The organism is Roseibium sp. JB4-4 (assembly GCF_055693425.1).
Genome location: NZ_CM146333.1, coordinates 401,997 through 863,369 on the forward strand (window position 1 = coordinate 401,997; position 461,373 = coordinate 863,369).

Sequence of the window (461,373 nt, forward strand, 5' to 3'; positions counted from 1 at the left end):
CAGGTTCAAGAGCCGGACAAGATTTGACGGGTGATCTGGTGGATTTGATCCACCACATGCAATCCAGCAAGGAACCCTTCGTGCTGGCAACTGTGGTCCGAACAATCTCAGTCACGGCTGCAAAGGCAGGCGCCAAGGCGGTCATTTCCAGCGAGGGTGAGATTGTCGGCGGATGGATCGGTGGCGGTTGTGCAAAATCGGCAGTGATCAAGGCAGCAAAGACGGCATTTGATGATGGTGAAGCCCGGCTGATATCCATTCAGCCGGCAGATCTCTTGTCTGAACTCGGTGTTGAGCCTGGCGAAGAACGCGAAGGTGTACAGTTTGCCAAAAACATGTGCCCCAGCCAGGGCACCATGGACATATTTATCGAGCCAATTTTTCCTCGCCCACAACTTGTCGTCTTCGGAGCCAGTCCAGTTGCTCTGGCTCTTGCAAATCAAGGGCCCACAATAGGGTTTGATGTCACCATTTGCGGGCCTCTTGAAGATTTAGATGGTTTTCCTGCTGAAATGCGCAGGAACAACGGTTTCAATATCATCACTTCAAACAGTGCAGACACATATATCGTCGTCTCCACACAAGGTCGAGGCGACCTGGCGGCACTGGAAGCTGCTGTCAAAACAAATGCACGGCATGTGGGTTTTGTTGGAAGCCGACGGAAAATCGAAGCCCTGAAATCAAAGCTGAAGGATCAGGGCGTCAGTTTCGACGCTCTGGAGCGCATCAAGGGCCCGGCAGGACTGGATCTCGGTGCAATCACTCCTGAAGAGATCGCCCTTTCGATCCTCGCTGAACTTTTGATGGTCCGTCGCAAGAACCAACGGCTGTCCCGAATACAACACGTTTAAGACCAGGAATGGAGACGAATTCATGCAAATGACAGATAGCCAGCGGATTGAAGCTTCGCGTGAAAAAGTCTGGGAAGCACTCAACGACGCGGACGTTCTCAAAGCTTCGATCCCAGGCTGTGAAGAACTCATCAAACACTCTGACACGGAGCTGGAAGCGAAGGTCAAGCTCAAGGTTGGGCCGGTCAAGGCAACGTTTGGGGGAAAAGTCACTCTGAACGACCTCGACCCGCCTAACGGCTACAAAATCGAAGGAGAAGGATCTGGCGGTGTTGCAGGTTTTGCGCGCGGCGGTGCGACTGTTCGATTGGAAGAAGACGGGCCGGATGCAACGATCCTTCACTACGACGTTGATGCGAAAGTGGGTGGCAAGCTCGCCCAACTCGGTGCCAGGCTGATCGATTCAACATCAAAGAGACTTGCTGGAGAGTTCTTTGCTGCCTTTGCACAGCAAGTGGCTCCGAGCCCCGAAACAGAGGCTGCTTCCTCTCACGAGGTAGATCAAACTCTAGGAGACGCTTCGCAAGACCCATCTGCGGGTGAAGAGAAAAAGGGATGGCTTGGGGGTCTGTTCGGCGGCAAGAAAAAACAACAGACCGATGAAGACAAGCTCGAAAATGCGGCCGAATGAGCCTAGGCTCAAACAAGTAAGCAGGAGGAATTGAGATGACCAATGCTGAACTTCGCGAAGAAACCTGTCTTCAAGAGTTGTCCCGGGACCCGTCTCTTCTGATGGCACTCGGGACAGGATCACTGCTGACAGCGTTTCTGCTGGTTGCCCATTCCTGTTGCATTGGCCTGGTCGATCAACACCTTGCGCCACTTTTGCAGATTTGCTCCTTTGCAGGCTGACACAGGATTGACTTCGCCGACAAATGGCGAGCGCCTTGCGTTTTTTTGGCGCTCGCAAGATTACAAGCGTTTTGAGATACGGTTTCCAGTCCTTTTGAAAACCCGCACCTTTCTCCTATCCTCAAGGTGATGAAGATGAGCATGCCTGCCGGACAGGCCTTGCAAAATGTGGTTGCGAACTGTTCAGGCCTGCCGCTTTTTTAGTCATTTTCAGCTTTCTTTCAAACTGTGTCATTCTGCGCCTGGATTGGTATTTTTAATAAGTAATTGAATTATAATTAAAAATCACTCTGTGTCAGAGACTGGCACCAACCTTGCTAATACCTAACCAGTGCAGCGCGCCTAGGGATCCGGTCTGACAAGACGCAGGACCGAGAGGTGCAAGCCGGATGATTTGGCGCTTCCGCCGACATAATCCGGTGACACGGCGGGACAAAAGCCCGGGAGACAACTGCACGAGGTTTCGCGCGCGCGAACCTGCTCCCGGACGTGCGCAAACCTCAATGATGGTCGCCCGATTGGACTTCCCTGTCGGGGGAAATTAAGGAGACGCGCACAGATGTTGAAATCCTTCGCTAGAGCTTCACTCCTAGCAGCCGCACTATCGCTGCCACTATCCTTTTCCGCACATGCGGAGGAGAAAACCGACTTTAAAGTCTGCTGGTCCATCTATGTCGGTTGGATGCCCTGGGGATACCTTCAAGACAGCGGCATCATGAAAAAATGGGCCGACAAATACGACATCAATGTCGAAATTGTTCAGATCAACGATTACGTGGAATCGATCAACCAGTATACGGCCGGCGCGTATGACGGCTGTTCCATGACCAACATGGATGCCTTGTCGATTCCTGCAGGTGGCGGTGTTGATACAACGGCGCTGATTGTCGGCGACTATTCCAACGGAAATGACGGGATCATCTTGAAAGACAAGACTGGTCTTGCGGACATCAAAGGGCAGACGGTCAACCTGGTTGAGCTGTCGGTTTCCCACTATCTGCTGGCGCGCGCTCTTGACACTGTGGGCCTCAGTGAAAGGGACCTGACAGTCGTCAACACATCTGATGCGGATATGATTGCAGCCTATGCAACACCTGATGTGACGTCTGTGGTCACATGGAACCCTCTTCTGTCTGAAATCGAAGCTCAGCCGAATGCCACCAAGGTCTTCGACAGCTCCGGAATTCCAGGAGAGATCATTGATGTGATGATGGTGAATACCGAAACGCTGGCTGACAATCCAGACTTCGGCAAGGCGCTCGTCGGCGCCTGGTATGAACTCATGGGGATTATGTCGACCGACAGCGACGAAGGCATTGCAGCACGTACTGCCATGGCTGAAGCCTCGGGCACGGATCTTGCCGGATATGATGCTCAGCTTGCCACAACAAAGATGTTCTTCACACCGGCTGATGCCGTTGAATTCACGAAATCGGCAGAACTCCCGAGCACGATGAAATTCGTCGCAGAGTTTCTGTTCGACAAGGGGATACTTGGCGAAGGTGCCCCAAGTCCTGAATTCGTCGGTGTCGCATTTGCCGATGGTTCTGTCTATGGCGACCAGAACAACGTGAAACTCCGGTTTGATCCGAGTTTTATGGCGATGGCCGCTGAAGGCGCTCTCTAAACTCCCGATTTTGCATTTGTGGGCCGGCGTTTTGGTGCCGGTCCTTCTTCCAGGATCAGGCGGGGCGTTTCATGCGCATTATCAACCGGAGGCCTTCTAGGCTCCTTACCCTTGCCCTCGGGCTTGTGCCCTTCATCGCGACAATTCTCGTCTATGCCGTGGCGAGCCACTATCGTCGGCTTGAAAATCCAGCCGACAAATTGCTGCCGTCCCTGGACAGCATGGGTCAGGCGTTCTGGCGCATGGCAGCTGTCCCGGACAGGCGTTCCGGTGATCTTCTTTTGTGGGTGGATACATTTGACAGCCTTTGGCGATTGGGCACCGGTATGGCTGTTTCAACGCTCCTGGCACTCATTCTCGGAATATCAATCGGGTTCATACCGCACATTCGAAGCGCGCTAGCTCCCTATATCGCAACATTTTCGCTAATTCCGCCGATTACGATCCTGCCCATTCTCTTTATTACCTTCGGACTTGGAGAAGTTTCGAAGATTGCCCTGATTGTTATCGGTACGGCACCGATCATGGTGCGCTCGACCGCGCAAGCTGTTCTCGACATTCCAAGGGAAATGATCATCAAGGCCGAAACGCTCGGGGCATCCGTATGGCAGATGGTGACACGGCTGGTTTTGCCTCAGGTATTGCCAAAACTCATCACTGCGCTGCGACTGGGGCTGGTGCCCGCCTGGATTTTTTTGATTTCAGCTGAGGCGATCGCGTCGACCACCGGCCTCGGATACCGGATCTTTCTCGTCAGAAGGTATTTGGCGATGGATGTGATCCTCCCGTATGTCGTGTGGATTACTCTTCTGGCTTTCCTGCTCGACCGCCTGCTTCTTTTGCTGTCACGACGAGCATTCCGCTGGAACCATCTTGGGAGTGACGCGCTATGAGCATTGTCTCAACTCCCAAACTTTCAGTTCAAGGGCTTACCAAGTCATATGACGGGACACCTGTGCTGGAACGTGTTGACCTTCTGGTCGAAGACGGATCGTTCTGCACGATCGTCGGCGCATCCGGCTGTGGCAAATCCACGTTCCTGCGCATGCTGTTGTCGCAGGAGTTGCCCACACGCGGACAAATTCTCCTTGACGGTGCCCCCTTCCCGATGAACCGACACCGGACAGAGGGATCGTTTTTCAAAAGTATTCAGTGTTTTCACATCTGACCGTCGCGGAGAACCTTATCCTCGCAGCGGAATTCGCGGGTGCTCCATTGTCGGGCCGGCTTTTCGGCAAGTCCCGCCGTCGAGCGAAGGATGACATTGATGAAATTCTGGATCGTATTGGCCTGAAGGCAGCTGCAGACCGTTATCCTGTGCAATTGTCAGGAGGTATGCAGCAACGGCTGGCGATTGCACAGGCGCTGATCAAGAAGCCCAATATCCTGTTGCTCGATGAACCTTTCGGCGCGCTGGATCCAGGCATCCGCGTTGATATGCACGAGTTGCTTTTGGGGCTTTGGAAAGACCTGGGCATGACCATCTTCATGGTCACACACGACATCCATGAAGCCTTCAAACTTGGCACCCGTCTGCTGGTATTCGACAAGGTTCGTCACGATCCTCAGGCTCCGGATGCCTATGGTGCGACCATCACCTACGACCTGCCATTGTCGTCCCCGGAAACCGCACCGGAAAAACTGCCGGAGGATATCGCAGGCGCGATCCGTCAGCCTGAGCAAAACACCCCCAAAAAACTCAAACACCCAAAACGTACGAGGAACGCCCATGAGCCTGTTCGATCGATCTGTCCCGGCAACGCTGCAAAGAGCAGCAGGTCCGGTCCGGCGAGACCCCACGACAAGGCAACACCATCCGGATTTCGACAAGCTTCAGTTGCGCGGCTGGAAGTCCGCTGAAAAGGAAAGCGCTTTGCCAAGCGCGGCCTGGGAGAAAGAAAAGGCATGGGCTCTCAGAATGGGGTTGACCGGTTCTGATAGCCTTACTGACAAGTCTATCCCGACATTCGCGCGCGGTGAGTTGCCCCACTATGCTGGCATCAACACGTTCCTGAAGGCTCCCTATATCGAAGACGTCACGAAAGTTGGCGCGTATGACGCTGCCGTAATCGGAATTCCTTTCGATGGGGGAACGACTTATCGTCCGGGCACCCGCTTCGGGCCTCAGGGTGTGCGCCGCATTTCAGCGCTTTACACGCCCTACAACTATGAAATGGGTGTCGACCTTCGCGAACAGATGACGCTTTGCGATGTCGGAGACATTTTCACAATTCCAGCAAATATCGAAAAGACGTTCGACCAGATAACGCGGGCCGTTTCACATGTCGCGTCTTCTGGCGCCTTGCCGATCATGATCGGTGGTGATCATTCTATCGGTTTCCCGTGTGTTCGCGGCATTGCGCAATGCACATCCAAACGTATCGGTATCGTGCATTTCGATCGGCACATAGACATTCAGGAGAAAGACCTCGACGAGCGCATGCACACAACACCGTGGTTCCATGCGACGGATTTGGTGAATGTCCCGGCGGTCAATCTTGTTCAGATCGGCATTGGCGGCTGGCAGGTCCCGCGCGAAGGGGTGGAAGTTGCCCGCGAGCGTAATACCAACATCTTCACGATGCGTGATGTTGAAGAGCTTGGTCTGGCTGAAACAGCGGCACGCGCCCTGGAGCTGGCCTGGAAAGATGCCGATGCGGTTTACATCTCCTTCGACATCGACAGTGTCGACTGCGGTTTCGTACCTGGCACAGGCTGGCCGGAACCGGGTGGCTTCCTGCCACGCGAGGCGCTTGAACTTGTGTCGCTGGTCGCCAAAGAAGGTATCTGCGGTCTGGAAGTGGTCGAAGTGTCACCGCCTTACGACTGTTCAGACATCACCGCACTGCTTGCAACCCGCGTGATTGTCGATGTTTTAGGAACGCTGGTTTCACATGGCAAAATGGGTTCTCACCGGTCGATCATAGACAAGCCGGTATCCATTCCTGCTGGTCCGGAAGTGGAGTGACAGTATGGATACGGATCACGTTCATTCTCATTCTCATCATCATGACCACGAGCATGTGCATGCTCACATGCATGGACACAATCACGGTGGTCACGATCATCTGCATTCACATGTCCACGGCATTTCTGACGCGGACAAAGTTGATGAATTGCAAGCGCTTAGTTCAAGCTTCATTGACGGGTTTCGGTCTGCCGAAGACAAGACAAGCTATCTCCGCCTTGCAGGAGTGTCGTTTCACAGACACGGTGCCGACGGGCTGGTGCAGCATCTCGTTGATGCGAAAATAGAAAGCAACTGGCAAATCGGAACCGCCTCTCCTGCCTTCGCATCCCGGGAGCTGGCTTATCTGCCTTTTCCCGGCTCCATGGTGCAGGCACGGGAGACGATGGTTTTCACATACGTGTCGCTGACCGAGCGCTCTGATGTTGATCTAATCGAAATTCTGACCGACCGCCTAAAACAAGGGGACATTGCCGAATGAGACACCTACTGACTGCGCTGTTTTTCAGCCTGCTGACATCATCTGCGTTGGCGCATCCCGGCTCTCACCATGATGTGCATGGTCTGAGCGCCTATGTTCGCCACCTCCTGGACTCTCCATTCCATACAGCATTGTTTGCAGGTATCGTTCTTTCGGTATTTGCCGCAGTGCTTTACCTGTTCTTCGCTCGTAAGACACAGGATTGAACCAATACGCCGCCGGCATTTTTATAACGCGTCCGGCGGCGTTGTTCTTTCACAAGATCTTTTTGAAACGGAAATTTATACACTCACGAGTTCTTCCAGCTGGGGACGTGAAAAAAACAGCGTGATCAAGTCATCGATATCCATTGGACCGCTGAACAAATAGCCCTGGCCAAGATCGCAGCCAAGTTCGACGAGTGCGTCGCGTTGTTCTACGGTTTCGACCCCCTCAATTACTGTGCTGATCCCCATATTAGCGATCAAATTTAGGGTGGCGAGAAGCATTTCCGCATGTTTTTCATTGTTGAAGGCCCGGTCCACATAACTCCCGTCGATCTTGATTTCATCCCAATCAAATTCAGTCAAATGGCGCAAGGCAGCGAACTTCGTGCCGAAATCGTCCAATGAAACGGCGATACCACATTCCTGAATTTCGGAAAGTACGCGCCAGATCTTGTCCAGATTCTTGGATAGCTGCGTTTCGGAAATCTCGATCTTCAACCGATACCCCTTAATGCCGGTGTCGGTGAGGCACTCGAGCAGCATTTCGGGCAGGCTCTCGTCCAGGATCTGAGACAAAGTGAGATTAACGGACAACGTCATTTCATCAGGCAGTCTCCGCATTTGCTTGCACGATTTTTCAAGAATGGAGCGGCCCAGCCTGGTGATGTCGCCCGTGCTTTCGGCTGCTGAAATGAATTCGGTAGGACTGATCCAGCCAAATTCACTGTGCTTCCATCTTGCAAGCGCTTCGATGCCGATGATTTTGCCCGTCTTAAGATTGAACTGAGGTTGAAAATGCGGAACGAATTCGTCGTTCTCAAAGGCCGCAGTCAAAGATGACCGGATCCTTTGCCGATGTTCGTATTTTGCTCGCATTGACGGTACAAAGAGGGAGATCTGGCGAAGTTCCTTCTCGCAAGCGTCTTCCACCGCCAATTCTGCGTTCTTTAGAATGAGTTCCGGGTTCCAATCGGAAGGATCAGCAAACGCCACTCCAATTGCGAGATTTGTCCCTAACGACCCTGAAGTGGTTAAAAATGGCGGGCGGAAAAGATCTGATATTTGCTTTGCGATCTCCAACGCAGCTTGTTCATGGTTTTCGATTAGAGCGACGCCGAGCACGAGGTCGTTTCCCTTCAAGTGCGCGAGATATGTCTCAAACTCAGATCCAAGAGTATAGTGGCGAAGCAAATCTGCAGCAGCGGCCTGGATGGCATCTTCCGCCGATTTCTCCACCACAAGAACTTCCGTATTCGTTGGTTTAAACCTTAACCTGAGGACTGCGAGGGTCTGGGTCTCATTCAACCGACACGCGGCCTTCTTAACAAGCTGTATGAATTGTTGACGGTTCAGCAGTCCGGTGTTCAGGTCTCGAGTGTTGAGCAGGTGCAGGCGATCAGACTGTCTCTCCAGAGTTTCTCTTGTACTGCGGAAGTAGTTGTTTTTTGTTTGAACCAGCAAAAACAGGCATAGAATAACCAAACACAAAACAGGTAGGAGGTAAGTCGACGGGTTAGCCAATCCGCTGGCCAAGAGGGAAAGCAGTGCAACAACAATGCACAGTAAGGGGCCCCAACGTTCCAGAAAAACAAACATACCGCTCGGTTCACCCGCATGGTCAATTGAGCATCTCCGATCGCTCGGAAATGCGCGGTTGATATCGCCGGTTGAAAGTCGAATGTCGGACTAACCGGCGCCCCCCGGTTGGTCTCATAAAGACTACTCAGCCCGATCAAAAATTCGGGTATGAGATCTTCTGATCCTCTGCTGCCTATTCACCATCGGAACGGTCCTGTTCACCGATGAGGTATGAATGGAAGCTGTTGAAGTTCAGCGTCGCGCACTTGAGAATAATCACATGCGTCACAAACACAGCATTTAGGTGGGGAACCGTTAAAACCGTCTAAATTGTAGACTTGGAAACCCAACAGTTTTTGGTTGAAAATTGCGTTGAATTGGCGTCCTCATCCTGCAAGGCTCTGACTGAAATGAGTTTTTTGCTCGATGGCTGACCGGAAGATAAAGTCGGTAGAAATTTTTGGAGCGGCACTCATGAAGATCTGGGAGACTGCCAAGGCTGGATGGTCGGCTTTTGCACTGGTGCTTGCTGTCAGTTTCTTTGGGGCAGCCCTGACCCCTTCCCTGATGCCAAGAGACCCGTTGGTTCAGGCGGCGCTATGTGGTTTCGCAGCGGCTCTTGGGTATGAAACAGTGCTTCTGGTTCGTGCTGTGTGGCGCTATCTGGAATTGCCGGAAATTGTCGGCAGACCGGCTGCCTGGTGGAATTGGGCGGCTCTAACTTCAAGCCTGACCATCATCGCATATTCTTTGACCAAGGCAGCAAGTTGGCAGGATGCGACGCGTGCAGCTATCGGCATGATGCCGCTGGAAAGTGCGGCACCTGTCTATATCTTTCTTGTGGGCTCCATTATTGCCCTTGGCTTGTGGCTGCTGTTCCGGTTGGCGGGCGTTCTTCGCCAATTTGTTGCCTTGCAGTTGGAGCGAATGATACCGCGCCGTCTAGGCGTGGCGTTGTCAGTTGCGATTGTTGGTTGGCTCTTGTGGGCGTTGGTCGATGGAGCTTTGGTCAGAACCCTGTTCAAGGCTGCTGATGCGTCTTTTCTTGCTGCCGACATCCTGATGGAACCAGACGTTGTTCAACCCGAAGACCCCTTGAAAACAGGCAGTTCGGCTTCCCTGGTCAAGTGGACCGAAATCGGGAGACGTGGACGACAGTTCATTGCTACTGCGCCCACGGTCAAGGAGATCTCGGAGTTTCAGAAAGGACCAGTCCAGGATCCCATTCGGGTTTATGTCGGACGCAGATCTGCTGACACTGCGGAAGACCGCGCTGAGCTGGCGCTGGAGGAAATGATCCGTGTCGGTGGCTTCGAGCGGTCGGTGCTGGTGGTAATGGTTCCCGTAGGTACTGGCTGGATGGATCCTGGGGCTCAGGACACTCTGGACTTCATACTTGCCGGCGATGTGGCCACGGTCGCGGTTCAATATTCCTATTTGAGCAGTATGCTGGCGCTTGTTGCACATCCGGATGACGGCGTCGATCAGGCCCGGGCCTTGTTCAATGCCATCTATGACCATTGGACAACGTTGCCCAAGGATCAAAGGCCTAGATTTTATGTACACGGCCTCAGTCAGGGGGCGTTCAACTCTCAGGCGACCCTACCTCTTCTGGACATGCTCCGCGATCCGATTCATGGGGCTTTCTGGGCAGGGTCTCCTTTCTTTTCCAGGTACTGGGCTGAGGTCAGAGATCAACGAAACCCCGGAAGCCCTGCCTGGAGGCCCGACTATGGCAATGGGTCATTGATCCGGGTCATGAACCAATATGGCGGTCTTGAAGGCGATTTCCTGCCTTGGGGCCCGATCCGGGCGGTGTTCTTGAATTACGGCAGCGACCCGATCGTCAATTTCACCTTTGACAGCGCTATCCGCGCGCCTGCATGGCTTGCGGAGCCGAGGGCACCGGATGTTTCAGACAAGCTCTCCTGGTTCCCGATTGTCACCATGTTGCAGTTGGTCTTGGATTCCATGTTCGCGCTCGATATCGAGAGGTTTGGTCATTACTACGTTGCCCCGGACTATATTGACGGATGGGCCGCGGTTCTCGAACCCGAAGGTTGGTCACAAGACCGGGCAGCTGAACTGAAGGAGATCTTTTCTCGCCGCCCTGCACCTTTCTGAAAATGAACCAGTGTGAATTCAGTTGGCATCAAGCAATGCAGACAATCCGCGTTTGAAGTCGTCTTTGGCAGGCTCTGCAGCCTGCAACAGGTCTTCGATCTTGAAGAAATCCATGGTCTTGAAACGACCTATCGGTGGCTCGATCAATAGATCAGGTTTCGAACAAGCCAGTTTTGCCGCGACCAGTGAATGCAGCGTGATCGAAAAGGAGCCGATCCAGGTCTCAATTCCGCTCGGTAACCCCTTGCCCTGATCGAACTCACTGCCGGTGACATCTATTGCGACGGTGAGAAACCCGTCCGCTTCCAGCACATCAAATGGAGTCGGGTTCACGAACCCGCCGTCTATCAAAACTCTTCCATCGATTTCGACTGGGGTCAGCAACATCGGCAATGCTGAAGACGCCGCAATTGCAGGAAGAAGAGCGCCTTCGCTCAACACGACCTGGGACTGGGTATAGAAGTCAGTGGCAATGATCTTCAGCGGAATTTGAAGATCCTCAAATTCCGAGGCAAGGCCTGTCGGAAACACCGTTTCAAAAAGCACAATTGGGTCAATGATGGCGGGACGGACGACATTGAACAACGAAGACCAAGTCCGGCCGTCCTTCAGGAACAGTTTCTGAAACAGTTGGGCCTTGCGCGTGAAGAGGTCGACGGTGATTTCCCTGACTTCCTTACCGCTCATTCCGCTGGCATAAAATCCGCCCAGAATTGCTCCCATGGAGGTGCCGGCGATTTCGACGGGCTGAACGCCAAGTTCATCCATCGCTTCAAGGATTGGAATATGGGCGAAAGCTTTGGCTGCACCTCCACCCAGAGCAAGCGCAAAGGCTTCGGACTTTCGATGGATCTTTTCGGTGGTTCGAGATGAGCTTTCAGCTGTCGCTGCTCCGATGCCCGTCAATGTGCCGGTTCCCGCCGAGACAGCGGCTAGCATCAAATCTCTTCTCTGGATCATGGGGTCACCGGTTGCTTTTTAGCAGTATGATTGTGCTCAGCAAGTGAATTACTTGCAGCGAACAGCGTGCCGAGATACCGGAGAAGGTCAATCGTTTTTAAAAAAACGGGCCGGAAGATATCCTCCGGCCCGATCGCTGTTGTCTTACTGAGGCAGTTTGTCGTCGATACCCTGGACATACCAGTTCATGCCGAGGATCGCGCCGTCGTCCAGCCTGACGCCGTCTTCAGCTGCGACGCTGCCATCCTGCTTGGTGATTGGGCCCGTAAATGGTTCCCAGCCGTCTTTGATTTTCGCCTCTGTGGCTTTTGCCATTTCGACAACGTCCGCTGGAAGGTTTGTGTAAGGCGCCATTACGACGTGGCCTTCCGCAAGGCCTTCCCAGGAGCTGCCGCTTTCCCACTTTCCATCAAGAACGTCTTGTACGCGGTGAATGTAGTAAGGTGCCCAGTCATCGATGATGGCGGTGTATTGCGCGTCCTTGGCGAAGTTGACCATGTCGGACGCCTGACCGAAGCCGTGAACTCCGCGTTCCTGAGCCACTTGAAGCGGTGCTGTGGAATCAGTGTGCTGGGTGATGATGTCAGCACCCTGGTCAATCAGTGCTTTTGCGGCGTCGGCTTCCTTGCCCGGGTCAAACCAGGTGTTCACCCAAACTACCTTCAGTTTGAAATCAGGGTTGACGGACTGAGCGCCCAGAAGGAAGGCGTTGATACCGGATACGACTTCAGGGATCGGGAACGAAGCGATGTAGCCTGCAACACCGGACTTGGACTGCTTTGCGGCGATCTGACCAATGATGTAGCGGCCCTGGTGGAATTTTGAATTATAGGTCGCAACGTTATCGGCGGTCTTGTAACCCGTGGCGTGTTCGAATTTCACGTCCGGAAATTTCTTGGCCACTTTGATGGTCGGGTTCATGTAGCCGAAAGAGGTCGTGAAGATGACGTTGCAGCCTTCCCGCGCGAAACGCTCGATGGCGCGTTCCGCATCAGGACCCTCCGGCACACTTTCAAGATAGGCGGTTTCGACCTTGTCACCGAAATGTTCTTCCACGGCCAACCGGCCCTGATCGTGCTGATAAGACCAGCCGAAATCACCGACTGGACCGACATAGATGAAGCAAGCCTTGACATCGGCCGCTTGAGCCGTTGATCCGGCTGCGGCAAAGGCAAGGGCTGCCACGGTTGCTTTCAATAGAGACTTCATGTGGTTCATTCCCCTCTTGTTTGATCTCTCTGTTTTGCGATCTTGTTGATTGGATTGGGTTCCGATCGCGTTGGATCCCGGAGACCGGATGGCAGAGCTACCGGTCTGGAACGAATGGTTTGCCCAGACAAGCTGGTGTGTTGACAAGTGTCAGTCTGCGGTTTGCGGATATGAGCACAAGCACCAAAATAGTCGCAAGATAAGGCAAGCTCGACAGCAGCTGGGACGGGATGTCCAGCTCGACGGCTTGCGCGTGAAGGTTCAGGACGCTCACTGCTCCGAAAAGGTAGGCGCCGACGACAACGCGCAAGGGCAGCCAGGATGAGAAAACAACCAGGGCCAAAGCTATCCAGCCCCTGCCCGCTGTCATGTTTTCTACCCATTGTGGCGTGTAGGCAAGCGACATATAGGCTCCGGCAAGGCCTGCGCAGGCGCCGCCGAATAGCACGGCGGAGAAGCGGATGCGAATGACAGAGTATCCAAGGGCATGGGCGGAGCCGTGATTGTCACCGACCGCACGCAGCACCAAACCGAGCCTTGTCCGAAACAGGAAATAGGCAACGGCAGCAACGAGTGCGAAACTTATATAGACAATCGCATCCTGCTGGAAAAAGACCGGACCGAAGAAGGGTATCTCCGACAGGATCGGAATATAGAGTTCCGGTATCTTCAAACCAGGGACGCCGATAAAAGCTTCACCGATCATGCCGGAAAACCCGATACCAAGAATTGTCAGCGCCAGGCCTGTTGCAACCTGATTGGTGACCAGGACCAACACCAGAAAGCCGAACAGCGCGGACATGGCCATACCGGCAGCAACTGCCGCAACCACACCCAGAAAGCCCGATCCTGTTTGGTTTGCGACGGCAAAACCGACAACCGCACCCATGATCATCATGCCCTCAACGCCAAGATTGAGAACTCCTGATCTTTCGACGACTAATTCGCCGAGAGCTGCAATCAGGAGCGGTGTTGCAGCGGTGATGACAGTCAAAAGAACGGCTTCAAACATGGGACGCCTCCCCTTGTGAACCATGGCGGGAGACGAAGCGGATCCGATAGAGAATGAGCGTGTCGCATGCGAGAACGAAGAACAACAGCAATCCCTGGATAACGCTCGCTATTTCATTGGTCACTCCCATGGCAGACTGAACGCCTTCTCCGCCGATATAGGAGAGTGCCAAAACAAATCCGGCAATGATGATCCCGATGGGATTCAAACGGCCCAGAAAGGCAACGATGATCGCCGTGAACCCATATCCGGGTGAAATGGAGGGCAGCAACTGGTTCAAGGCGCCCGACACTTCCATCGTACCCGCGAGACCGGCAAGGGCTCCGGCCAGCGCAAAGGAAAAGAGCGTCAACCCTTTGGCGGAAAAGCCCGCAAAACCGCCCGCACGCGGGCTTTCACCCATAACGCGAATTTCAAAACCCTTAAGCGTTTTCGCCAGAACAATCGCCAAGATGATCGCAATCAGGACGGTGATGGGAGCTGACAGGCTCATCGCGCCGCCAAAAACCTCCGGCAAGGTTGCCGCATCGGAGAAAATTCTGGATTCAGGAAAGTTGTATCCGTCGGGGTCACGCCAGGGCCCGCGCACAAGATAGTCGAGTATGAGGCTAGCGACATAAACGAGCATGAGGCTGGTGAGAATTTCATTCGTATTGAAGCGCGTCTTCAAGAGTGCCGGAACAAGCGCCCAGAGAGCACCGCCAATCGCACCGAAGATGAGCATGAGCGGTAACGTTGCTGCGTTTTCGAACGAAGGAAAGAGCACAGGCAAGATCGAGCCGAACAGGGCTCCGATCACGAACTGACCTTCTGCCCCGATGTTCCAATTGTTGGAAAGGTAGCAGACCGATAGTCCGCAAGCGATCAGGATGAGCGGTGTCGCCTTGTCGATGGTGGCTTCAAATGACCATTGCTGTGTTAAAGGCTCAATAAAGAATTTATAGAGAGCAACCAACGGGTTGTGACCGGAAATTGAGAAAATGATTCCGGCGGCAAGTGCGGTTAGCGCCACTGCAATGAGAGGGGACAGCATAGCCATTAGCTGGCTGTGTTCTTTGCGTTTGACCAGCTCAATACGCATCATGCCACCTCCCCTTGGGCTTCCGCGCCGCCTGCCATCAGAAGTCCGACCCTCTCGCGGGTCATGTCCTCTGCCGGTTCTGCTTCAGACAAAAAGCCTCTTGAGATCACTGCAATCCGATCCGCAATTTCAAAGATTTCATCAAGATCCTGGCTGATCACGAGGACCGCGGAACCTTCACGGGCCAAGTCGATAAGGGCCTGGCGAATAAGGGCAGCTGCACCGGCATCCACCCCCCATGTCGGCTGGTTGACCACAAGCACACCGGGTTTGCGGTCAAGCTCACGCCCGACCACAAATTTCTGAAGGTTTCCGCCGGAGAGTGAACGCGCTTCAGGGTCGTCATGCGACATGCGGACATCAAAATTTTGCTTGATCCGTTTTTCCATTTCCCCGGCCTGAGCATTCGAGACGAAGCCGTTGCCAACCAGTTTGTCTCCAGTCGAATGCCTTGTCAGCACGATGTTCTGTGAAAGCTTCATGCCTGGAACAGCGCCATGTCCCAGCCGTTCTTCGGGAACAAACGCGGCGTTCTGCCGTCGCCGCCAGGTGATATTTTTCTTGCCGCAAGCTTTCCCATCGATCTGGACCATTGAGGCCTCGACCGGCATTTCACCTGAAATCGCGTCAAAGAGTTCTCCCTGACCGTTCCCGGCAACGCCGGCAATCGCAACTACCTCGCCTGCCCGCAGATCAAGTGAAATGCTGTTGAGCGCAGTGGCAAATGGTGTTGCAGCCTTCGCGGAAAGACCGTTCAGCCCCAAGCGTACGTCTCCGACTTGTGGCTTCTGTTCACTCGCGCTGACCGACGCAACGTCCGCACCCACCATCATGCTGGCAAGTGATGCAGGTGTTTCTTTGGTTGGGTCGCACTCACGCACCACCTGGCCGTGGCGCAGAATAGTCGCGTGATGGCAAATGCGCTTCACTTCTTCCAGGCGGTGGCTGATGTAAAGGACCGCACAGCCTTCGTTCGCCAGACGATCAAGCGTCAAGAAAAGCTGGTCGGCCTCTTGGGGCGTCAACACAGAAGTTGGCTCATCCATGATAATGAGCTGGGGTTCCTGAAGAAGGCAGCGGACAATCTCGATCCGTTGTCGAATACCGACCGGGAGGTCGGCAACAATGTCTGCCGGGTTGAGCGGCAGACCGTAGTCCCGGGAAACGTTTTCGATCTGTTTGGCAAGTTCGGTCATCCGTCCAGGGTTCGGCAATGCGAGCGCAATGTTTTCAACGACACTCAGGGCTTCAAATAGTGAAAAGTGTTGGAACACCATACCGATACCCAATTCGCGTGCCGCGGCCGGGTTGCCGATGGTGACTGGTGTGCCTTGCCAAAGAATGTCGCCACCGTCGGGTTCCAATGACCCGTAGAACATCTTGACGAGTGTCGACTTTCCAGCACCGTTTTCGCCAAGAAGAGCGTGGATCTCCCCCTTGTTTATGACAAGGTCCACGCGGTCATTGGCCAGGATATCGCCAAACCGTTTCGTAAGCCCGCGAGCGTCCAACAAGGTGTCCTTTCCGGATCTTGGTTGCTGAACCATGCTGTTGCCGTTCTTTGAAAGGCTGTTATCTGACACGCTGTCCCCCAGGCGAATGCCGCTTTATTGACCATGTGGTATATTTTGTGCAAGCCCCTCGCCTGCAGCGGCCTGTTGATGAAGTGCCTCGTCCCGTTCCAGCAGGTCGGCGGCAATACCGGCGGCGATGGTAGCTGGGGCTTTAGACTTTATTGTCGTGCTGCCGATCGGGCAGACCATGTGCGATATCAGCGACGGGGCAATCCCTCTGGATTTAAGCCTCTTTTGAAACCGCACTTTCTTGGTTCTGGATCCGATGACACCACAATAGCCGAAGCGTTGATGAAGCAAAGCACGTGCCATGATCTCTTCATCAAGTGCGTGCGAGTGCGTCATCGCCAGAACAAACGCGCCATCCCTGGCATTTTCCAATGCATTTGCCGGATCGGTCATGGCGATTTTCCGGACATTCGCCGGAACAGCGCCCGGGAACTGATCTGGACGGCCGTCAATCCATGAGACTTCGAAGGGAAGCGGTGCCAGCGCGAGCACAAGCGCCTTTCCAACGTGGCCTGCGCCGAAGAGCACAATAGGACGCCGAACCTGCCCAAAGACTTCGACAAGCTGCTGACTGCCATCCGCGTCTGTTTCAATGGCAAAAGGATACTCAGGTGATTGGTGCGATACCCGCCGATTACCAACGCTCTCGTCGTCAAGAGGTGCCCGGGTTGCAATCATGCCCAGTTCAGTTTCCTGGGCTGCAAGTGTTTCGGACAAGCCCAAGCTTTCTTTGGTCAGAACTTCAATCGTGATCTGTGCTCGGCCGCCACAACATTGGCCAAGATCAGGCCCCAGAGACACGTTTTGCTGGCGGAAAACGGCCATACCTGCCCGAGCGGCCATGGCCGCATTCCGAATTGTCTCGAATTCGAGCGTGCCTCCTCCAATTGTTCCGGAAAACCTCATATCGGGGGCAACAACCATTCTTGCCCCAGCTTCCCTTGGTGCGGAACCGTCAACGCGGGACACGGTAACGAGGGCACAGGCATCGCCTTCTTTCAGGAAACTGGCAATCTGTGCCCAGGTTTTCATCAAGTTGCCCTTCTCCGGCGCATGTCCTGGACGGCTTTCATGATCGCTTCCGGCGTTGCGGGTGCATCGAGAGCCGGAACTTCACCCGGATTGAGACTTGCAACCGCATCTGTGATGGCACAGAAAACCGCGTTTGCCAGCATCACCGGAGGTTCTCCGACCGCCTTGGAACGGTACACGGTTGACTGAGGATTTCCCGACCCTTGATAGAGGTTGACTGTGAAGTCTTCGGGAATGTCGGAAGCTGTCGGGATCTTGTATGTTGAAGGCGCATGAGTTCTAAGGCGACCGGCCTCGTCCCAGATCAGCTCCTCCGTGGTCAGCCAACCCATTCCTTGCACGAACCCACCTTCAATCTGACCAAGGTCTATGGCCGGATTGAGAGAATGACCGACGTCGTGAAGTATATCGACCCGGTCTACGGTCATTTCACCGGTCATGGTGTCGATCGTAACCTCGGCACATGCTCCGCCAAATGCAAAATAATAGAAAGGCCGGCCCGTTGCGCTGTCTCTGTCCCAAGTGATTCCGGGCGTTGCATAAAAGCCTGCATGAGACATCTGGATTCTGGCCATATGGGCCTGTTTGGCAACGTCTGCCAATGGGAAGCTCTGATCTCCGACCAGAACCTTGTTGTCTCCGAAATGTATCGCTTCCTGGCCGCACTGATGTTGCTCACACAAGAATGTGGTGAGCCGGTTCCTGATTTCCTTGGCTGCCAGTTTTGCCGCCATGGCATTCAGGTCCGTGCCCGAAGACGCTGCCGTTGGACCGGTATTGGGAACCTTGGATGTGTTGGTTGCCGTGATGTGAACCTTATCGAGAGTGACACCAAATTCTTCGGCAACGACCTGAGCGACTTTCTGATAGAGACCCTGACCCATTTCCGTGCCGCCGTGGTTCAGATGAATTGAACCGTCGGTATAAAGATGCACCAAGGCTCCGGCCTGATTGAGGTGTTTGAGCGTAAATGAAATGCCGAACTTGACGGGGGTCAGCGCAAGGCCTTTTTTAAGGACCGCGTTTTCGGCATTGAAAGCCGTGATAACCTCCCGCCGATCCCAGTAGTTGGAGCTTTCTTCGAGCTGCGAAATGAGATCATGCATGACCTCGAATTCTTCGACCGGCATGCCAAACGGTGTCAGATTGTGCTCACCGTCATAGAAATTCAGCTTTCGAATTTCCAAGGGATCTTTTCCGACACTGATCGCGATGGCATCGATCATGCGTTCTGCCGCCAACATGCCTTGTGGTCCGCCGAAGCCGCGGAAGGCCGTATTGGAGCACGTGTCGGTACGAAGCCGGCGCGACCTGATCTGCGCGTCTGGGTAAAAGTAGCTCGAATCCGCGTGAAACAGCGTGCGGTCGTTGACACCAAGCGACAGGTCAACCGAATAGCCACAGCGCGACAAGAATTCCATTTCAACGGCCCGGATCTTGCCGGTGCCGTCGTGTCCGACCTTCCAGTCGACCCGGAAATCGTGACGTTTTCCGGTCATGATCATGTCGTCGTCCCGGTCGAGCCGAAGCTTGCAGGCCTTTCCGGTTTTTGAGCTGCGATCGACGCGAGCGCTGCCCATTGGTTGGCCTGTGATTCCTTACCTCCAAAACCGCCGCCCATACGGCGCACCTCAGCGGTAACACGTGCATCCGGTACACCAAGAACCTTTGCTACTGTGTGCTGGATTTCGGTCGGGTGCTGCGTAGAGGAGTAGACCAGCATGCCGCCATCTTCCTGCGGCAGGGCCATCGCCACCTGGCCTTCCAGATAGAAGTGTTCCTGACCGCCAATGCGCATGGATCCGTCCAGAAGCGACGCTGATGCCGTCATGCCTGTTTCCGGAGACCCTCTGCGAAACTGATAGTCCGGCAAGACGGTGGTGTCGGCGTCTTCGGCATCTTCAACCGTCAAAATTGGCGTGATAGGCGAAATTTCGATCTTGGCCAGTAGTGTTGCCCGGCGCGCTGCTTCCCGTGTCGTGGCCACAACCGCAAAAATAACCTGACCAAAGAACAGCACCTCACCCGATGCCAGAACGGGATCATCGCCAAATGCGGAGGAGCAGTCGTTTGTCCCCGGAACATCATCCGCCGTCAGTACCGCAACCACGCCGGGGGCGTTTCGAACGTCTTCCAGGTCAATCGACTGGATGCGCGCCCGTGTTGCTCCCCTTTCCCATCCAGGAACGACATGCAGTGTTCCGGCCGCTTCCGGCATGTCGTCGATATAGGTGGCGGTACCAGAGACATGCTTTTCGGCGCTGTCGTGCGGCAACGCTCTGCGAACTTGTTTCAGCGGCTGCTCCAGGCTGGTCTGGTCAAGCGGCGCGGTCATGACCAGCCTCCCGTCTTGCAAGAACGCGAATGTCTTCCGGTGCAGTTCCGCTGATTTCCATCAGCGCTTTTGCCAACAATGCTCTTGCTGTTTCCATCCGGTATTCAGCACTTGCCCTCATGTCGGTCAGAGGTGTGAAGTCGGACAAGAGTGATTGCATTGCTGTGCCCCAGGTTGACGGGTCCTCGAGGGACACACCCACAAGAGCGGCTTCTGTGTCAAAGGCTCTTTTCGGCGTACCAGCCATCCCGCCATAGGCTACGCGTGCTTCAATGATAGTGGCATCGGGTGCAACTGTTAGTCTGAATGCCCCCATGACTGACGAGATGTCCTGATCAAATCGTTTGGAAATCTTGTAGCAACGGAATGCCTGATTGGCCGAAAGGCGCGGTACGAACAGGCCAGTTACAAATTCTCCGGGCCGCCGGTCCTGTTTGCCGTAGTCGATGAAGAAATCTTCCAGTGGCAATGCGCGCGAACCTTCCGCGGAGTGAAGTTCCAAAGTGGTCCCGAGTGCGATCAAGGCTGGCGGCGTGTCACCGATCGGAGAACCATTGGCGATGTTGCCACCAACAGTGCCGGAGGCGCGAACCTGTTTGGAACCAATTCTCCTCCAGAGCTCGCCAAGATTTGGTGAAAGAGCATTCAACGCGCTTTCAGTCGCCTGGTAGGTTGCTGTAGCGCCGATCAGTACGCCTGAAGGGCTCTCCTCAACCCGATCGAGACCTTCAATCCTGCCAAGCCAGATCATTTTTTTCAGGTCGCGCAGTTGTTTGGTAATCCAAAGGCCAACGTCTGTTGCACCGGAAACAATGGTCGCGTCCGGATGCTGGCCGAATAGCGCGGCAAGGCCGTCAAGCGTTGCGGGTGATGAGAAGAACTGATTGCTGTCGCCCAGGAAAACATCCCGGCTGTCAGCGAGCATCTGGAGGTTTTCGCGCGTTTGCTTGGAACGCCAGGTAAATGCGTCGTCTGCCGCTTCGAAGCATGCTTGAAGGGCCGCATCGATGATCGGGCGGTACCCTGTACAGCGGCAAAGATTTCCGGCCAGCCACTCCGTAACGGTTTTACGAGACTTGTGTTCACCCTCAGCATGGTAAAGCGTGAAAAGTGTCATGATAAAACCGGGTGTGCAGAAGCCGCATTGCGATCCGTGCAAGTCAACCATGGCCCTCTGAACCGGATGCAGACGTTTGTCTTCGATCAGGTCTTCGACGGTTACCAGCTCCGCTCCATCTATCATTCCCAAAAGCTGAATACAGCTGTTGACCGGTTGGTAGACAATACGTCCACCCTGCAAACGACCGAGAGCCACGGTGCAGGCACCACAGTCCCCCTCACCGCACCCTTCTTTAGTGCCGGTTTCCATACGCCGCAGACGGAGATAATCCAACAACGTCTCGCTCGGCCCGACATCGGCTAGTTCGACGACTTGTCCACCTTTTAGGAAGCGAATGGTGTCGCGCATGGTTCAGCTTCCCCTGTAAGTCGAATAACCAAACGGCGATAAAAGAAGCGGCACATGGTAGTGGCCATCGGGTTCCGCCATACCGAAGCGGATTGGAATAACGTCGAGGAAGAGCGGGTCGGCGAGCTGCTGTGTCGTGGATTTCAAATACGCGCCTGCATGAAACCGCAATTCATACGAACCGGTCTTGAACGCCGCTCCTTCAAGAATCGGAGCGTCTACTCGCCCGTCATTGTTTGTTTCGTGCGTCGAGATATGGCGGGGTGTGTCTTCCGCTGTCCAAAGTTCGATTTTCAAACCATTTGCTGGTTTGCCCAGAGCTGTGTCCAGAACATGCGTAGTCAGGCGCCCCATCTAAACCTCTCCTGTCTGCGGTAAAATGCCGCAAAATCCATCAAGAAAAAATGTGCCTTAAAAATGCACCGAACCAAAGCGCTCATTTGAGAGCTTTATGATGCCTATTTGGCATCAATAGTAGGCAAATGATCCTTCAGTGTGAGCACAGCGTGATCGAAGAACATCCCGGGTGCCAAGGCAAGTGCGCGCAGGGAAGAGGTTATCACACAAAGCCGGTCAGCCTGAAGCGGTGCATCCGACAGGGGTTTGAACACGAGAATCCCTGACGCCAAGTCATCTTCACAACCGATCAGGGTTTGGAACCCGATAACCTGCTCTTCACGCGCAAGAGCTCTCATCAACCGCAAAGAATTGGCTTCGACATAAGTTCTTGAAGCGCCGGGTATCCTGTTTCTGACAAGATCTATTCGCGTGCGCAGTGAAAGCCCTTGTGCCGGCAATGCGACAGGATATTTCAGGCACTCCTGCAAACTGAGGGATTTTGACTTAGCAAGCGGGTGATCGGGCGTCATCAACGCGCCAATTCCCAGATCATGTTGGAATGCGATAGAGAGTGCGGATGTTTCCGGCGGATCGAATGTGAAACCGACGTCCGCTTCCGCGGCCTCGACTTTCCTGGCAGCCTCGTGAGAAGACGATACGGATACGTTTACATGAATTCCCGGATAGCTCTTTCGGAAACTGCTGATCAGCGCGGGCAGCAGTTTTTCAGCAACGCTTTCAACGCTTGCTATGGAAACGGTGCCGCGCCGCAGACCCTTCAAGGCATCAAGTTCGGCAACGGTTCCTTCGAAGTCCGAATAGGTGCGGCGAATGTGGGCCAGAAGAACTTCGCCTGCCTGAGACAGTTTCAATCGTCGACCGACCCGGTCGAACAGCTGCAATCCTAGCGCTTCTTCAAGCCAGAGAATTTGCCGATTGACCGCCGAAGAAGCGACATTGAGTTCCCGTGACGCCGCCCGCATGGAGCCAGCTTCGGCGACCGCCAAAAAGTAGCGCATCGCCGGACTGTATAGGTTCCTGGATAGATCTTGTGCCCTAACCGATCGCATGAATGCTGATATGCCTCAAGGGACCAGAACGGTGGTCCCGGTGGTTTTTCTGCCTTCCAGATCCTGATGGGCCTGGACCGCGTCAGCAAGCCGATATTCCTGGTTGACGTTTATCTTGACGATACCTTTTTGAACCACTTCAAAAAGCTCACCTGCCGTCGCTTCCAAGGCTTCTCGGGTAGCGATGTAGTTAAAGAGCGTCGGCCTTGTTGCGAAAAGCGAGCCCTTTTGAGCCAATAGACCAAGATTGAAATCTGTAATCGGACCGGAAGACTGTCCAAAGCTGACCCACAGCCCGCGCGACTTCAAACAGTCAAGAGAGCCGGGATACGTGTCCTTGCCCACAGAATCGTAGACAACATCACAGCCCTTCCCGTCAGTGATCTCCTGAACACGTTCAACAAAATTCTGAGTGCGGTAGTTGATCATGTGCTGGTAGCCATGATCTTTGGCCAGTGCGATCTTTTCGTCCGACCCTGCAGTCCCTATGACGGTTGCACCAAGGTGGGCAGCCCATTGCCCGGCGATCAGGCCGACGCCGCCTGCGGCTGCGTGGAAAAGAAGTACCGTGTTGCTGTCAACCTTAAAGGTCTGGCGCAAAAGATACTGCGCCGTCATGCCCTTGAGCATCATTCCGGCGGCTGTCTTCTCATCAATGCCTTCCGGCAGGACAACCAGCTTGTCTGCGGGCAACACTCTTTCCTGTGCATAGGCGCCAATTGGACCGACATAGGCCACACGATCACCGGGACGGAGATGGTTTACGCCTTCGCCAACGCTTTGAACGATCCCCGCACCTTCATTGCCCGGACTGAACGGTGTTCCATCAGGCGATGGATAAAGACCTGACCGGAAATATGTATCGATGAAATTCAAGCCAATTGCAGTCTGTCTGATGCGGGCCTCTCCAGCTCCCGGTTCTCCGACCTCGACATGTTCCCAGCGCATGACTTCGGGACCACCTGTTTCGTGAATGCAGATCGCTTGAACCATTTTAGAACCTCAGCGTTCAGGCCGGTCAGCACAGTTGGCATCGCGGCGGTTGTCTTTTTGGGGAACCTTAGTGACTGGGATGGTATCGGGAAAGACCTTAGGCACATAGCAACTGATCGGCGTTTTGCCGGCCAGTAAGATTTGCGAACGGATCAATTGATAGACGAACAACAAGTGCTCATCCTGAACAGTTCAATCGACCCGGTCGAGCACCTGCTGAACTGCGGAAACGAAGAACAGGTAAATGCTGGCAGCAGTAAAAAGCATTGCCATCGGGGCGTTCAAGGTCATGTTGTCCAAAATGGCAAGCGCCGCCAGACCCATCCACAGGAGTGTCACCGGGAGCGTCAGCGCACGCCAGCGTCGCACACGTACCGGATGAACGAAACGGACCGGCGCGAATGTCAAAGCGCAGCAAAGCAAGATAAATCCGATGGTGAAGCCTTCTGACGGAGAGAGAACCATCAACCCGAAGATGACCATGTTCCATCCGGCAGGGAACCCTTTGAAGGATCCATCCGGCGTTTTCATTCCGTTGTCAGCGAAATAAAGCGCTCCTGTGAAGACGATCAAACCGCCGCAAATCCAGTTCCAGGGCTGCGACAACATCAAGCTCCAGGAGAGCGCGAACGCAGGCAGAAAAACGTAGGTTGCGTAATCGATGACAAAATCAAGGGAAGCGCCAGACCAGCGGGGCAGCTTTTCAGCTATGTTAAATCGACGAGCGAGTGGGCCATCGATCCCGTCGATAAAGAAGGCCAAGCCCAGCCATGCGAACATTTCCGCCCAGTTTCCCTGGGCCCCGGCCAAGAGTGCTACCAGGGCAATGGGCGCACCGGACGCCGTCAGGATATGAATCAGAAACAGGGCCGGTTCGGCTCTGTCTTTACCTGTCGGAATGTCCGTCACGCGAAGTCCTCACTCCAATCCAGGGTGAATTAGGCTGACAGCGGTCGGACTGGATCAATTGTTGGAATAACCTGTCACTACGCTGGAGCGGTTGGAAACCTTTATTGCAATCGTATGACAGTGTGAACCGAAAAAACAGCCCCAGCTCACTTTCATTGCCAATCTTGATGTCGTCAAAGGTTTTGGTTTCAGGCAGCTTTGCCTCCAAGAAGGATGGCGGTGGTCAAGAATGCTGCCCACACCAGGAAGAAAACACCCAGAAGATATGGAAAGACGCGGTTCGGGAATGTTTTTTCCAAGGCCATCACCGCACCCAGCACTGCGATCCATATGACGTTCATAAGGCCGACCGCAAACATCACTGTCATCACCGCCCAGCAACAACCAAGGCAGGCCCAGCCCTGGGCAACGCCCTCTTTCATGCCGGTTGCAATGCGGTTGCCCACAGTCGACTCAGCAAAGACCCAGCGTGGATACCAGCAACGCACGAGGCACGCCTTTTTGGCAGGTGTGAATTGGTAGAGCCCTGCGGCGAAAAGGACGCTTGTGGTCAACGCAAGCGTCGCCGGTGCCATCATGTCACTGACTGCACCTATCTTGAATAGCAACAATTGGGCTGACGTTGCCAATGCCGCATAGCCGAGCCAGACAAGCACATAGCCTATCGATGCACTGATGACGGCAGGAGCCGGATTGGTCTTAAAGTTTGTTTCTTGGCCCAACTTGAAGTGATAGGCCCTCAGCATGGGAATTGCACTTGGCAACATCATTGCGAGCGCCATCATGGCCCACATTACGAAGATCTTCAGAACGTCTACTGCAGCCATCGCGGGGCCTGGCATTCCGAACGTGGCGCCCGCTGGTAGACAAAGGACAGCGAGAGCGGCTCTTGCGTCTGCAGACAGACCCTTGAACAGATTGAATTGGTTCAGCAATCCCATTCCGGGACCAGCTTCGGTCATGTCCATCACGGGGACCATGTCAGCAACCATGGCAACCAGATATGCCCAACCGGATAGCGTTAGAAGCGCAACGAACAACAAAACCATTGGCCAGCCGCGCGGAAATCCACTGTCCATCTGAGTGTAGCTGGCCGTGGTCAATGGCACTGTCACTTCCTTTAATCCGCTGATCTTGCCTTGCCGCAAGCCTGCTAATTTGCCACCTGCTTGGTCAGAATGGATAGCAGCACTTTGATGCGAAGAATTTGATTTCGCTCACAAGGACAACATATGCTGAAAACTCGGTTCGCGGTATCAAACAGCCTGCGTAACTTCGTCCCGTTGAATTTCTTTTGTCTGCGGTCGATCTTAAGCCAACCCTTTTCACGCGAGCCTGGATCATGCCGAAAACAAATTTGTCCCAGATCTTTGACATAGCGATTGTAGGCGGTGGACCGTCAGGACGGATTGCTGCGCTGACATTGGCGCAAAATGGCTTTTCATGCGCTCTTGTAGCTCCACGATCAACGCAAAAGGATGGGCGCACAACCGCTCTTTGGCAAAAGTCCATCGAGTTGTTGCAAGAAATCGGTGTCTGGCACGAGCTTGCCGACACTGCTTGCGAGCTTAAAAAGATGCGTATGATTGACGACACAGGTCGGCTCATTCGTGCGCCGGAAGTTGTATTTGACAGTGCTGAACTCGGAATGGAAGTCTTTGGTTTCAATATCTTGAACCACGAACTTAACAATGTTCTTGAGAAACAATGTGAAGCGCACAGCAACGTTGCCGAATTGGATGACAGCGTTGCTCAAGTTGAATACGGAGACGAAACTGCACTTTTGACTACAAACTCCAGGCAAGCCATTGAGGCAAAGTTGGTTGTCGCTGCAGACGGGCGGAATTCCGTCCTTAGAGAAACCGCCGGGATCCAGGTTCGCCGGTGGTCTTATCCTCAGGTCGCCGTTGTGTTGAACCTAGAGCACCGTTTGCCGCATCAGCACATTTCAACTGAATTTCATACATCAACCGGTCCATACACGCTTGTTCCACTGCCTGGCAGGCAATCCTCGCTCGTTTGCGTCGAAACGGCGGAAGGAGCTGAAACCCTTCTTTCACTTGATACCCATGAGTTGGAGCTTGAGCTGGAGCGGCGCGCGCACTCCATCCTGGGACGTTTCACCTTGGCTTCGAAACCGCAGAGCTTTCCTTTGTCCGGACTTACGGCGCAGACATTGGTCAAAGACAGACTGGCGCTTGTTGGAGAAACAGCGCATGTCTTCCCGCCGATTGGGGCGCAAGGCCTAAACCTTTCGCTGCGGGACGTCATGGACCTTTCCGGTGTCCTCTTGTCTGCACGCATGAAACATCAGGATCTTGGACGCGATGCGGTGCTCAAGGCATATGAAACAAAGCGTGTCAGAGATATTCGTTCGCGCACCAGTGCAGTTGATGCACTGAACCGATCTCTTTTAACGGATTTCCTGCCAGTTCAGGCTGCACGAAGTGTAAGTATGCATTTGGCCGAACGTGTTGGACCATTCCGCCGCATGCTCATGCGAGAGGGGCTAGCGCCAGGATCTGCCTTCAGGTTCGGTCGTTAGCAGAAGTCAAACCGATCACGGCGAAGGTGCTTTCCGTTTGTTTTTGCTGGCGTGGTATGTGAGTGCCATAAGCATCATCTGCCGAAGTTCGTCTTCCGGCATCTTAGCATCCAGTCGAAAATGAACGCTGCGATTTCCGCCGAACGTCATGTTTGGAAAGAGCCCGCGCCATTCCGATACAAGTGAAGACTGGCAATTGACATAAAGTGCGTAGTCACCTGAATCCGAAGTATCCCGGTCGATACGAACAGTGGTTCCTGACTTCGGACGAACTGTCAGATAGCTGGGCTGTCCCCATTTCAGTGTTTCTTCGAGCGTACCGACGGCTTCGCTGGACTTGGCGGTTTCGGCAATGAGGGCTCTCAATCTCAGAATTGCAGCCCTCACCTCTTCTGGATAGCGATCTATGACCGCCAGGACATCCGGGTTGTCTTTCATTTCATTCACCGATGTTGTCCAGCTTGATCAAGTTGGCAAAAGTCCCGTCGTAATCGCCCAAATGAAGAAAGTGACGGTCACAATGGAAATTGCGGTTCCTATCAGTACGAAACTGGAGGCTCTTTGAACATAGGTTCCATATTGTTGCGCAATCACGAAAACATTCGTTGCTGGCGGCAGGCACGACATGAGCACAGCTGTGGCAACCCAGCTCGGGTCGAAGCCACCCAGAAAACTCAGCAGCAAGAAAATCAGAACCGGATGCAAAACCAGTTTTATGGCCAATACAACCGGCAATTCCAGCGGAATTCTGCCAACTGGGCGAAGCGCAATGCTCACCCCCATTGCGAACAATGCGCAGGGTGCTGCCGCATTACTGAGGTATCGCAACAGTGTATCAACCGCTTGAGGAGGGCGAAATTCCAACGCTGCGGCCAACACGCCAGCGATGGTGGCCAGAATGAACGGATGGGTGAAAATGCGTGTGCCGATTTGCTTCAGTGTTCCCAGAAAACTGTCGTTTTCGGTGCCTGCAAGTGCCATCAGGAGCGGGGCCAAGATGAACATCAGAGCATTGTCGAATGCCAATATCAGTGCTGTAGGCACGGTTGCCTGTTCACCAAGAACGGCAAGTGTCAGGCCCGGCCCCATGTAACCCACGTTCGAATACGCTCCGGCGATGCCGAGAATGGTGGATTCGCCAATATTTCCGCGAGTTGCCAATACGCCAATACAGAACGAAATTGCGAAGACGATGTAGGTTGTGAAGGTTGTGGCAGCGACGAATGAGACGTTTGCCAACTGTTCGAAAGGTGTCTCCGACAAAAGACGAAAAAACAAGGCGGGCAAGGCGAGATAGACGACGAAAAAATTCATCCAGCTCAACCCAGCTTCGGGCAAGTTGCGCAACTTGCCTGCGCCGAAACCAAGGAGAATCAGACCGAAAAACGGCAAGGCAAGTGAAACGACGTCCTGCATTCAACTTCCAGAGTTCGATAGACTGTGACGGTTCATACTGGGCAATAGTCGGAAGGCGCTTGCATCTTGCGCCTGGCTTGGCTAGGACGCGTGACTTAAAGGTCAATACGTTGACCCGCATTCCAATCAGGTCTGAAACCACATCGCAAGGTCACATTCAAGCGGACCTGATTGGGACAAGCCCTCTTCCAATTAAAGAGGTGCAAAAAACGAGAGCACTTGTCCGAAATGTCACGGAAGAAAAGACAGCGCAATCATCCCAAGCTGACGGCTTTTCAGAATTGGGTCGAAGGTCTCGCCCTTCATGCCGCGATTTGGGTGTTTCGACTCATTCCGGTCGATGTTGCGTCTTTCGTTATGGGCACGGCCTGGCGCCGGCTCGCTCCTTTGAATGCAAGGCATAAGCGTGCGCTTCGGCATCTGGAAAAGGCGTTTCCGGAAATGTCGCCAGAAGAGCGTGAAAGAATTGTTCGTGGCATGTGGGAAAACCTAGGACGGGTCGCGGCAGAAACGTTCCATATCGACCGGCTTTTGCGCAAGAAAAACCGGTTTGAAGCGGACGCCGACGACGAGACGCAAGAGCTGCTGAAAGGCGGCAAGGCATGTATGTTCGTTTCGCTTCACAGCGCAAACTGGGAGCTGTGTGTCCAGCCTGCTGTCCAAAATGGACTTTCAATTACGGGAATTTATCAGGCTCTCCGAAATCCGGAGGCTGACAAGGCGTTGCGGGCCCTCAGACGGGACCTCTATAAAGGAGGCCTGCTTTCCAAAAGCCACCAGACAGCGCGTAAAATACTTGCAACGCTCAAATCGGGTGGTGTCGTCGCCATGATGGGAGATTTGCGGGAAACAAGAGGCATACAAGTGCCGTTTTTCGGACAATTGGCTTATGCCAATCCTGTTCCGGCATCGCTTGCACGCTCCTGCAATGTTCCAATCGTCCTTGGAAGAGTTGTCCGAAAGAAGGGCGTTCACTTTCGTGTCGAAGGTCGGGCTATACATGTCCCGGTTACTGACAACCGGCAGGCCGATATCGAGGCAGCAACCGCACAGATCCATGCGGTATTTGAGGATTGGATTCGCGAATATCCCGATCAGTGGATGTGGATCCACAAGAAATGGGCGCCTCCCGGCAAAACCTCTGCTCAAAAACAGGCGCGCAAAGCTGCGATTGCCAAGCTCGATATGGGTTGATCGTCTGATTGAGCCTTTCGCCTTTCGGGGGATGGTTGCAGCGCAGCATTGGCGTTATAGCTATCACCCAAACAGGTGGAGGATGCCGACACATGAAGACCCCAAGCGCATTTTATCAACCGCTTGCAATTGGCGCGCCGTTGCCGTTCAGAGAATTGCCAATCAGCCTTGAGCGAATGATACACTTCGTCCCGCCGCACGTTGAAAAGATGCGTGCGAAAGTTCCTGACTTGATCAACAAGGTCGATGTCGTACTTGGGAATTTGGAAGATGCCATCCCTGCGGACGCTAAAACTGATGCCCGCAATGGCTTCATACAGCTCGCGAAAGACAACGACTTCGGTTCAACGGGGTTATGGACGCGTGTCAATTGTCTGAACAGCCCATGGTTTTTGGACGACCTTTTGGAAATTGTTCCTGCCGTTGGCGATAAGCTTGATGTCGTTATGCTGCCTAAGGTCGAAGGCCCTTGGGACGTCCACTATCTGGATCAGCTGCTGGCTCAGCTCGAAGCAAAGTCCGGTCTTGCCAGGCCAATCATGATCCATGCCATTCTCGAGACGGCAGAAGGCGTAAAAAACGTTGAGGCAATTGCCGCTGCCAGCCCGAGAATGCATGGCATGAGCCTGGGTCCGGCAGATCTGGCGGCTTCACGCGGTATGAAAACAACGCGTGTCGGTGGCGGTCATCCCGATTATGCGGTCCTGGCCGATCCAGAGGAAACGGGCAATTCACGGACAGCCTACCAGCAGGATTTGTGGCACTACACTGTTGGCAAGATGGTCGATGCCTGCCTGTCCTATGGATTGAAACCCTTCTATGGCCCCTTCGGCGATTTCTCCGATGCTCAAGCCTGCGAAAGCCAGTTTCGAAATGCATTCCTGATGGGATGTTTGGGCGCTTGGTCCCTTCACCCGTCCCAGATTGATATTGCCAAGAAGGTGTTCTCTCCCGATCCGGCTGAAGTCGCATTTGCAAAGAAGATTCTAGATGCGATGCCAGACGGCACGGGTGCGGTCATGATTGATGGTAAGATGCAAGACGATGCCACATGGAAACAAGCAAAGGTGATTGTAGATTTGGCGGAACTTGTGTCATCGAAGGACAGTGAGCTTGCTGAAATCTATGGTCTTTAGACTTTCGCAAGGCTCGATGTCTAAGGTTTAATGTCACAACGCTTGCAAGCAGGCTGCTGACACGGTATCCCGGCATTGCATGCAGTAGGCGGACGAGTAACCATGCGGACGGCAAAATTCAGAATTGGACAGGTCGTTCGACACCGGATCTATCCCTTCAGGGGCGTAATATTCGATGTCGACCCAACGTTCAGCAACACGGAAGAATGGTGGAACGCAATTCCAGAGGACGTGCGTCCGCAGCGCGACCAGCCGTTCTATCACCTGCTTGCTGAGAACGAAGAGACTGAATACGTCGCCTATGTGAGCGAGCAAAATCTCGAACCTGACATGACCGGTGAACCGGTGCGGCACCCTCAGGTGGAAGAGATATTTGAGGAACAGACCGACGGTTCCTATTTGCCGCGAAGCGTCGAGATCCACTAAACAGATTTATGTCATTGTGAAATGACAAGAAAAAGGCCGGAACGATTGTTCCGGCCTTTGTGCATTCATGCAGAAGCTTGTGGCTATTCGCTGGCTTTTTGAGCGTCAATCAGCTTCTGACGTGCCTCGTCAGCGCGTTTTTGCAGCTCGCTTTGCAATTCTTCCTGACGTTCTTGCAGTTCTGCAATGTTCATCGGATCACCGTCATAGACCTTGGTGAAACCGATCAGCGTCATTTTGAAGACGATTTCCTTGGCCTGCTGGTTGTAAGGTGCAACCCTCATTTCGCCGCCCTGCTTCATGGCGTTGATGAAAGTCTCATCGATAGCAAGTTCAGCATAGCAGGCGTTGGGTGCACAGATGCTGTATTTGCCTTGCACGGGCTTGCTGTCGTCAATTTGAATGCGCAAGCCCGGCTGAATAAGAACACCTGTCGGAACGGCAACAAGCAGTTTCTTGCGTGCTTCGCCTTCCGTTTCCTGAATAGCGATGTTGCTCAGGAATTGGCCTGTGTTGGTGCGCAGTTCAATCGAGATGAAGCAGATTTCCTTCTGCGTCTTCGGATTGGTGTTACACGCCTTCGTCCAAGGGCTATTTTCTTCCTGGGCGATTGCGGGAGCACCTGCAAAAGAAGACACAGCCAGGAACGCTCCTGCAGCGCATCCAAACAAGCCTCTTTTCAAAACACTCTTCATCGAAACGTCCTCAATCGTGCGTGTGCGAAACTTTCGCGTTGTTCTGAGGCATTCCGGATGTAACCGCAAGACCTGATAGAACATTTGATCCTTGAAAACATGGTAAGGCACTTAATTAGGGCAAGAGGGTGGCCGATTTGCAACGTAGGCCCTGTCCTGGATTCAAATCTGAATATCTTGGTGTTTATTTCTTGCGCCGGGGGCGTCCCAACATTCCATGTGTTACGATAAAGGGTGAGAATCAACGGTATCTCGGGCGGTTGTCATGGGTTTTATTGATAGTGCTGTGAATTCATTTCTGAAGAACGGTGTCCTTGGGGTTGCGCTCGCGCTATCCCTTTCTATAGCGCCTTTCTCGGTTTCGGCAGCTTTAGCCGATGATGAAGACGTGCCTTGGGTTCATGGCATTTCAATGCATGGAGCCCCTGCTCTTGGACCCGATGAACCCTTTCCCTACGCCAATCCTGATGCTCCTCAAGGCGGCACCCTGACACTTGGTGTTCAGGGAACCTTCGACAGCATGAATTCTTTCATTGTTCAAGGCGGTTGGACGTCTGCCAGAGGTATGCGCGAACGCCAGTTTGGCAACAACATCCTGGAGAGCCTTCTCGTTCGCTCCTATGCGGAACCTTTTTCGCTTTATGGGCTCGTCGCACAGCGCGTTCGCATGCCCGATAGCCGCGAATGGATCGAGTTCGAGCTGAACCCGAACGCCAAGTTTTCCGACGGCACACCCTTAACCGTTGACGACATCATTTTTTCGCTCGAAATCATCGAAGAAAAGGGGCGGCCGCCCTATCGTAACTGGTACGCAGCCATCAAGGAAAAGCAGGTTACCGCCCCAAACCGTCTAAAGCTTGTGTTTGAAAATGGAGACAATCGCGAATTGCCTCTGCTCATTGCGCTGGCACCGATCTTCTCCAAAAAACACACAGATGCCGAGAATTTCGACAAGTCCTCACTTAACCCGCCAGTCGGGTCTGGCCCATATACTTTCAAGACGATCGAAGCGGGTCGATTGGTCGTGTATGAAAAGAATCCTGACTACTGGGCGAAAGATCTGCCGGTCAAAGCCGGTTTCGACAATTTCAACGAGATCCGGGTCGAATATTTCAGAGATGAAACGACACTCCAGGAGGCCTTCAAGAAAGGCCTTGTGAATGCGCTCCAGTTCCGCGACCCGGCACGTTGGGCGACCGGATTTGACTTTCCGGCGGCTGAAAACGGTGATGTTGAGAAGCTCGCTATTCCATTCGGTATCCCTGCCAAAATGCAAGGCATTGCGTTTAACACCAGGCGTGAGCAATTTACGGACAAAAACGTCCGCAAAGCCCTCAGCATGCTCTTCGATTTCAAGTGGGTGAACGCGAACCTCTACTACGGGCTCTATCAACGCACTGCCGGGTATTGGGACAATTCAGATCTGTCTTCTATTGGAAGGCCTGCAAGCGAGCGCGAAAAGGAATTGCTGGCGCCCTTCCCTGATGCGGTGGACCCGGAAGTCATGGCCGGTACCTGGAGGCCCGCAGATGCGGACGGTTCCGGACGGGACAGGAAAGTCCTGCGTGAAGCGCTCGAAACGTTTGGCGAGGCAGGGTATAGCCTGGATAACCGGAAACTCGTGAACAAGGCGACCGGAAAGCCGCTATCGTTTGAGATCCTCGCAAAGAACGAAGACGAAGAAAAGCTTGCACTGGCCTATATCCGCACACTCGAACTTCTAGGCATTGAAGCAACTGTGCGAAGTGTTGATCCGGCGCAGTTTGAAGACCGACGGACCAAGCGCGAGTTCGATATGGTTTTCAACACCTGGAGGGCATCGCTGTCACCGGGTGCAGAACAATATGGACGCTGGTCGACGAAAGCAGCGGATCAGGAAGGTTCCTTCAATTTTGTGGGTGCTCGGGAGCCGGCAATTGATGCATTGATCAATGAGATCGTTGGAGCACGCAGCCGCGAGCATTTCGTCGATGCCGTCAGAGCCTTCGACCGTGTGCTCATCTCAGGAGCTTACGCCGTTCCGTTGTATCACGTTTCAGATGACTGGGTTGCCCATTGGAAAAAGGTCATCCCACCGCAGTCGCACTCCCTTTACGGGCATGAATTCGACACTTGGTGGTCAGCCACCGCTCAATGATCGGACCTATGGACGAAAGATAATATGAAAGTCACTCAAGAAAGCCTTGCAAAGGAGTACCACGAAAGCGGAGCCTGGTCCGATGTGCCGCTTGACGTTCTCCTTAAGAAAACAGCCTCCGAACATCCAGACAGACTGGCCCTTGTGGACGCGCCCGACCGGGCCGATTGGACAGGAGGCGGTCCAAGATCGCTGACTTATGCTGAAGCCGATCGTGAAGTCGACCGGCTGGCTGCGTTTTACAGTACTGTTGGTTTGTCCGCCGATCATGTTATCGGCGTTCAGTCGCCCAACACGGTCGATACGGTGATTGCTCTTTTGGCAGCGTTCAGGGCCAACCTCATCGTATCCCCATTGCCTCTGCATTGGCGCCAAAAGAATGTACTGGAGGCGTTGAATTCAATAGGAGCAAAAGGCTTCGTTGCGGCTGATCGTGTTGAAACCAGAGATGTTGGTGTCGCGGCCCGCGATGTTGCCGCCGACCTCTTTTCATTGCGTTTCGTTTTCGGGCTCGGCAAGGACGTTCCGGATGGACTGATTGAACTCGGGCCGTTGCTGCGTGATATGGCAGACGACCTTGAGTTTTCGTCCAGCGAGCGCCCGGATCCGGCCGATCATACTGCCACGATCTGCTGGAGCAGAAGCGGCGAAGAAAATGTTCCTGTGAGCAGGTGCCACAACCATTGGATGGCCGCTGGCCAGATGGTCGTTCAAGAAGCTCATATCAAGGAAGCCAGCAACATCCTCGTGCCCTACTCTCTCAGTGGGCTGACCGGACTTGGAGGCGGCCTCGTTCCCTGGCTGCAGACTGGCGGAACGTTGCATTTGCACCACCCGACATCTCTGGCAAACCTTGCGGCACATGCGAATGAAGTTGGTGCTGATGTTGTCATGACACCTGGTCCACTTGCGCAAACTTTGGACCGGAAGCTTGAAAACAACAACACGTCGGTACTCGCAGCCTGGAACATAGCTGCGCCGCATCCAACCACATTTGTGGCACGTCGCAGGCTTGTTGATCTTCATGTTGCAGATGAGTTTGCACTTGTGGCCAAGGCTCGAGGGCCGTCTGCCAAAATGAAGGCGACCGCGCTGGGAAAGTATAGCGGGTCGAACGGGTGCGAAAGCGGGCCAGCCCTCCTTGAAGTCTCTGTGAATGACGAAGTGGAAGATCAGACACCCACGCTTTTGGTAAAAGGGGCCATGGTTCCCGAGATAGGTTGGCGCACGATCAACAGTGAGCTGCGACGTGTGCGGTGGGAAGGAACCGGCTATCTGAATACCAATATCAAGGTCGAAATGTCAGAAGGTGGCATCTCCGGATTCGGCATTCCGGGACAGTATGCGCTTGGAACCGGAAATCTCGAAACGATCGACGTGATCTATTCAAGGTATCCAGGCATCAGGGAAGCTGCTGCTTTCGTCGTCGAAGACAGTGTTTTGGGGGCCAAAATGTATGCGGCGCTCGTACCAGAACCGGGAAATGTGCCTGATGCGGGCGCCTTTTTCGCGTATCTTGATGCTGAGGGCGTCGACCTGGCCAAGATCCCCCATCGCGTACTGATCTTGCAGTCTTTGCCTCGAAATGCCGATGGCACGCTTTGCAGGGATAGGCTGACCATGCGGACGCAGCGACTGCCGGCTGCCGTGGCATAGGGAGTGGGAATGGACGTTGAAACTTCGCTTTCCTGGCGTGGTCCCTATTGGTATGCGGGGCGGCGTCCAAGGCGAACCAGTGTCGGGGACGATCCGGAAGATCTGGATGTGTCCCTTCACGACATGTTTGCACGCGGCAATGCCCTACCGACAGCCCTACCCGCCGCCATCGTGGTGGATATCGCTGGTTTTGATGACACGGAACGCGGTCCGTTTTTCAGTTGGCTTCTAAATGAAATTGCCAAGTTGCCGTGCGAAGTTCCCTTTTATGTTCTGACCGGCAGCGAAGATGTTTTACCCGAGGACCTGCCGGCAACCGCGATTATTGATCGGGTTGTGCCCGATGACGTACTGATCATGTTGATCTGCATTCATCAACGCGCAATCCTGCGGTCTGAAGAAGCTCAGCTACGAAGAAGAGTATTTGGCCGCATCCCAGGATTTGGAACCGCCCCGCACCATAGCGGAACGAGCAGCCTTATGGTTGTCGGTCTCAGCGGCCGTTTTCTGGAATGGCAGGACGCCAGTGACGACAAAGTTGAAGTTGTCGGAGCCTTTGACGGCAATATGGCTGTGGAATTTATGTCTCAACGTGCATTTGATGCGGTTGTAGTGGATGCTCCCTTTGATGATGCGATCGACTACATGCAGCAAATTCGAAGAGATTCCCGTTTTGCAGGTCTGCCTGTCTTGGCCGTTTGTGAGCGTGAAGAAGACTTTGTCCTTTTGTTCCGAAACGGTGCGTCGGATGTGCTTGCGGGAGAGAACCGTAAGGAAACCCTGAGTAGGAGACTGAAAGCTGCCATCCGGTTTGGAAAACGGCGCCGTCTTGCTGACCGTGTTCTCGCGGAAAGCCACGTCTGGTTGAGGCAGCAGGTCAATCACGGTGGTCTCGGTGTTGAGGATTACACCAATTATCTTGAATCCTGTAGCAACGCTTTGGCCGTTCGAGGTCTTGATCTATGGGAAATGAGACTTCAGCCGGAAAATTTCGGTTTGACCGTGTCCAGTGATTTCAATCTTGAAGAGATCAATGCGACCCTTCTGTCGGTTGCTGATGCAACAAGTCGGGACGAGGACCTGGTTTGTCTGGTTCGAGATTTCGGCCCGGTGGCCGTCTTGAAAAATGAGGCAGGGACGGAGAGGCTTCAAAAACGTATTAACTCGATCTTGAGTCATACCGTTCTTTGAAGCTCTTTTGCCACAAGATTGCCCCGAAATTGGGGTTGGCATATCCGATTAAGGCGTTAGGCTTTGTGAATGACACTCATGATGGATGGATGAATGACCGATGTTGCCCCTTTGACCGTCGATGTGGTCTCCGATGTGATGTGCCCCTGGTGCTATATCGGCAAGAGACGGTTGGAGGCAGCGATCAGATCAGTCCCGGATCTTGATGTATTGGTTCGCTGGCATCCGTTTCAACTCGACGCCACGCTTCCCAAGACTGGAAAAGACCGGCAACAGTACCTTAGTGACAAGTTTGGGAGCCTGGACCAGGCAAATGCCTTTTACAGCCAGATCAAGGCAGCTGGCCTTGAGGAAGGCATCGACTTTGCGTTCGATGCCATCAAATTGTCGCCAAATACACTGGACTGCCATCGACTCATTCTCTGGTCGAGAGCGGATGATCTGCAGGACGAAGTCGTCGAGCGGCTTTTCAAAGCTTATTTCCTTGATGGAGAAGATCTAACGAAATCCGAAACTCTCGTTAGGATTTCCGACGAGGCAGGTATGGAATCTGATCTGGTTGAACAGCTGTTTGAAACGGATTCCGATCTCGACAAGACCATCGCTCAAATCGGCAAGGCGCAAGAGTCCGGGATTACAGGCGTTCCGTGTTTCATCATTGATGGGCGGTTCGTGTTGGCCGGGGCAGAAAAGGCTGAAACGATTGCCGCAGCGTTGAAGCATGCGGAAGAAACCCGCACGTTTCCGGAAACCGAAACGGTAAACTGATCTACGGCAAGACGTAAAAAGCCCCGCGATCAAGCGGGGCTTTTTGTTTCTTGAGTTCGTAACTGGCCTAATTGGCCTATCCTCGCAGGATCGAACGACCTGCGTATTGTGCCTGAAGACCAAGCTCTTCTTCGATGCGGATAAGCTGGTTGTATTTTGCCAACCTGTCAGAACGAGCCAATGAGCCCGTTTTGATCTGGCCGCAATTGGTGGCCACTGCCAGGTCTGCGATGGTCGAATCTTCTGTCTCACCTGAGCGGTGTGACATGACGGCAGTGTAAGCCGCTTTATGTGCCGTCTCTACCGCGTCTAGTGTCTCGGACAAAGTTCCGATCTGGTTGACCTTGATCAGGATCGAGTTCGCGACACCCATGTCGATGCCTTTGCGCAAGCGTTCCGAGTTGGTCACGAAAAGGTCGTCGCCCACAAGCTGACACTTGTTGCCGGCGAGATCTGTCGTCGCCTTCCAGCCCTCCCAGTCGTCTTCTGCCAAACCATCTTCGATTGAGATGATCGGGTAACGCGATACAAGATCATCCAGATATTTGGCCATCTCTTCGGGGGCGAGAGATTTGCCCTCACCTTCCAGAACGTATTTTCCGTCCTTGAAAAATTCAGTCGAGGCTGCATCGAGAGCGAGATAAACATCTTCGCCTGGCTTGTAACCGGCCGTTTCAATTGCCTTCATTACGAAGCCGATGGCGGCGTCGGTCGATTCCAGATTTGGAGCAAAGCCCCCTTCGTCGCCGACATTTGTGTTGTGGCCGGCAGCGTTGAGAGCTTTCTTCAGTGTATGAAAAATCTCCGAACCCATGCGTACAGCGTCGCTGAGGCTTTCAGCTCCAACCGGCATGATCATGAATTCCTGGAAATCGATAGGATTGTCCGCATGAGCGCCGCCGTTGATGATATTCATCATCGGAACGGGCAAGATACGCGCAGATGTACCACCAACATAACGATAGAGAGGCAGGCCGGATGCCTGAGCAGCTGCGCGCGCTGTTGCCAATGACACACCAAGGATGGCGTTTGCGCCAAGACGCGCTTTGTTCGGAGTGCCGTCGAGATCGATCATAGCCTGATCGATTTGAAGCTGGTCTTCTGCTTCCAGACCACCGATTGTTTCAAAGATTTCGCCGTTGACCGCATCAACAGCTTTCTGCACGCCCTTTCCCATGAAACGGCTTCCACCGTCCCGAAGTTCTACTGCTTCGTGAGCGCCGGTCGATGCGCCGGAAGGCACAGCAGCGCGGCCAAAGGAGCCGTCTTCAAGAAAGACATCGACTTCTACGGTTGGGTTGCCGCGGCTGTCAAAGATCTGACGGCCGACAACATCGATAATGGCGGTCATGGATAGAACTCCTTGTCGGAATGGACTTGAATTGATACTGGGCCAGGTCTTTTAACCGGCACTGCTGGACGCCTGTTAAAAGGCTTAAGGGTCGGAACGACGCTCCAAAGATAAGGCCGCACTTTTCGGTGCGGCCCAAACATTACTCGGCTGCATCAGCCTGGGATTTCACGACGGCATCAATCGCCTGCAGTTGTTTTAACAACGCTTCCAACTTGTCGATCGGCACCATGTTCGGTCCGTCTGATGGGGCCTTGTCCGGATCGGGATGCGTTTCAATGAACAAGCCGCCAACGCCAACGGCAACCGCTGCACGGGCGAGAACGGGAACCATTGTTCTGTCGCCACCAGTGGATGCTCCCTGCCCGCCCGGTTGCTGCACTGAGTGAGTGGCATCGAATACGACGGGCGCCCCTGTCTGCGCCATGATCGGCAGGGACCTCATGTCGGTTACAAGAGTGTTGTATCCGAAACTGGCACCCCGTTCGGTCAGGAGAACATTGGGATTGCCCGAGCCTGTGACCTTGGCTAGGACATTTTTCATGTCCCAGGGCGCGAGAAACTGCCCCTTCTTAACATTGACGGCCTTACCGGTCTTGGCTGCTGCAACCAGAAGATCCGTTTGCCGGCATAGGAACGCTGGGATCTGAAGCACGTCGATCACCTCAGCGACTGAAGCGCATTGATCGGCGGAATGAACGTCTGTAATGACAGGAAGCCCAAATTTCTCTTTGACTTCAGCAAAGATTGGCAAAGCGTCTTTCAGTCCGACGCCTCTACCTCCAGAGAGTGAGGTCCTGTTGGCTTTGTCAAAGGAACTCTTATAGACCAGTCCAATACCGAGGCCATCGGCAATTCCTTTGATTGCCTCTGCACATTCCATGGCGTGATCACGGCTTTCCATTGCACATGGCCCGGCAATCAGACTGAATGGAGCAGAATTGCTGAAAGTTACGTTTCCAACAGATACTTCGCGATTAGGCTCGGACATCAATCACCATTTTTTAGCATAAGAAGGCGCGGGTCGCGCCTGTCTTAGCAAACGTTGGCCTCGGACAGGATTCCGGCATTGCATAGCCTTCTTTTGCGTCTGCTGCAACTGCGGTTCGCACATGCCAACGCCTGGAAGATCTAATGAAACGAGAACCCGGCAATGCCGACATTTCTAAGCCTGCGGACAAATTTACAACCAGCGAAAATATTGCGTTGCACAAAATGAAATCGACAAATGTCTCATGCGGTCATATTCTCTTAATCGCAAAGATCGACATTCAGTAGATAACCCTTTGTTAGCGATTTTAGATCCGTAGTTTGAACAATGGGGTCGCGCACCGGCCTCTCCACTTCAAAAACAGCTGACGCAAAGCATTGGAAGGCAAAAATGAAAAAGCCAATTCGCAAGGCCGTGCTGCCTGTGGCCGGACTCGGGACAAGATTTCTGCCGGCTACGAAAGCCGTGCCGAAGGAAATGCTCACAATTGTTGACCGGCCGATCATCCAGTACGTTGTCGATGAAGCAAGGGCGGCTGGAATTGAGCACATTGTTTTTGTGACTGGTCGCAACAAGCATGTCATCGAAGATCATTTCGACGTGGCATACGAGCTTGAAGATACTCTCCGGTCCCGTAACAAGGATGCTGCGCTCGAACTTTTGGAAAAGCACCGGCCTGAGCCCGGTTCTACAAGTTTCACCCGCCAGCAAGCGCCACTCGGTCTGGGGCATGCGATTTGGTGCGCACGAGATATTATCGGTGATGAGCCGTTTGCGATCCTGTTGCCTGACGTAATCATCAAATCGCAAGTCAGTTGCCTCAGGCAGATGGTTGATCTCTACGATCAGACGGGCGGCAACGTCATTGCCGTTGAAGAAGTGCCGGATGATCAGACCCATCAATACGGAATTGTCGAGCTCGCCGCAAAAATCAACGACAATGCCAGCAAGATCTCGAACATGGTTGAAAAACCGGCACCAGGTACCGCACCTTCAAACCTGATGATCACCGGAAGATACATTCTGCAGCCTGAGATATTTGAACTCTTGTCAAATCAGACCAAAGGTGCTGGTGGCGAGATTCAGCTGACAGATAGTATGCTTTCAATGATGAAAGAGCAGTCCTTTGCTTCGCTGAAGTTTGAAGGCCGCAGCTACGATTGCGGCAGCAAACCCGGCTTTCTGTCGGCTAACATCGCCTTCGGAATGGACGACCCGGCTCTTGCGGAAGAGTTGGTTCCATTCATGAAGGAAATGATCCAGCAACCTCTGGCCGCCGAATAATAGCTTCCTGATTGCCAGTGGGCTTGAAAAGACTTCGAAGAACGGATTAGGACAGAGCCGGATCACCAACAGGTGGTTCGGCTCTTCCCTTGTTCAGGAACCTCCATGACCAGTAGTAATCTTTCCCAGCTCAAGATAGCCGTGATCGGTCTCGGATATGTCGGCCTACCGGTGGCAGTTGCCTTTGCTGGGAAAGGCTATGATGTTCTTGGATTTGATATCAGCCAGAGCAGGCTTGATGAGTTGATAGCCGGACACGACAGTACAGCCTCGGTTTCTGCAGAAGAACTCAATCAAGACTGCCTGTCTTTTTCCTCAGACGAGAATTCACTGAAACACTGCGAAGTCTTCATTGTTGCAGTCCCCACACCGGTGGATGACGCAAAACGACCGGATTTGACACCTTTCAAGAGTGCAGCGGAAACGGTCGGTCGCAACATGAAACGCGGCTCAATAGTCGTTTTTGAATCGACAGTTTTTCCTGGAGCAACCGAAGAGGTTGCCGTGCCACTGCTCGAACGCGTTTCAAAGCTGACAGTGCGTGACGGATTTGAAGTTGGTTATTCTCCCGAACGAATAAACCCCGGAGACGGCCAGCGTGGATTTGCTGACATAACCAAGATCGTTTCCGCATCTTCAGAAGCAGCGACAGAGCTGCTTGCCGACCTCTATGGCAGCGTCGTCAGCGCCGGCATTCACAAAGCTCCTTCCATCAAGGTGGCCGAAGCATCAAAGGTGATCGAAAACACTCAGCGCGATTTGAACATCGCATTGATGAATGAATTGTCGATGATGTTTCACCAGATAGGGATCGACACTCGAGATGTGTTGGCTGGGTCCGCAACGAAATGGAACTTTCTGCCGTTTCAGCCTGGACTGGTCGGTGGTCACTGTATTGGGGTTGACCCTTATTACCTGACCCACAAAGCACATGAAATCGGCATGACACCGCAAGTGATCCTGGCCGGCCGAGGCACCAATGAAGCGATGCCTGGATTTGTTGCCGGGAAAGTTATTCAGGAAAGCGTTAAACTTGGTCAGCCAATGCCGCTGAAAATTGCCGTTCTCGGAATTACCTACAAGGCTGATGTTCCAGATACTCGAAACTCAAAGGTGGTCGACTTGATCCACGAGTTTGAGAAGTTCGGCGCCGAGGTCCTCGTCCACGATCCGCTTGCCGACCATGATCAGGTCAAAGAGGAGTATGGGATCAACTTGAGCGATCTTGAGCAGTTACGAGAATCACACGTGGTGGTTCTGGCAGTTCCGCATAGTCAATTTTTACAAGGTGATGGCAGCTGGCAAATGGCCACTTCTGTTCTTATGAACGGCAGTGGCCTTGTAGCGGACATACCGGCTGTTCTTGATCGCGAAACCGTGCCCGACAACGTCACGCTGTGGCGTCTTTGATTTTTCAAGCTTTTTTAGATCAAAAACTGAGTAAAATCTGTAATTTATTGACACCTGCATGATTATTGTTTCGTTTTTGGCAAAAGAAGTCTGCCTGTTGACGTCGGGGATTACTCTCATTTTGCGATCTGGTTAAACAAATGCGCCGTATACTGATCGGGTTCAGAAAAGGAGACACCGATCATGGCTCAAACTCATTTCTGGAAGACAGTTGCAGCTGCGGGTCTTGGCGTTTTTTTGTGTCTGGGTGGCGCGCAGGCCGAGGAAGCCCCAGACAGTGGCATATTGCAAAAAATCATCAAGAACCAGATGACAGCCTTTGCCTCCGGAAATGCCAAGGCGGCGTTCTCTTTCGCGACAAATTCCCTTCAGCAACAATTCCAGACACCTGAATTTTTCATGGAAATGGTACGTCAGGGATATCAACCGGTGTATCGACCCAAGAGTGTTACTTTCGGACAATCCAAGATGACGAAGTTGGGACCGACCCAGGAGGTCTATGTAACTGGGCCCAAGGGCAAAAACTGGCTAGCGCTGTATAGTTTCGAAAAACAGGATGACGGCTCTTGGCGCATATCCGGCTGCTACCTGACCAAATCTGACGGTATTTCGGCTTAGCCACGTTTGATAAAAGCGCTTTACTGTCGTTCCAAAAACGCCGCTCTAGAGTGCGCGAATATCTCCCCGTGCCCAGTCCTCTTTGGTTTTTGAATAAAAGTCGTCAAAACGTCCAGATTCAATGGCATCGCGCATGCCCTGCATAAGCTGTTGGTAGTAAGCAATGTTGTTCCAGGTCAACAGCATGCCCGCGAGCCCCTCGCCCGAGCGAACAAGGTGATGCAGATAGGCCCTGCTGTAAGTGCTTGATGCAGGACAGCTGCTTTCTTCATCTAGGGGTCTCGGGTCGTCTTGGTGACGCGCGTTTTTCAGATTGACCTTGCCGAAACGGGTATAGGCCAAGCCATGTCGGCCTGCCCGCGTTGGCATGACGCAATCGAACTGATCGATACCGCGTTTGACACTTTCAAGAAGATCATCGGGCGTGCCCACACCCATGAGGTACCGAGGCTTATCAATCGGCATGACTGGTGTTGTAATGTCGAGCATGCTCAACATGACTTCTTGTGGCTCTCCTACAGCAAGTCCGCCAACGGAAAACCCTTCAAACGGTATTTTTCCCAGTTCCTGCGCGGATTGGATACGCAGGTCAGGTTGGTCACCACCTTGCACGATCCCGTACAGCCCTTGCCCCTTTTGAGGACCGCTCATGTCTTCAAATTGCCTGCGAGAACGTTCTGCCCATCTCAGAGACAGTTCCATGGCGCGCTGAACTTCTTCTTTCGGGCTTGGAAGCTTGATGCACTCATCGAGCTGCATCTGAATATCTGAACCAAGCAAGCCCTGTATCTCGACTGAGCGCTCCGGTGTCAGGTGATGCCTGGAACCATCAATGTGGCTTTGAAATCGGACACCATCCTCATCCAGTTTGCGCAATTGTGCGAGAGACATCACCTGAAATCCGCCACTGTCTGTCAGGATGGTGTGCGGCCAGTTCATGAACTTGTGCAATCCACCAAGTCTTTCGACCCGCTCGGCTGTTGGTCGAAGCATCAAGTGATAGGTGTTGCCAAGAACAACATCCGAACCGGTTTCGCGAACCTGTTCAGGATACATTGCCTTCACCGTTGCCTGTGTGCCAACCGGCATAAAGGCGGGCGTGCGAACCACTCCATGGGGCGTTGTTATTTCTCCCCGGCGTGCCATCCCGTCGGTTGAAATCAGCTTGAAACCAAACTTTTTGTTCTGCTCGGTCATGATTTTCCTAAACCGCGCCGTGCTGTGGGAACAGCAGTGAGGCGTCGCCATAGCTATAGAAGCGGTATTCCTGTTCGATCGCGTGTTGATATGCAGCGCGCATTGTCTCAAGTCCAGAAAACGCTGACACAAGCATGAACAACGTGGAGCGCGGAAGATGGAAATTGGTCATGAGAGCATCAATTGCGAGGAAGCGATAACCCGGAGTGATAAAGATTGCTGTTTCGCCGGCAAACGCCGTGATTTCACCAGTGATTTGAGCAGAGCTCTCCAGAATCCGCAGTGACGTTGTTCCGACACTTACGACCTTGTTGCCGCGTGCTCTCACCGCCCTTAGCGCCTCTGCGGTATCTTCTGAGATTTCTCCCCACTCGGCGTGCATCTTGTGGTCGTTGGTGTCCTCTGCCTTAACTGGAAGAAACGTTCCTGCACCGACATGCAGCGTTACGCAGTGCTGTTCCACCCCATGCTGTGTCAAAGCCTGAAGAAGGTCCGAAGTAAAATGCAGGCCGGCCGTCGGGGCCGCAACGGCGCCATCCTTTTCGGCAAAAATTGTCTGGTAGTCTTTGCGATCCTGTTCGTCTTCGCCACGTTTTTGGGCGATGTAAGGTGGAAGAGGAATGTGCCCGACAGCTGCGATTGCCGCATCAAGTGCGGGGCCATCTTGGTCAAAAACCAGAAGAACTTCGCCACCATCAGATTTTTCAGCGACTTCAGCAGTCAGTCTTGCTCCAAATCCTTCGAAAAGGACGGTGTCGCCAACTTGAAGCTTCTTTGCAGGACGGACAAAAGCCTTCCAGCTGCTTGAACCGGTCCGCATGTGAAGCGTTGCACCCACTCCAGCGCTGATATCACCACGCAAGCGCGTTCCTTCAAGTTGCGCAGGAATGACCCGGGTATCGTTGAACACGAGGGCATCACCGGGCTCCAAAATACTGGTCAGATCCCTTACACTCTTGTCGGTTAGCGGATCGTACTCACCTGGCTTGACTACGAGCATACGCGCTGAATCGCGTGGCCTTGCCGGGCGCAATGCGATCCGCTCGTTTGGGAGGTCAAAATCAAAAGTATCAACAAGCATAACGCTCAGGTTTTTCGCTGGTATTAAGCTGCCGAAATACGAGAACAGCTCTGATTGAAGTGAACGGGACAAGATCAGGTCAGCGGCTCATAAAGGGCGATCGGGATCCGGTCAACTCAAGGAGCCAAAATACGGCACCACCCAAAACGGCGCGACAAATTTTGCCGCGCCGTTTCGATCGCTATACCTGGAAAATTTTGAGTCAGGCCGCGTCGGCCGCGACCTTCAAAGAAACGATATTGTCGGGATCGACCACAGGTTCGCCGCGCTTGATCTTGTCGACATTGTCCATACCGTCGATCACGACACCCCAAACCGTGTACTGACCATCAAGCCAAGGTGCGTCGGTAAAGCAGATGAAAAACTGGCTGTCGCCGGAGTTGGGATCCATAGCACGTGCCATGGAACATGTGCCGCGGATGTGTTTTTCCTGGCTGAACTCGGCCTTCAGTTTTTGACCTGAACCGCCAGTTCCTGTTCCTTGCGGACAACCGGTCTGGGCCATGAAACCATCAATGACACGGTGAAACACGATACCGTCATAAAAGCCTTCGCGGACAAGTTCCTTGATCCGAGCGACATGTGTCGGTGCAAGGTCGGGTTTCAGTTCTATAACAACCTGACCCTGGTTGGTTTCCATGATCAACGTGTTTTCGGCATCTTTGATTTCAGCCATTTAATTCGCTCCTTGAGTCCTAAAAAGGCGTTGTTGAGAAGGCTAGCCGGCGTCAGCGGCGACCTGCATTTTGATGATTTTGTCCGGGTTTGCGGGCGGTTCGCCGCGAGTGATCTTGTCAACGACATCCATGCCATCAACGACTTCACCGAATACGGTGTATTGTCCGTTCAACCAGTCGCCATCGTTGAACATGATGAAGAATTGCGAGTTGGCGCTGTTTGGATCTGAGGCACGAGCCATGCCAAGCGTGCCGCGTTTGAAAGATGCATTGCTGAATTCAGCTGCTATGTCGGGAAGATTCGATCCCCCACTTCCGGTTCCAGTCGGATCACCGGTTTGGGCCATGAACCCATCAATCACCCTGTGAAAGACGATGCCGTCGTAGAAACCATCGCGTGTCAATTGCTTGATGCGCTCAACGTGGTTGGGGGCAACGTCCGGCCGAAGCTCGATCGTAACCCGTCCATCTTTCAGGTCGAGGTAAAGGGTGTTCTCGGGATCTGCCGCCTGGGCACCGAAAACCGGCAGGATCAGAAACGACGCCAGAACGGCGAAAACTGTAAACAATCGTGACACTGGAGACTCCTAAGGTTCAGGTCAGAGAAATTTCAATCATGAACCGGGTAATGCCCGATGTCTGAGAGGCTCGGCAACAGGCTCCGGTACAAACGCGGAGATTTCTCCGCCCATTTTTGCGATTTGACGCACTAACGTGGCCGTGATGTGGCGCACTGCCGGTGATGCAGGCAAAAAGACCGTCTTGATCCCCGGCTCAAGCGTGCCGTTCATGCCTGCCATTTGCATCTCATAGTCAAGGTCGGTCCCGTCTCGAAGACCACGCACAAGATAGGCCGCGCCTTGCGTTCTTGCAGTGTTAATCACCAGATCGGAAAATGAAATCACTTCAATCCGCGCCGTTTCCTCGGGACTGAATTCAACTCTTGCAGACGCATGGAGCAGCTCAACGCGTTCCTCGAAAGAGAAAAGAGGGGTTTTGCCGGGATGGATCCCAATAGCCACCACCACCTTGTCGGCCAAGGCGAGTGCCTGGCGTAGAATATCCATGTGGCCGTTTGTGACCGGATCAAACGAACCGGGATAAAGCGCTATACGAGTCATGGCATCTTCAATACTCCGCCAATACTCCGCTCACAAGCCAAAGCCCCAGTACATTCGAATTTTTGCGGGCAACTGACATTTTGTGACGGTCATCACATCCGTCTTTTCTTCTATAAGGCAAAGTGGCTTCATCGAAAACAGATGGCGTGAGCAGGAGCCAAGACAATGAGGAGCTACGAAACAATTGACCGAACCGCAGACCAAAGCGCGGCAAAGTCATTTATCATTCAGGCCAGGGCCGTTGATCCGGTGGCCAACTTCAAGATGGTTGCCATCTTTACGCTGGCGTTGCTGACGATGATTGCAGCGGGCGTAATGACGATGCACCCGAGCAATGCCTCGCAGGCTCAGGACCTGAACAGCCTGGCAACCCAAGGCATGATGGCCACGAAAGGTGATCGTGCAGCAATTACCCAATCAGCCAATGGCTGTGAAACTCAGGCATGGGGTGCCTGGACAGAAGACTGCGCGGCGGAATTGACCGGCGCAAGCAAGGTCCGCAACGTTTCTTTCGTTACTGTTGAGAAACAGACCCCATCCGTAAACGAAACAATTTTGGCCCGTTACCCGACGGCAAACTAAGTCTTACCAAAGACCTCCCTCCCCAACGGCAAACAGCGGCTCAGGTTCCACCCTGGCCGCTGTTGTCGTTCTAGGCGATTGTTTGGCTCTATCAGTTTTCCGGCGGAGTTCCTTCCGGATCTGGAGAGCTGTCATCAGTGTCCGCGGACTTAACACTGTCTTCGCTGTTTTCTCCGTTTTCGGCGCCTTCTACTTCTTCTTCGATGACGTCTTCTTCATCGACTTCCGAAATCCCTTCAACAGCCACTACCTTTTCATCATCAGCGGTCTTGAAGACAATGACACCTTGTGTTGCCCTGCCCGCGATGCGAATGCCATCTACAGGACACCGGATCAACTGACCGCCATCTGTGACAAGCATTATCTGATGGCTTTCCTCCACCGGGAAGGATGCGATCAATCCACCGTTTCTGTTGTTGACGGCCATCGCCGTGATGCCCTTACCGCCACGGCCGGTAACGCGGTATTCAAATGACGAAGTCCGTTTGCCGTAGCCGTTTTCGGAAATGGTTAGAATGATCTGTTCAGCTGCGCTCATTTGAGCGTACCGTTCTTGAGGCAGTTCACCGGCGACAACACCGTCCTCATCCGCTCCATTCGCATTTTCGTCCGCTTCACCGCGCATAGCGCGAGAAAGCTTGAGATAGGCGGCGCGCTCTTCCGCATCGACATCGATATGGTGCAGGATCTGCATTGATATGACGCAGTCGCCATCCGCAAGCCTGATGCCTCGAACACCAACTGAGTTTCTGCCGGCAAAGACGCGCACGTCGGTAGCCGGGAAACGGATGCACTGGCCATAATTGGTGGTCAGCATGACATCGTCGTGTTCGGAACAGGTGTCGACACCTACAATACCGTCGCCTTCCTCCAGCTTCATGGCAATCTTGCCATTTCGGTTGATGTTGACGAAGTCAGAAAGCTTGTTACGCCGGACGGTGCCTCGCACCGTTGCAAACATAACATCAAGATTGGCCCAGCTGTCTTCGTCCTCTGGCAACGGAAGTATCGACGTAATCTGTTCGCCCTGCGCGAGAGGCAGCATATTGACGAGTGCCTTGCCTCGCGAGGTTGGGCTTCCAAGAGGTAGTCGCCAGACCTTCATCTTGTAACAAATGCCACGTGACGAGAAGAAGAGCACCGGTGTATGGGTGTTCGCAACGAAAAGACGGGTGACGAAATCCTCTTCCTTTGTTGCCATTCCGGACCGGCCTTTGCCGCCGCGTCGTTGTGCACGATAGGTGGCCAAAGGAACCCGCTTGATATATCCGCTGTGAGAAACGGTCACGACCATATCTTCGCGTTGGATCAGGTCTTCGTCGTCGAAATCCGCGCCGCCTTCGACAATTTCCGTCCGTCGCGGCGTCGCGAATTCTTCCTTGATCTCAAGCATTTCCGTTCTGACAATGTCCTGAATACGCGCACGCGAGCGCAGGATGTCGAGAAAATCGGAAATTTCTGCACCAATCTTGTTCAGCTCTTCCTCAATTTCGTCGCGGCCCATTGCCGTCAGGCGCTGGAGTCTGAGCTCGAGAATGGCTCTGGCCTGTTCTTCAGACAGTTTGTAGGTGCCATCTTCCTGAACCATGTGGCGGGGATCATCGATCAAGCGGATCAACGCTTCCACGTCACGTGCCGGCCAGTTTCGTTCCATCAACTGGGCCCGAGCAGTCGCCGGATCGGGGGCAGCCCGGATCAGCTTGATGACCTCGTCGATGTTTTCAACAGCGATACCCAGACCAACCAAGATATGCGCACGATCGCGCGCTTTCTTGAGGAGATAACGCGTCCTGCGCTGTATGACCTCTTCGCGGAAAGCGACGAAGGCATGCAACATGTCGGACAGGTTCATCTGCTCCGGCTTGCCGCCATTGAGTGCCACCATATTGGCGCCAAAGGACGTTTGCAGCTGACTGAAGCGATAGAGCTGGTTCAGGACAACATCCGGGACCGCATCTCGCTTGAGTTCAATAACGACCCGCATGCCGGAGCGGTCGCTTTCGTCCCGAATATCGGAAATGCCCTCAATGCGCTTGTCGCGCACGAGCTCAGCAATCTTCTCGATCATGGTCGATTTGTTGACCTGATACGGAATTTCCGTGACGATCAAAGCGTTGCGGTCCTTGCGGACCTCCTCGATATCCACCTTTGCCCGCATGACGACAGAGCCGCGCCCACTTTCATAGGCATTGCGGATACCTGAACGCCCAAGAATCATACCGCCAGTCGGGAAGTCCGGGCCGGGCACGATCTGCATCAACTCCTCCAGCGACATCGCCGGATTTTCCATTATGGCAATGGCAGCGTCGATGACTTCTCCCAGGTTGTGCGGTGGAATGTTCGTGGCCATGCCGACTGCAATACCGCCGGCACCGTTGACAAGAAGGTTTGGAAATTTTGCCGGCAGGACAACCGGTTCGCTTTCGGAATTGTCATAGTTTTCCTGAAAGTCGACGGTTTCCTTGTCGATATCGTCAAGGAGTCTGTGGGCTACCTTTTCCAGCCGGCACTCCGTGTAGCGCATAGCTGCCGCCGGGTCGCCGTCAATCGATCCGAAGTTGCCTTGTCCGTCTATCAACGGCAGGCGCAGAGAAAAATTCTGCGCCATGCGAACCAATGCATCGTAAATCGCGCTGTCGCCATGTGGGTGATATTTACCCATGACGTCACCGACCACGCGCGCCGACTTGCGGTATGGCTTGTTCCACTCATAGCCATTCTCGTGCATCGAATAGAGGATGCGCCGATGCACCGGCTTGAGTCCGTCTCTGACATCAGGAAGCGCACGCGATACGATCACGCTCATCGCGTAATCGAGGTAGCTGCTCTTCATTTCGTCGACAATGGAAACCGGTTTGATATCGGACGAAAATCCGTCCGAAGGGGTGCTGTTGTCCTGGTCGGCCAAGGAAGACACTCATTTAATTGTTATTGCTGCGTCTTTTATATCCGATTCAATCATCAGAACCAAATAAATGACTGTTTTGCGTCAGAGTTAAAAAGCAACAAAAACAGTTACTTATAGACAGTATACACAGGGTCGAAAAATGATTTCGCCGATGTGGGTCGTCGCGGTCACCAATCCCCTGTAGTAAGACAGAAATCAGGCCAGATTGAATGTCCGGGGAATGGGGAATGATGGACTATTATATCAATGCTTTTGCGACCTTGTTCGTCACCATTGACCCGGTAGGTTTGGCCCCGATGTTTCTGGCAATCACTGCCGGTATGAGCCAAGCGGACAGGCGCAGGGTTGCCATCAGAGCGACACTTACCGCGGCAGCAATTCTGCTGGTGTTTTATGCGTCAGGTCAAACTGTTCTCAATGTACTTGGCATTTCAGTTTCCGCATTCCGCGTTGCAGGCGGTATCTTGTTGTTCCTGATCGCAATTGAGATGATTTTTGGCAAAAGGCAGCAGCGCAAATCGGAAACGGCCGAAAAGGCCATGGAGGCAGATACGCATCAGGGTTCCATCCACGAGCTGGCAATTTTTCCGCTTGCCATACCACTGATTGCCGGACCTGCTGCAATATCTGCGATTATTTTGTTGTCCAGCCAGGCACCGGACACACTGACTTATGCAGGCCTTGGCGGTGTCATAGCCATTATATTGTTGAGCTGTCTGGGCGCTTTCCTGCTGGCTGACAAAATTGAACGCCTTTTAGGGGACACCGCACAGTTGGTTATCACACGGCTGCTCGGGGTATTGCTTGCCGCATTGTCCGTTCAATTCGTTGCCGACGGTATTCTCGCATTTATTCAGGGTTAGCAGTCAGACGGTTCACTGCTTGAGCGTGATCCTGAATTCCTGAGCTGAAACACCATGAACGCTATCCCTCGCTTTGATGACGACTTCGTTGATACCCTCAGGGACTTTGACACCTGACAATGATCTGGTGAAGGGTTGCTCATCCACATGGGGATGATGGAGAATACGTTCTCCCAGAAGGTCGCCGTCCGGTGTGAGTACCTGCCAAAGATCGGCATAGTGATCCCAGCCCGTGTCATCATGCTCTAGTGTGACGGAAAAGGTCCAGCTGTCACCCGACGCCCTTGCTTCAGCTCCAACGATCTTCACGTCACCTGCAACAGCATTGCCAATCATCAAGGATGCAAGCACAAGTGCCGCACATGACAGTCGTTTCAAGCTTTTTTGCATGTTTTTGCACTCCGAAAACAGATCTTTGACCGCCATCCTTGCAACGGTTTTTCGCTGAGACAAAATAAAGATTGCGTCATAGGCGATGTTGAAGTGTGAGCCCCTCAGTGGCTCCCAAATTCTTCGGCACGAAAGCTCGTGCGATATGTTCAAACCTGCATATTCAGAAAAATTATCTCGTGTTTTGCAAATGGCTGTCGCGCTTGAACCCCAATGGCCAAAGCTCTTTGTGACCGTTCCCCCATTCCGCGAGTGATTTGACAACAGGTTCAAGCGACAGGCCGAGTTCGGTCAGGCGGTACTCTACCTTTGGCGGCACCACCGGGTAGACCGTACGATCGATCAGACCATCTGCCTCCATGCTTCGCAGTTGCGATGTCAGTACTCTTTGCGTGATGTTTGGCAATGCCTTTTGGAATTCGTTGAAACGCATGACGTCCCGATCAAGCAGCAGGAAAAGGATCACACCTTTCCACTTTCCGTCGATGAGGCTAAGTGCTGCCTCGACTGCACATCCCGGATGGCAGTCATAGCTGCCTTTCGACCCATTATCTTTCGGCTTGTTAATAGTATCCATTACGTCACTATCTACTGTTCTGGTCAGTATGTGTCCAAATTGTACATACTTGCGCGATTTTAGATTATGTCCAATTTGACCGGTACGCAATTATGGAGAAAACGAGATGCGTGCCATCGGCTACACAACTTCGCTGCCAGTGAATGATCAAAAGTCATTGGAAGAATTCAATCTGCCAAAACCAACTGCCCAAGGACGAGATTTGCTGGTCGAAATCAGGGCTGTCGCAATCAACCCTGTCGACACCAAAGTGCGTATGCGGCGGCAATCTGAAAACGGTGAACCGATCGTGTTGGGTTACGACGCTGCAGGTGTGGTTGCCGAAGTCGGTTCGGACGTTAATGACTTTTCGCCCGGTGACGAGGTCTACTACGCTGGTGATATTACACGGCCGGGCACAAATTCGGAGTTTCATCTCGTTGACGAGCGGATCGTTGGCAGAAAGCCGAAGTCTCTTGGCTTTGCCGAAGCGGCGGCTTTGCCATTAACGACCATTACTGCGTGGGAAGCCTTGTTCGATCGCCTTAAGGTGCAGGATAAAGTCGGCAATGGCGCAGGAAGTCTCCTTATTGTAGGCGGTGCTGGTGGCGTCGGATCAATCGCAATCCAGCTCGCGCGCCAGTTAACGGACTTGAACGTGATCGCAACAGCTTCACGTTCAGCAAGCCAATCCTGGGTCAAGACACTGGGCGCACATAACGTCTTAGACCATTCTCAGAAACTGGCGCCTCAGTTTGAAGAGTTGGGACTAGATGCACCTGGCCTGGTTTTTTCAACAACGCACACTGAGCAACATCTTGAAGATCTCGCTGAAACGATTGCTCCACAAGGCAGGTTCCTGCTGATAGACGATCCGGAGACGTTCAGCATTATGCCCTTCAAGCAAAAGGCGGTTTCGATCCATTGGGAGTTCATGTTTACACGGTCAATGTTTCAGACGGCGGACATGGATGCACAAGGGAAGTTGCTGACCAAAGTTGCTGATCTTGTCGATCAGGGACGTGTTCGCACCACTTTGTCAGACGCTGTTTCACCAATTAGTGCAGAAAATTTGCGGAAAGCGCATCAACAGATCGAGAGCCAAAAGACCGTTGGTAAAATCGTTCTCGAAGATTTCTGACAACGCCCCTTCGACCTTGCGAACAACAATCGCATTCGTCATCCTCATTTGCGGAGGATGACGATGCCGATTGATGAAAGCGCCGTGCGTGCCAAACTGCAGTCGCTGAAAGCTGAACTGGAAGCACTTAGCGAAATCTCAGAAGAGGCACGTGCGCCGGTAACATTGGATCAACAGTCAGTTGGCCGGTTGTCGCGCATGGATGCACTTCAGGGACAAGCAATGGCGCAGGCTTCCGAGCGTCAGCGGCGTGCGCAAATACAAAGTATCGACGCCGCGCTGCATCGTTTGGACGTTGGCGACTACGGGTTCTGTGTTGAATGCGGCGAAGACATTGCGCCCAAGCGACTTGCGGTTGATCCAGCGGCAGCGTTTTGCATCAAATGCGCCAGTTAAACGACATGACGTCGAAGCCCGCTCAAAAAAGCGAAGACTTCCTTTTCTCTTTGCTCAATGGGAAAAAGATGCAGGTCTTCCTCAGTCCATTTTTCGTTTCGAGAAAGCTCATTTTCCAAAGCCTCTACTGAGCTGCGTTCTTCCAAGCTAAGCGGAAGCGTCTTTGAGGAGCGCAATAGTGAGAGCTGTTCGTGGATACGACGCAAAACGGAAAGAGCTGACCCCATCTGTTGTTTCAACTGGCTATTTTCCCGCCACGACTTTCCATTGAAGATTTCCTGGGTGACACGCTGACCGGCACCAAAACAGTTGTAGGAGACACAACCGGCAAATCCGAGCTTTGTCCTGCTGTCGAAAATCCTGCATTTGTCTTGGGTGCCGAGGTTGGGACACTCTTCTCCGGCGGCCTTGTCTATTGCAAAGGATTCGGATTTATCGAATGCAAACACAACACAGCAAAGAGCAGCACAAGCTGAGCAATCGGGATTGAGGTCAATTTGATCAACACTGTTCGGGCAACTTGACGCCAAGACTTTGCTTTCAGGGTTTCAGGGCCTTTGGAGAGCCGTCATGCACAGCTCAATGCTTTGAGGCACGCTACTCCCACTCGATCGTTCCGGGAGGCTTCGATGTGATGTCATAGGTTACGCGATTTATGCCCTGGACTTCATTGATGATACGGGTTGCGGTTTCACCAAGGAATTCATGCTCAAACGGGTAGTAGTCTGCCGTCATTCCGTCGACCGACGTTACGGCCCGAAGCGCACAGGCATAATCGTAGGTTCGACCGTCGCCCATGACACCGACTGTGCGCACCGGCAGAATGGCAACAAACGCCTGCCAGATTTCGTCATAGAGCCCGTGTTTTCTGATTTGATCGATGTAAACTGCATCAGCCTTCCGCAGGATTTCCAGTTTTTCGCGCGTGATTTCACCGGGGCAACGGATTGCAAGTCCTGGTCCCGGGAAGGGGTGACGCCCGATAAAACTTTCAGGAAGTCCAAGTTCGCGACCGAGTTCCCTCACCTCATCCTTGAAAAGTTCGCGCAAAGGCTCAACGAGTTTAAGACCCATTTTTTCAGGTAAGCCACCGACATTGTGATGGGACTTGATGGTGACCGATGGGCCTCCGGAAAAACTCACACTTTCGATGACATCCGGATATAGGGTCCCTTGCGCAAGAAAGTCAGCGCCCTCAATCTCGTTGGCGTGTTTTTGAAAAACATCGATGAACAGCTTGCCAATGATTTTGCGTTTTGTTTCCGGATCGGAAACGCCATCCAGCTCACCCAGGAACAATTCGGTTTCGTCTGCATGTATGAGCGGTATGTTGTAATGATCGCGGAACATGGAAACGACTTCGTCCGCTTCGTTCTGGCGCAAGAGCCCGTGGTCGACAAAGACGCATGTCAGCTGGTCCCCGATCGCCTCATGAATGAGAACTGCTGCCACAGAACTGTCTACACCGCCCGACAGCCCACAAATGACCTTTTTATCCCCGACCTGTTCACGAATTTTGTCGATGGCATCGTCTTTGTAAGCGCCCATCGTCCAGTCGCCGGTAAACCCTGCCAGGCGAACGAAGTTCTCATAAAGCGTTTTGCCGTTGGGCGTGTGATGAACTTCCGGATGAAATTGCACGGCAAAGAAGTTGCGGTTCTGATCGGCGGTCACGGCAAATGGCGCATTTGGCGAGACACCAAACACTTCAAAGCCTGGGGCCAGTTCACTGACGTGATCGCCGTGGCTCATCCACACCTGTTCTTTTCCACTGGCAAACCAGCCTTTCAGGATTGGCAGTGGACTGCTTGTGGGCGTGACAAAGGCGCGACCAAATTCAGCGGTGCCGCCACCTCCTGAAATCTTGCCACCTTCGACCTTGCCGCCAAGGTCCTGCATCATGACCTGTTGGCCGTAACAGATGCCCAGGATCGGGACACCAAGCTCATAGACCGCGCTTGGTGGTCGGGGAGCCCCTTCCCTTACCACTGAATCCGGCCCCCGGAGAAGATCACTGCCTTCGGGCGAAATTCCTCAAGAAAGCTCTCGCTTACATTCTGATAAGGGTGAATTTCGCAATAAACGCTGAGTTCACGCAAGCGCCGCGCAATAAGCTGGGTCACCTGAGAACCGAAGTCGATTATGAGGAGGCGGTCGTGATGATGGGTCATGGCCAGCTTCTAACCGGTCTTTTCTCCAAAATGAACCCGTATTCGGCGGATGAAATGATCCCTCACAGTATTTTTTTGACGCCTCCGTCAACAGCTGCGCCGGAGTTTTCGCCTGAGGTCAAGTTCGATGTCTTCCTACAAGCTGTGTACGGCTGAAATTCGGTTTTGACGCCTGTCTGTTGGCTACTTAGTCTGGACAGTGATCGTGCCATAACTGTCCAATGCCGGGTGGTGAAACGGTGCGCAAGGATGCCGGACCCATATGACCGCAGCTGCCCGTAAAGCGTTTGATGACGCTGTTGCTCTTGAACAATCTGGAAACCTGGACAAGGCTCTTGTATCTTATCTCAAGGCACAGGAACTTGCGCCGCAAGATACTGAAATCGCATATCGAACAGCCTCTGCGCTCTTGCAAGCCGGATATCTGGAAGAAGCGCAATCACAACTTCGCAGAATTGTGTTTGCCGAACCGGAGCATTTAGGTGCGCGCGGCAGCCTTGGAAGTTGCCAGCTTTTGCAGGGTGATCTTGAAAACGCACAACAGAATTTTCGTGACGTACTTGAACAGGCCCATGACAATCGAAACGCACTTTTTGGTCTGGCCACGGTGTTGTTGAAAGAAGGCCGGGCCGCGGAAGCAGAGGGACTTGCGAGAAAGCTTGTTGAACTGTTGCCTGACACGCCAGCTGTTTTGACCCTTTTTGCTGAGACCCAAGGCAAAACCGGCCACATCCCTGCGTCTATCGCGGCCTATCGCAAAGCTTTGAAGGTCGATCCGGAACATGTGCCCGCATTGATCGGCCTATCGGAGACCCTCCTGCTCAGAAAGCGTTATGATGAAGTCATTGAACTAGCCGTTCGGGCCAGTCAGCTTTCCAAAACCGATGCCTATCCTTTATCGGTGCTTTCTGATGCGCTTTCCGGAAAAGGAGCCCTCGAGGACGCAAGAGAAGCCTCGGAAGCGGCATTGGACCTGGATCCGCATTCCTTCCCAGTCATGGTGCAACTGAGCGTGCTTTCGCGAAAGCTCGGAGATCCCGTTGCCGCACTTCGTTACGCACTGGCAGCACATGACGAGGATACAGACGCAGCAGAGCCCCTCAATGCATTGGGATCAGCACTTGCCTCGCTAAAATACGCAACGGAAGCAAGATCGGTGTTGACCGGTCACGCCTCGAACAAACAGCTGGAACCAGGTGTTCGGCAGTTGATTGAAACTTTGATCGCCGAAAAAGTTGTTCCCGAGACTTCGCGGGAAAACTCTGCAACTCAATCCGGGCTTCCTAGCAAAAGCGTTGATATGAGCCGCGATACTCCGCAGAATTCAGAGACTTCGCGCTTGAACCCGGTCGGCGATGGAATGCCAAATGTTCTTGGCCTCAATCGGCAGGATCGATCATGATAACCTTGGGCGCCCCAGTTGCGAACCTAGGCTCGCTTCTGAAACACGGAAATGAAAAAACCGTCGGTACCTGTCGAATGCGGTGACAGCAAGAGTGATCCGGTTTCAGACACGTGGTCTGGCAAGGCCTTTTCCGGCAACAGCTCTTTCCAGATTTCGAGCGCTGAAACAGGCTGAAATTCGGGGTTCTGTTTCAGGAACCACTCCGATTGAGACTGATTTTCCTCGCGTAGAACAGAACAAGTCGCATATACCAACCGGCCGCCAGTTTTGACATATTTCTTTGCGTTTTCAAGCACATGCCGCTGATCTTTTATGCGGTCTTCAAGTGCTCTTTCCGACAATTTCCATTTTGAATCAGGGCGCCTGCGCCAAACGCCTGTTCCGGTGCAAGGGGCATCTATAAACACAAGATCCATTAGGTCTTCAAGATCAGTCAAATCCGTGCTCGCGGGATCTCTGACCTGGATATTGTGTACGCCTGCCCGCTTCAACCGTTCATGTATTGGGGCGAGCCGAAGCCGATCAGCGTCAAAAGCGTAGAGTTGACCCTTGTTCTGCATACTCGCAGCCAAGGCGAGCGTCTTGCCGCCGCCACCTGCACAATAGTCAAGAACCTGTTCGCCGGGCGCTGCCTTCGCCAAATACGCGGCCAGTTGGCTGGCCTCGTCCTGCAACTCAAACCACCCTTTTTGATAGCCTTCCTCAGCCTGGACATGCGGCATACGGCCAAGACCGGGTTTTGCTTCAATTCGGATGCCAAGTGGTGACAAAGACGAGGATTTTGCACCCGTATGGGCCAAACGCTTCAGAAGCTTGTCGCGGTTCGATTTCAATGTGTTGACGCGAAGATCGACAGGAGCGCGTCTCGCCAATGCCTTTCCTTCAGCAATGGCATTTTCACCTAGGCTGTCCTCAAACCGGGACCACAACCAATTTGGTATGTCTGCAGCTTCGGCAGGTGACAAGCTCAATTCTGCATCTTCTGAAAGCCGTTGTTTTTCAGGTTCCGACAAAGGCTCGGGCGCGTGTCTGTCCTGGGCAAGTGCCTCTTCGAGAGCGACAACTCCTTTTTCCCAGGATTTGACATAGGTTGCCAGGACAAGCCCTCGCGGGTCGCCTGATTGCATCACGGCGCTGAGCGACGCCTTGTTGCGTAACGCGTCAAAAACAAGGTTCCCGATCACCGTACGGTCTCCAGACCCCGCAAACCTGTGGGCTGTTCCCCAGTCTCTTAGTGCGGCTTGAACGGGACGATGCCGCGTTTCGACTTCCTGCAACACTTCAATTGCAGCCGCCAGGCGTCCACCGTCTTTCATGCAAATCCTTTGTAGTTCTTAAAACTCTTATCGAGCTGATAGGCTCGCTCAGACATTTGAAGGATAATTCGGGCTTTCCCGCGTGATCGTAACATCATGTGCATGGCTTTCCCGCAAACCGGCTCCGGAAATCTGCACAAATCTGGCCTTTTCCTGAAAATCAAGAATGTCCTTGCCGCCAACATAACCCATGGCAGCGCGCAAGCCGCCAGCCAATTGATGCAGCACGCTACCGAGCATTCCCTTATATGGAACCTGCCCCTCAATTCCTTCAGGTACCAGTTTCAGACTGTCACGGACTTCAGCCTGGAAATAGCGGTCGGCCGAGCCACGCGCCATCGCACCAACGGATCCCATGCCGCGGTAAGATTTATAGGATCTGCCCTGATGCAAGTAGACTTCACCCGGGCTTTCTTCTGTTCCGGCCAGAAGTGACCCAACCATGACTGAGCCCGCGCCGGCAGCAATGGCTTTTGCAAGATCCCCAGAGAACTTAATGCCGCCGTCTGCGACGACCGGGACGCCTTGTTTGCTGGCTTCCTCGACGGATTCCATGATTGCGGTCAATTGTGGAACGCCCACACCGGCAACAATCCTAGTCGTGCAGATTGAGCCCGGGCCAATACCGACTTTCACCGCATCAGCACCGGCGTCGATCAACGCTCGGGTTGCTTCCGAAGTCGCGACATTACCCGCAAGAACCTGAACGGAGTTGGACAGTTTCTTGACCTGTCCAACCATATCCAGAACCTTCTGGGAATGACCGTGAGCCGTGTCCACCACAAGCATGTCAACGCCTGCGTCGACCAAACGTTCTGCACGTGCAAAACCTTCTTCGCCAACGCTTGTTGCAGCAGCAACCCTCAGCCGCCCCTGATCATCCTTCGACGCATTGGGGTTGAGCTGCGCCTTTTCCATGTCTTTGACGGTGATCAGTCCTATGCAATTGCGGTTGTCGTCAACAACGAGAAGCTTTTCAATCCTGTTTTGATGCAACAAACGCTTGGCGTCTTCCTGACTGACGTTGTCGCTGACAGTGACCAGGTTTTCGCTTGTCATCAATTCGTGGATCTTCTGGTTCGGATTTGAAGCGAACCGGACGTCCCTGTTCGTTAGAATTCCCACAAGTTTGCCGGTGGACTGACCGCCAGAGCCCCCGTTTTCAACAACCGGGACACCCGATATCCCGAAACGTTTCATCAGATCCAGCGCTTCCTGCAACGAAGCGTCAGGCCCGATCACAAGCGGATTGACGACCATGCCGGATTCGAACTTCTTGACCATGCGGACTTCTTCAGCCTGCCGATCAAGAGACAAGTTGCGGTGAACGACACCGATGCCGCCGGCCTGCGCCATGGCGATTGCCAGCCGGCCTTCAGTGACGGTGTCCATTGCGGACGAAAGAATTGGAATATTCAGTTCCAGATCACGTGTAACCTTGGTTCGAAGGTCCACATCACCAGGCATGACTTCAGAGTGGCCGGGTATCAGCAAAACATCGTCGAATGTCAGGGCTTGCTGTCCGGTCGACGGGACAAAGAATGATGCCATGGCCAATTCCCCTTTATGAAAAATAGCTGAAACACCGGCCGTTCTCGTTGAACGCCAGCATCGGTTGAGTCGCTTCGGCTGTGCCGGAGAAGTTGGCGCGGGTCAATAACACGCAGGTGACAGAATGAAAAGGGTCATACTGGATCCGAAGAATTATCCCCATCCAGTTCTGTCAAAAGGGCAGCAATCACTGCCTCGCGCAAATAATCATACTGCTGGGCGTTCGTGTCAGCCAGAGCCTCTTCCCTCGAGGCTGGAATGTCATCATAGACGATCGGATACTCGAACTGGCTTCGCGTAAAGTCGTATCGGTGCCCGTCGATCAAGTTGTAAAAGTGCCAAGAGAGGCCAAAGCGGGTTTTGACAATCCGGGCGTTCAAGATGTCATTTGCAACAAGGGCCGTAACACCACATTGACCGGCGGCAGGCACATCCACTGACCAGAGGGTACTGGATTCAAGGCTCCATGACTTTTGAAGGGCCCTTTTGAAGTCCTCTGTATTTGCCATTGATATGAACCCCTTACAAGCAATCAAGCTAGGCCTATCAGCGCTTCAAAATTCGGTCATTCTAAGCAACGCATCAAGATTCGGGCTCGGGCTCTGTGCCCCTAAATCCTTTTGCAATCACATAAAGCTCCGGACTTTCCTTGCGGCTAGCAGGTGGTTTCAAATGCGCGACGGTCTTGAAGTCTCTTTTCAGATCTCGCAGGAGCGCATTTTCAGTACCGCCCCTGAACACTTTCGCCAGAAATGATCCCCTGGAACCAGATTTTGCCTCGCAAAATCGACAGCGATCTCGAACAGGTGTGTTGTACGCAGGTGATCGGTTTGCTTGTGACCTGTTGTCGGAGCTGCCATATCCGAAAGAACGACATCGGGTTTTTGCCCCCCAAGAGCTTCCATGAGCACTGCCGGTGCATCATCATCCAGGAAGTCTTTCTTCAGGAACGTCGCGCCGCGAACATGGTCCATGTCCAGGTAATCGATCCCAACGACTTTGGGAGCCTCGATGCTTGATTGCACCCGCTGAGCCGCAACTTGACACCAGCCTCCAGGCGCAGACCCAAGGTCAACGACGCGGTATCCAGGCTTAAGCAGCTTATGTTTATCGTCAATTTCAATCAGCTTATAGGCAGCTCGGGATCTGTAGCCGTCGATCTTGGCGCGACGAACGTAGGGATCGTTCAATTGACGCTCCAACCAGCGCGTGGACGACTCCCGACGGCCAGCTGCGGTTTTCACCTTGACGTGGAGCCCGCGATCTCCGGATCCTTTTTTGAACGGCTCATGCTCTGTTTCCTTGGCGGCCACGGTCGAAACGCGACCTCGATCTGCGACGCGCCCAAACTCCGTCGGCCGCCATCAACTCGGTCAGGATACCTTCGCGCAGGCCCCGGTCGGCAACTCGGAGCCTCGGGCAGGTCCAACGACGTCGAATTGCTTCTAAAATTGCACAGCCTGCCAGCACAAGATCTGCGCGATCTGCACCGATGCAAGGGTTCTCCATGCGCGCCTCATAAGGCATGTCGCGCAGCTCATCAATCATTCTGGAAACATCACTGTCATCGAGCCACGTTCCGTCGACCCGGCGCCGGTCATAGCGTTTGAGCCCGAGATGGACACCGGCCAGCGTCGTCACCGTGCCAGAGGTGCCGAGCATATGAACACGGCCGGAAGCGATTGCTTCAGTGAGATTGTTAGCAAGATTGAACGCAGCAAGGTGGTCGGCTGCGTCTTCAACCATCGCTTCGAATATATCTGGCGTGACATGAACACCACCGTGCCGTTCCGCCAAATTCACCACTCCAACCGGTAGTGAAATCCAGGACCGGATGAACCGTGTCAGCGCATAGCCACGAGCACCGCACCGATTGCGAAGATCGAGCCAGACAATTTCGGAAGATCCTCCTCCGATATCGAACAAGATGACACCATCGGCCTCATGGTCGACAAGCGACGCACATCCGGCAACTGCCAGACGCGCCTCCGTTTCCCTGTTGACCACCTCCAGAGCAAGGCCGGTTTCGGTCTTCACCCGGTCAATGAATTCGGATCCGTTTTCTGCCGCCCGGCACGCCTCAGTGGCAATCAATCTTGAGCGTGCAACACCGCGGTCAGAGAGTTTGCGATGACAATTCGCGAGTGCCTCAATTGCCCGGTCCATCGCCGCATCGCTCAGTCGCTTCTGCGAATCGACGCCTTCACCCAGTCGAACTATTCTTGAATAGGCATCGACAACACGAAATCCACGTTCTTCCGGCCTGGCAATCAAGAGCCGACAATTGTTTGTGCCGAGATCCAGCGCTGCATAAAGAGGGCTGCTGTTTTGTCCATGAGGTGCTTTGGGACGATATCCCTGAGGCCTTTTGGGTTTCTGAAACTCACCGGTTGCCGATGTGGCCCAATTGTCGGATTTTGCCTCAGATCTCTGCCTTGATTGTGGCTTCAGACTTTCCTCGGTTGGACCTGAGACATTTTGCGAGGTTACGTTGCTGGCACGATTGCCGCTGACTGCCTGTTGCTCAACACCTTGATTGTTGCGCGCCTGCCACCGTTTACGGCCACGCCGCCTCGCCGCTTTCTTGCCTTTTGGACTGGTGACCCCTTCCGCACCAGGTTGCGGTTGCGACGAAGAATGCGGGTTGAGAGCGTGTTGTTGCTGGTGTGTGCCGGAGGCCTGTTCGGTTTGAGATTTTGCACGACCGCGTCGACGCTTTCTGCGCCGTTTTTGTGTCGATGCCGAGTCTTCACCATCGGTCGATGGCCGCGCCTGATTGTCATGCGATGTACTGATGGATCCGGAGACAGCAAGGGTCGGGTTTTGTCCCTTCCCTTCAAATGACGCAGCCGCCACACCGTTTTGTGTGACGGGAGAGCCTTTTGCACCACTGCCAGAACGGCGCTTTCGACGCCTTCTACCCGTGGTCCGGAGCTCCGACGAAGCTCCGCTGTTCCCGGACTCATCAGGGATACCACGCCCGGAATCGGGCGGTTCCTGACCTGACTGAGTCACTTTTTGCCTTTCAGGTCGCCGCCGCAGCCGACATGGTTTCCATGGGCGCAGTTCGCAACCGTATCTTTCGTTGCAAAAACTGTAACAGGTTGATGGCGGATGGAAAAGCACTTACGAGACCGGAACCTATCGGAATGTCTCCGAGACCACGGTCCGGTCGAATTTTCAAAAAAGTCAAAAACGGGCCTTGCAATAAAGAATATGATGGATGTATATGCGGCTCACCTGTTCGAGGTGGAAACGTGTTCCACTCGAAACATTGGTTGCTCACAAAGTGAGCCCGATTGGGGAATAGGTTAACGGTAGACCCACGGACTCTGACTCCGTTAGTCCTGGTTCGAATCCAGGTTCCCCAGCCAACCCTTCACTGGATCAATGATTTTGAGCCGTTCGATCGTCTCCCGGATCGGCTGATCTCGGCATTCCTGGCAATTGAATTTCTTTTTCGGTTGTTTGCATCCCACATACGGCACACCGGTCACTTATTGCTGGCGTATCATGCGGGTCAAAGTTGAGTCATTGTCAACAAGATGGTGCTTCAACGCGCCGGCAACATGCAGCGCCAGTGCACCTACCATTAGCCAGCCGTAGGCGCCGTGGAGCCAGTGCCCCATTCCGGAGAGCGCTTCTATTTCCCTGCCAGCAGGTATTGTGAACAGGCCAAACACGTTGGTAGTTCTGCCGCCAAAGTAGGATCCGATTATGCCTGAGATCGGCATAACTATGATCCCAGCAAGCAGGACGATGTGGACCAGCTTGGCCGTGAGACGCTGCCAGTCAGGCATTACGGAAGCTTCGTCCAGAAAACCTTGCTTCAACCGGTAGCCAACGCGCCACAGCCCAAAAATGAGGATGAGCACTCCGACTGCCTTGTGAATTCCAATCATTTGTCCTTTGCCTGGACCACTTTCAACGAATTCCGACAGGTAAAAACCGAAGCAGATCATCCCGATTATTGCAGCAGCGATGATCCAGTGATTGAACCGCGAAATGCCATCATATGAGGCTGTTCTCGAGAGGTTGGCACTCATCCAATGCTCCTACAATTCAAAAAGTGTCCAGGTCTGGTAGGATTTTCTGGCTTCTTCGCAGGGCTGGAGGGACAGGGGCCGCATCACATGGATTGGAGAGCCGCCGCGCCCTTCCCGCTTCTCCGTACTGCTCACTGTTACGCATAACTTCGGATCGGCTTGGGCGACCAACTGACCATTGTCATTCAACGTGAACTTCTGTGTGTCGGTGTCACCGCATTGGTCGAGCATAATCGGCGCACCGGTTTCAACAGACGGGACAGTCATACAGACGTCAAAATAAGGAATGCGAAACTCTCCCTTGCCGATGAGCTCCTCATCAAAGCCCTGATCTTCCAGGATATCTCCCGTGTAGTTGTAGCAAGTGTGAGCCTGAAGACCCTTGTCCAGCGGCGCGTTCTTGCCCCGCCCGCCAGCGATATCAAGGCAGTAGCCGCGCGCGTCGTCCAGCCTGTCAGTCAACTGGACTTCAACCAGGTTTCCAGCTGATTTGGCTGGTAAGGCCAGCGTGGCCAGGCCAAGGAATGCCAGCGCTATCCCGGTGATCAATTTCATGATGTTACCCCTTGAATGCCTTTGATGGCGCAATTCGCTGCCACCCAATTGTTCTAATACAAACAATTTACATCAGAACTTTGTGACCGTAATGTGCCAGGATCATGAATTTGTTCGATAGCGTTGTCAGGTCATGAAACAGGCACTGATATCCATCCACCCCGTTTTGCATTCAGCCACCTTGTTGGAAAAGCGGATTGAAGTCCTGCTAAGACCAACTGGGATCCGTCACCGACAGGCGCTCATCCTGGATGCCTTGGCGCAGATCGGACCGACCTCACAGAGGCACCTGGCAAAACAGTTCGATATCTCGGCGGGCAGCATGAGTTCGATGACGGAACGGCTGGTAGCGCTCGGGTTCATCACGCAAAACACAAACCCCGAAAACCGCCGCAGTGATATTCTTGACCTGACACCTGACGGCCGCGACGTTCTGGAGAAAGTGTGGATCGTCTGGCAAGAGGCAACGTTCCTGATCACCTCGGCACTCGGTGACGATCAGGCAGAGACACTTACGGTCCTTTCCACGAAGCTCCGGAATGCTTTAGGGGGAGCGCAGCCAGAAAAAGAACGGCGCAGGACCTGAGTTTCCATCCTCGGTGTCACTCCAAAGTCGCCAATCACCAATCTTTATCGGATTGTCAAACCGGGGCGCGGATTCATCACAGCAAACTGTGAGCGAATGCCCGGCAATGATAGCGCTTTTTCCTTGCTGCCGTTTTGCTTGCAGAACACCTAGAACCACCGGACATGGCTTCCTGGTCGTTTAAACCATGCCGGTTGCCTCGGTTCGATCTGGTCAGAACTGGTGTTTCCTGAGCCTATCCAGACTGACTTCCGAAACTTGGCCACGAACCATTCTTGGAAGGGTGTATTGAAGGTCAATCTTCGTTTGTTGCAAGAGGCTTACGTATTCTGGCTGGGACTCCATTTTTTCCAGCTGTATTTTTCCCTAGGCAAAGCGTCTTTCGAACTGTGACCTAAAGGATATCATCGTCAGTTCCATCACTTGTTGGGTTGCCGGTGCCTCGTTAAGCTCTGAAGCGATTGCTTGTTTCGAATTCTTCTTTGGCAAGCTGGTGAACCTGTGGGGCCAGATGCAGATTGGGTCTTTTCTATGCTGGTCCATGATTTCTTTCATGCTTTTCCAAGTGCATGCGAGTGCAAACGAAAGAACTCCTGGATATCAAGGCAGCGCCATTTGTCAGTCGTGCCACGAAGGGGCTTATCAAGACTGGAAATCCAGTCATCATGCCTTGGCCTGGCTCTCCGTTGATGATGAGAACGTTGATGGCGACTTCAACAATTCCGCATTTGAGCATCGAGGTCGCAAGACGCGGTTCTTTAAGGACGGTGATCGTTACTTCATCGAGACATCCGACATTCTTGGAGGTAATAAAGTCCTTGAAGTCAAAGGGGTTGCCGGCATCACACCCTTGCAGCAATACCTGATTGAGACTGAACCAGGGCGCTTGCAATCACTAGATATCGCGTGGGACCAGGAAAACGAACGCTGGTATCACCTTTACCCGGATCAGGTGCTGGCACCCAATGATGGTTATCATTGGTCCGGACCATACAAGAACTGGAATTCGCGCTGCGCAGAATGCCACGCAACCGGGTTTCAAAAGAACTATGATCCAAGAACGCGACGCTACTCCAGTACTCAGTCTGAGATCGGTGTAGGATGTGAAGCTTGTCATGGGCCGGGGGAAGCACACGTTGCTTGGGCGAATGGTGCTTCTTCGTCAGAACTTTCCGTCTTTGAAGGAACAGACGATCAAGGCCTTAGCGTCAATTTCAAAGACGCATTTGCGCATACGGAAATCGAACAGTGTGCGGCTTGCCATTCAAGGCGAGAGCCGAATCAAGACGGCAATCCGCTTCCCGGCACGCCCTTTCACGACAGCTATCGCTTGGCGCTGCTGCGGGATGGACTTTATCACGCTGACGGTCAGATCCGGGATGAGGTCTATGTCTACGGGTCTTTTCTTCAATCAAAAATGTATGCTGAAGGTGTCCGATGCTCGGACTGTCATGAGCCCCACTCCGGCCAACTAAAGGCCGCGGGAAACGGGGTTTGCACTCAATGTCACTCTGAAGCGGGTAACAACAAGTTCTCCTCATTGACGCTTAAAAGGTATGACAGCTCCGACCATCACTTCCACGAAACAGGAACCGCAGGAGCGCAATGCGTTTCCTGTCACATGATCGAACGCACCTATATGGGAATTGACGGCCGCCGCGACCATTCCTTCAGGGTTCCGCGGCCGGATCTCAGTGCGTCTCTTGGAACGCCGAATGCCTGCACGGATTGTCACACGGACAAGCCAGCGTCCTGGGCTGCGGAAGAATTAAAAGCGCGTTTTCCTGATAGTGACCATCGTTCACCTCATTTTGCTTCAGTATTTGCCCCGGCACGCGGAGGTGTGACGGGACTTGGAGAACAATTGCTTAATATTGCACGGCAAGAGACGCTGCCCGGAATCGTGCGCGCTTCGGCAATCAATTTGTACGCACAACACTCAAGACCCGATGCACAAAGTGAGACATTTTCGCTCTTGAGCGACTCCGACCCTCTTGTGCGGGCCGCAGCCGTTTCGTTGACGGCTTCTCAGCCGGCCAGCACTCAGGTTCAGCTGCTGTCCAAATTGTTGGAAGACCCTCTGAAGTCTGTTCGTATTGCCGCAGCTAGGCAGCTTCTGGGAGCCTCAATAGGGGTGGAAGACCAAAGAACTCAACGTGCCGCCCAGAATGCTAACGACGAGTGGCGTGCCGCCCTTTCTTCCAAGCTGGATTATCCAGAAACACATATGGTTATCGCGGGTACGGCCCTGACTTTGCGAAATCCGAAGGCCGCCATCAGGGCGTTTCAAGAAGCCACGCAGCTCGATCCGCAATTGGCAGATGCCTGGATTATGCAGATCCGTCTTTTTATGGCGCTTCAAGACTACACCAATGCACAAATGACCCTTCAACGAGCGAAAAAACTGATCCCGGATGACACGAGGCTCGCTGACTTTGAGCGTCTTTTTCAAGGCCGTTGACCAGTCGACTGGCGCCGAATTTCCACTTTTAGCTGTATTTTCGGGTCGAAGAATGAATGGGCCTAGGCATTCTTTACGAGGCTTATGACCTTTAGAAAATTAAATTTCGCTTTCTGTATTGACGCAAGGGAAAATTCGACATCTGATTGATGAACCGACGTCCAACGCATTGGTACTAATAACAATTTTAGTCAGTACCAGTGTACATGGGAGGATTATCAAACATGCCATTTCAGTATAACTTCAGAGCCGCAATGTTTGCGGCCTGTGCCATTGGAGCCTTCAGTCTCGCCGGAGGGGGCTGCGCTGGCACAATCAGAAGGTAAGCCCAACATTCTCGTCATCTGGGGTGACGATGTCGGACAATCCAACATATCTGCCTATACATTCGGTTTAATGGGATACAACACGCCTAATATCGACCGGATTGCCAAAGAAGGCATGATGTTCACCGACTATTATGGCGAGCAGTCATGCACAGCAGGCCGGTCTTCCTACATCACTGGACAAAGCGTTTTCAGAACGGGCCTGTCGAAAGTTGGTTTGCCAGGTGCTGATCTCGGCATGCAGGAGGAAGACCCGACAATTGCCGGTCTCCTGAAAGCACAAGGGTATGTGACCGGACAGTTTGGTAAAAACCATCTCGGCGACAAGGATGAACATCTCCCGACCAATCATGGGTTCGACGAGTTTTTTGGCAATCTTTATCACCTGAATGCCGAGGAAGAGCCAGAGAACGAGGACTATCCCGGAAACATGACGCTGGCAGACGGCAGAACTTTCCGTGAGGCGTTCGGTCCTCGTGGCGTCATCAAGTCTTCCGCTGATGGTACGATTGAAGACACAGGCCCTCTCACTAAAAAACGTATGGAAACTGTCGATGACGAGACGGTAACCGCCGCTATCGACTTCATCAAACGGGCAAATGATCAGGGGCAACCCTTTTATGTCTGGTGGAATGGTACCCGGATGCATTTCCGAACCCACGTGAAGCCGGAAATGCGCGAAAGAGCAAATGAGCTCGCCGGCAGAAATCTTGATGAATATTCAGCAGGCATGCTCGAGCATGATCTGCATGTCGGCCAGCTTCTTGATTTGATCGATGAGCTTGGCATAGCTGACAATACAATCGTCCATTACTCAACGGATAACGGCCCGCACTACAACACCTGGCCTGACGCTGCTTCGACACCGTTTTTTGGTGAGAAGAACACCAACTATGAAGGTGGATGGCGTGTTCCGTCGATGGTCCGTTGGCCTGGCAAGATTGAAGCAGGCGCTGTTTCCAATGAGATCATGCATCACATGGACTGGTTGCCGACTTACCTGGCTGCCGCTGGCGCTCCGGAAATAAAGGAACAACTGAAAGACGGTGGCGTTCAAGCGATTGGGCGCGAATACAAAGTTCATCTCGACGGCTACAACTTCCTGCCGGTACTTCTGGGTGAAGAAGACACCGGACCAAGAGCGGAGATCTTTTATTTCTCTGATGACGGCGATCTGACGGCATTGCGCTGGAACGACTGGAAATTGATCTTCATGGAGCAGAAACAATACAAGACTTTGCGGGCATGGATCGAACCCTTCACGGTTCTGCGTCTTCCGCTTATCTTCAATCTGCGCCGCGATCCCTACGAGCGGTCCTATCAGACTTCCAATACCTATTACGATTGGTTGATCGACCGGGCCTATATGCTTGTACCCGCGCAGCAGTATGTCGGGAATTTCCTTGCCACTTTCCAAGAATTTCCGCCGCGCCAGAAAGCTGCGAGTTTCTCCCTCGACCAGGTCATGGATAAACTCAGCACGCCAGGCGGCGCGCAGTAAAAGCTGTTTGTACAACCGCGGTGGACTTCAGGGGCCATCGCGGTTTTTCATTGCACTTTAGAAATTTTCGGGAGGCTCACATGCGCCTGTTCTGTTCGATTGCTGTTGTTCTGATGGTAACGGGAAGTGCACTCGCCGATCCCCTGCCCTCGTGGAACGATGGAGCAGCTAAGGCACAGATTATTGATTTCGTCGGGTCTGTTACCGACCCTGCCTCACCTGAATACGTTACCCAGAGCCACAGGATCGCTGTATTCGACAATGACGGGACACTTTGGGCCGAAAAACCTGTCTATTTCCAACTGCTTTACGCCCTCGACAAACTGAAACAAAAGGCGGCCGCCAATCCTGAAATATTGACCAGTGCAACGTTGGAAGCTGCGGCGGCTGGCGATATGGAGGCAGTGGCAAAGTCAGGTGAAGAGGGCCTGCTGGAAATAGTCATGGCGTCCCATGCCGGGCTTTCAGTAGATGAATTCACACAAGACGTTGCCAACTGGATAGAGAGCGCAAAACACCCTACAAAAAATGTGCCTTATACAGACATGACTTATCAGCCGATGCTGGAGTTGTTGCGTTTCCTCAGGGACGAAGGCTTTGACACGTATATTGTGTCCGGCGGTGGCATCCATTTCATGCGGGCTTTCGTCGAAAGGGCTTATGGCATTCCTCCGGAAAAAGTAATCGGCAGTGCAGGAGTGACACGATACGCCGTGGTTGAGGGCGTTCCGACGATTTTAAAGGATCCCGGAATTGCGTTTATCGATGACAAGGCCGGCAAACCGGTGGGGATCGACAACAAGATCGGTAAAAAACCGATTTTCGTGGGCGGCAATTCGGACGGCGATTTTGAGATGCTGGAATGGGCGACGTCAGGCGACGGTCCCAGGTTTGGGCTCATCGTTCATCACACGGATGCAGAACGTGAATGGGCTTATGACCGGAACAGTCATGTTGGCAAGCTTGTCAGAGGACTGGATGAGGGACCGGATCGCGGTTGGTTGCTTGTTGATATGGCGAAAGACTGGAACCGTGTGTGGAGCGGCTCTCCAAATTGAGGCCTATTAGCCATAATTCCTTGCCTCTTTGTTCGACTGGAAACCTTCATGTGCGGCACCCGAGATCAGATCAATGAGCTGAAAGAACGAATGCAACAGTCGATAGTCGGTCAAGTCGATGTCATTGATCGCTTGATTATCGGACTGCTTGCGAATGGAAACCTGCTGATCGAAGGCCTGCCTGGTCTGGCGAAGACAAGGGCGATCAAGGCGCTCGCGAAAAACTTGCAAGCTGACTTCAGTCGTATCCAGTTTACACCGGATCTTCTTCCTTCGGACGTGACCGGGACGGAGGTTTATCACCAGTCGGGTGGTGCGGGAACATTTCGCTTCGAGAAGGGCCCCATTTTCGCAAACATAGTACTGGCAGACGAGATCAATCGCGCTCCAGCCAAAGTGCAGGCAGCATTGTTGGAAGCCATGGAAGAACGGCAAGTAACCGTTTCGGGTAAAACGCATGAAATGGCGCCTCTTTTCATGGTTATGGCCACTCAGAACCCTGTTGAGCAGGAAGGCACCTATCCACTGCCAGAGGCCCAGATGGACAGGTTCTTGATGCATGTGCTGATCAGTTACCCTCCTGTCGAAGATGAGGTGAAAGTCGTCCAATTGGTGCGAGACGAAGAAAAAAAGGCTGTCGCTGCGAGCCAAAACGACAAAACAAAGTTGCCTCGCGAGGAACAAAATACTCAGGTCTCTCTGGAAACCGTCTTTTCGGCACGTGCGGAAATCGGAGCCATCGCGGTGTCGCCGGCAATTGAGCGTTATATGGCCGATCTCGTCCACGCAACGCGCAATCCGGACAGGTTTTCAAACGACCTGGCTAATTGGATCGAACTGGGAGCCAGTCCGCGTGCATCGATTGCGCTCGACAAGTGCGGGCGTACACATGCCTGGCTCGCCGGTCGCGACTATGTTGATCCTCTGGATGTCCAAGCTATCGCTTACGATGTGCTTCGACACCGATTGACCATCAGCTTTGAAGCTGAGGGAGATGGCGTGACGCCAGACGAAGTCGTGAAAGAGATCATCAAGAACGTTGCCTTGTCATAGGCGTGCTTCAACAAGGCAGGACCAATCCACATGAGGGATCGCGCCGCAAGAGTTCGAACGGGACTGGTCAGGTCAAGCCCGGCCAAGTCGAACCAGGGCGACCTGCGCATCCATGTCACTTTGGATCACCTGAAATCCCTGGAGGGACGTGTCAGGTCATTGAGGCTTCTTCCCTCAAATCAACCATCCTCGAGTGTCTTGAACGGTCGACATGCATCGCGCCTTCGCGGAAGGGGGCTGAATTTCGAAGAATTACGCGGATATCTGCCCGGAGATGACCCGCGCACAATCGATTGGAAAGTGACCGCGAGAACGGGCGAGCCTCATGTTCGGGTTTACAGCGAAGAGCGTGACCGCCCCACTCTTGTTGTTGTTGATCAACGCATGTCCATGTTCTTTGGAACCCGGCACGCTATGAAATCCGTAACGGCTGCAGAAGCTGCTGCCCTTATTGTTTTCAGAGTGCTGGATCAGGGCGATCGTATCGGAGGTATTGTCTTCGGAGATGAGTTGCTGAGTGAAGTGAGACCGAGAAACAGCAGAAAAGCTTGCCATCGTCTCCTTTCCGCGCTGGAACGCGCTAACCGGATGTTAAATGCGTATGCACCATCCGATCAGAAACCGATGGGTCTCAACCAACCGCTTTCTTTGGTCGCGCGTAGCGCAAGACGGGATCATCTGGTTGTCATCTTGAGCGACTTCGATGGTATCGACGGCCGTACCGAGACCTTGATTGCCGGTATTGCACGCCGAAACGACGTAATTCTGTGCCCGATCACGGATCCCATATCCCAGGAGATTCCAAACGACTTGAAAATCGTCGTTTCCGATGGCGAGTTACAGGTCGAACTCGACACAACTCACGGCGAAGTGCGAAAGCGCCTTGAAACGTTTTCCAAAGGCCGACTTGCTGATCTGCTTCATTGGCAAAAACGTCTCGGTTTGGTTGTCCTTCCACTGAGCGCAGGAAAAGACACACTTTCTCAACTGCGAATACTCACCGGCGGAGCACCTGAAAACCGGGGGACTGATCTTTGAAAGAAAACTGGAAAGGCCTTACGCTACCTGAGCTTTTCGAGTTGCTGGAGCCAGTGCCGGTCCCCCAACCAGTTTCAATGGCGCCTCAAACGGCCGGCTGGATATTGCTCGGATTGCTTCTTCTGGCGATTGTGCTTGCATCTGTCTGGATGGCGATCAGACACCGTCGCAAAAACGCCTATCGCAAACAGGCACTTAGAGAGCTTGAGACGTTTTCGAATGACGCGGCACGGATTGCGGAAATCGTGAGACGGACAGCCCTCACCGCCTATCCGCGCACCGAAGTTGCTTCTCTTCATGGTGCCGACTGGCTTGCGTTTTTGGACCGAAGCTATAATGGATCTGGGTTTTCTGCAGGCCCCGGGCGGCAAATCGCGCACGCACCATACAAACAGCAAGACACATCCTCCGATCTTTATGATGTTGCGCGGACCTGGATCTCTACGCATCAGGCGAATTTGTCATGATCGAGTTCAACGCGCCCATTTTGCTTCTGCTTCTGCCTCTGCCTTTTGCCGTCTATTTCCTGGTTCCCGCGCACCGTGAAAGAGTGTCGGCCCTGCGCCTGCCATTCTTCAGGCGACTGGCAGCTGCTGTGGGGAAAGAGCCCAAACCTGGCTCAGTCGTTTTTTCACGATCGGTCGTTCAAGTTGTTGCTGCCGGGCTGGTCTGGACGTTTGCAGTTTGTGCCCTTGCCGGCCCTGAAAAAGTCGGAGACCCCGTCGTACTCGAAAAGGCAGCGCGGGATGTAATGCTCGCAATAGACATTTCCGGCTCGATGGATCAGAGAGACTTTGTGGCATCCAATGGGGAGAAGACGCAAAGACTGGAGGCTGTCCAACGGGTGGTTGGAAGTTTTGTTGCTGAGCGGGATGGCGATCGCATTGCGTTGATCGTGTTTGGCGCAAAAGCGTTTGTGCAAGCCCCCTTCACCGAAGACCTGGAGAGTGTGCGAGCGCTTCTTGATCAAACCGAGGTTGGCATGGCAGGACCGCACACCGTACTCGGCGATTCTATCGGTCTGGCAATCAAGACGTTTCAAGGAAGTGAGATTGCCGACAAGTTGTTGATAGTGTTGAGCGACGGTGCGGACACCGGCAGCCGAATGACACCAATCAATGCAGCGGCGATCGCAGCAAAGGACGGAATTGACATCATAACGATCGGTGTCGGTGATCCGGCAGGAAGCGGTGAACAAAAGCTCGACGAGGCAAGTCTGAAAGATATCGCTGAACAGGCTAATGGATCCTATTACTTTGCTGGAGACGAGGCTGCACTTTCCGACATTTACAAGCGTATCGACGCTCAAGAGCCTCGCGCGGTCGAGACGTCAACATACCGGCCGAGAGAAAGTCTCGGATATGTCCTGCTGGCGCTTGCAGCATCTACAGGTTTTTTCGCCTTGCTTCTTCTGCATGTTCTAAAAGAACGCCGGAGGCTTGCATGATACCGGACGGATTTTTCGACAGCCTTTCCGTGTTTCATTTTATCCGTCCTTGGTGGCTCTTGTTTTTGCTTCCAGTCGGAATGCTGTGGTGGTTGGTTCGGGGTGCTGCTGGTCGGTCTGCATCAATTCCATCTTCAATTGCGCCGCACCTGGCAAGGGCACTACAGGTGGGTTCACAAAGCAAGCAAAGCATTCGACCGGTTGATAGCGCGGTTCTTGTTCTTTCACTTCTCGTGTTGGCAGCTGCCGGACCAACCTGGTCACGAATTCCAAACCCACTTGTTTCGGACACTGCCCCTCTTGTTGTCGCGCTGAAGGTCACAAAGTCGATGATGCAAGTCGACATAGCTCCAAGCCGACTTGAGCGCTCGAAACAAAAGGTCCTTGATCTTTTGACTGAAAGATCCGGTGCAAAGACCGCACTGGTCGCATATGCCGGAACCGCACACCAGGTTGTGCCGCTAACGGAAGATCCGGCCGTCCTGAAACCGTTTCTGGAAGGGTTGGATCCGTCGATCATGCCGAAGAATGGCACCAGCTTGCAGGCCGCTCTCAAACTGGCTCAGGACATTTTGTCTTCGCAGGATGTTCCCGGTGCAATCCTGTTCATGGCCGATGAGATCGCGGATGCGGATACAGCGGTTTTGTCACAACATGCTCAAGGTGCCAATTCGCCTGTTTTGTTCTGGTTTTCCTCCCGTGATCAAGAGTCGAAGTCAAAACTGAGCGCTTTGTCAGGGTACCAGGTGGTCGAAATGACACCGGACAGCAAAGACGTTGTTCAAGTATCTCGAAACATCAACGCGGTATATGAAGCAGCTCTCGCGAATGATGAACGTCAGAAATGGAGAGACCAGGGGCGCTTCTTGGCATTTCCGGCGGTATTGATCATGCTCTTTTGGTTCCGCAGAGGATGGACGATGCAGTGGGCTGTTGTACTGCTATCAGCCGGGGTTTTTCTGCAGTCTTCCGAAGTGCGTGCTGACGGGTGGAAAGACTGGTTTTTCACACCCGATCAACTGGGGCGAATGGCCTTTGAAGACAAGCAATATGAAAAGGCCGCAGATTTGTTTCAAAACCCGATGTGGAGGGCCTTTTCACTCTACAGGCTCGGAAAATATGAAGATGCTGCTGAGCTGTACTCCTGGCAGGAAAGCGCGGACGCTGCCATGGGTGAAGGCATGTCATTGCTCCGATCACGGGCCTACAGACCAGCAATTGCAGCGTTTGAAAAGGCTGTTGCTCGCGATCCCAACAACAAGGCTGCGCAGCACAATCTGGAGCTTGCGCGGTACATACTTGAATATGTCGAAACAACACGCGAACAATCCGATACCGGTAAAAGTGGGATCGGCGCAGACGATGTTGCCTTTGACAACGAGGCGGGGCGCGGCACCCAAACGCAACAGCCAACCGGTGAAGCTCTGCCTGAAACAGCCGAGCAATGGATGCGAACAGTTGATACGCGAACGGGAGATTTTCTGAAGACCCGCTTTGCATTGGAAGCTGCAAGGGGCGCTCAATGAGACATTGGCTGACGCTGCTCATTTTTATCTTTGCAGGCCCAGTGCTCGCACAAGACGACACGTCACCGATCGTGCGATCATCGCTTGAACAAAATACGGCAATACCCGGGCAACCGCTGATCTATCGCATCAGTGTACTTGTACCCACCTGGTTGCCCTCGCCTCCGGTGTTTCCGAGTATTGAAGTGCCAAATGTCGCAGTCCGTTTGCCTTCAAGAGCCAGTGGACCGATCAGTGATACGATCGATGGAGAAACCTGGTCAGGTGTTGCCCGGTCCTATCGACTGTATCCCATGACGGCTGGCCGATTTGAAATACCGGCTGGACTGTTGACAGTCACCTATGCCGACCCGCAAACCAGCCAGCCAGTCGTCGTCGACGCGCAAACCGAGGCTTTTGAGATAATCGGCAAGTTTCCGGAAGGCGCGGATACCCTGAAACCGTTTCTAGCAGCACGTAAACTGACACTAGACCGAACTATTGACGGAGTCACAAACGAACTCAGAGCCGGAGATTCGCTTTCGCTTAGCACCTCTGTCAGCGTAAGCGGTGTTTTGCCCATGTTCGTTCCCCCGCTTACTCCAGACGAAACCGTTTCTGGGCTGGTCTTCTATCCCAAAGAACCTGTTCTGGAAGAGGGTGAAAACCGGGGCATTGTCGAGGGCATAAGGTCAGAAGAAGTAACCGTGATGCTGGAGAATGCCGGAAGCTACCGGATCGGTGAATTCTCGATGTCCTGGTACAATCTTGAAAGCGGCAAATTCGAGACGAGTACTGTTCCGGCGATTGAGTTTGACGTCGCTGGAACCATACCTGCCAATGAACCGGTATCGGAGAGTTTCAACACCAGATCACTTCTTTCTGGAGTGTTGGCGATTATGGTTGTTGCAGCCTTTTTTGTTCTCTTCATCAAGGTGTACGGACACCCCTTACTGAGGTGGATCAAAAACCGTCTAAACGGATACAAACTCTCTGAGTTTCATGCTTATCGAATGCTCAGGCACTCGGTTCGCAGCCGTGATTATCCGGGCACACTAATGGCAGTTGCCGGCTGGAAGGAAAGGATTGGTCGACATTGTGCATCGCTTGATATGACCAGCGTTGACGACACTCTTTTTGCACTCGGCAAGTCACAGTTCGAAAACAGTTCAAACCATGGTTCAAATCGGGAAAATGAAGCCTGGAAATCGGTGTTGAATTCCGTTTCAAAACTCAGGCAGCAAGCGCGCATCGAGCAAAGGAAGAAGCTTGGGTCTTCCTTAAAGGCTTTAAACCCCACCTGATACGTTGTTCAACTGGCCTTCGCGGTTTGCCCCATAAGCACGGGCACAACTTTGTCGGGTGTTCCCATCATGGCAATTTGTCCCGATTTCATGACCACCACACGATCCGCCATTTTCATGTGGCTCGGGCGTTGAGTGTTGACGAGGACCGTTGCCTTGCCCTTGAGGTCTGCAATCATCGCCATAAACTTCTTGTCACCTTCAAAATCGAGATGCGTTCCCGGATTGTCGAAGAGATAAAGCGGCACCGATTTGACCAGGGCACGTGCAAGGACAATCCGCTGTTTCATGTTGTCCGGGATCTGAGCCAGGCTTTCATTGTTCAACCTGGTTTCAAGGCCTTCAAAGTTTTCTTCAAGGAAAGACAACAGTCCCAAATCATCAGTAATTTCAAACAGTCTCTGATCGCTGGCACCCGGATCTGAAAGAAGCAGGTTCTGCTTTACCGTGCCATAAAAGAAGTCAAGATCGTCCGGAGCATAGCCGATGGCAGAGCGCCATTCCGCCGCATCAAGCTGCCGAACATCCAGACCATCAAACAAAATCGAGCCGACCTGAGGTTGGAACAATCCGGTAATGGACTGAAAAAGAGCCGTTTTGCCGGATCCGCTGGGACCAGTAAAAGCGATCATCTCGCCCTGCTTTACAGTCAGTTCCATTCCTTTCAACGCGGCTTCTGTGGCACCTGGATATCTCAGAACCAGAGACGCAATTTTCAAATCACCGCGTATGTCGCGAGTGATCTTGGGTAGATGACCGGGTTCCCGCTCGAGGGGTACCTGCATCAAGTTGTTGATCTGTTCAATCACGGTGCGGCTTTGAGCCAGCTGAGTGATACTCAGGAATGCCTGGTTCATGGGATTTAGCACTCGCCAGGCTAATGCCATTGTTGCGATAAGTGCACCCATGCTCATATCGCCGTTCATGACTTGCATGGCACCAATTCCAAGCACAAGCACTCCGCAGATGGTCATCAAGGTCTGCGAAACGGTCTGAAGAACCAGGGTCAGAGTTCGAGCATGCAGGTTCAACTTGTTGAACGCCGTGGACATGGTTGAAAACCGATCAAGCCAGATGTCTTCCACGGACAGATTGCGCAAGGCCCTCTGATTGCGGAAGGTTTCGATCATGAAACTGTTCAGCTTGGACTTTTGGTCGCCAACTGACGCAACTTCACGCTGGACCTTTGGGAGAACATAGACCGCCAGGAGACCATAGATCACAAACAGTGCCAGTGGTGGCAACGCAACAGGTCCGCCAATCAGGAAGATGGCTGTAATGAATATCAGACTGAAAGGAATATCCACCATCGCGTTAAAGAGCGAGCTTTGAAAAATGTCCCGTACACTGTCGAAATATCGTAGACGCATGACCTGCGTCCCAATCGGCGCCTCGGACAACATCGAATAAGGAAGATGCAGGATGCGCTCAAAAGTCTTGTTTCCCACGATCGCGTCTATACGGCCACCAAGATAGGATTGGAGCCAAGTCTTTGTTTTTCTGAGCGCAACTTCACTCAGCAAAATGATTGCAATACCAACGGCCATGGTCAGAAGCACATTGACCGATTTGGCGCCCATAGCCTTGTCGTAAATGGCCATGATGAAAAGTGGCGGCCCCAGAGCCAGCAGGTTTAAAACGAAGCCGAGAGCCAAGATGGCAACAATGCTCGTACGGAATCGTTTTGAGACCCCTGAAAACCAGGTCCTGTTGCCAGACGTCTGATCTGCTGTATCGTCTTCGCTGATCAGATAGATAGTGTCTTTCTGGATTGCATCCGGCGCGATTTCAACGGCTGAGGCATTTGTGCCGGAGTAAGCTCGAAAGGCACCTGTGTCTGCACAACCGACAATTACCAGAACATCGCCTGAAGTTACCAGCAAACAGGGAAACTGGGATTGGGACAGATCTTTGGCGCTGCCCTTGTAAAGGACGGTGTTGACGTTCAACCGGTTCAAAACCACCCGCAAATCCTGGATGGTTTCAATCTTGTCGAAATGCGGTAACGCCTCGAAGAGCAATCGATCATTGCCTTGCCAGCGCATCTCGCGAAGCAATGGAACCAGGCAGTTTTCAGCGGCTGGAGCACCTTTTCGCGTTGAACCGGATTGGTATTCCTGCTTCGTGGCTGAAGACAGTTCGGCGGAAAGGTCCTGCCATTGCCGGTGAACCGCGTTGTCCGTGAACTCAATGTCGTCAAGGTCAAATAGGTTTCTACTCATGCCGGGCGGCCCTCCGCCAGCTGACGATCAGCGTCAAACGAAGCTTCCAATGCATGGATCTGCCCGTCTCTCAACTCGAACTGATGATCAGCTACTGCAAGCATGGATGGCCGGTGACTGATAATGACAACCGTCAAATAACCTTTCAGACGCATCAGGGCCTTGATGAGACTTTTTTCAGCGAGTTGATCCAATTGGGCATTGGCCTCATCCAGGATCAGAATTTTGGGTTCACCCGCCAATGCACGTGCAATACAGATGCGCTGAAGTGTCGACGTTGGAACCTTCCCGCCAAGATCTGATCCCAACAGTGTTTCATAGCCCTTCGGCAGAAGGTGGATTTCCTTTTCCAGACCAATCAGCTTTGCCGCCATGCGAGCATGAGCGATGTCGGCAACAGCTCCGAACATGGTGATGTTTTCAAGTATTGTGCCGTTGAAGATCGCCGATTGATTGTCGACATATGCCACGGTCCGACGAAGCGCGTGCTCATAGGGACCGTCATAGTCAAGGCCTCCAATCAGAACGTGACCTGAAGTGGGTTTCAGCTCGCCCGTCAGAATCTTCATCAGTGTAGATTTGCCGCTTCCGTCCGCACCGCGAAACCCGACGAACTGGCCCGTTTCGACCGTCAGGTTCAATTTGGAGAAGACCTGACGTCCGGTATCGCCCTTGTCGACGTCGACATTGACCAGATTGATCGATCCGTCGGTTTCACTGCTGATCGCTTCTTGTATCTTGACTTCGGACAACGAAAACAACTCATGCACCTGGGAATAGTCATGTTTCAGACGCTGCATGTCGGTGAGTTGATTAATCGCCCTCATAAACGGTTGTATGAACTGGCCAGACAGCAGAGTGCTGGCGGCAACACCACCGATGCTGAAAGTGCCATGGATGACCATCAAGGCTCCAAAGATCACGACCAAAACTGTGGTCAAGGTGCCGAAGAGAGCCGAGGCATCCCTCGCCTGTCCAGAAAGCCGCATATATTTGGCACTGAGATTGGCAGTTGCGCGCTGTAGCCGTTCAAACCGGCGCATGATCAGCGCTTCCATGGCTTGTGACTTCACGGTTTTAGCGCCGGAAAGTACTTCCAGGACAAAGTCTGACTTTCGATCGTCCTGTTCTGCCCTTTCGGCAACAACTTGTTGCAGATATTTGTTCCGCTTCAACGCAAAGAGCAAAAAAAGCCCGAGTAACGTGACAGGCACGAGCGCCAGCGGGCCACCGATAAACACGAGTACTGCAAGAAAAATTCCGCCAGCGGGCAAATCAATTGCAAGCAACCTTCCCTGATCACCGTAATGGTCCGCGATAGACTGGAGAGACCTAAGCTTATGAACTTGCACCGATACGGGCGTCTTTGAGAAATCGGCTGGGTCCGCATCGAGGACGCGGCGGAACAGTTCTGTGTGTGCCTGATGGTTGAAACCTGCTCCAAGACGGCCGACGACTGCTGCGCGTGCGATCTTGAAAAAGGCATCGACTATCAGGACGCCAGAAACGCCAAGCATAAGCACCAGCAGCGTATCGGTGGAAGCGTTTGGAAGTACCCGGTCATATACCTGCAGGATTGCCAGCGGCATCGCCAGCCCAAATATATTCGCAAAAATCGACGCAACGACGACTTCCCTCGGCAATCCGGGCGAGGAAATCCATTTGCCGGTTGGGGAATGTTTCACCCTTAGCCGGGGCAAAAAGAACGATGAGAACACAGATTTCAGCATTGGTTTGACGCGGGTCGAGTAGCTACACATTCAAACTGTGCTGATCAGGTTTAAAAAGCGTTTACCTTAAGGCGCTTTTTAACAAGCAAGATCGGCGCTAACTTGAAGATTTTAGGGCGATTTTTGCTGTTTTTTAAGACGCTTCAAGTTGATTGCCATAATCGGAAATTGTGCGGATGTGCGACCGTTATGGCAAGCGACACTGAAAACCGGGACCCGAAACACAGCGAGTCTTCAAATGCTGGGTCAGGTGAAAGCAGGACAACAGTAAATTCTGACAGCATGCTGCATTCGGGTATGCTCGATCCTCGCGACAAACATCTCGACAAAGCGCACGATTTTCATCTCGACCAAGATATGGGCGACTCCATGGAGCAGGTAAACGCAAACCTGCATCTTGGAAGTCGGACGCCGGAGCCCGTTTACAACGAGCAAAGCGAACATCAATCCATTGGTGAAGTAGCAGCAGATCCGACTGTCGAGCTTCTACAGTCCAATTCCTTGGATCTCACTCCTGCTGAGAGTGACGCCTCAATTGCCGTTGCATTCCCTGCGGAGATCGCTGATGAAAAGTTCGGTCACGAGGCCGGCGCCAGCGGGTCCGCTACATCCGATCCGACGGCCATATTGACGCGTGAGCCGCTTCAATTCGATGTTCCTGAAACAGACCGCGCCGAGGGAGCAGACAAGCCTGACAATCGGACAATTTCGGATGGACGGTCTCGTGAGGAAAGAGCGGAAACACTTACACAGGATGAAACAACCCAAAACTCGTCCTTGTCTGAAGTCATTGATGTTGATGCGTCTGCCAATGCCCTGGACGAAAACTCAGCGATTGGAACGTCAACAGGAATTCAGGCTTCGGCGACCGCTGGCCAGGATGCTGTTGTTGCCTACAGTTTGTTAGATGATGCAAATGGCCTGTTTTCTATAGACCCAGAAACAGGGATCGTTTCGGTTGCCGGTCAATTGGATGCTGAAACAGCAGCCAGTCATCAAATTACTGTGGTCGCCACTGCACCGGACGGTGCAACACGGTCTGAAGTGTTCACAATTTCTATTCGTGACGTGAACGAGAGCGACACTTCGTCAGTTTCCGACACGGACCTATCGGTCAATGCCCTCACAGAGGATGCCAGCGAAGGTTCCCAGGTAGGTATCACCGCGTCAGCATCCGATCGCGATGCCACGGACAAGGTTTCCTATTCGGTCGACGATCATAGATTTGAAATCGATGAAAACGGAATTGTAACGATAGCTGAAGATGCCGTATTCGATGCGGAAAACGAAGGCAGTGTCTCAATAACAATCACAGCGACATCCACGGATGGTTCGTCATCTTCGGAAACCTTCAACTTGACGGTATCCGATGTTAACGAGTCAGACGTGTCTGCCGTTTCAGATGCAGATGCTTCTGCGAATTCGATTGCCGAGGACGCCGGTGAAGGCATGCAGGTCGGCATTACCGCTTTCGCCACCGATGCGGATGGTTCTGATTCCGTCAGCTATTCCGTCGACGACAGCCGATTCACTGTGGATGACGACGGGGTCGTAACCGTTGCGTCGGGCTCTTCCTTTGATGCTGAGACTGAAGGTTCCATCGACGTTACTGTAACAGCGACTTCAACGGACGGTTCGACGTCACAGGAGACGTTCACGATCGCTGTGTCCGACGTTGATGAGACTGATGTTTCCGCCATCGCCGATACAGATGCTTCTGCGAATTCGATTGCCGAGAACGCCGGTGAAGGTACGCAGGTTGGCATTACTGCTCTCGCCACAGATGCCGATGTGTCCGACACAGTCTCCTATTCCGTCGACGACAACCGGTTCACTGTGGATGACGACGGGGTCGTGACCGTTGCGTCGGGCTCTTCCTTTGATGCTGAGACTGAAGGCTCCATCGACGTTACTGTAACAGCGACTTCAACGGACGGTTCGACGTCACAGGAGACGTTCACGATCGCTGTGTCCGACGTTGATGAGACTGATGTTTCCGCCATCGCCGATACAGATGCTTCTGCGAATTCGATTGCCGAGAACGCCGGTGAAGGTACGCAGGTTGGCATTACTGCTCTCGCCACAGATGCCGATGTGTCTGATTCCGTTTCCTATTCCGTTGACGACAGCCGGTTCACTGTGGATGGCAACGGTGTCGTGACTGTTGCTTCCGGTGCGTCCTTCGACGCAGAAACCGAAGGTTCCATCAACGTTACTGTGACAGCGACTTCAACGGACGGTTCGACGTCTCAGGAGACGTTCACGATCGCGGTGTCCGACGTCGATGAAGTGGATGTCTCTGCCGTCTCGGACACAGATGCTTCTGCGAATTCGATTGCCGAAAATGCCAGTGAAGGTACGCAGGTCGGCATTACTGCTCTTGCCACAGATGCCGATGTGTCTGATTCCGTGAGTTATACCGTCGATGATGCACGCTTCTCGGTCGACAGCAATGGCGTTGTGACCGTGGCGTCGGGTGCCACTTTTGACGCAGAAACCGAAAGCTCAGTCGATGTCACCGTCACGGCAACCTCAACCGATGGTTCCGCATCGCAGGAGACGTTCACGATCGCGGTGTCCGACGTCGATGAAGTGGATGTCTCTGCCGTCTCTGACACAGATTCTTCTGCGAATTCGATTGCCGAGAACGCCGGTGAAGGTACGCAGGTTGGCATTACTGCTCTCGCCACCGATGCCGATGTGTCCGACACAGTCTCCTATTCCGTCGACGACAACCGGTTCACTGTGGATGACGATGGGGTCGTAACCGTTGCGTCGGGCTCTTCCTTTGATGCTGAGTCTGAAGGCTCCATCGACGTTACCGTGACAGCGACTTCAACGGACGGTTCAACGTCTCAGGAGACGTTCACGATCGCGGTGTCCGACGTCGATGAAGTGGATGTCTCTGCCGTCTCGGATACAGATGCTTCTGCTAATTCGATTGCCGAGAACGCCGGTGAAGGTACGCAGGTTGGCATTACTGCTCTCGCCACAGATGCCGATGTGTCTGATTCCGTGAGTTATACCGTCGATGATGCACGCTTCTCGGTCAACAGCAATGGCGTTGTGACCGTGGCGTCGGGTGCAACCTTTGACGCAGAAACCGAAAGCTCAGTCGATGTCACCGTCACGGCAACCTCAACCGATGGTTCCGCATCGCAGGAGACCTTTACAGTCTCCGTCACCGACATCAACGAGCAAGTCGTTGCAAATGACGACGGTGCCTCGGTTGGCGGTACTGCAACGACTTTCTACTACAGCGACGATGACGGAGAAATTCACCTGATTGGAGCCGATGGCAGCGATGCTGTTATCGGGTCAACCGGTGTCGGGCCTCTCACCGACATTGCTCTCGATCCAGATGGCAACCTTTATGGTGTCAGCTTTAGTCAGCTTTACAGCGTTGACCCGCAAACTGGTGCCGCTACACAAATTTCGACAAGCTCCTTCCCAAGTTCCGTAAATGCACTTGAATTTGGGCCCGACGGGACGCTCTATGCTGCTGGTGGTTCAGGTGACCTTTATACGATTGATGCTGATACTGGTGTCGCAACACTGATTGGCAACATGGATTATGGATCCGCAGGTGATTTGGCCTTTGCAGGTGGATCTCTGTATCTTGCAACCTCAACTGGTGACGTGGTCGAAATTGATCCGGCGACTGGTGACACTGTCAGCGTCGTGACAACTCTACCGTCAACGAGTGCATTTGGTCTTGTTGGGGATGCGGCCGGCAATCTTTATGCTCTTACCGATGACAAGATGGTTTATCAGATTGACCCGGAGACTGGGACAATCTCGACACCGGACAACTACTCCATGAGCGACGGGGGTTGGGGCGCAGCCGCAACCAGCTCATCCTCGGAGGATGTCTCAAGCCAGGTCGAAGGCAATGTGCTCTCGAACGATCTGGACCCTGAAGGCAACATGTCTGTCACCAACATTCGTTTTGACGGCACCGATTATGTTCCGGGCACTGAAATTCAAGGTACCTACGGAACCATTACGATCAATACTGACGGGACCTATACCTACAGCCTTGACGAGACGAAAACCGAAACCAAAGGCCTGGCAGAAGGTGAAACGGCAGAAGAACTGTTTACCTACACGGTGACCGATGGTGGTGGATTGGCGGATACCGCAATACTGAAAATCAGTGTCGAGGGCTACAACAACGCCCCTAGCGCGGTTTTGCTTGATGGTGCTGCTGCTGACGCAACGACACACACTTTGGCGGAAAATGATGCGGGTGCCGTAATCGCATCGCTTACCACCGTTGACGCTGATTCCGGTGACACCCACACCTACAGTGTCGACGATAGCCGATTTGAAGTGGTCTCGGGCCAACTCAAACTCAAAGACGGTGTAAGCGTGGATCGCGAAAGTGAAAACTCGATCACGGTCAATGTGACAACAACTGATGAAAAGGGGGCGTCCCACACCGAGGAAGTTACGATTGCCATATCCGATGTAGACGAGGCAGATGTCGCATCGGTTTCTGATACCGACACAGCCGCAAACGCTATCGCGGAAAACGCAAGCGCGGGCACTCAAGTCGGTATCACGGCACTGGCTTCGGATGCCGACGCTACCGACACGGTTTCCTATTCTGTCGATGACAGCCGGTTTTCCGTTGACGGCAATGGTGTTGTCACAGTTGCCTCCGGAGCTGCTTTCGATGCTGAGACCGAAGGCTCTATTAATATCACCGTCACGGCAACATCGACTGATGGATCGTCCTCTCAGGAAACCTTCACAGTCACTGTGTCGGATATTGATGAATTCGACATATCCTCGGTTACCGACGCAAATGTATCTGCCGATGCTGTTTCAGAAGACGCCGCGGCCGGAACGCAAATTGGCGTATCTGCACAAGCAAGTGATGCGGACATTACCGACGGCGTCTCCTATACTGTTTCAGACAACCGATTTACCGTCGACGCAGACGGGCTTGTTACAGTCGCTGAAGACGCCAACTTTGACTACGAGAATGAACCGACGATCTATTTGACGGTTACTGCGACGTCAGACGACGGCTCCACCTCGCAGGAAACCTTCGAGGTTTCAGTGGCGGATGTCGCGGAGGCCTATCAGCTTCAAGATGGCCAAACGACGTTTACCGATGATGGCGTGGCTGAAACATCCATTACCGGCACTGATGCAGCCGAGACGATTACCGGCCACGACGACGGGGCAACCATTTACAGTGGTGGCGGAGACGACACGATTTATGGCGGTGATAGTGCCGATCACATCATGTTCGGCGAAGGTGCCGATACTGTCTATGGCGGCGACGGCAACGACTTCATTGATGATGAAGTGGGAACGCAACCCAACATGGACGCCAACTACCTTGACGGTCAGGGCGGCAACGACACGATTTACGGCGGTGGCGGTGACGACACGCTGATCGGTGGTGAAGGTTCAGACTTTCTTTCCGGTGAAAATGACAATGATACGCTGCAAGGCGATGCCGGAAGTGACAACCTATACGGAGGTGCCGGCGACGATGTTCTAGAAGGCGGCTCAGGCAACGACTACCTGGATGGTGGTGGTGATAACGACATTGCTGTTTTCTCAGGCTCCTTTGCAGACTATACCATCAGCAAGAACGATGACGGCTCCTATACGGTTGCTGACAATCGCTCAGGCTCACCGGATGGAACAGATACGGTTCACAACGTCGAAACTTTCCGGTTTGCCGACGGAGATGTTCTGGCCGGTGACCTTGTTGCCGAGGACATCGGGACCGTCAGGGATGCAGATACGACTGCCAACACCTTTTCTGAAAATGCCGTTGCGGGCACGACAGTGGGCATTGCTGCTTTCGCTGAAGACGGAAACACATCCGATACCGTCTCCTACAGCGTCGACGATAGTCGTTTTACTGTAGAGGCCGATGGCACAGTTAAAGTCGCAACCGGTGCAACCTTTGACTATGAAAACGAACCGCAAATCACAATAACAGTGACGGCAACTTCAACGGATGGATCGACCTCCAATCAAAGTTTCACACTGGATGTTGCAGACGTCGCAGAAAACCAGCAACTGGCAGATGAAGGCATAACGTTCACAGACACAGGTGTTGCTGAAACGAGTATCACGGGCGGAATCGGCGATGACACGATCACCGCACATGATGATGGTGGAACAATCTCCGGGGGCGCTGGTGCGGATATCCTGACCGGCGGTGCCGGCTCGGACACGATTTATACCGGTTCCGGCGCCGACACTGTGGATGGTGGTGACGGTTCCGACACAATTTATCTGGATGACAGTGACGGCGGGAGAACCAACACAATCGTTGACACCGGTGCGTCCGGTACAGATACGATCATGCTGAACTCAGGGGGCGGTACCTACCGGGTTCAAGGTGACTTCTCAGCAGAGTCGGGCATTGAGGTGATTGATGGTTCGACCGCAACCGGCGATCAACTGGGAACGAAAGACACTCGAGCAAATTTCGACTTCTCAAATGTTACATTGACTGGTGTTGACGAGATCATCGGAACGACAAACGGCGACACCATAGTCGGCTCGTCCAGTGATGATAAAATCTCGCTGGATGCCGGAAGCGATACAGTAACTGGCGGATCAGGCAATGACGAACTCGACGGAGGTGACGGAACCGACACCGCCATCTATTCCGGCAGTTTCACCGACTATGATATTTCCGAAAATGTCGACGGCAGTTACACAATCACAGACCTTCGAACAGGTGGTCCTGATGGCACGGACACAGTCTCGAACGTTGAAAATTTCCGGTTCGCCGATGGCGACGTTCTTGCTGGCGATTTAACAAATTCAGATGTTGGCGCTGTCACGGACAACGACAGTTCTGCGAATACCATCCACGAAACAGATGGCGGTGGCACTCTTGTTGGTGTCACAGCAGCTGCGAGCGATCCTGACGGAGACAGCGTGAGCTACGCGCTCAATGACGACCGGTTCGAGGTCAGTGCTGATGGGATAATTACCGTTGCAAACCATGCGTTTTTTGACAGCCAAGCCGAAAGCTCGATCGATCTTACCGTGACTGCTACGTCGGCAGACGGATCGCAATCCAGCGAAACCTTCAGTATCTCCGTCGCTGGAGACTATGATTATGAGGCAGTTGGAGGGCTGGCAAACGGCTATTTCAGCGAAACAACCCAGTCAGTGTCCATAGACGGCATTGGCGGCGATGATCAGATTTATACCGGTGATTACAATGATCGCCTTGAAGGTGGCTCCGTGGACGGGAACGACATCCTGTCTGCCGGCGGTGGGCGTGATTTGATCTTTGGAGACGGCGGCGCGGACAATATTTACGCCGGTGCAGGAGACGATGTCATTATCGGAGGTGCCGGAGACGACAACATTCTTGGAGAAGACGGGTCCGACCTCTTCATGCACGGGCTTGGCGATGGAAGCGATACTATCTCTGCAGGACAAGGTGCAGCCTGGACCGATGTCATCGACCTGGGCGGAGGCCCAGGCGTGGTATCGGCCGGTGAATACGGTACCGACTGGACAGTGACGGTCACCAGCGGGTCAATAGAAAGCACAGATTTGGATACCGGGAAAATTGATCTTTCCCAGGATGCAGACGGCTATATCGATTTCTCGGACGGAAGCCGCGTTACCTTTAACGACGTTGAAGAGATCCGGTGGTAGCTGATGTTACCGGACTGCGGAAACTGACAAAAGCCCCCCCGGAAACGGCGGGGCTCTTTTCTTGTTTACAGGTCTATTGTACGCAATCGGCGCTGAGGGATATTACCGTTCGCTGAGCGGATCGCCAATTGCACGCGTGACGGGTTTCAGCATGTATTGAAGAACGGATTTGGATCCTGTCACGATTTTCGCATCGACCACCATTCCAGGCGAAATCGTCTCTGCGCGCGAACCTTCCCCGATCTGATTGGATGTCAGGGGTATCGTCGCCTTGAAAAAATAGTTTCCATATTCATCCCGGAAGCTAGAGGCCGAGATAACAGACACCTCTCCTTTCAAGGTCCCCTGAATATTTGGATCGAAAGTCGTGACGGCAATTTCCGCCTCATCGCCGACTTCAACATGGCCGATATCGCGCGGAGAAATACGCACATCGGCGACAAGCTCGCTGTCGCTCGGGACTATTTCCGCTACCACATCACCTGGCGCCAGAACGCTGCCTGGACCTTTCAGATAGAGTGCCTTGATGTGTCCGGAGGCTGGAGCACGGACAAACAAACGCTCGAAACGGTCTTGTTGTTTTTCCGCTTCGAATGAAAGCTCGTTGCGTTCCTGGACAACGCGGCTTCGTTCCTCTGCCAGCTCTTCTTCGGCGACGGCGGCCGATCTTTGCAGCCCTGCCTGAGCTTCTCTCAATTGTGCTTCGACGCGGCCTTTCATACCGCTCAACTCACTGAGCGAGCTCTGTGCCTTTTGCAGCGACGACTTGGCATCGAGATAGCGCCGCTTGGACGTGTAACCCTGATCAAAAAGCGATTGTTGGATCTCAAACTTTTCCTGTTCAATTTCAATTTGTGTCTCTTGCAGCCCGATCCGTTCTACAACACTAGAGAGCTCGGCTTCCTTTTCACTGATACGGGCCATCAGTGCTTGTTGTTCCTGCTCAAACGCTCTTTGTTGCGCGACAAAAGCTGCCTGCTGTGCCTCAGAAAAGGTTATGCCATTGCCCAAACGCAGACCCGAGGATTGCTCCCGAGTGGTGTTGGCTGCGAGACGTTGTTCTTCGGTTGCCAGAAAACGCAATCTTGTCTGCACTCTTTCGAGATCGCTGGATGTTGCGGTTTCCAAAAGACGCACCAATGGTGTTCCTTCATCAACCAACTGCCCCTCCTGCACCAGAACTTCAGCAACGATACCACCCTCGAGATGGCCGACGGTCTGGACTTTACCGGCAGGCGCAATTTCACCGTTGGCTTTGGCGACTTCGCGCACCTGTCCAATTGCAGCCCAGGCTAAAAATGCTGCAGCACTGATAGAAAGGGTCTGAAGAACGCGTTTGTAGGCAACCGGCGGTGGGCCTTCCTCGAGTTCCAACGGAATGTCGAGAGCTATTTCTTCAGCGGTGGTTTTACGATTAAACATGAGGTTGTGACGCTGACCCGTACTTTGCGGCCAACTATTGGCGACTAAAGTAAACATCCACTGAATCAATTTCTTAGATTGAGTTCCTATCGCCGGGTAAGTTTCCGCAATTCGTGCGTTGATTTTGAGTTTCTGTGCGCTGGCAGACGATAAAAAACACCGATTCAGGCTTTGACCGAAGCGTCACTCCGTGCATTAATGTCACAAGTATCTGTCCATTTCGCAAAAACATGTGACGCTTTGGGAGGGCGCATGGCAGAAACAGAAACGGTGATCGCGGAAGAGCGGGACGGCGCACTTTTGCTCACACTAAATCGGCCTGACCGATTGAACGCCTTCAATGAAGGAATGCACAATAGTTTGTTTCGGCATCTGAAGACCGCACGTCAAAATGACGAGGTAAGGTGCATTCTCTTGACAGGAGCCGGTCGCGGGTTTTGCGCGGGTCAGGATCTTTCCGACAGAGACATGCGCGACGGAAGCGAAGCTCCTGATCTCGGCCTAACGCTCGATACTTTGTATAATCCACTCATCCGCGAAATCCGATCAATGCCGAAACCGATTGTGTGTGCGGTAAACGGGGTCGCGGCGGGCGCTGGTGCCAACATAGCGTTGGCATGCGATATTGTGCTCGCGGCGCGATCGGCGCGGTTCATCCAGGCATTTGCGAAAATAGGTCTCGTGCCCGATTCTGGTGGCACCTGGTTGCTACCCAGGCTGATCGGCGAAGCCAGAGCCAAGGCCCTTGCAATGACGGGTGAGCCGCTCAATGCGGAAACTGCTGAAGAATGGGGCCTCATTTGGAAAACCTATCCGGACACTGAACTGCTACCGGAAGCCGGAAAGCTGGCTGCACATCTGGCAGCAGGTGCGACCAAGGGATTGGCGCTGACCAAGAAACTTATACAAGATGCTGCGGGTCAGACCCTGGATCGGCAACTGGACGCTGAGCGGGATGCACAAAGACAAGCCGGCAGGACCGCAGATTATCGCGAAGGCGTATCTGCCTTTCTTGAAAAGCGCCCTGCCCGTTTTTCAGGATCATGAGCTAACAGCCGGAGATGCGTATGTCCCCCGAAGAACTCGCACAAGCGTGCGCTGATCGCATGTGGTCGCAAGATACGGCCTCGCAAAGTCTGGGCATGGCTCTCGATAGCGTAGGTCAAGGAAAGTCGGTGCTTACCATGTCGGTCACGGAAACCATGACCAACGGACATGGTATTTGCCATGGTGGTTACATTTTCACGCTCGCCGACAGCGCATTTGCTTTTGCCTGCAATACATACAATCAGGTGACTGTTGCCCAACACTGCGACGTTACCTTTCTTGCGCCTGCACGCCTGGGAGATCGATTGACCGCAAGCGCAGTCGAAAGATCACGTTCCGGCCGATCAGGGCTATATGACGTGACAGTTCGAAACCAACACGGTGATGTCATTGCGGAATTTCGCGGCAACTCAAGAACGACAAAAGGCACCATCTTGCCAGAATAATGCGAACGCAGATTTCTAAGCGTTCCAAGGGAGACAATCATGGAAAACCTGGCCCCACACCCTGGCGACCTTGAGCCCATCGAAACGGCATCAAGAGACGAAATATCCGCGCTGCAACTGAAACGGCTGCAATGGTCTGTGGCTCATGCGTACGAGAATGTACCGCTGTTCAAACAAAGGTTTGATGCAAAGGGCGTGCATCCTTCCGATCTCAAACAACTTGATGATTTGTCGAAGTTTCCCTTCACGACCAAATCGGACCTCAGGGACAATTATCCGTTTGGTCTTTTTGCAGTGCCCCGGGAAAAGATTTCGCGCATTCACGCATCCTCAGGCACGACCGGCAAACCGACGGTCGTAGGGTACACTGCCAACGATATCGAGATGTGGGCGCAACTTGTCGCGCGTTCCATCAGAGCCTCCGGCGGGCGTCCGGGAGACATAATCCATATTGCCTACGGGTACGGTCTTTTCACCGGTGGACTCGGCGCGCATTACGGGGCGGAAAAAATGGGGTGCACGGTCGTTCCCGTCTCAGGTGGCATGACCGAACGCCAGGTGACCTTGATCCAGGATTTCAAACCTCGGATCATCATGGTGACGCCTTCGTACCTTCTGTCCATCCTGGATGAATTTCGCCGCGAAGGCATCGATCCAAGAGACAGTTCGCTTGCTGTGGGCATTTTCGGAGCCGAGCCCTGGACAAATGCCATGCGGCTGGAGATCCAGGATGCCTTCGACATGCACGCCGTCGACATCTACGGTTTGTCGGAGATACTCGGGCCCGGCGTTGCCAATGAATGTGTAGAGACAAAGGACGGGCTTCACATCTGGGAAGACCACTTCTACCCGGAGATCATCGATCCTGTTACCGGCGACAACCTTCCTGACGGTGAAATCGGTGAATTGGTGTTCACCACCCTGACCAAGGAAGGTTTGCCGATGGTTCGTTACCGGACACGGGATTTAACCCGGCTCCTTCCTGGCACCGCGCGTTCCATGCGTAGAATGGAAAAGGTCACGGGCCGTTCCGACGACATGATCATCCTCAGAGGCGTCAACGTCTTTCCGACACAGATCGAAGAACAGTTGCTGAAATGCGAGGGGCTGTCGCCGCATTTTCAGATTGAACTTACAAAGGACAACCGTCTCGATGTCATGACAGTACATGTCGAGGCCCTTCCTGGCGCTGCATCTTCAGATCAAAGACGCGCTTCTGCCAAGGAACTTGGCCATCATATCAAGAGCGTTATTGGCGTGTCCGCCCTTATCGATGTAACGGAACCAGGCAAGGTCGAACGGTCTGCCGGCAAGGCAAAACGAGTGGTCGACAATCGGCCGATAGACTAGAAAATCAAACGATCGCCCGCCAGGAAAGCGAGCGATCGAAAGGTCGCGTATCTGCTACGACGACGCAATCGGCCACTCCTTGGCGACCAAAGTGAGGACATCATATTGCGCTACAGGCTCGTCGTTTTGATTTGAGACGAGGCAATCCCAGCGAACTTCGCCATAATCTGCTGAAATACGCGGCGATATCTCCTTGGCCGTCAACTGAACTTTCAAGGCATCGCCAGCGTTGACGGGTGTAAGGAAACGCAGGTTGTCGACACCATAATTTGCAAGAACAGGCCCTTCTTCCGGTTCAACAAACAGACCGGCCGCAAATGAGACAATCAGATAACCATGCGCAACGCGGCCTTCAAAAAATGGATTGCGTTGTGCCGCGGCCTCATTCATGTGGGCATAGAAGGTATCTCCCGTAAACTCCGCGAAGTGTTCAATATCTTCAAGAGAGACCGTCCGCTCCCTGGTTACGAGCTGATCTCCTATTTTAAGTTCTGCCAGCGACTTCCTGAATGGATGGCGGCTATCGTCTCTGCCTTGCTCCCCGGCAACCCATCGTCCGGTTACGGCGCCAAGAAGACTGGGTGCACCTTGAATGGCGGTTCTTTGCATAAAGTGTTTGACGGATCTCAGGCCACCAAGCTCTTCTCCCCCTCCAGCACGGCCCGGGCCGCCGTGAACGAGCATTGGCAAAGGTGAACCGTGACCGGTTGAAGTTTTGGCGCTTTGACGATTTCCGATCAGCACCCGACCGTGAAATGGTGCCATGCCGAGCACCGTTTCTTCAGCAACCAAGCGGTCATTTGTAAAAAGTGAAGCGACAAGCGATCCCTTGCCCTTGTGGGTGAGCGCGATAGCGTCTTCAAGAGAGTCGTACGGCATGAGCGTTGCCACTGGCCCAAAAGCCTCAACGGCATGGATGGTTTCGGACCCCAAGGGGCGGTCGCAATAAAGCAGGACCGGCGCTTCGAAAGCACCTCTTTCCGGCACATTACCCGAACCGCCATAGATAGTTTCAGCCTCCGTCTTCAATTCCTCGACGCGCGATTGCACCTCGTCTTTTTGCCCTGCAGAAGCAAGAGGCCCCATGGTGACCGTGTCATCTCGTGGGTCTCCTATCCTCAGTTTCTCAAATCGGGCCTTCAAGGCGTCCCTAACAGCCTCAGCCGTGTCGCGTGGAACAATAATCCGACGGATGGCGGTGCATTTTTGTCCCGCTTTGACAGTCATCTCCCGAGCCACTTCCCTAACGAACAGGTCGAACTCGGGTTCCCCTTGTTTTGCGTCCGGTCCAAGCACGGCGGCATTGAGACTGTCGGCCTCCATCGAAAACCGCGTCGAATTTCGAACCATGGACGGGTTCTGGCGCAGCATCTGGCCGGTGGCGGCAGATCCAGTGAATGTAACGACATCTTGTCCCGTCACATGATCCACGAGGTCGCCTGCAGAACCGCAGAGCAGTTGAAGAGCCCCTTCAGGAAGTATATCGGCGGCCAGAATATGCCTGACCATGAGTTCCGTGAGGTAGGCGGTCTGACTGGCCGGTTTTACAAGACAAGGCACACCGGCGATCAGAGACGGTGCAATCTTTTCCAACATACCCCAGCAGGGAAAATTATAGGCGTTGATGTGGACAGCAATCCCTTGCAATGGCGACAGGATATGCTGTCCTGAAAACGAGTTATCGCGCGAGAGAGGCTCAATTGCTCCCTCGGTAAAGACACGGGTATTCGGCATTTCCCGACGCGCCTTCGAAGAATAGGCAAACAGCGTTCCGATACCGCCTTCGATATCAATCCAGCTGTCCTTGCGGGTTGCGCCTGTTGCAAAACTCTCTTGGTAGAATATTTCTTTTTTCTCCATGAGCGTTTGCGCCAGGCTTTTAAGCATCAGCGCTCTCTCATGGAAGGTCATTTTACGCAAAGCAGTGCCGCCCTTGCTGCGCCCGTAGGCCAGCGCCCCGGACAAATCGAGACCATCGGCATTGATGTTTGCAACGGGCTGACCGGTCGCGGCATCAAGAAGCAGTTTGCCCTCGCCTTTTCCACTTCGCCAGGAACCGCTGAGAAAGCTCTCAAGGCCGCGGACTTTTTGAGAAACCACCGTCATGAAATTTCTTCCAGTTCTTTGAAGGTTGTGCCGTATCACGGCCGTCTTGCCGACATTAGCCGCGGATCAGGCGTCGTATGTGAGCACCAAACGTTTTGACAAAGGTCTGGATTGACAGGTCAAAACGTATCCGTCCCGGATTTCGTCGTCCTCAAGAGCATGGTTGGCAGCCATCTCGACCTCGCCCTCCAGAAGCTTTCCGCGGCAAGTAGAACAGACGCCTGCGCAACATGAATAAGGAGCGTCAATGCTGTTTCTATGGGCAGCTTCCAAAATGGTTTCCCCGGGCTCCATGTGAAGGATACGGGTGGTGCCATCCAGCGTCAGCTTCAGATCCGCCTCTTTGGCCTTGTTTCCGGTAAGCGCGGGTCTTTGTTTGGCAGGCAAGCGTCCGGGTTGATCGGATTTGAAGAGTTCCTGCTTGATCCGTCTGTCTGCAACACCGTGACTTTTCAAGGCATCATTTACTGTTTCCATCATTCCATGGGGACCGCACAGGAACACCTGGTCGATATCCTGAGGATCAACCATGTTCTGGAACAAGTCTTCGAGCTTTTCCTTGTCGATGCGACCCGAGAACAACTCGGTATCCTGACCGTCATTCTTGAGAACGTGAATGATCTGAAGCCTGCCGAGATAGCGGTTTTTCAAGTCTTCGAGGTCTTCCCGAAACATGATCGAAGAAACCTGACGATTGGCGTAAACCAGTGTGAATTGCGCTTCTGGTTCACGGGCCAGGACAGTTTTCATAATCGACAGTATCGGTGTGATCCCGGAACCGCCGGCAAAGCCGAAATAGAATTTCGATCCACCGGGATTAATCTCGGAATTGAAACTGCCGCGGGGTGGCATCGCTTCTATTGTATCGCCGGGTTTCAAATCTTCATTTGCCCAACACGAAAAAGCGCCGCCGTCGACACGCTTGATGCCGACCTTCAGACTACCATCTTCCGTGCCGGTACATATCGAGTAGCAACGGCGCACCTCGTGACCATTAAAGTCTCGCCGGAACGTCAAGTATTGACCTTGAGAAAACTGGAAAACCTCTTCATCCCCGGTTTGAGGCCTCAGGGTGACAACGACCGCGTCCCGTGTTTCTGGTGCGACTTCGGTTACCGTGAGGGCGTGAAACCTCGACATCTAGTTCCTCCCTGAAGTTGTGATGCATATGGGCCGGGTTGACCGGCAAAGGCGGCGTATCGGTCTAGTGGCATTTGAAATAGTCGAAGGGTTCCAGGCAGGACCGGCATCTGTAAGCCGCTTTGCAAGGTGTGGAACCGAACTGGCTGACTTTTTCTGTTTTGTCAGAACCACAGCGCGGACATGCAACAACCAACGCCTCATTGCTGGAAAGTCTCGAGATCCGTCCGGTTTTCGATGTGCCTTCCACTGGCGGCGCAATGCCATATTTTCGGAGTTTTTCACGTCCTTCCTGGCTAAGCCAGGCCGTTGTCCAGGCCGGACTGATGCGCTGTTCCAGTCGCAGATTTTCAATACCGTTGGACCGTAACTTGGTTTCGATATCGAGATTGATCACGGCTGTCGCGGGACACCCTGTATATGTCGGCGTTACGGTAACGACCAACATGCCCTCCTCCCATCGGATGTCTCGAATAACCCCGAGATCAGTTAGGGACAGGACCGGGATTTCAGGGTCCGGAACTTCAGACAGCCAGCTCCAAATTGTTTGCGTGGGAACTTTCATAGGCTTACCAGGTAGCACCCGGATAGGCTCTTTGCAGAAACTGCATGTCTGCCAAAATGTGTCCAAGATGCTCTGTGTGTCGACCCGTCAGACCTCCGGTGTGAGCAAAATCCGTTTCTGGTTTTGATAATGTCGCTTCAGTGAAAACGGCATCAACGGTCGACAACCATTCTGTCCGGAGCTCTTCGGGTGAAGGTGCGATTTTCGCCGCAACGACGGCCTGGTCGACGGCGTCACCTTTGAACATTTCGCCCGAATAAGGCCATAGGCTCTCCAGCGCCGCTTGCATCCGCTGCCTGCTCTCACTGGTACCATCACCAAGTCTCGATTACCAGGTCTGCGGACCTGTCGAGATGATAGTCAACCTCCTTGCCGGCTTTCACCGCGATTTCAGCGACCCGGTTATCTGCGGACGTTGCAAGAGCTTTCAGCAATTGCGACTGATAAGCGTCGATGAGGAATTGGCGCATCATAGTTTGGCCGAAGTCGCCATTTGGCTGTTCGGCCAACAACAGATTTCGGAAGTCCCAGGCATCTCGCAAATAGGCAAGTTCGTTTTCGCCGCGGCCCTTGCCTTCAACCTCTCCCGCCAAAGATAGCCAAAGCCTTGCCTGCCCGATTAAATCGAGTGCGATATTCGCGAGTGCGATATCTTCTTCCAGCACCGGAGAATGGCCACACCATTCCGATACCCTGTGACCTAGCACGAGAGCCGTGTCACCGCGCCTCAAGAGCCAGTCGAAAAATACATCGTTCGCGATTTTATCGCCGGGCTCAGTCATCACATTTTTCCGACGTCATCAGGAATGTCATAAAAGCTCGGGTGCCTGTAAATCTTGTCGACGGACGGTTCGAACAAGGCATCTTTGGAACCTGGATCGGAGGCTGTGATTTGAGCGGAAGGAACGACCCAAATACTGACACCTTCCTTGCGCCGCGTATAAACGTCGCGCGCATTTTTTATCGCCATTTCAGCATCTGGCGCGTGGAGCGAACCGACATGGCGGTGATTGAGGCCATGCTGTCCTCGAATGAACACTTCCCAGAGCGGCCATTCTTTTTTCATGCTTACGTCTCCTTGGAACTTCACTCAGGCCGCGGGCGTTTTGCACCTTGCGGTTCGCCAAAGATTGGCACCGTCAACATGCTCCCAACCGAACGCGTGATCGGAAGCGCCATGCGAGTTGAGGTGGTTCAGCCGATCCCAGGCTTCTTCGAGCGACGGCTGATGTCCTTCTGGCACCATCCACATAACAAAGTGCATTTTTTCCATCACACTGAACCACTCAGCGCGTCTTTCGTAAAACCGTTTGTGAACCGTCTTGAAGACAAAATTTTCCAATGACTTGACGTCAGTCCAAACGGATAGGTTCGGAATAACCATCGGGTCATTTTCTGCGGACATCGCAACAGACGAGCCCGCCTCATCCTTGAGCCGCCAGACGAAACCTTCGCTGCGTTCGGCAGCGAAATTGATCCGATTCAGGTTTCGAACGAAATCAGAAATGCGCGGGTCGTTGATGTCGTGTTTCAACCTGGCAACATTCAATTCCGCGATGTTGAAATCAGTCATTCGGCTCACTCCGCGGCTGTTCTTGAAGCTTCACGCTTATCGGCGTGAGCCATCAATGCGTCGCGGACCCATTCGCCATCTTCCCAGGCCTTTACCCGAGCTTCCATTCGCTCCCGGTTACACGGCCCGTTGCCTTTGAGCACTTCAAAGAACTCTTTCCAGTCAGGTTCGGAAAAGTCGTAGCTGCCCTTGTCCTCGTTCCACTTCAAGTGCTCGTCAGGAACCGTGAGGCCCAGATACTGGGCCTGCGGGACCGTCTGATCGACAAACTTTTGCCGAAGCTCATCGTTGGTGTTGATCTTGATTTTCCAGGCCATGGACTGTGCAGAGTGAACGGACTCTTTGTCCGACGGACCGAACATCATCAAGGAAGGATACCAAAACCGGTCCAGAGCATCCTGCGCCATGCGCCGTTGTGCCTCGTTTCCGCCCGCCATCTTCATCATGATGTCGTAGCCTTGCCGCTGATGAAAACTTTCCTCTTTGCAAATACGGATCATTGCGCGTGAATAGGGTCCGAAGGAGGTGCGCTGTAGCGGAACCTGGTTCATGATTGCTGCGCCGTCCACCAACCACCCGACGGCCCCGATATCGGCCCACGTCAACGTCGGGTAGTTGAAAATAGAAGAGTATTTCATCTTTCCGGCGTGGAGGAGTTCAATCAGTTCATCTCTACTGACGCCGAGAGTTTCAGCTGCGCAGTAGAGATAAAGACCGTGTCCAGCCTCATCCTGAACCTTTGCAAGCAAGATCGCCTTGCGCTCCAACGTGGGTGCACGCGTGATCCAGTTGCCTTCGGGAAGCTGACCAACAATCTCGGAATGCGCATGTTGACCGATCTGACGTATCAGGGTCTTGCGATAACCATCCGGCATCCAATCCGTTGGTTCAATCTTTTCACCGCGATCGATGCGTTCCTGAAACGCTCGCTCTTGTGCCGACATTTCCGATAAGTCACGGACCTTCGTCGTGTCGGTTTTCACCATCTGCGCATACATGACGCCTCCTTCCGTCATGTTGAAGATGCGTCAGGATAGCGCACAATGCATCACAGAAAAAGTTCATTTTTTAAAAAATTGTGATGCTTTTAGATCAGGCAACAGTTTTCTGCTAAATTCTTGGTGTCAAATTCTCTTGGAGATCGTTTCTAGCCTTGATTTGATGGGTGCAGGAGTAGCGCCCAACAGACCGGCCTGGTTCATCAGGTGCTGCCCAATGAAATTGTCCGCAGCTTCAGAAAGACCCGCATAGAGGACCGCAAAGAGCCTGTGAGCGTCATGTCCCGGCCAGTCAACGGGGAGTGCTCCAGGCGGCAGTCTGGGGTCTCGAAAGCGAATGGCACGGTAGTCATGGACAAGAGCAAGCCGACACAACAACGCTTCCCGGTCGGAAAGCGTTTTCTCCAACACAGCGTCCATCGGCTGATACCGCTTCGTGAATTCCATGTACTCGTCGCTCAATTCATCAAGCTTGAAGGAAGATCTCAGCAGTGTTCGAAATGACTTGCTGTTCGGATCTTCTGCCGAGGAGCGGAACGAGACGTCGTTGAGCGGGCGGTCATGTCGGTCTGCCGCGATGAAAACATTTCCTCCCAAATTCACAAAACCCGCTCGCAGAAGCTTGTCCTGTTCGGCAGGAACAGAACTCACGGATATGATCCAGTCGCAATCACTGTCACTTGGCCCAAAAAACAGATCAGCTGCCAGATGATATTCATTTCGCGCCTCTTCCGTCAGAGCATAAAAGCTGCGACGCCCATCGCGTTCACCGCTCAGCTGACCTTTTGATACGAGACGTGAAACGGCTGTGCGGACCAAGGATTCATTGACGCCAAAACCACTGCACAAGCTGATCAGGTTGCCCATCCACAATACGCCACCACGAGGTTCGACGATGTCGCCGTAAATAGTCACGATCAATTGGGCAGCTTTCGGTGGATAGGATTTCAGGAACCTCTCGGCTCGGAATGCGGAACTTTCCTGCATGAAACATTTGATCCGATTGTTTTTTTCGACCTTAACCGCCAGATGAATTCAATCCAAGTCTACTCGAACTGTCTTTAGAGACTATCGGATCTAGATCACTTGCGAAGCCAATACACAAACGTTATAAAGTTACGCGTTATAGTGTTACATCAAATCGAGTACTCCCCGCATGATTGACAAATCCGATACCAAAGGTGCAACCACTCGAGGCCGCAAGACATTCGTTGCGACCGCGCTTGCGAGCGTTGCTGCAAGTGCGTTGCTTAGCTCGACTGCATTTGCTGATGGCCCGAACGTCGTCACCACCATCAAGCCGATCCACTCTATCGCGGCCGCCGTTATGGACGGTGTTGGAACACCGCACATTCTGATCGATGGGGCAGCCTCACCACACGGCTTTGCACTGAAGCCATCTCAGGCATCCCTATTGGAAGGCGCAGATGTTGTCTTCTGGGTTGGCCCGCAACTGACACCGTCTTTGGAAAAACCCATCAGTTCGATGACAAGTGATGCCGAAGTGCTCAGTTTCATGGATGTTAAGGGTGTAAATCACCTTGGCATTCGGGAAGGCAAGGACTTCGATTCACATGATCATGACCATGGAGCTGAAGAAGCTTCCCATGAGGAGCATGAAGACGAAGACCATCATGACGAACATGCTCATGATGACCATGATCACGACAAGCATGAAGAACATGCGCATGCCGAAGATGAGCACGAGCACGGCGAAAGCCACGACGAACATGCCCATGACGATCATGACAAGGAGAAACATGACGATCATGAGGAACATGCTCACGCGGAAGAAGAGCATGACAAGCACGAAGAACATGCAGGGCATGACCATTCAGACCACGCTGGAGACCCGCATATCTGGCTGAACCCAGACAACGGCATCGCAATTGCCGGCGCAATGGCTGAAAAGCTCGCTGAGGTAGATCCGTCAAACGCGGGAAAATATCGAGAGAATGCGAGTGCTTTCCAAGCGAAGATCGAAGCACTTGAAGGCAAAATCGAGGAACAACTTCACCCGGTTGAAGGCAAGAAGTTCGTCGTGTTCCACGATGCCTATCATCATTTCGAACATCACTTCGATATCGAAGCAAGTGGGTCGATCACGCTCTCGCCGGAAGCGCTGTCCAGCGCAGACCGCGTCTCAGATATCCAGGGGCGTATTCGTGATCTTGAAGTGACTTGCGTTTTTCAAGAACCGCAATTCGATGCCAAACTCGTCAATGTCGTCATAGAAGGCAGCAGCGCGCAAAAGGGCACGCTTGACCCGCTCGGCACCGATCTCAAAAACGGTCCGGACCTTTACCCGAGCCTTCTGCAAAATCTGGCAAATTCCTTGTCGGATTGTCTGAAAAGTCAGTCCTGACGCCAGCAATAAATTTTCCATTCTATGTAAAAAGGCCGCCGGGCATCGATCCGGCGGCCTTTGTTTCATGACGTCGTAGCGCTTAAGACGCGCGCGCTTTCGCCCGCACCGTTTCCGTTTTCTCAAGTGCCTTCAAGAGATGCCGGTCACGGTCATAGATATCGGAGTAATAGGCGACTGTTCCATCAAGTTCCGGCCAGGCCGTAAAATAGGAAACGTAAACAGGCAGGTCCCCGGTCACTTTCTCCTGTTCATTCTGTCCGGCTGAAATACGTGAGCTGACATAATCCTTCGATTTTCCCAGCACCGCAGCCGCCATGGCTTTCGGGTCATGAAGGCGAATACAGCCATGACTGAATGCCCGTACGTCCTTGTTAAAGAGGCTCTTGGATGGCGTGTCGTGCATGTAAATATGGTGCTTGTTCGGGAAGAGTATCTTCACCTCACCAAGCGCATTCGACCGACCGGGATACTGTCGAACATTGATCGTTTGCTGTTTTGAAGCAACGGCATACCAGTTTACGGACGAAGACGATACTTTCCGTCCTCCGGCCGTGGTTACTTCGTATCCTGAGCGATCCAGATAACTTGGATCTTTTGCCAGTTTCGGCAGCATTTCGTTGACGATGATTGAATACGGCACGCCCCAGTAAGGGTTGTATTCCACGATCTCAATCTTGTCGTAGAAGAAATTGGTCTGGTTTGACTTCTTGCCAACCACGACCCGCATCGACAAGGGATCTTCCCCGGGGGCTGTGTAGGTTGCGGTAAATGCAGGCTGGTTGATGAAGACCTTCCGCTCACCAAGCTCTTCCGGCATCCAACGGCTGCGTTCCATTGCCAGTTCAACCTTGGCAATCTTGGCGGCATTGGTCTCACCGACCATAGCATTGATGGAGTTCTTGCCGACGATACCGTCAGGCGTCAGCTTGTTTTCCTTTTGAAAGGCTTTGACCAACGCGACAAGTTCAGGAGAATAAAGGTCGTCACCTTCATACGTCTCGAGTGTTTCTGAGTGGACAGTCTTCAGTTCCTCCGATCCGTTCTTCTGGATCGCAGCAACGATGTTTTTCATTTCCGGACTGGATTTTCCTGCCTTGAGGAATGTTCCAGGTGCAATCACGATTTGATCGGTTGCTTCGTCTTCAGCCTTCAAACGTGCAAGTTCAGCCGTCAACTCTTTGAAATGTACATTCTGCGGCTGGTTTGATTGAAGGCTCTCTGCGACGTTCGCTGCAGATTTCAATTCTTCGAGCGCAGCAACCAGATCAACTTCATGGCGAGGCAGATCGTGGTATTGGGAAATTCGGTTAGGGTCGATGCGGCCACGCCTGGCATCCAGAACATATGTCAGCGCGGCAGCGCTGAGCGCCATCTCAAACCGCATTGTCGCGGCGTCCTGCTCAACCTCTTCCGCGCCTGTTGCTGCCGGAAGCGGCACAAAATAGTCTGCCGGATTGAGGGCGAAGTCACCGGCTTTTTCGAGTGCATCGCGAAGTTGCCTCGCCTTGGCAGTCGGTTGTCCGTCCTCAGTCCAGACAAAATCGGGGTGCTCACGATAGAAGGCAACAAGCGCTTCCCCAACCTGGGGAAGCCCCATCATGGTCATGTCTTTCAAGGCGGGGCGCGCTTCGTCAAAGGCAGTGAGGACAACAGGGGCAACGGAGGCTGGTTCAGCGTCCAGAGTTGCTGCGTCGCCGGCTTCGACACTCTGGGTCGCTGGCCGAACCTCTGCGGTTTTCTTTTCAGACAATTCACCGAGCGGCAGCTGTTTCCAGTCATCGGGCCGGTAGTTCAAATAGCGAGGAGCAGAGACCCGAACTTTCGACACTTTCTTTCGGAGCTCTTCCTGACGAAGCCGCTCCTGCTCGCGTCGCTGATGCTCCGGATTGAAGATGCGCTGAAAGAAATTCTGGGCGGACGCCGGTTCCACAGGCGCAATGGCAAAGCCTGTAGCAAGCACTGACGCCATAAGGCCGGTTTTCAAGGATGTGCCGAAAAAGGTTCCGGCGCGGCTCCTAATTGAGTCCTTGCCTTTGGCGCTAACCTGCTTGCTGCTTGTTGATGTGTCTGTTCGCATTGTTCCAACCCGAAAACTAAATTTATTTTGGTCCGGCAACGCGCCCACGGAGACCGGATGTTCTCATTCCCTGCCAAGGAAAAACGCCACCCGGTTCGTTCTGCCGGGAAATTATGTCGCGTTTGGTGTGATCTGCGGGCAAAAGCAGGGCATTTTTCGCTGCACAGCCTTTGCAAATCACCTCATTTCAATCCGTTGATACTATATCAGGCTTCTGAAGATGGTTAAGAGCACGCGTCGTACACAGATTTTGAATTCAATTCAGTGTGACGTTATTGCCTCGATTTCACCCACCAGAAGATGCAGCTAAAACCATACTCTCTTTATGGGTGCGCTAACCGATGCATTCAGCTCTTGCGTGATGGCTATCACGATATCTAATCCGGCTCTCTCCTATAAGAACTCACGAAAAAGTGAGCAAAAGGGAGAAGGCCTAATGCCGTTCCAATTCAATGTCGGTGACCATTCCTCGCCGATCTGGAAATACACAAGCTTCGATTCTTCTCAGTACTCGAAGTGCAAATGGGCAAGGAGCAAATTGTTCCGGATGGTAAAAAACAATCCATCCTGCAACGCCTATTTCCGTACCCTGCCCAAAGGCCGCAGCTTGTCGGACATGATCAGCGACAGCTCGATCTGGGTAAATTATGGTCCTACGATTTCTCCATTGCATGGAGAGATCCATGTGCCGACCGGCGAAATCGCTATCGGTGATCGGGCGTTCAACACGGGGCGCTGGATGGTTTTGGCGACCATTATTCACGAAATGGCACACCACAACGGCGCGCCAATCACGGGTGGAGATACACGCGCGGAAGAGGCCGTATATCATTGCGGTCTGGGAACTGCGAAAGAATATTATGACGGCGTTGACGATCCAAGCACACCGTATGATCCGCATGTCGGCGGATAACAAAATGACACACGAGACCCCTGTCTAAACAGGGCCTCTCGTGCCTTTGTCGTTTGACTAGAATGGAATTTCATCATCCATCGGGCCAGCACCACCGCCACCGCTCGAAGGACCACTGAAACCGCCGCCGCTCTGACCGCCGCCATAGCCGCCACCGCCACTTGAACCGCCGCCGAAGCCACCGCCCTGGTCATTTCCGTAGTCAGGCAGTCCACCTGGTTGCCCACCGCCCTCGCCGCGCCCGTCGAGCATTGTCAGGTTTGAATTAAAGCCTTGCAGCACGACTTCGGTGGAATAGCGGTCCTGACCGGACTGATCTTGCCATTTGCGGGTCTGCAATTGGCCTTCAAGATAGATCTTGGATCCTTTACGCAGATACTGTTCTGCCACCTTGCACAAACCTTCGTTGAAGATGACAACCCGGTGCCACTCGGTTTTCTCCCGACGCTCACCACTGCTTCGATCTCTCCAGGATTCCGAAGTTGCGATCCGCAGATTGGCAATCGGCCGACCGTCCTGAGTCCGGCGGATTTCCGGATCTGCCCCCAGATTTCCAACCAAAATTACCTTGTTGACGCTGCCCGCCATTCTGCTCTCCTGTTTTTCATTCTGCGGTTCGACTTCACCAGTCGGTTCGCTCGTCGGCAAACTTGTTGATGTCCAACCGTGCTACCGGCTCCGCGGCTTGAACCAGAACCCTAACGGCCTGCCAACAGCTTCGCGCGCTTTTTCCCGCACAAGCACTCATTTTCCACAGGCCAACCCCGGTTAACGTGGCATGGATGCGTTCTTGTTCATCTGCCTTATCGCCCCAGCGGACTTTAAAAGCAGGAGACCTGACCGCACGGCGCATTGTGGCCATCGAATACGCCAAAGACTGTCAGGAAGATACATTTGCACCCATCTGGATTTAGGCCAAAACAGCGCAAGCTTCCTGACGTAGCCAATTTCATGTACTTGTTTTGTTCTTATCATTTCTGTAAAACCGATTCAATCGAACACCCAAGAAAGTTGCCGGTCTTTTAGCAACGTGACTTTGGCCCACTGGAAGCACCGGCGGAAACTGTTATATCCGGGCAGGCAAGATTTGCCACACCGACATCAAAGTTCCCTGCACTTGCCAATATCATCGCCTGTGCAGACCTTCAGGAAACACGAGAATGACCAAGCCCAAGACACCCAAGTCGGACAATAGCTGGAAAAATGACCCGACCAAGGTGATCAGCGTCAAGGGTGCCCGTGAGCACAATCTAAAAGGCGTAGACCTGGACTTGCCTCGTGACAGGCTGATCGTCATGACCGGTCTATCGGGATCAGGCAAGTCGTCGCTTGCATTCGATACGATTTATGCTGAAGGACAGCGGCGCTACGTCGAAAGCTTGTCCGCCTATGCACGCCAGTTCCTGGAAATGATGCAGAAGCCCGACGTGGACCAGATTGACGGTCTTTCACCTGCCATCTCGATCGAGCAAAAGACAACGAGCCGTAACCCGCGTTCGACCGTTGGTACGGTCACGGAAATCTACGACTACATGCGACTGTTGTTCGCGCGAGTTGGGGTGCCCTATTCGCCGGCGACCGGTCTTCCCATCGAAAGTCAAACCGTCAGCCAGATGGTCGACAGGGTCATGGATCTTGAGGAAGGCGCGAGACTTTATCTGCTTGCGCCGATGGTGCGCGGCAGAAAGGGTGAATACCGTAAAGATCTGGCTGAGCTTATGAAAAAGGGGTTTCAGCGCGTCAAAATTGACGGCACCTTTTATGAAATTGCAGACGCCCCGGCTCTCGACAAGAAATTCAAACACGACATCGATGTTGTCGTGGACCGTATAGTCGTGCGCGATGATATCGCGGGGCGACTTGCCGATTCTCTGGAGACCGCGCTGAAACTCGCCGACGGCATCGCAATCGCGGAATTCGCCGATCAGGTTGAAGATAATGGTGATGCAAAGCGGCTGATCTTTTCTGAAAAATTTGCCTGCCCGGTGTCCGGCTTCACCATTTCGGAAATCGAACCGCGCCTCTTCTCCTTTAACAACCCTTTCGGCGCCTGCCCGACCTGCGACGGTCTTGGCACCACACTGGCGTTCGAGGAAGACCTGGTTGTTCCCGATCACTCTCTTTCGCTGCGAGAAGGTGCTGTCTTGCCTTGGGCAAAGACAGGATCGACGTCGCCTTATTACACTCAGACGCTTGAGGCACTTTGCGGGCACTTCAAAGTTTCAATGGCGACCCCCTGGAAAGACCTCCCTTCCGAGGTGCAGGACGCTATTCTTCACGGGACGGGAAAGAATGCGATCGAATTTGTCTATGACGATGGTGTGCGAAGCTACCGGACCGAAAAGACCTTCGAAGGCGTAATTGGCAATATCGAACGACGTTGGCGCGAAACCGAGAGCACGTGGGTACGTGAGGAACTGAGCCGTTTTCAGTCAGACCATGCGTGTCCGGCATGCAGTGGATTTCGCCTGAAACCTGAGGCATTGGCGGTCAAGATCGCCGGAAAGCACATTGGTGAAATAACCGAAAACTCCATTCGGCTTGCAAGCGAATGGTATGAAAAACTTCCAGAACAATTGAATGAAAAACAGAACGAAATTGCCGGTCGAATCCTGAAGGAAATCCGTGAGAGACTGAAGTTTCTGAATGATGTCGGATTGGAATATCTGACACTTTCCCGCGCTTCCGGCACCCTTTCCGGCGGCGAGAGCCAGCGCATCCGGCTCGCTTCACAAATTGGTTCTGGGCTTACGGGTGTTCTTTACGTGCTGGATGAGCCCTCCATCGGTCTGCACCAGCGAGACAATGCCAGACTTCTGGAAACGCTGAAACATCTGCGTGACCTTGGCAATACCGTAATCGTGGTTGAACACGATGAAGACGCTGTCCTTACAGCGGACTACGTGGTTGATGTCGGACCGGGTGCTGGTGTTCATGGCGGCCAGGTGGTCGCAAAGGGCACGCCTGCCGAGGTCATGGCGAATCCGAAGTCTCTTACCGGTGAGTATTTGTCTGGCGCGCGCATGATTTCCAGAGCTGATGGACGGCGCAAGATAAACAAGAAGCGGCAACTTTCGGTCAAAGGCGCACGTGGGAACAATTTGAAGGACGTCAATGTGGACGTGCCGCTCAGCACATTCACATGCGTCACGGGTGTATCTGGAGGTGGAAAATCGACCTTCTTGATAGACACCTTGTATAAGGCCGCTGCCCGTCGCCTGAATGGTGCACGTGACAACCCTGCCCCACATGACCGGATTGAGGGGCTGGAGGTGCTGGACAAGGTGATCGATATCGATCAATCGCCAATCGGAAGAACACCACGATCGAACCCGGCCACCTATACCGGCGCATTTACACCCATACGGGAATGGTTTGCGGGCATGCCCGAAGCAAAAGCGCGCGGCTATCAACCCGGTCGGTTTTCGTTCAATGTCAAGGGTGGCCGCTGCGAGGCCTGTCAGGGCGATGGTGTCATCAAAATTGAAATGCACTTCCTGCCAGATGTTTATGTCACCTGTGACGTTTGCCAAGGCAAGCGGTACAATCGCGAAACGCTGGAAGTCGAATTCAAGGGCAAATCCATAGCCGATGTGCTCGATATGACCGTTGAAGAGGCGGCAGAGTTTTTTGCGGCCGTACCCGCTGTACGAGATAAAATGGAAACACTGGCAAGGGTCGGGCTTGGCTATATAAAGGTTGGTCAGCAGGCAACCACGCTATCTGGCGGCGAAGCGCAACGCGTAAAGCTTGCGAAGGAGCTCTCGAAACGTTCCACAGGCCGCACGCTCTATATATTGGATGAGCCGACAACCGGTTTGCATTTCCATGATGTCGCCAAGCTTTTGGATGTTTTGCATGAGTTGGTCGACCAGGGGAACACGGTGCTTGTGATCGAGCACAATCTGGAAGTCATCAAGACTGCGGACTGGATCATCGATCTGGGGCCGGAAGGTGGAGACGGAGGTGGCACAATTGTGGCGACCGGCCGACCCGAGGATGTGGCAGAAGCTGAACAAAGCTACACCGGGCAGTTTTTGCGCGAATTGCTGCATCGGCGCCCACAGCAGACCTCCGACGCAGCTGAATAATACCCAATTAGAAGATTTGCGCTGCGCACTCTTGAAAAGTGTGCACTGCACCTTATGTTTTAATTTGTTGATTTGCAGTGTGTTTTTTAGATCACACTGAATTCTTCGAGTAGAATTTGCTGCATTGCATCAAACGCATGCCTGTCATGCAGAGATTGCACTTCTTTTATTTTACTCGGTGAATTATATCATGGATCAACAACGGAGCGAGCGGTTCAGGCTTCTCGCCGAATAAGGAACAAGAAGATGTTTGACACTGTGCGACAGAAGTACAGCAACTGGGTGAGTTACCGCCGTGCGGTGGATGAGCTGTCTCGTCTATCCAACCGCGAACTTACCGACCTCGGCATCAGCCGTAGCGACATCAAATTCGTCGCTCGCCGCAACTACGGCTAACACAATTTAGAATCGCGTCCCGAGGCATCCTCCTCCCAGCCAACGGACGTGTGACACGCAGGGCATCCTCCTCCCAGCCCTGTCACGTCGAAACGACGCCCGCCAGCACCTCCTCCCGCTGGCGGGCGTTCGTTTGCTTGGCACCCTGTATCCCGCACACTCATAAAAACACTCACTCCTCGCTTCTTCGCAACTGCGAAATAAGGCGACGAGAGCCATGCGTGAACTGGGCGCACGCCGGGTATTCAAATGGTTAAAAGGCAATTTGCCTTGCAAAAATCGCATACCTGTTACGCGATTTCACCTCTACCTCGCAGTGCACAATAACACTATCTTCAAAACCGTAAGAGATGAACGGGCCAGACGCCGATCCGCGGTGCCATGGCCACAGATATAGCGAAAGGCCTTAAAAATGATCGATAACGTTGTTCGCAAATACAACAACTGGAAACGCTTCCGTCAGACTTACGACGAGCTGTCCAACTTGAGCAACCGGGAACTGAATGACCTTGGTATTGCTCGTGCTGACATCAGCCACTACGCGCGTATGTCCGCAAAATAAGAATACGCAGTTTGGAACTATCCTCCTCCCAAGTTCCTGATTGCTGCCCTGCGCCAACAGCGCAGGTATAAAAAAACGCCTGCCGGATCCTCCTCCCACCGGCTGGCGTTTTTTTGTGTCTCTTTTCGAGACGGAAACTCCAATTCAATCGACGACGCCTTGCCGAATTCGCAGCCGGCAGGTTCGGACGAGTGACTGCTTGCGGTTCTCAACCCAGGCTACGCTGGTCTGCTTCGGATTTGCAGGCGACTGCCAAATATCCGGCGCTTCGGTAGATCGTCGAAATTGAAATTATCAAGGCACCTGAGATTTATGGACCAGCCGTCGAACGAATCCAGACCGGCTTCCTGCTCTTCAGGCGTCGGTTGACTGGGACGCCGAAACGGCAAAACTCCGCATGTGGGGCAAAAGTAGTCGACAGCAGTCCTCGTTCCCCAGCGATATTGGATCAAGTCCTCCAAATCGCCTTTCAGGTTGAGTGCCGCTTTAGGCACTCTGAACGTCAAGAGCCCTCGTTTGCTGCAAATTGAACAATCGCATTGCCGAGCGTGATCGATTTTTGCATCGACAAGAAAGCTGACCCGACCACAGTGACAAGAGCCCCTATACATTGTTTTCTCCTTTGATCGACAGAAACGATATTCGGACCTTGACGCGCGAAAGCTGCAATTAAGACCAAGACATTGCAATCAAGCCCGACGGATAGCCAACACATCCACGCTTCGGAAAGACCTTAGGCTTGTCGGGAAACAATTGCGATTGGCGCTGAATGTGGATAATCACTACCTAAATGTTCGAACCGGAGACAGGTGCATAATAGCCTGTATTTGCCGGCATTGCCCCCAGGGAAGACAAATGAGCCCCATTCACGTAATTGGCGGCGGCCTTGCCGGCTCGGAAGCCGCATGGCAGATCGCTCAGGCCGGAATTGATGTTGTGTTGCACGAGATGCGTCCGGTCAGAAAAACAGACGCGCACCAGACCGATGGGTTGGCGGAACTCGTCTGCTCCAACTCTTTCCGTTCCGACGACAACGAACAGAATGCCGTTGGCCTGATACATCATGAACTTCGTCAACTCGGTTCACTGATCATGGCATCAGCGGATGCCAATCAGGTACCTGCAGGCAGCGCGTTGGCTGTCGATCGCAACGGTTTCTCGAACGCGGTGACAACTGCGCTCGAAGGTCATCCAAGAATTACAATCGACCGCGCCGAAATCGACGGACTTCCACCCGAAGACTGGGAAAAAGTGATTGTCGCAACTGGTCCGCTCACCTCCCCAGCCCTGTCGCAGGCAGTACTGGGCCTCAGCGGTGAGGATTCATTGGCGTTTTTCGACGCTATTGCCCCAATCGTTCACTTTGACTCAGTCGATCTTTCCAAGGCCTGGTTCCAATCGCGATATGACAAGGTTGGACCGGGTGGCACGGGCAAAGACTATCTCAATTGTCCATTGGACAAAGACCAGTATGAGGCGTTCATTGATGCACTGATTGCCGGGGATACCGCCGATTTCAAGGAATGGGAAGCCAACACGCCCTATTTCGACGGTTGTCTGCCAATCGAAGTCATGGCTGCACGAGGGCGTGAAACACTTCGGCACGGCCCTATGAAGCCAATGGGGCTGACCAATGCTCACAATCCTGACGTCAAAGCCTATGCTGTGGTTCAGCTGAGGCAGGATAATGCCCTGGGCACGCTGTACAACATGGTCGGTTTTCAGACCAAACTTAAATACGGTGCACAGGCTGACATTTTCAAAATGATACCCGGTCTTGAAGATGCGCAATTTGCCCGACTGGGTGGCCTGCACCGCAATACCTTTCTGAACTCTCCGAAGGTTCTCGACGAGACGCTACGTCTCAAGGCGGATCCGCGCATGCGGTTTGCCGGTCAGATAACAGGCTGTGAAGGCTATGTTGAATCGGCAAGCGTCGGCTGCATGGCCGGGCTGTTTGCAGTTCGAGAGGTGCGCGGCCAAGACATTCTCACGCCGCCTGACACCACGGCAATGGGTGCCCTGCTCGGACACATTACCGGCGGCCACATCAGCAGAGAGGACGGAGCGGGAAAACCAAGTTCATTCCAGCCGATGAATGTCAATTTTGGCCTCTTTCCACCCATTGAACCGCCGACAAAAGATGAGAACGGCAAACGTCTGAAGGGCAAAGACAAGACCAGGGCGAAAAAAGGGCCCTGACCGACCGTGCAAAAGTCGACTTTCTTGCCTGGAAATCGGGTCTGGATCTGGAACAAACAGCAGCGGAATAGTCGCTTGCAGGGATCTTTCCAACCCGCTTAGAGCTTATCAAAAAGGTTTCGACTGGCACGCCACATGATCCATTGACGCTTCACTTGCGACAGGTCGGCGCTCTGCTTCAGCGGATCAAAACCAGTTGCTTCCAGTTTTTTCAAGAAGGGTTCAACCAAAACAAGCGGCAGGAATGCTGGAGTGCAGCAACTTGGCACCTCCACGGATGCAGACCGCACCCGCTCTAGATGATGTCGTACATGCGCACGAAGTTCTGTGAGAACCGCGCGCAGTTCCGGCGTCGTTTCGCCTTTGAATACAGTTGCCGGATCAAGATTGTGTCGCGCCTGCAGATCTTTGGGCAGGTACATTTGCTGACGAGCGGCGTGCCAGGGCAATGCTCGCATCAAGCCCGTCAGCGCGTAGGCAACTCCGGCGTGACCTGCAGCGATTGCCGTCCCCGGGTCCTTGCCGTCATTGAGGACCAGGCAAGCCAATTGAATGAGACCGGAGACGGTTTCGCCCGCGTAACCTTCAAGATCATTCAGAGATGGCATCTGATCGTTGTAGAGGTCGAAAATTCGAGCCTCTGTCATGGCGATGAGACTTTGCCTTGGCAATTGATACTGAGCAATCGTTTCCAGGAGTGCATTTGCGACGGGATTGGAGGCGGCTGCACCATGTTCGTTGTCCTCAAGAAGGTCTCGCCACCATTGCAACCGAACTTCCCCTGGCAATGGCTCGGAAACCAACTCGCGAATTCGACCAAGTTCAGCGCTGAAGGCATAGAGTGCCATAAGCCCTGGGCGAGATTTCTCTGGCGCAAGCAGAGCGCTTAGATAGCGATCCTTGTCGAATTGGCGTGCGATATCGGCCGCGTGATCAAAGTCAGTGGTCATATCTGCACATATGGTCCGGTTCGGTTGTCAGTCCACCGCCAGTAGCGCCGCGGCAACTGCTCTGTCTTCCGACAAAAGAACATTAAAGGTGCGCACGGCGGCGCCTGTCGACATCGGGTCCGCCAGAATGCCAGCCTCGCGAAACAAAACCTTGAGGTCTTGTGGCAAAGGACGCAGTTCTCTCCCTGTACCGATCAGCAGAACTTCAATATCGTCCTGTTCCTGGAACACTCTGTCGAATGCGATTTGGGAGAAGCTCTCAGGTTCGCAGACATTCCAGCCGTATATTCCGCTCGGGACACACAGCAGTGATCCGCGATGAGACATCTCGGCAAAGCGAAAGCCGCCTTCGCCATAGGCATCCAGCGGCGCCCGCCCCGGAAAATGCGCGTCCCGGATTTCCATCACCAGCCGGCCTTATGCGGTCGCCTCGGCATCCGAACCCTTTTTGCCATCATCATCCTTAGACGACAGCGCGTCCGGCCGCAGGTTCAGCAGGATCAGGAACGGCGCCGCCAGGAAGATGGACGAATAGGTTCCGATGACAATGCCGAAAATCATGGCAAGCGTGAAGGACTGAATGACCTCGCCGCCAAAGACATAGAGCGATATCAGAGCCAAAAGGGTCGTCACGGAAGTCATGGTCGTCCTGGACAACGTCTCGTTGATGGACTGGTCGAGAATATCTGCCAGCGGACGCTTCTTGTATTTTCGAAGGTTCTCGCGAATCCGGTCATAGACCACGACGGTATCGTTGAGCGAATAACCGATAATGGTCAGGACCGCCGCGATACTCGACAATGAGAAATCCAGCTGTAGCAGCACGAACAAGCCAATGGTAATCACAACGTCATTGGCCGTGGTCAGGATTGCACCAATGGCAAAATGCCATTCGAAGCGGAACCAGATATAGAACATGATGGCCAGCAAGGAAGCGATCACGGCGATCGCACCTGCCTGTGCCAGTTCTCCGGATACACGCGGACCCACGACTTCCACCCGGCGGAAGTCGACATTGTCGTCCTCAAAAATAGTACGGATGCGCTGGACAACGGATTGCTGCGCCAGTTCGCCGCCAGGCTGTTCTTCCACGCGGATCAGGATGTCGTCGGACGCACCGAACTCCTGTACCTGAACGTCGCCCAGGTTAAGCTCACCCAGCTCAGAACGAATTGCACCGATATCTGCCGGACCATCGGTCTTGATCTCGATAATTGTTCCGCCTTTGAAGTCGATGCCGTAGTTCATACCAACGAGGAAAAACCCGGCCAGTGAGGCTATGACGAGAACGATGGACAGCGGGAAGCTGGCTTTCCGCAGCCACATAAATTTGATGTTTGTGTTGTCCGGAACAAGTCTCAGCAACATGGTATTTCTCCCGGATCAGATCGGCAATTTCGACGGACGACGCTGGCGGATCCAAAGAGCCACCAATAGCCGACTGAAGGTGAAAGCTGAGAAGACGGTCGTGAAAATCCCGATCGCCAGCGTCACTGCGAAACCGCGCACGGGTCCAGATCCGAGCTGGAACAGGATAACGGCTGCGATAAGCGTGGTGATGTTGGCATCAAGAATTGTGCCGAGTGCCCGACTATATCCGGCATCAATGGCTGATATGACGGATCGTCCAGCTCGTGCTTCCTCTCGTATTCGCTCAAAAATCAGCACGTTGGCGTCCACAGCCATACCGATTGTCAAAACGATCCCGGCAATCCCCGGCAAGGTTAGCGTTGCCTGCAGAAATGTGAGCGCACCGAAAATCAGGAATATATTGGCCGTTAGAGCGAGGTCGGCGATCACACCGAACCGGCCGTAAGCCAGGATCATGAAGACGATCACAGCAGCTCCAGCGATGATTGAGGCGATCCGGCCAGCTTCAACCGAATCCGCACCAAGACCAGGACCGATGGATCGCTCCTCGATGACGGTCAACTGAGCCGGAAGCGCACCAGCACGCAGCAGAACGGCAAGATTGTTGGCGCTATCGACGGTAAAGTTCCCGGAAATCTGACCCGAACCTCCAGTGATCGGCTCCCGAATGACCGGCGCTGAAATGACTTCATTGTCGAGTACGATTGCGAACGCTCTGTTCACGTTCTGCGTTGAAATTCGGGCGAATTCACGCGCACCAGACTGATTGAAGCGGAAGTTGACCACAGGTTCGTTGTTGCGTTGATCAAAGCTGACCTGCGCATCCACCAGGTCCTCGCCGGCGAGCAGCGGTACTTCTTCAAGCAAATAAGGTATCGGAGGGTCGTCCACCGACATCAGCACAATGGTTCCGACTGGAGGGCGGTTCTGAAGCGCCTGATCGCCGGACATGGATGTGTCGACCATATGGAACGTCAATTGCGCGGTCGTTCCGATCACGTCTTTCAGGCGCTCGGGATCATCTTCGCCGGGAGCCTCGACCAGAATGCGGTCCGCACCTTGTCGCTGAATGCTCGGTTCCGTTGTGCCGAGTTCGTCAACGCGTCGCCGAATGACTTCAATGGATTGTTGAACAATGTTGGTCATGCGGTCTTCAAGACCCTGTTCGGTGTAGGTGAACCGAACCAGACCGTCGTCGGAGACAGCCATCGCGAATTCATTGACCGGTTGACCGCCAAAAAGGTTGGATACTAGAGGATTGACCAGAGGTTCAAGCCGCTCTTCCGCCTCGCCGAGGCGGGTCAGATCGCGAATTCGGACCTGGGCCGTTTCCCCTTGCACACCAAGACCGGTGTAGCCAATTCTGGGGTTTTCCCTCAACGTTGCCCGGATATCGCTGACAAGCGCTTTCATGCGCTTTTGGATGTAATCCTGCTGATCGACTTCATAGAGGAGATATGCACCTCCTCGAAGATCAAGCCCCAGAACCATCTGGCTCTTCGGCAGGAAATCTGGCCAGCTATCAAGCTGTTTTTGGGAAAAGAAATTCGGCAGCGTGGTCAGGATGCCTGCAGCAACCACAATCACGATCAGCGCGATTTTCCAGCGAGCGAAATAGAGCATAGTCAAGCCTTAAAAGCGCCCGGGCCGACATCAGACCGGCCCGGCAATAATATTCTGAACGGCGGAACGGGATCCTAGCCGTTGTCTTTGACAGGCTCAGTCTTTGAGCGAACTTCCTGAACCATGCCGCGAACAACGCGTACTTTCACACCTTCAGACAGCTCCAGCTGAATTTCGCCGTCGTCAACGACCTTTGCCACCTTGCCGATCAAACCGCCCGTGGTAACGACCGTGTCGCCGCGACGCAGGTTCGAGACCAATTCCTGGTGCTGTTTCATACGTTGCCGTTGCGGGCGAATGATCAGAAAGTACATGATCGCAAACAGCGCGACCATCATTGGAATCGGACCGTAAAGAAGGGACTCCATTCCACCTGCTCCGGCGGTCTGCGCATAGGCTGGGGTGATGAACATTCAATTCTCCTAAGGTGGCGCTATTCATTGCCCGGGAAAACCCTACCCCCGGCAAAAACGCTCTCATTCTGGTGGCGCGGACTATAACGGTGGCGCGCTTCTTTTCAAGCTTTCCAAGCAGTTTCCGGCGTACCGGTATGGGAATAACTGACGTTTTCGTGTTTCAGTCTGCGTGTTACTCCAACCGCCGGTACTTTCAGGGCCTCACATGGGCCTTTTTGACAGGGCTTGCAAGAAGAATGAACACGCAAAACGACATCGCCGCGCTTAGTGCCAAACTCGATTCCCTTATTGAGCTCATCGCCAGAGCGGTCCCGGCAAAAGCCAGCCAACCCGACTGGAACTCTGCTGACGCCTTTGTCTGGGTTCCAGAACCCGGTGAACTGCAGCCCGTAAAGGCGGTCAATCGAGTCGATATCGAACTTCTTTGCGCCGTTTCACATGTCCGTGACCTGTTGTTGGAAAATACAAGACGGTTTGCAAACGGACTGCCGGCCAACAATGCGTTGCTTTGGGGCGCAAGGGGCATGGGGAAATCTTCGCTGGTCAAGGCTGCACATGCGTCCGTCAACGCTGAAAACGGTTCGTCATCTCTGAAACTCATAGAAATTCATCGAGAAGATATAGAATCACTTCCCAAACTCATGACAGAAATCCGAAAGTCCCCTCTCAGATTCATCGTCTTTTGTGACGATCTGAGTTTCGACAATGATGACACGTCCTATAAATCGTTGAAAGCCGTCCTGGAAGGCGGGATAGAAGGCCGGCCAGACAATGTTATCTTCTACGCGACATCAAATCGCCGGCATCTGCTTCCTCGTGACATGATCGAAAACGAACGATCTACAGCCATTAATCCGGCCGAAGCCGTAGAGGAAAAAGTGTCACTCTCAGACCGGTTTGGCCTCTGGCTAGGTTTCCACAAGTGCAGCCAGGACGACTATTTGGACATGGTGCGTGGCTATGCAACACACTATGGGTTGGAAATTGCTGAAGACCGTATGCGTTCGGAGGCCCTGGAATGGGCAACGACACGTGGCAGCCGCTCTGGCCGCGTCGCTTATCAGTTCATCCAGGATCTGGCCGGACGGCTCGGCAAGTCGCTCAACTAACAAAAAAGCCCGGTCAATTTGCCGGGCTTTTTTCCGCAATCGAGAAGTTATCTGCGAGGCAAGTGATTAAGCGGGTCGACAGGCTTGTTGCCTTTGCGCAATTCAAAATGAACTTGCGGTTGGTTCACCGAACCCGTCTTACCGGCAAGGCCGACAACATCACCGCGGCGGACAGTATCGCCGCGCTTGACCTTCAGTTCGCTATTGTGCGCGTAGGCGGAAACCCAGCCTTCGTCGTGTCTTACGAGTACAAGATTTCCGTACCCTTTAAGTTCGTTACCTGAGTAGATAACGGTTCCACCGTCTGCGGCTTTTACCGGTGTACCTTCTGGAACCGCCAGATTCACACCCTCGTTCTTGCCACCACCAGGTTTGCTGCCGAAATCGGAAATGATCCGGCCGCGTACCGGCCACCGAAACTTTTCTGTAGAAGCGTTGGCGTCAGGACGAACGCTGGCAACCTGGGTCGGTGTCTTGATCGGTGCCGTCGGCCTTGCCTCTTCGGTCAAAGCCGGTGCTGGTAAGCTGTTTTTGTCCACTGCACCGGAAGGTGCTGCTGCAACCGCCGTTGGATTGACCGCCGCATCGCCAGGCTGGCGCCGCGGTGATGGCACTCCGTCTGTTGAATTGCTCTTGATCGAAGCTGTCGTAAGCGATTGACCAAAGCCTGAAGGCTTCTTTTTGGGCAAAGTGCTTACACGAATGATTTCAACTTCTTCAACAACGGTTTCGCCTTGGCTGATATCGGCAAAAGTCGGCTGACTAAAGGGCTTCCTGTCAGGCTTTGGCATCCCAGCAGCTGAAGTTGGCACAGATCCCGTAACAACGCGCTCATTTGCGACTGCCTTTGGCAATTGCACCTTGTCTGCGGCAACGCTGGTCGACCCATTCCGCTCCGAATAAACATAAGTCGGAATGATAATGCTCTGTCCGGGACGCACCTGGCTCGGGTTACTGATCCCGTTGACAGCCAGAATTGCTTTTTCCGGAACACCAAATCGACGGGCCATGGACTGCACACTATCGCCCTGACGAACCTGCACTCTGGTACCACCCGTAGAGGTCCAGCCTTTCCAGCTTTTCGCCTGCCCTGCAGCAGCAGCTACAACCGGGGCACTCGAAATTTCAGGGGCAGGTTTTACCGCGATCGGTGATGGTTTGATCGGAAGAGATCCAGACTGCGCAGGTGCAGGCAAAGGCGCCGAGCTTATCTGCGACGTGCTCTTAGTCACGGAACCCGTCGTCACGGGAGCTGTGTTTGACTGTGGCAGCCCCGCACTCGTTCCCCCGGACCATTGGCGATATCCTGATAGGTAGGCTGCTTTTGGCCACCGTTCAGAATGTTCCGCTGATTCTGTGTGTTTCCGGTATAAAACGGAGGTTCACCAAACCGCTCAACCGCGCCGGAACATCCCGCCAATACGGCAGCAAGGAGTGATGCCGTCGCTACCTTGCTCAAAAGATCCCCGCGGAGGGTACGCATCCGCTTTTTCATCGCCTAAACTCTGACTGCTAACAATGACTGTTATGGTTAAGAGTAGAAGGCAGTAAGGTTTATAAAGGCTAAAGACCGGGCAGAAAGGTCGCGGAAAACGCTGTTTCTTCAGTATTTCGAGCTGTACATAAAAACTCAAATCGCGCTGACATAGTAAATCTGAGCCAAAAGCTGTTCCAAGATCTGCAATTCAGGATGGCCAGGAGGCCTTCTGATTCCATTCTCTTAAAGCTTCTTGGCCAACCCATGCTGCAACATCACTGTGCGGATAGTGGTGAGTGTTTCAGCAGTCATCACGTTGTCCGTCTTTTGGAACCTGATCAGAGGCTGCGGCTGCTTAGTCTTGCCGACGGGCGCAATCAATATGCCACCCGGTTTCAATTGCTGTATCCAGGGATCAGGTACGGCTTCGATTGCAGCATTGACCACGATGCGATCGAAGGGCCCCTGTTTTTGAAGTCCCTCGAAACCGTCTTCATGACGCGCTTTGACATTTGCAAGTTTCAAGGCGGCAAAGCGGCGTGTTGCGAGGTCGATAAGCGTTGAAAAGCGGTCCAGAGTTTCGACACGGCCAACAAGATGAGACAGGATTGCAGCTTGGTATCCTGACCCCGTCCCGATTTCCAGGACTGCGTGTTCTTGGGAAAGGTCAAGAGCCTGCATGATCAAGGCAACCAGCGAAGGAGCTGAAACGGTCTGACCGCATTCTATTGGCAGGGCAGCATCTTCGTATGCAAGACTGTGATGCCGTGCTGACAGAAACAAACGGCGCGGCACTCTCTCGATGGCAGCAAGAACGTTTGTTGCGCTGATACCGCGCCGTCTCAAAGCGAGGGCCAGCGCTGCGCGAGCCTCTGACTCGTCCGGTAGCGCCCTTGACCCTGACGTTGCTTCTCCGCCGGTCGGATGTCCGGCCATGCATTGCTCCCCGATACGGGATTACTGAAGTGCCCCAGCCAGGCGACTCACCAAGTCGTGGGCTGTCAAATCTATGCGTAACGGTGAAACGGAAACATATCCATCGGCAATTGCCTGCAGGTCGGAATTATCAAGAACCGAGTTACCCCTGTCCTGAAACCGTAACCAGTAGTATGGGGCGCCGCGCGTATCTGTACGCGCATCTATCGAAAGTCCGCTCTGTTCATGATGGCCTTGCACGGTCACCTTTACACCTTTGACCGAGTCAGCATCGCATGACGGAAAATTGACGTTAAGTAGAGAATATGGCGGCAGGTCAAAGTCGATCAGTTTCCTGAACAACGCCGGCGCATGGGCTTCCGCCGTTGCAAACGAAATTTGAGAAGAAAAACCCCAATCATAGGCCTGTGAAACAGCAATGGAACGAATGCCCAGGATGGCAGCTTCCATTGCACCAGCAACAGTCCCCGAGTAAGTCACGTCCTCTGCAAGGTTCTGGCCCCTGTTGATGCCAGAAAGCACAAGATCCGGTGCTTCCGGCAGAACTTGACGAACACCCATGATCACGCAATCGGTCGGTGTTCCTTTTAGGGCAAACCGACGCTCATCAATTTGGCGAAGTCGCAGAGGATCATTGAGTGTCAGCGAATGGGCGACACCACTTTGATCCGTTTCCGGAGCGATCACCCAGACATCATCAGACAAGGTCCTGGCAATTCTCTCAAGTGACGTCAGGCCTTCAGACAGTATGCCATCGTCATTGGTGATCAAAATCCGCATTTCCGCCCTACTCCATTCAGGTCAATTTCGGCCGCAAAAATATCCCGGTCGACACCCCGGGGGATGCCGGCCGGAAATGAAATCGTCGTGTACCGAACCCAAACCGTTCAGTTCATGCGCGATGCTAGCCGAGCTTTTCAAGGCCACCCATATAAGGACGCAACACTTCGGGAACCGTGATGGATCCGTCGCCGTTCTGGTAGTTCTCAAGCACTGCAATCAATGCGCGCCCGACAGCAATACCAGATCCGTTCAGAGTGTGAACATGAAGCGGCTGTTTGGAATCGGCCGGCCGATACCTTGCGTTCATTCGGCGCGCCTGAAAGTCCCCGCAGACCGAACAGGAAGAAATTTCTCGGTAAGCGTCCTGACCCGGAAGCCACACTTCGATATCGTAGGTTTTTCGGGCGCCAAATCCCATGTCTCCCGTGCACAAGGTCATGACGCGGTAATGCAGACCAAGTTTTTGCAGGATCAGTTCCGCACAGCCCAGCATCCGGTCCAACTCATCCAGAGACTCTTCAGGCCGGGTAACGGAAACCAACTCGCACTTGAGGAACTGGTGCTGCCTGAGCATGCCTCTTGTGTCGCGCCCTGCTGATCCAGCTTCTGACCGGAAACAATAGGTAAGAGCCGTAACACGCACCGGCAGCTGGTCATCGCTCAGGATTTCACCCGCAACCAGGTTCGTCAGCGGAACCTCAGCTGTCGGGATCAGATAGTGATCCGTGGTCGATTTGAAGAGATCTTCTTCAAACTTGGGGAGTTGGCCGGTTCCATAGAGTGGGTCCGCATTGACGAGGAGCGGCGGGGATACTTCCGTGTATCCGTTCTCTTGCGTGTGCAGATCGATCATGAATTGGCCAAGAGCCCGCTCCAGGCGCGCAATTTGTCCCTTCAACACCACAAAGCGAGAGCCTGAGAGCTTCGCTGCCGCGGCAAAATCCATGTCTCCGAGAGCTTCGCCCAGTTCGTAATGTTCTTTCGGAGCTTCATTGAAGGTGAAGGTTGGGCGTTCACCGTGGGTCTTGAGGAGAACGTTGTCTTTCTCGTCTGACCCAACGGGCACATCTTCATGCGGCAGATTTGGAATAACCGCCATGGCAGCTTCCAGATTACCGACAAGTGTGCGCTCTTCTTCTTCACCAGACTGGATGAACGCTTTGATCTGGGCCACTTCGTCGATCAACTCTTGCGCCCGGGCCTCATTGCCTGAACCCTTGGCCTTGCCGACCTCTTTTGAAGCAGCGTTGCGTCGTTCCTGGGCTTCCTGAAGCTTGGTGATATGGGAACGGCGGGAATCATCCAGCGCGATCAGCTTGGCAGCGGAGGCCTCATAACCCCTTTTTGCCAAAGCCTTGTCAAATGCGTCTGCGTTTTCCCTGATCCACTTGATATCAAACATCTTCACTTTCCGAACGACGGTCGTTGTACACTCATTCCGTCGGAAAGGCTTGAATATCGGGAACGAAGGTTAGGCGGTTTCCGCTTCTCGTTCCGCCTCACGCTGAGCGCGCTGTTTCTCCACAAGCCTGACTGACAGAATGGAGACTTCGTAGAGAAGCAACGTTGGCAGCGCAAGACCGATCTGCGAGATCGGGTCAGGAGGCGTCAGAATTGCAGCCGCAGCGAACGCACCAACAATCGCGTATTTGCGTTTCGTTTTCAGCGAGGCAGATGAAACCAGCCCTGCCCTGCCAAGCAGCGTCAGTACCACCGGCAGCTGAAAGACCAGACCAAACGCAAAGATCAAGATCATGATCAAGCCAAGATACTCACTGACCTTGGCAAGATGCTGAATGGCAACCTGCCCCTCGCGAGCCAATTGTTCCTGCGAGAGGAAAAAACCCATCGCCATTGGCATGATGAGGAAATAGACCAGACAGGCACCAATCAGAAACAGGATTGGTGTCGCGATCAGGAACGGCAGAAACGCGCCGCGCTCGTTTTTGTAAAGGCCTGGTGCCACAAACATGTAAATCTGGCTGGCAACGACAGGAAACGCGAGAAACAAAGCGCCGAAGAGCGCGAGCTTCAATTGCGTGAAGAACCATTCCTGAGGTGCGGTGAAGATCATCTCAACCGGATGCCCATCTCCCGCTGCGCGGATATAGGGAATGGTCAGGATGTTGTATATGTCTGTCGCAAAGTAGAAGCAGATTACGAACATCACCAGAATCGCACCGATTGACCACATCAATCTTTGGCGCAATTCGATCAGGTGCTCAATCAGCGGCGCTTTGGAGTCGTCGATATCTTCCTGGCTCATGCCTTCACATCTTCCGTCGCGGGCTTACTGTCCGACTTGGCTGTTGCCTCAGCGACAGGAGCATTGCTGGTCGTCTCTGCAGGTTTGGTTGGTGCTTCAACCTCGGCCTTGGGTGGCTCGGCTTCGGCTTTTTCAGAAGGTTCAGCGTCTTTTGATTTGCCGGTTGCCTTTGTGGCGTCCTCTTCGATGGACTTCTTCAAGTCACCCAAAGGATTGAAGTTGGCGACGTCCTCGACCTGTTTTTTCATGTCCGCGATATCGGCCTGCTGTTCGGCCTCACGCAGTGCATCGTTGAACGTGGACTGGAATTCGCGCGACATGCGGCGCATTTTGCCCATCGTCTGCCCGAGCGTGCGCAGCATGCGCGGCAGGTCTTTTGGCCCCACAACGATGATTGCCACGCTGGCAATCACCAAGAGTTCGGTCCAGCCGATATCGAACATGAGATGTCTCGTCCCTTAAGGAGACGCGATGCAGATTAAGATCAGCTCGCTTTGGTCTGATCTTCAGCTTTGGCGGCTGGAGCCGCTTCGCTGTTCTGATGGTCGATGGTCTTAGGGGTATCGGCTGTATCGTCTTCAGCCATGCCTTTTTTGAAGCTCTTGATCCCCTTGGCAACATCGCCCATGAGTTCGGAAATCTTTCCACGTCCGAACAGCAGAACCACGACCACTGCTATGATCAAGATCTGCCAAATACTAATGCCCATACGCCAAACTCCTGATAACCGGCTTTAAAGCCCTTGGGCCCTTCTTACAAAAAGGGCCACCTCCCTGCAATATGTCCGACATGATCATTTAATGCACTTAGACACAATGATTAATCGGATACTCATTCCCTAGACTTGGGGCGCAGGCCGTGGAAAAACAAGCACGTCTTTCGGATCAGTGGTTACTGCCACGTCCATGCCCGTCTCCCACTTGCTGCCCGCACGCACGCGCGCCTGAAGCGGCTGGTCGATGCCTTCAACGACAACGGACAGCAAATCCACTTCTCCGACGAATCGTTTTGAACGGATGCGTCCAGGTACTCCGCATAGTCCGGCAGTGCTCAAGATGACACCCTGCGGCCTGACACAAACATCGACTTTCTGTCCTGTTTCCAATTCCTCTGAAGGCAGAATTCCAAGCGGTGTTTCCACACCGGATGATGTGACGAGCCCCTGAAGCTGGTTCAATTCCGAAAAAAACCGCGCCGCAAAAAGATCGGCGGGGCTCTTGTAAAGATCAGCTGCCGTGCCGTGCTGTATCAACCTTCCTTGCCGCATCAACGCAATCTTGTCTCCCATGCGCATCGCTTCCTCCGGGTCATGGGTAACAATGATGCATGTTGCCCGCGTTTCCCGGATCACCGCCAAGGTTTCATCACGGACACTGTCCCTCAGCCGCTTGTCGAGCCCGGAAAAGGGCTCGTCCATAAGCAAGATGCCCGGGCGCGGAACAAGTGCTCTTGCAAGAGCAACCCGCTGTTGTTCACCACCCGACAGGGCGTGCGGATAGTCTTCGGCATAATCAGCGAGGCCGACGCGGCCCAATGCGCTCAAGGCGGCGGTCTTGCCCTCGGATTTCGGCAATTGCGTCAATCCGAACATGACATTGGCGAGAATGCTCATATGCGGAAAAAGCGCGTAATCCTGGAACATCAAACCGACACCGCGCTTTTCCGGCGGAAGGAACGTTGTGTCGCCGGCAATCTCATGCCCGTTGATAAGCACCTTGCCATGGCTTTGACGTTCTACGCCGGCAGCAATGCGCATCAAAGTGGTTTTGCCGCAGCCTGAGTGGCCGAGAAGACACAGAATTTCCCCGGGAGCTATCGACAGGTTCATGTCTCTCACCGAGACGACACCGTCATAGTCGTGAGACACATTTTCAAACACGAGACCAGCCGCAATCGTTGCGCCAGCCGTTCCCGGCGCTCCCCAATTTCGCGGACGGCCATTTTCAAATAGAGTTGGATCTTGTCGAGACATCAGGTTTCGGCGGTTTCGTCCGTATCTCCGTCAAAGAGCGAACCGTCTTCAAGAGGATCTTCGTCCTCCATCAATGCCGCATCATCATTGGGTGTCGGCACCATGAACGACGCGGGAACCGCGCTGTCAAGAAGACCGGCCCCTTTAAGTTCTTCAAGTCCAGGCAGATCCTTGACATTCTCTAGGCCGAAATGAATCAAGAACTGCTCTGTGGTTCCATATGTCACAGGCCTGCCCGGTGTGCGCCGCCTCCCGCGCATGCGGATCCAGGTGGTTTCAAGAAGTACATCGAGAGTTCCTTTTGAGGTGGACACACCCCGGATTTCTTCAATTTCTGCCCGAGTGACCGGTTGGTGATAGGCAATAATCGCGAGTGTTTCCAAGGCAGCGCGCGAGAGCTTGCGTTGTTCCTCGACATTTCGGTGCATCAGATAGGCCAGATCTTCTGCAGTTCTGAAACACCACTTTCCTGCCACACGTACCAGATTGACGCCACGAGAAGCATAGGTCTGCTGAAGGTCCTCCAGAAGGGACAAAACATCGGCTCCTTCCGGCAACCGGAGCGTCAACTCTTCCAGCGATAGTGGTTCCGACGAGGCAAATAGAAGTGCTTCAACCATGCGCAGGCCAGCAAGGTCAGTTGAGGCACTCTTCCCCTTTTGCACCGGGGGTTCAAGATCCAGTCTGTCCGGCTCAAATGTCATGCTCGGGTTCCTTGGCAACCGAGCGGATATAGACAGGTGAAAATGGTTCACCCTGACGGATCTCAACTTTTCCTTCGCGCACCATCTCAAGACTGGCGGAGAATGTGCTGGCGACAATCGTTGCCCAGTCCTTGTTGTCGTATAGATACTCACGCAGGTAACTGTTCAGCGGCGCCCATTCACTTATCCTGCCGACAAGCTTGGTCAGCAACTCCCTGGCTTCTTGCAATGACCAGACCGAGCGCCGCAGGACCCTGACCGACGTGACGGACTGTCGTTGCCGCTGCGTCGCATAGGCAGACAGGAGATCATAAACAGATGCTTCCCAGATGCTGTTTTGCTGAACAGACATTGTCTCCGGTGCGCCCCGATGAAACACTTCCCGCCCTTGGCGGTCGCGGATCATCAGCTTTTCCGAGACGTCTCGCATGGCTTCAAGCCGGCGGAGCCTGAAGGCAAGTGCAGCGGCAAGCTCTTCGCCAGTGGGTTCGTCTTCATCGCGCTGTTCGGGGAGCAACAGTTTGGACTTCAGGAACGCCAACCAGGCGGCCATGACAAGGTAGTCGGCAGCCAGTTCAAGACGCATCCGGCGTGCTTCAGCCACGAATTCCAGATATTGCTCGACAAGTTCAAGGATCGAAATCCGTGCCAGATCCACTTTTTGAGTTCGGGCCAGACCCAATAGCAAATCGAGAGGTCCCTCGAAACCTTCTACATCCACCACCAGCTGCGGATCCGACGTGGCTCGCTCTTCGGCGGAATGGACCGAACTCAGAAGATCATATGAGCCATCTTCGGCGATCTTTTCCGTAGTTTCCAATTCCGCCATTTCCGCTCCGGTCAAACGGCCTGCCAGCCGGTCAGTTCCACAAACTCATTCAAGGCTTTGTCCCGGTCAAACCCGGGTTCCGGCGCTTTCAAGCCATTCAGTGCTGTCTCGCACCGGTTTCTGGCTTCGCCTGCCAGTTCGGGAACCGCCTTGGCAACAGCAAGCATCTCTTCCATGTCTCCGTTGCAATGAAGAACAATGTCGCAACCTGCCTCAATGACCTTCCGTGACCGAGATTCATAATCACCGCCAAGCGCTTTCATCGATAGGTCGTCGCTCATCAAGCACCCATTGAATCCAAGCTCCTTGCGGATGACATCCTGAACAACCGCCGCACTTTGGGTTCCCGCCCTCTCAGCATCAATGCCTTCGTATACAATATGAGCTGTCATTCCCAATGACACGTGGGAAAGTGCCCCAAACGGGCGAAAATCCACGCTTTCCAACGAAGATTTGCTTGCTGTTACCCTCGGAAGCTCAAAGTGACTGTCAACCTGAGCCCTGCCGTGTCCAGGTATATGCTTTATGACAGGGAGAATGCCTCCCGCAACTGCTCCCTTGACCATCTCGTTTCCAAGTTTAGCAACAACTTCGGGGTCGCCTGAAATTGCCCTGTCACCGATTGCATCAACGGTTTCCGGAAAACGAATATCGAGGCATGGCAAACAGCCAATGGTAATGCCGACAGCTTCCAGGTCGTAGGCAATCAGTCTTGCCCCAAGCCAGGCTGCTCTGGTTGCGGCCTTTTCGTTGGTCTGAAACAAGTCTCCGAATAGTTTGGGGGCTGGGTATTTCGGCCAATGCGGGGGCCTCATGCGCTGTACACGCCCCCCTCCTGATCGATAAGGACCGGTGCCGCTTTTCTGCCCGTCGCCTCTCGAAAGGCAGACGTCAAGGCGCGCACCTGATCCGGTGTTTCGATGTTTCGGGCGAATAATATCAATCCCCAGGGGTTTTCTTTTCTGAAGAAAGACATTTCTTCTGGTGTGAGCGTCGGCCCAGAACAGCCGGAAACAAAGGCTTTGGTCATGGAACCGGATTAGCGGTCCACCTCAAGTCCGTCAAGAAAGGCTGTTCGTGGCTCTTGCACCAGATCGACGAACTTGCAAACTGTGCCGACCCACACCGCCAAGATTGGAGCCACGCATGCGCGCGCGACTTGATATTCCAGCCGGCCAGCTGCACCGGATTTCCCATAGATCTGAAATTCTTGGCAGCAACCGGCTTGGCGACACCGCAACGCGAGACATCATTGTCTATACGCCGCATGGACATGACGGAAGCGACCTTCCGCTTTTGGTGGATATCGTTGGCTTCACAGCGGGCGGTCCAGCACATGTCAACTGGAAAAACTTCGGAGAAAACGTTCCTGAGCGCCTGGACAGACTCATTTTCGACGGTGCTCTCAAGCCGGTTGTCGTCGCCTTTCCCGACTGTTTCACCCGCCTTGGAGGCAACCAGTATATTGACAGCTCAGCCATGGGCCCTTGGGGCACCTGGCTCACGACAGAGATGCTGGAAGAAGTCGAAAACCGCTTTCACTGCGGCGGCAAAGGCAAAAGAGGCCTTTTCGGAAAGTCGTCCGGCGGTTACGGCGCTATCATTCACGCAATGAAGTATCCGGATGTCTGGTCCGCTGCGGCCTGTCATTCCGGCGATATGGCTTTCGAGCTTTGTTACCTTCCGGAAATGCCGAGCGCGCTTCGCGCGATAGCAAAGGCCGGTTCGATTGAAGCCTTCGTAAAAAACTTCGAAAAAGGACCGAAATTTCCGGGAAACGCTCTTCATGACTTGATGACATTTGCGATGGCTGCCACCTATGACCCCGACCCGGATCCGGAGGTCTTTTGCGGTATCAGGCTTCCGGTAGACCCGGATACGTGTGAAATCATCGAGGAACGATGGGCCGCTTGGCTGAAATGGGATCCTGTCCAAATCGTTGAGGATCATGCCGACGCTCTAAGGTCCATGAAGGGTCTTTGGATCGAGTGTGGAGATATTGATCAGTACAATCTTGTCTACGGTGCACGCCGCTTTCACAGGAAGCTCGAAGCCGCCGGAATTGACCATGTGTATCAGGAGTTCAACGATACACACTCGTCCATCGACTACCGAATGGATGAAAGCTTGCCGTTTCTTGTGAACAGTCTGCTGGATTGACGTCATAGGATTTGCGTCAATCAACGAGGCTGCGGACTCATAATCAGAACAACACTGTTGTTGCGAGGACGATATTAGACAAGAACACAACAGGGCGCGTGTTGTGGCGGCCAGTGACACAGCACCAGTTTTTCAGTCGACCATACCTGTTCTCAATCTTGTGGCGGGAAAGATGAATTTTGACGTCATTCGCGATGATGCCCATCTGGGCTTCGGTTGAAGAGCATCTGGCGCGGCTTCAGAAACAGTTGCTTGATGTGTTCGAGACGCTCGGGTCAAACCATAACAGATGCGGCGTAGACGAACTTTCCGCTGCCCTTGAGCCACGTTGGTGCCTTCAAGGGAAACAAACGGATGATACCTGCATCCTGGGACAAACCTTTCATTCGACAAATTCCGTCAAAGGTTTGTTACGAGCCGAGAATTCCTCAACAATGTATTGCATCGAAGGTCCCCAACGCCTGCTTTATTTTGCTTTGCCAGAACGTAGCGCCGTAAGATCTTCGCTCAACATATCAATGAAGCGGCGAACGCGCGGTTCCAGCAAACGCTTATGGGGGTAAAGCGCGAGGATCGGAACTTGCCCATGAGTGAGCCGCGGCAACACCCTCTCGAGCCGTCCCTCCGCAATATCAGCACTGACCAGTAGCCCCGGTAGCAAGACTATACCGAGGCCATCCAATGCCGTTGCCCGCAACGCTTCAGCGCTGTCAAAGCGCAGACGAACCTCACCTTGGGCACGAACCCAGCTGCCATCTTCCTCTTGCAAATGCCATCCTTGTCGTTCACTGCGGCTTGCGAACTGAATTAGGTCGTGGCGCGTGAGCTGTTCTATATTCAGAGGTCTTTCACGCCCGTCAAAATAGGCTGGGGCTGCACACAAGATCGCTTCGTCCCGCAAGAGTGTTCGTGCGATGAAACCCTGATCCGGCGCACTCACGCCGATACGGATGGCAAGATCGAAGCCCTTCTCGATGATGTTGTCGATGCGGTCCGACAGCGACATCTCGATCTGGGTCTCGGGCCATGCATTCAGATACCGGCGCACGGTGGGTAGCAACAATCTGCGCCCCAAGGCATCTGGCGCCGTGATGCGGAGGACGCCGCGGGGGACACCGCTGTCATTTGCGATGCTGTTGTCAGCGGCTTCAATCGCTTCACGGATGGCCAACCCGTGCTCGTAGAGGCGCTTTCCCTCCTCTGTCAGGTCCAGTGCGCGCGTACTTCGGTTCAAAAGCCGAGCGCCATAGCCTTCCTCCAATCGTGCGATGGCTTTGCCAGCCGTAGAACGGGAAAGACCGAATATCTTACCCGCAGCAACAAAGCTCCCGGTCTCAACAACCGAGAGAAACAGGAGGATGTCGTTCACCTTCGAACCAATCATACCCAATTGTAGCAAATGGATCGGGACTGAAGCGAACACAAATCGTTATTACGAGCCTCTAAGTCTGTAGCCGTGACACTCAGCAATGGAAACAGACATGTCCGCTTCAATTGATCGTATGAACCCCTCAGCTCTGCCGGATGCCGGCAAGGTCGGCTATTCACAAATATCGATTGTCCACCCTGGCCCATTGGCCTTTGTGTCGGGCCAGGTGGCGTGGTGCGCCAACGGAACACCTGCTCCGGCATCGCTTGCCGAGCAGGCTGCTATCGTCACCGGGAACCTGCAAGGCGCCCTTGATGCGCTTCAGGCGACGACTGACGACATCGTTCAGATGCGCGTCTATATGACCGACCTGCAGGCTGAGACGCAAGAGATCGCCATGACCGAACTCACGCGCTTCCTCAATGGCGCACAGCCAAGCCTCACCGGTATCGGCGTAGCGGCTCTGGCAGGGCCGGACCTACAGATCGAGGTAGAAATGGTGGTGCAGGTCGCCTCCTGACCGCCCCCAACAAAAGTCATACGTATGAAACCTGCCATCTCTTCCCAAGCAGGGCCAAACCGGCGCGAATTGCTGCTAGCGGCTGCCGCCGCTTCATCTGTTGCCCTACTGACGCGCGTTGCTTCCGCTCAACCGCAAAGCGAATTTAAAGGACGAAGAGAATTGTCTACCTTCGCAACCACAGACGGAACCGAGACCTTCTTCAAGGACTGGGGTCTAAAAAAACGCGCAGCCCATTGTGTTTCGTCACGGTTGGCCGCTGTCCAGCGACGATTGCGACAACCAGATGCTGTTCTTCGCCGCCAAGGGCTTTAGCAAACCGTGCTCAGTTCTATCTTGATGTGCCGACGGACCCTTTCTTCGGTTTCAATCGAGAAGGTGCGGAGGTGAACGAGGGCCAGTTTCAAAACAGGTAGCGTCAGGGTATGATGGGCAGTGCATCGGCTCACTATCAGTGCATAAAGGTCTTTTCTGAGAATGATCAGACGGAAGACCTCGAGGCAATCGACCTGCCGGTTCTGGTAATGCACGCTGAAGACATATGAAGACTTGTCCCACGGGTTCTTCGCTTCCCATCCTGATCTCCTGAATGTAGATCTTCTGGCGATCATCGAAGCCTGATCACGCATTGCTGCGGGTGAAATGCCCCCGCAGCTTTGCAAGAAGCGGCCGTAGGTCCCTTGTAGCGAAGACCCGATTTGTCGAACGCTCGCAGGTGTTAGAAGCTGCTGCCGTGTTTGATGCCTGTTTAGAGGTCCAGTTCCTAGGGACGACGTCTGATTGAAAATGACTGCGGCAGCGTCAAAACCGCACCACCTATGATAATCAACAAAGCACCAAGCGCTGCGATGGGTGTCGGGATCTCTCCCCAGACCGCGAAACCGAACAGCGCGGACAACAGAACCGTTCCGTAATAGATTGGCGCCAACGTTGCTGCCCCTGCACGTCTGTATGCTGAGACGTTGAGAGACTGGCCTATGATTGCAAGCGGGCCCATCCAAACAAAAAGCATGAGTGATTCCAGAGAAATCCCTTCATTCACGATCAGCCAGACAACCGGCCCTGTCAGAACGCACGCCGCGAGCACATTTACGTAGGCCAGGATTGTTACCGTGTTCTCACGTTGGGAAATATAGCGGATAATGAGTGTTTCCAGCGCCATGAAAACCGCTCCCAACAAGGCAGCGCCGACGCCTGCAACTGCCAGACCATCGTAAGTGCCAACCGTTTCCGTGGAACGCACCACAAGCAAGGCTCCGAAGGCACAAAATGCGCCTGCGATCCAGTGCTTTCCGGTGATAATCTCCTTCAGGATCAAACCGGCCAGCCCGATCGCGATGATACCCTTTGTAAGACCGATCGCCGTCGCATCAGCCAGTGGCAGGACACTGGCGGCATAAATCGAGCATCCAAGGCCACCGATGCCGCAACACGCACGCAGGACATGCAATTTCCACAATGGGCTTAACCCACCGGTGAGAGACACGCGCTTTACAACGGATACCCCGAGGATAGTCATGGCTCCGCCGAGGTATCGTAGCCAGACAAGAACAATCACCGGAAGCAGACCATCTGCAATCTTGCCGGCAGCAAAAATCGGAGTAAATGCAGACATCCCGGCAATAGCCAGGACAAACGCCAGTCCCGTATGCTGTTCTCTTCGGTAAGCTGTATACACCGTTTTCAATCCCAAACTTCACCAACCAGACATAAGAGGCCCATCAGCAGATTGTCAGGCCCTAAATTGCCATGGCGGGTATTCATATTTGCATCGCATTGCTGCCTCCTGTGCGAAACTGTATACTTCCAAAATGAATTGGGATGACCTGAAACTAGTTGATGCCGCAGCGCGCATGCGTTCTCTGTCCGGCGCTGCCAAAGCGCTTGATATCAGCCAACCTCAATTGAGCCGGAGGCTCAAGAGCTTTGAGGACAGAGTGGGCGCCCGCCTGTTCGACAGAACGCCGGCGGGATTGAAACCCACAGAAGCCGGATTGCGCCTGATACCGCTTGCCGAGGATATGAGAAAGAAGGCCGAGGCCGCATGCCGCATTTTGCCTGATTTGTCAGGCTCAACGCTCAAAGTTGTAAGAGTGGCCGTTGATGAAGTTCGCGCTCGTGTGCTCACAGATCAATTTGGTGACCTCACTGCAATGCTCGACGGTGTAGAACTTGAATTGATTTCCAGCCACCAGTCCGTCAACCATCAGAGCCGAAGCATTGAACTTCAAATCCGCAATTGCCTTCCTGAAACCGATACACTGATCGCGCGAAAGGTAGGCGAACTTGCCTATGCGGTTTACGGATCCAAGTCTTTTGTCGCGAACAATCCGTCAGCCCTCGACCCACTTGCCTATTCATCCTGCTCCTGGCTGGGTTTCACGCCTGACGATCTTTGGTATCCAGCCCATGCCAGATGGTTGGAGGAACGCCTCGCCAAACCGCCTTTACTTCGCACCAACACAATGACAACGCTCATGAATATGACTGCTGCCGGCGCTGGATTATCATTGTTGCCGGTGTTCATGGGTGATGACCATCAGGACCTTGTCCGGCTTACAAAACCCATTCCGGAGCTAACGAACCCTGAGCACATAATCGTGCACCGGGACTTGCGCCGCGAACCTGCTGTTCGCCAGGCGATTGACGCAATTGCTGCTGTCTATAAATCAATGGCCTGCCGGCTGGAAGGTGCCGATGAGGACACCGTCGTTATTGCTGCGGAATGAACGCCGGTCCATGCCCGGCATTCAAACCAATCAAAATCTCTCAAACTCTAAATTCTTACTGCCTGCGTACAAAACAGTCACCGCCCGCGCCTTTGAGGCTTTCGCAGAGTGAAATCGCTTCTTCACGGGAGCCTGTGGGGATACGGGCACGGTAGAAAACACCTCGGTCCTGAACATTTGCAGACACAATTACTGCATCGCGATTTCCAAGAATACCCGGGAACTGACGCTGCAAGCCTGAATAGGCGTTGCTGGCAGCCTGCTCAGAACGTTGAGAGGTCACCTGAACTATATAGGTTCCAGCAGGGATGCTTCCAGAATTGGTTGCCGGGGCTGCTGCAGGAGCAGTTGTTGCAGGCGCCGGTGCCGCTGCGTTTTGCTGACCCAGATTAAGCGGCCCATCGTTTTGACTGGCAGGTGCCGGAGTTGTTGCCGCGGCTGGCGCACGTGCCACTTGAACGGGTGCGGCCGGTTTCTTGCGCGGCAACACGGTCGGGACAGGCTGGACCGGTTCAACCGCAGCCGGCGTTTCAGTTCCGGCAACAATCGCAGGTGTTGTCGGCGCTGCGGCATCTGGCGTGGCGGCAACCGGTGTCTCTGCCTGAGTGGCTTGTGCCGGTGACGAAGCGGGAGCAGCTGCAACAGGTGTTTCAGAAACAGATCCAGGGACGACAGGAGTTGTTGAGACGACCCTTGGAGTTTCGCTATTGGCAGCAACCGAAGGCGCGGCTGGCGCAGGCGTAGGTGCTGCAGGCGCAGGAACAACGGGCTGTTCAACTGCGGCAACAGTCGGTTCTGGCGTGGCAACCGGGGGTGCCCCTGCTTCACCTCCGGATATGATTGAGCCGTCCGGACGCACAACAAGTGTGCGAACCCGTTTTGGCGCTCCCGGCAGAAGATCGGCATTGCCATTGGCTCCAGCCGGTGCGGGAGGCAACTCAGCCGGTTGCGGGCTCTCGGGCCTCACCAATTGATCTGGACCGGTTTCCCCCGTTCCATCAATTCTATCGTAGATAAGCTTGGCCGACTGATTGTCAGTTGGTGCCTGACTTTGCTCCGGGTAAATCTTCAGTGGTTCCTGCAAGCCGCTGATAATCGGCGGCGGTCCGCTTGGCACCTGCACCGAGCTTCCGTCCATCAGGAAAAATCCGGCAGCTCCCAAAACCGCAACACCGAGAATACCACCGGCCACAAACAGTCCCCGGCGCGACCGCTCTTGAGCCTGTGGTACAGCTTGCTTTTCCGCTGCCGGATGTGGCGGCAACACGCCCTCACCGCTCAGGCTTGGGTCACTTTCCTGCATGGCCCTTGCAACCGCGTCGAGATCATATCCCTCAGGTGGCGGCGGGGTTTCATCATCTTCAAGACGAGGGACAGAACCAGCAGCAGCCGGCCAGCTCATTTCGTCAATGTCTGCCGTAGAGGCACGCTCGTTAGCAGCGCTCTGAACTTCCTTTGCTGCTTCGTCAGCAGAAATTTGCGCCTTACGTTCAGCGGGATCAGGAAATTCAAGGTCGGCAAACAGCGCTTCGATGCCTTCTGCATCGCTTAGTGCGGCAGAACCTGCGGGCCTGACAACAGGAGCCGGCTCTGCCTCAGCCGGGTTAAGAGCTGCAAAAAGATCGCTTTCGTCGATCCTTGGCCGCCTATCATCATCGAATTGCGCGCTGACAGCAGGCGTGCCGAAGTCTGGTTCTTGCTGTGCAACTTTCTGCTCTGCTTCCCGTGCCGGGTTTACAGACAGGTTCACCGAAAAATCGTCCCTGTTGTAACCTTTTACCGAAGGTGCCGGCTGAGCTTCAACGTCCGGCGCGCGAACGGGTTCCGGATCAACTGCGATTGCCTGTTCGAAATCGAGGTCCCGAACCTTCGGTCTGACGACGGCCTCAGTCTGCGAAATCGGATCAACGCGTGGAACTGCGAAATCCTTGGTTGGTGTCTCGATCGCCGCGGTCATTGCTGGATCAACGGTTACCGGCGGAACACTTGGCTCCGGCGTATCATCTACTGATTGCCGAAGCGCACCGATCAATTCGTCTTCAAGTTCCGCTGTTAGATTTTGTTCCAGATCCAATGCCACCGTGGGTGTCAAAGACGCGGGCGTTTCTGGTTCCTGCGTTGCGAGCGCTTGGTTTGACGGCTGATCGAACGTTGAAGCTTGAGGTTCGACAGATCTCTGCAGAACAGGGGCAATTCTTTCCTGTGCCGGAACGACTGATGCCACCTCTTCCGACGGTTCGCTTTCCGGAACTTTGGGCCACAAGGAAGAAACATGTGTTGAAGGCACGGTTTCGGTCGGCGACTGAGCAGCACTAGAAAAGACGGCCGGCTCTGGCGCTGCAGCTTGCGAAACCGAAGCAACACCTGGCTGATCTCCCAGTGGCGACGCGTCTCCACCCTGGTTCTGATTGTCCGCAACGGGCTGTACAGCTACAAATGAGGGCTCGATGCGACCGGAGGACTGAGAAGTCGGCACTTCTTCCTGTGGATCCTCGGCGAAATCGTTCAATCCTGCAAAATAGTCGGTACTACCAACACGACCACTACTCACATCTGCCCCCGATTGCTTGTTTTTCTGGACAATGCGAGCCAGCTCGAGCAGCGGATCCTCCGCAGCCGGACGCTCTGCGTCCGCACTCTGCCCGGCCGCATGCAAGTCTGTTCGCTTTGGTTCGTAATCTTCTGACATGAGCCTTACGAAAACCGGTCCAGTTGTGCCGCTACGATGCCAACACTGTGTGTCAAGCGGCCAAGAAAGAATCTAGCGCATTTCTTCAGGGGCATTTACGCCGAGAATCGACAATCCTGAAGCAAGCACCAAAGATATTGCACGAACCAATGCAAGACGTGCTAGGGTTAATTTGGCGTTACCAGTGTCAATAAAGCGTAAATGCGGCATTTCCTTGCCTCTATTCCAGTGACCATGCAGTGAACTCGCCAACTCATGCAGGTAAAAAGCGATTCTGTGTGGCTCATGTGTTTCGGCAGCCGCTTCTATCACTTTTGGCCATTCTGCCATCTTCGCGATCAGTTCCAGCTCACCAACATCATCAAGGAGTGCATAGTCGGCTGCTGAAAGAGCGTCGTCGCCAATATCGAGACCCTTGAGTTCTTCGGTCGCCTGCCTTAGCACCGAGCAACAACGAGCGTGGCCGTACTGAACATAAAAGACCGGATTGTCTTTCGATTGTTCCGTGACTTTCTTGAAATCAAAATCAAGCGGTGCATCATTCTTGCGGAATAGCATCATGAACCGAATTGGGTCCGGGCCAACTTCATCGACGACTTCTCGGAGCGTGATGAACTCACCGGAGCGTTTTGACATCTTGACCGGCTCACCATCGCGCATGAGCTTTACAAGCTGGCAGAACCTGACCACCACGTCCGTTTTGCCGTCAGAAACAGCCTTTCCAACGGCCTGAAGCCGCTTGGCATAGCCGCCATGATCAGCGCCCAACACGTAGATCGTCTCTTGAAAACCCCGCAAGAATTTGTCCTGGAAGTAGGCAACGTCTGCCGCGAAATATGTGTAGGAACCGTCTGACTTCTTCAACGCTCGGTCTGTGTCATCGCCAAAGTCACTGGCACGGAACAAGGTCTGTTCCCGATCCTCCCAATCGTCCGGCACCTGTCCTTTGGGAGGTGGCAACGTCCCTTCGTAAACAAGCCCCTTTTCACGCAGGGTGTCGAGCATGAAGTCAATTTTTGAAGCGTTGGTCCCTTCCCGCTCGTGCAGGGTCTTTTCGGAGAAGAAGATCTCGTGTTCAACACCTAACGCAGCCAAATCGGACCGGATAAGTTCGAGCATTGCAGCCATTGCACGCTCTTTCACGAGCGGAAGCCACTCGCTTTCATTCATCGTTTTCAACCTGTCGCCGAATTCGTCCTTTAGCTGAGCGCCGATCGGTTTCAGGTAGTCGCCAGGATACAATCCGGCCGGAATGTCTCCAATGTTCTCGCCGAGCGCCTCGCAATACCGCAAATAGGCACTGCGGGCGAGCGTATCGATCTGAGATCCGGCGTCATTGATGTAGTATTCTTTGACGATTTCACACCCGGCGAAAGCCAGAAGATTGGCCAGGGCGTCGCCGAGAACCGCACCGCGGATATGCCCGACATGCATCGGGCCGGTGGGATTGGCTGACACATATTCCACGTTTACTTTTCGATTTTCGGCCGGATGGATACTTCCATATTTCTTGCCGAATTCCAGCACACTGCCAAGCACGCGCTGCCATACGACCGGTGCCACCCGCAAATTTATAAATCCTGGCCCCGCAATCGTCGCTTCGACGATGTCCGGATCAGCGCTCAACTTTTCAACAAGTTGCTCTGCAAGATCTCTGGGCTTCAAACCAAGAGGCTTTGCCAGAACCATTGCGGCGTTTGTCGCCAGATCACCGTGGGCAGGATCACGCGGAGCCTCCACGACGACTCGAGAAAGGTTCGGCTCATTCCCATTTGCGTCTTTAAGGTCAAATGTTTGAATTATTTTTTTAACGCGCTGCGTAAAGTCAGCGAAGATGTTCATAGAGCACCGATCTGGTTTCGAATTTTGGTTTCCAAGCACCGTCGCGCTGCAGAGAATTTCACCTCCGGCGTCACCGGCTCTTAGACTGCCTCAGCGCCTACCCCAAATCAGGAGTATCGTCAAACAATCTGCGATGTTCTTCAATTGCATATCGATCGGTCATACCTGCGATGTAGTCGCAAATTCGCCGCGCAATTTCTGCATCGCTCAATTCATTCATGCCGATGTTCCAGGGTTCGGGCATCAGCCCTGGGTCCGAATGGAATTTGCCAAACAGGTCCCGAACGACGCGGGCCACAAGCTTTCGAACGGCAAGAACATCCTCATGCCGATATACACGTGCAAACAGAAAATCCTTCACTTCGCCTTCCGCTTGGGTCATTCCGGTTGAGAACCCGACCAGACATTTACCGGCCATGCGGATGTCCTGCGCGTTCTGAGGATCCAGTTCCGACAAATTGCGCACCGCTTCCCGTATGACGTCTTCCACCATTCTTGTTATTGATCTGCGAACGATTTCATGAATGCGCCGGCTTTCTTCAAGACCCGGGTACTTGGCGTCAACTTCGGCTAGAATATTTGCCAGAAACGGAACGTCGCGCATATCTTCAATCGCAAACAAACCCGCCCTCAATCCGTCATCCAGGTCGTGTGCGTCATAGGCAATGTCGTCCGCAATTGCCGCGGCCTGCGCCTCTCCGCCGGGCCAGGTGTCGAGCAGAAGGTCCTGTTTATCCGCATAGTCCCTTATCGCGAAAGGCAATACTGAGCCCTGAAACTTCCCGATCGGTTTTCCGTCCGAGCCCACCAAAGGACCATTGTGTTTAACGAGGCCCTCGAGAGTTTCCCAGGCGAGATTTAATCCGTCAAAGTCAGCATATCTCTGTTCCAGGTGCGTCACGACGCGCAAGGACTGCGCGTTGTGGTCGAAACCATCAAATGGTGCCATGCATTCATGCATGACATCTTCACCTTCATGCCCGAATGGGGTGTGTCCGAGGTCGTGCGACAGCGCCAGGCACTCTGCCAGATCCTCATCCAGACGCAGTGCGCGGGCCAGTGATCGCGCAATCTGCGAAACTTCAATCGTGTGCGTCAGCCTCGTGCGGAAGTGATCGCCTTCATGATACACAAAGACTTGGGTCTTGTGCTTCAAGCGCCGGAAGGCCGAAGAATGAATTATCCTGTCCCGGTCCCGTTGAAATGGTGTTCTGGTCGGACTCTCGGCTTCTGGAAACAGACGACCGCGGCTGCGAAACGGGTTTTCCGCGTAAACCGCTCGCGATTGCGCTCCAAATCCGATATCCGCATTCATCAGTTGCCAACCTTCGCTCACTGCGTTGTCCCGTACCATCTCCCGAAGCTGCGAGATACCCACTCCATTGACGTGGGCTACTTCAAAACATACTTATCTCGATACATCAGGTTTAATGCTCTTGAATGCTCCAAGAACTCAGCGAGTCGGCTACACATGACCGAGACACTTGAAAATCGAGTAACAGTCAGCGAGCGCGCAGCCAAGCGAATTGCGTCCATTTTATCAAATGAACCTGCGGGCAGTATGCTTCGGGTCAGTGTGGAAGGCGGCGGTTGTTCCGGTTTGCAGTACAAATACGACGTTGTCGGCGAAAGCGAAGACGACGATTTCGTCATTGAGAACCCGGGCGCGACGGTTTTGATCGATACGATATCCCTGCAGTATATGGGTGGGTCGGAGATTGATTTCGTTGACGATCTGATTGGTCAGTCCTTTCAAATCAACAACCCAAATGCGGTGGCTGGCTGCGGCTGCGGTACCAGCTTCACCATCTAGAACCCGCAAGGCACTCTAACTGGGCTGTTGCCCCGACCCTTTCGAAACGGAGGCAACTCAGCCATGAAAATTGCGACCTGGAATATCAATGGAGTTAAGGCGCGCATTGATACGGTCCAGGATTGGCTGAAAGAAACAAATCCCGATATTGCCTGCTTTCAGGAAATCAAATCGGTTGATGAGAATTTTCCACGCCAGCCCTTTGAGGACCTCGGTTACAATGTAGAGACCCATGGGCAAAAGGGTTTTAATGGTGTTGCCCTGCTTTCCAAATCGCCGCTGGAAGACGTTCAACGGGGGCTTCCCGGAAACGATGCTGACGAACAAGCACGTTACATTGAGGCAAGCGTATCAACGGAAAGCGGCGCCATTCGTTTCGGCTGCCTTTATCTTCCCAACGGCAATCCTTTGGGCACCGAAAAGTTCCCATATAAAATAGAATGGATGGACCGACTTATTGCGCACGCCAAAGAACGGCTGAAAGACGAAACCCCGTTCTTGCTGCTTGGCGACTACAACGTCATTCCAGACCCCGTTGACGCGAAAAACCCCGAGGGATGGCTTGAAGATGCGCTTTATCAGCCGGAAAGCCGACGGCGCTTCAGAACACTTTTAAACCTCGGCCTTACGGAAGCAGTCCGTTCCTGTACAGAAGCTCCTGAGACCTTCACTTTCTGGGACTATCAGGCTGGTGCATGGCAGAAGAACAATGGCATCCGCATTGACCATATACTTATGTCAGCGCAGGCAACCGATCGGATGACCGGATGTGGCATCGACAAACACGTTCGCGGTTGGGAGAAACCGTCGGACCATGTTCCGGTCTGGGTGGATCTCGCAGCCTGATTCTCTTTCATAATCCACACAGCTTTCGTGTTTCGGCCAGTTGAACTGGGCCGAAAGCAATGCGGTTGACGTCGGGACTTGCAGTGTTCCAAAGCCGTGCTAGTCTTTTGAGGTCATGGGGTAACGGACCAAACATATCCGTCCGCATTTCAAAATTGCGGACCTTTCATTCCGGCGATGAGCAGAATGGCCGGACGCGCACGTTTGATGCCTGTCACAACGGTTTTCGTTGTCTTTCTTTTGATGAACATAGCGCCCTCATACTCACAATCCATCTCCTGCACCTGCCGGTACAAAGGTGAAGACTATGGCGTCGGCGAGATCGATATGCTTGAAAAGCCCCGATGGCATGCGAATGGCCACATGCCAGATGGTTCTCAACAATACGTCATGGAATTTCAGCAGTGCCCCTTGCCCGCTTTCGAAGCTTATGACTCCGAAAACACCGGAAACGGAAAAGCAGCCGGTGCGATCCCCCCCTTGTCGGGCCGACATCACTCGTAACGCTGGATTACTGAGAGGGTACCTGCTGCGAGGCCAGGATGTCCGGACGGTTCTGTTCAATCCAACCGTCGGCGAGAGAACGCGCTTGCTGGCGCACGGTTTCCGGAGAAACCGCAAAATACTGTTCGTGCATGGCGTTGATCCAGCTCGCATCGCCGCCTGAGGCCTGCGCACGTGCCACCGTCATCCACATCAACCCGCGGGCCTTTTTCTTTTCGGAGTTGCCGATCTCGTAAAGTGTTTCGCCAAGGCGCGCCTGAGCTCCGACATGTCCCTTGAGCGCCGCCAGATTGTACCAACGAACGGCCATGCGGCTGTTGTTGTTCTGGTACATTCGACCAAGCTGGTATTGAGCGGCTGCGTCACCAAAATAGGATGCAGCGTGTGTAAAGATCTGACGCGCACGGCTTTCACTTTGCGGAACCGCACCGTCTATTCCGGTCAGGTAGTATGAGCCGAGTGCGACAAATGCGCTGGAAACAAATGGCGCGTCTGGTGCGTCAGGTCTATCTTCACCGTGCTCACGAACGATCTGGCTGTAATACTCGAAAGCCTTCAGGTCGTCTTCCTTGACGCCGTCGCCCTTGGCGTACATCTCGCCAAGTTTCCAAGCCGCCATAGGCTGACCGTTTTCCGCAGCATATTGTAGAGAGCTGAGCGCGGCTGCCTTGTCGCCGGAATAATATTGACGCGCTCCAGCGCGCAAAGCTTCGCTGGGAGAAAGATCCTGCGGGCCAATAGTTCTCGGGGCCGCCGGCTGTCCATCAAACGCCAGCGCCTCGCCTGCCATGACCGCAATCATCAACGCACCGAGCACAGTTCCGGTTTTTCCTAGGCGTTGAATCAATGAACTCTTCTTTTGCATCCCATTCACACTATTATCCGCCGGACAGAATTTATTTTTCCGACGGACGGTCTTGTTTTTTATCCGCGCCATGCGCATTTGATTTCACTGTGTCCTGTCGAGAAGCGCTCGCCGGACCCCGTTGTTTGATATGGCCAAAAATGGCCAATCAATTCGGCCTAAGTTGGGCCGTTTGCCGCCCAATTAAGACCATTTGCAGATTATTTGTGTCGCAATCCGCCTCATAGCCGTCACGAAGTACAACCGGCTTGTTGGCTGATAGTAACGCAACGGTTGAATGGCAAACATGGCCGAACGTGGGCAATGTCTTCATTCGAGCAACCCGGTTGCCACTCTATGTTCAAGTGTTGCGAAATTGGCACAATTTGACCCCTCACCCCGTCCCACACGCTGAACAATAATGCGCACAGTCTGGTTGATGATGTGTTTCCAGCGCATGCGGCGCCTTGCGCAACTGTTGAAAACGGGGGCTTTTGGCCAAATCGCCTTGCCGTTCTATGTTTGTCCTTCAAACTGGAAAGCGATTCGGTGTAGGTAAAGCCCGCTAAGACACAATCGACGAAGATCTAAAACCAACCAGGCGATATGGAATGAGTGCGAAAGACGATTTATTTGCCGGCAATGCCGCGGTTTCCTCTCCAGTGGAGCAGGAAACGCGATCTCGCGCACCGCAGAAACCGCGCTCCATGCCTGCTGTTGCCGCCGTTTCCGATGAATATTCTGCAGCTGACATTGAAGTTCTTGAAGGTCTGGAACCGGTGCGCCGCCGGCCAGGCATGTATATCGGCGGAACGGATGAAAAGGCATTACACCATCTTTTCGCTGAGGTTATCGACAATTCCATGGATGAAGCGGTCGCCGGACACGCAACATGGATCGATGTGACGCTTGCGGACGACGGCTACCTGACGATCACGGATAATGGCCGAGGCATTCCGGTAGACCCCCATCCGAAATTCAAGGACAAGTCCGCGCTGGAAGTCATCATGACCACGCTGCATGCGGGCGGAAAATTCGACAGCAAAGTCTATGAAACATCCGGCGGTCTCCATGGCGTTGGTATTTCTGTCGTCAACGCTTTGTCAGAGGAACTGGTCGTCGAAGTTGCACGCAGTCGAAAGCTTTATCGTCAGACCTTTCGTCGTGGGAAGGCGGACGGTCCACTGGAGCTGGTTGGCGACACCCAAAACCGCCGTGGAACACAAGTGCGCTTCAAACCCGATGCCCAGATTTTCGGAAAAGGCGCAAAATTCCAACCGGCACGGCTGCTTAAGATGGCGCGGTCAAAGGCCTACTTGTTTGGTGGCGTAGAGATCCGCTGGCACTGTGCACCCAACCTCTTGTTCGACAAGGATGAAACGCCTGCAGAGGCCGTTTTCCACTTTCCTGGTGGCTTGAAGGACTTTCTCGCCGAACGGTTGACCAAGGAACGCAGAGTAGTTGACGAGGTTTTCTCCGGCCGAACAGACAATGCTGGTAAACATGGCTCCGTGGAATGGGCTGTAAGCTGGTTTGCCGGTGACGGTTTCATCAATTCCTATTGCAATACGGTGCCGACACCCGAAGGTGGGACGCATGAGGCAGGTTTCCGCTATGCGCTGCTTCGCGGATTGAAAGCCTACGGGGAACTGACCAGCAACAAAAAGGCTTCCATCATCACTGGCGATGATGTGCTCACGTCAGCAGGTGGCATGCTCTCCGTCTTCATCCGGGAACCTGAGTTTGTCGGCCAGACCAAGGACAAGCTCGCGTCCAATGAAGCAACTCGAATTGCAGAAGCGGCGGTGCGTGATGCGTTTGACCATTGGCTGACAGCTTCGCCCAATCAGGCCAACAAACTGCTTGAATGGGTCATCGACCGTGCGGAAGAGCGCCTTCGCCGCAGGCAAGAAAAAGACGTCGCCCGCAAAACCGCCGTCCGAAAACTCCGGCTTCCTGGCAAACTTGCAGATTGTTCTGCGAACCAGGCAGAAGGCACCGAACTTTTTATCGTCGAGGGCGACTCGGCGGGCGGCTCCGCTAAGCAGGCGCGCAACAGATCCAACCAGGCCATATTGCCGTTGCGTGGAAAAATTCTGAACGTTGCCAATGCTGGCCGTGACAAACTCGTGGCCAATCAGCAACTGGCAGATCTCATTCAAGCACTTGGATGCGGCAGCAGGTCTCAATATCGCGAGACAGATCTTCGCTACGAGAAGATTGTGATCATGACCGATGCCGATGTGGATGGCGCGCACATCGCTTCACTTTTGATTACGTTCTTTTACCGGGAAATGCCGGAACTCATTCGCGGCGGTCACCTTTATCTTGCAGTTCCGCCTCTATATCGTCTCAGCCAAGGGGGCAAAACACTGTATGCCCGCGACGACGCGCACAAAGACGAGCTTCTTGAGACAGCATTCAAAGGCAAATCCAAGGTCGAAATCGGCCGTTTTAAAGGGCTTGGAGAAATGCTTCCAGCCCAGTTGAAAGAAACCACGATGGATCCTTCGAAGCGTTCGCTCCTGAAAGTGGACGTCGATGAGAGCGAAATCGGGGATACCAATGATGCCGTCGAAAGGCTTATGGGCAATAAACCCGAAGCCAGGTTCCGTTTTATTCAAGACAATGCAGAATTTGCAGAGGACCTTGATATTTAGGGCCGAAAACGGATAGTTTAAGACAGTTTTTTAGTCGGGGGCTGCTTGGAAGGCTGGGCCTTTTTGCATAGCAACCGTTTTCAGGTGCCGGACAAGTATAATGTTAAACCGGGTTTATTCAGTTTTCGATCGGCGGCTACGACCGTTGCGCAATCACGTTTATCTTGTATTTCCAGGACACGACATCGCTTACGCTCGCGTTGCAGAGCCTGCTTTTCAGGCCCTTGGTGGAGTTCTCAATCATCTGGCGGGCAACAACCGTTCGCTACGGTCAATCCGACATGATCCACATTTGAGTGAACGCAACGAGCAACTTCTATTTCATGGCGACGTCGAATTGCTGACGGCCCGTGAACTCAAGCGAAGATACCCCGACACGAAGGTCATCGCCTGGGTCCAGGATCCGGTTCAACGTGTTTCCTACTGTTATGAGCGTGTCATTCTGTCTCCAAATGCGTTGCCGTCCTACTACAGCGAAAGCGGCTTTGATCAGCTTATGTCTCCACAAGAATTCGTCGATCACATTTCGTCAATTTCGGATCTGGAAGCTGACAACCTTTTCCGCAGCCAGTCGGCAGCTCTGACACACAAAGGTACGCTGACAGCAGACGTTGTCTTGCAGGTAGAGCAGTTTGAACGTTCGCTCGCCGCTTTCCTCTCTGAAAGCACGGTTGCGATACGAAACGTGCCGAGATCACGGTATCGTATTTCTGATTTCGTCTCCGACAGCACTTTATGCTCGTTTGAAGACGAAGGCATTCGCCGGAAATTGCAACGGCGCTACCACGCCGACTATGATCTCTTTTATGCCGAAGAAGCAGCCTACGCCTGACATCCTCTGCTTGATTTCATTCCTCGATTTCAGCTCGCATGTGTCGACCTGAAGACGCATTGACTGCTGTCAAAACGTTCAATCCGAGTAATTCTAACTGCTCAATGCAACAGAAATCGCGGACACGTCCATTTCCTTTATTAACTGAGATGGCAAAACTTTAATGGAAATACTCGAGTTTCTTTGCAAATTACCTCAACGACGCATTGACACCTGAGCGCATAAATGTAGGGTGTGCGCCAAATCGGCGCGTGGTCCGTCCAAGGCGCTGTTTGCTAACCATCACAACATTCGGGCACACCGCTCCATGGCATTTGATACTCTCGGTTTAAGCGAGAAGGTCCTCTCTGCAGTTGATGCAGCAGGTTATAAAGAACCAACGGCAATCCAGGCGGGTGCCATACCTCAGGTTCTGGAGCGGCGCGACATTCTTGGCATTGCCCAAACGGGCACCGGTAAAACAGCAAGTTTTACGCTGCCGATGTTGACCCTGCTCGAAAAGGGACGCGCCCGTGCGCGTATGCCAAGGACGCTCATTCTCGAGCCGACACGTGAACTTGCAGCGCAGGTCGAAGAAAACTTCGAAAGGTACGGCGCTAATCACAAGCTCAATGTGGCACTCCTCATTGGCGGTGTATCTTTCGCAGAGCAGGACAAAAAGCTCGACCGTGGCACCGATGTCCTGATTGCGACGCCCGGCCGTTTGCTAGACCATTTCGAACGCGGCAAGCTTCTTTTGCAGGGTGTCGAGATCTTGGTGATCGATGAAGCCGACCGGATGCTCGACATGGGCTTCATTCCGGACATTGAACGGATCTGCAAACTGATCCCGTTTACGCGGCAGACGCTGTTCTTTTCCGCAACCATGCCTCCGGAAATTCAGCGACTGACAGAAACATTCCTTCAGAACCCCGCACGTATTGAAGTCGCACCGACGTCGTCCACTGCAGAAAACGTCACACAGCTTCTCAAGGCCTCGTCTTCCAAGGATTACGAAAAACGCGCAGCGCTTCGTGAGCTTCTCGAAGGTGCTGAAGACCTCAAGAACGCGATCGTCTTCTGCAACAGAAAACGAGACGTCTCGACCTTGTTCCGCTCTCTTGAGCGACATGAATACAATGTCGGCACCTTGCATGGTGACATGGATCAACGAACCCGCATGATGATGCTCGACAATTTCCGAAAGGGTAATATCAAGCTGTTGGTTGCCAGCGATGTCGCAGCTCGTGGCCTAGACATTCCTGAAGTCAGTCATGTCTTCAATTATGATGTTCCGAGCAATGCGGAAGACTACGTCCACCGGATCGGACGTACAGGTCGTGCGGGTCGCTCAGGAACTGCCTATACCTTGGTGACCGGCGAAGACCAGAAATACCTGGACGCCATTGAGGCTTTGATCAAGATGTCGATCGACTGGACAGGTGACTCGATTGATTTCGAGGCCGTTGCAAAAGAGCGGAAAGCACGTCGGAAGGCTGGGAAGTCTGCCAAGACTGCAGCGTCGAGCAACGACAACGAGGCAGATCAACCAAAGCCAGCCAATTCCCGGCGTCGGTCACAGCAAAAAAATCGAGACGGCGGCGACAATCGAAATGAGGAGCAACAGGACGCCTTGAACACCTTGCCAATTTCCAGCATTCCGCACAAATCAAGCGGGAAAAAGACTCGCAGCGACAAAATGGAACCTGCGTTTGGGGCCGGCGTTCACATTCCTGCTTTCCTTTTGCGCGAACCCAGACCAAAAAAAGCGTCCTAACGTCAAGTTCGTGTGAGATTCCTCATAACCTTAACGCCTCCTTAAATCTTACATCCGAGTTTGATCCTAGAACTTGCGTCCGTGTGGGGCGGATTCGCGAGTGTGTAGTGAGAGAATCTTGATGGCGGATGAAGACGACCATAAGCGGACAATCCAGTATGGAGAGTCCGCGATCAGTTACATCAAGAAGAACGTTCTGCCAGCGTACCCGAGGTCCTATGAACTTTGGTACACATATTCAGCTGGCTACAATCAAGGCCTTAACCGGGCTATCAACGACACGATCAAAGCGAGCGGTCGCGTTAGCACGGACGAGATGCTGACGCTTTATGGCCGTTTCCTGTCCCCCACACGACTCGGCGATCGCCTTGATGAAGTCGGATCCAAGGTTTCCCGAGAAGTTGAAGAGCTTGTCGACACGCTCAAGCTGAGCGCAGACGCCACGTCAGATTATGGCAGCGCTCTGGAACAGGCTGGCGAAAAGATCAAATCCGTCAAAGACGCGGAAAAGCTGCAGATCTACATTACCCACCTCGTGAAATCGACCCAGAACGCTGTCACCACCAACAGAAAGCTAGAAAGCCAACTGCTGGAATCAAAAAAGCACATTGAAAATCTTCAATCTTCTCTGGAAGCAATCCGATACGAGTCACTCACGGATGAGCTTACAACGCTCAACAACCGCAAACACTTTGAGAACTCCATCGAACGTGTGATCGAACAGTCCAAGGAAAGCAGGCGTGGATTTGCTCTTCTGATGACTGATATTGACCACTTCAAAAAGTTCAATGACACCTTTGGTCACCAGACCGGGGATCAGGTTCTGAGGCTTGTCGCTTTATCCGTTAAACAGAATATCAAGGCACAGGACATTGCCTGTCGCTACGGAGGAGAAGAATTCGGTATCATCCTGCCCCATTCCAGCCTCGAGGAGGCTTCGGAGATTGGCGAGCGGATCCGCAATGCCGTTATGTCCAAGGAACTTGTGAAACGCTCTACGGGCGAAAATCTCGGTCGTGTGACCATTTCCGTCGGAATTGCAACGTTCCGACCCGACGACAGCGGACATTCAATCGTTGCCCGTGCCGATGAAGCGCTCTATGCAGCAAAAAATGCAGGCCGTAATCTCGTAAAGACCGAGTTGGACTTGTCTTCAGAGAGCCAGGAAAGCGTCGCCTAAACCGATTTTGGGCTTACGAATAAGACCTGCTGGTCCTCAAGTGGTCGATGAAATAGAACTTCAGACCTTTGCCCTCAGGCCCATCAGCCAGAAATCACTTTCCAACCGGCAGGCTTTTTCAAAAAGCGACAGGACCCTTGGATAGCGACGTTCTGTGATCACTTCGTCAGCAGTACTGTCCATCCAGTTGGAAAAGTCATTTGCAAGGCCCTGGTAAGCCTCGCTCGCGTATTCCTGAATCCATCGCTGATAAGGGTTGGCATCGTTGCCGCACCCCTTTGCGCTGAGTTGTCGACCAATTTCGGCGTAGCCGATGATACAGGGAGCAAGCGAAGCCTGAAGGTCAAGCAAATCCCCTGACATCCCCGCATCCAAAACAAACCGCGTATAAGCCATGGTTGGCGTGTCTTCTGGCGCTTGTTCAATCTCATCGCGGGACATGCCCCACTTCCCGCACAGCTCGATATGCAGGTCCAACTCCACATCGAGGATAGCCTTCACACCCTCAAGCGACATTCGCATATCTGCGACCCTTGGGCTCTTGTAGATCCCAAGGGCATAGGCCCGCGCAAACTGTATCAGGAACAGATAGTCCTGAACGAGATAGTGTTTAAAGCAGTCCAAGGGGAGTGTGCCCTCTCCCAACTGCTGGACAAAGTCATGGTGTGTGTAATCGGCCCACTGCGGCGCCGCATCGGCCTTGAGCCGCTCAAACAGTTTCATGAAATTCGCTTACTTGGAAATATATGGAAATTCAGAAGTCATCTCAGCGCGCAAAGGCACTAAGATCTGCTTCCTGAAGTGAAACGGATTCACCGCAGCCACACGCTGAAACTTCATTCGGATTTTTGAACACGAACCCAGAACGGAATTTGGTCACTTCGTAGTCCATTTCCGTGCCAAGCAAAAAGAGAACCGCAGAGGGATCGACAAAAAGCTTGGCTCCTTTGTCTTCCACGACGTCGTCCCCAGCGTTTGCCTCTTCCACGAGGTCCATGGTGTATTCCATGCCCGCACACCCGCCTTTCTTGATGCCCACACGCAACCCGATGGCATCCTTGTCTGAATTCTCGACAAGGCTTTTCACTCTATCGGCAGCGTCGTCGGTCAGCGAAATGACCTGAAATTTTGCGGCGGCGGCCATATTGTCCTCATTCAGTTCCGGCGGTCCAAAACCTGATATAAGGTCTCAGCTTATAAGAAAAAAGGTTCTAGCTGTAGTCGTATTTGTCACTACGCCGTGTAGCTTCAATACCAGTTCAGCGCGACTTTCGCTTCATCGGACATACGTTCAGGTGTCCAGGGAGGGTCGAAGACCATGTCGACATTGACGGGCCCGACGCCTGCGACCGCTGAAACTGCGTTTTCCACCCACCCCGGCATTTCACCAGCAACCGGGCAACCAGGCGCTGTCAGGGTCATGTCAATGTTGATTGATCTGTCATCGTCGATATCGACCTTGTAGATCAGGCCAAGTTCATAGATATCACACGGAATTTCCGGGTCGTAGACAGACTTCAAGGCACCGACGATGTCGGTAGTCAGTCGATCCAGTTCATCCGATGAAATAGCACTCTTTGCGGAGACTTCGGCCTGTAGGGCTTCACCATCCGCATTGGTGTCGATTGTGGTCGCATTTTCCATTTTTGGGTCCGTCCTTACCCGAAAAAGCTCTGTGCTTTCAACAAGGCCTCATAGAGCGCGTCCACCTCCGCACGCGTGTTATAGAGACCGAAACTCGCTCGACATGTAGACGTCACACCATATTTTGCCAAGAGCGGTTGCGCACAATGTGTTCCTGCTCTTACCGCAACGCCTGCACGATCAATGATCGTCGCCACATCATGGGCGTGAGCACCCTTAATCTCAAAGGAAACGATTGCTCCCTTGCCGGGCGCCTCGCCGAAGATCCTCAACGAGTTGATTTCTTTCAGTTTCTGGTGAGCGTAAGACCTTAGATCAGCCTCGTGTCTCGCAATGTTCTCTCGGCCAATCCCATCCATGTAGTCCAGCGCAGCGCCTAGACCAATGGCCTGTACGATGGGTGGAGTACCTGCCTCGAAACGATGCGGAGGATCGTTGTACGTCACCATGTCTTCGGTGACATCAAGGATCATTTCTCCTCCGCCGTTAAAAGGCCTGAGCGCGTTCAACCGCTCTGATTTTCCCCAAAGCACACCGATGCCCGAAGGTCCGTAGACCTTGTGCCCGGTGAATACGAAGTAGTCACAATCGAGATCCTGAACGTCGACCGGCAAATGCACTGCAGACTGGCTGCCATCGACCAGTACCTGAATACCGCGCTCATGCGCTATCCGGCAGATCTCCTTTATCGGCACGACGGTGCCCAGAACATTGGACATCTGCGTAATCGCGACCAGTTTTGTTCTGTCTGTCAACGTATCTGCAAACGCATCCAGATCGAAACTGCCGTCTTCGCGGACGTAAACCCATTTCAATTTGGCGCCATTGCGTTCCCTATGGAAATGCCAGGGAACAATGTTTGAGTGATGCTCCATGATCGAAAGAACGATTTCGTCACCTTCACCGAAGAAATCTGGTCCCAATCCATAGGAAACGAGATTTATTGCCTCGGTTGTCGACTTGGTGAAAACGATCTCGTCGACCGATTTTGCATTCAGAAAGTGGCGCACCTTTTCACGTGCGGCTTCGTAGTTGTCAGTCGCTGTATTGGAAAGGAAGTGCAGGCCGCGATGGACGTTGGCGTATTCTTCAGAGTACGCCTTTGTCACAGCATCGATCACCGCCTGAGGTTTTTGCGCAGATGCACCGTTGTCCAGGTAAACAAGAGGTTTGCCATAGACTTCCCGTGACAGGATCGGAAAGTCCCGGCGAATAACATCGACGTCGTATCCAACATCTTCAATGATCGTTTCTGCGGTTGCGACCGTCATACGCCGCTGCTCCTTGTTCCACTCAGCATAACCGATGTCAGTGCCCGGCCAGCCAGTCACGCACGCGTTCCTCAAGCCCATCGGTCACATCATCTTCGCCGTATTCTTCGATAGCTTCTGAAAGGAAAGCCAAAACCAACAGGGTTCGCGCTTCGTCTTCAGGTATGCCCCGGGCTCGTAAGTAAAAAAGCAGGTCCTCGTCAATCTGCCCGCTGGTCGCACCATGCGCACAGATCACGTCATCGGCAAAGATCTCAAGCTCAGGCTTGTTGGCCATTTCTGCTTCTTCTGAAAGAAGCAGAGCCTGTGTCATCATCTCACCGTCGGTTTTCTGGGCATGTTGCGCAACATTGATCCGGCCCTGATAAACACCCTTCGCCCGGCCATCGAGGACAGTCTTGAAGAACTCGCGGCTGTTACAGTTGGGAACCGCGTGATCAACGATAAGCGTCTGGTCAGCCAGATCTTCACCACCAGCCATTGTCACGCCATAGATTTTCGCCTCGGAGTATTCGCCGGTAAACTCGATAAACTGCTGATTTCTCGCAAACTTCGGCCCCGCCATAAATCCGAGCGACTTAAACTCAGCCTCACCTGCGATCGTGGCAATCGTTGTGAAGAGCCTTGCCGCGTCAACCTTGCCGGCTATCAGACGGGTCGTCGCCAACGACGCCTTGTCGGCAATGTCATAGTCGAAAACGGCGTTCAATTCTCCGTTTCCGGTTTCACCGGCAAATGTTTCCAGCAGGCGCAGCTTAGAGCCTTCGCCGAGCGTTACTTTGGTTCGGCTGACCTGCGCGCCTTCAGATGTTGCAATCTGCACCAGTTCGACCGGCTTTGAGACTTCAACACCGGCTGCCAGCGATATAACGACGCCGCCCTGTACGAAGGCAGTGTTGAGCGCAATGACGCCATCATTTGCAGCGGACTTCGGAGAGCGAAGCAACTGTGCACCGGCCTCGCCCTTCAGCGCTGAGTTGAAATCGGAAATAACAACACCTTCGCCTGTGAGCCCATCCACATCAGAGAGATCGGGAGCAAATACGCCGTTGATGGTGACAACCTGGTATCTTTCAAGATCGCCGTAGCTGTTCTGATCTGCCAAAATCGCCTTGGCGACGGCTTCATCGGCGGCAGCCGCAAGAGGCGCTGCGGACTTCATAAAGGCACGCAGATCCGAGTATTTATATTCCTCGACCCGGCGATGAGGCAGACCCCTGTCGCGGATCTGTTCTACCGCAGCTTCCCTCAGCGCAGATACTGCGATGGATCCTGCCAGACCGTCTTTCGAGCTCTGGTATCGATCCAACAGGTTGCTTTCGGCCTGCGTGTGTTTGATGAGTGCCGTCGCGTTCATATCGCCCTGCTCCCTCAAGCGGCTGTATCGATGTATTCGGCGTAGCCATGCTTCTCCAGATCAAGCGCAAGATCCTTGTCGCCAGTTTTGACGATCTTGCCATTGGAAAGAACATGGACGACATCCGGTACGATATGATCCAGCAAACGCTGATAGTGCGTTATGACGACCATTGCCCGTTCCGGCGAGCGAAGCTTGTTGACGCCGTCGGATACGACGCGCAACGCATCGATATCGAGGCCCGAATCTGTTTCATCCAATACGCAGAGCTTCGGTTCAAGCAGAGACATCTGCAGGATTTCAGCTCGCTTCTTCTCGCCGCCTGAAAAGCCGACATTCAACGGACGCTTCAGCATGTCCATTGAAACATTGAGATGTGATGCTGCTGCCTTGACGCGCTTCATGAAATCGGGAATTGACAGAACGTCTTCACCACGCGCCTTGCGCTGCGCATTCATGGCAGTTTTCAAGAATTCCATCGTGGCGACGCCAGGAATCTCAATCGGATACTGAAATGCCAGGAACATGCCAGCGGCTGCGCGCTCGTCAGGATCCATATCGAGCATGTTCTCACCATTGAAGAGGACTTCCCCTTCTGTGATCTCATAGTCGTCCTTACCGGCCAGCACGTAGGACAGTGTGGATTTTCCGGAACCGTTTGGCCCCATGATGGCGTGAACTTCACCGGCGTTGACTGTCAGGTCGACACCCCGAAGGATTTCAGTTTCATCTTCCGCAATGCGGGCATGCAGGTTTTTGATCTCAAGCATTGAGATGTTTCCTCGTAACTCACGGGCACAGAGCCCCAAATTCCATATTCAATTCGAAAGCGGTTCGTTAGCCCACCGATCCTTCAAGACTGATGGAGATAAGCTTTTGCGCTTCTACCGCGAATTCCATCGGCAACTGCTGGATCACGTCCTTGACGAAGCCGTTGACGATCAAGGCAACGGCTTCTTCTTCAGACAGTCCGCGCTGCAGGCAGTAGAACATCTGATCATCGGAAATCTTTGATGTTGTCGCCTCGTGCTCGAACTGTGCCGACGCATTCTTGCTTTCGATGTAGGGCACGGTGTGCGCACCGCAATCCTGTCCGATCAGCAGTGAATCACACTGAGTGAAGTTCCTCGCGTTCGACGCTTTGCGGTGTGCTGAGATCAAACCACGGTATGTGTTTTCCGACTTGCCGGCGGAGATACCCTTTGAGATCACCCGACTGGAGGTGTTCTTGCCCAAATGGATCATCTTGGTGCCACTGTCGATCTGCTGATGTCCGTTGGAAACCGCAATCGAATAGAACTCTCCGCGCGAATTCTCTCCGCGAAGAATGCAGGATGGGTACTTCCAGGTGATCGCAGAGCCCGTTTCGACCTGTGTCCATGAGATCTTGGAGTTCTTGCCGCGGCAATCGCCACGTTTGGTGACGAAGTTGTAGATGCCGCCCTTGCCGTCCTTGTCACCCGGGTACCAGTTCTGAACGGTGGAGTATTTGATCTCCGCGTCGTCCAGCGCCACAAGTTCAACCACGGCCGCGTGCAACTGATTTTCATCGCGTTGCGGCGCTGTACACCCCTCCAGATAGGAGACGTAAGATCCCTTTTCGGCAATGATCAGGGTGCGTTCGAACTGACCTGTGTTCTGTTCGTTGATACGGAAATAGGTCGACAGTTCCATCGGGCAGCGGACGCCTTCGGGAATGTAGACAAACGATCCGTCAGAGAACACGGCGGAATTGAGTGTTGCATAGTAGTTGTCGGTGATTGGAACAACTGAACCGAGATACTTTTTGACCAGATCCGGATATTCGCGCACGGCCTCGGAAATGGAGCAAAAAATGACGCCAGCCTTTTTCAGTTCTTCCTTGAAGGTCGTCACGACGGAAACGGAATCGAATACCGCATCAACCGCGACCCGGTTCTTCGGCTCAACACCAGCGAGAATTTCCTGCTCCGCCAGGGGAATGCCAAGTTTCGCGTAGGTCGCAAGCAATTCCGGATCAACTTCGTCCAGGCTCTTCGGTCCTTCGACGGACTTTGGCGCAGCCCAGTAATAAAGATCGTCAAAGTCGATCTTCGGATAGGAAACGCGCGCCCAATCCGGTTCATCCATCTGCTGAAAGCGACGCAGCGCATCCAGCCGCCAGTCGGTCATCCACTGCGGCTCGTTCTTTTTGGCCGACAGAAAGCGGACAGTCTCTTCAGAAAGACCCTTTGCGCCCTTCTCTGACTCAATGTCCGTAACAAAGCCGTATTTATACTGGTCAACATCGATGGCTTTCACCTGTTCGATGGTTTCCTGTACAGCTGGCATACTGCGCCTCCATTTAGCAGACCCTGTGTCTGCTCATTACAATTTTCACTGCAGTTCAGGACAGGATCCCTGAACCGCATCTCACTTGCCGGGCAACGGCCCGAATTCTCACTTCATGCCGCCCGATGCCGGGCTTGCGGGTCCAGCCTGTCGATGATTTTCGGCCAAAGTGCCAAAAATCGATCAATGTCAGCTTCGCTGGTGTTCCATCCCAAGCTGACGCGAAGCGCGCAACGGGCCAGATGTTCATCCACGCCCATTGCCGTCAGCACATGGGAAACAGACACTTTTCCAGACGAACAGGCCGAGCCCGACGAAAGAGATACGCGCTCCAAATCAAAAGCGATCAAAGCTGTTTCAGCTGAAATGCCTGGAACAGCAAAACAACTTGTGTTTGCCAGACGCTTAGCCTGGTCACCGAAGAACACCGTTTTCGGACATGTGGCCCGCAAACCCGCCTCAAGACGCGTCTTCATTTCTGCGAAATGGCGCACTTGTGCGAGGTCTTCAAGGGCTTCAGTCGCGGCAATTCCGAATCCGACGATTGCAGCTACATTTTCTGTGCCACCGCGGCGCCAGTTTTCCTGGCCACCACCAACCATCAGCGGTGATGGAACCCGCCCGGTCGTGCGCACGACAACGGCCCCAACGCCCTGAGGCCCACCGAATTTGTGGGCCGACAGCGTAACGGCATCTGCCTGCCAGGCGTCGAGGTCTATTTCCAGTCTACCTGCCGCCTGTACGGCATCAACATGAAAAAAGTGTCCGTATTCACGCGCGATCCGCCCCACTTCCGGGAGCGGTTGAATGACACCTGTCTCGTTGTTGGCGGCCATGACGGAAACCAGACCGGGTTCTGCGCCGGAAACGAGTTCCTCAAGCCTCTCAAGATCGACCTGACCATTGGACTTGACCGGAACAATCATCTGATCTGCCACAGCAAAGCGCCCGCCGGTCATGACAGATGGGTGTTCGACCGCGCTCATGAACACCTTGTCCAAATAGACAGGTACACCCTGGTCCTGCCAGGAAGGCGCGAGTGCAGTCATGTTGGCTTCAGTACCGCCAGACACGAATGTCACAGCGCGTGTTTTGGCGTTGCAAAGTTGCGCGACTTTTTCACGGGCGTCCTCAATTCGGCCCCGCGCCTTGCGACCATGACTGTGAACGGATGATCCGTTGCCGACCTCCCCCATGACCTCAATCATGGCCTCGCGCACCGCCGGACGCATGGGAGCGCCTGCGTTGTGATCGAGATAGATTGGGTCTGAAAGACGCGGCATGACACCTCTAGAGCCTGAATCAGCATTCTTGCGTGTTCGATTTTTCGCTTTATCGTCAGATAGATGTGCGAAAAACCTTGATATTTTTCGCTGCGGTGACGATAACACCCCCCAATCGGATGACCCGAGCATTGTCGCCGCTGGTTGGTGGTGCGAAGTTTCGAATAATTCTAAACAAGGTTCTAGAAACTCGGAGGCTAAGAGTCAAGTTTAGACTTACGGGTAATCACGTATCTGACCCCAATCCGCGCAGCAGCATAAAATGCGCGCCAAATGACAAGGACATCGCACTTCATGCCTGAGGTGATCTTTAACGGTCCCGCCGGCCGGCTCGAGGGCCGGTTCCACCCCGCGAGAAAACGCAACGCACCTATCGCGCTGGTTTTGCATCTTCACCCGCAGTTTGGCGGGACGATGAACAATCAGATTGTCTACCAGATGTACTACATGTTCGCCCGGCGCGGCTTTGCGGTACTTCGGTTCAATTTCAGAGGTGTTGGACGGTCACAGGGAACTTTCGATCACGGACAGGGTGAACTTTCCGATGCTGCCGCAGCGCTTGACTGGGTGCAGACGGTCCACACCGACGCACGAGCCTGCTGGATCGCCGGGTTCTCCTTCGGTGCGTGGATCGGCATGCAGCTGCTGATGCGGCGCCCGGAAGTGGAAGGTTTCATTTCAGTCGCGCCACCGGCGAACCTGCACGACTTTTCGTTCCTGGCCCCCTGCCCGTCTTCCGGCCTGATCGTCCACGGCGACAACGACAAGGTGGTGCCCCAAAAAGACGTTCAAACGCTTGTCGACAAGCTGAAGACCCAAAAAGGTATTGTGATCGATCACGAAACAATTCCAGGCGCCAATCACTTCTTTGAAAATGATATGGATGACCTGATGGATCGATGTGGGACATATGTTGACGGGCGGCTTGGCCTGACACCCGCCGATTATGTAGACATCGACTGATTTCGTTTCGTAAAGCCCGCCATTCGGCGGGCTTTTTTTCAGGTGTTGAGATGGTTTCAAGCGACAGCAACCTGACAATCCGCACGGCTGATGTCAGCGACTTTGACGCCGTTGCCGAGCTGTTCCATCACCTCAATCCGAAAGATATTGCCGCAGACGACTTGCTGAAACGAAAGACCTTCGAACAGCTTGTGAAACATCCAGGCCTGACTGTTCTTGTTGCCTGGAAGGGTGCCGTCCCGGTCGGCTCATGCACACTTGTCGTGGTTCCTAACATGACGCGTGGCTGTGCCTCATACGCCCTGATCGAAAATGTCGTCACACGTGAAGACTGGCGTGGTCAGGGAGTTGGCAAGAAGGTCCTGGCAGAGGCGATCCGCCTGGGATGGCAGGCTGGTTGTTTCAAGATCATGCTGATGTCAGGGTCCGAAAATACCGAGGCCCACAAGTTCTATGAGAGCCTCGGTTTCAAGACCTCAAAAAAAGGTTTTGAACTGAGAGCAAACGGGTATCCCAAGCGCGAAATCACCTGATACTGGCGTTCCATAGGAAACAATCAGCCCTGAAATGGCTTCGGTCTGGGGACACCAGGACCGCTTTGGACGCCATCATCCGGCCCGGCCAAGGGATCTTCGCCCTCTGCAACAACACCTTTGATTGGCGGTCCGTCATAGTCTTCTGGCGGCGGCACGGTCGAGGCCAATTTGCAGTTGGTCAGCCAGATGTCATAGACGGGATGTTCAACGGCGTGGAGCCCGGGACTTGCAGCATACATCCAACCGGAAAAGATCCGCCGCACCTCGTTGTTCAGCGTAATCTCGTCGACCTGCACGAAACCTGTCGTCAGGGGTGACTCGGTTTGTGGCCGCGTATGACAGACACGCGGCGTCACCTGCAGAGCGCCGAACTGGACCGTTTCGCCAATATAGACATCGAATGAGATAATCCGGCCCGTAATCTTGTCGAGACCAGAGAACACCGCGACGGGGTTTTCAATCTTTTCCGATTGAGCCGCGGCACCTGACGCAGACATGGCCAAAGAAGCGACCGCAAGACCAGCCAGAAGATGTTTCGCCGCTTTCAATGCGTCAATCAAGGTGACCATCTGCTTCTATTCGAATCCCTTGGACCAGCATACCGAAGTTTTCTTCAGCCGCGCTAGCACCGAATTACGGCCCGGAAAAGACGACACTTGACCGGACCGCAGATCATTTAGCCAATTTCCGAAAGTCGTTTCAGGGCTATCTGAACCTTTTCCAGCTTTTCAGAGGATTCGGCCACCTTTTCCCGCTCGCCTTCAACAACTTCTTCCGGCGCTTTTTCAACGAACTTCGGATTTCCGAGCTTCTTCTCGATCTTGGATATCTCGCCCTCGAGTTTTCCGATTTCTTTTTCAAGCCGCGCTTTTTCCGCGCCAAGGTCAATGACCCCGGCAAGTGGCAGGCTTACCGTTGCCTCGCCGACAATAATCTGAGCCGATCCGGACGGTGCGACATCCGCAAGCTCCACGCTTTCACCGCGGGCAAGACGCAATATGGCGGCTTCATGCATAGACAGCCGAGATTTCGTCTGATCGCTTGCGCCGGCAACGACGATGTTGACCTTTGCCCCTGCGGGAACGTTCATCTCAGCGCGAACCGAGCGAATTTCAGAAATGAATGTCACCAGCCAATTGATTTCGGCTGCAGCATCGCTGTCTGAAACCTGTGTATTTGGCCACGACGTCAGCATCAGCAGATCGTCGGCCCTGACACCTTCATCGCCCAGGCGTTCCCACAGTTCTTCCGTCAGGAACGGCATGAAGGGATGGAGAACCTTCAAAATCTCGTCGATCGCCCAGGCTGTTGTTGCACGGGTCTCTGTCTTTGCCGCTTCGTCCTCACCGTTGAAGATCGGTTTGGCAAGCTCCAGATACCAGTCACAGAAGGTATTCCAGGTGAATCGATACACGGCCCCAGTGGCGTCGTTGAACCGGTAGTCCTCAAGAGCGGCTGTCACTTCAGCCGTACAGCGGCCCATTTCGGTTGCGATCCAGCGGTTCAAAGTATGTCGGGTGGCTTCAGGGTCGAACCCTTCAACACGAGCACAGCCATTCATTTCTGCAAATCTGGACGCATTCCAGAGCTTGGTGGCGAAGCGCTGCCCGCCTTCTGCTGCCTGATCCGACATACGCAATGTGCGGCGTGCCTGAACTTCCTGACTTGCCAGCGCAAAGCGCGTGGCATCCGCACCATAGGTGTCGATCAGCTCCAACGGGTCGAGAACGTTGCCGAGTGATTTCGACATTTTCTTACCGTTCTTATCGACAACGATTGAATTGATATAGACCGTGTGGAACGGAACTTCGTCCATGAAATGGATGCCCTGCATCATCATTCTGGCGACCCAGAAAAAGATGATGTCAAAACCGGTCACCAGCACGTCTGTCTTGTAATAGCGCTCCAGTTCCGGGGTCTTGTTTGGCCAGCCGAGTGTTGAGAAAGGCCAAAGCGCGGAAGAAAACCAGGTGTCTAGAACGTCAGGATCTCTCGTCAACGGTTTTCCGCCCGCCATCTCAACTGCTTCAGATTCGGTTTGGGCGCAGTATTCCGTGCCTTCGGCATCGTACCAGACAGGGATCTGATGTCCCCACCAAAGCTGACGTGAAATGCACCAGGGCTGGATGTCGTTTAACCAGTTGAAATAGGTCTTGTCCCAATTTTCCGGAACAAATCTGGTCGTGCCGTTTTCGACCGCCTTCAGCGCGGGAGCCGCCAAGGTCTTGGCATCCACAAACCATTGATCGGTCAGCATGGGTTCGATCACAACTTTCGACCGATCACCGAAAGGCTGCATGATCTTTTTGGACTCTACCATAGGCAGCTCAGCCGGCACTTCGTCGCCATCCTGAAGCGGGCGAACGATTGCCCTGCCAAGTGGATGCCAGTCCGGCGCCTGACCTTTCATCCAGGCGACCTCAGGGTGATCGCTTGGCACCATGACGGCCAAACCTTCGGCCGTGATCTGTTCAACGACCCGCTTGCGCGCCTCGAAACGATCCAGACCACGCAGGTCGTCAGGAACAATGTTGATGAGATCGACTTCGTTGATGGACATCTCGGCACCATCAATGATTGCCTGCGCTTTCGCAGCTTCTTCAACATAAAGTGCCCCGTCGGAACGCATGGCGCCTTTGGTGTCCATCAGGCGGTACATCGGGATCTTGTTGCGCTGTGCAACGCCATTATCGTTGAAGTCATGCGCGCCGGTAATCTTGACCGCACCCGAGCCGAAGTCAGGATCCGGATAATCGTCCGTGATGATTGGTATCAGGCGCCGGTGCTCTTTCGGCCCTACCGGAATTTCACAAAGCTTTCCGACAATCGGCTTGTAGCGCTCATCGTCGGGGTGAACGGCAACCGCGCCATCACCTAGCATGGTTTCCGGGCGCGTGGTCGCTATAGAGATGTAGTCGCGGTTCTCGCGAAGGGTGACATTCCCCTCCTCGTCCTTTTCGACATACTCATACGTTTCACCGCTGGCCAGCGGATACTTGAAGTGCCACATGTGGCCATCGGTTTCGATGTTCTCAACTTCAAGGTCCGAAATTGCCGTTTCGAATTTCGGGTCCCAGTTTACAAGCCGCTTGGACTTGTAAATCAGCCCTTCATTGTAAAGGTCGACAAACACTTTCAGTACCGCAGCTGACAGGTTCGGCGACATCGTGAATTCGGTGCGGCTCCAATCACACGAAGCGCCCAACCGCTTCAGCTGACCGAGAATCGTCCCTTCGGATTTTCGCTTTTGCTCCCAGACGCGCTCTACGAACGCCTCTCGGCCCATTTCGCGCCGTCCAGGCTGTTGGGTTTCCATCAGCTCACGCTCGACAACCATCTGCGTCGCAATGCCGGCATGGTCGGTCCCTGGTTGCCAAAGGACATCGAAGCCCTGCATACGCTTCCAGCGGATGAGAATATCCTGGAGTGTGTTGTTGAGTGCGTGTCCCATGTGAAGAGAACCCGTCACATTGGGCGGCGGAATTACGATGGAAAAGGCATTAGCACCATCTTTGGCACCGGCTCCGGCCTTGAATGCCTCGGCCTTTTCCCAGGTTTCGTAAATCCGCGGCTCAACGCTGGCCGCATCGTAAGTTTTATCCAGCATCAGGGTCACTCGTTGGGAGGATAAATGTCTAAATTCGTGAGCACCCGTGTAAATCTGATGCTCAGCCGCAAGTCAACAGCCTATGGATGCGAAACAATGTCCAAAGGCGGGCATTTCAAGCCGATTGGCAACAGCTGAAAGAAGTCGCCTTGGGCAGGCGGCTATTTCCTGCCATAACCGATGCATGACCGTCTCAATCCGACCGCATCACCTCTTGTGCATGCTGACCTATCTTGGTCGGGGGTACACTCCCGATTTCGTCAAGAATTATGATCAAATCATCCAACGGCTGAACAAAGGCGAAGCTTTGAGTCTCGTTACCGGGCCGGACGATATCTGTGCACCAATGTTGGCGGAAGCCGGTTGCCATTGTCACAATGACAGCGTCCGAGTTCGAGACGAAATGGCAGCGCGCCAAATTAGCGCTGTTCTCAAGACCAGCCTTGTCGCCAACATGGCGTTGCGTCTTACGACGTCGCAGGTCCTCGCACTGAGGGCTGCCTTCGCAAACGGTGCCATTCGTGCAGGGTGCGAAGGCTGCGAGTGGCATGAACTGTGTTCCAACATCGCATCAAAAAATTCAGGGGGTGCCATCTGGCGCCCCTGATTGATTGTCATAACTGTGCAGCAACCCTATCGACGGCGCGTCACGCGCTGGATTTCCTTCTGCACCATCTGTTCGACCATCCCAGGCAGATGTTGATCAAGCCAGGCCTTGAGCATTGGACGCAGCATCTCTTTGACAAGCTCCTCCACGGTCTGAGCTTGTGAACCTACGAACATGTTCGACAAGTTATCGAACGCAGCGTGAACGGCTTCACCGGTGTTGTTGGATGTCAAAGGCGCGTCATCGGCAACCGTTGGAAGCTCATCCGGTATCGGCATGTCCATTGCCATTTCCGGCTCTGGAAAATCTTCCGGCTCAGGCTCGGTGTCTTCAACGGGTGCTTCTGCGAAGGAAAGGTCACCTTCAGCACCTTCCAGGTCTTCGGCTAGTCCCTCGACCATCTCCATTTCGTCGGGAACCGCCAGTTCCTCAGTCAGTTCAAGAATGTCTTCGTCATCGTCTTCCGCCGCGTCTGCTTCCATGGCCGCAGCCATGTCGTCGGCGTCTTCACCGCCAGCTTCTTCGTCACTTTCAATATCATCGTCATCACTGCTCATATCGAACAGCTTGTCGAGATCGTCCTGGGACATTTCGGAGGCATCGCCCATATCGTCCGCCGCCTCTTCTGCTACTGGGGTTTCGACTTCTTCACTTGCATCGGCTTCACCAGAGTCAGCACCTTGGGAATCCTCATCGGATATAATACGGCGGATCGATGCGAGGATTTCCTCCATCGACGGCTCGTCAGCCTTTTTCGCCTGTGCCATGCCTTCCCCCGTACTTGCCGGCTACGCTACCGAACACACAGTCATTACTGAATGATTCGTTAATCGAAATTATGCGGGCCAATAAGAAACGCGCAAAGCAAGCGCATCCATTACCAACGCCTTTTCCCCTCTTAAGTCGGATTTAGGCGTTTTGAGGGACCATTTCCCGACAACTTCGTATCCGGAATTCGTCAATTCAGAGAGGTAAGGCGCATGTGCGGTACGCCCATACGCCTTAATCGTCCTGCAGCTTTCACTGCGTTTTCAATGAGGTTTGCCGAAAAACCTAGCGACCGTCAGGTGTGCGCAGGCCAATCCACTGATCGCGAACGGCCTTGTAGTGCTGCTTGGGATTATACCGGGCAACACTCAGCCCGAGGCTGTCCGCATCAAGGCGTCCGACAGCTGAAACAAGCTGGTATCCGCCGATGATCCGGTTGCGCTGCGCCGTCACCAGGTTCGATTGCTGAGTCACAAGTTCACGCTGTGCATCCAGGACGTCCAATGTCGTCCGCTGACCCACACGCTGTTCTTCGATGACGCCTTCAAGTGCCAACTGCTGCGCTTCCACTGCGGCTTGCGCCGCAACAATCGACGCTTCGGCAGCCTGATAGACACCCCAGGCCGAAATCACATTTGCGCGCACCTGGTCACGTGTCACATCCAACTGAAGGCGGGTTTGTCCCAATTCTTCCTTCGCCTGACGCACGCGAGACGAAACTCCGCCGCCCTGATAAATTGGGATACTGACATTTCCGAATATCTGCGCATTGTTGCTCTCATCAGCAAATGCTGACGGATTCCACGTCCTCGAAATGCTGCCGTCCAACGTCACAGTCGGCAGCAACTCACCTTCGATCGCCTTGATGTTGAATAGCGCAGCATCAACCAGATGCTGGGCCTGCCGGATCAGAGGCTGATGCGTTTCACTGAGCTGCATGGCCTGGTCAAGCGACTTCGGAACAACACTGTTGATCGAAGTGTCCGCTGACAAACTGCGTGCTTCGATCCCGATGACCTGACGATAGATGGCCCGGCTGGTGTTCAAATTGGCCAGTGCCGTATTCAGGCTTGCGCGCGCTTCCGCCGCCCGCGCTTCTGCCTGGCTGACATCGGTACGAGTTCCCTCACCCACGTCAAAACGGTCACGCGCCGCGCGCACCTGTTCCTGAAGGAAGGCAAGGTCACTGCGTTGAAGCGACACGAGCGCCGTATCACGGATCACGTCAACATAAGCGGTAGCAGCGCTCAAAAGCGTGTCCTGCTCTGTTGAACTCAGGCTTTCGCGCTGTGCCCGCACAACGGCCTCGGCCTGGCGTGTGGAATTGATTGTCCGGAACCCGCGAAACAATGTCTGACTGATCGTCAGAGAAATCGAGGCATTGTTACGGTAGTCGATGTTGCCATCTGATCCATTTGCAAGGCGTCCGGCAGAACCGGACGCGGTAACAGTCGGGCGCCACCCCGACAGTGCCTGAGGCACATTTTCATCCACACCACGAAGCTGCGCACGTGCGGCGTTCAGCGTCGGATTGTTGGAATAAGCTAGCGCTAAAGACTCGCGAATCGTTTCTGCCTGCGCTTCAGGCATACCCCCCACAAAGGATCCGCTGGATACGCTCGCCATAAGCCCAACAGTTATGGCCACTGCTTTCAGTGTTGAACGACCAGACACGCCGTACTCCTTCCGGGTCACCCTACTCGACAGTGTTGAGTAAACTGATGGGTGTTATTCTTCAACTGTTTGCGATCAAGAAAATCCGTTTTTCGAGGAGTGAGGCATTGGTGCAACAAGTCGGACGTCCAGCGACTGACCAATTCGTTCTGAAAAAAAAGCCCGCCAAATGAGGCGGGCCAATTTCGTAAAAAAGCGCATAAAACACTAGAATACAAATTCTTCCGTTTTTTCAAATCCGGGTAGCAGGCTGACCGAAGCGTTGAAGCCGAACACGCTGCCAATAACACCGTCGGAATTTCGATAGAGCTTGGCAGTTCCTGAACCGCCCTGTCCTTCGACAACCGCCAGCCGTCCACCGGGCTTAAGCTGTTTGGTCAGTTCATCGGGCAGTACCTCAACAGCACCATCAATCAGTATGACATCGTAAGGCCCTTCGGACGCAAACCCTTTGTTCAGCGCGCCTTCAACCACCACGGCGTTCTCGATCCCAAGTTCAACGAGAATTTCCGTCGCGGTTTTCGCAAGTTCTTCGTTTTCTTCCAGCGCAACAACTGAAGCTGCAAGCTTGGAAACAACCGCAGCGCTGTAGCCTGTTCCTGCGCCCACCACCAGAACGACATTGTCTTCCCGGATTTCCGCCAGCTGCACCAGTTTTCCGAAAATGTGCGGCTTCATGATGACCCGGCCACTGTCTGTTGCACCTACGGGCAGATCTTCATCGATGTAGGCGACGGCTTTCCTGGAGGCCGGAACAAAGCGCTCCCGAGGGACCAATTCCATCGCGTCAAGGATTCGATGGTCGGTCACATCGTTTGTGCGCAGCTGGTTGTCCACCATTTTGCGGCGCGACTGGCTAAAGTCCGTCATATCGGCCCTCATATTTGACTCGCCGAGCGTCCGGCGCCTCTCAAGTGTCGTTCATTAGCGATGCGGAAGCGCGCTGACAAGTATCAGAAACTGCGGATGCCCTGCCATTTCCAGGTTTTGCGTGCTTTTCTCATGGTGGACATTTTTCTTCGGGAATTCAAATCGGCGACCGGTGGATATTTTCGGCCGCCGGAATTCAGGACTTGACCAATGCGTGCAACTGTTTGATAAGGCGCGGCACACCACCAAGAGGCCCTGTGGCGGAGTGGTGACGCAGCGGATTGCAAATCCGTGTACACCGGTTCGATTCCGGTCGGGGCCTCCATTTTTCTCATTCTTCGACCTACCAACCGCAAATGCTTCTGCAGTGTGGCTGTTTGTGTATTTCCCTGACGGCATGCTAGCGTTTTTCCTCTGTTACCACACATTGAGGAAAGCCAATGAAACCGCCTTCCAATCCAGCATCCGCTATGAAAAAACCGGCTCGAGCTGTCTCAACGTCGACCATGAAACGCGTGGAGCCCCCCGCCCCAGAAAAACCCCGCAGGTCGTATCGCAATCCAGCAGCAGCGATCAGGTTGTTGAGGCTCTTCGTCAGCGGGTCAATGATCTTGAAGCCAGGCTGGCCGAGCTTGAAAGCGTCATCACGCTGCAAAATCAGGACGTGATCATCAGCGCACCGAAAAGCGTTCTCATACAGGGCCTGGATACCGTCGAAATTTCAGCTGGAAGCAAACTCAAATTCGCGGCGTCAATTTCGGAAAGCAGCACTGCTATCGCCAAATTTACCGGTATCGTAGAATGCGACGTCCTCAAGGCCAACACGGTCATGGGAGCTGCCTACACGCCTGGAGCGGGAAACATCTGGTAGCCCTCAGGCAAGACGAGGGTTATCCGAAACTGAAACTTTGTTTGCCAAATAGGCACTTTTTCTGCCTTGATGAGGCAAGACAAATATTCGGAAGGTTCCTTGATGAAAGAACCAAGTTTCAGCATTGGTGTCGAAGAAGAATATCTTCTCGTTGACAAGTCGAGCCGCAAACTGGCGAGCAGTCCGCCACCAGAGCTCTTTCAGGCGTGTGAGAGTGCACTGGAGGGACGGGTCAGTCCGGAATTCCTGCGCTGCCAGATCGAGGTCGGAACCCCCGTTTGCATGACATTGACCGAAGTTCGTGCTGAACTTTCCTATTTCCGAAAGACGATCACCCGGGAGGCGTCCCAATTCAATCTGGCTCCGATCGCCGCTTCCACGCACCCGTTTGCGGAATGGACGGATCAACCGCACACCAACAAGGAACGCTACAACGAAATCGCCAGGACCATGCAGGTGGTCGCCAAACGGATGTTGATTTGCGGCATGCACGTGCATGTCGGGATAGAGGATGAAGAGCTCCGGATCGAACTGTTCAATCAACTTTCCTATTTTCTGCCGCATCTGCTTGCGCTCAGCACCTCCTCGCCCTTTTGGCGTGGACGCAGGACAGGTTTGAAATCCTACCGGCTGTCCGTTTTCAACGAGTTGCCCAGGACCGGTCTGCCGCCACGTTTTGAGAGCAACTACGAATACCGGCATACGGTTGATATTCTGACGAACGCCGGCGTTATCGAGGATGCAACCAAGATCTGGTGGGATCTTCGCCCGTCAGACCGGTTTCCCACACTGGAGATGCGCGTAACGGATGTCTGCCCGCGCCTGGACGATGCCATTGCCATCGCTGCGCTTTATCGCTGTTTGTGCAGAATGCTGTTTAGGCTGCGTCGTGCCAACCAGAGCTGGCGCAGATATTCGCGTTTTCTTTTGTCGGAGAACCGTTGGCAGGCCCAACGTCACGGAACGGCTGTCCGACTGATCGATTTCGGGCGCAATGAAACCATGCCATTCATTGATCTCATTGACGAAATGATTGAACTGGTCTGGCCGGACGCAGAGTATTTCGGTTGCGAGACCGACCTCATGCACATTCGGGAAATAGCGACCAGAGGAACGTCTGCCGATAGCCAGCTGGCGCTTGCCGGAGAAATCTCGGAAGACAGTCAGTTGCCTCAAGAGACTCTGGACAGGATGGTCGATCATCTGATTGCAGAAACCCAGGCAGGTCTCACCTAGCTCAACAGGCTGCGCGCGATCCAAAGAAGCACTTCACCGTGTTGAAACACTTCTAGGCGGCGTGCCGTGGGCCTTGGTGTAAAAGTAGTTCTCCGTCCCCGTAAGGACAAAAGCAAACTCGTCAATTTCCGAAATGACCGCTTTTGCAGATCTGGCCAAACCGGATCTTGGACGCATGCAGCGCTGCGCTTCGATCAGGGATGCTCTGGCAACCGAAAGCGCTGACAAAAGGGCTTCTCGGTCAATTTCATTGGCTTTCGATTGGCTGCGACGGCCTGTTGTCATAAAACTCTCCGGACGTGAATGTGTAATTGTTCCCTTTTTGTTCTTTTTATCTGCCGGGTGTTCTCACTGTCAATCTGTGCTTTTGACAAGGGCATGTCGTTTCCGGCGGTGACCTGTCGCTGCAAATCGGCTACGCGTTTGGCTCGGATGCTCAATTCCGGAGCAATTGGCGAGGGACGATTTGATGGAACACGGTGGGGACCTTACACGCGCGATGGAACAGTATGGCGGCAAACGTGCCGACTGGCTGGATCTATCAACCGGCATCAATCCCCATTCCTATCCATTGCCTGGCTCTATCGCCAAAACGACATGGACGGATCTACCGGCCAAGGCAGGACAGGAAAGACTGACAACGGCCGCGCGGCGCGCTTATGCCATTCCGGATCATCTGGGTGTTGTTGCAGCACCTGGCACGCAACTTCTCATATCCCTCTTGCCATCCGTCCTACCGGGCGGACCGGTTGCGCTCACCTCCCCCAGTTACACCAGCCACAGAGCCGTCTGGGTTCGCGAAAAATGCGATTTGGTCGAGTTGTCCAGCATCTATGCAGTTCCGGAAAGCGCTCAAATTGTGGTGTTGGTCAATCCGAACAATCCCGACGGGCAACTGACTGATGTGAAGAGTTTGCTGGAAATCTCGAGATCGCTCACAGACAGGGGCGGATTCCTGGTCGTGGATGAAGCCTTTGCCGATGTGGTGCCCGGTTCCAGCATTTTGCCTCACATTGGTGGCGAAAACGTTGTGGTGCTTAGATCATTCGGCAAGTTTTTCGGACTGGCTGGACTTCGTCTCGGATTTCTTGCGGGACCTAAGACCATCACCGATACAATGTCCTCGATCCTGGAAAGCTGGAGCCTGAGCGGTCCGGCGCTTGAAATCGGCGCGACCGCGCTCAAAGACATCGACTGGCAGAAAAAAATGTCAGGTCAGTTGGCAGACGAGATGGCCGATCTGACACTCTGTCTCTCGCAGCACAGCTTGAGCGTATTTGGCGGAACGCCGCTTTATGCACTTGCTGGACTGCGTAACGCTTCACAGTTGCATCAAGCGCTGGCGCGGCGACATATCTGGACGCGCATTTTTGACTATGCTCCAACCTGGATCCGGTTCGGACTGCCAGGAAGCGCAGACAATCTGGAACGTCTTTCAGGTGCGCTCGCTGAAATTCAGGCCGAGAGTTGATCTGAAACGATGCTGGTGCTGGAAAATGCATTATGGCTGCTTGTGGCAGCACTTTTGCTTGATGCAGTTGTTGGTGACCCCGACTGGCTGTGGCGCCGTCTGCCGCATCCTGTCGTTTGGCTCGGCAAACTGATTGCGGCTTTCGATCAACGTTTCAACAAAACAACATTGTCGAATGGCGCGCGCAAGCAAAATGGCGTCCTGGTGCTGATCACGCTCGTCGTGCTGTCATCTATCACAGGATTTTGCCTCCAGGCACTTGCGGAGAGATTGCCGTATGGCGACGCACTCACGATTGTCATAGCCGCTGTATTCTTGGCACAAAACAGCCTGTACCGGCATGTTGCCGCGGTTCGGGACGGGTTCAAAAATCATGGTCTTCACGGCGGGCGCAAAGCAGTGTCAATGATCGTCGGTCGCGATCCGGACAAGCTCGATGAAGCCGGTGTTTCGCGCGCTGCAATTGAATCCTGCGCTGAAAATTTCTCAGACGGCGTCGTTGCTCCCGCGTTCTGGTTTGCCGTGCTGGGACTTCCCGGATTGCTGGCCTACAAGGCCGTCAACACCGCCGACAGCATGATCGGTCACAAAAACGAAAAATACGCCGCGTTCGGCTGGGCGTCGGCAAGGTTTGACGACCTGATCAATCTGCCAGCCTCGCGCCTTTCCGGTCTCTTCATCGCCTTTGCTGCACCAATGGCAAAGGGAAAAGTTGCCGATAGCCTCAGGTGCATTCGCACAGACGCAAACAAACACCGCTCGCCAAACGCGGGCTGGCCGGAGGCTGCCATGGCTGGCGCGCTCGATCTGGCACTGGCCGGGCCCAGGATCTATGCCGAATACACTGCTCAGGACAGCTATTTGAACGATACAGGACGCAAGCAAGCATCAGGCGACGATATTGCGAAGGCACTCGTCTTGCTGATCGGTGCATGCTGGCTTCAAGCTGCTCTGGTTGTCACCTTGGCCGTACTTGTTGTGGTTTAGTCGCGCATGACCGCCAGCCCTTGTTATCTGCGCTGGGCAATGTCCAAGATCGTTTCGACATCCATCACTTCATCCAGATGAAGTGCGAGATCATCCAGAATTTCATCGATGCGCCTGTCATACGCAACCAGAGCTCGGGCATCAAAAGCATCGAGATAGGCCGCTCGGAAGGCATCGCCCGTAAAAAGCCCATGCACGTAGGTTCCATAGACGCGCCCATCTGCCGAGATAGCACCATCAGGCTTGTGGCTTTCCAGCAGCATCATCGGCCGCTCGCAATCCGGACCCGATGTGATCCCGATATGGATTTCATACCCCTTCACAGCGGCACCGCTGGCAATGTGGCTTCCAGATACAGAAACGGTTGATTTTTGCGGTGTCAGTGTCGTCGATACATCCAGAAATCCCAACCCTTCTACTGTACCGGGCGTCCCTTCAATGCCTTCCGGATCGGATATCGTCTTGCCGAGCATCTGGTATCCCCCACAGACGCCAAGAATATGCCCACCACGACGATGGTGTGCTTTCAAATCGACGTCCCAACCCTGTGCCCTAAAAAACGCAAGATCGCCGATAGTTGATTTGGAGCCTGGAAGTAGAACGACATCCGCGTCGGCCGGTAACGGCACGCCTGGTTGAACCAGTTCAAGGGTGACGTCCTGTTCCAGCCGCAAGGGATCCAGGTCATCGAAATTTGCGATCCTGGAAATAACAGGAACCACAATTTTAACTTTGCCTGCACCGAAACCATCTGCGAGCCCAAGGGCATCCTCCGCTGGCAATTTCGCCGCGTCTGCAAACCAGGGTACCACACCAAGGCCACGCCAGGCCGTGCGACTTTCAATCTCGCGCATGCCTTCTTCAAACAGGCTCGGATCCCCTCTGAAGCGGTTTATGAAAAACCCTTTGATACGGTCTCTCTCCTCAGGAAGAAGCACCGCGTGGGTCCCAACCACCGATGCTATGACGCCGCCACGGTCAATGTCTGCGCACAAGATGACCGGCAGGTCCGCAGCTTCCGCGAACCCCATATTGGCGATGTCTCCAGCCCTCAGGTTGATTTCCGCCGGGCTACCGGCTCCCTCAATGATGACAAGGTCAGAAATTGAAGTAATTTTTTCGAAACTCTCTATAACCTTCGGTAAAAGTGTGCTTTTTGCTTTCCATATTCACGTGCCCGCATCGTGCCGTATCTGGTTCCCTGTACGATGACCTGTGCGCCGGTGTCGGTTTCGGGTTTAAGCAGTACGGGGTTCATGTGCACTGTCGGTGGTACCCGGCTTCCCAAAGCCTGAAGAGCTTGCGCCCTGCCGATTTCGCCGCCATCGACGGTCACAGCCGCATTGTTGGACATGTTTTGCGGTTTGAACGGGTTTACGGAAATACCTCGATTGGCGAACAAACGGCATAAGCCTGCCACGATCAGGCTTTTGCCCACATTGGAGCCCGTTCCCTGCACCATTATCGCCGGGCAATTCCTGGCGACCTTGGATTCAATCATGGCGAGGTTTCTTCCGACACTGGAACAGCTCCATAAGGTCGGAATTCCTTTGGTACCGGAAGATTCGCAAGCCGAAGTTCGAGCAGCAGCCGAATGGTGGGACGGACAGCGAAGAACACTGAACCGATCAGGAACAACCAGGTGCCTGCAAATACAAGACGCTCATAGAAGAAAAAAATGCTGCCAATGACGAACAACACCGCCGCCAGGAATTCAACAATGGTTCGATAAAGTTCATATTTGCGAACAATCTCGGCGTGATCTGCCGAGGCTGACCGCAACGAATGGTCAAAGAGCCTGCTCATCATCAAAACACCTTCTCAAAATCCCGCACGACGACACCCCTGTGCGACCTGGCATCGCCAGTCTCGATATAGCCAATCGATCTATAAAACCGTTCAGCGGTAACCGTGCTCGTCAATCGCGCCTTCGCAAGACCGAGCTTTCTAAGATGGTCCTCCAGCGAAAGCATGATCACCTTGCTAACACCAGTCAGCCGGGCGTCCGGATGCACATAATTCAACAAAACCTCGCCTGTCGCCGATGCCATCCCGACACCAGCTATGAAACTGGCGTTTTTTGATTGTCGGTGAGCGGTCACGACCAGGTCCGGTCCTTCAATCCATAGAAGCACATTCCTCGCCGTTTTGTTGGCCAGCCACGGTTCGAGTTTCGAAGCTTCTCCGAAATGATCGGCAACACAGAGTTCCGCGATTGAACGTCTCAGAACCTCTGCAATCTCTTCAGCATCAGCAGCTTGAGCCGATGTCACGACACATGAACCCTGCACCCGAACTCACCTTTAGAACTCGATGCCCTCTTGTGGTTTCACGCCTGAGCGGAACGGATGCTTGATTTGTGTCATCTCGGTCACAAGATCGGCAATCTCAATCAGTTCGTCTTTGGCATTTCGACCAGTGATGACAACGTGCACATCAGCCGGCTTCTGGTTTTTCAGAAAATCGACCACTTCAGCAATGTCGAGATAATCGTAGCGCAGAACGATGTTGAGTTCGTCGCAAAGGATCAGCCGGAAATCACTGGATGTGATCATCTCTTTGGCCGCATCCCAGGCTTGTTGGGCGGCGTCTATGTCGCGCTGTCTGTCTTGTGTTTCCCAGGTAAAACCTTCGCCCATGCGCTTTATGGTCACCAGATCTGAAAATCGCTCGAGTGCTGCACGTTCACCGGTTTCGATACGTCCCTTGACAAACTGCACAACGCCAACTTTGTGACCATGACCAAGCGAGCGAAAAACCATACCGAAACCTGCGGTGGATTTGCCTTTTCCCTTGCCTGTATGCACGATCAGCAGACCCTTTTCGATGGTCTTGGTCGCCATGATCTTGTCGCGCGCCGCCTTCTTCTTGCGCATCTTTTCGGCGTGACGGGCATTCAGTTCTTCTTCAGTCAGACCTGGCTTGTCGTTTTCTTCAGTCACGGTGCTGGTGTCTCCACGAGATTGGATTTCATGTCGCTCAAGGCAGAATGGGTCGAATTGCGCCGCGGCGTCCAGAGGCCGCGCTCAATTGCATCCTGAAAACGGTCGAGCATTTCATTGAAACCTGCAGGATTGGCGTCTTTAAGGAAATCTCGAACGGTTTCGTCGTCTAGGTATGCGTCGTAAAGCTGATCAAAATGATGATCCCCAACAGCATGTGTTGTGGCTGCGAACGCGAAGAGATAGTCGAGCGTGGCAACCATCTCAAATGCCCCTTTGTAGCCATGGCGCATGACACCGCGGATCCATTTCGGGTTTGCGGCACGGGCCCGCACGACACGGCCCAATTCTTCCGTCAATGAACGAACCACCGGACGTTCGGGCCGCGAATGATCGTTGTGATAGATCTTGGGGTCTTTTTCAGAAAGCGTTTCAACCGTCGCTGCCAGGCCACCTTCGAACTGATAGTAATCATCGCTGTCGAGCAGATCGTGTTCCCGGTTGTCTTGATTGTGAAGAACGGCATCAACGGATCGCAGGCGCTTTTCCAAATCTTTGCGTGCGCCTGTTCCTTCCGCCCCGCCGCCATAAGCATAGCCACCCCAGCTCAGAAACACGTCTGCGAAATCTGCGCGTTCCTGCCAGATGCCTTCATCAATCAGTGCCTGAAGGCCAGCACCATAGGCCCCTGGTTTGGACCCGAACACTCTGAAGCCCGCTCTTTGAGCCGCCGCTCCTTCGTCGAGGCCTTCTTCAAGGAGGCGTCTGGTCTCATCCTTCATGCGCAAAGCGATTGGGTTCGCGGTCTCTGGTTCATTGAGCGCACCAACAGCACGAACCGCACTGTCAAACAGATCCATCTGGTGCGGAAACGCGTCTCGAAAGAAGCCCGAAACTCTTAACGTCACATCGATACGCGGACGCCCGAGCTCTGACAGTTTCAAAATTTCAAATCCAGTTACGCGACCCGACCCAGTTTCCCACACAGGTCTTGCACCAATCAATGCCAGTGCCTGTGCGATGTCGTCTCCACCGGTGCGCATGTTCGCGGTGCCCCAACAGGTCAGCACCATGGATGTGGGCCAATCGCCTTCTTCCTGAAAATACCGTTCCGCAATCAGATGAGCGGACTTCTGACCAAGACGCCAAGCCGTTTCGGTCGGCACGGCGCGGACATCAACAGAATAAAAGTTTCTGCCTGTCGGCAAAACGTCCGGCCGACCTCTTGAAGGAGCACCAGACGGCCCAGGCTCCACGAAACCTCCAGAGAGCGACGTTAACACAGCGGCAATTTCGGCTTTGCCAGACCCGCAAACAGAAGGTCGAAGGGTTTCGTTGACCTCAAGAAGAGCTGCGCGCGTAGATGTCCAGTCTTCCGGCACATCCGAACCGCCGGAAATCAAGCGTTGGGCAAGCAGCTCAATCCGTTCGACAGTATCGCCGTTGGAACGCCAGGCAGATGCTTGCAATTCTTGCAGGAGATTGGGCTTTTTGTCGTTCCAGGTTTCTGAAAAATCGCAATCAAGCGGATCGAAGTTACCAAACCCGAGGTCTTTGGCGATGGCACGCTGAAGGCTCTCATCGGCAGGGCTGGTGCCGCGGGGAACCCTGGCGAGAGCTGCCAGGAGATCCGTTAACTGTTCTCCATCTGGGCTCACCCCGAGAATGTGAAGCCCGTCACGGATTTGCAGCTCTTTCATGTCGCACAAATGCGCGTCTAAACGCGCCAAACGAGTTTCTTCGTCCATTTCGTCGGTAAGGCCGATGTCCTTGTCCAGACCGTGGCGCGCAGCGGCATCCAGAATGTCTCCAGTCAGCGCTTTCAAGCGACGCGGATCCACACCACTGGCGAGATAGTACTCATCAAGAAGTGTCTCCATCTCTTCCGCGGCGCCATGGCTTTCAGCCCGGGTCAGAGGTGGTGTCAAATGATCGACAATGACCGCAGATGTCCGCCTCTTTGCTTGCGCGCCCTCACCCGGATCGTTGACAATGAAAGGATAGATGTTTGGAACCGGCCCAAGCACAGCCTCAGGAAAGCAATTTTCCGAGAGGGCAAGCGCCTTTCCAGGCAGCCATTCCAGGTTTCCGTGTTTGCCCAGATGAATAACGGCATCAGCTCCAAAAGAGCAACGCAGCCAGAAGTAAAAAGCGAAATAGTGATGCGGTGGAACAAGATCCGGATCGTGATAGGTTTCCTTTGGGTCAATGTTGTAACCGCGCGCCGGTTGAATGCCGACAACCTGGTTGCCGAACCTGTGCAAGCCCAAACGAAACTTGCCGTCAATTACATGCGGGTCGTCTTCAGGCTGCCCCCAACGGTCCAGAACTGAACGCCTCACGTCATCAGGCAGCCCCGCGAAGGCCGATTGGTAGTTGCTCAGGTCGAATTCCTGAAATCCTGCCTTTTCAGAACGTTTATCAAGCGAATTCGTGACCCCGCTCGTCAGCGTCTCCATAAGGGCAGCAGAGCTTTTTGGGGCTTTGCCTGTATCAAACCCAGCGATGTTCAGTGCTTCCAAAACCGTGACGCAAGACGCAGGTGTGTCGAGGCCAACGCCATTAGCAAGCCGTCCGTCCTTGTTGGGATAGTTTGCCAGGATCAGCGCGGTCTTTTTCGCCGCTTCAGGTATTTTGCCAAGCTTCGCCCAATTTGCTGCCAGGTTTGCAACAAAGGTCATGCGATCGGACACAGGTGTGAACTTGACAGGTGTGGATTGCGTCGCCTCGTCGAAAATGCCTTCTTCCTTGAAAGACACAGCGCGGCTCAGGATGCGTCCATCTATTTCCGGCAAAACCACATGCATGGCGAGATCACGTATTGAAAGACCCTGATCGCTTTCATCCCATCCCTCCTTTGAAGAAGACGAGAAAACAACCTGCAAGACAGGCTTGCCAGGTTGATCCAATGGCGTGGACTGATGTGCAGCACCAGCCTTCGAAACTGCGAAAGCAGTTCCATTTAGAACAACGTCCGGTCGCCCTTCACTGAACAGGCTGCCCAGTACAGCAACGGACTCCGCTTCCTTGAGGCTCGAAACGAAAACCGGCATCGCGTTGAGGCCCGCTTTGTCCAGAGCATCAACCAAGGCATCAACCGGAGCGGTCTGAGCGCCCTGAACAAGGGCGCGATAGAAAGTAATGGCTGCCAACGGTCTGGCCTGATCATGCCAGGTTGACTTCAAGGTGCCTAAGTCCGGGGTTGCGTGTCCTGGAAGATAGAGACCGGCACGCGGAAGAGGAACCGGCTGCGCAGGTTCCTCAGCCCTTCCAATGAGAAACGCACAATAGCGGAGGGCATTGGCATAGTTCTCAGAACCACCCTCAACGCAGTAGCGCCAAAACCGATAAACGTCCTCGACAGGTCTTGTTGACCGCCCGCTGAGATCGGCATCCCACTTGTCATCACCGGGAACGACAATCAATTCTATGCCGCTCGAGCGTGTTTCTTCCTCAAATCTTTCAAGGCCGTAGCGCCAGTATTCGACACCGCCTAAAACCCGCAAGACGACCAGGCGCGCCCCGCGCACTGTTTGTTCCGCATATAGGTCAACCGAATACGGATGCGACAGCGCCATCAGGTTCGCCAGCCTCAGTGTCGCCCTGTCGGCACTTAGCTGCGCATGAGCGGCAGCAAAACTGCCCAATTCCGTGTCCGCCGCGGAAAGAAAAAGAATATCGGCTGGAGACTGACCAAGGTCGACCGCGTCTCCACCGTCGTCAATCCGGCGCGTCTGGCTGGCTAGGATATGCATTTCTTTTGGCTGGCCCGTACTTTCTTGGCTCTTAAGCGGCGGCCTTCAAACCGCCGAGAACAGATCTAACAGCATCAAAGTCCAACCCCTTCAGGCCGATCACGACAAGGCGCCCGGAACTCTCGGCTCCAGCAGCGAACCAGGTTTCAACCCTCGGTCCCACGGCTTGAACCATGGCAGGTGCTGCTTTGCCCTCAATTGCGACGGCACCTTTGATCCTGAGAACCCCCTTCAGCGACATTGCTTCCAAAACTCGGTCTTCAGCTTGCTTCAAACTGCCGAACGTGGATACCGACAGGACATGACTTTCGAAATCATCATGGTGGTGATGATCGTGATGATGGTGATCCTCATCTTCATGGTCATGGTCATGGTCGTCGTGGTCGTGGTGGTGGTGATGCTCATGCCTGTCTGACATGTCATCTTCGGCAGCAGATCCACGTCCAAGAAGAACTTCAATCGGAAGAGTTCCTTTCTCAGACGATACGATGTGAACCGCCGGGCGCACGTCTTCCGAAATTCGATCAAGCACGTCGTTCAGTGCAGTTTCAGAAACAAGGTCGGCCTTGTTGAGCACAACCAGATCTGCGCAACGCAACTGATCATGAAAGAGTTCTTCAACCGGGCTCTCGTGATCCAGGGCCTCGTCAGCCGCGCGCTGCGCCTCCAGAGCTTCTTCGTCAAGCGAGATTCGTCCTTCTGCCAGGGCCGCAGCATCAAGCACTGTGACAACACCGTCGACGGTCACCTTTGGTTTGACGCTTGGCCAGGAAAACGCCCGCACCAGCGGTTGAGGCAACGCCAGGCCGGAAGTTTCAATGACGATGTGCTCGGGCGGCGTTTCCCGCGCAAGCAACATTTCCATTGTGGGCAGGAAGTCGTCTGCAACTGTGCAGCAAATACATCCATTGGTCAGTTCAACCACTTCATCAGCCGCGCATTCAGGATCCGCACAGCCATTCACCAGCGAACCGTCAAAACCCATGTCGCCAAACTCATTGACGATCAGTGCAATTCGCTTGCCTCCGGCGTTCTGCAACAGATTTCGAATAAGCGTGGTTTTCCCGGCCCCCAGAAACCCGGTGACGATTGTGGCCGGGATTTTTGCGCCCGGAGTTCCAAAGGAAGTGGTCATAGTTTGATGTCCGGTTGAGAGTTGGGTTTCAATACCATTGGCAGGCCGGCCGCTACGAAAACGACCTTTTCACAGACTTTCGCAATATCCTGATTAAGACGTCCCTGTGCATCGCGAAACGACCTGGAAAGTCGGTTCTCCGGCACAATTCCCATGCCAACTTCGTTTGACACAAAAACGCACGGTCCCTGCAGCGACGCGACGGCTTCGCACAAACATGCTGTTTCGGCGACAATGTCTTTTTCAGCGAAATAGAGGTTGGAAAGCCAAAGCGTCAGACAATCCACGAGGACAACCGTGTTCGCCAGGCTTTCGCGTTGAAGCACGGACGTCAGATCCGTTTGTTCTTCTATCGTCCTCCACAATGGTCCGCGCTGATCACGATGGGCAGCGATCCGGTTTTCCATTTCAGCATCGAACGCTGCCCCGGTTGCGATGTAAACCTTATCCATGCCGGTTCCGGCAACCAGTTGCTCGGCAAACCGGCTTTTTCCGGAGCGTGCTCCGCCAAGGACAAGGGTGGCCCGGGAAATACTTTTGTTCGTCAATCCAGTCTCCCAGCCGTCCGCCCGACAGCGCCAAAGGGTTGCAGCATTGACGGCCGGTCTCCTGGCTCGCGGTTAAACGCGTTTGCGCCCCTTCCCGGTCTCTTCACCAGTGGATCTTCGCGCTAACGCTCACCGCTTACAGTTGCGGGGGCAGCTCCGGTTTAAGGCAGATAGCCGGCACCGGATTCCCGTTTCATCCGGATCAGGCCTGACCTTCTCCGGAACCGTCAGATCCTTCCTAGCCTTATCCTGTTCAAGGCACAAGCACTGGTGTTGGCGCTTCCGCAAAATGAGCAAATCCAGCCGGCGTGACATCATATATCTCAGCCTTCGTGAAAATCGTTGGCCTTGCAGAACCAATATGACGATGCCAGGCAGTCAATGGCTGGAATGTCAAAAGTGGCTATTGCGACTACTCATCTGATAAATATGAAGTTTTCCACACCAGAAACAAAAAACTGACGGCTCGATGAAAAAATAGGCCTTTTGGGCTTGGCAAACGGAGCAAGCCTTTGATATACGCTTCTCCATCGACGGGGCAGCACTGCTGGCCCCGAGCGTGGTGATCCCCAGTAGCTCAGTTGGTAGAGCAAGCGACTGTTAATCGCTGGGTCGCTGGTTCGAGTCCGGCCTGGGGAGCCATCCACCTTCTTCCTGAAAATATTTGATTTTGCCTCGCAGCATGCGACGGGGACGGATGGCATTAAAGTTGTGCCACCTCGCGCAAAGGCAGATTTGCGATCATTCACTCAGCAGTTGTTTCCGACTTATTTGGATGCAGACATGCCTGCCGATGGGTACATCTTGCCGCTCGGAAAAAAATTTCGTTGCTTAGATGCCGTTCTATTCAAACATGACAGGAAAACCGGAAAACAGGACCTGTGCCATTAGATGCGTTTAAGTTGCGAAAACGCTGTGTTTGTGTTCTTCAGAGACAGTTCTCAGAATATATTTATTGGTTAGTTCAAAGTAATAATTCCCATCTGTCGAAATCTTACTGATCTTTTTTTGTTTTCTGTTTTGACGAGTTCTTAATTAACGAAATTTAATACATATATCACGTAGACTTTTTATCGAATAAATTGGTATGTGAAGCACTTGGCAGGCGATTAAGCCGAGGTGCTGCGGTTAACCTTAAGGAAACATTGAGCCGACGCAGGCATTGAAAAACCAACCAATCAAGATAAGTCAAGGCTTGCGATTAGCAGGCTAACAAAACAACGAAAAACACCTGCAGAGGATGAGATGCGGCGGCTGGTAGATTTCTTTTTTGACCGAAGAGTTATTGGTCTTACGTTGCTCCTCGGGATCGCAGGCGTTGCGTTGGCGGAACGCATGGTCGTAACCCTGCCGATGGCGTATTTCATCACATTTGCCGTAATCGCCTTTTCGGTGGTACTGACTGGGCGGATCAAGACTTCAATCTATTTCGGCCTGGCCGTCGTAGCGCTGATCGCGTTTGTCTCTTATGCAAAAGTCAAGTGGATGTCGGTCGCTCCGAACATCGTGGACATCTATTATTTTGCATTTAATCCCGGGACATTGGCGTTCCTACTCGATGGTTTCCTGCCTCTTGTAGTCGGCGTGATCGCGTTGTTTCTGGGGGCGTTGGCAGCGCTTTTCGTTTTTGGCTGGTACGAAACACCGTCTTCGAAAAGCAGACGGAAAGCACTCATTGCATTCCCCTTGTGCGTCGCGCTTGCAATTGCATTTCAACCGCGCACGTTCAGCGGTGTCGAAGACCTGATGCGCTTCCGCTACATCACCTCCGTGTTCACATCGATGAAGCACCTGGCAAATCTGAGAGACCCTATTCCGCTTCTGGAACTTCTAGACCGGGAAGTTGCCTCCTTGGATGGCGAAGTGGAAACGCACGGAGTTTGCAAACAACTCGTGTCGAAGCCCGATATTCTCGTTGTTCAGGCAGAATCGATTGTTCCGCCTGAAATTTTCTACGATGGAGAAATTCCCAAAGAATTAGAGGGAGCGTTCAATGGTCCAGACGAGACGCTTAGGCCCCTTAAAGTCGAGACGTTTTCAGGTGGAACCTGGATTACGACAGCTGGTTTCGTTTCCGGCTTGCCGATAGCGGATCTTGGCTGGTTGACCAGCTACTCAAACTTCATTCTGGAAGGGCGAATCCGGCAGTCTTTAGTACAGTATCTTTCCGACTGCGGATACCACACGGTTTTCCTGTCACCACTCCATTACTCCTTCGTCAATGAAGGTCGTTTTATGGAGTCGATCGGCTTTGAAACATTTATCGATCAGCACGATATGAAGGCACCGTCGACGCAAGAATCCGACTCATTTTACTATAACAATGCGCTTAGCGTTCTTAAGGAACATCGGCAAAACGACGACCGCCCGGTCTTCATGTTCGTACTAACCATGTCCGCCCACTCGCCCTGGAACTACAGGATGGAGCCGGACCGGACAGTCGCCGGAGAGCCTTTCAGCACGGACAGCGAAATCAATGAGTATTTCAGACGCCTTGCCATAAGCCGTGAAGATCTGGAAGAATTCACCAACCAGGTGGCAGCCCTCAGCCAACCAACGGTCGTTCTTGAATTCGGCGATCATCAACCCGGTCTGACCTTGGATTACTGGCGTCGCCGCGAAGGTCCGGCCCCGCTCGCCAACAAAGAGTCCGGCGCTTACATGACGTCCTTCCAAGTTCAGCCCCTCAAGACGGACCTTGCCGCACCAGTGCCGTCTTTCGAACGCCTGGACCTGCAGTTTCTTGGTGTCACTCTTCTTGAAATCGCTGGGATCCCCTTAACGCCAATTCAGGCAGATCTACGCAACATGCGCGACGAGTGCATGGGTCTCTTCCAATCTTGCGACGTCGAAGGGCGTCTGGACGCCCACTATGATTGCCGTGCGAACCAGAGTTCCTGCTCTGATGCACGCATCGAACACAGTCAGAGCGGTACACATAAGCGCGAGTATGTTCAGGCTGAAACGGCAAGGGTCGATTGACCGGCCCCTGCCTGTTTGCGGTCCGCAATTGGAACAATGCCGCGTCCCGAACTAACGCTTTGCGACTGACATGCGCCCTTTCAAATACTCGCCATACTGGCTGAGCGAAAAGATGAAGATCCAGTAGATCGCGCCGACGAACGCATAAACCTCGATGTAATACGGTGCCCACTCTACGGTACCGAACGCGGCATTCGCGGAAGCGAGAACATCAAAGAAACCGATGATGATCACGATCGCAGTCTCTTTGAACGTGACCACAACCATGTTGATCGTTGACGGCAAAGCATGCCGGAATACTTGCGGCATCACGATGCGGGACAGGATCTGGAACGATGTCAGCCCCAGCGCTCTACCTGCCTCAAATTGCCCTTTTGGGATCGCCTGGAAGCCACCGCGAAACACCTCAGCCTGATAACACGCGAAAAACAACGCGAAACCGACGATGACCCGCCAGATCTTGTCGCCGTTCAGCCAGTCGGGCAGAAGAAGTGGTATCACGACGGCAGCAGCAAAAAGAGTTGTCAGCAAAGGCAGCGAGCGAATGAAATCGATCAGCAGAGAAGCCGCTCCCTTGACAGCCGGCAATCGAGATCGCCTTGCAAGCGCCAGCAAAAGCCCCATCGGCATGCCAAGCAGAACAACTGCAGAAAACATGAAAAGGGTGAGTGCCAACCCGCCCCATTGATCGGTGGTAACCTGAGCCTGGCCCAGAAGGCTGCCATCCATCAGCAGGACGTAGGTTCCAAAACCGACAATCCAGAGGGTAACCAGTTTGCTGGTGCTCCAGAAGTGTGGCAGGCAAGACAGAACAACCGTTGCCACGATTGCTATGCATGCCAGCGTTGAGCGCCAATGAAGGTCATAGGGATAAAGTCCAAACAGTATCAATCGGTGACGCGCGGCAATAACCGACCAACACGCTCCGCCTGCTTCGGCACAGTGCTCAACGTCTTCAGCCCGCCAGACAGCACTGAAGAGTGCCCAGTCAACCAGCATCCAGGCCATATAAAGCATCAGCCCGAAAATGAAGACGCTGGTCAACGTGTCGCTTGGGCTTCGAAACGCTCGCTTCTTCAGAGTTTTGGCAAGTTGGCCCCACCTGTCCGAAGAACCGGTGTATTCGCTCGCAATCGCCATGTCAGTGCCCTTTCAGCGCAAGGCGCGCATTGATGAAGTTGACGATCTGAGCCAGTGAATAGTTGATTAGCAGGAAGGACAGCATCAACAACCCCATCAGCTCAAGCGTTTGTCCGGACTGGGTGATTGACGTCGACACGATATAGAAGAGATCACTGAACCCAATTGCGACACCGAGCGTCGTCGCCTTCATGATGAAGATCCACTGATTGCCGAGCGGGGGCATGATCGTGCGCAACGCCATCGGAATCTTGATGTGAAACCAGATAGAGCGAGACGAGAGGCCGAGAGCCTTGCCGGCTTCGGTCAATCCGCTCGGCACTTCGTGCAGTCCTCCACGAACCACTTCGGCAATATAGGCAGACCCGTAAAGCGTGATCGCAAGGATCATTGCGACAAGTTCAATTGAAACGGTCACCCCCTGAAATCTCAGGCCCTTCTGCACCGGAAGGGAGAACATGGAAGATTCCGCCGGTGCAAACATGGATGCAAGGGTCAACGTCAGACCAATACTGGCGACCAGCCAGAGACCAAGCTTGTGAAGGAATTGAAGGCTCTTTATTCGAAAGATGACGAACCCAAGCAGAACCAGGCAGGCGAAAATTCCGAGGACCACTAACGGCGAAACATTCAGTGCAGGCAGCATCATTCCCCTGTTTGAGAGAAATAACGCGTCACCCAGCGAATATGCCTGCCGAGGTCCCGGCATATGGATCAGTACCGCGTACCAAAAGACAAGCTGCAATATCAGCGGCAAGTTTCGGAAGAGCTGAATATAGACGGTTGCGACCGCGTTGAGGCCCAGTTGCCGCGCGTCCCTGGCAGTGCCGATGGCAAACCCGAGGATGGTGGACAGCACGATGCAAATCAGTCCGAGGAACAATGTGTTCATGAAACCAATCAACAGCGTTCTGGAGTAACTGTCGTCAATTGATCGGTCGATCAGTGAAAACGAGTAAGCCCAACCAGTTGCCCGCTCCAGAAATCCGAAGCCGCTCGTCATGTTGAGCTCGTCCAGCTTCGTCTGAGCCGTTGAAATCGCGGCCCATACGATCAGGGCAACTGCAACGACCAGCAAGGTCTGCAAAATAAGTTCACGGCGTTTCCGCCTGGTCTTGAGAGCCGCAGCATCCATTCCGGGATCCTCCTTGCCGCAACACAATAGAAAGGCGGCAAGACAAAATGCCTTGCCGCCTTGCGAACACGGATCAGTCGAGAATAGGCGCGTAAAGTACGCCGCCATGGCTCCAGAGGTTGTTCAGGCCACGGTCAAGTTTGTAAGGAGATCCCTCACCCAGGTTGCGATCGTAGATTTCTCCAAAGTTTCCTGTGGCTGCAATCATTTCACGTGCCCAGGTATCCCGGATGCCGAGACGTTCGCCCATGCCAGGGTCGACGCCCAAAAGCCGTGCGATTTTCGGGTTCGGCGGATTGGCAGCCATTTCTTCCACATTGGCGGAAGTCACCCCTTCTTCTTCGGCAATCAGCAATGCTGCGATCATCCAGTTGACCATGTCGACGAATTCCTCGTCGCCCTGGCGCATTGCAGCAGCAATCGGTTCGTTGGAGAGCTGGTCTGACAAGATGATGTGTGCATCGGGCTTTTCCAGCTCAGTTGCACGCAAAACAGCCAGGAACGGACCCCAGGCAGCAAAGGCGTCGCAGCGGTTTGCGAGGTAAGCTGCGCGCAGTTCCGATGCCTTTTCGTAGGACACCATAGTGTGTTCGACACCGATGGTTTTCAGATAGTTGCCTGCGAGCCTTTCAATAGTGGTGCCGGCTTCAACGCAGATCGTCCCGCCGTCAAGTTCCTTGGCCTCGGTTATGCCAAGGTCGCCATGTGCCATGAATTGTGTGCCACCGAAGAAGTACGGCAAACTGAACTGCAAGCCGACTTCAGTGTCGCGACCCATGGTCCAGCCGGTTGCCTTGATGATGACGTCGACATCCCCGGATTGCAGCGCGGGGAACCTTTGGGCCCAGCTCAAGGGAACGATTTGAGCCTTGTCAGGATCCCCCAGGATCGCTGTCGTGAGGGCTCGGCACATGTCGATGTCCAGCCCTTTCCATTCGTTTTTGTCGTTCACCTCCACAAACCCGAAGTAGCTGCCGTTGTGGCCGCTGCACAGGAGCGTGCCCCGCTCTTCGATCTCCGTCACCGTCGCGCTTTTCGAAAACGCCGTAACCGGGGCTGCAACACCTGCTGCGAACGCAACCGCGCAGGCGATTTTTGCAATACTGGTTGCCATTTTAGCTGTTCCCTGTTTTATATATCGGAACACTTGTTCCATTTAGTAGGTTACGAACACTCAAAAATGAGTCAAGTGAATTCTCCAAATCGCGGAAAAACTGATCGAAATTCTGCGAAACTGGCGGGGAAATGAGCAAATATTGGAACGAACGCATGATTACTAGGCATGCAGGGGCGGTTGAAACTGATCCAGGCCACCCGATTTAGGGTGTGATCGAATGACCGCCGAAAGCGGTGAAGGCAAATCGGGCCCCTAAAGAAATTTGGAATTTCCGCGTGTTCAAGACTTGATAGCTGCGGGTTCCGGAACGCACACTTGGCGCAATGGCATATGAGGAGACATGAATGAGCGGTTCAAATTACCCGGTCGACTTGAGCGTCAAACCAGAGGTGAAAGCCTTCTTTGATCCGGCGACGAATACAATCAGTTATGTCGTCAAGGACCCCTCGTCTTCAGCCTGTGCCGTGGTCGACAGTGTCATGGACATAGACTACGCGGCAGGACGCATAACATATGATCATGCCGATGAGATCATTGCCCACATCCGCGACAACGAGCTCGAGCTAGAATGGCTGATCGAGACCCATGTCCATGCCGACCACCTTTCAGGTGCGCCATACATTCAAAAACAGCTCGGCGGCAAACTTGGCATTGGCGAAAAGATCACCGTCATCCAGGAAACTTTTGGCAAGATCTTCAATGAAGGTACGGAGTTTCAGCGCGATGGCAGTCAGTTTGACATGCTTTTCAAGGACGGTGACACCTATAAGATCGGTGAGATGACCGCCATGGTCATGTGCACACCCGGTCACACACCCGCTTGCATGGTTCACGTCATGGGGAACGCCACTTTTACAGGTGACACGCTATTTATGCCCGACAGCGGGTCCGCCCGGGCTGACTTTCCCGGAGGGGATGCGGCAACCCTCTATGATTCAATTCAGAAGGTTCTTGCCCTTCCGGATGATATGCGCCTCTTCATGTGCCACGACTATGGACAGAACGGCCGCGAGATCCAGTGGGAGACGACTGTCGGCGAGGAAAAAGAACACAACATCCATGTCGGCGGCGGCAAAAGCAAAGAAGAGTTCGTCAAGTTCCGGACCGAACGGGACGCCCAGTTGGCGATGCCAAAACTGATCATTCCATCTTTGCAGGTCAACATGCGCGCCGGACAATTGCCGCCTTCGGACGACACCGGCCGTACTTTTTTGAAGGTTCCAATCAACGAGCTTTAGGCGGGCGAGCGCCCCACCCAAAACTTGAATTATGGATAAGTTGCTGTGTCCGAGTCTGGATCTAGTCCAGCTCGGCGGTACCATTGGGTGTTTTCAGAACGAATGAGAGGCCCGGCTCTCCTTTGACCACCTCAGCAAGATGATCAATATTCAGCGCCTTTAGCAGAGACACCAACTGTTCGGGCTCGGGGTGTGACAGTCTGACGGATTGAAGCCGAACTCCAAGATCCTGCTGCCCGGTCGATGGATGCGGTCCGGGAGACCATTCGATAAAGGCAGGTAGCAGCCCTTCTCCCGGCAAGCTTCCATCTTCTGGAACCGTTAAGCGCCAGGTTCTGTCGCCCCGGGCAAAGTCGACGACGTCACCAAGATCGACCGGACTGTCTGCAACGACGGCATCAAGGTCGCTGGTGTTCACAACCCAGGTCAATGCACGTGGACGTTCGTTCAACCTGCGCTGTGTGTTCGCGTCGCCCAGCGAAAACCAGCGAACACGTCCAGGTTCTGGCGCCTCAGGGTCGATTGAAATCAGCTCAAAAAAGCTTTCATTGCCTGCTTGCATAACGCGGTTGTGCGTACTCATGGCCGCATGTTTTCCGCCAAGCGGCACCGCAACATCGAGGATGGTCTCCATCGCAGCCGCGCCGCTGTCGAGGTCTTTGCACCCAATAGCGATATGGTCGATTTTGTTTTGCATATTTTAAACTATCCTTGGAGAAATTTTAAAGCCTGAGTGACATCTGCCTTCAGGGTTTCAAGATCATCGAAACCAATATTGAACCGCAGCAGAGGACCCTGCCCCAGTTTGCGGCTACGTTCGCTTGTCATGGGAAGAACGAGGCTTTCATATCCGCCCCAGCTGACGCCTATCCCGAAACATGTCAACGCGTCGACAAAGGCACGGAACCGGACTTCCGGACACGGCCTGAAAATGACCGAAAACAGTCCCGCAGCACCAGAAAAGTCTCTTTTCCAGATCCGATGACCGGGGCAGCTCTCAAAAGCCGGGTGCAGTAAGCGATCCACTTCTGGCAAACCGGCAAGCCATGAAGCCATCTCAATGCCGGCTTTGTTTTGATGTTCCATACGCATCTTGAGCGTTCTCAGCCCTCTAAGCGCCAGGAAAACCTCCTGTGCGCCGGGCTTGTCCCCGAGCGACATGACTGTTCGGCGTATTCTGCTGTGGTATTTCTCCGTGGCCGCGATAACACCGAGCATCGCGTCAGAATGTCCACAAAGGTGTTTCGACCCGGAATAGACAACGACATCCGCACCGAGGGTTAGCGGATTGCAGAAAACCGGCGATCCCCAGGTGTTGTCAAAGACAACCGGTACCCCTCTTGCTTTGGCCTGACGCCCGATCTCCGGCAGATCGCAGACTTCGAAAGTTCCAGAACCTGGAGCCTCAGCCATGATGGCGCAGGTACCGGGCCGGATCTTCTCACCAATAGCTTCCATCGGATCAAAGGGTTCGATGTCAATGTTCATTGACCTCAACAAGCCGTCGCAGAACGCTCGTGTATTGCCATAGAGATTTTCTGCCACCAGGAGGTGATCCCCGGGCCTGGCGAGAGCAAGCAGTGTCGACGTGATGGCCGAGACGCCTGATGACGTCAGCGTTGCCCCATGAGCCTCGTCCAACTCGGCGAGTAGGCGCTCAAGCGAAAACGTGGCATTATTTCCGTATCGGCCGTAATAGGGTGTCCCGTTTTCATATCGCGCCTCCTTTGCAATCTCAAATTCCTCAAGAGTGCTGAAAACCACCGTTGAACCGAGTTCGACCGGCCAGTTCACCTGTTTTCCGACGGGCCCGCCTGGCCGAGCGCCATGCACCAGGGCATCCGCCAGGTTTGTTTTAGTCATTTTGGGTGGCTCCAGAAATTGTGTCGTGTTGAAATGATGACACTCGGCATTATGTGTGTCAATATACGGAAAATTCGTTCTGATTAGCGAAACAATATGAAATTGACGTCAAATCATTGGGGTCCAGGCTACGTTAATGTCGCCGACGGCCGCATTGTCTCGGTTCTTCCTCACCCCGACGATCCGAATCCTTCTCAAATTTCCGGAAACATCGCCCAAAGCCTGAACGGTCGCGCGCGTGTGCTGAAACCTGCTGTGCGAAAAGGCTGGCTAGAGAATGGCCCAGGCTCCGCAGCGCGCGGCGAAGATGCCTTTGTCGAACTCTCCTGGCCCGAAATGATTGACCTGCTGGCAGGTGAGATCAGTCGGGTTAAAAGCACCTATGGCAACAATGCCATTTTTGCCGGTTCATATGGCTGGTCGAGCGCTGGCCGGTTCCATCATGCGCAAAGCCAATTGAAGCGGTTCCTGAACACGCTAGGCGGTTTTGTCCGATCCGAAGGCAACTACAGCTATAATGCTGCGTTGGGCTTGATGCCGTTTATTTTGGGCGACTATCGCAAACACGTCGCCCAGGCGACGCGTTGGACCGTTGTGGCAAAACACAGCGAACTTGTGGTGCTGTTCGGTGGCCTCGCAACGCGCAACACGCAAGTCAGCGACGGCGGCATATCCCGACACCGGATAAAGACAAACCTTAAGTCCTGTGCAGATGCAGGTGTCCGATTTGTGAATTTCAGCCCGATACGCAGTGATCTTTCGTCAGACATTCCCGCCGAGTGGCTCGCTCCGCTTCCAGGAACAGATGTCGCGGTCATGATGGGAATTGCCCATACGCTTTTGACTGAAAACCTTCACGACAGGGAATTCCTCGACACATACACAACTGGCTTTGACAGGCTCGCAGCCTACCTGGTTGGAGAAATGGATGGCGTTGCAAAGTCGGCTAGTTGGGCTGCGGGCATTTCAGGCATTCCATCTGAAAGCTTGCGCGACCTTGCTCGAGAGATGGCTTCGAAACGCACCATGATTTCTTGCGCTGCAAGCTTGCAGCGTGCCGATTTTGGAGAACAACCGCTTTGGATGACAATTTCTCTGGCGGCGATGCTTGGACAGATTGGACTGCCGGGCGGAGGTTTCACAATCGGATATGGCGTGAACGGCAATATAGGCAATATGGAACGCCCCTTTCGACCGGGTGCCCTGCCGCAGGGAAGATCCGCGGTGTCAGACTGCATTCCGGTCGCCATGATATCGGAAATGCTTCTCAATCCACTTGGGCAGTATAAGTACCTTGGCGAAACGCGGACATTCCCGGATATCAAACTGGTTTGGTGGGCCGGCGGCAACCCATTCCACCACCACCAGGATCTCAACAGGCTCCGCAAGGCCTTTTCACGACCTGAGACAGTAATCGTCAATGAGATGAACTGGACTGCGACGGCCCGGCATGCGGACATCGTTTTACCAGTTGCAGCACCTCAGGAAAGAAACGACTTCGGTGCGGGCAAATCTGACAATGCCCTAATTCCAATGCCGGCAGCTGTTTCGCCGCCAGGAGAAGCTCTCACTGAATATGAGATCTTTTGCGCCCTTTCAAAACGGCTGGGAAATCACCAGAACTTTTCCGAGGGGCTTGATGAAGCAGGATGGCTGATGCGTCTTTGGGACGAAACCAGAAAAGCAGCTACTGAGAATGGCATTGACCTACCCGACTGGAACACTTTTCTGGACGGAGATATCGTTACATTGCCGGACCCGTCACCCGAGCAGGTTTTTCTGGCAGAGTTTCGCGAGAACCCTCAAGACAATGCACTGCCGACGCCATCAGGTCTGATTGAGTTGTATTCACACGCAATTGCTGAAATGAATTTGCCGGATTGTCCTGGTCACGCCAGCTGGTTTGAACCAAGAGACAAAGAAGTGGGATTGAACGAACGCTACCCGCTATCACTCCTTTCCGGTCAACCTGGCACGCGGCTGCATAGCCAGCTTGACAACGGCGCGACCAGCCTTGCAGCAAAAATAGATGGCCGCGAGCCGGTCCTGCTTCATCCGGAAGACGCTGCAAAGCGGCAAATCAAGGATGGAGACATTGTCGAATTGCGAAATGACCGTGGGCAGTGTCTGGCCGGGGCCAGGATCACGGATGACATTCGACGGGGCTGCGCCTTCCTGTGGACTGGCGCCTGGTATGATCCGGAGTTCAAACACCCACACCATCGCGACCGCCACGGCAATCCCAATGTCCTCACCCATGATCTTAGGACGTCCTCACTCACTCAAAGCCCTGCTGCTCACTCCGCATATGTCGAAATCATGCCAATTGAAGGACAGGCACCTGACGTTGAAGCACACGCTCCACCGCGATTTACCTTTGCAGATGCGTCGGCTACAGTGCCGAAAATGACCAGCGAAACGTGAAAATGTCAGAAAAAAAGCGACTGAAGCAAAAGTAGATTCCACACTTTCCAAAGGCTTGGCGATACTTGAAAAGCTGGCAGAAGCCCGTAGCGCACTCGGCGTTACTGAAATCTCACGTTCGCTGGATTTGACCAAGTCGAACACTTTTCGACTTCTACAGACGCTTTCACGGCTCGGCTACGTCACTCAAAGAGAGGACGGAGCGTATGCTGTCACACTCAAGATGTGGCAAGTCGGACGTTCGACCGTCGACAGTCTCAATCTTAGAGAACTCGCCGCGCCGGAGATGGCCTATCTCGCCGATGAAACCGGTGAAACCATCTATCTCGCCGTGCCTGAACAGTTCAATGTCGTCTACATCGACAAGATTGAAAGCAAGAAGCCGATACGCTCCTGGAATCCGATTGGCGGTTCTGCGCCAATCCATTGCGTTGGCACAGGCAAAGCTATTCTGGCTGCCAACTATGAAAGATTGCGAGAAAAGCTGTCCGAGCCACTGCCCGGCTTCACCGGTCGAACGATGACAACCCTGAGCCAGCTGGACGAAGACATCGAAGCAACGAGAATGCGCGGCTATGCTTATGATACCGGAGAATTTCGTGACCGGATCTTAAGTTTCGGGGCCGCAATCAAACTGCCCGATGGCGAAGCGGTGGCTGCAATCGGTATTTCGGTACCAAACGTCAATCTTCCCGATGACGGTGAGGAACGCTTTGGCGCTCTTTCAGCACACGCTGCCGAGGCCGTTTCTCGCAAGCTCACGCGCGTCTGACAGTTTAAGTTTCTTTAAAGCCTACCCTGTGAACAGGAGACCGACATTTTGTCGGTCGCTGCCCTATTCCGTCGAATTTGAAAGTCCGAATTGAATTTCAATTCAAGATTTGGGTTCAGGCATTTCGACGGGACCTTCTTGCTTTACCCATTGTGAGAAGCCTTCCCGCAAATGAGATGCTTCAAATCCCATGTCCTGAAGCGTGGCGACTGTCAGCGCTGACCGCCAACCGGAGGCACAATGGAAGACAAATTTCTTGTCCTCTCCAAAAACTTCCTTGAAATACGGGCTTTCCGGATCGACCCAGAATTCGACCATTCCTCTGGGTGCATGTACACTTCCGGGAATGAATCCAGACCGTTGGCGCTCACGCACATCGCGTATGTCGACCACCACGACATTTGGGTCGTCCAGCATGTTGATCAGGTCTTGAATTTCGATTTCTTCAATGCGGGAACGGGCTTCGGCGACCATGCTGGCGGAATTTTTGGAAAGCTTTTTCATCTCACTCACTGTTCCGGTATATAAAACATTTATTTCTTATATTGACACGCGGCATTGTTGTTTGCAAGTAATCCTATAGGCGCAAATTTTTGTGTCGCCGTAAACAGGAGACGATTGCTGTGACACGGACAATGCCGATTTCCCTTTGGGATGTATCTGCCGAGGAGCGCGACCTGGAAGGCCGCCTGCCGGACGGCGAAACATTCGATGTTGTCATTGTAGGGGGTGGATTCACCGGGCTCTCAACAGCGCTTCATTGTGCTGAGGCTGGACTGTCCGCCTGTGTTATCGAGGCCAATCATGTTGGCTTCGGCGGGTCGGGACGCAATGTTGGTCTCGTCAATGCCGGCATCTGGCTGCCTCCGACGCAAGTGCGCGAAAAGCTTGGCGCAACCTATGGACCACGCTTCTTGCAGCGGTTTGGCGATGGTCCTTCAATGGTTTTCGACCTGATCGAAAAATATCAAATACGGTGTGAAGCAACACGCAACGGCACCATTCACGCAGCACACGCGCCATCCGGTTTTCGCGATCTGGAAGCCAGGTGGAAAGAATGGAATTCATTGGGTGAACCGGTCGATTTGCTAGGCCGGGAAGAAATCTCGGAAAAAATCGGAACACACGTATTTCACGGCGGCCTTGTCGATCATCGTGCAGGTACGGTCAACCCGATGGGATACTGCCGTGGCCTTGCACGGGCCGCCACCGCAGCAGGCGCGACGATATCTACAGGTGTCAAAGTAACATCGCTTGCAAAATCCGACGGCGGATGGAGCGTTCTGACCGACAAGGGAAACCTGCACGCCAAAGCCGTGGTTCTAGGCACCAACGCCTACACAGACGATCTGTGGCCCGGTTTGAAGCAAACCTTCACGATGATCCACTACTTCCAACTGGCAAGCGAACCTCTTGGTGAGCGCGCGGCGCACATTTTGCCGGAACGGCAAGGCCTGTGGGACACGGCGCCCGTTATGTTCTCACTCAGAAAAGACAATGAGGACCGATTGATCATCGGGTCGATGGGGAAAGTCCTTGGCGACAAGTCCAGCGGTCTTTCCCAGCGATGGGCGAGAAAGCAGTTGTCTCGGCTTTTTCCTGATCTTGGCGACATCAAATTCGTCGAAGCCTGGCATGGCCAGATTGCCATGACCCCGGACCACCTGCCAAGAATTCACGTGCTTGACGAAGGGCTTTACACCCCCATCGGATACAACGGCCGCGGAATTACAACAGGCACCATCTTTGGACAAGGCATTGCAGGCTTGTTGACTGGGATGGACCCGGCGGAGCTGCCCCTTCCAATGACTGATGTTGCAGCGGTTACAAGCGCGCCACTGATGTCGCGCTTTTACAATATTGCCTTCACGGCCAACCAATTCATCAAAGGGTTCTGAATAGTATGAACATGTCCGACATTCGCGTTGGCGTGGACATCGGCGGTACGTTCACCGATGTCGCTCTCGACCATGCCGGGGGCATGGCCACCTGTAAGGTGTTGACCGACTACGCCGAACCCGAACGCGCGATTTTACAAGGTATCGAGACTGCCGCGCAAAAGGCGAACGTCGCGCTGTCAGACATCGGTCAGGTTATTCACGGGACCACACTGGTCACCAATGCGTTGATCGAACGCCGCGGTGCTAAGACAGCCTTTATAACCACCGAAGGGTTCCGCGATGTCATCGAGATGCGTTCAGAAAACCGTTTCGAGCAATACGACCTGAACCTTGAGCTGCCCAAACCTCTTGTGCCCCGAAAACATCGTTTCACATTGAACGAACGGTTGGGACCTCAGGGAGAAGTCCTGCTGGCACTCGATCGCCTGGAAGCCAGAGCAATGGCGGAACGGATTGTTGCCGGTGGTTTTGAGGCCGTTGCCGTGGGTCTCATGCACGCTTACGCCAACAATTCTCACGAAACCATGATGGCTGAAGCCCTTGAAGAGCTTGCGCCGGATCTATCCATCTCGCTGTCGTCTGTCATTTCACCGCAGATGCGCGAATTGCCCCGTTTCAACACTGTCATTGCAAATGCTTACGTCCAGCCTCAGGTGTCCGCATATCTGAACCGGCTTGTCTCAAAGTTACGGGCCAGCAGTATAGAAGCTCCAGTGTTCATGCTGCATTCCGGCGGTGGTCTGATTTCCGTCGAGACCGCTTCGGAGCAACCCGTTCGGCTTTTGGAGTCTGGTCCTGCAGGCGGAGCAATCTTTGCCGCCGAGTTCGCGCGCGCCCATGGGATCGACAAAGTCATGTCGTTCGACATGGGCGGGACAACCGCAAAGATCTGTCTCATTGAAGACGGCTCCCCGAAAACGGCAAACACATTCGAAGTGGCGCGCACCTATCGTTTCAAGAAGGGCTCCGGCATGACCGTATCCACTCCCGTGGTGGAAATGGTCGAAATTGGTGCGGGAGGCGGCTCAATCGCTTCCATCGACACAATGGGACGCATTCAGGTGGGCCCACGTTCGGCTGCCTCCGAACCTGGTCCCGCCTGCTATCAGCGCGGTGGAGTTGAGCCAACCGTGACGGATTCAAACCTCGTCCTCGGCAGGTTGGATCCCGACAATTTCGCGGGCGGCGCAATTCCTCTGTCATTGTCCAATGCCCAAAATGCACTTTTTGACCGTATTGCCGGTTCACAGGGTATTTCGGTTGCCGAAGCAGCCTTCGGTGTAACGGAAATGGTCGATGAAAACATGGCCAACGCCGCACGTGTTCATACGGTTGAGAACGGGCGTGACATTGAGCATTTCACAATGATTGCCTTTGGCGGCGGCGCGCCTCTGCATGCCTGCCGGCTTTGCGAAAAACTCGGCATCAGAGCCTTGCTGGTTCCGCCCGGAGCCGGTGTCGGCTCCGCGATCGGGTTCTTGCGTGCGCCGTTCAGCTATGAGGCAACGCGCGGCCTGTTTCAAACAATGTCCGAGTTCGATGCCGAAGCTGTCAACACTGCACTGAGTGCCATGGAAGTTGAAGCCAGGGACTTTGTAGAGGCCGGAATTCAGGGCGGACGAACAACGACCAAACTGACAGCTTTCATGCGCTATTCGGGTCAGGGGTGGGAAATACCGGTGCCGTTGCCGCACAAGCCATTCGCCGCGGGCGATGAACCGGCAATCCTCGCCGCTTTTGAAGATGCCTACCGCACGCTTTTCGGCCGTACAATCGACGGTCTTGCCCCGGAAATTACCAACTGGTCACTGATTGTTGAATCCCTCTTGCCTGAACCTGATGCCGTTCATCGGCAAGAGGGTTCTGCTCAAGCGGACATTTCTCGGACACGGACGATATTTGACGCCGCGTTGCGCAAGGATGTCGAGGCCAAAGAAGTCAAACGGACCGCGATGAGTACGGGACACATAGTGGAAGGGCCCGCAGTCATCATCGAAGCGGAGACTTCAACGATTGTGACCTCGGCCTATAGGGCTGTTGGTCAATCCGACGGCTGTCTCTTGTTGATCCGGAAGGATGTCAAATAATGCCGAGCGCAATTGACTATCAGATCATGTGGAATCGCCTGATCGCAGTTGTCGAAGAACAGGCCACCACGCTCATCAGGACGGCTTTCTCAACCTCCGTTCGCGAGGCTGGTGACCTTTCGGCCGGGTTGTTCGACCGCCACGGACGAATGATGGCACAGGCGGTCACAGGTACGCCTGGACACGTTAACGCCATGGCGGAAAGCGTTACACATTTCGTTCGGGAAATCGGCATGCAAAACATCTTCGAAGGAGATGTCTTCATTACCAACGACCCATGGCTCGGGACAGGTCATCTTCATGACATCACGGTTGTGACACCGGTGTTTCGAAAGGGTCTTCACATTGGTTTTTTTGCCTGCACGGCGCATGTTGTCGACATTGGCGGGCGTGGCTTCGGCCCGGATGCCGGAGAAGTCTTTGAAGAGGGTCTTCTCATACCGATCACGAAGTTTGCCGAGCGCGGCACAGTCAATCCGCTTCTGATTTCGCTCATCAGAGCCAATGTACGCACGCCGGACCAAACGGTCGGGGACATGTATTCTCTGGCCGCATGCAATGAGGCTGGCGACAGACGCCTGCAGGCAATGCTTGACGAGTTTGCGATCGATGATCTTGACGGATTGTCCGAATTCCTGATGGAGGCAAGCCGAAAAGCGACCAGAGAGGCCATCGAGAAAGTCCCCGATGGCACCTATCAACACGCCATGACCGTCGACGGTTATGACAATCCGGTAGAGATGGTTGTGACGCTCAAGGTTGAGGGAGATCGACTTACCGCTGACTTCTCCGGAACAAGCGGTATGAGCGCCTTCGGTGTCAACGTTCCTGAAGTCTATACCAGAGCCTATGCCTGCTATGGGTTAAAGTGTGCGATCGCTCCTGCCGTACCCAACAATACCGGGTCTCTGGAGCCTTTTGAAATATCTGCTCCTGAAGGCTGCATTTTGGCAGCAAAACGCCCTGCCCCGGTTTCGGTAAGGCACGTTCTGGGACATCTCGTACCCGACGTCGTTTTGGGAGCCCTTCATCAGGCAATGCCCGGAGTGGTGCCATCCGAAGGTGCTTCGGCGCTTTGGAACATTCAGATTTCAGCGCGTTCTTCCAATCCGGAAAGTGGCTTGGAAAACTCCGAAATCCTGATGTTCAATTCTGGTGGAACAGGCGCCCGTCCCAAGGTGGATGGCCTGTCGGCGACAGCATTCCCGTCCGGTGTTTCGACAATGAGCGTCGAGGCAACAGAGCATGTCGGTCCAATTACGGTCTGGCGCAAGGATCTTCGAGAAGATTCAGGTGGCGCCGGCGCAACCCGTGGCGGCCTCGGTCAGGTTATCGAGATCGAAGCGCGCGAGGGTTATGACTTCTGGTTCAATGCCATGTTTGACCGCGTCAAAAATCCAGCGCGGGGACGCGACGGCGGCCAACCGGGCGCAGCCGGTCGCGTGGAGCTGACAGATGGCACCCAGCTGCAATCCAAAGGCAGACAGCTAGTCCGAAACGGGCAACGGCTGCGCCTCAGTTTGCCAGGTGGCGGCGGTTACGGCGATCCCTCAAAACGGGACAAAGCACAAATTGCGGCCGACGTTGAAGCGGAAATGATTTCCGCAGCGCAGGCCAAGCAAGACTACGGATATTCTGGAGAAAATTCATGAGCGAGAAGATCGCCCTCATCACTGGCGCGGCACAGGGCATCGGTTTTGCCTGCGCTGAGGCGTTGGCAGAAGACGGTTGCAAGGTGGTGCTGGCCGACATCCAGGAAAGCGTGCATGAAGCTGCCGCCAAACTTGGCGGCCACGGCCGCCTCTGCGACATGGGAGACACATCCCAGATTGCTGCCATGTTCGACAAAATAGAAGCCGAGGTTGGACCGATTTCGGTGCTGGTCAACAACGCTGGAATAGCGCTTCCTGGAGATTTTCTGAAATACACTCTCGAGGACTTCAACAAGGTCATCGACGTCAATCTTGTCGGCGTGTTCTACGCAATGCAACGTGCTGCAAAGACGATGGTCGACAAAGGCCTTCGGGGCGCAATCGTGAACATGTCCTCTATCAACGCACAGGTAGCAATCCCCGCAATTCCGGCTTATTGCGCCTCCAAGGGCGGCGTCATGCAATTGACCAAGGCTGCCGCGCTTTCCCTCGCGCCGCATGGCATCAGGGTCAACGCTGTCGGTCCAGGATCGATCGATACTGAAATGATGGCCGGTGTAAACGCCAATCCTGAAGCGCTCGCAAAGGTCATGTCTCGAACGCCGATTGGCCGTGTCGGTACAGCTCGTGAAATTGGCGACACTGTCGCATTCCTTGCATCTGACAAAGCAAGCTACATCACCGGGGAGACAATCTATGTCGACGGTGGTCGCCTTGGCTTGAACTATACGGTCTGATCTCATGAGCCGTTACAAGCAAACCTACGCTGACTGGTCCACCAATCCGGAAAGTTTCTGGATGAATGCGGCACAGAACATCGACTGGATAAAGGCACCTGAAACGGCGTTTGACCCGGAAATGGGAGCCTACGGCCGCTGGTTTCCGGATGGTGTCTGCAACACCTGCTGGAACGCGGTCGACAGGCATGTTGCCGCCGGACACGGTGATCGGCTTGCTTTGGTCTATGACAGTCCCGTCACGCAAACCGTAAAGCGTTTTACTTTTCTTGAGCTTCAGGCAGAGATTGGAGCGCTAGCTGAAGTTCTTCGGGCAGCCGGCGTCGAAAAAGGTGACAGGGTCATCATCTATATGCCGATGGTTCCGGAAGCCATCTTTTCGATGCTAGCGTGCGCGCGACTGGGTGCAATTCACTCTGTCGTTTTCGGCGGATTTGCAGCTGCCGAATTGGCAACGCGGATCGAAGACGCGAAGCCCAAGGTTATGATCTCGGCCTCTTGCGGCATAGAACCAAACCGGATCGTTGCCTACAAACCACTTCTTGACGTCGCCATTGCGATGTCCGAAGACAAGCCTGAAAAATGCATCATATTGCAGCGTGATGCGTTGGCCGCCGATATGATTGATGGGCGGGACCTCGACTATTCAACGGAAGTTCGTGCAACAATAGGTACGTTGCCGGAGTGCGTTCCGGTCCAGGCAACCGACCCTGCCTATATTCTCTATACATCCGGCACCACTGGACAACCCAAAGGCGTTGTTCGCGACACCGGCGGCCATATGGTCGCGATGAAATGGTCCATGGAACACCACTACGACGTAAAACCGGGCGAAGTGTTCTGGGCTGCATCGGATGTCGGTTGGGTCGTAGGTCACTCCTATATTTGTTACGCCCCTCTCCTCCATGGGTGTGCAACGGTTGTCTATGAAGGAAAACCGGTTGGAACACCTGACGCTGGAGCCTTCTGGAGGGTTATTGAGGATCACAAGGTCGTCGCTCTTTTTACCGCGCCGACAGCCTTTCGGGCGATACGCAAAGAAGACCCTTCCGGTGCGCTGATTGACCGATACGATCTCAGTCATTTCCGCACCCTGTTTCTTGCCGGTGAACGCTCAGATCCGGCAACAATCGAATGGGCACAGCAGAAATTGAGCCGTCCCGTAATCGACCATTGGTGGCAGACGGAAACTGGCTGGCCCATGTCCGGCAATCCAGTCGGCCTCGGCACCCTTCCCGTCAAACCCGGTTCACCCGGCGTCCCCATGCCCGGTTACAAAATTGAAGTTCTGGATGATGAGGGACGCCAGTTACCAGCTGGAATGCTTGGCAACATTGTCTGCAAACTGCCGTTGCCTCCATCAGGAACTCCAACTCTTTGGAATGCGGAAGAGCGTTTCCACAAAGCTTATCTGGAAGACTTTCCGGGCTACTACGCCACCTCGGATGCCGGAATTGTCGATGAAGACGGATACGTTTTCATCATGGCTCGCACAGACGACATCATCAATGTCGCCGGCCACCGCCTCTCGACGGGTGCAATGGAGGAAGTCATCGCCGCTCACAAAGACATCGCAGAGTGCGCTGTCGTTGGAGCAGCCGACACGCTCAAAGGGCAACTGCCTATCGGCTTCTTTGTCCAAAACGATGGTGCGGGCAGAGATCCCGGAGAGCTGGAGCGAGAGCTCGTCGCTCTTGTCAGGGAAAAGATCGGGGCGGTTGCGGCCTTCAAGACGGCAATGGAAGTCGAACGATTGCCGAAAACCCGATCGGGCAAAGTTTTGCGTGGAACCATGCAGAAGCTTGCCGACAATGAGGCATTCAAGATGCCGGCGGCGATCGATGATCCAGCTATCCTGGACGAAATTTCAGGTGTCCTCGCCAATCGCGGATACAGAAAGGCTTCTACATGATTGAACGGCTTCATACGGGCGTGCGCATGAGCAAGATCGTCAAGCACAACGGTGTTGCCTATCTGTGCGGACAGGTCGGTGCCGGCGAAACGGTTGCTGAACAGACACGTGATTGTCTGTCTCGAGTCGACGCCCTGCTCATCGAAGCAGGGTCGGATCGGCAGCACATCCTGCAAGCCATCGTCTGGCTCGCAGATATGGCCGACTTTTCGGAAATGAACGCGGTTTGGGACGAATGGGTGCCGGAAGGCCATGCACCAGCTCGAGCATGCGGAGAAGCACGTCTTGCCAGGGACGTATTGAAAGTCGAAATCATCGTGACCGCCGCCATCAAGGAGGAATCGTAAAATGGAAATGCCTGCAGTCGAACTCCGACATGTGAACAAATACTACGGAAGTTTCCATGCCTTGAAAGATATCGACCTATCGGTCACGAAAGGCGAAAAGATTGTTGTTTGCGGCCCGTCCGGCTCTGGCAAATCGACAATGATCAGAACGATCAATCAGCTCGAAGAGCATCAATCGGGAGAGATCCTGATCCATGGCGACGAGATATACGCAGACGCACACAACATTGAATTGCTCCGCCGTGACGTCGGCATGGTTTTCCAGCATTTCAATCTGTTTCCGCACATGACCATTCTTGAAAACTGCACGCTAGCTCCGGTACTTGCGCGCAAAGAAAGTCAAGCTGAGGCAGAAGCACATGCCATGCAATATCTTGAAAAAGTGCGGATAGCGGATCAGGCTCAAAAGTACCCCGGTCAGTTGTCCGGGGGGCAACAGCAGCGTGTTGCAATCGCAAGAGCCCTTTGCATGAAGCCGGACATTCTCTTGTTCGACGAACCCACTTCTGCGCTTGATCCCGAAATGATCGGCGAAGTTCTGGATGTCATGGAAACTCTTGCAAAAGAGGGCATGACCATGATCTGCGTGACACACGAAATGGGCTTTGCCAAGCGTGTCGCGGACCGCGTTATCTTCATGGATGCGGGACAGATTGTTGAAGAAGCCGATCCGATTTCATTCTTCGAAAATCCCACAAATCCGAGAACGAAACTGTTTCTGGAGCAAGTACTTACTCACTAGCTCTCTTGCGATCTTCCTCCCCAACCGGAAGCTGCTTATTGTAGCAGCCAACTGAAACCCGGCCTGATGGCCGGGTTCTTTTTTGTAAGACAAGTTCGAAATTGCCAGCGAAACCCGGACAGAGAATACCCGGCGTCAATCCGCCGGGCGTTCTGCCGCGTTTTCTATTTTTTCAACGATGCTATGAAAGAGTCTACTTCGCCAAGAGAGAGGTATTCCACCTCGTCGGTGCCACTGTCGGTAAACTTCCAGATTACGGCAGGAGCAGACACGTCACCGTTTGCATCGAACCTGACGTCACCCGTTGCACCCTGGTATTTCACCGTTCCACCGCCTGCAAGCGTCTCCTTAGCCGCTGTAAAGCCGGCAACGTCAGCCGTTATGGGTGCGCCATCGGGGTCCGTGACCTTTGCCACAGCTGCGGCAATATCAGCACCTGATGCATTGGCACCAGCTGCTTCCATGGCGAGAAGCGCGATCATCGCGGCATCAAAGCTATTTGCAAGGCCAGGCCCATTAGGTTCGGAGCCGAACTTTTCGACATAAGCAGCCTTGAAAGCATCTGCGCTGGCTACACGTGGCGATGCCGTGTCGGTTCCAAGTGCGTTTTCAAGATATTGCAGCCCGACATTGTCCCTGAATTCATCCGATTTCAGTGAATTCGCCAGGACCATGTTTTGAGTTCCGCCGAGCGAAATCCATTCACGAACCGCTGAAGTACCTTCGTTCGGATAGAGAGCCAGATAAATAGCATCCGGAGTACCACCCAGGGCTTCGGTAACTTCAGCCCGATAAGAGGGTTGAGCGTCGTTGATCGCAACGGACCCGGTGACTTCGATGCCGGCAGCTGCAAAATCAGCGGCGATCAATCGTGCCATATCCTGTCCCCAGTCATCGTTCTTATAAAGAATAGCGACTGACTTGTAGCCTTTGTCGGAAGCAACCTTCGCCCCCATGGCGGACTGGACCGCGGTAGTTGCAAAGGTCCGAAACCAAAGGCCGTTTGTCTTGCCTTCTTCCGAGAGCTTGGTGAAAGCAGTGGAGGAGGAGCAACAGGACATTTGCATGACGCCACCAGGGGCTGTCACAGACGTCAGGATCGGCATGGAAACGCCGGAGGAAACGGCGCCAAGCAAAACATTCACGCCTTCAAGGTCGACAAGGGCCTTGGCAGCGTCCACGCCGACTTTCGGGTCGACCTGGGTGTCGCGCAACACCATCTCGATCTTGCAGCCGGCGGCTCCACCGGCTTCATTGACCTGGTCGACCGCAAATTGTGCCACTTCGGCAATGGGTCGTCCCCAATCAACCGAAGTCGGCAGCACCGCACCGACCTTGGTTGTGCAGTCCTGTGCATGAGCACTGACACTCAGACCCGACATGCCGGCCGCGAACGCCGCTAAGGTTAGTAGCTTTTTCATGTGAACCCCTCTGCTTGTGTCTTTTCCCGGTTCTGACCGGGTTGAGAAACGACCAGCCGCTCGGGGAAGAGACCTTGTGGTCTCCAGAGCAGCATGCCGACGATAACCAGGCCGATCAGCACAAACTGGATCGATCCGGTGTAAAGCTGTGCCTCGATGGGTGCGAAGCGCGACAACGCCCAGCCAGAAAATGTCCAAGCACCCCAAATTATGAACGCTCCGGCCAATGCCCCTTTGGTGTTTCCCGCACCACCCACGATCAGCATTGCCCAAATTTGGAAAGTCAGAATGGGAAGAACATCCTGTGGACTGACAAAAGCGTAAAAGGTGCCATAGAGCCCTCCTGAAAGCCCGATGATCACCGAACCAGTCACAAATGAAATCAGACGGATACGGTCCGGTGCCTTGCCGAGGGACCTCGCGGCAGTCTCATCTTCACGAATTGCACGCAACATTCGTCCGAAGGGTGACACGGTCAATCGCTCTAAAAACACATAGACCAGAACAAGCGTGACAAGCACGCCCACCAGGAACACCACATTGTAGGTAAAACCGTCGCCAAGCATCGCCCGCAAAGGGCGTTCGAAACCACGTATGCCCTGCGCCCCACCGGTGATCGTGGTCGCATTTCGCATCACGTTTTCAAATGCTACCGCTACGCCGAAGGTCGCAATCGCCAGATAGTCGTGGCGCAGTCGCAAGGTCAACTTGCCGACAATCCAGGCAAGTATGCCAGCAGAAAGCATGCCACCAGCCAGAGCAAGCGGATAGATAAGGCCGAATCCTCCGACATGCCCATCTTGCGGCGGACCACCAAGCATAAGCGTCGCGTATGCGCCTGCTCCGAAAGACGCGACGACCCCGCCGTTGAACAGGCCCGTGTTGCCCCACTGCAAATTCAAGCCCATGACCGCAATGCCCAAAATGGCGGCTACCGTTGTGAAAAAAACAAGATAGGAAACAACACCGATCACGCGCGCGCCTCCCCAAAAAGACCATTTGGACGGATCAGAAGCACAAGCAATATCATCAGGAACGGAACTGAGGGGCTGTACCCGGAGGGAAGTATAACGAGCGCCAGGTTTGACGCGACGCCGACGATGAACCCGCCAAGCACTGCGCCATAAACACTGCCAATTCCACCAACAATTGTCGCGGCGAAAATAGGCAACACCAGATCACGCCCCATCACGGGCGTGATTTGATAGCTGAGGCCATAGAATACACCCGCGATCGCACCAAGCGAACCACCGATGAGCCAAACCGCAACGATCATGCGTTTGAGGTTCACACCATGCACCTGTGCAAGGTTCGGGTTTTCGGCAATAGCGCGCAAGGCGAAGCCGAACCTCGTTCTCGACAGAACCAGATAAAGCGCGAACATGATGAGCAGCGCCGCGATCAGGACAAAAACCTGATCTGGTTTCACCAACAACAATGGGTCGCGTGAAATCACCATCGCAAACGCGATGTCACGTGAATAGAGCTCGCTGGACAGTCCGAAGATCAACCCGATGACGTTTCGAATAACAAGCGACATGCCGAAGGACGCAAACACCATGGAGAGTTCGCCGCCCTTTTCTCGAACACGTCTGAAGACAAGACGGTCAATGACGACAGCACTCAATCCAGTCAATGCCATGGAAACAAGGATCGACAGAGCCAGCGCTGCTGTCATCGAAAGTGGGCCGATTTTGGCGGCCAAAAAAGGCGACAGACTTTCGAAAAGTTTGTCGAAAACAAGCGCACAATAGGCACCGATCGACAGTAACTCTGCGTGCGAAAAGTTCGCGAAGCGCAAGATGTGCATAACCATGGTCAGGCCAATGGCGCCCAGGGAAAGAAATGAACCCACCAGGATGCCGTCGACAAGATGCTGAATCATGCCGCCCCTCTCCTTTCACCGCCAAGGTAGATCCGTCCAAGAGCCGGATCTTCAAGAAGATCTTGGGCAGGTCCATCTATCTGGTTGCGCCCTTCCGCCAGAACGTAACAATGATCGCCGCGTTTCAATGCCTGTTTCACATTCTGTTCGACAAGCAGTACCGAAACTCCTTGTTGGGTAAGTCCCTTTACGTGATCCAGCACTTCTTCTGAAGCCTTGGGAGACAATCCGGCGGAAGGCTCGTCCATAAGGATCAAACGCGGCTCAACGGCAAGCGCCATGGCAACCGCAAGGAATTGACGTTGACCGCCGGACAATGATCCCGCCTTTTCGCGCCTTTTGTCCTTGAGTACAGGAAAGCGGTCGAACAAAACTGTAACCCTTTCCAATGGGTCGCGATGCGCTGACAACGCAAGCTCAAGATTTTGTTGAATGGTCATTGTGCGAAAGACGTTGTCCGTCTGGGGCACATAGGCGATGCCGTTTCGTGTGAGCTGGTCCGGCGACAAGCCCGTAACGTCCCTGCCCTCGAAGCAAATTCGTCCGGTGTCCACATTCAGCAATCCGGCAACCGCTTTGATAAGGGTCGATTTCCCTGCACCATTTGGTCCAATGATCACTGTCAGCTTGCCCTCGTGAGCTCGAAGAGACACCTCTCTCAGTATCGGCAGATCCGGTACGTAACCTGCGGTCACAGCAGTGATATCCAGGAGAGCCTCAGGCATCGACAGGCGCTCCCAGATAAGCATCGAGAAGTACCGGATTGGTCTGCGCCTCGGAAGATGTACCTTTGAAGACGATCTTTCCTTCGGCCATGGCAACGACCGGATCACAGTGGCGCATGACAAAGTCCATGTCGTGCTCAATGATGAGAAAGGTCTTGCCGCCCCGGTTCAGCTCTTCGATCTTTTCAATCAGCGTTTCGGTCAGTACGGGATTGACACCTGCTGCAGGCTCATCCAGCAGGATCAATTTCGGGTCTCCCATCAGAACCCGCGCCAGCTCAAGCAGTTTCATCTGGCCACCAGAAATCTTCCCTGCCGGCTGATCTGCCAAGTGTCTGAGCGTCAGAAAATCCAAGACTTCCAGCGCCTTTTTGCGAATGCGTTGCTCTTGCGTCTGGATGCGGCCGCGGGCGAATACTGCCCCCCAAAGCGTTTCACCTGTCTGCCCTGTCGGTGCAAGCATGACGTTCTCCAGAACGCTCATTCGTTTGAAAGGTCTGGGGATCTGGAAGGTTCGCCCAAGGCCGAGCGCAAAACGTTGATCAGGGTGCAGTCTGGTAACATCCTTCCCGAACAACTCGATCGAACCGGAAGTCGGGGTCAGTTCTCCTGCAACAACATTGAACAGTGTCGATTTTCCGGCACCGTTCGGACCAATCAATCCAGTGATGGATCCGGTCTCAATTTTGAGCGTAACGTTATCAACTGCCTTGAAGTCGCCGAAGGAACGACTGATCTCCGCTAGGCTTAAAATTGCTTCAGCCATTTGCGGCACCCATCACAGCGTCATTCGGTCGATGATTGAGATTGTATTTCATGATGCGACCGTGCCTTCCGTTTCGATCGCGCTCGAGGGCAAATACCGGGCCTTGCGGACCTGGCGCCTGTAGAAGAAATTCCGAAAGTCTCTTCAGATCCTCGTCATCCAATTTGAATCGAAACACATCAAGCGTTTGCGGCAAATGCCGTGCATATCGGGCACCAACAATCGCTGCGGCGACCTGTGGCTGCTGCAGGACCCACCGCGTGGCCACCGAGCTGATGGTTGTGTCATGACGCTCACCAATGTCCTTCAACAAGCCAAGGAGCTTCTGAAACGTCGACCAGGATCCAAATTCATCGATAATCAGGCGATATTTGACCAGGGATCTGTTTTCAAATGAGAAGCCGGGATCTGGCTCTCCAAGCCATCGATCGGTCAGGAACCCGCCTGCCAGTGTTCCGTAACACAAGAGTTTAATATCGTGCGCGGCACACCAGGGAACCAGCTCAACTGAGGGCCGCCGGTCAAGCAGGGAATACTGGACCTGTGTCGATACAATATCGATACCAGCGTCAAGGTAAGGGCTTGTTTCTTCAACATCCCAATTGGTGACGCCGAGATGAGCAATCTTGCCCTTTTCCTGGCAACGCTTCAGAACCTCCATCGCCTGCACCGGCGACCCGAGGCTCCTGTCCCACCAATAGAATTGCACCAAATGCAGGCATTCTATTTGCAGTCTCTGGAGTGACCTATCGACGATTGCTTCGATCTCATGGGGGGCAAGACTTGCCAGTTTTTCTAGATCCGGAACCAACTTCGTATGCACATGGACAAGATCGGCAACATCCAACCCTCGGCGTCGACGCACATCAGCGATGAAAGATCCAATCATTTCTTCCACGCCAGTGTAGATATCTGCGCAGTCAAAACTTGTTATGCCGTTGTCGAGAAAAGCTTCCATGTCTGCGACAGCCGAGGTAGTCACAACAGGTCCATGATCTCCAGCCAGTTGCCATCCGCCCTTGATGACGCGCGAGATAGAGTAACCTGGACGAAGTTCTGCAGTTTCGACCGTCATTTGGCCTTGTCCTTTTGCCAATACGGCGTGCTGCGGCTATCCGGCAATCCCGTGGTTCCGGAATGGCTAAACCACCTTCTATTTGTCCGGCTGATCCGAAAACGGCCGCCACAATGTGGGTCGGGGCAAGCCACCTCTGCGTCGGTGCTCATCCAATCGTTGGCATCAGTTTCACGTTGCTTGGCTGGCAGAAGCGGGAGGACGGCGGCAAGCGCGTACATGGAAACGCGTTGCCCTTCTGAAAATACGAGCGCCTCCCCCTCAACGCTGAAACTCTCGCCTTCAATATGACGACAGACAGGTGTGCGACCGTCGAGAACTGTTTCGACTTTCAGGTCATAAAGCCAAAAGCCGGCCTCACCACCAGTCTTCAATTCGTTTTTGTCGGCGCCTTCGTCCGTCACCGCGCCCCTCACTTTTTTGTTTTGGCATCTTGCGTGTGATCTGTGATATTTTATACCATATCTCAAATCAAAGTTGTCAAGGTAAGAAACTCGTCAAGGGTCGAAGGAACAGGGATGAGCCAACCCAAAATCGCGCGGATCGATCAATCGAAGCTGAGGGAAAGCGCTTATGAAGCCTTGCACGAAGCCTTCACGCGTGGCGCTTTTGCACCCGGGGAAACGGTGAGTCTGAGAACGCTTGCCGATCAACTGGGCACCTCCATGACGCCGGTTCGTGAAGCTGTCCGCCGCCTGGTTGCCGAAGGCGCACTCGTTGATACGCCAAGCCGGACCCTGGAGGTTCCCCCTTTGACGCAGCCAGAATGCGCGAACTCAAATCGGCACGCTTGGCGCTAGAGGCTCTTTTGCTGGAAGAAGCAATGGACCGCCTGAACGACGACGCCATCGACGCGCTTGAACGCATTCTTGTTGCTCCAAGATCAGCAGATGACATGCCAGATCTAAAGCAAAACTATGACTTTCATTTCAGCCTCTACCGACAATCCGGGTCAAGAGTGATCCTGCCGCTGGTCGAAGCACTGTGGCTGCAATACGGAGCCTTCCTGAACCTGGTGGTAAAGGAAAAGGCCGCCAACGAGATACCGGAACACATTCATCACGAAGAGATCATTGCCGCCCTGCGCAAAAATGACCGCAAGGCAGCACAGAAGGCCCTCGCCCTGGATATTGAACGAAGCTTCAAATTGCTGCTTCCGGAAAACTAAAGGAATTTCAATGACTGCTGCGCCGCTGCGCCATGCCATTTCGAATGAACTGGAAATCAGCCGTCTTGTGACCGGGCTGTGGCAAGTCGCCGATATCGAAAAGGACGGTGAGCTGCTGGATCCGGAAAAAGCTGCCGACCACCTCGATACGTATTTGAATGCTGGGTTTTCGACTTTCGACATGGCCGATCATTACGGCAGTGCGGAAATTATATCGGGCCGCCTGCTCGCCCGCCACCAGAACGCTCGCAGACCGCAGATTTGCACAAAATGGTGTCCGGAACCCGGTCCGATGACCGCGGAAATCGTTCGCACAGGCGTTCAGGAACGGCTTGATCGGCTTGGAACGGATTGTGTGGATCTGTTGCAGTTTCACTGGTGGAGTTTCGAACACCCCGCATGGCTCGATGCGCTTCACGAAATGACCAGGTTAAAAGAAGAAGGCTTGATAAGGTCCCTCGGCGTTACGAATTTCGACGCAGCACATTTGCGACTTGCTCTGGCTGACGGCATCCCGCTCGCGACAAATCAGGTTTCCTTCTCGATGGTCGATCGCCGTGCGCTGGGCCAGCTTTCGGAACTTTGTGCTTCTTCAGACGTAAAGCTCCTGGCTTACGGCACCTTGTGCGGTGGTTTCCTGTCAGATCGCTGGCTAGGGAAGGAAGAACCTCGGGATCTGACGGATTGGTCGAAGATGAAATACAAACGGTTCATCGACGCCACCGGGGGCTGGGCCGGTTTCCAATGTATTCTTGATGCCGCTGCAGAAGTTGCAAGCAAACACCAAGTTTCATTAGCAAACGTCGCCACACGTTGGGTACTTGAGCAGCCCGCGGTCGCAGGCGTAATTGTTGGTGCCCGACTTGGCGAAAGTGAACACATTGCCGACAACGCCAAACTGTTTTCCTTCTCGCTGGACGTGGAAGACCAAAAGCGTCTCGATCAGGCATTCAGGACCACTCAGAACGTTCCCGGCGATTGTGGCGATGAATACCGACGCCCGCCTTTCTTAACGGCGTCAGGTGATCTGAGCCATCATTTGGCGGAAATGCCATTGGCACATGATGCAGCTCCCGTTGACCACCGGCCCGGTGCAATCCGCGTTCTAACCGGATCGGACTGGGAGGAAATTGCTGGCTATTGCCGCGCGCACAAGGTCGGAGATCGGATTCTGGTTTCTGGCACCACGGCTGTTGCAGGCTTGTCTCGTGCAGTTGCACCTGGCGACGCGGCAGCTCAAGCGACCTATATTCTCGACAAGATCCTTGCTGCTCTTTCAGCATTGGGGGCGTCTGCAAAAGACGTTGTCCGCACCCGTATCTACATCGTCGACGAGGACGATGTCCTCGACATATCAAAAGCACACGGCCGTGTGTTTTCCGATATCAAACCTGCCAATACGCTCGTCGTTGTTGCCGGTCTTATTGGAGATCACAGGGTCGAAATTGAAGCCGAAGCCGTGCTAGTCGATTCAAAGTCGGTGTCTGACTGATTGCCCCGCGAGCCGACCGAGAACAACAGCGCTCAACAATCCGTTTCCAGAAAGGTAGCCACTGTCAGACTGGCCGGAAACACCACAGGCCGCGCCACCACAGGCATAAAGGTTGGGAAACACTGTTCCATTGGTCCGGTATACACGTGCGTCGTCATCCGTTCGCAGGCCTCCCTGTGTATGAAACAAGGCACCTGTGACCCGTACTCCGCAAAATGGCGCGGAAAGTTTTTGTGATGCGAATTCACGATCGAATTCGTCCTTCCCACTTGCAGGAAGTGCCGCCAACGTTTGCAAAAACGGCTCAACGGGCAAACCAAGATCTTGTGCAAGTCCTTCCAGCGTTTCGCTTACCTTGATCGCTCCAACACCCTCTGCTTGCTTGAAATCTTCAAACTGCCTGGCAATTGAAGCAATACGACCGTCAAATATCGTGAAGGCAATTCCTTCCGGCTGCGCCAGTACCGCACGAGCAGCTTCAGAGTAGCCTTGCGCCTCATTCCAGAACCGCGAACCACCGCGATTGACCTGGATCCCGCCCTGGGTAATCACAGCCCACGTGATCAAAATGCCATGCGGGTGGGCAACATTGCCGTGTCCCTGATAAGCTCCCAGGTGGTTTAGCTCAGCGCCGATTGCCTGCCCCCAAAGGAGCGCTTCCCCACGGTTTCCGTCATGGCCGAACCAAAGTCCGCTCTCAATATCTGGCAGAAACCGTTGAACCAGGTCCCGATTTCCGCCGAAACCATTGCACGCAAGGATCAGCTTTTCGCAGCCGATTGTTTCTGTCCCGCCATCGGGACGTGTGATCGCAATGCCTTGAATCTTTCCGTTTTCATAGAAAAGACGCGTTGCCCGGCGCTCGCAGATAATATCGATTTCGCTGTCTTCGCAGGTTGACCTCAAAGCGTCGATCAATTCTGCTCCGGATCGTGTCGGCAACCCGTGCATGCGGCGACGGCTGTGTCCGGGATAATCAAAGTTGGTTATGACTGAAAACGGTAAATGATATTTTTCACTCAGCCAGTCGATAGCGGGCCCTGCGTTTTGTGTGAGCAGCTCAACCAATTGCTGCTCATTCTGATGTTTCGCCTTGGTTTGAATGTCGGACGCAAAAAGCCCTGCATCATCGTCTATCCCTTCGGACGCTTGTGCCTTGGTACCAGCGGCTGGAACGAGACCTGCGGAAAGCGCCGTTGAACCGCTGGGCACAACGTCGGCTTCGACAACCAAAACCGATTGTCCGGTTTCATGTGCTGCGAGAGCAGCGATCAATCCACCTGCACCAGCACCGACAATCAAGGTCTCGCAGGCAAGGTCGAGGACGTCAGGCGCTGCGGTGACATCAACTGTCATTTCGGTCATAGGCCACACCCTTTGCAAGCATGTCAGCCGTGCCGATCACGTCATTCAACCCGTTGAAATCGAACATCCTGTCCGCAAAGGGCCGGTTGCTGCCGTTTTGTCGAAGACTTTCATAGTACTCAACTGCCGTCCGGCCAATCGCGCGTACGATACCCCCCGGAAAAATCACGATCGAATAGCCTTTCGCTTCCAGATCGTCAGCTCCGGTGATCGGCGTTGCTCCGCCTTCTACCATGTTGGCAAGCAAGGGAACGCGATCAGCAAAGATCCGTGCGATTTCCGTCAGCTGTTCCTGTGATTGCGGAGCCTCGATGAAAAGCACATCCGCGCCGGACTCAAGGTACTCTTCAGCGCGATCGATCGCCGCCTGGAAACCCTCAACTGCAATTGCATCGGTACGCGCAATTATGAGCGTCTCTTGAGAGCTGCGGGCATCCGCCATCGCCCTCACCTTACCCGCCATCTCATCCGCCGGTATCAGGGATTTGTCTGCCAAGTGGCCACACCGTTTCGGGTATGTCTGGTCCTCTACCTGCAGCGCGGACGCCCCGGCACGCTCATAAAGGCGCATGGTGCGTTGCGCATTCAACGCATTCCCAAAACCGGTGTCCGCATCGATGATCACCGGCAATTCCGTCCGGTCGGCGATCAACGCCATGGTGTCAGCCATTTCAGTGACTGCCGTCAGACCGATATCCGGTCGACCGAGACGGGTATAGGAAACAGCAGCACCGCTCAAATAAAGCGCTTCAAAGCCTGCGGCGGCCGCCAGGGAAGCCGTGAGACCGTCATAGACGCCGGGAGCGACGAGGATATTGCTTTGCTGCAGTCGGGTTTTGAGGCTCATGACAATGCCTCCAACCAAGCCAACGCATCTTTGCAGCTCATCTGACTCGTGACAGTTTCAAGCGACAAGAGCGTTGCCTGGTGTACGTCATCCTTGAATGCCGCACTTCCATCGGTCAGAAGAACCGTGTCGATATTGCGCAAATGCGCATCTCGCAAAGTGGAAGCAACGCCTCCGTTGGTAACAATACCGCCGACAATAAGGTTATCGATACCGACAGCTCGCATGATGTACTCAAGCCTGGTTTGATAAAATGCCGAGTAAGCCACCTTCTCCACGACGAAATCTGCTGGGAAGAGCTCGTCTACTAAGGTGTTGCCAAAACTGCCCGGCGCAAAATCTGCTTTGCCGAGGAAAGGACGCAGTTTCTTCAAGTGAGGTGCGATGAGCGGTTCGCCGTGCGCATCAGGCACAAGAGTGAACTGCGCCGAGATATAGTGCCCTCCACGCGCGCGCAATGCTTTGACCAGTGGGGCAATACGCGCCGGAAGCGCGGCGATGGCGTCCGCTCGTTGACCGGCACGACCATAAGCGCCTTCCGGATGAAGAAAGTCGTTCTGCAGATCAATCGTCAGGATTGCCGTTCTGACCGGATCCCAGTTTGTCGGCTCATTCACGATTGGGACTCCGTAGGTTCGATAATGGTGTTTCCAAATGCATCGACGCGGGCCTGAAGGTTTGGCTCAACCAAAACTGTTGTGTCGGGCTGCTCCAAAATGGCTGGTCCATGGACCACGGCACCAACGGGAAGCGCAAGTCGATCGTAAATCTGCGTGTCATGCCACGCGTCGTTAAAGTGAACTTGCCGGCTGCTTTTGGGAGAAACGGCCCCTTCAGCTGGCGGAGCGAGCGTTTTCAGGTCGAACTTGGGGCGCTTGCCTGTGATTGCGCTGCGCAGGTTGAGAATCCGGCGAACACCGTTCTTCAACAATCTTCCGAAGGTGGCTGCATAAGCGCGATCGAAAGCTGACTCAATTTCAAGCCGCGTTGGCGGCGTGATTACACCGTTTTTGACTTGAACGTCCAGCGGCACAGAGACCGTGTGTGTTTGGCCGACATAAGCCATATCCAGCTCAAAGTTGAATTCTCGGGCCTCGAATTTGGTGCGTGCCGCTTCAAGCATTGCCAGTCCGCGGTCGGAATGCGCCTGCATGAACTGGCCGAGCGCATCCTCGTCCAGCGCTGAAACCAGGGAGTTAATTGTCTGAACAAAGTCCTGGCGCATATCCGCAATGACGCACCCCATGGCCGACGTCACCCCCGGATACCGGGGCACAATGGCTTTGGCGATCCCGACATCGGCGAGCATTGCTCCTGCATGCAACGCCCCGCCACCGCCAAATGGCATAAATGCGAAGTGTTTCGGATCAAAACCCCGTTCGATGCTCACCAACCGGATGGCGCCCGCCATGCGCGAATTGGCGACGCGAAGAATGGCTTCGGCAGCCGCGAGTGTGTCAAGGCCAAGCGGCTTTCCGACATGTTTGTCGATGGCCTTTTCCGCCGCGTCTACATCAAGCCTGGCAAGCTTGCCGCCAATTGGATTTTGAGGGTCGATCCGCCCAAGAACGACGTTAGCATCCGTTACCGTTGGCCGCGTGTTTCCCAAGCCATAGGCGACCGGTCCAGGGTCAGAGCCTGCGCTTTCCGGCCCGATATTGAGCAACCCTCCTTTATCGACCCAGGCAATCGACCCCCCACCTGCGCCGATGGTCGTAATTTCGATCATCGGAGTGCGGACCACCATCCCGAAATCAATGGCGGTTTGCGGTGACAGCATTGATTGGCCTTGTGAGATCAGGGACACATCGAAACTGGTTCCGCCCATATCTCCCGTGATCACATTGTCAAACCCGGCTGAAGACGCAATGTAGCCAGCCGCGATCACTCCTGCAGCAGGACCCGACAGAGCGGTGCGCACCGGCAGACGGCAAGCTGTATCCACCGCCATGACCCCGCCATTGGATTGCACAATCATGAACTCGCCGTCGAAACCACCTGACTTGAGCGCACTCTCCAGGCGATCCAGATACCCGGAGACTTCGGGCTGAAGATAGGCATTCAAGGCAGTCGTTGAAAACCGCTCGAATTCGCGGATCTCGGGTAGAATTTCCGAAGATGCCGAGACGTGCGGGTTCGGCCAGATTTCGCGAACGGCGTTGACTGCGGCGGTTTCATTTTGCGGATTTGCATATGCATTGGCAAACAGGATGGCAACCGCTTCACACCCCTGTTCCTTCAGTTGCTTCGCAGCGGCTCTGACCGCATCAAGATCAACCGATGTGCGAATTGAACCGTCGGCCAGCGTCCTTTCCGGCACTTCCAATCGGTTGCGCCGATCCACAACAGGTTCGAAATCTCCACGCAAACCCCAGGTACGGGGTCGGTCTCGGCGACGCATTTCCAGAACATCCCGGAGACCTTCGGTACATATGACCCCAGTCGTTGCGCCCTTACGCTCGAGCAAGGCATTTGTCCCTGCCGTTGTACCGTGAACCACGACAGATATCCCGGCAAGGTCTGTAACCTGACGGGCGATACCGTCCAGAAAACCACCAGACTGATCCGGACGCGTTGTCGGCACCTTGGCAACAGATGCACTGCCATCCGTTTCGTTCAAGACGAAAACGTCTGTAAAGGTCCCGCCAACATCGACGCCTATCATGCGTGCGCTCATAGGGAGATCTCCCGCCAGGCAACTCCGTAGACACGGTCGGCTGCTTCTGCATTCACAAGGCCACGGGCAACATCACGTGCGACATTTTCCGCAGCGCGCTCCGAGGCATTTCCGTAACCCCCACCGCCCGGGGTTTCCAGGCGAACGCCCTGGCCCTGGCGCAATTTGATGCCACGCATCTTGGATGCCAAAGGCGGTGTGTCCCAGCCGTGATCCTGCTCGAAGGAAAACCTGTTCAATGCTCCGTCTTGGCCATCGGCTATTCCTTTGGGCGCAAAACGTCCCCTTTCGCCAAACAGAAAAGCCTCTGCGCCGTTTTCTTCCAGGACTTCGATCTCATAGACAGCCCCCATACCACCTCTGTGTTTGCCAGCCCCGGAGCTGTCCGGTCGCAGTGCCCACTTTCGAAACATCACCGGGTAAGCGGCTTCAAGGATTTCCATCGGTGGGATGGTCGCGGTCGAAATTGGTGCATTGCCATGATTGAGACCATCACCCTCCGGCGACCCGCCGTGTCCCCCTCCGTAAAAGCTGAACATGACCCAAGGCTGTCCATTGCTTCTCTTTCCGGCGATCGACAGGGCATTGATAGTGCCATAGGCATTAGCGACAACACGGTCCGGCGCAGCCTTTGCAAAGGCCGAGAAAATGACATCAATCATTCTCAGGATTGTTTCGGTATATCCACCCGTCGGGCTGGGGAACTCGGCTGAAAGCAGCGACCCTTCTGGAACGATCACGTCGATGGGCCGCATCACCCCTGCGTTTGCCGGCAGTTCTGGAAAAATATGCTTGATCGCGACATAGGCAGTCGCAACAGTGGTTGGCAACGCAATGTTCACCGGTCCCGCGCACTTGTCCGCTGAACCAGTGAAATCGAGCGTCATTCTGTCGTCGCTGATCTGAAGCGCAACACGAATAGCCAGCGGCTCATCCGTAATGCCATCATTGTCGAGATAGTCTTCAGCTTCCCAGCACCCGTTTGGCAACTCCTTCAATTCAGCCCGCATGAGCGCTTCTGCGCGATGACCCAGGGCATCAAGCGCCGAACCAACTGTCTCGGCACCATATTCTCCCATCAGTTCATCCATGCGTTTGATGCCGAGATCAAGCGCACTGAGCTGGCCGTTCAAATCGCCCATTGCGGATTGAGGTAGGCGGGTATTGCGAAGAAGGATGTCTATGATGTCCTGGTTGACGACACCAGCACGAGCAAGCCGAACCGGAGGAAGCACGAAGGCTTCTTGAAATACCTCGGTGGCCGCAGGGTTGTAGTTGCCTGGCACGGCACCTCCGACGTCATGCCAGTGGCCGACCGAAGCTAGATAACAAAACAACTCACCGTCCCGGAAATACGGCCGGACGAGACGCATATCAGAAAGATGTGTTCCACCGATATGCGCATCATTGAAGATGAAAATGTCCCCGTCCTGCAAGTCCCCCTCATCGGCCGCTTTTTCGATGACCGCCTTGACTGCGAAGGACATCACACCAACAAAAATCGGCAAACCCGACTTTCCTTGAACCAATGTGTCGCCAGTGACGGAATGGTAGAGGCCATGACTTGCATCATGTGCCTCGGCAATAATCGGGTTGAAAGCCGCTCTGAACAGCGTTGCGTCCATTTCGTCAGCAATCTGTTCCATGCGCCCAGCCAGAACCGACAAGGTGATGGGGTCAATCTCACTCATAAACCTGCCTTCACTTCAGCAATGTCATTCCAAACGTCCTGGCGGTAGATTTTGCCTTCCACCAGCTCGAACCGATCAATAAAACGAATGCTTTCAAACGACGTTCCGCCGAGCCATTCCCCAGAGAGCGTCCCGCGGCAATAGACCAGGACTTCAGGTCCGGAACTCTGCATTACATCGAAGCCCAGATAAGTTTTTTTGACAAAACGGTAGCGTTGCTTTGCCCACTCTATCAGCGCTTCAAGGTCAAACATCGGCTGAGCACCAGGGAAATACATGGCAAATTGTTCTGCCAGAAACGCCCTGGCGGTTTCAATTTCACGGGCTTCCATTGCTTGAAGGAACGCTCTGACAATCTCCCCCGCATCACCAAGTGCAGGCGCACCCTTTCGATGTTTGCCGCCACGTGAATAGTTCGCAGGGGTCAATTCGTGGATCATAACGGTGATGGCATCGGGATCGGCTGGAACAACGAGCCGAACAGCGTCGGTCAATGCCTCGTGCAACCGACGCTTTTCGTCAGGACCGTAACCTTCCAGGACATGCAGCTCGACAATTGGCATACTGCCTCCACAACTAATTTGTACTATCTATAATACAGATTTTTTTCTCTTGTTAATACAGAAATTTTCTCTCCGAACGTACAGAAGCTTGATCTTTTTAAAATCTGCTGTCACATTAAATGCGTTGCAAGGAGGACTTTAGGGCGTGAACAAACCTGAAAAATCGCTGCTTCCAGACGGAGCCAAAGCGCGTCAGGTCTATTTGTCGCTGCGCGATCAAATCGCGGACGGCCGCCTTGAAGATGGCGAAAACCTGCCCCCTGAGCAAAAGCTAGCCCAGATTTATGCCGTTTCACGGGTAACAATTCGAAGAGCACTTGATGCATTGGCCGCAGCCGGACTGATCGTCCGGCGCGCTGGTAGCGGAACGACGGTCAGCACATCCGGCAAATCGGGAAAACCGATGGCCATGAACCTGGCGACGTTGATGCCCCAGCTCGTCGAAATGGGACAATCTACAACGGCGCGTTTGTTGTCTTTTTCGTATGGCGCCGCACCAGAATTCGTTGCCACTGCTCTCAGACTGGATCCGAAGGAACAGGTTCAAATTGCAACTCGTGTGCGGAGCGCTGATGAAATACCCTTCTCACACCTGACGACCTATGTACCGGCCGCAATTGCAAGCAACTATTCTGAAAACGATCTCGCAACAACGCCCCTCTTCAAACTTCTTGAGCTAAGCGGTGTCCATATCAAGGATGCTCACCAATCTGTTTCCGCAACTTTGGCCGGGCCTGAAGTCGCCGAAGCGCTGGGCATAGCAGTTGGGTCTGCTTTGCTTTCGCTTCGACGCGTCGTGCGCGATGTAAATGACAATGGAGTTGAATTTCTTTCAGGTCTTTATCGCCCTGATATGTTTCGGCTTGAAATGCCTCTCACGCGTGTCGGAGAGGAAAGTGCGCGCCATTGGGAGCCGGCAATCGGCAAACCTTCCGGTGAGCAGCCATGACTTCCGCGCGCACGCTTCTCGACAAGCTTTGGGCCGCGCATGAAATCGTGCTGCGAGATGACGGTGCTTCGCTCCTGTGGGTCGACCGTCACCTGGTTCACGAAGGATCTCATCATGCCTTTGGCAAGCTTGCGGATCGCGAGATTGCCGTCGCCGAACCGGATCTGACATTTGCTGTTGTAGATCACTATGCGCCTACACGTCATCGCGAACGGATTTCGAACCCTCAGATCCGCGACATGATTGAGACTCTGCGGAAAAACGCAAGCAAACACCATTTGAAACTGTTCGACCTTGATGATCCGCGTCAAGGCATCGTGCACGTTGTTGGGCCTGAACAGGGTCTGACACTGCCTGGCCTTCTGATCAATTGCGGAGATAGCCATACGTCCACGCATGGAGCATTCGGTGCACTTGCCTTCGGGATCGGCGCCACCGAAGTCGCCCACGTGCTTGCAACGCAAACGATCTGGCAAAAGAAACCGGCTGTCATGCGCATATGGATTGATGGTCAGCTCGGTCCAGGCGTCAGCGCAAAAGACATAGCTCTGAACTGGATTGCTGCTCTTGGTGCCGACGGAGCACGTGGTCACGCGATCGAATATGGCGGCAGCGCCATCCGAAATCTGACGATGGAAGGCCGCATGACCTTGTGCAACCTCTCCATTGAAGGGGGCGCGCGCCTTGGTTTGATCGCACCAGACCGGACAACATTCGACTACTTGAAAGGACGGCCTTTCGCCCCGACAGGTTCACAATGGGAAGCTGCCGTGGAAGCCTGGACCGGGCTCCGCACCGATGACGACGCCCGCTTTGACCAAGAAGTTCGGCTGAACGGCAGTGACATAGCACCAACGGTCACCTGGGGCACCAGCCCCGAGCAGGCTATTCCGGTGACCGCGGCAATACCGGATCCGAAGTTACTTTTTAACGGCAAGGCAAGGTCGGTCGAGGATGCGCTTGAATACATGAAACTGCCCGCAGGCCGCCCGATCGAAGGCACGCCGATTGATCAGGTATTTGTTGGCTCCTGCACCAATGGACGAATTGAGGATCTGCGCATTGCCGCTGCTGTCCTCGCAGGTCGAAAAGCCAAGGTCCCGGGGCTCGTTTCTCCAGGATCAGCACAGGTCAAGACACAAGCGGAACAGGAAGGCCTGGACAAGGTTTTCATCGACGCCGGGCTTGAATGGGCTTCACCTGGATGTTCGATGTGTGTCGGTATGAACGGAGACCTTGTCCAACCTGGCAAAAGATGTGCCTCGTCCACCAATCGCAATTTTCGAGGCCGTCAGGGACCAGGTTCACTGACACACCTGATGTCGCCTGCAATGGTGGCCGCCGCAGCGGTAACAGGAGAAATCACCGACGTTCGACCACTTTTGAAAGGGCGGTTGGCATGACCTTTGGGTGGACACAACATGAGGGCCACGCGATTGCTTTGCCAGCTCACAATGTGGATACGGACCAGTTGATCCCATCCAGGTTCATGTCAACGCCTCGCGATGAGGGCTATGGAAAGTTCCTGCTGCATGATCTTCGCCGGGATGCCGATGGGAACGAACACAAGCACTTCCCGCTGAACCGTTTTCGAAACGCCAGCATACTTGTCACCGGGCGCAATTTTGGCAGCGGATCCTCCCGGGAGGCTGCGGTTTACGCCTTGGTTGATGCCGGCATCAGGGCGGTACTAGCCCCGAGTTTTGGTGACATATTCTCCAGCAATGCAATCAACAACGGGATGCTTCCCGCGCAAATATCTCCAGAAGACCACATCACCTTACTCAGCTTACTGGATGATACTTCAATGCTCGCACAGATTTGTCTGGAGAAAAATCACATCAGCATTGGTGATTGCTCAATAGCTTTTGAACTCGACCCGACATGGCGGACAAAACTGATCAATGGCTGGGATGACATCGATCTGACCATGCAGCACGGTGAAGACATCAAAAAACACAAGAAAAATCTGGAGCAATCGGCGCCATGGGCCCTTCCCGCGGCAAATCGACAACGATCTTGATCCAACCAAAATCTTAAGCATCAGGGCATTGCCCGAGAACCAGAGGGATAAGGCATAAAGCCGCCCCTAAAGTGGAGTGAGACTATGAAAAGACTAATACTTGCCGGTCTTGTCGCCGGCTCGGCTCTGTTCTCTGCCTCAGCACTGGCGGAAGACAAAATCACGGCAGTACACGCATTTCCAGAAACGTTGATCTACACCAAAAGCTTCCTGTCCTTCGTCGACAAAGTGAACGAAGCCGGAAAGGGTGTGGTGCAAATTGAAGTCCGTGGGGGCCCAGAGGCCATCGGTATGTTCCAGCAGCCTGACGCGGTTCGCGACGGCATTGTCGACATGGTCTATACGCCTGGTTCGTTTTATGGCGGCGCACTTCCCGAAAAAGATGCCATGGTCGCGTCCAACCTGACTGCAGTCGAGACCCGTGAAAACGGCGGTATTGAGCTTATCGATCAGATCCACCAGGAAAAGATGGGACTCAAGTATCTGGGCTGGTTCGACAGCGGGGTCTGCTACAATCTTTGGACACGCGACGAACCAACCTTTGACAAGGACGGCAACCTTGAAGTTGAAGGCCTGAAGCTTCGCGGCAACAACGTCTACAATGCGTTCTTTACCAACTACCTTGGCGCTCAGGTTATCGATCTGCCAACTGGTGAAGTCTATTCCGCCCTTCAACGCGGCGTTGTCGATGCGACCGGGTGGACCCAGATCGGTCTCATCGATCTGAAATGGAATGAATTCTTGAACTATCGCATCGAGCCTTGCTTCTTCTCCACAGACCTTGGCGTCATCGTCAATCTTGAGAAGTGGAACTCCCTTTCCGACGAGTCAAAGAAGATCCTTCAGGACGTCGCCATCCAGCACGAAAAGGATAGCGTTGAAGCCCTTCGTGCCAAACGCGACGAAGACTTTGCTGCGCTCGACGCTGCGGGCATGACAGCCATATCCCTGGAAGGAGAAGCCAAAGCCAACTATCTCGCCGCCGCGCGTGAAAAGACCTGGGAGCGGATGAAGGGTCTCATGGCTGAACAGCCTGGAGGCACCGGAAACTATGACCGGCTGATCGAACTATTCTACGATCTGAATTCAGCCAAATAAGTGAACCACAGGCCCGCTTCCCGGCGGGCCTGATCAACTGGCATCCAGGTATTGTTTATGAGCGGTTTTTTCAGGTCCTACAGGTTGCTGATCGATGCCATGGCATTTGTCGCCGGAGCGACGCTTGTTTGGCTGATGGTATCGGTCGTGATTTCGGTTCTCATGCGCAACCTTGGCCTTCAACCATTCGCCTGGCTTTTCACGTCTTCCGAATATGGGCTGCTCTATATGACCATGCTCGGTGCACCCTGGCTGGTGCGTGAAAAGGGGCATGTTCACATTGAACTCGTGACTTCCATCTTGCCTGAGAACGCCCGTCGTATCGTCAGCCGTCTGGTCGCGTTCGCCTGTGTGGTTGTTTGCGTTATTCTTGCCTGGAAAGGGCTGGAACTGTTTTTGAAAAACATTGAACGCGGCGACTACGACACCCGTGCCTACTACTATCCACGCTGGCTGCTGACAGTCGCATTCCCAGTAAGCTTCGGACTTATGGCAATTGAATTTTCCCGCTTTGTTACAGGCTCTGATCTCATGCACACCGGCGAAGCGGGGATCCACGAATAATGGAATGGTACGAAGCATTGGCCCTGTTGATTGGGGTAATCGTATTTCTCATGGCCATGGGTATGCCGGTAGCGTTGGCGTTTCTTGCTGCGAACATCATTGGCGCGTGGGTATTCATGGGTGGTGAACGCGGTATTGGACAGCTGCTCAACAATGGCCTCGGCTCGCTGACGAAGTTTGCCCTCGTTCCAATTCCTTTGTTTCTGCTGATGGGAGAGATCTTTTTTCATACAGGTCTTGGCGGGCGGATGTTCAATGCGATCGACAGGTTGCTGGGCCGCCTGTCCGGCCGGCTAAGCTATGTCACAGTCCTGGGAGGGACAGCTTTCTCGACATTGTCGGGATCGTCGATGGGCTCCACTGCCCTGCTCGGCTCACTCATGGTGCCGGAGATGAACAGGCGCGGATACAAGCCTCACATGAGCATCGGTCCGATCCTTGGCACCGGCGGACTTGCAATTATCATCCCGCCCTCCGCTCTCGCTGTTCTGCTGGCCACGCTGGCGCAAATTGATGTCGGGGCATTGCTGATCGCCGGGGTCATCCCCGGTTTGATTCTGGCGGTTTTCTATATCGGGACGATCTGGCTTCAAACGCGACTGGATCCAAATGCAGCCCCCGCGTACGACGTTGAACCCTTGTCTTTCATGAGCAAGGTCACCCTGCTGCTGCGCGAAGTCGTCCCGATGGTGGGCGTTATGGTCATCATCATCATATTGATGATCAACGGGTTCGTGACCCCTTCCGAAGCGGCTGCTTTCGGCGCTCTCGGCGTGATCATCCTTGCCGCAGTTTTCAGGTGCCTGACATGGGACGCGATGCGTAAGTCCGTTACGGGTGCCTTGAAGGTCACGCTGATGGCTTACCTGATCGTTTTCGGGTCTGCGACATTCAGCCAGCTTCTTGCTTTTTCCGGAGCATCGCGCGGTCTGGTGAATTGGGCAATTTCCTTTGAGTTGGCACCGATTGCCATGCTGATGGTCATGTTTGCTGTGTTGCTGCTACTGGGCATGTTCATGGAACAGATTTCCATCATGCTTTTGACTGTCCCGATCTTCTTTCCTCTGGCCATGAACCTTGGCTTTGATCCGATTTGGTTTGGCCTGATCATGTTGCTGGCGCTTGAGATCAGCTTTACGACACCTCCCTTCGGGCTATTGCTGTTTGTCATGAAAGGTGTTGCGCCGCCTGGAACGACCATGCGCACGATTTATACATCCGCCTTCCCGTTTATCGGTTGCTCACTTTTGCTCGTGGTTCTTCTCGTCGCGTTTCCCGAGCTCGCACTTTGGCTTCCCGGCCTCTAGAAGTGCACCAACGAAGTCTGGTTTTGATAGCAGAGCCAGCTGATCTATTTATGGAGCGAGGCTTTCAGTTTCCAAAGGTCCAGCGTGAAACACGGGCAACACATGAATGGAGTTGGCACTACAGGCGTTGGGTTCCTGGTTGCCGTTTATATGAGTGTTTGCTCGTCCGTCTCTGCACAAACTACAGAACGAGAACAGCTCAGGCCCGTCGACTGGGTTCGACAAGCTGTTGCGAAAGTCTGCGGCAAACCGCAGCTGAGCGGGTTGGAAATTCAGGAAATTGTACCGCAAAGCTGGCTGTTGGAGGAAAAACGACAGCCGAACAGCCATTCCCCAGTGCGAATAACGATCCGTTTGGCTTTACCAGAAGGCGATGAGCTTAAACTGGAGTCTCGCCTGATAAACGGTCTGACCCGACAGTTTCGCGCCAGCTACTCCAAAGCAGATGGTGCTAAGTTACAGCCGCGCCTACTGGCAATTGCTGACGGCAATTGCGTCATTCAATCAGGACGCGCAATTCGTCACGGCGCCAACCCATGGATCTTTCTCGATCAGCTGGACGGCGATCTGGAAACACTGAGATGGAGTGAAACGCTCCAGGCTCCCTGGCCTTCAGGGTCTGATCCAGGCGGAGTTCGGGTTGCCCTTGTCGATTCAGGACTGGCCTATGACCTGCCCCTGTTTCGCGACCGACTTGCGCGCGATTTGAACGGTGTTCCGATTGGTTACGACTTTTGGGACCTGGACCCCTGGCCTTACGACGGGGACACCTCCAGGGGTGCATTCTTGCCCATCCGCCACGGAACAGCCGTTGCCTCGATCCTGGCGCAAGAAGCACCTTTTGCAGCGCTCGTGCCTTATCGGTATCCAAGGCCGGATATGAACCGTATGGCTGATATCGTGCAAAGAGCTGCAAATGACCAAATCAGAATTCTGGCCATGCCCCTCGGGAGCAACAATCCGGACGACTGGAACGGCTTTGCCAACGCGTTGAAAGACCAGAACATTCTCGCCATCGTATCGGCTGGAAACAATGGGAGAAACATCGATCAAGCGCCGGTCTATCCAGCAGCACTTCCGCTTGAGAACATCATAACCGTCACGTCAGCTGACAACTTTGGTAGGTTGGCGTCAGGTTCAAACTGGGGCCGCAACACTGTCGATATAATGCTTCCCGCCGAGAACCTGACGGTAACAGACTTTCGCGGTGCTTCCGGTGTTTCATCCGGGTCGAGCTATGCCGTTCCAAGACTTGCTGCTCTGGCCGCAAGACTGCTTCGAAAAGATCCAGAATTATCGGCCAAAGACCTAAAGGCCCGCATAATGGCACTTGCAACGCCTTCGCCCTTCGAAACCCGCAACGCTGTCTCAGCCGGGTGGATACCTGACCCCACCCTTGATTAAAGTCAGCGGCGCTGCGGCGCCGGCGGAGCATTGTCAATAAACCGCCGCGCAGCCTGTGCCTGCCTAGGGTCAGCCTTCAACAACGCCTGATAGCCTTCCTCGGCCAGTTCCGGTTCATTGCCCCAGACCCCTGACTGAATGGAAAACCTTAGAGCCTGAGGATCATCGGGGGCCAATTCCATCAAACGCCGCGCATGTTCAGTCATGTCTTCAAAACGTCCTGCCAATTGCAGCGATACCAGGAGTGACATTCTGGAATTTATCGAATTCGGCACTTGTTCGGCGGCTTCGCCATGAAGGCGTATTGCTTGCTCAAAAGCGCCGGATTGCGCGAGGATCCGGCCGGCTTTCAACATTTGTCCGTGGTTGGTGGAGTTTGAACAGGTGTCTGCTACGGTCGTCAGAACAGCGTCTTGGACAGTTTGAGCGACTGCACTTTCCATCGCTTCTTCGCACGCCACAAAGTCGGCACCAAGGCTTTCTGTCAATCGGATCGCGTCTCTGTCGTCCCTGAGAGCCAAGAGTTTATGAACATCTGCCAGTGGTATGGCTTCAAAGCGTCCGTCTCCTCCGCCCACGGCGATACCAGCCAAAGCACCGGTTGCGGTGACGAGAGCACCGCCGCTTACACCTGGCTGCATATGAGCGCGAACATGAAGCCGGCCCAGTTTCGCGTTTTCCTCAGGCCTCGCGATGAGATCACCAGGTTCGAAAACCCGCACTTCCTTTCGGGCAATATCGGCACCGACCACCAAGTACTGGCTTGTGGTTTCGGATTGAACGTCGAGATTTGGAATGACACCCGTATCCGGAAGGTTCTCCACTTCAAGAAGAACGAGATCACCTTCATATGCAGAAGGTACAAGCTTGGCATTCAGTGGTCCATTCGGCGTGTGAACAATTGCCTCGGTTTGATCTCCTACCACGTGCCGGTTGGTCACCAGCAGATCTTCAGCGATGCGTGTGGCGCTGCCGACCGGGTCAAAGCTTGAGATCGGAAATACTGCTTGTCTCAACTTGCAAACATCCGAAGGATGCGGACAGTCAACGTCGTGTGAAGGCTCTGTATCAACGTTGGAAACCTTAGGCGGGTCTGGGGTCTCAAACGAAAGTGTCGCGACATGGTCATCGTCGCCCCGGCGATACCGTACCTGGACCTTTCGTTGCACGTTGGGAATTAAAGCAACAGCTGTCTTCGCATCGCGAGGTGTCCGAACCCTGCGATTGCCAATTTCCAGGATTAAATCGCCGACCTCTATCCCGGCCAGTTTGGCAGCTCCATCCGATCGAACAATGCGAACGACAGGTGCGGCAACCAACGCAGCAGCGGTGCGGTCCGTTCTTGCAAGCTGCCAGCCAGCATCCTGAAACCCAACCTGACCCGTATCAATCAAAGCATCTGCAACACGCAACAAAAGCTCTGTCGAAATGGCAAAGTTCATACCGATGTTCGTGTCGGAACCTGAAGCGAAAATCGCTGACATCATTCCGACCAACCTGCCGTCGGTGTCAACAAGCGCGCCACCAGAAGAGCCTGGATTTGCAGTCGCGTCCGTTTGCACAAAGTCTTCGATTTCGTTGAAACCAGCATTGCTGATACCCTTGGCGGAGACAACGCCGCATGTGAACGACAGTCCCAGACCGAAGGCGTTACCAATCGCGCAAACCGGTTGAACCAAGTTAGGTGGCGGCGCGGTTGCAATTGGCTGCAGCGTCTCTTCAACTTTCAAAAGCGCTATGTCAGTGGAAGCATCATGCGCCATAAGCTGCGCAGGGATTATGCGACCGTCGTGCAATCGGACATCGATGCGTCGGGCCGGTTCCACGACATGCCAGGCCGTTGCAATCACACCCTCACGCAGAACCACCCCACTGCCTTCAGGCGCTTGGCCAGGTCGTGCACCCTGCCCGCCCTGGTCGTGTCCAGGCCACACGGGCAACACCGAGACAACATGTTCGAGTGCTTTGTCAGGTGATGCCTTCACCTGCTCGGCAATGAGGCCGGCAAAGCACAGAACCAAAATGTAAACAGCATGAGAAAAACAGCGTGGCATCAGCATGCTCCGGAGCAGTGTCTGCGTGGCGGAAATACCCCGCACGATTGCGAGGGAACAACCTTAGCACCTTGTGCGCAAGACCCAATCCGTCGCGACACGTGCAATCCAATATAGCTATATGCCTTTCAAGCCGTGCGCCTGCCGGTCGCGATTGTCGCTGTCTAACTGCCTTCCTGCACCATTTTGATGGCCCCGCATGGGCATTCAAAGGCGCACATACCGCAGCCCTTGCAATAGTCGTAGTTAAATTCGAACCGATTGCCTGGCCCGAGTTTCACGACCGCGTTGTCGGGACAGATGCCGTAGCAATTGTCACACTCGAAGCAATTGCCACAAGACAGACACCGCCGCGCCTCGTAAAGCGCATTGTCTTCGGTCAGACCTTTCAGTACTTCCTCAAAGCCGGTTTGCCTGCGTACAGGATCAAGCTGCTCCTGTTTGCTTTGCGGCGCATCGTCATAATACCACGGATTGATGTTCTCAAATCCGGCGAGCTCAGCCTTCAAAGGAGATTGGTAGATCTTTCCGCGAAGCCAGGCATCGATATCGCGGGCAGCTTTTTTTCCGTGTCCCACACCAACCGTCACGGTCCGTTCGGCCGGCACCATGTCACCGCCTGCAAAGAGACCTGCTCGACCCGTCATCATCTGGGCATTGACCGTTACAACGCCATCTCTGGCGATCTCAACACCCTCAACTCTCTCCAGAAAGCTAGTATCGACATCCTGGCCGAGCGCCAAAATGAGAGTGTCGGCTTCGATGGTTTCAAATTCACCTGTCGGTTGGGGACGGCCGTTTTCGTCAATCTCCATCTTTTCGACCGTAACGCTGGTGCCATCAACCTCTTTGATCGTTCGCAACCAGTGCATCAGCACGCCTTCGTCCTCGGCCTCCGTGGCCTCAAAGTCATGCGCGGGCATTTCCTTGCGAGAACGCCTGTAAACAATCATGCTTTCGTCAACACCAAGTCGCTTGGCAGTTCGAGCGACATCCATCGCAGTGTTACCGCCACCATAGACGATCACGCGTCGCCCAAGTTTCGGGGGCTCGCCACCCGTCTCCATTTCCTTCAAAACGCTGACCGCATCCAGGATCTTTCCGGCTGCGTGTGCGGGAATATCAATTCGTTTTGCCAGATGCGCACCGACGGCCACGAATACCGCATCAAAGCCCTCGTTCTCGAAGGCCGCTTCGATGTCTTCCACCTTCTTGTTGAGCTCCAATTGGACGCCGGTATTCAGAATTCGCTGGATCTCATAATCCAAAACATCTCGTGGCAAGCGATATTTGGGAATTCCGAACCGCATCATGCCACCCGCCATCGGACCAGCCTCACGGATCGTCACGTCATGGCCGAAACGACGCAGATGATAAGCTGCACTCAACCCGCTCGGTCCCGCGCCAACGACAAGAACCTTCTTTCCTGTATCCGGCGCCGAAAACCTGGGCATCCACCCCTTTTCAAAGGCCATGCGACCGAGAAATCTCTCTATGGCGTGAATTGCAACGGGTTCGTCCAGCTGCCCGCGGTTACAGGCCGTTTCGCAGGTGTGGTAGCAGACCCGCCCCATAACACCAGGCATGGGGTTGTCTTCCATGATCACCTGAAAGGCTTGTTCATAATCGCCTTCTTCAGCATGAAACAACCACTTTTGAATATTCTCGCCTGCCGGGCATGTGTGATTGCACGGCGGAAGCCGATCCAGATAGACGGGGCGCTCGGTTCGCCAGGAGCCTGTCTTGTTGGCCAGGCTGGTGCTCGGATCAAGTGTTATGGCAAATGGCAGCTCGTGTGTCATGGCGCCGTCCTTTCCCCCAACAGATTGAAACGGTCGATGTTTGCGTCAGCCATTCGCTGTATTGCGGCTATTCGGTCAACATCTTCATGGTCTTTCTTAAACAGATGCGCGAACCGTTTCTGGAGTTTCAAGTAGTCTTCAACCGGGACCTTCTTGCGGATCTTTTGCGTTCTAACGACAGCCCCGTTTTCTGCCTCGAAAAGCGGAAACAAACCGCTTTCAACGGCAAGTCTCGCAAGCAATATCGTATGGTTCGTCGCAGATCCCCAGCCGAGCGGGCATGTCACAAGCACATGGATGTATCGCGACCCGGACATATTCATGGCACGTGTCACCTTGGTTTCAAGGTCGTGCAGATCTGCAACTGTAGCGGTTGCCACATAGGGAATGTTGTGTGCCATCGCGATCAAGGGCAAATTCTTGCCTGTACCGAACACATTGCCCGGAGCATCCCCGACAGCGGGCGTCGTTGCCGTTCGTGCCGTTGGCGGCGTCGCCGACGATCGCTGTACTCCGGTGTTCATGTAGGCCTGATTGTCGTAACAAATGTAGAGCACATCATCATTTCGCTCGAACATTCCCGACAGGCAGCCAAAGCCGATATCCGTCGTTCCACCGTCTCCGCCTTGCGCAATCACTTTGGTCTTGGCTCTGCCCTTCCGCCGCATGGCAGCTGCAACACCTGTTGCGACCGCAGGTGCATTGCCGAACAGGGAGTGGATCCAGGGGATCTGCCACGAGGTTTCGGGATAAGGTGTCGTGAACACTTCCAGGCATCCGGTGGCATTTACCGCTACCATATTGCCGTCGCAGGAACGCATGGCTGCATCCAGGGCAAAACGCGCGCCCAGAGCTTCGCCGCATCCCTGGCAGGCCCGGTGTCCGGACGTTATCGCGTTCGAGCGGTCGATTGAGGATTGTACGCTTCGCTTGTCCTCATCCATCAAGCGATTGCCGACGGTATGTGTCCCGGTCTGGTAGAATTTCACCCGTTGCAGGGCTGTTTCTTCGCTCATGACGCTCTACTCCGCTCTGCAGCCGGGCGATTTTGAATGGCTTTCAGTATTCCTTCAGCCGTCGGCCCGGCATGTCTCATCTCCGCGGACCGTGCAATTTCCCGGTCGATGACAGCTTGCTCCAGGCCCAGGAAAGTCACATCTGGCAGAGATCCGTTCTCGGCAGCCCGCAACACTTCAGAAATGCCTTTCATGGTGATCGCCCTGCCTCCGAGCCCGGCAATGACAGTTTGCACCGGAAGTGGAACTTCTCTGAGCGCCATGCGGACGTTTGATGCGAGTACGCCACCAAGGCCGGGAGCCAGGCTCTTTTCGATCACGACGACCCGCTTAGCGCTTTGCAGCGCATTCTTCAGCTCCTCAAGCGGGAACGGGCGGAACGAACAGATTGACACCGATCCGACGCTCGAACCGGTCTCCCGTTCGGCATCGACGACCTCCTTGATAGTTCCATTGACCGACCCCATTGCCACAAAAATGGTCTCCGCGTCCTCTGCCCTATAGGAATGCAACAGGCCGCCGGACGCCCGGCCAAACACTTCCTTGAAAATGGTTCCAATCTGCGGAATGAGATCGAGCGCCTGCATTTGCTTGCGATGTGCCAGGTAGCGAACTTCCGTAAAAGCCTCCGGCCCAACCATGGCACCGATCGAATAAGGATCTGCGGGGTCAAGAACTTGCACGGGTTCGTAGGGCGGAAGGAAAGCGTCGACCTCTTTCTGGGTCGGAATATCAACGCGCTCATAGGCATGGGTCAGGATAAATCCGTCCATGCAGACCATCACCGGACAGCTGAGTTCTTCCGCCAGCCTGAAAGCCTGAATGTGCAGGTCAGCCGCTTCCTGGTTGGTTTCTGCAAATAGCTGGATCCAGCCTGCATCCTTCATTGACATCGCGTCTGTGTGATCGTTCCAGATGTTTATCGGTGCACCGATGGCGCGGTTGCCGAGTGTCATAACGATTGGCAAACCAAGACCAGAAGCGTTGTAGACAGCCTCTGCCATGAACAATAGTCCCTGGCTGGCGGTCGCGGTATAGGCCCGCGCACCAGCTGCTGATGCGCCTATTGCGACGGAGAGCGCGGCGAATTCAGATTCAACATTTATGTATTCACAGTTTTTCAGTTCCCCGGATTTAACAAGCTCTCCGACACCTTCAACTATGTGGGTCTGTGGCGTAATCGGATAGGCGCAGACAACCTCCGGGCGACAAAGCGCAACGGCCTGTGCAACAGCGGCGGATCCTTCAATCTGTTTGAGCATATCACCCTCTCCTATCCAACGGCGACGTCGTAGGCCTCGCGTGCGGCCGCGATATTGGCGGCACCAACCTGCCCTGGAAACTTTTGGGAAATTGCCTGTTCGACGGCTTCAATAGACACCTCACCGCTCATCGCTGCGAGGCTGCCTAGCAGCGCTGCGTTGGGAAGTGGTCGTCCGATATGTTTCCGGGCAATCTCGCTGGCTCCAACATCCCGAAAGTGGTTGTGCGGAAACCCGGAGGCAAAATCGTCAATTCCCAACTCTTCGAAGGATTGCTGGGAGTTAATCAAGACATAGCCTTGACCATTGAGACCCGCGAACAAGTCAACTGAGTGAATAAGTGTCGGGTCCTGTATAACGAGAGCATCAGGTTGGGATACGGGTTCGCGTGACCGTATTTCCGTGTTTGCAATTCGGCAGTAGGAAACGACAGGCGCACCCATTCGCTCCGATCCGAAGCTCGGAAACGCCTGCGCGTGCTTACCCTCATTGAATGCTGCGATGGACAGGAGTTCGGCGGCGGTAACCACGCCCTGGCCGCCCCGGCCATGAAATCGTACCTGGAACAAGACCTTTCCCCCGATTGGAACACACTGGCGACCACCGGTCGGCAGGCAACGATTGGGAGGGTACAAAGGCGGGCGACTGTCAACATTGACATGTCTCAATCGTTTCAAAGGCTGTCGCCTGAAACCCAGAATTGAATCGTGGTTTGCTGAAACGTGGTGGGTTGGAAGACAGACGAACGATCTTTTGTCACAGTCGCCTGCCTTGGGACGCCTGCGGCGGTCACTCGCCTAGAGCATGACCGGAAAGCCAGACACCGACAATCTTGAAGTCGTCGTCGAGGCATACAAAATCTGCCTGACACCCAACCTTGAGCCGTCCGAGGGGGCGGCCAACAATGTCAGCCGGGAAGCTGGTTGCCATGGAAAGCGCTGTCTCAATATCTACGCCAACGCTTTCCACGAGATAAGCAACCGAAGTTGGGAGATCGATATCGGCACCTGCCAACGTTCCGTCGGAGAGCGTTAGTCTGCCGTCTTGCCTGAAGATTTCACGCCCTCCGAGATGAAACGAGGTCACGTCGGTGCCTGTTTGAGACATGGCATCTGTTACAAGGAAAATGCGGCCCGGTCCGGATTTGGCTTCAAGCGCTATTCTGATCGCTGCCGGATCAACGTGAACACCGTCGGCTATCAGCCCCGCGCTCAAGCTGCCGAGATCAAGCGCGGCACCGACGAGCCCAGGTTCACGATGCTGAAGCGGACTCATGGCATTAAACAGATGCGTCACACAGGCTGCACCAGCCTCTGCTGCTGTTGAGCACTCTTTATAAGAAGCGCCGCTATGTCCCAGACTGACGTGAATGCCAGCACCGGCCAATCGGCTAATCTGTTCGGGGCGTACGGTTTCCGGCGCGACCGTGATCATCAGAGAGGGCAATTGGCTGGCCGCATAAAGATAGAGATCCATGTCGTCATCTTCTATCGGCCTGATCAGAGAGGCGTCATGTGCCCCTTTTCTGCCCGCATAAAGATGAGGGCCTTCCAAATGCAGCCCATGGAAGCCACGAACACCTTCCGCCCACGCCTCTATTCCAAGCTTGAGAACTCTGCGTGTGACCTCAGGACTGTCAGTGATCAAGGTTGGGGTCAGCGAGGTTGTTCCGAGTTGCAGATGAGCCTGACAAATGCGCGCAATATCCTCCACACAGTCCACGTCACCCAGCATCAGACCGCCGCCACCATTGACCTGAAGGTCCACAAAACCCGGCACCAGCGTGCTGTTGCCAAGGTCGGTTCTCACCTGGTCTGCCTGAAGCGCTCCAAGGGGCACAATGTCCTTGACGCGTCCACCTTCCACAAGAAGCGCAGCATCTTTATGAAAGTTGTCGCCGTCAAAAATTCTGCTGCAGGTGTAGGCAGATAGGCCGGTCATACTGTCTGCGTCACCTTTTTCAGATGTTTTGGCACATCCGGGTTGAACCCGCGTTGCCGCGAAAACCACTCGATAAATGCATAAAAGGAGACAATCTGAGTAAGTGCGTCAGTGATCGGATGGTCGGTCGAGACAAAGGGCAGCCTGTGAGCGCGCTCGACCAGCTTCGTGGTTGCGTAGACACTTCCGCCCTGGGCGGACATGAGATCAGCAGCCTCGGCAAGCCCGGCCTCGGCGGCATCCCTAACCCCGAGCGCCAGTATCGGATACCCGCCTTCGACAATCGAAACAGGTCCGTGCATCACTTCCGCCGACGAATAGGCTTCTGCATGCACCTGGCATGTTTCCTTGAATTTCAAGGCCGCTTCGTTGGCGATCGCGAGCCCAGGGCCACGGCCGATTACATAAAGCGAGCCTCGTTTTTCAATCGGTTCTGCAAGTTCCTGCCAATCGATACCAATTGCATCCTCAAATGCACCAGGCAACTTTGCAAGCGCGTCCAGGAGTTTTTCATCGCCTCCTATTTCAGCAAGCAGCACCAATCCGGCAACAACGGAATTCACGAAGGTTTTCGTTGCAGCAACACTGCGCTCAGGACCAGCTCCAATGTCCAGTGCCGCGCTGGAAAAATCCGCCAGTTTGCTGTCGGCTGTATTGGTCAGACCAACTGTGAAGGCCCCCTGCTCTTTCGCGCTTTGCACCACCGACAGAATGTCCGGACTTGCACCGGACTGAGAGATAGCGATCACCAGGGCCTGATCAAGCCGCACCTTGCCACCGTAAATTGAAGACACTGACGGTCCGAGTGAAGCCATGGCAAGACCGAGATATATCTCCGAAGCGTATTTCAAAAACGTCGCGGCATGGTCTGAAGACCCGCGTGCCACACTCGCCAGAAAAACGGGAGCGCCAGCGCGTGCCGCAACATCACGAATGTGAGCGCGACCGTCGGTCAACAGCCTGTTCGCGACTAACGGGATCTCTTCGATCTCCTGCCTCATGTGTGTCTGGGCAAAAGGGTTCATTGGTTTACTCATGAAGTCAGTCATCCGACATTTGCAGTTCAGCAATGAAATCGTAGGCATCGCCGCGATAGACAGAGCGGGTAAACTCAACGACATGTCCGGAAGCAAGGTAGGATACACGCTCGATCTTAAGTCCGGCTGAACCGACAGGAACGTTGAGAATTTCGGCATCCATCGATTCAAGATTGCGCGCCGAAATACGTTGAATGGCGCGCACAGGCTGCAGCCCTGTCGATCGCAACACTGCGTAAAGAGACGTTGAAACGCGTTCTGGATTGGGCAGAACCTTTTCCGACAGTGAGGCCCGTTCGATTGCCATTGGAGTTCCGTCAGCCTTGCGCAAACGGTCGACGCGCGCGACACGCTGGCCAGAAGTCAGACCAAGCGTAAAAATTTCCTCCGGCGAAGCAGGAAAGACCCCGCGGCGCAGCCACTCGCTGCTGGCTGTAAGACCGCGCCGCGCCATGTCTTCACTGAAGGAAGTCAAACTTGAAAGACGTTGCTCGACCTTGTGAACCTTGGGCGCGACAAAGGAACCGCTACCGCGTTTTTGAACAACGATCTGGTCTTCCACAAGACCGGCAACCGCCTTGCGCACTGTCACGCGCGACAATTCGGTAATGGAAGCGATTTCACGCTCCGAAGGCAACGGCTCGTTCTCCTTCAGCACACCATCATCAATCGCCTGTTGAATGCGGCGACGCAGCTGGAGATAGCGTGGCCCACTCGAACTGGCCATCCAGTCATCGTTTTCCAGCATGGAGATGAAGTCTGTCATAAAACGAGATGCCTTGGGCGAGAATAATAATACCTTTCAGATACCAATTTAAACTCTATCGAAACCGAAAATCAAGTGCTAAAAGGTTCTTCATTAACCTTTGGGACTGCCCTTTGAACGGAGATATGCGAGCAAGATCACGCCGATAGCCCGGAATTGATCGCCAAACGTCCGCTTAAACGACCTGAGCCCGGAACATGACGCTGCCGACCACAGAAGATCGAGACCCACTCTCCATCGGTCTTTCAAACAGATCTGACGAAGAAGTTCTATCATTGCTGCTTGAGCGGCAGATGGAAGCGTTGAGAGCTGTTGGCCCCGCGTTACCGCAGCTTGTCAACGCAGCAACGGCTCTTCAAAAGGCAGCGCAGGCCGGAAACAAGATCGGATATTCAGGAGCCGGAAGTGCAGGTCTAACCGCGCTTTCAGATTGCCTGGAACTGCCAGGAACTTTCGGCTTTCCTGCCGATCGGATGTGCATGCTATACGCCGGAGGTGTCGAAAATCTTCTTCACCTTGCAGGCACGCACGAAGATGATATTGCACTGGGCATTCGTGATTTTGACCAAAGCGGCCTGGGCGAAGGTGACGTTCTGATCGGCGTTTCTGCAAGCGGAACAACGCCTTATACGCTCGGCACCTTCAAAGCCGCCGCAAAAGCAGGCACCGTGACAATCGCAATTGTAAACAATCCCGGCACACCACTCCAAGAGCATTCAAACTTCCCGGTATTCTTGAACACACCCGTGGAAATCATTGCAGGCTCCACACGCATGGGAGCAGCAAGCGCGCAAAAGGCCGCGCTCAACATGATTTCAACTCTGGTTGCTCTCAGGCTCGGCCACGCTGTACGCGGTCATATGGTCAACCTGGTCGCCGACAATGAAAAGCTGCGGTCCCGTGCCCAAAGAATGCTTCAGGACCTGACCGGCTGCGCTGAAGAAACCGCAGCAAACGCACTAATTCAAGCGAACGGACGCGTAAAAGTAGCAACTGTCATGATTCGCGAGGGCGTCAACGCCAACAAAGCGGAAGACATCCTGAAAAAATACGACGGCAATCTGCGCCCGCTACTCTGATCCAATTCAGCAAGACTATAGTTAGCTCTTTACCTTTCAGGCTGTCTGTTCCGCATGTGCGTACAGTCATGTTTCAGCTATTCTTTGACAGATTGCCGCGCTTCATACCGGCTCAGCCAAACTGCCATAATCGTTAAAAAAGTCAGGCCAATTATTTTTTTGGTTTACTAACTCCGCAATTGGTTGCATATTGGTATTATAAATGGACGCAAACAAATAGATCCAGAGGCGTAATCACAGGCGATGATCACCTGTTTCGATATTGGGGGTTCCTTCATCCGGCACGGAACGCTGAGTGAAGATGGATCCGTCACAGAAAACGGCCGCGTCGCGACGCCCGGCGCCGACTGGGACGCGTTTGTAAGCGCCATTAATTCGTGTGCCGGAAGTTCAAGCACTCCCATTTCGATCTCGCTTGCAGGCGCATTCGATGACCGGTCCGGAGTAGCTGACGTTGCCAACATACCCTGCCTTCACAAACGTCCCGTGTTGACCGATCTGGAAAAAGCTCTGGGACGCCCCGTTGTCATAACAAATGACGCCAATGCTTTCGCGCTTGCGGAAGCCGTTGACGGCACCGGCAAGGGCAAATCCGTTGTGTTCGGTATTATTCTCGGCTCAGGCGTTGGCGGCGGTCTCGTCATTGATGGCAAGCTGGTGACGGGTTTTGGCGGCATCGCCGGTGAATGGGGGCATGGACCGGTGCTTGACCCCAGCGCTGGTGGCCAATTGTCGGGTATCGGTCACTATGCTTGCGGCTGCGGACAAATCGGGTGCATTGACGCAATCTGTTCTGCCCGCGGGCTGGAACGGATCCACCAGTCACTTCACGGCATTACTTCTTCCAGCGAGGAAATCACCCAGGCCTGGCACCAGGAAGATGTGAAAGCTTCTTCAACCATAGAGGCTTATTCAACCCTCCTGTCCCGTGCTCTTTCAGTCCTGGTCAATACGCTTGGACCCGACGTTATTCCGGTTAGCGGAGGACTTTCCAACGACATTGCATTGCTTGATCTGATTGATCGTAAAACGCGTCAGATCGTGTTGGCCAAATATGAGCAGGCATTGGTTTTGAAGGGCCATTTTGCGGAAAATGGTGGCCTCCAAGGTGCAGGTATCGTAGCCCGAATGTCGTTCAGGGAGTGGGCTGCATGAGATTACCCCCTCAAGCGACACCCTCATCCTCGAGATTTGTGTCGACACCCTGGAAGGTGCCTGGACAGCTGCCGAATGCGGAGCCGGTCGCATTGAGCTTTGCGCTGCACTTGACGTCGGCGGACTGACACCATCGGCCGGGATGATGTCTGCGGCTTCAAAATTGCCTGTTGACGTTTATGCAATGATCCGACCACGTGCGGGCGACTTCTACTATTCGGACGCAGAAAAAGCAGTGATGCTACGCGACATCCAGATGGCCGAAAACGCGGGCCTGGAGGGAGTTGTCATCGGTGCTGTAACCGAACAGCGCGAATTGGATCGAGACTTTCTGGCTGCGGCCATCGAGAACACATCGCTATCTGTGACCCTGCATCGCGCCATCGATACGGTGAAAGACTATGCATCTGCGGTGGAAACCGCGATCGAACTTGGGTTTGAACGCATTCTGTCTTCCGGCCAGGCCACGACAGCAGATCTAGGCCGGGAAGCACTCGCAAGTGCCGTAAAACAAGCAGCAGGCCGAATTTCGATCATGGCAGGTTCAGGCGTTTCAGCCGCGAATGCTCAGAGCCTTCTGGCGCACGCAGGCGTCCATGAACTCCACGCATCCTGTGGCTCCTATGTTGATGCCCCTTCGCCCGATGCCCTTGAAAGCAAACTCGGCTTTGTTGGTGAAACCGGCGTCAGATCAACGGATGCAAAGCTCGTGCGAGCATTGAGGGATGCTATGGACAAATATTTGGAGGCCGCAGCATGAAGACCGGTTACCTCGGCCTCGGCGCCCGAATTGCAAATGTCAGCAATTGCCTTCAGGGCGTGTCAACGGAACTGGAACCAGCAGTCTATGTGGACCCGACACCTGCCGGTCTGAAACATGTTGAACAGAAATCCGGGCAACGCCTGAGAAGCTATTCAGATCCAATTGATATGCTGGCAAAGGAAAACCTTGATCTCCTGATGATCGGTTCTCCAAACTTCATGCATCTTGATCACCTCCGGGCCGCTCTCCAATCCGACGTTCCTTATATTTTCTGCGAGAAACCTGTTGTCGTCAGCGAAGAGGAAACCTTTGAGCTGCTGTCTTTGATGAAAGCAAATGACGGAGCGAAAAGAGTACTCGTCGGATTGGTCTTGCGTTATTCGCCGCTCTACACCGAATTAAGGCGCAGCCTGGACAACGGGCAGATCGGCAAAATCGTTTCAATCGAGGCTGCAGAGCATATCGGTCCCTATCATGGCTCCTTCTTTATGCGGGACTGGCGACGCTACGAGAAAAATTCCGGTGGCTTCATGCTTGAGAAATGCTGCCATGATCTCGACCTCTATCAGGGCGTTGTCGGCTGCCGTCCAAGATATGTTTCCAGTTTCGGTGGCCGGAAAAGCTTCGTTCCGGAGAACCGTCCCGAACAGGATCATAGCTTCCCGGCCCCTGAAATCTCGGGGCGTGTCGACCCATTCACGCCCCGATGGGGTGGCGGAAACGCAGATTTCGATTCAGATGGTGACATCATCGACTACCAGACCGCGCTGATTGAATATGAGGACGGCGCGAACCTTTGTTTTCACACGAACATGTATGTGCCCGATGAATTCCGGCGCTTTGCGATCATGGGCACGAAGGGCATGGCCGAAGGTGACTTCATCCGGAACTATTTCCGTGTGCACGATGCACTGACTTCGAAGCGACTTGTCGACAAACCACAGCTCGCTGAAGCGCGTGACGGTCACTACGGCGCTGACGAAGCGATGGCCAAGGATCTCGTTCACTACTTCAAAAACGGCGGCGGGTTGCCGGTCGGTGTTCTCGATGCGCTTGAAGCAGGGCTGACTGCAATCAAACTCGATGAAGCGCGTCATGCGCGCTCCGTTATCGACTTGAAAGATACCTGGGACCAATTTGACAGCTATGGGTTGGCTTAGAGGGGACAATGGCGTTCAACACTCGAAAAACTGACTATTTCCCGTACCTATTGCTGATACCGGCAACAGTTGTGACGTTGATCGTAGTCGCATGGCCTCTGGTGGAGACTATCCGTCTATCCTTCACAGATGCCTCGCTGCGCCCCGTCGAAAACTATGTTGGCTTTGCCAATTACGAAAAGATGTTCTCCCGGCGATTTCCGGAAGTAATAGCACGAACATTCTATTGGATGGCCCTGTCAGTCATTTTCAAAATTGTCGTCGGAACGCTCGGTGCGGTGCTGCTAAACGCAGCTATTCCCGGTAAAACTCTTATGCGCGTATTGGTGATGCCGCCCTGGATCATCCCGATCCCAATTGGCGTCTTCATCTGGGGCTGGATGTACAATGGGCAGTTCGGAATGATTTCCGGCATTGGTCAATCCATTGGACTGCTTGAAGGGCCGTTCGAATTCCTGGCCTTCAAGTCTTCTGCCTTCTTTTCGACCATTGTCACGGATGTCTGGATCGGAACTCCTCTTGTAACTGTCTATCTGCTGGCGGCAATGCAGGCCATTTCGCCTGACCTGCATGAGGCGGCCTGGGTCGACGGTGCTTCCAGGTTCTATCGTTTTCGCCGGATAACCCTGCCGCTCATCATGCCGGCCATCGCGACGATGTCGTTGTTGTCCGCCATCTGGACTTTCAACTCCTTCGACATCATCTGGATCCTGACAGAAGGCGGTCCCCGCAACGCGACCACAACGATGATTATCGACACCTACAAGACTGCGATCAGCCGCTTCAAGTACGGCGAAGGTGCAGCGCGTGCCGTCATGATCGTGATCTTCCTGTCGCTGTTCTCCACGTTCTACTTCCTGATGATTTCCAGGCTATCAAAGAAGGACAAAGAGGTATGATCAACAAGTATCGCTGGTACGAGTTTGTATTGATCTATGCTGGGCTTGCCCTGTTTTTGACCTTCATTCTCGCACCGTTCATCACCGCTTTCACGGTGTCGTTGCGGCCCATGCAGTCGCTGTTTTCAATCCCATACCGGTTTCTGTCGGACAACATGACGTTCGAGGCCTATTGGGAAATGTGGAGCAGCGTTCCCTTGCTGGCGCGCTACATGATCAACTCGATTTTTATCTCCAGTGCGATCACCATTTGCGGGTTGTTGGCCATCGTTCCGGCCGCCTATGCATTTGCGCGATTTGAGTTTTCCGGGCGCACAGGGCTCCTCGCAGGTTTTCTTGCCGTGAACATGGTCTCCGGCGCGGTCCTGATCATCCCGCTTTACAAGGTGATGCAGCAACTTGGTGTTCTGAACACCTATTTCGCGATGATTGTTCCAGGCACTGCATTCGTGATCCCGACAGGCATCTGGTTGCTGCGCTCCTACCTTATGAAGATACCACGTGAGCTCGAGGAAGCTGCCTGGGTGGATGGAGCCGGCAAACTCTACACCATGATACGGGTCATTCTGCCGATCGCCCTGCCCGGCATCATGGTCGTCGCCATCGCAACATTCATTGCGGCATACGCTCAACAATTCATCTTTGCACTCACCTTCAACTCGGTGAACGAGTTCAACCCTCTCCCAGTCGGACTGTTCCAGTTCTTCGGCCGTCAAACGGTTGTGTGGAACGAACTGATGGCTGCAAGTTTGGTCGGCATCCTTCCAGTGCTGCTCCTCTACGTCTTCCTCCAACGCTACATCGTCGCGGGCCTGACCGCCGGTGCCGTGAAGGAGTAAGTCCCGCATAGCAACCCACACACAATAACCGGAGGTGGAAAATGACTATGAAGTCCATTTTGATGGCAAGCGTGTTTGCAGTCGGTCTGACCGGCGCAGCCGCTGCGGAAGACAAGATGATCAACATGATCAACTGCGGCGACGACACAGGTGCGGGCATCCCGCTCCAGGCGCAGCTGATCGAGGAATGGAAGTCTGCCAATCCTGGATATGATGTCACAGTGGAATTCGTTCCCTGGGGTCAGTGTCAGGAAAAATCCACAACGCTTGCAAGCGCGGGCAACCCGCCTGCAATCGCCTATATGGGCTCCCGCACGCTTAAGCAGCTCGCCGCCAACGATCTGATCATTCCGGTGGACATGACCGAAGATGAGAAGGCGACCTACGCACCGCCGATCCTCGGTACGATAACCGCCAATGGTCAGCAGTGGGGGTTGCCGCGCGCGTTTTCAACAAAGGCCCTTTACTGGAACAAAGACCTTTTCAAAGAAGCTGGACTTGATCCGGAAGCGGCGCCCAAAACCTGGGACGAAATGTATGACGCTGCTGCGGCTATCAAGGAAAAAACAGACGCTGACGGGTTCGGTCTTGCTGCCGCGTCCTTTGACAACACCATGCACCAGTTCATGAACTACGTTTATACGAACGGTGGTGAGGTCATTAACAGCGATGGTGAAATTGTCTTCAATTCACCGAACAACGTTGAAGCGCTCGCCTTTTATGGCAAGATGGCCGGCGTCTCACAACCTGGTCCCATCGCCTATGACCGGGCCAAATTGCGTCCGCTTTTTTCCGAAGGAAAAATCGGCATGTTCATTTCCGGCCCGTGGGAACGCTCACAGGTTGGCGACGCCGTCAACTGGGGTGTTGCCCCGATCCCGGTAGGACCGAGTGGGAAGCCCGGTACGCTGTTGATCACGGATTCGCTTGCTGTCTTTAAAGGAAGCGGTGTCGAAGAACAGGCACTGTCACTTGCAAAACTGCTGACCAATCCGGAAAACCAGATTGCTTTCGAATTGGCTGAAGGCTTCACACCGCTGCGTGATTTGCCTGAAGTTAAAGGCCTCGTTGAAAAAGACCCGACCTGGGCTGCGTTCCTTGATGCCATCCCGACGGGCGGACCGGAGCCGTTCCTCACCGATTATGTCGGCTTTCAGGACACGATCAACGAAGCTGTTCAAGGCGTCGTTTCCGGCGATGTCGATCCGTCCGAAGCGGTGGAATTCGCCGCCGAGGAACTGGAAGAATTCAAATAAACCTCCCGCAAACTCGTCCGGACCCTCTTTCATGAGGGCCCGGACCTTTTCAGACATATGAGGAATTCCGATGGGCGAACTACGCCTCGATGACGTCCGCAAATCCTTCGGCAATCTGGAAGTGATCAAGGGCGTTTCACTGGACATCAGTCATGGCGAATTTGTTGTGTTCGTCGGACCTTCGGGATGTGGCAAATCCACGTTGCTTCGCATGATCGCCGGGCTGGAGGAAATCAGCGGCGGCACCGCAGAGATCAGTGGCAAGACAGTCAACAACCTGCCTCCGGTCGAACGCGGCATCGCCATGGTTTTTCAGTCCTATGCGCTTTATCCGCATATGTCCGTTTATGAAAACATTGCGTTTCCGCTCAGGGTTGAAAAGCTTTCCAATGATCTGGTCGAGCAGAAGGTTCACCAGGCCGCACGTATTCTCAAACTGGAAGAGCGGCTAAAGCACCGTCCTGGCCAACTCTCAGGCGGCCAGCGACAGCGAGTTGCGATCGGCCGTGCTATTGTTCGGGAACCATCGGTGTTCCTGTTCGACGAACCTCTTTCCAACCTGGACGCAGCTTTGCGGGCGGAAATGCGTGTGGAATTGGCAAAGCTCCACAATGAGCTCGATGCCACCATGATATATGTGACGCATGATCAGGTCGAAGCCATGACAATGGCTGATCGGATCGTCGTTCTGGAACATGGCGTGATTTCACAGGTCGGCACACCACTCGATCTTTATCACAAACCGCAAAACCTTTTCGTGGCCGGTTTCATCGGCAACCCGAAAATGAACTTCTTGAAAGTGACCGGGATAGATGCCGACGAAAAAGGCGCCAGAGTGACCCTGCCCAATGGGCAAGAGATAGCGACCGGCGTATCGACCAACGGCGACATTGCAGGCAGGTCACTCACTCTCGGCATCAGACCGGAAGACCTCACCTTGGACGCAGCAGACGCTACTATCGAAGTTGTCCCGAATGTGGTCGAACATCTCGGCATCCACACAGTGACTTATAGTGTGGTGGACGGTGCGACAGATACGTTTTGCTCTTTGTTGCCTGGCTCTGCACCTGCCAGGGTCGGCGTGTCCGTCGCAATGGGGCTAAACGGTGCTGACTGCCATCTATTTGAAGAAAATGGCGCTGCGTTTGAACGCAGGGTCGCCTTGTCCGACCTCGACCCTGCCAAAATGCAAATATGACGCAGTGAAGGCCGGCAAATTGCACCCTTTTCTAGGTGGATTTGCCGGGCAAGCCGTCTGGAGGACAGAGCAACTTTTCTCCCGAAAAACGCCCTAGACGACTTGCCCACGAGCAGAGACGGGCTCAATGCGCGTCACCACTCCGTCTCTGTGAAAGACCAGTTTGTCGAACAGGTTGGAAACCACACAGGTGTGATTGGGTATGATCCGCACACGCTCACCAACTTGCGGTTTGTTTTCCGACCTGCTCAGATCGACAACGGCATGTTCTTCGCTCAAATTCGCAATCGAAGCTTCAGGATAACCGATCATCCGGCCATGATCGGCAAAGCCGAGTAAATCGGAGGTAAGTGCCTTGGAACCGGCATCGAGCACAGCCCTGTTCTCGGTGGGCCTGGACACGACGGTGGCGATCACATGCATGGCGCAATCCTCATAGTCGCACATACCGGCGCGCACCATCGAGCGATCATTGAAGATATATGTGCCTGCCCTGTGTTCTGTCGCGCACTTGACCAGATCAGAATCAAAAAGACTGGGCGATCCACCGTGAGACACTACGGGACAATCAAGTCCTTCACGTTTCAAGAGATCAATGGTCTTTGCAAAGAACGTTTCAACGTCAGCCTCGCTCGACGGCTTGGGATAAGTCAGCAATCCATGGAATGTAAGGCCGGGTTTTTGGTCAATCTGCCTGGCGAGGACTACTGCCTCTTCCGGTGTCTGGACACCATTTCGACCCGAGCCGGTATCGCACTCGACCAAAACCTTCAAAGGGGTACTTTCGCCAAAGCGGGTTGCAAGGCCATCAACCACAAAATCGTTGTCCGCAACCACCTGCAGGTCCACCCTAGCATTCAACTCCTTAAGCCGATCCAGGCGCGCATCACCGAGCATGTTGAAGGTGATAAGGATGTCGGTGAAACCTGCGTCAGCAAATACCTCTGCCTCACTGATTTTTTGGCAGTTGATACCCTTTGCTCCAGCTGCGACCTGCAACGAGGCAAGCGCGGGAATTTTGTGGGTCTTGATGTGAGGCCTGAAGTTTCGACCGATCCGATTGAAATACTGTTGTGCGACGTTGATGTTGGATACCATGACCGCCTCGTCGATCACGACAACTGGCGTAAGCAAGTCGTTTATGGAGTATCCGACACTCATGATTTGCCTCCTGAACGGCCGGTAGCTTTCAAGGTTTCCTGCGCTTCTTCATCTAACGTCAACGCATAGTCCGAGATCGGCCAGATATCGCATGGTGCCTTTTTGTAAGGCGTCTTTCTTGGATCGTTCGGATAAGGCCGCCCGGCTGAGCAGTACAGTATGAGCTGACTGATTTCAGCAAAGGACCGGTAAAAGTGATTGGTCGATTTGACGACCACAATCTTGAGGTCCGCAAGGTCTATGCCAAAATTGGTGAAAAGACTTGTATCGAAGCACTGGGCCCGCGTTGAGTTCAAGATAACGTCGATTCCACTTACCTTGATCCACGTGGCATCGCCGATCGGGACAATGCTGTCACCAAAAACCTGCGTCGCATTCTTCACGTTGCGGATGACGACCACTTCGGCGTCTATGGGCAATCCGGTTTCCGGAGCAGATTTGGCACCGAAACGAAGCTTCAACGAAGCGCCCTCGCCCGCAGCATGACAGAGTTTGACAGCAATCGGGTCCCAGATGCTGCCGAATGCGGTCTTGGTGAGCTGGCGCTTCAGGGCCTCAGTCAGAAGTATCGTCGAGTCGCCTGCCGTCCCCCCGCCCGGATTGTCCCACATATCGGCAATGGTGACCGGACCTCCAGAAGAGCCAACCGCTTTGTCGAATGCTTCGCTTGGGGTCAGTTCGGGGCTGCGGACCTTGCCGCGCAAGCCATAGAGCTTCTCTCCGAGCTCCCTTGCAACCCGTTCACCCAACGGGTGATCATCATTGGTGACGGCAAGGATCTTCGTACCCATTTCCGGTACGTCGCCCGCCATGAACCCATGAATAACAGAAAGCGAAAGAATGTTGGGCGTTCCTCTTTCGAGCTCAATCATGTCATCGACGAAACCGCGCATTGGTTCTTTGCTTGTCGGAAACACATCGATCATCTTGGGATCGAAGACACTGATGACTGGCCGCGCGCGACCGGCAACTGTCTCCCCGGCAAGGTGCCAGGCATCTTCAGCTCTCTCAACAAAGTCGGTGTGAGGAAACTCCTTGAAGGCAATCAACGCATCGGCCGCCGTGATCCGCTTGCGCGTCAGATGACTATGCGGATCCATGGTCGCAACAATGGGCACGGTGGGCCCAACTATCTCCCGGGCTCTTGTCAGAAAATCGCCCTCCGGATCATCATACCCTGCAGCAACCATCGCACCGTGCAGGCCAAGGACAATGACATCAAAAGGACCGCTCTTTTTCAGTTGCCCAAGAATTTCGTCCCGAAGCAGCTCATAACACTGACGCGAGACCAGTCCAGCCGGATCTGCCCATGCGGATGTACCCTCGACGAGTTGCCAATCATTGTCCTTGGCAAATTGCCGTCCCACGGTCACTACGGCAGAACACAGTGTTGGTGTGCCGGGATGCTCGCCTGGCCGCGCCAACAAGGACGCCTCAAATGCATCGATGTCTATGCGAATTGGTGAAAAGGTGTTGGTTTCTGTTGCCAATACAGCTGTGAAAGCACGTCGCTGGGTCATCTTCAGTTTGCAGCGCCGAGTGGATTTGGCAAGTAACCGGTGAAACTGCAGATCTTCCAGCGCCCGCTCTTCTTGACGCAATAATAAAGCGTCTGCCAAAGCAAACGATCCTCGCTGCCATCAGCCTTTTTGATCCGACCGTCGAATTTCTTCCGAGCGATAGCCCGGGAGCCATTGATTTCGATATCTGTCAGACGCGTCGCATTGAAGATCGCGGCTCTTGCGTCTTCCGCAAAATCGGTCTTGGAAAACTCTTCTGCCTGACGCAGCCATTCGTTCTTGTAAGTCGCCAGATCGGGAAAGCCGAGTTGCCATTCGTCCGGGTTGGCCACCTTCCCGCCGTCGACCCCGAAAAACGCATCTTCCTCAAAATCGTTTGATACAAGGCCCCAGTCAGCGGCGAGAAATGCCGTTATGTCCCTATCAACGAGCATATCCCAGATTTCCGCACGATCGGGATCCCGACCCGAGAATGGATTGATTTGATTTTCAGACTTATCCCGCATTTCGGAAACCATTTTCATTTGTACGGTTGATTTTTAAAAAATATAGGAGTGAAATGAAACCAATGTCAAACCACTATGTAAATCATTTTCATTTTGGAGCTTGAAATGAGCATCACACGATATGGAGCCGACAAATCAGGAGCCGGCGGTCAAAATCTTCCCTTTGCACGCGCTGTAGAAGCTGACGGATGGCTTCATGTTTCCGGACAGGTCCCAATGAAAGATGGAGAGATAGTGAACGGTAGCATCGTTGAAGAAACGCACCTGACCATCAAGAACGTCATCGCCATTCTGGAAGAAGCCGGATACGGACTTGAACACGTGGTTCGTGTTGGCGTTTGGCTAGATGACCCTCGAGACTTCTGGTCTTTCAACGGGGTCTATAAATCCTATTTTGGCGAACACCCTCCTGCGCGCGCTTGCGTCCAGGCGACCATGATGGTCGACTGCAAGGTTGAAATCGACTGTATCGCCTACAAGAAACCGGATTGATCGGTTATGCGGGACATTCTGTCGGTGTTGCAGGGTGTTGAACCTGATTTATCAAAGTCGGAACGCGTTCTGGCGGCGATCTTGCGCAAAGATGCAGACTTCATTGTCAACGCGGGCATTACCGAGGTTGCTGAACGCGCTGGCGTATCGCCACCAACGGTGACCCGTTTCTGTCGAAGACTTGGATGTGAAAGCTTTACGGCCTTCAAGGTGCAGGTTGCTCAGGTCACCTTTGCAGGCACCCGCTATCTAGCGACCAATGCTGCTTCCGAGGCTCCGCAAGACATTGCCGACAGTCTTATGGTTCAGCTGCAGGAAACGGCCGCAAATACCAGGTCTGCGTTAGACATGGACACGGTCCAGCATGCTGCAGACCTGCTCAGCAACGCTGGTCTCGTTGCTGCCTATGGCGCTGGTGGCACTTCGTCGATGGTTGCGGACGAGATACAGAACCGCTTTTTCCGTCTTGGTTTGCGCACTGTCAGCATAACCGATCACGCCATGCAGCTTATGCACGCGGCAACATTGCGGCCAGGAGATGTTGTCGTGGCCTCTTCCGTCTCGGGACGCAATGTCCAGATGGCGCGCGCGCTCGAGGCTGCCAGAACGTATGGCGCGACGATAATTGCGCTCACCCGGCCCGAGCGTCCTGTGGCAGCCCTCGCCGATATCACAATCGGGATCGATCTGCCGGAAGGGGAAAACATCCTAAGACCAAGTTGCAGCCGTTACGCGTTTCTGTTTGTCGTCGATTTGCTTTCAACTTTGATAGCAGTGAGACGCGGAGATGAAGCTCGCGAAACCCTGCGCCGGGTCAAACATCAGCTTACCAATACCCGCGATCAGGACGACAAGGAGGCACTGGGTGACTGAACAGACTTCAAAACCGGTCGCCGTCGTAACAGGTGCCGCAGGTGACATAGGTGCCGCCATTGGGGAACAACTGGCAGAGACCTACACCATAGCTGCTGTCGACATGGACCAGGACAGCCTTGAGAAAGCTGTTGGATCTCTTCAAGAAAAAGGCATGAAGGCGACGGCACTTCCGTTTGATCTGACTAATGCCGACAGTCTTTGCGAATTGGCTGCTTCCGCCCGGTCTCTTGGCCCCATTGAGGTATTGATCAACAACGCTGGAGCAGCAAGCGCGCGCTCACTCCATCAAATGACCCGAGAAAATCTTGCAAAGGACGTAGGGCTAAACCTGGAAGCTGCGCTCAACTGTTTCAAGATGTTTGAAGATGATCTGATTGCCTGTGGGCACGCCAGCGTCGTCAACATCGCCTCGGTAAATGGTCTCGGAACCTACGGCCACCCCGCTTACAGCGCAGCCAAGGCAGGGTTGATACACGCGACAAAGGCTCTTGCTGTCGAATACGGCAAATATGGATTAAGGGCGAATGCTGTTGCTCCCGGAACGGTCAAGACGCAAGCCTGGAAATTAAGGCAGTCGGAAAATCCGCAAGTATTTGAAGAAGCCCTTCGCTGGTACCCATTCAAGGCTCTTCCAGAACCGGCCGATATCGCCCAGGCTGTTGCTTTTTTGTTGAGCCCGGCAGCCAGATGCATCACCGGTGTCTGTCTTCCGGTCGACAGCGGCCTGTCAGCTGGTTCCCCCGCCCTGCCCAGAACATTTACGCAATCGCCCGACTTTGACGGAACCTGAATTCATGACCGATGTTGTCCTCGACTGTTTCTATCGTCCCTCAGAAAACCTTGCAGAGGCGCGCCTCGAATTTGCCCTGACCAATACCGGCAAGAAGACGCTACAGTCCTTCACGCTCGCTTATTCCGCAATGACCCGTGCAGCTGGAAATGCATCTTTGGAAAATGCGCAAAACCTAACGCGCATTGCCAATTTTCATGAACTCTCTCCACCTCCTGGCCTGAAGCTTGAGCCAGGAGAGAGCTGGACATTCGCTGTTCAAGGCCTCGTCAATCCGGCCCGCCACCGGCTTGACGGACCAAAGTCGGCCTACATCACCACATACGGCCAAATTGTTGAGGTCCTGTGCAATGATCTTGATGCCCCGGATGACGCAGATACCGGTGAGCGCAGAAGTGTGTCTCCTGGCGTGGTCGACCTGCCGATCCATATTGTGCCCTGGCCCCAAACGATCAATGTCTCGGCGTGGACGGACAGAATTTCTGCAATCCATTTGTCTGAAGGAACTCCTGACGAAAAAGCGGCAGCCGGAAAAATAAACGGCCTTTCAAAACGCCTCTTTCCTGAGACCCCCTATCCGTTCCGATTTTCAGCTTCGTCGACAACTTGCGGTCTTGCCTTGAGGCATGACGAAACCCTGGCAGACGAAGCCTATGGTATCGAGTTCGCGAATGAACATGCACTGCTCAGGTATGGGGGCCAACAGGGCCGCGACTATGGCTTGACTGTGTTGGCGCAAATTGCCTACGGCGCTTATGTCGCGCCAGACACCTACCGCTTTCCTGTCCTGGGCTTAATCGCTGACTCCCCACGCTTTGGCTGGAGAGGAACGCATCTGGATGTTTCACGTCACTTCAGGCAGAAGCATGAAGTGCTGCGCCTTCTCGACATTCTGGCCTGGGGCCGTATGAATGTTCTGCAATGGCATCTGACAGACGACGAAGGCTGGCGCCTTGAGATCAAGGCTTACCCCGAACTCACAAGCAGCGGAGCCAAACGCGGCCCTGGTTGCCAACAGGTTGGGCAACTCGGGTTTTCGTCCCAAATTTACGAGGGTTTTTACTCTCAGGACGATATCAGTGACATCGTTTCCCACGCCCTTGACCTCAACATAGATATCGTCCCGGAAATAGATGTGCCGGGTCATTCAACTGCAGTCCTGAAAACCTATCCCAAATTCGCCGATCAGGCCGAGCCCGACAACAGTTATCACTCCATCCAGGGTTATCCCAACAACGCGCTCAACCCAGCGATGGACGAAACATATGACTTTCTTGAGAAGGTATTTGCGGAAGTCGCAAGCCTGTTTCCAAGCGAATACATTCACATCGGCGGGGACGAGGTTGATGTTCACTCCTGGCTGGAATCACCCAAAGCTCAGCGATTAATGAGTGAGAAGAACCTCTCCGGAACACTGGAATTGCAAGCTCATTTCATGGGAAGAGTGCGCGAGATCCTCGCGAAACACGGCAAGAAACTTGCCGGATGGGATGAAGTATCGCACGGCGGCGGCATCGATCCGGACGGTGTCCTCCTGATGGCGTGGCAAAAGCGCGAGGTTACAAAGGAGTTGATTGACCAAGGCTACGACGTCGTCAGTACGCCCGGGCAGCACTATTACCTCGACATGGTTCAGGCCTCCGGCTGGAAGGAACCTGGCGCAAGCTGGGCGGGTGTTTCAACGCCCGAAGCATCTTACGCCTATGAGCCCTCGGAAGGCCTGCATGAGGCCAAACTGGACCAGTTGAAAGGTGTTCAAGCCTGCATTTGGAGCGAGCACCTTACCGACAAAGCGCTTTTCAATCACATGGTCTTCCCGAGAGTTTACGTTGTTGCGGAGGCAGGCTGGACGTCACCAGCACAGAAAAACTGGCAACGCTTTGCTGCATCAAGCATGTACTTCCCATCCCTATGAAACGAGACGACAGGCGAACAATGAAAATAGCGGTTGGCGGTATCCACACGGAATGCAGCACTTATTCTCCCCTGATCCAGACCGCTGATGACTTTACGATTGTTCGCGGTGAAGACCTTGTCAGAGAGGCAGGCCTGGCGGACAGCCGGTATGCCGAGATCGCCTTTCAGCCTCTTTTTCATGCGCGTTCTGTCCCAGGCGGACCTGTTGAAGAGACTTGCTATCAATCCTTCAAAGGTGACTTCCTGAAACAGCTTGAGGACAGTCTTCCTGTCGACGGTGTGCTCCTGATCATGCACGGCGCAATGCATGTGGTTGGCCTGGGCGACGCCGAAGGCGACTGGATTGCAGCTGTTCGGAAAGTCATCGGGCCAAAGCTGCCGATCGCAGTCAGCTATGACCTACATGGCAACGTTACCCAAAATATCGTCGACCAGATCGATATTTTCTGCGCTTACCGGACAGCTCCCCATATTGACGTTCAGGAAACCCACCAGCGCGCAGCGGATCTGTTGATAGACCAACTCTCTGGTGGCTCCAAGCGGTGTGTTGCCTGGGTTTCTGTGCCTGTTCTTCATCCTGGGGAACGAACGAGCACCGAAGACGAGCCAATGAAGTCTCTTTACACAGGCTTGCCGTTGTTCGACGCATCAGATGGTGTCGACGACTCCAATTTGATGGTGGGATACGTTTGGGCAGATACGGAAAGAGCGACAGCTTCCGCCGTTGTGACGGGTACAGATCCAGCGGCAGCCAAGCAAGCTGCCGAGCTCATTGCGGCCGGTTACTGGAACAATCGGGAGAATTGCCAATTCGGCGTCCCAACGAAACCGCTTGAGGACTGCCTGATGGACGCCTCGGCCTGCAAAACCCATCCCTTTATACTCGCTGACAGCGGCGACAACCCGACAGGTGGTGGTGTCGGTGACAGGACCGACATCCTTCACCTCTGGCTTGAAAAGGGAATGGAAGGTGGCGTGTTCGCCGGTATTGCTGACCCAGCAGCAGTTGATGCAGCTTGGCAGTCCGAAACTGGTGCCAAGTTTGAGATAACAATTGGAGGAGCTCACGGAAGTTCTTGCCCAACTGTGGAATGCCAAGCGAAGGTGCAACTGAAGCGCGGCGATCCTGACAAAAAGACGCGAGAAGTGCTGCTTGAGGTTGCCAACAACCTCGTCATCCTGTCCGAGTACCGCCGCCCATTCCACAAGCTGGATGATTTCAAGGCTTTCGGCATCGACCCCGCCAGCGCCAAATTCCTGATTGTCAAATCGGGATATCTTTCACCCGAGTTGGCGCCGATTGCCTGTCCGCCACGAATGGCCCTGACTGACGGAGCCGTAAATCAAGACATTCGCGCCCTACAAAACGAATGGCGTCGGTCACCGTCCTTTCCGTTTCAACAAGACTTCGATTGGCTGCCGACTGCGAAGCTGTCAGCAAGGGCTGGTCACAAGACCCCGTAAGCTCACGAACGTGCTGGGTTCGTCATCTTGTCCGCTGACCTTCGCTTATGCGCGCTGGCACCGGTAGAGCGTTTACTTCAGCAAAGTGTTCTTTGAAACAAGCGCTTGGGCTCAAGCCTTGAAACCAAAACACTCAACGGACGGTCATGGAACAACCGTCCGCTCTTTTGCAACGCCCTTGTTCAGGACTGGCTCCAGTAGTTGTTTGCCTGGGCGACGGTTTGAAAATTTGTCGCAACAACCTGAGATACCATAGTCAAGCTGTCAGCACTGTTGGCGTAATCGGCGCGAAGCCTGTTTCTGATCTCGTCATCCGGTTGGGTCATTTTGACCGCCATTCGCGACATCTTTATTGCAAGGCTGTAGCCCTCTTCTGGTGTGGCCGTTTTCAAACTCGGTAGCCAGCTCATGAATATCTCCCTCGGTTCATGATTGATTTGTGTTGTTCAATGGCGATGCGATAGCGGTTCAGGTCAGGCGCTTCCCTTTTTCAGCATCAAATTAGCTTTCAACGAAAGGCCGGAAGTCCGGCAACAGCAACATGCCGGCGACCGGAACATTCTCACTGACCTAAGCATCCTTGTATTTGTATGTCTTCTAATAATATGCTACCTAACTTTTAGCAATAAAATTGTTTTGCAAGAATCTCCCGCGGTGTTACCAATTTGGTTTCACACCAAACCAAGGGCCTGAACCCATTGTCCAATCGAGCCAAATCGAATGAAAGACCGAAGATCAGATTAGACAACCAATTGTGCTTCGCCCTTTACACGGCCTCGAACACAGTCGGACAGCATTACCAGACACTCCTCAAGGCCCATGACATTACCTACTCGCAATATCTGGTTTTGATGGCATTGGCAGAAGAAGATGGAATCTCGATTTCTGAGCTTGCCAGTCGCTTGGAAGTGTCAAAGGCTACTATGACACCGATGCTTCGTAGACTGGAGGTCAAAGGCCTCCTGACCCGCGAGATTCAAGAAGGAAACGAACGCCAGAAAATCATTGCACTGACAGACGAAGGCCATAGCGCCTGGGCCAAGTGCTGTGAAGTTTCATTGGACGTATTTGAACGTACCGGCTTGTCCACGGATGAAGCGCAAGAAGTCATACGAATCTGCGCAAAAATTGCTCGTAAGTAGCTATGACGACCAAAAAGCGCATTCGCTGAGACTGCACCTTCAAATTCCTTTAGGCGCCGCCTTGCTCTCAGGAACGAGATAAATGTCTTTTGCAATCTGTCCGTGTAGATTCTTGCAAGGGAATCCGGCCGGTGTTTTGAAAACGGGCAATGACTTAGATTTTGAAGACTTGAAATGCAACAAAACTGCAAACAATTCAGTTTCGCCTAACTTTCCGGCGCAATTAATTAAGGCCGCAAAAAAATGCAACAGCATTGAACAAATATCTCATTCCTCTTTGTTTTCCGTGATTTAGTTGCCAGATTATGGACACAAAAAATCCACATCCGATTTTTCATTGTTAGTTCTGACAGGGTTGAATGTGACTGAGCACTCATTTCTGTTGAATTTGTAGAACAAATTTGGCAGGTGGGTTCTCTTCTCCACACACCTAAAAATTCGTTTCGAAATCGATACTTCGCCTTCGGCCTGAACACTCAAGCGGCTCCGAAATAATAACGCCGCAACTCAGGTTTAGAGGGTCAAACGGGATCACGACACGTCACCCCATCGATCTTGTGTTCCCGCGACAGCTCCGCCGGCCCTTTCCGGCGGAGTTTTCATTTGAAGACTTTTGATTTCTATGGTGCTCACTAGCATGCCCTTTGCTCGGGCAAAGAAGTGCCTCCGCACTGAGACAGCCGTGGCAAATTAGGTAAAGATAACTGACCCGTAATTGCGTAAAACTTACTGTCATCGACCATTGTAAATTGGTCACAGTCAAGAAGATTACGCTACGTATATTGTCATTTTTTACAGGTCAATTTAGCTCACAAACCCGTGACGCATCTTGAATTGACCCCTTCGGACCACACTTATTAACTGAAAGTAACTGGAATCGACCGATTTTGTGATCTTTATTACACTTAATTGCGAGATTGTGGTGCGATAATGGCTAAATCGTGACCGTGCGATTGGGGCGCATCCGCAACAGACGGAATTGCCGAAAAGGCTGAAGAGTCCAAAAGGACCAAAACAAAGTCTCAGGCACGGTGAAATAGAGTTGTATTTGCCTTGGGAGGCGAACATGCAACGGAATACCAGAGCAGGAACATTTGCGCTTGGACTCATCCTCGCATTGGCGGGAAGCGCAGCCGCGGCACCGTTACCTCAGGAAACGATAAATTTGCCTGAAGACCGTCTGGCGGTCACAGTAGCGTCGGCCTCACTGGATCAAATGGACCCACTTGAAAGTGAGCTCACGATCTGGGTTGGCGAAATCGAACTTGACGGCCGTAAGGCGGTTTGGGTCGAACTGATCGATTCTTACGGCGAGGTCATATACGATTCAGAAGTCAGCACGAACGAGACACACCTGCTTCCTGACGGACGCGCTGTTGTTGTTCGCGCGATGGACCAGAATACCGTCGTAGCCGGCAAAGATGAATCAAGGCTCGTGAACGAAGGGGCGTTGACCGTGACCCGCCGTGTCGTCAATGACGGGCTGGATGCCACCACGGTCGAATTGATCGAGACCGGCGAGGAGCCGGATCCGAAAACAGGCCCCATGCTTCATGTTGCCGACTTCGGACAAATGGTGTGGAACAAGGTGGTCGCATTCTTCGATGCCGCCAAGGTCCGCGTTGAGGTTGCCTGGAACTGGATTGTGGATACGATCCAGGCTTGATAGCCGAACACATTACTCAAGCCGCCTGAGAAAGTCTGGCTTGCTGACCCGGTAAAAAGATCGCCCGATCAAATTTTGATCGGGCGTTTTTTGTTGTCAGGCCGACCCTTACGTCGATCCCCCATGCAACCTTGTTGTTCAAACTCAATCACAAAAATATATTAAAATTCATTGGCCTGCGTGATCCGCGCTTCTTTGAGAGCCGTAAGTGGGTAAGAAAACAAAAACAGTTTCACCATGGCGAGAACCTTCAGAGGCCTGCCCAGTCACAAAAAGGAACAAACATGCGGATTGCCGTCATCGGCTCCGGTATTTCCGGAAACAGCGCAGCTTGGGCACTAAGCGATAGGCACGATGTAGTTTTGTATGAGAAGCGGACCCGCCCTGGGGGGCACAGCGCGACAGAAGACATTGACTATGACGGGACCAAGATGTCCGTCGACACAGGTTTTATTGTCTACAACGAGCTTAACTACCCCAATTTCACAGCCTTACTTGATCATCTTGGTGTAGCCAGTGAAATCAGCGATATGAGCTTTGCTCTGTCCGCTGACAACGGCCAACTGGAATGGTCAGGCGACTCTATCAATTCCATATTTGCGCAGCGCAAGAACCTCTTCTCCCCTCGCTTTTTGAGCATGTTGCGTGACATATTTCGTTTCAACAAGGCTTCGGTTGAAGACTTGAAAGCCGGACGCCTTTCTGGAAAGACCCTCGGCGGCTATCTGGAAGAAGAACGATATTCGAGCGGCTTCATCAATGACTATCTGCTCGCGATGGGGGCAGCTATCTGGTCGACGCCGATCAATGAAATGCGCGCCTATCCTGCAGAAAGCTTTGTCGCCTTCTTCGACAATCATCGGCTGCTTTCCACCGACAGGCCGCTCTGGCGCACGATTTCCGGCGGCAGCCGGAATTATGTCAGCCGCCTGATCGCGCCCCTGGCTGGGAAAATCCGGTTGGGAACTCCTGTCACCAAGATCCTTCGGAAAGACGGGCAAGTTGTCGTCACAGATACCACCGGCCATACGGATGTGTTTGATCATGTGATTCTTGCGAGCCACACGGATCAAAGCCTGGAAATGCTCGGCGACCCAAGCCCGGAAGAACGCGAAATACTTGGATCAATCCGGTATCGTCCGAATGAAGTCTACCTGCACCGCGATGAGGCCCTGATGCCCAAGAACAAACGCGTGTGGGCGTCGTGGAACTACATGTCAGACCGTGAAGCGGGAGAAACACGCGACGTAACGGTGAGCTATTGGATGAACCGACTTCAGAACATTGACCGGAGCAAGCCGGTGTTTGTGACGCTCAACCCGTTCGAAGCTCCGGACGAAGACAAGACGTTTGCCAAGTACATTTATGATCACCCACAATTCGATGCGTCTGCGTTGGCGGCAAAAAAACGTCTGGGAGACATCCAAGGCGTCAGGAACACTTGGTATTGTGGTGCCTGGGGTGGCCATGGCTTCCATGAAGATGGGCTCTCGTCGGGCCTGCGCGTCGCCAGATCGCTTGGAGCACAATTGCCCTGGGAACGTCAGGACAGTGACAAGTTTCTGGAAGCCGCCGAATGACCTCATCGCGGAACAATCGGTTACGCGACAATGGGCCTGCGCCTGAGAGCGCCGTCTCGCTCTACCCTGGTTCGGTAATGCATCATCGTATGAAACCGAAGGTGCACAGGTTCAACTATCGTGTCTTCTCGATGTTGTTGGACCTGGACCGGTTGGAGGAAGCGTCGCGACGCAGCTGGCTCTTTTCAGTCGACAAATTCAACTTGCTGTCGTTTCACCGGAAAGACCACGGTCCGCGTGATGGAAGCTGTCTTAGACGGCACATAGAAAACCTCTTGGCAGATCAGGGCATCGCCGCTCCCAAAAGGATATTGCTTCTGGCATATCCTCGTCTGTTTGGTTACGGCTTCAACCCCTTGAGTGTCTACTACGCCTACGACGAAGACGAGACGCTGACCGGTGTGGTCTATGAAGTGCGCAACACGTTTGGAGGTCTGCACACTTATGCTCTGCCCGTGGAAACGGGCCAGATGTCCGACGCCGGCGTTCGGCAGACCCAGCGTAAAGAATTTTATGTGTCTCCCTTCTTGAGCATGCAGCAGTTCTATTTCTTCAGGATGCTTCCTCCGGGCGAGAGCGTTCGCGTTCGCATTCTGGAAAAGGACACCAAAGGTCCAATTCTTTCGGCAACATTTTCCGGAGAAAGAAAGAAGTTCACGACAGCTTCCATACTTGGAGAATGCCTGCGGGTTCCATTTCTGACGTTCAAAATCATGGCCGCCATCCATTGGGAAGCCTTTAAAATTTGGCGGAAGCGTGTACCATTTCACTCTCGGCCCGCGCAAGATGCATTGGATGGGGGGCCGGACCGGCACAACCGCCACGCCTCGCTGGCATCAAATGAATAACATTTCAAGAGGTTCTGCGATGAGTAGTGAGCCTATTGTCCTGACACAAGAAAACCTTCGCAGCGAGTTGAAGGGCACTCCCCGCCTCGCTCGAATGGCAGCAAATCTTGCAGTCAAGATCCGCTATGGTTCTTTGGAAGTTCAGTTTCCCGATGGTCGCCGTTATCTGATTGAGGGCCGTGAAACCGGGCCGCACGGCGTCTTGAAGATCCATAACTGGCGTTTTTTCAGAATGGTCGTGCAAGCTGGCGATGTCGGGGTCGGTGAGGCCTTCATGGCCGGTTACTGGTCGTCACCCGATGTAACGACCTTTCTCGAGGTTTTTTGCATCAATCAGGAATCCACCCTGGAAGCCCTGCAAGGTCGGCCGTTCTCACGCTTCCTGCTTTCTCTTCGTCATTGGCTGAACGCCAATACGAAACGTGGATCGAAACGGAATATTTCCGCGCATTACGATCTTGGAAACGCGTTCTACAAGGAATGGCTCGACCCTTCGATGACCTATTCCTCGGCAATTTATAGCAATGAAACCAACAATCTGGAGCAAGCGCAGGCAGAAAAATATGCCTCGCTTGTTCGGCAAACGGGCATTCGTCCGGAGCACCAGGTCCTGGAGATCGGGTGCGGCTGGGGAGGTTTTGCGGAACACGTCGCAAAAACCGTTGGAGCCCACGTAAAGGCTCTGACCATTTCGCAACAACAGTTCGACTATGCGCGCGAACGTATCTACAAGGCAGGCCTCAATGAGAAAGTCGATGTCGTATTCCAGGATTATCGGGATGAACGCGGCGTCTACGACCGGATAGCTTCAATCGAAATGTTTGAAGCCGTTGGCGAAAAATACTGGCCGACCTATTTCGAACAGCTTTCCAAGTGTCTGAAGCCCGGTGGCAAAGCAGGTCTGCAGATCATTACCATTCAAGACAAGATGTTTGAGGATTACAGACGCGGAACCGACTTCATTCAGCGCTACATTTTCCCTGGCGGAATGTTGCCCCCCTGGCAGACTGAGAGAAATCGGCAAGTCACTCGGGCTCGATCTCGAAGACCAGACGATTTTCGGTCAGGACTATGCACGCACACTGGCCGAGTGGCGCTACAGTTTCCGCCAGGCCTGGCCAAAAATCCGCCCTCTTGGCTTCGACGAGCGTTTCAAGCGTTTGTGGGAGTTCTATCTTCACTATTGTGAGGCCGGGTTCAGGTCAGGCAACATCGATGTACGCCAGATGGTTTACGTGAAAGCGTCCTGACCAATATCCCACAGGAAAAATGAAAAGGCCGGGTCTTACCCGGCCTCTTTTTTGTTCCAACCCGTCGCGCGCGACATAAAGGCAAAATAGAGCCGATAAGGCAAAAGTTTCAAAAACTTGAGCTGAAATACAAAGATCGAAGGAAACGCTATTTCAAAGCGTTTGCTGTTTTGCAGACCTTCCCTAATTTTCTGTACCGCCTGTTCAACCGTAATGAGATGCGGCATCGGGAAAGGGTTTGAACGTGTTGCCGGAGTGTCGACAAAACCCGGGTTGACGACTTGAATGCGAATACCAGCCCGATCAAGATCGAATTTCAGGGACTCCGCGAGGTTTATCAGTCCTGCTTTGGTGGCCCCATAGGCCGCGGAGGTCGGTAGGCCGTTATAACCGGCAACAGACGAAACGACGGCGATCTGCCCCCTTCCCTCCGACTTCATCGCTTCAATCACAGGCAACAGGACATTGACTGTGCCCATCAGATTGATGTCGAAACTCTTCTTGAAAGCAGATGCTTCCGCCTTCAGACCATCTTGGGGCAGATAGACGCCGGCATTGGCAATCATCAAGGCTATTTTTCCGAAACCGGCCAGGATCGATTTACAGATGTCGGACATTGATTGCGTATCAGAGACATCACCGGGATAAGGGTGGATGGAACCAGGCAAGTTCTGCGCCTGGACGGAAAGTGCATCAAGTTCTTTCGAAGATCTGGCAGTGACCGCCACTGTCCATCCGGACCGGGCCAGATCAAGCGCGAGCTCTTTACCGATGCCCGAACTTGCGCCCGTAACCCACGCACAGCCGTCATCCGGTTTCGCAACGTAGTTTTGATTTCTCAAGTTGAACTCTCCAAGCGTTTACACTGTTTACGCAAAACGCCTGGCGAGTGGATCTGAATATGTGAAATTATCGCATGAAAGGTGCGAACCAGCGGCCCACAGGTCCGGTAAGCTCCAGCCGACCAGCGGTCACAGCAAAGCAAATGCAGTCTTCGCCTTCATCGGCGATGGGCTTGTGGTCGACATCGCCGTCAGCAAAGGCAACATCGCCAGAAACATAATGGCCGTCCTCGTCCCTGAACCCGCCTTTGAGCACAAGGGTCAATTCGGTTCCATGGTGTGTATGCGAGGGCATTGCGCGCCCGGCACGCACCCACAGAAGACTGCTCACACAGCCGTCGATTTCACCAAACTTGCATTCCTTGACGCCAGGAAGGAGTGTTTTCCAAGGAAGCTTGTCCATGGAAGTTCCGACAATAGACAGGAGCGATTCGGGAACATCACCCGCGTCTTCCGAATGCACGCCCGAAAGTGGGGCGTTGTCATTCAGCAGCGTGTCATCACCACTGAAAATTGCAGACAAAGCCGCGTCGCGATTTGAAAGATCGATCGGCGCGGCATCGTCAAGCCCGACCCCGGCAAGGGTTTCCAGGGATGAAACATAGCCACGATTGCGGTCGCTCAATTCCAAGTGCGCGCCGACGAGGGCTTGTGCTGGATAGGACAGACTTCCAGCCGCATATCCGGCTAGCAGCTCATCCATCCCAGTCACATTTTTTTCCATTACCGCTCTCATATATTTCCGCGAGCCCAGGTTGCTTTGTGTCCAATACGCGCAACAACCTTTCCTAGATCATTGTCTACACCATAAATACCCGATTCAAAATCTTGATCTAGATGGGCATGAGAACAACTCGGCGGCGACTTTCAATCATTCCGGAAAATTTTGACTGAGAATTTCCCGCCATTTGTGGCATTCCACGCCCAAAGTCTTACATAGAATCTTGAACAAGCTCCTCAGGAGCTTTAGCGTCCGAAGCTCACCGCAAGACTATTGGCCGGTTCATTCGAACTGCCCAATTCAGCCAGGAATAGTATTAAATGTCTGTGTCCGTTTCAGTTGTTGATGCGATCGGCAACACGCCTCTTATCCGACTCAAGGCCCTTTCAGATGAGACGGGCTGCGAAATTCTTGGCAAAGCTGAATTTATGAACCCCGGGCAGTCGGTCAAGGATCGTCCCGCGCGTCAGATGATTTTGGAGGCAGAGGCTCGCGGAGACCTTAAACCGGGAGGTGTGATCGTCGAGGGCACTGCCGGCAACACCGGAATCGGTCTTGCGCTCGTTGCGAGTGCGAGAGGATACCGATCGGTCATCGTTATTCCTGAAACGCAGAGCCAGGAGAAGAAAGACATGCTCCGCCTTTGCGGAGCAGAGCTCGTCGAAGTTCCTGCAAAGCCATTCAAGGACCCTAACAACTATCAGCATGTCGCCCGCCGTCTGGCTGAGGACATGGCAAAGAGCGAGCCAAATGGGGTGATCTTCGCGGACCAGTGGAACAACCTGGACAATCGCAAAGCCCACTATTTGACAACCGGCCCTGAAATTCTTTCCCAAACGGACGGCAAGGTAGACGGGTTCATTTGCGCCGTTGGTTCCGGCGGAACCTTGGGCGGCGTTTCGAAGTTTCTTCAGGAAAACAAGCCTGGCATCGTCATCGGTTGTGCAGATCCGCGTGGTGCGGCAATGCAATCTCTTTTCACAACCGGTGAGGCCGTTGCTTCCGAGGGAGGTTCAATCTCCGAGGGAATTGGTCTTGGCCGCAAGACGGTAATCGTCGGCGATCTCAAGATCGACCACGCCTATACAATTCCTGACGAGGAAGCGATGCCCCTGGTGTTCGATGTTGCCGAGAAAGAAGGCCTACTTCTTGGCGGCTCAAGTGCCATCAATCTTGCCGGTGCGCGGCGCCTGGCCAAGGAAATGGGACCAGGAAAAACTATTGTGACCATCTTGTGCGATCACGGAACACGGTATCAGTCAAAACTCTATAACCCTGAGTTCTTGAGATCGAAGAACCTGCCTGTCCCCGATTGGCTAGATCGAACCATTGACATCACCCCACCGTTTGCATGACGAGCTTGCACTTTTGAGATTGACGACAAATGGAGCCGGAACCCCAAGCGCTGGATAGGGATGGAGCTGCGGCCGAGACTGTCATCCAGGATGCTGTAACGGATATCAGCATTCTGGATGTGGTTGCCAACAACCTTGGACTGGTCGCAGCTTTTGTCGCTTTGATCTATATAACGGCAGGTATTTGCGCCGTTCGAGAGGTCATGAACTCAAGGACATCCCAAGGATCCGTCGCCTGGCTTCTGTCCCTGTTTTTCATTCCCTATATTACTGTGCCGCTCTATTTCGTTTTTGGTTGGCGCTCCTTTGCAGACTACGCGAAGATCCAGGCAACGCTTGGTCGTGCTGAACGCGCGCGTCGCGCCGACGAACTTGGATTGACAGACCACGAAGAAACAAGGGACTGGCCCGTTCTTTCTCGTGTTGCCGGTGTTCCATTTCTGGCGGGCAATAAGACAAGGCTCCTGATTGATGGAACAGCTACGTTTTCGGCGATCAAACAGGCCATCGAAGAGGCCAACCATAGTATCTTTTTCCAATTTTTTGCCATTCATGACGATGAGCTCGGCCGGGAGATGGCCGACGCTTTGATTGCTCGTGCGAAGGACGGATTGAAAGTCTGTTTTCTTTACGACGATGTGGGAAGCCATTCTCTTTCGAACGAATTCATCGTTCGCCTGCAAGAGGCTGGGGTCAAGGTTTGCGGGTTCAACGAAAATCACCGTTTTTTGCGCCTACTTGGACCGATGCGCCTGAACTATCGCAACCACCGAAAACTGGTTGTTACCGATTTCAGGGTTGCCTTCGTCGGCGGACACAATGTTGCGGACCAGTATGTCGGGCGAAGCAAATGGTTTGGCCATTGGCGCGACACACATGTCAGCGTTGAAGGTCCTGCTGCGGTTGCCTGCGCCCTGTCCTTCGTCGAAGACTGGCTTTGGGCAAGCGGTGAACGCATCGAGTTGCCCCAAGTCACCGAAATACCTATGCCTGGAGACGAATCCGTTCTTGTCATGCCGACCGGGCCGGCCGACAAACTGGAAGAGTGCGCCATCGCATTTGTCGAGGCTGCCGCGCAGGCGAAACAACGATTTTGGATCACAACACCCTATCTCGTGCCGTCGCTTGATGTCCAAACAGCGCTATGTTCCGCGGCCATGCGCGGCGTTGATGTTCGCATATTGCTGCCTGAAAAGCGTGACCACTGGACGGTGTGGCTGGCAAGCCATGCATACGAGCACATCCTCGTGCAACGCGGCGTCAAGGTGTATCGCTATTCGGAGGGCTTCCTGCATCAGAAGGTAACTTTGATGGACGAAGACCTGGTTTCAATTGGCACAGTAAATTTCGACAATCGTTCATTTCAGATCAATTTTGAACTCACGCTCTGGTTCACCCATGAACGAACAATTCGAAACGTAGAGAGCATGCTCGAAACTGATTTTCAAAATGCCCGACTGACCTGGCCTGACGCCTTTCAGTCTCGCAGTTACGTTTTTCAGGTACTGGCTCAGGGCGCACGTCTCCTGTCGCCAATTTTGTAATTTTCACCCCGACCGGCATAAAAACTGACGCGTTAACGGAATCTGTGAGACCAGATTCATTCAATTTTAAATGGGTTGTATTCAGGTTGCACAATCCATTTTTGATTGAGGTTTTCATGAGAGTATTTTTATCTTTCCTCGCCCTAATGCTTGCAGGGCCGTTTTTCTTTTTCACGGACGGATCCATCGTCAAGGATTTGAAATTAAAAACGGAAACACTCTCTCCTGCTTACATACCGACTGAAAATCGGCGATGCAGGTCTAGTATGTTCATCTTTCATCATTGCAGCTACAACTATGTCTTTCAGCAAGAAGAGTTGGATCAGCAATACTTCTTTCTTTCGTTTGGAGCACCCGAGACCGTGACACTGATGCGCGGAGATCTCGACGGGCGGAATTACCTCGGACGTCGGGCAAGACTACCTCTTTAACCGCATCGCAACGGCGGTCGCTCTTCCGCTCTTCGCACTGATTGTGCTCATCAGAAGTCTGGTTGGTACAAAATCTCGATCAAGGACACCAGTGCCGCCACTGCCCAGCCCTGATTACCAGGTTCCTTCAGCAGCGCCGCCACCAACACATGCTGCCCGTCGAACCCAATTCGGAAAGCGTCGATGAAAGTTCGGAGCAACACCGTCCGTGTTCGTGACTGGCTGATGCAAAGGTAAGAGGGTCAGCAGGTGCAAGCGTCCCCTATTGTCTGATACGTTGGCGGGGTTGCAACCGTTGCACCGCAGGTAAAACCATGACTTTTGTACCGGACACGACCACTTTGCTCGCCTTTTCGGCTGCGGCATTGATCTTGACCATAACGCCCGGGCCAGACATGACCCTGTTCATGAGCAAAACGCTCACACAGGGTCGCCGCGCGGGCCTAATCGCCGTTTTCGGTGTTACCGTCGGCCTTGTCATCCATACTATTCTAGCCGCAGTGGGCGTTTCGGCATTGCTAGCTGCTTCCCAGCTTGCCTTTACTCTTTTGAAGATTGTGGGAGCCGCCTATCTCATCTGGCTTGCCTACCGAACACTTCGCCATGGCTCATCGCTCGCAATCGAGTCTGCCGGAGCAAAGACGCAACCTTTTTTGCAGATCTGGCTGCAAGGTCTTGGCGTCAACATACTCAATCCGAAGATCGTATTGTTTTTTGTGACTTTCCTGCCCCAATTCATAAGCGCAAGTGATCCGAATGCCGTGGGAAAATTACTGTTTCTCGGCGCTTATTTTGTTTTGCTCGGAATGCCAATTTGTACACTGATGGTGCTCGGTGCCGGTACATTCGCTGGCTTTTTGAAGTCATCTCCAAAAGCGATGCGCTTTTTCGACTGGGCGTTCGCCGGAATCATGGGCAGTTTTGCAATCAAACTCCTGATTGCAAAGACAAATAACTGATGCCTTTCTCCAAAACAGAAACAACGACAGTTGCCATACTGGGCTCCGGACCTTCCGGGCTCGCCTGTGCGCTAACGCTCTCCCGGTCAATGGTGGACACGACTGTCATTTCTTCGGAAGACACACCGCCTCGAAACACTGCCTCTCCTTTTGTCGCTGCCCTGCCCGGCATGGACCGCAACTCTCCTGCAGACGTTCGCGCCTCAATACGCGAAGACATTCTTTCCTATCCGTTCGCCCGTTTTATAGATAGCGATGCAACTGCAATTCAGATCCACGAAACCGGATTTAAACTCAACCTTGTGGACGGTTCCTCTGTTATTGCCGAAAAAGTCCTGCTCGCGACCGGGATGATCGACATCTTTCCAGAAGTTGCCAACCTGGCCGACTATTGGGGATCCAGCATAATCAACTGCCCGTTTTGCCATGGATATGAATGGAGAAACAAGCGATGGGGCATCTACGCCGATCGTCAGGAGGTGCTCGATGCAGCCGAAGTTTATCGGCATTGGTCAACTGATTTGACATATTTTATAGACCCTTCGCTGCATCTGACGGCAGAGCGTCGTGCTCAGTTTGAAGGTCTCGGCATCATTATATGTGACACGCTCCCAGATACGGTCAAAGGCAAAGACGGATCGCTGATTGAAGCGGTATTTTCCGATGGGCACAAAATCGCTATCGACTGCATGCTGGTATATCCTTTTCAGAGACAGACGGATGTGGTCAAAGCGCTGGATTTGCAGCTCACACCTGACGGCTATGCTGGTGTCGATGATGGTTACAGAACTTCCGTGGCCGGCATCTATGCGGCCGGAGACATGATTTATGCCGGTCACCAGAATACGCCAACAGCGTTGCATATGGGAAACATGGCAGCAGCGGCCATTGTTATGGATCTAAGTTTCAAAAATGACATGCAGTAGCCTGAGCCACGCTCGCGCCACGGGCAACTCTATCCGAATCCAATTGCCACACCATCCGGCATCTGATGATCTACTAGTCGGGAATATCGGGATACACACATGACGACACCTTTGTTTCGTGACGACGCCTATCTACGAACATGCGAAGCCAAGGTTACCGGCATAAATGAGCGGGGCGGCATTTTGCTGGACCGCTCCGTATTTTATGCCACAGGCGGAGGCCAGCCTGGCGATTGCGGATACCTGGAGCTTGACGATGGCAACCGGATCGACATTGCCACAACAGTTTTTGACGATGACCGGACGACAATCGTCCACGTGCCGAATGCAGATCAGGCTGTCCCTCCTGAAGGATCGATCGTGACAGCACACATAGACTGGCCCAGGCGCTATCGCCTCATGCGAATGCACACCGCGTTGCATCTTCTTTCAGTGGCTCTACCTTTTCCTGTTACAGGTGGGCAGATTGGCGACACTGAAGGTCGGCTTGATTTCGACATGGGCACTGAAACCATCGACAAGGACACGCTTTTGGAAGCACTGAACAATCTGGCGGGACGTGATCACACGGTGACAAGTGAATGGATCACAGATGCTGAACTCGAAGCCAATCCTGGCCTCGTCAAAACGATGTCTGTGAAACCTCCCAAGGGCTCGGGCAAAGTGCGTCTGGTCAGGATCGGTTCTGATATAGACCTGCAACCCTGTGGGGGAACGCATGTCAGCCGAACTTCGGAGATTGGTGAGCTGGCGCTCGGAAAGATTGAGAACAAGGGCAAGCAGAACAGACGTGTACGAATTCGTCTGGTGGACTGATCACCCTGATTGGATAGCAACATGAAACTATCAGGCAGCTGTCAATGCGGCTCCATCAGATTTGAGATGGAGAGCAAAACGCCTTACCCCTATATGCGCTGTTACTGTTCCATCTGCCGGAAGGTCGGTGGCAGTGGGGGCTATGCTATAAACCTCTTGGCAGAGGCCAACAGCCTGGAAATACTTGGGGCTGATGCAAAGGGTGTCTACAGCGCTGTTGTCGATGGCAAGGCGAGCCCCGCAGAGCGACATTTTTGCAAGTCCTGTGGCTCGCATCTTTGGCTTTGGGATCCACGCTGGCCGGATCTGATCCACCCTCATGCTGGGGCCATAGACACACCATTGCCAACTCCGCCTGAAACCTTGCACATGATGCTTGAATTCAAAGCTGACTGGATTGTTGTGCCAGACGGTCCCGGACATGTGCACTTTCAGCGTTATCCAGACCTCTCGATTGAAGACTGGCACAAATCCCACGGCCTTTACGAAGACTGAGATGCACTCATGACCGAACACCCGCTTGTTTCAACCCAATGGCTTGCCGACAACCTTACTTCACCCGATTTGGTAGTGGTCAACGCCTGGATGCCGCCGGTTACCCACCCTGATGCGCCACCGGTCTATCCGAACGCCCATATTCCGGGATCGGTCTTCTTCGATGTCAACGAAATCTGCGACAAGAATTCCGAGCTTCCGCACATGCTGCCCGCCCCGCATGTCTTTTCATCCGCGATGCGGAAGCTGGGAATTGGTGATGGCCAAACCTTGGTCGTTTATGATGATTTCGGATTTTATTCTGCCCCTCGCGTCTGGTGGACCTTGCGAACAATGGGCGCAGAACGGGTCTTCGTGCTGGACGGCGGTTTTCCAAAATGGCGGGCAGAAGGACGTGCCGAAGAAGACAAGGAACAACGGCGGGTTCAGAGCCATTTCACATCGCGTCTGAACCACGGTGCGGTGGCAGATCTTGCCGGCATCAAAGCTGCCCTTGAAACAGGTTCCAGGCAGGTTCTCGATGCCCGGTCTTTCGACCGCTTCAATGGCAGGGCCCCGGAACCCCGTATTGGGCTGCGTTCTGGCCACATGCCAGGGGCATTCAATCTGCCTTTCACCCAATTGATCAGTGAAGATGGTACTTTCAATGACCGAGCCAGCCTCGAAACGGCCTTTCAAAATGCTGGCATAGACCTGGAAAAACCCGTGACGACGACGTGTGGTTCAGGTGTAACTGCTGCAATATTGACCCTGGCACTTTCTATTTTGGGAACACGGGACCTAGCTCTCTATGACGGCTCCTGGGCGGAATGGGGAAGCCGTGAAGACGTTGACGTTGCCACCAATACGGACTGATTGCGGCAAGTTTGCTTCTCAAGTTCCCGTGTCCGCTTTCAGCTCCTCGAAGAAGGCTCTGATTTCCAATGAAATTGAACTGGCACTGGTGTTGACCTTTTCAGCCGCTTGCAAAAACTGGGCGGCCGCCTTGTCGGACGTTCCAATGGCCATGCCGACGCCCGATATATTTTCGTCGAGTTCCTTAGCCCCCGAAGACACCGACTGTATGCTTTCGGATATCTCCCTGGTTGCCGCCCCCTGCTCCTCGACAGCAGCAGCGATTGACGCGGTCATTTCGTCCAACTGCCTGACGACTTCCGAAATCGAATGAATTGAAGCAACGGAACTTTCTGTCGATGATTGGATTTCCGCAACTTGTTGGCTGATCTCCTCAGTCGCCTTCGCGGTTTGTTCTGCCAACGTCTTCACCTCACTTGCCACAACTGCAAATCCGCGTCCTGCATCTCCAGCTCGAGCAGCTTCAATCGTCGCATTGAGAGCGAGAAGGTTTGTCTGTTCGGCGATGGCCTGGATGAGACCCACGACATCACCAATTTTCTGAGCTGCACCTGCAAGACTTGATACCTTGAGACTGGATTGCTCGGTTCCGCCTGCTGCTTGACTAGCGATCTCAGATGCACCCGTTATTTGCTTGGCTATTTCCTGTATCGAACTGGAAAGTTCTTCCGTGGCACTTGCGACGGTTTGGACGCTTAAGCTGGTGTTTTTTGCCGCCGCTTCCGCTGCAGAAACCTGGTCCAATGCGGACGCCGACACAGATGTCAATTCTTCCGCTTGACCGGCGACGATCCGAGCACCCTCGTCAGCGTCCTCCAGCGGCGTTTGCACTTTACCTTGAAAGCTTTCAATCGCTTCGTTCAACCGAGCGGTTTGTGCTTCCCGAATTTGCAGCAACCGTTCCTCGTAAGTCGAGATTGCCAATTCCATATCGAGCATCACGGCCGTTGTCACGGCATCCAGCAAATGGTTCACATCGCTGAACCCGTGGCGATATTTTTTAATAAGCCCCGCGTGAAGGCGCGTCAGAACAAATCTATAGCCGGCAATGTACCACCTGGGTTCCAATCCAATACGACAATGCACATGGCCTATTTTGTTGATGCTGTCTTGGTAGTCCTGGTCAAAGCCCGACAAGAAAAGCTTTTCCCAATGGCTCTTTTGAGCCGAGACCAGGCGCGGTTGCATGTCTCCTACCAGTTCAGCCAGTTTTGGCTGTCCCTTCAGATGCACATAAAAATCATCCAGGATCGAATCCAATGCCGGCCTTATCACCGGCCAAATTTTTTGAAGAGTTCTGATCGTGCTTTGGTCGATCTGTGCAAATTCTAGTCGGATCGCAAATTCGTCTGTCACGGATTGCATGTTGGATAACCCCTCTAACCAACACAACTTCACCGTGCAAAATTGAATAAACCATAAATTGTATTTTTAATGGATATTTTTCACAATAGTTTCGCAGCAAAACATCAATTCATGACTGTCAATTTTCGTTATCAAGAATTTAGATACTACCTTGACACAACCAGATTCTACTCACTCGTTTTGGCAGTTTTCTGCGCTTTCGATTCGTTTTAGATGAAGCTTTCCGGACAACAAATAACCGATTTCATATAGCTAGCGCTCGCAATTTCCACCAGCTGCCTAAACTTCCTTTGGTTGCATTTTTCTACGGTGCTGGGACGTGCTCTTGTCTTTGTGGTTGAGCCGAATGAGAAAGTCCGCTCGCGTTCCCGCAAGATGATGACCAGGCCAAATTTCAAGGTCGTCGATCAGGTTTCCCTTTGGCTGCTCAGCAAAAATCTGTTTTTGGGTGAGACTCGACAGCCTCCGGCGCCCAAGGCCGAAAACATCACACATGGCGCCACGTGAAAGCAAATGCGCTTCGACGCCGTGTAACCGTTTGCTGACGTAGCCATTCAAATGCAAGCCGATAGCATCGGCGATTTTCCTGATTTTCGCCCGATCATGTCCTTTGCCCACCAAATGCTCTTTGCAGCGATCCGCTCCATAAACCACGAAACAACAATCACCCGGTTCCGATGCCCTGTCTCTTGCAAGCCCAACATCGTGCAGAATGGCCGCCGAAAACAGCAACTCAAGGTCCGTATCAAACCCCGCACGATTTCCAAACAACACCGCCCAATAGTAAGTGCGCCAGCTGTGACGCATTAGTTCCATGCCCTGGACATCATCTGCGAAATCAAATGCATCTCGGGTGAGTGCTGTGTCTGGTGGCTGCAGACCATCGAGATCCATTCCAAACGCACTTAGTAGCCCTGCCCGCTCCTTGAGAGCATCAACGGTCTCGAGCAAAGCCATCCGGCCGAGATTACCCAAAACCTGAATTTTTTCCAGGCGCGTGAGACGCCCATGACTGAAATCACCAAGGCGTTTACCCCACGAAACGGTGCCCATATGGTCGTTCGATATTGCGGGTTCACAGTTTATGTTCATGCGGCTCTCCTTTTTTGTACCGTATCGCATATAAATAGACATGTCGAACTTTTTGTGCGAAACAGTAAAAAATGAAAACACTCACCAAACGCGGCCGTCCGCGAAAATTTGATGAAGAACAAACCCTTGATCTGATCATGCAGGTCTTCTGGCAACATGGATATTCGGCAACCAGCCTTGACCAGATCGCCGAGGCAACGGGACTGAACAGACCCAGTCTCTACGCTGCATTCGGCACCAAGAAAGACATGTTTCTGAAATCGATTGAGCGCTTCGCAGATCGTATGGAAGCCCATCTGCGTGATGCAGGCTCTCAAGCGACTGGCGTCAATGCACGCATGAAAGACATCATGGCGGCTGCAGTGGATCTTTACACCGGGAAGAGTGACCTTACCGGTGCCGCCCATGGATGCCTTGCAATATCCACGCTCCCTTCGGAAGCATTGCAGGACTCGGATTTTCAGTTGGCGCTTGGAAATGTTCTTCTGCGTATGGACACCGGTTTTGCGCGCCTGATTTTGCGAGAATCCAAAGGCGCGGTGCGTGAAGCTCATGCGAAAGAAATTGCGCAACACCTGGCGCTGGTACTCCACGGACTGTCGATCCGCGCGCGTGCTGGAGAGAACCCTGAAAAATTGAAGCGATTGTCTTCCAGCGCCGTCGACAGGCTGATATCCGCCCAGGCCTCAGCTTTTTCTGATGAAGACCGCCACCCCTAAAAATGATTGTGCAAGTCCAGTGACCAATTCAGGGTCATCGGAAGGGGTGTCCAGGTTCCCGTTTGCAGACCCGCTGTTCGAAGAACCCTGGCGGTCCAGGTATTGCAGCCAAGCAAAGCGTTAAAACCGCCCTTGGCGGAGAAAAAATATCGTGTGCATCATATGCAGCGTTCGGTATGGGTATCGGATCGCCGTTTTTATCTAACTCGAAACTCAACCTGATGCTGTCCAGCAACCGGTCAAATTCGATTTCTGAAAGATGCACCTCGCGGACGCTTTCCAACTCAACCGATATGGGCCCTGTTCTCCTTACATGCATGACTGACTTGTCCCAGGTCAGCGCATCGATCACCGGGCCAGGCTTGAGATGCCCCCAGGTTGGTGTCTCAACATAGAAAGATCGCCCTCCCCAACCGAAGACAACCCAGAAAACACCCTGAAAATCGAGCGCCAACCCAGCGTCGGAAACGAATGAAAAGGCCTCAAGAACATCCGGGTCGGCAGGCAGAGCAATGTCTGTATGGATCGGATTGGACAGCACCAGAATTGTCCGTTTCTTATCCGGGTCACGGGCCTCTGTCTGGATTGACTCAAAAAGGGTCTCGGAACAAGCGTTCCGAGACCCATCAGTATTACCAGTAGAATGCAAACCAGGCATAGACCTCCGATGGCACGCCTGATCAGTAAAGACATTCTTCCCAATTCCAGCCCATATCAGTGGTGCAGGATCTGGCTCAGGAACAGTTTCGTCCGCTCATGCTGCGGATTGGTGAAGAAGTCTTCAGGTTCGTTCTGCTCAACAATCTGGCCCGCGTCCATGAAAATCACGCGGTTTGCGACTTTCCGTGCAAAGCCCATTTCGTGGGTCACACAAAGCATCGTCATACCTTCTTCGGCAAGACCGACCATCACGTCCAACACTTCCTTGATCATTTCCGGATCGAGAGCAGACGTCGGCTCATCAAAAAGCATGATCTTCGGGTTCATACACAAGGATCGCGCAATAGCCACGCGCTGCTGCTGACCACCTGACAACTGCCCTGGATACTTCAAGGCCTGTTCAGGGATCTTGACGCGTTCCAGGTAGTGCATCGCGATGTCTTCAGCTTCCTTCTTCGGCATCTTACGCACCCAGATCGGAGCCAGCGTGCAGTTTTCAAGGATGGTCAGGTGAGGAAACAGGTTGAAGTGCTGGAAACACATGCCGACTTCCCGACGAATTTCGTCGATCTTCTTGAGATCGTCCGTCAGCTCAATGCCATCGACAATAATTTGCCCGGCCTGGTGCTCCTCCAAACGGTTGATGCAACGGATCATGGTCGACTTGCCTGAGCCAGAAGGCCCGCAAATGACAATCCGCTCGCCGCGCATCACCTTCAGATGAATGTCACGCAGAACGTGGAAGTCACCATACCACTTGTTCATGTTCTTGATTTCGATTGCGACATCCGTTTCGGAAATCTGCATCTTGGAACGATCGGCGGCGATCTCTTCCGGGTTTACTGCATTCTCAGTCATGAGACTTTACTCCATGAGTGTCTTTTGGCCGGGGCGCTGCGGTCTGGCGCGCGCCCCGGAAACTCGGTCCTAGCGTTTGTGTCCTGTGTGCAGTTTGTTCTCCATAAAGATGGAGTACCGCGACATGCCGAAGCAGAATATGAAGAACACAATGGCTGCAAAGAGATAGCCGGTATGGCCCTGGCTTGGTGTCGACCAGGTCGGATCCGTGAAGGACGACTGGATCTGACCAAGAAGATCGAACATGCCGACGATCAAGACCAGCGTGGTGTCTTTGAACAGACCGATAAACGTGTTCACGATGCCCGGGATCACCAGTTTCAAGGCCTGTGGCAAAACGATGAGATACATCATCGGCCAGAACCGCAGTCCTAGTGCCATCGCACCTTCATACTGCCCCTTGGGAATAGCCTGCAGACCACCGCGAACCACTTCTGCCATGTAAGCTGCAGAGAACAATGTCACGCCGATCAGAACGCGCAACAACTTGTCGAAGGTTACACCTTCCGGCAGGAACAGTGGCAGCATCACGGAAGACATGAACAAAACCGTGATGAGCGGGACACCGCGCCAGAACTCGATGAAGATGATGGAGACCATCTTGATGATCGGCATTTTTGACCGACGACCGAGCGCGAGCGCAATCCCGAGGGGCAGCGAGGCAACGATACCCGTCACCGCGATGACGAGCGTAACGAGCAACCCTCCCCAACGGGCTGTTTCAACGATCGGCAAGATCACGGAACCACCAATGACCAGACCGGTCAACAGGAAGTAGGCCACGATCGGGAAGACCACCAGAAACAGGATCGCATTGGTACGCTTGAACGGAGCGCTCGGCCAGGCAAGCGGCACCAGAAGCAGAACGAACAACGCGTAGACGACATTAACCCGCCAGATTTCGTCTGTCGGATACCGACCGTAGATAAACTGCGGAAAATAGGCCTTAACGTAGGCCCAACAGGCACCGCCATGCGCACCATCCTGCGGAAGGCACGCCTCGCGGTTTTCACCGTTCCAGACTGCGTCGACAATCGCAAACTGGATGAAGGGCGCCACGATCGAATAGGCAATCAGAATGCCGATGACCGTCAAAATGGTGTTGCTTATGGATGAGAACAGGTTCTGCCGCATCCATCCGATAACACCGGTGGTCGAGACCGGCGCCGGCAACAGCGGCGCCTCCTCTGTCCTTATATGGAACATTTTTGTGTCTGACATGATCAAGCGCTCCTTAACGTTCCACGAGCGCCATGCGCTGGTTGTACCAGTTCATGAAGGCGGATGTGAGCAAGCTGAGCGATAGGTAAACTGCCATCCAGATACCGATGATTTCGATTGCCTGACCTGTCTGGTTCAGAACCGTGCCGCCGACGGACACGAGGTCCGGGAAGGCAATGGCAACCGCCAGAGAAGAGTTCTTGGTCAGGTTCAGATACTGACTGGTCAGCGGCGGAATGATCACGCGCATTGCCTGCGGGATGACGACCAGACGCAAGGTCGGACCATTGCGCAGCCCCAGTGCATGAGCAGCTTCCGTCTGGCCATGCGAGACCGCCTGAATGCCGGCACGCACGATCTCGGCGATAAAGGCGGCGGTGTAGATTGCAAGAGCTGCCGTCAGAGCCAGAAACTCCGGAATGACATTGATGCCGACGTTCAACTCAAAACCGCGACGCAGGATCGGCCCGGTTTCAACGAAGTTGGGATGCTCCCAATACATCGGCATGCCCATAACCAGATATGCTATGAACGGCAGACCGACGATGAGGCCAACAGCAGTCCAGAACATCGGAAACTGCTGCCCAGTGGCTTCCTGACGCTTGCGGGCCCAGTTGGAAACGACAACTGATGCGATGATGGCCACGATCAGCGCAATACCGATCATATGGGAACCAGTTTCCCAGATCGGCTTTGGCAATCTCATGCCACCAATATTCAGGTGAAAGGTGTCAAACAGCGACCACTTTTCCCGCTTTCCTGGAACAGCGCGCAAAACCGCGAAGTACCAAAAAAGATCTGCAGCAGCAGAGGGACATTTCTGACAAGCTCAACATAGCAATATGCCAACCGGTTGATGACCCAGTTGTTGGAGAGCCGTGCAATCCCGATGACAAAACCAAAGATCGTGGCGAAGAAGATGCCGACAACGGCGACAAGAATAGTGTTGAAGAGACCGACCAGAAGGGCCGTGCCGTAACTTGATGTTTCCGAATAGGGAAACAAAGACTGAATAATGCCGAAACCGGCAGTGTTTTCCAGAAATCCCCAACCCGAGGCAATGTTTTGCCGTTCCAGGTTGGCTATCGTGTTCGTAACGATGACGTATCCCAAAGTCACCAACGCGACGATCAATACCAATTGGTAAAAAAGGCCACGGGCTTTGGGATCGTTCAACAGCGAAGCACGCGCCGGCGCCCCCGCCGAGTCCTGCTCCATTACTGACATAGAACCTCGCCCAAGTTGTCACGAAAGAGCCCGGCGCGAAGCCTCACCTCCAACGTGTCCATATCTGCTTCACGTCTTGCGCTGTTGCGCTCCCCAGTCGGCGAAAGCAGATTGTTCCCCCACGCGTTACTGGATTATTCCAGTTTTGATGCGCGGAATTTATTGAGGGTTCCGGCAGCAAACCGCCGGAACCCCTAAAATCCTCAAATCATAAGAGGATTAGCGGATCGGCGGAGCGTACATGAAGCCACCGGCGTTCCACAGTGCGTTAACACCACGGGAGATGCCGAGCGGAGTGTCCGGACCAACATTTGCGTTGAAGGACTCTTCATAGTTACCGACGTTCTTGATGATGTTGTAAGCCCAGTCATTGGACAGGCCGATAGCTTCACCGAACGCGCCTTCTGCACCAAGCATACGCTTGATAGACGGGTTGTCGGAGGCCTTCATTTCATCAACATTTTCGGACGTAACACCGAGCTCTTCAGCATTCAGCATTGCGTTGAGGGTCCACTTCGCGATGTTGAACCACTCATCGTCGCCCTGACGAACAACCGGACCCAGAGGCTCTTTGGAGATGATCTCCGGCAGAACCATATGGTCGCCCGGGTTGGCCAGCTTAAGACGCTGAGCGTACAGACCGGAAGCATCCGTGGTGTAAACGTCGCAACGACCAGCGTCATATGCAGCAACAACTTCGTCGGCTTTTTCGAAAGCGACGATTTCGTACGGCATGTTGTTCGCACGGAAGTAGTCTGCAACGTTCAGCTCAGTCGTCGTACCGGTGTTGGTGCACACGGAAGCGCCGGAGAGCTCCAGAGCGGACGTGACGCCAAGGTCCTTGCGAACCATGAAGCCCTGACCGTCATAGTAGTTCACACCAGCGAAGTTCAAGCCCAGCTGAGTATCGCGGGACATAGTCCACGTGGTGTTACGGGACAGAACGTCAACTTCGCCGGACTGCAGAGCGGTGAAACGCTCTTTAGCGGACAGCGGAGTGAATTTAACAGCGGATGCGTCACCGAATACCGCAGCAGCCATTGCGCGGCAAAGGTCAACGTCAAGTCCGGTCCAGTTCCCCTGTGAATCCGGGTTAGAGAAACCCGGCAGGCCCTGGCTCACGCCACACTGAATGAAACCTTTTGCCTTGACGTCTTCCAGCGTCGTTGCACCTGCAGCCGTCGTTGCGGCGACTCCCATGGCAGCGCCGAGTACGAGCGGAAGGATTTTATTGGACATGGATATGCAGCCTTTATTTGTTACCCATACTTTGTCTTGTCGGGCTTATTCGGAAGACGTCTTCCCTGTCTCGCTTTCCGGACAGTATGCAGCCTTGCTGACTGTTTCCTCCAGAAGTCTTCCGTCCCAACCCAACGACCCCATACGATGGCATTTAGCCGTTCGGGTCAAGTACTTGCTGCAGTTATCTCTTCAAAATTCTAGTGCCTTGGAACAATTGCCACCGAAACAGCTGCACAAAACACGAACATGTCTAAAACGAAATCATTCAATGCCCAAAAAGAGTTCAATCCATTTAATTCCCCTAGCGTCACCGTTAACTTTAGTTTGAGTTTTGTCAGTCGCACCTACTACTCTGGAGTGCGTAACCCGGTTGCAGGCGAAGGGCGAATGACTAAAGTGTCACTTCACGCCCACCACCGGGTTGTGGCGTTACCCAGAACAGCATTCAAGAGAATCCATGTCATCGCACAAATTCGCTTCGGCCCTTAAAGCCGACACCAAACTTGCCCATGCCGGTCGAGACCCCCTAGCATTTCACGGGTTCGTCAATCCCCCAGTGGTTCATGCTTCGACCGTTCTTTATCCCGACGCCAAAACTCTTGTAACAGGACAACAGACCTATTCCTACGCTCGAAGAGGAAATCCGACGACAGATGCCCTTGAAAGTGCACTCGCGGAGATCGAGGGAGCTGCGGGCGTAAAAATTGCCAACTCCGGGCTGAATGCCATCGCGCTTGCGATTCTTTCCTGCGTGAAGGCCGGTGATCATATCCTTATTGCCGACACCGCTTATGGACCGACACGGCATTTTGCAGACACTGTACTCCCCGGGCTCGGCGTCACCGTCGAATACTATGACCCTTCGGTGGGTGAAGAAATTAGCTCTCTGTTTCGAGCGGAAACAACAGCGATCTTTACAGAGGCTCCCGGTTCACTGACCTTCGAAATGCAGGACGTTCCAGTTCTCGTCGCCGCGGCAAGGACGATCGATGCAACTGTCCTGATGGACAACACCTGGGCAAGTCCACTGTTTTGCCAGCCCTTGTCGCTCGGTGTCGACCTGTCGATCCAGGCAGGCACCAAATATATCGTCGGTCACTCTGATGTCATGTTGGGCACTGTGGCTGCAAACGAGCGTGCATGGGACAAGCTCCACACTCTATATGGAGCCATGGGCTGCCACGCGGCACCAGACGACGTTTTCCTTGGTCTTCGCGGACTTCGTACGCTTTCAGTGCGGCTTGAGCGCCATCAGCGCAACACGATGGAAATATTGAATTGGTTGGATGGACGGCCTGAGATAGGCGTTCTCAAATACCCTGCCCTTGCGAGCGATCCAGGTCACGAAATCTGGCGCCGGGATTTCAGCGGCAGTTCAGGACTTTGCGCCTTTGATTTCGTAACAGGCACCAGTGAAGAGCAGGCGTTCAAGTTTCTGGACACGCTAACACTGTTCGGCCTCGGGTTTTCCTGGGGCGGATTTGAAAGCCTGGCCATTCCGGTTCGATTGAAAGGTCAAAGAACCGTTGCTTCGTTTGATCCGAACCTTCAATCGGTTCGTCTGCATATCGGATTGGAAGACCCGGAAGATCTCATCAAAGACCTGGAACAGGCTTTGACCCAGGCATTTGCCTGATCATTTGCATTGACCAAATGTCAAAGACGCCGTGAGCAAGTGCTCACGGTGTTTTCGCAATATTTTGCCTTCACTGGACACGCGCAGAAGCACCGCTGATGCATTCGTGCTTCAAATCGTTGGGTCGTTGCGTTTTTCTTTGAAGATAAGCCAGAGATTTCGGAAATAGATCAGCAAGCCCAGCCCTTGCCCCGCAATGAAGACCGGGTCCTCACGCTGTATGGCGTAGACCAGGAGCAAGGAACCACCCGAAATGGAAAAGAACCAGAACGCGACCGGCACGATGGATCTCCCTACCCGCTCGGATGCGATCCATTGGATGACAAAGCGCATCATGAACATGAACTGGGCAACAAAACCCAGCACGATCCAGAAATCGAATTGCTCGACAAAAACGGCATTTAACCAGTCAACAAGAGCGTTCATGAGGCGGGTCCAGTCAGGTTCTTCATGCCGATTGCCCGGCAACTTGGTCTATTTGAAGCCAGAATGCGGTGAGGATCAGGTCAGGGGTCGGACTTGAGGAATTTTTTCCTGCGGCGGCGCAACCACCAAACGCCAAAGAGGTCCAGAACACCGACCAGAGCGCGATCGAAAATTCCATATTTTGAAGTTCCATGACGACGTTCTCGGTCCTGAACATCGATATGCGTGACCCCATAACCTTCACGGATCACGAGGGCCGGCAGGAAACGGTGCCAACTGTCAAAATATGGAAGCTGCAGGAAGACTTCCCGGCGCAGAGCCTTGAGGCCGCACCCGCTGTCGCGTGTGTTGTCCTTCAGAATGCCTCCACGCAGCTTGTTCGCAAACTTTGATGCGTAGCGCTTGGCAAGACTTGCCTTGCGGCCAAGTCTTTGTCCGGCTGCAAGAGCAACGGTTGGGCCTGCTTTTTTCAAGGCATCCAGAAGGTCAGGAATATAGGCCGGATTGTTTTCACCATCGCCATCAATAGTGGCGACGACATCTCCGCGTGCATGCAACACGCCCGTGCGGACGGCACAGCTTTGACCGCAGGACGTTTCGTGCCGAACGGGCCGCAGCCAATCATGGGTCGCTGCATAATCCTGTAGAACAATGTCTGTGCCGTCGGACGATCCGTCGTCGATGACGATCACCTCAAATGAATGGCCAGACAAGGCCGCTTCGATTTCATTTAACAGGATCGGCAGGTTCTCGGCTTCGTCCTTGGCAGGCACCACCACCGTAACGGCCAGCGCCCCCTTGTTGGCGGCGACGGCTTCCAGATAACTCTGTGTCATGCGTTTGTCCGTTCCGTCTGTTCTGCCGCCGGCTGCTCCATCAGAACGCGATCAGCTCCGCGTTGACCGCGCAGAACCTGCCACACCGCCCGCACGCAAGCCTTGGCAGACCTTACATTCATGTTCGGCTCAATTTTTCCGGCAGCAGACAGATGAAAGCCAATCCTGCGCCGCGCCAAGGCCCGGACGGTGAAAAATGTGAACGTCATGCCGAGCAAGGTTCCCGCAATAACATCGCTTGGATAGTGAGCGCCAACCATGACACGGCTGAAAGCGAGCCAGAAGGCCGCAGCAATGATCAACCAGCGATAGGCTGGAAAAATGAAAGCCAATGAGGTTGCAAGAGCTGCGACCGTGGTCGAATGACCGGAAGGAAAACTCGTGAAGGTTCCATCGAACGCCAGGAAATCAAACCGGACCGGCCCAACTTCCTCATAAAGCTTTGGTCTTGCCCGTCCGAGCGACCATTTGAAGGCAATCGCCAATAGGCCGGTTGCGGCAACAGAATAAAATATGAAGGCGCTGTAGGTGAAAATCGACCCGATCGCCATTCGTAGCCGGAAGGCGTAGCGACCGGCTTCCAGAGCCAGGAGTAACAGACACGTCACGCCAGTGCTGATCAGGATCCAGTCTGCTTTGCCGAAGTCGGTAACAGCGCGGAATGCAGATCTGTATTCTCCCGGCAGAGATTGAAGCCAGGGATAGGTCGGAATATCAAACGCCACCACTGCGATCCCGACGGTCAGCAGCAAAACGGCCAATATATCCTGAGGCCTTTGTCCTGGTGGCAAGGGGTCGCGGTTCTGCATCGCCCGGCCCTTTCGACCGGAAAGCAGGATCGCAGCCCGACGCATGTTCCCCCGCATACGCGCAAGAATATGCCGGACATGGTTACTGCTGTTCTGCATCGCTTTCTTCTACACCTGTGACCGCTTTGACATTCTGATAAAGCGCGATATCGACGTCATCGCCACCATTGATATTGAGGCCGTCTACCCTTTTTCGAACCTCGGGCACAAGACCAATCTCCTTGGAAGCCGCCAAAAACGTTGCTTCTTCCCGGCTTTCTATGACTGCGATCCGACAAGATCCCTTTTCGGCAGAGGCTGTTTCATTCAAAAACTCCGCTGCACTTTTGGGCGAAATGATCTGTGTCCCGGTACCCTCAAGGAAGATGAAACTTGGTTCGTGGAAGCCAGAAGTGACCACCTGTCGGCGAGAAGCGTCTGCGCAGCCCGGAATCTCGTCAAGCGCTGCCACAAGACGCGGGCTCACCCAGATCGGAGTGAGTGCCGGACCTACGAAACCCCAAACACCGATGGCCGCACACACACCAGCCATTGTGACCGCCGGCAAAGAATAGAGCGCAGGACCACGAAGGATCCTCGAAGCCGCTGCCAAAGCGAACATTGCGCCAAGAGTGACAATCACAGCGCCAGGTGGCGACGGCCAGGTACCAAGCACGAAAGGTCCAGCAAATGCGGCAACTGCCAAACCGATCGCGGGTGCTGCAAGCAGTACCGCCGCAATCCAGCGGACGGTTTTCCTGGAATTCGTCCCAGCCCCCTCAATCAAGGCTGCGGCAACCGGCAGGGCAAGTGCCGGCAAGAGTGGCATCGTGTAGTGAGGCAGTTTTGTCGCAACCAGCTCGAAGATCACCCAGCTTGGCAAAAACCATGCGATTGCAAATACAACCAGCGGGCTTTTCCGTTCCTGCCAGATCAAGGGCAGTGCAATCAAAAAGAACGCGGGCAAGGGCCAAAACACGCCCAACATCGCGCCAAGATGTGTTAGCGGTGGCGCTCCGTGGCTTTCCTGTCCTTCACGAACCTTGCCGAGAAGGTCCTTGCCGATCGCTTCGGTAAAGAACGCCCCGTCTGTCGCCATCCAGATGGCAACCAACCAGGGTGAGACGAGCAAGATGGTCCATACAATGCCGACAAGTGGAGAAGCAGCCTTGAACCAGGCGACCTGACGCTTCATGGCCATGAGACCTACAACCGTGAGCCCGACGACCATCGGGCCGACAGGCCCCTTGATCAAGATGCTGCCGGCAAATGCAGTCCAGAATACGAAACTCAAGGTCCACAGCCGTTCATTCTGCTGCTTCAGCCAAATCCGGGCAAGAGCCCCTTGCGCGATAATGACCGTTGCGAGCAGCACAGCGTCGGTCTTCGCCAGCCTGGCTTCAACGCCCACAATAATGGCAAGAGCTGTAAACCCTCCAACGAGCAATGCGCCGGCTGGTCCCATGAAAGCCCGTGCAAGCCAAAAGGCAGCGAGAACGCTCATCGTCGAACCGATAATCGACGGCAAACGATAGACCCACAGCGGGGCTTCGGCATCCTGTCCGGAAATCTTTGCAGCAGCGGCCTGTAACCAGTAGATGCCAACAGGTTTCTTGTGGCGGGCCTGCTCCTGAAAGCGAATATCGATATAGTCTTCGGTCTCAAGCATCTGCTTTGTTGCCTGAGTAAAGCGCGGCTCGTCACGATCAAGCGGCGGCACCGTCCACTGGCCAGGGACAAAAAGCACGAGAGACAGAAAAAGAAGCAGAAATGGCGCGGTGATATCGTGACCGAAAATGTGCAGCCAAACTGGCTTCTTCGGTTTTTGAAGCGTGGTTTGAGTGTCTTTTTCCAGGTTCTCGTTCACTGGCGGGTGTCCAGACGACACATCTTGCCCGTCAGAGGAGGCCTCGTCCTGGTCCTTCGGCTTTACAGTTTCATCTGCCATCTGGTTTCAATTCCGATGTCTCTCTCAAGCCATGCCCGCCTGCCCGTTGCCATAGAGCTTCTCCTACATGAGCTTTTCAAAAAGGGAAACAAGAGCTTGCTCTGAGCGGTGCGTTCGCTATCGTCCTTTTGTTTTTTTCTCACCTGAGTTCCAAGGTTTCCCATGACTTTGATTGCCCATATGACCGACCTGCACCTGAGGCCAAGAGGCCTGGCTTGCTATCGGGTTTCAGATACGAACATGTTTGCCGAGCGTGCCATAAGAGCCTTGAAATCTCTTGACCCGCAACCGGATGCTCTCGTCATCACCGGGGACCTGACCGACCGCAGCGACCCTCGGGAATATGCCGTTGCACGGGAGCTCCTTTCGCGTCTCGACATGCCGGTCTTCCTGTTGCCCGGAAATCATGACAGCACCAGCGGTATGCGGCGCGAAATGAGCAATTTTCCGGGTATTTCCGAAACAGGTGACGGCAAAATTTGCTACACGGCAAAAGTTGGAGATGTTCAACTGATCGCGCTGGACAGTCATTTGCCTGGCAGCCCGAAAGGTGAGCTCGGCCCCTGGCAACTGGCATGGCTGGATTCCCGATTGAAGGAAGCACAGGTTCCGACACTGCTTGCCCTGCACCACCCGCCCGCACTTTCCGGTATCGCTCACATGGACAACATGGGTCTGGTTGACGCGGACGCTCTGGCGGAGGTCATAGCGCCACATGCACATGTTGAAAGAATCATCTGTGGTCACCTTCACCGGCCAATCATTGCCAGTTTCGCCGGCAAGGTGATGACGCTTGCCCCCAGTACCGGCCATCAAGTTGTCCTCGACCTGACAGAAAACGGGCCCGCCTTGTTCAATTTCGAACCCCCGGCCTATTTTCTTCACTACCATTCTGAAGCGACGGGCGTGGTTTCTCACATGGCCTATGTTGAAGCGTTCCCCGGGCCCCATCATTTCTTTGCCGATGAGGGTGTCGTATGGCCGGGTGACGAAACATGATGAGAAATGCCCGTGCGAAAAAAACAGCCTGTTGCCCGGCATGTTCATCGTTCTGGCTTTTGTTCTGACGGCATGCGGCGCTTTGCCAGGCGGCAACGAACTTGAAGACAAGACCGTTCTAACCGATCAGGCTGTCGACAAATCTCAGATGCTGTCGATGATAAATGCCTACCGGCAACAGAACGGACGCCCTCCACTGCGTCACGATCCGGAACTTGATTCCGTTTCACAGGCCATGGCGCGCCACATTGCCGAGCGCGACAGCATGGACACATGGGCACACAGTGCTTTCGGCCTGTCTCAAAGACTGGATAAAGCCGGATACGCCAATTATGCGGGGGCAGAAAATCTCGGCGCTGGATATGCGGATCTGAATGCCGCCTTCCGCGGATGGCAAGGGTCTGAGGGGCACAACAAGAACTTGCTCAATCCATATGTGACCCGTGTCGGCATTGCGCGAACCAATCGCAACACCGGGAAATGGCGAAATTTCTGGGTCATGACACTGTCACGCCCAAATGAGGATGGCCGACCAACGGCACGTTAGGATTCAAGACCCTGAACCCTAATCCATGAAAGAAAAAATGGCGGGGTTACCCCCACCATGAGTTTCTTCCAGAGATTGGACAACTTAGAAGCCGCCCTGACGCCGCACTAAACCTGAGTGCAAATGTCATATTTTAAATATCCTCAGTGCACTGCCCTGTCAATCGAGTATCTCAAGTCGGTTTAAAACGGAAAAGGTCGCGAGGCGAACTCTGCTTCAGTTGCCGGCACTGCCCGCAGACCACGCTCAACAACGCCTTCAAAGAGGCGCCTTTTGCCAAATCGTGGTTCCCACGTACACAGGTCTGGCGAAACGAGCTTCACACAGGGAATTTTCAGGTCCTCACGCGTGGCATCGAATTCGAAGATACGCAGATTACGGTCAAAGCAGCTTTGCAACAGGTCGTCGCTGGAAAAACTTAAAACGGCCTGGCTCTCATCTGCTATCGCTGCACTTTCCAGGGGCAGATCGTTGAAGATCGACCGATTGCGGGCATAGGCCAATTGGCGGGGCACTCGCGAAGCCGAGCCGATTTTTTCTGGTTGAACTGGATAAGCCCTATCCATCAGGGCAAGTGAATTCTCGGCTTGGAGCATTTCCTGCAGCGCGCTTTCGCTGGCTTCGAGAAGCGTACCAGCTGCTGCAGAACCAATCACGCAGTGCTCACCCGAACCATTGTGCGAAACGGCCAAGGCGACGTGGACCTCCAAGTCGGTTTCAACCGAAAAAACACACCAATGCCGTGATCTTTGGTTTAAAAATTCGAGCAACGAACCACGCAAAATCTCACTCAAAAACCTTCTCTCAAGAGAGTTATCCCCAGGCGGTTGTACCAAGCCTGAGCGATAGCATCTCTTTCCACCAACTCCTTCAAAGCCCTTTCGCGGGCGCCTTTCAAAGTCGGCCACACAGCGCAGCCAGCGCTGGAAGCGAAGGACAAGCTGAAACCAGTTATTTGTTCCAATTCCTTGAACAATATTCCGATACTGGGGAACGGAAATGTGTCGTTGTTTGTAAGGTTTCTAAGCGATACACGCCTCCGAGACAGACCTTCCCAGCACATTGCGTCATGCGTCGAACCCCGCTCCTCCATCTGCAGCCGCTCCCTCGCCGCACGCTCCTGACGGTCACTGAGGCCGATCACGTCCGCAAACGCTACTTTTGGTTGCTCTTCATCTCCTAAAAATACTCTTCCGTCTTTATACCCACGAGTCCAAAGACTTACCCTTTCAGCCAATTCACCAATGCAACCCATGGCTGCATCTTGATGCGTCCAGCCTTGACCGCCACCGGGGAGAGCTAGAGATGCCGCCTTCTCCTCACCTTCAACATGATCAATCAAATTCAACAGTCCTGTGCAGAACGCTACAGGACAGGACCCTATGTCCATCGGGACGATTTTGACGTCGTGAGAAATCAGAAACGGAAAGAATAGGGAGAGGCTTTGGTTGGCAATTTGGAAATCGGCATTTTCAGCACCAGACCCGAGACGCAACAACCCGACCCGCAGGAGACCGGAGAGAATTTCCTCCGGCATGTCTCGCCACTCAGGCGGGTTTTTGGACCCGTCCAACTTTCCTTCCATACACACCCACCATCCAAATTTAAGTATCCGAAGGATACTTTGCTTCACCCTATAATTGCAGCACTTGTAGATTATTTGAGTTACTATTGAGCCATTTCTTAAAATCGAATTTAGTAATTCTCGAAATCAGTCAAGCGTTAGTAAAGTTAAACTACCCACCAACTTTTACTAAAGTTTGACTGATTTTCAAATAGCCGCGTGACCATCCCACCATTTAACGAAACGCGGTGCAATTTTAACTTCAGGAGGCTCACTATGCACGCCAAAACTACTTTTCACAAAGACCTGGAATTCGGTGCTAAACTTGGTGCAATCATTCAAAATGCTGATGAACGTGCCAAGTTGATTGATGATCCGAAGGCCGTTCTTAGCGAACTGGGTGCCGCTTCAGACGTGCAGCTGTTTGCGGACACCGCAGACACGGTTCACCTGGTCATTCCGGCTGAAATCGATGCCGCCCGAGTTGCTGCAGGCGACGAAACCTATTTCGAAGAGCTCGGCAAAGCTGCGTTGGGCAGCTGCTTTTACGAAGATCTGCCTGAGTAATATTTAGTCCAACAGCACTGTTACCCGGGCAATAGTGCCCGGGTGGCTGCTGCCAAAAGGTTAGTCAAATGGCCAGGTTTCCATACTATAAAAGAAATGCGAAAGCTTTGGGAGAGTTGCTTGCAAAGGCGTCCCTGGACCCAACTCTCAAAAAAATTATTTGAAAATCCAAACAAAGTGCTTTCGGAAATCGGGCTTCCTGCACTAGCAACTGAACTTCTAAACTTCAAAGCTGTGGAAGCCGAAGCAGGCCTGCCGACGATTGCGCTGCCTTTCAGATTAAACGGCAAAAAACTGGCGCAATCCAATCCTCAATATCTTTCTGACCTGGGCAGATTGCTGCAGTAGGTGGTTCTACGGTTCTACCCTGTTCCTTCAAATAGAAATTTTTGGACAAGAGCCGCCCCCTTATCAAAATTTTGGCGAACAGTTTTGTCCTGGAAAAAATTTACTCTTGTTCGCCAGGTAACTGGGTCCGCTGTAAATTCGGGCGCACTGTCCAGCAGGGCGGTTCGCTGGTCTGTGAAACGATGAAGTGTTTGCAACGCTTCGTCTTCCCTTCCGGAACACATCAACGCTGCAACACGGGTCGTCAAACCACCGACACTTAATCCAGCACCGCGCTCAATTTGCGTGATTGCGCTTTCATAATCATCCGACGCAAAGTAGATGTTAGCTAGATACTCATAGAAGACCCGCGGAACGAATGAAAACAAGTTAAAGGCTCTTTCCGCTGTCGCGCGCGCCTCGTCCACGTCACCAGAAAATGCCAGACCCTCTGCCACTGACATGAGATTGGCTGGATCTGACGAGCTCAGCCTTCCCGCATTTTGAAATGCACGCCGCGCTTCGTCCGGCAAATTGGACAGTATAAGAGCCCATCCATAGACACGTTGGTTTGTTGCTTGCCAAGGATCAAGAATAATAGCTTTTTCAGCCATATTCAGCAGGGTGCCCATGCCATCTTTGGTTGTCCTATCATGAAGAGGAAAATGCAGTTCCTGCTTCATAATGATCGACGCTTTACCTGAATAGATCATCGAAAACGAACTATTGGTGAGCTCCAAATCATTAAGCAACCGCATTGCTTTCTCATCGGACTGAGGAGTGAAATCCCATAACAATGCTTCGGCTTGGCACCAACGCGCAAATGTGGATGTGTTAGCAGGGTTTCTAAGTCGGGAAGTTGCAAAAGAGTGGATCCGACTTACAACCTGACTTGCAGCCGGAGCGATGCCGTCCCAGAGACCGAGGTCTATGATTTCATTGAAGACTATCTGGCCATTGCCGCGATCTTCGAACTGGATTGCAACTTTTCCACTGCGTTCGTCATGTCTGAAGCGCAGTAGATAACTGCCCAATTCATGACCACGAACCAGTGTAGGCTTTGGAAAGTTTTCTTCGCCGAAATACTCTGATTCATAAAGGTCGAAAGACTTGAAGGAGGACAAGCCAGAAACAACCTCTTCGCGAAGATGAACTGCGTCGTTCAGACCCTTTTTATGAAGCGATGAGGAAATGATTGAGATCTCTGGAAGCCTGACGATCTCTTCGTTGTTCGAGAGTACGCTATGGGTCGCGCCTACGTCCCCAGGACGGTGCGAAAATCCGGCTCTTTGACCATCGGGTTCTTCCGCGACCAAAAGCGCTCTGGTTTCTTCGTCCGGCTCCGCATCTAGATGAAGGCGCATTTCGCGTTCGCAGGTCTTGAACTGCTGTTCTGCGCGTTCAGGCTGTCCGAGCTTCTTGTACAGCCGGATGAGCAAACGGTGGGCAGCTTCAAACGCAGGGTCTATGGTAAGGAGGAACTTGCCTCCAGCCTCGATTTTCTGTCCACCGTCGTCAACGGACAACTCGTCGAGATGCCGAAAAGCGGCTGTCGAAACTTCAGAACGAACACGTTCGCGTTCAACCTGGATCCAGTCGTTAAGTTCCGGATCAATGTCCTCAAAACCTGCCAGAAACTCGCCTCGCCACAAATCTGTGGCTTCACGAAAATCAGAAGCGCGCCCCTTTTCGAGCAGGCCCATGACTTCATCCAAATCGGTGTAGAAAGCGGAAGGCTCAAGCTGAACATGCCCAGGCGAAGAGCGCACAACATCGACGCCTGCGGCTTCCTCAGCGGTTTTGAGCTGTCTCAGCGCCTGGCGCATGGACTGCATGGCCTTGTGCCTGTCGGTGCCACTCCACAACAGATCGGCCAGGGTTTCACGGGGTGCAGTGAGGCCACTCATTCGGCTCAGGTAAGCCATGATTGCCAAGGCTTTACGGGTCTTGACTGCAACCGGCTCCAAGTCCTTGCTCATCAGCAAGGGCCGTCCTAGGCAAGCGAAACAATACGCCTTTGCCATCAATTCCCCGTATTTGAACATCAGCATCGGTTTTGTCGTGGCCACGCAACCGCGGATAATACGCAACCGCAAACACAGTAATAGCTTATCACGCTTATTTCACGCCGCAACAGCATGATTTATATGGATGGTCACCGCAGCGCGAAGCTGCAAACGGCGAATCGAATACTGGTGGGTAGTAAAATGTCAAAGACAGTCAGCAAACCGGACCTTACCGAATCCCAACAGGAACCGGCAGTTGAAGCGATTAAACGCATGATCCGGTACACCAAGAAGGAATCGGACAAGGACGGGCGGACTTTCTGCTCCTACTTCCTCGACATGGCTCTGCAGTCGCTGGAAGATGGAACTGAGGATCTCGACAGCCTCCTGAAGACGAAGATCACACCGCTTATGGTGGGGCAACAAAGTGTGGAAACGTCCAAGTCGGAAAACGCCTGACGGGTCCACCTTGGAAGCAGCAACATCTTGCCGCGCGCCTTTTCGGCGTGCGGCATTTTTTTGGTAAAGTTGTTCTAAGAACAAAGATTGGGACCGGAGCGGAATACCGCCTGGCATGTCCCTTAAAAGTAGAATGAAAAAAGTGGCGACCCCGGCAGGATTCGAACCTGCGACCATTCGCTTAGAAGGCGAGCGCTCTATCCAGCTGAGCTACGGGGCCATGTTACCTGTTCTGTTGCAGCTGATAATTCACTGTGCGACTGAAAACAACGTCGGAATTGAATAGGCATGGCCAATTTCAACAAACAATCCGGAACTAGGCTACATCAACCCATGTCCAGAAGCCTGTGACACCTCAATGCGTCCAGGGAGCTACCCGGTTGAATTTGAAATTGTCTGAATAGGCAGCGCCACGCACTTTGCGCTCTTGAGCTTTCTCCACCCGATATGGAATTCCATGACGTTTGGCGTAAGCAACGGCTTCTTCCTGGCTCTCAAAATAGAGCCGGATCTGCTGTTTCATGTCAGATGAAGAAGTATAGCCCATAAGCGGCTCTACAGATTTGGCGGCTTCCGGCTCATAGTCCAGCACCCAACGATGGGTTTTTGCCTTGCCCGATTGCATGGCGGTTTTCGCCGGACGGTAGATGCGCGCAACCATGTGAGTGTGCCCTTAAACGATTTCGCAGAGTATCACTTCTCTTCAGAAGCTTTTTCCTGCCTTTTGGAAGGAAGTCAACACTTAGCCTGTTGTCGACACCCCAAAAACAAACCGAATTGCCAATTTGACGTTTACCACTCGTTGGATTGTGACGCGACGTGAGATGACGAAAGCTGCAACTTGTGCTATCAACTTTCCTAACGTGACCTTTTGAAAAAACCACAACAATCAAAAGGGAACGTCTTAGACAAATGCACAAACAGATGCGTGATACAGCCGGTCTTGTCACCAAGGTATGCCGAGACCAAAAAGAACAACACAACAGGATGGCTTATGCATTACCCGTTTCTCAAAAACCTGGGCGCCTCAGTACCGGAGCACATTCAGCCGGCCGCCTCCAAACCAGTCAATTTGAAGTCAGCGATCGACAAGGCAAACTTGACTGAAATGTGGGACATGATCCTCACGCTGGACTATGGTGTGTCCGAAGTCGCTGACCTTAGCCCGGAAAAGCAGGATGAGTTCCTTAATGTCATGTCCCTGCTTCTAAAAGCCTTCAATCGGTAACTCTGAACTGACAACGGAATTTAATTGCTGAACCGCCCAAAGACAGTCTTTACGGAACTCGGGATCGAGGCCATAGAAAATGGCCTTGCGGACCCGCTGCTGTCCGCCTTCTACGAGGCGGTCATGACTTCCGCTGACGGCAGCTTCAGACAGACCATGCAACCTTTTCTACCGCACCTCAGCCTGTGTTCGGACAAGGTCACGGAATTTGCGCCGCCGCCTATCTTTTACGTTGGCAAGGAAAGCGGGCAACGTCAGCTTTTTGGAGACGATTGGGCAACTTCGACGCGTTCCAACGCAGCTCTTCGCACGCCTGATGCCGATCTTGAAAGAGCGTCAGCCGAGGGCTATCGCAACGCTCTCTCGGGCAAGCCCTACTATGGCTACGCCAGAACACCCATTTCCGTCGATGGACAAGAATATGAGATTGCGTTCGAGCGACTGATTATCGCCGTGCGCCCTCACATCAGAGCCAACTATCGGATCTGCGCCTATCTCGGCATCATTCAGGATCTTCAGCCAAAGTCCTGATGATTAATTTCGCCAAGCCGAACAAGTCGCTCCTGGTCGAATACACGAGCCAATCATCCGGTCTGATGTGGCCAGGCGCGATATGCCAATGTGTTCCCCTCGGAACGAACCTGCGATATCCCACCCGGACGCCAAAGCCCTTTTCAGCAGCCTTGGAAGCCATAAGGCCGTAAAGGTAGTCGGGCGACCACTTCAGCAAAGAGACCAGGAAACCAAGCTGCGTGAGAGGCTCAGCAAGTCCCTTGCCCCGAATGTCACCTCTCAGCCATAGGTTTCCGTGATAGACGATCCGGCCGCGCATGAAATAGGCGTCGTGCGCATGCTCACTGCCAAAACGAACCTGCGGGTTCGGGTCGACGAACATCCGGCGCTGCTGCTGTTGCCAATGATCGGCCAGGCTCCTGTCCTTAAGGTCCTCCACCTTGGCTGCCTGGACGGAAACTATGTTGCCACTGCTGTTGTATGCACCGATCCAGAATGCAGTTGCCCCGTGGAGATCGAAGAACCTGGGCGAGAAATCCTCCATTAGGTATTTGTCTTCGGTGGATCGGATCGTTTTTTCAAATAGCCCAAAATCCGCGCTCTCCTTCAAGGACAGCCCGGTTTTATGAATTCTGGTTTGAATGGCGGCAATGGCCGCGGATATCTCCAGCGTGCCCTGCTCGTCCGGGTCCGGTCCCATCTGCCCTGCCTGGCGCCGTCCAGCTTGTGAAGGCGCCTCCCTGAAGGATCAAATTTGTCGGAGTGCCAGAGTGTTCTTCTGAAGGGCGATGCACAAGGTCGCTTGTGTGAGCGCGCCAAGTTATCCCGGCATTATCAATGATTGCCCTATGAATAGCAGCAGCAATGCATGCGCCGTTGCGCCCAACCCGTGCAAAGAAAGAATCGCGTCAACAAACACAAGCCAGAAGTCCCGACACCACGATGGCGCAGTCCTGTGTTCAAACCAATATTTTGGGAAAAATGGTCGGGGCAGCAAGATTCGAACTTGCGACCCTCTGGTCCCAAACCAGATGCGCTACCAGGCTGCGCTATACCCCGATCCGTTGATTTCGAGGGGTGTATCCGCGTTCGGCGTTGGCGTCAAGGGCGAAGAATTTAAGAGCAATCCAAGGCTTGTGGAAAGAAGTCCAACAGGCCAATCGAACTCTGGGCTGCATCGAACGCTCGTTCCCTCATCTCTCGATCTAATATTCCGAGAGACCGCGCAGGAAACTGCTCTAACCTGATGCCTTCATAACCGACCAAGCATCAAGCTTCTTGGAGCTAGATCGGGTTCCGCGTCGAATTCTGTGTTTGACCACACAAGAGGCCCCAACCGTAAAGTGTCCTGCCATCTTCGGCAGATGGTCAGTCCCACTCAGGTATGATTTCCACTTTCCCCTTCCAACCATAGCTGCCTGCCATCGAAACCCTGAGCTCGCTCACCGGGTTGGCTGTGGTTGACAAATATGGGTGCTCGAACTGATGGTCCAGGTCATCGAGGGTAATCGACCAGCCGCCACGAGGTTTGAAGTCGTTGAGCCAGACCCAACCTGAATAGTAGTAACCCCAGTTCTTGAAGTGCCGAGGATTGATGTAACGCCGCAAGACACGCTCACTTGTTACGCCCATTGCAACCGCACCGGCAACAGTTGAGACGTATTCGTTTTTCAACATGTTGTGCGGTATTTCGTGATAATGGGTCGCTGCGTGGACAGCTTCGTTTGCGAGTGTACTGGCATGACGCGCATTGCCTATCCTCGGCATAAATCGCAACTTGATCGCTTTTTCATCGTCCAGGTATCCCCCGCGTCCTCCCAGGTCAGGATCGACGTCAATTGTAATTGCATTGGTTTCAATCAGTTCAGCAATCTTGCGATAGTCCTGTGCACGCATGGTTGTCGCACCATGACTGATCGTGGGCATTCTTCGGGATAAATCCCTAAGAATCGTTGCGGCGGAATTGTTTACACCTGCCATGAAAGTTGCTGCGCCCGACCCTTTGCTGAAATGTGCAGGTGGGACCCAACTAGATGATGGGACGTATATTATTCCGTCCTTGCCATCAGCTGTTAGAGAACTGTCGAACTTGAAATTCCCGCTGGGGTCAAGGCGCCAGCATCCGACCGCGTTTTGTAGGTACCAATTCACTTCGAGCGGGTCCTGGGTCTGGAAGTTGAAAATGATCAAGTCCCAGGGGTTCTGGCGTCCAACGGCGCGCGCATGCGTCCAGAAATTTCCGTCGGTTGCCCATCTGGCAGCAGCGGCGTCTTTCGGCGGCCAGGTTGAGATCAAGGATTTCGGTTTTTTCATCTTGGGCACGCCGGGCGCAGGGCTACGGGCGGCACCGGGAAAAATGGAACTCATGTTGCTTACTCTCAAATACAAAAAAGTCGGTCGAAATCAGCACCAGAAAGAAGAGCTGTTTCTCAAAATCATCTAAACGTTCGCGACTTCAATTCATGCGCGGAAAGCCAGGTGTTTTGCCAGCCAGGAACTTGCCTGCTTAAGCTGGCATTCGATAATTGTTCCATGGGTAAGGTGCCGCCAACGGCGTGACCAACAATCTGTCGATCAACACGGCGAACGTAGCATTGCAAGGTCGAATAAAATGGTGATTGAAATCACAAATTTCCTGATGCCGAGGTCTGAAGACTGACCTGGTTCCAATTCGGAAAATTCACAAGGCAAAACGACCTAAAGCAATACGCTCCGTAAGCGTCAAAGTAACGCTCAAGCAGCGATACGCGTTAAATTTCCGCTGCTCACCTTGTCTACCGTTTCCAGAAGAAACTATTCAGTCATCATAGAAGGGCTGGAAACGCCGTCTCCAGGTTCAAACCCCAGCTTGGCGGAAAGACCTGCATTGAGCTCAAGCACATATTTGGCAGGCTCGCGCGAAGGAATGACGTCTTCAGAAAACGGGGTCGTGTCAGCTGCGATCGACACAATCCACCCTTTGGCATCGATGTAGATAATATCGAGTGGCAGCGGAGTGTTCTTCATCCAGAAAAATCGCTCACCCTCACCTTCGAAAACAAACAGCATTCCATGATCGGCGGCCATCTCTTCGCGGAACATGAGGCCTCGGGCTCTCTGCCGATCCGTGGATGCGACCTCTACTATGAATGTGTGCTCGTTGTCGCCGGAGCGAACGATCAGTGTTTCTGTCGGCAAGGGAGCAACGTCTTCCTGAGACTTTGCAGGCGAGATCCCAATCACCACAAACAAAACTAAAAACGATAAGACGACCGAGCGAGCCGCAGGGGGAAAATCATACGTTTGAGCTCCGTTCGCCGGAAATTGCAGCGCTTCTGGAATACACAACGAGACCGTTGCCAAACAAAAAGGCCGGAACATGTCCGGCCCTTGAATTCAGGTAAGCTGACTTGTCGTCAATGAGACGCCGGGATGTGAGTTCCTGCACCCATTGGCCGAATTTCAGCTGCCATACGACCCTTGGGTCCATTCCCGAACCTGACGAGAACGTCCTGTCCAGGCCGCAACTCGGTAATTCCAAAGCGGCGAAGCGTTTCCATGTGAATGAAGATGTCCTCAGACCCCTCGCCTTGGGTTAGAAAGCCGAACCCCTTCACACGGTTGAACCATTTGACGGTCGCCTTTTCAAAACCGCCTTCCGGTACGACCTGAACATGCGTTCTGGACGGAGGGAGCTGCGAGGGATGTGTTGCCGACGTTTCATCCATGGAAAGGATGCGAAACGCCTGAAGTCCTCGAGGCCGGTCAAGCACCTCGCATACAACTCGTGCGCCTTCATAGGCGGTCTGATAACCATCCCGCCTGAGGCAGGTAACGTGGAGCAGGATGTCGCTTTCACCGCTGTCCGGCACAATGAAGCCGTAGCCTTTACCGACATCGAACCATTTAATCGTTCCGGCGATCTCGAAAACATCAACGGCAACATCTTCCGTCATTGTATCGAGTGCGCGGGGTTCCCCTGCGGTTTTAACCCCCATAGCCATTTGTCCCGTCTCTGGTCCGCATCATTCAGCTAAAGGCAAAAAATCGACTCGCCCGATAGCTGATTCCTAACAAAAGGATAACATTGTGCTTTGTGTCGAGAAGGGAAATTGTCGAACTAACCACAGACCATTTGCTCGATTTTCCGTTATTCTTCATCAAATTCGGCAAAAGTCTGTGCCAAAGGTGTGCGAATGACTGTTGAAGCATAAGAATCGAGCGGCGTTTCTTCTCCGTTGAGAATCACCAGTTCTGCACCGGTCTCTACAGCCAATGCCGGAAGTTGAGCTGCCGGGTGTACGACCAAAGATGATCCGAGGACCAGAAAGAGATCGCATTCCTGTGCAGCTGCCGCCGCGTTTTGCAAAGCCGCCTCCGGCATCCGTTGACCGAAGCTGATAACTGCAGCCTTCAACAACCCGCCACATCTCGCACAAACAGGGCTGCGGCCGATTTCAACTGTATCTCGTTGGTCTTCCAGTGCCGCACGCACCCCACAGGAAAGGCATGAGGCAAATGTGGAGTTCCCGTGAATCTCAATCAGCCTTTCGTCAGGAAATCCTGCTTTCTGATGAAGTCCGTCGACATTTTGCGTCACCAGACGCTGTAGACACCCGTCTTTAGCCAATGAACTCAGTGCCAGGTGTGCCGCATTCGGCGAAGCTTTCTGAAAGTAATCCTGCATCTCGAAACGACGGTCCCAGTCTTCCAGCCGACTTTCTTCCGACCTTACAAAATCCTGGTATTGAACCGGCTGTCGTTTGGACCATATCCCGCCAGGCGAACGAAAATCCGGAATGCCGGATTCTGTCGAAATGCCTGCACCAGTCAGAGCGACTATCCGGTGGTAGGCACCGCGCTTGAATTGTGCGACATAGTTGCGAGCTTCGGCCAGTCCTGTGATGGTCTTCATGGGTCGGTCACTCGCCTTTCAGACAACCTCATTCGATTGGGAAAAGGGTAGGATATGCGTTATTTGCACACAATGGTTCGGGTCACCAATGTTGACGATTCCCTTGATTTTTACTGCAACAAAATGGGGATGAAAGAACTGCGCCGCCATGAAAGTGAAAAGGGTCGTTTCACTCTAATCTTTCTAGCCGGCTCTGAAGATATTGAAGCCGGCAAGGCCAACGCCGCACCTCTTTTGGAACTCACTTACAATTGGGATCCGGAGGACTATGACGGCGGGCGAAACTTCGGTCATCTCGCATTCGAAGTCGATGATATTTACGATTTCTGCGACAACCTTCAAAAACAGGGCGTTACGATCAACCGGCCGCCGCGCGATGGCCGCATGGCATTTGTTCGTTCGCCGGACAACATTTCAATTGAATTGCTGCAAAAAGGCGAAGCCCTTGAAATCAAAGAGCCTTGGGCCTCAATGACAAATACCGGCGAGTGGTAATTCACGTCGGTTTTCAACATATGCAAGCCCGGTTTCCCGGGCTTGCAAAAAATTGTCGCAAAGGCTCTTGCGGGCGTGAGCATTCCCGCCTATAAGCCTCCCCACGACGCAGCTGTGTCGACCGCGCGCCCATCGTCTAGCGGTCTAGGACGCCGCCCTTTCACGGCGGAAACACGGGTTCGAGTCCCGTTGGGCGTGCCATTTTTCTCTAGGAAATTTCGAGCCGTTATTGCCTGGTGTGGTGTCAAAACTCACCTGGGGAAACGTACCTTCTTTTGATCTCAATGGCCGGATCATCTTTTCTGAACAACGTTCTTCCCGGAAACTCGGTCTGATAGAACTCGGCGATATCAGCGCCCGTCGGCCCTGCAAAAGCAATCCGGCCATTTGGAAAGAAAATATCCAGTTCATCATCTTCATGTTCGCTGGCGTATGTTTCCTGTGAGCCGTGAAGAACCATGGTGACGCCAATTTTGTTGTTCACATAGTGCTGCACATCGAAGAATTTCGGCGACCGTGCATGCTCCATGCCCAAACGCTCCTCCTTCACGCGCAACAGCCTCTCCGGTGCTTTCATGTCCACGATGCCATACAGGTCGAAATCCCCGTGGATGCACTTTCCCGCGCGAATAAGAGAGTTCGAGGCGAATTTCACGCAGCCGTAGTACGGATCTTTAGGGTTAAGCTCGACGAAATAGAGCCCGCCATGGGGAATATAGGTCAGCGTTTGCTGTTGAAAGAAACTGTCCATCTCCGGTCGAAGCTTGGCTTTGAAATTGTTCCATTCTCCAACAGCTTTGGCGTAGCGGCCCTCCTTATAAGCAGACGGTCCGAAAATCGTCGGATCAACCACCAGACCGGCAATACAGCCACGTTTTGCCGCCGATGGTTTGCTGCCTATTGGCAGTACATCGAAATCGGCGGTCTTCGCCTTGCAGTCGAGACGCTTGGGCGACGCGTAGTCCTTGCCGATATGTTGGAGCGTTGCCGTGTTTGTGCGCCGAACCAAAATCGCAGCTTCATAAAGCATTGCTGCTTCGCGAAACACTTCGACATGCTCTTCAAGCATGTGTTTGAGGATATCAGCACTTCCAGCCATAAAACGGTCTCCCTATCTTGCAGGCTCGTCGTCAGAGCCAGCCGGACGGAACAGTTGCAATGATATTAAGGCTAACAGAGCTTCCCAAGCCAATAACGTGACAGCAGTCACAAATCGGCGGTCAGCCTTCTTGATGGCGACTTAAGACCCGGCTCTGGCAACGTCTCCTTGGCGCAACCCCCTGCCCTCGGGGTACCCAGCTTAACCCATTGCAAATTTTGCTGGTAAATTGTGCGTGCAATCGTGGCGTTCTCCAACTTGATTGTCTATAGTCGTTCCTGGATTCCAGGGAGCTTTTCCATTTGAAACAAGCAGGCTCCCGCGTGCAGGGGTTGGGGAACTCGGAATGCCAGTTCCTGTGACGTTTATTACAGAATTGAATTGCCAAAGGGGGTACGTCTTCTTTCAAGAGGACGAAGACCTCGAAAACAAGATCGGCTCACCCGACAGGCAACCTAAGATCGACGAGAGGACATTGAAATGTTCACACGAATGATCGCCGTGCTGGCAATACTGATCGCAGGGACAGCTCCGGCACTCGCGAAGCGTGTTGCCCTGGTTCTTGGCAACGGCGCATACGAACACACAGTACCCCTACCCAATCCAGCCAATGATGCAGAGCAGATGGCTGCCAAACTGCGCAGCCTGGGATTTGATGTCGTTGCGGGTCAGGATCAGACCTACACCGACATGCGCAGATCCGTCATGAACTTCGCAAAGAAGGCTTATGGCGCAGAGATCGCGATCCTGTTTTATGCAGGGCATGGCCTGCAGGTGGGCGGCCAAAACCACCTTGTTCCAATTGACGCGACGATTGAAGACGAAACCTCACTGGATTTCGAAACCATCACGGTCGACTTCATCATGCGCCAGATGTCCAAGGACGTGAAAGTGCAGATGGTGTTCCTTGACGCCTGTCGCGACAACCCGCTCGCACGCACGCTTTCTCGGCGCATGGGACCGACCCGCTCAGGCAGCGTTGGCCAAGGTCTTGCGGAAATCAAGATGGAAGAAACCGGTGGTGAAGGTTCGGTTATCGCCTTTGCAACCAGCCCCGGCGATGTGGCTCTTGACGGTGAAGGCGCAAACTCGCCGTTTACGTCTGCTTTGATCCGGCATATCGACACCCCGAACGCGTCGATCCAGACCGTCATGACTCGCGTTACCGGAGACGTTTATCAGGAAACGGAAAAGCGTCAGCGTCCTTGGGTCAATGCTTCCCTGATTGGCGAAGTGTTTCTCAACAAGCAGGCACCGGTGGCAAGTGGTCCGACAACTGAAGTTGCATCTCTCGGCACGACGCCTACGACAACGCCTCAGCCGGTCGCAACAACATCAGCAGTTGCTGCAACCACCCAGTCCACTATTGACTGGGAGCGTGAAAAGCTGATCTGGGAAACGGCCAAGGCCAGCAACACGGTCGACGACTACCAGTCGTACCTAGAAGCTTATCCGAATGGCACGTTCACAAACTTTGCCCGCAACAGCATCAAGCGTTTGCAATCCGGAAGTCAGGTAGCTGCGGTCAACCCAGGTGCTACGGCTGTTCCAGGTCAAGCAGGTGGTGTCGCAACCATGCCCGACCCGCAGAAAGCAATTCCAGGCACGCAGGTTACAGAGTCTTCGCTTGGTTGGAACCGGACTGCTCGTCGTGAAGTGCAAACCCGTCTCAACCTTGTAGGATTTGACGTGGGCCGTCCGGACGGCGCCTTCGGTCCGAAAACCCGCGCAGGTGTCGCTGGATGGCAGACAGCCAACGGCATTGTTCCGACCGGCTTCTTTACACCGGCGCAATATGCGTTGCTGACGACCCAGACCGCTGCTCAATATGCTGCATATCAAGCAGAAGTGCGGCAGAAGCAACAAGCCGCAGCAGCTTCGCGAAGCAGCACCAGCAGGTCGACAACGACCCGTCGGACCAACAACACCACGACCACACGACGCAGCAACAACGGTGGCGGTGTAAACCCGGCTGGCGCGGCGTTTATCGGCGGCGTTGTCGGCGGCATTATCGGTGGCGCGATCGGCCGCTGATAAAGCGTCCTCCAAGACAAAAGAGCCCGGCTTCTTCGAACGCCGGGCTCTATTCATTTCAGGGTTGGTTCTGAAAGATCTGCGTCAGTTCAATTTAAGACTGATCCGCTTGAGATTGGATGTGCGCGCTTCGTCGAGTATCTCGATCACGCTCTGAAATTCGGTACCTTTTGCAGGAAGCAGAATTGCGCTTTCTGCTCCAAGCCCCGCCAAGCGGTTCAATTCGGCCGACAGCTCCATAAGCTCCAGAGAGCTGCCATTGACGACAATTGTCATTCCTTCGGCGCTAGCCCCTTGCCCGATTTGAATCAAAACAGAAGGCGCGCCGGTGTTTATCAGTTGATCATTTGTCTTTTCTGCCGTGCTGCTACCAATACCAACGTCCAGCGGTCGCCAGACGCCAAAAGTGGAAGACAGCAGGAAGAACATGATCAAAATAAAGATCACGTCGATCAAAGGCGTCAGCGGAATACGCCTGCGTTTAGCAAGCGGGGTCTGTATGAACAGCATTTCTACAAGCTTCGTTGGCACTTGAAGCACCAATGTCTCGTATTCTTTTTAAAATGTACAATCCTAATCCCAGATTTGACCCCGTTCATGCATTTCCGTAGCGTTGTTCTTGGAAGAAGCAACTTGGTAACCGTTTGATGTCGCAGGCACAAAACTCAGAACATTGCGATCGATCCTACTTACGCAAATACACTCTGCTCGGCTTGCTCGCCTGTCTGGCGTGCTTTGCTCTGCCTCGGTCGGCGGAAGCAGGCTTGCGAGTGTGCAATGGCTCAGTCGACCTTGTGAATGTAGCGATCGGCTATGAAACTGATGAAGGCATAAGAACGGAAGGCTGGTGGACGATCACCTCGAACGCCTGCAGTCAGGTTCTGCAGGAACCGCTCAAGAGTGCCGGATACTATCTTCACGTGGCAGACGGTTTCGGTGAAGGCAGGCTTGTCGGCGACATTACTCTTTGCATTCGTGAAGAAAAATTCGTTGTGTATGATGGTGACCAATGCTGGCAACGCGGTTTGATCGAAGCTGATTTTTTTCAGATCGAAACCGGAGGAGCCGAAGACTGGACCGTTCTGCTGTCTTATGACTGAATGGGATCTGAAGATTTAAAGACCCGGTCAGGCTGTTTTACCGGGGCGTCATTTTGGGGGTGTATGTATATGCAAAAAACTGTTCGGACTGCCGTGTTGATTCTATTGGGGGCAGCCCTCGCCAGCCCTGTTCATGCCCAGGAAACCGGCGGAAAGATAGGCTTGGAGCTCAACCACACGCAGCCGACAGCGGATGGCGGGTGCCGTCTCTCCATAATCGCGACCAATGGTTTGGAAAGACCGATGAACCAACTGGGCCTGGAAATGGTTGCCTTCAACAAAGATGGACTAGTCGATCAGTTCCTGCGCCTTGATTTCACTCGTATTTCGGCCGGGAAAACAAAGGTTCTTCAATTCGACCTTGCCGGCAAGGCCTGTGACAGTCTTTCCAGGCTGCACATAAACGATGTTCTGAATTGCGTTCCGTCGGCGATTACTGATGTTTATTGTCCGGACTTGCTGGACTTGAAAAACCGCACCGAGATTGAATTCGGTGACTGAGCGATTGTCTGCCGATAACGGGACCCGACCATTTTATGGGTGATACATTTTCTTCTCTTTTTGAGCTGGGTGGACCGGTAGTCCTCATACTACTGGCCATTTCAATCGCTGCGCTCGCCGTAATTCTGGCAAAAGTGTTCCAGTTTTCCAACGCGCGCGTAGGACGTCACGGGATGGTTCGCCAGGCTGTGACCCAGTGGCGGTCAGGTGAGCGAAATACGGCAGCTCAAAACCTTATAAAGGATCGCTCGCTGTCAGCCGCCCTGGTGCGCAACGCGATGGATGCCATCCAGATGCTCGATCAGCAGCCACTCGCCTCACAAGAACGGGACATTCGCGAGGAACGCTTGCGGGAAGAGATATCGGCGCGTGCCGCGGACCGCCTTTTCGCACTGGCCAGCTGGTTGAAAGCGCTGGACTTGGTCACTCAGATTGCGCCGCTCCTGGGACTGTTCGGCACAGTTCTGGGCATGATCGATACCTTTCAAACGCTTCAGGAATCCGGGGCTGCGGCAAATCCGGCGACACTCGCCGGTGGGATATGGGTTGCCCTATTGACCACCGCTTGCGGGCTAGCGGTCGCCATACCAGTTTCCGTCGCGGTGACATGGTTCGAGACCCGGTTGGAAAAGGAACGGGCAGCTCTTGAAGTGCTTTTGACTGGCGTCTTTACCGCTGGCAGTTTTTCAACCGTTGCTTCAACGTAAAACCTTGAAGGCAGACAAGGAGTAAACCCCCGGCGCTTCAAGCACCTCGGCAATCCTGTTTGCGCCAAGTTTGCTGAAACGGCCAGGCTGCCGGTCTTTAGGTCGGTTCCAGATCGCCAGCAACAAGGCCGTTTCTTCATTGACCCTGGAGATCAACGTAACAGGAATGGCAAACCGCCAGCCACCAGCTGTTGCAGCGTTCGAAGCCGGCAGTATGAACTCTCGGCCGTCATGAATGCTCCCGGCGTCATCAATCAGGTAGATTTCTGGTGGTCCCTTGCCATTCAGTTCCAAGCCAGCAGTTTCGGCAGCTGCAATCCGCTCGATCGGCAAGTCGCGCTGAATCAGCCCGGAAACACTGGATCCGCTTTTGACGACGGTCCTTTCAAGTTCAACAAGCCCCGCCGCCTCAATACCTCGGGAAAATCCAATAGCATCCAGCAGAGCGCATTGGGGCCGTGTTACGAGCCGCAACTCGATATTGGCTTCATAACCCTGACTTGCCGCGAAACTCTTGTCGAAGACTGCAAATGGCGCGATGCCTGCGCCGAAGGCAGTTACCGACGCCGTGTCAGTACCTGCAGACATCACTGAAAGATGAGCGCACTCTCCAGCATCGTAATCAGCGACATAATTCGTGACCTTAGCCAGCGGATCGATACTGGCAAGTTCAACTGGCGGAACACTTGGTGTTGGATCTGAGGACTGCGGCGATGCGGATATTGCAGACTGCTGGGGTTCGGTTGGCGCAATTGCCGCAAGCTCCGTTTCGGAAGGACGAATGGCTGCGAATTGTTGTTCCGCCGGTCGTACTGTTTGAACTGAAGACGTAGGCGTCGCGACAGTGACCGAACTGGGAACAACAGTGCTGCTTGCTGCCCCTTCTTGGGCTGAAGACACTTGCGGTGACACAGCTTGCGTTGAAGGCGCTTCAGCTGAAGTGACGGCAATTGCTTCACTTTGAGAAGGAGTAACAGCCGTGACAGGTGCCGTTAACTCTACCGAAGGCCCGGTCCCGGTAGACACAACGACATCATCGTCCTCTGTCTCGACTGTATTCGCCGTCACAGGCGTAACAACGCCAGTCGGTGCGGCAACGGGCGCAGAATTGACAGTGGCTGCGTTTGCCCCCGAACTCACGGGTGACGGTACTAAGGCCGGTGTAACAACATCCGTTGCGGTAACAGGTGCAAGCGAGACCACGGTGCTTGTTGGGGACGTTGGTACCACAGCTTCGGTGACGGTCGAAGGAACTGTGGTTGCAACAACGTCAACACTGGGATCGATTTTTTCAATCGTTGTTGGTTTAGTCTGGGCGTCCGGCTGCGTAGCAGCTTCTGGTGCGATGCTTTCTTGAGCTTCAACAACAATCGTGTTGCTTGGGTCAACCGTGGCGATGGATACTGCGGATGAACTGGGTACTGACACTGCCAGCGTTTGAACCGGCTTGAGAGCTGCACTCTCAACAGGCTGTGAAATGATTGAAGGCGGCTGTTGAAGTACAGGTTGCGATATTTCCGTCGGTTGAACGACCGACACATTGTCAGCGGCGATCACGTCTTGCGGGGCTATTGTGACGCCTGAAATAGCCTCAAAATCCAGACCACCGCTTTCAAGCACAATTTCGGCTTCGGGCGGAACTGGCGGTTCCTGAACTTGCCAGGAAAAGTCCTCCAACCCAAACAGAACAATTGAAACATGTGCCGCCAGCGATGTGCCCAAAACGGCAGGCCAGATATAGCCCGGAATGCTCCATTGCCCATCCTGATTATAGAGGACCGTCGTCACGAGCCATCCGCCTCAATAGTGACAAGAGTAATCTTTCGAATTCCGCCTGCTTTCAGTTCTTCAGCAAGTGCGGTCAGATCGCCCATTTTGGTGCGTCGATCGATTTGCAGGGTCAATTTGTCGGATACGTCCACCCTGCTCTTCAAAAATTGAGCTAGCTCGTCCCCTTCCAGTTTGTTGCCGTCGAGCCAGATCTCCCCCGATTTATCGAGAGCAAGGCTGCCTTGTATGCTCCCGGTCCCTTCGTCATTTACGGTCTCGGCCCATTGAAAGTCATCAGGCAAAGGTGGGCGAAGTGTGCCGGCTACCAGCAAAAACAACAGCAAAAGAAAGACAACATTTATAAGCGCCAACGAAGAATCGGCTCTCCGCTGGGGGATCAGTTCCTGAAGATGTATCGGTTTTGTATAGCGCTTCACGACAGCTTCACACTCATCAGCGACAGTCCCTTACGGAACCACCTTGACCGTCGTTGCAGTTGCACGCAAGACCGCAACCTCCTGCATGAGGTTGTCAAAGAAGGCTGAGGCCTGTTTCTCGGATCGATTTGAAAGCGACTGCGCAACATCGGGCCCGACCATTGCAATCACCAGGCCGGTTTCTTCAACTGCGCTTTTCAAGCTCAAAGGAACAACAAACCCTGCCCCGCCATTGTCCGTCTGGAGGAATGGCGACAGGTTTACCACTTCGCCCTTGCTGCCGACATAGAGCAAACCGAGTTCCCCGGTCGCCGGATCATAGCCTGAAATTCGGCCTGCCATATTGCTTCCGTTCGGAATGACGGTGCGCTGCATGTCCAGATGAAGTTCTGTTTGGGCGTTGCCCTCAGGCGTGCCTCTGAGGAATGCCACGGCAGGGCACTGATCATCGCTGATCAAGTTAACCTGAATTTTGGCCTCAAATCCTTGGGACTGCGTGAAATCGCTGTCAAAAGCGATAAACGGCGGTGTCCGTGAGGCAAAACCTTCAATTTCTGCCGAGCGGCTCGCAATCTCGACTGGCTGGAGATACATGCAATCACCTGCCTGGTAACTGCTGACAAAGCTCCGAATTCTGTCTTCGGGTTTCAAAGTCTCTTGCGGCTGATCCTGTTGTGGCGTGATCGGAGGCGGTAATTTGTTGTCTGTTTCATTGCCATTCACCGAGGGGCGCAGGTCTTGTTTTTCAGGTATGGGAATGTCCGGAACCGTATTTTTTTCGTCATTTGTGGTTGGCGATGGATCCTCCACAGAGGTTTCGCCAGACGATCCATCATCTGGTGTCAGGTTTGTCGGCAAAGTTGGCGCTGCTGGCGCGTTGTCGCGAGGCGGAGCAACCAGAACCGGTTTTTGATCCTGATCGGGCACCGACTGCCCAACGATGAAATAGACACCGCCTGCTCCAAGTCCGGCAAAACCAAGCAGTGACAAAGCGACGAGAATACGCCGTCCCCAGTTCACTGGCGGTGCTTCGTGATCAAGTGCGGACTGTTCCGGCGGCGGAGCCGAAGTCCTTATCACCGTCTTGTCGGGCATCTGGCGGCCCATGGGCGCCCCCAGTGTCCAATCCGCGATCTCAGCCATGCTGGCAGGACGGTTTGCCGGGTCAGGCTGCAGCATGGCTTCAAGAAGCGGTCGGAAACGATTGTCGATGCCATCTAGCGACGGAACAATCCGGCGCTTCTCAACGATCTGCGCCTGCGTGCCTCCCATATCAATCTGCTTGCCCGTCAAGGCCTCGGCAATCACAAGACCGAGGGAATAAATATCGCTGCGTGCAGTGACCTTGCCGTCGAATATGCCAACTTGTTCCGGCGAGACGTAATTGACCTTTCCGGCGAAGCCATCGCCAATGATCGTTGGTCCTCCGGTATTGGCACGTGATATGCCGAAGTCGATAATCTTCGCCTGCCCGACATCACTGTTTTGCAAAATTATATTGTCGGGAGACAGATCGCGGTGAATGACTTCCTTGTCGTGAACTGCCTGCAGCGCTGATGCCAGCCGCTGGACAAGCCTGTAAACCGCTTCAGGTTCAAGTGGCCCGGACTCCAGGCGCGAGTGCAGCGAAGGACCGCTGACAAACTCCATGGCCAGATAATAAACGCCCAATGTCGGTTCTTTGGCGAAGACATAGTATTGCGTCAGAGCGTCGTGCTTGAGGTTCCGGAGGATTTTGGCTTCCCTCTTGAAGAGGTCGACAATCATTGTGTCCCGGGAAAAGCTTGCAAGCAGAACCTTGATCGCGACGGGGTCCCCGCTCTCCACGTCGCGTGCGCGATAAACCGTTCCGATACCGCCGTCGGCAATGTGCTCCTCAATCTCATAGAGATTGTTGAGACGCGTTCCTTGCGGCAGCAAATTGTCGGCCGGGTTCATCAGCAGCTGCTCCTCAAACCGCTACATTGCGGTCAAAATCCACGATTACGACGGTCACATTGTCGCTTCCGCCACCCTCAAGTGCGCCATTGATCAGGCTTCTAGCCGTCATGTCAGGTGCACCGTTCATCAACATTGTCTTGATCACCGCATCATCAAGATGACCGGTCAAGCCGTCGGAACAAAGCAGAAAACGGTCACCGGGTCTCAGATTTCCAGATACCAATTCCAGTTCCAGTTCAAGGCCGGACCCAATCGCACGCGTAATGACATGGCGCCGAGAAAAGTTTCGAGCCTCTTCTACGGTCAGAACATTCTGATCGACGAGCTCCTGAACCTCAGTATGATCTGTCGTCAGCTGCTCCAGCATTCCGTTTCGAAATCGATAGACCCGACTGTCACCCGCCCAAAGACAGGCAAATGCACCCGCATAGGTCAATAGAGCGACAATGGTCGTCCCCATCGCAGCACCGTCGGCTTTGGCTGAGGCCCGCTCTATTCTGTCCTTTGCAACAATCAACCGGCCTTCGAATTGTTCAAGAAGGTCCTCAGCGCTGCGCGGAAGCGTGATACTTGTGAGTGCTTCCTTCACCAGACCAGATGCCATGGCACCGCAATGCATGCCCCCGGCCCCGTCCATTACGGCGAAGACACCCTTCCCTTCATCAACCAGATAAGCGTCCTCGTTTTCCTCCCGCACCCGTCCTACATGTGTCTGTCCGACCGCGAAGCTTCTAAGGGCTCCTTGTGTTTTTTCGGTCATGTTCGATGATCCTCCGGATGATATCGCCCATGATTTTCCCCCGCCGCTTTTTCTTGCCCACTTTCAACCTTGTGCTGCTCCGGCAAAATGAGCCATCGGAATGCGCCTGCGTCCGGCAGTCCCCGACAGCTGAACTCAATGGGCCGGTCTCCGGCCTGACAGCGAAACTGCGACAACAGATGTTCTCCGGTGTCTGGCGCTGCATCGAGTGCAACCTGGTCCACCCCATGGAAAACGTTGTTCAGATCGACCGGTGCTTCAAGCTTCTTGACGCCAGATTGAAACGCTTCAAGAGTCGCCTCTTCTTCCAGGGTCTTTAGGAGAAGATCCTCGACTTTGTCATACCAATCGCTATTGGGAGATCCATTCAAACCGGTTCCGGCCGGGGCGACCACGGTAAGTGGAAACTCGCGCCCAACCTTGTCAATGCTCGGCATGAACGCGCCGGCAACGGCAATGCCCAGTTCTCTGCCTCCCTGAGCCGGCGTCAACCAGAACCGCCAGACCGGCATGGTCATATAGGCCTCCTCCCAGGCTTCTATTAAATCAAGCCGTGACTGCGCCAGCCCCTTCATCAGAAAGGGCTCCCACAGTCTCATGAAACCGGCAGGGCAGTTTGCGGTCACAAAGTCCGCCCTTGCTGCCAGTTTTCCAAAATACCCGGCCCCCATTCGCTTAGAAGCTCGTGGGGCAGCTGAAGTCTCCAACAGCAGACAAAAAGAAAGGATTGGGCTTGGAGCGCAGCGTCACCGTAAAGGCTACCTGGCGGCCACCGAGCGTTTTCCGAATGACAAACTTGTTCTGACCTGAACTGACCCGATTGGCCCTCACAAAGCGGTAAAACGCCCAATCCCCGTGGATTTCCTGCCGTGAGCGATACCCTGGCACTTCAGGCTGTATCACCAGAACAACTCTTGGCGTCGCCGTGTTGCTCGGCCAATCGAAGCTGGCTGGAAGCGGCTCAATATCTGCATTGAACCCTGGGCCGCGCGTAACCAGCACAAGGTTGCCATTTACCTCCAAACTGGCAGCATCAGCCTGTTGCGACAATGCCCTTGGAACAACCTGAAGACCAACTGAAGGGAATGCGTTGCCAGTCGGGAAGAAGGCCTGCTTGATGAGGTCTGCCCGTTCGAATTGGCGCAGCGTCGCATTGGAAAGCCGGTCTGCCTGCGAGACCTCCGGTTTCCAGTTCCATGGTCTCGAAGTGGTGTCTATCAGCGGTTTCAGGTTTTCGTCGAAAAACCGCTGCATAATGCCTGACGGTGAGAACAGCTTTGCAAATTCCGTCATCGGCACCTCGGAGCGGCCATTGGAGAACGGATAGTTTCTGCCAACGATCTGCCGACACTGTTCAACGACTTGCGACTTCAGTTTTTCATTCAGTTGGGTAATCGACGTTTCCTTGAACTCCTCATCAAATTCCTTGGCCGACTGCAGGATCAATTGATCAAACGGATTGGGGAAACGCGTGGCATTGCTCCGAAGCAGCGATGCCTGAATCTGGACATTTGAGTTTGCGGTTTCGCTTTGAAGCGGGTTGTTGGCAACGACCAGGAGATTGTCCAGAATATTTTTAAAATTCAGCAACAAGGCATCGATCTTGCGGCTGTTTTCACCTTCAACGAGCACGTGATAAGGTCGGAAATGATCTTCGATGGCCTTGCCCGGAATGATAGTCGGACCACTGTTGCCACCTGACCCGCCCACGGCATTTGCGATGCCGCCGGGGGCAAGGACCTTCAACCCTGCCTCAATTCCGATGCGCTTCAATCCGCCAGCCGCATCGAATACGTAACGCTGGAACACTTTTTGCGCCGCATCCGCTCCCGCATCCGCTGCGTTGCCGCTGGACACCGCATCTGCGAGAGATTGACTGGCTAGGTCCTGTGTCAGCGACGTTTCGTTTCGTATGCTTTCGAGGAGTTGGACGACAGGAGAGGTTGGCGCGGAGACTGCCTGCAATGTCGTATAAAGCGGCTTGTCAGCCCGCATTGACTTGAACTTAAGATTTCCTAGGGCTTCTTCCCAGGCTTCGATGAAGTCCTTGGTGTAGAGACCAAGAATTTCACTGGGAAGCGATTGATATTGGTCGGAGAAGGCATTCGCCTCACTGATGTCGCCAAAGACCCACTTGTCTCGTTCCAGTTCTTCCCGAATTCCGGCCAGGTTAGGCAACACGGAAAGATGAAAACCTGGGTAAGTGAAAAACTTGTCGACAGCGACGGTGTCCAAAGTGTCTCCGTTGACGGTTTCAAACACTGTCACCATGTCCGGTCCGCCGCGCTGCTCGGCAACCCAATTGTCGCTGGCCAGGCCTTTCGCACGTGACTTCAGCAACGCATAGCCGCGTTCAGCGAGGCTGACGCGCGCCAATTCACGTTGCACTTCGGCCACCAGCACACCGTCCAACTGGTCCGTCATGACGTTGCCACCGAAATCCAAATCCAACATCGCAGTGACGTGAGTGTTGAGTTCGTTGCGCAGCACTTCACCTTGCGGACCAGGGAAACTTTGCAGGAAGTCTGCGCGGAAGGAGTTTTTGATCTGGTCTTTGTCAATCTCAGGCGCATCGCCCGCAACCATCCGGTAAAGCTTGGTCAGATTATAAAGCTGATCAATGGCTTCACCGCCCGGAGCCGTTCGGTTGTCCAGGACATCGGTCATCTGTTCTTCAATTCGCAGCAACAGACGTGGCCGGAGCAGCCTTTCCAATCCGCTTCGATAGGATGTGATACCAGCAGCTTGCAGTCTCTCCCGCTGACTGAGACCGAACTTTTCCATCATCGGTGTCGGGTCATCCCGGGTGTCGTAGCCAGCCGGCAACCCTCTCAAGAGAGAAAGGATATAAGCTGTATCGCGCAGGCTATCATCGCGCACGATACGTTGATCGAGGACGCCCTCGCCTTCCGCCCGCACAGCTGCGACCGCCTTGGCAGTCTCATCTATAAGAGCCTTGTTGTTGAAATAGCTAATTGTCCAAATACTGCCGAGACCTAGAGTTGCCAGTACGATCACAGAATAAGCGGCAATCCTGGTAGCTGTTGCCCACCGCACCACTTGTCGATTGTGGGTAACCCAGCCAGCTTCACCGATGATAACCTTCGTCAGCAGGTCTCGCAGGAAATAACTTTTTCCCTGACCTGATAGAGCAGCCTGCTGATACGCAGTGCCAAACGCCTGACTCATTGAGCCAATCACGCGGTCGATTGCCGTGCCGGTCTGGGTGCCAGATGTAAAATAGAAGCCTCGCAGGACGGCGTTCGGATAATACCGGCTCGGCTCGAAAATGGCATTGAGGAAGCCTGTGATGCGGTCCTTGAGCGCGGCCACCTGAGTCGGAAAGCCATAGAGCATCAGGCGGGCACGCGGGTCGGGTTCTTCCTGCAGGCGATCCGCCATTTCCTCGTTCAAACGCTCGATCAGAAGATCGAATTCCGCCGGCGTTTCGGCGACCATGTTCTTGTTCTTTTCGCGCGTCTGGAACGTTGCGCCCCAGACAAGTGAGCGCCTGCTTTCCGGGTAAGAGCCAAAGAACTCCATGAAACCGGCAACGGTATCGGCTTTTGTGAAAATCACATAGACCGGAAAGTCGATTTTCAGCGTCTTGTAAAGCTCGATCAGACGGGTTCTGATGGCGTCCGTGTGAAGTTTGAGCTCCGCTTCGGACAGCGTCATCAGGTCTTCCAGACTGATCGACACCATCACGCCATTGACCGGTTGCCGCGGGCGCGCCTTCCGCAGGATCTTCAAGAAGCCCAACCAGGCATCCCGATCATGCTCTTCGTCGGAATCCTGTGTTGTGTATCGTCCTGCGGTATCAATCAGAACCGCATTTTCAGCGAACCACCAGTCGCAGTAGCGTGTTCCCCCCAGTCCTTCGAGCTTTTGCGCTTCGCCCTTGCCGCGAGAGTTGGCGAATTTCAAGCCGGAATGCATCAAGGCAGTGGTTTTGCCTGAGCCGGGCGGTCCGATCATCAAGTACCAGGGCAAGTCGTAAAGGTAGGTGCGCGTGTTACCACTGGCAGACTTAAGCGTCTTGAGGGCATCCTTCATGCGTTCAGACATGATCTGAATGTCTTCGTCGCTCGCCTTGGGTTGAAGGATTTCCTGCTCAAGTGCGCGATTGGCCGCAACACGTTTGTAGATCCGGTAAACCTGCCAGCCACCGATTGTCAGCAATATGATCGAGGCTAGGAGCAGTCGTACCCACAGTGGTTCGAAGGGGCGAACACCTGCAATTGCCAAAAACGGGCCGCCAAACCAGATCAGGGCGATCAAGGCAAGAATGCCTATAAAAATTGCCGTAATACCGAGCCAGAATTTCATTTATACAGCCTTGTTATTCGGTTGCCCCGGAGACTAATTGTTGATCACCAGACCTTTGGTCGGCGGTTTCAGGAAAACTTCCACCCTGCGGTTGAGAGCCTTGCCGTCACGGCTTGTGTTGGGCGCAATCGGTTCATCTGCGCCCCGCCCTTCCACTGCCACCCTGTCGGGCTGCTGCAAAATGGATTGCATGACTGCAGCAACGGATTTGGCCCGCTCCACCGAAAGGTGCCAATTTGTCGGAAATCTCGGATTGTTCCGGATCGGATCGCTGTCCGTGTGCCCGACAACGAGAATCTCACCATCGACACCATCTAGCGTCTGACTGACCTGCTCGACCAACAGCTGAAACTCGGGTCGTAACGTGGCCGCCGCCACGTCAAACTGAGCACGCATGCGCAACATGATCGCTGGACCCGCTTGCTGAATTTCGACGCCCTCCAAACCGGCCAATTGTTCCGAGACCGTGTCTATGGTCGAATCTGCCGGTGGCTCCGGTGCAGGCGGTGGCTTCGGTTGATAGCCCTCGCGGGCGAGTTCAACAGGTCCTGTTGGGTAGAGCGCCGTTGCGCGACTTGCGATCACTTCGCTGCCGCTTGCCAACAGCAGCATGAGCGTCACATATCCTCCAAGCAGCAACGCGCCGGCAACAGCTGCAACCGACCAGATCGGGATGGAAAAACCCGTGCGCCTTTGAAGCAGTTCAAGCCCACGCCAATGTGGAGACAGGTCGTCACCAGGTCGTGGTCTCACACGCCGCAATATTTCATGCAGATCCCGGCGTTCACGCTCAAGGCCCTGCTGACCGCCCTGGATTGCCCGATACTTTCCGTAAAAACCGAGGGACAAGCATGAATGCATGACCTCAAGAACGCCAAAGTTTCGGCCCGGGTCCTGCTTTGCCTTTTCCAAAAGCTGGAAGAATTCGACACCACCGGTGGCCTGACCGAAAAACTGGGTCAGCATGGAATACTGCGTCCATTGATGCCGGCCGGCAGAGGGTAGGTTTTGGACAATGTCGTCGGATGTCGCACACAAGGCGTAGGCTGCGGACTGGATCTGATCGTCCGTTATGCCGGCGTTTCTGAGGTCCTTCTCGAACGTCTTGATGGAATTGTAGACATCGCGCATCAATGCATCGAACTGGGCGTCCGTCATAGTCAGATGCAAGCGTCCCAGCAACAAAAGCAGCGGGGCTGCAGCCCTTGAAATCGGGTTGCGGTTCGCAACACGGATCTCATTGATGTCGGGAGTGTGTTCTAACTGGACGGCTCCGGGCGCCGGCGTTCCAGCCGGCGGGGGAGCCGGTTGTTGCGGCGGCACCGGATGCTGAGGTTGTTGGGGTGGAGGTGTCCGGATGTCCGGAGCCTGTTGTTGCCCGTATTCATAGCCGGTTGGTGTCGGTGCATAGGGATCTGGCCCGGAACCTGGACCTCCCTGCCAAGGATCAGGAGCGCCGCCCGGACGCGCTTGTGGCGGCGCCTGCGGCGGCACCTGGCCTGGAGGCGCTTGTGGTGGCTGGCCCGGCTGCCCGGGTGGGCTACCTTGCTGTGTCTCACTCCATCGTCCCCCGGGATTGGGCCGGACGATGGTTTTTCCCTTTCGTTTGGAAACGCCAAAGGGATCGTCGTTATCCGCCATCAACGGCCCTCCCGAATGGCATAGAATTCAAGCTGCAAATCCGGCCAGTTGCCCGAGAATTGCAGACCGATTGCCGAATCCTGGCTGAACTCACGCCAAAGTGGCGTCGTCTTATCGAGCCTGAAATAGACGCGATCCGTCAACGCCCGGATCTGTGCAGGTGGAACCGGCATGTGAATTAGCGGAATGCCCGGCAAGTTGGAATAAACAATCTGCCGCATCTGGCCGAAGGGGCCTACCTTGAACAGTTTCGGAAACTCGCTCTGGATCTCGGTGAGCGGACGACGGGCAGCCACTTCGATGACAAAACTCGCCTGCGAGAACAGGTTTCGATCGACGATCGTCGACTTGAAGGCGTTCGGAGCCAATTGTTCCAGAGGAAGCCTGATCGCACGGCGATCGTAACCTGCCGACAGGAACGCCTGGATATCAGACAACACCGGTTTGAAGATTTCATGCAGCTTGTCGTGGTCGTAAACGGGATAGTTGCGGGCTCGGCGCTCCTCCGTCGCGAAGGTTGCGAGTTCGCCAGCAATCTGGAGGAACTCCGCATAAAGCCGCTCCGGATGGATATAGGCCGACTTACGCAGATGCATCAGCATCGGATGGATCCTGTTCAGCATCTGCAAGGTCAGATAGTCGAAATTCTGCAATCCGCCACCAGCTGACGTATCCGCTGCATAACGAGCGAGTTCGCTCAATTTACGCTCAACCCAACCAATCACGGAATCGATCCACCCCGTAACCGCGGGATGCACATGACAAGCCAGTACGGGCGGCGCAAATGTGCCGTCGGTTATGACGATACGATCCTTGATCTCCGTGATCCGTGCAACCGGCAGGCAGACATGTCCTGGATGGGGAGTTGATCTGATCGAATACATCAACCTTGGATGCGCAACATCTATCTCTTCCTCCTGCCGGATAGCAGATGTGGAATCGATGATAGTCTCGCGGCCCTGGATGTAGCGCGTGGCGGCATCGTCACGGCCACTTGCAACTTCAACCGCATTGACTGTTGTCTCAGGAATTCCGAGCCAGACGATCTGTCCCGCCGCATCTTCCGGGACGTCTATCGCCGGTGGCGGTGTTCCGTCTGCTGGAAAGTTGAAAACCGTACCATCGGGGAATATCCCGCGTCCGTATCGAAGAGCAAAGCGGCATTGCTGCCCGACATCCTGGTCAATTTCGATCTCCGAGAAACCCCAGGGATAAGGGGACGCCAGCCGAACCCGTTCATCAAGCAGATGCTCCCCGTAACGGTCGCTCTGCTGAAGGTGGTGCGGCCGCAAAAACAAGCCTTCGGTCCATGCAACCTTGCTATACCACGACATTAAGGCTCTGCTCCCTTAACTCTTTCAGCGCTCATACTCATTGAACGCAAAGCAAAAAATCAATTCAATCACAGTCCGGAATTTTGTTCCGGATCTTCACTTGTCAGTTCTTCATAGCTCTCAGTGAAATACTGGGTGAACACACCGACCAAACCATCGTCGTAAGCACCGGACAAAGAGGTCCAGCGCTCCTGCATGCGCTCCCAGAGTTTCACCTTTTGATTTCCAAAAGTACTTTTGGCCACCTGACCTTCAGCTTCGATGGCCTTGGGCGAAAGCGTTTCATCAAATCTTGCCGCGGCCTTTTGCATCGCGGCGTAGGTCCAAACATGATGCTTCTGAATGTCCTTGAACGCGGCAGTCATCGCGCGGTCCATCGGCAAATACCCGTTCTCCTCAGCGCCTTGAGACAGCATTGTCTGCAGCGCCATCTGAGGTGTCGGCGAAAACTTCAACGCGTTGTTGCCGCTCCGACTGATCAGGGTTCGATTGGCATTGCGCGTCATGGCTTTGACCTGACTGCGTGCTTGCAGCAGCCCCATCAGGTCGCTCGTAATGCCTTGCATGATGACACCGAGCTCTCGGGCAAATGCTTCCTGGTCCCTGCCCTGCAGAGCGTCTTCAGGAATGCCAGCCCCTTCTGCGAAGGCCTTGATAAAATTGACCGAAACTTCGGGTGCTGCGCGCAGCGCAGATTTGTCAACAATCGGCTCTGAAACAGTTTCCTCCGGCTGCTCTGCCGGGGCAACCGGCATATCAGCCTTCGGTGGATCTGGAATTGTTTCGGGCGCTGTTTCTTCTGCGCTGGCGGCTTTTTCAACGATTTGCGCAGCCGCCCAATCCGGAGCTTCTGGAAAAGGTGCGTCCGTTTGGGGTTCAGGCTGTGGCGGAGGTGGCGCCTGAGGCGTTTCTACTTCAGCATCAGATCGCCCGAGATCTGGCATGTTGAAAAGCGGTTTTTCGCCTTCAGCTCCAGCTTCTCCGTCGCTCAGAGCTGGAAAGGGCGAACTGCCGAGATCCGATTGTGGCGCATCCTGCTGCGGAAAGGCGGGAGTGGCGGCGGCCATTTCCGGTCGGTTCAAATGCGGTTGATCGGCCAGGTGATCCATAGGATCGGCAAGTGCAGGCCGCACCTGCTCTGGTTCGGGCGCTCTTGCGTGTGGATCATAGAGAGATGGGTCGGCGCTTCCCCAGCCGTGCCCCTGTCGGCTCCAAACGTCATCGGCCGGTGTGCCTATGCCTGGCGCGGAAGACGGCGGAGCGTGTCGTCCCTCCATACCAGCCGGGCTGGACGCCCACGGGCCACCTTGTTGCTCGACCGGATAAGGCGCATGCTGGTGGGCCGGCGGGGCCGATGGCCAGGCCGGATCCGGCATTGCAGGTGCTGCGGGCTGTGGAGCTTGCCATTGTGGTGGGGCCGGATTTGGTGAAACACTCGCCATGCTTCCATGGCTCTCATCAACATCAAGCGACACAACAATGATGTAGTCGCCAATCATTACTTTGTCGCCAGGGCGCAGGACGTGTTCCTTGTCCATGCGGTTTGGACTGCCGTTCAAGAACGTACCGTTGGTTGACACATCGTAAAGAACATATTGTCCGCCCTCATATCGTACTTCACAATGTCTTCCGGAGATGACGCGTTGAGGATCGGGCAAGCTCCAATCAAGATGTTCGTGTCGGCCGATATCGAAACCGCGGTCCGCGCAGCTATAGGATACCTGCCCCCCGGTTTCCAGCCGATCAACATTCTCAATCTGCAGCGTGATACGCATGCCCACCGGACCTTCCAATATAATTTACAATGCTGCCGGTTCACGCAGGCTGACTGCTGGCATCGCCCCGCCCTCGGCAAACGACAGTCCCGCAGAAATGCAGGTATCGAGAGCATTATCGCGATTCGACGGCTCGACGAATCCCATAGCGATCATGATGCCAGCATTCACCGCCTTGGCCGTCAGATCAGCCGGCATATCAACCCGGTGATCGGGATTTGGCGACAGTGATCCACCGGACCATCCAGCGGCCATTCCGATCCATACTGCGGCACTGTCAGGCTTTGCAGCTTCCGCAGCTGCTTGGACCGCCGATCGGGCTTCTTCGTCGCCTTCACGAACCCAGTGTTCACATAGCTCCAATATGTGCCTGTCGGCGTCAGTCTTGACCGCACCGAGGCCTGAAACGCATTTCATTCCCCACCAGACGGACTCTCGTTTCGGCAAAGTATGCGCAAAATAGCAGATTGACGTGAGCGGGCTTTCGCTTTCCTGCAATGCTCGCACATAGTCCTGCGGCGCGACATCCGATGTTGGTTCGACAACATTATCGGACAATCCAGGATAAGTTTCAAATACCTGCTTGGCTTTCGTGAAGCGGATACGAGATCCCATCAGCCCAACTCCGTTTCTTTTCCCGTTGTGCGTTCAATGGCATTAATTGATCAGAACAAGTCCACCTATCAGCGTCAAGAATGCGCTTCCGGTGACCGTGGTCAAAGTGCCTTTGGCGTTCAACATCGCATCGGCCTCGATATTGATCATCGGAGACTTGATGTTGATCATTGCCGGGGTCATCGTGATCTTGCTCGCACCGACTTCAAACTCGATCATCATTCCGGCTTTTGCCTTCCAGACCATACCGATCTCTTCGGTCGTGTTCATGCCGACCTTTTCGGTTCTGTTGACATCGATCTTGGTGTCACGGCAGTTTTTGACGTGAAGAGTTTCGTTGTTCTCAATGACGGTATTCATGTCTTTTTGCGCATGAATTCCGATCTCTTCCTGTCCTTTGGAATCATCGAGCACAAACTCGTTGTAGCCGCCTCCGCCCATTGTCGAGTCTGACTTGATGCCGGCCTTGTTCTTTTCGCCAGGCAAGGAATACGGGGGCATGTTGTCGGCGTTATAGACGGTGCCGATTACGATCGGCTGGTCTGGATCGCCTTCCAGGAACTGCACGATCACTTCCTGGTCTACACGCGGGATATAGATGCCACCCCAGTTCTTTCCGGACCAGACCTGCGCCACGCGCACGCGTCTTGACTGTGTCTTATCTCGATCCCAATGAAACTCGACCATGATCTGACCGTACTCGTCGACATCGATTTCGCCCTGACCCACGACCTTGGCAGTTTGCGGTCCGGGAATACGCGGCTTCGGAGTAACAGCCGGAGTTCGGAAAGGAATATCTGTCGACAGCACATCATAGGTGCCCGTATAGGCTTCACCCTGAGAGCCGCCGCCGCCCGAACGGTACTGTTCTGTAATGATCTGGTGACTGGCCCTGATAACCAGGTATTCGCGGTTCTGCGGGCCGTGTGGATGATCCTGCAAAGTGAACAATCCGCCTGCGAAGAGGCGGGGAACCTCCCCAGCTGTTTCAATACGCTTGTCTGCAGCTTGCTCGGCTTCCAGGCGAATGTTGCTGAAGGTGCCGCCTTTGTCCTTCTCGGTATATCGACCAGGATAATCATAGCTTTCAAGCGACCCAGCTCTATAGGAAGACCCCGCGTCGCGATCTGCTTCGAGCGAGGCGCTCGGTTTTTCAAAATCATAGTCGTTCACCGCGAATTTGCCGGTGCGAAAGCGACGGCTCGGAACCCAATGGTAAAGGTGTTCCTTGTCTCGTTGACTGTCACCACCAAGCGGAATGAACGGAATACTGCTGTCACCTGTGATCGGGCTGTATGACGATTTCGCGTCAGCCAGGATCATGGTGTGTTTGCCATCCTCATGTTCAAAGAAATAGGAAATGCCAAACTCTTCCATCAGTCGGCAGCAGAAATCGTAGTCCGATTCCCGGTACTGTACGCAGTAGTGGATCGGGTCGTAGCTTTCGGTCAGATTCTTTCGGTGATCTGCGAAATCGTGCTCACCAAGCACTTCTGAAATGATGTCAGGTGCTGATTTATCCTTGAAAATCCGGCAGTTGGCATTTTTTGTCAAAAGCCAGAACCAGGGACGCAACGTCAGCCTGTAGCGATAATATGAGTCGCGGTGACCAAGCCATTTGGCATCGGTCAGAAGTCCGTCAAAGTGGCGCGTGTCGCCATTGTTGGTGACCACCTTGACGGTCATATGCGTGGCAATGGCTTTGTCGAAATCCAGATCTTCCTCCTGGCTGACCACTTCCAGGCGGATCACAAAATCATCGCTCAGGCCCTCGTCGCACTCAACGGTAACAACGGAAAGCTCGTCTTGACCGAAGACCGATTTCAATTCGGCCATTCGATTCGCTTGTTTTAGTTGTCCCTGGGCCACGAAGTTCTCCTTCGAAATACAGAAGTTCCTGACTAAGGCAGCAGTAGAGCCACCGTTCGTCAGATAATTATGGCGTTTCGGCCGAAAATAATGTGCTCAACAACACAATTGTTGCAAATACAAAAAACAGCGCCCCGCGTTCCCAAACGTTTTAGACTGGCTTACCCAATTGTCTACTAACTTAGGCGAGGCTCATCACTGTTATTTATCCGGCTCAATACGCTTAGATTTCACCTCTGCTCTTGATAAATCACGATAAAAAGACATACTGACATCAAACCGCACTTTAGTGACTTTCGCCACACTCATATTCTTTAAGTTAAGGCACGATGCCATTCGAAGCCCATTTTGAAATTGTGTTCGAACACTCCACAAGGGAGGATTGAAATCGTGACCCAGAAATCTAATCAATCGCTGAACCACGCGCTTCTGAGCGGTGGCTTGAGACATTCTTTATGTGCAGGTGTGCTCGCACTTGCCTTAATCCCTCTGCCGGGCGGCATCCAACCCGCCGTCGCTCAGGACGCGACTTATTCGGCAGAGGAAGTCAGCAAACACTTCAAGCAGCTGAAAACCCGCTCCTTGAAACCGACCGGTGCTACGCGCGCGTTGTGTATCGGCACCCGTGATGAATGCAATCCGAATGCTTCCAGTGAAGGTGGCGGTCAGGTTGCGGTGTCACCTGAAGGATCCGGCGAAACAGATGCGGCAGAGACGCTGGTCGTTGATCCGGAAACACAGGCAATCGATGACGCGTTCAATCTGCTTGTCTCCTTTGAATACGCTTCAGCGCGTCTCAGCAACGCTGCCAAGGCCAACTTGCGCGAGTTTGCCAAGGGCATAAATGTTGCGGATCTGGAAGGTGCAAAGTTTGTTATCGAAGGCCACACCGACGGCATAGGCTCCATATCCTACAATCAACGGCTCTCTGAAGATCGGGCTCAGGCTGTCACGCAATTCCTGATTTCGCTCGGCGTAAGCCAGAATCGCCTGAAGACAGTGGCTTATGGCGAATCGCGCCCGAAGGTTGCCGATATCAACGACCCGGCCAACCGTCGTGTAGAGAGCAAGCTCGTTCTCGAATAAAAACTTGCAGAATAGCTTTTTCCGGCCGGCGCAACATCCGGCCGGACCAAAACAAAAAGTCTGGGCCGGGAAGCGCACATGAATTTTGATCCGGAAGTCTACGGCACCGAAGTATCACCCGGCGCCGGCTGTGGACCCGACCTTTACGATACAGAGCCGGCCTTTGCTGCGCTCATGGATTCCTGCGAAGAAATGCTCCCTGAACGGTTCAGCGAATTCGACCGTTCAGAAATTGACTTCACCGATCTCTTCAAACAGATGGATGGCTTTCTGAAGCAATCCCGTGATCTGCGCCTGTTGGTGATGATGGGCCAACTGGGCCTGCTCAACGGGCAACTTCACGTTTTTGCAAATGCAGTGCGGATCATCCGAAAACTGGTTGAGAACCATTGGACGCAAGTCAACCCTGACGATGCGGACTTCGATCACATGGAACGCCTTGGAGCTCTTGAAGCCCTCAACAATCGGCCAACCGTGATACTTCCTCTTGAAGCCGCTCCGCTTTTGAAAACGCGTCGCAGCGGACCGATCAGCTATCGCGCCATTCAGATTGCTTTGGGCGAAGAGACAGCAAGAGCGGACGAACACACAATTTCTCTCGGCGCAATCGACGCCGCACTTACATCCGGAGAGCTGGAACAGGATGTCATTGACGAAGTTCTGACTGACCTGGCTGAATTGCCGGACGATCTTCAAGGCATTGCGGACGCTTGCACGGAGAAGCTGAAGGAAAGCGAAGCAAAGGCCAGTCCTCCGGCTTATGAAAAGCTGATCACACTCATTCGCGACATAGGTCGGGAGTTGAATGTCCGCCTCGGAAAAATTTCTCCTGAAGATGCGGCGAGCGAGGATGCGCAGGAAGCTGACGGCCAGGAAGCCGTCCAGGATCCGGTTTCCTCCGGACCTGCCGACATTAAGAACGCAGCTCAGGCAAAATTGATATTGGATGCGGTGGAAGAGTATTTTGCAGCGCGTGAGCCGTCCCACCCTGCCCTTTTTCTCGTCCGGGAAGCGCGTGGGCTCGTCGGCAAATCCTATCTTGACGCGCTGAAGATCCTGATGCCCCGCCGATTTGACGAGGTTTCTCTTATTCTTGGTACAAGCGGGCTGCAGTTGTCTAACGATCGGTTGATCGATCTGAATGACGGGAGCGACCATGAGCTGGGTGATATCGAGGACTTTTCCGTTCTGGTCATTGAAAACAGGAACGACGCAATGAAGGGCATTGCCGCGGTCAAGGGATATTATACGTCTCACGAACCGACGAGCCCGATCCCATTGTTGTTGGACGAAGCGCAGAATATGAGCGCGGGATCCTTTGCCGGATTGCTAAACCTGTTCCTGCGGCCGGAAGACGATTGACGGAAACGCGAATCGTTTCGGCGCAACTACCCCTGCGTTTTCAGCTTCTTCCTTGACTCAACAGCTCAACAGGTCCTCAATATTTGAAAGAAAACTTGTAAACCGGCGATCATGTGACTGTGATCACTTCCTGAACCCGGCAATCGAAGTACATAAGGATCAACAAGACACAACGCAGACCCAAACAACGAATCAATAAGAAGACGCCCTGCGTTAGTATTTGACTAGATTTGGCCAAGGACTATTCGGTCAGAAACGTGAAAGGCAAGTACAATGGCAAAGAGTAGCGGGCAAAGCTTTATTAAGCGCAATAGACCTCCCCGGGTCCATATTTTTTACGAAGATCCCTTTGATGCTGAAGAGAAAGTGGAACTTCCTTTCGTAATGGGCGTTATGGCTGACCTGTCTGGCGATAACCCAGGTGTCGAAAAACCGGATATCGATGATCGCAAACTTCTCGACATCGACATGGATAACTTCACCAAGCGCATGGAAGCCATCGAACCAGGAACGTCCTTCACCGTGAAAGACAAATTGTCAGGTGAAGAAAATTCCAAGATGAGCGTTCAACTCCGCTTCAAGAGCATGGACGATTTTACACCGGGCAAAGTTGCCGAACAGGTTCCGGCGCTCAACAAGCTTCTGGAAGCGCGTCGCAGTCTTGCAGCGCTGCGTACCATGATGGATGGACGTGTTCAGGCCATCTCTCAGCTGGAAGAACTGACACGGGACCCGGCACTTATGCAGGCCCTTGCTCAGAAAATCGAAGCCGACAAGGCAATGTCGACAGACGGTGCAGACAAAGGCGACGATACGGAGGAGGCGTAAATGAGCAACACTGATACTAGCGCCCAAACAAGCGGCGCAGCGGCGGGCGAAGTCGCGGGTGAAAAAAGTCCCGAAGAATTTGCCTCTATCTTGAAGCAGAATTTTCGCATCAAGAACGAGAATGATACCGCCAACGAACTCGTCGACAATGCAATGTCGACCTTCCTTTCGGAGGCACTTACCGACCAGGCGCTTATCAAGGATGATGTCTATGACACCATCGATGAGATGATCGCCAAGCTGGACGAGAAGCTGACGGAACAGGTGAATGAAATCATTCACGCACCTGAATTCCAGACGCTTGAGAGTGCCTGGCGTGGGCTTGACTATCTCGTTCACCAGTCCGAGACGGATGCGACGCTGAAACTGCAGTTCCTGAACATCTCTAAAAGGGAACTGGCAGGTGTCTTCAAGAGTTACCGCGGCGCCAAGTGGGACCAGAGCCCGCTGTTCAAGCAGATCTATGAGGCTGAGTTCGGTCAGCTTGGCGGTCAACCCTATGGATGCCTTGTCGGTGACTACGAGTTCTCCTACGAGCCCCAGGACATCACCATATTGCGCGGCATGGCAAAAATTGCATCGGCGGCTCACGCGCCGTTCCTTGCAGCAGCCAATCCGCAACTGATGCAAATGGACGACTGGACTGAACTTCCGGCAAAACGGGATCTTTCGAAGATCTTTGACACGGAGATCCACGCACAATGGCGGACATTGCGGGAATCGGAAGATGCCCGGTATCTGGGCCTGACCATGCCTCGCGTCCTGGCGCGGCAGCCTTATGGAGCCAAGTCAGACCCTGTTGAAGAATTCGCATTCGAGGAAGAGTTCGGTGAAGACACACACCAGAATTACGCCTGGATGAACTCGGCCTATGCGATGGCAGTCAATGTCAACCGTGCCTACAAGGAATACGGCTGGACCGTTCGTATTCGCGGCGTGGAAAGCGGCGGCCTTGTGGAAGACCTTCCAACACACGTCTTTGAGACCGATGACGGTGGTGTCGACCAGAAATGCCCGGCTGAAGTTGCGATTTCCGATCGCCGTGAACACGAGATTTCCCGTTTGGGACTGATCCCGCTGATCCACCGCAAGAACACGGACCAGGCCGCCTTCCTGGGTGCACAGTCCGTATTCAAGCCGCGTCAGTTCTCGGGTCCGGACGGCAAGGATGCAACCGCATCGGACAATCTGTCTGCGCGTCTGCCCTACATGTTTGCGACCACGCGTTTTGCCCATTACCTCAAAGTTATGGTGCGCAACAAGATCGGTTCGACCAAGGAAGCAGCTCAGCTGCAGCGTTGGCTGAACGACTGGATCATGGATTATGTCGATGGTGATCCGGACAATTCGACCGAGGAAACCAAAGCGCGCAAACCGCTGAGGGAAGCCAAGGTCACTATCGTCGCCGACGAGGAAAACCCGGGCTACTACAGAGCTCAGTTCTTCCTGCGTCCACACTATCAGCTGGAAGGCATGGACATTGGCATGAGCCTGGCGTCCCGCATTCCACAAGACGCGAGCTGATTGACAAGAATTGCCGGAAGGGCGTTGGCCCGTTCTTCCGGCAGGCATCCCAATCGGATGCAACCCGGTTTCACCGGGTGGAGGTGCAAACGAGACGCGAACGCGCCTAGGGGTTTGGACCGTATGGTCCGAGGTAGTTGTCAAGATTAGTAGACGCAATGCCAGGCATTTTTTTCTGGCCGTCAACAACCAAGAGGATCTTTTAAAATGGCTGTCGATTTTTTTCTGAAACTTGATGGAATCAATGGTGAATCTCAGGACAAGTCCCACAAGGACGAAATTGATGTTCTGTCCTGGTCCTGGGGTGCTTCCCAGTCCGGTACCACGCATATGGGTGGTGGCTCCGGCTCAGGTAAAGCTTTCTTCCAGGATCTGAGTATTACCAAATATGTCGACAAATCGACACCGGTACTGCTTCAGCATGTGTCCACCGGCAAGCACATTGCCAAGGGTACGATGTACGTCCGCAAAGCGGCCGGCGATAACCCGCTGGAATACATCAAGCTGGAAATGAAGGACATCATCGTCACCAACGTCTCGACAGGTGGCAGTGGTTCCGACGACCGGATTACGGAAAGCGCGACGCTCAACTTTGGTGAATACAAATTCATCTACACCGAGCAGAAAGCTGATGGCTCCAAGGGCGCTGCTCCAGAGTTTGCATGGGACATCGCTGCAAACGAAAAGAAGTAAGGCATTTCGCCGAACCGGCTGCCGCCCTTCTGGTGCGGCAGCCGGTCCTTTTTTGCCGCGATGTGACAATCGTTTCCATTCCAACAGCGCGGCAACTTTGTTCAACAGTAGATGTATTTGGGCCTCCAGCGTGGGCATAGCCAATGGCTAAATCGACCGTGAAAATGCACTCCCCGCTGATGTGGGCTTTTCGGGCCATGGACGACCCGGACTTCAAGGCTGCTCAGGCGAAGCAGAAGGAAGCTGAAAAGGGCCGAAATCTTAAATCCGGCCGACGGCTTTCACGTTCCTACGGTGTTTCTGAAAATACTTTGCTCGCCGAAGTCCGCCGTGACCTTCAAGCGCTTTTGAACACTGTCAATCTGAATTCGACCCAGGACCTTTCGGAGTACCCGGAAGTCGAAAACTCCATTTTGAACTATGGTTTGCCCGATTTGTCCGTCCATGTGGTCGACACAATCAGGATCAACCAACTTGCCGAGGACATTCGACAGGCACTCGTTCGTTTTGAGCCTCGAATGGACCCGCGCACGCTTCAAGTTGTGCGCGACGACAGCGACAGCGGCGAAACCTTCAAGGTTCGCTTTCTGATCAAGGCAGAAATCCGGTGTGATCCGGTGCGCGTGGGCAGTGAATTCGTCGCGGATGTCGACCCTGCCTTCGGTCGAATTAAGATAGTTGGGGCGGCTGGATGAACCGGGAATTTCTAGATCTCTACAATCAGGAGCTCACCTATCTGCGTGAACAGGGTGTCGCTTTTGCAGAGGCATATCCGGCTGTTGCAGAAAGGCTTGGTGGCCTTCTGGAAGACAGATCCGATCCGATGCTTTCAGGTTTGCTGGAGGGAACCGCATTCCTGGCTGCACGCGTCCAACTGAAGATGAAACACGAGTTTTCAGAGTTCACATCCAATCTTTTTGAACAGCTCTATCCAACCGCACTAGCACCGATACCATCAATGGTCCTCGCCCGAGTGACACCAAAATATGGCGATGCCAATCTGCGCAACGGTATCAAGATCGCGCGCCATGCTCCCATGGAAGCTGTATTCCGGGAGCGGAGGGGTGAGGTCCGGTGCCGTTTTACGCTGTGCGCGCCGATCACGATGACCCCTCTTGAACTGACAGATGCCAAATATCTGAGTTCCGCGGCCCAAATCTCTGGTCTCGGCGCCGAAATGGCCGAAGACAAACGTGCGCGTGCAGGCCTTTCGATCACCCTCACCCACCGCATGGCGGAGGACCCTGAAAATGAGGTCTCCGCGGAAGAAGCGCAGAAGAAGCCCGAGTATCAGGTTGCGGGCTGCAGGATAAATGAACTGCCTATCCGCCTCATCGGTCCAATGGATCTTGCCGCAAAGGTTTATGAGCAGATCTTCGGGCACACAATTGCGCTCTATCTGAGAACAGAAGATTCCTACGGTCAGGCAACCCTTCACCGCGTCCCCGTCAGTGCGATCGAGCAACTCGGGTTTGATGAAGAAGACGCGCTCCTGCACAATGACCGGCGTCTTTTTGTCGGCTTCGACCACATTCGCGACTACTTCAACTTTCCTCGCAGTTTCCTTGGCTTTCGCCTAACCGGCCTGCGTCGCTATCTCGACAGGATCAATGCGAAATCCTTTGAACTCATATTCGTGTTCGACGAAGCGGAAACCCGTCTGCCTGCACATGTCGAGCACAAGATTTTTGCTCTGCACGCCTCACCAGCCGTCAATCTGTTCGAACGTCAAACCGATCGCGTTCCGATCAAGAAAGGCCAGCATGAATTCGCGGTTATTGCGGACAGAACCCGCCCCCTGGATTATGAGGTGCACGCGGTTACGGAAGTAAATGCCCACTTCTCGGGCGGACAGAAACGGGCTGTGGATCCGCTTTACAGTGTTGCTCCCGACACCGAAAAGGCAGGGCATGAGTGGTTCTACACCATACGCCGTTTGCCTCGCAGGCAGTCCTCATCGGAACTGCGGCGTATGCAACCAAGCCCATATATCGGGACCGAGACATTCATTTCCATTTCCAGTGGTGCACAGGCCACGGCCCTATTGCAAAGTGGTGACAAACGGTTGGCGGAACTGTCGCTGAAGGTGATGGCATCGAACCGTTCGCTTGCGGCAGATCTTCCGGTCGGGACCAATCCGGACAAGGCGTCGGTCGGCGATTTCCGTATTCTCGAAGACGTCAGTCTCAAAGTCGACTGTGTCGCTGGACCGACCGCGCCAAGACCACCTTTGCTTTCCTACAATGAACGGCTGGGTGAAGAAGGCCATACCGGAGCGATCGCCTGGAGGCTTATCAATATTCTGGCGCTCAACCACACCGGACTTGTGCACGATGCGGCCGGAGAAGACGGACGCTCTTTCCGCGATCTCCTGAGCGTCTTCGCGCCATTGTCGGACAACGCATCTGATCGTCAGGCACAGTCGGTTCGCTCAGTTTCAACCCGTCCGGTCGTTCGAAGACTTCAGCAAAAGTCCGGCACCGGTGTGGCCCGAGGTCTGGAAATCACCATTACACTGGACGACAAGGCATTCGAAGGCGCCAGCGCCTTTCTGATGGGAGCTGTGCTGGATCGGTTTCTTGCAGAATATGCATCCATCAATCACTTCACCCAATGCGTTATTGCCACCACGGAACGTGGAACGATTATGAAATGGCCACCGAGGATCGGCGCAAAGGGGATCCTATGAGCGGCAAGGACGACAAGCGCGCGCGCGGGAAAAAGAACAAGCCGGACCGCAAGGCCGCCGCCGACAAGACGGTTGTTCAAATCGGCGCGCAAAAGCCGGCTGATTGGCAAGCAACCACCGAGAGTACCGACGTTCAGCATGAAGGTGTCAAAACGCTTGCGCTTGAACCTGCGGATCTGGAAACACCCTGGCCTGATACAGGCCCTGCTCAGGACGAAGGTGTTTTTCCGGAAGAGACCGAAATGCCAAGTGACTCAGCTGAAGAGCCTGTGTTCAATGAGCCGGACAAAACCGTCGTAAATGCCAAGTTCCCAGATGTTCCTGAGCATCGGGAAGAAGATCGCGAACCGGAGAAGCAGGCCACTTCGGAAGATCTGCCGGACATAATCAAGGCCGAGACTGCGGAACCGTTCGAGGCAACACCAGACGCAAAGTCTGACCTGGAAACAGAACCTCTACCGAACGAAGAACCGAGGATAGAGGTTCCCGTTCAGCAGCAATATGCATCTCTACTGGCTGCATTGAGTGCCCGTATCGAAAAACATCCGGGTGGACATGACCTCCTGGCGGTGCTGCGCATGCTGGAGGGACAAACCGCGCCTGGCGCGCAAGCTCCAGCCGGTATGGATCCAAAGAAGAAGGTGGATGAACCCGCCCCACCCCGAATTGGAAAAAGCCGCCGGTCGATGGAAGATATTGTCCGTTTCGGGCAAGACCCATCCAGCGAATACGCACCGTCCACGATTGAACGCGCAACCCGTGATGCAGATGGTGGACTTGTGCTGCTGGAACGCTTCCTGGGAATGCTGGGGCCTCACGGTGCACTGCCGGCTGCCTATACTGACGAAGCCATCATGCGCGGCCTGCGCGGCGAGGACAGCTTTCCGCGCTTCCTCGATGTCTTCAACAACCGCTTTGTTCAGCTGTTTTACCGCGCGTGGGCTGACGCGCGACCGATTGTGCAGCACGACCGGCCAGACGACGACCGCTTCCTGGCCTATCTTGGAGCGCCGATCGGGATCGGTTCCCCCATATTCCGCGACCTCGACCACATCGATGATCGCCTCAAGCTTCTCTATGCAGGCCTTACGTCTTCCAAGACAAAAAGCGCTGCGCGGCTAAAGGCTCTGATTACTGGCGTTTTTGGCGTTGACGTCGAAATCGACCAATGTGTTGGCACCTGGCTGCACCTGGACAAGGACGACCAACTCAGCCTCGGCGGTTTCGGTCCGGGGGCGCTGGCCAATTGGGGGCGGACACGATCGTTGGTGCCAAGGTCTACAGTGTCAGCGACAAGATCCGCATAAGGATCTTCACCAGCTCCCTGGAAGAATACCGCAAGTTTTTGCCACCTACCCGGACAAAGCCAAACCTTTGGACCGAAAAGCTCTTTGATCTGATCGATTTCTATCTCGGTCTGGAAATTGAATACGAGATCGAATTGGCCCTGCCCAGACGCTGTGCTTCCGCCGTTCAGATGAACAGCAGCAGCTCTGCAACTCTTGGGCATATTGGCTGGCTGAAGCCCCCTCCTTCGGATGAACCGGAAGAGGAAGAGTTCGAATTTGAAGATGAAGAGATGCTGACCGACACCCGTTTCCGGCCTGTGCGCCGCCATACTACCGTCTATCAATAGGTCTCCAATTTGAAAGGCCGATGTTATGAGTGACATTCTGGTTGAAACTGTTGCCAACAAACTTACCACGGTAAGTTATGAGTGCCTGGAAAAGGCCATGCGGCTCACCAAAAGTTCCGGTCATCGGCACTTGGAAATCCTGCATTGGCTCTATTATCTGATCCGGGACGAGAATACGGATCTGACGCATATTCTCCGGCACTACGGGATCGATCTTGGAACCGTTCACGCGGACCTCCAGCAGGCCATTTCGGATCTCAAAATCAACCAGACCGAATTGCCCTCCATGTCGGCTCCGTTTCAGGAAGCACTGGAGCGTGCCTGGTTCGAAGGGACACTGCGCTTTGGCGACTACAAGATCCGTTCAGCCTACGTGCTGCTTGCGGTCATGGGCGACAAAAGCTCCTGGCGTCAGCTTTGCAGGTACTCCTCCACTTTGGAAACACTCAACAAGGATGAAATCATCCGGGAGTTTGAATCCATTGCCGGCGCGTCGTCCGAAACGGGTGCTCGGCCGATCGATGGGTCCGGCCCGAAGGCCGCTCCTGGTGCAGCACCTGGCGAAGCGACTGAAGCATCCCCGGGCAGCGGTATGGGTGAGGATGCGCTCACCCAGTTCACGGTCGATTTCACGGCGCGTGCGCGAGCCAACGAATTTGACCCCATTGTTGGTCGTGATGAGGAAATCCGGCAGGTTATCGACGTTCTGATGCGCCGCCGCCAGAACAATCCAATTCTCACCGGCGAGGCCGGTGTTGGTAAAACGGCAATTGTTGAAGGCTTCGCCCAGAAGATCGTGTCGGGTGATGTCCCGCCCGCCTTGCTCGGTACAAGGCTGTGCGCTCTTGATCTCGGCTTGTTGCAGGCCGGAGCCTCTATGAAGGGTGAATTCGAAAAACGCCTGCGCGCTGTCATCGACGCTGTTCATGCCTCCATAGTGCCGACCATCCTCTTCATTGACGAAGCGCATACACTAGTTGGTGCAGGCGGCGCTGCAGGCACCGGCGATGCAGCCAACCTATTGAAGCCCGCACTTGCCCGCGGGACGCTGCGAACCGTGGCGGCCACCACCTGGTCCGAATACAGGCAGCATTTTGAAAAAGACCCCGCACTTACACGTCGCTTTCAGCCGGTACAGGTGGATGAGCCAGACGAAGAAAAATGTTTCACAATGGTGCGTGGCCTTCTCGGCCCGATGGAAGACCATCACCAGGTGCGCATTCTAGACAGTGCGGTAAAGGCTGCAGTTTCCCTGTCCCGCCGCTACATTCCTGCACGGCAACTGCCCGACAAAGCAGTCAGCGTCCTGGATACGGCCTCGGCCAAAGTCAACATTTCGCAAGCAGCTCATCCTGCTCGCCTTTCTGACCTCGTCGCAAAAAAAGGCTTTCTGGAAACCGAAAAACAGGCCCTTTTGAACGATGCCGAACTTGGCCATGACAGTGCGGAGCAACTCGAGGCGATCGATGAAGCGATTGCAAACACGGAAACCGCAATAGAAGATGTTCAGGAAGCATGGGAGAAAGAGCGCAAGCTGGTAGCCGGCATTCGCAGCCTGAATGCCGCGCTTGCCCGGCTCAGGAATGGTGAAGCCGCACCGATGCCGGAAAGTGCGCCCGAAGAAGTTGAGAACGCCGACAAACCCTCCCTTGTTCCGATCGACGATCTGGATCTCGACCTGGATGTAGATCTTGAGGACGAGGAAGCGATCCGGATGGCCCTTAAGGAGAACCGTGAGGCACTGGCGGAGATCCCTGAAGAAGATCGGATGGTCTTCGCCTACGTCGATGACGACGCAGTTGCCACGATCATAGCCGACTGGACCGGTATTCCCGTTGGTCGCATGGTTCAGGATGAAATGGCGACAATTCTCAGCCTTTCCGACACGCTGAACAAGCGCGTGATTGGTCAGGCGCATGGACTTGGCATGATCTCAAAAAGGATAGAGACGAGCCGAGCCCAACTGGGCAACCCGGACAAGCCGATCGGCGTCTTCATGCTTTGCGGCCCTTCCGGCGTCGGCAAGACCGAAACGGCGATTGCACTCGCCGAGGCACTCTACGGCGGTGAAGACAACCTGATCACAATCAACATGTCGGAATTTCAGGAAGCGCATTCCGTATCCGGCCTGAAAGGAGCTCCTCCCGGCTATGTTGGGTATGGTGAAGGAGGCCGACTGACCGAAGCCGTACGCCGGAAACCCTATTCCGTGGTTCTATTGGACGAAGTGGAAAAAGCACACCCGGACGTGCATGAAATCTTCTTCCAGGTCTTCGACAAGGGCTGGATGGAAGATGGAATGGGCCGGAAGATCGACTTCCGCAACACACTGATCCTGTTGACCTCAAACGTGGGTACGGATCAGATCATGGATGCTGCAGGCCACATACTCGACCAGCCTATATCCGATGATCCGACGGTTGCGGCAGTCGACCCAAATGCACCTGATCCGGAAAAACTTGCAGAAGACCTTCGACCCGCTTTGCTGGACGTTTTCCCACCTGCTCTGCTCGGTCGTATTGTCACGATCCCCTATTTCCCGCTGTCGCCATCCGTGCTCGGTTTCATCATCCGATTGCAACTCAACCGCGTCGTAAAACGGGTCAAACAAAACCAAAATGCGGAACTGGTCTATGGAGACGACGTCGTTGCGCATATTGTGTCGCTCTGCCGCGATCCTGACAGCGGTGGGCGTATGATCGACAACATTCTGACCAACGACCTGTTGCCGAAACTCTCCAGAGCCTTCCTGACAGCCCAAATGAATGGTGAGGAGATCAAGACAGCAACGGTCCACGCATCTGATGGTGAGCTGAGCGTCACGACAGATTGAGTTGAACCAAGGACGGTGGTTCGACCGGCGCGCTGCTCTCTATCTTCTGGCGACCAGTGCCGAGACTAATAACTCCGGGATATGCGAGACACGGGAAACTTCGTTTCGCATGTCCCTGGCGGCCATAAATATAAGAAGGCAAGCCGGATTGCCCGGTGCTACGGCCAACACCATCCTTGCTTCGATCGCAGAGCCTTTAAAACCCACGTTTGGACGGCAGCCGTTTTCTGAGCCAGCGTCTCAACGAGACCTGCGTTTGGGAAAACGTTGCCGAGCTATCCCATCTACGCTTCCGGAAACTTAAGCCACGGCAAACGTGATGAGTTCTTTGGCTTTCCAAAAACAGACTGGGTACCTGCCTACTGCACACTCAAGATTTCGCCGACGACCGAGCGATAGTCCTTGAGATCCTTGCTCGCAACGGATTGCGGTGCGTCGGAACCGGTTTCCATTTCAAAGGCCAGCGGGTCGGTTGGCTCACCCCGTTGCCGGATTTCAAAATGCAGGTGCGGACCGGTTGACAGCCCCGTTGTACCAACATAGCCGATCAGGTCACCGGCTTGGACCACCGTCCCTTTTTCAATGCCATCACCGTACTCGTGCATATGAGCATATCTGGTCGTAATCCCATCCTTGTGTGTGAGCTCGATGAAATTGCCGTACCCTCCTCGCACATCTCGGTAAGTCACCTTTCCAGAAAACGCGGCTCGAATGGGTGTTCCCGTTGGTGCAGCCCAATCAACACCCGCATGCAGCCGTTCCGTCTTTTTAATTGGGTGAAAACGCATGCCGAATTTTGAGGTCAAAACCCCTTTAACCGGAACAAGCATTGCGCCTGAAAGGCTAACTTTTCCGCCTTCACTAACGCAAGCAAAGCCTCTGTTGCCAGGGGCTTTGAGCACGTAGCAACGCACTGACCAGTCGTCACCTCGCCTTACGCCGGCAAACAGAACCCGGCCACCACCTCGTTTTTCGTCTCTTGGTGCGTCAGTGAACACGAGGGTAAAGCGTTCATCCGGTTTGATCGCCCGCTTCAGGTCGGTCGTTGGTGCCAGATAAGCAATGGCTTCACCCACAATTGAAGCCGGCACCGCATTGCGAACAGCTGTTGCATAAAGTCCATCGATCAATCGATGCGTCTTATCGTTTGCCGCGCTGCCATCGCCAGCGCTTTTATCGCCCACGATCTTTTCCTCAACGATGGTTTTTCCAAACCAAGGGTCAGCACCGTGAACATAGCTGTCTCCATCGCGGCTCAAGGAATACGCGGCACTCCCAAGATATCCATCCTTGGAATGAAAGGAAATCTGTACAGGACGATAATAGTCACCGATCCGGCCGACTTTATTTGGCATACGAACACCACGCACAGCGATTGTATCGCCTGCGACCAGATCACCCTTCTTGAATTCGTTTCGTGCAAATTCCTGTAAGGGTTTCAAGACATCTACGTCGAACCCCTTGGCCTTCAGATAATCCGTCAGTGACGTCGCCTTTTCGATCCGTTCTCTGACCTCAATTCTGCTCGGCCCCTGCCCGATTGGTCGCTCCGTCAAAAAGAGGTCCAGAGTGTCGGTCGGTGGCTTCAAGAATACTGGAAGGTCAGTGCCGCCATCGCTTGCCTGGTCTTCTTCGACAACCAGGCCCTCCGTATCGTCGCCACCACCGAAATTGCCAAACTGGAAGTCAGCTTCACTGCCTGGTGCACGGATCACGAGATTCCCGTCAGCATCAAGCATCTGACTGTCAAGAACAAAGGCCGTCAGCGTGGGGACGGCTGTATTGCCGGAATTCGCATTTGTTGGGACAGGCCGTTCAGAGAGTTCAATGCGCCTGCTCGAAGCACCACTGCCAAGCAACACAGGATCTCCTGCAAGCGGAATAACAGCGGACAAGGCCATATCGAAAAACGGATCCGCTGGAATATCCAGATCATCGTCACTGGCAACCACGGCTTCAGTGTCGGCCAATTCCAATGGTTGGTCATCCGTGTCCGCCACTTGAACATCTTGGCCGTCTGCGTCGCCTTCGACTGGTGCGTCATCGCCGTCCGTTTGGACCGCAACATCGCTTCCCGGCAAATTTTCTGGAGGCGAGAACGAGATGGACCCCGAGCTAAACAAATGCGCCAGACCTCCTGCAGCTCCCCCGAATAGGAGAAAGCCAATCGCAAGCCCGGCGTAGACAAGTTTGGGTGAGGACTTTTTCTGCTCTGGCGGCGTCTTCCTGATCGGTGTTTCCCGCGTGGCTTTCGCGGGTTCTGCCGTCGGCGCAGGCTGCGGCTTTCCAGACGGCCGGATAATGGTCCGGTCGAACTCGGGCCTGTTGACACCCTGATTCCGATTGTCAGGCCATTGAGCCATACCGCCTTCCTTGCTTCCTCAGGGCGCCCTTCGCACCTGTAGGTCTGATCAGGTTGATCATGCAGGATCGGAAGTTTGGATGCAAAGGCAGAAAACGCAGAAAATTGGTGTTAACGCGGGAACTTAAGCAATTTCGGCTGTTGCTGCTTGGATTTGTCTTTCGCCGCGTAACCGTCTTCCATGTACATTTCAGCGCTGTCCAGGGTGAACACAGAAATGTCCTTGCTCAAGCCGCGCAACTGGCCTGTCCAGATTTCTTTAACCGGATATGTGTTCGTCAGATTTTGAGCTACCGATTGGCTAAAGGCCAAGCGAACCTTCTTGTCCTTTGCTACAGATTCTATTCGGCTGGCTGTGTTGACCGTCGTACCCATGACAGTAAATGAACGGCGGAACTCACCGCCGATATCTCCGACCAGAACAGGACCAGCATTCAACGCTACCCTTAGATCGAGAATAGGCTGGCCGGTTTTCCGGCGGAGGACTTCAAGCAGGCCGACGATCTCACGCGACGCGTCGACAGCAGCCTGTTCAGGATTGGCGACCGTGTTGGGTGCGTTCCAGACTGCCATAATTGCATCACCAATATACTTGTCGATGTAGCCGTGATGCGCGGTTATCACGCGTCCGATCTCGTCGAAACACGTATTGACCATCTTGACCACTTCCCCGTCGGCAAGACTGTCGGACATCTTGGTGAAGCCAGCAATATCAATAAAGGCAACAACAACTGTTCTTGTGTCCCCGCCTAGTTCCGGCAATTGCTCTGAATGCGCCATCTGGCGAATAACGTCTGGCGCCAGATAGTGGCTGAAAAGCCTGACCAGAGATCTCTGTTTGCGCTGCAGTACCGCAACCTTTCCGGATGCGGAGACAACCATCGCCACGATGCAGGCGACCGGCGCTACGCCTGGCGCGATCAGAAAGCCGAACTCCAGCCCCACCAGGCTGATCCCCAGCGCGGCGGCGATCCCTCCAATGGCGATCAGCGGCAAGGTCATCAAGGGTAACATGAGGCCAGCGAATGCTCCTGCGATCGCAAAAGCGATGGCAAGCCCCCAAAGCAGACCAGCTGGAGGTTCAAGAGCGACACGGCCGGTCAAAGCAGCGCCAACAAGATCGGCCAGGATGAACACACCTGCCGTCTGCGCCTGTACTCTGGGTCGCCCGCTCTGCCCTGTTTCCACCTGGCCGGCTGAAGCGACAGGCAAGAAACGGTCCGAATAAAGATGCTCATCTTCGAACGGGATCAAACTGCCAATCAGAATGATGCGTCCGCGCGCGAACTCCTTGAGCTTCTCGCGCCCCTCTTCGCTTTCCATCATGGTCAGCACATCGATCATGGAAAGATAGGGTATTGAGGATGACAAACGGGCGTCAGGAATTGCCGTGTAATTTTCCGACAACGACGACCTTGCGGCCCCCAACAACGCGTCAATCAGATATGGCGACTGAGCGAGCGGCAGCTGCGGCGTGTGGCTGCGCACGACACCATCGCTGTCAGTAGAAATTATCACTGAGCGCACGCCGCCACTGCCAGCTGCAGCAGTGAACCGTCTGTGCGGAACACCGACTTCGGTATGAGCAATAAATACTCTGCCACGATTGGCAAAAAGAAAGCGCTGAAATGGGAGATCAAAGCCCCGGAGGCTTTCTTCTCCAGTCTCGGGATACACAAAGGAGTCCGCGCTGTAAGCGAAAACAAAATCAAAGCCGAGCGCTACGGCTCCGGCGTCGAGTATCGCCTGACCGGTTTCAGCCAGTACAGGCGTCATCAAGACGCGCGGATAAGGTGAAAGCCTGTCTGAATCGAGAGCCATCTGATCCAGCCCGATCACGGCAACAGGCGCAGATGCGGAAGGCTGCGCACCACCCACAATGGCCCGGATCTGAAAAAGCCGGTCGGTAAACCAACCTTCCCAAATCGCCTTTTTCGCAGACAAGCCGGCGATACCACCGATGCCCATCGCAACACATGCAATGAGCACGATGAGCTGTTTCCGGCCGAATGCTGCGTCTGCAATCCGGCCCGTAAAGGTCATTTCACGATGACTACCGCAGTTTCTCGTCCAACCTGAACGGGATCAATGGTGATCTTGCGCATGACAACACCGTAGTCCGGCGCCTTGCCCTGCAGAAACAGCTCAACTTCGACGGATTCGTCTTCTTCAACGCGGTCCGGCATTTCAGTCAGGATGTTGTCGAGCACGTCAAATCGCTTCGGGGCACCGCCGCCGAAAGAAACAAAAACCTTGTCGTATTCTTCACGCAGCTTGTTGTCGAAACGCAGCATCAAGGACGCCGCCTTCTTGTTCTCAAGGGTCAGGCCCCGGAGGGTCACGGTCAAGCCCTTGTCGGCCTTCTCATCCTCCGAGCCACTTTCGGCCTGTAGGCAATTGCCGGCTCTCAGCAGCTTTTCTTCTCCGCCTTCGAGTGTGTAGCCGTTTGAAGAAACATTCACGACACCAGCCATCAGGCGAACTTCCTGACAGGCACCGTAGCTGAGCAAATCGATATGCCCGGACTTGCCGAGGTCAATCACGTCGCCAGGCATCAGTTCTTCAAATGCAGAAACGCCAATGCCTTCTGACTTGTCCAGAACAAGCGCGACAGGCTCAGCGAAAGCGGTGCTCACAGCAGCGGCAAGCCCGACAGAAAACACGGATCCGATAGTTGCAGCCTTCATACATCGTCCCATAGGAATGTTCTTGAATGAACTCGTCATCTCGGTCTCCCAAGTTAAGTGCTGTTCGGCAGTCGGCGACAAAGTGCCAAAGCCGTTCTTGTGAAACAAGTTATAGCAGAGTGTGGCGATTTGAGTGTGGCTATGGTCACACAAAGGAGTTTTTCGAGCCCAGACAAGCAAACACCGTGTAAATGGCACGCATTTATCCAGCAGGCTGGGTATAGACACCCGCGATCCCGATACCGCTTGCAGCAGTCCTGATCAGCTTCAGGAGACTTGGCAGGAGCTCGGGACTGAGTGCCTTTCCATCGAGCGCGGACAAAACGCCGACAAGTTGCACCATTGGTTTGTTCGAGCGAACCAGAACAATGTGATCTGCACCAAAGGGCAAAGCTGCGCGCAAGTTGAGGCCATAGGGTTTGTCGGCATCGAGAAGCGTATCCTTGCCCAAAGGATCGGCTCTCTTGTCCGGCGCCAGCAACCTCAAGGTCCCATCGGCTTCCAGAGCGAAAACCGTCATGTAACCACTTTGGTCTGACGTCAGCCCGACCTTGAACGCGGCTCCTTCCGGAATATGACCGACGGAAGGCTGCAGTTTTCCTTCAATGGGTTGAACATCCCTTGAAAGCGCATAAAGATCGGACAGCAAGACCCATTTGGTGACCACATCAGCAAATCGATCTGCATTCTGTGCCTGACCGCGAAGAACAATGTCGCCAAACTTGGTCAGAACGTCTCCTTCTTCCACATCCCAGAAAAGATCCGCATTTTCACTGCCGGCAATCTTCAGTCTGCCAGAGTGCAGCGTTGTCAGGTTCTCTAGGATCGGACGTGCGGCATCGGCGCTGGCTGACAGTGTCAGCTCGTATACGCGGCCGTCCAGAAAGGTATCTTCCACGCGCGGCAGTACAGCTGCACGGCTGTCCCCGCCAACACTGAGGCTGGGTGACTGCCTGCCTTCGGTAGCCACACGAACCGTCTCCTGCAAGAACCGGCTCAACTCGGCCATCGAAATGCCGCCATCCCGGTCCAGATCGGCGCGTCCTTCAACGCCGCGTGCGAAAGCCCAGCTCAAAGCTCCTCGCGGTTCGCCGCCAATCATCAATTCAGGAATGACTTGTCCGTCTACAGTCGCCCCAACATAGATGACATTCGGAAGTTCCTGAAGATCTTCAGAATTGGCCTTCGCCAGCACGGGATGGACAGGTGCAGAGCGCAAAACGTCGTTCTCGAATGGCGGCAAACCGATAAGTCTTGTCCCGAGCCGTGTGACACGCGGGTCAATCGAGCGGGTCATTGTGCCGGAGTGGCAGCTATCTGCGATCACCATGACGCTGCGCTGGCCGGCAGCTCGCAACATTGCCGCGATGTCGTCGTCCCTGAGACGCTCACCATTGCCAGGTGCAGCAACGTCAAAGCCGGCGAGCAAAAAGACCTCGTCCAGCCCATCCTCTTCAGAGCCCGCGAGCCACTCCGCTTCCTGAGCACCGTGGCCTGCATAAGACAACACCAGCACATCATCGGGTCCGGAACGGGCAACCAATTCCTGCCAGGCTGTGAGAATGGCGACACGCGACGCTTCATCATCGAAAAGCGTCGTCAGATCCTGAACGCCTGCGGCTGTCAGCGTTTCGGCAATGTCCTTGGCGTCGTTCACCGCTCCCTTGAGCGGTGAAACGTGACGATAGGCATCAATGCCGATTACCAGCGCCCGCCATTCGCCTGCTGAAGCTGTTGCAGCAAGTGCAAACAGACAGAGCATAGCTGCGGCCATGTGTTGGAACCCCAACCGGCCCAAATGTCGGATCGCTGATCTCATGTCAAACTCGCGAATGGACCGCGTTAGCCCCAAGAGCCGCCGCCGCCGCCGCCAGGACTGTCATTGCCGCCGCCGCTATCGTTTCCGCCACCGCTATCGTTTCCACCGCCGCCGCCACCGTTGTCGTTGGAACTGTCGCGAAGTGACGGATCGTTGATGGGATCAACGACCGGACGCGTGGTCGATCTTGTTGTAGTGGAGGCGTTAGCTGCAGCTGGTTGTGCAACAGCGTTTGGATTTGGGTTCTGCTGCGTCTGGCAGCCCGCGACCAGAAACGCGGCCATCCCAGCCAGAGGTATTAAACGCAGTAGTGAATTCATTGTCTTTCTCCTTAGCCCCCGGAAATTTTACTCCGGCAAAACTGACCGAATGCTCCAACTCAAAAACGTCGATCAACCCAAAGACCTTCCCGAACAGGTTCGGGAAAATCGAAAATTTAAAAGAGATCGTAGCGTGGACGGCTCTGTTCCCACTGATGCTTGACCAATGAAATGACGGCCTCGTCACCCTGAACAGGCTCACGACCACTCGCCTCAAAAAATTCTGCCAGCGCTTCTCGGGTTTTCCTGCCTGGCTGACCATCCACGGGCCCAGGTTCAAAACCCAAATCCGTCAATGCTTGCTGCAAAACTTTGGCTTTCAACCTCTTGTCCGCATCTTTTAGCGATCCATTGGCTTTGTCTGCTGCCTGCGACGAAGGATCGACTGCAACTGCCATGGCAAGCATCCTGATGCGATCGCGTGCGGCAGCCTCACCGGACAGCTTGCCAAGCATGAAAGCGGTATTGAATGCACCCCAGGCATCGCCACGTTGGGCACTTTCCCGGAACCACTTGGTCGCCTCCTCCGGACTTTTTTCAACGCCTTGGCCGTTGAAGTAAAGAAGCCCAATTGCAGTGCCTGCTGCCGGGTGACCGCCGTCGTGCGCCTTCATGAACCACCCGAGAGAGGCTTCAAAGTCCTGCGGAACACCTTTTCCGTCTCGGTAAAGGGTCCCCATGTTCAGGAAGCCGTAGATGTCATCTCGAGATGCAGATCTGTTGTAATAGTAGACAGCCCTGTCAACATTTTCGCCAACGTGCTGGCCGCGTAGATAAAATCCGCCGATAGCGTTGTATGAAAAAGTATGCCCGGCTTCCACGGACTGCAGAAGTTTTTCCAGTCCAGCTTCTTCATTCTGGGCTGTTCCTTCGCCTCTGATCTCGGCCATGCCGAGAGAATGAAGCGCATAGGCATCACCACGTTCCGCAGCCTTGCGATAGAGCTCGACCGCCTTTTCCCGGTTTCGGTCAATACCGGCACCAAGATAATACATGCGTCCAAGAACCTGGCCTGCTCGTACGTGGCCCATTTGATAGGCCTGCTCAAAATAAGCGCTCGCCTGTTCAAGGTTTCCGGCAGCAAATGCGCCGCGCCCGCGCTGGAATACAAACCGACCGAATTCAGGATAGGATGCCATCGCGGCGGCGCAGGCTTTGTCCACCGCATCCGGATCCAGATCGTTGGCCAATCGGCCCTCTGTAACGGCCTGCAGATCGAAAGGTTGTGTCGCCAACTGATCGCACTGAGTGACACGCGGTTGAACAATCTGAGTGATTGTTGTCGCCTGACCGGTGGCGGCAGGAAGTTCTAAGGAAAACTTTCCGGCCTCGGTCTCACTGCCAATCTGTGGGCGCACGGTCAGCGTTGGCAGGGCTGAAACGGGAAATCTGTCACCGCTTTGAAGGAGCCTTCCTTCTGATGAAAGCTGCAGGTCCGGATCAACGGAAACGACTTTCAACCAATCGCTGGTTGCCGGCAGACCATCTGCCGGGGCTTCCGGATAGATGTTAACCGGTCCAACTCCGATATCCGCATCGACGGCACCGGACGTTGCCTGATCCGTCAGCCAGGCCAACAAGTCCCGCAGACGCTCGGCGCGTTCTTCCTGGTCCTTATTGTCGTCTACGGGCTCTATCGCCTGGGCAACCGTAATGGAGGCAATTGCGTTGGCTGTGCCGCCCCACTGGTCTTTGACCTCATATCCGATCAGTTCAACGTCACCTGCACCAGACTGCGCGGGCACAAATTCCAGACTGGCCAATTCAGATGCGCCAATAACGTCTCCTTCAGACACGACTGCGCCACCAGGCAATCGCAATTCGCCCTTCTCTGGAGAGAGTGTCAAGGTCGCCTGCAGACTACCGCCTTCGGGTTGCACTGGTTCCGGTATCCTCAACGGAACCGCCTCCTTGCCCGCAGAAACCGTTACCCGGTGATGCGCCGTTACGATGGGCTCCGGCTTTGGCGGTACGAAGTAGAAATTCGTGACAAGCGTAGAATCCTCGTAAGGGATCTGCTGGCCACCGGTCTTTTTGACGACCTCATCCCGCACCTTGGTCATGAGATCCTTGATCTCCAGAGCGGGATTGAGGGCATGCCCAACCACAGACGTGGTGAAAGGGCTCATGGGCCCCTCGCCGTCAAAGGCAACCTGACCGGGACGCGTTGCGTATGAAATGAATGCGCCAAGCTTGTTGGGAATACGCCTAAGCCCACGCGTCTTGCCGAGGGAATACTCCTCTTCACCCCAAAACAGGCTACCGATTTCAAACGGATTGTCACGGCAGGCATCCAGCATCACGATTTGCAGGCTTGAAGCCGCCTTCATGTAATCTAGCAGATGCGAAACCTTCAGACTCTCAAACTCCAAATCATATTCGGAAGTGAGTTTTGCATCGATCGGCAAAATGAAGTTGGATTCGCCAACCTGAAGCGCGTGGCCGGAATAGTAAAACAGCGCCGTATCGCCGTCTTTCAGCTCACGCAGAAACCTCCGAACGACTTTCTCAAGCTCTTTCTTGTTGAGATTCTTGCCGATCGTGACATCGAAATCGGCCTCACGCAGCACCTTTGAAATTGCGAGCGTGTCATTGATCGGGTTCACCAGCGGCTCGACATACTCATAGTCCTGGTTGCCGATGACCAGCGCAACCCTTCGGCCATCTTCGGGCGTAGGTGCAGCAAGTGCGTATTGCCCGGGCAAAGCAAGCCCAAGCGGAAGGCTGATCAATCCGATCCGAACAGCCCTGCGAAGCCTGGCAAGTGGTTTTGGAGCTTTTGGTCCGGCGGACCGGAGCACGATTGGATGCGATTTCCGATTTTGCATTACGTCCTCAGCGCTGTAACCTCGACGATACTTTAGCGCTCAAGCAGATGTCAGACTGTGACAAACCTCACAAGGAGATCGATCTTGCCGATACGATCAGCGCCCCACGACTGTATGCCCTTGCGTAAAGTGATGCACACTTGCCGCTCGGAAGCAAGCCAAGCCTTGGGTGCAAAAGCAGTTTTCATTTTTCCATTTCAATTGTTGACCTGATGATTTTCATTCAAACCGAGTCATTCTAGGTTGTGACAAATCACAAATAAGGACATCCGGATTTTCCATGACCACTGAACTCCAAGTCCGCCAATTGACCGAAAACGAGATCCAAATCCCCCTCACAATGGCCATGGAGGAAGGCTGGAACCCTGGCTTGGAAGACGGACCGGCGTTCTTTTCCGCAGACCCGACTGGCTATTTCGTTGGCGAAATCGACGGCAAGCTCGTCAACGTTATCTCCGGCGTTCGATACGGAACCGGGTATGGTTTTATTGGCCTTTACATTTGCAAACGTGAATTCAGGACAAAAGGCTACGGCCATCAAATCTGGCATCATGCAGTGTCATATCTGGGTGCCCGCGTAATAGGGCTTGATGCTGTCAATGAACAGACCGCAAGCTACGCAGAACACGGGTTCAAATCCATCTACCGGAACATCCGCCAAATAGGGACATCCACTTGTGACACTCCCATGGATCCGCGTATTGCACCTCTCGGTCGTGGTGTTTTTTCATCGATCCGGGACTACGACCAACGCTTTTTTCCGGCCGAACGCGAAGACTTTCTGAAGCGCTGGACAGATCCCATGAGCGAGACTCGAATAGGTTTCGCTTTTGTGGAAGACGGTATCGTGATGGGCTATGGCGTTATCCGTCAATGCCACGAAGGCTTCAAAATCGGTCCTCTGTTCGCTGATACACCGGAGATTGCGGACACTTTGTTCAGGGCTCTGGCAGGCCAGGTTAAAGGACAACTCGTCATACTGGATACGCCCGAACCGAATGCTGCTGCTCTTCTGCTCGCGGAAAAATACGAGTTGTCTCCAGAATTCGAAACCTTTCGGATGTATCGGGGAAAAGCGCCGGAGCTGCCATTGGACCAAATGTTCGGAATAACCACCTTCGAACTTGGCTAATAGTCTCTTGGAGCATTGAGCCCGAACTCAGTGCTCGACATTTCGATAGGCAAGCATGGCGCCGGCCAAATCTTCCAATGCCGCGCCAACCGATTTGAACATCGTGATCGCGTCGTCTGATTGCCGACCCGGATGATCGGTTCTACAAAGATCATAAAGATCCGCACGAATGTCATCACGCGATATCAGTCCGGCCTTGAGCGGTTGGACAATGTCGCCACCTTCAGTCAAACACCCGTCCCTTGTGTCGACAAAAATTTCCGCTCTTTTGATTAGATCGTCATCGCTTTCCCGCATGGTTGGCTTGAAAGCCCCGACCAGATCAACATGCGCGCCGGGTTTCAGGGCCTTTCCCTTTATCAAGGGTTCTGAAGAAAGGGTTGCCGCACTGATGATATCAGCCTGCCCAAGCGCTTCAGTCAGACTATCTGCTGCGTTTATCCTGATGGGAAAGGTTGATTGCAGTTCCGTTGCAAGCTCACTCGCTTTCGCCTTCGAGCGCCCCCAGATCGTAACTTCCTCTATCGAGCGGATGGCCATGTGAGCTGCGATCAAATTGGGAACAAGCCGTCCCGTCCCAAGCAAAAGCAGGTGACGTGCGTCTGAACGTGCCAGATAGCGCGCTGCCAACGCGGAAGCAGCCGCCGTTCGACGCGCGGTGAGCTCACCACCATCGATCAGGGCCAGCATTTCACCCGTCCCTGCATCGGAAAGCAGATACTGTGCGGAAACCGCAGGCAGCGACCGCTCGGAGTTACCCGGAACAACGGTCGCGACTTTCACCCCTGCATATTTGCCCGGCAGCCAGGCTGGCATCAGCAAGAGAGTCGCATCAGGCTCACCCGGTATTTCCATGTCGTGATGATGCCTGGTCGGCATCTTGCACCCGGTTCGAAAAATCTCTGCAAGGGCGTCTATCAAATCCGGAAATGGAAGCGCATCACGCGTCTGGTCTTCGTTCAGCAGCAGCATCTGTTGTCAATCAATAGTGTGGTTAATACCTAGAGGAACAAAACATATTCGCCGACCCGGACCAAGAACTATCTTTTCAAAGACAAAAGCAGAATACTCTCACGATAAATCGAAGATCATCATCACATATGCTGCAAAGAGCGCAAGATGAACCGCCCCGAGTAGATAGTTGGTGGTTCGACTGCCGAATGTCAGCAAGCTGACGAACAGTGTCAGTGAGAGGAGTACGATTTCGGCCGACTCCAGGCCGAGCTCGACGGTGTGACCAGTGTAGTAGCCGACAAAAAGAACCGCGGGGACAGTCAGTCCGATGGTCGCCACAGCAGAGCCGAGACAGATATTGACTGCTCTTTGCAGCATGTTCTCTTTTGCCGCCTGTAGTGCACTTAGGCCTTCCGGCATCAACACGAGGGCAGCAACAATAAATCCGCTCAGCGCGATTGGTGCACCAAGGCCGTCAATCCCGAATTCGACATAGAGCGCCAGCTTCTTGGACAGCAAGATAATCGGCAGCAAAGCCCCTAGAAGACCGACGATATGAAACGGCATCGAGCGAACCACGATCCCATGATGGCCGTGATCACCATCCTCTAATGCGTCCGGTTGACGAAAAATGTCGCTGTGAGTGACGGTCTGGATCGCCAGAAACACGCCATACAACATCAATGACATGACCACCTCAAACCCTGCCTGGAGCGGAGAAAGCTCGCCGCCCGGAGCCGAGTGCGTAAAGCGTGGCAGGACAAGCGCAAATATGGCAAGTGGAACAAGAACCGACAAAAACGCCTTCGCGCCTTCAAGATTGTAGGACTGGTTCTTGTGTTGCAATCCGCCCACCAGAAGGCAAATCCCTATCAATCCGTTCATAACGATCATCACGACCGAGAACATTGTGTCTCGAGCCATGGTCGGCGCCGCATCGCCCGACAACATGATCGCGACGATAAGGGCCACCTCAATGCCGATAACAGCCAGGGTCAGTATGAGTGTTCCGTAGGGCTCTCCCAGCAACGTGGCAAGGCATTCGGCATGCCGTACAACAGAAAACGCGCACCACATGACCACGACAAAGATCAGAGCCAGCAGCAACAGCGACGGACCAACGCCGATGTCGTCGGGTTTCAAGAAACCTCCCAGATACGCAAATGCAGCAAAAAGGAGAAACCCGGCCAGACTTGGCATTTCGGACTTCAGCAAGGTCACGCCCCCGGGACCAGAGATTGGAAACAGCAGTCGACTATAGGCTGCTCGCAATGTCAGCTGCAATACGCAAGGCCGAGTGGCTAATCTTCATACAAAAAAACCGGCGCAAAGCGCCGGTTTGGCAGTTCGATGATGTTGCCATTAAATGGCGAGGTATTCCTGTCGCAGTTCTGCGTTGTCGAGCACTTCCTGTGCAGACCCGTCGAACACCACTTCGCCCATATCAAGAATGACGGCACGGTCTGCAAGGTGAAGAGCCGCAATTGCGTTTTGCTCGACGATAATGGTCGTCATGCCAAGCTCTTTCACGCCCTCCAGGATCCGCTCAATCTCCTGAACGATCACCGGCGCCAACCCTTCGTAAGGTTCATCAAGAAGCAGCAACTTGATGTCCCGGGCAAGAATACGGGCCACAGCAAGCATTTGCTGCTCACCGCCCGACATTGTTACGGCCTCCTGCGACCGCCGCTCGGCCAGACGCGGGAAGTGTTCGTAAATGCGCTCGATAGACCAACCTTTGGGTTCGGCGATCTGGGACAGTTCCAGATTTTCCTGAACGGTCAAACCGGGAATGATGCGCCGATCTTCCGGCACAAGCCCGACACCACAACGTGCTGCCTCAAAGCTTTTCATTTCGTGCAGCGGTTTATGATCGAGCCAAACCTCGCCATGGGTCAGTTGTGGATCGTCCATGCGGGCAATTGTCCGCAGTGTAGACGTTTTTCCGGCACCGTTGCGGCCGAGAAGCGCCAGGATCTCGCCTTCGCGGACATCAAACCCCACACCTTGCACGATGTAGCTCTCACCGTAATAGGCGTGCAAGTCCCACGCAGAGAAATATGCCGGTGCAGCACCTGTCGCCTTCTTGGGCTTGATGCCAGGCGCTTGTTTTCCGGCAAACTGATCGTCAAGTAGGGTCACAGATGCGCTCCTCCGAGATAGGCTTCCTGAACGCGCGGATCGCCCTTGATGTCTTCTGGCTTGCCTTCAGCAATAATAGTGCCCTGAGCAAGTACAGTTACCTTTTCTGCGAGCGAAAACACAACGTGCATGTCGTGCTCGATCACTACCTTGGTGATGCCGCGGTCGCCGATGCGTTTGAGAAGATCAATGGTGTTGTTGGTGTCTGCGCGTGACATACCCGCTGTCGGCTCGTCAAGCAGAAGTAGCTTTGGATCCTGGGAAAGACACATCGCCAATTCCAGGCGGCGTTTGTCACCGCGTGACAACGAACTCGCAGTCACTGCCCTTTTGTCTTCAAGGCCGACATCTTCAAGCATGTGCATCGCCCTGTCATGAATTTCCGCGTCCTGATCGACGCGGGCGAATGCATGAAGGGCAAATTCGCCGTCGCGCTTTGCCAGCGCCGGGATCATGATGTTTTCAAGCAAAGTCAGATCATCGAAAATTTCCGGCGTCTGAAAAACACGTGAAACTCCGATCTGATTGATTTCGTGAGGCTTCATACCGGTTAGTGATATGTCGCCGAACATCACGGTTCCGGTGTCCGGGGCCAGCCGGCCAATCATACAGTTCAGAAAGGTCGACTTGCCGGCTCCATTCGGGCCGATAATGGCGTGAACCGTCCCTTCTTCAACAGAGAAGTTCACATTGTTGAGGGCCCGCAGTCCGCCGAACGACTTGTTCACACCCTCGACGCGTAGGATTTCCATATCAGTTCACCTTATTCTGCAGGGGCTGCGGATGCCTGAGGCGCAGACTTGTCTTGGGAAGGCGGCTTGCGCCGCTTGAAAAGACGTCCGATCCGCTCCATGCCTTCCATGATGCCACCCGGCAGAAAAATCACGATCAGCATGAACATGATGCCGAGGGTCAGGTGCCAGCCCTTACCAATGAACGGATGGATGATGAACACCAGAGCATCTGCCAGTCCGTCCGGCAACGCTGCAAACCAGTCATAGAGGATGTTGTCGTTGATCTTGGAGAAGATGTTTTCACAATACTTGATGAAACCGGCTCCAAGTACGGGCCCGATCAGGGTACCTGCGCCTCCCAGGATCGTCATAAGTACAACTTCACCCGAGGCCGTCCATTGCATGCGTTCTGCGCCTGCGAGTGGATCCATCGCGACCATCAAACCGCCGGCCAATCCTGCATACATGCCTGAAATCACGAACGCTGCCAGAGTGTAAGGCTTGCTGTTCAAACCGGTGAAATTCATCCGTTGTTGGTTGGACTTCACCGCTCGCAGCATCATGCCAAACGGAGAACGGAAGATCCGGATTGCGATGTAGAAGGCAATCATCATGACCACGGCGCACAGGTAATAACCAGCGTTGAATGTGAAGAGCCATCCACCCATCGACATTTCGAAGCTTTCCCGCATCGGCATACCGAAAAAGTTCGCAGGCGGAATAGAGCCGTCGACCTGACTGACGCCAATGACCCGGGGGTCGTCCAGCGCCAGCTGGAGGCCGGTTTCGCCGTTCGTAATCGGCGTCAACACGGAATAAGCCAACGAGAACGACATCTGCGCGAATGCCAGCGTCAAGATCGAGAAATAGATCCCTGAACGCCGAAGCGAGATGTAACCAACCAGCAAAGAGAACAGACCGGCAAAGACAACCGACATGAAGATTGCCGGAATGACGTTCATCGTGAGCAGTTTCATCATCCACACACCAGCATAAGAGCCGACGCCGAGGAATGCTGCATGGCCAAAGCTGAGATAGCCGGTCAGACCGAAGAGAATGTTGAAGCCGATTGCGAAGATCCCGAAGATCAGGAAACGCTGCATCAGATCCGGATACCCGGCATTAAATTGGGCCAGTTCCGAGTTCTCTGGAAACGGGTTCAGCAAGAAAGGTGCAAAAACCACGAGAGCCAGGACAAGCAGGAACATGTAGGTGTCTTTTTTATTCAATCCCAACATGACTTAGCTCTCCATGACGCCTTTGCGCCCCATCAGACCGCGAGGACGGGTCAGAAGGATTACGATGGCGACGAGATAGATGATGATCTGGTTGATGCCTGGCAGCAGCGCGACGACCTGAGCCATTGACGCAAAGCTCTCCAGAATGCCGAGGAGGAAACCAGCCAGAACAGCGCCAGGCAGCGACCCCATGCCTCCGACAACAACCACGACAAAACTCAGGACCAGGAAGTCCATGCCCATGTGGTAGTTGGGCGAATTGATCGGGGCGTACATGACGCCCGCAAGGCCGGCGACAACCGCAGCCAGCGCAAACATGAAAGTAAAGCGCTTATCGATATTGATCCCCAGAAGGCCAACTGTCTGACGGTCTGCCATCCCTGCCCTGACAACCATTCCGAACGTCGTGAACTGCAAAAAGGCAAAAACAGCACTGATGATACCGGCAGCGAAGAGGAAATAGACGATCCGCCAATAGGGATAAATGATCAGATTGGGATCGAGGCCGAGCAAGACACCGAAGTCGAAGCTGCCAGAAAAGGCGTCTGGAGCCGGAGTTGGGATCGGGTTTGCGCCATAGAAATACTTGATGATTTCCTGAAGAACGATCGCAAGACCGAAGGTCACGAGGATCTGGTCAGCGTGCGGACGTTTGTAGAAATACTTGATCAGCCCCCGTTCCATGAACAGCCCGACCAGTGCCATGATCGGTATGGAGAAGAGGATTGCCAGTGGTACCGACCAGTCAATGATGGCAGCCCCGGTTTCGGGTCCGAACCAGGTTTCGACGTAGGGCGTTTCCACTTTCAGCGGATTACCGAGAAAATCGGTTCTTTCCGGATCGATGGTCGTGAACGAAAGGCTCAGCAGACGGTTGAGTGTGACAGCACAGAAGGCCCCGATCATGAAAAGGGCACCATGCGCAAAATTGACCACGCCAAGTGTGCCGAAAATCAGTGTCAGCCCCAGCGCAATCAGCGCATAGGCAGAGCCTTTGTCGAGCCCGTTCAGAATTTGAAGAAGTATCGCGTCCATCGCTCTTCGCTCGGATCCTAAGCGCGTGTGGACCTGCCCCCAACCGCGCGGTGTTTAAAGGATCAGGCAGGGCGGTTCACCGCCCTGCCTGTCAGTTTTAGGTGTATTAAGCGCCCGGGTTACAAGTGCCGAGAGCACCGCCCGCGAACTGCGGATGATCAGGTGCGTAAGTGACCTGCTCAACCGGAGTAACTTCGACGATTTCAAGAAGGTCGAACTCTGAAGTTGGGTTTTCCTTACCCTTCACGACGAGAACGTCTTTGAAGCACTGATGGTCTTCTGCACGGTAAAGAGTTTTACCGTTTCCAAGGCCGTCGAACTCAAAGCCTTCCAGAGCTTCGACAACGCCGCAAGGATTGAACGTTCCAGCACGCTCACATGCATCGGCATAAAGAATCGCCTGCACGTAAGTCGTGTGTGCTGCCTGGCTTGGTGGGAAGCCGTATTTCTGGCCGAAGGATTTAACGAACGCCTTGGAGCCTTCATCCTGAAGTGACCAGTGCCAGTTTGTGGAACCGAAGATCCCTTTAACGTTCGCGCCCGCGCCTTTAGCCATCAGACGTGAATACAACGGAACGATGATTTCAAAGTTCTTTCCGTTGACGAGTTTGTCGCGAAGGCCGAACTGAACCGCGTTGGTCAGCGAGTTCACCATGTTGCCGCCGTAGTGGTTCAACACGAGCACGTCAGCATCGGACTGAAGAACCGGAGTGATGTAGGCGGAGAAATCGGTCGCAGCCAATGGTGTTTTGACGGTTTCAACCGTTTCCCAACCCAGAGCTTCGGTCGATTCTTTCACGGCCTGTTCTGTGGTGTAACCCCAGTTATAGTCAGCCGTCAGGTGATAGGCCTTACGGTCAGCGCCATAGGCATTCTTCAACACCGGAGCCAGTGCCGCGCCGGACATGTAGGAGTTGAAGAAGTGGCGGAAACCGTTTGCCCGCTTGTCCTTACCCGTCGTGTCGTTCGAGTGGGTCAGGCCAGCCATGAAAATAACACCAGCTTCCTGACACAGTGCCTGAACGGCAACGGCCACGCCGGAAGAGGACCCACCCGTAATCATGATGGCGCCGTCTTTTTCGATCATTGATTTCGCCGACGCGCGAGCAGCATCAGACTTGGTCTGCGTGTCCCCGGTGACGAATTCCACCTTTTTGCCAAGAATACCATTGCCTTTAAGAGCCTTGGACGAGAACGTGGACAGCATTCCGCCATCACCTTCACCGTTCAGATGCTCGACGGCCAACTGATAGGCCCGCAGTTCATCCGCGCCCTCATCTGCATATGGGCCGGTCTGCGGGACGTTGAAACCAAGTGTGACAGTTGAACCGGTCGGCTCGTTCAGATAGCCGGCGGACCAAGCCCTGCTTGTAAAAATGGTCGGGGTTGCCAACGCAGCACCACCCAATGCGCCTGCGCGCAGGATAGAACGGCGGTTAAGCGGTTTACGAATAAAACTCATACTTTCCTCCCAGAAAGGCACGGCGCACCCACCTCGGATACGCCTGCGAATAGCTGTACAGCGGCAAGCAATCCTGGCCCGTTCCCCGTCCGGAGTTCCGGATCCTCTGCGCCAAAACTGCAAGCTGTGGCAACTGTAGAAAAGTCCAATACCGGTCAGCAATACGACTATCGACGCGTGCCCATCAGTTAAGTCATTAGACTTTCGAAGTATTCGCGGAAAAGTACTGGAAAGCACCACTAAATATATCGCACTGCAGCATCGTTTTCACCTAGCAAACCCAGCGGTTTTCTAAAGAACTATATGGCACCGCAATATTACTTTGACGTAATGGTCAATCTCTTTATCTACTCAATCAGTTAGACCAAAGTTTTAGATGCAAAACCAAGTTCAGGACTGACAACAGGCATTTGACGGAAAAGGCACTCAATCGATAAGGTTCGCACGCACACCGCATTTTTCGAATCTACCTATCTGGACACCCTCAAGATGACCCTTCTGACGTCTCTGGACGCGCTTCACGAGCACTATGGAACCGTGGGAGAAGCATCAACTATCAAAGAAATCGATCACCTAAGTCCGGCCTACCGACAGATCATCGAAGCCTCGCCCTTTTGCGCCCTGACCACCTGTGGTCCTGAAGGCCTGGATTGTTCACCGCGCGGAGATGAAGGAAGTGTTGTTCGGGTCGAGAATGAGAAAACACTGCATTTGCCTGACCGCCGCGGCAACAATCGCATCGATTCCCTTCGCAATATCATACGCGACCCCCGGATCTCGCTGATGTTCATGATACCCGGTTGGAACAATGTACTTCGCGTAAACGGACAGGCCGCCATCTCGGTTGAAGCCACCCTTTTGGCTTCCTTTGAAAAGGCGAACAAACAACCGCGGTCGGTGATTGTTGTGACCATCGAAACGGTTTATTTCCAGTGTGCACGGGCCATTATGCGTGCGGATCTTTGGAACCCTGATGTCAGCATTCCCAAAGATCAGTTGCCTACTCCGGGCCAGATCATGCAGGAGATCAGGCACTCATTCGATGGCACGAAATACGATGCAGAGTGGCCTGTGCGAGCGTCACGAAGCATGTGGTAAGTCCTGTTCACGCTGAACATCCCTCCCATTCTGGATGCAGGTTGGCTCATTGGATGTTATGCATTGGCTACAAATGCTGCCTTTGCTATCGGCACTGTCCAAACTTGCGCGCCCAAGCTCACACTGCGTCCCAAACAGCTTGGCCATCTGTGGTGCGCGCTCATGCATTGGACGGCTCTTTCAGGCTTTCTTATCTATGACATTCGTCTACGGGGATCCTTCAGTCCCATTCATTTGCTATCTGTACCGGCACTAGTTGGACTTTACGTTGGCGTCACAGAGGCTCGGCGCAAGGAAGTTGCCCGGCATAGAAAGCCCGTGATTGTTCTCTATTCGGGCGCTCTTCTGGTCGCTGGCGTCTTTGCCATGCTGCCGGGACGACTGATGCATCAGCTTCTATTCCTCTGATAAACACTTGGAAGGTTGCATTTTCTGCGCCATATCTCGATCAGGCCACACCAATTGCCCCTTTGAGGAAATCAATGACCGATAACCCGCTGATTGCCGATTGGAACACTCCATTCAAACTGCCGCCTTTCGGTGACATCAAGCCCGAACATTTCAAAGAGGCCTTCGATCACGCAATGGCGCAAGCGACAATCGAAGTCAAAACGATTGCCGATCAGGAGGCGCCTCCGACATTCGAAAATACGATTGTTGCTCTGGAACAGGCCGGCAAGGACCTCACAAGGGTTGCTCAGACGTTTTTCAACCTCACCGGTGCACACACAAACAAAGACATTCAGGCCATCGAACGCGACGTTGCTCCAAAGCTTGCCAAACACAGCTCTGAAACCCTTTTGAACGCTAAGCTTTACAATCGAATCGCCTTACTTTGGGATCAGCGGACAACACTTGACCTGAATGCCGAAGACGCGAGAGTTCTGGAACGTTATCGAACGATGTTCCAGAGAGCCGGTGCCGGACTGGATGAACCCGGCAAGGAGCGTATGGCCGAAATCTCTCAACGGTTGGCGACACTGGGAACCGGGTTCTCTCAAAATGTTCTCAAAGACGAAACTGATTTTCAACTCGTCCTGGAGAGCGAGGAAGACAGAGCAGGCTTACCTGACTTTCTGTTGAACGCAGCTGCAGAAGCGGCAAAGGAAAGAAGCCTCGACGGCAAGCACGTCATCACGCTTTCCCGCTCTTCAATCGAACCGTTCTTGCAGTTTTCAACCAACAGACGCCTTCGTGAAGAGGCTTTCAAAGGATGGACGTCACGCGGAGAGAACGGTGGTCAGACCGACAACCGGGACATCATCAAGGAAACGCTTGCATTGAGGGCGGAAAAAGCCCGCATGCTGGGCTACGAAAACTTTGCAGCCTTCAAACTGGATGACACGATGGCAAAGACACCGGAAAATGTCCGTGAGTTGCTGACGAAGGTCTGGGAACCAGCTGTTTCGCAGGCACGCGAAGAGGAAGCAAAGCTGGCCGAAATGGCGCGAAGCACGGGCAACAATCACGAAATAGAAGCATGGGACTGGCGCTTTTATACCGAGAAGGTGCGCAAAGCCGAGCACGACCTCGATGAGGCGATTCTAAAACCATATCTGCAACTGGAAAACATGATCCAGGCAGCTTTCGCGACCGCGGAACGATTGTTCGGCCTTTCCTTCAGGGAGCTGTCAGGACTGCCGGTCTATCATCCTGACGTCAGAGTGTTTGAAGTGTTGGATCGCAACGGCAAGCATGCGGGATTGTTTCTTGGTGACTATTTTGCGCGTCCTACGAAACGATCCGGTGCCTGGATGAGCGCGTTCCGCAAGCAACAAAAGCTCGGTGGCGACATTGCGCCCATCATCGTCAACGTCATGAATTTTTCCAAAGGTGCGGCGGATGAGGCATCTCTGCTCACCTTTGACGATGCCAGAACACTTTTCCACGAATTCGGCCATGCCCTTCACGGCCTGCTGTCCGATGTCACCTACCCGATGATTTCCGGAACCAGCGTCGCGCGAGATTTTGTCGAATTGCCGTCGCAACTCTACGAGCACTGGTTGTCCGAGCCCGAAATCTTGTCGAAATACGCAGTCCATTACAAAACCGGTGAAGCAATGCCGAAGGACCTTCTCGACAAACTATTGGCAGCTTCAAATTTCAACCAAGGCTTTGCGACAGTTGAATATACCGCATCTGCGCTGATGGACCTTGAACTCCATCTCGTTGAAGACCCAAAGGATGTCGAAACCTCGTCCTTCGAAGCCGACGGGCTTGCAAAAATCGGCATGCCAAGAGCGATAACGATGCGGCACCGCATTCCGCATTTCCAACACGTCTTCTCGGGAGATGGATACTCGGCAGGCTACTACAGCTACATGTGGTCTGAGGTCATGGACGCGGACGCATTCGACGCTTTTAAGGAGACGGGAGATATTTTTGATCCGGAAGTCTCGCGGAAGCTTCTGTCGTTCATCTATTCCTCGGGCGGCAAACAAGACCCTGCCGATGCTTATGTTGCCTTCAGGGGCCGGACACCCAAAATAGACGCCCTTTTGGAAAAACGTGGATTCGCAGCTTGACCGACAACACACACATATCCTCGCACTGTATTCAGTTTGGCTGCTGACAACATGAGGGAACGATCACTCTTCCGGGATGGAGGCCCAACAAAGTTTTTGTTACGGTTGTGTCTGGTCTTCAGTGGAATTGCAGGTGGCTTGGGCGTCGCGTGTCTGGCTTTGGCCGCGCACGCCGAAGCCGTGTCCATGCCGGCTAAATCCAGTCTTCTGCAGACAGCAGCACAGATGCTCCTTGCACATGCCCCCATCATTCTTGGCGCTGGCATATTGACGCAGATCAGGAGAGCACCGCTGCTACCCTTAGCAGTGGCGCTCATGGCCATCGGTCTCTCGTTGTTCTGCGGAGACCTTGTATTGCGTGTTTTCATGGAACAAAAATTGTTTCACATGGCAGCACCAATCGGCGGTATGTCACTCCTCTTCGGTTGGCTTGTGCTTGCGCTCAGCGCTTTACGTGTTCAGCCCAACTGATTAAAAGCCTCAAGTTAAGTTATTGCACTTTAGATGACTGAAACCGGGACTGTTTTGTGACCGCCACTGCTCAATTGACTGCCCAACAAAAGGCTGCCCCTTCCAACAAGGCAACGCAGGCCGAAGACTTTGTTCCGCCCTACCCGCTCCGTTTCGAAAAAATGCCGCCGGTCTGGAAACTTATTGGCATGGCCAAGCGGAATTTCCTCTCGATCTGGGGCGTTGAAGACTTTCAAGGGAGGCTGCGAAGCAAAAAGATTTTCACAAGAGAGTTGGTCGTGTGCAATAGGCCTGACGTCGTCAGGGAAGCGTTTCAAAGCAATCACGAAGTCTTGCAGCGCAAGAGCCCGCAGATGCGACACGCTCTTGAGCCTCTTCTCGGCGATGGCCTTTTCATCAGCGATACCGAAACCTGGAAGAAACGCCGAAAAATCGTGGCACCCATCATACACGGGTCCCGCGTCAAAGGTTTCGCGCCGATCATGATCGACACGATCACGGAAAAGTCCGACGAATGGAAAAAAGCCGGTGACGGCGCGCAAATCGACGCTCTCGCCGATATGGCGCATCTCACGGCTGAAATCATTTGCAGGACCATATTCGGACGTCAGCTCGGCAAGAGTTATGCATCCGAGGTTGTTCAAGGATTTTCGGATTATCAGCGGCACATCGATCAGATTGATCTTTTCTCATTGTTCGGGCTCCCCGAATGGCTTCCGCGGCGGCGCGGGCGGGCGATCAAAAAGCCGATCGAACGCATCATGTCCGTGTTGGACGAAATCATCGACAGTTACGAAGCTTTGAAGGAAAAAGGAGAAACTTCCGTCATCGGCGGCCTGTTGGAAGCGCGTGACGACGATGGAAAACCGCTAAGCCGGGACGCCATTCGCAGTGAAGCTGCCGTGATATTCATGGCGGGACACGAGACGACGGCAAACACACTGGCCTGGGCCTGGTATCTGCTCTCCCAATGTCCTTCTGTGCAAGACAAGCTGCATAAGGAACTCGACACTGTTCTTGCTGGCCGCACGCCGACATTTCAGGATGTTTCAAGCCTTCCCTATACCAAGGCCGTGATCGAGGAGACGCTGCGTCTTTATCCGCCGGTTCCAATCCTTGCCCGCGAAGCAATGGCCGACACGAGCATTGGCGGCAAGCCTATTCCAAAGGGTTCTCTGGTCATGGTTGTTCCTTGGCTCATGCATCGGAGCCCTGTTCTCTGGTCGAAACCGGATGTGTTTGATCCTGACAGGTTCATTGATCCGAAAGCCAAGAAGCCTAACAAATACGGCTACGTGCCCTTCAGCATCGGACCGAGGATCTGCGCAGGCCTTCAGTTTGGGATGACCGAAGCCATTTTGAGCCTTGCGATTTTGGCTCAGCACTTTTCGCTGAGCCTTCAGGAAGGTGTCGACGTTCAGCCCGTTGCAAGGCTGACACTTCGCCCTGGTGAAAACCTGCCCATGACGCTGCATCCGCGATCGTCATGATGAAGCCCGTCCGGCTGGAAGACATTCCATTTTCGGAAACGCTTGGCAAGGAACCGGAAGCACCACGATTTGGCGACGTTGCGGCCGCTAGAGCGGATTTGCGGTCCACCGCAAGGCTCTACTGGTTCCGGCATACCTTTGACGGCTGTCTCAACAATGCTTTTCACGCATGTCTCAAGCATTGTCCGCCGGGCTTTGTTTCTCGCTTTGGGCAGTCGCTCGTTCCATTGTCTCGCTGGGTCTATCGACACAAAATCTTTTCACAACGAATTGCGCGGAATTTCTCGGCTCTGACCGATGGACGGTGGACCAATGACGGGCAACGGCAAGTTGGCTTGAAACGCTGGTGGATCAATATTGGCAGAACGATCTCTGAATTTTGCATTGTCAATAAGTTATGGAAAAACTCTCGCATTCAGGTTGAAGGAGTGGAAAATCTCGAAGCCGCCCGTTCTCATGGCGGACCATTGATCTTCACATCGGTGCACCTTTCGACCTGGGAAGCCGTCTTTGCTGCAATCCATGAGGGTCTGTCCGGACCAAGCATCGGACCATTTCAGCCCGAGCCCAACCGCTTTAAAAACAAGATCGTTCACGCAATCCGCAAGGAACGCAATCAATACCTGTTTCCGCCAGGTCAACGAAGCGCGTACCGTCTGCACAGATTGATGGGAAGCGGCCTGTTCTCCATGACAATCTTCATCGATGAGGTGCGCGAGAACCAGATTCATCTGCCGTTTTTTGGTCGCAAGCCACCCGAAAAGGGCAATGCCGTCGTTGCAACAAAGATCGCCAATTCCTGTGGCGGAACCATCGTACCGGTCTACCTGACAAGGTTAGGCCCTGCCCGCTTTAAATTGGTCATACTGCCGCCGATCGAACGGATCGGAACTGAAGAAGCCTACGACATTCGAAGCACAGTCCAAGCTCTCAACGACATCTTCGAACCCATTGTGCTGGAGAACATCGAAGAATGGTACATGTTGGGAGAACTCAGACTGCCAAAGTCATTTGAGCGCACACCATTTGCGCAAGAGCTTGCAAAAGGAAATGCCGAAAGGCACAAAACCAGCCGTTTGACCTAGCTGGTCAGCCTTTCGGCATGCCAAGCCACGTGATCCCGTGCAAATGTCGACACGAAATAATACGAGTGATCGTAGCCGGCCTGAAGGCGATACTGATGTGCCGTTTTGGTTTCCACCAAGGCTTTGACCAACGCATCCGGTTTCAAAAGGTCGAAGAACTGGTCCTCCCCACCTTGATCGATCAGAACATCACTGTTCCAACCGGTGTCTTTGAGCAGTAAGGTTGCGTCGTGCGCAGCCCAGAGACTTTCATCAGAGCCAAGATATGCGTCCAACTGCTTGCGCCCCCATTCTGATTGCGTCGGATTTGCAATCGGTGAGAATGCTGAAACGGACTGGAAGTGACCTGGGTATTTCATTGCCAGTGTGAGAGCCCCGTGTCCGCCCATGGAATGCCCGGTGATCCCATGGTGTACCGAAATCCCGAATTGCTCGGTGACCAGGTCCCGTAATTCGCTCGCCACATATTTTTCCATCTGGAAATGCGGGCTCCAGGGCGTTTCGCTTGCGTTTACATAAAAGCCGGCCCCCTGCCCCAGATCGTAAGCATCGTCGTTTGCGATATCATCGCCACGTGGGCTGGTATCAGGAAAAACAATCGCCAGACCAAATTCGGCAGCATGCGCCTGCAGGCCAGCCTTGGTCATTGCATTTTCATGGGTGCAGGTCAGACCGGAGAGATACCAAAGACAGGGTACAGGACCTCTTTCAGCTTGAGGTGGCATGTAGACAGCAAATGTCATATCGCAGCCAGTGGCTTCGGACGTGTGGCTGTAAACGCCCTGCACACCGCCAAATGACTTGTTTTCAGAGATGGTTTTCATCGAGACACTTAAATCCGTACTTGTTCCTTCTACCTGGCAGAAGGCAACGGTCACACATCTTGCGTAGAGCAAGCAGCTGTTGGCATTGCAGAGACAGGTCTCCGTGTTTCCGTCGGCTGCTCACTCCAGGAAACGTTTGCGCCAACACCCGCTTTCAGTTTTTCGTGGATCAATAGATCACGACTGAACGAATAGATTCCCCTGCATGCATCAGGTCAAAGCCCTTGTTGATGTCGTCAAGCGGCATTGTGTGCGTGATCATTGGATCGATTTCGATTTTTCCGTCCATGTACCAATCAACGATCTTCGGAACATCGGTTCGCCCGCGAGCACCGCCAAACGCGGTTCCCTTCCAAACACGGCCTGTGACCAGTTGGAACGGACGGGTTGATATTTCAGCCCCCGCCGGAGCCACCCCGATGATAATGCTTTCGCCCCAGCCTTTGTGCGCAGCTTCCAGCGCCGTTCGCATGACCTGCACGTTGCCTGTTGCATCGAATGTATAATCCGCACCACCCTTGGTGAGATTGACGAGATAAGGAACAAGATCTTCTTCGACCTCGCTCGGATTAACGAAATCGGTCATTCCGAATCGTTCCGCCATTTCCTTTTTCTCAGCGTTCAGATCGACACCGACAATCTGATCGGCACCCGCAAGGCGAAGACCTTGAATGACATTTAGACCGATGCCACCCAGACCGAACACAATTGCTCGTGAGCCTATTTCCACCTTTGCCGTGTTGATGACCGCGCCGATACCGGTCGTGACACCGCAGCCGATATAGCAAACCTTGTCGAATGGTGCGTCAGGGCGGATTTTCGCAAGCGCGATCTCTGGCACAACCGTGTAGTTAGCGAATGTGGACGTGCCCATATAGTGAAGGATCGGATCACCATCGAGCGTCTTGAAGCGAGACGAGCCGTCAGGCATGAGGCCCTGCCCCTGTGTAGAACGAATTGCCTGACAAAGATTGGTTTTCGGATTGAGGCAGTATTCGCAACTCCGGCACTCGGGCGTATAAAGCGGGATCACATGATCACCCGGTTTCAAGGTGGTCACACCAGGCCCGACCTCGACAACGACGCCAGCCCCTTCATGGCCCAAGATGGCAGGAAACAAGCCTTCCGGATCAGCGCCTGACAGCGTGAACTCGTCCGTGTGGCAAATACCGGTGGCTTTCACTTCAACCAACACTTCGAAGGCGCGCGGTCCCTCCAGATTCACAGTTGTGACTTCAAGAGGTTTACCGGCCCCAACGGCGACTGCTGCGCGAACTTCCATGAATGGCACTCCCTAACTTCAATAATTTGAAGCGAGAGTTACCTTCCAAGGCCCCAATTGCAAGGACCGATGCGGCATCAGATGTTTTGATTGCGCATCAACAGTCAGAAAAACGATTATGGAAAGCGATAGAGACTTGGGCTTTAAGGCAAGAAACTTGAAGGTTTTTGCGCACCGCTCGCAATTGCTTACAAGGCATGCGACACCTATGTCGCTTTCTGACAAGCTTGCGACCGAAACCTTATACGCAAGTGAGAGCGCAATCGCGAATATGCCCCTCAACGGGTGGGTCGAGCCGATTTGGGCTTTGCGACCCTTAAGCGTTTGAAACAATGGGCTGGTATCTGCCTGAACAGGCATGTCGGCCGCAACGTGCGGAGCCGCTGTTTTATGAAGCGTTATTCCTTCCTGGAATTGGCAAAGAACGCCTTTTCCGCGCATCAGAACTGGGGCCGGCAGTGGCGCAATCCGGAACCCAAATCCGAATATGACGTCGTCATTGTCGGAGCTGGTGGACATGGTCTTGCAACTGCGTACTACCTGGCCAAGGAACATGGTGTTCGCAACATCGCAGTTGTCGAAAAAGGCTGGCTTGGTGGCGGAAATACCGGTCGTAACACCACAATCGTGCGTTCCAACTATCTGTGGGAAGAAAGCGCCGGTCTCTATAACCATGCAATTGACCTATGGCAGGGTTTGTCGCAGGAACTGAACTACAACGTGATGTATTCAGCCCGCGGCGTCATGATGCTGGCACACACGGTTCACGATGTGCAGGTCTCCCAAAGACACATTCATGCAAACCGGTTGGCCGGTGTCCAAAATGAATGGCTGTCGCCCGAAGCTGCCAAGGAATACTGCCCGCCTCTCAATATATCCAAAAACATCCGCTATCCGGTGATGGGTGCGGCGCTTCAGCGGGTTGGCGGCACCGCCCGGCACGATGCCGTTGCCTGGGGCTATGCACGCGGTGCGGATGCACTTGGTGTCGACATCCTTCAGAACTGCGCAGTAACCGGTATTCGACGTGACCAAAACGGTGCGGTTGAAGGCGTGGAAACAGCAAAGGGATTTATCAAAGCCAAGAAAGTTGGCGTCGTCGCGGCAGGGCACACATCGGTTGTCATGGAAATGGCAGGCGTTCGACTTCCGCTCGAATCCTACCCCCTACAGGCCCTGGTCTCTGAACCGGTAAAGCCGGCTTTCCCGTGCGTTGTAATGTCCAACACCATCCATGCGTATATATCTCAGTCAGACAAGGGAGAGCTCGTGATCGGCGCCGGAACCGATCAATTCATTTCCTATTCGCAGACGGGCGGTATCCACATAAGCAATCATACGATCGACGCGATCTGCGAACTGTTTCCGCACTTCAGGCGTATGCGCATGCTCCGGAATTGGGGCGGTATTGTTGATGTCACGCCCGACCGTTCCCCAATTCTGTCCAAGACACCAGTTCCCGGGCTTTATGTGAACTGCGGCTGGGGCACCGGCGGCTTCAAGGCAACGCCCGGCTCAGGGCATGTCTTTGCGCACACCATTGCCAAGGACGAGCCGCATCCGATCAACGCGGCCTTCACGATTGACCGTTTCCGTACCGGCCGCCTGATTGACGAGGCGGCTGCGGCTGCCGTGGCGCACTAAGGGGATTTTCGAGATGCTGCTGGTTTACTGCCCCTATTGCAAAGTGGAACGCGCGGAAACGGAGTTTTCCTGTCGCGGGGAAGCCCATATCGCCCGTCCGTCCGACCCTTCGCAGACCAGTGACGAAGACTGGGTCCACTACCTCTACATGCGCTCCAACACCAAAGGCATATATGCCGAACGTTGGCGGCATATTCACGGATGCGGCCGATTTTTCAACGCCGTGCGAGATACTGTCAGCGACAATTTTCTTAAATTTTACAAGGCCGGTGAACCGATGCCGGACCTTGAAGCTCTTGCCAAGGAGGCCGGCAAATGAGCCAGCCCTTCCGTACGGAAAAAGGTGGCCGGATAAACCGGACCGAACAATTGACCTTTACCTTTGACGGTGAGGAACTGCAGGGGCACCAGGGCGATACGCTCGCTTCGGCGCTTCTTGCCAACGGTGTGCACCTGGTTGGCCGTTCCTTCAAATATCACCGGCCACGCGGCATCGTGACGTCCGGCTCGGAGGAACCGAATGCTTTGGTCGGCATTTACCGGCACGGAGACCAGACGCCGAACCTGCGAGCGACCCAGGTGGAACTCTATCAGGGTCTGGAGGCCATCTCTCAGAACCGGTTTCCATCACTCGGCTTTGACGTGGGAGCCGTAAACGACCTGCTATCGCCACTTTTCCCGGCTGGCTTCTACTACAAGACCTTTATGTGGCCGAAGGCGTTCTGGGATCGCGTTTATGAGCCTGTCATCCGCGCCGCGGCCGGTCTTGGCAAACCACCAAAGACGCCTGACCAGGACACTTACGGCAACATTTACGCCCATTGTGATGTTTTGATCGCCGGATCCGGTCCAGCCGGTCTTGCCGCAGCACTTGCTGCCTCTGAGACAGGCGCTAAAGTCATCCTCTGTGATGAGCAATCCGAATTTGGCGGGTCACTGCTCAGCGAAGTCAGTGCAAGCATCGACGGAAAGGACCCGTTGGAGTGGATAGCTGAAACAATCGGCAAGCTTGGGCAGATGGACAATGTCACGCTCCTGCCGCGCACGACAGCTTTCGGCTACTTCGCCCATAATTATCTGGCCCTTGCAGAACGCGTCACGGAGCACCTGCCCAATCCTGATCCCAAACTGCCGCGTGAACGCCTGTGGCAGGTACGCGCCAAGGAAGTGGTGATCGCTTCGGGTGCGATCGAGCGCCCCATGATCTTTCCTGAAAATGATCGACCGGGCATCATGCTCGCGGAAGCCGGACGAACCTACCTGAACCGGTATGGCGTCAAGGTTGGGCACAAGGTTCTGGTGGCGGCAGCTTGCGACACAGCCTGGCAAACCGCTTTCGATCTCGCTGACCATGGCGTTGAAGTTGCCGGCATCGTGGACTTGCGCGAAACCCCACCTGAGAACCTGATGGCAATTGCCAAAGCGCGAGGAATTCGCGTCGAGGCGGGATGCATGGTAACCGGCACACTTGGCCGGAAACGGGTCAAGGCAGCGTTGCTCGGGCGCATGATGACATCGGGAAATGTCGCCTCCGGAGGTCAGATTTCCTGTGACGCCTTGCTGATGTCCGGTGGCTGGACACCAACTGTCAGTCTCTACTCACAGTCTCGCGGTAAGGTGGTCTGGGATTCAGACAAAGGTGCCTACATTCCAGGGGCTTCAGTTCAACGAGAACGCTCAGCGGGTGCTTCCAAGGGACTTTATGGCCTTCAAGCGGTTCTGGAAGACGGATATGCTGCCGGAGAGGAAGCTGCCAAGGCCGCCATTGGCAAATCCGCAAAGGTGTCTTATGCAACCGCGACCGGGGGTGAAGCCGGAACGGGTGGAACGCTCGGAGCGCTCCCTCACGATCGAAATGCGTCGCGCGTCAAGGCATTTGTCGACTATCAAAACGACGTTACGGCAAAGGACGTTAAGCTAGCCGTGCGTGAAGGCATGCAATCCATCGAACATATCAAACGCTACACGACAACCGGCATGGCGACCGACCAGGGTCGTTTGTCCAACATGAATGCGTTGCAAATTGCGTCGGATTCGCTGGACCGATCCGTAACTGATGTAGGTTTGACAACATTCCGCCTGCCATACACGCCGACGACTTTCGGCCTTTTTGCAGGTGTTGCACGCGGTGACTATTTCGATCCAGTTCGCAAGACACCGTCGCACGATTGGGTGGTTGAGAATGGCGGCGTTTTTGAAGATGTTGGCCAGTGGAAACGCACCTGGTACTTCCCCAAAAATGGTGAAGAAATGCACGCAGCCGTCGCACGTGAATGCAAAACGGTTCGCGAAAGCGTTGGCCTCTTTGATGCATCAACCCTCGGCAAGATCGAGGTGGTCGGTCCGGATGCAGCCGAGTTCCTGGAGCGGATGTATACCAATCCCTGGAAGAAACTGGCGCCCGGACGTTGCCGCTACGGTCTGTTGTTGAATGATGCCGGTTTCATTACAGATGACGGTGTCATTGGCCGTCTGGCGGAAGATCGTTTTCACGTCACCACGACGACTGGCGGAGCGCCAAGCGTGTTTGCCACAATGGAAGACTATCTGCAGACAGAATGGCCGGAACTGGATGTGTGGATCACCTCCACCACTGAGCAATACGCTGTTGCAGCTTTGCAAGGACCAAAAGCGCGCGACGTCCTAGCACCTTTTATGGAGGGTGTTGACCTTTCTGCGGATGCCCTGCCTCATATGAGCGTTAAAGAGGCAACATTCTGCGGCGTTCCTTGTCGTTTGTTCCGAATTTCATTCACTGGAGAACTCGGCTTTGAAATCAACGTTTCCCGACGCCATGGCAAAATGATGTGGGAAACACTGGCCAAGGAAATCGAGAAATTTGGCGGCACGGCATACGGAACCGAAAGCATGCACGTTCTTCGTGCAGAAAAGGGCTATATTATCGTCGGTCAGGACACAGACGGTACCGTGACACCACGAGATGCCGGTATGAGCTGGGCAATCGGCAAGAAAAAAGCAGACTTCGTCGGCAAGCGCGGTCTTGATAGACCCGACCTTGTTGCTGACAATCGCAAGCAGTTTGTCGGCCTTTTGACCAAGGATCCCAAAGTTAAGCTCGAAGAAGGGGCTCAAATTACCACAGCCGAGAACCCGGCAATCGGGACACCGGCCGAGGGTCACGTAACCTCCTCTTATTTCAGTCCAGCGCTCGACAGAAGCATTGCACTTGCGATTGTCAAAAACGGTCATGCCCTCGAAGGCAAAACCCTTTACGTGCCCATGCCAGACGGCAGCATACCGGTAGAAGTCACCGGACCGGTGTTCTATGACAAGGAAGGAGCACGGCTCAATGTCTGACCTAATGGCAAGCGACCTCATCACGCCGGACGCCGGAGAACCTCCCCTGCTCAGTATCAATGAGGTTTCGATTCTCAAGGCGGCCCCGCTCACGCGGTTATCGCTCCGCTTGCGGGAAGCATCGCTAAAGGCCGCCGGATCTGCCTTTGGTGTTGACCTTCCGGTCCTGCCTTTGAGTTCTGCTACCGCGGACAAACGCGCAGCCCTTTGGATGGGCCCTGATGAATGGACGCTATTCGCACCGGAGAACACTTCTCAGTCTGTAGTTTCCGATATTGAAGGGAAACTCGGAGCCGAACCTCACTCGCTCGTTGATGTCTCAGAACGTTCCGAGGCAATTATCGTGAGTGGACAAAGGGCAGCCTGGTTGCTGAACACCGGGATTTTCGTCGATTTTTCGATTGATGCGTTTCCCGTCGGGACCGTATCAAGGACGATATTTCACAAGTCTCCAGTGATGGTATGGCGCATAGGTGACGAAGCCTTTGTCGTTGAAGCCTGGGTGTCGTTCATGGACTATGTGTCCGGACTGCTTGTGCAATCGGCCTCAGAATTGAATGCAGCCTGAACAAACTTCCGGCAATGAAGACCCTGTATTCGCGGTTCCCCCCGCGAGAACAGACCAATTTTGCTGAATTCCTTGCCCAACCACTTGCAAAATAGAGCAAAACCCAGCCAATTGCTGGGATGCTGAAAATCGGTTCCTACAACATACAAAAAGCAATTGGCGTGGATGCACGGCGAAGACCGGACCGGACGCTGAAAGTTATCCGAGAACTGGATTGCGATATACTAGCGCTTCAAGAAGCCGATAAACGCTTCGGACCAAGAGAGAGCACCTTGGACAGAAGCAGCATTGTTGCGGAAACCGATTATCGTCCAGTTCCATTCGGAACCAGTGAGAAGAGCCTTGGCTGGCACGGGAACGCACTCCTCGTTCGCAACAACATAAGTGTCTTGAGCTATCAAAGGATTGATCTGCCGAAACTTGAACCGCGAGGCGCGGTCACTGCCGACCTGATGGTCGCTGGCAAGAAATTCCGGATTGCGGCCATGCATCTCAGTCTTGTCGGGCATTTCCGGAAAAAACAGATTACGTCGCTCATGCATCAGCTGCACGAGCATTTGGACTACCTGCCCACGGTACTGATCGGTGATCTGAACGAATGGCGTGATACTTCCGGAAGCATCAAGTTATTCGAGAAACACTACGAAGTGACGACCCCTGGACGAAGCTTCCCCAGTCCAATGCCCGTCGGCAGCCTGGATCGGATCATCACGAGCCCGGAATTTACAGTTACGCAAGCAGGTGTTCACAAATCCAAGACAGCCCGTGTTGCATCCGACCACTTGCCTGTTTGGGCCAATCTCACCCTGGAACCCGCAGCTCACCTTGCAAAAGGTGTTGAGGCCACCTCGGAGTGAATTGTCTTATCAACACATCAAGAAATTATCATCTTGAGAAATCCAAAAAGAGCCGCTGCCAACATCGCGGCCGCTGGGACAGTCACGGTCCAGGCTGCAACAATCGTCATCAGATTCGCACGACGAACCAAAAGGCGGCGCTGACGCTCTTCCCTGTTTTGCAGCTGTTTTCTCGGTTTCATGATGCCGTCATCGGCGACATAGCGGTTTCGGTACCATTCCCGGTAAAACCCAACACCAAATACAGCGCCAACTGCTATATGGGTGGAAGACACCGGTAGACCGAACGCGGACGCGGCCAAAACGGTCGCTGCAGTTGCCAGAGTTACACAAAAGGCCCTGATCGGGCTGAGTTTTGTGATCTTTTTTCCGACAACCGTAATCAGCCTTCGTCCAAACAAAAGCAGACCCGCCGAGATACCGAATGCGCCTACTGCACTCACCCAAATCGGGATTACAGGGTTCAGGGTTCCCATGAACCAGAAGCTCAAATCAGTGAACTCCTTTGATTGGCTGAGAACGATCGCGGCAAGCGGGCCGATTGCATTTGCTACGTCATTGGCGCCATGAGCAAATGACAAGAGCGCTGCGGTCACCATCAACGGAATTGCAAAAAGACCCTTCAGGGCGCTGGCACCACTATGGGCAAATACCTCCATGCTTTCCGTTTGTGTAAAAACAACGGCCTTGTAGATGCGCCAGACAAGTATCCCGGTGGACGCCGGAAGAAAGATCGTGAGCCACACAGGCAATTCGACCAATCGGCCGGACACCTTGAGCGTCAAATAGGCACAAAACGTTGCTCCCATGGCACCAAGCAGCAGCGGCAACCAAAACCTTGCCGCTTCTATCCGGTTCTTGGAATAAACCACTCGCGCATTGATGAATGCCATCAGTCCGGCACCAATCAGCCCGCCCAGAACCGGCGAGAAAATCCAGGTGACTGCAATCGTCGAAATCGTGGTCCAATTGATCGCCGAAAATCCACTGGCGGCAATGCCCGCACCAACAATGCCTCCGATAATTGAGTGAGTTGTCGACACGGGTGCTCCGATCAACGTTGCAAAATTGATCCACAACGCAGCGGCGGCCATGGCAGTCAACATTGCTTTCATAAAGTCGAAGTTGTCCGTGACGTCGTTCGGACTGAGTATTTCGCTCGAAACGGTCGACATGACTTCATTACCGGCAAGCAAGGCCCCTGCACTTTCACAAATCGCGGCGATGATCAATGCACTCGTCAAGCTGACGACGCGCGCACCAACAGCTGGGCCAACATTGTTGGCAACGTCATTCGCACCGATGTTCAAAGCCATGTAGCCGCCAATTGCACTTGCGGCGACGAGGATAAAAACATCGGAATAGGTTGCGGAAATGACTTGTGTACCAGCCACGGCTGCGCAGAGGGCCACGAATACTATCGCCAGCCCTGGACCGCTTAGCCGGCGCCCCATGGCTTCAGCTGCATCTCCGACGAATCCCAATCTGTCGAGATCCTTGTCGAGTGCTTTCTGTCTGGCGTCCTTGCGTGTCAGCAATTAGTGCAATCCTGATGCGCCGATGTGCGCTCATAGCGCGCGAGACGGCAACGTTTATCGAGTGGCCAGTCTTCAGCCGTATTACCAATGACCCGCATTTTCAGACCAAACTGCAGCTATACCTGAAACAATTTGTCTGATGTCAGGATCAGGAAATTTCGGATCTGTGACGACGCAGAAAACGCCGCAACGAAGCTTCATCAGCCAGTTTCATGGCCTCAGAAACCGGTGACCAGACACATTTTCTTTGTCCGATTTCAGGAAAATCCTTTAGCTGTTTTTCGAATCGCACTTTGAAAACCAACACCTTGGTTCGAATTTTCAAACCGCTTGCCAAGCCTTTGAACGAGCGAAAACTCCCCAATGGTCTTGTATCAGCCAAACCCATGACACCCGCTTCTTCATAAGCTTCAATGCTCGCGGTTTCACTGGCGGATTTGTCGGTTTCCGGCCAACCTTTAGGCAAGATCATGCGCCCGGTATCTCTGGTGGACACCAGCAGAATTTCAGGTTCACTTTCTCCTGGTCGGACGCACAGCGCAGCAATCTGCAGACGGGCTGGTTTGAAAAACAAACCTGCCAGACCCTGCAGCCAGGACGAGATCCTGAGTCGAAATTGCTTTGGCGTCCGCCATCTCCATACCTAATCGTTTGATTGCGCGCTATATAGAGATTTCCGCTGCGTCCGTCCAGACAAAAGTGCACTTGGTGCGCATGATCCCGGGGATAAAATTACAGCCGCCGCTTTGTCAGGTGACTGTCTTAATATGGTCTGCCGTCCAGTTTCCCGGCCAGACTTCCGCATTCCCAGACCTGAGACTGCGAAGCTGCTTAAGTGGAGCATTTACGATCAGGAAGGGCTCGCTTTTATCTATGCCGTCAGTCGCCGGAGTTTCTGCACCTATTCCTGTAAATCCAAACTCTTCTTCACAGGGCAAATAAAGCGCAGCCCCTGAGACATTGGTCTCGTTTTGCGTTGTCCCCTCTGATCGCCCAACGGTGCCGCAAGCTGCGACCGCGCACATCAATTCCACCGCTCTCGCCCTGGCGCACCCAAAGACTCGATGATAGCCGGACAGTTTTTCAGTCATGGAAGGAACAAGGATCAAATCCGGATTGTGCTTTGCAAGCAAGCAGCTTAGCGCCGGCATTTCCACGTCCAAACAGATCAATACCGCAACCCTTGCACCTTTAATCTCAAAAATATTGAGATCGCTGCCCGGAACCAGATGCCAGGTATCCGGGCTCTGCTCAAATGGTGTCAGACTCAATTTGTCCTGGTGACGCACCTTTCCATCGGGCGAAAGCAAGAATGCGGTGTTTGTCAGGCCGAGCCTTGTTTCGGCCGGCATGCTCCCGGCAAGAAGCGAAAGATCATACTTCTTGGAAAGCGCGGACAAGTGAGGTAGCAACTGGCGGCCAATCGATGCAAGAAATGCCATTTCCTCTCTTGGCTCCAACCCTTCAGGCTTGAAGGCAAGACAGCACTCAATGGCATATTCGGGCATCACCAGAAGATCTGCACCGGCATTCGCCGCACGCGCCATACCCTCTTCGATCATTGAAGAGAATTCTTCAACAGACCCAGGTGCACGGCTCAGATTGAAAGACCACAGCGCGATAGAAAAATCTGTCATGGCACCCAGAAAAAAGATTGCCGAAAACCGTATTTAGTAATCCAGGCGCAATTGTATCAGGTCGGACGCAGGGATTGATTGCTTTAATCCAAAAACAATCCAATGAAGGCAGCCAGGAAAACAAGAAAGCCTGTCCCGATCATTACCCCTTTGGGTTCCTTCGGCAGTGCTTTGAGTTTGGCCGATCGTCTCACTTCGCGTATCCCTTTCAGGGCGCGGGTCGTACGCTGGTCAATTTCCGCAAAATACGGAGATAGCTCATTCTGAGCACGCATGCCTGATCCTCACGATTCCTTCGTGAGCACAACCATAAGACAGCGACGTTAGAGCTTGGTTAATGTGGCATTACCGCCACCTGTGGCGAACGCAAAAAGACCTGATAGGATCCAGGCATCTCACGCAAGGACAAACAAACATGATCGAACCCACCATATTGCTGACATACGTGATCATCGTTCTAGGATTTGTTTTCATACCGGGTCCTGCCACGCTGCTTACCGTTACCCGGGCAACAACATCGGGTGCGAAAGCCGGGATTGCGACAGGAGCAGGAATAGCGGTTGGTGATGTGATCCACACACTTTTGGCTGTTCTCGGCCTATCGGCGATCATCGCAACATCTGCGGTTCTCTTCAACGTAATTAAGTATCTTGGTGCCGCCTACCTGATCTACTTGGGCGTTAAGGCGCTCATGGCACGATCCAACAATCTAACCGACATTAAGATACCTGCAGTAACGCCCGGCACTGCATTTAGACAAGCTGTCTACGCGGAGTTACTCAATCCGAAGACAGCATTATTTTTCCTTTCGTTTCTGCCTCAGTTTGTGCAACCCGAAAACGGAATGGTCTTTCTACAGCTGATCATTCTTGGACTCATTTTCGTTGCGTTTGGCCTGATCAGCACAGTCGTTTTTGCGGTTAGTGCCGGTGTTCTTGGAGACTATCTGAAAAAGAACCCGGCCGTTGTGAAATGGCAGAACAAGGTGGTCGGATTGATATTCATCTCGATGGGGGTTCGCCTGGCGCTTCAGGAGAAATAGATCAAACGCGGGTCTTCTGCGGATCGGCCACGTCCAGGATACGAAGTTGAACCTTGGGTGTGCCTTGCCATGTATCGATTGAGAGCGAGCCGGCGACATGCAAGTTTCGGCCTCGATTTTCAAGCAACATACGACCGTGCGGCTTGTCTTCTGCCTTGAAACAAATGGCTTTCAACGCGGTCCCGTCACCTGAGGCAAGCGTCGCGCGTACGTGACCATTGCCAACAACGTCAGCAAAAGAAACCCGGTGTGCCGGAAACGCGAATACCGGCTCTGAATGTCCAGCGCCGTATGGGCCGGCCCGCTCGAGAAGTTCCAGCAGGTCGAGCGTTGCACCGGTCCCGGTCAAAGCCGCATCGACCTTCAAACTGCGATGCGCTGTTGCAGCTTCGACGTCCGATTTCAATTCGTCATTGAAGAATGCTTCCAACTCGGCCGCATTCTCACGACGGACCGTCAATCCGGCAGCCATGGCGTGCCCGCCTCCCTTTTCAAGCAACCCGTCTTCAACGGCCTTGCGGACGGTCTTGCCCAAATCAACGCCCGGTATCGAGCGGCCGGAGCCCGTTCCTTTGCCAGTCTCGTCATAGGCAACAGCAAAGGCTGGACGTCGGTGACTTTCTTTCAGGCGCGATGCAATCAGGCCAACGATACCAGGATGCCAGTCTTCAGAACCGGTCAGGAGAACCGCCGGATCGCGTTCTTCCATCGCCAAAACGGCCTCCGCTCCGGCCTGTTCCAGCATTACCGCTTCCATCGCCTGTCGTTCCGTATTGAGCTGATCGAGCCGTTCAGCAATCGCACGAGCTTCCATTGGATCTTCGGTTGTCAATAACCTCGCCCCAAGCGCGGCATCGCCGATGCGTCCGCCGGCATTGATGCGTGGACCGATCAAAAAACCTAGGTGATATGGCGCGGGTTTGCCGCTGACGCGTGCGGTATCCGACAGAGCAGTCAAACCGTAGTTGCGCCTTTGATGCATCACAGCCAACCCGCGTGTGACATAGGCACGGTTCAAGCCAACGAGCGGCACCACGTCACACACAGTGCCAAGCGCAACAAGATCCAACAATGCCATGAGGTCAGGCTCTTTGCGCCCCTGAAAGGCACCGCGCTGTCTCATCTCCCTATTCAGACCAACCAGAAAAAGAAACGTTACGCCAACAGCTGCAAGGTGTCCTTGATTTGACAGGTCATCCTGTCGATTGGGATTAACCAGCGCAGCCACGGACGGCAACGTCTCACCTACCTGGTGGTGATCGATCACAACAACATCAAGGTCGAGATTTTCCGCAGTTTCAAAAGCTTCGAACGACGTGCTGCCGCAATCTAGCGTGACCAGCAGTTCGGCCCCATCTGCGCGAAGCGCCTCAATGGCAGGCCCATTCGGTCCATATCCCTCAATAATCCGGTCGGGAATATGAATGACGGGTTCGAGGCCAAGCCACTGCAGATATTTTGCGAACACTGCAGACGAAGTCGCACCGTCAACATCATAGTCGCCAAATATCGCTATTTTCTTGCCTGCGCTCACCGCATCGGCAACTCTTTGAACGGCAGCGTCAAGGTCAACCAGCGTCGACGGGTCTGGCATCAGTGTTTTGAGTGAAGGTTCGAGAAACTGGCTCGCGTCTGCTGGCTCGACGTCCCTCGCCGCCATTACTCTTGCCAAAACATCGGGCAATCCATGCAGCTGGGATATGGCCATGGCGGAACGGGCCTGGGCAGCACTTAGCCGTTCCCGCCAGGCGTTGTCATTTGCGGATTTGGCGACCCCAAGTACAAGCCGCCGTTCCTCATCTCCGGTCAACCCGATCATTCAGTCCCGGCTTAATCCAAATGGAATTTTTCAAGATCCGTGTGCTGGGCCTTAATGTAGCGAACGGTGCCTGTGGACGAGCGCATAACCACGGTATGTGTGGTGATATGGTTTCGGCCAAAACGAACACCTTGAAGGAAATTTCCGTCAGTTACGCCAGTCGCCGCAAACAACACGTCTGGCCCCGCCATTTCCTCAAGCGTGTATTTCTTCTTGATGTCTTCAATACCCATACGGTGCGCGCGTTCAACCTGTTCATCACGCGTGATGACGAGCCGGGATTGCATCTGGCCGCCGATACAGCGAAGCGCAGCGGCTGCCAGAACACCTTCTGGCGCTCCTCCGATCCCAGCGTAAATGTCGATGCCGGTTTCATCAGAATCAGTTGTATGAATGACCCCTGCGACATCGCCATCGCCGATAAGGCGTATGGCAGCACCAGTGGCGCGTATTTCCTCAATCAGCCTGGCATGACGCGGACGGTCAAGAACACAGGCCGTGATCTCTTCTATCTTGACGCCTTTTTCTTTCGCGACGGCCGCCAAGTTCTCGGCAATTGGCGCATCAAGATCGATCAGACCTTTGGGATAACCGGGACCAATCGCGATCTTGTCCATATAGCTGTCAGGTGCATTGAGGAGATCATTTTCAGGTGCCAAGGCAATGACGGCCAGTGAGTTTGGCAGGTTTTTGGCACAAATAGTCGTGCCTTCCAAAGGATCCAGCGCGATATCGACTTTCGGCCCTTGCTTGGTTCCGACATTTTCTCCGATATACAGCATGGGAGCTTCGTCGCGCTCGCCCTCGCCAATCACCACTGTACCGTCGATCGGGAGCCGGTTGAGTTCCCGGCGCATTGCGTCCACTGCTGCCTGGTCAGCCGCCATCTCATCGCCATGACCACGCAGACGCGCAGCCGAAACAGCCGCTCTTTCACTGACTCGCGCCAGTTCCAACGTCAGAATTCGGTCAAGTCCACTTGCCGGCTGATTTTCAGTTTCGGACATCAACATCTCCAGTCTCTTTGCCCGCAAGACACCTGTGCGGGAACACACACATCAGTTCAGGTTTTCGATCCGAATCATTTGCGGTTGTTCGGCCACAACCCCTTTCGACATGATCACCTCCAGAGCCTCCTTGATGGCGACTTCTGTGGTTTCATAAGTGATCAGTATGACAGGTTGAGGCGCGTCTTCGTCGTATTTTCCAGGCGCCTCGCTGCCGGCGTGCCGTTTCTGAACGATCGATTCCAGAGAAATGCCGGCATTGCCCATACAATGAGCGATTTCTGCGAAGGCTCCGGGCCGGTCATAGACCGAAAGCCGAATGTAGTATCCGCCTTCATGCAAACGCATCCGTGCCCGCTGATAGTCTTTGAGATCCACAGCCGGCATGCCAAGCACCGGTGTCCGGTCACCCCGGGCAACATCCGCCACATCCGCAACGACGGCCGACGCGGTCGCGTCACCGCCAGCGCCCGGACCAGCCAGCACGATTTCTCCGACAAAGTCTCCATCAACCGCGACGGCGTTCAAAACACCATCGACCTGCGCAATGGCCGAGTTTTTCGGAACCATTGTCGGATGCACACGTTGCTCTATGCCTGTTTCGGTCTGTTGGGCAACGCCGAGCAGCTTGATGCGGTAACCCAATTCATCCGCCGCCTGGATATCTTCCGTCGTAATGGACGTGATGCCTTCCAGATAGATATCATCACTGGCAATCCTGGTACCGAATGCAAGGCTGGTCAAAATGGCGAGCTTGTGGGCAGTGTCGTTGCCTTCGATGTCGAAGGTCGGATCAGCTTCGGCGTATCCGAGCCGCTGAGCGTCAGACAGGCAATCTTCAAAGCTGATGCCATCGGCTTCCATCCGTGTCAGAATGTAGTTGCACGTGCCGTTCAAAATTCCATAGACGCGGCTTATGCCATTGCCTGACATCGATTCCCGCAAAGTCTTGACGATCGGAATTCCACCGGCGACAGCCGCCTCATAGTTAAGACAAGCGCTATTGGCCTCTGCAATCTCGGCAAGAGCTACACCATGACGGGCCAGCAAGGCCTTGTTGGCCGTCACGACATGAATGCCACGCGCGAGGGCAGCCCGGACACTGTCCTCCGCCGGACCGCTGTCTCCGCCAATCAATTCGACAAAGATATCGATATCGCCTTGTTCGGCCATTTCGACGGGATCGGTAAACCACTCGAATCCGGAAACATCGAAACCGCGATCCTTGTTACGGTCGCGGGCGCTAACAGCGGTTACGGAAACCGCGCGCCCCGTTTTGCGGGCAATTTGCCCCCCGTGTTTTGCCAAGAGGCGCAAGACTGACGCACCTACCGTGCCCAGACCAGCGACGCCGACTTTCAATGTTTCAGACATATGAGAAATGGATCCAGTTCCGTTTAACCAGAGGTATCGAGCGGGATGACGTTGTGCAGCTTTTGCTCCGCGGTTTCAAGGAAGCGGCGGACATTTCTCGCGGCCTGACGAAGTCTCTGCTCGTTTTCCACCAGACCGATGCGAACATAGTCGTCGCCATGTTCTCCAAACCCGATTCCCGGTGCGACTGCGACCTCTGCGCGTTCCAGCAGAAGCTTCGAGAACTCCAGACTGCCGAGCGACCGGAAACTGGCCGGGATCGGTGCCCAGCAAAACATGCTTGCTTCCGGTGCCGGAATGTCCCAGCCAGCTCTGCCAAAGCTTTCCACGACCACGTCACGCCGACGCTTATAGGTCTCCCGCGTTTCCCTTATGCAGTCCTCCGGACCGTTAAGGGCAGCAGCTGCGGCGACCTGAATTGGAGTGAAAGCACCATAATCGAGGTAGGACTTTACCCTCGATAAAGCACCGACAAGCCTTTCATTGCCGACAGCAAAACCCATGCGCCATCCCGGCATTGAAAAGGTTTTGGACAGCGAGGTGAATTCAACAGTGACATCCATCGCACCGGGCACCTGAAGTACCGAAGGTGGTGGCGTGTCGCCAAAGTAGATTTCCGAATAGGCCAGATCTGAAAGAATGAAGATATTGTGCTTGCGCGCAAATGCGACCACGTCCCGATAGAAGTCAAGATCAGCGCAAAATGCAGTCGGGTTGGCCGGATAGCATAGGATGATCGCAATTGGCTTCGGAACCGAATGAATGACCGCCCTTTCGAGGGCTTCAAAGAACGAAGGGCCTGGCTCGGCTGGAATGTTGCGGATGGAGGCTCCTGCCATCAGGAAGCCGAACGTGTGGATCGGGTAACTGGGATTGGGGCTCAGGATCACATCGCCAGGAGCGGAAATGGCTTGAGCCATATTGGCAAAGCCTTCCTTGGAGCCAAGCGTCGCAATCACCTGGGTGTCGGGATCGAGCTTCACACCAAAACGGCGCTCATAATAAGCGGCTTGCGCCTTACGCAATCCGTTGATGCCTTTGGAAGCTGAATATCGGTGTGTCCGAGGATCCTGGACAACTTCCGTCAGCTTGTCGACGATGTGTTGCGGTGTCGCCAGATCCGGATTGCCCATGCCAAGATCAATAATGTCCGCTCCCGCCCCGCGCGCCTTTGCTTTCAGACGGTTGACTTGCTCGAACACATACGGCGGCAGCCGTTTGATCTTGTGGAATTCCTCCATGGCGCGGTTCCTTGCGAGATATCATTACTGTCGACGCCAATGCGGGAGGCCTGACGCGGACGCGGCGGGGGTCTTTTAGCAGGCCGGATCAGATTGCGCACCCGTCTTTGCGTCCCAAATCATCTAAAATTTGGATGGAATTTGGCTGCACGAGGTCTCTGAAAAATATGAACCGATTTAATTCAAAGGCGTGCTGATCGCATGACTGGAACCAACCACTTGGTAAAGCCTATCATCGCGATACCTTCTTTTAAAATGCTGGCAATTTAGAGCGATTTTTTGGTACGCCGTCATGCGTGAAAGAAACTCGCTTGCACTTTCGGCCGAGAAACGTCCTTTCGTGACGTGATCAAGGCAAATGCAACACCGCAGATGTGCGGTCTCATTCGCCTGCAAGCGATTCCAGATAAGCTTCCGTCTGCTTTCGATCTTCGGGATTGATCAATCCTCTTGGCTCACCTGCATTGACAATGGCGCCATAGCCTTTGGGGGCGGGTACATTGGTATTCCGCGGACCGGGATCGGTTTTAAGCGCGTCAACCAATGGCGTTCCGGGCCCGACTGCGCATGAGGCAAGCGCCAGCAGCAACGTCAATGCCAGTACGTTTGCGCATCTGTTTCGCATTTTCACCTAGCCCTTTCCGGGTGTGCGCTCCGCCGAACATGCGGCCGTCGCAATGTCCGATTAATTGATCCTGCTTTCAGGCGATTCCACAAGAGAAGGCAACCGTTTTCAGTCTGAATGTGATTTCAATGGCTCATCCAGGCCAGTGAGCCTGACAACAACTGCTGTTTGGTCCCCGCTTTTATCCAATCGACGGAAACACACCCTTGTGTCATAGATACCTGATAGTTCAAAATACCAGCAAGATTATAACAAGATAACGCATTTGAGCGCGCGCGGTCTCGAGAGCCAGGATTGGAGACCGGATGAGGCGCGAAAAACCGGAGGAACCTCTGCCAATGGCTGACGATCGCCAGCACCCGATGTTGCAATACATAATCAACAATCCTGAAGCTTTTGCCCAAAATCTGGCAAAAACACTGGAACAGGCCGGCAAAGCTCTCGCCGCCTATATCGAGCCTCGGGAACAGGGCAAGATTAAAAACGAGTCGACCGATGAGTTGACTGGTGTCGTCAAAACTTTGGCCCAGGTGGGCGAATACTGGACATCCGATCCGCAGCGCGCATTCGAGGCGCAATCGCGCCTCTGGAGCGGTTACATCGACCTCTGGAATTCATCGCTGAAGAGGATGATGGGAGAAGCCTCGGAACCGGCAGTCGAAACACCGCCGCGAGATAAGCGTTTTGCCGATCCTGATTGGGAAAACAATCAGTTTTTCGATTTCATCAAGCAGCTCTATCTGATCACGAGCAAATGGGCCGAGGACATGGTCCATGACGCCCATGGGCTTGATGAACACACGCGCCACAAGGCAGAATTCTACGTTACCCAAATCGCAAACGCCGTTTCGCCGTCAAACTTCGTCTTGACCAATCCCGAGTTGCTGCGCCTGACAATGGAGAGCAACGGCGAAAACCTGGTCAAAGGCATGCAGCACCTGGTTGAGGACCTGAAGACCGGTGAAGGCGAACTGAAGATCAGGCAAACAGACCCCTCGAAATTCAAACTCGGTGATAATCTGGGCAACACGCCCGGCAAAGTGATTTCCCAAAATGACGTCTGTCAGGTCGTTCAGTACACGCCGACCACAACCGAGGTCCTCAAGCGCCCTCTCCTGATTGTTCCGCCCTGGATCAACAAGTTCTATATCCTCGATCTCAATCCCGAAAAATCCTTCATCAAATGGGCTGTCGACCAGGGACATACGGTGTTTGTGATTTCCTGGGTGAACCCTGACGAGCGTCAGGCTCAGAAGAGTTTTGAGCACTATATGAAGGAAGGCATTCTCAACACGCTCGACGTCATCAAGAAAGCCACACGCCAATCGGAAGTAAACTCAATCGGATATTGTGTTGGCGGAACGTTGCTGGCCGTCACACTCGCCTATATGGCCCGTACCGGCGATAATCGCATCAAGACCTCGACTTTTTTCACGACCCAGGTCGATTTCACCTTTGCCGGTGATCTGAAAGTTTTTGTCGACGAAGAACAGATTTCCATTTTGGAAAAGCGCATGGAGGAACACGGGTATCTGGACGGCTCCAAAATGTCCTCGGCCTTCAACATGCTGCGGTCAAATGACCTTATCTGGTCCTATGTGGTCAATAACTATCTGAAGGGAAAAGAGCCATTCCCGTTTGACCTGCTCTACTGGAATTCAGATTCCACCCGTATGCCGGCTGCCAATCATTCGTTCTACCTGCGCAATTGCTATCTCGACAACAAACTCTCCAAGGGCGAAATGGAAATTGCCGGAGAGACGTTGGATCTGCAGGATGTCAAGATCCCAATTTTCAATCTGGCAACGCGAGAAGATCACATCGCCCCTCCCAAGTCCGTCTTTGTGGGGTCTGGGTGTTTCGGCGGACCAGTTGAATACGTCCTTGCCGGGTCAGGGCATATTGCCGGGGTGGTCAATCCGCCCGCCAAGAAGAAGTACCAGTATTGGACCGGAAGAGAACCCCGGGGCACGCTTGAAAACTGGCTGAAAAAAGCCAAGGAACATCCTGGCTCCTGGTGGCCCTACTGGGATCAATGGATCCGCTCAAACGATGATACTTTGGCAAAGGCACGCAAACCAGGTGCCAATCGCACCAAGATCCTGGAAGAAGCGCCGGGTTCCTATGTGATGACAAAGGTTTAGGACCTTAACAAACGCCCAAATCTGTTACTCATCGACCCGAACGGGCATCGAGCGAAACTAAGGTCATCGACAGCAGTTTGCCGAATTTGTCCGCACTCATCGGACGGCCGAAATGGTACCCTTGGACGATTTCACACCGGCAGCTTGCGAGAAACGCCTGCTGCTTTGCCGTCTCCACGCCCTCGGCAACCACGCAAAGCCCCAGCTCCCGCCCGAGCGAAATAATCGCGCGTGCAATACTGCGGTCGCTTTCATCGAAGTCGAGATCCCGGATGAAACTCTGATCGATTTTGAGCCTCGTCAGCGGGAATTTCTTCAATGATGCCAGACTGGAATAGCCTGTGCCAAAATCGTCAATAGCCAGGTTCAATCCGATGTGCCGAAAACTCTCCATCAACTGCACAGCCTGCTCGGCATTCTGAATCAACAGGCTTTCGGTCAATTCGAGTTCCAGAAACTGTGCTGGCAGGCCAGTATCTGCAAGAACTGCCGAGACATCTGAGATGAGACCCGTCTCCCGGAATTGCCTTGCGGATACGTTAACGCCGACAGAGATAGGTGCGAGGCCCTTGTCCTGCCATTCCTTGTTCTGGCGGCAAGCTTCATGCATTACCCACCGGCCGAGCGGCACGATCAGACCACTGTCCTCTGCAAGAGTAATGAACTCTGCCGGCATTAAGCGGCCCAGCGCGGTATGCTGCCAACGAACGAGAGCTTCGGCGCCAACGATACGTCCGCTTTCCAGATTGTATTGCGGCTGGTACTCGAGGAAAAATTCACCGTTTTCAATTCCGGTGCGCATCTCTTCAAGCAAGGTCAAACGGTTCAGCGACTTTTCTGGACGTGTCTGTTCAAATACCTTGAAACCATCCCGCCCCGACGACTTGGCCTCAAACATAGCCTTGTCTGCGTTCCGCAACAGTTCGGCGGCATCTGCAGCGTCCTCAGGATAGCAAGCAGCCCCGATGCTGCAGGTGATATGGAAGGAAAGATCTCCAATACGAATTGTTTTGATGATCTCATCACGCAATCGGCCCATGAAACTGGCCAGTTCACCCTTTTGCGCTGCATCGCGATCCAAAATCAAAACGAACTCGTCGCCGCCGAAACGGATGGCTTCATGCTCGTGACCGTGCAAAGACATGATACGCTCGGCGACAATCATCAGCACCTGATCGCCAATGGCGTGTCCGAAACTGTCATTTACGATCTTAAAATTATCCAGGTCGACAAAAACAACTGCAACTGGACCGCCGGTTTCGTGGCAGGTAGCAATTTTCTGTTCAAGCTTGGCCTTGAATTCATGCCGGTTGGGAAGGCCTGTCAGAACATCATGATTTGCAAGATAGCGAATCCGGCTTTCGGCCTTGTCCCTTTCAACGGCGATGGAAGCCAGGCGCGCAGCTTCCCGTGCCAGGTTCTGTTCATAGTCACTGGGTGCCCGCACCTCATTTGAATAGAGGCCGAATGTACCGAGGAGCTTCGTGTCCTGCCCGAAAAATGGCATCGACCAGCAGGAACGCATATCAAACTGTGACACGATCTCGATGAAGTCTTCCCACAGGGGATCGTTCAATATGTCTTTAACAATAACGCACTCTTGTCGAAAAGCCGCTGTCCCGCACGAACCGGCCTTTGGCCCGATAGGAACACCATTGGCAGCTTCGAGGTAAGCCTTTGGCAAAGAAGGTCCAGCACTGCTGAGCAAGTGTTGACCACTCTCGTCAAGCAGCATCACCGACCCCACGATCCCTTCGGTCTGACTTTCTATTGCCAAGACCAGAGTATCCAGCACATCGCTCAACGGCGCTCCGGTCGCTATTTTTTGAAGGACTTGATTTTGACCTTGCTGCAATAGTTCTGCATTTTTGCGCGCAGTAATGTCTCGGCAAATACCGACAATGCCGACGGTTGCCCCTTCCCCGTCGATCACGGGAAACTTGGAAGACGAAAACCACTTTCGTCTGCCGTTCGGTAGGATGAGGAGTTCTTCGAAATCGTATTTCGCCTCTTGAGACGACATGATTTCATCTTCGGCAGAAAGAAAGGCATTGCCTATGGATTGGGAATGGAGATCCAGATCCGTTTTACCAATCAGGTCCGAACTGGCCTCGCAACCGATGTCGAGAGCGATCTGACGGTTAGCCATGACAAAACGGCTGTGGCGGTCCTTTACGAAAATATAGTCGGCCACCCGGTTAACGAGCGTAGTCAGCCAGGCCCCATTTGGCCGGAGCTCATCGTTTCTGCCGAGATGGCTGATCTTGTTGAGCCGGGCAAGCTCGGTTGCCAATGAGACGAGATCATCTGCATTCGCAACGTTCTCGACATGCTTGCTCTCAGGCAAGTCCATTCATTCACCCTGCCGGTTGCATCTGAACTGCAATCGATATTCGCTTAGCCGGAACTAAAAAACAATGAATACGAAACAAAACACAGCTTTACCCCCGTAAAACTGACAGTTATTTTGATAAATATATACCTGTTCTAGAAACGTTTAGGTTCCACGACTGCAAAACTAAAGTTACTGTTATTTTTTACAATATATTTCCTTTGAATACCCTGAAAACTCGGAACTCCTCCTGGTCAATTTTGAAGCGGATGTTATTTGCCTATCATGTCATATCCCGGCTATGATCACGCCAGCGGGACCAGCAAGTACCAGAGATGCAAACCACACAACGTCCAAGCCTTTCTATTGCCAATGAGCACATGACGCGCACACCGGTGCAGCCAACGCTGCAACTGCGTGCTCATGGAGCCATGGCAAGGCCGGCTTCTGCAATGGTCACCTATATCAAAATCGTTGCACCTTGTGCGCTCACCGCAGCCTTGTGGACGCATGTGTGGCTCGGCTCTTTTGGGTCTATTTTGATCGCGGTCGCGGTAATGGCAGGGTTTCTGGCTCTTTCACGTCTGTTCATTGCGACCGAAAAGCGCAGTGGGTGGGCACGCAGGGTCAGCTTTGGAGAAAGGGTCTGGCTCAACCGAATGGTGGTTCCAATCCCACAAAATCTGAATTTCAGGATCACCACCCTTTACCTCGTGTTTTGGACCGGAACACTTGTGGCGATGACAGGCGGCTTCACAGCGTCCCTACTGCTCGCGCTTTCAGGCCTTACGATCGCCTATGCCACACAGTTTGTTTGTTTCCGCAAGTTGATCCATCTTCACAGCATCATGCAGGACAAAACCGCCCTTTACCGGTTCTGGTCTATCGAAGCAGTGAACGACAATTCCAGGTCCGGACTGCAAAGCGCCTGAGATAGTCTCAGGGTCTCTAATCCGGTCATGACGGTTAATCAGGTTTCTTTGGCCTTCCGCTCTGCCAGGAGCCCGATATAGGTCAAGGCAACACTCGCACCTGCAATTGAGGTGATATCCGCATGGTCATACGCCGGTGCAACCTCCACCACATCGCCCCCAACAAAATTCAGTGTTCCGAGCTCACGTAAGATGGACAAAGCCTCTCGTGAGGAAAGTCCACCAGACACCGGTGTCCCCGTACCAGGTGCAAAAGCCGGATCCAGGCAGTCGATATCGAACGTCATGTATGCTGTTCCTCCCCCGACCCGATCCTTGATCCTCTCAACGACACCCTTGATACCCAGATCATCCATCTCGTGACCGTAGACAATCTCCAGGCCGCAAGTCTCGGGGGCGTGGGTACGTATACCAACTTGAATGGAACGCTCCGGATCAATCAGGCCTTCCCGCACCGCACGTCCTGTAAAGGTGCCATGATCAATTCGGTCGCCTTCGTCTGACCAGGTGTCCTGATGCGCATCGAATTGAACGAGTGCAAGCGGTCCGTGCTTTGCCACATGCGCTTTCAAAAGCGAATAGGTGACAAAATGATCGCCTCCGATAGAAAACAGATGCGTGTTGCTCGATAGAATCTCGGACGCCTGTGCCTGGATATGCCCCGGAATGTCTGCATTTTTTCCATAGTCGAAAACGCAGTCGCCATAGTCTACGCAGGCGAGGTTTTCAAAGGGGTCCATTTGAAAAGGGTATTGAGGGTCGCCATCAAAAATTGCGGAGGCCCGGCGAACGCCCTGCGGGCCGAAACGCGCTCCGGGTCTGTTCGAAACCGAAGCATCAAAAGGAATGCCCCATACCGCCAGATCGACATCAGACAAATCCCTGCTGTATCGACGCCGCATGAACGACAGCGCACCGGCATAAGTCGGTTCGTGCGAGCCTCCTTTGACGTTCTTTCCCAAGAATGCGTTGTCGGTCGGGCGAGGCAAATCCGATGTCATGTCTTTATCCTGGGGCGTCGAGCGCGCTTTTGGAGGTGAGCCAGATCGTATTTCTGTCATAACCGTCTGATTGCGCATAGGATAAAATCGGTCGGTTCGAACTTCGGAATTTCACAGGCAGCGACAGCCTTTCGTCAAACCCGTTTACTGCATCTCCCATTTGTGGGGACATTCCATAGGTCTGCGAATTTCAGTGCCTAAAATGCGAATGGCCCTGATGAGGTAACCGACGACGCAAGCCAAATGATCCTCGCTCTCATCACGGCCAAGACTGGAGACCACTACACTTCCATCATCAACTTAAAGATGAGCATCGCATCCAAGTGTCTTCTGGATTGAAGTAACTCACACTTTACGCTACGTTATTTTTAGTATTTTTGGAGGCGCAGGATGTCTGATACTCAGGAAACCTCGGCGCAAGCACCGGTCAAGGGAAAGAAGAAGTCCAATCAGGAAAGTCGTTCCGGGTCGGTAAGTCCGGTCACAATGATGACCGTCTATCTGTGTGCTGCGATCGGAGGAACCATCACGGCCATTGCCGATATCGTACAGAAGGAACAAGCTTCAGCGGTTCTCAAGATGACTTCCGTTTCGGCCCGTCATCTCGATCTGGCAGTTCCCCCGCTCTATGTCTTTGCAATTGTTGTCGTTCTTGGCGTTTTGCTGTGCTTCGTTTTCCAGCCAAACAACCGAAGGGCAGGATTTGCCGTTGGGGCCGGCGTCATTGCCTCGATCATGACTGTTACGCCTTATCAACCTCTCAAATCGGGCTTGCCCACGACACCCGACAGCAGTCAAGAGAACAGTCTCATTTTGCCCTCCGGCAATGCCATCCAATTGGCCTCTTCGGATGTTGGAGGACTAATGATCGCAATGGAAATTGTCGACCTTGCGATTGTTCCTGTTAAGAACGATCTGGCGATCCCGGTTGAGGTCAAAGTCTCGTTTTTCGATCGCAACACCCGCCGACCCTACGAACAGATGCAGGCTATTGCCGCGGGGAAAACAGCGATATTCGAGTTTTCTGCGAAGGCTTCGCAGGGTCAAATCAATGGAGAGTTTTTCATCCAAGTCGGCGGAGAGCGATCAAGCTACGTAGGCGTGAATGGCAGCGGCCCCTTCCGATCAAACACTCTGTTGCTGACAAAGGCCGTCCCGTCATTTGCGCAATCTCAGATCAACAAAGAAGCGCTCAACTCATATTCGACGACGACAACGCGTGCTCCACGCACTGCGAGCGACAGCGAAGTACGCCAAATATACAACAAGCCGACAGGTTTTTTTAACAGCCTGCAGCAAAAGTTGCTGACACCAAAAAAGTGGTGACATTGCCAACCGCCTGACCACACAGATGTTGGGCTGTTCGCGCTGATCTCAGTGATCGCCTTCAGTTATCGTTGTTCCAGTTCGGCCACACGACTAAACTCGTGTGTTGGCGAATCCATTTCCAATCCTTATCGGGACAAGGCCCTCATTTATTTGGCTGATCAAAGCATCAAAATCCTGCGCGGCAGGCTGCTCACTTTCCAGGCGTCTCCTCAGGGAGCGGACGACAGCAACTCCTATTCTTATGAACCGGATGGTGCGTTGCTGATTTCGGACGGCAAAATCCTGGAACGCGGCACGTACTCGGAAGTTTTCTCAAATGCACCGGACGATACGCAAGTTGTGGATCACCGGCCGCACCTGATTATCCCTGGGTTCATCGACACGCATATCCACTTTCCTCAAGCTCAGGTAATCGCCTCCTGGGCGGATCAGCTTCTCGACTGGCTCAACGACTACACGTTTCCAGCGGAAATTCGCTTTGCGAACAAGGACCATGGCACGCGGATCGCCGGCGAGTTCTACAACGCGCTCCTTGCCAACGGCACGACGACAGCCGTTGCCTATTGCTCCAGTCATCCAAATTCGGTCGATGCCTATTTCGAGGAGGCAGAAGCACGCGGCATGCTAATGCTTGGCGGTAAGACCATGATGGACCGGAATGCGCCACCCGAACTGTGTGATACGGCGCAAAGCTCTTATGACGACAGCAAAGCCCTTCTTTCAAAGTGGCATGGACGCGGCAGAGCTCATTACGTCATCACTCCTCGATTTGCCATCACCTCTACATCGGAACAGCTGGAAGCAGCCGGAACACTTTTGAAAGAACACCCTGAGTGCCATTTACAGACGCATATCAACGAGAACCACAATGAAATTGCCTATACGCAGGAGCTCTATCCAGATGCGGCTCATTATCTCGGCGTCTATGAGAGCTTTGGACTGCTCGGCTCCAAAACACTGCTCGGCCACTGCATCCACATGACAGGTCACGAACTCCAGGTGATGCGGGAAACCAGATCGATTGCGGTCTTTTGTCCAACCTCAAACCTTTTTCTGGGTAGCGGCCTTTTTGACAAGTCAGGTATGGAAAGTGCTGGCATCAGGACGGCAATCGCAACCGATGTCGGTGGCGGTACGAACTATTCAATGCTTCGGACACTGGACGAGGGCTACAAAGTTCTGCAACTTCAACGCCAACGCATGCATCCGCTCACCAGTTTCTATTGGATGACACTGGGAAATGCCGAAGCTCTTTCTCTGTCCGACAAGATCGGAACACTGGAACCAGGAACGGATGCAGACGTCGTGGTGTTGAATGCCCATGCTACTCCTCCGATGGCTTTGCGCATGGAAACCGTCGAAACACTTTCAGAAGAACTGTTCGTGCTGCAGACTTTGGGCGATGATCGCTCCATTGTTGAGACATACGTCTCCGGGTCGCCATCTAAGACATGAGGTCAGCCGGTCTGTCATCCGACCTATTGCCGGTCTGGCTGGGGCCGCAAAGATATCCGAAGCGCGATTGCCTGAAATACAAGGGTGCAAAGAGCTGTGAAAGCAAATGCAAAGAGCGCTATCGACGACAATAAGAAGACCTGTCCGAACCCGAACCCTTGAAGCAGCGGTGTCAGTAACAAAGGTGATATGACTTGGCCCAAGAACATAGCAGTCGTAACCATTCCTGAAACTCTGCCACGCTTGCTTTGGGGCGCAACATTTAATGCGACCAGAAAGAGAGCCGGTTGTACCAGCGCGTAGCCTGCGCCAATCTGCACAGCTCCACCCAGAACTGTTGGCCAGCTTGCATCCAGGGAAAGTGTCGCAAATCCTGTGCCCATGAGAGCAAAGCCGATTGAAAATGTTGCGCACAGCCCCATGACACCGCTAATACGCTTGAACACGACGGCCACACAGCCGCCTGTCAACGTCAGTGCGCCTAAACCATAAGCCGTACCAGATGCTCCATCCAATCCGTTCTCAGTTAGAAAGAATGGCAGCTGACTTGGCATCAAAAAGAAAAGCATCACTGTTGCCATTGTGAGTACCGACAAGGCTGATGCACGCAAGAACCAATTTCCTTCAGTCGTTGCATTTTGACCTTCGACCGGCAGTTCCCGATTAGCCGCATCCAGTCTTTCCCGATGCAGCAAAGGCAACAGAAGCGGCAAGAGCAAAAACGGCAAAGCGTAGATCAAGAATGGCCAGCGAGGCGAATAACCTGCCAGGAAACCAGCGAACCCAATATACAAGAAACCGCTGAAATTAATGGCCGCTGTTTGCAAGCCCATGAATGCGCTGCGGCGATTGCCTTCAAAAAGATCGCCAACCAGGGCAATTTGAGCCGTCATGGTCAAGGCAACGGCAACCCCAAGAATAAGTCGGCTGACCAGAACGGACGTCAGATCGGGCAGATAAGCGCCCGCACTGCCGCTCAACGCAAACAGCACGACACCTGCAACCAGAATGGGTGCACGACCAAACCGGTCCGCGACCACCCCGGCAATTGGTGCAATCAGAACCACCGTTAGTGATGGTGCTGCCACAAGAAAGCGCGTGAGATAGGCGGCCTGGGCATTGTCGGAAAATATATCCTCAAGTCCGGGCAATGCTGGACTGATGGTCGCGTTTGCCATGATTTTGAGGGTCGCTACCAAAAGCAAAGCGATCGTGGTTCTTTGTAACCAGAGAGGAGGAAGTGAGGTTTGCGCATTCGTGGGCACGTTCGTTGTCCTTGAACTTCTATCGGAATTGCGCAACCCTACAAGCTCAAGTCGACTTGAGGTCAAGAGATGAAATTATTGGATATTTCTGAAATATCGAAGTCTACGGGCATCGCTGCGTCTGCCCTTCGCCACTATGAAGACAAAGGCCTGATCACCTCCATCGGGCGCAGAGGCATGAAGCGTCTTTTCACGCCGGAAGTCATTGATCAGCTTGCACTGATCAACCTTGGCAAAGCCGGCGGATTTTCACTCGACGAGATAAAAGCAATGTTTGGCCCGGATGGCCGCCCTGCGCTTTCCCGTCAAAAACTTCACGTGCGCGTGGATGAACTGGACCGGCAGATCCAGCGACTGAGCTCATTGCGCGACATGATCCGTCACGTCGCCGAGTGCCCTGCCCCGTCCCATATGGAGTGCCCCAATTTTCAGAAGCTGCTGCGTATCAGCAGCAAAAAGTCACATGGAACGTCACCTATGACACCAGCCTGGTCACGCTCCAAGTCATCTTCACCTTCGTGAAAAGAACAATACAACTTGCCGGGCCTGGCGTTGAAACAGTCCTGGACCGCTGACTTCCTCCTGTCGGATTTCCACGTTGCGGATCACATGGCGCACAAGGATCAATGAGGCTATCCCGAAGACGATCCCTCCAGCGGCCTGACCGATCAACACACCGGGTGCCCCGAAAAGAGCGCCCCCGATCCAAACGAACGGGATTGTTCCAAGCGTGTGCCTGCCCCAGTTCATCCAGGTGGAGTAAAAAGGCTTGCCAAGGTTGTTAAAAAACGCGTTGGACACAAAGAGCGCTCCGTTGAAAAAGAACGCGAGCGCGAGCGGACCACAAAACAAATAGATCAATGTGAGTGCCAAACCGCTGGCGTCAAACAAATGGGCAATCGGACCGCGCAGAAAATAGAGCGCAAGAGCTGCCGTCCCGACAACGATAGCGGTAAACAACAGCGATTCTCTCAGAGCACCACGAACCCGGTCATACTTCGCAGCACCGTAGTTCTGACCGACAATCGGCCCGATTGCCCCGGATAAGGCAAATATTGTCGCAAAGGCAAGCGGTGACATGCGGGCCACCACGGCCATGCCGGCAACGGCCTCCTCCCCGAATTCGGCCATGGATCGGGTAACCCAGGCTTGTCCAACGGGTGTCGCGAGTTGAGTTAGGATGGCTGGAAAGGCGATCGCTGAAATGGGAGGAAGATCGATTAGCAGCTTTTTCGGATTGGGCAGGCTCAATCCGCCGTGGTAGCGGATTATCGGTGCAACCGCGAAAAAGGCAATTGCAACGCGAGATGCCGCACTTGCAAGTGCGGCGCCGGTCAATTCGAGATCCAATCCGAAAATCAAAATAGGATCTAGAACGGCGTTGACCAGGCCGCCGGCAATCGTCGACATCATCGCTCTTTTGGCATCGCCATGGGCTCGCAAGATTGCGCCGCCCGCCATGCCCAGAAGAAGCAAGGGCAATGTGGGCACAATGATCGCAAGGTAATGAACGGCAAGCTCGTGAGTTTGTTCACGTGCGCCGATAAGCGACACGAGTTCGTCCAACAAAAACCAGACAGCGACAGCAAACACGCTGCAGAAGATTACGCCAACCGTCAAAGCGTTGGCCGCCTGTTGACGTGCCTGCTCTCTGTCTCCGGCTCCCAGTGCCCTGGCAACGAGCGCACCAGCGGCAATGGCGACGCCTATGTTGAACGATGTGGTGAAAAAGAGAATAGCCCCGGCATACCCGACTGCGGCCGCCAATTCGGCTTTGCCAAGCATTGAGATGAAAATCATGTCGACAAAATCGACCGCAAAAATCGCCATGAGGCCGACCGAAGAGGTCAAAGACATCACCGTGATGTGGCGGAATAAGCTTCCGGTGAGAAATTTGGCCTGGTTCATGACGCCTTAGGACGGTTCGGTCGCAAAACCCGATGGGTGTCGGATGTCATTTGCCAAATACAAGGTCGATCCGAATTGCCCATTAAACAGGAAAAGACAAAAGGGCCTAAGCCCAAAGTCGCAGAAACAAAAAAGCCTGCCGGAGGAAGCCGGCAGGCTTTGAAGATATTTGGTGCAACAGTCTTTTGAGCGATTAACGCTTGGAGAACTGGAACGACCGGCGCGCTTTGCGCTTACCGAACTTCTTACGTTCAACAACACGGCTGTCACGCGTAAGGAAGCCGTTTTTCTTCAAAACACCGCGAAGTTCCGGCTCGTAATGGGTCAAGGCCTTGGACAGACCATGACGCACAGCACCAGCCTGACCGGAAAGTCCACCGCCAGTAACAGTCGCGATGACGTCATACTGGCCGGCACGGTCCGTCAACATGACCGGCTGCTGAAGGATCATCTGAAGAACAGGGCGAGCAAAATACTCAGTGTAGTCCTTCTTGTTGATCACGATCTTGCCAGTACCTGGCTTGATCCAGACGCGCGCGATTGCGTCTTTACGCTTGCCGGTCGCATATGCACGGCCTTGTGCGTCCAATTTCTGAACATGGACCGGTGCTTCAGGGGCTGCGGTTTCGACCGCGCCGCCCAATTCTTCCAGGGATTGCAGCTCAGCCATCGTTAAGCCCTCTTGCCGTCATTCTTTGCATTAAGGCCCTTAACGTCGACGAGTTCCGGCGACTGAGCTTCGTGCGGGTGGTTCGGACCAGCATAAACCTTGAGGTTCTTCAGCTGCTTGTTGGACAAAGGACCGCCTGGCATCATGCGCTGGACAGCTTTTTCCAGAACGCGCTCAGGGAAACGGCCTTCCAGGATCGCACGAGCTGTACGTTCCTTGATGCCACCCGGGTGGCCAGTGTGCCAGTAGTATTTCTTGTTGTCGTACTTACGGCCTGTGAGCACCACCTTGTCAGCATTGATGACGATGATGTTGTCACCGGTGTCAATGTGAGGTGTAAAGGTCGGCAGATGCTTGCCGCGCAGGTGGTTGGCGATGTAGGCAGCCAAACGGCCGACGACCATGCCTTCTGCGTCAATCAAGATCCACTTTTTCTCGACCTCAGCCGGCTTGGCAGAGTAGGTCTTCATGGGTTTGATCCATAATTGGTCGGTTAAAGAAAAGGTCCGCGCGACTTAAGAGAAAGCCTGCGAACGGACCTTGAATTCGTTCGAGTGCGCTTATACGCCGACAGACTATTACCGTCAATTACAAAAAATGAACATTCTTTGAATTTTTCTCATATTTTTCAATAACTTAGAAAAACGGTATTATAATACCACAAAATTCATGTTTCAAATCGTAGGCCCCTTCTTCGCGATAATTCGACAAAGGCTGAGCGGTTTTACTCGCGCTTAAGCGTTGCCCCCTAAGGTATTTCCGCAAATGACCGGAGGCGATATCATGGGTTTGGCCGGCCTGATCAGGGAAAACCGTAAGCCGATCCTATTCGCGTTGTCGGGCACGATTGCCGTTGTGGTGCTTGTGGCAGCAGCACTTGACGAACTTATTGACTGGCAAGTCCAGGTTGCCATTCGCAAGAACGCTGAAGTGCGTGCACTCAACTGGGCCGAAAACTTCTTCGCAACGACGCCGAGTTCGCGCCGGATGGTCGAAAAGGGAGTTGCCACACCTTCCGAACTCGACCGACTGGAAAGTTCGTTTGCCTTGGTCGACGTTATCCGTTTTGAGATGTTCAATCGGGAGGGTGTGCGAACACTTCTTTCCGACAAGGGTGTCCTGGAACCCTCGACTGCCGTAAATGCCACCGCAGTCCGTGTGTATGAAAGCGGTCTTCCGCTCGTTTTTGTTCACGAAAAAGAAGACCATGAAACAGAAACCTCGCAGCTTGAAACTTATGTTGAGGTCTACCTACCCGCTGTCCTTCCTTCAGGTGAGGCCATAGGCGCGATTGAGGTCTATGTAGACGTGACGAAATTCGAAGATGAGTTGGAAGAGGTTTTTCAACAAATCAGCGGATATCTCATTCTGGGGACATTGCTCATCGGCTTGTTCCCAGCAGCTGCCTATATCCGAACAACACGCCAAATCATGCGAAAGGACAAGCAGCTGCTTGAACTGACTCGTTACGACAAGCTAACGGGCATCTATAACAGAGACACTGTTTCGACATATCTGGCACGGTTTTTCGCATCGCCGGAGGCAGGTGGAAATCTTGGCATTCTTTTTGTGGACGTCGACTATTTCAAACAAGTGAACGATCAGTATGGTCATGCAGCGGGAGACAAACTGCTTCAACACATAGCTTCCGTCCTGAATGACTGCATCAGAACGGAAACCGATTTGATAGGTCGCTATGGGGGCGATGAATTTGTAATTCTGATGCCAGATGTTTCCAGGGGCCTGTTTCGAGAACGGTGTTCGCTTATTCTGGAGGCATCGCAAGCGCCCTACAGGCACAAAGACATTGAATTCGTTCCGAGCCTGAGCGTTGGAGCATATCTTACGAACACCCGGGACACGGAAAAGTCGGCACTGCACAAGGCCGACCTCGCTGTTTATGCTGCCAAACGCTCGGGCCGAGGTCAGGTGGTCGAATACACGCCCAAATTGGAGGGACTGTTTGACCAGGAAAGTTCAAGGCAATCCGCGTGACATCCAAATACTCAGATGAATCATCTCGGTGGTATTGAATAGGTCGCCGTTGCATGTGCAACCGGCGCTTCTTCACCCTCACCTGCGATCGTGCACTCCACAACAGCCAACCTCTTGCCGAGCTTCAAGAGACGGCAAGTGCCCAGAAGATCTCCCCGGTTCGGTTTGCGGAGAAAATTGATATTTAGATTGGTTGTCACCGCGAGAGCCTCAGGGCCAATATGTGCAAGTATGACCACGTAAGCTGCTAAGTCGGCCAGCGACATCATTGATGGACCGGATACCGTTCCCCCTGGCCTCAAGTGCATTTCGTTTGCACTCAATCGCACAACTGCCACACCAGATGAAACACCGTCGATCGAGTACACCCGGCCACCTGCATGTATCTGCGGGAACTCCTTGTCCAGCAAAGCCATTACGTCCACAGCTGTCATGACCGGCTTCATCTGCACCTCATATCTCATTCAAAATTGTGGAAAAATTCTCCATCATTTACGTAAACGTCAATAAGCGCGAAATGCAAGCGGCGATTTGGCGACAAGAGCTGTGAAAGACTATCAAACGCTTCGTGGGTGGCGACAATGTCCCAGTGAGACGAGCCGAAGGAATTGACTATTCTGCCGGACTTGCCTGTTTGGGTCTGCGCTTTTCATACGCCTGAGCTCCATAGTTCCAAAGCCAGATCGCCAATCGTTTCAAGCCAACACCTGTTCGCATCTCAAATTCTTCAAAATGAAATCGACCGACAGGTAGCCCTTCCAAAACCAATTTTCTCTTCAAGCCCTTGCGCATCTCAACAGGCCCACAAAAGAAAACATGTGCTTGCGAGAGCCGTCCACTGAGATCGTCGACGATACGTTCTGCTGAAAGACGAACGCCTTCGTTTGAGTTGATAATGATGAGTTCGAGATTGTCAGCCTTCATTGCAATCTCTTCCAACTCGCGCGCATAGGGAATATCGCCACGCTCTCGCACGCAGTAATAGAGTTTCACGTGGCCGCTCTCTCGAGTTTTCACGCTTTCCGTGAATGCAAGAAATGGTGTGATCCCAACCCCAGCCCCAATCCAAACCTGGGGACCACTTCCCTTTGGCATGGTAAAGTGACCGTAGGGGCCCGTAATTCTGGCGGACATTCCAACCTTTAGCTCTCTACGAAGGCGCCGTGAGTAGTCCCCAAGTTCCTTGATTGAAAACCGCAATGCTCGATCTTGGGTCTGCGCCGCACTCAATGTGAAAGGATGTTCTTCGGAAAGACCAACTGCGTTAACTGAAAGAAATGCAAACTGCCCGGGTTCATGTCTCAGGCCCTGCCCCTGAGGGTGAAGGATTACTTCCGTCAAATCGCCGAGATGCCTGACGGATGCAACTTTATAAGCATGCCCTAGCCTTGCTACAGGGCGGAGAACCGCCATCCAGAGGTAACTCAATATGCCGATGAGGCAAAAGCTGGAAACATAGAGACCAAGCGGCTCCAGATTTGAAAATGGTTTTTCGATAAAGAAAAAATGAAACGCCCCGAAAAAGAAGAAAATTCCAATCAGCCTGTGGCTCCATTTCCAAAGATGGTATGGAATGAAGGTGATCACGGAAGCAATGGTCAATATGAGTAAGCCGTAGAGACCGACCTCCCCGATGTCTTCCGCGATTCCTGACAAAGGCCCTCCTCGCAGTCCATCGATTTCTGCGTCAATGATGTCGTGCAGGCCGAGACACACCATCGCGGTGATACCTAACCACTTGTGCAAGACGTAAACTCGATCAAGTGGCCCGAAAACGAATTCCAGCCCCGGCATACGGGTGGCGATGAACTGGTTAATTCCCATCAGAATGAGTGCGGTGGATCCGAGGTATTGACTGAAAATCGCAATCGGATCGCTGGATAAAAGCAATGGCCAGTACCAAAGAAGCGGTAAAGTCGATGCGATGAAAACGAGGATGAAACCAATCAAGCGCACTTTTAGATTTCCATTTGTGGCCACAACGTCGATGCGGTCGTCCGAGCTTTGGATTCGTTAGGGTTTCACTTTGAAGATCGCAATAGGAGTGAAGGGCTGGCAGACAAAAAAGGCGCTCATTGAGCGCCTTTTAGAACCAAAGTTTATGATGTAGATCGAGTCTCAACCACGGCGCCGTCCTCTGCGGCGGCCGGCTCCTGCAGCCTCACCTTCTGCACGCGCCGCATCTGCTTTCTTATTCGGCGGAGAAACCAGCGGACCAATCTCGGAAATCATTGTTTCAAGCGTTGGACGTGGCCCGGCCTTATGATTGTCCAATGCACTTCTCATGGCTGCAAGATGACTTGGCGACGTTCCGCAACAGCCCCCAATTATGCGCGCTCCGACATCCATCGCCATGTGAGCATACTTCGCCATCAATTCGGGTGTGCCAGTATAGACGACTTCGTCGCCTTGAATTTGCGGTATGCCGCAATTGGCCTTGGCGACAACAATCGCATCAGGATACGCCTCAGTAATTTCCATGATGGCCGCCAGTAGGTCCGACGCTCCGACACCGCAGTTGGAACCGATCGCGACCGGTGTACACGCAAACTGGGTTTGCAACTCACCAAGGCTTGCAGGAGCAAGGCCCATCATGGTCTTGCCAGCAGTATCAAAACTTGCGGTTATCACAAGTGGCAGATCAAACTCGCTCGCTGCTTCAGCAGCCGCCTTCATCTCCTCTACAGCTGACATTGTTTCTACCCAGAGAACATCTGCACCGCCGTCCTTCAGACCCTCGATCTGTTCCCTGAATGCCTCGACGCCTTCTTGGTAGCTCAAGGCGCCAAGAGGTTGAAACAGCTCGCCAGTGGGGCCAATGGAACCGGCGATGAGGATTTCACGATCGGTCTCCTCGGCGACCTCGCGTGCCAGCTGTACACCAATACTGTTGAGTTCGTTCACGCGATCCTGAGCCGCATGTAGCTTGAGACGGTGACGGTTGCATCCAAACGTGTTCGTCAGGATGATATCAGCACCAGCGTCAACGAAGGACCTGTGCAAGGCCTTGATCTTTTCTGGCTCGTCCGTATTCCAAAGCTCTGGCGCATCACCTGAGACAAGCCCCATGTCAAACAGATTGGTACCGATGGCTCCATCGGCAAGAAGCGCTCCGCGTCGGGACAAAAGGCTTTCCAGCTTGGACATTCAGCTGTCTTTCTTTTCAAATTTTTCGGGAAGGTCCGCAAGCTCTCTGTCAGCAAAGCAGGCCTTGCATTGCGATCGCTGTTTTCCCTTTTGAACCAAGAATGTCAATGGACAAACTGGTGAAAGCACAGCAACAAAGCTACATGACGCATTTACGGCATTGTGCGACGCATCTGATGCCCGGTTATAAATGCGCCTGATTGAGACTACGCCAACTAAAATTTGTACTGGGAGACACGAAATGTCTGACGCCGCCCCATCTGGCCGACGCGGTAGGAATGCTCGTAGAGAAAGGCGCCAAGCCGGCCCCGGCGCAATAGCTGTTCCATTTATCTCACGAAACATTCCCAACTATGAAGTCCTGACCGATGAAGGGGCCGCCCGGATTGAGGCGAACACAGACAGGATTCTTGCTGAGATCGGACTGGAGTTCCGAGAGGATCCCGAAGTTCTCGAAATCTGGAGATCCGCCGGCGCTGAGGTCGACGGCGAACGCGTTCGTTTTCCGAAAGGTATGTTGCGTGAAATCCTCAAATCAGCACCCTCGCAATTCACCCAGCACGCGCGCAATCCTGCCCGAAATGTTGAAATCGGCGGCAATAACCTTGTTTTTGCGCCGGTTTATGGCCCCCCATTTGTAACTGATCTCGACCAGGGCCGCCGCTACGGTACCATTGAAGATTTCAGGAATTTCGTGAAGCTTGCCTATATGTCGCCTTGGCTGCACCACTCCGGCGGCACCGTTTGTGAGCCTGTCGACCTACCGGTCAACAAACGCCACTTCGATATGGTGTATGCACACATCAAGTATTCCGACAAACCCTTTATGGGCTCTGTAACGGCTCCTGAACGTGCGGAAGACTCGGTGAAGATGGCGCAAATCGTGTTCGGCGAAGACTTCGTCGACCAGAAATGTGTCATGATCCAGCTTATCAACGCGAACTCGCCGCTTGTCTACGATGCCACAATGCTTGGAGCGCTTAAAGTCTACGCCCGGCACAATCAGGCATGCATCGTTTCACCGTTCATTCTGGCGGGCGCCATGAGCCCGGTCACCGTTGCCGGTACACTCGCTCAAGTTTTGGCCGAAGCAATGGCCGGTTGCTCTCTGACACAACTTGTGCGGCCTGGCGCCCCCGTTGTCTTCGGAGCCTTTGTCAGCTCCATATCCATGCAGTCCGGAGCCCCAACATTCGGCAGCCCGGAAGGGTCATTGCTGCTCAACGGAGCTGCGAAACTGGCCAGAAGGCTCAATCTTCCCTTCCGTTCGGGAGGATCATTTACCGCGTCGAAGAGCCCTGACGCACAGTCCGCGCAAGAATCTGCGCAAACAATCCTTGCGACCGTTCAGTCAGGTGTGAACTTCGCTCTCCATTCCGCAGGTTGGCTGGAAGGCGGTCTTTGCTCTTCTTACGAGAAATTTGTCATGGATGCCGATCAGCTTGGCATGATGCACGTGCTCGCAAAGGGCATAGATATCTCCGATGAGAGCCTGGCAATGGATGCCTTGGAAGAAGTTGGACCCGGGGGCCATTTCCTAGGCGCCTCGCACACGCAGCGCAATTTCGAGAGCGCTTTCTATCGCTCAGCGATCGCCGACAACAACTCATATGAGCAATGGCTCGCAGACGGCGAACTGGATGCTGCAATGCGTGCGAATTCGCGATGGAAGGAACAGTTAAGGGCCTATTCGGGACCTGATCTTGACCCTGGCATCGACGATGCCTTGTTGGATTTCATGGCCAAACGTAAGGCATCTTTTCCCGACAGCAACGTTTGAACGACCTTTCGCCATCGACATTGGGCGCCCTGCAGATAGCAGGGCGTCTTTTTTTGAGCAATTTCATAGTGCTTGCTGCGAAAAACTGATGCACGTTAGCAATAACTGAAGGAAGACCAGCGGATTTTTTGCATAAAGTCTTCCAGAAGTTTCCAGCTTGAGTTAAAGGTTCCCAATCATTGCGGGTTTCTGACGCTGGAAACGCTCAGAAGCATGCGATAAGCTTGCGCACAAGTATTCGGGGATCGGTTGTGCCAAGCAGGTTTAGAGCTTGAGGGAGCTGTTTGAGATGCGAATTCGCTGACCATTATTTTATTAAATACCTCAATGACTTGACCGATCCCGATAAATAAAACAGGTTGTTCTGTGGCGTCTCTTACCTCAAACATAAACATTCTCGGTTATTCTACGCGTCTCCCAGGTGCCAATGATTCTGGCGAATTCTGGTCTCTTCTGAAGAATGGCGAATGCGCCGTGAGTTCCGTGTCGCCGGAACGCTGGCCGCTGACTCGTTTTTCACATCCTTCGCAATCTACTTCCGGAAAGACGTATACCTTTGCAGCCGGGCAACTCGATGATGTCTGGGGATTTGACCCATCATTTTTTGGCATTTCCCCGCGTGAAGCAGTCCAAATGGACCCGCAGCAAAGATTGCTCCTTCAGCTGGTCTGGGAAGCGCTTGAACATGCGAATATGCGTCCGAGCGATCTGGCAGGTTCAAATACTGGAGTTTATGTAGGCGCATCCTCTTTAGACTACCACCATCGTTTTCTGGTGGATCCTGCCATGGCCGACATGCAATTCATGACCGGCAACACGCTGTCCATTGTCTCAAACCGAATTTCCTATATCTACGATCTCCGGGGCCCAAGCTTTACCGTCGACACCGCTTGTTCTTCCTCCATCGTCGCCTTGCATGAGGCTGTTTCAGCCATTGAAAGCGGGCAGATCGACACCGCAATCGTTTGCGGCGTCAGCCTGCTTCTCAGTCCCTTTGCATTTGTCGGTTTCTCTAGGGCAACAATGCTCTCGCCAACCGGCCTCTGTCAGGCCTTTGACGCCAACGGAGATGGATATGTGCGTTCGGAAGGCGGCGCGGTACTTGTTCTGCGTGCTGACCGCGCAGGAATACCGGAAGGTGCAAAGAGCCACGGAAAACTGTTGGCGACAGGGATCAACGCTGACGGAAGAACAGTGGGTCTTTCTCTGCCCTCGCCTTACGCCCAAGCAGATCTGCTTCGGGAGATTTATGAAGGATTGGAAATAGACCCGTCAGAACTTGCCTTTGTCGAAGCACACGGGACTGGGACGCGTGTTGGCGATCCAGCCGAAGCAGATGCACTTGGCAAGGTTATTGGCCAAAAACGAAGTGATGTGCTTCCGATCGGCTCGGTGAAGACAAATGTTGGCCACCTTGAACCGGTATCTGGCCTGATTGGATTTTTAAAATCCGTCATGGCGCTTCGGGAAGATCTCTTTCCAAAGTCCTTGCATTTCAACACTCCCAATCCCGATATCCCGTTTGATGAACTGAATCTGAAGGTTGCGGGAGAGGCGATTTCGCTTGAGCGCAATGGGAAACGCCGACTGGCCGGGATCAATTCCTTCGGATTTGGCGGCACCAACGCGCATGCCGTCATTGGCGATGCGGACCCGCTTCCTGGCAAAGGCAAAAAGAAATCAAAGCAAACACCTGCGGCTGAAGCTCCGCTTGTAGTTAGCGCACGATCCAAGGAAGCGCTCCAGCAACTTGCCGGCAGGTACCTGGACTATCTGGCAAGCGAACCGAATGAGAGTGTTGAAGACCTCATTTCCACCAGCGTCCACGCCCGCGATCTTCTTTCAGAACGGTTGGTCGTTCTAGGAAAAACAAAATCGGAGAAGGTTGACGCCCTTCGTGCATTTGCTGAAGACGGAAACGAGAACGATAACCTGATTGCCGGAAGCATCATCAAACCAGATGCCAAGGTTGGATTTGTGTTTTCTGGCAATGGGTCCCAATGGGCTGGGATGGGCCAAGAGGCCTATCAGGCAGATGTTTCCTTCCGGAATTCCTTCGACAAAGTCGACAAGATCTTCATGGGACTTAGTGGCTGGTCCCTTGTCACCACACTCTTTGCGGAAGATTTGGAAAGCGATCTGGAAAGATCCGAGGTTGCGCAACCTCTTTTGTTTGCAATTCAAGTCGCCATCGTCGAAGCCTTGCGGGACAGAGGCATCGAAGCTTCAGGCACGACTGGACATTCCGTTGGCGAGGTTGCAGCCGCCTGGTGTGCTGGTGCTCTTGACCTTAAGCAAGCGGTCAAGGTCATAAGAGCCCGATCCAGCGAACAGGAAGTTGTCCGGGACCTTGGTTCCATGGGGGCACTGCTGCTTCCGGCGGAAAAAGCTGTCGAAGCGATTAAAGAGAGCGGCCTGCCCCGTCTGGAGCTTGCTGCAGACAACAGTCCTCGCAGTGTCACCATTTCAGGTGATAGTGAGAGCCTCGACGCGTTTGCCAAGTTCGCGCGGAAAAAGAAATGGGCCATGCGGAAGCTCAATCTGGCATATCCCTTCCACAGCGCACTTGTTGACCCGATTGAAAAACCACTGCTGGCAGCACTGAAGGGCCTGAAACCCTCGCCCGCTGCTCTACCTTTCTATTCGACAGTCACCCCGGAATTGCCCGATACCAAGGTTTCCGCCGAGTACTGGTGGAAAAATGTTCGTCAGCCCGTGAAGTTTGCAACTGCAATCGAAAACATGGCGGCTGACGATTTTTCCGTTTTGGTTGAAATTGGACCCAAGGCCGTGTTGGGGACGTATGTGAATGACGTCCTGCGTGCGAAAGGCAAGAAAGCCAAGTTCCTGGAAACGTTGAAGGAGCCGTCCAAGAGTTCTGAAGCACGCGAGACCAATCCAATTGACCGCATCGCCGCTTCAATCCTTGCAAATGGTGGCGTCACCGTACTGGAAAAATATGTCGGGCCGAAACCGGCTCGTATGCGCCCGCTGCCCTCCTATCCTTGGCAAAACTCGGACTATCGGCCCGAAAATAGTCCCGAGCATATTGATTTCATGTTTGGCCAGAACTGGCCCCTGCTCGGACACAGGCTCCGCAAAGATACCGCGGAATGGTTCAACCATATCGACAGCGGCTCCCTTCCTTTTCTTCAGGATCACAAGGTTGAGGACAGTGTCGTCTTTCCCGCTGCCGGTTATATAGAAATGAGCCTTCGCGCCGCCCTGCGCTGGACAAAGGGCGAAATAATTGAACTGCGAGATTTCGACATTGTTCGCCCGCTGGTAATTGAAGGTGACGAAGTTTGGGAGACACAAGTCAGGATATCGTCTGACGACAGTGTTGTTGAAATTCTGTCGAGGCCAAGACTTTCCGACAATGACTGGTCCCTGAATGCCCGGGGAACCTTTATCACCCCGTCTACGTCTTCCCGAACCCCTTGGCTAAAGACAGGCGAGCAATCGATTTCGCAATTGGGCCATGACGAACTTTACAAGATAACGGAAACCTTCGGCCTGAATTACGGGCCTGCATTCCGCCGCGCCGACAAAGTCATAAAGCATAGCGACAAAACTGCGACTGTCTCTCTGCTTGGTCAGGATGCCACTGTCGAGCCGCTTTCATTCGCTCTTTGTCCGACACTAGTCGATGCCGGTTTCCACGGCCTCTTCGCGTTGTTGGACGGCGTTGAAGACATCCCTCAAAACACCTCTTTCCTGCCGATCAGGTTGGGTACGCTTCGTCTGTTGGCGCCGGACAGCAAGCCGACCTCTGTTCGAATTGAGGTTACCAAAGCCTCACCTCGATCCATCGAGGCAAGTTTCGAGTTTCTCGACGCCGACGGCCTGACTGTCGCTCGCCTGATTAAATCTCGATTCAAAGCCGTCACATTGGGTCAGGACATTCAACCAGACGATCTAGTCTACCGGCAAATTGCATCAATACTTCCGGAGAGTGATCGAACTTCACCGCTTGAACAGACGTTCAAGGGTATCTCGGCGCTGGCGGCGGACCTTGGACTTGCAGGTTCGGATGATGAAGAACTCGATGATAGTCGCGTGCTCATTGAAGCGTTCGGCAGAACGATTGCTCATCAAACTCTTTTCAATAAGTTCGGCAGTCGAATTGTCCGCGTTCCGGACTTGATGGCTTCCGGCGAGTTGCATGAAACCTCGGGTCCGCTTGCTTGCACATTGTTTCTATGGCTCTGTGAAAGCGAGCTTTGCAACGAAACCGAAAGCGGTTTTAACCTAAAGAATCCCGAAGAATACCCATCACCTGCGGAACTGCTGCAGGCCCTGACAGACGGTGGCGGCGAACACATAGCTGAGGCCGCGCTACTTGCACGCCTTTGGACAGGACTGGAAACGATCCTTTCCGATGGTCTGGAAGACACTGCCAGCAAACTCTATTCCTCCAGTCTTTTTGAAGCTTACAAAGCTTCTTCCCCTGGAAAACGCGCTTTGACAGCCGCACTTCAAGTGAGCGCGCTGAAGTTCGTGGAGACTTGGCCAAAAGACCAAGTGCTTCGTATTCTGCTTGTTGGTGCGACTGGTGCTCTTGCCGCGAATCTCGATACGGTTCTTGATCCGACTCATATGGCCCTGACTGTGACCGATGCGACCACAGCACAAGTCGGGCGCGGCGAACGTCTCTGGCAAGGCTCACCCACGACTGAATTTGTCGAACCCTCGGAAGCGGATTTCAAGTTTGACAACCATTTCGACCTCATACTTTTCGACACGTCTCTTGCTGACATCGACTCTGAAACGTTAAAGCTTTTTGCGCGGTCAGCATTGACCAACGGCGTAGTCCTAGCCGCCGAAGCTTTGCCACAGCCCCTGACTGATTTGATCATGGGTGTTGGAAGCTCCTGGTGGGACGATACTGCAACGGCGGAATTCCCGGTTACCAAGCAACTGAACGATTGGGCCAAACCGCTGGAAGCAGCGGGTTTCCGGATGGTTGAAAGTGTACCGTTAAAAAGCACACAGATCGAAGCTGATTTGATTGCTGCCCGAGCGCCTTCGACTGGTTCAGATGAAGTGACCGAAAATGACGCGGCGGCTTCGGACACTCAAGATTTTCAGAAATCTTACCTGCTGCTGACCGATGCGGATGGCACGTCACATCGGCTTGCCGAAGGCCTGAAGTCTTGCCTGGAGCGCAATGGCCACAAGGCAACTCTATTGGTTCCAGGCGAAATCACGGAAGAACTTGGAGAGGACATTTGGAGTGCGTCACTCGACGCAGACAAGTTGAGTGCATCGGCTGACGCCGCGTTGAACAAGCTGCTCTCCGATCATCAAGGTCGCGTCGTTCATTTGCTGGGTGCATACGCCGACGACACCGATGCGCTGAAGTCTGTTGACACAAGAGCTTATAGCCTCATGGCGCTGCTCAAGGCGCTTGGGCCGAATAGCGGCGAGTTTACGCTGGTTTCGCCGGCTGGTGCGCAGGATATTGCAGGCGGTAAGGCCGCAGTGCCAAGTCAGGCAGGTATCTGGGCATTTGGCCGAGTGGTTATGAACGAGTACCCGGATGCCAATCTGAAGCTGATCGATGTCTCACCTGATCTGGAACCGGGGATCGCTGCGGCACGCGTTGCCGACGAAATTCTGATCGAGAACTGCGAAAGAGAAATCGTCCTAAACAGCGAAACTCGGTCGGGTATTCGCATCCTCAGAGGTGGCGTTCTTCCAGAAATAACTCTTCCTGATGGTGCCAGACCGTCAATGAGACTTGATATCCAGAGGCAAGGATCGCTGGATCAACTCAAATGGCAAGCCGTCGAACGCAGGCCCTTGCAAGGCAACGACGTCGAAATTGCAGTTGACGCCAGCGGTTTGAATTTCCGTGACGTGATGTGGGCGCTCGGATTGCTGCCTGAAGAAGCGCTTGAAGATGGATTTGCGGGACCAACACTCGGAATGGAGTGCTGTGGGCATGTTGTCGGTTGCGGGCCGGACGTGACACGTTTCAAACCCGGCGACAAAGTAATCACCTTTGCACCAGCCTGTTTTGCGACACATGTTACAGTCGCGGAAGCAGGATGCGCGCCCATGCCTCGCACGGTTTCGGCTGAAGAAGCAGCTACAATCCCAGTTACCTTCCTGACTGCATATTATGCACTGGTTCATCTCGCTGAATTGTCAGAGGACGACACTGTCCTGATACATGGTGGTGCGGGTGGCGTCGGTCTGGCAGCACTTCAGATCGCAAAGTGGCGCGGTGCCAAAATCATCGCAACTGCAGGATCTGAAGACAAGCGTAACACCCTGGCTCTTCTCGGTGCAGATGTTGTGCTTGACTCGCGCAGCCTGGCATTCGTTGATGCAGTGATGGAGGAAACGCGAGGCGAAGGCGTTGATGTCGTTCTGAATTCTCTCTTCGGTGAAGCGATGGAACGCAGCATCGAAGTCTTGAAACCGTTTGGACGTTTTCTGGAACTTGGAAAACGAGACTATTACAGTAACACGCGCATCGGCCTTCGGCCGTTCAGGCAGAACCTGACCTACTTTGGCATTGACGCCGACCAGCTTCTGACACGGCAACCTCAATTGGCAGTCGACCTTTTTGTGAAATTGGTCGAGTTGTTCGAAGATGGGGTTCTCAAGCCGCTCCCTCACCGCGTATTCGAAGCATCAGACGCAGTCGACGCATTCCGTCTCATGCAACAGGCCGGGCATATCGGAAAAATCGTGATCCGTCCTCCGCAGGTTCCAGAGGCTGTCCCCTCCCAATCTGTCGTTGAGTTTGACAGCGACGCTGTTTACCTAATTGCTGGGGGTTTCGGTGGCTTCGGTGCGGCCCTTTTGCACCGACTTGCAGATCATGGCGCCAAAAATCTCGTCGTTCTTAGCCGCCGCGGCGCGACCAGTGATGATGCCAAGGCAGTTATTGGTGAACTTGAGGATCGCAACGTTTCCATTCATGGAATTGCTTGCGACATCACCGATGAGGATACTGTCAGGGCTGCTCTCCGAGAAGTCCGTACTGGCGGAAAACAAATCAAAGGCGTCTTCCACACCGCGATGGTACTTAACGACGTCTTGCTCGCAAACATGGATCATGACGGTCTTACACGCGTCCTCGCACCCAAAATTCGCGGCGCCGAGCTTCTTGACCGGTTTACAGCAGACGATCCTCTTGACCATTTTGTCCTGTATTCTTCTGCAACAACGCTTGTCGGAAATCCAGGACAGGCGAATTATGTCGCTGCAAACGGTTATTTGGAAGGTTTGGCACGTCGCAGACGTGCAGAAGGCAGGCCCGGGCTGGCGGTAGCCTGGGGCGCAATATCCGACGCAGGGTATCTGGCTCGAAATGAAGACGTCAACGAGATGCTGTCTCGCAAACTCGGCCGTCATGCACTGACTGCCAAGGAGGCACTTGACGGCCTTATGTCTTTGCTTGCCCAGTCAGCGACCGATGACGTCGCACAGGCTTCTCTCGGTTTTGCGCGGATTGATTGGCAAGCTGCGCGCAAAGACCTAACGCTGGTCGGAACACCGCTGGTCAGCCTACTTGGACTTGGCGACGAAGACGACGCCGGTGCTGATGGGGTGATCAATCTGGCAGAAATGCTTGAAGGCATGGATCAAGTCACCGCCGCGCAGACCGTCGCCAAGTTGCTTTCGGCTGAAATCGGGAAAATCTTGAGGATTGCACCTGAAGAGATTGATCCCCATAAGCCCCTGTCTGATATCGGAATGGATTCATTGATGGCGCTGGAGCTGCGCATGAGCGCTGAACGGCAATTAGGTATCGATATTCCACTTATGTCTCTTGCCAACGGTGCTACGCTCATAGATCTGTCCGGTCGGGTTGCCAACCGGGTACTCGGCGAAGAAAATACAACTGGCATCTCAGACGAGACCCAACAGCTTGCAAGCCTGCACATGGACGACGAACGACCGGAAACAGAAGATCTTTCAGACGTTGCAGCAGAAGTTGAAAACAAAAGCCGGGAACTTGGTTCTTTCCTTTAACCGGCAATATTAAGGAATACCGGAATGGGCGCAGACGATCGTGCCAAGCTAATGGATAGCTTGAAAGCAAACCGACGCTCCGCAAGGGGACGCGCCTCAGACGCCCCGGCCCACAAGAAGCCGGTGGCACCAAAGCGCAAGGTTTACGACTTTAAGGAAATGCCGCAGATCAAGCAGCTGCAGATGCACAAGGCAGCAGCTGACATGATGGGCATTGAAAACCCCTTTTTCAGACCGCACGACGGATTGGCGTCCGGCACCAGCTTAATTGAAGGCAACAACTATGATAACTTTGCCTCTTACAATTACATCGGTTTGAACGGTCATCCAAAGGTGAATGCGGCTGCGACCGCGGCAGTTGCACACTTTGGAACGAGTGTTTCAGCCAGCCGGATCGTTGCTGGCGAGCGACCATTCCACGCTGAACTCGAAGCTATTCTTGCACGCATTCACGGTGTTGAATCTTCGGTGGTGATGGTGTCGGGCCACGCAACCAATGTAACCACGATCGGTCACCTGATGCACAAGGGCGACCTGATCTTGACAGACTCCTTCGTGCACAACTCGATTTCCGAAGGCGCCAGGCTCTCCGGCGCCACGCGTATGAATTTCCCGCATGACAACCTTGATGCGTTGGAAAAACTTTTGGCTGATCACAGGCACAAATTCGACAAAGTGCTGGTGATCGTCGAAGGCCTTTATTCAATGGATGGAGACTTTCCGGACCTCAAACGCGTCATTGCGCTGAAACAGGCGTATGATGCTTGGCTTATGGTCGATGAGGCCCATTCTATCGGTGTTTTAGGAAAAACCGGCAGAGGCATTTCAGAGCATTTTGACATCGACCCGAATGAAGTCGAAATCTGGATGGGAACGCTTAGCAAAACTTTTTCGTCTTGCGGCGGATACATTGCTGGCTCGAAAGTCCTTTGCGACTATCTGAAAGTCTCAGCACCCGGTTTTGTTTTTTCAGTCGGAATGTCGGCTGCACTGGCAGGAGCTGCAATCGCTTCAGCCGAATTGATGCTTCAGGAGCCTGAGCGCGTAACAAAACTTCAGAAAAACGGGTCACTTTTCTTAAAACTTGCAAAAGAAGCGGGCCTCAACACCGGGCCGAGTGCCGGCTATGCCGTGGTACCTGTGATCGTCGGCGATTCTGCGAGCGCAGCAACGCTATCCAACCGATTGCTAGCAAGGGGAATAAACGCACTTCCGATCATCTTCCCAGCGGTTCCGGAAAAGTCAGCGCGCATTCGTTTTTTCATTACGAGCGAGCATACGTCTGAACAAATTGAGCGAGCGGTTCAAGCAACTGTCGAAGAACTTGACGCCATGCGTTCAGATGGCACCGCTGTCGACAGGCTCATCAAAGCAACCAGATAACAGATTGATCCACTTCAACCCGCAGCTCTTGATAAATTTCGGGCTCGATCGCTAAGAGCCCTTTTGGTTGAGATATCTCGGATCTTGTTCAATCTCGGCTTCAAAACCACCAAGGAACAAGTCACCGATCTTTGCCGGCAACAGGTTTTGCAAGCGGATCCCCATAGCCAAAATGAATGGAAACGCAAAAAATGCCTGCCGGCGATTTATGGCGCGCCGCATGAGTTGAGCTGCCTTTTCAGCTGATACTTCAAATGGTTTCGACCCTTTGTGACGCGCGGACATTGGTGAGGTCACAAATCCTGGACAGACAATCGTTACAGAAACACCGAATGGCTTCAGCCAACCGCGCAGCGCATGGCCGTATGCAATGACGGCTGCCTTGGTAGCGCTGTAAGAAGGCATGTCTGGTAGCGCGCGCATACCTGCAAGTGACGACATCAGCACAATCTGACCTTTTCCACGCTTCTGCAACGCGCCAACCACGCCCGTTACAGTGTTGACAACGCCCCTGTAATTCACGTCGATTTGCCGATCGCTATCCTGGTCACTTTCTCTCGTTCTGTTGGGGCCAAGACCTGCAGTCACGCCTGCGTTTGCAATGACAAGATCGATTGGATGACGCTCATCCAGGTCATTCAGAAAGCCATGCAATACCTGGCGATCACGAATATCAATCGCAGCAATTTCACCGTCCGAGCCGAGTGCGCGTATTTCTTGCAATAGCGGATGCAATCGCGACTTTTCCCTTGCGATCAGAGCGAGATAGACGTTTTCCTTGGCGAATTCACGCGCAAGTGCTTGCCCTATGCCACCACTTGCGCCTGTCAAGACGATGACCCTGGCATCCTTTGTTGTCATGCTTCAAAGTCCTTTCAGGATTGAGTTGCTTAGATACCAAGCTTACGCCCAAGCCAGGATGAGTGCCGCTTAACTGCAGTTACGATTAGATGTCGACGATCTAGCCGTTGTTCGGAGAGTCTTGATACCAAATATTCTGGCGTGCAGGGCAGTAGCGAAACTGGGTCGATGGTTCGTGAATAGCGTACGATCGCCAAAAAAACCAATTCGGGCATGGACCGGTTCCGGCCCCGTCCCTCGATTTCCGTCAGATCTTTGGTAAGGCCCCACCCTGCGTAGAATGGCGCGCCGTGAACAATCACTTCCTTGCTTCTTAACAGGGCTTCGAAACCTGAAAGGGAAGAGAACGTCTCCAATGCATCGACAGCTTCTATCAAATCAACAATGTTGGCAGCTTCGGCAACTTCGTCGGCATACTGAAGTGCGACATTCTTCGGTACACGCCCTTTGCGAAGCCCGGTTTCCACATCAGGATGCGGCTTGAATACTAGATAGGCGTCCGGATTGCGCTCTCGCGTTAGCTTGAGCAAATCCAGATTGACATTTGGTGTTTTGGCACAATCGATCGTTGCGGACCGGGATTTACGGATTGCGGCGTCATCAGCGACCTGGCCTGGGATCAGAATTGTCTTTCGATCCTTCGGAAACAGGAACTGCTTGGATTTTCCAAAGTTATATTTTGAGACGCGCGAAGCCTTGATCAAGGAGACCAGATCACGGCCGCGTGCCAATTCGGTTACGGTCAGATCGTAGTTTTTCAGCAAGTCCTCAAGACGGCTTGGTCGAGACGGATCGTAGTAGATTCCAAGATCATCAACGGCCAACATCGCGCCGCGGGCAAGTCCTGCTCCCAAACCTACCGACCGCAGAAAGCCGTCCTCAATCCTCGAAAGCGGAATGTTTTTTCTCTCACATTCGGCTTCAAACTCTTTGTCAGTTCTGCCTGCCCAAGACACGATTTCTCCCCCAGTGGCAACAGCTGCGGAAATCGCCTCTTCTTTGGCTTCGTGAAATTCTACCGGCCCGCCTTTCCCAGAGAAAGTTGCTGCAATAGAGGGGTGGTTCCAGTATTGCGCACCGAAGGCATGAACCGGTTTCGCATTTTTTTGCCAGTTCGATTGGACCAACGCAAATATTTCAAAAGCTTCACGAGATGATATGGGGGCTCCCGAATAGGGCGAAAACCAAGCGGTGTAACGAATAAAGATCCAGTCCAAGACTTTGTCCAACGGCACTGCCTCTGTCAGACAGGCGCTCGCCAGAGCTTTCCAAAACCAACTCGGTCAACAGAACCGATGCGACCTGAAAGCAAACTTTCACATTCAATGCTTTCGCATTCGGTAGCAGCGGTTTCACCGGCAAATTCGCAAGCCAGGTGCTTGGCGCGCCAGTTGCCAACGAACTCAAATTGCATCTCCTTTTCCCGAAACCCGGCGGAACAGCCTTTCACGAGACCGAGAGCGATCTTGGAAAAAACGTCATCCTCCAGAAGCCAATGGCGCTCGAATGGCAAAATGATCAGACTTCCAGGCACTCGCTTGGCTTGCAGTGGTGTGGGACCCGCAACAACAAGGAAGTGAGGTGCTTTTACGTCCTGGTCACTCGAATTGTTTCCCAACAAGGAATTCGTCGAGACTGCATAGACCGGACTTGTCAATTCCGGCCACTGCAGAAAGCCGGTGCTCATAGCCGCTAAAAGCTTGGGTTTGATGTCCTGTAAATCGGGCGTTACCACCAGCTTCTTTCGTTCTCTTGATTGAAGCCAATTGATCACAGGGGTACTCCAAGCTCTCGCGCTCTTTTGAGCCTCGGCGGAGGGTCAACGAATGCGCCTAGCGGATTTATCTTTCTGTTTGCAATACGAGTGGCGAGATTTTCTGCGGCAATTCGCGTTCCTTCACGATTGTGGATCGATCCGCGAATTTGTGTTGTTGCAGCCAAAGCCCGGATGTAACAGTCCAAGAGTTCCGGATCGGGCTTTTGCGGCGATTGCCAGAAACTTTCAAGCTCGTCCTGATGCGTCAATCCATCAATGTCGTAATGTGCCGGCACCAGCGTTTTAACAGGTAGGCCTGCCTGCAACGCTTCTACACCTGCGGTCGAATTTAATGTCACTACGCCTTGCGCTGCTGCGAAAAGATCAGACAATTTCCCACCGTCGAGGAACAGCACTCTTGCTGACAGGCCATGTTGCGCAGCAAGCGACAAGCTCGTTTCTCGCCAGTTTTCAAATCCAACGTCGAGCGGGTGTGTCTTCAAAACGAGCCAGTCATCTTGAGATCCTTTTTTTGCAAAAGACCTGAAAACAACATCGATGACATCAGCAAAGCTGTCGTAGGGTGAATGCCTTCGAAGCTGGAAATCCCCTTCCAACTGCAAGGGCAGCAAGAAATAGGATTTTCCGGACCGTCTTAGGGCGTCAATATCACGCTGTACAGCCCTGTCGCGTTTTCCTTGCGAAATCAGCCTCAATGCGCCTCTTAGATATTCTATGACAGGAGGATATATCGTGTGTCGCTGGTAGTTCGGGTAGAGAGCCTTTAGGAAGACATTGGTCAGGTTATAGGCCACGTCAGGTCCAGTCTGCAGCCAGAATGAACTTGGATAAAGTGGGCTTAAATCCACGTCGCCTGCCCTCTTGGCGACCTCGCTAATCTCGTCAGCGTTTACAGGAAAATGACTTAAGGTCGAAAGGCCGTTTCGTTCCAATGTCATCCAACCCGGGCGCAGAGCTCCCAGTTCAGTCACTGCAACGAAGACGCCTGTTTTCAATGCTTCTTCGATCGCGATTCGATGATAAAGACGCTGATCACCGTGGAGAACCAGATCAGTAATTTGGTTTTTGCGCAAATACTCGGATATGAAGTCCGGCCAATGTCGCTTGTCAGACTTGAAGCTGGCGCTTCCCTCGCCATGCCAGTGAAGCCAATCACCGGCGCAAAAGTTCAGTCTGTGAACCCGGAACCCCTTTTTCCTCAAGGTCTCTCCTGCCTGTCGGTAAAAAGGCGACAACGGGCCTTGTAGAAAGAGGATCGCTCTTCCGGATGGTGGAAGAGAGGTCTCGCAACCAGGGTCGTCAGCCGCGCCAGACATGAGACCAGCGTTCCGTGCGGCCACGTGTTTTCAACTGCTCGGCAAATGTCGTCGCAATTCCACGTGCTCGAGCTTTTTCCAATCGTGGCGGGGTTTGACAATGAGCGTCCGGTAGATTGACTGTGCCGGCAATCATGCGCTCAGCCATCAACTCAGCTGCGGCCTCGCGACCTTCCTTTGTATAAAAACATCCCTTTACCTGGATACTCGCCGCCAACAAACGCTCCAGCGCGTCTCTGAGCTCGACGTCTGGTTCGCTTCCTTTACGCCAGAATTCATCCAGTGATTTTTGACACGTCAATCCGTCGATATCGTAGAGCGCAATACCGAGAACTTTTGTCGGGCAGCCAACACGAAGTGAGTGCAGTCCAGTTGTACTGTTGATGGTAAGCGAGCCTGCTGCATGCATAAGCAATTGATCAAGATTGCCACCGTCGACCAGCAAAACTCTTTTCTTTACCCCATACTTTTTCGAGATTGACTTCAAAATACGAGGCCAAGGTTCAATCCCGTTGTCGAGTGGATGTACCTTGAAAACAAGCCGTGCAGCAGCAGGAGCATGTTGCGAGAATGAGCGAATGACTTCTTCCGCAGCCTCAGCGATGTGGTCATATTGAGAGTTGAAGCGCAGTTGATAATCACTTTGAAGCTGCAATGGAAATACGTAGTAAGGAAGCCCGGTAGCAATGATGTCGTCTATGACGTGCAAGGCACGACGGTTTCGCCCTTTGGCAAATGAAAAGCGGGGAATGTTGCTCAGGTAGTCTAGTAACGGGTGATACAACTTATCACGCACGTAACCTGGAAATGCCAAGGCGAAAATTACATTGGCCATGTTGTAGGTCACTTCGTTCACGGCTTCATTGATGAACGGGTATTTGTAACGAGCCTCGCGATCCACATCAGGCAGTGTTTCAGCAGCTTTTATAATGTGCTCAGCATTTTCCGGGAAACGAGAGTGTGCAGACATGCCGACATGTTCAAGCGTAATCCAGTCTGGCCGCAAATAGCCATTTTCAAATGTCATACAGCAAATGCCAAGCTCCGCACCGATCTCGGCTGCGGCAACGTGATAGGGAACCCTGTCGGCATAGTATACGATGTGAGTGACTTGATTTTCCTGGCAATAGGCTTTGAGCCAGTTGGGCCAGTTCTCAAGGCTACCGCGATAAGAAGTGCATCTTCGATCGTGCCAACCCAGCCAATCACCTGCAGATAAATTCACTCGAAGGGTTTTAACGCCGCGTTTCTCCAGGCTGTCCGCAATTGTGCGAGCAAACACTCCTGGAGGTCCTTGCAAAAAGAGAACGACCTTGCAGCTGACTGAACTCATGTGTTGTGCCAACCTGCTGGCAATGACGGTTCACCCAACTTTCTGAACCGTCATCATATTTGGCCCACGACTGTTAGTCGGCAATACCCTGTACCACAGAATAGTTACTGATCAACGGCGCAATAATCTGGAGGAACTTGCCAAGTTCTGCCGTCGGATGGTTCGCGATATATAGAATATCTTTGTCTCGCATTTCAAAGTGCTGCGTCATGAAGAACCCTTTCGGGTCGCGCAAGCTCACTTTGTATACCAGCGGAGCTGTCTTTTTACCGGCGAGTTTATCCGCAAGTTCCGGCTTGAGCTGCCGGATCAACGCGGCGTCTTCGTACCTAAACAAGAACACACCATTGGCGTCTGCTCTTTCGTCTCTCAGCCCCCCGACCGTGGCCAAAGCTTCGGCCATTGAGACACTCTTTGTGCGGAAAGGTACTAGCTGGTTGGATTTAACGGCACCAAACGCTGAGAATGTTCTCGGACGATGAGACAAGAGAATGTTGTCGCTTGGAGAAATAAGGACGTTATTATCAGGGAAATCGATCAGGTCTTCGAGGCGTGTCGTCCCTGCCCTGCTGCCTCGCTTCAGAGTAACGACAGTTTCGTATGTCGCCTCTCGAGCACCGCCCGCCTGCGCTACGAGATCTAGCAGCCGCGTATTCCGCAACGGGAGCGGGTAAACGCCCGGTTTCATGACATCACCAACAACAACGGCCGTTGAACTGAGTTTGTCTTTCAAAGAAATCAGGACTTGTGGTTCAACGGCCTTGCCGATGAGTTTTTTCTGGACCGCTTGACGAAGACCTTCAATGCTCAGTCCAGCGGCACGAACCCTTCCTGCATATGGCACGAAGATAAAGCCGTTCTCATCAACGACAGACGGAATTTGGCTCGACCCGCTCTCGCCACTGGAAAACAGCCCATCTGGCGATGCTTCCCAGATTGTCACAACAAGCGTGTCGCCAACACCCAGGAGTGTTGGTGAACCGCCTCGTCCGACACCGCGGAATTGATTGGCGAAAGACAAAGGTCTGTAAGCTCGGATCGCTTCTATGTTGACCGGATCGATCACGACGACGGTGAAGTCACCGTCTTCGGCGCTCGATTCAACATCCTGGGAAGTAATGTTAATGGCAGCCGGCCCATCGCCGGGCAGTGCGGAACACCCGAACAAAGCCGCCGCAGCCACCAAAACAGAAATAAAACGCATTAGAACCCGATCCACCCATTGGTTGCCAGTCTGGTAGCATTCCCTACCGGGATTGTCCAAGACACAACGGTCCTTTCCCCCGGAGAAACATCCCATCTGTGACTTTGCTGTAACAGTAGACCGTTTTTCCTAGTGAATTGATTAATTTCTGATTTATCGTCTTCAGTTCTTAGCGCCAAGGCCACTAGTGTCCAGGTTGAGTCCGGCGGAATTATGCTCGTAGCGGGGTTTCTGATGACAACAATTGACAAAAATCAAGTCGGAGAAATGGTGCAACACCAATCCGCAGAAATGACAGCATGGCTTAACAATAGAGCTCTGCCGATCTGGGCGGCTGTGGGGGCGGACCTTGGTAAAGGCGAGTGTTATGAATCGATCGATTTGGCAACTCAGAAACCACTTTTCGTCACCCGGCGTGCCAGAGTTGTGCCACGACAGATCTACTCCTTCCTGGAAGGCGCAAAACTTGGTTGGACCGGCCAAGCCGAAGACCTCGCCTCAGGACTGTATAAATGGTTTCTCAGTGCATATCGTTCAGACGAAGGCTACTTCATTTCATCGGTCGACGTTGAAAACCAAGTAACGGATCAATCCTTCGATCTCTACAACCAGGCCTTTGCTTTGTTCGCATTCGCGCAAATTGCAGGCAATATGCCGGAGTTACGGCAGGACGCTGAAGAACACGCGTCCAATTTATTGAACTATCTGATTGAAAACTATCGCAACCCGCAAGGCGGGTTTCGCGAAGCCAATCCCAACAAGTTGCCGCTTTGCTCGAACCCGCACATGCACATGTTTGAAGCATGTCTGGCTTGGGAAGCAATCTCCGCCGATCCGGCATGGCAGGAGCTTTCAGACGAAATCGCCGAGCTGGCATTGAACCGCTTTATAGACCCCGTGACCGGTGGATTGCGCGAATTCTTTGAACTGGATTGGTCTCCCTTCAAAGGTGACAACGGCCGCGTCATGGAGCCGGGACACCAATTTGAATGGGCCTGGCTTTTGGCACGATGGGGCCGTTCTCGCTGCGATGCCGGTGCATTGATAGCCGCAAGGCGCCTCTATGATATCGCTTGGACGTATGGGATTGACGAGACCCGCAGTGTCACGTTCATGGCGTTGAACGACGACTTCAGTGTTCGCGACCCGACAGCGCGGTTGTGGGGTCAAACCGAATGGTTAAAGGCTGCAATCGCACTTGCTGAAATTTCCCAGGGGCCGGAGCGCGACGCTTATCTGTCTGACATACCGGACGCAGCAAACGCGATGCGCGTATTTTTCGCTTCGGCACCTGATGGCCTTTGGCGGGACAAGATGAGCCCGGATGGAGATTTCGAAGACGAGCCCGCACCAGCCAGTTCTCTTTATCATATTGTCTGCGCCATTTCCGAACTGAACCGGTTTGCGGCTGGTCGGTAAAGCTTTCGGGAACGCATGCATTTGGTGACGCAACCAGAAAAGGAAAAGACGCAAACCGTCTTTTGGAAACTCGACTGCGGTTCTATAGGTTCCTCAGAAATCAGATGTTGCAATTGCAGATGTATGAGGAGGCTGAATGCCCCAGGCGCAGATAATTGACGGTAAGGAAATCGCAAATTCAGTTTGCGATGAAATCACCAATCGTGCAGCGCAGTTGTTAGAAGCAACTGGAAAACGGCCAGGGCTGGCGGTTGTCCTTGTCGGTGAGGACCCGGCGAGCCAAGTCTACGTCCGCAACAAAGACCGAGCGGCTGAAGCTTGCGGCTTTCATTCAGTGAAACATACACTTCCGGCCGATACGAACGAAGCTGATGTGCTTGCGCTTGTGGCGCAGTTGAATGATGACGAGGAGATTCACGGTATTCTCGTGCAATTGCCATTGCCTGCTCACATTGACGAAAGCAAGGTCCTCCGCCTGATTCGGCCGGAAAAGGATGTTGACGGATTTCATCCGGTCAATGTCGGCCTTTTGACAGCCGGGGAGCGCGGCAGCGCGCTTGTGCCGTGTACACCTGCCGGCAGTCTCGTGCTTTTGAAACGGACCCTGGGTGACACCTTATCAGGACTGAACGCGGTCGTTGTCGGTCGTTCAAACATCGTCGGCAAACCTATGGCGAGCCTGTTGCTGCAAGAAAGTTGTACGGTCACCATCGCTCACAGCCGGACCAAGGACCTCCCGGCGATTGTCAAGGCTGCGGACATTGTCGTCGCAGCGGTTGGGAGGCCTGAAATGGTGAAAGGCGACTGGATCAAGCCAGGCGCAACCGTTATCGATGTCGGCATCAATCGAATTCCGGCCCCCGAAAGAGGTGAAGGAAAGACGCGGCTTGTTGGTGATGTTGCTTTCGACGAGGCTGTCGACCATGCCGGTGCAATCACACCTGTGCCTGGCGGTGTTGGTCCCATGACAATTGCCATGCTTATGGCCAATACTTTGACCGCCGCCCGTCGTTTGATGAATTTACCAGAAGATCAAGCGCTGTTCTGATCACCATTGGAGTATTTGACACCCAATTCAGGCGATCAAGCTCTTGAGGAACCTTCACTCTTGCGTTGATACCTGCGCCATGGTCTATCGTGTTTGTATTACTTTAACCATGGCTCCTTAACGTGGGTGACGTAGGGGCTGCATATGCAGCTGGTTGAATTGCACAAGACTGTTTCTTTGCAAGAAACCAAGCCAATCCGACAGGCGGCAGTAAGTGAAGGGTCTTCCGTCCTGCGTGTCCGGTTCTCGAGCGGACACGCGTTTCAACGTTCATTCCGCACTGGCAGCGCTGAAAGTTGCCGGTGCTCTTTGCGTTGACAAACGCAGTCTGGCCGGACTTGTCATCCTTGGAACACTGGTTGCACTTCCGCTGCCGGCTAAATCCTTCGAAGTGTTCGGGTGGAAGTTTTTGAGTCGGGCGAAGATGAAGCTGCGACCGTTCCGGACCCCCTGCCTTACAAAACAGACTTGAGCATATCGAGCGGAGGTGATCACCTAAAAGAGGAGCTTGAAGGCGCATCGCTTCTCATCCAACAACAGGATAAACCGCCTTCTGGCGAAGCGGGTCTGATCGCAAGAGCACTTTCCGACCGGGAAAGACTGATCGCCAAGCTCTATGCGGACGGCCGCTATGGCGGCACCGTCGACATCACACTGTCTGGAGTACCGCTGGAAACAGCCCTGGAACAAAGCGACCTTCCCGATACGCGGCCGGTCAACGTATCCATCGTCGCAAATCCGGGTCCGGTATTCACGTTCGGCAAAGTTGTTGTTGTCTCGCGCGGTGGCGATCTGACATCAGACCCGGGTTATTGGGGTCTCAAGGCGGGTGATGTCGCCGCCTCGGGCAAGATCCTGACAGCTGAAAAACGTATGGTGGCTGACCTTCGCGCTCGCGGCTATCCAAAAGCCTCAATTGCGGAGCGGCGCATAACTGCCGACCACAGCACAGACACTTTGGATGTGACCCTCGTCGCCGACGCCGGTGAGCAGGCGCGCTTCGGAAAGGTCTCAGTAAGCGGTACTGAGATCACAGATCCGGACTTTGTCGTTCAGCAGGCCATGCTGCCCGAAGGCAAGGTTTATTCACCGGAAGATCTCGCGCGTGCACGCAAGCGCCTGAATGAACTTGGTATCTTTTCATCCATAAGACTGGTTGAAGGGCATATTGAGGGCCCAGACGGAAGTCTGCCGATCACAATTGAAGTCAGCGAACGAAAGCGGCACGTCATCGGAGCCGGTGCTTCCTGGTCAAGCACTGAAGGTTTTGGAGTTGAAAGTTACTGGCGACGGCGCAATCTATTCGGACGTGGTGAGTTGCTATCTGTTGAAGGTTCTATCGGCCGCATTGGTACAGAAAGCATCGAGGATCAAGAGTATTCAGCAAGAGTCGCTTTCGAAAAGCCCGGCGTATTCGGACCTTTGACGAGTTTTTCAACCAGTCTCGAGGCGCGGCAGGAAAACCCTGATGCCTATAAGAGCCGCACTCTAACGTTTGATGCCTATCTGAACAGAGAGTTTTCGGACACTCTCAAAGGCCGCGCGGGCGCAGAAATCTTTTATGCAAATGAAGAAGACGCATTTGGAGACGACGACTACCTGTTGTTCGGCCTCCCCGCCGACCTGACATTCGACAACAGGGACGACAAACTCAATCCGTCGAAAGGTTTCTTTGCCGCAGTTTTTGCCGAACCTGCCTACGACACGCTGAACTCCAATGCGATGGGTTTTGTTAAAGGCACCGTATCCAGCTACTACGCACTGGATGAAGCAAAGCGCTTTATTCTGGCCGGCCGTGTATCTGCAGGGTCAATATTTGCGCCCTCGGTTGAAGCCGTTCCGGCCAGCCGGCGGTTCATTGCAGGTGGTGGAGGATCTATCCGTGGCTATGCCTATCGAAATGTCGGCCCCCGTATAAATGACGAAGTTACGGGGGGACGTTCACTCCTTGAATTGTCTGGTGAAATCAGGGTGAAAGTCACCGACACAATCGGTGTTGTGGGATTTGTAGATGCGGGCAATGCTTATGAAGACAGCATTCCGGACTTTTCAGAGAGCCTAAAGGTGGGCGTTGGCGCTGGATTGCGCTATTTTACTCCCATTGGGCCACTACGAATCGATGCGGCGGTTCCGCTTGATCCTGGTCCAGGTGACCCAGACTTCGCTCTTTATGTCGGTTTGAGCCAGGCGTTTTAACGCATATGCGTTTTTTAAGATTGTCCCTGCGGATCTTCGGATTCCTGATCGCGCTTGCGATCGCGCTGCCGGTGCTTGCCATCGGAGCTCTTCAGCTGTCGGCAGGCCGAACATTCCTTTCAAATGTCGCCAGTTCCCTTGCATCCAGTGATACCCAAACGGTCACGCTCGAAGGGCTCTACATCAGCTTCGGCCTAAACGCCGCGCTGGACAACATCAAACTGGCGGACACTCAGGGAACCTGGCTTGAAGCCGAAGGCGTAGCCTTCGACTGGAGACCACTGGGGTTGATTACCGGTGATCTGAACATTGATCAGGTTTCGGTTTCGCTGATCGATGTGACCAGAGCGCCGCTTAGTTCAGAGAACGAAACCTCCACTGCCGAGGGGGAATCTTCCGGGTCCGGCGGGATCGCACTTCCCGTCGACATTTCCTTAAAGAAACTCTCGGTTGCTGAAATCAATCTCGGTGAAGCTCTATTCGGAGCCCCCGTTTCTCTTGCCGCCTCCGGGTCTGGTGCATTTGCTCTTGATCCGGCACTCATAACTGCTGACCTCGATGTGCACAGGATCGATGGGGTCGACGCCTCGCTTTCCGCGAATGCTCAGTTTGAACCATCAGCTGAAACGCTTGCATTCGACGTTTCTGTGTCCGAACCACGTGGCGGACTAGCAGCGCGATTGCTTGAAGTCCCGGATCTACCGGCGCTACTTCTAACCTTGAAAGGTGATGGACCGCTCACTGATTGGGCCGCCAATCTCGAAGTCGCGCTGGATGGTCGCAAAACCGTAACCGGATCGGCTCAAATTTCGAAGTCCTCAGAGGGACGAGACCTGGAATTTGATCTGGACGGCGATCTTGAGCCTCTCGCGCCGCCGGCCGCTCAGGCATTTCTGCTCGGATCCACGGACATCAAGGGGAACGCGCATTTTTCTCCCGAGTTTTCGCCGCTTTCGGGAAACCTTTCCCTAAAGACACAAACCGTTGCGCTAAGCGCAAAGGCAGAACTTGGATCAGAGAGCCTGAACGCATCGGGCAATCTCATTGTCAGTGCGGGTGATAATGCGCTGATTGCGATTGATCTCGGAAATAGACGCATTGCCTTCGGGTCGACGAACGTCGATTTCACCGTGTCTGGAGAGCAAACTGCCGCAAAGTGGTCGCTCAACGCTGGCCTCGCCTCTGTACAAACCACGGAGGCTCGTACAGGACCTTTGACGCTCAGTGTCTCTGGCTCAGGTGCCAACTTTGCGCCCGACGCACTGAGTACACCTTTTGATCTGAAGCTGAGCGTAAGGCAATTGGTGGGTTTAACACCTGAAACAAAGCCGGCTTCAGGTGAACTTGAATTGAATGCCACTGGTTCGGTGGACGCCCAATCACAAAGTCTGTTTTTCCAATCATTTGACCTGTCCTCTCCTGCGGCAAGCCTTGCACTAAATGACAGCCTGCTTTCGCAAAATGAAGTCAAAGCACAGGGGCGCATGTCCTTTGGTAACCTTGAGATTTTTTCAGAGGTGGCGGGCCGAACGCTCGGTGGAGGCATCACCAGTTCATTTTCCGCCGATCTGAACCCCAGTTCGCTGTCAGGCGTGGCCGCCCTGTCACTGATTACAAAGGATCTTCAGACTGGTGTAGCCCAAGCCGATGCGCTTCTGGCAGACGACACTCAGATTGACCTGACACTCGATCTGGACGGGCAAGACAGCATTACGCTGAAAAGCCTGGCGTTGAAAAACAGCGCGCTGTCGGCAAATGGCAATGCGCAATACGAAAACCGCTCCCTGACCTCAGAGCTCACAGCGAAACTTGCCGACTTGTCGAAGGTTGATACCCAACTTTCCGGAAGTCTGGAATTCAGTGCAAAAACGTCCGGCCCGGCGAATGCTCTAAATGTCGAGGCGGAGGCCAGTTCCGATCAAATTCTTCTGGCCGGGACACCTTTGGATGACCTGAGGTTCGAAACAGAGGCAGTTGCTGACCCCACTGCCCCCACCGCGACCATCAAAAGTTCCGCAAAACTCAACAATCAGCCAATCTCCGTTGACGTGGAATTGTCAAGCCGGGATGGCGGAGCCGACATAAATCCATTGTCGATCAAGCTTGCAGGGAATTCGGTCAATGGCAATCTTGCGATTGGTGATCTGACGAAGCCTTTGGAAACACTCGCCGGGCAGCTGAAGATCGATGCCCCCGATCTGGCATCGCTTTCGCCACTCCTTCTCACCGAGATCGGCGGGCGTATCGAAGGAACCGTATCAGCTGATCCGGAAAACAAAATCCTTGTTCTGAACGTCACCGGAAGTGACATTGACGTGCCCGCAGTCAGCGTCGGTTCACTGAAACTGAAAGCCAATCTTGCTGCCCCATACGCCCCTGAATCAGTCTCCGCAGACATAGAAATTACGGAGCTGATAACAGACGCAACACCTATTCACCGGGTGAAAGTCCTGGCAAAGCCCCAGGATGGTGGCACCGCAATTACCGCCGAGGCGGATATGGACAAAGGGCAAAGAGACGGCCTCACACTGACAGCGCATGTCAGCGAGCCCGAGACCGGCGCCTACCTTGTGGCCTTGTCGGAACTGGGACTGCGCTACCAGGGGCTGAAAAGCCAGTTAAACCAGCCTTCTCAGATCACCTACCAAAATGGCGGTGTCACGATCACGCCCATGGAACTCTCGCTTGGCAACGGTTCGCTCTCGCTGGCGGGCAAGGCTGGCCAAACGCTTGATATGAGCGCTGAACTGAAATCTGTTCCGTTGAACCTTGCAAATGCATTTGTCCCTTCGCTCGGGCTTGGTGGCACGCTCTCCGGGAATGCGACAGCGAGCGGAAGCGCAGCCGAGCCTGAAGCCAAATGGTCGATCACAGGCAGCGGACTAACCGCAGCGGAACTCCGGAAAAACGGTCTGACAGACTTCAGCATGACCACCACAGGCACGCTCAAGGACAACCAGATCAATCAATCGACAAAGCTCAACAATGCAAGTGGTCTCAACTTTGCCTCGACCGGGACAATCGGACTGGCGCAGCCCAATCCGCTCTCCATAAAGCTGAATGGCACGATCCCGACATCGGCACTCAGAAGACCATTGCTGGAAGCAGGCATCAGAAGCGAAGGCGCAATCGCTGTGGAAGGTAGCGTTGGCGGATCTGCCAGTGCGCCCACCTACCAGATCACCGCGACCCCTGCGGACTTGAAGGTGACAAGCCTTTCTACCGGCCTTACCGTCCGAAACATCGGCGGCAATGCATCGGTCAACCAGAACCAGGCTTCGATCAACGGTGTAACAGGAGAGATCGTAACCGGCGGATCGCTCTCAGCGTCCGGAACGGTCGGCATGAACAACGGGTTTCCGGCGGACCTTTCGATAAATCTCGACAACGGCCGCTATGTAGACCCAGGGTTGGTAACAGCTGAAGTGGATGCTGATCTCAAGATCACCGGCCCCCTTGCCTCTTCCACTTCGTCTGCTCTTTTCGGCGGAAGCGTCACGATCAACAAGGCAGATATTTCAATTCCGGAGTACCTGCCCGGCGCAATCCCGCCCGTCGACGTGCAACATATTCATGCGTCCAAGGCGATCATGGAACAAGTTGCCCAAATAGGAGGCGGGCCGAAACAGAACCAGACGCAACAAAAGTCCGTCCCGCCTCGACTGGACATTCTTGTTTCCGCTCCGGGGCGCATCTTTATCCGGGGGCGCGGCTTGGATGCCGAGCTTCAGGGAAATCTCAAAGTTGTCGGAACTACCGCAAACCCGCAGGCAATCGGAGCCTTTTCGCTGAAGCGCGGTCAATTGGACATCCTCACCAGACGGCTTGTTTTCTCGCGCGGAACTGCCACGTTTGAAGGGTCACTGACACCTGTAATCGATTTTGCCGCAACCACGACCGTCAACGACACGTCCATTACAGTTTCGGTTAGCGGCGATGCGGACGACCCTGTCATAGAGTTCAGTTCATCTCCAGAATTGCCTCAAGACGAAGTGTTGGCCTTGCTGCTGTTTGGAAAGAGCGTCGGCAACCTCTCGGCGACGCAAGTGGCTCGTCTTGCCGCCGCCATCGCGACCCTGACCGGTGGAAGCGACACCGGCCCCCTCGCCACAATACGCAAATCCTTGGGCCTGGATGCCATCGACATCAACACCGATGGAGACGATGGACCGTCTGTTGCTGTCGGCAAGTACATCAACGACAACATCTATGTCGGCGTCGAACAAGGAACCGGCTCTGGGTCCAGTCGTGTCAAGGTAGATATCGATCTCGACCGTGGACTGAAGGTACGCGGCGAAGTCGGCGCAGACGGATCTTCCAAGGCCGGAATTTTCTTCGAACGGGAGTACTGATGAAATCCTGCAATCCCGTCATTTTTAACAGGCCCTCGGCCTGATCCCGCCCTTGCTCACCCAGTATGCGACAAATCGACCGCTTGCTGTTGCGGCGCACATACCTGTCGTGCAAGTGTGCCGCCCATGACCCAAGTATATAATAGAAATTTACCCTCCCAAGCGGAGACAACCGTCTATCTGGCGGCAGATTCGGCTGAAAATGACGAGAGCATGCCCATGTCCACCAACAACATCGACTACACACTTGGTGAACGCGTGTGCAAGGCGCGTGATGCGGCTGGCCTGTCGACTGCACAGCTCGCAAGACGTCTAGGTATCAAAACAGCAACACTTCAAAGCTGGGAGAGCGACCGTTCAGAACCGCGGTCCAACAAACTGGTGTTGCTTGCAGGTGTTTTGAATGTCAGCCCAACCTGGCTTCTCGTCGGCCGGGGTACCCCGCCCTTTTCCGAAGAACCGGCAGCTGCTGACCTCGATAGCATGCGGGTCGCTCTCGATCGCGTCCAGCGTCAGGCTCAAGCGCTCGCGGACGAAATTGCAGTGCTGCAGGAACGCTTGAACGGCTGATTTCTGCAGACAGATTTCCAGTACGAACTTTCAAATGCAATGCCTTAGACGCGCTCCATTGGGGCGCGTTTTTCGTTTTCTCAAGTGACGACTGGTTGCTCGGAATCGTGTGGATTTTTTCGGCACCGACGCTAACCCGGGCCCGTTCAAATCGCGCTTGCCAGACACGCGATTACCCCCTATGACTGTAAAAGCCTAGCCTGCCGTTCCGAACAGGCAGACATCATTTTCAGGGAGACTTTCATGTCGGTAAATGCCACGCTTTTGAAACAACAGGTTTTTATTGCAGGAGCGTGGTCTGACGCCGACAGCGGCGAAACGCTTGATGTGGTCAATCCGGCGACAGGTGAGACGCTTGGCAGCGTGCCTTATTGCGGACGTGCTGAAACAGCACGGGCAATCGAGGCGGCCAACGCAGCGCTGCCTGCATGGAAAGCGCTAACTGCTGATGCCCGCGCGACGCTGATGCACTCTCTTTGCGATGCCATCATGGATCACCACGAGGATCTGGCAGTACTGCTGACAACTGAAATGGGCAAACCGCTTGCCGAAGCCAAAGGCGAAATCGCTCTTGGTGTGAAATACATCCGTTTCTTCGCTGAAGAAGGAAAGCGCATTTATGGCGATACGGTCCCTTCTCCCTGGGCAGATCGGCGCATTCTTGTGACGAAGGAGCCTGTCGGTGTGGTCGGTTCTATCACACCGTGGAATTTTCCGAATTCCATGATCGCCCGCAAACTCGGCGCCGCGCTCGCGGCCGGGTGCACCATGGTGTTGAAGCCAGCAGAGCTGACGCCCTACTCCGCACTCATCTACGGCGTTATGGCAGAGAAAGCCGGATTGCCGTCCGGCGTGATCAACATCCTCACTGGTGACGCGCCGGCAATCGGTGCCGAAATGTGTGAAAATCCAGTTCTTCGCAAATTGACGTTCACTGGCTCGACCCGGGTCGGAAAACTCCTGGCCTCCAATGCCGGCAAACACATGAAGAAGATTTCAATGGAACTTGGCGGAAACGCGCCGTTCATTGTCTTCGACGATGCCGATCTCGATAGCGCCGTGGAAGGTGCTATCGCCAGCAAGTTTCGCAACTCCGGACAGACCTGTGTCTGCGCCAACCGGATTTATGTGCAAGCAGGCGTTTACAACGCATTTGCCGAAAAGCTCAAGGCAGCAATGTCCGCTCAACTGAAAGTCGGTGACGGCCTTGAAAGCGGCACAACACAAGGTCCGCTGATCAGCGAAGCAGCACTTGAAAAAGTCGCCACACATGTTCAGGACGCATTGTCGAAGGGCGGCACGCTGTTGTCGGGAGGAAAGCGCAGCAATGGTCCCGGGGTATTCTTCGAACCGACCCTGATTACTGGCGCAACCCAGGACATGAAGGTGGCCAGCGAAGAGACCTTTGGCCCGCTCGCCGCGCTCTTCAGCTTTGATACAGAAGATGAGGTAATAAAGCTGGCAAACGACACCGAATATGGACTTGCCTGCTATTTCTACACCAAGGACCTTGGCCGAACTTTCCGGGTGATGGAACAGCTTCAATATGGCCTTGTTGGCGTAAACGAGGGAGTGATCACCACCGAGGTGGCTCCCTTCGGCGGTTTCAAAGACAGCGGCATGGGCAACGAAGGCTCAAAATACGGTTTGGATGACTATCTGAACGTCAAATACAGCTGTATCGGGGGCCTGTCCGCCTAGGCAGCTTTTGGGAGCATGCCGGCCAATTGAATAGCGTTCATGGGTTTGCCGAACAGGTATCCCTGACCCAATTGGCAGCCGAGTTGATTCAACTTGGCAGCCTGTTCCGGTGTTTCGATACCCTCGACAATTAGCTCCATGTCATGACCTTTCACGAGATGGAGCACCGCCTCGATCAGAGCAACGTCCTTCTTGTCGCTCAGGGATTGCCGGACGAAAGTCCTATCGAGTTTGATTTTCGAGAAGGGATAGTTCGGTAGGTAGCTTAAGGATGAGTAGCCCGTACCGAAATCATCAAGCGAGAAACTGCATCCGAACGACCTGATCTCCTCCATCAGAAACCTAAGGTCGAGACCTTCTTCGATGAACAGCGATTCTGTTATTTCAAGATCGAGGCGCTCAGCTGGAAAGCCTGTGCGCTGGAGTGCCTCCAGGATCGTTGCAACCAAATTGCCGCGGCTGAACTGGATTGCCGACAGATTGATCGACAATCGAACAGGTACTGGCCACGACAAGCATTCCTTCATGGCACGGTTCAACGCCCAGGCGCCGAGTTCGACAATGTAACCATTTTCTTCGGCTATCGGTACAAACTCGGCAGGCGAAACTGGTCCAAGCTCTCGGTGCTCCCAGCGTAGCAACGCCTCAACCCCAAACATCGTTCCGTCATCGAGAGTAACGAGTGGCTGATATGCCATTTGGAGTTCGTCGCGCACAATCGCCTTGAACAGCTCGGTCTCCAGCTCACGCCGGCGCATCAGTGCTGCGTCCATGCCAGGATCGAAGGCCAAAATCTCCTGCTGAATGTCACGCCGAACCCTGGCAAGCGCGTTTCCAGACCGTTTCAGTTGGGATTCGGGAGGTTCTGCTGCGTCGGACACTGCGTAACCGAATTTGAGTTGGACCGAGATCCTTGCGCCGTCGATGGAATAGTCTTCACCGATGAGGTCCCGGATACGTTCAATCAACTGCGTTTCGTCGCCTCCTGCGTGCCTGCATGCGAAGGCAGCAGCAAATGTGTCGCTGGCCAGCGCTGACCAGGTGATTCCATCGGACAAATGCTTTTTCAGCCGGGTCGCTATCGTTTTGCGGACAATGTCGCCAAAGGAAAAACCGAGAGACGCAACAATCTGATCGAGATTGACAACCGCAAACTGAAGGAGACCAAGGTTCTCACCTCGGCTTTCCACCAACAGAGCCTGCATAGTCAGCTCTTCTTCAAACCCGTTTCGATTGAGTAGCCCCGTTATAGGGTCGTATTTGGCAAGGTATTCGAGACGAATTGCGGATTCGCGTTCTTCCGTGACATCACGGCATGTCAGACAGGCAACAGCCTCAGACGTGTCGTCGCCGCTGTTGCCTGTGCTCGCAAGCGTTCTTTCGGAGCGAGTGACAACATATTCAACGTAACGCAGATCCCCATTTTCAAACGGCATCGCCAGTGTTTTGGAGATTGGCATCTGATCTGCGGAACTGAGAAGAACCTCTTGAGCCTCTTCAACAAGCTCGCTCGGCAAGACTTCATGTGCCTTGCTTCCAATCAGCTTCTTGCGGTGAAAAAGCAACCTGGCTGAACGGCTGGCCGCTGAAATGCAGCCATCCTTCTGTATGACGACGATAGCATCGAAGCTGTCTTCAAAAACAAGACCGAGCATCCGGTCGCTGTTGTGCTTTCCGATCGTGGCCACGTGCGAGATCAATTTGTGAAAGCCAAGCTCCCTCAGAACGATGCCTGTTGCCGCGAAAAGCAAAAGGAATTGCGCACTTGCTGTCGGGACAAGAAGCGGCATGTTCTTCTGCAAAAGAAATGCGGCCAGCTCGACGGTCCCCGCCGCAAGCGCAAGTATCAGGGCTTTGATCGCCCAGCCCTCAATTTTGGTCATCAAGAGCAGGAGAAAAACAACGATGGCAAATGCGAGGGCTGCCATCTCCCCTTCAATACGCATGGCACGGTTTTGGAGCAAACTCTCAGCGCCGAGCGCCTGAATCACGCTTCCAGGCAGAATGCCGTAAACCGGTACAGGAAAGAGATCTCTCAATTCTTGAGCACTCGCTCCAATGACGACTTTCTTTCCTAGAAAAAACTCTGGGTCGACTGACCGGTTGAGCACATCCACCAGCGAAACCGTCGGCAATTCATCGATGGCAATCCCGAAATCCAATCCAAAAGCACCAAGCGCTTCCCCGGAATATTCGCCCAGAAACGCTGACGCCGACAATTCTGCTGTACCGGAGATGTCATAGCCATAGATGTTTCTCCATATACGGCTGTCGTCTTCAACGGGCACCATGACAACGACGGGCCAGGCAGATTGAAGAAACTCACCGATGGGCCGGTTGATCACCTCACTTTGGTTGACACCGGCTGAAGCGGCCTGACGAAACATTGCTAGGCTGACATTGCCGGCATTTTCAATTGCTTTTGCGAAGAGACGGTCGTCTTCGGCACTGGAAACTGCGCTGAAGTCAATGTCAAAAAGGATATCTGAAGCACCAGAACCTGCGACAACGTCCGTCAATTCTGCAAAAAGACGGCGCGGCAGCGGCCAGACACCGAGCTCATTCAAACTCTTGGCATCAATATCGATGAGGACGATCTGTCCGGTCACCGGACGTTTGTCATGGCTGAACTTTGTTTCCCAAAGGAAACGATCAATAGAGCCGGAAAATCCTGCATAGCGCACGAACGCGGTCGCCGCGATCACCAGGATCGCGATGAGACAGGCGTTCCCGAAACGCTTTGTCTTTTCTGACCACATATTACCTTTGTTACCGCCCACAATTTGCAACGCCGTTTTCGAATGACGGCCAATCTCATCCCTGCCCGATCAATCTCTTTTTCTATTTTTTGCCGTTGCCGTTGCTGTTGCCATTGCCATTTCCGTTGCTGTTACCGGAATTGCCATTGCTGTTGCCATTCCCATTGCCGCTATTACTGGAATTGCCATTGCTGTTGCCATTCCCGTTGCCGCTGTTACCGGAATTGCCATTGCTGTTGCCATTCCCGTTGCCGCTATTACCGGAATTGCCATTGCTGTTGCCATTCCCGTTGCCGCTGTTACCGGAATTACCATTGCTGTTGCCATTCCCGTTGCCGCTGTTACCGGAATTGCCATTGCTGTTGCCATTCCCGTTGCCGCTGTTACCGGAATTGCCGTTGCTGTTGCCGTTCCCGTTGCCGCTGTTACCGGAATTGCCATTGCTGTTGCCATTCCCGTTGCCGCTGTCGCTGGAATTTCCGTTGCCGTTGCCGTTCCCGTTGCCGCTGTTACCGGAATTTCCATTTCCGCTGAAGAAATTACTCAAGAAGCCTCCTCCATTATTTGGAGAGACATCAGCCGAAGGAACATTCTTGGTTTTGGGGGTCTGGAATGAAGGTGCCCGCTTGCGCCCTGGTCGAATAGTAGGCTTTGTCCTGCCACCGACCTGAAGCCCTACTTTTGTAGCCGGCGCACTGGATGCAGACTGTCCTGCGCCAACGTCCGCCCGGTCACCGGATGCAAAATCCTCAACGCCGACCAACCCGCGCTGGACGGAGACCCTTGCGCGTTTGGTATTCACCGAAACGCCGAATTTTGTGCCCTTTACAACTGCGGCAAGAAACGGGGTTTCCACGGTAAAGTGATTCCGTTGCCGCGTTTTCACGTCGACTTCAATATTGCCCTTGCGTTGGAGAAGAGTTGTCTTGGCACCCCGGCTTCGATGTTTTGAGATTGCAAATGTCGTGTTCGGACCGACAGAAATTGTCTCGCTCCCACGCGCAATGAGGGCTCGCGCACCTGGCCGCGTGCCAATTGTGTATCCTTTTTCAAAGACCATTCCGCGTTTCACCCGAAAGGCCTGCACACCGGGAGCAACAAAATAAGCTATTCCGGAGACACGCTTAACAACCCAACCCTGAGCGTTCGCCTCGCCGACCATTAATATGCTGACGACAAAGGTCGCCACAGCCAAGATACGAGACAGTTCCTTGAAAACGGCATCGAAAGTAAAATTTCGAGAATTCGTTTTCCTGCTTCGGTCTTCGATGTGTGTACAGTCAGTCATCTTTGGCCATTTGCTGAATTGGCGATGGCCAGACCGTAACAATAATCCACTTAATCTAAGATGAAAACAGTCGATGAATCTTGTGTATTCATAGCTTATTCACTAATGCAAATAACCAAACCCACAACCGCAAATTAAACGGATAGCATCATCTCAATTTTGAGTTAGCTCCACTTAAGAATTCGCTAATCATTCTCTCACAGCTAGACAGACTCAAGAACTTCTCTCTCAACTTCGCGAAAAATCTCTATGTGATCGATATTCATCTGTTCAATACCGAGGCGGACGGCCTGCTCGAATACGGATCGATCCTGACCCGCATAGAACATTTGGGTCGTAAGACCTGCTTCCCGCGCTTCCTCGACAGAGTCTGCGATCAGGCAATCTTCGTGAAACTCAAGAATGGATGCGCCCTGGGCAACAGCGCGCTCAACAGATCCGACGTGCCCAAAGAGAACCATGCGCCTGAGGTCCGGCACCTTGGCACGAGCCTCAGCCAGGATCGATTGATCGAAGGAAAAGGTCCATGCGTGCTCAAGCATGCCGCGTGCAGCCAGCATGTCTCGCACTTCTGCAGGATCACCTTCCTTGATTTCCACGTAAGTCCCAATGCGCCCCTTACAAGCATCAAGAAAAGCGTCCAATCGCGGAACCCGTTCTCCCGCGAATTCGGAACCGAACCAACTGCCTGCATCAAGCTGATCTATTTCGGCAGACGTCATTTCAGCAAAGCGGCCACTGCCGTTCGTCGTCCGGTCAACGGTCGCATCGTGCATCACATAAAAAATACCATCGCTAGAGGGACGAACATCGAATTCGACAACGTCCGCTCCGAGATCGATGGCCTTTTCCAGAGACGCGAAAGTGTTCTCCGGAGCCACCAAACAAGCGCCTCTATGGGACACAATGACTGCTCGTTTCATGTCTAGTTCTCCTGCGCTCTCGGATCATGGATCTGGAACTTGCCGGTTATTGCCGCCGTCCGCTTGTGACGACCGTCAAAGAGGTGCCTGAATTCCTTGATGAATTGATGACAGATCAAGTCTTCCTTTGTTTTCAATAGCTAACCCATCAAATCTATTCTGGATTGCAACAACCTTTCTCTGCAATCAACTTCACAAGGAGCCCTCGATTCGAGCTGGCACGATTGTCAATCGTTCGCTTGCAAAAGGAAACAGCCAATCCCCTTTACCGCCGTGCATTGCTTCTGAGACCCAAGGGATAACGAATTGTTCATTCAGCTCGAACGGTCAGTCAAATTGCATGCAGCGCAGCAATGACTATCTCAACCCCTAAGCGTTCACAGCCGAACGCTCAAGGAAACACCATTCAAGAGGTTTGAACATGATCCGTTTTGCTGCGTCTGCGTTTGCTTTGTCCCTTCTGGCCGGCACCGCCGTCGCCGAACCTGTCGCCTATGACTTTGATAAATCCCACGCGAACCTCACCTTCTCCTACGACCACCTCGGGTATTCCACGACCGAAGGCCGCTTCGGGTCCTGGAATGGCGTTCTGTTGATCGACAAGGAAACGCCGGCAAATTCATCCATCGAATTCACCATCGATATTGCCAGCATGGACACGTTCTGGGCTGACCGTGATACACACCTGAAGAGTGCCGATTTCTTCGACGCAGAAAAATTTCCGGAAGCTACTTTCAAAAGCACCAACGTCGAGCAGACCGGCGAAAAACAACTGGCCGTCACAGGTGATCTGACCGTCCGAGGCATCACGAAACCAGTCACGCTGACTGTTGACGTAACTTCAATCGGGGAACATCCAATGGCAAAGAAACCAGCGGCCGGTTTTGCCGTCTCGACAGTTGTCAAGCGCTCCGACTTTGGCATGGACAAGTTCGTGCCTTATGTGGGTGATGACATCACGGTGACGTTCCACGCTGAAGTGCTTAAGGCCGAAGCAACGAACTAATATCCCTCGGCTGAGACTGGTGAATGCCGGTCTCAGCTTCACTGGAGCCGCTCATGCTGCGCAATTCCTCCACCGGGTACGGTCTCATTGCCATCTTCTTTCACTGGACAATGGCGCTCCTGATCCTGGGCATGCTCGCATTCGGCCTTTACCTGGATGGATTGCCGCAAACCGAGCAGTCGACGTTTCAGCTCTACCAGTTGCACAAGTCCATAGGGTTCGTTGTATTGGCTCTCGCTGCGATGCGGCTTGTGTGGCGGTTGTTCAATCCCACTCCGAAATTGCCAGAGGGAATGCACCCGCTTGAAAAAGTCGCGGCACACCTTGGCCATGTCGGGCTCTATGTACTCATCTTTGCCATGCCGATCACGGGCTGGTTCATGGTGTCAGCGTCGCCCTGGAACATTCCGACAATCGCCTTCAACGTCCTGCCAATTCCGCATCTACCGGTTCCTGCCGCGCTTGGCAGTCAGGAGGACGCTGAAACCTTCTTCAAGGTACTGCACGAATATGGAGCTTTCCTGCTGATTGCATTGATTGTCGTCCATGTCGCAGCAGCATTGAAACACCATTTCATCGCCAGAGACGACACGTTGAAAAGGATGGTTTCGACAGCCTCCGCGAATTCAGAGAAACAGCTTTAGGACTTATCTTTATGCAACTGAAAAATATGATTTTGTCACTTGGTGCTGTTGTTTCGCTTGGCCTTGTTTCACCCGGTCTTGCTGACACTTGGACGGTCGATCAGGAAAACAGCAAACTGGGATTTGAAGTCCAACAGGGAAGCGGCAAATTGACCGGCCTCTTTGGCATCTGGAAAGCCAGTATTGATTTCGACCCCGCAGCACCGGAAGCCGCTAAAATTTCGGCAGAGATCAATCCGGCCACTGCAACCACCGGCAATGCCCAGTTCGACGGCACCCTGCCCAACCAGGACTGGTTTGACGTTAGCGCCTTTCCGGCAGCGACATTTCAGTCGACTGCGGTGACGCTTGTCGAGGGCAATAGCTACCGGGCTGACGGGACCTTGACGATCAAAGGCATGGAACATCCCGTTGAACTGGATTTCACGCTTGAGATCAATGGAGACACTGCCAAGGCAACAGGGACAGCGACAGTCAATCGACTTTCCTACGCGCTTGGTGCTGGGGTTGGAACCGACACCGTTGGCGACATTGTATCCGTTACGCTTGATCTGACTGCAGCCCGGTAGGGCACGAACCGAAACTTCAGACGAATTGGGAAGGCCGCAGCACTTGGCGTGCGCGGCCTTTTTGCCGTAAGACAGGGCGACTTTAGTTCCAGCGCTTCCGGTTGAGCAAGACCGCAGTAGCAGCCAGATCAGGAAACCGTCCTATGAACGCTCCCGTCACCCCTCCCGACTACCAGCACAGCGCACTTTTCCCTCAAGGAGAAGACAAGACCCCCTATCGCAAGCTCACTTCGGACCATGTCAAGACAGCAGAATTCAATGGCGAAGAGGTTCTGGTTGTCGAAGCGGAAGGGATGAGGCTGCTGGCTGAAGAGGCATTCAAGGATATCAACCACTATCTGCGTCCAGGCCACCTGGAACAATTGCGTAGAATATTGGACGACCCTGAAGCAACTGAGAACGACAAGTTCGTTGCCTTCGACCTATTGAAAAATGCCAACATTTCCTCCCACGGCGTCCTGCCCATGTGCCAGGACACAGGCACTGCCATAGTGATGGGCAAGAAGGGCAGGCGCGTTTGGACGAACGGATCCGACGAATCCGCGCTCGGCGAAGGCGCCCGCGACGCCTATTACAAGAAAAACCTGCGTTATTCGCAGTTGGCGCCGATCTCTATGTTCGAGGAAAAAAATACCAAGAACAACATGCCGGCGCAGATCGAGCTCTATGCCGATGGCGAAGATGCGTACAAATTCCTGTTCATGGCAAAGGGCGGTGGCTCAGCCAACAAGACCTTCCTTTTTCAAGGCACTCCGTCTCTCTTGACCCACGACCGCATGATCGAATTCCTGAAGGAAAAAATCCTGACGCTCGGCACGGCGGCCTGCCCTCCCTATCACCTTGCAATCGTCATCGGTGGCACGTCGGCAGAGATGAACCTCAAGACGGCCAAATATGCATCCGCGCGGTATCTGGACGGCTTGCCAACACAGGGCTCTGATCTCGGCCACGCCTTCCGCGACCTCGAAATGGAAAACGAAATCCACAAACTGACCCAGGCCACCGGTGTCGGCGCTCAGTTCGGCGGAAAATACTTCTGCCATGATGTGCGTGTTATCCGGCTGCCCAGGCACGGAGCCTCATTGCCGATCGGCCTCGCCGTTTCCTGTTCGGCGGACCGGCAGGCTGTCGGAAAAATCACCAAGGACGGTATTTTTCTGGAGCAGCTTGAGATGCATCCTGAAAAATATTTGCCTGAAGTCACGGATGACAACTTGTCGGATCACGTGGTCAAGATCGATCTGACTCGGCCAATGTCCGAAATTCTTGGTGAACTCTCCAGGCATCCGATTAAAACCCGGCTGTCCCTTTCAGGGCCGCTGATCGTTGCGCGTGACCTGGCACATTCCAAGCTGCGCGATCGCCTGGAAAGCGGCGAACCGTTGCCGGACTATTTCAAGAACCACCCGATCTATTATGCAGGTCCTGCCAAAACGCCGGAAGGCATGCCGTCGGGCTCCTTTGGCCCAACAACCGCGGGACGGATGGATGCCTATGTCGATCAATTCCAGGCGGCAGGCGGTTCTATGGTTATGCTGGCAAAAGGCAATCGCTCGGCTCAGGTTCGCCGGGCCTGCCAAGCCCATGGAGGGTTCTATCTCGGTTCAATTGGAGGACCGGCTGCTCGACTGGCGCAGGATTGCATCAAAAAAGTTGAGGTCGTCGAATTCGAAGAGCTCGGAATGGAAGCTGTCTGGAAGATTGAAGTCGAGGACTTCCCTGCCTTCATCGTGGTCGATGACAAGGGCAACGACTTCTTCAAGGAGCTCAACCTGAGTTGACGATTGGCGCTGGGGCAGCAATCGCTGCCCTGCAGCCAGCTTCCGACCACGACTTCACACGCAGAGCAGTCGAACCTTGGCCGCTCAGTGGCGTCATCCGGCACCGGGCAAGGCTACTCAAAAGTGGGTAAAGATCGAATCGACCTGAAAATTCGGGGCAGCGAAACAGGCATTCGACTCTTGTTCGTCAATCGACTTAATTAAAAATCACCGGCGTCTTGTTCTTGAAAAGACACAATAAACAACCTTGACGCGATTTTTGAACCGTGACACACCGCCAAATCCGGAAGACGAGTTGCAATTTCAGCACAATTGATCACAGCAAGGGCACCTCACATCAACGTGAGATTCCATTTTCGCCCTTTTTAGGTCATGATTGTTAATAGTGCGGCAAGGACCTTTTCCTAACGTAACCTTCGACATGAAGCGCTCCTAAGGTGGAGCGAGCGCTGATGGGGGAATTAGAATGAACAGATTTTACTTCGTTATGGTGGCGCTTATGGCGGGGGTCTTTGCACTCACTGCACAGGCTGCACCGCGTTTTGGATACTTCGATCACAGCACAAACACCTGGGTGACACCGAAATATCATCCCGGTGGCAAATCGCCTGTGAAGCGCAAGCGTGTTAGCTACGACGGTCCCTATTCGCCAGGTACCATTGTCATCGATACGTCCGAGCGTCGTCTCTATCACGTTCTGCCAAATGGCAAGGCGATGAAATACGGCGTTGGTGTCGGCAAAGACGGTTTCCAGTGGGCGGGCACACACCGCGTCACCCGTAAGGCAGAGTGGCCGAGCTGGACACCGCCTGCACAGATGCGTGCACGCGAGCGCCGTAAAGGCCGCATCCTGCCGACTTACATGCCGGGCGGCCCGAACAATCCGATGGGTGCACGCGCGCTCTACATTGGCTCTACGCTTTATCGCATCCACGGTACGACTGAGCCATGGACGATCGGATCAGCAGTATCCTCCGGCTGCATTCGGCTTGCCAATGAAGACGTCATTCACCTCTACAAAAATGTACAGGTTGGTGCCAAGATTATCGTCAAGCGCTGACCTTTTAGACGATACGTTTGAAAAGCCGGGCCGACGTGCCCGGCTTTTTTTGATTTCACCATCGGATAGCGAGCCGAATAAAACCCGTTCGGCTGCGAGTTTACCGGACTGGTCTTTCACTGACAGACTGCGCCTGCAACACGCCCTCATGCAGGAAAAACCCCACATCGAACAGACCCAAGTCGAGCGGATTGGTTTTTCGCATGTCCCGAAAGTCAGGCACAGACCGTTCTTCAGGGTTAAACGAGCGATGAATTTGCGACAGAAAGACAATGCTCATTTGCTTGTCTGATGCAAATTGCTTCAATTGCCGGACTTGTTCGCCTATCGGTGGATCGCTGCGATGCTGATCCATAACCTGCAGAAAATCGATGACCACCACAGCCCCGGCAGCGGCGTTCGAATACTGTTTGACGACATAACTTGCGGCAATGCGGTCCGACAAATGAAGCTTCAGTTGTTCTTCCGTTTTTGAGGTTTCAATTTCACAGCCCGGCACTTTGTTCCGGACGTCGCGAAGCGAAAACTCGGAAGAAACAAAACCTGCAGATCGACCGCTTGATGCCGCCTCTTTTAAGATCTCCAGGCCAAGCACTGTCTTCCCGTGACCCGGGCGCGCCGACAGGGTCACAAGTGTGCCAGGTTTCAAAGTGGAGAGTATTCTTGCGGCCGGCCGGTCGTATGAGCGCTCAATCTTGGCAAGCTGGCTCCAGGACCTGTACCCCATTGTGGTCGCGATCTCATCGAGCGCTTTGTGAAGAGGTATTCCCGACTCGCGCGACAGCACTCTAGCTTGTCGCTTCAGTCGAAAGATGGGTGCTTTAAGTCTCATATGCGACCTCTCGGCAACGTGCAAAAGCCGCAGTCCCTCCTTGTGCGCGCACGTGACAAGCGGTTCAAGACCATTCAGCCCTGCAGGTCAGCTGCTGCTCCGTTCGGAGGGGGATGGCGCGGGCAGCACCGTCTTTTGGATACCAGATTCGCACCCTCGCTGCCCAGAGGGTCAGAATGATCTTGAAGGCTTATCGATCCCGTCCGAGCCCCTTGTCCTCCAGTTCCTTCAAATAGCCGGCCCAATGAACATCGCGTCGTGTTCCAAGGTCCATGAAATAGGTCCAGGTGTAGATACCGGAACTGTGCATGTCGTCGAAATGAATACGGACGGCATAGTTGCCAACCGGCTCGATTTTGATGATTTCAACGTTTCGTTTGCCTGGAACCGTTTGCTTCTGTGAGGGGCTGTGTCCTTTCACCTCAGCCGAGGGGGAACAAACCCGAAGATACTCGGCGGACAATTCGTGCCGATCGCCGGTATTGAAGGCAACTGTCAGCACTTTTCTGTCCTTGGAAACGCGCAGTTCCGTCGGCCAGGGAGCAGTGTCATCGGTCATGGTCGGATCCTTGATCGGAAATCATTTCAGCAGGTTGAGGCGGACGATAGCGCCCAGGCCTCTACCGTCAAGCCGCGTTTTGTCCCGCCTCTTTGACGGCGTTGTAACCGGCGAGCGCTGCCTGCCTTGCCTGGCTATGATCGACAATCGGCTTCGGATAGATCTTTCCCAATTCAATGCCTGCCTGCTGCAAAGCTTCCGTCGGTGCAGCAAAGGGCGCAAACAAGTGTTGCGTTGCCAGGTTTTCAAGTTCCGGTAGCCACCGCCTGGTGTAATGGCCTTCCGGATCGAACTTCTCGCCCTGAGTAATCGGATTGAATATTCGAAAATACGGCGCTGCGTCGGCACCGGAACCGGCGACCCATTGCCAGCTGGCCGAATTGTTCGCAAGATCGGCATCCAGCAACGTGTCGCGGAACCAGGCTTCGCCGTGTTTCCAATGAATTCGCAAGTGCTTTATCAGGAAGCTTGCGACAATCATCCGCACGCGATTGTGCATGTAACCGGTTTGCCAGAGTTCGCGCATCCCTGCATCGACGATCGGATAACCTGTCTGGCCCTTTTGCCATCTCTTCAGATCACCTGGAGCCTCACGCCAGGGATAGGCGTCGAATGCCGGTTTCCAGTTGTCGGTAGGCAAGTGCGGGAAGTGATAGAGCAGATGATAGGCAAACTCCCGCCAGGCAATCTCGGACAGAAATTTCAACCCGTCCGACGTGGCGGACTCTTCTGAAGTCATGTGTTTTTGCGTTTCATGCCAGATTGTCCGGGGAGAGATCTCACCGAAATGCAATGCAGGTGACAGGCGCGATACATTGGGCAGGTCCGGCCGATTGCGCAAACTGCCATAACCTTGAAGGCCTTCATCAAGAAACTCTGTCAAACGCCTCCTTGCGCCCTCTTCGCCCGGTTGCCAGATGTTTCCCCACCCAGATGCCCAGTCGGGCTTTTGCGGCAACAGTCCAAAACTCTCCAGGTCCTCACCTGCATCGGTTTTCACGAATTGAACGTTTTTTGGTGCAGCCAAGGGCAATCCAATTGGCTTTTGCTGTGCCGATTTCCAGAAAGGCGAATAAACCTTGAAAGGCCCGCCCGACTTGGTTTCGAGTTCCCATGGCTCGAACAACAAGGAGGCCTTGAAACTCCTGGTCTCAATGCCGGCATCTTTCAGACCCGCCTTGATGTCAGTGTCTCTCTCAATGGCGTGTGGCTCGTAACAGCGGTTCCAATAGACGGTATTCAGCTGATGTTCGGATACCAGATGCGGAATGAGATGCCGGGCATCGCCGCGCAGAAACACCAGTCCCGGCAATGATGCTTTCAACCTTGCAAGACTGTGATGCAGCCACCAGCGACTGGCCCCGCCCATTGGGTGCGTTTCGCCAGATTGCGCCGGCGATTCAAGAATGAAAACCGGAAGCACCGCCCCTTTCCGTGCTGCTTCGAATAGTGCGGGATTGTCTTGTGTTCGCAGATCTTGGCGGAACCAAACGAGTGTTGTCATGATGCCTCTGAGGTGTTCTTGATGAGACATACGCAAAAGGTTCCGAACAGATCAACGCAGCAGCCGGCCCAATTGGACCGGCTGTTGGCAGAAACCGGGCCAAGTCAGGCTTCGACGAGAGCCTTCGCCTCTTGACGCAAGCGTCCAAAGTGCTGGTCCCATCCTGCGTCAAGTGCGCTTAACATCATGAAGGCCGCCTCTCCTGCTGCCTGCTCAATCCCTTCATGCGCAAGCGTCAGACGCGTTCCACCTGCTGCATCTTCAAGTGTCCAGCGCACTGTGGTCATCGCACCGTTCAGCGGTTTGACGGTGAATGTGTAGACCAAGCTGTCATGCGGACGCATTTCCAGGACCTGCCCCCAACAGATACGTGACATGTCGCCGTGCTGATCGAGCAAGGTGTAGTCCGCGCCTTCCTTCAAGTCTTCCTCGGCCGGATGAAACCAGCGGGCGAGCTTGTCTTTTGGGTCAAAAACGACCAAACGATATCGCGTGGCGCGTCCAGAAAGATTGTCTTTGTGATGGTTGTCGTATTCATTTTCCTGTTTCCTTTCTATTCTGCATGTCTTTGGCGATTTCACGCTGCAAATCTGCAAGCTTGCTGTCCCAGAACTGCTCAAAAAATCCGAGCCACTCGAACGCTGATCGCAATGGCTCCGGCGACAGCCGGTTGCGGCGCTCCCGTCCGATCACTTCGGTCTGAATAAGGCCGCCTTCCTCAAGAATGGTCAGATGTTTGTTGATTGCGGTCCGGGTGATATCGAAACGCGCTGCAATGTCTGAAATGGCAAGGTTCTCTTGGGCCAGATGAATAAGAATTTGGCGACGCGTCGGATCGGACAGAGCCCGGAAAACACTTTGAGGTCCGGAGTTCATTTTTGCCCCTCCCCAACCGAGACAAAGTCAAATGGTCCATCTTGATAGAGGAAGGTGACACATTCTGCTTCAGACACACATTTGCTCAGGTGCGGAAGGTGCGCAGGGATCTCATAGTAGTCCCCCGGCTTCAGGACGACTTCCTTGCCACCGACCCCATCTTCGGACAGATGCACCATTTCTCCAGAAACGATTAGGCCGAACATGGCCGAGCTCTTGGTGTGAACCGGGCTGACAAGTCCCGCCGGAAGCCGAACCATCGCCATGTAGCTTTCATTAAAGCGATTGCCCTTAAGTGCCGCAAAAGCGACGCCCTCCGGTGTCGTCTCCCATGTGAGATCAGTTTGAATCGCCAGTTTAATGTCCCCGGCTTGAGCCGAGAGTGTCAGGCTCGCAACCGAGATCGACACTGCCGCTGCACAAACAAGTTTTCCGATGTTCATTTCAATCTCCTTATAACACCATTTGGTGTTATTTATATGACACCTTTTAGTGTTATTACAAGTCATTCCAAAAACTTTTCTCTTATCGAATTTCTCAGTGATTGATTTTAGTTCGATTTCGTACTATTTAGTACGATATCGTACTTATTGGAGAAATCATCATGCACTTTTCACGTCGAAGAACGCTCGCTCTGATCGGTGGAGGTATTGTTGTTGCCGCTTCCGCGTCGGCAGGAACGTTTCTTGCCACACGAACCCCTGAGAAGGCTCTTTCTCCCTGGGAAGCCGCAGGAAGCTATGAAGACCCGCGCTTGTTCGCACTCTCCTATGCGCTGCTGGCACCAAACCCGCACAACAGACAACCCTGGCTGGTTGAACTCACAGAAGGCAAAAGCTTTCTTCTGCATAGAGACAAGACCCGGGCCTTGCCGCATACAGATCCGTTCCTGAGACAGATATTCGTCGGGCTTGGCTGCTTCATTGAGTTGATGGCTGTTGCAGCCACGCTTCAGCATAGAAGTGCCGAAATCGAGCTGTTTCCGGATGGCCCGGACGGGCCGATAGCCTTTGTTCAATTGCGGGACGGAGGTTCCATCGACCCGCTTTCAGACCACATAATGCACCGGCGCTCCTGCAAGGAACCATTTGAGGCTACTCCGGTTCCGAAAGACATCGCGCAAAAACTCGCTTCTTATGGACAGGTGATTCAGGACGATGACTCCGTTGCGGCCCTGAAGAAACTCACCTGGGACGCGTGGCTCACTGAAGTAAATACGTATCGCGCCCTCAAGGAGAGTGTTGATCTCATGCGTTTCGGCAAATCGGAAATCAACGCAAACCCGGATGGCATTGATCTCGGCGGGCCGTTCCTCGAAAGTCTCATGCTTGCGGGCATTTTGACCCGTGAGGGCCAGCTTGATCCAGGCTCAAGCGGGTTTCAGGAAGGCGTGAAGATCTATCAGGAGATGCTTGCAGCAACTCCAGCCTATATCGCGATAACAACTCAAGGAAATGGGCGCGCAGACCAGATTGAAGCGGGTCGCCGATGGCTGAGGCTGAACCTTGAAACGACCGCCTTGGGGCTGGCTCTTCTCCCCGTCAGTCAAGCGCTTCAGGAATATGAGGAAATGAACGCACACTATGCCGAAGCTCATCGCATACTTGCCAATCCGGGTGAAACCGTTCAGATGCTAGGACGTTTGGGTTACGGCCCGACAATTCCACGGACGCCGCGCTGGCCGCTCGAAACACGGATATTGAATGGATAACGACACACGGCACGTCTATTTTACATTTTTCAATGAGATTGGCATCATTGCCCAGCTCAGCCGAGCCGCCATGGAAGCCCGGTTGCCGAAAGGGCTTACTCTGCCCCATTTCAGCGTCATCAATCATTTGATCAGGGTACGCGATGGACAAACGCCGCTGACCCTGGCCAGGGCCTTTCAGGTTCCCAAAACAACCATGACGCACACTTTGTCCGGCTTGCTTGAGCATGGCTTGGTCGAAATGCGGCCAAACCCGAAAGACGGGCGCAGCAAAACTGTTTGGCTGACGGATGCGGGGCGGACATTTCGCGCGGCTGCGATCCAGTCAAGCGACCCGGACATCGATGCACTGCAGGCAGCTTTCCCAAAACAGAAGGTGGAACAGATGCTTCCACTCCTGGCTGAAATAAGATCCTTCATGGACGCATATCGGGACCCCTGAGACCTTTGGCGCGTGACATCGGCAAAAGGGGTCGATTGACAAAAATACACTGATAAGTTTACCTGCTAAGACAAACCGGAAACGAAAAGTCCGGTTTGAATTGATCTTGCCCGCTTACGCGCCATATGATCGGGAACAAAAGTACGAGGGAGAACGTTCGTGACAGATGGCAAGATTGTGGTTCCGGCTCAGCCGGATACCGGTGCAGCACCGATATCAGGTCCCATGATTGATCCGTTTGGACGTGCCGTTACCTATCTGCGCGTCTCTGTGACCGACCGGTGTGATTTCCGCTGTGTCTATTGCATGGCCGAGGACATGACGTTCCTGCCGAAGCGCGAAGTGCTCAGCCTTGAAGAACTGGACCGTCTTTGCACGGCCTTTATCGAAAAAGGTGTACGCAAGTTGCGTCTGACCGGCGGCGAGCCGCTGGTGCGAAAAAACATCATGAGCCTGATCAGAAACCTTGGCCGTCATCTTGATAGTGGGGCTTTGGAGGAACTGACGATCACGACGAACGGTTCGCAGTTATCGCGCTTCGCGAATGAACTCTATGACTGTGGCGTCCGGCGGATCAATGTTTCAATCGACACGCTCGATCCTCAGAAATTCAAGACCGTGACCAGATGGGGTGACCTCGACAAAGTTCTGGACGGGGTCCGGGCTGCAACTGCGGCCGGCTTGAAGACAAAGATCAATATGGTGGCGCTCAAGGATGTAAATGAGCACGAAATTGAACCCATGCTGGAGTGGTGTCACGGCGAAGGTCACGACCTGACACTCATTGAGACAATGCCTCTGGGGGAAATCGACGGCGACCGCACCGACCAGTATCTCCCGCTGTCGACAGTCAGGTCCCGTCTTGCCGAACGTTTCACGCTCACTGACATTCCTTATAAGACCGGTGGTCCTGCGCGTTATGTCACCATCGAGGAAACAGGTGGTAAACTTGGCTTCATTACTCCGCTGACTCACAATTTCTGTGAAAGCTGCAACCGCGTCAGGGTTACCTGCACCGGACAGTTATACATGTGCCTTGGTCAGGACGACATGGCTGATCTGCGCGCGCCTTTGCGCGCTTCAGAAGGCAATGAACTGCTGAACGATGCCATTGACGAAGCGATCGGCAGAAAACCGAAAGGCCATGACTTTGTCATTGACAGAGATCGCAACCAGCCGGCTGTTTCGCGGCATATGAGCGTCACCGGCGGCTGATTGCCAGATCCAGAGTTTTTCAGACGAACATTTGTGCTATTCGGCGGGCACGAATGAATGCCGCGCCGAAAGATGGCGCACCGAAAGTGCTGCTCCGAGACTAAGAAGCATTCCGACAGCCATAACAATGATCATGCCCCAAGGCGAACCCGCGATGGCACTGCCGGTGTAAAGCCAGGTGACAAATGAACCGGTGATCGCACCAGCGCCGACTTGCAGCGATGCAGTTAATCCAGAAGCTGAGCCAGCAAGTTCAGGCCGGACGCTGACGGCGCCTGACAGCGCGCTTGGCAGGCAAACGCCGTTCCCCAGCCCAAGCAAGAACATTGGCAAAAATAGGATCTGCGCCGACAAACCATTGAAATAAGTGAAGGTCGCGATGATCGAGACCGAGAGAATTCCGATCAGCGTACCTGCCATGATCATTGGCATCAGACCAACCCGTTCGGCAAATTTTCCTGATACGAAATTTCCGGCTATGTAACCAAGCGCCACGAACATGAAGTAGAACCCCATTTCAGCAGCGCTGAGTGACAACATTCCGGCGGCGATATAGGGCGCGCCCCCGAGATAGGCGAAATAGGTCAGCGCGGAAAAAGCAGCCGTCAGTGCATAGCTCCAAAACAGAGGTTCCCTGCACAGTTCCGTATAGGATTTCACAACTTGCCGCGGCCCGACTTTGGTTCTTTCTGTATGCGTTTCCGGCAATTTGTAGATGCTTGCCCACAAAGCCCCGATACCGAGGAATAGCATCAACACAAAACCACCCTGCCAGCCGAAAAACTCATCGAGCAAACCGCCTATGGCAGGGCCGATCGTGGGCATAACGGCCATGCCCATAGTGACAAACCCGATCATACTGGCAGCTTGATTTGGACCATATAGGTCCCTCACGATGGCTCTGCCGAGAACCATTCCGGTGCAACCACCGGCGGCCTGCAGGATGCGGGCAAAGATCAGAGCTTCGATCGTAGGTGCAAAAAGGCACAGGACGCTGCCGATCACGAACAGTGCCATGCCGACAATGATCACCGGACGACGGCCATATTGATCAGACAGCGGCCCCCAAATCAGTTGCGACACGGCAACGGCAACAAAGAATGCGGACATTGACAACTGGATTTCGCCAGCAGTTGCGGAAAAAACAATCATCATTCCCGCAAGCGAGGGCAGATAAATCTGCATTGCAAGCGGATTGACGGTCGAAACCGCTATCAGTACAGCTAAAGAAGGCCTTGCAGCCTTTTCTGTCGCGTGTCTTTGGCCGGATTTCATGCCCAGGAAGGAACCCTTGTTATTTTTCCTTTGCCGAAAACAGCTTAGGATAGGGCTACCATAAGTGACCGGCGTGATCCGGTTGTGAAAAGCGCGATTGATACAACCAGGCAGTTTTCAACTGGATGAAAAAACTTACCTTTCTGGAAAATTGATTCAGATTTTCGAGTCGCATCAAACACAACCTGAATGACTGTTTCACGATCGTATACCGCTTCTGCCGACTTCCGCGCAAAACGCAGCTTTCACCCATAAAAAAGCCGGCAACTCACAATGTGCCGCCGGCTTGTCTGCAAATTCGAAAGTGACTGCTCTCAGTCAAAGACGATCTTGGGAGTTCCCCGTTCCGGCGAACTCTCAGCACGTTGAATGCCAGCCACAACCTTGGTTGCAATGTCCTTGTAGATTTCGGCCATAGCACCTTCCGGATCGGACACGACGATCGGTGTTCCTGCGTCAGACGTTTCACGGATCTTCATCGTGAGTGGGATCTCACCCAGGAATGGCACAGACAAGCGTTCAGCTTCCGCCCTCGCACCGCCGTGACCAAAGATGTCATGCCGTCCGCCACAATCAGGACAGAGGAAGTAGCTCATATTTTCCACGATGCCGAGCACAGGAACATCAACGCGTTTGAACATGTTCAGGCCTTTGCGTGCATCGATCAACGCCAAATCCTGAGGCGTCGACACGATTACCGCACCAGCAAGGGGGACCTGCTGGGCCATGGTCAGCTGCGCATCACCGGTTCCAGGTGGCATGTCGACAACCAAAACGTCCAGATCTCCCCAGGCGACTTCTCGAAGCATCTGGGTCAGGGCGGAAATCACCATCGGTCCGCGCCAGATCATGGGTGTTTCCTCTTCGACCATAAAGCCCATGGACATGACCTTGATGCCGTATCCGACCAACGGCTTCAGCACACGTCCAGAATCGGCTTCCGGTCTCCCTGATACATTGAAGAGCCTGGGAACGGATGGCCCGTAGATGTCGGCATCAAGGACCCCTACCCTCAGTCCGTTTGCTGCCATCGCGAGCGCGAGATTGGCTGTTGTTGTCGATTTGCCGACGCCGCCTTTGCCGGAAGCAACCGCAACAATGTGCCGAATACCGGGAACACCTGGCTTGGCAGGCGCTTGCTCCTCCCGGGCCGGTTGGGCCCGGGGTGCCGGCGCAGTCGGTTGCGGTGCGTTTCTGGCGGCACCGGGTGCACGTTCTGCGGTCAGCGCGACCATTGCATTTTGAACGCCATCAACTTCCTTGACGACCTTCTCGGCTGCTTGGCGAAGGGGTTCCAGCTCCTGTGCGCGCTCTGCCGGCACTGTTATGGAAAAGGCCACCCGGCCATCGGAGACAAACACATCGGAGACAAGTCCCAGAGAAACGATATCTCCTTCAAGATCCGGCCCTTTAATCTGCCTGAGGCGCTCCATGACCGCTGATTTAATGCTCTCGTTCATTCACTTGTCCTGTCGACTGATCCGACTTCTGCTGCCCTTTGGGGCAAAAACCTAGGGAACCCTAGTTTTCCTGACATCAAAAGCAATCTGTCAAAATGCTGCACATATGAGTCCTGCGCCCCAAAACTGTCCAAACCCTAGGTATTGCCCATTGCCGCAAATTCAAACCTTCAATCTTGAAACCGGCGACTTTTTTGGAGCCTTGAAGCGCGGCCAAGGCAACAACCTGTGTCGATTTTGGTTCGAAAACTGGACGTTCGGCCGATTGTCCCGATGAAACCATGAGGACAATATTTGCCTTGCAGTGCGAAAGTCCGAAGTTAGTCTTCGCACAGAGGTCCGTTCAGGATTCCCTCGAAGCAATCAAACTACAGGACTTTGCCATGCCGGCTTGCCTTATCACCGCGACCAACCGCGGGATTGGATATGAATTGGCGCGAACAGCACTTGCCAGAGGCTGGACCGTCTTCGGATCTGCGCGCACAAATGCCGCCGCAGATGAAACCGCCAAGTCCCTTGGCGAAGGATTCGTTCCCCTGGTTTTCGACGTGACAGACCATGACAGCGTCCAGAATTCGGCGGATTTGCTTTCCGACAAGGTCGACTTGCTGATCAACAATGCCGGTGTCATAGGCCCTCAGCGGCAATCTCCGCTCGATATGGACATGGCCGGATTTAGCGAAACGATTGCCATCAACACTATCGCTCCGCTCGCGGTCTCACATGCCTTCCTTCCGCACCTGCGACGATCCGGCGCCGGCAGGCTACTGACAATCTCAAGCCAAATGTCCTGGATGGGGTATCGCAAGTCGGACACTCTTGCCTATCGCGCTTCGAAGGCCGCCGTGAACAAGGTCATGCAAGGCCTTGCCACCGAGCTTGAAGCGGAAGGCATCCCGGTTGCCCTGATCGACCCCGGTTGGGTTCGCACGGATATGGGCGGCCCTTCAGCCGACAATTGCCCGAAGGACGTCGCGGACGGTATCTTGGATATCGCTGACAGACTTTCAATTGCAGAGACCGGTAAATTTTTCAAATGGACGGGTGAAGAACGCCCCTTTTAGTCCCATTGTAAGGTTACTCAGGAGTCGCACTATGACATGGCCCCTTCCCGTCACGCTAACCGGCCAATACGCAACGCTTGCGCCCTTGTCACAAGAGCACGCAGCTGACCTTGCCGAGGCGGCCAATGAAGGCGATTTGTGGAAAGCCTGGTACACCACGGTGCCGAAACCAAGTGAAATACCGGCTGAAATCGACCGTCGGCTCGGCTTGCAAAAAAGTGGCTCAATGCTTCCCTTTGCTGTCCTGACGCCCAACGGCAAGGCGGTCGGCATGACCACCTACATGAACATCGACGCGACGTACAAGCGGGTTGAAATCGGTTCGACATGGTACCGCAAAGCCGTCCAGCGAACGCGACTGAATACGGAATGCAAGCGCATGTTGCTTACGCATGCGTTTGAGGAACTGCAATGTATCGCCGTTGAATTCAGGACGCATTTCATGAACCGGCAAAGTCGCGCAGCTATCGAGCGTCTCGGTGCGAAACTCGATGGCGTCCTGCGATCCCACATGAGGACCACGGATGGTTCCTTGAGAGACACCGCCGTTTATTCGATTCTTCCTCATGAATGGCCAACCGTGAGAGCCGGATTGGAATTCAAGCTTGCCGAAGACCGCTAGTGCACTTTTCCACATAAAGAAGAGGCTGCGTTGTTTTACGCAGTCTTCTAATACTGCGCACAGACCCTTGAAGCACAAGGCCTGGGAACACTAGCCAACACATCCACGTGATTTTCAGCTCTTCTTCGGATTTGTTCCAAATTTTAAGCAAATGTGAGGAATTGAGGCGCACGCTGATCTCATCGGCAAAAAAGATGGGACACGCCATGGAACTCTATCGCGCTTGTTACCGCAGCCAGATCAGATGGAACAAAATGCATCTGCCGCTGCCCGACGAAATCGACAAAACCCTTCTGCGCATACGGCGTATCAATCGAAAGGCCGGTGTGACCGGGGCTCTTCTTCTCGTTGATCAGCACATTGTTCAGGTTCTGGAAGGGCAAACCGGTCAAGTGCTCGACACCGTTTATTGTGTCATGAACGATCCTCGGCTGCACTCCATTGAAGGCATCATTCATGAACCGGCGGACTTCCGCATGTTCCCGAATTCACTGATGTTCTTCCGGGACTTGAGTGACGGCATAGCAGCATCACAGCATGACGTCCTGCGCCCGTTGCTCGATCATCCAGGTGATGTGACACGTGAAGAAGCCTATGCAGCTTTCGGACATTTTGCCAAAGAGCTGCAAGAAGGTCGCCTGACCAACGACATGCTTATGATCTGAGTGGCACGGATCTGACGACGTTCCACTTCTCAAGCATCTGACGCGCCTGCTCTGGGCTGCTGCCTCGTGTCCCAAACTGTTCGGCAGCCTTCAGAGCCGGATGTCTCCACAGACTTTCGACTACGGGCAATCAAGTCTTCTCAAAAAATCTACCGCGTTGGTCCACCTGACGCCTTGCCCTTTGTCGTCATGCTCCCATAGTGTTTGCGAAACAATCACATGCGGAGTCGCCAGGCTGTGACAGGCCAATATGTTCTAAAACCCAACCCTCTTGATCCGAAACTCTCCACCTCCGTTCAAGGAATTGACCAAAACGGTGAAGCGGTCGAGACACGGGTCGTAACGGAAAAACCCCTAACGCTTTTCCTGAACAGGCAAGAAGTGGTCACGATGATGACAATCGGTGATCATCCCGATCTTCTTGCCGTGGGTTACCTTAAGAACCAGAACATGCTCGCCGACGATGATGTCATCACGGAGATCGAATACGATGATGATCTTGAGGTCGTTGTCGTGCGCACACAGCGTGAGACTGATTTTGAGGAAAAGCTGAAGAAAAAGGTGCGTACATCGGGCTGCGCCCAGGGCACCGTATTTGGCGACATCATGGAAGGTTTTGAAACCGTTGCCTTGCCAAAGGAAGCGCGTTTGAAAACATCCTGGCTTTATGCGCTGTCCAAGACCATCAATACGACCCCGTCCCTTTATCTTGAGGCAGGCGCTATCCATGGATGCGTCTTGTGCAAGCAAGACAACGCGCTGGTCTACATGGAAGATGTCGGTCGCCACAACGCAGTCGACAAAATTGCGGGCTGGATGGTCCTGAATGACGTGCCATCCCATGACAAGATTTTCTACACCACGGGCCGGCTGACATCCGAAATGGTCATCAAGACCGTAATGATGGGCATTCCGATACTCGTATCGCGGTCCGGTTTTACCGCGTGGGGTGTCGAGCTTGCACGCAAGGCCGGTCTGACCTTGATTGGCCGCGCCAAGGGAAAACGCTTCGTCGCCCTTTCGGGAGCCGAAAGGATCGAGTTTGACATGGACCCGTCGCTGGCAAGCGAGGAACCCGACAAAGTGAAACGCAAAGGGAGCGTGCCAGCGGAATGAACGCTATGAGCAAGACTGTGCCGATTGAAAATGTACTCGGCTGCGTTCTGGCCGGAGGTCAGTCCCGGCGCATGGGAGGTGGCGACAAGAGCCTTCTGGATATCGGCGGCAAGACAATGCTCGAGTTGATCCTCGCCCGCCTGTCGTCTCAAGTGGACAGCATTGTCTTGAATGCCAACGGAGATCCGAGCCGTTTCGAACAATTCGGGCTGAGTGTTGTTCCGGACCCTATCGGTGGTTTCGCCGGACCTCTGGCGGGCATTCTTGCCGGGTTAACTTATGTCAAAGAACACAGACCGGACGTAACCCATGTTGTTTCGGTTGCCGGCGACACACCCTTTTTCCGGCAACTCTCGTCAAAGATCTCTGCTCTTCGGTTCCATCAGAAAAACCCGTGATCGCGCTCGCCACATCGTCAGACAAGTTGCATCCCGTCTTTGGCCTCTGGCCGGTCAGTCTGTGTTCGGACCTTCATACCTGGCTGGCCACCGGACAGAGCGGCAAGGTACTCGCGTTTGTCGACAGGCACGACAGTGTCGAAGTTTCCTTCAACACCGACGCGACCACCGGTCTGGATCCGTTTTTCAACGCCAATCGGCCCGAAGACCTGAACACCGTCCGCAAAGCGCTTACATGACAAAAACCCCTGTTTTCGGCATCACCGGCTGGAAAAACTCCGGCAAAACACAACTTGTTACCAGCCTTGTTGGCGAATTCACCGCGCGTGGGTTCAAAGTGTCTACCGTCAAGCACGCGCACCACAATTTCGATATCGACCGGCCAGGCGCCGACAGCTACCGGCACCGGGAGGCCGGCGCCAGCGAAGTCGCTCTTGTGTCCGGACGCCGATGGGCACTGATGCATGAGCTTCGGGGCGAAGAAGAACCACCGCTTGATGAAATTCTTTCCCGGCTTGCTCCGTGTGACCTCATTCTGATCGAGGGATACAAGCGGGAAAACCACGCCAAAATTGAAGCCAGACGGACCGAGACTCGCGATCGCGGGCGCCTCGCGCCTGCAGATCCGAACATTCTGGCTGTTGCAGCGGATCACGCTCAGCCAGACGAAACCCTGCCTGTGTTCGACCTCAACGATGTTAGTTCCATGGCGGATTTCATCGAATCCCATTCAGGTCTGAAAAGGCCGGCCACATGAGCGACAAATCCGTCCTTAACGACTGTTTTTTGCACGACAAGCAACGGCTGCGTCATCACGAAGCTCTGAATATCCTGAGAGAGCAAGTTACGACAATTGTAGAAACTGAAACGGTGCGCCTCGAAAATGCGCTTGAACGCATTCTCGCTGAAGACATCACCGCCCCACGAAACATTCCGCTCGCCGACAATTCAGCGGTTGACGGCTATGCCTTCCGTCATTCGGATTTTGAAGAAGCTGGAGGTTTTTTTCAGATTCAGCAGCGTATTGCCGCCGGTCATGCAAGCGATGCCACTCTAGGTCCGTGGGCAGCAGGCCGCATTTTCACCGGCGCAGTCATGCCGCCCGGTGCGGACACTGTCGCCATGCAAGAGGACTGCGAGACGCACCGGCAGGACGGGAAAGACTTTGTCATCGTTCCTCAGGGCCTCAAGAAAGGCGCCAATTGCCGGAAAGCTGGTGAGGACGTCAAGGAGGGAACAGCGCTCCTGGCTGCAGGGCACCGGCTAAGACCACAGGATCTGGCGGCCATCGCCTCAACAGGTCAGGCAGAGATCAAAGCCTTTCGTACGCTCAAGGTTGCACTGGTCTCAACGGGTGACGAGCTTCGCCGACCCGGCGATCTCATTTCTGTTGGCGATGTCTATGACGCCAATCATTTCCTGTTACGAGGGCTGTGTGCAGGGCTTCCGGTCGTGATTGAAGATCTCGGCATTCTCAAAGACGATGCGACGCTTATCGAGACCAAATTGAAGGAAACAGCGGACCGATTTGACCTTGTGCTGACAACCGGGGGCGCGAGCCTTGGAGAAGAAGACCACATTCTGCGTTTGCTCGACAAATTGGGTCAGCGATACATGTGGCAACTGGCGATCAAACCGGGCCGACCAATGATGTTCGGCAACATCGGGTCTTGCGCCTTTCTCGGTCTGCCCGGCAATCCGGTCGCCGCCATGGTCTGCTTTCTGCTCTATGCACGTCCGGTTATCAATGTGCTGGCTGGCGGCAGGTTCCTGGAGCCACAAGGATATCAGGTACCAGCTGCTTTCGAGGTGCCAAAGAAGAAACCGGACAGACGCGAATTCTATCGCGGTTGGCTGGAAAAAGACCCCGATGGCAATCCCGTGGCGCAAAAATTTCAGCGTGATGGTTCGGGGTTGATTTCTGGCTTGAGAGAAGCCGACGGATTGATTGAAATACCGGAAGAAACCACGGAAATTCGAATGGGGGACCTGGTTCGGTTTCTGCCCTTTTCGGAATTTGGCATTCGTTAGTTCGCGCGTAAGAACCGGACCCGGCGCAGCGCGCCGGGTCCATCAGTCGAAGTTTAGTAGGCGTAGGGCCAGCTAGCGGCGACGAACCGGTAGCCGTCGCCTTCTCGTGCGACATGGCCCATCCCCGGAAACGGAATATGGGCGCCGGCGAAGAAGAGCTTTTCGCTCGCTGCCTGATCAAAGAATTTTTTCCGGGTTTCAGCAGCTTGACCTGAATCGATATCAAATCCGATGCCCCAATCCGGCTTTGCGAATTGATAAACGGTCATGTGAATGATGTCGCCGGCTATCACCAGTGTTTCACCGTTGCTGTCGAATACATAACCCGAGTGACCGGGCGTGTGACCCGGCAAGGCCATCGCCTGAATTCCCGGTAGAATTTCCTTGTCACCCGAAACAAGCGTTTGATTGTCCTTGTAGGCCTCGGCAACACGCCGGGCGCCCAAGAAGAAAGGCTTGAACTGTTCAGGTGCGCCGTTCATGGCCCCGTCGTCAAACCAGAAGGCATTGTCGACTTCAGGCAGGATCAGCTCGGCATTGGAAAAGACGGGTTTGCCGTCTCCGTCAATTGCTCCGAACAAGTGATCCGGATGCATATGCGTGATCAGCAATGCGTCGATCTGATCAGGTGTGACACCGGCCGCCTCAAGTGCATTGGGCAACCGTCCCATGGTTGGACCGAGCGCGTCCGACGTGCCTGCATCGACCAAAACCAGCCGATCGCCGGTATTGACCAGAAACGCGTTTACGGGGATACGCAATGCCTCTCCTTCAATCATTGCGTCGCCGCGAAGTCTCTCGCCCTCACCGGCATCGTAGCCGACGACCAACTCCGGGGTAACATCGAGGTAGCCGTCAAGCAGAGCAGTGATTTCGAAGTCTCCGACCTTGTATCGAAGTGCACCGGCCATTGGCGCTCCGGCTTTGGGAGCTGCGGCGCTTGCCGGCGCCGACAGAACTGACATTCCCCCGGCCGCTGCAAGAGCTCCAGCTCCGGCCGTGGCCCCAAGAAGTGAACGTCTGGAGAGAGAAAAACGAGAATTTGGCATGAACGCCTCCAGGCTCGACCTTAAGTGATTGCAGTAGGATGAACACCCGGAATGGTAGGAGCAACCGGGCTGTTCCATAAGTGTTTCATTCGCATGGTTTTTGAAGTCCCCGAGATCTTATAAAACTCATAAGCAAAAGTTATATAAGAAGCCTTGACCGCCTAGAGCTATTGGGAACCTTGATCGATGGAAAAAATCAGTGCGCTGTCCGGGTTCGTTCATTCTGTCAAACTGGGGAGTTTTTCAGCCGCTGCAAAACACCTTGGCATTTCACAACCGGCCGTCAGCCAACAGATTCGTGGCCTGGAAGACCACCTTGGCACCAGATTGCTGAACCGAACCACGCGACAATTGAGACTGACGGAAGCGGGAGAACGCTACTACGCCTATGCCCGCGATATTCTCGACCGCATTGCCGAAGCCGACCGTTCTGTTCAAAGCGATGAAGCACAGATGTCAGGCCCGCTATCGATCGGCCTGCCTTTGGGGTTTTCTGAAAGTGTGCTGTCGGACTTTCTGATCCGCTTCAAGCAGAACCACCCGTCAATTCTACTTGATGTGTCGCTGTCCGACATCTTTGTCGATGTTATTCAGGAACGATTGGATCTGGCTATACGCATGGGAGAAATAAGCGACGATCGATTGATTGTCCGAAAGCTGGGAACGGCACAAAGGTGTCTGATTGCTTCACCGGATTATCTTGATAGGCGCGGACGTCCCCAACATCCCGCCGATCTGCCGGATCATGACTATCTGCTTTATCGCAATATCTCGACCGGCGACCGGGTACCGTTTATCAGTACGATCGGCGAGCGGCTATCCGTGCGCATTGTCCCGTCCATGATCGTCAACAACACGGCCACGTTGCGGCAAGCCGCCCTCGCCGGCCTTGGCATAACCCTTGCGAACCGGTGGCTTATCGACCCGCTTCTACGATCAGGCGAGCTGGAACTGGTCCTTCCAGACTGGCAGTATCCGCCGCATCCCATTCATGCCGTTTATCCGTCGAACCGGTTCATCCCCTTGAAGGTTCGCCGGTTTGTGGACAGCCTGCAAACCTTCTTTGATCACCACGGCGCGTTCAACAATGGCTTGCAGGTGGCACACAGATAGAGCCGACGCTATTCCTGTTCAGATTTCGTCGACGGCGACATACCAAGTCTCCTTCAGAGCCTCGGTTTCCCATTCCTTCCAGGCCTTGGTCTGGGTCAATGCTTCCGTGTAGCGACGAACGATTGGATCTTCGGACAAGCCATACGTGGCAAACCGGCTGACCACTGGTGCATACATGGCGTCTGCTATCGAAAAACTTCCGAACAAAAAAGGCCCATTGGAAGCATTGAGGCATTCGCTCCAGATATCGACAATGCGCGCGACATCCGCCTTAACAGCGTCATCGACATTCAATGCTTCAACCGGGCGGCGCATGTTCATGGGGCACGCTCCGCGCAAAGCTGAAAACCCTGAATGCATTTCCGATGAAATTGCGCGCGCCTTCGCGCGGTCTGCCCGATCCGCGGGCCACAATTCCTTTTCCGGATAAAGCTCTGCTGCGTATTCCATGATCGCGAGGCTGTCCCAAACGGTCAGATCACCATCCCTCAGCACCGGAACTTTCATGCTTGGCGAAAAGGCAGCGAATTCGGGATTGCCATTGTCGAAATCAAAGGGAACCAGGGTTTCGCGAAAAGGAACATCTTTTTGTTTCAGGGCAATCCAGGGCCTGAAAGACCATGAGGAATAGTTCTTGTTTCCAATGAACAATTCAATCTCTGCCATTTGGATTTCCTTTAAAGTTCGTCGATCACACAGCCTATCAGCAAGTTACATCACTGAGCTGGATGAAGTTCGTACGATGCTGAATCGGGATATACAAATTCAAGAAGTTCATGAATTCGATGAAAATTATTGATCTATTATCCGAAACTGAAAATAAACTGCGGAAATGCAAATTTTCATCATAATACTTATAGTATTTCCGTAAATTAAACTACAAATCATCATAATTTACTTAACGCGCACGAGCTTTTACGCCCGATTAAAAGAGTTCCAAGATCGGTTGATTGCAGCAACATGCTTTCCGCAGTTCCCAAAAAAGCTGCGAACTTTCACTCAGGAAGACATCCAAGGCGCAACAATTTTCCACAGCCAGACGCTGCCTTCCCTACCGGAATACAAGCTGGGAATGCGAAAAAGGCACGCTAACACTGTGTTTTTTTCGCGCACATGCTTGAAATTCAGTCCGAAGTGTATGGAATAGGGCCATCGGGCAAAAAGACAGGAAGAACCTGTCTGCGCCGCGAAAAATGATTAGGGGAACTTAATATGCGTGTATTGCGTATGGCTGCGGCCGCCGTTGCAGTTCTGGCTGTTGTCGGTGGCGCTGAGGCGAAAGACTGGTCCAAGGTGCGCATCGGCACCGAAGGCGCTTACCCTCCGTTCAACTCGCTGACCGCTGACGGACAACTTATCGGTTTCGACGTCGATATCGCCAAGGCTCTTTGCGAAGAAATGAAAGTCGAATGCGAATTCGTCACTCAGGACTGGGACGGAATGATCCCCGCTCTGCAGGCCGGTAAATTCGATGCCGTCATTGCGTCTATGTCGATCACGGAAGAGCGCAAGCAGAAAGTCGACTTCACCAACAAGTATTACAACACTCCACCGGCAATTGCCGTACCGAAAGATTCTGCAATCGCTGGTACAAGCGATGCGGATCTTAAAGGCGTAGCGCTTGGTGCACAGTCTTCTACAACGCACTCCAACTATGCCGAGGAAAAGCTCGGTTCTGCGGAGCTGAAGCTTTACCCGACGCCGGACGAGTACAAGCTCGATGTTGCCAGCGGCCGTATCGATGCAGTGATTGACGACGTTGTCGTGCTTTCAGACTGGCTTGCGACCGACGATGGTGCTTGCTGCAAGATCCTCGGCACGCTGACGCCGGATCCTGTGATCAACGGCGAAGGCGCCGGCATTGCAATCCGCAAGGATGATGGCGAGTTGAAGGAAATGTTCAACCAGGCCATCGAAGCCATTCTAGCGAACGGCAAGTACCAGGAAATCAACGACAAGTACTTCACGTTCGACGTGTATGGCGGCTGATTTTATTCTGGATTGATCGCTAAATAAGCGCGGCGCGCTTGCGTGCCGCGCTTTGCTGTAGGGTAATAGCCCGCAGAAGGCCGGAGGGGCGGCCAACAACAACAACAAGACAGAAAGAAGCGCCGGCTCATGAATGAAGCTTTGACGCTGCTATCGTTTGGGGAACAAGGCTGGGGCGACACTATCGCGCTCGGCGTCATGATAACGGTCGCACTGGCAATCTGCACCCTGCCTTTTGGCCTCATCCTCGGGTTTTTGATTGCTCTGGCAAAAAACTCCACAGAACCCAGTCTCAAGCTCGCCGCCAATATCTACACGACTATATTTCGCGGCTTACCGGAACTTCTGACGCTCTTTCTTGTCTATTTCGGTGTCCAGATTGGCATTCAGCAAGGACTTAAACTGCTCGGCTTCGATGTCTATTTCGAAGTGAATTCGTTCGTCGCCGGCATGGTCGCGTTGGCACTGGTGTTTTCGTCTTACGCGTCCGAGGCATTTCTCTCCGCATTTCGAGGCATACCGCAAGGCCAGTATGAAGGGGGCTATGCGCTAGGCCTGTCCCGTTATCAAACAATGACGCTTGTTATTCTGCCTCAGCTCATCCGACTCGCTCTCCCAGCGCTCAGCAATCTGTGGCTGATCCTTTTGAAAGAAACCTCGCTCGTATCAGTCATCGGACTTGCCGACCTGATCCGTGAATCGGGCATCGCGGCAAGGGTCACAAAAGAACCATTCCTGTTCTTCGGGCTCGCCTGCCTCATTTATCTCGTTTTGGCGATGATCTCATCTGCAGGGCTGAGCCGTGTTGAACGTTGGTCCAAACGGGGAGAGGCTTCAAGATGATTGCTGCCAGCCCTGAAACCGGAGCCAAACGCCCTCCAATCCCTCCGCGTCCCTGGACAAATACACGGATTTTTGGCAACGCACTGATGGCTCTCTGGATCGTCGCAGGTGTGTCGCTGGTCTGGTATCTGGGCACCAGCGTTGCGAGCCCCTTCTTCCAGAAATACTGGCCAAAATATATCGATGGGTTTCTGGTAACCCTGCAAATCGTCAGTTTGTCTTTGGTCCTTGGAATGATCCTGAGTGTGCCTGTGGCCTTCGCGCGCTCCTCCAGTTGGAAAATATTCTCTGCGCCCGCTTATGCATTCGTCTACTTCTTCCGCGGCACACCACTTCTGGCGCAGACTTTCCTGATTTATTACGGCGCTGGTTCCTTCAGGCCTGAACTTGAAGCGGTCGGACTTTGGGGATTTTTCCGTGAAGCGTTCAACTGCGTGATCTTCGCTTTCTCGCTGAATACGTCTGCCTATCAGGCCGAAATTCTTCGTGGTTCAGTCCAAAATGTGGCTAAAGGTCAATGGGAAGGTGCTGCTGCGCTTGGCCTCTCGAAACCCGTGACCTTTTTCAAAATTATCCTGCCTCAGGCTTTGATGGTGGCCCTGCGCCCTTACGGCAACGAAATCATCTTGATGATCAAGGGGTCAGCGATTGCGTCCATCGTAACCATCTACGACATTATGGGCGAAACCCGGCGCGCCTATTCCCGCTCTTACGATTTCCAGGCCTACATTTGGGCTGCGGTGATCTATCTGATGATCGTCGAGACTTTGCGGCGCATCTGGGACAAGATCGAAGATCGCCTCACCCGCCACCTGAAACGCTGATTGTCAGCACATTTACCGGTTCCAACGCCCCTTTTCCATGAGGATACCTCGCTATGTCCGCAACCCTGCCCAAGGCTCAAGGCCTGCACCCAGACAGCCTGTTGGCACATGCCGGAGGTGGCTTCGATCAGGCGACTGGTGCAGTGGTACCGCCAATCCAGATGGCGACCACCTTTGTCCGTGACGAAGACTATGAACCTGTCAGCCCCGGTCACATCTACAGCCGGGACGACAATCAGCTCTACCAAAAGACTGAAGGTTTGATCACTGCTCTGGAAGGCGGATCCCAGAGCCGATTGTTCGCTTCCGGAATGGCGGCAGTGGCCGCGGTGGCCCGTCTCGTCAAACCGGGTGGCACGCTGCTGGTCCAGTCGAACATTTACTGGGGAACCACGCTGTTCTTGCGCAAGCTGTGCGCCCGCAACAAAGTGGCATTGATTGAAGCAGACGCTGCGGACCTGCAAGCATTCAACGAGGAACTCTCCATAACCAAGCCGGATCTTGTCTGGCTTGAGGTTCCAAGCAATCCGTTTTTGAAGGTCGCGGACATCAGAAGCATAGCGCAACAGTGTAGCCAGACAGGTGCCATCCTGGCGGTTGATGCGACTGCGGCAACCCCATTGATCCTCAAACCGCTGGAATTGGGTGCCGATCTTGTAATGCACTCAGCAACGAAGGCACTGAATGGCCATTCTGATCTGCTCGGCGGCGTCGTAACGGCAAAGGACGCAGCTTCAGAAAGCTGGGACTTGATCTGCGAGGAACGAAAACTCGCCGGTGCCGTTCTCGGCTCGTTCGAGACATGGCTGCTCCTGCGTGGCCTCAGAACGCTGTCCCTGCGGGTGGAACGCATGAACAAGAACGCCATGGCAGTTGCAGGTTTTCTGGAAAACCATCCGCGGATTGAAGCGGTCCTCTATCCCGGCCTCAAGAACCATCCTCAGCACGATCTTGCCAAAACACAAATGCAGGCAGGATTCGGGTCTCTTTTATCCTTGCAGGTCAAGGGCGGCAGTGAGGCGGCCCTGAATGTGGCAGGCGCGCTGGATCTCTTCCAACGGGCAACTTCACTTGGTGGTACGGAAAGCCTCGTTGAGCATCGATTTACAATTGAAGGCCCAGGTTCCGGCATTCCGGAGAACCTGCTTCGCCTGTCAGTCGGAATAGAACACGCGGATGATTTGATTTCCGACCTCGATCAGGCACTGGCGGCACTTTAGGCCGATGCTCTAGCATATGCTTTTGGATTTGTGTTCCTGTTCAGCTCGCATGGTTCTGAGCCAACTCATGAAGGCTTTTAAGGGGGGACGTTTTACGCCCGGTCTCGATGCTATGTAGTATCCTGTCCCCTCATAGATGCTGCCCTCAATCAAAATGACCAGATTTCCTGTCTCAAGATCAGGCTCGACAAAGGCCGTCGCGACAGCGGAAATGCCGTCGCCACGCCGCAAACCCTCCAGGACCATGTAGCCGGGCATGTGGGTGACATTCAGTTTGCCACAAGGCACCTTCCCCTGTTTTTCCAACCAGAGTTTCAATTCGTTGCTGCCGTATTCCTGCAGCCAGGGGAAATCCAGAATGTCTTCGGGTTTCTCAATCTTTCGATCCTTGACCAGACAACTTGCGCCGACGACCGCGAAATGGGTCTCCATAAAGAGTTCAGCCTCAATCCCTGGCCAGTCTCCATCGCCATACCGGATCGCCAGATCAGCACCTCCTGGTGTCAATTCGACAACTTCAGGCGTTGGATTGAGCATCAATTCAATTTCGGGATGTTTCAGGCGAAAATCATTGATCCGGGGCATTAGCCAGCTGACTGCAAAGGACGGTGTGGTCGTTATGTGCAAAGGCCTTGCCGCATCGTCTTCAAGGAGCTCATCCACCGTTTCCTGAATTGCCTCAAAGCCGCGTTTCAGGCCGTTGAAAAGCAATTCCCCTTCCGGCGTCAGTGCGATGCCGCGGCCTTCCCGGACAACCAATTGCTGACCCATGAAGGTTTCAAGACTACGAACTTGCTGACTGATCGCCGCGTGCGTGACATTCAGATCTCGACCTGCTGCTGAAAGACTTTTTCGTCCCGCAACCGCGGTAAAAGCCTTCAGCGCATTGAGGGGCGGAAGCGAGCGCCAATCCATATGTAATTTTTCCTTACATATTAAAAATCTTCCTGATTGGTAATTTGGGCGAAAAAGCATCACTTTTCAACCAGACACACCGATGAGGAGTTGTAAGCAGATGTTAAGTCTTCAAATTCAGAAGTTTCTCGATGCCAGTCGCTTCACATCCTTCACGCGTCCCGACCCGAGAACCCAGCAACACCTTGACCTTACGGCAGCTAGGCATGGGATACCCGCAAAGCTCTGGAAGCGCAGGCCTTACTGGCTCTGATGCGTGCTGTTAGCTGACAGCCGGCCGCAAATGGCCTAAAACCATGACGACTTTAAATACAGCAAGGCCCGGCAGATTTGCCGGGCCTTCTCATGCAAAAGGAACGTCTTCATGGCAAAGGTTGCATTCATTGGTCTCGGGGTCATGGGCTATCCTATGGCCGGTTTCCTGAAAACCAAGGGAGGCCATGAGGTCACGGTCTTCAACCGCACAACAGCAAAGGCCGAAAAGTGGGCTGCGGAATTTGGCGGAAGCGTCGCACACACGCCCATGGAAGCAGCCGAAGGGTGCGATTTCGTTTTTGCCTGTGTCGGCAATGATGAAGATCTAAGGTCGGTAACAACCGGACCGGATGGTGCTTTTCACAGTCTTAAAACCGGGGCTGTTTTTATCGACAACACAACTGCTTCGGCCGATGTCGCCCGCGAACTCTATGCTGCTGCAAAGGAAAAAGGGTGCGGATTTATCGATGCACCGGTTTCCGGTGGTCAGGCAGGCGCAGAAAATGGTGTCCTGACGGTGATGTGCGGTGGTGATCAGGACGTGTTCGACAAAGCCAAACCGGTTATTGACTGTTTTGCAAAGTCCGTTGGTCTCATGGGTGACAGCGGCGCAGGTCAACTGACCAAGATGGTCAACCAGATCTGTATCGCAGGGCTTGTTCAGGGGCTCTCCGAAGCTATTCATTTCGCCAAAAAGGCCGACCTTGACGTCGAAAAGGTCATCTCGGCGATCCGCGGCGGTGCCGCACAGTCCTGGCAGATGGAAAATCGCTGGCAAACCATGAATGCCAGCGAATTCGAATTTGGTTTCGCAGTTGACTGGATGCGCAAAGACCTTGGCATCTGCCTAAGCACCGCCAATGAAACTGGTGCACGTCTACCGGTAACCGCTCTTGTCGACCAGTTCTATGCCGAAGTTCAGGCAATGGGTGGCAATCGTTGGGACACGTCCAGCCTGATTGCGCGACTTGAAAATGCCGACAAGAAATAAAGTCGGCTGACATGAAAGTGCGAGATGACGACCACTGGACCGTCGATGATGTCCTGGCCGAACTCCGGTGTTCCGGTTCGGACACAAACCGCGCTGGAATGGCGCGGTTTGGCATCGAGATCGACCAGGCATTTGGTGTGCCGATGTCAGTATTGCGTCCCTTTGCAAAAAAGATCGGCAGATCGCCCGAACTGGCTCGAGATCTCTGGGAAACGGGCTTTCATGAAGCACGACTTCTTGCGATCTTGTTGACACCTGCGAAGGACATGACACCAGAGCAGGCACTGACTTGGCTGGAAGACATCGGCTCCTGGGATTTGTGCGACCAGCTGACAAACGTTCTGGCGCGGCGTGCAGATTCGAACGCATTGGTTACGAAATTGGCCCTTGATGAGCGAGAGTTCGTCAAACGGGCTGCCTTTGCCCTGATCGCATGGCGCGCGGTTCATGCCAAGAAAGCACCTGATGCTGAGTTCCTTGAGCACCTGCAGCTGATCCGGGAAGCTTCGAGCGACGGACGAAACTTTGTCTGGAAGGCCGTTCACTGGGCATTGCGCCAGATAGGCAAACGCTCCACTGACCTGCACGGCCCAGCCCTCGCCCTTGCCCTTGAACTTCAAGCTTCGGACGACAGAATTGCACGTCGGATCGGCAAGGAAGCGGTCAAGGAACTGGATTCAGAGAAGGTGAGAACCCGTCTCGGCCTTCCCTGAGCTTATACCAACCTCAACAAATTCTGCTGCCGCGATCTTTGTTTTTGAAAATGCTCAGGCCGACCGATCAGGCCTCAACCTCTACAGTTCCAATCGGGTTGGAACAACAAGCCAGTATAAATCCTGCCTCGATATCCTCATCACTGATACCACCGGAATGGATCATGTGAACCTCGCCGGCACCCTTCCTGACCTTGCATGTTCCACAAACACCGAAGGTGCAACCCGAAGGAATGTTGAGACCAGCTTCTTTGGCAACAGCAAGGACGGTGTCCGTCTGAGAGCACCAGGCCGAAACATTCGAGTTGGTGAAGACGACTTGTGCCTGTTGATCCTCCTGGGGCACCAGGTCATCGAAATCGGTGAGTTCATCCCTCGTTTCTGCCGGAGCCTGAAAACTCTCCTGATGATACCGCTCCATGTCATACCCAAGCGCATTCAGGATTTCGCGCACGCTTTCCATGAATCCAGACGGGCCACAACAGAACACATCACGCTCCAGATAGTCGCTGCACATGAGCCCGAGCATCAATTGATTCAACCGGCCTCGATAGCCGGTCCAGACTTCGTATGGATCGCTTTGATTGACAACAAAATGCAGCTGCAATCCTGTGACCCGGCTTGCCATATATTCCAGTTTCTGCCTGAAGATCAGTTCCACCGGTCGGTGCGCGCATTGGATGAAGCAAATGTCAGGGTCTTCCCCTCTTTCAAAGAGCGTCTGCGCCATGGACATCACCGGTGTCACGCCGGAACCGGCCGAAATGAAGAGATACCTTCCATCAGGGACCGCAGGCAGGTGAAAAAGCCCCGCCGGGCCAAACGCTTTCAGGCGCATGCCTGGCCTGAGATGATCGAGCATCCACCGCGTGCCGACACTGCCCTCCTGCGCCTTCACGGTCACGGTTATGTAGGCGTTGGAGACCGGTGACGAAGACAGCGTGTAGGTTCTTTGAAGATTACCCCCTGGGACAGGCAAGTCCAGCGTGATGAACTGACCGGCCCGATAAACGAAACCAGCTCCTGACGGCGGGCGAAACGAGAAGGTCTTCACGTCCGGTGCTTCCGGCACCACCATCACGCATTCCAGCAGTTCCTCATCGGACCACACCGGCGTGTCGCGCGCAGGCATCGGGATCATGATCTTACTCCGCGGCCACTCGGAAACGGCCTAGCAGACCGGCTTCCAGCGTCCGGGCGTACCATTCAACGAACTGTATCACCCCGCTTTCCTGCACCGGTGAATATGGTCCAGGCTCATAGGCCGGCGATCTGATGCCTCGCTGATTTTCTTCAATGATCTGGCGATCTTCATTATTGGTATGGATCCACACTTCGGTCAGGCGGTTGAGATCGTAGTCGACACCTTCATTTGCATCCTTGTGAACCAGCCAGAATGTTGTGACCTCCGCCTCCATTGGCCCAATCGGCAAGACACGGAACATCAGAACATGATCTGACAGGAAATGGTTCCAGGTGTTCGGATAGTGAAAGAAGAGGCATGCGCCTGCGTGGTCGAATGGAATTGTTCCGGTCCGCCTGGAAACTGCAGCCTTTCCATCCATCGTATAGCTGACCGCTTCTCCGAGGATCGGTATGCGAACAAAGCGCCACTGCTCATTTTGTGAGATGACATACCTGGATGCCAGACCGGCGCTTTCGCACCGCGAAATATGTTGCCTGGCTTCATTGGTTGTTTTTGTATCGTCACCACCAAAAAGGTTCGGATTATCCGGAAATGTCCGGCATAGCGAAGGATGCGACCCCGAACAGTGATAGCACTCACGATTGTTCTCAAGCACCAGTTTCCAATTGCCTTTTTCAACAATGGATGACTGGTGGGCAACCTTCAGATTTGTCAGGTCATGTGGCCCAAGATACCGCGATGCCTGCTTTTCCAAAGCAGACGTATCAGGCGCGGCATCGGCAAGGCAGATGAAAATCATGCCGGAAACATCAATACAATGGACAGACTTGAGGCCATGCTGTTTTGGGTCGAAATCCGGCCCCATATCGCGCGCCCAGAGCAATTTGCCGTCGAGTTCATAAGTCCATTGATGATACGGGCAGACAAGCTTCGGTGCCGAGCCCCGTGCGGCTGAACATATGCGGCTGCCCCGATGGCGGCAGGAGTTGTGAAATGCCCTGATCCTGCCGTCCGAACCTCGTACGACAACAATTGAGTAATCCCCGATCTGCAGCGTGACATAGTTGCCAGACTTTGGCAGCTCGGCGCTTGGCACGGCGAAAACCCATTCCTTGTGCCAGATGTTCTTCATATCCGCCTGAAAAACATCCTCGTCGGTATAGAATGCCTGCGGCAGGGAATATCCCGGCCTGCGGCTCATCAACAAAGAAAGTATGTCCGCATCGCTGTACATATTGATTGGTCCTTTCCAATCGGCATCATCGATCCGTGTTCCTGATGAACTTAGAGGCTTTTTTTGCATTTCCCGTAGTGCAAAAGCGGCACACGCTTATTCAGTTGAGACACGGCAAAAACTTCACAGTCTGCGTGACCGTCATATGTCTTTCAGCAACCGCAACGCGTCGTAGATCGCCGCATGAGTATTTCGTGCCGACACAGCATCGCCGATCCTGAAAAGTGCAAACTGCCCATCCGGATTGGCTCCGAGCGGCTGCGGACGACCAAAGATCAACGCTTCCTGATTGATGGCACCAAGGTTCTTTGATTTGGGCTTGAGTTCAAAATAGAGCTCATCCATGGGAATTGTTCCATGGTTGACGACTATCTGATCAAACTCACGCGTTTCCGTGTGGTTTGAATAATCAGTGCCGATTACTGCGGTTATCATGTTGCCCGACCGCTTCGCGGCTTTCAGACGGTATGTCACGGTGAAACGAACGTCCCTGTCCTGTAGTGCCCTCAAATAAGGCACGAGGTTCATTGCCATGACATCCGGCGCAAACGATCTGTCAGGGGTCATGATTTCCACATGAGCACCGGTTTTTGCTGCAATTTCAGCAGCCTGCAACGCAGCGTGATCACCTGCATCATCATAGACAAGAACGCGCCGTCCCGGCTTCACGTCACCTGCGATGATGTCCCAGGAAGAAACGGCAAGGTCGTTGCCTTCGTGCAAAACGTCGGTATGTGGCAGCCCGCCAGTTGCGACAACAACGACGTCGGGGTTTTCAACGCAGATATCGTCTGCCGCTGCAAAGGAATTGAAACGGAAGACGACATTCCGCTTCAGGCACTGCTCCATGCGCCAGTCGATGATCGACATCATCTCTCGCCGCCGTTCTGATCGTGCGGTGAGCCGAACCTGACCGCCTGCATCCGGAGCTGCTTCGAAGACAATCACATCGTGCCCGCGTTCAGCAGCTACCCGGGCGGCTTCCATTCCCGCAGGCCCGGCTCCAATGACGGCGACCTTCTTTTTGTTTGTTGCAGCATCGATTTCATGCGGCATGGTCAGTTCTCGGCCTGTCGCCGCATTGTGAATGCAAAGGGCATCGCCTGCCTGGTAGATCCGGTCGAGACAATAGGTTGCACCGACGCAGGGACGGATGTCTTCTTCCCGCTTTTCGGCAATTTTCTTTACAAGCAGTGGATCGGCCATATGCGCGCGGGTCATCCCGACCATGTCCAGCAAACCTTCCGCGATGGCATGGCGGGCGGTAGCTACGTCCGGGATCTTGGCCGCATGAAACGTCGGCAAGCCAACCTCCTTGCGGATCATTCCCGCAAAGTCGAGATGGGGTGCATTCGGCATGCCCTGAACAGGAATGACGTCCGTCAGGCCAGGATCGGTGTCAATATGCCCGCGGATGACATTGAGAAAATCGATCTGACCCGTTTCCTTCAGGCGTTTGGCTATTTTCAACCCCTCTTCTGCCGACAGGCCGCCTTCCAGATCTTCGTCCGCGGTGAAGCGGATCCCGACAATGAAGTCCGTTCCAACGCGTTCACGGACTGCGCTTATCACTTCCAGCGAGAAACGCATCCTGTTGTCCAGGGAGCCGCCATATGGACCGTCGAGCGTGTTGGTGGCAGGAGACCAGAACTGGTCCATAAGATGGCCATAGGCCTGTAATTCGATCCCGTCCATTCCACCTGCCTGCATGCGCTCGGCAGCATCGGCATAGTCCTGGACGATCCTCTGAATGTCCCAGTCTTCCACCTGTTTGGGAAATGCACGGTGAGCTGCTTCCCGTTCATGCCCGGCGGAAACGGCAGGCAACCAGTCCCCTTTGTTCCAGTGGGTACGACGTCCAAGATGCGTCAACTGGATCATCACCGCGCAGCCATGATCATGACACGCGTCGGTCAACCGCTTCACCCAGGGAACGACTTCATCCTTATAAGCCAGGATATTGTTGAAGACCGGGGAGAATTGCGCGACACAGCCGCTGAACCTGCTGTCATGGTCATCGCGACACCGGCTTTTGCGCGCACTTCGTGGTAAGCGCGGTACCGATCCTTCGGCATCCCATCTTCAGGGTAAGCCGGCTCGTGCGAGGTGATCATGATCCGATTTTTCAGCGTCAGGTGTTTGAGCCGATAGGGCTGTAACAGCGGATCTTTGGACATCAGCCTTCCTCTCAAGCGCACTATTCAGTGTCGGCATCAGCGAGACTAATTGCGCGTGACTACATGTGAAAAGACGTAAAAACGACATCTATGTCGTTTTTGAAAACATAGGTGTCAATTTTGTTTGGCAGCGCGATCTATCGCTGCTATCGAGAATGAACGATGGAACATCTGATTGAAAAAACATCCGGCTGGCGCGGCAGCCGGGCGATCTGGATCGACGCTGCCTATCATGCCTTGCTTGAACAGGGGATCGATGGCGTAAAGGTCATGCCTCTTGCTGACCGTTTGAAGCTGTCTCGCACCAGTTTTTACGGTCACTTCTCGGATCGAAATGAATTGCTGGGCGCTTTGATCACGCTTTGGCAATCAAAAAATACCGGCAACTTGATCGAGCGGTCAGAAGCTTATGCCGAAACAATCAACGAAGCCGTTTTCAACGTTTTCGACCTCTGGCTGATGCCGGATCTATTCGATTCACGACTTGAGTTTGCAGTCCGAAATTGGGCTCATGTTGACACAGTCCTGGCCAGGCAGCTTGAAGAGGCCGACAAGATCCGGGTGGGTGCCCTCCAAGTCATGTTTGAGCGGTACGGCTTTGACACTCTTTATGCAAACATTCGGGCCAATACTGTTTATCAGACCCAGATCGGCTACATCTCCATGATGAAGGACAGGCCGTCCGAGCCGTTTCTACCGCGACTTGAACGCATGCCCCATTACGCCGAGATTTTCAGCGGGCAGCACGTAACTGAAGCTGAGTGTTCACGTTTTCTCGCCAGGCACTCAGCCGGGCACCAATCGGTAAGCGCAAATCCGGTCTAGTTGTCCGCGCGGGGCTTTTCAGCAGCAACATATGCCAACGGCAATGCCGTCGTATTCTTGATCTGTTCCATAGCGAATGTCGTCGACACATCCGATATCTCGATTTTGGCAATCAGCTTTTTATAAAAAGCGTCATAGGCTTCAATGTCCGGAACGGCCACACGCAAAAGGTAGTCAACCTGCCCGGCCATCCGGTAGAATTCCACCACCTCCGGAAATTCCTGGATTACATCGGCAAACTTCTTCAGCCAGTCCTCAGAATGCTGGCTCGTCGTTATGGCGACAAACGCAGTTACCTTTGCATTGACCTTCGTCGGATCAAGCAAGGCGACACGGCCTGTGATGACGCCGTCTTCTTCCATCTTCTGAATGCGCCGCCAGCAAGGTGTGGTCGACAATCCGACACGGCGACCGATTTCAGCAACCGGCACAGTGCAGTCCTCCTGCAGGATTGAAAGAATTCGGCGGTCGATACGGTCAATCATTGTTTTTCGTTTCGTCTAACTGTGGCAGGTCGCTCAGATCTTGGTAAATGATTTCAATTCCAAGCCAATCCTCGTAACGGAATTTCAACATGAATGTCAAATGCGCCCCAATTGAGAAAAAATTCGAAAACGCTGTTCAGCCTTCTAGCGGGAAGTCAGGCGTGCGACTTCGCTTCGCAGAACAGGCACCAGATCTTTGTCGAACCACGGGTTTTTCTTGAGCCACGTATTGTTTCGCCAGGACGGATGGGGCAAAGGCAACACTTTGGGCTGATCCTTCCCC

The 461,373-nt window shown here is 53.7% G+C and carries 392 protein-coding genes, 6 tRNA genes, 15 pseudogenes and 2 riboswitches (2 of these 415 running past the window's edge); of the genes and pseudogenes, 194 read left to right on the plus strand and 219 right to left on the minus strand.

From position 1 onward, the window contains the following. From ACZ1HV_RS01870 to ACZ1HV_RS01910, 9 genes and pseudogenes are all read left to right on the plus strand, one after another. On the plus strand, window positions 1-851 hold the 3' portion of the coding sequence (locus tag ACZ1HV_RS01870; protein ID WP_472717149.1) for an XdhC family protein. Its footprint begins 22 nt before the window's first position; only the last 851 of its 873 coding nucleotides appear in the window; its start codon lies beyond the left edge, outside the window; the stop codon is at window positions 849-851. A 22-nt stretch (window positions 852-873) separates the two neighbouring features. After that, a complete protein-coding gene (locus tag ACZ1HV_RS01875) occupies window positions 874-1,482 on the plus strand; it encodes an SRPBCC family protein (RefSeq protein ID WP_472717150.1) in 609 nt (202 codons plus the stop codon). 35 nt (window positions 1,483-1,517) lie between these two features. Further along, window positions 1,518-1,703, plus strand: coding sequence for a hypothetical protein (locus ACZ1HV_RS01880; protein WP_298963058.1), 186 nt, complete (start codon window positions 1,518-1,520; stop codon window positions 1,701-1,703). 331 nt (window positions 1,704-2,034) lie between these two features. Then, a riboswitch (guanidine-I (ykkC/yxkD leader) is annotated at window positions 2,035-2,152 on the plus strand. A gap of 110 nt (window positions 2,153-2,262) precedes the next feature. Then, on the plus strand, window positions 2,263-3,330 hold the full coding sequence (locus ACZ1HV_RS01885; protein WP_472717151.1) for a putative urea ABC transporter substrate-binding protein: 1,068 nt from the start codon (window positions 2,263-2,265) through the stop codon (window positions 3,328-3,330). Between the two features lie 71 nt (window positions 3,331-3,401). After that, window positions 3,402-4,223, plus strand: a complete 822-nt coding sequence (locus ACZ1HV_RS01890; protein ID WP_298822539.1) for an ABC transporter permease — start codon at window positions 3,402-3,404, stop codon at window positions 4,221-4,223. Next, window positions 4,220-4,965 (plus strand): annotated as a pseudogene (locus tag ACZ1HV_RS01895) (ATP-binding cassette domain-containing protein); the annotation flags it as partial. The gene ACZ1HV_RS01890 and the pseudogene ACZ1HV_RS01895, both read left to right, overlap by 4 nt. Window positions 4,966-5,059: 94 nt before the next feature. Further along, complete coding sequence (locus ACZ1HV_RS01900; protein ID WP_298963054.1) at window positions 5,060-6,298, plus strand: agmatinase family protein; 1,239 nt, start codon at window positions 5,060-5,062, stop codon at window positions 6,296-6,298. Between the two features lie 4 nt (window positions 6,299-6,302). Further along, complete coding sequence (locus ACZ1HV_RS01905) at window positions 6,303-6,779, plus strand: hypothetical protein (protein WP_472717152.1); 477 nt, start codon at window positions 6,303-6,305, stop codon at window positions 6,777-6,779. Continuing rightward, window positions 6,776-6,985 carry a hypothetical protein gene (locus ACZ1HV_RS01910; RefSeq protein WP_472717153.1) on the plus strand — a complete coding sequence of 70 codons (210 nt, stop codon included), beginning with the start codon at window positions 6,776-6,778 and terminating at the stop codon, window positions 6,983-6,985. Before ACZ1HV_RS01905 ends, ACZ1HV_RS01910 begins: the two co-directional genes overlap by 4 nt. Before the next feature lie 75 nt (window positions 6,986-7,060). On the opposite strand, the gene ACZ1HV_RS01915 is transcribed toward ACZ1HV_RS01910, so the two are convergent. Continuing rightward, entirely contained in the window at window positions 7,061-8,224 is a 1,164-nt protein-coding gene (locus tag ACZ1HV_RS01915) for a putative bifunctional diguanylate cyclase/phosphodiesterase (RefSeq protein ID WP_472717154.1), read from the minus strand. Window positions 8,225-9,037: 813 nt separating this feature from the next. Between ACZ1HV_RS01915 and ACZ1HV_RS01920 the strand changes: the two genes are divergently transcribed. Then, entirely contained in the window at window positions 9,038-10,687 is a 1,650-nt protein-coding gene (locus ACZ1HV_RS01920; protein WP_472717155.1) for an alpha/beta hydrolase, read from the plus strand. An 18-nt stretch (window positions 10,688-10,705) separates the two neighbouring features. Here ACZ1HV_RS01920 and ACZ1HV_RS01925 read toward each other — a convergent pair whose 3' ends face one another. From ACZ1HV_RS01925 to ACZ1HV_RS01985, 13 genes and pseudogenes are all read right to left on the minus strand, one after another. Further along, window positions 10,706-11,647 (minus strand): patatin-like phospholipase family protein, encoded by a 942-nt coding sequence (locus ACZ1HV_RS01925; RefSeq protein WP_472717156.1) that lies wholly within the window; start codon window positions 11,645-11,647, stop codon window positions 10,706-10,708. A gap of 144 nt (window positions 11,648-11,791) precedes the next feature. After that, a complete protein-coding gene (locus ACZ1HV_RS01930; RefSeq protein WP_298815545.1) occupies window positions 11,792-12,856 on the minus strand; it encodes a BMP family ABC transporter substrate-binding protein in 1,065 nt (354 codons plus the stop codon). A gap of 97 nt (window positions 12,857-12,953) precedes the next feature. Next, window positions 12,954-13,868: an ABC transporter permease gene (locus ACZ1HV_RS01935; RefSeq protein WP_298981779.1), complete on the minus strand. Its 915-nt coding sequence runs from the start codon at window positions 13,866-13,868 to the stop codon at window positions 12,954-12,956. Continuing rightward, a complete protein-coding gene (locus ACZ1HV_RS01940) occupies window positions 13,861-14,949 on the minus strand; it encodes an ABC transporter permease (RefSeq protein ID WP_298815567.1) in 1,089 nt (362 codons plus the stop codon). Before ACZ1HV_RS01940 ends, ACZ1HV_RS01935 begins: the two co-directional genes overlap by 8 nt. After that, the gene (locus ACZ1HV_RS01945; RefSeq protein WP_472718390.1) at window positions 14,949-16,496 is read right to left on the minus strand and encodes an ABC transporter ATP-binding protein; all 1,548 of its coding nucleotides are present in this window, start codon (window positions 16,494-16,496) and stop codon (window positions 14,949-14,951) included. The genes ACZ1HV_RS01940 and ACZ1HV_RS01945 overlap by 1 nt, the downstream gene beginning before the upstream one ends. 60 nt (window positions 16,497-16,556) lie before the next feature. Continuing rightward, window positions 16,557-17,564 (minus strand): xanthine dehydrogenase accessory protein XdhC, encoded by a 1,008-nt coding sequence (xdhC, locus tag ACZ1HV_RS01950; RefSeq protein ID WP_472717157.1) that lies wholly within the window; start codon window positions 17,562-17,564, stop codon window positions 16,557-16,559. Further along, window positions 17,564-19,899, minus strand: a pseudogene (xdhB, locus tag ACZ1HV_RS01955) (xanthine dehydrogenase molybdopterin binding subunit). Before xdhB ends, xdhC begins: the two are co-directional and overlap by 1 nt. After that, window positions 19,883-21,367 carry a xanthine dehydrogenase small subunit gene (gene xdhA, locus ACZ1HV_RS01960; protein WP_472717158.1) on the minus strand — a complete coding sequence of 495 codons (1,485 nt, stop codon included), beginning with the start codon at window positions 21,365-21,367 and terminating at the stop codon, window positions 19,883-19,885. Before xdhA ends, xdhB begins: the two are co-directional and overlap by 17 nt. 3 nt (window positions 21,368-21,370) lie before the next feature. After that, entirely contained in the window at window positions 21,371-21,721 is a 351-nt protein-coding gene (gene uraH / locus ACZ1HV_RS01965; protein ID WP_298815532.1) for a hydroxyisourate hydrolase, read from the minus strand. Between the two features lie 104 nt (window positions 21,722-21,825). Then, on the minus strand, window positions 21,826-22,725 hold the full coding sequence (locus ACZ1HV_RS01970) for a LysR family transcriptional regulator (protein ID WP_298815530.1): 900 nt from the start codon (window positions 22,723-22,725) through the stop codon (window positions 21,826-21,828). Window positions 22,726-22,791: 66 nt separating this feature from the next. Continuing rightward, the gene (locus tag ACZ1HV_RS01975) at window positions 22,792-23,769 is read right to left on the minus strand and encodes a quinone oxidoreductase family protein (protein ID WP_298815528.1); all 978 of its coding nucleotides are present in this window, start codon (window positions 23,767-23,769) and stop codon (window positions 22,792-22,794) included. Window positions 23,770-23,961: 192 nt separating this feature from the next. Continuing rightward, complete coding sequence (locus ACZ1HV_RS01980; protein ID WP_298963027.1) at window positions 23,962-24,678, minus strand: CDP-alcohol phosphatidyltransferase family protein; 717 nt, start codon at window positions 24,676-24,678, stop codon at window positions 23,962-23,964. A 188-nt stretch (window positions 24,679-24,866) separates the two neighbouring features. Next, on the minus strand, window positions 24,867-25,787 hold the full coding sequence (locus tag ACZ1HV_RS01985) for a DUF2182 domain-containing protein (protein ID WP_472717159.1): 921 nt from the start codon (window positions 25,785-25,787) through the stop codon (window positions 24,867-24,869). Between the two features lie 233 nt (window positions 25,788-26,020). Here ACZ1HV_RS01985 and ACZ1HV_RS01990 point away from each other — a divergent pair, with 233 nt between their 5' ends. Then, window positions 26,021-27,223 carry a UbiH/UbiF family hydroxylase gene (locus ACZ1HV_RS01990; protein WP_472717160.1) on the plus strand — a complete coding sequence of 401 codons (1,203 nt, stop codon included), beginning with the start codon at window positions 26,021-26,023 and terminating at the stop codon, window positions 27,221-27,223. Between the two features lie 15 nt (window positions 27,224-27,238). Here ACZ1HV_RS01990 and ACZ1HV_RS01995 read toward each other — a convergent pair whose 3' ends face one another. Together ACZ1HV_RS01995 and ACZ1HV_RS02000 are read right to left on the minus strand one after the other, a co-directional pair. Next, a complete protein-coding gene (locus ACZ1HV_RS01995) occupies window positions 27,239-27,661 on the minus strand; it encodes a DUF1801 domain-containing protein (RefSeq protein WP_298963021.1) in 423 nt (140 codons plus the stop codon). Window positions 27,662-27,688: 27 nt separating this feature from the next. Further along, window positions 27,689-28,639 (minus strand): AEC family transporter, encoded by a 951-nt coding sequence (locus tag ACZ1HV_RS02000; protein WP_298815520.1) that lies wholly within the window; start codon window positions 28,637-28,639, stop codon window positions 27,689-27,691. Window positions 28,640-28,867: 228 nt separating this feature from the next. Here ACZ1HV_RS02000 and ACZ1HV_RS02005 point away from each other — a divergent pair, with 228 nt between their 5' ends. The 3 genes from ACZ1HV_RS02005 (at window position 28,868) to hspQ (ending at window position 31,395) form a co-directional block, all read left to right on the plus strand. Next, window positions 28,868-29,833, plus strand: coding sequence for a lysophospholipid acyltransferase family protein (locus ACZ1HV_RS02005; protein ID WP_472717161.1), 966 nt, complete (start codon window positions 28,868-28,870; stop codon window positions 29,831-29,833). Window positions 29,834-29,925: 92 nt separating this feature from the next. Next, window positions 29,926-30,969, plus strand: a complete 1,044-nt coding sequence (locus tag ACZ1HV_RS02010; RefSeq protein WP_472717162.1) for an HpcH/HpaI aldolase/citrate lyase family protein — start codon at window positions 29,926-29,928, stop codon at window positions 30,967-30,969. A gap of 102 nt (window positions 30,970-31,071) precedes the next feature. After that, window positions 31,072-31,395: a heat shock protein HspQ gene (gene hspQ, locus ACZ1HV_RS02015; protein WP_152501751.1), complete on the plus strand. Its 324-nt coding sequence runs from the start codon at window positions 31,072-31,074 to the stop codon at window positions 31,393-31,395. Window positions 31,396-31,478: 83 nt separating this feature from the next. Here the strand turns inward: hspQ and ACZ1HV_RS02020 are convergent, their stop codons facing one another. Then, window positions 31,479-32,090, minus strand: a complete 612-nt coding sequence (locus ACZ1HV_RS02020) for an invasion associated locus B family protein (RefSeq protein WP_298815514.1) — start codon at window positions 32,088-32,090, stop codon at window positions 31,479-31,481. 265 nt (window positions 32,091-32,355) lie between these two features. On the opposite strand from ACZ1HV_RS02020, the gene ACZ1HV_RS02025 reads away from it, so the two are divergent. The 4 genes from ACZ1HV_RS02025 to ACZ1HV_RS02040 all read left to right on the plus strand — a co-directional run bounded on the left by ACZ1HV_RS02025 (window position 32,356) and on the right by ACZ1HV_RS02040 (window position 37,842). Further along, window positions 32,356-34,227, plus strand: coding sequence for an extracellular solute-binding protein (locus ACZ1HV_RS02025; protein WP_472717163.1), 1,872 nt, complete (start codon window positions 32,356-32,358; stop codon window positions 34,225-34,227). A 24-nt stretch (window positions 34,228-34,251) separates the two neighbouring features. Further along, complete coding sequence (locus tag ACZ1HV_RS02030; protein WP_472717164.1) at window positions 34,252-35,883, plus strand: AMP-binding protein; 1,632 nt, start codon at window positions 34,252-34,254, stop codon at window positions 35,881-35,883. Window positions 35,884-35,892: 9 nt separating this feature from the next. Next, window positions 35,893-37,074, plus strand: a complete 1,182-nt coding sequence (locus ACZ1HV_RS02035; protein ID WP_298963000.1) for a PleD family two-component system response regulator — start codon at window positions 35,893-35,895, stop codon at window positions 37,072-37,074. Between the two features lie 93 nt (window positions 37,075-37,167). Next, window positions 37,168-37,842 carry a DsbA family oxidoreductase gene (locus ACZ1HV_RS02040; protein WP_298815506.1) on the plus strand — a complete coding sequence of 225 codons (675 nt, stop codon included), beginning with the start codon at window positions 37,168-37,170 and terminating at the stop codon, window positions 37,840-37,842. A 76-nt stretch (window positions 37,843-37,918) separates the two neighbouring features. On the opposite strand, the gene eno is transcribed toward ACZ1HV_RS02040, so the two are convergent. Then, a complete protein-coding gene (gene eno / locus ACZ1HV_RS02045; protein WP_298815504.1) occupies window positions 37,919-39,193 on the minus strand; it encodes a phosphopyruvate hydratase in 1,275 nt (424 codons plus the stop codon). 142 nt (window positions 39,194-39,335) lie between these two features. Beyond that, window positions 39,336-40,184 carry a 3-deoxy-8-phosphooctulonate synthase gene (gene kdsA, locus ACZ1HV_RS02050; RefSeq protein WP_472717165.1) on the minus strand — a complete coding sequence of 283 codons (849 nt, stop codon included), beginning with the start codon at window positions 40,182-40,184 and terminating at the stop codon, window positions 39,336-39,338. Window positions 40,185-40,574: 390 nt separating this feature from the next. On the opposite strand from kdsA, the gene galU reads away from it, so the two are divergent. From galU to ACZ1HV_RS02065, 3 genes are all read left to right on the plus strand, one after another. Next, a complete protein-coding gene (gene galU / locus ACZ1HV_RS02055) occupies window positions 40,575-41,468 on the plus strand; it encodes a UTP--glucose-1-phosphate uridylyltransferase GalU (protein WP_298815500.1) in 894 nt (297 codons plus the stop codon). 105 nt (window positions 41,469-41,573) lie between these two features. Then, window positions 41,574-42,878, plus strand: coding sequence for a nucleotide sugar dehydrogenase (locus ACZ1HV_RS02060; RefSeq protein ID WP_298962994.1), 1,305 nt, complete (start codon window positions 41,574-41,576; stop codon window positions 42,876-42,878). Between the two features lie 183 nt (window positions 42,879-43,061). Then, a complete protein-coding gene (locus ACZ1HV_RS02065; RefSeq protein ID WP_298815496.1) occupies window positions 43,062-43,496 on the plus strand; it encodes a DUF4864 domain-containing protein in 435 nt (144 codons plus the stop codon). 45 nt (window positions 43,497-43,541) lie between these two features. Here ACZ1HV_RS02065 and tgt read toward each other — a convergent pair whose 3' ends face one another. From tgt to coaD, 5 genes are all read right to left on the minus strand, one after another. Continuing rightward, on the minus strand, window positions 43,542-44,693 hold the full coding sequence (gene tgt, locus ACZ1HV_RS02070; RefSeq protein WP_472717166.1) for a tRNA guanosine(34) transglycosylase Tgt: 1,152 nt from the start codon (window positions 44,691-44,693) through the stop codon (window positions 43,542-43,544). A 7-nt stretch (window positions 44,694-44,700) separates the two neighbouring features. After that, complete coding sequence (gene queA, locus ACZ1HV_RS02075) at window positions 44,701-45,774, minus strand: tRNA preQ1(34) S-adenosylmethionine ribosyltransferase-isomerase QueA (protein ID WP_472717167.1); 1,074 nt, start codon at window positions 45,772-45,774, stop codon at window positions 44,701-44,703. A gap of 202 nt (window positions 45,775-45,976) precedes the next feature. Beyond that, complete coding sequence (locus ACZ1HV_RS02080; protein ID WP_298815489.1) at window positions 45,977-46,450, minus strand: peptidylprolyl isomerase; 474 nt, start codon at window positions 46,448-46,450, stop codon at window positions 45,977-45,979. A gap of 42 nt (window positions 46,451-46,492) precedes the next feature. Beyond that, window positions 46,493-47,029, minus strand: coding sequence for a peptidylprolyl isomerase (locus tag ACZ1HV_RS02085; RefSeq protein ID WP_472717168.1), 537 nt, complete (start codon window positions 47,027-47,029; stop codon window positions 46,493-46,495). A 36-nt stretch (window positions 47,030-47,065) separates the two neighbouring features. Next, complete coding sequence (coaD, locus tag ACZ1HV_RS02090) at window positions 47,066-47,572, minus strand: pantetheine-phosphate adenylyltransferase (RefSeq protein WP_298815487.1); 507 nt, start codon at window positions 47,570-47,572, stop codon at window positions 47,066-47,068. A gap of 165 nt (window positions 47,573-47,737) precedes the next feature. Here coaD and ACZ1HV_RS02095 point away from each other — a divergent pair, with 165 nt between their 5' ends. Continuing rightward, the gene (locus tag ACZ1HV_RS02095; protein WP_298815485.1) at window positions 47,738-48,154 is read left to right on the plus strand and encodes a phosphopantetheine adenylyltransferase; all 417 of its coding nucleotides are present in this window, start codon (window positions 47,738-47,740) and stop codon (window positions 48,152-48,154) included. Between the two features lie 91 nt (window positions 48,155-48,245). Here ACZ1HV_RS02095 and gyrA read toward each other — a convergent pair whose 3' ends face one another. Then, window positions 48,246-51,062 carry a DNA gyrase subunit A gene (gene gyrA / locus ACZ1HV_RS02100; protein WP_472717169.1) on the minus strand — a complete coding sequence of 939 codons (2,817 nt, stop codon included), beginning with the start codon at window positions 51,060-51,062 and terminating at the stop codon, window positions 48,246-48,248. 227 nt (window positions 51,063-51,289) lie between these two features. Between gyrA and ACZ1HV_RS02105 the strand changes: the two genes are divergently transcribed. Then, window positions 51,290-51,925 (plus strand): MarC family protein, encoded by a 636-nt coding sequence (locus tag ACZ1HV_RS02105; RefSeq protein ID WP_298815481.1) that lies wholly within the window; start codon window positions 51,290-51,292, stop codon window positions 51,923-51,925. Window positions 51,926-51,937: 12 nt separating this feature from the next. Here the strand turns inward: ACZ1HV_RS02105 and ACZ1HV_RS02110 are convergent, their stop codons facing one another. Both ACZ1HV_RS02110 and ACZ1HV_RS02115 read right to left on the minus strand, forming a co-directional pair. Further along, window positions 51,938-52,315, minus strand: coding sequence for a hypothetical protein (locus tag ACZ1HV_RS02110; RefSeq protein ID WP_472717170.1), 378 nt, complete (start codon window positions 52,313-52,315; stop codon window positions 51,938-51,940). Between the two features lie 172 nt (window positions 52,316-52,487). Beyond that, entirely contained in the window at window positions 52,488-52,892 is a 405-nt protein-coding gene (locus ACZ1HV_RS02115) for a winged helix-turn-helix transcriptional regulator (protein WP_472717171.1), read from the minus strand. Window positions 52,893-52,998: 106 nt separating this feature from the next. Here ACZ1HV_RS02115 and ACZ1HV_RS02120 point away from each other — a divergent pair, with 106 nt between their 5' ends. Both ACZ1HV_RS02120 and ACZ1HV_RS02125 read left to right on the plus strand, forming a co-directional pair. Continuing rightward, complete coding sequence (locus ACZ1HV_RS02120; RefSeq protein WP_472717172.1) at window positions 52,999-54,012, plus strand: zinc-binding alcohol dehydrogenase family protein; 1,014 nt, start codon at window positions 52,999-53,001, stop codon at window positions 54,010-54,012. Between the two features lie 63 nt (window positions 54,013-54,075). Further along, entirely contained in the window at window positions 54,076-54,408 is a 333-nt protein-coding gene (locus ACZ1HV_RS02125; RefSeq protein WP_472717173.1) for a TraR/DksA family transcriptional regulator, read from the plus strand. Here ACZ1HV_RS02125 and ACZ1HV_RS02130 read toward each other — a convergent pair. Together ACZ1HV_RS02130 and guaA are read right to left on the minus strand one after the other, a co-directional pair. After that, window positions 54,405-54,647, minus strand: coding sequence for a hypothetical protein (locus ACZ1HV_RS02130; protein WP_472717174.1), 243 nt, complete (start codon window positions 54,645-54,647; stop codon window positions 54,405-54,407). The two genes, ACZ1HV_RS02125 and ACZ1HV_RS02130, sit on opposite strands and share 4 nt — an antisense overlap. Before the next feature lie 358 nt (window positions 54,648-55,005). Beyond that, a pseudogene (gene guaA / locus ACZ1HV_RS02135) lies at window positions 55,006-56,579 on the minus strand (glutamine-hydrolyzing GMP synthase). A gap of 262 nt (window positions 56,580-56,841) precedes the next feature. Here guaA and ACZ1HV_RS02140 point away from each other — a divergent pair. Beyond that, window positions 56,842-57,981, plus strand: coding sequence for a tetratricopeptide repeat protein (locus ACZ1HV_RS02140; protein ID WP_472717175.1), 1,140 nt, complete (start codon window positions 56,842-56,844; stop codon window positions 57,979-57,981). 26 nt (window positions 57,982-58,007) lie between these two features. Here the strand turns inward: ACZ1HV_RS02140 and ACZ1HV_RS02145 are convergent, their stop codons facing one another. From ACZ1HV_RS02145 to ACZ1HV_RS02165, 5 genes and pseudogenes are all read right to left on the minus strand, one after another. Next, complete coding sequence (locus ACZ1HV_RS02145; protein WP_298962970.1) at window positions 58,008-59,300, minus strand: RsmB/NOP family class I SAM-dependent RNA methyltransferase; 1,293 nt, start codon at window positions 59,298-59,300, stop codon at window positions 58,008-58,010. A gap of 48 nt (window positions 59,301-59,348) precedes the next feature. Beyond that, complete coding sequence (gene guaB, locus ACZ1HV_RS02150; RefSeq protein ID WP_298815463.1) at window positions 59,349-60,851, minus strand: IMP dehydrogenase; 1,503 nt, start codon at window positions 60,849-60,851, stop codon at window positions 59,349-59,351. Window positions 60,852-60,985: 134 nt separating this feature from the next. Further along, on the minus strand, window positions 60,986-61,360 hold the full coding sequence (locus tag ACZ1HV_RS02155) for a YunG family protein (RefSeq protein WP_472717176.1): 375 nt from the start codon (window positions 61,358-61,360) through the stop codon (window positions 60,986-60,988). Window positions 61,361-61,433: 73 nt separating this feature from the next. Next, window positions 61,434-62,164: pseudogene (locus tag ACZ1HV_RS02160) on the minus strand (RlmE family RNA methyltransferase). Beyond that, the gene (locus ACZ1HV_RS02165) at window positions 62,139-63,866 is read right to left on the minus strand and encodes a Ppx/GppA phosphatase family protein (protein WP_298962963.1); all 1,728 of its coding nucleotides are present in this window, start codon (window positions 63,864-63,866) and stop codon (window positions 62,139-62,141) included. The pseudogene ACZ1HV_RS02160 and the gene ACZ1HV_RS02165 overlap by 26 nt, the downstream one beginning before the upstream one ends. A gap of 285 nt (window positions 63,867-64,151) precedes the next feature. Between ACZ1HV_RS02165 and ACZ1HV_RS02170 the strand changes: the two genes are divergently transcribed. Beyond that, window positions 64,152-64,225 (plus strand) — tRNA-Gln (locus ACZ1HV_RS02170). A 123-nt stretch (window positions 64,226-64,348) separates the two neighbouring features. Here the strand turns inward: ACZ1HV_RS02170 and ACZ1HV_RS02175 are convergent. Together ACZ1HV_RS02175 and ACZ1HV_RS02180 are read right to left on the minus strand one after the other, a co-directional pair. Then, a complete protein-coding gene (locus ACZ1HV_RS02175) occupies window positions 64,349-64,897 on the minus strand; it encodes a cytochrome b (RefSeq protein ID WP_472717177.1) in 549 nt (182 codons plus the stop codon). A 9-nt stretch (window positions 64,898-64,906) separates the two neighbouring features. Further along, entirely contained in the window at window positions 64,907-65,452 is a 546-nt protein-coding gene (locus tag ACZ1HV_RS02180) for a ricin-type beta-trefoil lectin domain protein (protein WP_472717178.1), read from the minus strand. A 133-nt stretch (window positions 65,453-65,585) separates the two neighbouring features. On the opposite strand from ACZ1HV_RS02180, the gene ACZ1HV_RS02185 reads away from it, so the two are divergent. From ACZ1HV_RS02185 to ACZ1HV_RS02230, 10 genes are all read left to right on the plus strand, one after another. Then, window positions 65,586-66,038, plus strand: a complete 453-nt coding sequence (locus ACZ1HV_RS02185) for a MarR family winged helix-turn-helix transcriptional regulator (protein WP_472717179.1) — start codon at window positions 65,586-65,588, stop codon at window positions 66,036-66,038. A 553-nt stretch (window positions 66,039-66,591) separates the two neighbouring features. Continuing rightward, the gene (locus ACZ1HV_RS02190) at window positions 66,592-68,499 is read left to right on the plus strand and encodes a multiheme c-type cytochrome (RefSeq protein WP_472717180.1); all 1,908 of its coding nucleotides are present in this window, start codon (window positions 66,592-66,594) and stop codon (window positions 68,497-68,499) included. A 273-nt stretch (window positions 68,500-68,772) separates the two neighbouring features. Beyond that, window positions 68,773-70,326 (plus strand): arylsulfatase, encoded by a 1,554-nt coding sequence (locus tag ACZ1HV_RS02195; protein ID WP_472717181.1) that lies wholly within the window; start codon window positions 68,773-68,775, stop codon window positions 70,324-70,326. 80 nt (window positions 70,327-70,406) lie between these two features. Next, window positions 70,407-71,384: an HAD family hydrolase gene (locus ACZ1HV_RS02200; RefSeq protein WP_472717182.1), complete on the plus strand. Its 978-nt coding sequence runs from the start codon at window positions 70,407-70,409 to the stop codon at window positions 71,382-71,384. A 48-nt stretch (window positions 71,385-71,432) separates the two neighbouring features. Next, window positions 71,433-72,437 (plus strand): AAA family ATPase, encoded by a 1,005-nt coding sequence (locus ACZ1HV_RS02205; RefSeq protein WP_472717183.1) that lies wholly within the window; start codon window positions 71,433-71,435, stop codon window positions 72,435-72,437. Window positions 72,438-72,467: 30 nt separating this feature from the next. After that, the gene (locus ACZ1HV_RS02210; protein ID WP_472717184.1) at window positions 72,468-73,475 is read left to right on the plus strand and encodes a DUF58 domain-containing protein; all 1,008 of its coding nucleotides are present in this window, start codon (window positions 72,468-72,470) and stop codon (window positions 73,473-73,475) included. Beyond that, window positions 73,472-73,942, plus strand: a complete 471-nt coding sequence (locus ACZ1HV_RS02215; protein WP_298962922.1) for a DUF4381 domain-containing protein — start codon at window positions 73,472-73,474, stop codon at window positions 73,940-73,942. Before ACZ1HV_RS02210 ends, ACZ1HV_RS02215 begins: the two co-directional genes overlap by 4 nt. Beyond that, window positions 73,939-74,922 carry a VWA domain-containing protein gene (locus ACZ1HV_RS02220; protein WP_472717185.1) on the plus strand — a complete coding sequence of 328 codons (984 nt, stop codon included), beginning with the start codon at window positions 73,939-73,941 and terminating at the stop codon, window positions 74,920-74,922. Before ACZ1HV_RS02215 ends, ACZ1HV_RS02220 begins: the two co-directional genes overlap by 4 nt. Continuing rightward, window positions 74,919-76,448 (plus strand): VWA domain-containing protein, encoded by a 1,530-nt coding sequence (locus tag ACZ1HV_RS02225; protein ID WP_472717186.1) that lies wholly within the window; start codon window positions 74,919-74,921, stop codon window positions 76,446-76,448. Before ACZ1HV_RS02220 ends, ACZ1HV_RS02225 begins: the two co-directional genes overlap by 4 nt. Beyond that, window positions 76,445-77,731 carry a hypothetical protein gene (locus tag ACZ1HV_RS02230; protein ID WP_472717187.1) on the plus strand — a complete coding sequence of 429 codons (1,287 nt, stop codon included), beginning with the start codon at window positions 76,445-76,447 and terminating at the stop codon, window positions 77,729-77,731. Before ACZ1HV_RS02225 ends, ACZ1HV_RS02230 begins: the two co-directional genes overlap by 4 nt. Window positions 77,732-77,739: 8 nt before the next feature. Here ACZ1HV_RS02230 and ACZ1HV_RS02235 read toward each other — a convergent pair whose 3' ends face one another. Together ACZ1HV_RS02235 and ACZ1HV_RS02240 are read right to left on the minus strand one after the other, a co-directional pair. After that, the gene (locus ACZ1HV_RS02235; protein ID WP_472717188.1) at window positions 77,740-79,953 is read right to left on the minus strand and encodes a peptidase domain-containing ABC transporter; all 2,214 of its coding nucleotides are present in this window, start codon (window positions 79,951-79,953) and stop codon (window positions 77,740-77,742) included. Beyond that, entirely contained in the window at window positions 79,950-81,638 is a 1,689-nt protein-coding gene (locus ACZ1HV_RS02240) for a peptidase domain-containing ABC transporter (protein WP_472717189.1), read from the minus strand. The genes ACZ1HV_RS02235 and ACZ1HV_RS02240 overlap by 4 nt, the downstream gene beginning before the upstream one ends. 234 nt (window positions 81,639-81,872) lie before the next feature. On the opposite strand from ACZ1HV_RS02240, the gene ACZ1HV_RS02245 reads away from it, so the two are divergent. Continuing rightward, window positions 81,873-89,339: a cadherin domain-containing protein gene (locus ACZ1HV_RS02245; RefSeq protein ID WP_472717190.1), complete on the plus strand. Its 7,467-nt coding sequence runs from the start codon at window positions 81,873-81,875 to the stop codon at window positions 89,337-89,339. 102 nt (window positions 89,340-89,441) lie between these two features. Here the strand turns inward: ACZ1HV_RS02245 and ACZ1HV_RS02250 are convergent, their stop codons facing one another. Next, window positions 89,442-90,761: an HlyD family type I secretion periplasmic adaptor subunit gene (locus ACZ1HV_RS02250; protein ID WP_472717191.1), complete on the minus strand. Its 1,320-nt coding sequence runs from the start codon at window positions 90,759-90,761 to the stop codon at window positions 89,442-89,444. 252 nt (window positions 90,762-91,013) lie between these two features. Here ACZ1HV_RS02250 and paaG point away from each other — a divergent pair, with 252 nt between their 5' ends. Genes paaG through paaK form a run of 3 tightly spaced genes read left to right on the plus strand, consistent with a single transcriptional unit; the run spans window position 91,014 to window position 93,604 of the window. After that, a complete protein-coding gene (gene paaG / locus ACZ1HV_RS02255; protein ID WP_298981847.1) occupies window positions 91,014-91,808 on the plus strand; it encodes a 2-(1,2-epoxy-1,2-dihydrophenyl)acetyl-CoA isomerase PaaG in 795 nt (264 codons plus the stop codon). A 20-nt stretch (window positions 91,809-91,828) separates the two neighbouring features. Next, window positions 91,829-92,254 carry a hydroxyphenylacetyl-CoA thioesterase PaaI gene (gene paaI / locus ACZ1HV_RS02260; RefSeq protein ID WP_298815372.1) on the plus strand — a complete coding sequence of 142 codons (426 nt, stop codon included), beginning with the start codon at window positions 91,829-91,831 and terminating at the stop codon, window positions 92,252-92,254. 39 nt (window positions 92,255-92,293) lie between these two features. Continuing rightward, window positions 92,294-93,604 (plus strand): phenylacetate--CoA ligase PaaK, encoded by a 1,311-nt coding sequence (paaK, locus tag ACZ1HV_RS02265; RefSeq protein ID WP_472717192.1) that lies wholly within the window; start codon window positions 92,294-92,296, stop codon window positions 93,602-93,604. A 54-nt stretch (window positions 93,605-93,658) separates the two neighbouring features. Here the strand turns inward: paaK and paaZ are convergent, their stop codons facing one another. The 8 genes and pseudogenes from paaZ to ACZ1HV_RS02305 form a co-directional block, all read right to left on the minus strand. Next, window positions 93,659-95,710 (minus strand): phenylacetic acid degradation bifunctional protein PaaZ, encoded by a 2,052-nt coding sequence (gene paaZ, locus ACZ1HV_RS02270; RefSeq protein WP_472717193.1) that lies wholly within the window; start codon window positions 95,708-95,710, stop codon window positions 93,659-93,661. A 66-nt stretch (window positions 95,711-95,776) separates the two neighbouring features. After that, window positions 95,777-96,850 carry a 2Fe-2S iron-sulfur cluster-binding protein gene (locus ACZ1HV_RS02275; protein WP_472717194.1) on the minus strand — a complete coding sequence of 358 codons (1,074 nt, stop codon included), beginning with the start codon at window positions 96,848-96,850 and terminating at the stop codon, window positions 95,777-95,779. Window positions 96,851-96,914: 64 nt separating this feature from the next. Further along, complete coding sequence (gene paaD / locus ACZ1HV_RS02280; protein WP_298964166.1) at window positions 96,915-97,415, minus strand: 1,2-phenylacetyl-CoA epoxidase subunit PaaD; 501 nt, start codon at window positions 97,413-97,415, stop codon at window positions 96,915-96,917. Between the two features lie 4 nt (window positions 97,416-97,419). Further along, window positions 97,420-98,197: pseudogene (paaC, locus tag ACZ1HV_RS02285) on the minus strand (1,2-phenylacetyl-CoA epoxidase subunit PaaC). Further along, the gene (gene paaB, locus ACZ1HV_RS02290) at window positions 98,197-98,481 is read right to left on the minus strand and encodes a 1,2-phenylacetyl-CoA epoxidase subunit PaaB (protein WP_298815356.1); all 285 of its coding nucleotides are present in this window, start codon (window positions 98,479-98,481) and stop codon (window positions 98,197-98,199) included. Before paaB ends, paaC begins: the two are co-directional and overlap by 1 nt. Window positions 98,482-98,505: 24 nt before the next feature. Further along, window positions 98,506-98,988, minus strand: a complete 483-nt coding sequence (locus ACZ1HV_RS02295; protein WP_472717195.1) for a DUF3291 domain-containing protein — start codon at window positions 98,986-98,988, stop codon at window positions 98,506-98,508. 5 nt (window positions 98,989-98,993) lie between these two features. Further along, window positions 98,994-99,986 (minus strand): 1,2-phenylacetyl-CoA epoxidase subunit PaaA, encoded by a 993-nt coding sequence (gene paaA, locus ACZ1HV_RS02300; protein WP_298981858.1) that lies wholly within the window; start codon window positions 99,984-99,986, stop codon window positions 98,994-98,996. 126 nt (window positions 99,987-100,112) lie between these two features. Beyond that, the gene (locus tag ACZ1HV_RS02305) at window positions 100,113-100,973 is read right to left on the minus strand and encodes a PaaX family transcriptional regulator (protein ID WP_472717196.1); all 861 of its coding nucleotides are present in this window, start codon (window positions 100,971-100,973) and stop codon (window positions 100,113-100,115) included. 169 nt (window positions 100,974-101,142) lie between these two features. Here ACZ1HV_RS02305 and ACZ1HV_RS02310 point away from each other — a divergent pair, with 169 nt between their 5' ends. Beyond that, on the plus strand, window positions 101,143-102,351 hold the full coding sequence (locus tag ACZ1HV_RS02310) for a zinc ABC transporter substrate-binding protein (RefSeq protein ID WP_472717197.1): 1,209 nt from the start codon (window positions 101,143-101,145) through the stop codon (window positions 102,349-102,351). Between the two features lie 82 nt (window positions 102,352-102,433). Here the strand turns inward: ACZ1HV_RS02310 and ACZ1HV_RS02315 are convergent, their stop codons facing one another. Further along, a complete protein-coding gene (locus ACZ1HV_RS02315; protein ID WP_472717198.1) occupies window positions 102,434-104,431 on the minus strand; it encodes a L,D-transpeptidase family protein in 1,998 nt (665 codons plus the stop codon). A gap of 436 nt (window positions 104,432-104,867) precedes the next feature. Here ACZ1HV_RS02315 and ACZ1HV_RS02320 point away from each other — a divergent pair, with 436 nt between their 5' ends. Beyond that, window positions 104,868-105,344 carry a hypothetical protein gene (locus ACZ1HV_RS02320; RefSeq protein ID WP_472717199.1) on the plus strand — a complete coding sequence of 159 codons (477 nt, stop codon included), beginning with the start codon at window positions 104,868-104,870 and terminating at the stop codon, window positions 105,342-105,344. Window positions 105,345-105,401: 57 nt separating this feature from the next. Here ACZ1HV_RS02320 and ACZ1HV_RS02325 read toward each other — a convergent pair whose 3' ends face one another. Then, window positions 105,402-105,932, minus strand: a complete 531-nt coding sequence (locus tag ACZ1HV_RS02325; RefSeq protein ID WP_472717200.1) for a single-stranded DNA-binding protein — start codon at window positions 105,930-105,932, stop codon at window positions 105,402-105,404. 572 nt (window positions 105,933-106,504) lie between these two features. Between ACZ1HV_RS02325 and uvrA the strand changes: the two genes are divergently transcribed. The 3 genes from uvrA (at window position 106,505) to ACZ1HV_RS02340 (ending at window position 110,393) form a co-directional block, all read left to right on the plus strand. Next, window positions 106,505-109,435: an excinuclease ABC subunit UvrA gene (gene uvrA, locus ACZ1HV_RS02330; protein WP_472717201.1), complete on the plus strand. Its 2,931-nt coding sequence runs from the start codon at window positions 106,505-106,507 to the stop codon at window positions 109,433-109,435. A 246-nt stretch (window positions 109,436-109,681) separates the two neighbouring features. After that, window positions 109,682-109,831: a DUF1127 domain-containing protein gene (locus ACZ1HV_RS02335; RefSeq protein ID WP_298815284.1), complete on the plus strand. Its 150-nt coding sequence runs from the start codon at window positions 109,682-109,684 to the stop codon at window positions 109,829-109,831. A gap of 412 nt (window positions 109,832-110,243) precedes the next feature. After that, on the plus strand, window positions 110,244-110,393 hold the full coding sequence (locus ACZ1HV_RS02340) for a DUF1127 domain-containing protein (protein ID WP_152501844.1): 150 nt from the start codon (window positions 110,244-110,246) through the stop codon (window positions 110,391-110,393). A gap of 218 nt (window positions 110,394-110,611) precedes the next feature. Here the strand turns inward: ACZ1HV_RS02340 and ACZ1HV_RS02345 are convergent, their stop codons facing one another. After that, entirely contained in the window at window positions 110,612-111,004 is a 393-nt protein-coding gene (locus ACZ1HV_RS02345) for a GFA family protein (RefSeq protein ID WP_472717202.1), read from the minus strand. 244 nt (window positions 111,005-111,248) lie between these two features. Here ACZ1HV_RS02345 and trmFO point away from each other — a divergent pair. Then, window positions 111,249-112,666: pseudogene (trmFO, locus tag ACZ1HV_RS02350) on the plus strand (methylenetetrahydrofolate--tRNA-(uracil(54)-C(5))-methyltransferase (FADH(2)-oxidizing) TrmFO). Between the two features lie 27 nt (window positions 112,667-112,693). On the opposite strand, the gene ACZ1HV_RS02355 reads toward trmFO, so the two are convergent. The 5 genes from ACZ1HV_RS02355 to yajC form a co-directional block, all read right to left on the minus strand. After that, window positions 112,694-113,545, minus strand: coding sequence for a phytoene/squalene synthase family protein (locus tag ACZ1HV_RS02355; RefSeq protein ID WP_298964141.1), 852 nt, complete (start codon window positions 113,543-113,545; stop codon window positions 112,694-112,696). A gap of 27 nt (window positions 113,546-113,572) precedes the next feature. Further along, complete coding sequence (locus tag ACZ1HV_RS02360) at window positions 113,573-113,950, minus strand: Mth938-like domain-containing protein (protein WP_472717203.1); 378 nt, start codon at window positions 113,948-113,950, stop codon at window positions 113,573-113,575. A gap of 12 nt (window positions 113,951-113,962) precedes the next feature. Then, window positions 113,963-114,913 carry a protein translocase subunit SecF gene (secF, locus tag ACZ1HV_RS02365; RefSeq protein ID WP_298815259.1) on the minus strand — a complete coding sequence of 317 codons (951 nt, stop codon included), beginning with the start codon at window positions 114,911-114,913 and terminating at the stop codon, window positions 113,963-113,965. 15 nt (window positions 114,914-114,928) lie between these two features. Further along, the gene (gene secD, locus ACZ1HV_RS02370) at window positions 114,929-116,539 is read right to left on the minus strand and encodes a protein translocase subunit SecD (protein WP_298815562.1); all 1,611 of its coding nucleotides are present in this window, start codon (window positions 116,537-116,539) and stop codon (window positions 114,929-114,931) included. Window positions 116,540-116,613: 74 nt separating this feature from the next. Beyond that, complete coding sequence (gene yajC / locus ACZ1HV_RS02375) at window positions 116,614-116,952, minus strand: preprotein translocase subunit YajC (protein ID WP_298815256.1); 339 nt, start codon at window positions 116,950-116,952, stop codon at window positions 116,614-116,616. A gap of 239 nt (window positions 116,953-117,191) precedes the next feature. Here yajC and ACZ1HV_RS02380 point away from each other — a divergent pair, with 239 nt between their 5' ends. Next, window positions 117,192-118,064 (plus strand): ATP-binding protein, encoded by an 873-nt coding sequence (locus ACZ1HV_RS02380; RefSeq protein ID WP_472717204.1) that lies wholly within the window; start codon window positions 117,192-117,194, stop codon window positions 118,062-118,064. A 47-nt stretch (window positions 118,065-118,111) separates the two neighbouring features. Here the strand turns inward: ACZ1HV_RS02380 and ACZ1HV_RS02385 are convergent, their stop codons facing one another. From ACZ1HV_RS02385 to nagZ, 11 genes and pseudogenes are all read right to left on the minus strand, one after another. Then, entirely contained in the window at window positions 118,112-119,296 is a 1,185-nt protein-coding gene (locus ACZ1HV_RS02385) for a peptidoglycan DD-metalloendopeptidase family protein (RefSeq protein WP_472717205.1), read from the minus strand. Between the two features lie 488 nt (window positions 119,297-119,784). Continuing rightward, window positions 119,785-120,477 carry a protein-L-isoaspartate(D-aspartate) O-methyltransferase gene (locus ACZ1HV_RS02390; protein ID WP_472717206.1) on the minus strand — a complete coding sequence of 231 codons (693 nt, stop codon included), beginning with the start codon at window positions 120,475-120,477 and terminating at the stop codon, window positions 119,785-119,787. Between the two features lie 21 nt (window positions 120,478-120,498). Beyond that, window positions 120,499-121,257, minus strand: a complete 759-nt coding sequence (gene surE / locus ACZ1HV_RS02395; RefSeq protein ID WP_298815245.1) for a 5'/3'-nucleotidase SurE — start codon at window positions 121,255-121,257, stop codon at window positions 120,499-120,501. Between the two features lie 124 nt (window positions 121,258-121,381). Beyond that, window positions 121,382-122,662: a serine--tRNA ligase gene (serS, locus tag ACZ1HV_RS02400; protein WP_472717207.1), complete on the minus strand. Its 1,281-nt coding sequence runs from the start codon at window positions 122,660-122,662 to the stop codon at window positions 121,382-121,384. Between the two features lie 69 nt (window positions 122,663-122,731). Then, on the minus strand, window positions 122,732-123,526 hold the full coding sequence (gene tatC, locus ACZ1HV_RS02405; protein ID WP_472717208.1) for a twin-arginine translocase subunit TatC: 795 nt from the start codon (window positions 123,524-123,526) through the stop codon (window positions 122,732-122,734). After that, on the minus strand, window positions 123,523-123,969 hold the full coding sequence (gene tatB, locus ACZ1HV_RS02410; RefSeq protein WP_472717209.1) for a Sec-independent protein translocase protein TatB: 447 nt from the start codon (window positions 123,967-123,969) through the stop codon (window positions 123,523-123,525). Before tatB ends, tatC begins: the two co-directional genes overlap by 4 nt. 41 nt (window positions 123,970-124,010) lie before the next feature. Continuing rightward, a complete protein-coding gene (locus ACZ1HV_RS02415; RefSeq protein ID WP_298815231.1) occupies window positions 124,011-124,235 on the minus strand; it encodes a twin-arginine translocase TatA/TatE family subunit in 225 nt (74 codons plus the stop codon). Between the two features lie 129 nt (window positions 124,236-124,364). Then, window positions 124,365-125,498 (minus strand): ABC transporter ATP-binding protein, encoded by a 1,134-nt coding sequence (locus tag ACZ1HV_RS02420; RefSeq protein WP_298964130.1) that lies wholly within the window; start codon window positions 125,496-125,498, stop codon window positions 124,365-124,367. Continuing rightward, complete coding sequence (gene scpB / locus ACZ1HV_RS02425; protein WP_472717210.1) at window positions 125,498-126,202, minus strand: SMC-Scp complex subunit ScpB; 705 nt, start codon at window positions 126,200-126,202, stop codon at window positions 125,498-125,500. The genes ACZ1HV_RS02420 and scpB overlap by 1 nt, the downstream gene beginning before the upstream one ends. Beyond that, the gene (locus ACZ1HV_RS02430; RefSeq protein ID WP_298815226.1) at window positions 126,192-127,031 is read right to left on the minus strand and encodes a segregation and condensation protein A; all 840 of its coding nucleotides are present in this window, start codon (window positions 127,029-127,031) and stop codon (window positions 126,192-126,194) included. The genes scpB and ACZ1HV_RS02430 overlap by 11 nt, the downstream gene beginning before the upstream one ends. An 11-nt stretch (window positions 127,032-127,042) precedes the next feature. After that, window positions 127,043-128,061, minus strand: a pseudogene (nagZ, locus tag ACZ1HV_RS02435) (beta-N-acetylhexosaminidase). Between the two features lie 116 nt (window positions 128,062-128,177). On the opposite strand from nagZ, the gene ACZ1HV_RS02440 reads away from it, so the two are divergent. Next, window positions 128,178-129,191, plus strand: a complete 1,014-nt coding sequence (locus tag ACZ1HV_RS02440) for an alpha/beta hydrolase (protein WP_298815222.1) — start codon at window positions 128,178-128,180, stop codon at window positions 129,189-129,191. Between the two features lie 466 nt (window positions 129,192-129,657). On the opposite strand, the gene ACZ1HV_RS02445 is transcribed toward ACZ1HV_RS02440, so the two are convergent. Next, window positions 129,658-130,575, minus strand: coding sequence for a LysR family transcriptional regulator (locus ACZ1HV_RS02445; protein WP_472717211.1), 918 nt, complete (start codon window positions 130,573-130,575; stop codon window positions 129,658-129,660). 97 nt (window positions 130,576-130,672) lie between these two features. Between ACZ1HV_RS02445 and ACZ1HV_RS02450 the strand changes: the two genes are divergently transcribed. Together ACZ1HV_RS02450 and ACZ1HV_RS02455 are read left to right on the plus strand one after the other, a co-directional pair. Further along, complete coding sequence (locus ACZ1HV_RS02450; protein WP_472717212.1) at window positions 130,673-131,080, plus strand: RidA family protein; 408 nt, start codon at window positions 130,673-130,675, stop codon at window positions 131,078-131,080. Between the two features lie 162 nt (window positions 131,081-131,242). Continuing rightward, a pseudogene (locus ACZ1HV_RS02455) lies at window positions 131,243-131,701 on the plus strand (alpha/beta fold hydrolase). 142 nt (window positions 131,702-131,843) lie between these two features. On the opposite strand, the gene ACZ1HV_RS02460 reads toward ACZ1HV_RS02455, so the two are convergent. Next, window positions 131,844-132,758, minus strand: coding sequence for a DMT family transporter (locus ACZ1HV_RS02460; RefSeq protein WP_472718391.1), 915 nt, complete (start codon window positions 132,756-132,758; stop codon window positions 131,844-131,846). Between the two features lie 133 nt (window positions 132,759-132,891). On the opposite strand from ACZ1HV_RS02460, the gene ACZ1HV_RS02465 reads away from it, so the two are divergent. After that, window positions 132,892-133,809: a LysR family transcriptional regulator gene (locus tag ACZ1HV_RS02465; protein WP_472717213.1), complete on the plus strand. Its 918-nt coding sequence runs from the start codon at window positions 132,892-132,894 to the stop codon at window positions 133,807-133,809. 55 nt (window positions 133,810-133,864) lie between these two features. On the opposite strand, the gene ACZ1HV_RS02470 is transcribed toward ACZ1HV_RS02465, so the two are convergent. The 3 genes from ACZ1HV_RS02470 to ACZ1HV_RS02480 form a co-directional block, all read right to left on the minus strand. Further along, window positions 133,865-136,498, minus strand: coding sequence for an SPOR domain-containing protein (locus tag ACZ1HV_RS02470; protein WP_472717214.1), 2,634 nt, complete (start codon window positions 136,496-136,498; stop codon window positions 133,865-133,867). 72 nt (window positions 136,499-136,570) lie between these two features. Beyond that, a complete protein-coding gene (gene argS / locus ACZ1HV_RS02475; protein WP_472717215.1) occupies window positions 136,571-138,340 on the minus strand; it encodes an arginine--tRNA ligase in 1,770 nt (589 codons plus the stop codon). A gap of 97 nt (window positions 138,341-138,437) precedes the next feature. After that, on the minus strand, window positions 138,438-139,655 hold the full coding sequence (locus ACZ1HV_RS02480) for a deoxyguanosinetriphosphate triphosphohydrolase (protein WP_472718392.1): 1,218 nt from the start codon (window positions 139,653-139,655) through the stop codon (window positions 138,438-138,440). 156 nt (window positions 139,656-139,811) lie between these two features. Here ACZ1HV_RS02480 and ACZ1HV_RS02485 point away from each other — a divergent pair, with 156 nt between their 5' ends. The 3 genes from ACZ1HV_RS02485 (at window position 139,812) to ACZ1HV_RS02495 (ending at window position 141,503) form a co-directional block, all read left to right on the plus strand. Then, a complete protein-coding gene (locus ACZ1HV_RS02485) occupies window positions 139,812-140,153 on the plus strand; it encodes a HesB/IscA family protein (protein WP_298815199.1) in 342 nt (113 codons plus the stop codon). Between the two features lie 63 nt (window positions 140,154-140,216). Further along, window positions 140,217-140,999 (plus strand): exodeoxyribonuclease III, encoded by a 783-nt coding sequence (xth, locus tag ACZ1HV_RS02490; RefSeq protein WP_472717216.1) that lies wholly within the window; start codon window positions 140,217-140,219, stop codon window positions 140,997-140,999. A 186-nt stretch (window positions 141,000-141,185) separates the two neighbouring features. After that, window positions 141,186-141,503, plus strand: a complete 318-nt coding sequence (locus ACZ1HV_RS02495; protein WP_472717217.1) for a hypothetical protein — start codon at window positions 141,186-141,188, stop codon at window positions 141,501-141,503. Window positions 141,504-141,510: 7 nt separating this feature from the next. Here the strand turns inward: ACZ1HV_RS02495 and ACZ1HV_RS02500 are convergent, their stop codons facing one another. Beyond that, window positions 141,511-142,350 (minus strand): tetratricopeptide repeat protein, encoded by an 840-nt coding sequence (locus ACZ1HV_RS02500; protein ID WP_298815190.1) that lies wholly within the window; start codon window positions 142,348-142,350, stop codon window positions 141,511-141,513. Window positions 142,351-142,958: 608 nt separating this feature from the next. On the opposite strand from ACZ1HV_RS02500, the gene parE reads away from it, so the two are divergent. The 4 genes from parE to ACZ1HV_RS02520 all read left to right on the plus strand — a co-directional run bounded on the left by parE (window position 142,959) and on the right by ACZ1HV_RS02520 (window position 148,775). Then, window positions 142,959-145,007, plus strand: a complete 2,049-nt coding sequence (parE, locus tag ACZ1HV_RS02505; RefSeq protein ID WP_472717218.1) for a DNA topoisomerase IV subunit B — start codon at window positions 142,959-142,961, stop codon at window positions 145,005-145,007. Between the two features lie 100 nt (window positions 145,008-145,107). Then, complete coding sequence (locus tag ACZ1HV_RS02510) at window positions 145,108-145,839, plus strand: sulfotransferase family 2 domain-containing protein (RefSeq protein ID WP_472717219.1); 732 nt, start codon at window positions 145,108-145,110, stop codon at window positions 145,837-145,839. A gap of 307 nt (window positions 145,840-146,146) precedes the next feature. Next, a complete protein-coding gene (locus tag ACZ1HV_RS02515; RefSeq protein WP_298815182.1) occupies window positions 146,147-147,595 on the plus strand; it encodes a DEAD/DEAH box helicase in 1,449 nt (482 codons plus the stop codon). A 121-nt stretch (window positions 147,596-147,716) separates the two neighbouring features. Further along, entirely contained in the window at window positions 147,717-148,775 is a 1,059-nt protein-coding gene (locus tag ACZ1HV_RS02520; RefSeq protein WP_298815179.1) for a GGDEF domain-containing protein, read from the plus strand. Window positions 148,776-148,835: 60 nt separating this feature from the next. Here ACZ1HV_RS02520 and tenA read toward each other — a convergent pair whose 3' ends face one another. The 8 genes from tenA to ACZ1HV_RS02560 form a co-directional block, all read right to left on the minus strand. Then, window positions 148,836-149,498: a thiaminase II gene (gene tenA / locus ACZ1HV_RS02525; RefSeq protein WP_472717220.1), complete on the minus strand. Its 663-nt coding sequence runs from the start codon at window positions 149,496-149,498 to the stop codon at window positions 148,836-148,838. A 43-nt stretch (window positions 149,499-149,541) separates the two neighbouring features. Continuing rightward, entirely contained in the window at window positions 149,542-149,919 is a 378-nt protein-coding gene (sufA, locus tag ACZ1HV_RS02530) for a Fe-S cluster assembly scaffold SufA (RefSeq protein WP_298815172.1), read from the minus strand. Window positions 149,920-150,023: 104 nt separating this feature from the next. Further along, complete coding sequence (locus ACZ1HV_RS02535; protein ID WP_298815170.1) at window positions 150,024-150,419, minus strand: SUF system Fe-S cluster assembly protein; 396 nt, start codon at window positions 150,417-150,419, stop codon at window positions 150,024-150,026. Between the two features lie 14 nt (window positions 150,420-150,433). After that, window positions 150,434-151,690: a cysteine desulfurase gene (locus tag ACZ1HV_RS02540; RefSeq protein WP_472718393.1), complete on the minus strand. Its 1,257-nt coding sequence runs from the start codon at window positions 151,688-151,690 to the stop codon at window positions 150,434-150,436. Between the two features lie 37 nt (window positions 151,691-151,727). Beyond that, a complete protein-coding gene (gene sufD / locus ACZ1HV_RS02545; RefSeq protein ID WP_472717221.1) occupies window positions 151,728-153,047 on the minus strand; it encodes a Fe-S cluster assembly protein SufD in 1,320 nt (439 codons plus the stop codon). 14 nt (window positions 153,048-153,061) lie between these two features. Further along, entirely contained in the window at window positions 153,062-153,817 is a 756-nt protein-coding gene (sufC, locus tag ACZ1HV_RS02550; RefSeq protein ID WP_472717222.1) for a Fe-S cluster assembly ATPase SufC, read from the minus strand. Between the two features lie 67 nt (window positions 153,818-153,884). After that, a complete protein-coding gene (gene sufB, locus ACZ1HV_RS02555) occupies window positions 153,885-155,357 on the minus strand; it encodes a Fe-S cluster assembly protein SufB (RefSeq protein WP_298815164.1) in 1,473 nt (490 codons plus the stop codon). A gap of 113 nt (window positions 155,358-155,470) precedes the next feature. Next, window positions 155,471-156,640: a cysteine desulfurase family protein gene (locus ACZ1HV_RS02560; protein ID WP_472717223.1), complete on the minus strand. Its 1,170-nt coding sequence runs from the start codon at window positions 156,638-156,640 to the stop codon at window positions 155,471-155,473. 294 nt (window positions 156,641-156,934) lie between these two features. On the opposite strand from ACZ1HV_RS02560, the gene ACZ1HV_RS02565 reads away from it, so the two are divergent. Together ACZ1HV_RS02565 and ACZ1HV_RS02570 are read left to right on the plus strand one after the other, a co-directional pair. Further along, window positions 156,935-157,603, plus strand: coding sequence for an alpha/beta hydrolase (locus tag ACZ1HV_RS02565; protein ID WP_298815158.1), 669 nt, complete (start codon window positions 156,935-156,937; stop codon window positions 157,601-157,603). 50 nt (window positions 157,604-157,653) lie between these two features. Next, window positions 157,654-158,136, plus strand: a complete 483-nt coding sequence (locus ACZ1HV_RS02570; RefSeq protein ID WP_472717224.1) for a GNAT family N-acetyltransferase — start codon at window positions 157,654-157,656, stop codon at window positions 158,134-158,136. 23 nt (window positions 158,137-158,159) lie between these two features. Here the strand turns inward: ACZ1HV_RS02570 and ACZ1HV_RS02575 are convergent, their stop codons facing one another. Next, complete coding sequence (locus ACZ1HV_RS02575) at window positions 158,160-158,708, minus strand: DUF2155 domain-containing protein (RefSeq protein ID WP_472717225.1); 549 nt, start codon at window positions 158,706-158,708, stop codon at window positions 158,160-158,162. Between the two features lie 107 nt (window positions 158,709-158,815). After that, a complete protein-coding gene (locus tag ACZ1HV_RS02580) occupies window positions 158,816-161,746 on the minus strand; it encodes a valine--tRNA ligase (protein ID WP_472717226.1) in 2,931 nt (976 codons plus the stop codon). A 184-nt stretch (window positions 161,747-161,930) separates the two neighbouring features. On the opposite strand from ACZ1HV_RS02580, the gene ACZ1HV_RS02585 reads away from it, so the two are divergent. Next, window positions 161,931-162,353, plus strand: a complete 423-nt coding sequence (locus ACZ1HV_RS02585) for a DUF1284 domain-containing protein (RefSeq protein WP_472717227.1) — start codon at window positions 161,931-161,933, stop codon at window positions 162,351-162,353. A gap of 26 nt (window positions 162,354-162,379) precedes the next feature. Here ACZ1HV_RS02585 and ACZ1HV_RS02590 read toward each other — a convergent pair whose 3' ends face one another. The 3 genes from ACZ1HV_RS02590 to ACZ1HV_RS02600 all read right to left on the minus strand — a co-directional run bounded on the left by ACZ1HV_RS02590 (window position 162,380) and on the right by ACZ1HV_RS02600 (window position 165,665). Beyond that, on the minus strand, window positions 162,380-163,120 hold the full coding sequence (locus ACZ1HV_RS02590) for a PopZ family protein (protein ID WP_298815146.1): 741 nt from the start codon (window positions 163,118-163,120) through the stop codon (window positions 162,380-162,382). A 286-nt stretch (window positions 163,121-163,406) separates the two neighbouring features. Then, window positions 163,407-164,795 carry a TolC family outer membrane protein gene (locus ACZ1HV_RS02595; protein ID WP_472717228.1) on the minus strand — a complete coding sequence of 463 codons (1,389 nt, stop codon included), beginning with the start codon at window positions 164,793-164,795 and terminating at the stop codon, window positions 163,407-163,409. 207 nt (window positions 164,796-165,002) lie between these two features. Then, complete coding sequence (locus ACZ1HV_RS02600; RefSeq protein ID WP_472717229.1) at window positions 165,003-165,665, minus strand: protein-L-isoaspartate O-methyltransferase family protein; 663 nt, start codon at window positions 165,663-165,665, stop codon at window positions 165,003-165,005. A 251-nt stretch (window positions 165,666-165,916) separates the two neighbouring features. On the opposite strand from ACZ1HV_RS02600, the gene ACZ1HV_RS02605 reads away from it, so the two are divergent. From ACZ1HV_RS02605 to ACZ1HV_RS02615, 3 genes are all read left to right on the plus strand, one after another. Next, window positions 165,917-165,990, plus strand: a tRNA-Cys gene (locus tag ACZ1HV_RS02605). Window positions 165,991-166,044: 54 nt separating this feature from the next. Continuing rightward, window positions 166,045-166,536, plus strand: a complete 492-nt coding sequence (locus ACZ1HV_RS02610; RefSeq protein WP_472717230.1) for a hypothetical protein — start codon at window positions 166,045-166,047, stop codon at window positions 166,534-166,536. 102 nt (window positions 166,537-166,638) lie between these two features. Continuing rightward, on the plus strand, window positions 166,639-167,772 hold the full coding sequence (locus ACZ1HV_RS02615; protein WP_472717231.1) for a carboxylate-amine ligase: 1,134 nt from the start codon (window positions 166,639-166,641) through the stop codon (window positions 167,770-167,772). Window positions 167,773-167,805: 33 nt separating this feature from the next. Here ACZ1HV_RS02615 and ACZ1HV_RS02620 read toward each other — a convergent pair whose 3' ends face one another. After that, window positions 167,806-168,057 carry a hypothetical protein gene (locus ACZ1HV_RS02620; protein ID WP_298815135.1) on the minus strand — a complete coding sequence of 84 codons (252 nt, stop codon included), beginning with the start codon at window positions 168,055-168,057 and terminating at the stop codon, window positions 167,806-167,808. 184 nt (window positions 168,058-168,241) lie between these two features. On the opposite strand from ACZ1HV_RS02620, the gene cobD reads away from it, so the two are divergent. Next, window positions 168,242-169,243 (plus strand): threonine-phosphate decarboxylase CobD, encoded by a 1,002-nt coding sequence (gene cobD, locus ACZ1HV_RS02625; RefSeq protein ID WP_472717232.1) that lies wholly within the window; start codon window positions 168,242-168,244, stop codon window positions 169,241-169,243. Window positions 169,244-169,252: 9 nt separating this feature from the next. Further along, entirely contained in the window at window positions 169,253-170,230 is a 978-nt protein-coding gene (gene cbiB / locus ACZ1HV_RS02630) for an adenosylcobinamide-phosphate synthase CbiB (protein ID WP_472717233.1), read from the plus strand. Between the two features lie 23 nt (window positions 170,231-170,253). On the opposite strand, the pseudogene ACZ1HV_RS02635 reads toward cbiB, so the two are convergent. The 7 genes and pseudogenes from ACZ1HV_RS02635 to cobU all read right to left on the minus strand — a co-directional run bounded on the left by ACZ1HV_RS02635 (window position 170,254) and on the right by cobU (window position 178,610). Further along, window positions 170,254-171,692: pseudogene (locus ACZ1HV_RS02635) on the minus strand (cobyric acid synthase). Between the two features lie 35 nt (window positions 171,693-171,727). Then, window positions 171,728-172,039 (minus strand): YrhK family protein, encoded by a 312-nt coding sequence (locus tag ACZ1HV_RS02640; RefSeq protein ID WP_472717234.1) that lies wholly within the window; start codon window positions 172,037-172,039, stop codon window positions 171,728-171,730. Then, window positions 172,039-172,503 carry a GNAT family N-acetyltransferase gene (locus ACZ1HV_RS02645; protein WP_472717235.1) on the minus strand — a complete coding sequence of 155 codons (465 nt, stop codon included), beginning with the start codon at window positions 172,501-172,503 and terminating at the stop codon, window positions 172,039-172,041. The genes ACZ1HV_RS02640 and ACZ1HV_RS02645 overlap by 1 nt, the downstream gene beginning before the upstream one ends. Window positions 172,504-172,533: 30 nt before the next feature. Continuing rightward, window positions 172,534-173,172, minus strand: coding sequence for a cob(I)yrinic acid a,c-diamide adenosyltransferase (cobO, locus tag ACZ1HV_RS02650; RefSeq protein WP_298981895.1), 639 nt, complete (start codon window positions 173,170-173,172; stop codon window positions 172,534-172,536). Then, window positions 173,169-176,927 (minus strand): cobaltochelatase subunit CobN, encoded by a 3,759-nt coding sequence (cobN, locus tag ACZ1HV_RS02655; protein WP_472717236.1) that lies wholly within the window; start codon window positions 176,925-176,927, stop codon window positions 173,169-173,171. Before cobN ends, cobO begins: the two co-directional genes overlap by 4 nt. Window positions 176,928-176,958: 31 nt before the next feature. Continuing rightward, window positions 176,959-178,062: a cobalamin biosynthesis protein CobW gene (gene cobW / locus ACZ1HV_RS02660; protein WP_298815108.1), complete on the minus strand. Its 1,104-nt coding sequence runs from the start codon at window positions 178,060-178,062 to the stop codon at window positions 176,959-176,961. Further along, window positions 178,059-178,610, minus strand: a complete 552-nt coding sequence (gene cobU, locus ACZ1HV_RS02665) for a bifunctional adenosylcobinamide kinase/adenosylcobinamide-phosphate guanylyltransferase (protein WP_298815104.1) — start codon at window positions 178,608-178,610, stop codon at window positions 178,059-178,061. Before cobU ends, cobW begins: the two co-directional genes overlap by 4 nt. A gap of 34 nt (window positions 178,611-178,644) precedes the next feature. Next, window positions 178,645-178,854: riboswitch (cobalamin riboswitch) on the minus strand. Window positions 178,855-179,176: 322 nt separating this feature from the next. On the opposite strand from cobU, the gene ACZ1HV_RS02670 reads away from it, so the two are divergent. Together ACZ1HV_RS02670 and ACZ1HV_RS02675 are read left to right on the plus strand one after the other, a co-directional pair. After that, window positions 179,177-179,252 (plus strand) — tRNA-Asn (locus ACZ1HV_RS02670). Window positions 179,253-179,855: 603 nt separating this feature from the next. Continuing rightward, window positions 179,856-181,592, plus strand: coding sequence for a sulfatase-like hydrolase/transferase (locus ACZ1HV_RS02675; protein WP_472717237.1), 1,737 nt, complete (start codon window positions 179,856-179,858; stop codon window positions 181,590-181,592). Between the two features lie 51 nt (window positions 181,593-181,643). On the opposite strand, the gene ACZ1HV_RS02680 is transcribed toward ACZ1HV_RS02675, so the two are convergent. From ACZ1HV_RS02680 to ACZ1HV_RS02690, 3 genes are all read right to left on the minus strand, one after another. Then, window positions 181,644-182,732, minus strand: coding sequence for an amino acid ABC transporter permease (locus tag ACZ1HV_RS02680; protein WP_298964088.1), 1,089 nt, complete (start codon window positions 182,730-182,732; stop codon window positions 181,644-181,646). A gap of 1 nt (window position 182,733) precedes the next feature. Continuing rightward, a complete protein-coding gene (locus tag ACZ1HV_RS02685) occupies window positions 182,734-183,867 on the minus strand; it encodes an ABC transporter permease subunit (protein ID WP_472717238.1) in 1,134 nt (377 codons plus the stop codon). 73 nt (window positions 183,868-183,940) lie between these two features. Further along, window positions 183,941-184,981 (minus strand): amino acid ABC transporter substrate-binding protein, encoded by a 1,041-nt coding sequence (locus ACZ1HV_RS02690; protein WP_298816500.1) that lies wholly within the window; start codon window positions 184,979-184,981, stop codon window positions 183,941-183,943. Between the two features lie 347 nt (window positions 184,982-185,328). Between ACZ1HV_RS02690 and ACZ1HV_RS02695 the strand changes: the two genes are divergently transcribed. Beyond that, complete coding sequence (locus ACZ1HV_RS02695) at window positions 185,329-186,222, plus strand: MBL fold metallo-hydrolase (RefSeq protein WP_472717239.1); 894 nt, start codon at window positions 185,329-185,331, stop codon at window positions 186,220-186,222. Window positions 186,223-186,283: 61 nt separating this feature from the next. Here the strand turns inward: ACZ1HV_RS02695 and ACZ1HV_RS02700 are convergent, their stop codons facing one another. Both ACZ1HV_RS02700 and ACZ1HV_RS02705 read right to left on the minus strand, forming a co-directional pair. Further along, window positions 186,284-186,919, minus strand: a complete 636-nt coding sequence (locus tag ACZ1HV_RS02700) for a VOC family protein (RefSeq protein WP_472717240.1) — start codon at window positions 186,917-186,919, stop codon at window positions 186,284-186,286. 8 nt (window positions 186,920-186,927) lie between these two features. Next, window positions 186,928-188,085 (minus strand): trans-sulfuration enzyme family protein, encoded by a 1,158-nt coding sequence (locus tag ACZ1HV_RS02705; RefSeq protein ID WP_298816494.1) that lies wholly within the window; start codon window positions 188,083-188,085, stop codon window positions 186,928-186,930. A 96-nt stretch (window positions 188,086-188,181) separates the two neighbouring features. On the opposite strand from ACZ1HV_RS02705, the gene ACZ1HV_RS02710 reads away from it, so the two are divergent. From ACZ1HV_RS02710 to ACZ1HV_RS02720, 3 genes and pseudogenes are all read left to right on the plus strand, one after another. Continuing rightward, window positions 188,182-190,509: a molybdopterin-dependent oxidoreductase gene (locus ACZ1HV_RS02710; RefSeq protein ID WP_472717241.1), complete on the plus strand. Its 2,328-nt coding sequence runs from the start codon at window positions 188,182-188,184 to the stop codon at window positions 190,507-190,509. A gap of 52 nt (window positions 190,510-190,561) precedes the next feature. Beyond that, window positions 190,562-190,690 (plus strand): annotated as a pseudogene (locus tag ACZ1HV_RS02715) (helix-turn-helix domain-containing protein); the annotation flags it as partial. A gap of 42 nt (window positions 190,691-190,732) precedes the next feature. Then, window positions 190,733-191,281, plus strand: a complete 549-nt coding sequence (locus tag ACZ1HV_RS02720; RefSeq protein WP_472718394.1) for an IclR family transcriptional regulator — start codon at window positions 190,733-190,735, stop codon at window positions 191,279-191,281. Between the two features lie 102 nt (window positions 191,282-191,383). Here ACZ1HV_RS02720 and ACZ1HV_RS02725 read toward each other — a convergent pair whose 3' ends face one another. Further along, window positions 191,384-191,785 (minus strand): rhodanese-like domain-containing protein, encoded by a 402-nt coding sequence (locus ACZ1HV_RS02725; protein WP_298816488.1) that lies wholly within the window; start codon window positions 191,783-191,785, stop codon window positions 191,384-191,386. Between the two features lie 119 nt (window positions 191,786-191,904). On the opposite strand from ACZ1HV_RS02725, the gene ACZ1HV_RS02730 reads away from it, so the two are divergent. The 7 genes from ACZ1HV_RS02730 to ACZ1HV_RS02760 are packed head-to-tail and all read left to right on the plus strand — an operon-like array spanning window position 191,905 to window position 200,659. Further along, window positions 191,905-193,179, plus strand: coding sequence for an NAD(P)/FAD-dependent oxidoreductase (locus ACZ1HV_RS02730; protein WP_298816486.1), 1,275 nt, complete (start codon window positions 191,905-191,907; stop codon window positions 193,177-193,179). Window positions 193,180-193,184: 5 nt separating this feature from the next. Then, window positions 193,185-195,269, plus strand: coding sequence for a hydantoinase/oxoprolinase family protein (locus ACZ1HV_RS02735; RefSeq protein WP_472717242.1), 2,085 nt, complete (start codon window positions 193,185-193,187; stop codon window positions 195,267-195,269). Next, on the plus strand, window positions 195,269-196,921 hold the full coding sequence (locus ACZ1HV_RS02740; RefSeq protein ID WP_472717243.1) for a hydantoinase B/oxoprolinase family protein: 1,653 nt from the start codon (window positions 195,269-195,271) through the stop codon (window positions 196,919-196,921). Before ACZ1HV_RS02735 ends, ACZ1HV_RS02740 begins: the two co-directional genes overlap by 1 nt. Further along, entirely contained in the window at window positions 196,918-197,658 is a 741-nt protein-coding gene (locus tag ACZ1HV_RS02745; protein WP_472717244.1) for an SDR family NAD(P)-dependent oxidoreductase, read from the plus strand. The genes ACZ1HV_RS02740 and ACZ1HV_RS02745 overlap by 4 nt, the downstream gene beginning before the upstream one ends. A 4-nt stretch (window positions 197,659-197,662) precedes the next feature. Further along, window positions 197,663-199,570: a propionyl-CoA synthetase gene (locus ACZ1HV_RS02750; protein WP_472717245.1), complete on the plus strand. Its 1,908-nt coding sequence runs from the start codon at window positions 197,663-197,665 to the stop codon at window positions 199,568-199,570. Continuing rightward, a complete protein-coding gene (locus ACZ1HV_RS02755) occupies window positions 199,567-199,917 on the plus strand; it encodes a RidA family protein (protein ID WP_472717246.1) in 351 nt (116 codons plus the stop codon). Before ACZ1HV_RS02750 ends, ACZ1HV_RS02755 begins: the two co-directional genes overlap by 4 nt. A 1-nt stretch (window position 199,918) precedes the next feature. Next, the gene (locus ACZ1HV_RS02760) at window positions 199,919-200,659 is read left to right on the plus strand and encodes an amino acid ABC transporter ATP-binding protein (RefSeq protein ID WP_298964074.1); all 741 of its coding nucleotides are present in this window, start codon (window positions 199,919-199,921) and stop codon (window positions 200,657-200,659) included. A gap of 164 nt (window positions 200,660-200,823) precedes the next feature. On the opposite strand, the gene ACZ1HV_RS02765 is transcribed toward ACZ1HV_RS02760, so the two are convergent. From ACZ1HV_RS02765 to ACZ1HV_RS02795, 7 genes are read right to left on the minus strand one after another with little or no spacing between them, the layout of a single operon-like run. Then, entirely contained in the window at window positions 200,824-202,080 is a 1,257-nt protein-coding gene (locus ACZ1HV_RS02765) for an ABC transporter substrate-binding protein (protein ID WP_472717247.1), read from the minus strand. Next, window positions 202,077-203,054: a branched-chain amino acid ABC transporter permease gene (locus ACZ1HV_RS02770; protein ID WP_472717248.1), complete on the minus strand. Its 978-nt coding sequence runs from the start codon at window positions 203,052-203,054 to the stop codon at window positions 202,077-202,079. The genes ACZ1HV_RS02765 and ACZ1HV_RS02770 overlap by 4 nt, the downstream gene beginning before the upstream one ends. Next, on the minus strand, window positions 203,051-203,965 hold the full coding sequence (locus ACZ1HV_RS02775; RefSeq protein ID WP_298964071.1) for a branched-chain amino acid ABC transporter permease: 915 nt from the start codon (window positions 203,963-203,965) through the stop codon (window positions 203,051-203,053). Before ACZ1HV_RS02775 ends, ACZ1HV_RS02770 begins: the two co-directional genes overlap by 4 nt. Further along, window positions 203,962-204,690: an ABC transporter ATP-binding protein gene (locus ACZ1HV_RS02780; protein WP_472717249.1), complete on the minus strand. Its 729-nt coding sequence runs from the start codon at window positions 204,688-204,690 to the stop codon at window positions 203,962-203,964. The genes ACZ1HV_RS02775 and ACZ1HV_RS02780 overlap by 4 nt, the downstream gene beginning before the upstream one ends. Then, the gene (locus ACZ1HV_RS02785) at window positions 204,683-205,456 is read right to left on the minus strand and encodes an ABC transporter ATP-binding protein (protein WP_472717250.1); all 774 of its coding nucleotides are present in this window, start codon (window positions 205,454-205,456) and stop codon (window positions 204,683-204,685) included. Before ACZ1HV_RS02785 ends, ACZ1HV_RS02780 begins: the two co-directional genes overlap by 8 nt. Next, entirely contained in the window at window positions 205,449-206,531 is a 1,083-nt protein-coding gene (locus tag ACZ1HV_RS02790; protein ID WP_472717251.1) for an aldo/keto reductase, read from the minus strand. The genes ACZ1HV_RS02785 and ACZ1HV_RS02790 overlap by 8 nt, the downstream gene beginning before the upstream one ends. Further along, window positions 206,528-206,935 carry a TIGR04076 family protein gene (locus tag ACZ1HV_RS02795; RefSeq protein ID WP_298816460.1) on the minus strand — a complete coding sequence of 136 codons (408 nt, stop codon included), beginning with the start codon at window positions 206,933-206,935 and terminating at the stop codon, window positions 206,528-206,530. The genes ACZ1HV_RS02790 and ACZ1HV_RS02795 overlap by 4 nt, the downstream gene beginning before the upstream one ends. A gap of 114 nt (window positions 206,936-207,049) precedes the next feature. Here ACZ1HV_RS02795 and ACZ1HV_RS02800 point away from each other — a divergent pair, with 114 nt between their 5' ends. From ACZ1HV_RS02800 to ACZ1HV_RS02810, 3 genes are read left to right on the plus strand one after another with little or no spacing between them, the layout of a single operon-like run. Beyond that, window positions 207,050-207,331, plus strand: coding sequence for a GntR family transcriptional regulator (locus tag ACZ1HV_RS02800; RefSeq protein WP_472717252.1), 282 nt, complete (start codon window positions 207,050-207,052; stop codon window positions 207,329-207,331). Further along, window positions 207,298-207,699: an FCD domain-containing protein gene (locus tag ACZ1HV_RS02805; protein ID WP_472717253.1), complete on the plus strand. Its 402-nt coding sequence runs from the start codon at window positions 207,298-207,300 to the stop codon at window positions 207,697-207,699. Before ACZ1HV_RS02800 ends, ACZ1HV_RS02805 begins: the two co-directional genes overlap by 34 nt. 10 nt (window positions 207,700-207,709) lie before the next feature. Continuing rightward, complete coding sequence (locus tag ACZ1HV_RS02810; RefSeq protein ID WP_472717254.1) at window positions 207,710-209,191, plus strand: aldo/keto reductase; 1,482 nt, start codon at window positions 207,710-207,712, stop codon at window positions 209,189-209,191. Here ACZ1HV_RS02810 and ACZ1HV_RS02815 read toward each other — a convergent pair. Genes ACZ1HV_RS02815 through ACZ1HV_RS02840 form a run of 6 tightly spaced genes read right to left on the minus strand, consistent with a single transcriptional unit; the run spans window position 209,171 to window position 216,334 of the window. Beyond that, entirely contained in the window at window positions 209,171-210,556 is a 1,386-nt protein-coding gene (locus ACZ1HV_RS02815) for an FAD-dependent oxidoreductase (protein ID WP_472717255.1), read from the minus strand. The two genes, ACZ1HV_RS02810 and ACZ1HV_RS02815, sit on opposite strands and share 21 nt — an antisense overlap. Next, the gene (locus tag ACZ1HV_RS02820; RefSeq protein ID WP_298981933.1) at window positions 210,537-211,403 is read right to left on the minus strand and encodes an isocitrate lyase/PEP mutase family protein; all 867 of its coding nucleotides are present in this window, start codon (window positions 211,401-211,403) and stop codon (window positions 210,537-210,539) included. The genes ACZ1HV_RS02815 and ACZ1HV_RS02820 overlap by 20 nt, the downstream gene beginning before the upstream one ends. Next, the gene (locus ACZ1HV_RS02825) at window positions 211,400-212,020 is read right to left on the minus strand and encodes a cysteine hydrolase family protein (protein ID WP_298964065.1); all 621 of its coding nucleotides are present in this window, start codon (window positions 212,018-212,020) and stop codon (window positions 211,400-211,402) included. The genes ACZ1HV_RS02820 and ACZ1HV_RS02825 overlap by 4 nt, the downstream gene beginning before the upstream one ends. After that, window positions 212,017-214,080, minus strand: coding sequence for a hydantoinase/oxoprolinase family protein (locus tag ACZ1HV_RS02830; protein ID WP_472717256.1), 2,064 nt, complete (start codon window positions 214,078-214,080; stop codon window positions 212,017-212,019). The genes ACZ1HV_RS02825 and ACZ1HV_RS02830 overlap by 4 nt, the downstream gene beginning before the upstream one ends. After that, window positions 214,077-215,771 carry a hydantoinase B/oxoprolinase family protein gene (locus ACZ1HV_RS02835; RefSeq protein ID WP_472717257.1) on the minus strand — a complete coding sequence of 565 codons (1,695 nt, stop codon included), beginning with the start codon at window positions 215,769-215,771 and terminating at the stop codon, window positions 214,077-214,079. The genes ACZ1HV_RS02830 and ACZ1HV_RS02835 overlap by 4 nt, the downstream gene beginning before the upstream one ends. Further along, window positions 215,768-216,334, minus strand: coding sequence for a tautomerase family protein (locus tag ACZ1HV_RS02840; protein ID WP_472717258.1), 567 nt, complete (start codon window positions 216,332-216,334; stop codon window positions 215,768-215,770). Before ACZ1HV_RS02840 ends, ACZ1HV_RS02835 begins: the two co-directional genes overlap by 4 nt. 145 nt (window positions 216,335-216,479) lie before the next feature. Here ACZ1HV_RS02840 and ACZ1HV_RS02845 point away from each other — a divergent pair, with 145 nt between their 5' ends. The 7 genes from ACZ1HV_RS02845 (at window position 216,480) to ACZ1HV_RS02875 (ending at window position 223,679) form a co-directional block, all read left to right on the plus strand. After that, entirely contained in the window at window positions 216,480-217,283 is an 804-nt protein-coding gene (locus ACZ1HV_RS02845) for a GntR family transcriptional regulator (protein WP_298816445.1), read from the plus strand. Further along, window positions 217,280-218,686, plus strand: coding sequence for a 3-isopropylmalate dehydratase large subunit (gene leuC / locus ACZ1HV_RS02850; protein ID WP_472717259.1), 1,407 nt, complete (start codon window positions 217,280-217,282; stop codon window positions 218,684-218,686). Before ACZ1HV_RS02845 ends, leuC begins: the two co-directional genes overlap by 4 nt. Further along, window positions 218,683-219,306, plus strand: a complete 624-nt coding sequence (gene leuD / locus ACZ1HV_RS02855; RefSeq protein WP_298981947.1) for a 3-isopropylmalate dehydratase small subunit — start codon at window positions 218,683-218,685, stop codon at window positions 219,304-219,306. The genes leuC and leuD overlap by 4 nt, the downstream gene beginning before the upstream one ends. 84 nt (window positions 219,307-219,390) lie before the next feature. After that, a complete protein-coding gene (dctP, locus tag ACZ1HV_RS02860) occupies window positions 219,391-220,404 on the plus strand; it encodes a TRAP transporter substrate-binding protein DctP (RefSeq protein ID WP_152501935.1) in 1,014 nt (337 codons plus the stop codon). Window positions 220,405-220,461: 57 nt separating this feature from the next. Further along, window positions 220,462-220,968 (plus strand): TRAP transporter small permease, encoded by a 507-nt coding sequence (locus ACZ1HV_RS02865; RefSeq protein WP_298816437.1) that lies wholly within the window; start codon window positions 220,462-220,464, stop codon window positions 220,966-220,968. Then, window positions 220,968-222,275: a TRAP transporter large permease gene (locus tag ACZ1HV_RS02870; protein WP_472717260.1), complete on the plus strand. Its 1,308-nt coding sequence runs from the start codon at window positions 220,968-220,970 to the stop codon at window positions 222,273-222,275. The genes ACZ1HV_RS02865 and ACZ1HV_RS02870 overlap by 1 nt, the downstream gene beginning before the upstream one ends. Window positions 222,276-222,377: 102 nt before the next feature. Next, a complete protein-coding gene (locus ACZ1HV_RS02875) occupies window positions 222,378-223,679 on the plus strand; it encodes a S8 family serine peptidase (protein ID WP_472717261.1) in 1,302 nt (433 codons plus the stop codon). A 2-nt stretch (window positions 223,680-223,681) separates the two neighbouring features. On the opposite strand, the gene ACZ1HV_RS02880 is transcribed toward ACZ1HV_RS02875, so the two are convergent. The 8 genes from ACZ1HV_RS02880 to ACZ1HV_RS02915 all read right to left on the minus strand — a co-directional run bounded on the left by ACZ1HV_RS02880 (window position 223,682) and on the right by ACZ1HV_RS02915 (window position 233,557). Beyond that, window positions 223,682-225,733 carry a trypsin-like peptidase domain-containing protein gene (locus ACZ1HV_RS02880; RefSeq protein ID WP_472717262.1) on the minus strand — a complete coding sequence of 684 codons (2,052 nt, stop codon included), beginning with the start codon at window positions 225,731-225,733 and terminating at the stop codon, window positions 223,682-223,684. Between the two features lie 164 nt (window positions 225,734-225,897). After that, window positions 225,898-227,535, minus strand: a complete 1,638-nt coding sequence (locus ACZ1HV_RS02885) for an NAD(P)-binding protein (RefSeq protein ID WP_472717263.1) — start codon at window positions 227,533-227,535, stop codon at window positions 225,898-225,900. After that, window positions 227,532-228,551, minus strand: a complete 1,020-nt coding sequence (locus ACZ1HV_RS02890) for a thiamine pyrophosphate-dependent enzyme (RefSeq protein WP_472717264.1) — start codon at window positions 228,549-228,551, stop codon at window positions 227,532-227,534. The genes ACZ1HV_RS02885 and ACZ1HV_RS02890 overlap by 4 nt, the downstream gene beginning before the upstream one ends. Next, window positions 228,548-229,813, minus strand: coding sequence for a pyruvate ferredoxin oxidoreductase (gene porA, locus ACZ1HV_RS02895; RefSeq protein WP_298981957.1), 1,266 nt, complete (start codon window positions 229,811-229,813; stop codon window positions 228,548-228,550). The genes ACZ1HV_RS02890 and porA overlap by 4 nt, the downstream gene beginning before the upstream one ends. Before the next feature lie 11 nt (window positions 229,814-229,824). After that, entirely contained in the window at window positions 229,825-230,382 is a 558-nt protein-coding gene (locus tag ACZ1HV_RS02900) for a 2-oxoacid:acceptor oxidoreductase family protein (protein ID WP_298964053.1), read from the minus strand. A 220-nt stretch (window positions 230,383-230,602) separates the two neighbouring features. Continuing rightward, window positions 230,603-231,754 carry an N-acetylglucosamine-6-phosphate deacetylase gene (gene nagA / locus ACZ1HV_RS02905; protein WP_472717265.1) on the minus strand — a complete coding sequence of 384 codons (1,152 nt, stop codon included), beginning with the start codon at window positions 231,752-231,754 and terminating at the stop codon, window positions 230,603-230,605. Further along, window positions 231,751-232,791, minus strand: coding sequence for an SIS domain-containing protein (locus ACZ1HV_RS02910; protein ID WP_472717266.1), 1,041 nt, complete (start codon window positions 232,789-232,791; stop codon window positions 231,751-231,753). The genes nagA and ACZ1HV_RS02910 overlap by 4 nt, the downstream gene beginning before the upstream one ends. Window positions 232,792-232,795: 4 nt before the next feature. Next, on the minus strand, window positions 232,796-233,557 hold the full coding sequence (locus ACZ1HV_RS02915) for a GntR family transcriptional regulator (RefSeq protein ID WP_298816414.1): 762 nt from the start codon (window positions 233,555-233,557) through the stop codon (window positions 232,796-232,798). A gap of 197 nt (window positions 233,558-233,754) precedes the next feature. Between ACZ1HV_RS02915 and ACZ1HV_RS02920 the strand changes: the two genes are divergently transcribed. The 8 genes from ACZ1HV_RS02920 (at window position 233,755) to ACZ1HV_RS02955 (ending at window position 241,906) form a co-directional block, all read left to right on the plus strand. After that, window positions 233,755-234,636 (plus strand): N-acetylmuramic acid 6-phosphate etherase, encoded by an 882-nt coding sequence (locus ACZ1HV_RS02920; protein ID WP_298816412.1) that lies wholly within the window; start codon window positions 233,755-233,757, stop codon window positions 234,634-234,636. Window positions 234,637-234,879: 243 nt separating this feature from the next. Then, window positions 234,880-235,791, plus strand: coding sequence for an ROK family protein (locus ACZ1HV_RS02925; RefSeq protein WP_472717267.1), 912 nt, complete (start codon window positions 234,880-234,882; stop codon window positions 235,789-235,791). A 34-nt stretch (window positions 235,792-235,825) separates the two neighbouring features. Further along, the gene (locus ACZ1HV_RS02930) at window positions 235,826-236,551 is read left to right on the plus strand and encodes a copper homeostasis protein CutC (RefSeq protein ID WP_472718395.1); all 726 of its coding nucleotides are present in this window, start codon (window positions 235,826-235,828) and stop codon (window positions 236,549-236,551) included. Then, the gene (locus ACZ1HV_RS02935) at window positions 236,548-237,714 is read left to right on the plus strand and encodes a Gfo/Idh/MocA family protein (RefSeq protein WP_472717268.1); all 1,167 of its coding nucleotides are present in this window, start codon (window positions 236,548-236,550) and stop codon (window positions 237,712-237,714) included. The genes ACZ1HV_RS02930 and ACZ1HV_RS02935 overlap by 4 nt, the downstream gene beginning before the upstream one ends. Before the next feature lie 8 nt (window positions 237,715-237,722). Next, window positions 237,723-238,613, plus strand: coding sequence for a carbohydrate ABC transporter permease (locus ACZ1HV_RS02940; protein WP_298816403.1), 891 nt, complete (start codon window positions 237,723-237,725; stop codon window positions 238,611-238,613). Beyond that, complete coding sequence (locus ACZ1HV_RS02945; protein WP_298816401.1) at window positions 238,610-239,452, plus strand: carbohydrate ABC transporter permease; 843 nt, start codon at window positions 238,610-238,612, stop codon at window positions 239,450-239,452. Before ACZ1HV_RS02940 ends, ACZ1HV_RS02945 begins: the two co-directional genes overlap by 4 nt. Window positions 239,453-239,493: 41 nt before the next feature. Then, a complete protein-coding gene (locus ACZ1HV_RS02950; RefSeq protein ID WP_472717269.1) occupies window positions 239,494-240,708 on the plus strand; it encodes an ABC transporter substrate-binding protein in 1,215 nt (404 codons plus the stop codon). Between the two features lie 70 nt (window positions 240,709-240,778). Continuing rightward, window positions 240,779-241,906, plus strand: coding sequence for an ABC transporter ATP-binding protein (locus tag ACZ1HV_RS02955; protein WP_472717270.1), 1,128 nt, complete (start codon window positions 240,779-240,781; stop codon window positions 241,904-241,906). A gap of 93 nt (window positions 241,907-241,999) precedes the next feature. Here the strand turns inward: ACZ1HV_RS02955 and ACZ1HV_RS02960 are convergent, their stop codons facing one another. From ACZ1HV_RS02960 to ACZ1HV_RS02970, 3 genes are read right to left on the minus strand one after another with little or no spacing between them, the layout of a single operon-like run. Next, on the minus strand, window positions 242,000-243,067 hold the full coding sequence (locus ACZ1HV_RS02960; RefSeq protein ID WP_472717271.1) for a D-TA family PLP-dependent enzyme: 1,068 nt from the start codon (window positions 243,065-243,067) through the stop codon (window positions 242,000-242,002). After that, window positions 243,064-244,587 carry a M81 family metallopeptidase gene (locus ACZ1HV_RS02965; protein ID WP_472717272.1) on the minus strand — a complete coding sequence of 508 codons (1,524 nt, stop codon included), beginning with the start codon at window positions 244,585-244,587 and terminating at the stop codon, window positions 243,064-243,066. Before ACZ1HV_RS02965 ends, ACZ1HV_RS02960 begins: the two co-directional genes overlap by 4 nt. Window positions 244,588-244,589: 2 nt before the next feature. After that, complete coding sequence (locus tag ACZ1HV_RS02970; RefSeq protein WP_472717273.1) at window positions 244,590-245,093, minus strand: hypothetical protein; 504 nt, start codon at window positions 245,091-245,093, stop codon at window positions 244,590-244,592. Window positions 245,094-245,198: 105 nt separating this feature from the next. On the opposite strand from ACZ1HV_RS02970, the gene ACZ1HV_RS02975 reads away from it, so the two are divergent. From ACZ1HV_RS02975 to ACZ1HV_RS02995, 5 genes are read left to right on the plus strand one after another with little or no spacing between them, the layout of a single operon-like run. After that, entirely contained in the window at window positions 245,199-245,585 is a 387-nt protein-coding gene (locus ACZ1HV_RS02975) for a RidA family protein (RefSeq protein WP_472717274.1), read from the plus strand. Window positions 245,586-245,591: 6 nt separating this feature from the next. Next, on the plus strand, window positions 245,592-246,458 hold the full coding sequence (locus ACZ1HV_RS02980) for a MurR/RpiR family transcriptional regulator (RefSeq protein ID WP_298816386.1): 867 nt from the start codon (window positions 245,592-245,594) through the stop codon (window positions 246,456-246,458). Beyond that, entirely contained in the window at window positions 246,451-247,251 is an 801-nt protein-coding gene (locus ACZ1HV_RS02985; protein WP_472717275.1) for an SDR family oxidoreductase, read from the plus strand. The genes ACZ1HV_RS02980 and ACZ1HV_RS02985 overlap by 8 nt, the downstream gene beginning before the upstream one ends. A gap of 4 nt (window positions 247,252-247,255) precedes the next feature. After that, window positions 247,256-249,166, plus strand: a complete 1,911-nt coding sequence (locus ACZ1HV_RS02990) for a beta-N-acetylhexosaminidase (protein ID WP_472717276.1) — start codon at window positions 247,256-247,258, stop codon at window positions 249,164-249,166. Window positions 249,167-249,186: 20 nt separating this feature from the next. After that, complete coding sequence (locus ACZ1HV_RS02995; RefSeq protein ID WP_472717277.1) at window positions 249,187-250,632, plus strand: M81 family metallopeptidase; 1,446 nt, start codon at window positions 249,187-249,189, stop codon at window positions 250,630-250,632. Between the two features lie 182 nt (window positions 250,633-250,814). On the opposite strand, the gene ACZ1HV_RS03000 is transcribed toward ACZ1HV_RS02995, so the two are convergent. Continuing rightward, window positions 250,815-251,042: a hexameric tyrosine-coordinated heme protein gene (locus ACZ1HV_RS03000; protein WP_363324430.1), complete on the minus strand. Its 228-nt coding sequence runs from the start codon at window positions 251,040-251,042 to the stop codon at window positions 250,815-250,817. Between the two features lie 288 nt (window positions 251,043-251,330). Here ACZ1HV_RS03000 and ACZ1HV_RS03005 point away from each other — a divergent pair, with 288 nt between their 5' ends. The 5 genes and pseudogenes from ACZ1HV_RS03005 to ACZ1HV_RS03025 all read left to right on the plus strand — a co-directional run bounded on the left by ACZ1HV_RS03005 (window position 251,331) and on the right by ACZ1HV_RS03025 (window position 257,118). Further along, window positions 251,331-251,774 (plus strand): MarR family winged helix-turn-helix transcriptional regulator, encoded by a 444-nt coding sequence (locus tag ACZ1HV_RS03005; RefSeq protein ID WP_472717278.1) that lies wholly within the window; start codon window positions 251,331-251,333, stop codon window positions 251,772-251,774. A 1,066-nt stretch (window positions 251,775-252,840) separates the two neighbouring features. Further along, on the plus strand, window positions 252,841-253,440 hold the full coding sequence (locus tag ACZ1HV_RS03010; RefSeq protein WP_298816376.1) for a hypothetical protein: 600 nt from the start codon (window positions 252,841-252,843) through the stop codon (window positions 253,438-253,440). Window positions 253,441-253,724: 284 nt separating this feature from the next. Then, on the plus strand, window positions 253,725-255,020 hold the full coding sequence (locus ACZ1HV_RS03015) for an NAD(P)/FAD-dependent oxidoreductase (protein WP_472717279.1): 1,296 nt from the start codon (window positions 253,725-253,727) through the stop codon (window positions 255,018-255,020). Then, entirely contained in the window at window positions 255,017-255,868 is an 852-nt protein-coding gene (locus tag ACZ1HV_RS03020; protein ID WP_472717280.1) for a DUF1365 domain-containing protein, read from the plus strand. The genes ACZ1HV_RS03015 and ACZ1HV_RS03020 overlap by 4 nt, the downstream gene beginning before the upstream one ends. Further along, window positions 255,861-257,118, plus strand: a pseudogene (locus ACZ1HV_RS03025) (class I SAM-dependent methyltransferase). Before ACZ1HV_RS03020 ends, ACZ1HV_RS03025 begins: the two are co-directional and overlap by 8 nt. A gap of 35 nt (window positions 257,119-257,153) precedes the next feature. Here ACZ1HV_RS03025 and ACZ1HV_RS03030 read toward each other — a convergent pair. Together ACZ1HV_RS03030 and ACZ1HV_RS03035 are read right to left on the minus strand one after the other, a co-directional pair. Continuing rightward, on the minus strand, window positions 257,154-257,960 hold the full coding sequence (locus ACZ1HV_RS03030) for an SDR family NAD(P)-dependent oxidoreductase (protein WP_472717281.1): 807 nt from the start codon (window positions 257,958-257,960) through the stop codon (window positions 257,154-257,156). Window positions 257,961-258,027: 67 nt separating this feature from the next. Further along, a complete protein-coding gene (locus ACZ1HV_RS03035) occupies window positions 258,028-258,663 on the minus strand; it encodes a ChrR family anti-sigma-E factor (RefSeq protein WP_472718396.1) in 636 nt (211 codons plus the stop codon). 338 nt (window positions 258,664-259,001) lie between these two features. Between ACZ1HV_RS03035 and ACZ1HV_RS03040 the strand changes: the two genes are divergently transcribed. From ACZ1HV_RS03040 to sseA, 7 genes are all read left to right on the plus strand, one after another. Continuing rightward, the gene (locus ACZ1HV_RS03040; protein ID WP_472717282.1) at window positions 259,002-260,036 is read left to right on the plus strand and encodes a cysteine synthase A; all 1,035 of its coding nucleotides are present in this window, start codon (window positions 259,002-259,004) and stop codon (window positions 260,034-260,036) included. Window positions 260,037-260,065: 29 nt separating this feature from the next. Beyond that, window positions 260,066-261,580, plus strand: a complete 1,515-nt coding sequence (gene cls, locus ACZ1HV_RS03045; protein WP_298816361.1) for a cardiolipin synthase — start codon at window positions 260,066-260,068, stop codon at window positions 261,578-261,580. A 745-nt stretch (window positions 261,581-262,325) separates the two neighbouring features. After that, window positions 262,326-262,970, plus strand: a complete 645-nt coding sequence (locus tag ACZ1HV_RS03050; protein WP_472717283.1) for a LysE family translocator — start codon at window positions 262,326-262,328, stop codon at window positions 262,968-262,970. After that, complete coding sequence (locus ACZ1HV_RS03055) at window positions 262,970-263,896, plus strand: NAD(P)/FAD-dependent oxidoreductase (RefSeq protein ID WP_472717284.1); 927 nt, start codon at window positions 262,970-262,972, stop codon at window positions 263,894-263,896. The genes ACZ1HV_RS03050 and ACZ1HV_RS03055 overlap by 1 nt, the downstream gene beginning before the upstream one ends. Before the next feature lie 99 nt (window positions 263,897-263,995). Beyond that, on the plus strand, window positions 263,996-264,712 hold the full coding sequence (locus ACZ1HV_RS03060; RefSeq protein WP_472717285.1) for an alanyl-tRNA editing protein: 717 nt from the start codon (window positions 263,996-263,998) through the stop codon (window positions 264,710-264,712). 21 nt (window positions 264,713-264,733) lie between these two features. Then, window positions 264,734-265,207, plus strand: a complete 474-nt coding sequence (locus tag ACZ1HV_RS03065; RefSeq protein WP_298964026.1) for a GFA family protein — start codon at window positions 264,734-264,736, stop codon at window positions 265,205-265,207. Window positions 265,208-265,216: 9 nt separating this feature from the next. Beyond that, window positions 265,217-266,062 (plus strand): 3-mercaptopyruvate sulfurtransferase, encoded by an 846-nt coding sequence (gene sseA, locus ACZ1HV_RS03070; protein ID WP_472717286.1) that lies wholly within the window; start codon window positions 265,217-265,219, stop codon window positions 266,060-266,062. 18 nt (window positions 266,063-266,080) lie between these two features. Here sseA and ACZ1HV_RS03075 read toward each other — a convergent pair whose 3' ends face one another. Together ACZ1HV_RS03075 and ACZ1HV_RS03080 are read right to left on the minus strand one after the other, a co-directional pair. Beyond that, on the minus strand, window positions 266,081-267,427 hold the full coding sequence (locus tag ACZ1HV_RS03075; protein WP_298820636.1) for a globin-coupled sensor protein: 1,347 nt from the start codon (window positions 267,425-267,427) through the stop codon (window positions 266,081-266,083). Window positions 267,428-267,706: 279 nt separating this feature from the next. Beyond that, window positions 267,707-268,519 carry an HD domain-containing protein gene (locus ACZ1HV_RS03080; RefSeq protein WP_472717287.1) on the minus strand — a complete coding sequence of 271 codons (813 nt, stop codon included), beginning with the start codon at window positions 268,517-268,519 and terminating at the stop codon, window positions 267,707-267,709. Window positions 268,520-268,590: 71 nt separating this feature from the next. Here ACZ1HV_RS03080 and ACZ1HV_RS03085 point away from each other — a divergent pair, with 71 nt between their 5' ends. Next, on the plus strand, window positions 268,591-269,238 hold the full coding sequence (locus tag ACZ1HV_RS03085) for a TetR/AcrR family transcriptional regulator (RefSeq protein ID WP_472717288.1): 648 nt from the start codon (window positions 268,591-268,593) through the stop codon (window positions 269,236-269,238). Here the strand turns inward: ACZ1HV_RS03085 and ACZ1HV_RS03090 are convergent. The 5 genes and pseudogenes from ACZ1HV_RS03090 to ACZ1HV_RS03110 form a co-directional block, all read right to left on the minus strand. After that, window positions 269,235-269,896, minus strand: a pseudogene (locus ACZ1HV_RS03090) (TIGR02117 family protein). The gene ACZ1HV_RS03085 and the pseudogene ACZ1HV_RS03090 sit on opposite strands and share 4 nt — an antisense overlap. A 56-nt stretch (window positions 269,897-269,952) precedes the next feature. Further along, entirely contained in the window at window positions 269,953-270,756 is an 804-nt protein-coding gene (locus ACZ1HV_RS03095; RefSeq protein ID WP_152501981.1) for an amino acid ABC transporter ATP-binding protein, read from the minus strand. 69 nt (window positions 270,757-270,825) lie between these two features. Beyond that, entirely contained in the window at window positions 270,826-271,977 is a 1,152-nt protein-coding gene (locus ACZ1HV_RS03100) for an amino acid ABC transporter permease (protein ID WP_298820645.1), read from the minus strand. Window positions 271,978-271,990: 13 nt separating this feature from the next. Then, window positions 271,991-273,195: pseudogene (locus tag ACZ1HV_RS03105) on the minus strand (amino acid ABC transporter permease). A gap of 228 nt (window positions 273,196-273,423) precedes the next feature. After that, window positions 273,424-274,443 carry an amino acid ABC transporter substrate-binding protein gene (locus ACZ1HV_RS03110; RefSeq protein ID WP_298820648.1) on the minus strand — a complete coding sequence of 340 codons (1,020 nt, stop codon included), beginning with the start codon at window positions 274,441-274,443 and terminating at the stop codon, window positions 273,424-273,426. 460 nt (window positions 274,444-274,903) lie between these two features. Between ACZ1HV_RS03110 and metC the strand changes: the two genes are divergently transcribed. Then, entirely contained in the window at window positions 274,904-276,082 is a 1,179-nt protein-coding gene (gene metC / locus ACZ1HV_RS03115) for a cystathionine beta-lyase (RefSeq protein ID WP_472717289.1), read from the plus strand. Window positions 276,083-276,193: 111 nt separating this feature from the next. On the opposite strand, the gene ACZ1HV_RS03120 is transcribed toward metC, so the two are convergent. The 4 genes from ACZ1HV_RS03120 to ACZ1HV_RS03135 all read right to left on the minus strand — a co-directional run bounded on the left by ACZ1HV_RS03120 (window position 276,194) and on the right by ACZ1HV_RS03135 (window position 280,080). After that, on the minus strand, window positions 276,194-276,508 hold the full coding sequence (locus tag ACZ1HV_RS03120; RefSeq protein ID WP_298820652.1) for a lipid-A-disaccharide synthase N-terminal domain-containing protein: 315 nt from the start codon (window positions 276,506-276,508) through the stop codon (window positions 276,194-276,196). A gap of 80 nt (window positions 276,509-276,588) precedes the next feature. Beyond that, window positions 276,589-277,344 (minus strand): glycosyltransferase family 2 protein, encoded by a 756-nt coding sequence (locus ACZ1HV_RS03125; RefSeq protein ID WP_472717290.1) that lies wholly within the window; start codon window positions 277,342-277,344, stop codon window positions 276,589-276,591. Further along, on the minus strand, window positions 277,341-278,252 hold the full coding sequence (locus ACZ1HV_RS03130; RefSeq protein ID WP_298966066.1) for a phosphatase PAP2 family protein: 912 nt from the start codon (window positions 278,250-278,252) through the stop codon (window positions 277,341-277,343). Before ACZ1HV_RS03130 ends, ACZ1HV_RS03125 begins: the two co-directional genes overlap by 4 nt. Then, on the minus strand, window positions 278,236-280,080 hold the full coding sequence (locus ACZ1HV_RS03135; protein ID WP_472717291.1) for an ArnT family glycosyltransferase: 1,845 nt from the start codon (window positions 280,078-280,080) through the stop codon (window positions 278,236-278,238). Before ACZ1HV_RS03135 ends, ACZ1HV_RS03130 begins: the two co-directional genes overlap by 17 nt. 162 nt (window positions 280,081-280,242) lie before the next feature. Between ACZ1HV_RS03135 and ACZ1HV_RS03140 the strand changes: the two genes are divergently transcribed. Together ACZ1HV_RS03140 and ACZ1HV_RS03145 are read left to right on the plus strand one after the other, a co-directional pair. Further along, window positions 280,243-281,079 carry a phosphodiesterase gene (locus ACZ1HV_RS03140; protein WP_472717292.1) on the plus strand — a complete coding sequence of 279 codons (837 nt, stop codon included), beginning with the start codon at window positions 280,243-280,245 and terminating at the stop codon, window positions 281,077-281,079. Next, window positions 281,066-281,626, plus strand: coding sequence for a CAP domain-containing protein (locus ACZ1HV_RS03145; protein ID WP_472717293.1), 561 nt, complete (start codon window positions 281,066-281,068; stop codon window positions 281,624-281,626). Before ACZ1HV_RS03140 ends, ACZ1HV_RS03145 begins: the two co-directional genes overlap by 14 nt. Before the next feature lie 182 nt (window positions 281,627-281,808). On the opposite strand, the gene ACZ1HV_RS03150 is transcribed toward ACZ1HV_RS03145, so the two are convergent. Together ACZ1HV_RS03150 and ACZ1HV_RS03155 are read right to left on the minus strand one after the other, a co-directional pair. Continuing rightward, entirely contained in the window at window positions 281,809-282,534 is a 726-nt protein-coding gene (locus ACZ1HV_RS03150) for a YcaO-like family protein (RefSeq protein WP_472717294.1), read from the minus strand. Continuing rightward, window positions 282,417-283,163, minus strand: a complete 747-nt coding sequence (locus ACZ1HV_RS03155; protein WP_472717295.1) for a YcaO-like family protein — start codon at window positions 283,161-283,163, stop codon at window positions 282,417-282,419. Before ACZ1HV_RS03155 ends, ACZ1HV_RS03150 begins: the two co-directional genes overlap by 118 nt. A gap of 303 nt (window positions 283,164-283,466) precedes the next feature. Here ACZ1HV_RS03155 and ACZ1HV_RS03160 point away from each other — a divergent pair, with 303 nt between their 5' ends. Both ACZ1HV_RS03160 and ACZ1HV_RS03165 read left to right on the plus strand, forming a co-directional pair. After that, complete coding sequence (locus ACZ1HV_RS03160) at window positions 283,467-283,757, plus strand: hypothetical protein (protein ID WP_298820667.1); 291 nt, start codon at window positions 283,467-283,469, stop codon at window positions 283,755-283,757. A 120-nt stretch (window positions 283,758-283,877) separates the two neighbouring features. Next, window positions 283,878-284,105 carry a hypothetical protein gene (locus ACZ1HV_RS03165; RefSeq protein WP_472717296.1) on the plus strand — a complete coding sequence of 76 codons (228 nt, stop codon included), beginning with the start codon at window positions 283,878-283,880 and terminating at the stop codon, window positions 284,103-284,105. A 14-nt stretch (window positions 284,106-284,119) separates the two neighbouring features. On the opposite strand, the gene ACZ1HV_RS03170 is transcribed toward ACZ1HV_RS03165, so the two are convergent. Next, the gene (locus ACZ1HV_RS03170) at window positions 284,120-285,787 is read right to left on the minus strand and encodes a BTAD domain-containing putative transcriptional regulator (RefSeq protein ID WP_472717297.1); all 1,668 of its coding nucleotides are present in this window, start codon (window positions 285,785-285,787) and stop codon (window positions 284,120-284,122) included. A gap of 504 nt (window positions 285,788-286,291) precedes the next feature. Between ACZ1HV_RS03170 and ACZ1HV_RS03175 the strand changes: the two genes are divergently transcribed. Then, window positions 286,292-286,549 (plus strand): hypothetical protein, encoded by a 258-nt coding sequence (locus ACZ1HV_RS03175; RefSeq protein WP_298820671.1) that lies wholly within the window; start codon window positions 286,292-286,294, stop codon window positions 286,547-286,549. A gap of 143 nt (window positions 286,550-286,692) precedes the next feature. Here ACZ1HV_RS03175 and ACZ1HV_RS03180 read toward each other — a convergent pair. After that, window positions 286,693-286,769: transfer RNA gene (locus ACZ1HV_RS03180), tRNA-Arg, on the minus strand. 135 nt (window positions 286,770-286,904) lie between these two features. After that, window positions 286,905-287,210: an ETC complex I subunit gene (locus tag ACZ1HV_RS03185; RefSeq protein WP_298820673.1), complete on the minus strand. Its 306-nt coding sequence runs from the start codon at window positions 287,208-287,210 to the stop codon at window positions 286,905-286,907. Window positions 287,211-287,543: 333 nt separating this feature from the next. Here ACZ1HV_RS03185 and ACZ1HV_RS03190 point away from each other — a divergent pair, with 333 nt between their 5' ends. Both ACZ1HV_RS03190 and ACZ1HV_RS03195 read left to right on the plus strand, forming a co-directional pair. After that, window positions 287,544-287,777, plus strand: a complete 234-nt coding sequence (locus ACZ1HV_RS03190) for a hypothetical protein (protein WP_472717298.1) — start codon at window positions 287,544-287,546, stop codon at window positions 287,775-287,777. A gap of 24 nt (window positions 287,778-287,801) precedes the next feature. Next, window positions 287,802-288,308, plus strand: a complete 507-nt coding sequence (locus tag ACZ1HV_RS03195; protein WP_472717299.1) for a hypothetical protein — start codon at window positions 287,802-287,804, stop codon at window positions 288,306-288,308. On the opposite strand, the gene ACZ1HV_RS03200 is transcribed toward ACZ1HV_RS03195, so the two are convergent. The 3 genes from ACZ1HV_RS03200 to ACZ1HV_RS03210 all read right to left on the minus strand — a co-directional run bounded on the left by ACZ1HV_RS03200 (window position 288,280) and on the right by ACZ1HV_RS03210 (window position 290,216). After that, window positions 288,280-288,990 carry a hypothetical protein gene (locus ACZ1HV_RS03200; protein ID WP_298820678.1) on the minus strand — a complete coding sequence of 237 codons (711 nt, stop codon included), beginning with the start codon at window positions 288,988-288,990 and terminating at the stop codon, window positions 288,280-288,282. The genes ACZ1HV_RS03195 and ACZ1HV_RS03200 overlap by 29 nt on opposite strands. Before the next feature lie 282 nt (window positions 288,991-289,272). Next, a tRNA-Pro gene (locus tag ACZ1HV_RS03205) sits at window positions 289,273-289,349 on the minus strand. Between the two features lie 309 nt (window positions 289,350-289,658). Continuing rightward, window positions 289,659-290,216: a hypothetical protein gene (locus ACZ1HV_RS03210; RefSeq protein WP_472717300.1), complete on the minus strand. Its 558-nt coding sequence runs from the start codon at window positions 290,214-290,216 to the stop codon at window positions 289,659-289,661. Window positions 290,217-290,472: 256 nt separating this feature from the next. Between ACZ1HV_RS03210 and ACZ1HV_RS03215 the strand changes: the two genes are divergently transcribed. Beyond that, window positions 290,473-290,733 (plus strand): hypothetical protein, encoded by a 261-nt coding sequence (locus ACZ1HV_RS03215; RefSeq protein WP_298820681.1) that lies wholly within the window; start codon window positions 290,473-290,475, stop codon window positions 290,731-290,733. A gap of 350 nt (window positions 290,734-291,083) precedes the next feature. Here the strand turns inward: ACZ1HV_RS03215 and ACZ1HV_RS03220 are convergent, their stop codons facing one another. The 3 genes from ACZ1HV_RS03220 to ACZ1HV_RS03230 form a co-directional block, all read right to left on the minus strand. Then, a complete protein-coding gene (locus ACZ1HV_RS03220; RefSeq protein WP_472717301.1) occupies window positions 291,084-291,467 on the minus strand; it encodes a DUF192 domain-containing protein in 384 nt (127 codons plus the stop codon). 218 nt (window positions 291,468-291,685) lie between these two features. Then, window positions 291,686-292,267, minus strand: coding sequence for a cold-shock protein (locus ACZ1HV_RS03225; protein WP_298820687.1), 582 nt, complete (start codon window positions 292,265-292,267; stop codon window positions 291,686-291,688). 152 nt (window positions 292,268-292,419) lie between these two features. After that, window positions 292,420-293,184: an SIR2 family NAD-dependent protein deacylase gene (locus ACZ1HV_RS03230; RefSeq protein WP_472717302.1), complete on the minus strand. Its 765-nt coding sequence runs from the start codon at window positions 293,182-293,184 to the stop codon at window positions 292,420-292,422. Window positions 293,185-293,238: 54 nt separating this feature from the next. Between ACZ1HV_RS03230 and gloA the strand changes: the two genes are divergently transcribed. Further along, complete coding sequence (gene gloA, locus ACZ1HV_RS03235) at window positions 293,239-293,679, plus strand: lactoylglutathione lyase (protein WP_472717303.1); 441 nt, start codon at window positions 293,239-293,241, stop codon at window positions 293,677-293,679. A gap of 125 nt (window positions 293,680-293,804) precedes the next feature. Next, window positions 293,805-293,880 (plus strand) — tRNA-Glu (locus ACZ1HV_RS03240). A gap of 43 nt (window positions 293,881-293,923) precedes the next feature. Here ACZ1HV_RS03240 and ACZ1HV_RS03245 read toward each other — a convergent pair. Beyond that, the gene (locus ACZ1HV_RS03245) at window positions 293,924-294,778 is read right to left on the minus strand and encodes a hypothetical protein (protein WP_298820694.1); all 855 of its coding nucleotides are present in this window, start codon (window positions 294,776-294,778) and stop codon (window positions 293,924-293,926) included. A 480-nt stretch (window positions 294,779-295,258) separates the two neighbouring features. Between ACZ1HV_RS03245 and ACZ1HV_RS03250 the strand changes: the two genes are divergently transcribed. Continuing rightward, complete coding sequence (locus ACZ1HV_RS03250) at window positions 295,259-296,812, plus strand: caspase family protein (RefSeq protein ID WP_472717304.1); 1,554 nt, start codon at window positions 295,259-295,261, stop codon at window positions 296,810-296,812. 84 nt (window positions 296,813-296,896) lie between these two features. Here ACZ1HV_RS03250 and ACZ1HV_RS03255 read toward each other — a convergent pair whose 3' ends face one another. After that, the gene (locus tag ACZ1HV_RS03255; RefSeq protein WP_472717305.1) at window positions 296,897-297,343 is read right to left on the minus strand and encodes an ExbD/TolR family protein; all 447 of its coding nucleotides are present in this window, start codon (window positions 297,341-297,343) and stop codon (window positions 296,897-296,899) included. Window positions 297,344-297,459: 116 nt separating this feature from the next. Here ACZ1HV_RS03255 and ACZ1HV_RS03260 point away from each other — a divergent pair, with 116 nt between their 5' ends. From ACZ1HV_RS03260 to ACZ1HV_RS03270, 3 genes are all read left to right on the plus strand, one after another. Then, the gene (locus ACZ1HV_RS03260; protein WP_472717306.1) at window positions 297,460-297,912 is read left to right on the plus strand and encodes a DUF1036 domain-containing protein; all 453 of its coding nucleotides are present in this window, start codon (window positions 297,460-297,462) and stop codon (window positions 297,910-297,912) included. Between the two features lie 69 nt (window positions 297,913-297,981). Further along, window positions 297,982-298,413, plus strand: a complete 432-nt coding sequence (locus ACZ1HV_RS03265; RefSeq protein WP_472717307.1) for a hypothetical protein — start codon at window positions 297,982-297,984, stop codon at window positions 298,411-298,413. A gap of 35 nt (window positions 298,414-298,448) precedes the next feature. Then, window positions 298,449-299,120: a MotA/TolQ/ExbB proton channel family protein gene (locus tag ACZ1HV_RS03270; RefSeq protein WP_298820704.1), complete on the plus strand. Its 672-nt coding sequence runs from the start codon at window positions 298,449-298,451 to the stop codon at window positions 299,118-299,120. Here ACZ1HV_RS03270 and ACZ1HV_RS03275 read toward each other — a convergent pair. The 11 genes from ACZ1HV_RS03275 to ACZ1HV_RS03325 form a co-directional block, all read right to left on the minus strand. Continuing rightward, window positions 299,112-300,908, minus strand: a complete 1,797-nt coding sequence (locus ACZ1HV_RS03275) for a hypothetical protein (RefSeq protein ID WP_472717308.1) — start codon at window positions 300,906-300,908, stop codon at window positions 299,112-299,114. The two genes, ACZ1HV_RS03270 and ACZ1HV_RS03275, sit on opposite strands and share 9 nt — an antisense overlap. Then, window positions 300,905-301,327: an ExbD/TolR family protein gene (locus ACZ1HV_RS03280; protein WP_298982028.1), complete on the minus strand. Its 423-nt coding sequence runs from the start codon at window positions 301,325-301,327 to the stop codon at window positions 300,905-300,907. Before ACZ1HV_RS03280 ends, ACZ1HV_RS03275 begins: the two co-directional genes overlap by 4 nt. Window positions 301,328-301,357: 30 nt before the next feature. After that, window positions 301,358-303,265 carry a serine/threonine-protein kinase gene (locus ACZ1HV_RS03285; protein WP_472717309.1) on the minus strand — a complete coding sequence of 636 codons (1,908 nt, stop codon included), beginning with the start codon at window positions 303,263-303,265 and terminating at the stop codon, window positions 301,358-301,360. A 13-nt stretch (window positions 303,266-303,278) separates the two neighbouring features. Further along, entirely contained in the window at window positions 303,279-304,028 is a 750-nt protein-coding gene (locus ACZ1HV_RS03290; protein WP_472717310.1) for a PP2C family protein-serine/threonine phosphatase, read from the minus strand. After that, window positions 304,025-304,699 carry a type VI secretion system-associated protein TagF gene (tagF, locus tag ACZ1HV_RS03295; protein WP_472717311.1) on the minus strand — a complete coding sequence of 225 codons (675 nt, stop codon included), beginning with the start codon at window positions 304,697-304,699 and terminating at the stop codon, window positions 304,025-304,027. Before tagF ends, ACZ1HV_RS03290 begins: the two co-directional genes overlap by 4 nt. 4 nt (window positions 304,700-304,703) lie before the next feature. Beyond that, window positions 304,704-308,357, minus strand: coding sequence for a type VI secretion system membrane subunit TssM (gene tssM / locus ACZ1HV_RS03300; protein ID WP_298820717.1), 3,654 nt, complete (start codon window positions 308,355-308,357; stop codon window positions 304,704-304,706). Window positions 308,358-308,390: 33 nt separating this feature from the next. Next, a complete protein-coding gene (gene icmH / locus ACZ1HV_RS03305) occupies window positions 308,391-309,998 on the minus strand; it encodes a type IVB secretion system protein IcmH/DotU (RefSeq protein ID WP_298820719.1) in 1,608 nt (535 codons plus the stop codon). Then, window positions 309,998-311,332, minus strand: coding sequence for a type VI secretion system baseplate subunit TssK (tssK, locus tag ACZ1HV_RS03310; protein WP_298820721.1), 1,335 nt, complete (start codon window positions 311,330-311,332; stop codon window positions 309,998-310,000). The genes icmH and tssK overlap by 1 nt, the downstream gene beginning before the upstream one ends. A gap of 68 nt (window positions 311,333-311,400) precedes the next feature. Further along, window positions 311,401-313,107 (minus strand): type VI secretion system-associated FHA domain protein TagH, encoded by a 1,707-nt coding sequence (tagH, locus tag ACZ1HV_RS03315; protein WP_472717312.1) that lies wholly within the window; start codon window positions 313,105-313,107, stop codon window positions 311,401-311,403. A 24-nt stretch (window positions 313,108-313,131) separates the two neighbouring features. Further along, on the minus strand, window positions 313,132-313,722 hold the full coding sequence (locus tag ACZ1HV_RS03320) for a DUF6931 family protein (RefSeq protein ID WP_472717313.1): 591 nt from the start codon (window positions 313,720-313,722) through the stop codon (window positions 313,132-313,134). Between the two features lie 42 nt (window positions 313,723-313,764). Continuing rightward, a complete protein-coding gene (locus ACZ1HV_RS03325; RefSeq protein ID WP_472717314.1) occupies window positions 313,765-315,558 on the minus strand; it encodes a type VI secretion system Vgr family protein in 1,794 nt (597 codons plus the stop codon). Window positions 315,559-315,981: 423 nt separating this feature from the next. Here ACZ1HV_RS03325 and ACZ1HV_RS03330 point away from each other — a divergent pair, with 423 nt between their 5' ends. The 10 genes from ACZ1HV_RS03330 to tssH all read left to right on the plus strand — a co-directional run bounded on the left by ACZ1HV_RS03330 (window position 315,982) and on the right by tssH (window position 328,242). Continuing rightward, window positions 315,982-316,677: an OmpA family protein gene (locus tag ACZ1HV_RS03330; protein ID WP_298820730.1), complete on the plus strand. Its 696-nt coding sequence runs from the start codon at window positions 315,982-315,984 to the stop codon at window positions 316,675-316,677. Window positions 316,678-316,755: 78 nt separating this feature from the next. Then, window positions 316,756-318,039 carry a type VI secretion system protein TssA gene (locus ACZ1HV_RS03335; protein ID WP_298820732.1) on the plus strand — a complete coding sequence of 428 codons (1,284 nt, stop codon included), beginning with the start codon at window positions 316,756-316,758 and terminating at the stop codon, window positions 318,037-318,039. A gap of 273 nt (window positions 318,040-318,312) precedes the next feature. After that, window positions 318,313-318,867: a type VI secretion system contractile sheath small subunit gene (tssB, locus tag ACZ1HV_RS03340; protein ID WP_298820734.1), complete on the plus strand. Its 555-nt coding sequence runs from the start codon at window positions 318,313-318,315 to the stop codon at window positions 318,865-318,867. Then, the gene (gene tssC, locus ACZ1HV_RS03345; protein WP_298820736.1) at window positions 318,868-320,391 is read left to right on the plus strand and encodes a type VI secretion system contractile sheath large subunit; all 1,524 of its coding nucleotides are present in this window, start codon (window positions 318,868-318,870) and stop codon (window positions 320,389-320,391) included. It begins immediately after the preceding gene. A gap of 207 nt (window positions 320,392-320,598) precedes the next feature. Beyond that, the gene (locus tag ACZ1HV_RS03350; protein ID WP_298820738.1) at window positions 320,599-321,084 is read left to right on the plus strand and encodes an Hcp family type VI secretion system effector; all 486 of its coding nucleotides are present in this window, start codon (window positions 320,599-320,601) and stop codon (window positions 321,082-321,084) included. Window positions 321,085-321,227: 143 nt separating this feature from the next. Continuing rightward, on the plus strand, window positions 321,228-321,779 hold the full coding sequence (gene tssE / locus ACZ1HV_RS03355; protein ID WP_298820740.1) for a type VI secretion system baseplate subunit TssE: 552 nt from the start codon (window positions 321,228-321,230) through the stop codon (window positions 321,777-321,779). Further along, the gene (gene tssF / locus ACZ1HV_RS03360; RefSeq protein WP_298982044.1) at window positions 321,776-323,773 is read left to right on the plus strand and encodes a type VI secretion system baseplate subunit TssF; all 1,998 of its coding nucleotides are present in this window, start codon (window positions 321,776-321,778) and stop codon (window positions 323,771-323,773) included. The genes tssE and tssF overlap by 4 nt, the downstream gene beginning before the upstream one ends. Beyond that, window positions 323,770-325,080, plus strand: coding sequence for a type VI secretion system baseplate subunit TssG (gene tssG, locus ACZ1HV_RS03365; RefSeq protein ID WP_472717315.1), 1,311 nt, complete (start codon window positions 323,770-323,772; stop codon window positions 325,078-325,080). The genes tssF and tssG overlap by 4 nt, the downstream gene beginning before the upstream one ends. Beyond that, the gene (locus tag ACZ1HV_RS03370; protein WP_472717316.1) at window positions 325,020-325,409 is read left to right on the plus strand and encodes a type VI secretion system baseplate subunit TssG; all 390 of its coding nucleotides are present in this window, start codon (window positions 325,020-325,022) and stop codon (window positions 325,407-325,409) included. The genes tssG and ACZ1HV_RS03370 overlap by 61 nt, the downstream gene beginning before the upstream one ends. Window positions 325,410-325,434: 25 nt before the next feature. Then, entirely contained in the window at window positions 325,435-328,242 is a 2,808-nt protein-coding gene (gene tssH, locus ACZ1HV_RS03375; RefSeq protein WP_298820746.1) for a type VI secretion system ATPase TssH, read from the plus strand. A gap of 359 nt (window positions 328,243-328,601) precedes the next feature. Here tssH and ACZ1HV_RS03380 read toward each other — a convergent pair whose 3' ends face one another. The 6 genes from ACZ1HV_RS03380 to ACZ1HV_RS03405 all read right to left on the minus strand — a co-directional run bounded on the left by ACZ1HV_RS03380 (window position 328,602) and on the right by ACZ1HV_RS03405 (window position 338,258). Next, a complete protein-coding gene (locus ACZ1HV_RS03380) occupies window positions 328,602-330,605 on the minus strand; it encodes a M23 family metallopeptidase (protein WP_298820748.1) in 2,004 nt (667 codons plus the stop codon). A gap of 110 nt (window positions 330,606-330,715) precedes the next feature. Further along, complete coding sequence (locus ACZ1HV_RS03385) at window positions 330,716-332,647, minus strand: adenylate/guanylate cyclase domain-containing protein (RefSeq protein ID WP_298820750.1); 1,932 nt, start codon at window positions 332,645-332,647, stop codon at window positions 330,716-330,718. Further along, the gene (locus tag ACZ1HV_RS03390; protein ID WP_298820752.1) at window positions 332,644-333,330 is read right to left on the minus strand and encodes a hypothetical protein; all 687 of its coding nucleotides are present in this window, start codon (window positions 333,328-333,330) and stop codon (window positions 332,644-332,646) included. The genes ACZ1HV_RS03385 and ACZ1HV_RS03390 overlap by 4 nt, the downstream gene beginning before the upstream one ends. A 163-nt stretch (window positions 333,331-333,493) precedes the next feature. Further along, complete coding sequence (locus ACZ1HV_RS03395) at window positions 333,494-335,065, minus strand: caspase family protein (RefSeq protein ID WP_472717317.1); 1,572 nt, start codon at window positions 335,063-335,065, stop codon at window positions 333,494-333,496. A 68-nt stretch (window positions 335,066-335,133) separates the two neighbouring features. Further along, complete coding sequence (locus ACZ1HV_RS03400; RefSeq protein WP_298965179.1) at window positions 335,134-335,430, minus strand: hypothetical protein; 297 nt, start codon at window positions 335,428-335,430, stop codon at window positions 335,134-335,136. Between the two features lie 116 nt (window positions 335,431-335,546). Next, window positions 335,547-338,258 carry a caspase family protein gene (locus ACZ1HV_RS03405; protein ID WP_472717318.1) on the minus strand — a complete coding sequence of 904 codons (2,712 nt, stop codon included), beginning with the start codon at window positions 338,256-338,258 and terminating at the stop codon, window positions 335,547-335,549. A gap of 280 nt (window positions 338,259-338,538) precedes the next feature. On the opposite strand from ACZ1HV_RS03405, the gene ACZ1HV_RS03410 reads away from it, so the two are divergent. Continuing rightward, complete coding sequence (locus ACZ1HV_RS03410) at window positions 338,539-339,390, plus strand: GNAT family N-acetyltransferase (RefSeq protein WP_472717319.1); 852 nt, start codon at window positions 338,539-338,541, stop codon at window positions 339,388-339,390. A gap of 27 nt (window positions 339,391-339,417) precedes the next feature. Here ACZ1HV_RS03410 and lhpI read toward each other — a convergent pair whose 3' ends face one another. From lhpI to ACZ1HV_RS03445, 7 genes are all read right to left on the minus strand, one after another. Further along, a complete protein-coding gene (lhpI, locus tag ACZ1HV_RS03415; protein WP_472717320.1) occupies window positions 339,418-340,362 on the minus strand; it encodes a bifunctional Delta(1)-pyrroline-2-carboxylate/Delta(1)-piperideine-2-carboxylate reductase in 945 nt (314 codons plus the stop codon). A gap of 99 nt (window positions 340,363-340,461) precedes the next feature. Then, window positions 340,462-341,565, minus strand: coding sequence for a calcium:cation antiporter (locus ACZ1HV_RS03420; protein WP_298965187.1), 1,104 nt, complete (start codon window positions 341,563-341,565; stop codon window positions 340,462-340,464). A gap of 141 nt (window positions 341,566-341,706) precedes the next feature. Further along, on the minus strand, window positions 341,707-342,486 hold the full coding sequence (locus ACZ1HV_RS03425; RefSeq protein WP_298820768.1) for an ABC transporter ATP-binding protein: 780 nt from the start codon (window positions 342,484-342,486) through the stop codon (window positions 341,707-341,709). After that, window positions 342,483-343,238: an ABC transporter ATP-binding protein gene (locus ACZ1HV_RS03430; protein WP_298820770.1), complete on the minus strand. Its 756-nt coding sequence runs from the start codon at window positions 343,236-343,238 to the stop codon at window positions 342,483-342,485. Before ACZ1HV_RS03430 ends, ACZ1HV_RS03425 begins: the two co-directional genes overlap by 4 nt. 11 nt (window positions 343,239-343,249) lie before the next feature. After that, on the minus strand, window positions 343,250-344,458 hold the full coding sequence (locus tag ACZ1HV_RS03435; RefSeq protein ID WP_298820772.1) for a branched-chain amino acid ABC transporter permease: 1,209 nt from the start codon (window positions 344,456-344,458) through the stop codon (window positions 343,250-343,252). 3 nt (window positions 344,459-344,461) lie between these two features. Continuing rightward, window positions 344,462-345,493 (minus strand): branched-chain amino acid ABC transporter permease, encoded by a 1,032-nt coding sequence (locus ACZ1HV_RS03440; RefSeq protein ID WP_298820774.1) that lies wholly within the window; start codon window positions 345,491-345,493, stop codon window positions 344,462-344,464. Window positions 345,494-345,599: 106 nt separating this feature from the next. Beyond that, entirely contained in the window at window positions 345,600-346,955 is a 1,356-nt protein-coding gene (locus ACZ1HV_RS03445; RefSeq protein WP_298820777.1) for a substrate-binding protein, read from the minus strand. Between the two features lie 489 nt (window positions 346,956-347,444). Here ACZ1HV_RS03445 and ACZ1HV_RS03450 point away from each other — a divergent pair, with 489 nt between their 5' ends. From ACZ1HV_RS03450 to ACZ1HV_RS03475, 6 genes are all read left to right on the plus strand, one after another. Beyond that, window positions 347,445-348,053: a pyridoxamine 5'-phosphate oxidase family protein gene (locus ACZ1HV_RS03450; protein ID WP_472717321.1), complete on the plus strand. Its 609-nt coding sequence runs from the start codon at window positions 347,445-347,447 to the stop codon at window positions 348,051-348,053. A 63-nt stretch (window positions 348,054-348,116) separates the two neighbouring features. After that, window positions 348,117-348,461, plus strand: coding sequence for a DUF2306 domain-containing protein (locus ACZ1HV_RS03455; RefSeq protein WP_472717322.1), 345 nt, complete (start codon window positions 348,117-348,119; stop codon window positions 348,459-348,461). A gap of 74 nt (window positions 348,462-348,535) precedes the next feature. Next, the gene (locus tag ACZ1HV_RS03460; RefSeq protein WP_472717323.1) at window positions 348,536-350,578 is read left to right on the plus strand and encodes a M3 family metallopeptidase; all 2,043 of its coding nucleotides are present in this window, start codon (window positions 348,536-348,538) and stop codon (window positions 350,576-350,578) included. A gap of 51 nt (window positions 350,579-350,629) precedes the next feature. Further along, complete coding sequence (locus ACZ1HV_RS03465) at window positions 350,630-351,049, plus strand: DUF423 domain-containing protein (protein WP_472717324.1); 420 nt, start codon at window positions 350,630-350,632, stop codon at window positions 351,047-351,049. A gap of 56 nt (window positions 351,050-351,105) precedes the next feature. Further along, window positions 351,106-352,539, plus strand: coding sequence for a cytochrome P450 (locus ACZ1HV_RS03470; RefSeq protein ID WP_472717325.1), 1,434 nt, complete (start codon window positions 351,106-351,108; stop codon window positions 352,537-352,539). Continuing rightward, window positions 352,536-353,624, plus strand: coding sequence for a lysophospholipid acyltransferase family protein (locus tag ACZ1HV_RS03475; protein ID WP_472717326.1), 1,089 nt, complete (start codon window positions 352,536-352,538; stop codon window positions 353,622-353,624). The genes ACZ1HV_RS03470 and ACZ1HV_RS03475 overlap by 4 nt, the downstream gene beginning before the upstream one ends. On the opposite strand, the gene fghA is transcribed toward ACZ1HV_RS03475, so the two are convergent. Together fghA and ACZ1HV_RS03485 are read right to left on the minus strand one after the other, a co-directional pair. After that, the gene (fghA, locus tag ACZ1HV_RS03480) at window positions 353,621-354,448 is read right to left on the minus strand and encodes an S-formylglutathione hydrolase (RefSeq protein WP_472717327.1); all 828 of its coding nucleotides are present in this window, start codon (window positions 354,446-354,448) and stop codon (window positions 353,621-353,623) included. The two genes, ACZ1HV_RS03475 and fghA, sit on opposite strands and share 4 nt — an antisense overlap. Window positions 354,449-354,617: 169 nt before the next feature. Then, window positions 354,618-355,730: an S-(hydroxymethyl)glutathione dehydrogenase/class III alcohol dehydrogenase gene (locus tag ACZ1HV_RS03485; RefSeq protein ID WP_298820792.1), complete on the minus strand. Its 1,113-nt coding sequence runs from the start codon at window positions 355,728-355,730 to the stop codon at window positions 354,618-354,620. Between the two features lie 390 nt (window positions 355,731-356,120). Between ACZ1HV_RS03485 and ACZ1HV_RS03490 the strand changes: the two genes are divergently transcribed. The 5 genes from ACZ1HV_RS03490 to ACZ1HV_RS03510 all read left to right on the plus strand — a co-directional run bounded on the left by ACZ1HV_RS03490 (window position 356,121) and on the right by ACZ1HV_RS03510 (window position 362,117). Then, window positions 356,121-357,374 carry a sarcosine oxidase subunit beta family protein gene (locus ACZ1HV_RS03490; protein ID WP_298820794.1) on the plus strand — a complete coding sequence of 418 codons (1,254 nt, stop codon included), beginning with the start codon at window positions 356,121-356,123 and terminating at the stop codon, window positions 357,372-357,374. Between the two features lie 13 nt (window positions 357,375-357,387). Continuing rightward, window positions 357,388-357,693 carry a sarcosine oxidase subunit delta gene (locus tag ACZ1HV_RS03495; RefSeq protein ID WP_298965199.1) on the plus strand — a complete coding sequence of 102 codons (306 nt, stop codon included), beginning with the start codon at window positions 357,388-357,390 and terminating at the stop codon, window positions 357,691-357,693. Beyond that, window positions 357,690-360,692, plus strand: coding sequence for a sarcosine oxidase subunit alpha family protein (locus ACZ1HV_RS03500; RefSeq protein WP_472717328.1), 3,003 nt, complete (start codon window positions 357,690-357,692; stop codon window positions 360,690-360,692). The genes ACZ1HV_RS03495 and ACZ1HV_RS03500 overlap by 4 nt, the downstream gene beginning before the upstream one ends. Beyond that, window positions 360,685-361,260 (plus strand): sarcosine oxidase subunit gamma, encoded by a 576-nt coding sequence (locus tag ACZ1HV_RS03505; protein ID WP_472717329.1) that lies wholly within the window; start codon window positions 360,685-360,687, stop codon window positions 361,258-361,260. Before ACZ1HV_RS03500 ends, ACZ1HV_RS03505 begins: the two co-directional genes overlap by 8 nt. A 119-nt stretch (window positions 361,261-361,379) precedes the next feature. Beyond that, window positions 361,380-362,117, plus strand: coding sequence for an endonuclease/exonuclease/phosphatase family protein (locus ACZ1HV_RS03510; protein ID WP_472717330.1), 738 nt, complete (start codon window positions 361,380-361,382; stop codon window positions 362,115-362,117). 17 nt (window positions 362,118-362,134) lie between these two features. On the opposite strand, the gene ACZ1HV_RS03515 is transcribed toward ACZ1HV_RS03510, so the two are convergent. From ACZ1HV_RS03515 to ACZ1HV_RS03530, 4 genes are all read right to left on the minus strand, one after another. Continuing rightward, a complete protein-coding gene (locus ACZ1HV_RS03515; protein ID WP_298982079.1) occupies window positions 362,135-363,655 on the minus strand; it encodes an inorganic phosphate transporter in 1,521 nt (506 codons plus the stop codon). A 148-nt stretch (window positions 363,656-363,803) separates the two neighbouring features. Beyond that, window positions 363,804-364,151, minus strand: a complete 348-nt coding sequence (locus ACZ1HV_RS03520; protein WP_472717331.1) for an NUDIX hydrolase — start codon at window positions 364,149-364,151, stop codon at window positions 363,804-363,806. A gap of 253 nt (window positions 364,152-364,404) precedes the next feature. Next, window positions 364,405-365,292 carry a nitrilase-related carbon-nitrogen hydrolase gene (locus ACZ1HV_RS03525; RefSeq protein ID WP_472717332.1) on the minus strand — a complete coding sequence of 296 codons (888 nt, stop codon included), beginning with the start codon at window positions 365,290-365,292 and terminating at the stop codon, window positions 364,405-364,407. An 83-nt stretch (window positions 365,293-365,375) separates the two neighbouring features. After that, on the minus strand, window positions 365,376-365,567 hold the full coding sequence (locus ACZ1HV_RS03530; RefSeq protein WP_298820810.1) for a hypothetical protein: 192 nt from the start codon (window positions 365,565-365,567) through the stop codon (window positions 365,376-365,378). A 140-nt stretch (window positions 365,568-365,707) separates the two neighbouring features. On the opposite strand from ACZ1HV_RS03530, the gene ACZ1HV_RS03535 reads away from it, so the two are divergent. Further along, window positions 365,708-366,334: a LysE family translocator gene (locus ACZ1HV_RS03535; protein ID WP_472717333.1), complete on the plus strand. Its 627-nt coding sequence runs from the start codon at window positions 365,708-365,710 to the stop codon at window positions 366,332-366,334. Window position 366,335: 1 nt separating this feature from the next. On the opposite strand, the gene recJ is transcribed toward ACZ1HV_RS03535, so the two are convergent. The 5 genes from recJ to ACZ1HV_RS03560 all read right to left on the minus strand — a co-directional run bounded on the left by recJ (window position 366,336) and on the right by ACZ1HV_RS03560 (window position 372,406). Further along, the gene (recJ, locus tag ACZ1HV_RS03540; protein WP_472717334.1) at window positions 366,336-368,153 is read right to left on the minus strand and encodes a single-stranded-DNA-specific exonuclease RecJ; all 1,818 of its coding nucleotides are present in this window, start codon (window positions 368,151-368,153) and stop codon (window positions 366,336-366,338) included. Between the two features lie 11 nt (window positions 368,154-368,164). After that, complete coding sequence (glpX, locus tag ACZ1HV_RS03545) at window positions 368,165-369,160, minus strand: class II fructose-bisphosphatase (protein WP_298820816.1); 996 nt, start codon at window positions 369,158-369,160, stop codon at window positions 368,165-368,167. A gap of 51 nt (window positions 369,161-369,211) precedes the next feature. Further along, the gene (locus tag ACZ1HV_RS03550) at window positions 369,212-370,534 is read right to left on the minus strand and encodes a homoserine dehydrogenase (protein ID WP_298820818.1); all 1,323 of its coding nucleotides are present in this window, start codon (window positions 370,532-370,534) and stop codon (window positions 369,212-369,214) included. Window positions 370,535-370,557: 23 nt separating this feature from the next. Continuing rightward, complete coding sequence (locus ACZ1HV_RS03555) at window positions 370,558-371,775, minus strand: LL-diaminopimelate aminotransferase (RefSeq protein ID WP_298965220.1); 1,218 nt, start codon at window positions 371,773-371,775, stop codon at window positions 370,558-370,560. 382 nt (window positions 371,776-372,157) lie between these two features. Continuing rightward, entirely contained in the window at window positions 372,158-372,406 is a 249-nt protein-coding gene (locus ACZ1HV_RS03560) for a hypothetical protein (RefSeq protein WP_298820822.1), read from the minus strand. 299 nt (window positions 372,407-372,705) lie between these two features. On the opposite strand from ACZ1HV_RS03560, the gene ACZ1HV_RS03565 reads away from it, so the two are divergent. Continuing rightward, entirely contained in the window at window positions 372,706-374,544 is a 1,839-nt protein-coding gene (locus ACZ1HV_RS03565) for a PHA/PHB synthase family protein (protein ID WP_472717335.1), read from the plus strand. Between the two features lie 28 nt (window positions 374,545-374,572). Here the strand turns inward: ACZ1HV_RS03565 and ACZ1HV_RS03570 are convergent, their stop codons facing one another. Beyond that, entirely contained in the window at window positions 374,573-376,897 is a 2,325-nt protein-coding gene (locus ACZ1HV_RS03570; RefSeq protein ID WP_472717336.1) for a sensor domain-containing protein, read from the minus strand. A 314-nt stretch (window positions 376,898-377,211) separates the two neighbouring features. On the opposite strand from ACZ1HV_RS03570, the gene ACZ1HV_RS03575 reads away from it, so the two are divergent. Further along, complete coding sequence (locus ACZ1HV_RS03575) at window positions 377,212-377,808, plus strand: DUF6653 family protein (protein ID WP_472717337.1); 597 nt, start codon at window positions 377,212-377,214, stop codon at window positions 377,806-377,808. Between the two features lie 38 nt (window positions 377,809-377,846). On the opposite strand, the gene speB is transcribed toward ACZ1HV_RS03575, so the two are convergent. Continuing rightward, the gene (gene speB, locus ACZ1HV_RS03580) at window positions 377,847-378,809 is read right to left on the minus strand and encodes an agmatinase (RefSeq protein ID WP_472717338.1); all 963 of its coding nucleotides are present in this window, start codon (window positions 378,807-378,809) and stop codon (window positions 377,847-377,849) included. Between the two features lie 390 nt (window positions 378,810-379,199). Here speB and ACZ1HV_RS03585 point away from each other — a divergent pair, with 390 nt between their 5' ends. After that, entirely contained in the window at window positions 379,200-380,135 is a 936-nt protein-coding gene (locus tag ACZ1HV_RS03585; protein ID WP_472717339.1) for a hypothetical protein, read from the plus strand. A gap of 153 nt (window positions 380,136-380,288) precedes the next feature. Further along, the gene (guaD, locus tag ACZ1HV_RS03590) at window positions 380,289-381,593 is read left to right on the plus strand and encodes a guanine deaminase (protein WP_472717340.1); all 1,305 of its coding nucleotides are present in this window, start codon (window positions 380,289-380,291) and stop codon (window positions 381,591-381,593) included. 23 nt (window positions 381,594-381,616) lie between these two features. Here guaD and ACZ1HV_RS03595 read toward each other — a convergent pair whose 3' ends face one another. Then, window positions 381,617-382,858, minus strand: a complete 1,242-nt coding sequence (locus ACZ1HV_RS03595) for an MFS transporter (protein ID WP_472717341.1) — start codon at window positions 382,856-382,858, stop codon at window positions 381,617-381,619. Window positions 382,859-382,927: 69 nt separating this feature from the next. On the opposite strand from ACZ1HV_RS03595, the gene ACZ1HV_RS03600 reads away from it, so the two are divergent. Continuing rightward, window positions 382,928-383,380 (plus strand): helix-turn-helix domain-containing protein, encoded by a 453-nt coding sequence (locus tag ACZ1HV_RS03600; RefSeq protein ID WP_298820841.1) that lies wholly within the window; start codon window positions 382,928-382,930, stop codon window positions 383,378-383,380. On the opposite strand, the gene ACZ1HV_RS03605 is transcribed toward ACZ1HV_RS03600, so the two are convergent. The 3 genes from ACZ1HV_RS03605 to rplM form a co-directional block, all read right to left on the minus strand. Continuing rightward, on the minus strand, window positions 383,369-384,766 hold the full coding sequence (locus ACZ1HV_RS03605) for an MATE family efflux transporter (RefSeq protein ID WP_298965242.1): 1,398 nt from the start codon (window positions 384,764-384,766) through the stop codon (window positions 383,369-383,371). The genes ACZ1HV_RS03600 and ACZ1HV_RS03605 overlap by 12 nt on opposite strands. 193 nt (window positions 384,767-384,959) lie before the next feature. After that, complete coding sequence (gene rpsI / locus ACZ1HV_RS03610; protein WP_298820845.1) at window positions 384,960-385,436, minus strand: 30S ribosomal protein S9; 477 nt, start codon at window positions 385,434-385,436, stop codon at window positions 384,960-384,962. A gap of 2 nt (window positions 385,437-385,438) precedes the next feature. After that, window positions 385,439-385,906: a 50S ribosomal protein L13 gene (gene rplM, locus ACZ1HV_RS03615; RefSeq protein WP_298820847.1), complete on the minus strand. Its 468-nt coding sequence runs from the start codon at window positions 385,904-385,906 to the stop codon at window positions 385,439-385,441. A 313-nt stretch (window positions 385,907-386,219) separates the two neighbouring features. Here rplM and ACZ1HV_RS03620 point away from each other — a divergent pair, with 313 nt between their 5' ends. Beyond that, complete coding sequence (locus ACZ1HV_RS03620) at window positions 386,220-387,431, plus strand: GGDEF domain-containing protein (RefSeq protein WP_298965245.1); 1,212 nt, start codon at window positions 386,220-386,222, stop codon at window positions 387,429-387,431. A 20-nt stretch (window positions 387,432-387,451) separates the two neighbouring features. Here ACZ1HV_RS03620 and ACZ1HV_RS03625 read toward each other — a convergent pair whose 3' ends face one another. The 3 genes from ACZ1HV_RS03625 to bmt form a co-directional block, all read right to left on the minus strand. Continuing rightward, window positions 387,452-387,877, minus strand: a complete 426-nt coding sequence (locus ACZ1HV_RS03625; RefSeq protein WP_298820851.1) for a PaaI family thioesterase — start codon at window positions 387,875-387,877, stop codon at window positions 387,452-387,454. Between the two features lie 166 nt (window positions 387,878-388,043). Beyond that, the gene (locus tag ACZ1HV_RS03630) at window positions 388,044-389,387 is read right to left on the minus strand and encodes a ferredoxin reductase family protein (protein WP_298820853.1); all 1,344 of its coding nucleotides are present in this window, start codon (window positions 389,385-389,387) and stop codon (window positions 388,044-388,046) included. A 162-nt stretch (window positions 389,388-389,549) separates the two neighbouring features. After that, a complete protein-coding gene (bmt, locus tag ACZ1HV_RS03635) occupies window positions 389,550-390,578 on the minus strand; it encodes a betaine--homocysteine S-methyltransferase (RefSeq protein ID WP_472717342.1) in 1,029 nt (342 codons plus the stop codon). Between the two features lie 241 nt (window positions 390,579-390,819). Between bmt and ACZ1HV_RS03640 the strand changes: the two genes are divergently transcribed. From ACZ1HV_RS03640 to ACZ1HV_RS03650, 3 genes are all read left to right on the plus strand, one after another. After that, window positions 390,820-392,358 carry a trimethylamine methyltransferase family protein gene (locus tag ACZ1HV_RS03640; RefSeq protein WP_472717343.1) on the plus strand — a complete coding sequence of 513 codons (1,539 nt, stop codon included), beginning with the start codon at window positions 390,820-390,822 and terminating at the stop codon, window positions 392,356-392,358. Window positions 392,359-392,724: 366 nt separating this feature from the next. Further along, window positions 392,725-400,350 (plus strand): type I polyketide synthase, encoded by a 7,626-nt coding sequence (locus ACZ1HV_RS03645; RefSeq protein WP_472717344.1) that lies wholly within the window; start codon window positions 392,725-392,727, stop codon window positions 400,348-400,350. A gap of 24 nt (window positions 400,351-400,374) precedes the next feature. Then, window positions 400,375-401,733, plus strand: coding sequence for an aminotransferase class I/II-fold pyridoxal phosphate-dependent enzyme (locus tag ACZ1HV_RS03650; RefSeq protein ID WP_472717345.1), 1,359 nt, complete (start codon window positions 400,375-400,377; stop codon window positions 401,731-401,733). 51 nt (window positions 401,734-401,784) lie between these two features. Here the strand turns inward: ACZ1HV_RS03650 and ACZ1HV_RS03655 are convergent, their stop codons facing one another. From ACZ1HV_RS03655 to ACZ1HV_RS03680, 6 genes are all read right to left on the minus strand, one after another. After that, a complete protein-coding gene (locus ACZ1HV_RS03655) occupies window positions 401,785-402,594 on the minus strand; it encodes an SDR family NAD(P)-dependent oxidoreductase (protein ID WP_472717346.1) in 810 nt (269 codons plus the stop codon). Between the two features lie 29 nt (window positions 402,595-402,623). Further along, window positions 402,624-403,811 (minus strand): capsular polysaccharide export protein, LipB/KpsS family, encoded by a 1,188-nt coding sequence (locus ACZ1HV_RS03660; RefSeq protein ID WP_472717347.1) that lies wholly within the window; start codon window positions 403,809-403,811, stop codon window positions 402,624-402,626. Between the two features lie 26 nt (window positions 403,812-403,837). Next, window positions 403,838-404,368: a hypothetical protein gene (locus tag ACZ1HV_RS03665; RefSeq protein ID WP_472717348.1), complete on the minus strand. Its 531-nt coding sequence runs from the start codon at window positions 404,366-404,368 to the stop codon at window positions 403,838-403,840. Continuing rightward, window positions 404,365-405,687, minus strand: a complete 1,323-nt coding sequence (locus ACZ1HV_RS03670; RefSeq protein ID WP_472717349.1) for a capsule biosynthesis protein — start codon at window positions 405,685-405,687, stop codon at window positions 404,365-404,367. The genes ACZ1HV_RS03665 and ACZ1HV_RS03670 overlap by 4 nt, the downstream gene beginning before the upstream one ends. Continuing rightward, a complete protein-coding gene (locus tag ACZ1HV_RS03675) occupies window positions 405,671-407,020 on the minus strand; it encodes a capsule biosynthesis protein (protein ID WP_472717350.1) in 1,350 nt (449 codons plus the stop codon). The genes ACZ1HV_RS03670 and ACZ1HV_RS03675 overlap by 17 nt, the downstream gene beginning before the upstream one ends. A 73-nt stretch (window positions 407,021-407,093) precedes the next feature. Then, on the minus strand, window positions 407,094-408,224 hold the full coding sequence (locus ACZ1HV_RS03680) for a polysaccharide biosynthesis/export family protein (RefSeq protein WP_472717351.1): 1,131 nt from the start codon (window positions 408,222-408,224) through the stop codon (window positions 407,094-407,096). A 234-nt stretch (window positions 408,225-408,458) separates the two neighbouring features. Between ACZ1HV_RS03680 and ACZ1HV_RS03685 the strand changes: the two genes are divergently transcribed. The 6 genes from ACZ1HV_RS03685 to ACZ1HV_RS03710 all read left to right on the plus strand — a co-directional run bounded on the left by ACZ1HV_RS03685 (window position 408,459) and on the right by ACZ1HV_RS03710 (window position 419,510). Further along, window positions 408,459-409,643, plus strand: a complete 1,185-nt coding sequence (locus tag ACZ1HV_RS03685) for an AGE family epimerase/isomerase (RefSeq protein ID WP_472717352.1) — start codon at window positions 408,459-408,461, stop codon at window positions 409,641-409,643. Between the two features lie 136 nt (window positions 409,644-409,779). Then, a complete protein-coding gene (folD, locus tag ACZ1HV_RS03690; protein ID WP_472717353.1) occupies window positions 409,780-410,691 on the plus strand; it encodes a bifunctional methylenetetrahydrofolate dehydrogenase/methenyltetrahydrofolate cyclohydrolase FolD in 912 nt (303 codons plus the stop codon). A gap of 399 nt (window positions 410,692-411,090) precedes the next feature. Then, complete coding sequence (locus ACZ1HV_RS03695; RefSeq protein ID WP_472717354.1) at window positions 411,091-412,887, plus strand: autotransporter assembly complex protein TamA; 1,797 nt, start codon at window positions 411,091-411,093, stop codon at window positions 412,885-412,887. 5 nt (window positions 412,888-412,892) lie between these two features. Further along, on the plus strand, window positions 412,893-417,239 hold the full coding sequence (locus ACZ1HV_RS03700) for a translocation/assembly module TamB domain-containing protein (RefSeq protein WP_472717355.1): 4,347 nt from the start codon (window positions 412,893-412,895) through the stop codon (window positions 417,237-417,239). 219 nt (window positions 417,240-417,458) lie between these two features. Continuing rightward, window positions 417,459-417,809 carry a helix-turn-helix domain-containing protein gene (locus ACZ1HV_RS03705; RefSeq protein WP_298820881.1) on the plus strand — a complete coding sequence of 117 codons (351 nt, stop codon included), beginning with the start codon at window positions 417,459-417,461 and terminating at the stop codon, window positions 417,807-417,809. Between the two features lie 243 nt (window positions 417,810-418,052). After that, complete coding sequence (locus ACZ1HV_RS03710) at window positions 418,053-419,510, plus strand: NAD-dependent succinate-semialdehyde dehydrogenase (RefSeq protein WP_298820883.1); 1,458 nt, start codon at window positions 418,053-418,055, stop codon at window positions 419,508-419,510. Here ACZ1HV_RS03710 and ACZ1HV_RS03715 read toward each other — a convergent pair. Beyond that, complete coding sequence (locus tag ACZ1HV_RS03715; RefSeq protein ID WP_472717356.1) at window positions 419,507-422,269, minus strand: EAL domain-containing protein; 2,763 nt, start codon at window positions 422,267-422,269, stop codon at window positions 419,507-419,509. The genes ACZ1HV_RS03710 and ACZ1HV_RS03715 overlap by 4 nt on opposite strands. On the opposite strand from ACZ1HV_RS03715, the gene ACZ1HV_RS03720 reads away from it, so the two are divergent. Beyond that, window positions 422,251-422,940, plus strand: coding sequence for a hypothetical protein (locus tag ACZ1HV_RS03720; protein WP_472718513.1), 690 nt, complete (start codon window positions 422,251-422,253; stop codon window positions 422,938-422,940). The two genes, ACZ1HV_RS03715 and ACZ1HV_RS03720, sit on opposite strands and share 19 nt — an antisense overlap. A 98-nt stretch (window positions 422,941-423,038) precedes the next feature. Here ACZ1HV_RS03720 and ACZ1HV_RS03725 read toward each other — a convergent pair. After that, window positions 423,039-423,557: pseudogene (locus ACZ1HV_RS03725) on the minus strand (FecR domain-containing protein); the annotation flags it as partial. A 203-nt stretch (window positions 423,558-423,760) separates the two neighbouring features. Then, the gene (locus tag ACZ1HV_RS03730) at window positions 423,761-424,480 is read right to left on the minus strand and encodes a glycerophosphodiester phosphodiesterase (RefSeq protein ID WP_298814066.1); all 720 of its coding nucleotides are present in this window, start codon (window positions 424,478-424,480) and stop codon (window positions 423,761-423,763) included. A 421-nt stretch (window positions 424,481-424,901) separates the two neighbouring features. Here ACZ1HV_RS03730 and ACZ1HV_RS03735 point away from each other — a divergent pair, with 421 nt between their 5' ends. The 5 genes from ACZ1HV_RS03735 to ACZ1HV_RS03755 all read left to right on the plus strand — a co-directional run bounded on the left by ACZ1HV_RS03735 (window position 424,902) and on the right by ACZ1HV_RS03755 (window position 429,540). After that, window positions 424,902-425,486, plus strand: a complete 585-nt coding sequence (locus ACZ1HV_RS03735; protein WP_472717357.1) for a YceI family protein — start codon at window positions 424,902-424,904, stop codon at window positions 425,484-425,486. Window positions 425,487-425,539: 53 nt separating this feature from the next. Continuing rightward, the gene (locus tag ACZ1HV_RS03740; protein WP_298814071.1) at window positions 425,540-426,130 is read left to right on the plus strand and encodes a cytochrome b; all 591 of its coding nucleotides are present in this window, start codon (window positions 425,540-425,542) and stop codon (window positions 426,128-426,130) included. Window positions 426,131-426,141: 11 nt separating this feature from the next. Continuing rightward, window positions 426,142-426,699, plus strand: a complete 558-nt coding sequence (locus ACZ1HV_RS03745; protein WP_472717358.1) for a YceI family protein — start codon at window positions 426,142-426,144, stop codon at window positions 426,697-426,699. Window positions 426,700-426,842: 143 nt separating this feature from the next. Continuing rightward, on the plus strand, window positions 426,843-428,480 hold the full coding sequence (locus tag ACZ1HV_RS03750) for a fumarate hydratase (RefSeq protein WP_472717359.1): 1,638 nt from the start codon (window positions 426,843-426,845) through the stop codon (window positions 428,478-428,480). Window positions 428,481-428,946: 466 nt separating this feature from the next. Next, on the plus strand, window positions 428,947-429,540 hold the full coding sequence (locus ACZ1HV_RS03755; RefSeq protein WP_298814077.1) for a L,D-transpeptidase: 594 nt from the start codon (window positions 428,947-428,949) through the stop codon (window positions 429,538-429,540). Window positions 429,541-429,640: 100 nt separating this feature from the next. Here ACZ1HV_RS03755 and ACZ1HV_RS03760 read toward each other — a convergent pair whose 3' ends face one another. From ACZ1HV_RS03760 to ACZ1HV_RS03785, 6 genes are all read right to left on the minus strand, one after another. Beyond that, window positions 429,641-430,372: a DNA helicase gene (locus ACZ1HV_RS03760; protein ID WP_472717360.1), complete on the minus strand. Its 732-nt coding sequence runs from the start codon at window positions 430,370-430,372 to the stop codon at window positions 429,641-429,643. A gap of 190 nt (window positions 430,373-430,562) precedes the next feature. Then, window positions 430,563-430,931: a gamma-butyrobetaine hydroxylase family protein gene (locus ACZ1HV_RS03765; RefSeq protein ID WP_298814081.1), complete on the minus strand. Its 369-nt coding sequence runs from the start codon at window positions 430,929-430,931 to the stop codon at window positions 430,563-430,565. Window positions 430,932-430,998: 67 nt separating this feature from the next. Beyond that, window positions 430,999-432,435, minus strand: a complete 1,437-nt coding sequence (locus ACZ1HV_RS03770) for a cryptochrome/photolyase family protein (protein WP_472717361.1) — start codon at window positions 432,433-432,435, stop codon at window positions 430,999-431,001. A 104-nt stretch (window positions 432,436-432,539) separates the two neighbouring features. Next, window positions 432,540-432,917 carry an SRPBCC family protein gene (locus tag ACZ1HV_RS03775; RefSeq protein ID WP_472717362.1) on the minus strand — a complete coding sequence of 126 codons (378 nt, stop codon included), beginning with the start codon at window positions 432,915-432,917 and terminating at the stop codon, window positions 432,540-432,542. A 52-nt stretch (window positions 432,918-432,969) separates the two neighbouring features. Next, the gene (locus ACZ1HV_RS03780) at window positions 432,970-433,311 is read right to left on the minus strand and encodes an ArsR/SmtB family transcription factor (protein WP_298814087.1); all 342 of its coding nucleotides are present in this window, start codon (window positions 433,309-433,311) and stop codon (window positions 432,970-432,972) included. Continuing rightward, entirely contained in the window at window positions 433,308-433,754 is a 447-nt protein-coding gene (locus ACZ1HV_RS03785; RefSeq protein WP_472717363.1) for a cupin domain-containing protein, read from the minus strand. Before ACZ1HV_RS03785 ends, ACZ1HV_RS03780 begins: the two co-directional genes overlap by 4 nt. A gap of 161 nt (window positions 433,755-433,915) precedes the next feature. On the opposite strand from ACZ1HV_RS03785, the gene ACZ1HV_RS03790 reads away from it, so the two are divergent. The 3 genes from ACZ1HV_RS03790 to moaA all read left to right on the plus strand — a co-directional run bounded on the left by ACZ1HV_RS03790 (window position 433,916) and on the right by moaA (window position 436,679). Next, window positions 433,916-435,022 carry an Acg family FMN-binding oxidoreductase gene (locus tag ACZ1HV_RS03790; protein WP_472717364.1) on the plus strand — a complete coding sequence of 369 codons (1,107 nt, stop codon included), beginning with the start codon at window positions 433,916-433,918 and terminating at the stop codon, window positions 435,020-435,022. Then, window positions 435,015-435,464, plus strand: coding sequence for a MarR family winged helix-turn-helix transcriptional regulator (locus tag ACZ1HV_RS03795; protein ID WP_298957661.1), 450 nt, complete (start codon window positions 435,015-435,017; stop codon window positions 435,462-435,464). Before ACZ1HV_RS03790 ends, ACZ1HV_RS03795 begins: the two co-directional genes overlap by 8 nt. 225 nt (window positions 435,465-435,689) lie before the next feature. After that, window positions 435,690-436,679: a GTP 3',8-cyclase MoaA gene (moaA, locus tag ACZ1HV_RS03800; RefSeq protein WP_298958575.1), complete on the plus strand. Its 990-nt coding sequence runs from the start codon at window positions 435,690-435,692 to the stop codon at window positions 436,677-436,679. Window positions 436,680-436,715: 36 nt separating this feature from the next. Here the strand turns inward: moaA and ACZ1HV_RS03805 are convergent, their stop codons facing one another. Together ACZ1HV_RS03805 and apbC are read right to left on the minus strand one after the other, a co-directional pair. Beyond that, complete coding sequence (locus tag ACZ1HV_RS03805) at window positions 436,716-437,954, minus strand: multidrug effflux MFS transporter (protein ID WP_472717365.1); 1,239 nt, start codon at window positions 437,952-437,954, stop codon at window positions 436,716-436,718. Window positions 437,955-438,268: 314 nt separating this feature from the next. After that, on the minus strand, window positions 438,269-439,414 hold the full coding sequence (apbC, locus tag ACZ1HV_RS03810) for an iron-sulfur cluster carrier protein ApbC (RefSeq protein ID WP_472717366.1): 1,146 nt from the start codon (window positions 439,412-439,414) through the stop codon (window positions 438,269-438,271). 383 nt (window positions 439,415-439,797) lie between these two features. On the opposite strand from apbC, the gene ACZ1HV_RS03815 reads away from it, so the two are divergent. From ACZ1HV_RS03815 to ACZ1HV_RS03850, 8 genes are all read left to right on the plus strand, one after another. After that, window positions 439,798-440,478 carry an SDR family oxidoreductase gene (locus ACZ1HV_RS03815; RefSeq protein WP_472717367.1) on the plus strand — a complete coding sequence of 227 codons (681 nt, stop codon included), beginning with the start codon at window positions 439,798-439,800 and terminating at the stop codon, window positions 440,476-440,478. 31 nt (window positions 440,479-440,509) lie between these two features. Then, on the plus strand, window positions 440,510-441,100 hold the full coding sequence (locus ACZ1HV_RS03820; protein WP_472717368.1) for a GNAT family N-acetyltransferase: 591 nt from the start codon (window positions 440,510-440,512) through the stop codon (window positions 441,098-441,100). Between the two features lie 206 nt (window positions 441,101-441,306). After that, entirely contained in the window at window positions 441,307-441,765 is a 459-nt protein-coding gene (locus ACZ1HV_RS03825) for a BLUF domain-containing protein (RefSeq protein WP_298814102.1), read from the plus strand. A 219-nt stretch (window positions 441,766-441,984) separates the two neighbouring features. Then, a complete protein-coding gene (fdhD, locus tag ACZ1HV_RS03830; RefSeq protein ID WP_472717369.1) occupies window positions 441,985-442,881 on the plus strand; it encodes a formate dehydrogenase accessory sulfurtransferase FdhD in 897 nt (298 codons plus the stop codon). A 5-nt stretch (window positions 442,882-442,886) separates the two neighbouring features. Beyond that, window positions 442,887-443,279 carry an NTP transferase domain-containing protein gene (locus ACZ1HV_RS03835; protein WP_472717370.1) on the plus strand — a complete coding sequence of 131 codons (393 nt, stop codon included), beginning with the start codon at window positions 442,887-442,889 and terminating at the stop codon, window positions 443,277-443,279. Beyond that, window positions 443,276-443,518 carry a hypothetical protein gene (locus ACZ1HV_RS03840; protein ID WP_472717371.1) on the plus strand — a complete coding sequence of 81 codons (243 nt, stop codon included), beginning with the start codon at window positions 443,276-443,278 and terminating at the stop codon, window positions 443,516-443,518. The genes ACZ1HV_RS03835 and ACZ1HV_RS03840 overlap by 4 nt, the downstream gene beginning before the upstream one ends. After that, window positions 443,515-444,036 (plus strand): molybdopterin-guanine dinucleotide biosynthesis protein B, encoded by a 522-nt coding sequence (gene mobB / locus ACZ1HV_RS03845; RefSeq protein WP_298814109.1) that lies wholly within the window; start codon window positions 443,515-443,517, stop codon window positions 444,034-444,036. The genes ACZ1HV_RS03840 and mobB overlap by 4 nt, the downstream gene beginning before the upstream one ends. Next, window positions 444,033-445,310, plus strand: a complete 1,278-nt coding sequence (locus tag ACZ1HV_RS03850) for a molybdopterin molybdotransferase MoeA (RefSeq protein WP_472717372.1) — start codon at window positions 444,033-444,035, stop codon at window positions 445,308-445,310. The genes mobB and ACZ1HV_RS03850 overlap by 4 nt, the downstream gene beginning before the upstream one ends. Window positions 445,311-445,363: 53 nt before the next feature. On the opposite strand, the gene ACZ1HV_RS03855 is transcribed toward ACZ1HV_RS03850, so the two are convergent. After that, window positions 445,364-446,359, minus strand: coding sequence for an MBL fold metallo-hydrolase (locus ACZ1HV_RS03855; RefSeq protein WP_298814113.1), 996 nt, complete (start codon window positions 446,357-446,359; stop codon window positions 445,364-445,366). 186 nt (window positions 446,360-446,545) lie between these two features. On the opposite strand from ACZ1HV_RS03855, the gene ACZ1HV_RS03860 reads away from it, so the two are divergent. Next, the gene (locus tag ACZ1HV_RS03860) at window positions 446,546-447,472 is read left to right on the plus strand and encodes a LysR family transcriptional regulator (RefSeq protein WP_472717373.1); all 927 of its coding nucleotides are present in this window, start codon (window positions 446,546-446,548) and stop codon (window positions 447,470-447,472) included. An 18-nt stretch (window positions 447,473-447,490) separates the two neighbouring features. Here the strand turns inward: ACZ1HV_RS03860 and ACZ1HV_RS03865 are convergent, their stop codons facing one another. Next, window positions 447,491-448,138, minus strand: coding sequence for a glutathione S-transferase family protein (locus tag ACZ1HV_RS03865; RefSeq protein WP_298957678.1), 648 nt, complete (start codon window positions 448,136-448,138; stop codon window positions 447,491-447,493). Between the two features lie 546 nt (window positions 448,139-448,684). Here ACZ1HV_RS03865 and ACZ1HV_RS03870 point away from each other — a divergent pair. From ACZ1HV_RS03870 to ACZ1HV_RS03885, 4 genes are all read left to right on the plus strand, one after another. Beyond that, window positions 448,685-449,461, plus strand: a complete 777-nt coding sequence (locus ACZ1HV_RS03870) for an ABC transporter substrate-binding protein (RefSeq protein WP_472717374.1) — start codon at window positions 448,685-448,687, stop codon at window positions 449,459-449,461. A 129-nt stretch (window positions 449,462-449,590) separates the two neighbouring features. Beyond that, a complete protein-coding gene (locus ACZ1HV_RS03875) occupies window positions 449,591-450,304 on the plus strand; it encodes an ABC transporter permease (protein WP_298814121.1) in 714 nt (237 codons plus the stop codon). Then, complete coding sequence (locus tag ACZ1HV_RS03880; RefSeq protein WP_298814123.1) at window positions 450,301-451,128, plus strand: ABC transporter permease; 828 nt, start codon at window positions 450,301-450,303, stop codon at window positions 451,126-451,128. The genes ACZ1HV_RS03875 and ACZ1HV_RS03880 overlap by 4 nt, the downstream gene beginning before the upstream one ends. Window positions 451,129-451,181: 53 nt before the next feature. Then, the gene (locus ACZ1HV_RS03885) at window positions 451,182-452,348 is read left to right on the plus strand and encodes a trans-sulfuration enzyme family protein (RefSeq protein WP_472717375.1); all 1,167 of its coding nucleotides are present in this window, start codon (window positions 451,182-451,184) and stop codon (window positions 452,346-452,348) included. Window positions 452,349-452,357: 9 nt separating this feature from the next. Here the strand turns inward: ACZ1HV_RS03885 and ACZ1HV_RS03890 are convergent, their stop codons facing one another. Next, complete coding sequence (locus ACZ1HV_RS03890; protein ID WP_298814127.1) at window positions 452,358-453,263, minus strand: LysR family transcriptional regulator; 906 nt, start codon at window positions 453,261-453,263, stop codon at window positions 452,358-452,360. Between the two features lie 364 nt (window positions 453,264-453,627). Between ACZ1HV_RS03890 and ACZ1HV_RS03895 the strand changes: the two genes are divergently transcribed. Both ACZ1HV_RS03895 and ACZ1HV_RS03900 read left to right on the plus strand, forming a co-directional pair. After that, the gene (locus tag ACZ1HV_RS03895; protein ID WP_472717376.1) at window positions 453,628-454,509 is read left to right on the plus strand and encodes an NAD(P)-dependent oxidoreductase; all 882 of its coding nucleotides are present in this window, start codon (window positions 453,628-453,630) and stop codon (window positions 454,507-454,509) included. Between the two features lie 11 nt (window positions 454,510-454,520). Continuing rightward, window positions 454,521-455,222 (plus strand): DNA alkylation repair protein, encoded by a 702-nt coding sequence (locus ACZ1HV_RS03900; RefSeq protein WP_298814132.1) that lies wholly within the window; start codon window positions 454,521-454,523, stop codon window positions 455,220-455,222. 67 nt (window positions 455,223-455,289) lie between these two features. Here the strand turns inward: ACZ1HV_RS03900 and ACZ1HV_RS03905 are convergent, their stop codons facing one another. The 3 genes and pseudogenes from ACZ1HV_RS03905 to ACZ1HV_RS03915 form a co-directional block, all read right to left on the minus strand. Beyond that, a complete protein-coding gene (locus ACZ1HV_RS03905; protein WP_472717377.1) occupies window positions 455,290-456,363 on the minus strand; it encodes an FAD-binding oxidoreductase in 1,074 nt (357 codons plus the stop codon). A gap of 4 nt (window positions 456,364-456,367) precedes the next feature. Next, complete coding sequence (locus ACZ1HV_RS03910; RefSeq protein WP_472717378.1) at window positions 456,368-457,603, minus strand: aromatic ring-hydroxylating oxygenase subunit alpha; 1,236 nt, start codon at window positions 457,601-457,603, stop codon at window positions 456,368-456,370. Window positions 457,604-457,744: 141 nt separating this feature from the next. Further along, window positions 457,745-459,780 (minus strand): annotated as a pseudogene (locus ACZ1HV_RS03915) (oxidoreductase). A 162-nt stretch (window positions 459,781-459,942) separates the two neighbouring features. On the opposite strand from ACZ1HV_RS03915, the gene ACZ1HV_RS03920 reads away from it, so the two are divergent. Then, window positions 459,943-460,605 (plus strand): TetR/AcrR family transcriptional regulator, encoded by a 663-nt coding sequence (locus ACZ1HV_RS03920; protein ID WP_298814140.1) that lies wholly within the window; start codon window positions 459,943-459,945, stop codon window positions 460,603-460,605. On the opposite strand, the gene ACZ1HV_RS03925 is transcribed toward ACZ1HV_RS03920, so the two are convergent. Next, window positions 460,602-461,087, minus strand: a complete 486-nt coding sequence (locus ACZ1HV_RS03925; RefSeq protein ID WP_173006250.1) for an Lrp/AsnC family transcriptional regulator — start codon at window positions 461,085-461,087, stop codon at window positions 460,602-460,604. The genes ACZ1HV_RS03920 and ACZ1HV_RS03925 overlap by 4 nt on opposite strands. Before the next feature lie 147 nt (window positions 461,088-461,234). Then, window positions 461,235-461,373, minus strand: the final stretch of a protein-coding gene (locus ACZ1HV_RS03930) for a uracil-DNA glycosylase family protein (RefSeq protein WP_298814142.1). 506 nt of this gene lie beyond the right edge of the window; 139 of the gene's 645 nt are visible here — the last part of the coding sequence; its start codon lies beyond the right edge, outside the window; its stop codon occupies window positions 461,235-461,237.

Coding starts and splice junctions, on each gene's coding strand:
- ACZ1HV_RS03760 (WP_472717360.1), bottom strand. CDS start 430,372: ATGAGACTTAAAGCACCCATCTTTCGACTGAAGCGACAAGCTAGAGTG.
- ACZ1HV_RS02470 (WP_472717214.1), bottom strand. CDS start 136,498: ATGTCAGAAGATTACGAACCAAAGCGAACAGACTTGCATGCGGCCGGG.
- ACZ1HV_RS02830 (WP_472717256.1), bottom strand. CDS start 214,080: ATGAGCGCACGCATGATAGGCGTCGATGTTGGCGGGACCTTTACAGAC.
- ACZ1HV_RS03055 (WP_472717284.1), top strand. CDS start 262,970: ATGCCTTTCTCCAAAACAGAAACAACGACAGTTGCCATACTGGGCTCC.
- ACZ1HV_RS03035 (WP_472718396.1), bottom strand. CDS start 258,663: ATGGATGAGCTGCTAGCCGGATATGCGGCTGGAAGTCTGTCCTATCCA.
- yajC (WP_298815256.1), bottom strand. CDS start 116,952: ATGTTCATCACCCCAGCCTATGCGCAGACCGCCGGAGCAGGTGGAATG.
- ACZ1HV_RS03855 (WP_298814113.1), bottom strand. CDS start 446,359: ATGCCAAATTCTCGTTTTTCTCTCTCCAGACGTTCACTTCTTGGGGCC.
- ACZ1HV_RS03430 (WP_298820770.1), bottom strand. CDS start 343,238: ATGGAAATCCTACGCGTCGAGGGTGTGAACAAGTCGTTCGGCGGACTG.
- ACZ1HV_RS02430 (WP_298815226.1), bottom strand. CDS start 127,031: ATGGCGGAATTGGAAACTACGGAAAAGATCGCCGAAGATGGCTCATAT.
- speB (WP_472717338.1), bottom strand. CDS start 378,809: ATGACATCGGATTTGCCTCGCCCGACCGACAACGCATTCTTGGGAAAG.
- ACZ1HV_RS03040 (WP_472717282.1), top strand. CDS start 259,002: ATGTCTGTGTCCGTTTCAGTTGTTGATGCGATCGGCAACACGCCTCTT.
- ACZ1HV_RS03705 (WP_298820881.1), top strand. CDS start 417,459: ATGTCCACCAACAACATCGACTACACACTTGGTGAACGCGTGTGCAAG.
- ACZ1HV_RS02750 (WP_472717245.1), top strand. CDS start 197,663: ATGAGCCGTTACAAGCAAACCTACGCTGACTGGTCCACCAATCCGGAA.
- tagF (WP_472717311.1), bottom strand. CDS start 304,699: ATGGGGGCCGGGTATTTTGGAAAACTGGCAGCAAGGGCGGACTTTGTG.
- ACZ1HV_RS02340 (WP_152501844.1), top strand. CDS start 110,244: ATGATCGATAACGTTGTTCGCAAATACAACAACTGGAAACGCTTCCGT.
- ACZ1HV_RS02250 (WP_472717191.1), bottom strand. CDS start 90,761: ATGTTTAATCGTAAAACCACCGCTGAAGAAATAGCTCTCGACATTCCG.
- ACZ1HV_RS02885 (WP_472717263.1), bottom strand. CDS start 227,535: ATGACACACGAGCTGCCATTTGCCATAACACTTGATCCGAGCACCAGC.
- ACZ1HV_RS02230 (WP_472717187.1), top strand. CDS start 76,445: ATGAGACATTGGCTGACGCTGCTCATTTTTATCTTTGCAGGCCCAGTG.
- tssF (WP_298982044.1), top strand. CDS start 321,776: ATGAACCGGGAATTTCTAGATCTCTACAATCAGGAGCTCACCTATCTG.
- ACZ1HV_RS03400 (WP_298965179.1), bottom strand. CDS start 335,430: ATGAATTCACTACTGCGTTTAATACCTCTGGCTGGGATGGCCGCGTTT.
- ACZ1HV_RS02720 (WP_472718394.1), top strand. CDS start 190,733: ATGTGGCAAGTCGGACGTTCGACCGTCGACAGTCTCAATCTTAGAGAA.
- rpsI (WP_298820845.1), bottom strand. CDS start 385,436: ATGGCTGAGCTGCAATCCCTGGAAGAATTGGGCGGCGCGGTCGAAACC.
- dctP (WP_152501935.1), top strand. CDS start 219,391: ATGAAAAGACTAATACTTGCCGGTCTTGTCGCCGGCTCGGCTCTGTTC.
- ACZ1HV_RS01970 (WP_298815530.1), bottom strand. CDS start 22,725: ATGCGCTACTTTTTGGCGGTCGCCGAAGCTGGCTCCATGCGGGCGGCG.
- ACZ1HV_RS02935 (WP_472717268.1), top strand. CDS start 236,548: ATGAAGACCGGTTACCTCGGCCTCGGCGCCCGAATTGCAAATGTCAGC.
- ACZ1HV_RS02210 (WP_472717184.1), top strand. CDS start 72,468: ATGAGGGATCGCGCCGCAAGAGTTCGAACGGGACTGGTCAGGTCAAGC.
- ACZ1HV_RS02995 (WP_472717277.1), top strand. CDS start 249,187: ATGAAAATAGCGGTTGGCGGTATCCACACGGAATGCAGCACTTATTCT.
- ACZ1HV_RS03390 (WP_298820752.1), bottom strand. CDS start 333,330: ATGACGAGTTCATTCAAGAACATTCCTATGGGACGATGTATGAAGGCT.
- ACZ1HV_RS03730 (WP_298814066.1), bottom strand. CDS start 424,480: ATGAAACGAGCAGTCATTGTGTCCCATAGAGGCGCTTGTTTGGTGGCT.
- ACZ1HV_RS02325 (WP_472717200.1), bottom strand. CDS start 105,932: ATGGCGGGCAGCGTCAACAAGGTAATTTTGGTTGGAAATCTGGGGGCA.
- ACZ1HV_RS02310 (WP_472717197.1), top strand. CDS start 101,143: ATGATTGACAAATCCGATACCAAAGGTGCAACCACTCGAGGCCGCAAG.
- ACZ1HV_RS02765 (WP_472717247.1), bottom strand. CDS start 202,080: ATGAAAAAGCTACTAACCTTAGCGGCGTTCGCGGCCGGCATGTCGGGT.
- ACZ1HV_RS03395 (WP_472717317.1), bottom strand. CDS start 335,065: ATGGCCGCAGCTATGCTCTGTCTGTTTGCACTTGCTGCAACAGCTTCA.
- tagH (WP_472717312.1), bottom strand. CDS start 313,107: ATGCGTATCACGCTGCAGATTGAGAATGTTGATCGGCTGGAAACCGGG.
- xdhC (WP_472717157.1), bottom strand. CDS start 17,564: ATGAAAACCTGGGCACAGATTGCCAGTTTCCTGAAAGAAGGCGATGCC.
- surE (WP_298815245.1), bottom strand. CDS start 121,257: ATGCGGATTTTGATCACCAATGACGATGGCATACTGTCTGAAGGCCTG.
- ACZ1HV_RS02465 (WP_472717213.1), top strand. CDS start 132,892: ATGAATTGGGATGACCTGAAACTAGTTGATGCCGCAGCGCGCATGCGT.
- ACZ1HV_RS02355 (WP_298964141.1), bottom strand. CDS start 113,545: ATGACCACTGACTTTGATCACGCGGCCGATATCGCACGCCAATTCGAC.
- ACZ1HV_RS02675 (WP_472717237.1), top strand. CDS start 179,856: ATGCGGCGGCTGGTAGATTTCTTTTTTGACCGAAGAGTTATTGGTCTT.
- ACZ1HV_RS02035 (WP_298963000.1), top strand. CDS start 35,893: ATGGACGTTGAAACTTCGCTTTCCTGGCGTGGTCCCTATTGGTATGCG.
- ACZ1HV_RS02305 (WP_472717196.1), bottom strand. CDS start 100,973: ATGCAGGAAAGTTCCGCATTCCGAGCCGAGAGGTTCCTGAAATCCTAT.
- ACZ1HV_RS02700 (WP_472717240.1), bottom strand. CDS start 186,919: ATGCAAAACAAAATCGACCATATCGCTATTGGGTGCAAAGACCTCGAC.
- ACZ1HV_RS02180 (WP_472717178.1), bottom strand. CDS start 65,452: ATGAAATTGATCACCGGGATAGCGCTGGCATTCCTTGGCCTGGCCACG.
- ACZ1HV_RS03110 (WP_298820648.1), bottom strand. CDS start 274,443: ATGTCCAATAAAATCCTTCCGCTCGTACTCGGCGCTGCCATGGGAGTC.
- ACZ1HV_RS03485 (WP_298820792.1), bottom strand. CDS start 355,730: ATGGAAGTTCGCGCAGCAGTCGCCGTTGGGGCCGGTAAACCTCTTGAA.
- sufC (WP_472717222.1), bottom strand. CDS start 153,817: ATGCTTGAGATCAAAAACCTGCATGCCCGCATTGCGGAAGATGAAACT.
- ACZ1HV_RS03500 (WP_472717328.1), top strand. CDS start 357,690: ATGAGCCAGCCCTTCCGTACGGAAAAAGGTGGCCGGATAAACCGGACC.
- guaB (WP_298815463.1), bottom strand. CDS start 60,851: ATGGCATCATTCTTTGTCCCGTCGACCGGACAGCAAGCCCTGACATTC.
- ACZ1HV_RS03160 (WP_298820667.1), top strand. CDS start 283,467: ATGCACGCCAAAACTACTTTTCACAAAGACCTGGAATTCGGTGCTAAA.
- fdhD (WP_472717369.1), top strand. CDS start 441,985: ATGCGGAGTCGCCAGGCTGTGACAGGCCAATATGTTCTAAAACCCAAC.
- recJ (WP_472717334.1), bottom strand. CDS start 368,153: ATGATCGGGTTGACCGGAGATGAGGAACGGCGGCTTGTACTTGGGGTC.
- ACZ1HV_RS01945 (WP_472718390.1), bottom strand. CDS start 16,496: ATGGTTCAGCAACCAAGATCCGGAAAGGACACCTTGTTGGACGCTCGC.
- ACZ1HV_RS02800 (WP_472717252.1), top strand. CDS start 207,050: ATGAGCCAACCCAAAATCGCGCGGATCGATCAATCGAAGCTGAGGGAA.
- glpX (WP_298820816.1), bottom strand. CDS start 369,160: ATGTCCGAAACTGAAAATCAGCCGGCAAGTGGACTTGACCGAATTCTG.
- ACZ1HV_RS03260 (WP_472717306.1), top strand. CDS start 297,460: ATGTCGCAGGCACAAAACTCAGAACATTGCGATCGATCCTACTTACGC.
- ACZ1HV_RS02680 (WP_298964088.1), bottom strand. CDS start 182,732: ATGGCGATTGCGAGCGAATACACCGGTTCTTCGGACAGGTGGGGCCAA.
- ACZ1HV_RS02690 (WP_298816500.1), bottom strand. CDS start 184,981: ATGGCAACCAGTATTGCAAAAATCGCCTGCGCGGTTGCGTTCGCAGCA.
- leuD (WP_298981947.1), top strand. CDS start 218,683: ATGACCTTTGGGTGGACACAACATGAGGGCCACGCGATTGCTTTGCCA.
- cobW (WP_298815108.1), bottom strand. CDS start 178,062: ATGACCACTTCCTTTGGAACTCCGGGCGCAAAAATCCCGGCCACAATC.
- xth (WP_472717216.1), top strand. CDS start 140,217: ATGAAAATTGCGACCTGGAATATCAATGGAGTTAAGGCGCGCATTGAT.
- ACZ1HV_RS02360 (WP_472717203.1), bottom strand. CDS start 113,950: ATGGAAATCCGGGACGCGCATTTTCCGGGGCGGGCGCCGCTGGATGCC.
- ACZ1HV_RS01900 (WP_298963054.1), top strand. CDS start 5,060: ATGAGCCTGTTCGATCGATCTGTCCCGGCAACGCTGCAAAGAGCAGCA.
- tssC (WP_298820736.1), top strand. CDS start 318,868: ATGAGCAACACTGATACTAGCGCCCAAACAAGCGGCGCAGCGGCGGGC.
- ACZ1HV_RS03265 (WP_472717307.1), top strand. CDS start 297,982: ATGCAAAAAACTGTTCGGACTGCCGTGTTGATTCTATTGGGGGCAGCC.
- icmH (WP_298820719.1), bottom strand. CDS start 309,998: ATGGCGGATAACGACGATCCCTTTGGCGTTTCCAAACGAAAGGGAAAA.
- ACZ1HV_RS03475 (WP_472717326.1), top strand. CDS start 352,536: ATGATGAAGCCCGTCCGGCTGGAAGACATTCCATTTTCGGAAACGCTT.
- ACZ1HV_RS03585 (WP_472717339.1), top strand. CDS start 379,200: ATGTCTGATACTCAGGAAACCTCGGCGCAAGCACCGGTCAAGGGAAAG.
- cobN (WP_472717236.1), bottom strand. CDS start 176,927: ATGCATATCCTAGCCAGCCAGACGCGCCGGATTGACGACGGTGGAGAC.
- ACZ1HV_RS02780 (WP_472717249.1), bottom strand. CDS start 204,690: ATGCCTGAGGCTCTCCTGGATATCACTGCTGTGACCGCAGGTTACGTA.
- ACZ1HV_RS02485 (WP_298815199.1), top strand. CDS start 139,812: ATGACCGAGACACTTGAAAATCGAGTAACAGTCAGCGAGCGCGCAGCC.
- ACZ1HV_RS03790 (WP_472717364.1), top strand. CDS start 433,916: ATGCACTTTTCACGTCGAAGAACGCTCGCTCTGATCGGTGGAGGTATT.
- ACZ1HV_RS01990 (WP_472717160.1), top strand. CDS start 26,021: ATGCCGAAAACAAATTTGTCCCAGATCTTTGACATAGCGATTGTAGGC.
- queA (WP_472717167.1), bottom strand. CDS start 45,774: ATGCTTGTTGATACTTTTGATTTTGACCTCCCAAACGAGCGGATCGCA.
- ACZ1HV_RS03870 (WP_472717374.1), top strand. CDS start 448,685: ATGCGTGTATTGCGTATGGCTGCGGCCGCCGTTGCAGTTCTGGCTGTT.
- ACZ1HV_RS02390 (WP_472717206.1), bottom strand. CDS start 120,477: ATGGCCGGACATCCGACCGGCGGAGAAGCAACGTCAGGGTCAAGGGCG.
- ACZ1HV_RS03625 (WP_298820851.1), bottom strand. CDS start 387,877: ATGAAGCCGGTCATGACAGCTGTGGACGTAATGGCTTTGCTGGACAAG.
- ACZ1HV_RS03250 (WP_472717304.1), top strand. CDS start 295,259: ATGTTCACACGAATGATCGCCGTGCTGGCAATACTGATCGCAGGGACA.
- ACZ1HV_RS02940 (WP_298816403.1), top strand. CDS start 237,723: ATGGCGTTCAACACTCGAAAAACTGACTATTTCCCGTACCTATTGCTG.
- ACZ1HV_RS02760 (WP_298964074.1), top strand. CDS start 199,919: ATGGAAATGCCTGCAGTCGAACTCCGACATGTGAACAAATACTACGGA.
- ACZ1HV_RS02870 (WP_472717260.1), top strand. CDS start 220,968: ATGGAATGGTACGAAGCATTGGCCCTGTTGATTGGGGTAATCGTATTT.
- paaK (WP_472717192.1), top strand. CDS start 92,294: ATGGAAAACCTGGCCCCACACCCTGGCGACCTTGAGCCCATCGAAACG.
- ACZ1HV_RS03685 (WP_472717352.1), top strand. CDS start 408,459: ATGACAACAATTGACAAAAATCAAGTCGGAGAAATGGTGCAACACCAA.
- ACZ1HV_RS03405 (WP_472717318.1), bottom strand. CDS start 338,258: ATGCAAAATCGGAAATCGCATCCAATCGTGCTCCGGTCCGCCGGACCA.
- ACZ1HV_RS02950 (WP_472717269.1), top strand. CDS start 239,494: ATGACTATGAAGTCCATTTTGATGGCAAGCGTGTTTGCAGTCGGTCTG.
- ACZ1HV_RS02585 (WP_472717227.1), top strand. CDS start 161,931: ATGACCGTCTCAATCCGACCGCATCACCTCTTGTGCATGCTGACCTAT.
- bmt (WP_472717342.1), bottom strand. CDS start 390,578: ATGTCCAAGCTGGAAAGCCTTTTGTCCCGACGCGGAGCGCTTCTTGCC.
- tssB (WP_298820734.1), top strand. CDS start 318,313: ATGGCAAAGAGTAGCGGGCAAAGCTTTATTAAGCGCAATAGACCTCCC.
- ACZ1HV_RS02805 (WP_472717253.1), top strand. CDS start 207,298: ATGCGCGAACTCAAATCGGCACGCTTGGCGCTAGAGGCTCTTTTGCTG.
- ACZ1HV_RS03835 (WP_472717370.1), top strand. CDS start 442,887: ATGAGCAAGACTGTGCCGATTGAAAATGTACTCGGCTGCGTTCTGGCC.
- ACZ1HV_RS02415 (WP_298815231.1), bottom strand. CDS start 124,235: ATGGGCATTAGTATTTGGCAGATCTTGATCATAGCAGTGGTCGTGGTT.
- ACZ1HV_RS02380 (WP_472717204.1), top strand. CDS start 117,192: ATGAACACGCAAAACGACATCGCCGCGCTTAGTGCCAAACTCGATTCC.
- ACZ1HV_RS03815 (WP_472717367.1), top strand. CDS start 439,798: ATGCCGGCTTGCCTTATCACCGCGACCAACCGCGGGATTGGATATGAA.
- ACZ1HV_RS03215 (WP_298820681.1), top strand. CDS start 290,473: ATGATCAAGTCCCAGGGGTTCTGGCGTCCAACGGCGCGCGCATGCGTC.
- ACZ1HV_RS03770 (WP_472717361.1), bottom strand. CDS start 432,435: ATGACAACACTCGTTTGGTTCCGCCAAGATCTGCGAACACAAGACAAT.
- ACZ1HV_RS02205 (WP_472717183.1), top strand. CDS start 71,433: ATGTGCGGCACCCGAGATCAGATCAATGAGCTGAAAGAACGAATGCAA.
- ACZ1HV_RS02955 (WP_472717270.1), top strand. CDS start 240,779: ATGGGCGAACTACGCCTCGATGACGTCCGCAAATCCTTCGGCAATCTG.
- lhpI (WP_472717320.1), bottom strand. CDS start 340,362: ATGCTGCTGCTGAACGAAGACCAGACGCGTGATGCGCTTCCATTTCCG.
- ACZ1HV_RS02980 (WP_298816386.1), top strand. CDS start 245,592: ATGCGGGACATTCTGTCGGTGTTGCAGGGTGTTGAACCTGATTTATCA.
- ACZ1HV_RS02745 (WP_472717244.1), top strand. CDS start 196,918: ATGAGCGAGAAGATCGCCCTCATCACTGGCGCGGCACAGGGCATCGGT.
- ACZ1HV_RS02725 (WP_298816488.1), bottom strand. CDS start 191,785: ATGAAAAAGCTTTCCAAAAATTCCGCCAGCATGGTCGCCGAAGCCCGT.
- ACZ1HV_RS01920 (WP_472717155.1), top strand. CDS start 9,038: ATGAAGATCTGGGAGACTGCCAAGGCTGGATGGTCGGCTTTTGCACTG.
- ACZ1HV_RS03410 (WP_472717319.1), top strand. CDS start 338,539: ATGACCACTGAACTCCAAGTCCGCCAATTGACCGAAAACGAGATCCAA.
- tatB (WP_472717209.1), bottom strand. CDS start 123,969: ATGTTCGATATCGGCTGGACCGAACTCTTGGTGATTGCCAGCGTGGCA.
- ACZ1HV_RS02105 (WP_298815481.1), top strand. CDS start 51,290: ATGATGGACTATTATATCAATGCTTTTGCGACCTTGTTCGTCACCATT.
- ACZ1HV_RS02820 (WP_298981933.1), bottom strand. CDS start 211,403: ATGAGCCTCAAAACCCGACTGCAGCAAAGCAATATCCTCGTCGCTCCC.
- ACZ1HV_RS02560 (WP_472717223.1), bottom strand. CDS start 156,640: ATGCCGCGTCTTTCAGACCCAATCTATCTCGATCACAACGCAGGCGCT.
- ACZ1HV_RS02175 (WP_472717177.1), bottom strand. CDS start 64,897: ATGAGTGCCAACCTCTCGAGAACAGCCTCATATGATGGCATTTCGCGG.
- ACZ1HV_RS02685 (WP_472717238.1), bottom strand. CDS start 183,867: ATGGATGCTGCGGCTCTCAAGACCAGGCGGAAACGCCGTGAACTTATT.
- ACZ1HV_RS03130 (WP_298966066.1), bottom strand. CDS start 278,252: ATGCAGAACAGCAGTAACCATGTCCGGCATATTCTTGCGCGTATGCGG.
- ACZ1HV_RS03000 (WP_363324430.1), bottom strand. CDS start 251,042: ATGAGCTGGCTACCGAGTTTGAAAACGGCCACACCAGAAGAGGGCTAC.
- ACZ1HV_RS03270 (WP_298820704.1), top strand. CDS start 298,449: ATGGGTGATACATTTTCTTCTCTTTTTGAGCTGGGTGGACCGGTAGTC.
- ACZ1HV_RS02615 (WP_472717231.1), top strand. CDS start 166,639: ATGAAAGAACCAAGTTTCAGCATTGGTGTCGAAGAAGAATATCTTCTC.
- ACZ1HV_RS01875 (WP_472717150.1), top strand. CDS start 874: ATGCAAATGACAGATAGCCAGCGGATTGAAGCTTCGCGTGAAAAAGTC.
- ACZ1HV_RS03505 (WP_472717329.1), top strand. CDS start 360,685: ATGTCTGACCTAATGGCAAGCGACCTCATCACGCCGGACGCCGGAGAA.
- ACZ1HV_RS02880 (WP_472717262.1), bottom strand. CDS start 225,733: ATGCCACGCTGTTTTTCTCATGCTGTTTACATTTTGGTTCTGTGCTTT.
- ACZ1HV_RS03490 (WP_298820794.1), top strand. CDS start 356,121: ATGAAGCGTTATTCCTTCCTGGAATTGGCAAAGAACGCCTTTTCCGCG.
- leuC (WP_472717259.1), top strand. CDS start 217,280: ATGACTTCCGCGCGCACGCTTCTCGACAAGCTTTGGGCCGCGCATGAA.
- ACZ1HV_RS03495 (WP_298965199.1), top strand. CDS start 357,388: ATGCTGCTGGTTTACTGCCCCTATTGCAAAGTGGAACGCGCGGAAACG.
- ACZ1HV_RS02040 (WP_298815506.1), top strand. CDS start 37,168: ATGACCGATGTTGCCCCTTTGACCGTCGATGTGGTCTCCGATGTGATG.
- moaA (WP_298958575.1), top strand. CDS start 435,690: ATGATTGATCCGTTTGGACGTGCCGTTACCTATCTGCGCGTCTCTGTG.
- ACZ1HV_RS03435 (WP_298820772.1), bottom strand. CDS start 344,458: ATGTTGGGATTGAATAAAAAAGACACCTACATGTTCCTGCTTGTCCTG.
- ACZ1HV_RS01885 (WP_472717151.1), top strand. CDS start 2,263: ATGTTGAAATCCTTCGCTAGAGCTTCACTCCTAGCAGCCGCACTATCG.
- ACZ1HV_RS02570 (WP_472717224.1), top strand. CDS start 157,654: ATGGTTTCAAGCGACAGCAACCTGACAATCCGCACGGCTGATGTCAGC.
- argS (WP_472717215.1), bottom strand. CDS start 138,340: ATGAACATCTTCGCTGACTTTACGCAGCGCGTTAAAAAAATAATTCAA.
- ACZ1HV_RS03350 (WP_298820738.1), top strand. CDS start 320,599: ATGGCTGTCGATTTTTTTCTGAAACTTGATGGAATCAATGGTGAATCT.
- paaZ (WP_472717193.1), bottom strand. CDS start 95,710: ATGACGGTGGTTTCTCAAAAAGTCCGCGGCCTTGAGAGCTTTCTCAGC.
- ACZ1HV_RS02785 (WP_472717250.1), bottom strand. CDS start 205,456: ATGGCTGAAGCAATTTTAAGCCTAGCGGAGATCAGTCGTTCCTTCGGC.
- ACZ1HV_RS03120 (WP_298820652.1), bottom strand. CDS start 276,508: ATGAACGCTCTTGTTGACTGGTTAAATGCCGTTTTTGTCGAGCAATTC.
- ACZ1HV_RS03740 (WP_298814071.1), top strand. CDS start 425,540: ATGCTGCGCAATTCCTCCACCGGGTACGGTCTCATTGCCATCTTCTTT.
- ACZ1HV_RS03100 (WP_298820645.1), bottom strand. CDS start 271,977: ATGTCAGACACAAAAATGTTCCATATAAGGACAGAGGAGGCGCCGCTG.
- ACZ1HV_RS02025 (WP_472717163.1), top strand. CDS start 32,356: ATGGGTTTTATTGATAGTGCTGTGAATTCATTTCTGAAGAACGGTGTC.
- ACZ1HV_RS03050 (WP_472717283.1), top strand. CDS start 262,326: ATGACTTTTGTACCGGACACGACCACTTTGCTCGCCTTTTCGGCTGCG.
- ACZ1HV_RS01940 (WP_298815567.1), bottom strand. CDS start 14,949: ATGCGTATTGAGCTGGTCAAACGCAAAGAACACAGCCAGCTAATGGCT.
- paaB (WP_298815356.1), bottom strand. CDS start 98,481: ATGAAAAAAGAATGGCCGCTCTGGGAAGTGTTCATTCGAGGACAGCAT.
- ACZ1HV_RS03910 (WP_472717378.1), bottom strand. CDS start 457,603: ATGTACAGCGATGCGGACATACTTTCTTTGTTGATGAGCCGCAGGCCG.
- ACZ1HV_RS03785 (WP_472717363.1), bottom strand. CDS start 433,754: ATGAACATCGGAAAACTTGTTTGTGCAGCGGCAGTGTCGATCTCGGTT.
- ACZ1HV_RS02965 (WP_472717272.1), bottom strand. CDS start 244,587: ATGACCCAGCGACGTGCTTTCACAGCTGTATTGGCAACAGAAACCAAC.
- ACZ1HV_RS03565 (WP_472717335.1), top strand. CDS start 372,706: ATGAGGCGCGAAAAACCGGAGGAACCTCTGCCAATGGCTGACGATCGC.
- ACZ1HV_RS02565 (WP_298815158.1), top strand. CDS start 156,935: ATGCCTGAGGTGATCTTTAACGGTCCCGCCGGCCGGCTCGAGGGCCGG.
- ACZ1HV_RS03600 (WP_298820841.1), top strand. CDS start 382,928: ATGAAATTATTGGATATTTCTGAAATATCGAAGTCTACGGGCATCGCT.
- ACZ1HV_RS02185 (WP_472717179.1), top strand. CDS start 65,586: ATGAAACAGGCACTGATATCCATCCACCCCGTTTTGCATTCAGCCACC.
- ACZ1HV_RS02080 (WP_298815489.1), bottom strand. CDS start 46,450: ATGGCTGAAATCAAAGATGCCGAAAACACGTTGATCATGGAAACCAAC.
- ACZ1HV_RS02335 (WP_298815284.1), top strand. CDS start 109,682: ATGTTTGACACTGTGCGACAGAAGTACAGCAACTGGGTGAGTTACCGC.
- ACZ1HV_RS02065 (WP_298815496.1), top strand. CDS start 43,062: ATGGCTCAAACTCATTTCTGGAAGACAGTTGCAGCTGCGGGTCTTGGC.
- ACZ1HV_RS03460 (WP_472717323.1), top strand. CDS start 348,536: ATGACCGATAACCCGCTGATTGCCGATTGGAACACTCCATTCAAACTG.
- ACZ1HV_RS03900 (WP_298814132.1), top strand. CDS start 454,521: ATGAAAGTGCGAGATGACGACCACTGGACCGTCGATGATGTCCTGGCC.
- ACZ1HV_RS03140 (WP_472717292.1), top strand. CDS start 280,243: ATGACTTTGATTGCCCATATGACCGACCTGCACCTGAGGCCAAGAGGC.
- ACZ1HV_RS03380 (WP_298820748.1), bottom strand. CDS start 330,605: ATGGCTCAATGGCCTGACAATCGGAATCAGGGTGTCAACAGGCCCGAG.
- ACZ1HV_RS01880 (WP_298963058.1), top strand. CDS start 1,518: ATGACCAATGCTGAACTTCGCGAAGAAACCTGTCTTCAAGAGTTGTCC.
- ACZ1HV_RS02515 (WP_298815182.1), top strand. CDS start 146,147: ATGGCATTTGATACTCTCGGTTTAAGCGAGAAGGTCCTCTCTGCAGTT.
- ACZ1HV_RS02190 (WP_472717180.1), top strand. CDS start 66,592: ATGCTTTTCCAAGTGCATGCGAGTGCAAACGAAAGAACTCCTGGATAT.
- ACZ1HV_RS02110 (WP_472717170.1), bottom strand. CDS start 52,315: ATGCAAAAAAGCTTGAAACGACTGTCATGTGCGGCACTTGTGCTTGCA.
- ACZ1HV_RS03020 (WP_472717280.1), top strand. CDS start 255,017: ATGACCTCATCGCGGAACAATCGGTTACGCGACAATGGGCCTGCGCCT.
- fghA (WP_472717327.1), bottom strand. CDS start 354,448: ATGAAAACCATCTCTGAAAACAAGTCATTTGGCGGTGTGCAGGGCGTT.
- ACZ1HV_RS03620 (WP_298965245.1), top strand. CDS start 386,220: ATGGGTTTGGCCGGCCTGATCAGGGAAAACCGTAAGCCGATCCTATTC.
- ACZ1HV_RS02420 (WP_298964130.1), bottom strand. CDS start 125,498: ATGTCTCGACAAGATCCAACTCTATTTGAAAATGGCCGTCCGCGAAAT.
- ACZ1HV_RS02235 (WP_472717188.1), bottom strand. CDS start 79,953: ATGAGTAGAAACCTATTTGACCTTGACGACATTGAGTTCACGGACAAC.
- ACZ1HV_RS03650 (WP_472717345.1), top strand. CDS start 400,375: ATGGGCGCAGACGATCGTGCCAAGCTAATGGATAGCTTGAAAGCAAAC.
- cobD (WP_472717232.1), top strand. CDS start 168,242: ATGGAACACGGTGGGGACCTTACACGCGCGATGGAACAGTATGGCGGC.
- ACZ1HV_RS03895 (WP_472717376.1), top strand. CDS start 453,628: ATGGCAAAGGTTGCATTCATTGGTCTCGGGGTCATGGGCTATCCTATG.
- ACZ1HV_RS03085 (WP_472717288.1), top strand. CDS start 268,591: ATGAAAACACTCACCAAACGCGGCCGTCCGCGAAAATTTGATGAAGAA.
- ACZ1HV_RS02060 (WP_298962994.1), top strand. CDS start 41,574: ATGACCAGTAGTAATCTTTCCCAGCTCAAGATAGCCGTGATCGGTCTC.
- ACZ1HV_RS02865 (WP_298816437.1), top strand. CDS start 220,462: ATGAGCGGTTTTTTCAGGTCCTACAGGTTGCTGATCGATGCCATGGCA.
- ACZ1HV_RS01925 (WP_472717156.1), bottom strand. CDS start 11,647: ATGATCCAGAGAAGAGATTTGATGCTAGCCGCTGTCTCGGCGGGAACC.
- ACZ1HV_RS03245 (WP_298820694.1), bottom strand. CDS start 294,778: ATGGCTGGAAGTGCTGATATCCTCAAACACATGCTTGAAGAGCATGTC.
- ACZ1HV_RS02640 (WP_472717234.1), bottom strand. CDS start 172,039: ATGATGAGCAGGCTCTTTGACCATTCGTTGCGGTCAGCCTCGGCAGAT.
- nagA (WP_472717265.1), bottom strand. CDS start 231,754: ATGACCGGCCTATCTGCCTACACCTGCAGCAGAATTTTTGACGGCGAC.
- ACZ1HV_RS02510 (WP_472717219.1), top strand. CDS start 145,108: ATGTTAAACCGGGTTTATTCAGTTTTCGATCGGCGGCTACGACCGTTG.
- ACZ1HV_RS03125 (WP_472717290.1), bottom strand. CDS start 277,344: ATGACACAGAGTTATCTGGAAGCCGTCGCCGCCAACAAGGGGGCGCTG.
- ACZ1HV_RS03890 (WP_298814127.1), bottom strand. CDS start 453,263: ATGGATTGGCGCTCGCTTCCGCCCCTCAATGCGCTGAAGGCTTTTACC.
- sufA (WP_298815172.1), bottom strand. CDS start 149,919: ATGGCCGCCGCCGCAAAATTTCAGGTCATTTCGCTGACCGACGACGCT.
- cbiB (WP_472717233.1), top strand. CDS start 169,253: ATGCTGGTGCTGGAAAATGCATTATGGCTGCTTGTGGCAGCACTTTTG.
- ACZ1HV_RS03440 (WP_298820774.1), bottom strand. CDS start 345,493: ATGGACGCGATACTTCTTCAAATTCTGAACGGGCTCGACAAAGGCTCT.
- ACZ1HV_RS03175 (WP_298820671.1), top strand. CDS start 286,292: ATGTCAAAGACAGTCAGCAAACCGGACCTTACCGAATCCCAACAGGAA.
- kdsA (WP_472717165.1), bottom strand. CDS start 40,184: ATGTCCGAGCCTAATCGCGAAGTATCTGTTGGAAACGTAACTTTCAGC.
- ACZ1HV_RS03865 (WP_298957678.1), bottom strand. CDS start 448,138: ATGGCAGAGATTGAATTGTTCATTGGAAACAAGAACTATTCCTCATGG.
- ACZ1HV_RS02140 (WP_472717175.1), top strand. CDS start 56,842: ATGACCGCAGCTGCCCGTAAAGCGTTTGATGACGCTGTTGCTCTTGAA.
- ACZ1HV_RS03825 (WP_298814102.1), top strand. CDS start 441,307: ATGGAACTCTATCGCGCTTGTTACCGCAGCCAGATCAGATGGAACAAA.
- ACZ1HV_RS02970 (WP_472717273.1), bottom strand. CDS start 245,093: ATGCGGGATAAGTCTGAAAATCAAATCAATCCATTCTCGGGTCGGGAT.
- ACZ1HV_RS02960 (WP_472717271.1), bottom strand. CDS start 243,067: ATGAGTGTCGGATACTCCATAAACGACTTGCTTACGCCAGTTGTCGTG.
- ACZ1HV_RS02115 (WP_472717171.1), bottom strand. CDS start 52,892: ATGGATACTATTAACAAGCCGAAAGATAATGGGTCGAAAGGCAGCTAT.
- ACZ1HV_RS03860 (WP_472717373.1), top strand. CDS start 446,546: ATGGAAAAAATCAGTGCGCTGTCCGGGTTCGTTCATTCTGTCAAACTG.
- ACZ1HV_RS03805 (WP_472717365.1), bottom strand. CDS start 437,954: ATGAAATCCGGCCAAAGACACGCGACAGAAAAGGCTGCAAGGCCTTCT.
- ACZ1HV_RS03230 (WP_472717302.1), bottom strand. CDS start 293,184: ATGAAGACCATCACAGGACTGGCCGAAGCTCGCAACTATGTCGCACAA.
- ACZ1HV_RS02710 (WP_472717241.1), top strand. CDS start 188,182: ATGAAATTGACGTCAAATCATTGGGGTCCAGGCTACGTTAATGTCGCC.
- ACZ1HV_RS02575 (WP_472717225.1), bottom strand. CDS start 158,708: ATGGTCACCTTGATTGACGCATTGAAAGCGGCGAAACATCTTCTGGCT.
- rplM (WP_298820847.1), bottom strand. CDS start 385,906: ATGAAGACCTACTCTGCCAAGCCGGCTGAGGTCGAGAAAAAGTGGATC.
- ACZ1HV_RS03765 (WP_298814081.1), bottom strand. CDS start 430,931: ATGACCGATGACACTGCTCCCTGGCCGACGGAACTGCGCGTTTCCAAG.
- ACZ1HV_RS03510 (WP_472717330.1), top strand. CDS start 361,380: ATGCTGAAAATCGGTTCCTACAACATACAAAAAGCAATTGGCGTGGAT.
- ACZ1HV_RS03715 (WP_472717356.1), bottom strand. CDS start 422,269: ATGTGGTCAGAAAAGACAAAGCGTTTCGGGAACGCCTGTCTCATCGCG.
- eno (WP_298815504.1), bottom strand. CDS start 39,193: ATGACCGCCATTATCGATGTTGTCGGCCGTCAGATCTTTGACAGCCGC.
- ACZ1HV_RS03875 (WP_298814121.1), top strand. CDS start 449,591: ATGAATGAAGCTTTGACGCTGCTATCGTTTGGGGAACAAGGCTGGGGC.
- ACZ1HV_RS02810 (WP_472717254.1), top strand. CDS start 207,710: ATGACTGCTGCGCCGCTGCGCCATGCCATTTCGAATGAACTGGAAATC.
- ACZ1HV_RS03675 (WP_472717350.1), bottom strand. CDS start 407,020: ATGAGTTCAGTCAGCTGCAAGGTCGTTCTCTTTTTGCAAGGACCTCCA.
- ACZ1HV_RS02790 (WP_472717251.1), bottom strand. CDS start 206,531: ATGACGGTCGAAACTGCAGAACTTCGTCCAGGTTACTCTATCTCGCGC.
- ACZ1HV_RS03640 (WP_472717343.1), top strand. CDS start 390,820: ATGTCTGACGCCGCCCCATCTGGCCGACGCGGTAGGAATGCTCGTAGA.
- ACZ1HV_RS02915 (WP_298816414.1), bottom strand. CDS start 233,557: ATGACAGACTTCATCTCCATGCTGGAAAACGATGACTGGATGGCCAGT.
- ACZ1HV_RS02275 (WP_472717194.1), bottom strand. CDS start 96,850: ATGTCGAGGTTTCACGCCCTCACGGTAACCGAAGTCGCACCAGAAACA.
- ACZ1HV_RS02440 (WP_298815222.1), top strand. CDS start 128,178: ATGCGCGCGCGACTTGATATTCCAGCCGGCCAGCTGCACCGGATTTCC.
- ACZ1HV_RS02840 (WP_472717258.1), bottom strand. CDS start 216,334: ATGCCAATTGTCGAGCTGCATGTCCTGGAAGGTTACGGTCCTGACGAA.
- ACZ1HV_RS03010 (WP_298816376.1), top strand. CDS start 252,841: ATGCAACGGAATACCAGAGCAGGAACATTTGCGCTTGGACTCATCCTC.
- ACZ1HV_RS03570 (WP_472717336.1), bottom strand. CDS start 376,897: ATGGACTTGCCTGAGAGCAAGCATGTCGAGAACGTTGCGAATGCAGAT.
- ACZ1HV_RS02145 (WP_298962970.1), bottom strand. CDS start 59,300: ATGAAAGACGGTGGACGCCTGGCGGCTGCAATTGAAGTGTTGCAGGAA.
- ACZ1HV_RS02315 (WP_472717198.1), bottom strand. CDS start 104,431: ATGCGAACAGACACATCAACAAGCAGCAAGCAGGTTAGCGCCAAAGGC.
- ACZ1HV_RS03795 (WP_298957661.1), top strand. CDS start 435,015: ATGGATAACGACACACGGCACGTCTATTTTACATTTTTCAATGAGATT.
- ACZ1HV_RS03285 (WP_472717309.1), bottom strand. CDS start 303,265: ATGAACCCGGCCGACAATTTGCTGCCGCAAGGAACGCGTCTCAACAAT.
- ACZ1HV_RS03605 (WP_298965242.1), bottom strand. CDS start 384,766: ATGAACCAGGCCAAATTTCTCACCGGAAGCTTATTCCGCCACATCACG.
- ACZ1HV_RS03170 (WP_472717297.1), bottom strand. CDS start 285,787: ATGGGCCTGCTCGAAAAGGGGCGCGCTTCTGATTTTCGTGAAGCCACA.
- tenA (WP_472717220.1), bottom strand. CDS start 149,498: ATGAAACTGTTTGAGCGGCTCAAGGCCGATGCGGCGCCGCAGTGGGCC.
- ACZ1HV_RS01905 (WP_472717152.1), top strand. CDS start 6,303: ATGGATACGGATCACGTTCATTCTCATTCTCATCATCATGACCACGAG.
- ACZ1HV_RS02445 (WP_472717211.1), bottom strand. CDS start 130,575: ATGATTGGTTCGAAGGTGAACGACATCCTCCTGTTTCTCTCGGTTGTT.
- ACZ1HV_RS02120 (WP_472717172.1), top strand. CDS start 52,999: ATGCGTGCCATCGGCTACACAACTTCGCTGCCAGTGAATGATCAAAAG.
- ACZ1HV_RS02125 (WP_472717173.1), top strand. CDS start 54,076: ATGCCGATTGATGAAAGCGCCGTGCGTGCCAAACTGCAGTCGCTGAAA.
- ACZ1HV_RS02295 (WP_472717195.1), bottom strand. CDS start 98,988: ATGACTGATTTCAACATCGCGGAATTGAATGTTGCCAGGTTGAAACAC.
- ACZ1HV_RS03015 (WP_472717279.1), top strand. CDS start 253,725: ATGCGGATTGCCGTCATCGGCTCCGGTATTTCCGGAAACAGCGCAGCT.
- ACZ1HV_RS02010 (WP_472717162.1), top strand. CDS start 29,926: ATGAAGACCCCAAGCGCATTTTATCAACCGCTTGCAATTGGCGCGCCG.
- sufB (WP_298815164.1), bottom strand. CDS start 155,357: ATGCCAGCTGTACAGGAAACCATCGAACAGGTGAAAGCCATCGATGTT.
- ACZ1HV_RS02815 (WP_472717255.1), bottom strand. CDS start 210,556: ATGACCGAAATGACAGTTGATGTCACCGCAGCGCCTGACGTCCTCGAC.
- porA (WP_298981957.1), bottom strand. CDS start 229,813: ATGCTCAAACAGATTGAAGGATCCGCCGCTGTTGCACAGGCCGTTGCG.
- secF (WP_298815259.1), bottom strand. CDS start 114,913: ATGTTGCTGAGACTTGTTCCGGACAACACAAACATCAAATTTATGTGG.
- ACZ1HV_RS03670 (WP_472717349.1), bottom strand. CDS start 405,687: ATGTCTGGCGCGGCTGACGACCCTGGTTGCGAGACCTCTCTTCCACCA.
- ACZ1HV_RS02975 (WP_472717274.1), top strand. CDS start 245,199: ATGAGCATCACACGATATGGAGCCGACAAATCAGGAGCCGGCGGTCAA.
- ACZ1HV_RS03185 (WP_298820673.1), bottom strand. CDS start 287,210: ATGGTTGCGCGCATCTACCGTCCGGCGAAAACCGCCATGCAATCGGGC.
- ACZ1HV_RS02945 (WP_298816401.1), top strand. CDS start 238,610: ATGATCAACAAGTATCGCTGGTACGAGTTTGTATTGATCTATGCTGGG.
- ACZ1HV_RS01890 (WP_298822539.1), top strand. CDS start 3,402: ATGCGCATTATCAACCGGAGGCCTTCTAGGCTCCTTACCCTTGCCCTC.
- ACZ1HV_RS02695 (WP_472717239.1), top strand. CDS start 185,329: ATGAGCGGTTCAAATTACCCGGTCGACTTGAGCGTCAAACCAGAGGTG.
- folD (WP_472717353.1), top strand. CDS start 409,780: ATGCCCCAGGCGCAGATAATTGACGGTAAGGAAATCGCAAATTCAGTT.
- ACZ1HV_RS03735 (WP_472717357.1), top strand. CDS start 424,902: ATGATCCGTTTTGCTGCGTCTGCGTTTGCTTTGTCCCTTCTGGCCGGC.
- tssH (WP_298820746.1), top strand. CDS start 325,435: ATGAGTGACATTCTGGTTGAAACTGTTGCCAACAAACTTACCACGGTA.
- ACZ1HV_RS01935 (WP_298981779.1), bottom strand. CDS start 13,868: ATGTTTGAAGCCGTTCTTTTGACTGTCATCACCGCTGCAACACCGCTC.
- ACZ1HV_RS03880 (WP_298814123.1), top strand. CDS start 450,301: ATGATTGCTGCCAGCCCTGAAACCGGAGCCAAACGCCCTCCAATCCCT.
- uraH (WP_298815532.1), bottom strand. CDS start 21,721: ATGGGGCGCCTGACTACGCATGTTCTGGACACAGCTCTGGGCAAACCA.
- ACZ1HV_RS03210 (WP_472717300.1), bottom strand. CDS start 290,216: ATGCCCACGATCAGTCATGGTGCGACAACCATGCGTGCACAGGACTAT.
- hspQ (WP_152501751.1), top strand. CDS start 31,072: ATGCGGACGGCAAAATTCAGAATTGGACAGGTCGTTCGACACCGGATC.
- ACZ1HV_RS02245 (WP_472717190.1), top strand. CDS start 81,873: ATGGCAAGCGACACTGAAAACCGGGACCCGAAACACAGCGAGTCTTCA.
- ACZ1HV_RS03450 (WP_472717321.1), top strand. CDS start 347,445: ATGACCCTTCTGACGTCTCTGGACGCGCTTCACGAGCACTATGGAACC.
- ACZ1HV_RS03385 (WP_298820750.1), bottom strand. CDS start 332,647: ATGACCTTTACGGGCCGGATTGCAGACGCAGCATTCGGCCGGAAACAG.
- ACZ1HV_RS02540 (WP_472718393.1), bottom strand. CDS start 151,690: ATGACGGTCGCAACCGCAGAAACGATCATTGAAGATGTTGGATACGAC.
- ACZ1HV_RS01930 (WP_298815545.1), bottom strand. CDS start 12,856: ATGAAGTCTCTATTGAAAGCAACCGTGGCAGCCCTTGCCTTTGCCGCA.
- ACZ1HV_RS02740 (WP_472717243.1), top strand. CDS start 195,269: ATGCCGAGCGCAATTGACTATCAGATCATGTGGAATCGCCTGATCGCA.
- ACZ1HV_RS02590 (WP_298815146.1), bottom strand. CDS start 163,120: ATGGCACAGGCGAAAAAGGCTGACGAGCCGTCGATGGAGGAAATCCTC.
- uvrA (WP_472717201.1), top strand. CDS start 106,505: ATGACCAAGCCCAAGACACCCAAGTCGGACAATAGCTGGAAAAATGAC.
- ACZ1HV_RS02990 (WP_472717276.1), top strand. CDS start 247,256: ATGACCGATGTTGTCCTCGACTGTTTCTATCGTCCCTCAGAAAACCTT.
- paaD (WP_298964166.1), bottom strand. CDS start 97,415: ATGAAAGTTCCCACGCAAACAATTTGGAGCTGGCTGTCTGAAGTTCCG.
- paaG (WP_298981847.1), top strand. CDS start 91,014: ATGGCAGAAACAGAAACGGTGATCGCGGAAGAGCGGGACGGCGCACTT.
- ACZ1HV_RS02755 (WP_472717246.1), top strand. CDS start 199,567: ATGATTGAACGGCTTCATACGGGCGTGCGCATGAGCAAGATCGTCAAG.
- ACZ1HV_RS02835 (WP_472717257.1), bottom strand. CDS start 215,771: ATGAGTGAGATTGACCCCATCACCTTGTCGGTTCTGGCTGGGCGCATG.
- ACZ1HV_RS03155 (WP_472717295.1), bottom strand. CDS start 283,163: ATGCCGGAGGAAATTCTCTCCGGTCTCCTGCGGGTCGGGTTGTTGCGT.
- ACZ1HV_RS02000 (WP_298815520.1), bottom strand. CDS start 28,639: ATGCAGGACGTCGTTTCACTTGCCTTGCCGTTTTTCGGTCTGATTCTC.
- ACZ1HV_RS02345 (WP_472717202.1), bottom strand. CDS start 111,004: ATGTATAGGGGCTCTTGTCACTGTGGTCGGGTCAGCTTTCTTGTCGAT.
- ACZ1HV_RS03530 (WP_298820810.1), bottom strand. CDS start 365,567: ATGCGTGCTCAGAATGAGCTATCTCCGTATTTTGCGGAAATTGACCAG.
- ACZ1HV_RS02890 (WP_472717264.1), bottom strand. CDS start 228,551: ATGAGCGAAGAAACAGCCCTGCAACGGGTGAAATTCTACCAGACCGGG.
- ACZ1HV_RS01975 (WP_298815528.1), bottom strand. CDS start 23,769: ATGGTTCAAGCGATCTGCATTCACGAAACAGGTGGTCCCGAAGTCATG.
- ACZ1HV_RS02875 (WP_472717261.1), top strand. CDS start 222,378: ATGAATGGAGTTGGCACTACAGGCGTTGGGTTCCTGGTTGCCGTTTAT.
- ACZ1HV_RS02200 (WP_472717182.1), top strand. CDS start 70,407: ATGCGCCTGTTCTGTTCGATTGCTGTTGTTCTGATGGTAACGGGAAGT.
- apbC (WP_472717366.1), bottom strand. CDS start 439,414: ATGAACGAGAGCATTAAATCAGCGGTCATGGAGCGCCTCAGGCAGATT.
- scpB (WP_472717210.1), bottom strand. CDS start 126,202: ATGACATTTGAGCCGGACAGACTGGATCTTGAACCCCCGGTGCAAAAG.
- ACZ1HV_RS03745 (WP_472717358.1), top strand. CDS start 426,142: ATGCAACTGAAAAATATGATTTTGTCACTTGGTGCTGTTGTTTCGCTT.
- ACZ1HV_RS02620 (WP_298815135.1), bottom strand. CDS start 168,057: ATGACAACAGGCCGTCGCAGCCAATCGAAAGCCAATGAAATTGACCGA.
- ACZ1HV_RS03780 (WP_298814087.1), bottom strand. CDS start 433,311: ATGAACTCCGGACCTCAAAGTGTTTTCCGGGCTCTGTCCGATCCGACG.
- ACZ1HV_RS03680 (WP_472717351.1), bottom strand. CDS start 408,224: ATGCGTTTTATTTCTGTTTTGGTGGCTGCGGCGGCTTTGTTCGGGTGT.
- ACZ1HV_RS03710 (WP_298820883.1), top strand. CDS start 418,053: ATGTCGGTAAATGCCACGCTTTTGAAACAACAGGTTTTTATTGCAGGA.
- ACZ1HV_RS03755 (WP_298814077.1), top strand. CDS start 428,947: ATGAACAGATTTTACTTCGTTATGGTGGCGCTTATGGCGGGGGTCTTT.
- ACZ1HV_RS03700 (WP_472717355.1), top strand. CDS start 412,893: ATGCGTTTTTTAAGATTGTCCCTGCGGATCTTCGGATTCCTGATCGCG.
- ACZ1HV_RS03920 (WP_298814140.1), top strand. CDS start 459,943: ATGGAACATCTGATTGAAAAAACATCCGGCTGGCGCGGCAGCCGGGCG.
- ACZ1HV_RS02005 (WP_472717161.1), top strand. CDS start 28,868: ATGTCACGGAAGAAAAGACAGCGCAATCATCCCAAGCTGACGGCTTTT.
- ACZ1HV_RS03320 (WP_472717313.1), bottom strand. CDS start 313,722: ATGGGATCTCGTATCCGCTTCACGAAAGCCAAGCAGGTATTTGAAACT.
- ACZ1HV_RS02705 (WP_298816494.1), bottom strand. CDS start 188,085: ATGACTAAAACAAACCTGGCGGATGCCCTGGTGCATGGCGCTCGGCCA.
- ACZ1HV_RS02320 (WP_472717199.1), top strand. CDS start 104,868: ATGCCGTTCCAATTCAATGTCGGTGACCATTCCTCGCCGATCTGGAAA.
- ACZ1HV_RS03535 (WP_472717333.1), top strand. CDS start 365,708: ATGATCGAACCCACCATATTGCTGACATACGTGATCATCGTTCTAGGA.
- parE (WP_472717218.1), top strand. CDS start 142,959: ATGAGTGCGAAAGACGATTTATTTGCCGGCAATGCCGCGGTTTCCTCT.
- ACZ1HV_RS02600 (WP_472717229.1), bottom strand. CDS start 165,665: ATGACGGACTTTAGCCAGTCGCGCCGCAAAATGGTGGACAACCAGCTG.
- ACZ1HV_RS03080 (WP_472717287.1), bottom strand. CDS start 268,519: ATGAACATAAACTGTGAACCCGCAATATCGAACGACCATATGGGCACC.
- ACZ1HV_RS02220 (WP_472717185.1), top strand. CDS start 73,939: ATGATCGAGTTCAACGCGCCCATTTTGCTTCTGCTTCTGCCTCTGCCT.
- coaD (WP_298815487.1), bottom strand. CDS start 47,572: ATGACTCGTATAGCGCTTTATCCCGGTTCGTTTGATCCGGTCACAAAC.
- ACZ1HV_RS03750 (WP_472717359.1), top strand. CDS start 426,843: ATGAACGCTCCCGTCACCCCTCCCGACTACCAGCACAGCGCACTTTTC.
- galU (WP_298815500.1), top strand. CDS start 40,575: ATGAAAAAGCCAATTCGCAAGGCCGTGCTGCCTGTGGCCGGACTCGGG.
- ACZ1HV_RS02735 (WP_472717242.1), top strand. CDS start 193,185: ATGAACATGTCCGACATTCGCGTTGGCGTGGACATCGGCGGTACGTTC.
- ACZ1HV_RS03190 (WP_472717298.1), top strand. CDS start 287,544: ATGCATTACCCGTTTCTCAAAAACCTGGGCGCCTCAGTACCGGAGCAC.
- tssG (WP_472717315.1), top strand. CDS start 323,770: ATGAGCGGCAAGGACGACAAGCGCGCGCGCGGGAAAAAGAACAAGCCG.
- ACZ1HV_RS02155 (WP_472717176.1), bottom strand. CDS start 61,360: ATGGCAAATACAGAGGACTTCAAAAGGGCCCTTCAAAAGTCATGGAGC.
- ACZ1HV_RS02495 (WP_472717217.1), top strand. CDS start 141,186: ATGGCCGGACGCGCACGTTTGATGCCTGTCACAACGGTTTTCGTTGTC.
- ACZ1HV_RS03200 (WP_298820678.1), bottom strand. CDS start 288,990: ATGGGACCGGACCCGGACGAGCAGGGCACGCTGGAGATATCCGCGGCC.
- cls (WP_298816361.1), top strand. CDS start 260,066: ATGGAGCCGGAACCCCAAGCGCTGGATAGGGATGGAGCTGCGGCCGAG.
- ACZ1HV_RS03465 (WP_472717324.1), top strand. CDS start 350,630: ATGAGGGAACGATCACTCTTCCGGGATGGAGGCCCAACAAAGTTTTTG.
- ACZ1HV_RS03905 (WP_472717377.1), bottom strand. CDS start 456,363: ATGATCCCGATGCCTGCGCGCGACACGCCGGTGTGGTCCGATGAGGAA.
- ACZ1HV_RS02520 (WP_298815179.1), top strand. CDS start 147,717: ATGGCGGATGAAGACGACCATAAGCGGACAATCCAGTATGGAGAGTCC.
- ACZ1HV_RS03065 (WP_298964026.1), top strand. CDS start 264,734: ATGAAACTATCAGGCAGCTGTCAATGCGGCTCCATCAGATTTGAGATG.
- ACZ1HV_RS02020 (WP_298815514.1), bottom strand. CDS start 32,090: ATGAAGAGTGTTTTGAAAAGAGGCTTGTTTGGATGCGCTGCAGGAGCG.
- ACZ1HV_RS03550 (WP_298820818.1), bottom strand. CDS start 370,534: ATGTCTGAAACATTGAAAGTCGGCGTCGCTGGTCTGGGCACGGTAGGT.
- ACZ1HV_RS01910 (WP_472717153.1), top strand. CDS start 6,776: ATGAGACACCTACTGACTGCGCTGTTTTTCAGCCTGCTGACATCATCT.
- tatC (WP_472717208.1), bottom strand. CDS start 123,526: ATGAGCCAGGAAGATATCGACGACTCCAAAGCGCCGCTGATTGAGCAC.
- ACZ1HV_RS02095 (WP_298815485.1), top strand. CDS start 47,738: ATGAGGAGCTACGAAACAATTGACCGAACCGCAGACCAAAGCGCGGCA.
- ACZ1HV_RS02580 (WP_472717226.1), bottom strand. CDS start 161,746: ATGCTGGATAAAACTTACGATGCGGCCAGCGTTGAGCCGCGGATTTAC.
- ACZ1HV_RS03325 (WP_472717314.1), bottom strand. CDS start 315,558: ATGGCCGAATTGAAATCGGTCTTCGGTCAAGACGAGCTTTCCGTTGTT.
- ACZ1HV_RS03290 (WP_472717310.1), bottom strand. CDS start 304,028: ATGACCGAAAAAACACAAGGAGCCCTTAGAAGCTTCGCGGTCGGACAG.
- ACZ1HV_RS02535 (WP_298815170.1), bottom strand. CDS start 150,419: ATGGAAAATGCGACCACAATCGACACCAATGCGGATGGTGAAGCCCTA.
- ACZ1HV_RS03225 (WP_298820687.1), bottom strand. CDS start 292,267: ATGGGGGTTAAAACCGCAGGGGAACCCCGCGCACTCGATACAATGACG.
- ACZ1HV_RS03655 (WP_472717346.1), bottom strand. CDS start 402,594: ATGACAACAAAGGATGCCAGGGTCATCGTCTTGACAGGCGCAAGTGGT.
- ACZ1HV_RS03885 (WP_472717375.1), top strand. CDS start 451,182: ATGTCCGCAACCCTGCCCAAGGCTCAAGGCCTGCACCCAGACAGCCTG.
- ACZ1HV_RS02775 (WP_298964071.1), bottom strand. CDS start 203,965: ATGATTCAGCATCTTGTCGACGGCATCCTGGTGGGTTCATTTCTTTCC.
- sufD (WP_472717221.1), bottom strand. CDS start 153,047: ATGAACGCGACGGCACTCATCAAACACACGCAGGCCGAAAGCAACCTG.
- ACZ1HV_RS03135 (WP_472717291.1), bottom strand. CDS start 280,080: ATGGCAGATGAAACTGTAAAGCCGAAGGACCAGGACGAGGCCTCCTCT.
- tgt (WP_472717166.1), bottom strand. CDS start 44,693: ATGACCGAGCAGAACAAAAAGTTTGGTTTCAAGCTGATTTCAACCGAC.
- ACZ1HV_RS02925 (WP_472717267.1), top strand. CDS start 234,880: ATGATCACCTGTTTCGATATTGGGGGTTCCTTCATCCGGCACGGAACG.
- ACZ1HV_RS02920 (WP_298816412.1), top strand. CDS start 233,755: ATGACGCTGCCGACCACAGAAGATCGAGACCCACTCTCCATCGGTCTT.
- ACZ1HV_RS01995 (WP_298963021.1), bottom strand. CDS start 27,661: ATGAAAGACAACCCGGATGTCCTGGCGGTCATAGATCGCTATCCAGAA.
- tssM (WP_298820717.1), bottom strand. CDS start 308,357: ATGAAATTCTGGCTCGGTATTACGGCAATTTTTATAGGCATTCTTGCC.
- ACZ1HV_RS03075 (WP_298820636.1), bottom strand. CDS start 267,427: ATGCAATCCGTGACAGACGAATTTGCGATCCGACTAGAATTTGCACAG.
- ACZ1HV_RS03575 (WP_472717337.1), top strand. CDS start 377,212: ATGCAAACCACACAACGTCCAAGCCTTTCTATTGCCAATGAGCACATG.
- ACZ1HV_RS03525 (WP_472717332.1), bottom strand. CDS start 365,292: ATGACAGATTTTTCTATCGCGCTGTGGTCTTTCAATCTGAGCCGTGCA.
- ACZ1HV_RS02225 (WP_472717186.1), top strand. CDS start 74,919: ATGATACCGGACGGATTTTTCGACAGCCTTTCCGTGTTTCATTTTATC.
- tssK (WP_298820721.1), bottom strand. CDS start 311,332: ATGTCGTGGTATAGCAAGGTTGCATGGACCGAAGGCTTGTTTTTGCGG.
- paaI (WP_298815372.1), top strand. CDS start 91,829: ATGTCCCCCGAAGAACTCGCACAAGCGTGCGCTGATCGCATGTGGTCG.
- ACZ1HV_RS02910 (WP_472717266.1), bottom strand. CDS start 232,791: ATGAGTAAACCAATGAACCCTTTTGCCCAGACACACATGAGGCAGGAG.
- ACZ1HV_RS03850 (WP_472717372.1), top strand. CDS start 444,033: ATGAGCGACAAATCCGTCCTTAACGACTGTTTTTTGCACGACAAGCAA.
- mobB (WP_298814109.1), top strand. CDS start 443,515: ATGACAAAAACCCCTGTTTTCGGCATCACCGGCTGGAAAAACTCCGGC.
- paaA (WP_298981858.1), bottom strand. CDS start 99,986: ATGTATGCGCAGATGGTGAAAACCGACACGACGAAGGTCCGTGACTTA.
- sseA (WP_472717286.1), top strand. CDS start 265,217: ATGACCGAACACCCGCTTGTTTCAACCCAATGGCTTGCCGACAACCTT.
- ACZ1HV_RS03555 (WP_298965220.1), bottom strand. CDS start 371,775: ATGGAGGAATTCCACAAGATCAAACGGCTGCCGCCGTATGTGTTCGAG.
- ACZ1HV_RS02450 (WP_472717212.1), top strand. CDS start 130,673: ATGTCCGCTTCAATTGATCGTATGAACCCCTCAGCTCTGCCGGATGCC.
- ACZ1HV_RS03445 (WP_298820777.1), bottom strand. CDS start 346,955: ATGAGTTTTATTCGTAAACCGCTTAACCGCCGTTCTATCCTGCGCGCA.
- serS (WP_472717207.1), bottom strand. CDS start 122,662: ATGTTTGATATCAAGTGGATCAGGGAAAACGCAGACGCATTTGACAAG.
- secD (WP_298815562.1), bottom strand. CDS start 116,539: ATGCTCTATTTCGCTCGCTGGAAAATCGCGCTGATCGTGATTGTGGTT.
- ACZ1HV_RS02030 (WP_472717164.1), top strand. CDS start 34,252: ATGAAAGTCACTCAAGAAAGCCTTGCAAAGGAGTACCACGAAAGCGGA.
- ACZ1HV_RS03820 (WP_472717368.1), top strand. CDS start 440,510: ATGACATGGCCCCTTCCCGTCACGCTAACCGGCCAATACGCAACGCTT.
- ACZ1HV_RS03335 (WP_298820732.1), top strand. CDS start 316,756: ATGAATTTTGATCCGGAAGTCTACGGCACCGAAGTATCACCCGGCGCC.
- gloA (WP_472717303.1), top strand. CDS start 293,239: ATGCGTTATTTGCACACAATGGTTCGGGTCACCAATGTTGACGATTCC.
- ACZ1HV_RS03060 (WP_472717285.1), top strand. CDS start 263,996: ATGACGACACCTTTGTTTCGTGACGACGCCTATCTACGAACATGCGAA.
- ACZ1HV_RS03095 (WP_152501981.1), bottom strand. CDS start 270,756: ATGACTGAGAATGCAGTAAACCCGGAAGAGATCGCCGCCGATCGTTCC.
- metC (WP_472717289.1), top strand. CDS start 274,904: ATGTCATCGCACAAATTCGCTTCGGCCCTTAAAGCCGACACCAAACTT.
- ACZ1HV_RS02480 (WP_472718392.1), bottom strand. CDS start 139,655: ATGAATGCGGATATCGGATTTGGAGCGCAATCGCGAGCGGTTTACGCG.
- xdhA (WP_472717158.1), bottom strand. CDS start 21,367: ATGCGCGACACCATTCGCTTCCTAAAAGGTGGACAAGTCGTCGAACTA.
- tssE (WP_298820740.1), top strand. CDS start 321,228: ATGGCTAAATCGACCGTGAAAATGCACTCCCCGCTGATGTGGGCTTTT.